This is a genomic window from Brevundimonas intermedia (assembly GCF_004614235.1).
Lineage (GTDB): Bacteria > Pseudomonadota > Alphaproteobacteria > Caulobacterales > Caulobacteraceae > Brevundimonas > Brevundimonas intermedia_A.
Genome location: NZ_SPVH01000006.1, coordinates 1,005,296 through 1,448,900 on the forward strand (window position 1 = coordinate 1,005,296; position 443,605 = coordinate 1,448,900).

The 443,605-nt window shown below is 66.6% G+C and carries 453 protein-coding genes, 5 tRNA genes, 1 pseudogene and 3 riboswitches (2 of these 462 cut by a window edge); of the genes and pseudogenes, 245 read left to right on the forward strand and 214 right to left on the reverse strand.

Annotated features, from left to right (window positions below; genetic code table 11):
• From EGY25_RS11255 to EGY25_RS11280, 6 genes are all read left to right on the forward strand, one after another.
• A protein-coding gene (locus tag EGY25_RS11255) for a MotE family protein (protein ID WP_135195048.1) crosses the window boundary here: on the forward strand, positions 1-616 show its 3' portion. Its footprint begins 296 nt before the window's first position; the window shows 616 of its 912 coding nt (coding positions 297-912); the start codon falls outside the window, past its left edge; its stop codon occupies positions 614-616.
• A 314-nt stretch (positions 617-930) separates the two neighbouring features.
• A complete protein-coding gene (locus EGY25_RS11260) occupies positions 931-1,170 on the forward strand; it encodes a DUF3297 family protein (RefSeq protein ID WP_045810378.1) in 240 nt (79 codons plus the stop codon).
• 43 nt (positions 1,171-1,213) lie between these two features.
• Complete coding sequence (locus EGY25_RS11265) at positions 1,214-2,650, forward strand: M20/M25/M40 family metallo-hydrolase (protein ID WP_135195049.1); 1,437 nt, start codon at positions 1,214-1,216, stop codon at positions 2,648-2,650.
• 47 nt (positions 2,651-2,697) lie between these two features.
• Positions 2,698-2,784, forward strand: a tRNA-Leu gene (locus EGY25_RS11270).
• A 61-nt stretch (positions 2,785-2,845) separates the two neighbouring features.
• Positions 2,846-3,886 (forward strand): DNA adenine methylase, encoded by a 1,041-nt coding sequence (locus EGY25_RS11275; protein ID WP_135195050.1) that lies wholly within the window; start codon positions 2,846-2,848, stop codon positions 3,884-3,886.
• A 63-nt stretch (positions 3,887-3,949) separates the two neighbouring features.
• Entirely contained in the window at positions 3,950-4,267 is a 318-nt protein-coding gene (locus EGY25_RS11280; protein WP_135195051.1) for a hypothetical protein, read from the forward strand.
• Between the two features lie 7 nt (positions 4,268-4,274).
• On the opposite strand, the gene EGY25_RS11285 is transcribed toward EGY25_RS11280, so the two are convergent.
• The 8 genes from EGY25_RS11285 to EGY25_RS11320 form a co-directional block, all read right to left on the reverse strand.
• Positions 4,275-4,916 (reverse strand): ribonuclease HII, encoded by a 642-nt coding sequence (locus EGY25_RS11285; protein ID WP_135195052.1) that lies wholly within the window; start codon positions 4,914-4,916, stop codon positions 4,275-4,277.
• A complete protein-coding gene (locus EGY25_RS11290) occupies positions 4,909-5,508 on the reverse strand; it encodes a DNA-3-methyladenine glycosylase I (RefSeq protein WP_135195053.1) in 600 nt (199 codons plus the stop codon). Before EGY25_RS11290 ends, EGY25_RS11285 begins: the two co-directional genes overlap by 8 nt.
• A 487-nt stretch (positions 5,509-5,995) precedes the next feature.
• Positions 5,996-6,754: a 3-oxoacyl-ACP reductase gene (locus tag EGY25_RS11295; RefSeq protein ID WP_135195054.1), complete on the reverse strand. Its 759-nt coding sequence runs from the start codon at positions 6,752-6,754 to the stop codon at positions 5,996-5,998.
• Between the two features lie 7 nt (positions 6,755-6,761).
• Positions 6,762-7,565, reverse strand: a complete 804-nt coding sequence (locus tag EGY25_RS11300; protein ID WP_135195055.1) for a YgfZ/GcvT domain-containing protein — start codon at positions 7,563-7,565, stop codon at positions 6,762-6,764.
• Positions 7,566-7,615: 50 nt separating this feature from the next.
• On the reverse strand, positions 7,616-9,004 hold the full coding sequence (locus EGY25_RS11305) for a response regulator (protein WP_135195056.1): 1,389 nt from the start codon (positions 9,002-9,004) through the stop codon (positions 7,616-7,618).
• 67 nt (positions 9,005-9,071) lie between these two features.
• On the reverse strand, positions 9,072-9,641 hold the full coding sequence (locus EGY25_RS11310; RefSeq protein WP_135195057.1) for a hypothetical protein: 570 nt from the start codon (positions 9,639-9,641) through the stop codon (positions 9,072-9,074).
• 12 nt (positions 9,642-9,653) lie between these two features.
• Entirely contained in the window at positions 9,654-10,502 is an 849-nt protein-coding gene (locus EGY25_RS11315) for a pepsin/retropepsin-like aspartic protease family protein (RefSeq protein ID WP_135195058.1), read from the reverse strand.
• A gap of 71 nt (positions 10,503-10,573) precedes the next feature.
• Entirely contained in the window at positions 10,574-10,792 is a 219-nt protein-coding gene (locus tag EGY25_RS11320) for a hypothetical protein (protein ID WP_135195059.1), read from the reverse strand.
• Positions 10,793-10,878: 86 nt separating this feature from the next.
• On the opposite strand from EGY25_RS11320, the gene EGY25_RS11325 reads away from it, so the two are divergent.
• From EGY25_RS11325 to EGY25_RS11340, 4 genes are all read left to right on the forward strand, one after another.
• Positions 10,879-11,844 (forward strand): glycosyltransferase family 9 protein, encoded by a 966-nt coding sequence (locus tag EGY25_RS11325; protein ID WP_135195060.1) that lies wholly within the window; start codon positions 10,879-10,881, stop codon positions 11,842-11,844.
• 223 nt (positions 11,845-12,067) lie between these two features.
• Positions 12,068-13,399 carry a dihydroorotase gene (locus tag EGY25_RS11330; protein ID WP_135195061.1) on the forward strand — a complete coding sequence of 444 codons (1,332 nt, stop codon included), beginning with the start codon at positions 12,068-12,070 and terminating at the stop codon, positions 13,397-13,399.
• A gap of 145 nt (positions 13,400-13,544) precedes the next feature.
• Complete coding sequence (locus tag EGY25_RS11335) at positions 13,545-14,294, forward strand: prephenate dehydrogenase/arogenate dehydrogenase family protein (RefSeq protein WP_135195062.1); 750 nt, start codon at positions 13,545-13,547, stop codon at positions 14,292-14,294.
• Positions 14,295-14,564: 270 nt separating this feature from the next.
• Entirely contained in the window at positions 14,565-15,482 is a 918-nt protein-coding gene (locus EGY25_RS11340) for an STM4504/CBY_0614 family protein (protein ID WP_135195063.1), read from the forward strand.
• 105 nt (positions 15,483-15,587) lie between these two features.
• On the opposite strand, the gene EGY25_RS11345 is transcribed toward EGY25_RS11340, so the two are convergent.
• Positions 15,588-16,520 carry a serine aminopeptidase domain-containing protein gene (locus EGY25_RS11345; RefSeq protein ID WP_245159444.1) on the reverse strand — a complete coding sequence of 311 codons (933 nt, stop codon included), beginning with the start codon at positions 16,518-16,520 and terminating at the stop codon, positions 15,588-15,590.
• A gap of 164 nt (positions 16,521-16,684) precedes the next feature.
• Between EGY25_RS11345 and EGY25_RS11350 the strand changes: the two genes are divergently transcribed.
• The 3 genes from EGY25_RS11350 to EGY25_RS11360 are packed head-to-tail and all read left to right on the forward strand — an operon-like array spanning position 16,685 to position 20,132.
• Positions 16,685-18,856 carry a TonB-dependent receptor gene (locus tag EGY25_RS11350; protein WP_135195064.1) on the forward strand — a complete coding sequence of 724 codons (2,172 nt, stop codon included), beginning with the start codon at positions 16,685-16,687 and terminating at the stop codon, positions 18,854-18,856.
• Between the two features lie 5 nt (positions 18,857-18,861).
• Positions 18,862-19,953 carry a PepSY-associated TM helix domain-containing protein gene (locus tag EGY25_RS11355; protein ID WP_245159445.1) on the forward strand — a complete coding sequence of 364 codons (1,092 nt, stop codon included), beginning with the start codon at positions 18,862-18,864 and terminating at the stop codon, positions 19,951-19,953.
• Positions 19,950-20,132: a hypothetical protein gene (locus EGY25_RS11360; protein ID WP_135195066.1), complete on the forward strand. Its 183-nt coding sequence runs from the start codon at positions 19,950-19,952 to the stop codon at positions 20,130-20,132. The genes EGY25_RS11355 and EGY25_RS11360 overlap by 4 nt, the downstream gene beginning before the upstream one ends.
• A gap of 6 nt (positions 20,133-20,138) precedes the next feature.
• On the opposite strand, the gene erpA is transcribed toward EGY25_RS11360, so the two are convergent.
• Entirely contained in the window at positions 20,139-20,456 is a 318-nt protein-coding gene (gene erpA / locus EGY25_RS11365; RefSeq protein WP_167762569.1) for an iron-sulfur cluster insertion protein ErpA, read from the reverse strand.
• Positions 20,457-20,597: 141 nt separating this feature from the next.
• On the opposite strand from erpA, the gene EGY25_RS11370 reads away from it, so the two are divergent.
• The 6 genes from EGY25_RS11370 (at position 20,598) to EGY25_RS11395 (ending at position 27,194) form a co-directional block, all read left to right on the forward strand.
• Positions 20,598-21,788 carry a deoxyguanosinetriphosphate triphosphohydrolase gene (locus EGY25_RS11370; RefSeq protein ID WP_135195068.1) on the forward strand — a complete coding sequence of 397 codons (1,191 nt, stop codon included), beginning with the start codon at positions 20,598-20,600 and terminating at the stop codon, positions 21,786-21,788.
• Positions 21,789-21,865: 77 nt separating this feature from the next.
• Entirely contained in the window at positions 21,866-22,633 is a 768-nt protein-coding gene (locus EGY25_RS11375) for an SPOR domain-containing protein (RefSeq protein WP_135195069.1), read from the forward strand.
• 160 nt (positions 22,634-22,793) lie between these two features.
• Complete coding sequence (gene nagZ / locus EGY25_RS11380; protein WP_135195070.1) at positions 22,794-23,843, forward strand: beta-N-acetylhexosaminidase; 1,050 nt, start codon at positions 22,794-22,796, stop codon at positions 23,841-23,843.
• 54 nt (positions 23,844-23,897) lie between these two features.
• On the forward strand, positions 23,898-24,719 hold the full coding sequence (locus EGY25_RS11385; protein ID WP_135195071.1) for a segregation and condensation protein A: 822 nt from the start codon (positions 23,898-23,900) through the stop codon (positions 24,717-24,719).
• A 147-nt stretch (positions 24,720-24,866) separates the two neighbouring features.
• The gene (gene scpB, locus EGY25_RS11390) at positions 24,867-25,538 is read left to right on the forward strand and encodes an SMC-Scp complex subunit ScpB (RefSeq protein WP_135195072.1); all 672 of its coding nucleotides are present in this window, start codon (positions 24,867-24,869) and stop codon (positions 25,536-25,538) included.
• 117 nt (positions 25,539-25,655) lie between these two features.
• On the forward strand, positions 25,656-27,194 hold the full coding sequence (locus tag EGY25_RS11395; RefSeq protein WP_167762537.1) for an ATP-binding protein: 1,539 nt from the start codon (positions 25,656-25,658) through the stop codon (positions 27,192-27,194).
• Here EGY25_RS11395 and ispH read toward each other — a convergent pair.
• On the reverse strand, positions 27,191-28,162 hold the full coding sequence (gene ispH, locus EGY25_RS11400) for a 4-hydroxy-3-methylbut-2-enyl diphosphate reductase (RefSeq protein ID WP_135195074.1): 972 nt from the start codon (positions 28,160-28,162) through the stop codon (positions 27,191-27,193). The genes EGY25_RS11395 and ispH overlap by 4 nt on opposite strands.
• Before the next feature lie 250 nt (positions 28,163-28,412).
• Here ispH and EGY25_RS11405 point away from each other — a divergent pair, with 250 nt between their 5' ends.
• The 5 genes from EGY25_RS11405 (at position 28,413) to EGY25_RS11425 (ending at position 31,003) form a co-directional block, all read left to right on the forward strand.
• Positions 28,413-28,772, forward strand: a complete 360-nt coding sequence (locus EGY25_RS11405) for an AtpZ/AtpI family protein (protein ID WP_135195075.1) — start codon at positions 28,413-28,415, stop codon at positions 28,770-28,772.
• Between the two features lie 6 nt (positions 28,773-28,778).
• The gene (locus tag EGY25_RS11410; RefSeq protein ID WP_135195076.1) at positions 28,779-29,564 is read left to right on the forward strand and encodes a F0F1 ATP synthase subunit A; all 786 of its coding nucleotides are present in this window, start codon (positions 28,779-28,781) and stop codon (positions 29,562-29,564) included.
• Between the two features lie 58 nt (positions 29,565-29,622).
• Positions 29,623-29,847 (forward strand): F0F1 ATP synthase subunit C, encoded by a 225-nt coding sequence (locus EGY25_RS11415; protein ID WP_008261286.1) that lies wholly within the window; start codon positions 29,623-29,625, stop codon positions 29,845-29,847.
• Positions 29,848-29,915: 68 nt separating this feature from the next.
• Positions 29,916-30,488, forward strand: coding sequence for a hypothetical protein (locus tag EGY25_RS11420; RefSeq protein ID WP_135195077.1), 573 nt, complete (start codon positions 29,916-29,918; stop codon positions 30,486-30,488).
• Entirely contained in the window at positions 30,488-31,003 is a 516-nt protein-coding gene (locus tag EGY25_RS11425; protein ID WP_135195078.1) for a F0F1 ATP synthase subunit B, read from the forward strand. The genes EGY25_RS11420 and EGY25_RS11425 overlap by 1 nt, the downstream gene beginning before the upstream one ends.
• A 76-nt stretch (positions 31,004-31,079) precedes the next feature.
• Here the strand turns inward: EGY25_RS11425 and EGY25_RS11430 are convergent, their stop codons facing one another.
• The 7 genes from EGY25_RS11430 to gcvT form a co-directional block, all read right to left on the reverse strand.
• Positions 31,080-31,550 carry a DUF6789 family protein gene (locus EGY25_RS11430; protein WP_135195079.1) on the reverse strand — a complete coding sequence of 157 codons (471 nt, stop codon included), beginning with the start codon at positions 31,548-31,550 and terminating at the stop codon, positions 31,080-31,082.
• Positions 31,551-31,682: 132 nt separating this feature from the next.
• Positions 31,683-32,087 (reverse strand): PGPGW domain-containing protein, encoded by a 405-nt coding sequence (locus EGY25_RS11435; RefSeq protein WP_245159446.1) that lies wholly within the window; start codon positions 32,085-32,087, stop codon positions 31,683-31,685.
• A 205-nt stretch (positions 32,088-32,292) separates the two neighbouring features.
• The gene (locus EGY25_RS11440) at positions 32,293-33,210 is read right to left on the reverse strand and encodes an SDR family oxidoreductase (RefSeq protein ID WP_245159447.1); all 918 of its coding nucleotides are present in this window, start codon (positions 33,208-33,210) and stop codon (positions 32,293-32,295) included.
• Positions 33,211-33,276: 66 nt separating this feature from the next.
• On the reverse strand, positions 33,277-34,845 hold the full coding sequence (gene gcvPB, locus EGY25_RS11445; RefSeq protein ID WP_167762538.1) for an aminomethyl-transferring glycine dehydrogenase subunit GcvPB: 1,569 nt from the start codon (positions 34,843-34,845) through the stop codon (positions 33,277-33,279).
• A 12-nt stretch (positions 34,846-34,857) separates the two neighbouring features.
• Positions 34,858-36,204: an aminomethyl-transferring glycine dehydrogenase subunit GcvPA gene (gene gcvPA / locus EGY25_RS11450; protein ID WP_135195081.1), complete on the reverse strand. Its 1,347-nt coding sequence runs from the start codon at positions 36,202-36,204 to the stop codon at positions 34,858-34,860.
• 65 nt (positions 36,205-36,269) lie between these two features.
• Complete coding sequence (gene gcvH / locus EGY25_RS11455; protein ID WP_135195082.1) at positions 36,270-36,635, reverse strand: glycine cleavage system protein GcvH; 366 nt, start codon at positions 36,633-36,635, stop codon at positions 36,270-36,272.
• A gap of 10 nt (positions 36,636-36,645) precedes the next feature.
• Positions 36,646-37,761 (reverse strand): glycine cleavage system aminomethyltransferase GcvT, encoded by a 1,116-nt coding sequence (gene gcvT / locus EGY25_RS11460; protein ID WP_135195083.1) that lies wholly within the window; start codon positions 37,759-37,761, stop codon positions 36,646-36,648.
• Between the two features lie 55 nt (positions 37,762-37,816).
• Positions 37,817-37,902: riboswitch (glycine riboswitch) on the reverse strand.
• 4 nt (positions 37,903-37,906) lie between these two features.
• Positions 37,907-38,004: riboswitch (glycine riboswitch) on the reverse strand.
• Between the two features lie 169 nt (positions 38,005-38,173).
• Between gcvT and EGY25_RS11465 the strand changes: the two genes are divergently transcribed.
• Positions 38,174-39,145 (forward strand): class 1 fructose-bisphosphatase, encoded by a 972-nt coding sequence (locus tag EGY25_RS11465; RefSeq protein WP_135195084.1) that lies wholly within the window; start codon positions 38,174-38,176, stop codon positions 39,143-39,145.
• Positions 39,145-39,777 carry a bifunctional nicotinamidase/pyrazinamidase gene (gene pncA / locus EGY25_RS11470; RefSeq protein ID WP_135195085.1) on the forward strand — a complete coding sequence of 211 codons (633 nt, stop codon included), beginning with the start codon at positions 39,145-39,147 and terminating at the stop codon, positions 39,775-39,777. The genes EGY25_RS11465 and pncA overlap by 1 nt, the downstream gene beginning before the upstream one ends.
• 7 nt (positions 39,778-39,784) lie before the next feature.
• On the opposite strand, the gene EGY25_RS11475 is transcribed toward pncA, so the two are convergent.
• The 8 genes from EGY25_RS11475 to xseA all read right to left on the reverse strand — a co-directional run bounded on the left by EGY25_RS11475 (position 39,785) and on the right by xseA (position 48,485).
• Positions 39,785-41,086 carry a type VI secretion protein ImpB gene (locus EGY25_RS11475; protein ID WP_135195086.1) on the reverse strand — a complete coding sequence of 434 codons (1,302 nt, stop codon included), beginning with the start codon at positions 41,084-41,086 and terminating at the stop codon, positions 39,785-39,787.
• A 361-nt stretch (positions 41,087-41,447) separates the two neighbouring features.
• The gene (locus EGY25_RS11480) at positions 41,448-42,476 is read right to left on the reverse strand and encodes an adenosine deaminase (RefSeq protein ID WP_432417373.1); all 1,029 of its coding nucleotides are present in this window, start codon (positions 42,474-42,476) and stop codon (positions 41,448-41,450) included.
• Positions 42,477-42,489: 13 nt separating this feature from the next.
• Positions 42,490-44,292 carry an arginine--tRNA ligase gene (gene argS / locus EGY25_RS11485; protein WP_135195088.1) on the reverse strand — a complete coding sequence of 601 codons (1,803 nt, stop codon included), beginning with the start codon at positions 44,290-44,292 and terminating at the stop codon, positions 42,490-42,492.
• Positions 44,293-44,976: a Tat pathway signal sequence domain protein gene (locus EGY25_RS11490; protein ID WP_135195089.1), complete on the reverse strand. Its 684-nt coding sequence runs from the start codon at positions 44,974-44,976 to the stop codon at positions 44,293-44,295.
• Between the two features lie 108 nt (positions 44,977-45,084).
• Positions 45,085-45,528, reverse strand: a complete 444-nt coding sequence (locus tag EGY25_RS11495) for a PaaI family thioesterase (RefSeq protein ID WP_135195090.1) — start codon at positions 45,526-45,528, stop codon at positions 45,085-45,087.
• Between the two features lie 74 nt (positions 45,529-45,602).
• Entirely contained in the window at positions 45,603-46,169 is a 567-nt protein-coding gene (locus EGY25_RS11500; protein WP_135195091.1) for a DUF3035 domain-containing protein, read from the reverse strand.
• Positions 46,170-46,338: 169 nt separating this feature from the next.
• Complete coding sequence (lspA, locus tag EGY25_RS11505) at positions 46,339-46,824, reverse strand: signal peptidase II (protein WP_135195092.1); 486 nt, start codon at positions 46,822-46,824, stop codon at positions 46,339-46,341.
• A gap of 65 nt (positions 46,825-46,889) precedes the next feature.
• Positions 46,890-48,485, reverse strand: a complete 1,596-nt coding sequence (xseA, locus tag EGY25_RS11510; protein WP_135195093.1) for an exodeoxyribonuclease VII large subunit — start codon at positions 48,483-48,485, stop codon at positions 46,890-46,892.
• Positions 48,486-48,549: 64 nt separating this feature from the next.
• Between xseA and EGY25_RS16570 the strand changes: the two genes are divergently transcribed.
• From EGY25_RS16570 to EGY25_RS11530, 5 genes are all read left to right on the forward strand, one after another.
• Positions 48,550-48,711, forward strand: coding sequence for a hypothetical protein (locus tag EGY25_RS16570; RefSeq protein ID WP_167762539.1), 162 nt, complete (start codon positions 48,550-48,552; stop codon positions 48,709-48,711).
• Between the two features lie 15 nt (positions 48,712-48,726).
• A complete protein-coding gene (locus tag EGY25_RS11515) occupies positions 48,727-49,158 on the forward strand; it encodes a hypothetical protein (RefSeq protein ID WP_135195094.1) in 432 nt (143 codons plus the stop codon).
• Between the two features lie 73 nt (positions 49,159-49,231).
• Positions 49,232-50,506, forward strand: coding sequence for a phosphoribosylamine--glycine ligase (purD, locus tag EGY25_RS11520; protein WP_135195095.1), 1,275 nt, complete (start codon positions 49,232-49,234; stop codon positions 50,504-50,506).
• Between the two features lie 31 nt (positions 50,507-50,537).
• Entirely contained in the window at positions 50,538-50,729 is a 192-nt protein-coding gene (locus EGY25_RS11525; protein ID WP_135195096.1) for a CopG family transcriptional regulator, read from the forward strand.
• A complete protein-coding gene (locus EGY25_RS11530; protein WP_348521862.1) occupies positions 50,687-50,995 on the forward strand; it encodes a type II toxin-antitoxin system RelE/ParE family toxin in 309 nt (102 codons plus the stop codon). Before EGY25_RS11525 ends, EGY25_RS11530 begins: the two co-directional genes overlap by 43 nt.
• Before the next feature lie 3 nt (positions 50,996-50,998).
• Here EGY25_RS11530 and EGY25_RS11535 read toward each other — a convergent pair whose 3' ends face one another.
• Complete coding sequence (locus tag EGY25_RS11535; protein WP_245159448.1) at positions 50,999-51,649, reverse strand: murein L,D-transpeptidase catalytic domain family protein; 651 nt, start codon at positions 51,647-51,649, stop codon at positions 50,999-51,001.
• A 156-nt stretch (positions 51,650-51,805) separates the two neighbouring features.
• Between EGY25_RS11535 and EGY25_RS11540 the strand changes: the two genes are divergently transcribed.
• Positions 51,806-53,131, forward strand: coding sequence for a metal-dependent hydrolase family protein (locus EGY25_RS11540; RefSeq protein ID WP_135195098.1), 1,326 nt, complete (start codon positions 51,806-51,808; stop codon positions 53,129-53,131).
• Here the strand turns inward: EGY25_RS11540 and lpxK are convergent.
• The 5 genes from lpxK to EGY25_RS11565 are packed head-to-tail and all read right to left on the reverse strand — an operon-like array spanning position 53,116 to position 58,494.
• Positions 53,116-54,132, reverse strand: coding sequence for a tetraacyldisaccharide 4'-kinase (gene lpxK / locus EGY25_RS11545; protein WP_135195629.1), 1,017 nt, complete (start codon positions 54,130-54,132; stop codon positions 53,116-53,118). The two genes, EGY25_RS11540 and lpxK, sit on opposite strands and share 16 nt — an antisense overlap.
• Positions 54,129-55,421 carry a 3-deoxy-D-manno-octulosonic acid transferase gene (locus EGY25_RS11550; protein WP_135195099.1) on the reverse strand — a complete coding sequence of 431 codons (1,293 nt, stop codon included), beginning with the start codon at positions 55,419-55,421 and terminating at the stop codon, positions 54,129-54,131. Before EGY25_RS11550 ends, lpxK begins: the two co-directional genes overlap by 4 nt.
• A gap of 10 nt (positions 55,422-55,431) precedes the next feature.
• Entirely contained in the window at positions 55,432-56,115 is a 684-nt protein-coding gene (locus EGY25_RS11555) for a lysophospholipid acyltransferase family protein (RefSeq protein WP_135195100.1), read from the reverse strand.
• Positions 56,112-57,941: an ABC transporter ATP-binding protein gene (locus EGY25_RS11560; protein ID WP_135195101.1), complete on the reverse strand. Its 1,830-nt coding sequence runs from the start codon at positions 57,939-57,941 to the stop codon at positions 56,112-56,114. The genes EGY25_RS11555 and EGY25_RS11560 overlap by 4 nt, the downstream gene beginning before the upstream one ends.
• 31 nt (positions 57,942-57,972) lie before the next feature.
• Complete coding sequence (locus EGY25_RS11565) at positions 57,973-58,494, reverse strand: hypothetical protein (protein WP_135195102.1); 522 nt, start codon at positions 58,492-58,494, stop codon at positions 57,973-57,975.
• Positions 58,495-58,581: 87 nt separating this feature from the next.
• Between EGY25_RS11565 and EGY25_RS11570 the strand changes: the two genes are divergently transcribed.
• Positions 58,582-59,247 (forward strand): fused DSP-PTPase phosphatase/NAD kinase-like protein, encoded by a 666-nt coding sequence (locus EGY25_RS11570; protein WP_135195103.1) that lies wholly within the window; start codon positions 58,582-58,584, stop codon positions 59,245-59,247.
• Positions 59,248-59,424: 177 nt separating this feature from the next.
• Here the strand turns inward: EGY25_RS11570 and EGY25_RS11575 are convergent, their stop codons facing one another.
• The 8 genes from EGY25_RS11575 to EGY25_RS11610 form a co-directional block, all read right to left on the reverse strand.
• Positions 59,425-59,637 carry a hypothetical protein gene (locus EGY25_RS11575; protein WP_135195104.1) on the reverse strand — a complete coding sequence of 71 codons (213 nt, stop codon included), beginning with the start codon at positions 59,635-59,637 and terminating at the stop codon, positions 59,425-59,427.
• A 66-nt stretch (positions 59,638-59,703) separates the two neighbouring features.
• Positions 59,704-59,949, reverse strand: a complete 246-nt coding sequence (locus EGY25_RS11580; protein WP_135195105.1) for a DUF4170 domain-containing protein — start codon at positions 59,947-59,949, stop codon at positions 59,704-59,706.
• A 106-nt stretch (positions 59,950-60,055) separates the two neighbouring features.
• Entirely contained in the window at positions 60,056-60,868 is an 813-nt protein-coding gene (locus EGY25_RS11585) for a 3'(2'),5'-bisphosphate nucleotidase CysQ (RefSeq protein ID WP_135195106.1), read from the reverse strand.
• Positions 60,865-62,220: a TldD/PmbA family protein gene (locus EGY25_RS11590; protein WP_135195107.1), complete on the reverse strand. Its 1,356-nt coding sequence runs from the start codon at positions 62,218-62,220 to the stop codon at positions 60,865-60,867. The genes EGY25_RS11585 and EGY25_RS11590 overlap by 4 nt, the downstream gene beginning before the upstream one ends.
• 39 nt (positions 62,221-62,259) lie before the next feature.
• Entirely contained in the window at positions 62,260-62,667 is a 408-nt protein-coding gene (locus EGY25_RS11595) for an MAPEG family protein (protein WP_135195108.1), read from the reverse strand.
• Between the two features lie 3 nt (positions 62,668-62,670).
• On the reverse strand, positions 62,671-64,440 hold the full coding sequence (locus tag EGY25_RS11600; protein WP_432417374.1) for a M14 family metallopeptidase: 1,770 nt from the start codon (positions 64,438-64,440) through the stop codon (positions 62,671-62,673).
• 101 nt (positions 64,441-64,541) lie between these two features.
• Complete coding sequence (locus EGY25_RS11605) at positions 64,542-65,174, reverse strand: hypothetical protein (protein ID WP_167762540.1); 633 nt, start codon at positions 65,172-65,174, stop codon at positions 64,542-64,544.
• Between the two features lie 99 nt (positions 65,175-65,273).
• The gene (locus EGY25_RS11610) at positions 65,274-66,203 is read right to left on the reverse strand and encodes a DUF3829 domain-containing protein (RefSeq protein WP_135195111.1); all 930 of its coding nucleotides are present in this window, start codon (positions 66,201-66,203) and stop codon (positions 65,274-65,276) included.
• A 228-nt stretch (positions 66,204-66,431) separates the two neighbouring features.
• On the opposite strand from EGY25_RS11610, the gene EGY25_RS11615 reads away from it, so the two are divergent.
• Positions 66,432-66,716 carry a hypothetical protein gene (locus EGY25_RS11615; RefSeq protein ID WP_135195112.1) on the forward strand — a complete coding sequence of 95 codons (285 nt, stop codon included), beginning with the start codon at positions 66,432-66,434 and terminating at the stop codon, positions 66,714-66,716.
• A gap of 1 nt (position 66,717) precedes the next feature.
• Here EGY25_RS11615 and EGY25_RS11620 read toward each other — a convergent pair whose 3' ends face one another.
• The 8 genes from EGY25_RS11620 to folE all read right to left on the reverse strand — a co-directional run bounded on the left by EGY25_RS11620 (position 66,718) and on the right by folE (position 74,303).
• Entirely contained in the window at positions 66,718-68,247 is a 1,530-nt protein-coding gene (locus EGY25_RS11620; protein WP_135195113.1) for a UbiD family decarboxylase, read from the reverse strand.
• A gap of 10 nt (positions 68,248-68,257) precedes the next feature.
• Entirely contained in the window at positions 68,258-68,920 is a 663-nt protein-coding gene (locus tag EGY25_RS11625; RefSeq protein WP_135195114.1) for a Pr6Pr family membrane protein, read from the reverse strand.
• An 18-nt stretch (positions 68,921-68,938) separates the two neighbouring features.
• Entirely contained in the window at positions 68,939-69,781 is an 843-nt protein-coding gene (locus EGY25_RS11630) for an aldo/keto reductase (protein ID WP_135195115.1), read from the reverse strand.
• A 32-nt stretch (positions 69,782-69,813) separates the two neighbouring features.
• Positions 69,814-70,698, reverse strand: a complete 885-nt coding sequence (locus tag EGY25_RS11635) for an alpha/beta hydrolase family protein (RefSeq protein ID WP_135195116.1) — start codon at positions 70,696-70,698, stop codon at positions 69,814-69,816.
• Positions 70,699-70,756: 58 nt separating this feature from the next.
• Positions 70,757-71,098, reverse strand: a complete 342-nt coding sequence (locus EGY25_RS11640; protein WP_135195117.1) for an MmcQ/YjbR family DNA-binding protein — start codon at positions 71,096-71,098, stop codon at positions 70,757-70,759.
• 2 nt (positions 71,099-71,100) lie between these two features.
• Entirely contained in the window at positions 71,101-72,942 is a 1,842-nt protein-coding gene (locus EGY25_RS11645; RefSeq protein ID WP_135195118.1) for a gamma-glutamyltransferase family protein, read from the reverse strand.
• Between the two features lie 139 nt (positions 72,943-73,081).
• The gene (locus EGY25_RS11650; protein ID WP_135195119.1) at positions 73,082-73,516 is read right to left on the reverse strand and encodes a biopolymer transporter ExbD; all 435 of its coding nucleotides are present in this window, start codon (positions 73,514-73,516) and stop codon (positions 73,082-73,084) included.
• A 169-nt stretch (positions 73,517-73,685) separates the two neighbouring features.
• Positions 73,686-74,303, reverse strand: coding sequence for a GTP cyclohydrolase I FolE (folE, locus tag EGY25_RS11655; protein WP_135195120.1), 618 nt, complete (start codon positions 74,301-74,303; stop codon positions 73,686-73,688).
• Between the two features lie 107 nt (positions 74,304-74,410).
• Here folE and cysS point away from each other — a divergent pair, with 107 nt between their 5' ends.
• The gene (gene cysS / locus EGY25_RS11660; protein WP_135195121.1) at positions 74,411-75,820 is read left to right on the forward strand and encodes a cysteine--tRNA ligase; all 1,410 of its coding nucleotides are present in this window, start codon (positions 74,411-74,413) and stop codon (positions 75,818-75,820) included.
• Positions 75,821-76,461: 641 nt separating this feature from the next.
• Here cysS and EGY25_RS11665 read toward each other — a convergent pair.
• A complete protein-coding gene (locus EGY25_RS11665; protein WP_135195122.1) occupies positions 76,462-77,745 on the reverse strand; it encodes a lytic murein transglycosylase in 1,284 nt (427 codons plus the stop codon).
• Positions 77,746-77,937: 192 nt separating this feature from the next.
• On the opposite strand from EGY25_RS11665, the gene EGY25_RS16575 reads away from it, so the two are divergent.
• The 5 genes from EGY25_RS16575 (at position 77,938) to EGY25_RS11685 (ending at position 79,864) form a co-directional block, all read left to right on the forward strand.
• Positions 77,938-78,014: transfer RNA gene (locus tag EGY25_RS16575), tRNA-Ala, on the forward strand.
• 202 nt (positions 78,015-78,216) lie between these two features.
• Entirely contained in the window at positions 78,217-78,342 is a 126-nt protein-coding gene (gene ykgO, locus EGY25_RS11670; RefSeq protein ID WP_008263184.1) for a type B 50S ribosomal protein L36, read from the forward strand.
• A 197-nt stretch (positions 78,343-78,539) separates the two neighbouring features.
• Complete coding sequence (locus EGY25_RS11675; RefSeq protein WP_135195123.1) at positions 78,540-78,815, forward strand: DUF2312 domain-containing protein; 276 nt, start codon at positions 78,540-78,542, stop codon at positions 78,813-78,815.
• Between the two features lie 132 nt (positions 78,816-78,947).
• Entirely contained in the window at positions 78,948-79,292 is a 345-nt protein-coding gene (locus EGY25_RS11680) for a hypothetical protein (protein WP_135195630.1), read from the forward strand.
• Between the two features lie 8 nt (positions 79,293-79,300).
• The gene (locus tag EGY25_RS11685; RefSeq protein WP_209308038.1) at positions 79,301-79,864 is read left to right on the forward strand and encodes a DUF805 domain-containing protein; all 564 of its coding nucleotides are present in this window, start codon (positions 79,301-79,303) and stop codon (positions 79,862-79,864) included.
• Between the two features lie 2 nt (positions 79,865-79,866).
• On the opposite strand, the gene EGY25_RS11690 is transcribed toward EGY25_RS11685, so the two are convergent.
• Entirely contained in the window at positions 79,867-81,318 is a 1,452-nt protein-coding gene (locus tag EGY25_RS11690) for a sigma-54-dependent transcriptional regulator (RefSeq protein WP_135195125.1), read from the reverse strand.
• Positions 81,319-81,424: 106 nt separating this feature from the next.
• On the reverse strand, positions 81,425-83,197 hold the full coding sequence (locus EGY25_RS11695) for a DUF4153 domain-containing protein (protein WP_135195126.1): 1,773 nt from the start codon (positions 83,195-83,197) through the stop codon (positions 81,425-81,427).
• A gap of 97 nt (positions 83,198-83,294) precedes the next feature.
• Between EGY25_RS11695 and EGY25_RS11700 the strand changes: the two genes are divergently transcribed.
• The 9 genes from EGY25_RS11700 (at position 83,295) to EGY25_RS11740 (ending at position 90,783) form a co-directional block, all read left to right on the forward strand.
• On the forward strand, positions 83,295-85,088 hold the full coding sequence (locus tag EGY25_RS11700) for a M3 family oligoendopeptidase (protein WP_135195127.1): 1,794 nt from the start codon (positions 83,295-83,297) through the stop codon (positions 85,086-85,088).
• Positions 85,089-85,166: 78 nt separating this feature from the next.
• Positions 85,167-85,439, forward strand: a complete 273-nt coding sequence (locus tag EGY25_RS11705) for an aa3-type cytochrome c oxidase subunit IV (RefSeq protein WP_135195128.1) — start codon at positions 85,167-85,169, stop codon at positions 85,437-85,439.
• 139 nt (positions 85,440-85,578) lie between these two features.
• Positions 85,579-86,712 (forward strand): Re/Si-specific NAD(P)(+) transhydrogenase subunit alpha, encoded by a 1,134-nt coding sequence (locus EGY25_RS11710; RefSeq protein WP_135195129.1) that lies wholly within the window; start codon positions 85,579-85,581, stop codon positions 86,710-86,712.
• On the forward strand, positions 86,709-87,134 hold the full coding sequence (locus tag EGY25_RS11715; protein WP_135195130.1) for a hypothetical protein: 426 nt from the start codon (positions 86,709-86,711) through the stop codon (positions 87,132-87,134). The genes EGY25_RS11710 and EGY25_RS11715 overlap by 4 nt, the downstream gene beginning before the upstream one ends.
• A gap of 2 nt (positions 87,135-87,136) precedes the next feature.
• Complete coding sequence (locus EGY25_RS11720) at positions 87,137-87,496, forward strand: NAD(P) transhydrogenase subunit alpha (RefSeq protein ID WP_135195131.1); 360 nt, start codon at positions 87,137-87,139, stop codon at positions 87,494-87,496.
• A complete protein-coding gene (locus EGY25_RS11725) occupies positions 87,493-87,759 on the forward strand; it encodes a hypothetical protein (RefSeq protein ID WP_135195132.1) in 267 nt (88 codons plus the stop codon). The genes EGY25_RS11720 and EGY25_RS11725 overlap by 4 nt, the downstream gene beginning before the upstream one ends.
• 13 nt (positions 87,760-87,772) lie before the next feature.
• A complete protein-coding gene (locus EGY25_RS11730) occupies positions 87,773-89,194 on the forward strand; it encodes an NAD(P)(+) transhydrogenase (Re/Si-specific) subunit beta (protein ID WP_135195133.1) in 1,422 nt (473 codons plus the stop codon).
• Entirely contained in the window at positions 89,191-89,619 is a 429-nt protein-coding gene (locus EGY25_RS11735; RefSeq protein WP_135195134.1) for a hypothetical protein, read from the forward strand. Before EGY25_RS11730 ends, EGY25_RS11735 begins: the two co-directional genes overlap by 4 nt.
• 75 nt (positions 89,620-89,694) lie before the next feature.
• A complete protein-coding gene (locus EGY25_RS11740) occupies positions 89,695-90,783 on the forward strand; it encodes an acyltransferase family protein (RefSeq protein WP_135195135.1) in 1,089 nt (362 codons plus the stop codon).
• A gap of 4 nt (positions 90,784-90,787) precedes the next feature.
• On the opposite strand, the gene EGY25_RS11745 is transcribed toward EGY25_RS11740, so the two are convergent.
• Positions 90,788-91,024 carry a hypothetical protein gene (locus EGY25_RS11745; protein ID WP_135195136.1) on the reverse strand — a complete coding sequence of 79 codons (237 nt, stop codon included), beginning with the start codon at positions 91,022-91,024 and terminating at the stop codon, positions 90,788-90,790.
• A 91-nt stretch (positions 91,025-91,115) separates the two neighbouring features.
• Here EGY25_RS11745 and EGY25_RS11750 point away from each other — a divergent pair, with 91 nt between their 5' ends.
• Entirely contained in the window at positions 91,116-92,105 is a 990-nt protein-coding gene (locus tag EGY25_RS11750; RefSeq protein ID WP_209308083.1) for a helix-turn-helix transcriptional regulator, read from the forward strand.
• Between the two features lie 72 nt (positions 92,106-92,177).
• On the forward strand, positions 92,178-93,611 hold the full coding sequence (locus tag EGY25_RS11755; RefSeq protein ID WP_209308039.1) for a hypothetical protein: 1,434 nt from the start codon (positions 92,178-92,180) through the stop codon (positions 93,609-93,611).
• Positions 93,612-93,671: 60 nt separating this feature from the next.
• Here EGY25_RS11755 and EGY25_RS11760 read toward each other — a convergent pair whose 3' ends face one another.
• Both EGY25_RS11760 and EGY25_RS11765 read right to left on the reverse strand, forming a co-directional pair.
• On the reverse strand, positions 93,672-94,652 hold the full coding sequence (locus EGY25_RS11760; protein ID WP_135195137.1) for a DUF6607 family protein: 981 nt from the start codon (positions 94,650-94,652) through the stop codon (positions 93,672-93,674).
• Positions 94,653-94,691: 39 nt separating this feature from the next.
• A complete protein-coding gene (locus tag EGY25_RS11765) occupies positions 94,692-96,902 on the reverse strand; it encodes a TonB-dependent hemoglobin/transferrin/lactoferrin family receptor (protein ID WP_135195138.1) in 2,211 nt (736 codons plus the stop codon).
• A gap of 111 nt (positions 96,903-97,013) precedes the next feature.
• On the opposite strand from EGY25_RS11765, the gene EGY25_RS11770 reads away from it, so the two are divergent.
• The gene (locus tag EGY25_RS11770; RefSeq protein WP_135195139.1) at positions 97,014-97,562 is read left to right on the forward strand and encodes a hypothetical protein; all 549 of its coding nucleotides are present in this window, start codon (positions 97,014-97,016) and stop codon (positions 97,560-97,562) included.
• Here the strand turns inward: EGY25_RS11770 and ychF are convergent.
• The 8 genes from ychF to EGY25_RS11810 form a co-directional block, all read right to left on the reverse strand.
• On the reverse strand, positions 97,555-98,649 hold the full coding sequence (gene ychF / locus EGY25_RS11775; protein ID WP_135195140.1) for a redox-regulated ATPase YchF: 1,095 nt from the start codon (positions 98,647-98,649) through the stop codon (positions 97,555-97,557). The genes EGY25_RS11770 and ychF overlap by 8 nt on opposite strands.
• Positions 98,650-98,719: 70 nt before the next feature.
• The gene (locus EGY25_RS11780) at positions 98,720-99,217 is read right to left on the reverse strand and encodes a copper chaperone PCu(A)C (protein ID WP_135195141.1); all 498 of its coding nucleotides are present in this window, start codon (positions 99,215-99,217) and stop codon (positions 98,720-98,722) included.
• Positions 99,218-99,230: 13 nt separating this feature from the next.
• Positions 99,231-100,574 (reverse strand): PepSY-associated TM helix domain-containing protein, encoded by a 1,344-nt coding sequence (locus tag EGY25_RS11785; protein WP_135195142.1) that lies wholly within the window; start codon positions 100,572-100,574, stop codon positions 99,231-99,233.
• Positions 100,564-102,633, reverse strand: a complete 2,070-nt coding sequence (locus tag EGY25_RS11790; protein ID WP_135195143.1) for a TonB-dependent receptor family protein — start codon at positions 102,631-102,633, stop codon at positions 100,564-100,566. Before EGY25_RS11790 ends, EGY25_RS11785 begins: the two co-directional genes overlap by 11 nt.
• Positions 102,634-102,700: 67 nt before the next feature.
• Complete coding sequence (locus EGY25_RS11795; protein ID WP_135195144.1) at positions 102,701-103,087, reverse strand: hypothetical protein; 387 nt, start codon at positions 103,085-103,087, stop codon at positions 102,701-102,703.
• A gap of 49 nt (positions 103,088-103,136) precedes the next feature.
• Positions 103,137-103,757 (reverse strand): aminoacyl-tRNA hydrolase, encoded by a 621-nt coding sequence (gene pth / locus EGY25_RS11800; RefSeq protein WP_135195145.1) that lies wholly within the window; start codon positions 103,755-103,757, stop codon positions 103,137-103,139.
• An 87-nt stretch (positions 103,758-103,844) separates the two neighbouring features.
• Positions 103,845-104,486 (reverse strand): 50S ribosomal protein L25/general stress protein Ctc, encoded by a 642-nt coding sequence (locus tag EGY25_RS11805; RefSeq protein ID WP_135195146.1) that lies wholly within the window; start codon positions 104,484-104,486, stop codon positions 103,845-103,847.
• A gap of 132 nt (positions 104,487-104,618) precedes the next feature.
• A complete protein-coding gene (locus EGY25_RS11810) occupies positions 104,619-106,907 on the reverse strand; it encodes an ATP-binding protein (protein ID WP_135195147.1) in 2,289 nt (762 codons plus the stop codon).
• Positions 106,908-107,053: 146 nt separating this feature from the next.
• On the opposite strand from EGY25_RS11810, the gene EGY25_RS11815 reads away from it, so the two are divergent.
• The 6 genes from EGY25_RS11815 (at position 107,054) to phoB (ending at position 113,731) form a co-directional block, all read left to right on the forward strand.
• Positions 107,054-108,451 (forward strand): ATP-binding protein, encoded by a 1,398-nt coding sequence (locus EGY25_RS11815; protein ID WP_135195148.1) that lies wholly within the window; start codon positions 107,054-107,056, stop codon positions 108,449-108,451.
• A gap of 139 nt (positions 108,452-108,590) precedes the next feature.
• The gene (gene pstC / locus EGY25_RS11820) at positions 108,591-110,021 is read left to right on the forward strand and encodes a phosphate ABC transporter permease subunit PstC (RefSeq protein WP_135195149.1); all 1,431 of its coding nucleotides are present in this window, start codon (positions 108,591-108,593) and stop codon (positions 110,019-110,021) included.
• The gene (gene pstA, locus EGY25_RS11825) at positions 110,014-111,318 is read left to right on the forward strand and encodes a phosphate ABC transporter permease PstA (RefSeq protein WP_135195150.1); all 1,305 of its coding nucleotides are present in this window, start codon (positions 110,014-110,016) and stop codon (positions 111,316-111,318) included. Before pstC ends, pstA begins: the two co-directional genes overlap by 8 nt.
• 4 nt (positions 111,319-111,322) lie before the next feature.
• Positions 111,323-112,273 carry a phosphate ABC transporter ATP-binding protein PstB gene (gene pstB / locus EGY25_RS11830; RefSeq protein ID WP_135195151.1) on the forward strand — a complete coding sequence of 317 codons (951 nt, stop codon included), beginning with the start codon at positions 111,323-111,325 and terminating at the stop codon, positions 112,271-112,273.
• A 4-nt stretch (positions 112,274-112,277) separates the two neighbouring features.
• Positions 112,278-113,018 (forward strand): phosphate signaling complex protein PhoU, encoded by a 741-nt coding sequence (gene phoU, locus EGY25_RS11835; protein WP_135195152.1) that lies wholly within the window; start codon positions 112,278-112,280, stop codon positions 113,016-113,018.
• Between the two features lie 20 nt (positions 113,019-113,038).
• Positions 113,039-113,731 carry a phosphate regulon transcriptional regulator PhoB gene (phoB, locus tag EGY25_RS11840; protein WP_135195153.1) on the forward strand — a complete coding sequence of 231 codons (693 nt, stop codon included), beginning with the start codon at positions 113,039-113,041 and terminating at the stop codon, positions 113,729-113,731.
• A gap of 35 nt (positions 113,732-113,766) precedes the next feature.
• On the opposite strand, the gene EGY25_RS11845 is transcribed toward phoB, so the two are convergent.
• Positions 113,767-114,690: an Hsp33 family molecular chaperone gene (locus EGY25_RS11845; RefSeq protein WP_245159450.1), complete on the reverse strand. Its 924-nt coding sequence runs from the start codon at positions 114,688-114,690 to the stop codon at positions 113,767-113,769.
• A 236-nt stretch (positions 114,691-114,926) separates the two neighbouring features.
• Between EGY25_RS11845 and EGY25_RS11850 the strand changes: the two genes are divergently transcribed.
• The 3 genes from EGY25_RS11850 to EGY25_RS11860 all read left to right on the forward strand — a co-directional run bounded on the left by EGY25_RS11850 (position 114,927) and on the right by EGY25_RS11860 (position 119,396).
• Positions 114,927-115,466, forward strand: coding sequence for a hypothetical protein (locus EGY25_RS11850; RefSeq protein WP_135195155.1), 540 nt, complete (start codon positions 114,927-114,929; stop codon positions 115,464-115,466).
• Between the two features lie 121 nt (positions 115,467-115,587).
• Entirely contained in the window at positions 115,588-117,480 is a 1,893-nt protein-coding gene (gene serA / locus EGY25_RS16960; RefSeq protein ID WP_135195156.1) for a phosphoglycerate dehydrogenase, read from the forward strand.
• A gap of 110 nt (positions 117,481-117,590) precedes the next feature.
• A complete protein-coding gene (locus EGY25_RS11860; RefSeq protein WP_135195157.1) occupies positions 117,591-119,396 on the forward strand; it encodes an autotransporter domain-containing protein in 1,806 nt (601 codons plus the stop codon).
• Between the two features lie 22 nt (positions 119,397-119,418).
• On the opposite strand, the gene EGY25_RS11865 is transcribed toward EGY25_RS11860, so the two are convergent.
• Positions 119,419-119,982, reverse strand: coding sequence for a GGDEF domain-containing protein (locus EGY25_RS11865; RefSeq protein ID WP_135195158.1), 564 nt, complete (start codon positions 119,980-119,982; stop codon positions 119,419-119,421).
• 183 nt (positions 119,983-120,165) lie between these two features.
• Between EGY25_RS11865 and purE the strand changes: the two genes are divergently transcribed.
• Both purE and EGY25_RS11875 read left to right on the forward strand, forming a co-directional pair.
• Positions 120,166-120,657 carry a 5-(carboxyamino)imidazole ribonucleotide mutase gene (gene purE / locus EGY25_RS11870; protein WP_135195159.1) on the forward strand — a complete coding sequence of 164 codons (492 nt, stop codon included), beginning with the start codon at positions 120,166-120,168 and terminating at the stop codon, positions 120,655-120,657.
• A complete protein-coding gene (locus EGY25_RS11875) occupies positions 120,658-121,740 on the forward strand; it encodes a 5-(carboxyamino)imidazole ribonucleotide synthase (RefSeq protein WP_135195160.1) in 1,083 nt (360 codons plus the stop codon).
• Positions 121,741-121,929: 189 nt separating this feature from the next.
• Here the strand turns inward: EGY25_RS11875 and EGY25_RS11880 are convergent, their stop codons facing one another.
• Positions 121,930-122,577 carry a COQ9 family protein gene (locus EGY25_RS11880; protein ID WP_135195161.1) on the reverse strand — a complete coding sequence of 216 codons (648 nt, stop codon included), beginning with the start codon at positions 122,575-122,577 and terminating at the stop codon, positions 121,930-121,932.
• 187 nt (positions 122,578-122,764) lie between these two features.
• Here EGY25_RS11880 and rpsU point away from each other — a divergent pair, with 187 nt between their 5' ends.
• A complete protein-coding gene (rpsU, locus tag EGY25_RS11885) occupies positions 122,765-123,025 on the forward strand; it encodes a 30S ribosomal protein S21 (protein ID WP_135195633.1) in 261 nt (86 codons plus the stop codon).
• Positions 123,026-123,339: 314 nt separating this feature from the next.
• On the opposite strand, the gene EGY25_RS11890 is transcribed toward rpsU, so the two are convergent.
• The 7 genes from EGY25_RS11890 to EGY25_RS11920 form a co-directional block, all read right to left on the reverse strand.
• A complete protein-coding gene (locus EGY25_RS11890) occupies positions 123,340-124,698 on the reverse strand; it encodes an ABC transporter permease (protein WP_135195162.1) in 1,359 nt (452 codons plus the stop codon).
• Positions 124,695-125,642: an ABC transporter ATP-binding protein gene (locus EGY25_RS11895; RefSeq protein WP_135195163.1), complete on the reverse strand. Its 948-nt coding sequence runs from the start codon at positions 125,640-125,642 to the stop codon at positions 124,695-124,697. Before EGY25_RS11895 ends, EGY25_RS11890 begins: the two co-directional genes overlap by 4 nt.
• Before the next feature lie 74 nt (positions 125,643-125,716).
• Complete coding sequence (locus EGY25_RS11900) at positions 125,717-127,603, reverse strand: CocE/NonD family hydrolase (protein WP_209308041.1); 1,887 nt, start codon at positions 127,601-127,603, stop codon at positions 125,717-125,719.
• 60 nt (positions 127,604-127,663) lie between these two features.
• Complete coding sequence (locus EGY25_RS11905; RefSeq protein WP_135195165.1) at positions 127,664-128,305, reverse strand: M23 family metallopeptidase; 642 nt, start codon at positions 128,303-128,305, stop codon at positions 127,664-127,666.
• 171 nt (positions 128,306-128,476) lie between these two features.
• Complete coding sequence (locus tag EGY25_RS11910) at positions 128,477-128,701, reverse strand: YdcH family protein (protein WP_135195166.1); 225 nt, start codon at positions 128,699-128,701, stop codon at positions 128,477-128,479.
• 36 nt (positions 128,702-128,737) lie between these two features.
• Positions 128,738-129,202 (reverse strand): TIGR02444 family protein, encoded by a 465-nt coding sequence (locus EGY25_RS11915; protein ID WP_135195167.1) that lies wholly within the window; start codon positions 129,200-129,202, stop codon positions 128,738-128,740.
• Positions 129,202-129,801, reverse strand: a complete 600-nt coding sequence (locus tag EGY25_RS11920) for a UbiX family flavin prenyltransferase (RefSeq protein WP_135195168.1) — start codon at positions 129,799-129,801, stop codon at positions 129,202-129,204. The genes EGY25_RS11915 and EGY25_RS11920 overlap by 1 nt, the downstream gene beginning before the upstream one ends.
• A 116-nt stretch (positions 129,802-129,917) precedes the next feature.
• On the opposite strand from EGY25_RS11920, the gene EGY25_RS11925 reads away from it, so the two are divergent.
• The gene (locus tag EGY25_RS11925; RefSeq protein WP_135195169.1) at positions 129,918-130,091 is read left to right on the forward strand and encodes a YdcH family protein; all 174 of its coding nucleotides are present in this window, start codon (positions 129,918-129,920) and stop codon (positions 130,089-130,091) included.
• 79 nt (positions 130,092-130,170) lie between these two features.
• Here the strand turns inward: EGY25_RS11925 and EGY25_RS11930 are convergent, their stop codons facing one another.
• Positions 130,171-130,836, reverse strand: coding sequence for a DUF1013 domain-containing protein (locus EGY25_RS11930; RefSeq protein ID WP_135195170.1), 666 nt, complete (start codon positions 130,834-130,836; stop codon positions 130,171-130,173).
• A gap of 220 nt (positions 130,837-131,056) precedes the next feature.
• Here EGY25_RS11930 and EGY25_RS11935 point away from each other — a divergent pair, with 220 nt between their 5' ends.
• The gene (locus EGY25_RS11935; RefSeq protein WP_135195171.1) at positions 131,057-131,686 is read left to right on the forward strand and encodes a beta/gamma crystallin-related protein; all 630 of its coding nucleotides are present in this window, start codon (positions 131,057-131,059) and stop codon (positions 131,684-131,686) included.
• Between the two features lie 3 nt (positions 131,687-131,689).
• Here EGY25_RS11935 and EGY25_RS11940 read toward each other — a convergent pair whose 3' ends face one another.
• Positions 131,690-132,661, reverse strand: a complete 972-nt coding sequence (locus EGY25_RS11940; protein ID WP_135195172.1) for an NAD(P)H-quinone oxidoreductase — start codon at positions 132,659-132,661, stop codon at positions 131,690-131,692.
• Positions 132,662-132,749: 88 nt separating this feature from the next.
• On the opposite strand from EGY25_RS11940, the gene EGY25_RS11945 reads away from it, so the two are divergent.
• Complete coding sequence (locus EGY25_RS11945; RefSeq protein ID WP_135195173.1) at positions 132,750-132,953, forward strand: DUF1192 domain-containing protein; 204 nt, start codon at positions 132,750-132,752, stop codon at positions 132,951-132,953.
• Between the two features lie 109 nt (positions 132,954-133,062).
• Positions 133,063-133,563 (forward strand): DUF1465 family protein, encoded by a 501-nt coding sequence (locus EGY25_RS11950; RefSeq protein WP_135195634.1) that lies wholly within the window; start codon positions 133,063-133,065, stop codon positions 133,561-133,563.
• Positions 133,564-133,572: 9 nt separating this feature from the next.
• Here the strand turns inward: EGY25_RS11950 and EGY25_RS11955 are convergent, their stop codons facing one another.
• Together EGY25_RS11955 and rpmE are read right to left on the reverse strand one after the other, a co-directional pair.
• The gene (locus tag EGY25_RS11955) at positions 133,573-135,135 is read right to left on the reverse strand and encodes a L,D-transpeptidase family protein (protein ID WP_135195174.1); all 1,563 of its coding nucleotides are present in this window, start codon (positions 135,133-135,135) and stop codon (positions 133,573-133,575) included.
• Positions 135,136-135,295: 160 nt separating this feature from the next.
• Positions 135,296-135,520, reverse strand: coding sequence for a 50S ribosomal protein L31 (rpmE, locus tag EGY25_RS11960; protein WP_135195175.1), 225 nt, complete (start codon positions 135,518-135,520; stop codon positions 135,296-135,298).
• Between the two features lie 134 nt (positions 135,521-135,654).
• Here rpmE and EGY25_RS11965 point away from each other — a divergent pair, with 134 nt between their 5' ends.
• Positions 135,655-137,526: an ABC transporter transmembrane domain-containing protein gene (locus tag EGY25_RS11965; RefSeq protein WP_135195176.1), complete on the forward strand. Its 1,872-nt coding sequence runs from the start codon at positions 135,655-135,657 to the stop codon at positions 137,524-137,526.
• Positions 137,527-137,745: 219 nt separating this feature from the next.
• Here the strand turns inward: EGY25_RS11965 and EGY25_RS11970 are convergent, their stop codons facing one another.
• The 6 genes from EGY25_RS11970 to EGY25_RS11995 all read right to left on the reverse strand — a co-directional run bounded on the left by EGY25_RS11970 (position 137,746) and on the right by EGY25_RS11995 (position 142,047).
• Positions 137,746-138,774, reverse strand: coding sequence for a glycerophosphodiester phosphodiesterase family protein (locus tag EGY25_RS11970; RefSeq protein WP_135195177.1), 1,029 nt, complete (start codon positions 138,772-138,774; stop codon positions 137,746-137,748).
• A gap of 221 nt (positions 138,775-138,995) precedes the next feature.
• Positions 138,996-139,802: an inositol monophosphatase family protein gene (locus EGY25_RS11975; RefSeq protein WP_135195178.1), complete on the reverse strand. Its 807-nt coding sequence runs from the start codon at positions 139,800-139,802 to the stop codon at positions 138,996-138,998.
• Between the two features lie 103 nt (positions 139,803-139,905).
• Complete coding sequence (efp, locus tag EGY25_RS11980) at positions 139,906-140,472, reverse strand: elongation factor P (protein WP_135195179.1); 567 nt, start codon at positions 140,470-140,472, stop codon at positions 139,906-139,908.
• A 115-nt stretch (positions 140,473-140,587) separates the two neighbouring features.
• Positions 140,588-141,148, reverse strand: coding sequence for a tryptophan-rich sensory protein (locus tag EGY25_RS11985; RefSeq protein ID WP_135195180.1), 561 nt, complete (start codon positions 141,146-141,148; stop codon positions 140,588-140,590).
• Positions 141,149-141,217: 69 nt separating this feature from the next.
• Positions 141,218-141,718 (reverse strand): bacterioferritin, encoded by a 501-nt coding sequence (gene bfr, locus EGY25_RS11990; RefSeq protein ID WP_135195181.1) that lies wholly within the window; start codon positions 141,716-141,718, stop codon positions 141,218-141,220.
• Between the two features lie 143 nt (positions 141,719-141,861).
• Positions 141,862-142,047 carry a (2Fe-2S)-binding protein gene (locus EGY25_RS11995; RefSeq protein ID WP_135195182.1) on the reverse strand — a complete coding sequence of 62 codons (186 nt, stop codon included), beginning with the start codon at positions 142,045-142,047 and terminating at the stop codon, positions 141,862-141,864.
• A 130-nt stretch (positions 142,048-142,177) separates the two neighbouring features.
• Here EGY25_RS11995 and thiE point away from each other — a divergent pair, with 130 nt between their 5' ends.
• From thiE to EGY25_RS12015, 4 genes are all read left to right on the forward strand, one after another.
• The gene (gene thiE / locus EGY25_RS12000; RefSeq protein ID WP_135195183.1) at positions 142,178-142,831 is read left to right on the forward strand and encodes a thiamine phosphate synthase; all 654 of its coding nucleotides are present in this window, start codon (positions 142,178-142,180) and stop codon (positions 142,829-142,831) included.
• 163 nt (positions 142,832-142,994) lie between these two features.
• On the forward strand, positions 142,995-144,581 hold the full coding sequence (locus tag EGY25_RS12005) for a sensor histidine kinase (protein WP_245159451.1): 1,587 nt from the start codon (positions 142,995-142,997) through the stop codon (positions 144,579-144,581).
• A 32-nt stretch (positions 144,582-144,613) separates the two neighbouring features.
• Positions 144,614-145,147: a hypothetical protein gene (locus EGY25_RS12010; RefSeq protein ID WP_135195185.1), complete on the forward strand. Its 534-nt coding sequence runs from the start codon at positions 144,614-144,616 to the stop codon at positions 145,145-145,147.
• A 124-nt stretch (positions 145,148-145,271) separates the two neighbouring features.
• Positions 145,272-145,499: a hypothetical protein gene (locus EGY25_RS12015; protein ID WP_167762542.1), complete on the forward strand. Its 228-nt coding sequence runs from the start codon at positions 145,272-145,274 to the stop codon at positions 145,497-145,499.
• A 4-nt stretch (positions 145,500-145,503) separates the two neighbouring features.
• On the opposite strand, the gene EGY25_RS12020 is transcribed toward EGY25_RS12015, so the two are convergent.
• The 3 genes from EGY25_RS12020 to EGY25_RS12030 form a co-directional block, all read right to left on the reverse strand.
• Positions 145,504-145,845, reverse strand: a complete 342-nt coding sequence (locus tag EGY25_RS12020) for a VOC family protein (protein WP_135195187.1) — start codon at positions 145,843-145,845, stop codon at positions 145,504-145,506.
• A gap of 245 nt (positions 145,846-146,090) precedes the next feature.
• Positions 146,091-147,176 (reverse strand): chorismate synthase, encoded by a 1,086-nt coding sequence (aroC, locus tag EGY25_RS12025; protein WP_135195188.1) that lies wholly within the window; start codon positions 147,174-147,176, stop codon positions 146,091-146,093.
• 8 nt (positions 147,177-147,184) lie between these two features.
• Complete coding sequence (locus EGY25_RS12030) at positions 147,185-147,919, reverse strand: DnaJ C-terminal domain-containing protein (RefSeq protein WP_135195189.1); 735 nt, start codon at positions 147,917-147,919, stop codon at positions 147,185-147,187.
• A 109-nt stretch (positions 147,920-148,028) separates the two neighbouring features.
• On the opposite strand from EGY25_RS12030, the gene pdxH reads away from it, so the two are divergent.
• Entirely contained in the window at positions 148,029-148,703 is a 675-nt protein-coding gene (gene pdxH / locus EGY25_RS12035; protein ID WP_135195190.1) for a pyridoxamine 5'-phosphate oxidase, read from the forward strand.
• Between the two features lie 7 nt (positions 148,704-148,710).
• On the opposite strand, the gene queA is transcribed toward pdxH, so the two are convergent.
• From queA to EGY25_RS12050, 3 genes are read right to left on the reverse strand one after another with little or no spacing between them, the layout of a single operon-like run.
• On the reverse strand, positions 148,711-149,796 hold the full coding sequence (gene queA, locus EGY25_RS12040) for a tRNA preQ1(34) S-adenosylmethionine ribosyltransferase-isomerase QueA (RefSeq protein WP_135195191.1): 1,086 nt from the start codon (positions 149,794-149,796) through the stop codon (positions 148,711-148,713).
• A 59-nt stretch (positions 149,797-149,855) separates the two neighbouring features.
• A complete protein-coding gene (locus EGY25_RS16965; RefSeq protein WP_432417380.1) occupies positions 149,856-150,398 on the reverse strand; it encodes a GNAT family N-acetyltransferase in 543 nt (180 codons plus the stop codon).
• 51 nt (positions 150,399-150,449) lie between these two features.
• The gene (locus tag EGY25_RS12050) at positions 150,450-151,736 is read right to left on the reverse strand and encodes a D-amino acid dehydrogenase (protein WP_135195193.1); all 1,287 of its coding nucleotides are present in this window, start codon (positions 151,734-151,736) and stop codon (positions 150,450-150,452) included.
• 132 nt (positions 151,737-151,868) lie between these two features.
• Here EGY25_RS12050 and EGY25_RS12055 point away from each other — a divergent pair, with 132 nt between their 5' ends.
• From EGY25_RS12055 to EGY25_RS12080, 6 genes are all read left to right on the forward strand, one after another.
• Positions 151,869-152,318: an Lrp/AsnC family transcriptional regulator gene (locus EGY25_RS12055; protein WP_135195194.1), complete on the forward strand. Its 450-nt coding sequence runs from the start codon at positions 151,869-151,871 to the stop codon at positions 152,316-152,318.
• A 30-nt stretch (positions 152,319-152,348) separates the two neighbouring features.
• Positions 152,349-152,825 carry a hypothetical protein gene (locus tag EGY25_RS12060; RefSeq protein WP_135195195.1) on the forward strand — a complete coding sequence of 159 codons (477 nt, stop codon included), beginning with the start codon at positions 152,349-152,351 and terminating at the stop codon, positions 152,823-152,825.
• Between the two features lie 59 nt (positions 152,826-152,884).
• Positions 152,885-153,229 carry a RidA family protein gene (locus EGY25_RS12065; RefSeq protein WP_135195196.1) on the forward strand — a complete coding sequence of 115 codons (345 nt, stop codon included), beginning with the start codon at positions 152,885-152,887 and terminating at the stop codon, positions 153,227-153,229.
• A 200-nt stretch (positions 153,230-153,429) separates the two neighbouring features.
• Positions 153,430-155,106, forward strand: a complete 1,677-nt coding sequence (locus EGY25_RS12070) for a lysine--tRNA ligase (protein WP_135195197.1) — start codon at positions 153,430-153,432, stop codon at positions 155,104-155,106.
• Between the two features lie 66 nt (positions 155,107-155,172).
• On the forward strand, positions 155,173-155,562 hold the full coding sequence (locus EGY25_RS12075) for a hypothetical protein (protein ID WP_135195198.1): 390 nt from the start codon (positions 155,173-155,175) through the stop codon (positions 155,560-155,562).
• A 77-nt stretch (positions 155,563-155,639) separates the two neighbouring features.
• Entirely contained in the window at positions 155,640-156,113 is a 474-nt protein-coding gene (locus EGY25_RS12080; protein WP_135195199.1) for an SH3 domain-containing protein, read from the forward strand.
• Positions 156,114-156,177: 64 nt separating this feature from the next.
• On the opposite strand, the gene EGY25_RS12085 is transcribed toward EGY25_RS12080, so the two are convergent.
• The 5 genes from EGY25_RS12085 to EGY25_RS12105 all read right to left on the reverse strand — a co-directional run bounded on the left by EGY25_RS12085 (position 156,178) and on the right by EGY25_RS12105 (position 158,760).
• The gene (locus EGY25_RS12085) at positions 156,178-156,813 is read right to left on the reverse strand and encodes a S24 family peptidase (RefSeq protein WP_135195200.1); all 636 of its coding nucleotides are present in this window, start codon (positions 156,811-156,813) and stop codon (positions 156,178-156,180) included.
• A 42-nt stretch (positions 156,814-156,855) separates the two neighbouring features.
• Positions 156,856-157,299: a hypothetical protein gene (locus EGY25_RS12090; RefSeq protein WP_135195201.1), complete on the reverse strand. Its 444-nt coding sequence runs from the start codon at positions 157,297-157,299 to the stop codon at positions 156,856-156,858.
• Between the two features lie 91 nt (positions 157,300-157,390).
• Complete coding sequence (locus tag EGY25_RS12095; RefSeq protein ID WP_135195202.1) at positions 157,391-157,741, reverse strand: hypothetical protein; 351 nt, start codon at positions 157,739-157,741, stop codon at positions 157,391-157,393.
• Positions 157,742-157,915: 174 nt separating this feature from the next.
• Entirely contained in the window at positions 157,916-158,311 is a 396-nt protein-coding gene (locus EGY25_RS12100) for a PaaI family thioesterase (protein WP_135195203.1), read from the reverse strand.
• The gene (locus EGY25_RS12105) at positions 158,308-158,760 is read right to left on the reverse strand and encodes a PaaI family thioesterase (RefSeq protein WP_135195204.1); all 453 of its coding nucleotides are present in this window, start codon (positions 158,758-158,760) and stop codon (positions 158,308-158,310) included. The genes EGY25_RS12100 and EGY25_RS12105 overlap by 4 nt, the downstream gene beginning before the upstream one ends.
• Positions 158,761-158,844: 84 nt before the next feature.
• Between EGY25_RS12105 and EGY25_RS12110 the strand changes: the two genes are divergently transcribed.
• Positions 158,845-159,876: a ligase-associated DNA damage response exonuclease gene (locus tag EGY25_RS12110; protein ID WP_135195205.1), complete on the forward strand. Its 1,032-nt coding sequence runs from the start codon at positions 158,845-158,847 to the stop codon at positions 159,874-159,876.
• Between the two features lie 3 nt (positions 159,877-159,879).
• Here the strand turns inward: EGY25_RS12110 and EGY25_RS12115 are convergent, their stop codons facing one another.
• Positions 159,880-161,517, reverse strand: a complete 1,638-nt coding sequence (locus tag EGY25_RS12115) for a response regulator (RefSeq protein WP_135195206.1) — start codon at positions 161,515-161,517, stop codon at positions 159,880-159,882.
• Positions 161,518-161,716: 199 nt separating this feature from the next.
• On the opposite strand from EGY25_RS12115, the gene queC reads away from it, so the two are divergent.
• From queC to EGY25_RS12130, 3 genes are read left to right on the forward strand one after another with little or no spacing between them, the layout of a single operon-like run.
• Positions 161,717-162,448 (forward strand): 7-cyano-7-deazaguanine synthase QueC, encoded by a 732-nt coding sequence (gene queC / locus EGY25_RS12120; protein WP_135195207.1) that lies wholly within the window; start codon positions 161,717-161,719, stop codon positions 162,446-162,448.
• Positions 162,445-163,080, forward strand: a complete 636-nt coding sequence (gene queE / locus EGY25_RS12125; RefSeq protein ID WP_135195208.1) for a 7-carboxy-7-deazaguanine synthase — start codon at positions 162,445-162,447, stop codon at positions 163,078-163,080. Before queC ends, queE begins: the two co-directional genes overlap by 4 nt.
• Positions 163,080-163,448 (forward strand): 6-pyruvoyl trahydropterin synthase family protein, encoded by a 369-nt coding sequence (locus EGY25_RS12130; protein WP_135195209.1) that lies wholly within the window; start codon positions 163,080-163,082, stop codon positions 163,446-163,448. Before queE ends, EGY25_RS12130 begins: the two co-directional genes overlap by 1 nt.
• A 1-nt stretch (position 163,449) precedes the next feature.
• Here EGY25_RS12130 and EGY25_RS12135 read toward each other — a convergent pair whose 3' ends face one another.
• Positions 163,450-163,728: a hypothetical protein gene (locus EGY25_RS12135; protein WP_135195210.1), complete on the reverse strand. Its 279-nt coding sequence runs from the start codon at positions 163,726-163,728 to the stop codon at positions 163,450-163,452.
• Between the two features lie 57 nt (positions 163,729-163,785).
• Positions 163,786-164,634, reverse strand: coding sequence for a thioesterase family protein (locus EGY25_RS12140; RefSeq protein ID WP_135195211.1), 849 nt, complete (start codon positions 164,632-164,634; stop codon positions 163,786-163,788).
• Positions 164,635-164,812: 178 nt separating this feature from the next.
• On the opposite strand from EGY25_RS12140, the gene EGY25_RS12145 reads away from it, so the two are divergent.
• Positions 164,813-165,301 (forward strand): winged helix-turn-helix transcriptional regulator, encoded by a 489-nt coding sequence (locus EGY25_RS12145; RefSeq protein WP_135195212.1) that lies wholly within the window; start codon positions 164,813-164,815, stop codon positions 165,299-165,301.
• Between the two features lie 2 nt (positions 165,302-165,303).
• Here the strand turns inward: EGY25_RS12145 and EGY25_RS12150 are convergent, their stop codons facing one another.
• Together EGY25_RS12150 and EGY25_RS12155 are read right to left on the reverse strand one after the other, a co-directional pair.
• Positions 165,304-165,552, reverse strand: a complete 249-nt coding sequence (locus EGY25_RS12150) for a helix-turn-helix domain-containing protein (protein WP_135195213.1) — start codon at positions 165,550-165,552, stop codon at positions 165,304-165,306.
• Positions 165,552-166,154: a DUF2975 domain-containing protein gene (locus EGY25_RS12155; protein ID WP_135195214.1), complete on the reverse strand. Its 603-nt coding sequence runs from the start codon at positions 166,152-166,154 to the stop codon at positions 165,552-165,554. Before EGY25_RS12155 ends, EGY25_RS12150 begins: the two co-directional genes overlap by 1 nt.
• Before the next feature lie 109 nt (positions 166,155-166,263).
• On the opposite strand from EGY25_RS12155, the gene EGY25_RS12160 reads away from it, so the two are divergent.
• The 3 genes from EGY25_RS12160 to EGY25_RS12170 are packed head-to-tail and all read left to right on the forward strand — an operon-like array spanning position 166,264 to position 168,329.
• Entirely contained in the window at positions 166,264-167,172 is a 909-nt protein-coding gene (locus EGY25_RS12160; RefSeq protein ID WP_135195215.1) for an MBL fold metallo-hydrolase, read from the forward strand.
• A gap of 47 nt (positions 167,173-167,219) precedes the next feature.
• Positions 167,220-167,921, forward strand: coding sequence for a helix-turn-helix transcriptional regulator (locus EGY25_RS12165; protein ID WP_135195216.1), 702 nt, complete (start codon positions 167,220-167,222; stop codon positions 167,919-167,921).
• Between the two features lie 57 nt (positions 167,922-167,978).
• On the forward strand, positions 167,979-168,329 hold the full coding sequence (locus tag EGY25_RS12170; RefSeq protein WP_135195217.1) for a VOC family protein: 351 nt from the start codon (positions 167,979-167,981) through the stop codon (positions 168,327-168,329).
• A 35-nt stretch (positions 168,330-168,364) separates the two neighbouring features.
• On the opposite strand, the gene EGY25_RS12175 is transcribed toward EGY25_RS12170, so the two are convergent.
• From EGY25_RS12175 to EGY25_RS16790, 6 genes are all read right to left on the reverse strand, one after another.
• The gene (locus EGY25_RS12175; RefSeq protein ID WP_135195218.1) at positions 168,365-170,296 is read right to left on the reverse strand and encodes a S9 family peptidase; all 1,932 of its coding nucleotides are present in this window, start codon (positions 170,294-170,296) and stop codon (positions 168,365-168,367) included.
• Positions 170,297-170,381: 85 nt separating this feature from the next.
• Positions 170,382-171,593, reverse strand: a complete 1,212-nt coding sequence (gene mnmA, locus EGY25_RS12180) for a tRNA 2-thiouridine(34) synthase MnmA (protein ID WP_135195219.1) — start codon at positions 171,591-171,593, stop codon at positions 170,382-170,384.
• A gap of 93 nt (positions 171,594-171,686) precedes the next feature.
• The gene (locus EGY25_RS12185; RefSeq protein ID WP_026108337.1) at positions 171,687-171,971 is read right to left on the reverse strand and encodes a DUF1153 domain-containing protein; all 285 of its coding nucleotides are present in this window, start codon (positions 171,969-171,971) and stop codon (positions 171,687-171,689) included.
• A gap of 172 nt (positions 171,972-172,143) precedes the next feature.
• A complete protein-coding gene (flgE, locus tag EGY25_RS12190) occupies positions 172,144-173,925 on the reverse strand; it encodes a flagellar hook protein FlgE (RefSeq protein ID WP_167762543.1) in 1,782 nt (593 codons plus the stop codon).
• 48 nt (positions 173,926-173,973) lie between these two features.
• Positions 173,974-174,699 (reverse strand): flagellar hook assembly protein FlgD, encoded by a 726-nt coding sequence (locus EGY25_RS12195; RefSeq protein WP_135195220.1) that lies wholly within the window; start codon positions 174,697-174,699, stop codon positions 173,974-173,976.
• 4 nt (positions 174,700-174,703) lie between these two features.
• Complete coding sequence (locus tag EGY25_RS16790; protein ID WP_245159453.1) at positions 174,704-176,758, reverse strand: flagellar hook-length control protein FliK; 2,055 nt, start codon at positions 176,756-176,758, stop codon at positions 174,704-174,706.
• A gap of 406 nt (positions 176,759-177,164) precedes the next feature.
• Between EGY25_RS16790 and flgK the strand changes: the two genes are divergently transcribed.
• The 9 genes from flgK to EGY25_RS12245 all read left to right on the forward strand — a co-directional run bounded on the left by flgK (position 177,165) and on the right by EGY25_RS12245 (position 187,671).
• Positions 177,165-179,264, forward strand: a complete 2,100-nt coding sequence (gene flgK, locus EGY25_RS12205) for a flagellar hook-associated protein FlgK (protein WP_245159455.1) — start codon at positions 177,165-177,167, stop codon at positions 179,262-179,264.
• On the forward strand, positions 179,261-180,226 hold the full coding sequence (locus EGY25_RS12210; RefSeq protein ID WP_135195222.1) for a flagellin: 966 nt from the start codon (positions 179,261-179,263) through the stop codon (positions 180,224-180,226). The genes flgK and EGY25_RS12210 overlap by 4 nt, the downstream gene beginning before the upstream one ends.
• A gap of 68 nt (positions 180,227-180,294) precedes the next feature.
• Positions 180,295-181,533, forward strand: coding sequence for a putative DNA modification/repair radical SAM protein (locus tag EGY25_RS12215; protein WP_135195223.1), 1,239 nt, complete (start codon positions 180,295-180,297; stop codon positions 181,531-181,533).
• A complete protein-coding gene (locus EGY25_RS12220) occupies positions 181,533-182,987 on the forward strand; it encodes a UdgX family uracil-DNA binding protein (RefSeq protein ID WP_135195224.1) in 1,455 nt (484 codons plus the stop codon). The genes EGY25_RS12215 and EGY25_RS12220 overlap by 1 nt, the downstream gene beginning before the upstream one ends.
• 229 nt (positions 182,988-183,216) lie before the next feature.
• Complete coding sequence (locus tag EGY25_RS12225; protein ID WP_135195225.1) at positions 183,217-184,332, forward strand: MlaE family ABC transporter permease; 1,116 nt, start codon at positions 183,217-183,219, stop codon at positions 184,330-184,332.
• Positions 184,329-185,105, forward strand: coding sequence for an ABC transporter ATP-binding protein (locus EGY25_RS12230; protein ID WP_135195226.1), 777 nt, complete (start codon positions 184,329-184,331; stop codon positions 185,103-185,105). The genes EGY25_RS12225 and EGY25_RS12230 overlap by 4 nt, the downstream gene beginning before the upstream one ends.
• 12 nt (positions 185,106-185,117) lie before the next feature.
• Complete coding sequence (locus EGY25_RS12235) at positions 185,118-186,056, forward strand: MlaD family protein (protein ID WP_135195227.1); 939 nt, start codon at positions 185,118-185,120, stop codon at positions 186,054-186,056.
• A complete protein-coding gene (locus EGY25_RS12240) occupies positions 186,053-186,706 on the forward strand; it encodes an ABC-type transport auxiliary lipoprotein family protein (RefSeq protein WP_135195228.1) in 654 nt (217 codons plus the stop codon). The genes EGY25_RS12235 and EGY25_RS12240 overlap by 4 nt, the downstream gene beginning before the upstream one ends.
• An 83-nt stretch (positions 186,707-186,789) precedes the next feature.
• Positions 186,790-187,671, forward strand: coding sequence for a hypothetical protein (locus tag EGY25_RS12245; protein WP_135195229.1), 882 nt, complete (start codon positions 186,790-186,792; stop codon positions 187,669-187,671).
• A 46-nt stretch (positions 187,672-187,717) separates the two neighbouring features.
• Here EGY25_RS12245 and uvrA read toward each other — a convergent pair whose 3' ends face one another.
• A complete protein-coding gene (uvrA, locus tag EGY25_RS12250; protein ID WP_135195230.1) occupies positions 187,718-190,666 on the reverse strand; it encodes an excinuclease ABC subunit UvrA in 2,949 nt (982 codons plus the stop codon).
• A 72-nt stretch (positions 190,667-190,738) separates the two neighbouring features.
• On the opposite strand from uvrA, the gene EGY25_RS12255 reads away from it, so the two are divergent.
• The gene (locus EGY25_RS12255; protein WP_135195231.1) at positions 190,739-191,044 is read left to right on the forward strand and encodes a hypothetical protein; all 306 of its coding nucleotides are present in this window, start codon (positions 190,739-190,741) and stop codon (positions 191,042-191,044) included.
• Complete coding sequence (locus EGY25_RS12260; protein ID WP_135195232.1) at positions 191,041-191,325, forward strand: type II toxin-antitoxin system RelE/ParE family toxin; 285 nt, start codon at positions 191,041-191,043, stop codon at positions 191,323-191,325. The genes EGY25_RS12255 and EGY25_RS12260 overlap by 4 nt, the downstream gene beginning before the upstream one ends.
• A gap of 2 nt (positions 191,326-191,327) precedes the next feature.
• Here the strand turns inward: EGY25_RS12260 and EGY25_RS12265 are convergent, their stop codons facing one another.
• Together EGY25_RS12265 and EGY25_RS12270 are read right to left on the reverse strand one after the other, a co-directional pair.
• Positions 191,328-191,822 carry a group III truncated hemoglobin gene (locus tag EGY25_RS12265; RefSeq protein ID WP_135195233.1) on the reverse strand — a complete coding sequence of 165 codons (495 nt, stop codon included), beginning with the start codon at positions 191,820-191,822 and terminating at the stop codon, positions 191,328-191,330.
• A gap of 25 nt (positions 191,823-191,847) precedes the next feature.
• Positions 191,848-192,282 carry a hypothetical protein gene (locus EGY25_RS12270; protein ID WP_135195234.1) on the reverse strand — a complete coding sequence of 145 codons (435 nt, stop codon included), beginning with the start codon at positions 192,280-192,282 and terminating at the stop codon, positions 191,848-191,850.
• Between the two features lie 175 nt (positions 192,283-192,457).
• Between EGY25_RS12270 and EGY25_RS12275 the strand changes: the two genes are divergently transcribed.
• Entirely contained in the window at positions 192,458-194,068 is a 1,611-nt protein-coding gene (locus tag EGY25_RS12275; protein WP_135195235.1) for an ABC-F family ATP-binding cassette domain-containing protein, read from the forward strand.
• 214 nt (positions 194,069-194,282) lie between these two features.
• On the opposite strand, the gene EGY25_RS12280 is transcribed toward EGY25_RS12275, so the two are convergent.
• From EGY25_RS12280 to EGY25_RS12295, 4 genes are all read right to left on the reverse strand, one after another.
• Entirely contained in the window at positions 194,283-195,860 is a 1,578-nt protein-coding gene (locus EGY25_RS12280; RefSeq protein ID WP_135195236.1) for an EAL domain-containing protein, read from the reverse strand.
• Positions 195,861-195,948: 88 nt separating this feature from the next.
• Complete coding sequence (locus tag EGY25_RS12285) at positions 195,949-196,386, reverse strand: flagellar basal-body protein FlbY (protein WP_135195237.1); 438 nt, start codon at positions 196,384-196,386, stop codon at positions 195,949-195,951.
• Positions 196,383-196,685, reverse strand: a complete 303-nt coding sequence (locus EGY25_RS12290; protein ID WP_135195238.1) for a rod-binding protein — start codon at positions 196,683-196,685, stop codon at positions 196,383-196,385. The genes EGY25_RS12285 and EGY25_RS12290 overlap by 4 nt, the downstream gene beginning before the upstream one ends.
• A gap of 2 nt (positions 196,686-196,687) precedes the next feature.
• Positions 196,688-197,809 (reverse strand): flagellar basal body P-ring protein FlgI, encoded by a 1,122-nt coding sequence (locus EGY25_RS12295; RefSeq protein WP_135195239.1) that lies wholly within the window; start codon positions 197,807-197,809, stop codon positions 196,688-196,690.
• Positions 197,810-197,992: 183 nt separating this feature from the next.
• Between EGY25_RS12295 and EGY25_RS12300 the strand changes: the two genes are divergently transcribed.
• The gene (locus EGY25_RS12300; RefSeq protein ID WP_135195240.1) at positions 197,993-198,418 is read left to right on the forward strand and encodes a flagellar assembly protein FliX; all 426 of its coding nucleotides are present in this window, start codon (positions 197,993-197,995) and stop codon (positions 198,416-198,418) included.
• A 179-nt stretch (positions 198,419-198,597) separates the two neighbouring features.
• Positions 198,598-199,032 (forward strand): RNA polymerase-binding protein DksA, encoded by a 435-nt coding sequence (dksA, locus tag EGY25_RS12305; protein WP_135195241.1) that lies wholly within the window; start codon positions 198,598-198,600, stop codon positions 199,030-199,032.
• A 12-nt stretch (positions 199,033-199,044) separates the two neighbouring features.
• Here dksA and EGY25_RS12310 read toward each other — a convergent pair whose 3' ends face one another.
• On the reverse strand, positions 199,045-199,440 hold the full coding sequence (locus tag EGY25_RS12310; protein ID WP_135195242.1) for a type II toxin-antitoxin system VapC family toxin: 396 nt from the start codon (positions 199,438-199,440) through the stop codon (positions 199,045-199,047).
• Complete coding sequence (locus EGY25_RS12315; RefSeq protein WP_135195243.1) at positions 199,437-199,700, reverse strand: type II toxin-antitoxin system VapB family antitoxin; 264 nt, start codon at positions 199,698-199,700, stop codon at positions 199,437-199,439. The genes EGY25_RS12310 and EGY25_RS12315 overlap by 4 nt, the downstream gene beginning before the upstream one ends.
• A gap of 104 nt (positions 199,701-199,804) precedes the next feature.
• Between EGY25_RS12315 and gltX the strand changes: the two genes are divergently transcribed.
• Positions 199,805-201,139: a glutamate--tRNA ligase gene (gene gltX, locus EGY25_RS12320; protein WP_135195244.1), complete on the forward strand. Its 1,335-nt coding sequence runs from the start codon at positions 199,805-199,807 to the stop codon at positions 201,137-201,139.
• Positions 201,140-201,156: 17 nt separating this feature from the next.
• On the opposite strand, the gene EGY25_RS12325 is transcribed toward gltX, so the two are convergent.
• Both EGY25_RS12325 and EGY25_RS12330 read right to left on the reverse strand, forming a co-directional pair.
• Positions 201,157-201,450, reverse strand: coding sequence for a CC_3452 family protein (locus tag EGY25_RS12325; RefSeq protein WP_135195245.1), 294 nt, complete (start codon positions 201,448-201,450; stop codon positions 201,157-201,159).
• Positions 201,451-201,555: 105 nt separating this feature from the next.
• Complete coding sequence (locus tag EGY25_RS12330; RefSeq protein ID WP_135195246.1) at positions 201,556-202,161, reverse strand: TIGR00730 family Rossman fold protein; 606 nt, start codon at positions 202,159-202,161, stop codon at positions 201,556-201,558.
• 111 nt (positions 202,162-202,272) lie between these two features.
• Here EGY25_RS12330 and EGY25_RS12335 point away from each other — a divergent pair, with 111 nt between their 5' ends.
• Positions 202,273-203,004, forward strand: a complete 732-nt coding sequence (locus tag EGY25_RS12335) for a hypothetical protein (protein WP_209308042.1) — start codon at positions 202,273-202,275, stop codon at positions 203,002-203,004.
• A 107-nt stretch (positions 203,005-203,111) separates the two neighbouring features.
• Here the strand turns inward: EGY25_RS12335 and mnhG are convergent, their stop codons facing one another.
• The 7 genes from mnhG to EGY25_RS12370 form a co-directional block, all read right to left on the reverse strand.
• Positions 203,112-203,453 (reverse strand): monovalent cation/H(+) antiporter subunit G, encoded by a 342-nt coding sequence (gene mnhG, locus EGY25_RS12340; protein ID WP_135195247.1) that lies wholly within the window; start codon positions 203,451-203,453, stop codon positions 203,112-203,114.
• On the reverse strand, positions 203,450-203,731 hold the full coding sequence (locus EGY25_RS12345) for a K+/H+ antiporter subunit F (RefSeq protein WP_135195248.1): 282 nt from the start codon (positions 203,729-203,731) through the stop codon (positions 203,450-203,452). Before EGY25_RS12345 ends, mnhG begins: the two co-directional genes overlap by 4 nt.
• On the reverse strand, positions 203,728-204,216 hold the full coding sequence (locus EGY25_RS12350; protein ID WP_135195249.1) for a Na+/H+ antiporter subunit E: 489 nt from the start codon (positions 204,214-204,216) through the stop codon (positions 203,728-203,730). Before EGY25_RS12350 ends, EGY25_RS12345 begins: the two co-directional genes overlap by 4 nt.
• On the reverse strand, positions 204,213-205,808 hold the full coding sequence (locus tag EGY25_RS12355) for a monovalent cation/H+ antiporter subunit D (RefSeq protein ID WP_135195250.1): 1,596 nt from the start codon (positions 205,806-205,808) through the stop codon (positions 204,213-204,215). Before EGY25_RS12355 ends, EGY25_RS12350 begins: the two co-directional genes overlap by 4 nt.
• Positions 205,805-206,149 (reverse strand): Na+/H+ antiporter subunit C, encoded by a 345-nt coding sequence (locus EGY25_RS12360; RefSeq protein WP_209308043.1) that lies wholly within the window; start codon positions 206,147-206,149, stop codon positions 205,805-205,807. Before EGY25_RS12360 ends, EGY25_RS12355 begins: the two co-directional genes overlap by 4 nt.
• Complete coding sequence (locus tag EGY25_RS12365; RefSeq protein WP_135195251.1) at positions 206,146-209,064, reverse strand: monovalent cation/H+ antiporter subunit A; 2,919 nt, start codon at positions 209,062-209,064, stop codon at positions 206,146-206,148. The genes EGY25_RS12360 and EGY25_RS12365 overlap by 4 nt, the downstream gene beginning before the upstream one ends.
• A 254-nt stretch (positions 209,065-209,318) precedes the next feature.
• Positions 209,319-209,393, reverse strand: a tRNA-Asn gene (locus EGY25_RS12370).
• A gap of 42 nt (positions 209,394-209,435) precedes the next feature.
• On the opposite strand from EGY25_RS12370, the gene EGY25_RS12375 reads away from it, so the two are divergent.
• Positions 209,436-210,269 carry a TrmH family RNA methyltransferase gene (locus tag EGY25_RS12375; RefSeq protein WP_135195252.1) on the forward strand — a complete coding sequence of 278 codons (834 nt, stop codon included), beginning with the start codon at positions 209,436-209,438 and terminating at the stop codon, positions 210,267-210,269.
• 48 nt (positions 210,270-210,317) lie between these two features.
• On the opposite strand, the gene EGY25_RS12380 is transcribed toward EGY25_RS12375, so the two are convergent.
• Positions 210,318-210,391 (reverse strand) — tRNA-Cys (locus EGY25_RS12380).
• Between the two features lie 117 nt (positions 210,392-210,508).
• On the opposite strand from EGY25_RS12380, the gene EGY25_RS12385 reads away from it, so the two are divergent.
• The 5 genes from EGY25_RS12385 (at position 210,509) to EGY25_RS12405 (ending at position 217,451) form a co-directional block, all read left to right on the forward strand.
• On the forward strand, positions 210,509-211,156 hold the full coding sequence (locus tag EGY25_RS12385) for a protein-L-isoaspartate O-methyltransferase family protein (RefSeq protein WP_245159456.1): 648 nt from the start codon (positions 210,509-210,511) through the stop codon (positions 211,154-211,156).
• A gap of 138 nt (positions 211,157-211,294) precedes the next feature.
• Positions 211,295-212,830 (forward strand): TolC family outer membrane protein, encoded by a 1,536-nt coding sequence (locus EGY25_RS12390; RefSeq protein WP_135195253.1) that lies wholly within the window; start codon positions 211,295-211,297, stop codon positions 212,828-212,830.
• Between the two features lie 164 nt (positions 212,831-212,994).
• Positions 212,995-213,603: a DUF2497 domain-containing protein gene (locus tag EGY25_RS12395; RefSeq protein WP_135195254.1), complete on the forward strand. Its 609-nt coding sequence runs from the start codon at positions 212,995-212,997 to the stop codon at positions 213,601-213,603.
• 118 nt (positions 213,604-213,721) lie between these two features.
• Positions 213,722-216,568 (forward strand): valine--tRNA ligase, encoded by a 2,847-nt coding sequence (locus tag EGY25_RS12400; RefSeq protein WP_135195255.1) that lies wholly within the window; start codon positions 213,722-213,724, stop codon positions 216,566-216,568.
• A gap of 151 nt (positions 216,569-216,719) precedes the next feature.
• On the forward strand, positions 216,720-217,451 hold the full coding sequence (locus tag EGY25_RS12405; RefSeq protein WP_135195256.1) for a TlyA family RNA methyltransferase: 732 nt from the start codon (positions 216,720-216,722) through the stop codon (positions 217,449-217,451).
• 138 nt (positions 217,452-217,589) lie between these two features.
• Here the strand turns inward: EGY25_RS12405 and EGY25_RS12410 are convergent, their stop codons facing one another.
• Positions 217,590-218,261 (reverse strand): glycine zipper 2TM domain-containing protein, encoded by a 672-nt coding sequence (locus EGY25_RS12410; RefSeq protein WP_135195257.1) that lies wholly within the window; start codon positions 218,259-218,261, stop codon positions 217,590-217,592.
• A 205-nt stretch (positions 218,262-218,466) separates the two neighbouring features.
• On the opposite strand from EGY25_RS12410, the gene EGY25_RS12415 reads away from it, so the two are divergent.
• Positions 218,467-219,711 (forward strand): class I SAM-dependent RNA methyltransferase, encoded by a 1,245-nt coding sequence (locus EGY25_RS12415; RefSeq protein ID WP_135195258.1) that lies wholly within the window; start codon positions 218,467-218,469, stop codon positions 219,709-219,711.
• Positions 219,712-219,713: 2 nt separating this feature from the next.
• Positions 219,714-220,109 carry a hypothetical protein gene (locus EGY25_RS12420; protein ID WP_209308044.1) on the forward strand — a complete coding sequence of 132 codons (396 nt, stop codon included), beginning with the start codon at positions 219,714-219,716 and terminating at the stop codon, positions 220,107-220,109.
• Here EGY25_RS12420 and EGY25_RS12425 read toward each other — a convergent pair.
• Together EGY25_RS12425 and EGY25_RS12430 are read right to left on the reverse strand one after the other, a co-directional pair.
• The gene (locus EGY25_RS12425) at positions 220,106-221,170 is read right to left on the reverse strand and encodes a PA0069 family radical SAM protein (protein ID WP_135195260.1); all 1,065 of its coding nucleotides are present in this window, start codon (positions 221,168-221,170) and stop codon (positions 220,106-220,108) included. The two genes, EGY25_RS12420 and EGY25_RS12425, sit on opposite strands and share 4 nt — an antisense overlap.
• A 64-nt stretch (positions 221,171-221,234) precedes the next feature.
• Positions 221,235-222,713 (reverse strand): D-alanyl-D-alanine carboxypeptidase, encoded by a 1,479-nt coding sequence (locus EGY25_RS12430; RefSeq protein WP_135195261.1) that lies wholly within the window; start codon positions 222,711-222,713, stop codon positions 221,235-221,237.
• A 277-nt stretch (positions 222,714-222,990) separates the two neighbouring features.
• On the opposite strand from EGY25_RS12430, the gene EGY25_RS12435 reads away from it, so the two are divergent.
• From EGY25_RS12435 to clpA, 3 genes are all read left to right on the forward strand, one after another.
• On the forward strand, positions 222,991-223,482 hold the full coding sequence (locus EGY25_RS12435; protein ID WP_135195262.1) for a phasin family protein: 492 nt from the start codon (positions 222,991-222,993) through the stop codon (positions 223,480-223,482).
• A 170-nt stretch (positions 223,483-223,652) separates the two neighbouring features.
• On the forward strand, positions 223,653-223,982 hold the full coding sequence (clpS, locus tag EGY25_RS12440; RefSeq protein ID WP_135195263.1) for an ATP-dependent Clp protease adapter ClpS: 330 nt from the start codon (positions 223,653-223,655) through the stop codon (positions 223,980-223,982).
• 13 nt (positions 223,983-223,995) lie between these two features.
• On the forward strand, positions 223,996-226,296 hold the full coding sequence (clpA, locus tag EGY25_RS12445; RefSeq protein ID WP_135195264.1) for an ATP-dependent Clp protease ATP-binding subunit ClpA: 2,301 nt from the start codon (positions 223,996-223,998) through the stop codon (positions 226,294-226,296).
• Between the two features lie 53 nt (positions 226,297-226,349).
• On the opposite strand, the gene EGY25_RS12450 is transcribed toward clpA, so the two are convergent.
• Positions 226,350-227,495: a GNAT family N-acetyltransferase gene (locus EGY25_RS12450; RefSeq protein WP_135195640.1), complete on the reverse strand. Its 1,146-nt coding sequence runs from the start codon at positions 227,493-227,495 to the stop codon at positions 226,350-226,352.
• Positions 227,492-227,950, reverse strand: a complete 459-nt coding sequence (locus tag EGY25_RS12455; RefSeq protein WP_135195265.1) for a RidA family protein — start codon at positions 227,948-227,950, stop codon at positions 227,492-227,494. Before EGY25_RS12455 ends, EGY25_RS12450 begins: the two co-directional genes overlap by 4 nt.
• A gap of 106 nt (positions 227,951-228,056) precedes the next feature.
• On the opposite strand from EGY25_RS12455, the gene EGY25_RS12460 reads away from it, so the two are divergent.
• Complete coding sequence (locus EGY25_RS12460) at positions 228,057-228,953, forward strand: hypothetical protein (RefSeq protein WP_135195266.1); 897 nt, start codon at positions 228,057-228,059, stop codon at positions 228,951-228,953.
• Positions 228,954-228,957: 4 nt separating this feature from the next.
• On the opposite strand, the gene EGY25_RS12465 is transcribed toward EGY25_RS12460, so the two are convergent.
• The 3 genes from EGY25_RS12465 to EGY25_RS12475 are packed head-to-tail and all read right to left on the reverse strand — an operon-like array spanning position 228,958 to position 232,307.
• Complete coding sequence (locus EGY25_RS12465; protein ID WP_135195267.1) at positions 228,958-229,698, reverse strand: polysaccharide deacetylase family protein; 741 nt, start codon at positions 229,696-229,698, stop codon at positions 228,958-228,960.
• Positions 229,699-229,734: 36 nt separating this feature from the next.
• Entirely contained in the window at positions 229,735-231,030 is a 1,296-nt protein-coding gene (locus EGY25_RS12470) for a nicotinate phosphoribosyltransferase (protein ID WP_135195268.1), read from the reverse strand.
• An 8-nt stretch (positions 231,031-231,038) separates the two neighbouring features.
• On the reverse strand, positions 231,039-232,307 hold the full coding sequence (locus tag EGY25_RS12475; protein WP_135195269.1) for a DNA polymerase IV: 1,269 nt from the start codon (positions 232,305-232,307) through the stop codon (positions 231,039-231,041).
• Between the two features lie 106 nt (positions 232,308-232,413).
• On the opposite strand from EGY25_RS12475, the gene EGY25_RS12480 reads away from it, so the two are divergent.
• Together EGY25_RS12480 and EGY25_RS12485 are read left to right on the forward strand one after the other, a co-directional pair.
• On the forward strand, positions 232,414-232,779 hold the full coding sequence (locus EGY25_RS12480) for a response regulator (protein ID WP_167762544.1): 366 nt from the start codon (positions 232,414-232,416) through the stop codon (positions 232,777-232,779).
• Positions 232,776-234,137 (forward strand): PleD family two-component system response regulator, encoded by a 1,362-nt coding sequence (locus EGY25_RS12485; protein WP_135195271.1) that lies wholly within the window; start codon positions 232,776-232,778, stop codon positions 234,135-234,137. The genes EGY25_RS12480 and EGY25_RS12485 overlap by 4 nt, the downstream gene beginning before the upstream one ends.
• Positions 234,138-234,211: 74 nt before the next feature.
• Here EGY25_RS12485 and rpmG read toward each other — a convergent pair whose 3' ends face one another.
• Entirely contained in the window at positions 234,212-234,379 is a 168-nt protein-coding gene (rpmG, locus tag EGY25_RS12490; protein WP_003164451.1) for a 50S ribosomal protein L33, read from the reverse strand.
• Positions 234,380-234,505: 126 nt separating this feature from the next.
• Here rpmG and EGY25_RS12495 point away from each other — a divergent pair, with 126 nt between their 5' ends.
• A complete protein-coding gene (locus tag EGY25_RS12495) occupies positions 234,506-235,084 on the forward strand; it encodes a hypothetical protein (protein WP_135195272.1) in 579 nt (192 codons plus the stop codon).
• Positions 235,085-235,087: 3 nt separating this feature from the next.
• On the opposite strand, the pseudogene EGY25_RS12500 reads toward EGY25_RS12495, so the two are convergent.
• From EGY25_RS12500 to rnr, 3 genes and pseudogenes are all read right to left on the reverse strand, one after another.
• A pseudogene (locus EGY25_RS12500) lies at positions 235,088-235,501 on the reverse strand (DUF5990 family protein).
• A 1-nt stretch (position 235,502) separates the two neighbouring features.
• Entirely contained in the window at positions 235,503-236,207 is a 705-nt protein-coding gene (locus tag EGY25_RS12505) for an NUDIX hydrolase (RefSeq protein WP_245159458.1), read from the reverse strand.
• Between the two features lie 43 nt (positions 236,208-236,250).
• Positions 236,251-238,566 carry a ribonuclease R gene (gene rnr, locus EGY25_RS12510; RefSeq protein ID WP_135195273.1) on the reverse strand — a complete coding sequence of 772 codons (2,316 nt, stop codon included), beginning with the start codon at positions 238,564-238,566 and terminating at the stop codon, positions 236,251-236,253.
• A 116-nt stretch (positions 238,567-238,682) separates the two neighbouring features.
• Between rnr and EGY25_RS12515 the strand changes: the two genes are divergently transcribed.
• Both EGY25_RS12515 and EGY25_RS12520 read left to right on the forward strand, forming a co-directional pair.
• Positions 238,683-240,083: a pyridoxal-phosphate dependent enzyme gene (locus EGY25_RS12515; protein ID WP_135195274.1), complete on the forward strand. Its 1,401-nt coding sequence runs from the start codon at positions 238,683-238,685 to the stop codon at positions 240,081-240,083.
• Between the two features lie 5 nt (positions 240,084-240,088).
• Positions 240,089-241,252, forward strand: coding sequence for a cystathionine gamma-synthase (locus tag EGY25_RS12520; RefSeq protein ID WP_135195275.1), 1,164 nt, complete (start codon positions 240,089-240,091; stop codon positions 241,250-241,252).
• A 2-nt stretch (positions 241,253-241,254) separates the two neighbouring features.
• Here the strand turns inward: EGY25_RS12520 and EGY25_RS12525 are convergent, their stop codons facing one another.
• The 5 genes from EGY25_RS12525 to EGY25_RS12540 form a co-directional block, all read right to left on the reverse strand.
• On the reverse strand, positions 241,255-241,512 hold the full coding sequence (locus tag EGY25_RS12525; RefSeq protein WP_135195276.1) for a hypothetical protein: 258 nt from the start codon (positions 241,510-241,512) through the stop codon (positions 241,255-241,257).
• A 25-nt stretch (positions 241,513-241,537) separates the two neighbouring features.
• Positions 241,538-241,711, reverse strand: a complete 174-nt coding sequence (locus EGY25_RS16580) for a hypothetical protein (protein WP_167762545.1) — start codon at positions 241,709-241,711, stop codon at positions 241,538-241,540.
• Between the two features lie 42 nt (positions 241,712-241,753).
• Positions 241,754-241,966 (reverse strand): cold-shock protein, encoded by a 213-nt coding sequence (locus tag EGY25_RS12530; RefSeq protein WP_008260450.1) that lies wholly within the window; start codon positions 241,964-241,966, stop codon positions 241,754-241,756.
• Between the two features lie 174 nt (positions 241,967-242,140).
• A complete protein-coding gene (locus EGY25_RS12535) occupies positions 242,141-242,866 on the reverse strand; it encodes a TorF family putative porin (protein ID WP_135195277.1) in 726 nt (241 codons plus the stop codon).
• Positions 242,867-242,904: 38 nt separating this feature from the next.
• Positions 242,905-243,837 carry an NAD(P)H-dependent flavin oxidoreductase gene (locus tag EGY25_RS12540; RefSeq protein ID WP_135195278.1) on the reverse strand — a complete coding sequence of 311 codons (933 nt, stop codon included), beginning with the start codon at positions 243,835-243,837 and terminating at the stop codon, positions 242,905-242,907.
• 541 nt (positions 243,838-244,378) lie between these two features.
• On the opposite strand from EGY25_RS12540, the gene queF reads away from it, so the two are divergent.
• Positions 244,379-244,840 carry a preQ(1) synthase gene (gene queF, locus EGY25_RS12545; RefSeq protein WP_135195279.1) on the forward strand — a complete coding sequence of 154 codons (462 nt, stop codon included), beginning with the start codon at positions 244,379-244,381 and terminating at the stop codon, positions 244,838-244,840.
• 164 nt (positions 244,841-245,004) lie between these two features.
• Entirely contained in the window at positions 245,005-245,892 is an 888-nt protein-coding gene (locus EGY25_RS12550; protein WP_135195280.1) for a DUF817 domain-containing protein, read from the forward strand.
• On the opposite strand, the gene EGY25_RS12555 is transcribed toward EGY25_RS12550, so the two are convergent.
• Both EGY25_RS12555 and EGY25_RS12560 read right to left on the reverse strand, forming a co-directional pair.
• On the reverse strand, positions 245,851-246,618 hold the full coding sequence (locus tag EGY25_RS12555; RefSeq protein WP_135195281.1) for an EAL domain-containing protein: 768 nt from the start codon (positions 246,616-246,618) through the stop codon (positions 245,851-245,853). The two genes, EGY25_RS12550 and EGY25_RS12555, sit on opposite strands and share 42 nt — an antisense overlap.
• 68 nt (positions 246,619-246,686) lie before the next feature.
• Entirely contained in the window at positions 246,687-247,280 is a 594-nt protein-coding gene (locus EGY25_RS12560) for a nitroreductase family protein (RefSeq protein WP_135195282.1), read from the reverse strand.
• A 45-nt stretch (positions 247,281-247,325) separates the two neighbouring features.
• On the opposite strand from EGY25_RS12560, the gene EGY25_RS12565 reads away from it, so the two are divergent.
• A complete protein-coding gene (locus EGY25_RS12565) occupies positions 247,326-247,952 on the forward strand; it encodes an NUDIX domain-containing protein (RefSeq protein ID WP_135195283.1) in 627 nt (208 codons plus the stop codon).
• Positions 247,953-247,972: 20 nt separating this feature from the next.
• Positions 247,973-248,800 carry a serine O-acetyltransferase gene (gene cysE, locus EGY25_RS12570; RefSeq protein ID WP_135195284.1) on the forward strand — a complete coding sequence of 276 codons (828 nt, stop codon included), beginning with the start codon at positions 247,973-247,975 and terminating at the stop codon, positions 248,798-248,800.
• A gap of 9 nt (positions 248,801-248,809) precedes the next feature.
• On the opposite strand, the gene EGY25_RS12575 is transcribed toward cysE, so the two are convergent.
• The gene (locus EGY25_RS12575) at positions 248,810-250,885 is read right to left on the reverse strand and encodes a TonB-dependent siderophore receptor (RefSeq protein ID WP_135195285.1); all 2,076 of its coding nucleotides are present in this window, start codon (positions 250,883-250,885) and stop codon (positions 248,810-248,812) included.
• Positions 250,886-250,936: 51 nt separating this feature from the next.
• Between EGY25_RS12575 and EGY25_RS12580 the strand changes: the two genes are divergently transcribed.
• Together EGY25_RS12580 and EGY25_RS12585 are read left to right on the forward strand one after the other, a co-directional pair.
• Entirely contained in the window at positions 250,937-252,139 is a 1,203-nt protein-coding gene (locus tag EGY25_RS12580) for a DUF1624 domain-containing protein (RefSeq protein ID WP_135195286.1), read from the forward strand.
• A gap of 84 nt (positions 252,140-252,223) precedes the next feature.
• On the forward strand, positions 252,224-252,433 hold the full coding sequence (locus EGY25_RS12585) for a DUF3126 family protein (protein WP_135195287.1): 210 nt from the start codon (positions 252,224-252,226) through the stop codon (positions 252,431-252,433).
• Between the two features lie 68 nt (positions 252,434-252,501).
• On the opposite strand, the gene EGY25_RS12590 is transcribed toward EGY25_RS12585, so the two are convergent.
• A complete protein-coding gene (locus tag EGY25_RS12590; RefSeq protein ID WP_245159460.1) occupies positions 252,502-253,293 on the reverse strand; it encodes a LytTR family DNA-binding domain-containing protein in 792 nt (263 codons plus the stop codon).
• Positions 253,294-253,383: 90 nt separating this feature from the next.
• Between EGY25_RS12590 and EGY25_RS12595 the strand changes: the two genes are divergently transcribed.
• Positions 253,384-254,757: an alpha/beta hydrolase family protein gene (locus tag EGY25_RS12595; protein ID WP_135195288.1), complete on the forward strand. Its 1,374-nt coding sequence runs from the start codon at positions 253,384-253,386 to the stop codon at positions 254,755-254,757.
• On the opposite strand, the gene EGY25_RS12600 is transcribed toward EGY25_RS12595, so the two are convergent.
• Positions 254,738-255,538, reverse strand: a complete 801-nt coding sequence (locus tag EGY25_RS12600) for a DUF4198 domain-containing protein (RefSeq protein WP_135195289.1) — start codon at positions 255,536-255,538, stop codon at positions 254,738-254,740. The genes EGY25_RS12595 and EGY25_RS12600 overlap by 20 nt on opposite strands.
• Before the next feature lie 120 nt (positions 255,539-255,658).
• On the opposite strand from EGY25_RS12600, the gene EGY25_RS12605 reads away from it, so the two are divergent.
• A complete protein-coding gene (locus EGY25_RS12605) occupies positions 255,659-256,357 on the forward strand; it encodes an AIM24 family protein (RefSeq protein WP_135195290.1) in 699 nt (232 codons plus the stop codon).
• 64 nt (positions 256,358-256,421) lie between these two features.
• Here EGY25_RS12605 and EGY25_RS12610 read toward each other — a convergent pair whose 3' ends face one another.
• Positions 256,422-256,664 carry a DUF2164 domain-containing protein gene (locus tag EGY25_RS12610; protein ID WP_135195291.1) on the reverse strand — a complete coding sequence of 81 codons (243 nt, stop codon included), beginning with the start codon at positions 256,662-256,664 and terminating at the stop codon, positions 256,422-256,424.
• Positions 256,661-258,553 (reverse strand): ABC-F family ATP-binding cassette domain-containing protein, encoded by a 1,893-nt coding sequence (locus tag EGY25_RS12615; protein ID WP_135195292.1) that lies wholly within the window; start codon positions 258,551-258,553, stop codon positions 256,661-256,663. The genes EGY25_RS12610 and EGY25_RS12615 overlap by 4 nt, the downstream gene beginning before the upstream one ends.
• 47 nt (positions 258,554-258,600) lie before the next feature.
• Here EGY25_RS12615 and EGY25_RS12620 point away from each other — a divergent pair, with 47 nt between their 5' ends.
• From EGY25_RS12620 to EGY25_RS12635, 4 genes are all read left to right on the forward strand, one after another.
• Complete coding sequence (locus tag EGY25_RS12620) at positions 258,601-258,942, forward strand: type II toxin-antitoxin system Phd/YefM family antitoxin (protein WP_135195293.1); 342 nt, start codon at positions 258,601-258,603, stop codon at positions 258,940-258,942.
• A gap of 8 nt (positions 258,943-258,950) precedes the next feature.
• Positions 258,951-259,358, forward strand: a complete 408-nt coding sequence (locus EGY25_RS12625; protein ID WP_167762546.1) for a type II toxin-antitoxin system VapC family toxin — start codon at positions 258,951-258,953, stop codon at positions 259,356-259,358.
• 80 nt (positions 259,359-259,438) lie between these two features.
• Positions 259,439-259,858 (forward strand): nucleoside-diphosphate kinase, encoded by a 420-nt coding sequence (gene ndk / locus EGY25_RS12630; protein ID WP_135195295.1) that lies wholly within the window; start codon positions 259,439-259,441, stop codon positions 259,856-259,858.
• 158 nt (positions 259,859-260,016) lie between these two features.
• Positions 260,017-260,217: a hypothetical protein gene (locus tag EGY25_RS12635; RefSeq protein WP_135195296.1), complete on the forward strand. Its 201-nt coding sequence runs from the start codon at positions 260,017-260,019 to the stop codon at positions 260,215-260,217.
• 78 nt (positions 260,218-260,295) lie between these two features.
• Here the strand turns inward: EGY25_RS12635 and EGY25_RS12640 are convergent, their stop codons facing one another.
• From EGY25_RS12640 to purM, 3 genes are all read right to left on the reverse strand, one after another.
• Positions 260,296-262,353: a M13 family metallopeptidase gene (locus tag EGY25_RS12640; protein ID WP_135195297.1), complete on the reverse strand. Its 2,058-nt coding sequence runs from the start codon at positions 262,351-262,353 to the stop codon at positions 260,296-260,298.
• A 234-nt stretch (positions 262,354-262,587) separates the two neighbouring features.
• Positions 262,588-263,172, reverse strand: coding sequence for a phosphoribosylglycinamide formyltransferase (gene purN / locus EGY25_RS12645; protein ID WP_135195298.1), 585 nt, complete (start codon positions 263,170-263,172; stop codon positions 262,588-262,590).
• A gap of 4 nt (positions 263,173-263,176) precedes the next feature.
• Entirely contained in the window at positions 263,177-264,214 is a 1,038-nt protein-coding gene (purM, locus tag EGY25_RS12650) for a phosphoribosylformylglycinamidine cyclo-ligase (protein WP_135195299.1), read from the reverse strand.
• A gap of 79 nt (positions 264,215-264,293) precedes the next feature.
• Here purM and rnd point away from each other — a divergent pair, with 79 nt between their 5' ends.
• A complete protein-coding gene (rnd, locus tag EGY25_RS12655; RefSeq protein ID WP_135195300.1) occupies positions 264,294-265,442 on the forward strand; it encodes a ribonuclease D in 1,149 nt (382 codons plus the stop codon).
• Between the two features lie 48 nt (positions 265,443-265,490).
• On the opposite strand, the gene EGY25_RS12660 is transcribed toward rnd, so the two are convergent.
• The 4 genes from EGY25_RS12660 to EGY25_RS12675 form a co-directional block, all read right to left on the reverse strand.
• Positions 265,491-267,446: a M61 family metallopeptidase gene (locus EGY25_RS12660; RefSeq protein ID WP_135195301.1), complete on the reverse strand. Its 1,956-nt coding sequence runs from the start codon at positions 267,444-267,446 to the stop codon at positions 265,491-265,493.
• 135 nt (positions 267,447-267,581) lie between these two features.
• Positions 267,582-268,067 (reverse strand): hypothetical protein, encoded by a 486-nt coding sequence (locus tag EGY25_RS12665; RefSeq protein ID WP_135195302.1) that lies wholly within the window; start codon positions 268,065-268,067, stop codon positions 267,582-267,584.
• Positions 268,068-268,195: 128 nt separating this feature from the next.
• Positions 268,196-269,212 (reverse strand): alpha/beta fold hydrolase, encoded by a 1,017-nt coding sequence (locus EGY25_RS12670; protein ID WP_135195303.1) that lies wholly within the window; start codon positions 269,210-269,212, stop codon positions 268,196-268,198.
• Positions 269,213-269,269: 57 nt separating this feature from the next.
• Positions 269,270-269,821, reverse strand: a complete 552-nt coding sequence (locus EGY25_RS12675) for an FKBP-type peptidyl-prolyl cis-trans isomerase (protein WP_135195304.1) — start codon at positions 269,819-269,821, stop codon at positions 269,270-269,272.
• A gap of 397 nt (positions 269,822-270,218) precedes the next feature.
• Here EGY25_RS12675 and rpoB point away from each other — a divergent pair, with 397 nt between their 5' ends.
• Together rpoB and rpoC are read left to right on the forward strand one after the other, a co-directional pair.
• The gene (gene rpoB, locus EGY25_RS12680; protein ID WP_135195305.1) at positions 270,219-274,334 is read left to right on the forward strand and encodes a DNA-directed RNA polymerase subunit beta; all 4,116 of its coding nucleotides are present in this window, start codon (positions 270,219-270,221) and stop codon (positions 274,332-274,334) included.
• A gap of 120 nt (positions 274,335-274,454) precedes the next feature.
• Complete coding sequence (gene rpoC, locus EGY25_RS12685) at positions 274,455-278,651, forward strand: DNA-directed RNA polymerase subunit beta' (protein WP_135195306.1); 4,197 nt, start codon at positions 274,455-274,457, stop codon at positions 278,649-278,651.
• Positions 278,652-278,712: 61 nt separating this feature from the next.
• On the opposite strand, the gene EGY25_RS12690 is transcribed toward rpoC, so the two are convergent.
• Positions 278,713-279,492, reverse strand: a complete 780-nt coding sequence (locus EGY25_RS12690; protein ID WP_135195307.1) for a hypothetical protein — start codon at positions 279,490-279,492, stop codon at positions 278,713-278,715.
• Positions 279,489-280,202, reverse strand: coding sequence for a hypothetical protein (locus EGY25_RS12695; RefSeq protein WP_135195308.1), 714 nt, complete (start codon positions 280,200-280,202; stop codon positions 279,489-279,491). Before EGY25_RS12695 ends, EGY25_RS12690 begins: the two co-directional genes overlap by 4 nt.
• A 426-nt stretch (positions 280,203-280,628) precedes the next feature.
• On the opposite strand from EGY25_RS12695, the gene rpsL reads away from it, so the two are divergent.
• The 5 genes from rpsL to EGY25_RS12720 all read left to right on the forward strand — a co-directional run bounded on the left by rpsL (position 280,629) and on the right by EGY25_RS12720 (position 286,891).
• Positions 280,629-281,003, forward strand: coding sequence for a 30S ribosomal protein S12 (gene rpsL, locus EGY25_RS12700; protein WP_008260482.1), 375 nt, complete (start codon positions 280,629-280,631; stop codon positions 281,001-281,003).
• A gap of 81 nt (positions 281,004-281,084) precedes the next feature.
• Entirely contained in the window at positions 281,085-281,558 is a 474-nt protein-coding gene (gene rpsG, locus EGY25_RS12705) for a 30S ribosomal protein S7 (protein WP_135195309.1), read from the forward strand.
• Positions 281,559-281,736: 178 nt separating this feature from the next.
• A complete protein-coding gene (gene fusA, locus EGY25_RS12710; RefSeq protein ID WP_135195310.1) occupies positions 281,737-283,815 on the forward strand; it encodes an elongation factor G in 2,079 nt (692 codons plus the stop codon).
• 109 nt (positions 283,816-283,924) lie between these two features.
• Positions 283,925-285,115, forward strand: a complete 1,191-nt coding sequence (gene tuf / locus EGY25_RS12715; protein WP_135195311.1) for an elongation factor Tu — start codon at positions 283,925-283,927, stop codon at positions 285,113-285,115.
• A 180-nt stretch (positions 285,116-285,295) separates the two neighbouring features.
• Complete coding sequence (locus tag EGY25_RS12720; RefSeq protein WP_135195312.1) at positions 285,296-286,891, forward strand: carboxylesterase/lipase family protein; 1,596 nt, start codon at positions 285,296-285,298, stop codon at positions 286,889-286,891.
• 3 nt (positions 286,892-286,894) lie between these two features.
• Here EGY25_RS12720 and EGY25_RS12725 read toward each other — a convergent pair whose 3' ends face one another.
• Positions 286,895-287,953: a L,D-transpeptidase family protein gene (locus EGY25_RS12725; protein WP_135195313.1), complete on the reverse strand. Its 1,059-nt coding sequence runs from the start codon at positions 287,951-287,953 to the stop codon at positions 286,895-286,897.
• 37 nt (positions 287,954-287,990) lie between these two features.
• A complete protein-coding gene (locus EGY25_RS16585) occupies positions 287,991-288,152 on the reverse strand; it encodes a hypothetical protein (protein ID WP_167762547.1) in 162 nt (53 codons plus the stop codon).
• 151 nt (positions 288,153-288,303) lie between these two features.
• Here EGY25_RS16585 and EGY25_RS12730 point away from each other — a divergent pair, with 151 nt between their 5' ends.
• The 3 genes from EGY25_RS12730 to EGY25_RS12740 all read left to right on the forward strand — a co-directional run bounded on the left by EGY25_RS12730 (position 288,304) and on the right by EGY25_RS12740 (position 291,379).
• Positions 288,304-289,464 (forward strand): GNAT family N-acetyltransferase, encoded by a 1,161-nt coding sequence (locus tag EGY25_RS12730; RefSeq protein ID WP_135195314.1) that lies wholly within the window; start codon positions 288,304-288,306, stop codon positions 289,462-289,464.
• Between the two features lie 14 nt (positions 289,465-289,478).
• The gene (locus EGY25_RS12735) at positions 289,479-290,393 is read left to right on the forward strand and encodes a transcriptional regulator (RefSeq protein ID WP_135195315.1); all 915 of its coding nucleotides are present in this window, start codon (positions 289,479-289,481) and stop codon (positions 290,391-290,393) included.
• Positions 290,394-290,491: 98 nt separating this feature from the next.
• The gene (locus tag EGY25_RS12740) at positions 290,492-291,379 is read left to right on the forward strand and encodes a GIN domain-containing protein (protein WP_135195316.1); all 888 of its coding nucleotides are present in this window, start codon (positions 290,492-290,494) and stop codon (positions 291,377-291,379) included.
• 156 nt (positions 291,380-291,535) lie between these two features.
• Here the strand turns inward: EGY25_RS12740 and EGY25_RS12745 are convergent, their stop codons facing one another.
• Positions 291,536-292,294: a hypothetical protein gene (locus tag EGY25_RS12745; protein WP_135195317.1), complete on the reverse strand. Its 759-nt coding sequence runs from the start codon at positions 292,292-292,294 to the stop codon at positions 291,536-291,538.
• A gap of 250 nt (positions 292,295-292,544) precedes the next feature.
• A riboswitch (cobalamin riboswitch) is annotated at positions 292,545-292,747 on the forward strand.
• A gap of 108 nt (positions 292,748-292,855) precedes the next feature.
• On the opposite strand from EGY25_RS12745, the gene EGY25_RS12750 reads away from it, so the two are divergent.
• From EGY25_RS12750 to EGY25_RS12910, 33 genes are all read left to right on the forward strand, one after another.
• Positions 292,856-293,845, forward strand: coding sequence for a DUF1852 domain-containing protein (locus tag EGY25_RS12750; protein WP_135195318.1), 990 nt, complete (start codon positions 292,856-292,858; stop codon positions 293,843-293,845).
• A gap of 28 nt (positions 293,846-293,873) precedes the next feature.
• On the forward strand, positions 293,874-294,902 hold the full coding sequence (locus tag EGY25_RS12755; RefSeq protein WP_135195319.1) for a methionine synthase: 1,029 nt from the start codon (positions 293,874-293,876) through the stop codon (positions 294,900-294,902).
• A 118-nt stretch (positions 294,903-295,020) separates the two neighbouring features.
• A complete protein-coding gene (locus EGY25_RS12760; protein WP_245159461.1) occupies positions 295,021-295,785 on the forward strand; it encodes an acyl-CoA thioesterase in 765 nt (254 codons plus the stop codon).
• Between the two features lie 295 nt (positions 295,786-296,080).
• Positions 296,081-296,386, forward strand: coding sequence for a 30S ribosomal protein S10 (gene rpsJ, locus EGY25_RS12765; RefSeq protein ID WP_105563630.1), 306 nt, complete (start codon positions 296,081-296,083; stop codon positions 296,384-296,386).
• 21 nt (positions 296,387-296,407) lie between these two features.
• Positions 296,408-297,157, forward strand: coding sequence for a 50S ribosomal protein L3 (gene rplC / locus EGY25_RS12770; protein ID WP_135195320.1), 750 nt, complete (start codon positions 296,408-296,410; stop codon positions 297,155-297,157).
• Positions 297,157-297,795, forward strand: coding sequence for a 50S ribosomal protein L4 (gene rplD, locus EGY25_RS12775; RefSeq protein WP_135195321.1), 639 nt, complete (start codon positions 297,157-297,159; stop codon positions 297,793-297,795). Before rplC ends, rplD begins: the two co-directional genes overlap by 1 nt.
• Entirely contained in the window at positions 297,795-298,097 is a 303-nt protein-coding gene (locus EGY25_RS12780) for a 50S ribosomal protein L23 (RefSeq protein WP_135195322.1), read from the forward strand. The genes rplD and EGY25_RS12780 overlap by 1 nt, the downstream gene beginning before the upstream one ends.
• A 4-nt stretch (positions 298,098-298,101) precedes the next feature.
• On the forward strand, positions 298,102-298,938 hold the full coding sequence (rplB, locus tag EGY25_RS12785; RefSeq protein WP_135195323.1) for a 50S ribosomal protein L2: 837 nt from the start codon (positions 298,102-298,104) through the stop codon (positions 298,936-298,938).
• Positions 298,939-298,940: 2 nt separating this feature from the next.
• Complete coding sequence (gene rpsS / locus EGY25_RS12790; RefSeq protein WP_135195324.1) at positions 298,941-299,219, forward strand: 30S ribosomal protein S19; 279 nt, start codon at positions 298,941-298,943, stop codon at positions 299,217-299,219.
• A 3-nt stretch (positions 299,220-299,222) separates the two neighbouring features.
• Complete coding sequence (gene rplV / locus EGY25_RS12795) at positions 299,223-299,603, forward strand: 50S ribosomal protein L22 (protein ID WP_135195325.1); 381 nt, start codon at positions 299,223-299,225, stop codon at positions 299,601-299,603.
• Positions 299,603-300,358, forward strand: a complete 756-nt coding sequence (gene rpsC / locus EGY25_RS12800) for a 30S ribosomal protein S3 (RefSeq protein ID WP_135195326.1) — start codon at positions 299,603-299,605, stop codon at positions 300,356-300,358. The genes rplV and rpsC overlap by 1 nt, the downstream gene beginning before the upstream one ends.
• Positions 300,359-300,361: 3 nt before the next feature.
• Positions 300,362-300,802 (forward strand): 50S ribosomal protein L16, encoded by a 441-nt coding sequence (gene rplP, locus EGY25_RS12805; RefSeq protein WP_087119314.1) that lies wholly within the window; start codon positions 300,362-300,364, stop codon positions 300,800-300,802.
• Complete coding sequence (gene rpmC / locus EGY25_RS12810) at positions 300,802-300,999, forward strand: 50S ribosomal protein L29 (RefSeq protein WP_135195327.1); 198 nt, start codon at positions 300,802-300,804, stop codon at positions 300,997-300,999. The genes rplP and rpmC overlap by 1 nt, the downstream gene beginning before the upstream one ends.
• 10 nt (positions 301,000-301,009) lie before the next feature.
• A complete protein-coding gene (rpsQ, locus tag EGY25_RS12815; RefSeq protein WP_008262472.1) occupies positions 301,010-301,252 on the forward strand; it encodes a 30S ribosomal protein S17 in 243 nt (80 codons plus the stop codon).
• An 18-nt stretch (positions 301,253-301,270) separates the two neighbouring features.
• On the forward strand, positions 301,271-301,639 hold the full coding sequence (gene rplN / locus EGY25_RS12820; protein WP_003164378.1) for a 50S ribosomal protein L14: 369 nt from the start codon (positions 301,271-301,273) through the stop codon (positions 301,637-301,639).
• A gap of 1 nt (position 301,640) precedes the next feature.
• The gene (rplX, locus tag EGY25_RS12825; RefSeq protein WP_135195328.1) at positions 301,641-301,949 is read left to right on the forward strand and encodes a 50S ribosomal protein L24; all 309 of its coding nucleotides are present in this window, start codon (positions 301,641-301,643) and stop codon (positions 301,947-301,949) included.
• Entirely contained in the window at positions 301,949-302,509 is a 561-nt protein-coding gene (gene rplE, locus EGY25_RS12830) for a 50S ribosomal protein L5 (RefSeq protein WP_135195329.1), read from the forward strand. Before rplX ends, rplE begins: the two co-directional genes overlap by 1 nt.
• Before the next feature lie 19 nt (positions 302,510-302,528).
• Positions 302,529-302,834 carry a 30S ribosomal protein S14 gene (gene rpsN / locus EGY25_RS12835; protein ID WP_135195330.1) on the forward strand — a complete coding sequence of 102 codons (306 nt, stop codon included), beginning with the start codon at positions 302,529-302,531 and terminating at the stop codon, positions 302,832-302,834.
• Positions 302,835-302,849: 15 nt separating this feature from the next.
• Entirely contained in the window at positions 302,850-303,248 is a 399-nt protein-coding gene (rpsH, locus tag EGY25_RS12840; protein WP_135195331.1) for a 30S ribosomal protein S8, read from the forward strand.
• Between the two features lies 1 nt (position 303,249).
• Complete coding sequence (rplF, locus tag EGY25_RS12845; protein ID WP_135195332.1) at positions 303,250-303,783, forward strand: 50S ribosomal protein L6; 534 nt, start codon at positions 303,250-303,252, stop codon at positions 303,781-303,783.
• A 3-nt stretch (positions 303,784-303,786) separates the two neighbouring features.
• A complete protein-coding gene (gene rplR, locus EGY25_RS12850) occupies positions 303,787-304,143 on the forward strand; it encodes a 50S ribosomal protein L18 (protein WP_135195333.1) in 357 nt (118 codons plus the stop codon).
• Between the two features lie 12 nt (positions 304,144-304,155).
• Positions 304,156-304,764 carry a 30S ribosomal protein S5 gene (rpsE, locus tag EGY25_RS12855; protein WP_135195334.1) on the forward strand — a complete coding sequence of 203 codons (609 nt, stop codon included), beginning with the start codon at positions 304,156-304,158 and terminating at the stop codon, positions 304,762-304,764.
• Between the two features lie 2 nt (positions 304,765-304,766).
• A complete protein-coding gene (gene rpmD / locus EGY25_RS12860) occupies positions 304,767-304,970 on the forward strand; it encodes a 50S ribosomal protein L30 (protein WP_135195335.1) in 204 nt (67 codons plus the stop codon).
• Between the two features lie 262 nt (positions 304,971-305,232).
• Positions 305,233-305,826, forward strand: coding sequence for a 50S ribosomal protein L15 (rplO, locus tag EGY25_RS12865; RefSeq protein ID WP_135195336.1), 594 nt, complete (start codon positions 305,233-305,235; stop codon positions 305,824-305,826).
• Between the two features lie 127 nt (positions 305,827-305,953).
• The gene (gene secY / locus EGY25_RS12870; RefSeq protein WP_135195337.1) at positions 305,954-307,333 is read left to right on the forward strand and encodes a preprotein translocase subunit SecY; all 1,380 of its coding nucleotides are present in this window, start codon (positions 305,954-305,956) and stop codon (positions 307,331-307,333) included.
• A 37-nt stretch (positions 307,334-307,370) separates the two neighbouring features.
• Complete coding sequence (locus tag EGY25_RS12875) at positions 307,371-307,931, forward strand: adenylate kinase (protein WP_135195338.1); 561 nt, start codon at positions 307,371-307,373, stop codon at positions 307,929-307,931.
• Positions 307,932-307,958: 27 nt separating this feature from the next.
• On the forward strand, positions 307,959-308,690 hold the full coding sequence (locus EGY25_RS12880) for an energy transducer TonB (RefSeq protein WP_135195339.1): 732 nt from the start codon (positions 307,959-307,961) through the stop codon (positions 308,688-308,690).
• A 128-nt stretch (positions 308,691-308,818) separates the two neighbouring features.
• A complete protein-coding gene (gene rpsM, locus EGY25_RS12885) occupies positions 308,819-309,187 on the forward strand; it encodes a 30S ribosomal protein S13 (RefSeq protein WP_135195340.1) in 369 nt (122 codons plus the stop codon).
• Between the two features lie 9 nt (positions 309,188-309,196).
• Complete coding sequence (rpsK, locus tag EGY25_RS12890) at positions 309,197-309,586, forward strand: 30S ribosomal protein S11 (protein ID WP_013268944.1); 390 nt, start codon at positions 309,197-309,199, stop codon at positions 309,584-309,586.
• A 91-nt stretch (positions 309,587-309,677) separates the two neighbouring features.
• Positions 309,678-310,697 (forward strand): DNA-directed RNA polymerase subunit alpha, encoded by a 1,020-nt coding sequence (locus EGY25_RS12895; RefSeq protein ID WP_135195341.1) that lies wholly within the window; start codon positions 309,678-309,680, stop codon positions 310,695-310,697.
• Between the two features lie 103 nt (positions 310,698-310,800).
• Positions 310,801-311,220 carry a 50S ribosomal protein L17 gene (gene rplQ / locus EGY25_RS12900; protein WP_055753399.1) on the forward strand — a complete coding sequence of 140 codons (420 nt, stop codon included), beginning with the start codon at positions 310,801-310,803 and terminating at the stop codon, positions 311,218-311,220.
• 89 nt (positions 311,221-311,309) lie between these two features.
• Positions 311,310-311,768, forward strand: a complete 459-nt coding sequence (locus EGY25_RS12905; protein WP_135195342.1) for a GNAT family N-acetyltransferase — start codon at positions 311,310-311,312, stop codon at positions 311,766-311,768.
• Positions 311,769-311,957: 189 nt separating this feature from the next.
• Positions 311,958-312,875 (forward strand): LysR substrate-binding domain-containing protein, encoded by a 918-nt coding sequence (locus tag EGY25_RS12910; RefSeq protein WP_135195343.1) that lies wholly within the window; start codon positions 311,958-311,960, stop codon positions 312,873-312,875.
• Here EGY25_RS12910 and EGY25_RS12915 read toward each other — a convergent pair.
• Together EGY25_RS12915 and EGY25_RS12920 are read right to left on the reverse strand one after the other, a co-directional pair.
• Positions 312,847-313,704, reverse strand: coding sequence for an ABC transporter permease subunit (locus EGY25_RS12915; protein ID WP_135195344.1), 858 nt, complete (start codon positions 313,702-313,704; stop codon positions 312,847-312,849). The genes EGY25_RS12910 and EGY25_RS12915 overlap by 29 nt on opposite strands.
• Positions 313,694-314,605: an ABC transporter ATP-binding protein gene (locus tag EGY25_RS12920; protein ID WP_135195345.1), complete on the reverse strand. Its 912-nt coding sequence runs from the start codon at positions 314,603-314,605 to the stop codon at positions 313,694-313,696. The genes EGY25_RS12915 and EGY25_RS12920 overlap by 11 nt, the downstream gene beginning before the upstream one ends.
• Positions 314,606-314,704: 99 nt before the next feature.
• On the opposite strand from EGY25_RS12920, the gene EGY25_RS12925 reads away from it, so the two are divergent.
• Both EGY25_RS12925 and EGY25_RS12930 read left to right on the forward strand, forming a co-directional pair.
• Positions 314,705-315,961: an ectonucleotide pyrophosphatase/phosphodiesterase gene (locus EGY25_RS12925; RefSeq protein ID WP_135195346.1), complete on the forward strand. Its 1,257-nt coding sequence runs from the start codon at positions 314,705-314,707 to the stop codon at positions 315,959-315,961.
• 75 nt (positions 315,962-316,036) lie between these two features.
• The gene (locus tag EGY25_RS12930; protein ID WP_135195347.1) at positions 316,037-317,758 is read left to right on the forward strand and encodes a hypothetical protein; all 1,722 of its coding nucleotides are present in this window, start codon (positions 316,037-316,039) and stop codon (positions 317,756-317,758) included.
• Between the two features lie 153 nt (positions 317,759-317,911).
• Here EGY25_RS12930 and EGY25_RS12935 read toward each other — a convergent pair whose 3' ends face one another.
• The 3 genes from EGY25_RS12935 to EGY25_RS12945 are packed head-to-tail and all read right to left on the reverse strand — an operon-like array spanning position 317,912 to position 322,902.
• Complete coding sequence (locus EGY25_RS12935; RefSeq protein ID WP_135195348.1) at positions 317,912-318,694, reverse strand: thioredoxin domain-containing protein; 783 nt, start codon at positions 318,692-318,694, stop codon at positions 317,912-317,914.
• Between the two features lie 24 nt (positions 318,695-318,718).
• A complete protein-coding gene (locus tag EGY25_RS12940; RefSeq protein WP_135195349.1) occupies positions 318,719-320,119 on the reverse strand; it encodes a M48 family metalloprotease in 1,401 nt (466 codons plus the stop codon).
• A 59-nt stretch (positions 320,120-320,178) separates the two neighbouring features.
• Positions 320,179-322,902: an Rne/Rng family ribonuclease gene (locus tag EGY25_RS12945; RefSeq protein ID WP_167762548.1), complete on the reverse strand. Its 2,724-nt coding sequence runs from the start codon at positions 322,900-322,902 to the stop codon at positions 320,179-320,181.
• Between the two features lie 508 nt (positions 322,903-323,410).
• Here EGY25_RS12945 and EGY25_RS12950 point away from each other — a divergent pair.
• Positions 323,411-324,580: an N-acetylmuramoyl-L-alanine amidase family protein gene (locus tag EGY25_RS12950; protein WP_209308045.1), complete on the forward strand. Its 1,170-nt coding sequence runs from the start codon at positions 323,411-323,413 to the stop codon at positions 324,578-324,580.
• Positions 324,581-324,625: 45 nt separating this feature from the next.
• On the forward strand, positions 324,626-325,306 hold the full coding sequence (locus EGY25_RS12955) for an SDR family oxidoreductase (RefSeq protein WP_135195351.1): 681 nt from the start codon (positions 324,626-324,628) through the stop codon (positions 325,304-325,306).
• 6 nt (positions 325,307-325,312) lie between these two features.
• Here EGY25_RS12955 and EGY25_RS12960 read toward each other — a convergent pair whose 3' ends face one another.
• The gene (locus tag EGY25_RS12960; RefSeq protein ID WP_135195352.1) at positions 325,313-325,981 is read right to left on the reverse strand and encodes a J domain-containing protein; all 669 of its coding nucleotides are present in this window, start codon (positions 325,979-325,981) and stop codon (positions 325,313-325,315) included.
• 45 nt (positions 325,982-326,026) lie between these two features.
• Here EGY25_RS12960 and EGY25_RS12965 point away from each other — a divergent pair, with 45 nt between their 5' ends.
• The 7 genes from EGY25_RS12965 (at position 326,027) to EGY25_RS12995 (ending at position 334,610) form a co-directional block, all read left to right on the forward strand.
• Positions 326,027-326,332, forward strand: coding sequence for a BolA family protein (locus EGY25_RS12965; RefSeq protein ID WP_135195353.1), 306 nt, complete (start codon positions 326,027-326,029; stop codon positions 326,330-326,332).
• 80 nt (positions 326,333-326,412) lie between these two features.
• Positions 326,413-328,233 carry a response regulator gene (locus EGY25_RS12970; RefSeq protein WP_135195354.1) on the forward strand — a complete coding sequence of 607 codons (1,821 nt, stop codon included), beginning with the start codon at positions 326,413-326,415 and terminating at the stop codon, positions 328,231-328,233.
• Positions 328,234-328,357: 124 nt separating this feature from the next.
• Positions 328,358-328,834 (forward strand): RcnB family protein, encoded by a 477-nt coding sequence (locus EGY25_RS12975; RefSeq protein WP_135195355.1) that lies wholly within the window; start codon positions 328,358-328,360, stop codon positions 328,832-328,834.
• A gap of 95 nt (positions 328,835-328,929) precedes the next feature.
• Positions 328,930-330,618 carry a cisplatin damage response ATP-dependent DNA ligase gene (locus EGY25_RS12980; protein WP_135195356.1) on the forward strand — a complete coding sequence of 563 codons (1,689 nt, stop codon included), beginning with the start codon at positions 328,930-328,932 and terminating at the stop codon, positions 330,616-330,618.
• Between the two features lie 52 nt (positions 330,619-330,670).
• A complete protein-coding gene (locus EGY25_RS12985; protein WP_135195357.1) occupies positions 330,671-331,633 on the forward strand; it encodes a mechanosensitive ion channel family protein in 963 nt (320 codons plus the stop codon).
• Positions 331,633-332,649 (forward strand): threonine aldolase family protein, encoded by a 1,017-nt coding sequence (locus EGY25_RS12990; RefSeq protein ID WP_135195358.1) that lies wholly within the window; start codon positions 331,633-331,635, stop codon positions 332,647-332,649. Before EGY25_RS12985 ends, EGY25_RS12990 begins: the two co-directional genes overlap by 1 nt.
• Positions 332,650-332,759: 110 nt before the next feature.
• On the forward strand, positions 332,760-334,610 hold the full coding sequence (locus EGY25_RS12995) for an ABCB family ABC transporter ATP-binding protein/permease (RefSeq protein ID WP_209308046.1): 1,851 nt from the start codon (positions 332,760-332,762) through the stop codon (positions 334,608-334,610).
• Here the strand turns inward: EGY25_RS12995 and EGY25_RS13000 are convergent.
• The 4 genes from EGY25_RS13000 to EGY25_RS13015 form a co-directional block, all read right to left on the reverse strand.
• On the reverse strand, positions 334,595-335,074 hold the full coding sequence (locus EGY25_RS13000; RefSeq protein ID WP_135195360.1) for a chemotaxis protein CheE: 480 nt from the start codon (positions 335,072-335,074) through the stop codon (positions 334,595-334,597). The two genes, EGY25_RS12995 and EGY25_RS13000, sit on opposite strands and share 16 nt — an antisense overlap.
• On the reverse strand, positions 335,071-335,622 hold the full coding sequence (locus EGY25_RS13005) for a response regulator (protein ID WP_135195361.1): 552 nt from the start codon (positions 335,620-335,622) through the stop codon (positions 335,071-335,073). The genes EGY25_RS13000 and EGY25_RS13005 overlap by 4 nt, the downstream gene beginning before the upstream one ends.
• 121 nt (positions 335,623-335,743) lie before the next feature.
• Positions 335,744-336,691 (reverse strand): acetyl-CoA carboxylase carboxyltransferase subunit alpha, encoded by a 948-nt coding sequence (locus EGY25_RS13010; protein WP_135195362.1) that lies wholly within the window; start codon positions 336,689-336,691, stop codon positions 335,744-335,746.
• A 90-nt stretch (positions 336,692-336,781) separates the two neighbouring features.
• Positions 336,782-337,702: a site-specific tyrosine recombinase XerD gene (locus EGY25_RS13015; protein WP_135195363.1), complete on the reverse strand. Its 921-nt coding sequence runs from the start codon at positions 337,700-337,702 to the stop codon at positions 336,782-336,784.
• 125 nt (positions 337,703-337,827) lie between these two features.
• Here EGY25_RS13015 and EGY25_RS13020 point away from each other — a divergent pair, with 125 nt between their 5' ends.
• The 4 genes from EGY25_RS13020 to EGY25_RS13035 all read left to right on the forward strand — a co-directional run bounded on the left by EGY25_RS13020 (position 337,828) and on the right by EGY25_RS13035 (position 341,626).
• Entirely contained in the window at positions 337,828-338,394 is a 567-nt protein-coding gene (locus EGY25_RS13020; RefSeq protein WP_135195364.1) for a shikimate kinase, read from the forward strand.
• Positions 338,391-339,497, forward strand: coding sequence for a 3-dehydroquinate synthase (gene aroB, locus EGY25_RS13025; protein ID WP_135195365.1), 1,107 nt, complete (start codon positions 338,391-338,393; stop codon positions 339,495-339,497). The genes EGY25_RS13020 and aroB overlap by 4 nt, the downstream gene beginning before the upstream one ends.
• Positions 339,497-340,090, forward strand: coding sequence for a GNAT family N-acetyltransferase (locus tag EGY25_RS13030; RefSeq protein ID WP_135195645.1), 594 nt, complete (start codon positions 339,497-339,499; stop codon positions 340,088-340,090). The genes aroB and EGY25_RS13030 overlap by 1 nt, the downstream gene beginning before the upstream one ends.
• 96 nt (positions 340,091-340,186) lie before the next feature.
• Positions 340,187-341,626 (forward strand): serine hydrolase, encoded by a 1,440-nt coding sequence (locus tag EGY25_RS13035; RefSeq protein ID WP_135195366.1) that lies wholly within the window; start codon positions 340,187-340,189, stop codon positions 341,624-341,626.
• A 5-nt stretch (positions 341,627-341,631) separates the two neighbouring features.
• Here the strand turns inward: EGY25_RS13035 and EGY25_RS13040 are convergent, their stop codons facing one another.
• Positions 341,632-342,693, reverse strand: a complete 1,062-nt coding sequence (locus EGY25_RS13040) for an SDR family oxidoreductase (RefSeq protein WP_135195367.1) — start codon at positions 342,691-342,693, stop codon at positions 341,632-341,634.
• A 96-nt stretch (positions 342,694-342,789) separates the two neighbouring features.
• Between EGY25_RS13040 and EGY25_RS13045 the strand changes: the two genes are divergently transcribed.
• Positions 342,790-343,170 carry a winged helix-turn-helix transcriptional regulator gene (locus tag EGY25_RS13045; protein WP_135195368.1) on the forward strand — a complete coding sequence of 127 codons (381 nt, stop codon included), beginning with the start codon at positions 342,790-342,792 and terminating at the stop codon, positions 343,168-343,170.
• Positions 343,171-343,174: 4 nt separating this feature from the next.
• On the opposite strand, the gene EGY25_RS13050 is transcribed toward EGY25_RS13045, so the two are convergent.
• Both EGY25_RS13050 and tadA read right to left on the reverse strand, forming a co-directional pair.
• Positions 343,175-343,606 carry an MliC family protein gene (locus EGY25_RS13050; protein ID WP_135195369.1) on the reverse strand — a complete coding sequence of 144 codons (432 nt, stop codon included), beginning with the start codon at positions 343,604-343,606 and terminating at the stop codon, positions 343,175-343,177.
• A 43-nt stretch (positions 343,607-343,649) separates the two neighbouring features.
• Positions 343,650-344,108, reverse strand: coding sequence for a tRNA adenosine(34) deaminase TadA (gene tadA / locus EGY25_RS13055; protein ID WP_167762549.1), 459 nt, complete (start codon positions 344,106-344,108; stop codon positions 343,650-343,652).
• Positions 344,109-344,120: 12 nt separating this feature from the next.
• On the opposite strand from tadA, the gene EGY25_RS13060 reads away from it, so the two are divergent.
• The 4 genes from EGY25_RS13060 to EGY25_RS13075 are packed head-to-tail and all read left to right on the forward strand — an operon-like array spanning position 344,121 to position 347,679.
• Positions 344,121-345,656 carry a pseudouridine synthase gene (locus EGY25_RS13060; RefSeq protein WP_135195371.1) on the forward strand — a complete coding sequence of 512 codons (1,536 nt, stop codon included), beginning with the start codon at positions 344,121-344,123 and terminating at the stop codon, positions 345,654-345,656.
• 21 nt (positions 345,657-345,677) lie between these two features.
• Positions 345,678-346,091, forward strand: a complete 414-nt coding sequence (locus EGY25_RS13065; protein WP_245159462.1) for a GFA family protein — start codon at positions 345,678-345,680, stop codon at positions 346,089-346,091.
• A 4-nt stretch (positions 346,092-346,095) separates the two neighbouring features.
• Complete coding sequence (rsmD, locus tag EGY25_RS13070) at positions 346,096-346,662, forward strand: 16S rRNA (guanine(966)-N(2))-methyltransferase RsmD (protein ID WP_135195372.1); 567 nt, start codon at positions 346,096-346,098, stop codon at positions 346,660-346,662.
• 36 nt (positions 346,663-346,698) lie between these two features.
• Positions 346,699-347,679: a dienelactone hydrolase family protein gene (locus EGY25_RS13075; RefSeq protein WP_135195373.1), complete on the forward strand. Its 981-nt coding sequence runs from the start codon at positions 346,699-346,701 to the stop codon at positions 347,677-347,679.
• 15 nt (positions 347,680-347,694) lie between these two features.
• Here the strand turns inward: EGY25_RS13075 and EGY25_RS13080 are convergent, their stop codons facing one another.
• From EGY25_RS13080 to topA, 5 genes are all read right to left on the reverse strand, one after another.
• A complete protein-coding gene (locus EGY25_RS13080; RefSeq protein ID WP_135195374.1) occupies positions 347,695-348,159 on the reverse strand; it encodes a low molecular weight protein-tyrosine-phosphatase in 465 nt (154 codons plus the stop codon).
• Positions 348,160-348,189: 30 nt separating this feature from the next.
• Complete coding sequence (locus tag EGY25_RS13085) at positions 348,190-348,693, reverse strand: hypothetical protein (RefSeq protein ID WP_135195375.1); 504 nt, start codon at positions 348,691-348,693, stop codon at positions 348,190-348,192.
• Positions 348,690-349,415 (reverse strand): hypothetical protein, encoded by a 726-nt coding sequence (locus EGY25_RS13090; RefSeq protein WP_135195376.1) that lies wholly within the window; start codon positions 349,413-349,415, stop codon positions 348,690-348,692. The genes EGY25_RS13085 and EGY25_RS13090 overlap by 4 nt, the downstream gene beginning before the upstream one ends.
• Positions 349,412-351,298 carry a DNA mismatch repair endonuclease MutL gene (mutL, locus tag EGY25_RS13095; protein WP_135195647.1) on the reverse strand — a complete coding sequence of 629 codons (1,887 nt, stop codon included), beginning with the start codon at positions 351,296-351,298 and terminating at the stop codon, positions 349,412-349,414. Before mutL ends, EGY25_RS13090 begins: the two co-directional genes overlap by 4 nt.
• A 202-nt stretch (positions 351,299-351,500) precedes the next feature.
• On the reverse strand, positions 351,501-354,134 hold the full coding sequence (gene topA / locus EGY25_RS13100; RefSeq protein ID WP_135195377.1) for a type I DNA topoisomerase: 2,634 nt from the start codon (positions 354,132-354,134) through the stop codon (positions 351,501-351,503).
• Positions 354,135-354,272: 138 nt separating this feature from the next.
• Between topA and EGY25_RS13105 the strand changes: the two genes are divergently transcribed.
• A complete protein-coding gene (locus EGY25_RS13105) occupies positions 354,273-354,467 on the forward strand; it encodes a hypothetical protein (protein WP_135195378.1) in 195 nt (64 codons plus the stop codon).
• Here the strand turns inward: EGY25_RS13105 and dprA are convergent.
• Together dprA and plsY are read right to left on the reverse strand one after the other, a co-directional pair.
• A complete protein-coding gene (dprA, locus tag EGY25_RS13110; protein ID WP_135195379.1) occupies positions 354,464-355,537 on the reverse strand; it encodes a DNA-processing protein DprA in 1,074 nt (357 codons plus the stop codon). The genes EGY25_RS13105 and dprA overlap by 4 nt on opposite strands.
• Positions 355,534-356,172, reverse strand: a complete 639-nt coding sequence (gene plsY / locus EGY25_RS13115; RefSeq protein ID WP_135195380.1) for a glycerol-3-phosphate 1-O-acyltransferase PlsY — start codon at positions 356,170-356,172, stop codon at positions 355,534-355,536. Before plsY ends, dprA begins: the two co-directional genes overlap by 4 nt.
• A gap of 127 nt (positions 356,173-356,299) precedes the next feature.
• Here plsY and EGY25_RS13120 point away from each other — a divergent pair, with 127 nt between their 5' ends.
• The gene (locus tag EGY25_RS13120; RefSeq protein ID WP_135195381.1) at positions 356,300-357,232 is read left to right on the forward strand and encodes a glycerophosphodiester phosphodiesterase family protein; all 933 of its coding nucleotides are present in this window, start codon (positions 356,300-356,302) and stop codon (positions 357,230-357,232) included.
• A 3-nt stretch (positions 357,233-357,235) separates the two neighbouring features.
• Here EGY25_RS13120 and EGY25_RS13125 read toward each other — a convergent pair whose 3' ends face one another.
• The 5 genes from EGY25_RS13125 to ruvX all read right to left on the reverse strand — a co-directional run bounded on the left by EGY25_RS13125 (position 357,236) and on the right by ruvX (position 362,122).
• The gene (locus EGY25_RS13125) at positions 357,236-358,162 is read right to left on the reverse strand and encodes a DUF3693 domain-containing protein (RefSeq protein ID WP_135195382.1); all 927 of its coding nucleotides are present in this window, start codon (positions 358,160-358,162) and stop codon (positions 357,236-357,238) included.
• A gap of 66 nt (positions 358,163-358,228) precedes the next feature.
• On the reverse strand, positions 358,229-359,500 hold the full coding sequence (gene pyrC, locus EGY25_RS13130) for a dihydroorotase (RefSeq protein WP_135195383.1): 1,272 nt from the start codon (positions 359,498-359,500) through the stop codon (positions 358,229-358,231).
• Positions 359,501-359,702: 202 nt separating this feature from the next.
• Complete coding sequence (locus tag EGY25_RS13135) at positions 359,703-360,683, reverse strand: aspartate carbamoyltransferase catalytic subunit (RefSeq protein WP_135195384.1); 981 nt, start codon at positions 360,681-360,683, stop codon at positions 359,703-359,705.
• A 39-nt stretch (positions 360,684-360,722) separates the two neighbouring features.
• Positions 360,723-361,646 (reverse strand): AEC family transporter, encoded by a 924-nt coding sequence (locus tag EGY25_RS13140; RefSeq protein ID WP_135195385.1) that lies wholly within the window; start codon positions 361,644-361,646, stop codon positions 360,723-360,725.
• Positions 361,643-362,122, reverse strand: coding sequence for a Holliday junction resolvase RuvX (gene ruvX / locus EGY25_RS13145; RefSeq protein WP_135195386.1), 480 nt, complete (start codon positions 362,120-362,122; stop codon positions 361,643-361,645). Before ruvX ends, EGY25_RS13140 begins: the two co-directional genes overlap by 4 nt.
• A gap of 113 nt (positions 362,123-362,235) precedes the next feature.
• Here ruvX and gatC point away from each other — a divergent pair, with 113 nt between their 5' ends.
• From gatC to EGY25_RS13160, 3 genes are all read left to right on the forward strand, one after another.
• Complete coding sequence (gene gatC / locus EGY25_RS13150; protein WP_135195387.1) at positions 362,236-362,523, forward strand: Asp-tRNA(Asn)/Glu-tRNA(Gln) amidotransferase subunit GatC; 288 nt, start codon at positions 362,236-362,238, stop codon at positions 362,521-362,523.
• Positions 362,524-362,525: 2 nt separating this feature from the next.
• Positions 362,526-364,004, forward strand: a complete 1,479-nt coding sequence (gene gatA / locus EGY25_RS13155) for an Asp-tRNA(Asn)/Glu-tRNA(Gln) amidotransferase subunit GatA (protein WP_135195388.1) — start codon at positions 362,526-362,528, stop codon at positions 364,002-364,004.
• A 185-nt stretch (positions 364,005-364,189) separates the two neighbouring features.
• Positions 364,190-364,567, forward strand: coding sequence for an endonuclease domain-containing protein (locus EGY25_RS13160; protein WP_135195389.1), 378 nt, complete (start codon positions 364,190-364,192; stop codon positions 364,565-364,567).
• 25 nt (positions 364,568-364,592) lie between these two features.
• Here the strand turns inward: EGY25_RS13160 and EGY25_RS13165 are convergent, their stop codons facing one another.
• Entirely contained in the window at positions 364,593-364,937 is a 345-nt protein-coding gene (locus EGY25_RS13165; protein WP_135195390.1) for a hypothetical protein, read from the reverse strand.
• A 96-nt stretch (positions 364,938-365,033) separates the two neighbouring features.
• Between EGY25_RS13165 and gatB the strand changes: the two genes are divergently transcribed.
• Positions 365,034-366,536, forward strand: a complete 1,503-nt coding sequence (gene gatB / locus EGY25_RS13170) for an Asp-tRNA(Asn)/Glu-tRNA(Gln) amidotransferase subunit GatB (protein WP_135195391.1) — start codon at positions 365,034-365,036, stop codon at positions 366,534-366,536.
• A 132-nt stretch (positions 366,537-366,668) separates the two neighbouring features.
• On the opposite strand, the gene EGY25_RS13175 is transcribed toward gatB, so the two are convergent.
• From EGY25_RS13175 to EGY25_RS13190, 3 genes are all read right to left on the reverse strand, one after another.
• On the reverse strand, positions 366,669-366,992 hold the full coding sequence (locus tag EGY25_RS13175; protein WP_135195392.1) for a hypothetical protein: 324 nt from the start codon (positions 366,990-366,992) through the stop codon (positions 366,669-366,671).
• A 336-nt stretch (positions 366,993-367,328) separates the two neighbouring features.
• Positions 367,329-368,495 carry an RcnB family protein gene (locus EGY25_RS16795; RefSeq protein ID WP_245159463.1) on the reverse strand — a complete coding sequence of 389 codons (1,167 nt, stop codon included), beginning with the start codon at positions 368,493-368,495 and terminating at the stop codon, positions 367,329-367,331.
• A gap of 162 nt (positions 368,496-368,657) precedes the next feature.
• On the reverse strand, positions 368,658-369,242 hold the full coding sequence (locus EGY25_RS13190) for an RcnB family protein (RefSeq protein ID WP_135195393.1): 585 nt from the start codon (positions 369,240-369,242) through the stop codon (positions 368,658-368,660).
• 314 nt (positions 369,243-369,556) lie between these two features.
• Here EGY25_RS13190 and EGY25_RS13195 point away from each other — a divergent pair, with 314 nt between their 5' ends.
• Positions 369,557-369,862, forward strand: coding sequence for a sel1 repeat family protein (locus EGY25_RS13195; protein ID WP_135195394.1), 306 nt, complete (start codon positions 369,557-369,559; stop codon positions 369,860-369,862).
• Positions 369,863-369,872: 10 nt separating this feature from the next.
• Here EGY25_RS13195 and EGY25_RS13200 read toward each other — a convergent pair whose 3' ends face one another.
• On the reverse strand, positions 369,873-370,604 hold the full coding sequence (locus EGY25_RS13200; protein WP_135195395.1) for a polysaccharide biosynthesis/export family protein: 732 nt from the start codon (positions 370,602-370,604) through the stop codon (positions 369,873-369,875).
• Positions 370,605-370,726: 122 nt separating this feature from the next.
• Here EGY25_RS13200 and EGY25_RS13205 point away from each other — a divergent pair, with 122 nt between their 5' ends.
• From EGY25_RS13205 to EGY25_RS13220, 4 genes are all read left to right on the forward strand, one after another.
• On the forward strand, positions 370,727-372,166 hold the full coding sequence (locus tag EGY25_RS13205) for a GumC family protein (RefSeq protein ID WP_135195396.1): 1,440 nt from the start codon (positions 370,727-370,729) through the stop codon (positions 372,164-372,166).
• Between the two features lie 47 nt (positions 372,167-372,213).
• The gene (locus EGY25_RS13210; RefSeq protein ID WP_135195397.1) at positions 372,214-372,915 is read left to right on the forward strand and encodes a hfsB; all 702 of its coding nucleotides are present in this window, start codon (positions 372,214-372,216) and stop codon (positions 372,913-372,915) included.
• Between the two features lie 98 nt (positions 372,916-373,013).
• On the forward strand, positions 373,014-374,678 hold the full coding sequence (locus tag EGY25_RS13215) for an FAD/NAD(P)-binding protein (protein WP_135195398.1): 1,665 nt from the start codon (positions 373,014-373,016) through the stop codon (positions 374,676-374,678).
• Positions 374,679-374,689: 11 nt separating this feature from the next.
• Entirely contained in the window at positions 374,690-375,193 is a 504-nt protein-coding gene (locus EGY25_RS13220) for a DUF1543 domain-containing protein (RefSeq protein ID WP_135195399.1), read from the forward strand.
• Between the two features lie 9 nt (positions 375,194-375,202).
• Here the strand turns inward: EGY25_RS13220 and EGY25_RS13225 are convergent, their stop codons facing one another.
• The 4 genes from EGY25_RS13225 to EGY25_RS13240 are packed head-to-tail and all read right to left on the reverse strand — an operon-like array spanning position 375,203 to position 380,008.
• Positions 375,203-376,135 (reverse strand): glycosyltransferase family 2 protein, encoded by a 933-nt coding sequence (locus tag EGY25_RS13225; RefSeq protein WP_135195400.1) that lies wholly within the window; start codon positions 376,133-376,135, stop codon positions 375,203-375,205.
• A 2-nt stretch (positions 376,136-376,137) separates the two neighbouring features.
• The gene (locus EGY25_RS13230; RefSeq protein WP_135195401.1) at positions 376,138-377,070 is read right to left on the reverse strand and encodes a glycosyltransferase family 2 protein; all 933 of its coding nucleotides are present in this window, start codon (positions 377,068-377,070) and stop codon (positions 376,138-376,140) included.
• Complete coding sequence (locus EGY25_RS13235) at positions 377,067-378,512, reverse strand: polysaccharide biosynthesis C-terminal domain-containing protein (protein WP_135195649.1); 1,446 nt, start codon at positions 378,510-378,512, stop codon at positions 377,067-377,069. The genes EGY25_RS13230 and EGY25_RS13235 overlap by 4 nt, the downstream gene beginning before the upstream one ends.
• An 11-nt stretch (positions 378,513-378,523) precedes the next feature.
• The gene (locus EGY25_RS13240) at positions 378,524-380,008 is read right to left on the reverse strand and encodes an exopolysaccharide biosynthesis polyprenyl glycosylphosphotransferase (RefSeq protein ID WP_135195402.1); all 1,485 of its coding nucleotides are present in this window, start codon (positions 380,006-380,008) and stop codon (positions 378,524-378,526) included.
• Between the two features lie 126 nt (positions 380,009-380,134).
• On the opposite strand from EGY25_RS13240, the gene EGY25_RS13245 reads away from it, so the two are divergent.
• A tRNA-Ser gene (locus EGY25_RS13245) sits at positions 380,135-380,226 on the forward strand.
• A 34-nt stretch (positions 380,227-380,260) separates the two neighbouring features.
• Here the strand turns inward: EGY25_RS13245 and EGY25_RS13250 are convergent.
• Both EGY25_RS13250 and EGY25_RS13255 read right to left on the reverse strand, forming a co-directional pair.
• Positions 380,261-381,595, reverse strand: a complete 1,335-nt coding sequence (locus EGY25_RS13250; protein ID WP_209308047.1) for a sigma-54-dependent transcriptional regulator — start codon at positions 381,593-381,595, stop codon at positions 380,261-380,263.
• Positions 381,592-383,427, reverse strand: a complete 1,836-nt coding sequence (locus EGY25_RS13255) for a sensor histidine kinase (RefSeq protein ID WP_135195403.1) — start codon at positions 383,425-383,427, stop codon at positions 381,592-381,594. Before EGY25_RS13255 ends, EGY25_RS13250 begins: the two co-directional genes overlap by 4 nt.
• A gap of 237 nt (positions 383,428-383,664) precedes the next feature.
• Between EGY25_RS13255 and EGY25_RS13260 the strand changes: the two genes are divergently transcribed.
• From EGY25_RS13260 to EGY25_RS13280, 5 genes are all read left to right on the forward strand, one after another.
• Positions 383,665-385,020 (forward strand): dicarboxylate/amino acid:cation symporter, encoded by a 1,356-nt coding sequence (locus EGY25_RS13260; RefSeq protein WP_280643952.1) that lies wholly within the window; start codon positions 383,665-383,667, stop codon positions 385,018-385,020.
• Positions 385,021-385,083: 63 nt separating this feature from the next.
• On the forward strand, positions 385,084-388,155 hold the full coding sequence (locus EGY25_RS13265; RefSeq protein ID WP_135195404.1) for a TonB-dependent receptor domain-containing protein: 3,072 nt from the start codon (positions 385,084-385,086) through the stop codon (positions 388,153-388,155).
• A gap of 20 nt (positions 388,156-388,175) precedes the next feature.
• Complete coding sequence (locus EGY25_RS13270) at positions 388,176-389,537, forward strand: hypothetical protein (protein WP_135195405.1); 1,362 nt, start codon at positions 388,176-388,178, stop codon at positions 389,535-389,537.
• A 139-nt stretch (positions 389,538-389,676) separates the two neighbouring features.
• The gene (locus EGY25_RS13275; protein WP_167762550.1) at positions 389,677-392,190 is read left to right on the forward strand and encodes a TonB-dependent receptor; all 2,514 of its coding nucleotides are present in this window, start codon (positions 389,677-389,679) and stop codon (positions 392,188-392,190) included.
• Between the two features lie 10 nt (positions 392,191-392,200).
• Entirely contained in the window at positions 392,201-393,871 is a 1,671-nt protein-coding gene (locus tag EGY25_RS13280) for an alkaline phosphatase D family protein (protein WP_167762551.1), read from the forward strand.
• A 78-nt stretch (positions 393,872-393,949) separates the two neighbouring features.
• Here EGY25_RS13280 and EGY25_RS13285 read toward each other — a convergent pair whose 3' ends face one another.
• Positions 393,950-395,302, reverse strand: coding sequence for an MFS transporter (locus tag EGY25_RS13285; protein WP_135195406.1), 1,353 nt, complete (start codon positions 395,300-395,302; stop codon positions 393,950-393,952).
• A 210-nt stretch (positions 395,303-395,512) separates the two neighbouring features.
• On the opposite strand from EGY25_RS13285, the gene cyoA reads away from it, so the two are divergent.
• The 7 genes from cyoA to EGY25_RS13320 all read left to right on the forward strand — a co-directional run bounded on the left by cyoA (position 395,513) and on the right by EGY25_RS13320 (position 402,395).
• Complete coding sequence (gene cyoA, locus EGY25_RS13290; protein ID WP_135195407.1) at positions 395,513-396,742, forward strand: ubiquinol oxidase subunit II; 1,230 nt, start codon at positions 395,513-395,515, stop codon at positions 396,740-396,742.
• A 13-nt stretch (positions 396,743-396,755) separates the two neighbouring features.
• Entirely contained in the window at positions 396,756-398,759 is a 2,004-nt protein-coding gene (cyoB, locus tag EGY25_RS13295; RefSeq protein WP_135195408.1) for a cytochrome o ubiquinol oxidase subunit I, read from the forward strand.
• A gap of 2 nt (positions 398,760-398,761) precedes the next feature.
• Positions 398,762-399,385, forward strand: coding sequence for a cytochrome o ubiquinol oxidase subunit III (cyoC, locus tag EGY25_RS13300; protein WP_135195409.1), 624 nt, complete (start codon positions 398,762-398,764; stop codon positions 399,383-399,385).
• Positions 399,382-399,777, forward strand: a complete 396-nt coding sequence (gene cyoD, locus EGY25_RS13305; protein WP_135195410.1) for a cytochrome o ubiquinol oxidase subunit IV — start codon at positions 399,382-399,384, stop codon at positions 399,775-399,777. The genes cyoC and cyoD overlap by 4 nt, the downstream gene beginning before the upstream one ends.
• Before the next feature lie 94 nt (positions 399,778-399,871).
• Complete coding sequence (locus EGY25_RS13310) at positions 399,872-400,543, forward strand: SURF1 family protein (RefSeq protein ID WP_348521867.1); 672 nt, start codon at positions 399,872-399,874, stop codon at positions 400,541-400,543.
• Complete coding sequence (locus EGY25_RS13315; RefSeq protein WP_135195412.1) at positions 400,540-401,862, forward strand: ATP-binding protein; 1,323 nt, start codon at positions 400,540-400,542, stop codon at positions 401,860-401,862. Before EGY25_RS13310 ends, EGY25_RS13315 begins: the two co-directional genes overlap by 4 nt.
• Positions 401,859-402,395, forward strand: a complete 537-nt coding sequence (locus EGY25_RS13320; protein WP_135195413.1) for a response regulator transcription factor — start codon at positions 401,859-401,861, stop codon at positions 402,393-402,395. The genes EGY25_RS13315 and EGY25_RS13320 overlap by 4 nt, the downstream gene beginning before the upstream one ends.
• On the opposite strand, the gene EGY25_RS13325 is transcribed toward EGY25_RS13320, so the two are convergent.
• Positions 402,392-402,829, reverse strand: coding sequence for an HIT family protein (locus EGY25_RS13325; RefSeq protein ID WP_135195414.1), 438 nt, complete (start codon positions 402,827-402,829; stop codon positions 402,392-402,394). The two genes, EGY25_RS13320 and EGY25_RS13325, sit on opposite strands and share 4 nt — an antisense overlap.
• A gap of 108 nt (positions 402,830-402,937) precedes the next feature.
• Between EGY25_RS13325 and EGY25_RS13330 the strand changes: the two genes are divergently transcribed.
• Positions 402,938-403,297 (forward strand): phage holin family protein, encoded by a 360-nt coding sequence (locus tag EGY25_RS13330; RefSeq protein WP_135195415.1) that lies wholly within the window; start codon positions 402,938-402,940, stop codon positions 403,295-403,297.
• A 15-nt stretch (positions 403,298-403,312) separates the two neighbouring features.
• On the opposite strand, the gene EGY25_RS13335 is transcribed toward EGY25_RS13330, so the two are convergent.
• From EGY25_RS13335 to EGY25_RS13345, 3 genes are read right to left on the reverse strand one after another with little or no spacing between them, the layout of a single operon-like run.
• Positions 403,313-404,299, reverse strand: coding sequence for a DUF4238 domain-containing protein (locus EGY25_RS13335; protein WP_135195416.1), 987 nt, complete (start codon positions 404,297-404,299; stop codon positions 403,313-403,315).
• Positions 404,300-405,304 (reverse strand): cobaltochelatase subunit CobS, encoded by a 1,005-nt coding sequence (gene cobS, locus EGY25_RS13340; protein WP_135195417.1) that lies wholly within the window; start codon positions 405,302-405,304, stop codon positions 404,300-404,302.
• Between the two features lie 59 nt (positions 405,305-405,363).
• Entirely contained in the window at positions 405,364-405,792 is a 429-nt protein-coding gene (locus EGY25_RS13345) for an organic hydroperoxide resistance protein (protein WP_135195418.1), read from the reverse strand.
• A gap of 136 nt (positions 405,793-405,928) precedes the next feature.
• On the opposite strand from EGY25_RS13345, the gene EGY25_RS13350 reads away from it, so the two are divergent.
• Both EGY25_RS13350 and prfB read left to right on the forward strand, forming a co-directional pair.
• Entirely contained in the window at positions 405,929-408,343 is a 2,415-nt protein-coding gene (locus EGY25_RS13350; RefSeq protein WP_135195419.1) for a penicillin-binding protein 1A, read from the forward strand.
• A 94-nt stretch (positions 408,344-408,437) separates the two neighbouring features.
• A protein-coding gene (gene prfB, locus EGY25_RS13355; protein ID WP_135195420.1) for a peptide chain release factor 2 occupies positions 408,438-409,560 on the forward strand; the annotation gives its coding sequence in 2 pieces (ribosomal slippage) (positions 408,438-408,506 and positions 408,508-409,560; 1,122 coding nt in all).
• A gap of 70 nt (positions 409,561-409,630) precedes the next feature.
• Here the strand turns inward: prfB and EGY25_RS13360 are convergent.
• The 5 genes from EGY25_RS13360 to EGY25_RS13380 all read right to left on the reverse strand — a co-directional run bounded on the left by EGY25_RS13360 (position 409,631) and on the right by EGY25_RS13380 (position 413,104).
• Positions 409,631-410,170, reverse strand: a complete 540-nt coding sequence (locus EGY25_RS13360; RefSeq protein WP_135195421.1) for a bactofilin family protein — start codon at positions 410,168-410,170, stop codon at positions 409,631-409,633.
• A 114-nt stretch (positions 410,171-410,284) separates the two neighbouring features.
• A complete protein-coding gene (locus EGY25_RS13365) occupies positions 410,285-410,749 on the reverse strand; it encodes a peroxiredoxin (RefSeq protein ID WP_135195422.1) in 465 nt (154 codons plus the stop codon).
• Between the two features lie 136 nt (positions 410,750-410,885).
• Positions 410,886-412,139 carry a tyrosine--tRNA ligase gene (tyrS, locus tag EGY25_RS13370; RefSeq protein WP_135195423.1) on the reverse strand — a complete coding sequence of 418 codons (1,254 nt, stop codon included), beginning with the start codon at positions 412,137-412,139 and terminating at the stop codon, positions 410,886-410,888.
• 338 nt (positions 412,140-412,477) lie between these two features.
• A complete protein-coding gene (locus tag EGY25_RS13375) occupies positions 412,478-412,690 on the reverse strand; it encodes a DUF4287 domain-containing protein (RefSeq protein WP_135195424.1) in 213 nt (70 codons plus the stop codon).
• A gap of 21 nt (positions 412,691-412,711) precedes the next feature.
• A complete protein-coding gene (locus EGY25_RS13380; RefSeq protein WP_135195425.1) occupies positions 412,712-413,104 on the reverse strand; it encodes a VOC family protein in 393 nt (130 codons plus the stop codon).
• Between the two features lie 106 nt (positions 413,105-413,210).
• On the opposite strand from EGY25_RS13380, the gene EGY25_RS13385 reads away from it, so the two are divergent.
• The 4 genes from EGY25_RS13385 to ahpF all read left to right on the forward strand — a co-directional run bounded on the left by EGY25_RS13385 (position 413,211) and on the right by ahpF (position 417,668).
• Entirely contained in the window at positions 413,211-413,714 is a 504-nt protein-coding gene (locus tag EGY25_RS13385) for a DOMON-like domain-containing protein (RefSeq protein WP_135195426.1), read from the forward strand.
• 182 nt (positions 413,715-413,896) lie between these two features.
• A complete protein-coding gene (locus EGY25_RS13390) occupies positions 413,897-415,099 on the forward strand; it encodes an exo-beta-N-acetylmuramidase NamZ family protein (protein ID WP_135195427.1) in 1,203 nt (400 codons plus the stop codon).
• Between the two features lie 270 nt (positions 415,100-415,369).
• A complete protein-coding gene (ahpC, locus tag EGY25_RS13395) occupies positions 415,370-415,933 on the forward strand; it encodes an alkyl hydroperoxide reductase subunit C (protein WP_135195428.1) in 564 nt (187 codons plus the stop codon).
• A gap of 139 nt (positions 415,934-416,072) precedes the next feature.
• Positions 416,073-417,668 carry an alkyl hydroperoxide reductase subunit F gene (gene ahpF / locus EGY25_RS13400; protein WP_135195429.1) on the forward strand — a complete coding sequence of 532 codons (1,596 nt, stop codon included), beginning with the start codon at positions 416,073-416,075 and terminating at the stop codon, positions 417,666-417,668.
• A 1-nt stretch (position 417,669) separates the two neighbouring features.
• Here ahpF and EGY25_RS13405 read toward each other — a convergent pair whose 3' ends face one another.
• The 3 genes from EGY25_RS13405 to EGY25_RS13415 all read right to left on the reverse strand — a co-directional run bounded on the left by EGY25_RS13405 (position 417,670) and on the right by EGY25_RS13415 (position 419,747).
• On the reverse strand, positions 417,670-417,930 hold the full coding sequence (locus EGY25_RS13405; protein WP_135195430.1) for a hypothetical protein: 261 nt from the start codon (positions 417,928-417,930) through the stop codon (positions 417,670-417,672).
• Positions 417,931-417,983: 53 nt separating this feature from the next.
• Positions 417,984-419,183, reverse strand: a complete 1,200-nt coding sequence (gene chrA, locus EGY25_RS13410) for a chromate efflux transporter (RefSeq protein WP_135195431.1) — start codon at positions 419,181-419,183, stop codon at positions 417,984-417,986.
• 156 nt (positions 419,184-419,339) lie between these two features.
• Entirely contained in the window at positions 419,340-419,747 is a 408-nt protein-coding gene (locus EGY25_RS13415) for a RidA family protein (RefSeq protein ID WP_135195432.1), read from the reverse strand.
• A gap of 124 nt (positions 419,748-419,871) precedes the next feature.
• On the opposite strand from EGY25_RS13415, the gene EGY25_RS13420 reads away from it, so the two are divergent.
• A complete protein-coding gene (locus EGY25_RS13420; protein WP_209308050.1) occupies positions 419,872-420,456 on the forward strand; it encodes a TetR/AcrR family transcriptional regulator in 585 nt (194 codons plus the stop codon).
• 39 nt (positions 420,457-420,495) lie between these two features.
• On the opposite strand, the gene EGY25_RS13425 is transcribed toward EGY25_RS13420, so the two are convergent.
• Positions 420,496-421,146: an alpha/beta hydrolase gene (locus EGY25_RS13425; RefSeq protein WP_135195434.1), complete on the reverse strand. Its 651-nt coding sequence runs from the start codon at positions 421,144-421,146 to the stop codon at positions 420,496-420,498.
• 157 nt (positions 421,147-421,303) lie between these two features.
• Here EGY25_RS13425 and EGY25_RS13430 point away from each other — a divergent pair, with 157 nt between their 5' ends.
• Genes EGY25_RS13430 through EGY25_RS13480 form a run of 11 tightly spaced genes read left to right on the forward strand, consistent with a single transcriptional unit; the run spans position 421,304 to position 429,097 of the window.
• The gene (locus EGY25_RS13430) at positions 421,304-421,786 is read left to right on the forward strand and encodes an Rrf2 family transcriptional regulator (RefSeq protein WP_135195435.1); all 483 of its coding nucleotides are present in this window, start codon (positions 421,304-421,306) and stop codon (positions 421,784-421,786) included.
• Positions 421,783-422,922, forward strand: a complete 1,140-nt coding sequence (locus EGY25_RS13435) for a cysteine desulfurase family protein (protein ID WP_135195436.1) — start codon at positions 421,783-421,785, stop codon at positions 422,920-422,922. The genes EGY25_RS13430 and EGY25_RS13435 overlap by 4 nt, the downstream gene beginning before the upstream one ends.
• Positions 422,922-424,388, forward strand: a complete 1,467-nt coding sequence (gene sufB, locus EGY25_RS13440; protein ID WP_135195437.1) for a Fe-S cluster assembly protein SufB — start codon at positions 422,922-422,924, stop codon at positions 424,386-424,388. Before EGY25_RS13435 ends, sufB begins: the two co-directional genes overlap by 1 nt.
• Complete coding sequence (locus tag EGY25_RS13445) at positions 424,385-424,654, forward strand: hypothetical protein (protein ID WP_135195438.1); 270 nt, start codon at positions 424,385-424,387, stop codon at positions 424,652-424,654. Before sufB ends, EGY25_RS13445 begins: the two co-directional genes overlap by 4 nt.
• Positions 424,651-424,956, forward strand: coding sequence for a hypothetical protein (locus EGY25_RS13450; protein WP_135195439.1), 306 nt, complete (start codon positions 424,651-424,653; stop codon positions 424,954-424,956). Before EGY25_RS13445 ends, EGY25_RS13450 begins: the two co-directional genes overlap by 4 nt.
• The gene (gene sufC / locus EGY25_RS13455) at positions 424,956-425,705 is read left to right on the forward strand and encodes a Fe-S cluster assembly ATPase SufC (RefSeq protein ID WP_135195440.1); all 750 of its coding nucleotides are present in this window, start codon (positions 424,956-424,958) and stop codon (positions 425,703-425,705) included. The genes EGY25_RS13450 and sufC overlap by 1 nt, the downstream gene beginning before the upstream one ends.
• Positions 425,702-426,724, forward strand: coding sequence for a Fe-S cluster assembly protein SufD (gene sufD, locus EGY25_RS13460; protein WP_135195441.1), 1,023 nt, complete (start codon positions 425,702-425,704; stop codon positions 426,722-426,724). The genes sufC and sufD overlap by 4 nt, the downstream gene beginning before the upstream one ends.
• The gene (locus tag EGY25_RS13465; protein ID WP_135195442.1) at positions 426,703-427,956 is read left to right on the forward strand and encodes an aminotransferase class V-fold PLP-dependent enzyme; all 1,254 of its coding nucleotides are present in this window, start codon (positions 426,703-426,705) and stop codon (positions 427,954-427,956) included. Before sufD ends, EGY25_RS13465 begins: the two co-directional genes overlap by 22 nt.
• A gap of 4 nt (positions 427,957-427,960) precedes the next feature.
• Positions 427,961-428,350, forward strand: a complete 390-nt coding sequence (locus tag EGY25_RS13470) for an SUF system Fe-S cluster assembly protein (protein ID WP_135195443.1) — start codon at positions 427,961-427,963, stop codon at positions 428,348-428,350.
• Positions 428,350-428,739, forward strand: coding sequence for a HesB/IscA family protein (locus EGY25_RS13475; protein WP_135195444.1), 390 nt, complete (start codon positions 428,350-428,352; stop codon positions 428,737-428,739). Before EGY25_RS13470 ends, EGY25_RS13475 begins: the two co-directional genes overlap by 1 nt.
• 1 nt (position 428,740) lies before the next feature.
• Positions 428,741-429,097, forward strand: coding sequence for a TfoX/Sxy family protein (locus EGY25_RS13480; protein WP_135195445.1), 357 nt, complete (start codon positions 428,741-428,743; stop codon positions 429,095-429,097).
• A gap of 161 nt (positions 429,098-429,258) precedes the next feature.
• Here EGY25_RS13480 and EGY25_RS13485 read toward each other — a convergent pair whose 3' ends face one another.
• The 3 genes from EGY25_RS13485 to EGY25_RS13495 form a co-directional block, all read right to left on the reverse strand.
• Entirely contained in the window at positions 429,259-430,008 is a 750-nt protein-coding gene (locus EGY25_RS13485; protein ID WP_135195446.1) for a lysophospholipid acyltransferase family protein, read from the reverse strand.
• A 37-nt stretch (positions 430,009-430,045) separates the two neighbouring features.
• Positions 430,046-431,095: a GGDEF domain-containing protein gene (locus EGY25_RS13490; protein ID WP_135195447.1), complete on the reverse strand. Its 1,050-nt coding sequence runs from the start codon at positions 431,093-431,095 to the stop codon at positions 430,046-430,048.
• 111 nt (positions 431,096-431,206) lie between these two features.
• Positions 431,207-432,817, reverse strand: a complete 1,611-nt coding sequence (locus EGY25_RS13495) for a DEAD/DEAH box helicase (protein WP_135195448.1) — start codon at positions 432,815-432,817, stop codon at positions 431,207-431,209.
• 251 nt (positions 432,818-433,068) lie between these two features.
• On the opposite strand from EGY25_RS13495, the gene EGY25_RS13500 reads away from it, so the two are divergent.
• Genes EGY25_RS13500 through EGY25_RS13510 form a run of 3 tightly spaced genes read left to right on the forward strand, consistent with a single transcriptional unit; the run spans position 433,069 to position 438,708 of the window.
• Positions 433,069-433,887, forward strand: a complete 819-nt coding sequence (locus tag EGY25_RS13500) for an ImuA family protein (protein WP_135195449.1) — start codon at positions 433,069-433,071, stop codon at positions 433,885-433,887.
• Positions 433,778-435,358 carry a Y-family DNA polymerase gene (locus EGY25_RS13505; protein WP_135195450.1) on the forward strand — a complete coding sequence of 527 codons (1,581 nt, stop codon included), beginning with the start codon at positions 433,778-433,780 and terminating at the stop codon, positions 435,356-435,358. The genes EGY25_RS13500 and EGY25_RS13505 overlap by 110 nt, the downstream gene beginning before the upstream one ends.
• Entirely contained in the window at positions 435,355-438,708 is a 3,354-nt protein-coding gene (locus tag EGY25_RS13510) for an error-prone DNA polymerase (protein WP_135195451.1), read from the forward strand. The genes EGY25_RS13505 and EGY25_RS13510 overlap by 4 nt, the downstream gene beginning before the upstream one ends.
• Before the next feature lie 71 nt (positions 438,709-438,779).
• On the opposite strand, the gene EGY25_RS13515 is transcribed toward EGY25_RS13510, so the two are convergent.
• Entirely contained in the window at positions 438,780-439,256 is a 477-nt protein-coding gene (locus EGY25_RS13515) for a hypothetical protein (protein WP_135195452.1), read from the reverse strand.
• 184 nt (positions 439,257-439,440) lie between these two features.
• Between EGY25_RS13515 and EGY25_RS13520 the strand changes: the two genes are divergently transcribed.
• Positions 439,441-440,304, forward strand: coding sequence for a 50S ribosomal protein L11 methyltransferase (locus EGY25_RS13520; protein ID WP_135195453.1), 864 nt, complete (start codon positions 439,441-439,443; stop codon positions 440,302-440,304).
• Between the two features lie 15 nt (positions 440,305-440,319).
• Positions 440,320-442,125 (forward strand): aminopeptidase P family protein, encoded by a 1,806-nt coding sequence (locus EGY25_RS13525; RefSeq protein WP_135195454.1) that lies wholly within the window; start codon positions 440,320-440,322, stop codon positions 442,123-442,125.
• Here the strand turns inward: EGY25_RS13525 and EGY25_RS13530 are convergent.
• Positions 442,122-443,605 carry the 3' portion of a patatin-like phospholipase family protein gene (locus EGY25_RS13530; RefSeq protein ID WP_135195455.1) on the reverse strand. 274 nt of this gene lie beyond the right edge of the window, so the window shows 1,484 of its 1,758 coding nt (coding positions 275-1,758); its start codon lies beyond the right edge, outside the window; the stop codon is at positions 442,122-442,124. The two genes, EGY25_RS13525 and EGY25_RS13530, sit on opposite strands and share 4 nt — an antisense overlap.

Below are 443,605 nucleotides of genomic sequence, written 5' to 3' on the forward strand. Positions count from 1 at the left end.
CACCCTGCCGCTGATGGTCGCCGCCGAACAGAAGCTGGAGGCCAAGATCCAGGCGCTGGCGGCTCTTAAGGCCGAGATGAAGCAGATGCTCGGCCAGGTGGACGAGCGCGAGAAGGCCGAGATCGACCGTCTGGTCCAGGTCTATTCCGCCATGCGGCCCAAGGAGGCCGCACCGGTCATGGCGACGCTGGAGGACCGCGTACGCCTGCCCGTCGCCGCCGCCATGCGCCCCCGCACCCTGGCCGCCATCATGGCCCAGATGACGCCGGTACAAGCCAAGGAACTGACCGAGAAACTGGCCGCCCGCTTCCAGGCCCAGCAGATGGCCGCCCGCGCCGCCGCCGCAGAAGCCGCCACGCCGCCGCCGGCTGCGACGCCCGCGACCGCAACGCCTGCGCCCACCCCGGTCGCTCAGCCGACCGCCGCGACCGCGACGCCTGCGGCCCGTCCGACGCCCCGGCCAGCAGCCTCTCGTCCTGCCGCCACGCCCGCCCGGCGCCCGGCTGCGACGCCGGCCCGCCGTCCGGCGACGCCCGCCGCTACGCCGCCCGCCGGTCCCCAGGCCTATCAGCCGTCGGCCGCCCCCAACGCCCAGCCGCGCCAAACTGTGCAGTAACGATATTTGTGGTCCCTGATCGGACGTTTCGTCTCGACAGGATGATCAGTTCGACCAATGATCTTCGAACGCTCCGTCAGAGAGCGACTGCATCAAGGAAAACGTCGTGGTCGGGGAACTGCTTTACGTCGCGCATCGTCTGCGTCGCGCCATCATTGTCGCTGTTCCGACGGTGGGAACCGTGATGATCGTCGCCGTGGCCCAGCACTATCATCTGCTGCCATAAGCACGCCGTCGCCCGGTTTCGGATTGGCATGAGGCGCGTGCGCGTCTATCACCGCGCCTTGCCGAAAACCTGAGCTCGCTCGAAGACCATGTCCGACACGCCTCCCGATCGCCTCTCGGTCGATCCGTCCAGCCCACATCATGACGCCGAGGTGCTGCAACGCGGCGTCGGCATCCGCTTCAAGGGCGAGGAAAAGACCAATGTCGAGGAATATTGCGTCTCCGAGGGCTGGGTGCGTCTGGCCCTGGGCAATCGCGTGGACCGCAAGGGCAAGGCCCTGACCGTCAAACTGCAGGGTCCGGTCGAACCCTATTTCCAGAACGACTGAACCTACCTAGGTTCCGGCTCTTGCCTGAGTCCGGAGCCTGCCCATGTCCATCCGTCTGCTGACCGCCAGCGCCGTCGCGCTGGGTCTCGTCGCCTTCGCCCCTGTGGCGAATGCCCAGGACGCCGCGACGGTGGATCAGGCCATCGTCGTGCGAGACGCCGCGATGCGCTCCAACATCGCCATGGACTATGTCACCCAGCTGACGACGGGGTTCGGCGCGCGCCCGGCCGGCTCGCGCTCGGAACAGCAGGCCGCCGCCTGGGCCGCCGACTATCTGCGCGCCAACGGCTTCCAGAACGTGCGGATCGAAGAGTTCCCGCTGGTCGGATGGGAGCGGGGCGAAAGCTCGGCCGCCATCGTCGGCGACAACGCTCAGGCCCTGGTCGCCGCCGCCCTGGGCCATTCGCCGGCCACGCCGCGCAACGGCGTCGAGGCCGAGATCGTCCGCTTTTCCACCTTCGAGGATTTGCAGGCCGCGCCTGACGCCGCCGTCCGTGGCAAGATCGTCTATGTCGACCTGGGCCAGATGCACCCCATGCAGGACGGCTCCGGCTATGGGCCCCAGACCCGCGTGCGCGGCGCCGGCCCCGGCGTGGCGGCGGCCAAGGGCGCATCGGCCTTCGTCATGCGCTCGGTCGGTTCGGACGAGGACCGGATGCCCCACACCGGCACCACCCGCTATGTGGACGGCAAGCCGACCATCCCCGCCTTTGCTCTGGCCGCGCCCGACGCCGATCAGGTCAGCCGCCTGGTCGCCCTGGGCCAGCCGGTGCGGATGCGCCTGACCTCTACCGCCCGCACCTATCGGACCACCAGCCAGAACGTGATCGGCGATCTGCCGGGCGCCACGCGACCGGACGAGATCATCGTGCTGGGCTCGCACATGGACAGCTGGGACCTAGGCACCGGCGCCATCGACGACGGGGCAGGGGGCGCCATCACTGTCGCCGCCGCCAAGGCCATCGCCGACAGCGGCCGCCGCCCGGCCCGCACCCTGCGCGTGATCTTCTACGGTTCGGAGGAGGTCTCCCAGCCGACGCCCCAGACCGGCAACGGCGGCGCCGTCTATGCGCGCGGCCAGGGTGCGGCCTTGGACAAGCACATCATCGCCGGCGAGAGCGATTTCGGCGCCGACCGCGTCTACGCCCTGCGTCTGCCCGCAGGCGCGCAAGGCTCGGACTTCCAGAAGGCCGCCACCCGTGTCCTCTATCCCATCGGCGTCCTGGCATCGGACCGGGTTGAGACCGAGGGCGGCGTCGATGTCGGCCCGATGGGTCCGCTGGGCGTGCCTTTCTTTGGTCTGGCCCAGGACGGCACCCGCTATTTCGACCTGCACCACACCGCCAACGACACCCTGGACAAGATCGACCCGGCGCAACTGAACCAGAACGTCGCCGCCTGGGCCGGCCTGTTGTGGCTGATCGCCGACTCCGACGTGGATTTCCGGGCGATGAAGCCGACGGCCCCCATGGCTCGCTAAGCCCGCTTGGCCCCGACGGACAGGCTGGCTATACAGCCGGTCCGGTCGCGGGCGTGGCGAAACTGGTAGACGCAGCAGACTTAAAATCTGCCGGACGAAAGTCCTTGCCGGTTCAAGCCCGGCCGCCCGCACCAACTGGACCTCTCCCTGTCGGGCGCGAAGCGGCTATGGTGGGCGGATGAGTCGGGCCGCGTCATGATTAAATACATCGGCTCCAAGCGCGCCTTGCTGGGCCATGTGACGGGCGCCGTGGCCGGCGTCCTGCCCCAGGGCGGGCGGGTCTGCGACCTGTTCTCGGGCACGGCGCGGGTCGGGCATGCGTTGAAGAAGCAGGGGTTTCAGGTGTGGTCGAACGACTACAACGCCTATGCGTACGCCCTGGCGACCGCCTATGTCCAGGCGGATCGGGAGCGGTGGATCGACCGGGTCGAGACCGTGCTGGCCGATTTGCGGACGGTGACGCCGCAGGCGGGATGGTTCACCCAGGCCTTTTGCCAGGACGCCCGCTACTTCCATCCCGACAACGGTGCGCGCATCGACGCCATGCGCGACTGGATCGAGGCCATGGGGCTGGAGCCCGAGCTCAAGGCCATCGTGCTGGTCAGTTTGATGGAGGCCGCCGACCGGGTGGATTCCACCGCCGGGGTTCAGATGGCCTATATGAAGCAATGGGCGCCCAGGGCGCTGAAGACGCTGGAGCTGCGGACGCCGGACATGGTTGCGGCGGTGCACGGCGGGCCGTGCCGGGCGACGCAGGGCGACGCCATCGAGATCGCCGAACAGATCGAGGCCGACCTGGTCTATCTCGACCCGCCCTATAACCAGCATTCCTATCTTGCCAACTATCACTGCTGGGAAAGCCTGGTGCTGTGGGACCGGCCCGAGACCTATGGGATCGCCAACAAGCGGGTGGACGTCAGGACGCGCAAGAGCGCCTTCAACAGCCGGCCCGGCATCGGCCCGGCGCTGCGGTCGGTGATCGAACGGGTCAAGGCGCCCAATCTGATCGTCAGCTTCAACGACGAGGGTTATCTGAGCCGGGCCGAGCTGGTCGAGATGCTGTCGGCGCGGGGCCATGTTCAGGTGCTGGAGGTGGCGCATCCGCGTTACGTCGGCGCCCGGATCGGCATCCACAATCCCAAGGGCGAAAAGGTCGGGACGGTCGGGCGGTTGAAGAACGTCGAACACCTGTTCGTGGTCACGGACCGGCCGGTCGAACTGCCTGTGGCCGCATAAGCGCAGCGAAATCAACAGTCGCAAGTTGCGGAACGCGAATCGCGGCGTGTCGTTGTGGAATGTATGCAACCGCACACGGACAGCTCTCCGAACACCGACCGCGCCGATGACTACCGCATCCGGCCGGCGGCGGAACCGCGTTCGTGGGCGCCGCGTGCAGCGCAGGGCGACCTGGCGTGGGGCGCATCCGCCGGCGATGCACGGCCGACCTTCACCCATAACGCCGCCCGTTATAGCCGCCCGGCCGAAGCGGTCGGGGCGGTGGAGCAGGGGGATGTCGAGCCCGAGCTGAGCTCGCCGCCGCGCTGGATGATGGCGCTGGCCGGCGCCGCCGTAGCGGCCCTCATGGGCGCGCTGCTTGGCGGCTTCATGCACATTTGAGGCGGGTTCAGGCGTCCTGAAGCAGGGCCTTGATCGGCGACCAGCTGCGCCGATGGGCGGGGCAGGGACCCAAGGTTTTCAAGGCGTTCTGGTGGATCGGCGCATTGTAACCCTTGTGGCTGGCGAAGCCGTAGCCGGGATACTGCGCGTCCAGATCGATCATCAGCCGATCCCGCGCCGTCTTGGCCAGGATCGACGCCGCCGCGATGGATAGCGACAGGCCGTCGCCGCCGACCACGGTCTGAACGTCGCACGGCAGTTTGAAACGATAGTTGCCGTCGACCAGGGCGGCGACAGGCTGGACCGACAGCGCCTCGATGGCGCGGCACATGGCCAGGCCGGTGGCGTGCAGGATGTTCAGCTCCTCGATCTCCTCGACCGAGGCGAAGCCGACGCCCCAGGCGACCGCGCGGGCCTTGATCTCGGGCTCCAGCGCGGCGCGGCGCTTTTCGGTCAGGGCCTTGGAATCGTCGATGCCGGGTGGCAGGTCGTCGGGGTTCAGGATCACCGCCGCCGCCGAGACGGGGCCGGCCCAGGGACCGCGACCCGCTTCGTCCACGCCGCAGACGTGACCGTTGACGCGCTGGATCAGCACCGTCTCCAGCGCGAGGGTGGGGAAGGCCTTGGGGTTTGCGGGGGCTCTAGCCATGGCCCGCCATCGCACGAACCTGGGCGTGACGGAAGCAGGTCGTCTGGTGATCGTTGACCATACCCACGGCCTGCATGAACGCATAGACGATCACGGGACCGCAGAAGTTGAAGCCGCGTGTCTTCAGCGCCTTGGCCATGGCGACCGACTGTTCGGTTTGGGGCGGGGCCTGACGGGAGTCGGCGTAGGGGGTGTGGATCGGTTCGCCGTCGACGAAGGACCAGAGCCAGGCGGAGAAATCCTCGCCGTTTTCGCGCATCTCCAGCCAAATCTGGGCGCCCCGGATGGCGGCGTTAATCTTGGCGCGCGAGCGGATGATGCGGGGGTCGTTGAGCAGGCGCTGGATGTCGTCCTCGCCGTAGCGGGCGACGATCTCGGGATCGAAATTATCGAAGGCGTCGCAGATGCCTTCGCGCTTCCTCAAGATGGTGATCCAGGCGAGACCGGCCTGGAAACCGTCGAGAACCAGCTTCTCCCACAGGGCGCGCGTGTCGCGTACCGGCACGCCCCATTCGGTGTCGTGATAGGCGATGTAGAGCGGGTCGGTGGTCCCGCACCAGCCGCAACGGCCCGAGGCGTGTGAGTCGGTCATGGCGACGAGGTTGCCAGTCTGTTCTGGTGGGGGGAAGGGCGTGATTTGAGACTCAGGCGACTGAAAAAGACCGTCTGAATAGTCTCAATTGTCTGAAATCGAGAGTGGGGCGGAATTGCACTGCACCTGCGAAAACAGTGCAAAGTGCAAGAAAGTGCAATTTAGCTGGACACCTTGGACGGTGAAAAACAGTCCAAGGTGTCAGAGTTTCGTCTCCTTCGGTCCTAAACCCACGCATTGTAACGGCGTTTGGATCAGGGGCTTGTCGATTGACGCTGGTGGTGGGTAAGACCCTGAAATCTGGACGAATGTGCCGAGCAAATAGGATGGAGACCGTCTCCTCCCCATGAAATGGAGAGGGGGACCGCGAAGCGGGGGGCTCTTGAAGTCCCACAGGCGCTGGTGATGCGGCGAAGAACCCCTCCGTCACGGCGCTGAAGAAGCGCCGCGCCACCTCCCCACGGAGTGGGGAGGAGACGGTCGTCATTCAGTCCCTGACCAATCCGCCGTCCACGACTAGGTTCTGGCCGGTCACCGCGCGGCTCCACGGCGAGGCGAAGAAGAGGACGGCGTCAGCGAATTCTTCGGGGGTGGTCACCGACCGCAGGGGCGTCATGCCGGCGATGAAGTCGAAGACGGACTCGGGCGTGGCGGCGCTGGCGTCGGTGGTGCGAAGGAGGCCGCCCGAGACCATGTTGACGGTGATGCCGTCGGGGCCCAGGTCGCCGGCGGCGGTTCGGGTGAGCGACAGCAGGGCGGCCTTGGCGGCGGTGTAGTCGTGATAGGGCACGACCGGGTTCTGGAACAGGTTGGTGCCGATGTTGACGACGCGGCCGAACCGGGCGGCGGCCATACCGGGGGCGGTCGCCTGGATGACGTTCAGCGCGCCACGCACGACGGTCCAGAACTGGGCCGCCAGTTCGTCCCAGCCGATGTCGGTCATCCGGGACCGGGCGTCGCCGTTGAAGCTGTAGTCCAGCGCGTTGTTGACCACGGTGGTGACGGGGGCGCCGAAATGGTCTTGCGCGGCGGCGACCATGGCGTCGACGGCGGCGCGGTCGGTCACGTCGGCCTGGAGGGCGAGGGCGCGGTCGCCGATCTCGGCGGCCAGGGCGGTCGCGGCCTCTCCGCTGGCGCGCCAGTTGATGATCACGCGGGCGCCTTCGTTGGCGAAGGCGCGGATGGCGGCGGCGCCGACGCCGCGTGCGCCGCCGGTGACGAGGACGATCTGGTCGGCGATCTTCATGGAGGACTCAGGCGTTGGAGGAGGGGAGGACGTCCTCGCCCATCCAGGCGGGTTTGCGCAAGCGCACAGGACGGCCGTCCACGGTCAGGTCGCCGTCGAGCCGGTCGATCCGCAGCAGGGCAATGGCGGATCCGTTTTGGCCCGACAGCACCTCGCCCGCACGCAGTTCGCCCTTCAGTACCTCGGCGCCGAAGGCCGGGGGCGGACCGTCGAAGTCGAGCGGCAGCATCCGGTTCTTGATCGTTCCCCGGCGCTTCATGCGCGATGTCGTCTCTTGGCCGACGAAACAGCCTTTCTGGAAGTCGATGCCGTTTAGCAGGTCGAAGTCGGCCTCGATCGGATAGGTCCTGTCTTGCGGGGCGTCGGCGGTGGGGTCGGGCAGGCCGATGGACAGACGGTGGGCGTCGTAGTCGGCCTGAGCGGCGTCGGGCGTGGCCTCACCATACAGGCGGCCGCCCATCAGCGGCGTGCGCGGGTCGGGGATGAAGCCGGATGCGGTCTCGGGCCAGGCGGCGAAGACGGCGCGGTCTTCGGCGGCGACCTGGACCTTAGCGCGGAGCTTGTAAATCGACAGCCGCTGCAACAGGGCGTCGCGGCGCTCAGCCGCGACATCCAGCAGGACGCCGTCCGCCTGGCCCAGGATGAACAGGTCGAACAGCAGCCGGCCGGGGGGCGACAGCAGGGCGCCGAAACGCAGTTCGCCCTCCGCCAGCGTCTCCACGTCCTGGGTCAGCAGATTGTGCAGGAAGGGTTTGGCGTCCTCGCCCGTAACGGAGATCAGGGCGCGGCTGTCGAGACGGGCGATGGGCATGGGCGCAAGATAGGGCGCAGGCGGCGGCTCCAGAAGACGCCGCGCCGAATTTAGGCGACGGCGGCGGCCTCGGGATCGAACAGGGGGTCAAAGTTCCGCCAGTCGCTGGCGCCCCAAACCGTGACGCGGGTGACCAGATCGACGATGTTCATCGGCTTGGCGATGCAGTCGTCCATGCCGGCCTCTTCGTACTGGGTCAACTGCTCCGGCAGGGTGTTGGCGGTCAGGGCCAGGATCGGCGTGCGGCCGACCAGACCCGGCAGGGCGCGGATGGCGCGCGCGGCGGAGACGCCGTCCATCACCGGCATCTGGATATCCATCAGGATCACGTCCCAGTCGCCGTCGCGGGCCGCCTCGACCCCTTGCGCGCCGTCGTTGGCGGTGACGCAGACGATGCCCTGGGCGGACATGACGGCCATGACCAGGGCGCGGTTGCTGTCGTGATCGTCGACATAGAGAACGCGCAGGGCGGCGGCGTCTTCATTGGCGGCTGCGGGTTCCTCGATGAAGGCGTCGAGCGTCGGCAGAGGAACGACCTTATCGGACGACAGGTCGATCATGTCGTTGACGACGGACAACAGGCGCTGGCCCGCGCCGTTGATCCGGGCGGCGTGGTCGGCGTGTTCCTGTGCCAGGCCGGCCTTGGACAACAGGTCCGAGAAGCCGATGACCGAATTCAGCGGCGTGCGCAGTTCGTGCGACATGTCCGTCAGAAACCGCTGACGGGCCTCGGCCATGGCGGTCTTCTGCTCGGCGGCGGCGCGGGCCTGCTCGGCCTCGACCCGTTCGGTCACGTCGATCTCGGTCAGCATGACGCCGAGCTGACCCGTGACCGGGTCGATCACCGGGCGTATGTCCAGGTGATGCCAGCGTGGACCCTCGCGGGTGACGATCTCGCACACGTCGGCCGCTAGGTCGCCGGACAGGGCGGCCGCCAGCATGGGCTGGGCGCGCTCGGGCTGGGCGAAGCGGGCCTCGAAGGGGTGGGTGGTCGAACCATAGGCCGCGAAGGCCGCCGGATTGGAGAACAGCGGACGGCCTTCGTTGTCGAACAGGGAGATCAGGGTGGAGGTGTGGCGCAGGGCCTCGACCGCGCGACGTTCCTCGCTCTCGACCTCGATGGGGGCGGCCTCGAACAGCAGGACCGGCGTGCCGTCGTCCAGCCAGTAGGTCGAGATGATCGCCGTCACCGTCAGCGGCCGGCCGTTGGGATAGAAGGTCCAGTGTTCGGACAGGGTCTCGCCGTTGGCCGTCTCACGCGCCAGCCGTTCGGTGCGGGCCAGGACGGCGGGGGACAGCTGGCTGAAGTCGCGGGCCAGCAAGGCGTCGAGGCTGTCGGAGCCCCAGAGATCAAGGGCGGCGGCGTTCGCATAGACGCCACGCAGGGCGGACGGATCGAACATCCAGATCGGGCGTCGCAGCGCGTCCCAGGCCTGCATTTCCGGCGTATCTCTCAAAGCGGCGGCTTTACAGATTTCGGAATAACGGCAAGGACTTAAGCTTCAGCTAAGCGGCCGGGCCATCCTGGGTTGTCACGGCGTATCGTCGGGCGACGCCGTCGGGCTGGAAGTCATGCTCGGCCAGGGTGTCGAGCGAGCGCATAACGCGGGCCAGGAAGGCGGCGGGATCGCCGTCCTCGATCGCCGGGCGCAGCCAGTCGGTGACCACCGCGCGGGCCGGATAGGTTCCGACCGGGCCGGGAATGCTGAGGGCGACCTGGATCCCCTCGGCGATCCAGCCGGCGACGGTCATGAAGAACTCTGGCGAGGCGAGGAAGTCCGAACGGCGCAGGACGTAGAGGGTAATGATCCCGTCCTCGACCCCGTCGGGACGGACGATGACGCCGCTGTGGTCCGGCCGCCAGTCGTCGGACAGTTCGACCACGCGCCACAGGCAGAACCAGATGCGGCAGGTCTGGGGCCGGATCGCGTGGACCGAACAGCCGGCGCCGTCGACGCAATAGGCGCAAAGCTCGCCGGTCGGCTTGGCCAGTTCCGGCAGGTCCAGCGGAATGACCCGGCAGCATTCGACGCAACCGCCGCAGGTCCGGCCGGGGAGGAGGGGAAGTGAGGTCATCGCAGCCGGTCGTCAGTCCGGCGTCTGCCAGACCTTTCGGGCTCCATAGTCGATGGCGAAGCCCCTGTCGCCCAGCCAGTCGATGCCGATGATGGCCAGCGGCGCGTCGGATGGACCCAGGCGGTCGAACACGGGCAGGGCGCCGACCTTGACCGGCGTCGTTGGCCAGCGCCAGCGACCGATCTCCACATTCTCGATCCGGGCCTGACCCAGATCCAGCGGTTCGCCGTCGATGCCGGTGATCTGACCGCCCGAGGGCAGGGCGTCCGCCTTGATGTTCAGGGCGGCGGCGAAGGCGGGGTTCAGGGTGGTGTGCTGGGCGCCGGTGTCCAGCAGGCCCCATCCTGTCGCAGCCCCAATGCGGATAGGCAGCAGGATGCGCCAGGGGCGCTGCCAGTCTGTCTCTATCGGCATCCAGTCCGCCTCGACGGCGCCGCTGGGACGCACGGAGACGCAGGCCTGCGCCGGCCGCCAGACCGCCATGGCCTCGCCGAACAGATCGACGCCGGCCAGGCCCGCGATGTCGTGGCTGTCAAAACCCGGAGGATCGATCTCGGGGGAGATGAAATCGCGCATCTGGATCGGCCCCGCCTCGAAGGCGGTGATGCGATAGAGGTCGACCTGCATTGCGCCGCCCATGCCCTGGGCTTCGTCCGGCGCAGGCTCGCGCGGCGGATGCAACAGGGCGATGCGCGGGGCGTCAAGGGTGGTGCCGCTGGAGGCCGTGTCCAGCACGAAGGCGAAGGGCCCCTGTCCATTGACGCGAGCCTGGATGACCGGGCTTGCGCCATCGCCGCGCTCAAGCGCCAGGCAGGACGGGTCCGTGGCGGCGAGCATCAGGGCCGTGGCTAGTGCGAACATGGGCGTCCTCCGAGCTCAAGGAGGGCCACGATGCGACGCGGGCGGCAAGTTAAGCCTTGGTCATGTCGCGCTTATCCGAGCGCGCGTTCCAGCTGGGCGATGCGGCGGTCCATGTCGGCGACGACGGCTTCCAGCCGAGCCTTTTCGGAGGCCATGTCGATGGACGTGCCGTCCTCGTAGGAAATGGTGGCGCCCTTGGCGATCAGGTCCAGCCGATAGATGGCCGTGACGCGCTGGGCCTTGAAGCGTTCGAGGGCGGCGGCGGCTGCGGGATCGGGCGTCTGGATCATGGGCGCGGGTTTAACCCATGGCGCCTGCCTGTGGAAACCTGCGTTTGACGCTGAACCCCCGATAGAATCCCTGTATCCGTCAACGGATGATCGGGCGGTTTCCCATCCTGTATATCGCCGAGGCGGACGCCGAGGACGCCGTGCTGTCCTCGGGCGTGCTGGCGCATCTGGTCGAGAGCCTGCCGCATGCGACCTTCACCATCGTCGGATCGGCCGCCAGCGCGCCGCTGTTCGCCGATACGCCGCGCCTGACGAAGCTGATCGTGCTGGAGCGCGAGGGCCATTTCGAATGGATCGCCCTGTGGAACCAGGTGCGCGGGACCAAATGGGGCCTGGTCGTGGACATGCGCGGCTCGGACCTGTCCGGCAAGCTGAGGCGGCACAAGCGGGCGGTGCGGGGCAAGGATGCGCCCGGCCTTCATGCGGTCGAGGCGGCGGCGGCGGTGCTGAAGCTGGAGCCGGAGGAGGTTCCGGGGCCGAGGCTTTATGTGTCGGACGAGACGCGGGCCCAGGTCGAGGCGCTGATCCCCGCGACGGGCGGAGATGGTCCGATCCTTGCGGTCGGGCCGGGCGTCGAATGGATGGGCAAGCGCTGGCCGGCCGAACGCTACGCCAAGGTGGCGGCCAAGCTGCTGGCCGACGACGGGCCTCTGGCGGGCGGGCGGTTGATGATCGTGGGCGAGGAGATCGACCGCGAGGCCGCGCACACTATACGCTATGCCGTGCCGCGCGCGCGGGTGATCGAGCTGCAGGGCAAACTGACGCGGCTGCAGACTGTGGCGGCCCTTTCGAAATCGGCGCTGTACGTCGGGGCGGATTCGATCTGGACCCATCTGGCGACGGCCTCGGGCGCGCCAGTGGTGGCGGTGTTCGGCCCGTCGGACGAGACGACGCGTGGGCCGTGGAAGGGCGAGGCCGTGCGCGGGCCGCGCAGCTATGACGAGTTCAAGACGCTGGATCCGCGCCTGAACCAGGCGATCCAGCATATGATGGACCTGCCGTGGGAGCGGGTGCTGAAGGCGGCGACGCGGATGTTGAAGGCGCGGGGCTGAACCCGATCTCCCTCCCCGTTCGGGGAGGGTGGCCGCGAAGCGGCCGGGTGGGGGCGGCGAGCAACCTTGCGACAGACCTGTGCCGTTTCACCTGGCCCTCCCCACCCGGTCTCGCCTGCGGCTAGACCACCCTCCCCGAACGGGGAGGTAGAGTGTTTAGCGGCCTTCATGATCGGCGCGGCATCCGCTAGAACCGGGGCGACCAGCCGCAGGAGCCCGCCCCATGACCCAGACCTATGACCTGATCGTCCGTGGCGGCGAGGTGGCGAACCATGCGGGGCGGGGGCTGGCCGACGTCGGGGTGATCGACGGCAAGATCGCCTTCATCGGCGACCTTAGCCAGGCCTCGGCCGGCGAGACCTTCGACGCCACGGGCCTGACCGTCCTGCCTGGCGTGATCGACACCCAGGTCCATTTCCGCGAGCCGGGCCTGGAGTGGAAGGAAGACCTGGAGACCGGGTCGCGCGCCGCCGCCCTGGGCGGCGTCGTCGCTGTGTTCGAGATGCCGAACACCAATCCCAACACCACCGACCCGGACACCATGGCCGACAAGCTGGCGCGGGCCAAGGACCGGATGTGGACCGATCACGCCTTCTACGTCGGCGGCACGCACGAGAACGCCGACTATCTGGGCGAGCTGGAGCGGCTGCCCGGCTGTTGCGGGGTCAAGGTCTTCATGGGCGCCTCGACCGGCGACCTGCTGATCGCCGACGACGAGGGGGTGCGCAAGGTTCTGTCGAACGTGCGCCGTCGCGCCACCTTCCACTCCGAGGACGAATACCGCCTGGTCGAACGGCGGGGCCTCGCCCGCACCGGCGACTGGACCAGCCACCCCGAGGTGCGCGACGCCGAGAGCGCCATCCGCTCGACGCGGCGCCTGGTCGGGCTGGCGAAGGAGACCGGCGCGCGCATCCACGTGCTGCACGTCACGACCAAGGACGAGATGGAATATCTGCGCTTCCACAAGGATGTCGCCACCGTCGAGATCACCCCCCAGCACCTGACCCTGGTCGCGCCCGAGGCCTATGAGCGGCTGGGCAGCTACGCCCAGATGAACCCGCCGATCCGGTCGCAGGCGCATGTGGACGCCCTGTGGCTGTGGGGCATGCAGCAGGGCGTCGCCGACGTGCTGGGGTCGGACCACGCCCCGCACACCAAGGAGGAAAAGGCCAAACCCTATCCGGCCTCGCCGTCGGGCATGCCGGGGGTGCAGACCCTGGTGCCGCTGATGCTGACGCATGTGGCCAATGGGCGCCTCAGCCTGGAGCGGTTCATCGACCTGACCTCGGCCGGCGCCCAGCGGGTGTTCGGCACGGCGAACAAGGGGCGGATGGCCGTCAGCTATGACGCCGATCTGACCATCGTCGATCTGAAGGCGAAGAAGACCATCACGCACGACCAGCAGGCGACGCGCTGCGGCTGGACCCCGTTCGACGGCGTCGAGGCGACCGGCTGGCCGATGGCGACCATCGTGCGCGGCCGGGTGGTGATGCAGGACGGCGAACTGATCGGATCGGCGCACGGGCGGCCGGTGCGGTTCATGGAGACGCTGTGAGGCAGCCCTCCACACAATCCGTCACCCTCGGGCTCGTCCCGAGGGCCCACCGTTCCGCGCACACGGTGACAGAGGGTGATGCGCCGTCGCCTCCGCGTCGCGGTTCGGGGGACATCCGCCGTAGGCCCTCGGGACAAGCCCGAGGGTGACGGGGGAAAAGGAAAAGCTCGGCCTGATCGGCTTCGGCGCCTTCGGGCGGCTGACGGCGCGGCATCTGTCGCCCTGGTTCGACATCCTGGCCCATGATCCGGCGGCGACGCCTGGATTCGGGGGCGGCGAGGGCGTCGCGACCCTGACCGACCTGGCGACCGCCGCCGCCTGTCCGACGGTCGTGCTGGCCGTGCCGGTCGAGGCGTTGGAGGCGACGCTGATCGCCATCCGCCCGCACCTGGCGCCCGCCGCCCTGGTCATCGACGTGGGCTCGGTGAAGGTGAAGCCGGCGCAGGCGATGGACGCCCTGCTGCCGCACGGCGTGCGCATCGTCGGCACTCACCCCCTATTCGGCCCGCAGAGCGGCAAGGACGGCATCGCGGGCCTGCGCATCGCCGTGTGCGAGGTGCGAGGCGGAAAGGACGCCCGCCGCGTCGCCGCCTTCTGCCGCCGAGCGTTGGGGCTGAAGGTCTTTTCAGTCAGTCCCGAGGATCACGACCGCGAGGCCGCCACGGTCCAGGGCCTGACCCACCTGATCGCCCGCGTCCTGATGGCCATGGAGCCCCTGCCGACGCGGATGACCACCGCCAGCTTCGACCGGCTGATGCAGGCCGTCGACATGGTCCGCCACGACAGCCCCGCCGTCTTCCGCGCCATCGAACGCGACAACCCTTTTGCGGCCGAGGTGCGGGAGCGGTTCTTTGCGCTGGCGGATCAGGCGCGGGGGACGGCGGGGGAGGGGTAGGCGAACAGCTGATTAAGAAGGCCAAGCTGATGAACCATCGCGGTTTTATTCGGCCCGCGTGCATGTATGGTCTTAATCGCGGCACTGCCTATTCAGTCAAGAATTGGGGAATTTTGGCATCAGCGGCCTGCTTATTTCAAATCAGACGTTGAAAGCGCGTGTCGCCAAATCTTCAGCAAATCCATTGTCGGATTCTTTAGTCTCGATGGTCCTGCTTGCAGATAAAACACTAAGCCGTATCTAGGGGCTTGCGAACGGAGGGAATCGCGAATGGCGCTGCCGAATTTGTACTCACGCCGCGCGAGGCAGGCTCGGAAAAACGTGGACGACGTGTATGTCTACGATCACATACCGAAAAGCGTTCGGGTCCAAATGCTCCAAGTTTTTTCGAGCGTAATTGGAGACTACCAGATCGGGTACAACGCCGCGGCAAATGAAGTTTACGATTTTATAGTACGCTTAATGCGCGAAGAGTTGGGCGTTTTCTCTCTAAACTCTTCGAGCACAATCAACGCTCAGAGGGAGTTGTCGAGTTGGTTGGATTCAACGCCGGATGTCGAACGCGTAGTCGATTGTATCGAACTCATGATGACGGTGTTGGACGGCCACGTGAGAAACGCCGGCAACAAATTCGGTAAAACGGATGTTGATTTCGCCATTGGCCGTGCTAACGCGCGGCTCATGGAAGCCTGCGTTGGTTATCAGTACCAATCTGGTCAGATGATACGCTTCGATTCTACCGTTATGCATGCCGAAGTCGTCGTTCCTAGCTTGCACTTGCTTGCTGATCCTGATTTCGCCTCTGCTGAGGGTGAGTACCTGAAGGCCCACGCTGAGTATCGAGACGGTCAATACGAGACCTGTATCATCGAATGCGCGAAAGCCTTCGAGAGCGTATTGAAAGTTGTAGCTGTCGAGCGCGGATGGCCCGTCAAATCTTCGGACCCAGCTAAGAAACTCCTCGACGCCGCTTATGGGGCGGGGTTCATCGAGCCTGCGCTCCAAGCCGAATTTACAGCCCTGCGAAGTCTCCTTGAAGGAGCAGTCCCGACTGTGCGGAACAAAATGTCAGGCCATGGTGCAGGCGTGACACCAAGAAACGTACCGCAGCACTTTGCTGCGCTTCAGTTGCACCAGACTGGTGCTGCATTACTGTTCCTAGTCCAGCATCATCGCGCCAATCCGTAAATGGAAGGATTACTCCAGATTGGCTGAAGACCACACTCAATACGGCTAACGCGGACTGTCTACATCTATAGCTGCCGCCGCAGACGTTAGTTTTACTAGCCTTGCTCAACGCTCGTTCGCCCTAATGAACGCCCCCACATCCTCCGCCACGCCCGGCGCGAGCGGTAAGGCCTGATCGGCGTAGGTCGCCATGTTGGCGGCGCGGTCGGCGGGGGCGGTCTTGAGGAGGTGGTTGACGCCGTCCCAGAGCTTAAGCGTCGCCTTGGGGGCGGCGGCGGCCAGGGCCTGGGCGTCCACGACGCCGATCTGGAGGTCGGTGGTTCCTTGGCCGATGAAGACCGGGCCGTCGTAGGCGGCGAGCAGGGCGGCGGGGTCCAGCGGCAGCCACGAGATCAGATAGGGCTGGACCGAGGGGCGGAACAGGGCCGCCAGCGCAGGCGGCGTGTCGGCGACGGTGCGGCCGGCCTCAAGTTCGGTCAGGGCGGCGAAGGCCTGGGTCTTCAGCGGCTCGGGCAAAGACGCCAGTTGTTCGCGCAGCACCGCGCCCGCCGGGCGGCCGGCGCCGGACAGAAGGACCAGGCCGCAAATCTTGTCGTCGTTTTCGACCGCCTTAAGGGCCACCAGGGCGCCCTCGCTGTGGCCGATCAGCCAGGCGCAGGGCAGGCCGGCGCGCGCGGCGGCCTCCGTCGCCCAGGCGCGGGCGTCGGCGGCATAGGCGTCGAAGCGCAGATCGGTCTCGGCCGGACCCGCCGCCACGCTGGCGGCGATGCCGCGCTTGTCGATGCGGACGGTGGCGATCCCCTGTTCCGCCAGGCCCTCGGCCAGCAGGCGATAGGTCGCGGCGGCGACCCCCAGGGGGCTGTTTCCATCCCGATCCGTTGGGCCCGAGCCGGGCAGGATGACGGCGACGGCGCTCGGGCCGTCCGGCGTCAGCAGGGTTCCATGAAGCGGCGCGGGCTGGGCGGGCAGGGCGATCTCGGTCGAGACCGGGCCGGCGAGCAGGCTGGCGGCGAGAAGGGCGGGGGGCAGCATCGGCATGGCGGTCTCCGCAGAAGAGATAGTCATGAGGCCGTTGGGCGGGGCCGAAAAGCAAGGTCGTCCGACCGCAAAATGTCGCAACCCAGGCCTCTGCCATTGCAAGCCAGTCGCAACGGGGCGTATGGGAGCGCCTTCCTCCCTGTGTTGATAATGCGTTGCAATCCATGATCCGTTTTTCTCGTCTCGCCTGCGCCGTCAGCAGCCTGGCCCTGGCCGCCGCCACGCCCGCGCTGGCGCAGCAGGCTCAGCCGAACGTGGCGGAGTTGGGCGAGATCGTGGTGACCGGCGGGTCGCAGGTCGGTTTGCCGGGCGCCTATGCCGGCGGTCAGGTGGCGAAGGGCGGTCGTGTCGGCCTGTTCGGCGCGCTGGACACGATGGACACGCCGTTCAACGTGACCAGCTATACCGAGACCCTGATCCGCGACCAGCAGGCGCGCAGCGTCGGCGACGTGCTGCAGAACGACCCGGCCGTGCGGGTGACCAAAGGGTTCGGCAATTTCCAGGAGGTCTATCTAATCCGGGGCTTCCCGGTTTACTCGGACGACATGACCTACAACGGCCTGTACGGCGTGCTGCCGCGCCAGTATGTGGCGCCCGAACTGCTTGAGCGGGTCGAGGTCTTCCACGGGGCCACGGCGTTTCTGAACGGCGCGGCGCCGGGCGGCAGCGGCGTGGGCGGCGCCTTCAACCTGGTGCCCAAGCGCGCGACGGGCGCCGACCTGAACCGTCTGACGGCTGGATGGGAAGGCGGCGACGAGATCTACGCCGCCGCCGATCTGGCGCGCCGCTTCGGCGCCGACGACGCCTGGGGCGCGCGCCTGAACCTGGTCAGCCGGGCGGGCGAGGGCGCAGTCGAGGATCAGCACAGCGAACTGCGCGTGCTGGGCCTGGGCGTTGATCGTCGCGGCGAACGCGCCCGCTTCTCGGCCGACCTGGGCTGGCAGGATCACCGCATCGACGCGCCGCGTCCGCAGGTGACGCCGAACGGCGCGGTCCCCGAGGCGCCCTCGGCCGACGCCAACTTCGCCCAGCCCTGGACCTATACCGACGACGAACAGCTGTTCGGGGCCGCGCGCGGCGAGTTCGACCTGACCGACCGCGTCACCGCCTGGGCGGCCGTGGGCGGGCGTCGGGGCGAGGAGGACAACGTCCTGGCCAATCCTAACGCCAATGCGGACGGTTCGCTGAGCGCCTATCGTTTCGACAATGTGCGCGAGGACACGGTGTGGGCGGGCGACGTCGGCCTGCGCGCCGATGTGACGACCGGACCGGTCGGCCACCGGCTGGTCGCATCGGCGTCGCAGGTGCGGTCCAAGTCGAAGAACGCCTACGCCTTTTCGAACTTCGCCGGTTTCGCCAGCGATCTGTACGACCCGATCGACGTGACGGCGCCGACGCCCGACTTCTTCGTCGGCGGCGATCTGTCCGATCCGCTGGTGACGGAGCGGGTGAACAATCGCTCGGTCGCCTTTGCGGACATGATGTCCTTGCTGGACGGTCGCCTGCTGGCCACGGTCGGCGTGCGCTATCAGGAGATCGAGACGCAGTCGTTCGACTACAACACGGGGGCGGAGATCTCGGCCTATGACGGCGACGCCTGGACGCCGGCCTTTGCGGTCGTGTTCAAACCCAGCGAACGCATCTCGCTTTACGCCAACTACGCCGAGGCGCTGCAGCCGGGCGCGACGGCGCCGGCCCAGGTCGGCGGCGCGCCGGTCGGCAACGTCGGCGAAGTGCTGGCCCCGTTCCAGTCCGAGCAATACGAGGTCGGCGTCAAATACGATGCCGGCGCGTTCGGCGGCACGCTGAGCGTCTTCCAGGCGAACCGCCCGCAGGCCTATTTCGACGGCCAGAACTACACCGCCGACGGCGAACAGCAGAACACCGGCGTCGAACTGGGCGTCTATGGCGAACCGGTCGCAGGCGTGCGTTTGATCGGCGGCGCGACCTGGCTGGACGCGGAAGTCACCCGTTCGCTGGACACCACGCTGGTCGGAAAACGCCCCACCGGCTCGCCCGAGTTCCAGGCCAATCTGAACGCGGAATGGGATGTGCCGATGCTGGCCGGTCTGACGCTGGAAGGGCGGGTCGTCTATACGGGCGAACAGCCGGTCAGCACCGACAATATGGTCGAGCTGGATGCCTGGACGCGGTTCGATGCAGGCGTGCGCTATGCCTTCGAGGCGGGCGGCAAGCCGCTGACGGTTCGCGCGCGTGTCGAGAACCTCGCCGACGAGGATCAGTGGGTGGCCGTGGGCGGTTACGCCCCGACGTCCGGCTATCTGACGCTGGGCGCGCCCCGCACGTTCCGCCTGTCGGTCTCGGCCGAGTTCTGAACCGGATGAAGACGCGGACCATCCGCGCCTGGACCTTGGTGCACAAGTGGTCGAGCCTGGTCTCGACCCTGTTCCTGCTGATGTTGTGCGTGACCGGCCTGCCGCTGGTGTTCACGCACGAGATCGAGGAGGTGCTGCTGCCGCAGGCCTGGACGCCGGCGAACCCGGAGGCGCCGCCGCTAAGCCTGGACCAGGTGCTGGCGGCGGGGCTGGCCCTGCATCCGGGCGAGGTTCCGGCCTTCATGAGCTTCGACGAGGACCGGCCGGTGGTGAACGTCACCAGCGTCGATCCGAACGGGCCGGCGGGGAAATACAGTTTCGAGCCCATCGACCGCACCAGCGGCGAGGTGGCGCCGCCGGTCGCCGGCCATCCGGTGATGGAGTTCCTGCTTCAACTCCACACCGACATGTTCCTGGGCCTGCCGGGCATGCTGTTCCTGGGGCTGATGGGCCTGATGCTGATCGGAGCGGTGGTGTCGGGCGTGGTGCTGTATGCGCCGTTCATGCGCCGGCTGCCGTTCGGCACGGTGCGGGCCAGGAAGGCCGCGCGGACCCGCTGGCTCGACTATCACAATCTGCTGGGCGTGGTGACGGCCGGGTGGGTGCTGGTGGTTGGGGCGACGGGTGTGATCAACACCCTGGCGACGCCGATCCTGGCCTACTGGAAGAATACGGCGCTGAAGGAGCTGACCGTCGCCTATGACGCCCCGGCGCCGGCGGGCGAGCGGGCCTCGCTGGATGCGGCGGTGGCGCGGGCGAAACAGGCGCTGCCGGGCATGAAACTGCAGTTCGTGGCGTTTCCGGGGACCGACTATTCGACCGATCACCACTATGCCGTCTTCTTCCACGGAGACACGCCGCTGACGACCCATCTGACCACCCCGGCCCTGATCGATGCGCGGACGGGAGAACTGGCGGCCGTGGCCCCGACGCCGTGGTATGTGAAGGCGCTGTCGCTGTCGCAGCCGCTGCACTTTGGCGACTATGGCGGGCTGGCGCTGAAGATCCTGTGGGCGCTGCTGGACATCGCCACCATCGTCATTCTGGGGTCCGGCCTGTATCTCTGGCTGGGCAAGGGACGGCGGAAGCCGGCATGAGCCGCAAGGACCTGAACATCTGGGCCATCTTCGGGGCGCCGATCCTGGTGTTCGCGCTCAGCCTGACGGGCCTGATCGGTGCCCTGCTGGGAGACGGCGTCTGGGATGCGGTCTTTTCGACCCTGCTGGCCTCGACCGTGGTCGTGACCGTCTGGGCCCTGATCCGGCGTCGACGGTGATCGGCGTCAGATCGAGAAGCTGACGCCGCAGCCGCAGCTGGAGGCGGCGTTGGGGTTGCGGACCACGAACTGGGCGCCGGCCAGTTCGTCGACATAGGCGATTTCGGAATTCTTCAGGAACGGGACCGAGACGGGGTCGATCACCGCCGCCTGGCCGTCGGCCTGGATGCGCAGGTCGTCGTCCTCGGCCGTCTCGACCAGTTCGAACCGGTACTGGAAGCCCGAACAGCCGCCGCCGTCCACCGCGACGCGCAGCATCAGGGTCTTGCCCTCGGCCGCGCCCAGCTTGGCCAGGCGTTTGGCGGCGCTGGCGGCCAGGACGATGCCTTCCGGCGCGCGCGTGGCGACGCTGAAGGCGGGTGTGGACGGTTCTGTGGATTGGACGGTGCTCACGGCTGTCTATATGAGGCGCGCAAGGGCGTTCGCAAAGGGCCCCCGCATCAAAGCAGCCTCAAAGTTGATCACTTGAGCCAGACAGATCTCGCGACCTACGCCGAACGGGCCGACCTGACCCTGGGCCGCCGCGTTCCCGAGCCGGCCAGCCGCACGCGGACGGCCTTTGCGCGCGACCGCGACCGGATCATCCATGCGACGGCGTTTCGGCGGCTGAAGGAGAAGACCCAGGTCTTCGTGGCGCACGAGGGCGATCATTATCGCACCCGCCTGACCCATTCGCTGGAGGTGGCGCAGATCGCGCGATCGCTGGCCCATGCGCTGAGGCTGGACGATGATCTGGCCGAGACCATCGCCCTGGCGCACGACCTGGGCCATCCGCCCTTCGCACACGCCGGCGAGGACGAGCTGGTGGTGCAGATGGCCGGGCACGGCGGCTTCGACCACAACGTCCAGAGCTTCCGCGTCGTGACCGAGCTGGAGAACCGCTATCCGCAGTTCGACGGGCTGAACCTGAGCTGGGAGACGGTCGAGGGGGTCATCAAGCACAATGGCCCGGTGGCGCACCGGCTGGACGAACCGGCCTGGTCGGTCGTGCGGCCCTACAGGACGGGCGGGGAGGCGGGCTGGGACCTGCGGCTGGGGACGTTCGCGTCGCTGGAGGCGCAGTGCGCGGCTGTCGCCGACGACATCGCCTACAACAACCACGACGTGGACGACGGTGTGCAGGCGGGGCTGATCACCCTGCAGGATCTGGATCAGGTGCCGCTGATCGGGCCGATGCTGGCGCAGGTGCGTCGCGACTATCCCGCCATCGACGACCGGATGCTGCGGATCGAGGCGGTGCGGCGGATGATCGGCGTCATGGTCGAGGACGTGCTGGCCGAGACGGCGCGGCGGCTGGAAGACGACCGGATCATCACGACCGAAGACGTGCGTCTGGCCAAACGGACCATGGTCGATTTCTCGCACGCCATGCACGCGGATCTGGCGATCCTGAGGAAGTTCCTGTTCGAGCGGATGTATCGCCATTACCGCGTCAACCGCACGCGCAGCCAGGCGCGGCGGGTGCTGTCGCAACTGTTCGAACTGTTCATGGCCGAGCCGGAGGTGATGCCGCCCGAATGGAGCACGCCCGCCATGACCAGCGACCGGACGCAGCGGGCGCGGGCTGTCTGCGACTATATCGCCGGCATGACGGACCGTTACGCCATAGAAGTGCACCAGAAACTGTTCAGCCTCGACCTCGCCCTCGATCTGTGATTCGAAAGATGCACGCGGGGGCGTAGAGTGATCGTTCGGCGCGCCGATTCGCGCCCGACAGACGGCGGAGCGCGACCATGTCCTTTGATGACGAAAACAAGCCGGGCCGGGGCGCCTACACGCCCCCGACCGATGACGACCTGCCGTTCCGTCGCAACTCCTATGACCCGCGCAACAGCCGCAACGTCGGCTCGGGCGGGGGCAAGGCGCCGCCGGTCACACTGATCATCAGCGCGGTGGTTCTGCTGCTGCTGATCGTGGCCGTGATCTTCTTCTATCGCTCGGGCATGCGGGCCTCGACCGACGCACCGCCCGCCGTGGGCCAGCCCGTCGGCGAGATGAAGACGGCGCCGCCCGTCGACGCCCAGCCGATCGATCCGGCCGAGGGGGTGCGCGTCTATCGCGACGAGGGCGAGACGACCGACGCCCCCGTGACCTTCACCCCGCCGCCGGAAGCGCCCCAGCCGCGTCCCGCCGCGCCGCCGACCGCCGCCCCGACCGGTCAGGGTCTGCCGCCCGCCGCCACGAGGCCCGCAGCCCCCGCGCCGCGTCCGGCGACGCCTGCTCCTGCCGCGCCGGCGCCGACGGCACCGGCCGCTGCGACGGGCTCGGCCGCGGTGCAGATCGGCGCCTTCTCCTCGACCGAGATCGCCGACCGCGAATACGCCGCCGTCGCAGGCCGGTTCGGTCAGTATGCGTCGGGCGCCCAGAAGCGGGTGACCGAAGTGACCTCGTCCACCGGTTCGACCCTGTACCGCACCACCTTCTCGGGCCTGTCGCGTGAGCGGGCGGTCGCCTTCTGCAACGCGCTGAAGGCCGCCGGGCGGGACTGCATCGTTCGGTGACGCCATTTCACCTTCCGTCAACCTCGGGCCTGTCCCGAGGGCCCACCCGTCCTCATTTCGGTGGGCGGGGCGAGGGTAACGTCTGTGCGTTTCATTCAGCCGCTCTGCAGGCTGAGCCGTGGGCCCTCGGGACAAGCCCGAGGGTGACGGTGAGGGGGATATGACCTCCGCCGCCATCTACGGCTGTTCGGGTCATCGGCTGACGGAGGACGAACGGGCCTTCTTCGCAGAGGCGCGGCCTTGGGGCTTCATCCTGTTTCGGCGCAACATCGATACGCCGGACCAGGTGCGGGCGCTGACCGACGAACTTCGCGCCGCCATCGGAGACTCTGAGGCGCCAATCCTGATTGATCAGGAGGGCGGACGGGTCCAGCGGATGGGGCCGCCGCACTGGCCCAAATATCCGCCGGGGAGCGCCTATCTGAAGGCGTCGAACGATCCGATGGATGCGCGCGAAATGGCGCGGCTGGGCGCGCGGCTGATGGCGCACGACCTGAAAGAGGTCGGGATCAACGTCGATCTGCTGCCGGTGCTGGACGTGCCGGTGTCTGGCGCCCACGACATCGTCGGCGACCGCGCCTATGGCCAGGATCCGGCGACGGTCGCCCTGCTGGGTCGGGCGGCGGCGGAAGGCTTGCTGGCGGGCGGGGTGCTGCCCTGCATCAAACATATGCCGGGGCATGGCCGGGCCTTCTCCGACAGCCACAAGGACCTGCCGACGGTCCACGCCGATTTCGAGACGCTGGACGGCTGGGACTTTGCGCCATTCAAGGCGCTGTCGGACATGCCGCTGGCCATGACGGCGCACATCGTCTTCACCGCCGTGGACAGGAAGCGCCCGGCGACCCAGTCCAAGACCGCCGTGAAGATGATGCGCGAGCATCTGGGCTTTTCCGGCTTGATCATGACCGACGACCTGTCGATGCAGGCGCTCAGCGGATCGCTGGGCGAGCGGGCGCATCGGTCGCTGAAGGCCGGGTGCGACGTGGTTCTGCATTGCAACGGCGACATGGCCGAGATGCAGGCGGTGGCCGAGGCGACCGGAAGGCTGAAGGGCAGGGCGAAGGCGCGGGCCGAGGCGGCGATGGCGCGGATCGTGCGCACGCCTGAACCGCTTGATCCAGTCGCGGGGCACGAACGCTTCTTCCAGGCTATGGAGGGCCGTCTGGACGTCGCCAAGGGACCGGACGTGGGGGAGGCGCAGGCATGAGCCACCTGGACCGTCCCGGCCTCAAGCAGCGCGAAGCGCGGTAGGCCAAGAAAGATGTCCGAGTCCTTTCAGCCGAATCTGGATTTCACCGCCGTCGCCGAGGTCGAGGATCGCGAGGCCTTCGTGGTCGATCTGGACGGTTATGAGGGGCCGCTGCACGTCCTGCTGGCCCTGGCGCGGAACCAGAAGGTCGATCTGCTGAAGCTGTCGATCACCCAGTTGGCGGAACAGTATCTGGCCTTCGTGCACGAGGCGCGGCGGCGCAACTTCGCCCTGGCGGCGGACTACCTCGTGATGGCGTCGTGGCTGGCTTATCTGAAGTCGCGGCTGCTGCTGCCGCGCACCGAGAAAGACAAGGGCGAGGAGCCGCCGGCCGAGCAGATGGCCGCCGCCCTGGCCTTCCGCCTGCAGAAGCTGGAGGCCATGCGGCGCTCGGTCGAACAACTGATGGCGCGACCCCAGCTGAAGCGTGACGTCTTCACGCGCGGCGATCCTGAGGCGACGGTGATCGTGCCGTCGGACCGGATCGACGCCAGCCTGTACGAACTGATGAGCGCCTATGTGACCCAACGTCGGCGCGAGGGCGCGCGGCAGTATTCGCCGGGCCAGCGGGTCGAGGCCTTTCCGCTGGAGGCGGCGCGCGACTGGCTGCGCGAGATCATGCCCAAACTGGCGGACTGGACCCCGCTGGACCAGGTGGCGCCGCATCGCGAAGGCGAGGAAGGCCCCAGCCAGGCCAGCTTTACGGCCTCGACCCTGTCGGCCAGTCTGGAGCTGGTGAAGGAGGGGGCGATGGACATTCGACAGACGCAGGCGTTCGCCGAGCTGTTACTGAAGCGGCGCGGGCAGGGCCAGCCGCTGGAGCTGATGGGGTGAGGGTCTTTCTCTCTCTTTCCGTCATCCTAGGGCTTGTCCCTAGGATCCGGACTCCCGGTGTCTGGCAAGGACGCACTCTCGGAAACACCGGGAGTCTGGATCCTCGCCACAAGGGCGAGGATGACGGTCATATGGCGGGGGAAAACCATGTCTGACCTTTCCTTCCAGCCGGACGAGGCCGAGATCGAACGGCGGGTCGAGGCCTTGCTGTTCGCCGCCGCCGGGCCGCTGACCGCCGCTGAAATCGCCGCCCGTCTGCCCGAGAACTGCAACGTCGCGCGCGCCATATCAGGTCTGCGCGCCCGCTATGAGGGGCGGGGGGTGGAGCTGGAGTGCGTCGCCGACCGCTGGCGGTTCCGCACCGCGCCGGACCTGGCCTTCATGATGACGCAGGAGCGCGAGGAGCCGCGTCGCTTGTCTAGGGCCGCGCTGGAGACCCTGGCCATCATCGCCTACCACCAGCCCGTCACCCGCGCCGAGATCGAAAGCGTGCGCGGCGTCAGCATCTCCAAGGGGACGCTGGACCTGCTGCTGGAGATGGGGTTCGTGCGGTTGCGGGGGCGCAGGCGCACGCCGGGTCGGCCCGTGACCTATGCGACGACGGATCGGTTCTTGGAGCATTTCGGCCTGGCGACCCTGTACGACCTGCCCGGCGTGCAGGAGATGAAGGCGGCGGGCCTGCTGGACCTGTCGCTGCCGGTCGGGTTCGAGGTGCCGGACCCCAGCCGCGCGTCGGAGGCCGACGACGAGGACGGCAGTCTGCCTCTCGACGACGAGGCGCCCGAGTTCGCCCAGGATTTCGTCGGCGAGACACGCTGACGCTAAGTCACGTTCACGCAGTTTTAGTCAGCGCCGGCTAAGCTGAACTTTATGAGTGGCGTGACATCGAAAACGGGTTGGCGGGCATGGAGCACGTTCAGGATCGCGGTGATCCTGATGCTGTCGTCCATCATCGGCATGGCTGGCGTTCTTGGTATGGTCAGCCAAGGCATCGATGCGCACCAGGCCCGCAAGGAAGAGGCGCTGGTGCAGCTGCGCCTGACGCGGGCGCTGGAAATCATCGGCGAGAACCTGACCACGGCATCGGTCTGGGACGAGGCGGTCGATCACATGGCGACGGGCGACGTGCCCTGGTACGATCGCACCATGGGCGCCTTCTACGCCGTCCAGCACAAGCACCATTTCACCCTGGGCTATGACGCGACGGGTCGGCTGTTCCGCATCAGCACCGAGACCCGACCGGCCAGCGCCGAAGCCGGCGATCCATTCGCGCGCGCTGCCCACCCCTTGGTCGATCGGTTGCGCGCAGAAGCGTTGGCGCGTGATCGTTCGCTAAAGGCGGACGCCGCCGTTCGTCTGAAGTCGGCCTTCGTGCAGGTGGGCGATGCCGTCTATGTGCTGGGCGCGTCCACAGTCGTGCGTCACACGGCGATGGGGCCGACGCCGGCGTCTGACCCGGTGGTCGCGTCGTTCAAACCCTTCCTAAGTGAGTTGGACATACTCCGCACCCGACTGGCGCTGGACCGCATCCATCTCCAACCCGGCGACGCCGCGCCGCCCCCCGGAATGATCGGCGTCGATGTGCGCGACGCCGGCGGCGCCCTGTTGGGCCGCGTCGTCTGGGCGCCGGAACGTCCGGGCTATCAGATCCTGACGCGGGCCGGGCCTTTGCTGCTGCTGCTGATCGTCGTGCTGATCGTGGGCGCGGCGTCCCTGTTCTGGAATACGACCGCCGACGTGCGCCGCCTGCGCGCGTCGGAGGCGGCCCTGTCGGCGGCGTTGGAGCGGGCCGAGGCCGCGAACCAGGCCAAGACCCGGTTCCTGTCGAACGTCAGCCACGAACTGCGCACGCCCCTGAACGGGGTGTTGGGCATGGCCGAGGTGATCGGGGCGGACCTGGTCACGCCGCAGCAGCGCGACAGGCTGGAAATCCTGAAGGCGTCGGGGCGCCAGCAGCTGAGGCTGGTCGAGGAGTTGCTGGACGTGGTGCGGCTGCGCGACGGGGCGGTGACGCTGGAGACCCGGCCGTTCCGGCCCGACAATCTGCTGCGACGTGTCGCCAATGATTTCAGCGGCGCGGCGCAGGCCAAGGGCTTGAAGATCGATGTCGAGGCCGCCGAGGGCGAATGGCTGGGCGATCCGGTCCATGTCGAGAAGCTGATGGCGGCGCTGAGCGACAACGCCGTGCGCTTCACCCGGACAGGCCAGATCACTCTGCGGGCCGTCGCCGGCGATCAACTGGTGCTGGAGGTCGAGGACACCGGCCCCGGCATGGAGCCCGCCGAGGCGGCGCGCCTGTTCGAGGCCTTCACCCAGGGCGACGAGAGCAGCACGCGCACCGCAGAGGGCCTGGGTCTGGGGCTGACGGCGGCGCATGGCCTGGCCGCGCTGATGGGCGGCAAGATCGAGGTCGTGACCGCGCCCGGCGTGGGCAGCACCTTCCGCGTCGCCTTGCCCTTGCAGGCGGTGGCCTAAGCCGTCAGCAGACGCGGCAGTTTGAAGGTCACCGTCTCGCGGGCGCCGCCGTCCTCGGTCACCGTGGCGTCGAACCGGGCGCGGATGGCGTCCACCAGGCCCTCGATCAGCGGCTCGGGCGCAGAGGCCCCGGCGGTGACGCCGACGGTCTGGACACCGTCGAACCAGGTCCAGTCCACCTGGGACGCATCGTCCACCAGATAGGCGGCGCCGGCGCCGGCGCGCATCGCCACCTCGACCAGCCGCACCGAGTTGGACGAGTTCTTGGACCCCACGACCAGCACCAGCTCGCAGCCCTCGCCCAGCGCCTTGACCGCGTCCTGGCGGTTGGTGGTGGCGTAGCAGATGTCTTCCTTGTGCGGATCGGGCAGTTCGGGGAAGCGGCGCTTCAGCACCTTCAGTATGCCCGCCGTATCGTCGACCGACAGGGTGGTCTGGGTCGCATAGGCCAGGGAGGCGTCGCCGGGGCGTTCGAACGATTCGGCGTCGGCCTCGGTCTCGACCAGGCTGATGGCGCCCTGCGGCAGCTGGCCCAGGGTGCCGACCACCTCGGGGTGGCCCGCATGGCCGATCAGGATGATGTGCTTGCCTGCGGCGTGATGGCGCTCGGCCTCGACATGGACCTTGGACACCAGGGGGCAGGTGGCGTCCAGGAACACCAGCTCGCGCGCCCGGGCGGTGGCGGGCACCGACTTGGGCACGCCGTGGGCCGAGAAGACGACCGGGCGGTCGTCGGGGCATTCGTCCAGTTCCTTGACGAAGACCGCGCCCATGGCCTTCAGACGCTCGACGACGTGGCGGTTGTGAACGATCTCGTGGCGCACATAGACGGGGGCGCCGAACTTCTCGATGGCCCGCTCGACGATCTGGATCGCCCGGTCTACCCCGGCGCAAAAGCCGCGCGGCGTCGCCAACCTCACCGAAATCGGGCGAAGCGGAGCGGCGGGGGGAGGAACATGCGCATTCATGGCCGTGAACCTAGTCGTTTGCGGCGCTGATCGCCATCGGACCCGTGTCGCGACGGGCGGGATTCTGTCGCCGTGAACAGCGGCGCATCGTCACGGCTTGTCCACAGGCGAGGAAAGTCGAAATTCTACAACGGTTTAGAGCGTGGTCACGACGCCTTGACCTATCGGCCGCTCACGATTAGTTTCCGCGCCGAATTCAGACCCGTTCGGACGCACCGTCCGGACGCTGAGCGCACAGGTCCTATCCCCCATGCCGGAATCGCGCGAAGAGGCGATCAAACGCCTCCAAGACAGCGCATCCGCATTGGAGGCGCGGACGACGGCGGAGAAATCCGCCGAGCTGACCGGCCATCAGGTGTCGGGTCAGGCCTACAAGATCATCGCCGAGCTTCTCGGCGGCGTCCTGGTGGGTCTGGCGTTCGGGGCGATCGCGGATTGGGTCCTTGGGATCCGCCCGTGGGGTTTGATCGGCGGGGTCCTTCTGGGCTTCGCCTTGTCGATTTACATGGCGCGTCGCACAGCCAACCGGCTGATGGCGCAGGCAAAGGCGTTGGGAACGTCGGCTCCGGCCGAACCCTACGTCGAGGCCGACGAAGACGGGGAACGATAGGGCTTCATGGCCGATCCGATTCATCAGTTTCAGATTCAGAAGGTCATCGACCTTCCTGACGTGACCCTGCCTGTTCTGGGCGTGGTCGATCTGGCGATCACCAATTCGCACATCGCCATGACGGCCGCTTTCGTGGTGATCGTCGGCTTCCTGGCGGCCGTGACGTCGAACGCCAAGATCGTGCCGGGCCGCCTGCAGTCGGCGGGCGAGGGCATGTTCGGCCTGATCGACAACCTGGCCGATTCCATCATCGGTCACGAAGGCCGCAAATATTTCCCGTTCGTCTTCACCCTGTTCACGCTGATCCTGGGCATGAACATCCTGGGTCTGTTCCTGACCTTCACGGCGACGTCGCAGCTGGCCATCACGGTCACCTTCGCCCTGATCACCTTCGGTCTGGTGCTGGTGGTCGGCTTCGCCAAGAACGGCCTGGGCTTCTTCAAGCTGTTCTGGCCCATGGGCGCGCCGCTGGCGCTGCGCCCCGTCGTCGGCCTGATCGAGTTCGTCTCCTTCCTGCTCCGTCCGGTCACCCTGGCGCTTCGTCTGTTCGGCAACATGCTGGGCGGTCACGTCGCGCTGAAAATCTTCGCCGGCTTCGTGGTGTCGCTGGGCATGCTGGGCCTGAGCGGCGGCATCGGTCTGCTGGCCTTCCCGGTCGCGGCCCTATCGCTGGGCATGGTCGTCGCCCTGACCGCGCTGGAGTTCCTCGTGGCCTTCCTCCAGGCCTTCGTCTTCGCCGTTCTGGCCTGCATCTATCTGAATGATGTGGTCAACCTGGACCACGCCCACTAAAGGGCCGGACCAGTCTCTTCACCCCAACCACCAACGACTTTAATCTAGGAATACAATCATGGACGCTGAAGCCGCGAAATACATCGGCGCTGGTCTCGCCACCCTCGGCATGATCGGTTCGGCCCTGGGCGTGGGCAACATCTTCGGTCAGTTCCTGGCCGGCGCCCTGCGCAACCCGTCGGCCGCCGCCGGCCAAGTCGGCAACCTGTTCGTCGGCGCCGCTCTGGCCGAAGCCCTGGGCATCCTGGCCTTCGTGCTCGGCATCCTGATGATCTTCGGCTGATATCAGCCGATTACGGCGCGCGGGGTTCGCCCGCGCGCCGCTTCATCTGATCCTGCAGTAGACGGTTCATGGCCAGCACCCAATCCAACCATGCAGTCCCGGCTTCGGTCGAAGCGGACCTGCACGCCGAGACGGCGACCGCCGCCGAGCACGGCTCGGGCGGCCTGCCGCAATTCCAGTTCGAGCACTGGGCGGGCCAGATCGGCTATCTGCTGATCCTGTTCGTCGTCCTGTATCTGCTGGTCTCCAAGGTCTTCGCGCCGCGCCTTCGCAAGGTGATGGACGAACGGGCCGACACAATTTCCACCGCCGTCGCCACCGCGCGTCAGGTCCAGGCCGAGGCCGCCGAACAGGCCGCTCTCGCTCAGGCCGAAGTCGCCAAGGCCCGCGCCGACGCCCGTTCGATGGCCGCCGCCGCCAAGGCCCGCGTGACCGAGGACGCCAACGCCCGCCAGGCTGCGGAAGAAGCGATCGTCAACGCCCGCATCGCCGAGGCCGAAGCTTCCATAGGCAAGACGCGCGACGCCGCCATGGCCAATGTCTCCACCATCGCCTCCGACACGACCGCCGCCATGGTCGAGCGTCTGACCGGCAAGGCCGCGACCGCAGCCGAGCTGGCCGCCGTCAAGGGAGCCGCCTGATGAACCTGATCTTCGAACACGGCATCTGGAGCTTCGCCAATGCGGAGATCTGGGTCGGCATCGGCCTGATCCTGTTCTTCGGCATCCTGGTCGCCGCCGGCGTGCCCAAGATCGCCGCCAAGGCCCTGGACGCCAAGGCCGCCAAGATCCAGGCGGACCTGGACGAGGCCACCCGCCTGCGCGCCGAGGCCGAAGCCCTGCTGGTCCAGATCCGCAAGGAGAAGGCCGAGGCCGAGGCCCAGGCCGCCGAGATGATGGCCCAGGCGGAAGCCGACGCCCGTCGTCTGGAAGTCGAGACCAAGGCCAAGCTGGAAGAGACCCTGGCCCGTCGCCAGAAGATGGCCGAGACCCGTATCGCCCAGGCCGAGGCCCAGGCCACGACCGAGGTCAAGGCCGCCGCCGCCGACCTGGCCGCCAAGACCGCCGAACAGATCCTGACCGCCCGCATCGCCAGCGGCGCCAAGGATCCGCTGCTGGACAGCGCCATCGCCCAGATCGGCGATCGCCTGAACTGATCGGCGCCGCCGCCAAACGAAACAAGGCCCCCGACGTCGCCGTCGGGGGCCTTTTTCTTGAGCGATCAAGCCGCGATCAGTGGGCGTGTGCGCCGCCGATGATCGTGGCGCCCAGACGCTTGTCGCGCGCCACCAGCCGGGCATAGACATTGCCCAGCACGATGCCGAACACGGCGTGGGTGATCAGTAGCCAGGCGAAGGTGCCGAAGCCGGCGCCGGCCGTGAAGGTCCGGTAGTTTCCGAACATGACGATGGCCGCCATCATCAGCACCCAGGCGCCGACGGCGAAGACGATGCCCTTGGTCTCGGGCGTATCGGTCGGCAGTCGGGGACACAGGATGGCGAACAGCGGCCCCAGGATGAAGACGCCGCTGATGACGTGGACCACCCACCCGGCGGCCAGATTTCCCGGCATGCCCATCATGCTGGCGATGACCCCCTGGAAGGGATCGAACCAGTTGAGGAATAGATTGGGTATTTCCAACAAGGATACGGCCATGGTCGCCGCAAACCCGGCGATCAGACCCTTTTGTACGCGTGACATCATGACCTTAGCGCCTCCCAACGCATGAGTGGTTCTCTGATAACGCGCGGACAGGATACGCCTGACGGGGGAGGACTGCGTTCACGTTACTGTGGTTAGCGGTTGCAGCAACGCAACCGCAACAGTATCCGCTAACTAGCGGAACAGCTTGCGGAAATAGCGCCGCACCTGTTTGCGCCCGCGCGACAGGCGACGACCGGACCGTTTGGTCACGACCTTTTCGGCGCGCAGGGCTTGTTGCCAGAACACCGGCGCGAACTCCGGCTTCTTCCGCATCAGGCGGCGGAAGGGATAGACCCATTTCGGGCGGGCGTACTGGGCGCGAATGAACTGACGCTTGGCCCAGAACGAGCTCTTCAGGATCAGCATCAGGCCGACAGCAATGACCGGAATCCCGCCGGGACCCGGCAGGGGCGCGATCAGAATCCCCAGCAGCACCACGAACAGGCCGCCGATCATCAGCGCCCAGCGTTTCACCAGGCGCAGCGTGCGGCTGCGCGGTTTCGAAGGCTGTGCGAGGAGAACGGAGAGGGAGGTCACGAATACGCCAGATGGGGAGAGGAGGTTCGTCATGATAACGGTCGCCACGGGCGCGCGATCCCTCGTCGGGAAAGGAAAAGGCGACCGTGACGACCTTGCCACAAAAACTCTTAAGGCCCTGCGTCGATGGCGGATCGGTGTCCGGCGAATGACGCTTTGGTCATGAACCACAGTCGTTCGCCGGCTGTTGCCGACGCGACACGCCTCAGCCGTAGCGGACGCCGGTCAGACGCTCGGATTCCGCCCACAGCTGGCGCGCGACCTCGGCGTCTCGGGCCCGGGGCTTGATGACCGCAACGCCCGGCGGGCCCTTCATCTCCTGAAACCCGGTGGGGCCGTAATAGCCGGCTGGGGCCACGTTCGGCAGGGTCGCGGCCATGAGGATCGGCAGGGCGCCGTCGGCGGCGGAATGGCTGAGCACGCCCTCCAGCAGCCGCGCGCCGCGTGCGAACAGGCCGGGCTTTCCGGCATGACCGTTTGTGATCAGATCGGTGCGAGCAAAACCGGGGTGGGCCGCGACGCTGGTCAGACCCCAACCTTGGGCGTCGCTGCGACGCTGGAGTTCGATGGCGAACATCAGCATGGCCAGTTTGGACTGCTGATAGACGGACCAGGGGCTGTAGCCGGTCGTGGAGTTCAGGTCGTCCAACCGGATATGGCCGCTGCGGTGCGCGACGCTGGACAGTTGGATGACGCGTGCCTGGGCTTGGGTCAGCAGGGGCAGCAACCGGCAGGTCAGGGCGAAATGCGACAGGTAGTTGGTCCCGAACTGCATCTCGAAGCCATCGACGGTCGTCTGACGTGTCGGCAGGGCCATGACGCCGGCGTTGTTGATCAGGATGTCGATGGGACGACCGGCCGCCAGATGACGATCGGAGAAGGCCGCCACGGACGCCAGGTCGCCGAGGTCGAGCAGGTCGAATCGGACATTGGCGGCCGGATGACGCGTGCGGACCAACCGCTCGGCCTCGGCGCCCTTGTTCGGATTGCGGGCCGCCAGCACCACCTCGGCGCCCTTGCCGGCCAGTACGAGAGCGGTTTCCAGCCCCAGACCACCGGTCGCGCCGGTGACGATGGCCAGTTTGCCGGAAAGGTCGGGGATGTCGTTGGTGGTCCAGGTCATGACCATGACCTAGTGCGGGATCGAGGCCGCGTCAGCCCCTTCCCGAAGGAAGGGGCGCCTTGCGGTTTACGCCGCCTGGTTCGACCCTGCCGGCGCGGACCAGCGCAGCACCGGCGAGCGGGCGGCGCGGGTTTCGTCCAGGCGTTTCAGCGGGGCGTGGAAGGGGGCGCCCTTGAAGCGATCGACGTCGCCGGCCTTCGCGGCTTGCGCCAACAGACGCATGGCGTGGATGAAGCGGTCCAGCTCGGCCTTGGATTCGGTTTCCGTCGGCTCGATCAGCATGGCCCCGTGGACGACCAGGGGGAAATACATGGTCATCGGGTGGAAGCCCTCGTCGATCATCGCCTTGGCGAAGTCGAGCGTGGTGATGTCCGTGCCCTTCAGCCATTCATCGTCGAACAGGGCCTCGTGCATGCAGGGGCCGTCGGGGAAGGCCGCCGACATCAAATCACAGAGCCGGGCCTTGATGTAGTTGGCGTTCAGGACGGCGTCTTCCGCCACCTGACGCAGGCCATCGGCGCCGTGCGACATCATGTAGGACAGGGCGCGGACGTACATGCCCATCTGGCCCTGGAAGGCGCACAGACGGCCGAAGGCCTGAACCGCCTCGTCCTCCTCGCGCTCGATCAGACGATAGCCGTCAGCGTCGTGCACGACCCAGGGGGCCGGGGCGAAGGGCGCCAGGGCCTCCGACAGCACCACCGGACCCGCGCCCGGACCGCCGCCGCCGTGCGGCGTCGAGAAGGTCTTGTGCAGGTTGATGTGCATGGCGTCGACGCCCAGATCGCCCGGACGCACCCGGCCGACGATGGCGTTGAAGTTGGCGCCGTCGCAGTAGAAGTATGCGCCGGCTTCGTGCGTCAGGCGGCTGATTTCCAGGATGTCGCGCTCGAACAGGCCGCAGGTGTTGGGGTTTGTCACCATGATGGCGGCGACGTCGTCGCCCAGCTTGGACGCGAGATCCGCCACGTCCACGCGGCCGTCCTCGGTCTGGGCGACCTCGACGACGGTGTAGCCGACGAAGGCGGCGGTGGCGGGGTTTGTGCCGTGGGCGCTGGTGGGAACCAGAACCTTGCGGCGCTTCTCATGCTGGCCCGAAGCCTCATGGGCGGCGCGGATCGCCATCAGACCGCACAGTTCGCCGTGCGCGCCGGCCTTGGGCGACAGGGCGACGGCGGGCATGCCGGTCAGGGTCTTCAGCCAGTGAGCCAGAGTATCCATCAGCTCCAGCGCGCCCTGCACCGTCGAGATCGGCTGCAGGGGGTGGATATCGGAGAAGCCAGGCAAGCGCGCCATCTTCTCGTTCAGGCGCGGGTTGTGCTTCATCGTGCACGAGCCCAGCGGATAGATGGCCAGGTCGATGGCGTGGTTCTTTTGGCTCAGGCGCACATAGTGGCGCATGGTTTCCGGCTCTGACAGGCCGGGCAGGCCGATCGGATCCTTGCGGACCAGGTCGCCCAGGTCGGAGCCGTCCGTCTTGGGTTCCGGCAGATCGACGCCGGTCTTGCCCCAGCCGTCGCCCTCGAAGATCAGGGCTTCGTTCTGCAACAGGCCTCGGCCGCCGGTCAGGGTGGCGGGCTTGGTCTGGACTTCGTTAGGGGCGGTCGGGCGGCCGACGGTGTTCATGGTGCTCATGGTCGTTATCCCTTACGCGCCGAGGACTTTGGAGAGCGACTTGGCGAGGATCTGGATGTCGGCATCCAGCGTCGTCTCGGTCGCGGCGATCAGCAGGACATCGTCCATGCCGGCGTCGGGAGCCAGGCGGCTGTAGGGCACGCCGGCCAGGATGTGATGACCGGCCAGCGCATCCACGACCTCGGCGGCGTTCCTGGGCAGGCGCACCGCGAACTCGTTGAAGAAGCGGTCAGTCAGGATTTCGACGCCGGGGATGGCGGCCAGGGCGTCACGCGTGGCGACGGCCTTCTCGTGGTTCAGCAGGGCCAGTTTGCGCAGGCCCGTCTCGCCCAACAGGCTCATGTGAATGGTGAAGGCCAGGGTGCAGAGGCCCGAATTGGTGCAGATATTCGAAGTCGCCTTGTCGCGGCGGATATGCTGTTCCCGCGTTGACAGGGTCAGGACGAAGCCACGCTCGCCGTCCGCGTCCACGGTCTCGCCGGTCAGGCGGCCGGGCATCTGGCGGATCAGCTTATCGCGCGTGGCGAACAGGCCGACATAGGGACCGCCGAAGTTCAGGGCGTTGCCGATCGACTGGCCCTCGGCCGCGACGATGTCCGCGCCCATCTCGCCGGGCGACTTCAGCAGGCCCATGGACACGGCCTCGGTGACCACGACGATCAGCAGGGCGCCAGCGGCATGGGCGGCCTCGGCGATCTTGGTGACATCCGTCGCCGTGCCGAAGACGTTCGGGGTCTGGACGACGACGCAGGCCGTGTCGGGACCGATCTGGTCGATCACGGCGGCCTCGGCGTCCACGGCGGCGGGCAGGGCCAGGGTCTCGACGCCGACGGCGTGGACCACGGTCTCGGTCGCCTTGACGTAATGGGGATGGACCCCGCCGCTGATCACCGCCTTGTTGCGGCGGGTCACGCGGGTCGCCATCAGCACGCCCTCGGCCATGGCGGTCGAGCCGTCATACAGGCTGGCATTGGCGACCGGCATGCCGGTCAGGTTCGCGACCTGGGTCTGGAACTCGTACAGATACTGCAGGGTCCCTTGCGCGATTTCCGGCTGATAGGGGGTGTAGCTGGTCAGGAACTCCGACCGCTGGATCACGTGATCTACCGTCGCCGGGACGTGGTGCTTGTAGGCCCCTGCGCCGCAGAAGAAGGGCACAGCGCCGGCCGTGGCGTTCTTGGCGGCCATGGCGGACAGGGCGCGGTCGACCTCCAGCTCGCCCGCCACGCGGGGCAGGTCCACCGGCCCGTCCAGCCGCGCCGCCTCGGGCACGTCCACGAACAGGTCGTCGATCGATTTCGCGCCGATGGCGGCGAGCATCGCCGTGCGGTCGTCGGGCGTCAGGGGGAGATAACGCATGGTCTTGTCCTGGGCCGTGAAAGGCCGAAGACCCTCTGACTTTTAATCAGAGGGTCCGATGGGGCTTAGAGGGTGGCGAGGAAGGCATCGTAGGCGGCCTGGTCCATCAGGGCGTCCAGTTCGGCAGCGTCCGACACCTTGATCTTGGCGAACCAGCCGTCGGCTTGCGGGGCCGAGTTGACGGTTTCCGGGGCGGTCGACAGGGCGTCGTTGGCCTCGACCACCTCGCCCGAGACGGGGGCGTAGACGTCGGAGGCGGCCTTGACGCTCTCGACCACGGCGAAGCTGTCGCCCTTGGCGACGGTCTTGCCGACCTCAGGTACTTCCACGAACACCACGTCGCCCAGCGCGTCGGCGGCATGCTTCGAGATGCCGACGGTGGCGATGTCGCCGTCCAGGCTGACCCACTCGTGATCCTTGGTGAACTTCATGATCTGATCCTCAGACGGTCTTCGGTTTGCGGTAATAGCGTTGCGCCACGAAGGGCATGGCGACGACTTCGGCGGCGGCGGTCTTGCCGCGCACGATGACCTTCAGCTCCGCGCCCAGCGCGGCATAGGCCGGCGGGACGTAGCCCATGGCGATGTTCTTGCCCAAGGTGGGAGAGGGGCCGCCCGAGGTGACCTTGCCGATGACGTTGCCGTCGGCGTCGGCGATCTCGGCGCCTTCGCGGGCCGGGGCGCCTTCCTTGACGATCAGGCCGATGCGGACGCGCGAAGGACCGTCGGCCAGTTCCTTCAGGATGCGCTCGGCGCCGTTGAAGTCTGCGCGCTCCTTGCGGGACTTGGACAGGGCGAAGGTCAGCGCCCCTTCGACCGGGCTGGTGGTCGGGTCGATGTCGTGGCCGTGCAGCGGCAGGCCGGCTTCGAGCCGCAGGCTGTCGCGGGCGCCCAGGCCGATCGGCTTGACGCGGGCGTCTTCCAGGATGGTGTTCCAGACGCGCTCGGCCTGATCCGCCGGCACCGAAATCTCATAGCCGTCTTCGCCGGTGTAGCCCGAACGCGAGACGTAGCAGTCGGCGCCGAACAGCATCAGCCGAGCGCATTCCATGAAGCCCATCTCGGCCAGGATCGGCTCGTGCGCGGCCATGACCTGGGCGGCTTCCGGCCCCTGGATGGCGATCAGGGCGCGGTCCAGCACCGTCAGCTTGGCGTCGCCTTCCAGGTTCGCCTCCCAGAAGGCGAAGTCCTCGTCCTTGTTGCCGGCGTTGACGACGACGAACAGGCCGTCGTGGTCGGGACGCCCGGCCATCAGGTCGTCGATGATGCCGCCTTCGCTGTTCAGCAGCAGCGAATACTTCTGTTTGCCGGCCTTCAGGATTTCATAGTCACCGGGCACGAACCGTTCGAACTGGGTGGTCGCGTCTGCGCCGGTGATCTTGCACTGGCCCATGTGCGACACGTCGAACAGGCCGGCGTGTTCGCGGGTCCAGCGGTGCTCGGCCAGAACGCCCTCATACTGGACCGGCATGTCGTAGCCGCCGAAGCCCACCATGCGAGCCCCCAGGGCGCGGTGCGCGGCGTTCAGGGGCGTGGTCTTCAGGGCTTGGTCGGTCATGGTTCAGGCTTTCACGGTCGCGTGTTGTGGCGGAGCTCCGCCGTCCTCGCGCCCCCGCTGTCCTGAAGCCTGAGAGATTCCGGCGACCAAATCATGTCGCCTTGCTCCGTCGGCGCGCCCATCAAGAGCGACTTTCCAGCGTCCGTATGCTGTCGCGGTCCGTTTGCCTGAGCGTTTCCGGGGCGGTTGCGCCTTCGGCGTCGAGGCCTGTTTCAAGACTCCGAACTCTCCCGCGAGAGCACTCGACCTAAGCCACCGACTCCGGCTCCAAGTCAAGCGTCGTCGGCTTTTGGAGGCTGTACTGCGGCGTCATTGTCGCAGATCGGTTCGACGGTCGCCCCGTCGCCCTTGCCCTTGCGTCGTCGGCCCGCCAAGAACGGTGCGACGCTTCCAGCCGCACCGGACCGACCGCATGACCGCCGACCGCACCCGCCTCGACGCCCATATCGCAGCTTTGGACGCGCCCGAGGGGTTGAAGACGGTCCTGACCGTCGCCGCAGCCACCTGTGCGGACATCAGCCGGGTGGTCGCCGGCGGCGCCCTGGCCGGCGCCCTGGGCGCCTCGGGTCAGATCAACGTTCAGGACGAGGAGCAGAAGAAGCTCGACGTCATGACCAACGACATGCTGACCGACGCGCTTTTGGCCAGCCCCGCCGTCGCCGGCGTCGCATCTGAGGAAATGGACGAGGTTCAGCCGGCGGCCCATTCGACCGGCGAATATCTGGTGCTGTTCGACCCGCTGGACGGCTCGTCCAATATCGACATCAACGCCATGGTCGGCACCATCGTTTCGGTGCTGAAGTCGGCGACGCCCACGCCGACCGAGGCCGACTTCATGCAGCCGGGCCGCAATCAGGTCGCCGCCATCTATGCTCTCTATGGTCCCCAGACCATGCTGGTCCTGACCACCGGCGCGGGGGTCAAGGGCTTCACCCTGTCGAACGATGGCGACTGGATCCTGACCCACGACGACATCGCCATATCGCCGGACACCAAGGAGTTCGCCATCAACATGTCGAACCTGCGCCACTGGTCCGGGCCGGTGCAGACCTACATCGGCGACCTGCTGAAGGGCGCCGACGGCCCGCGCGGCAAGAATTTCAACATGCGCTGGGTCGCGGCCATGGTCGCCGACGTCCACCGCATCCTGATGCGCGGCGGGGTCTTCCTTTATCCGTGGGACAAGCGCGAGCCGAATAAGCCCGGCAAGCTGCGCCTGATGTACGAAGGCAATCCGATGGCCTTCCTGGTCGAACAGGCCGGGGGCAAGGCGACGACGGACGGCGTGCAGGCCATCTTGGACGTGCAGCCCGAACATCTGCACCAGCGCATTCCGGTCGCGCTCGGCTCGGCCAACGAGATCGACGCCTACCCGGGCGTCTGATGAAGATTTCGGGGACTGACGCCCTTCTGGTCATCGATCCGCAGAATGACTTCTGCGAGGGCGGCAGTCTGGCGGTCGCGGACGGGGCGGGGATCATGCCGCTGATCAACCGGCTGGCGGAGCGGTTCGACCGGGTGATCCTGACCCAGGACTGGCATACGCCCGACCAGATCAGCTTCGCCTCCAACCACCCCGGCACCGCCCCCTTCACCGAGATCGAGGTCGCCTATGGCCGCCAGATGCTGTGGCCGGAGCACTGTCTCCAGGGCTCGCCCGGCGCCGACTTCCATCCCGACGTCGCGCCGACGATGCAAAAGGCCCTAGCCGTGATCCGAAAGGGCTACAACCCGGCGGTCGATTCCTATTCCGGCTTCTTCGAGAACGACCATCGCACCCCGACGGGCCTGGCCGGCCTGTTGCGCGACCTGGGCGTGACCCGCGTCTTCCTAGCCGGCCTGGCCTTCGACTACTGCGTCCGTTTCACCGCAGAGGATGCGGTGCGCCAAGGCTTCGAAGCCGTGGTGATCGCCGACGCCAGCCGCGCCATCGCTCCGCAGACCGAAACGGCGGCGCGTGACAGTTTCCGGGCTCTGGGGGTGGCGGAGATCAAGGCTGCGGCCTTGATGGGCTGATCTCAGCTCACTCCCAGAAATCCTCCGCCTCCGGGATGCGGGTGAAGGCGATCTTGGCGCCGATATATTCGGGCAGGCCTGCCTTGGGGCCGATGCTGACGGTGTCCTTGCCATAGCGGCGATTGAGCGCGTCCAGCGCTTGCGACAGGCGCAGGGACGGGGCCTCGCCGCCCTGGTCCGGGCCCGAATCGAACAGGTCCGTCTCGAAGGCGTCGCGGGATTTCAGCCCGTGAATCCCGACCCCGACATAGCTCAACCGACCAGCTTCCAGCTCAGGCTCGACCTTGCGCCAAAGGCCGTCCAGCGCGGTCAGCAGGGCGAAGGTGTCCTGCGTCGGCGCGATGGCGCAACTCATCGCCGCCGTCTCCCAGCCACGCCGGCCGCTTCTGGGCGTCGCCTTCGGTCCCATGTCCAGATGTAGGGTCAGGCTCGCCCCGGTCAGTCCCATCCGCCGCAGTCGCGCCCCGCATTTGACCACCAGCCGCCGCGCCACGGCGCGCGCCTTGTCCGGCGTCCGCATGGCCTGGGCCAGGACGTGGCTGTGGCTGATCGAGGCAGGCGGCTTCTCCGGCGTCGGTTCGCTGTCCAGGCCATGCAGACCGCGCCAGATGCGTTCGCCCTCGATACTGTTCCAGACGGCGCGGGCCTGCCGTGCGCTCATGGCCCACAGGCCGGCGGTGTCCGTGACGCCCGCCGCCTCCAGCCGCAGTCGCATCCGCGACCCTATGCCCGGATATCTCGATAGCGGCAGCTCCAGCAACGGGCCGGGCAGTTCGTTCGCCCTCAGGATCGTCAGCCCGGCGGGCTTCTTCATGCCGCAGGCGGTCTTGGCCAGGAACCGCGAGGGCGCCAGCCCGACGGACGAACGCAGACAGTCGCCGACATTGTCCAGAATGCCCGCCTGAACCCGCCGGGCCAGGGCGACGGCTTTCGCCTCCAGACGCTCCGGGCCGAGCAGTTCGCACGAACATTCGTCGATGGAGCCGACCTTCCACACCGGCACATGGCGGTCGATCTCGGCCATGATCTTCTTGTGGACCGCGACATAGAGGTCCGGCCGCGCCTCGGCGACGATCAGGCCGGGGCACAGCTGGCGCGCCTCCGACACCCGCATCCCGGTATGGACGCCCCAGGCCTTGCTCTCATAGCTGGCGGCGATGGCCCCGGTGTATTCGCTGACCGCCGGCCGGACGATGACGGGTTTGCCCCGCCAGTCCGGGTTAATCTGCTGCTCGACGCTGGCGAAGAAGGCGTTCAGATCGACGAACAGCCAGCGCAGGTTCGCATCATCTTCGCCATCCTGCTTCATTATGGGAACATAACAGGAACATTTGATGATCTAAAGCGCGTTGATCATCCTAGGAGAAGGCTGATGAAGAATGCCGCGAGGAAGACGGGAGCGAGAACGAAAGCCACGCGTGCGATTTTGACGCAACGCGTTATGAAGCGGCTATCATAGTGCCGATGGACGTCAGAAAAGATCGCTCTAAACGACGGGCCTATGCCGAAGTGAAAGACACCCTTCGAGACGTGGTAGAAGTCTTGGGTCTTTCTTGGAACGAGCCCGTTTCGCCTGCTGTGGTCGGCCGCGAGATGTGCGCCCATGCTGCTGACCATGCCTGTCGCCAAACTCAACCAGCCAGCGATGAACAGAGCGGCTTGGGCCGTCTTCATCGCTGTGCGTACGCCTCGACTTCGGCGATGAAAGCCGCCTTCTCAGCCTCGCCCAGGAACGACCCTTCGAAACTGTTCCGCGCCAGCAACGTCACCTGATCCTTCGTCAACCCGACCGCCGCCGCCAACCGGCTGTAGTTGTCGTTCACATACCCGCCGAAATAGGACGGGTCGTCCGAGTTCAGGGTGACGTGCAGGCCCCGGCGCAGCATCTCGGGCACGGGATGGTCCTTCAGGTCATCGACCACGCACAGTTTCAGGTTCGACAGCGGGCAGACGGTCAGGGTCATCTGCTCGCGCGCCAGACGCTCGATCAGGGCCTCGTCTTCCATCGAGCGATTGCCGTGGTCCATCCGGTCGATGTGCAGCAGGTCCAGCGCCTCGTGGACATAGGCGGGCGGGCCTTCCTCCCCGGCGTGGGCGCACAGTTTCAGGCCCAGATCACGCGCGGCGGCGAAGACGCGCTGGAATTTGGACGGCGGATGACCGACCTCCGACGAATCCAGCCCCACGCCGATGAAATGATGCAGATAAGGCTTGGCCGCCTCCAGGGTCGCAAACGCCTCTTCCTCGGTCAGGTGACGCAGGAAGCTGAGGATCAGTCCCGAACTGACGCCCAGTTCCGCCTTGGCCCGGTCCATCCCCGCGATCAGCCCCTCGACCACCACGCCGAAGGGCACGCCCCGGTCGGTATGGGTCTGGGGATCGAAGAAGATCTCGGCGTGGCGCACATTGTCGGCGGCCGCCCGCTGGAAATAGGCGAAGGCCAGATCCTCGAAATCCTTGCGCGTCAGCAGCACGGCCGCCCCGGCGTAATAGATGTCCAGAAAGTCTTGCAGGTTCGAGAAATCATAGGCCGCCCGAACGGCCTCGACGCTGTCGTAAGGAATGGCGACGCCGTTCCGCTGCGCCAGTTCGAACATCAGCTCGGGTTCCAAGCTGCCCTCGATGTGCAGGTGTAGTTCAGCCTTGGGCAGGCCGGCGATATAGGTGTCGAGCGACATGGGCGATCTCCGGGAGGACATCGCCCAGTCTAACCTACATCCGCTCCGGCGTGTCGATTCCCAGCAGGTTCAGCGCGATTTCCAGCTGGCGCAGCGCCGCCGCCGAAAGGGCCAGGCGAGACCGCTTCGTCGCCTCGTCCGGCGCGATCAGGACGGGGCAGGCGGCGTAGAATTTCGAGAAGGACTGCGCCACGCGATAGGCGTGTTCGGCCACCAGATGCGGCATCCGCTTGTCGTAGGCGTCCGACACGGCGGTGCTGAACGCGTCCAGCGTCAGGGCCAGGTCGCGTTCGGCTGGTTCGGCGATGACGATGGCGCCGGGCGTCAGCCCCTGTTCGGCGCCCTTGCGCAGCAGGGATTTGATGCGGACCGACTGGTAAAGCAGATAGGGGCCGGTCTTGCCCTCGAAGCTCATGAACCGGTCCAGATCGAAGACGTAGCTGGTGGTGCGCGCGTTCGACAGGTCGGCGAACTTCAGGGCGGCGATGGCCACCTTATGGGCGATGGCCTCGAACTCGTCCGGCGACAGGTCGTCGCCCAGCTTGGCCTCGTGCAGCCGCTCGCGCGCCTTGTCCGTCGCCTGATCGATCAGGTCGCGCAGCTTCAGCACCCCGCCCGCACGGGTCTTGAAGGGCTTGCCGTCGGGACCGTTCATGGTGCCGAAGCCCAGATGCTCCAGCGATCCCTCGACGGCGTAGCTGGCTAAATAGGCGGCGCGGAACACCTGTTCGAAATGCTCGGCCTGGCGTTCGTCGACCACATACAGGGCCAGGTCCGGCGCCAGGGCCTTCTTGCGGTCCAGGATGGTGGCCAGGTCGGTCGTGCCGTACATGGCCGAGCCTTCCGAGCTGATCACCAGCAGGGGCGGGGGCGAGGGCGCCTCGATCACCGATCCGTCGGCCAGCTTCTTCTTGCGGGTCTCGCCCGGCTTGGCGACATGCACCACCTGGGCGCCGTCGTCCACGACCAGAAGTCCGGTCTCTTTCAGATGCGCCAGCATCTCAGGCATCTGCGGATCAGCGTCGCTCTCGCCGTTCCACAGGTCGAAATCGACCGACAGATCGCCATATTCGCGCTTCAGCGCCTCGCGGCTGACCGCCACGAAATGGGCCCACAGGGCACGATATCCGGGCCGGCCGTTTTGCAGCTCCGCCGTCGCCTTGCGCGCGCGGTCGCGGAAAGCGGGGTCTTCCTTGGCCTTGCCAGCGGCCAGCGGATACAGCCGGTCCAAGTCGGCCAGGGTGACGGGGCTTTCGGCCGGGAAAGGCCCGTCGCCCTCGACCATGAAGGCGTCCGCGACACCCTCGTCGCCACAGGCCGTGATCAGCAGCCCCATCTGGAAGCCCCAGTCGCCGAAATGGGCGTCGCCGGTGACGTGATCGCCCCGGAAGCGGAACAACCGTTTCAGGCTCTCGCCGATGATGGCGCTGCGCAGATGGCCGACGTGCATCGGCTTGGCGACGTTAGGGCCGCCGAAGTCGATCACCACCTTGCGCGGATCGGCCACGACGGCGGCGCCCGCATGGTCGGCGTCTGCGGCCACCTCTGTGGCGCGTTCAGCCAGAAGCGCGTCGGCGAGCTTCAGATTGATGAAGCCCGGCCCCGCCACCTCGACCGAGGCGAAGCGCGGATCGGCGGTCAGGCGGTCGGCGATCTTGCCCGCCAGTTCGCGCGGATTGGCCTTCAGCGCCTTGGCGGCGGCCAGGGCGCCGTTCGACTGGAAGTCAGCCAGGTCGGGGCGGTCCGACGGGGTGACGCGGGCCAGGGCCGTATCCACGCCTTCGGCGGCGAAGGCGGCGGCGACCGCTTCGCTGAGGACGGTCTTCAGATCGGCCATTTATTCGCTCGGTGCGGCGGCAGGGGCGGGCGCGGCGGGCGTCGCGCCGGCGTTGACGCGGAAGCGGCTGCCCGAGCGGTTGAACTCGGCCATTTCCGGCGTCACGTCGAAACCGACCAGGATCTCGAAATTGCCGCCGCTGGTGTCGATACCGGCGCGCGGAATGACGATGGTGCGTTCCTCGGTGACCGAGGCCGTGCGCTGGCCTTCGAAGTTCACCGGCAGGTCGAAATATTCCTTGGACAGGATGGCGCTGTTCCGTTCGGTCACGGCGATCCAGTAGCGATAGGTGCGCTGGTCGCTGGTCGCCTGAGGCCCGCGGCCCAGTTGGAACAGCATGCCGATGTCCACGCGAATCGGATCGGCCTCGCGATATTCGCAGTCCGAGGTGATGCCTTCGATCTCGCCGGTATAGCCGACGTTGGAAATGGCGGCGCGACCGCCTTCCAGCTCGACGTAGCGGGCCGCGTCGTAGAGGATTTTCACATAGGGGCAGGGGCCGGCGTTGGCGCGACGACGCAAGGGGGCGATGCGCGGTGCGCGGGCGGGCGCATCCTGGGCCGAACCGTCGGCCTGCTGGCCCTGTCCCCCACGGTCGCGGGGCGAGGTCTGGGCCTGAGCGGCGACGGGCAGGACGGAGGCCGCAATCGAGAGGGCGGCCAGGGCGGTGAACACGCGACGCATCAGCTTATTTTTCCGACAGCGAGAGAGGGCGCACGATGATCGGCGGCCGATCATCAACGCTCGCCGCTGATAGCGGCTAAAGCGAGGCGCGGCAAACCTTCGCTGCGCTTAGCGGTCCATGACCAGGCAGGTAGACGTCGCCGTCGCATACAGCTTGCCGTCCAGTCCGCGCAGATCGGCCTCGGAGAAGGCGGCGCGGCGGCCGGCCTGAACGATCCGTCCCTCGGCCCTAACCGGCGTGCCCGCGCTCAACGCCTTGTGAAAGACGGTCTTCAGCTCCAGCGTCGTATAGGTCTGGCCCGGCCGCAGCGTCGAATGGACGACGCAGCCGCAGGCCGAATCCAGCACGGTGGCGATCCAGCCGCCATGGACGCTGCCCAGCGGATTATAGACGGCGGTGGTGGGGATGGCCTCGAAGACGACGCGGCCTTCCTCGACCTCGGTCAGTTCGAAGCCGACGGTGCGCGCGATCGGGGCGATCATCCCGCCGGTCAGTCCGAGGCGCAGCTGCTCTACCCCGGACAGGGCGGCGATGTCTGGGGTGTCGGTCATGCAAACGGCTCCGGTCAGGTCCGTTTACAATAAGGACGGACGCCGCCGTGGCAAGCGTCCGTCGTTTGCTTGTCTTACAGACCGGGCAGTTTGAAGCCGCCGCTGCGGCGCGGCTGGATCGTGATGGCCTGCTGGCCGCCGGTCAGGGCTTGCAGACGCGCAGCCTCGGTCGTGGCGTCGATGGTCTGCTGGCCTTCGGCGGTCTGACGCGTGGTGGGGGCCTGGGTGGCGGCGTCGTCCTTGCGCCAGAACATCAGGCGGTTGGCGAAGCTTTCGTCCTTGTGCGCCAGGTCGCCGAACTCGTCGTCGATGACGTAGCGGGCCAGGGGGTCGGCCTGTTCGCCGCCGGCCTGGGCCACCAGGACCTGCTCGCCCGGTGTGCGAGTGACGGCCTGGCGCTGACCCAGGAGGATCTGACGCGCGGCGCTCTCAGGGGCCAGTTCCTGCGGGCGCGGCTGGCCCGGTGCGGGCGGACGCAGGCCGTACTCGGGCGGGATGCTGAGCGGGGCGCTGGAAACGGTGACGAACTCGTCCGGCACGACCTTGGTCAGGCCGATGCCCTGCTTCAGGCTGCCGCAGGCCGAAACGGCGAGCGCGGAAGAGGCGACGAGGGTCAGGACGGCGACACTGCGGATACGCATGGTTTCAGGCTCTGGTCGGCTGATGCACGAGGCGCTGCGAGAGCGCCTTTGGCATAGTGAAGACGGGGTGATTACGACTTTTCAGGGGCTACGCCAACCTCGGAGCCTGATCGGCCGAGCGGCGATCCCGCCGAGGCCGTGAATCAGGCTCGAAAAATGGAAAGCCGGTTCAGGCTTTCGCGGGCTTGTCGGAGATAAGGCTGTCCAGAATCAGCAGGACCACGCCGATGGTGATGGCGCTGTCGGCGACGTTGAACACCCAGGGAAAGACGCCCGTGCCCGAGAAGTCGATGAAGTCGACGACATAGCCGAAGCGGATCCGGTCGATCACATTGCCCAGCGCCCCGCCCATGACGAAACCGATGGCGGTGATCAGCAGGCGACGGTTCGACTGGGTCGCCCACCAGGCCAGGCCGGCCGAGACGACGATGGAGAAGATGACCAGGCCCCAGCGGGCTTCGCCGCCGCCGAACAGGCCGAAGCTGACGCCGGTGTTCTCGACCCAGCTGAAGTTCAGAATGGGCGGCAGGATGGGGACGCGCCCGACCTCGTGCAGCATCACGCCGCTGATGATCCAGGCCTTGGTCAACTGATCCAGGACGATGATCAGGAGGGCGAACACATAGGCGGTGACGGCGAGGCGCGTGATCTTCATGCGGCGCGGTTAGCAGGAAGCGGCGCCGGGGCGAAGCGGAAAACGGCGCATCAGAACAGGTCGCCCTAGAACAGACTGCCTTGACCGGCCGCAGGGGGCTTCGGCCTGGCGACCGGACGCGGCGAGGCTGGGCGGGGTTCGCCGCCGTCGATGGTTGCGGGTTGAGACCCGTCGCCGAACACCAGCCTGACCGCCTGACCCGCCTCCAGCGCCTTGGCCGAGGTGATCCAGCCGCCGTCCGAATCCTCGACGCGGGCGAAGCCGGGCTTGGGCCGGCCGGGATCAAGCGTCGTCAGCGCCCGCGTGAGAGCCGCCAGACGGTCTGCGTCCCGCTCCAGCCGACGCGGCATGACGCCGTCCAGCCGCTCGCCCACGGCGTGAAGCCGGGCCTCACGCTGATCCAGTCGTCGGTGCAGCGGTTCGGGCGACAGGCGGGCCGAGACCTGCAACAGCCGCCGCTCGCCTCGCGCCACGCCAGCCTGCAAGGCCGCGCCCAGCCGGTCGCCGGCGCCGCGCAGCCGGTCCTGACCCCGCTCGATCCGCGTGCGCAGCAGGGCTGGGCTCAGCTTGCCGCCCGTCACCGCCAGATGCCGTTCGTGCAGGGCGACGTTGCGTTGCAGCCCCGACCCCAGACGGCTCGCGGCGTGATCCAGCCGCTGCTGCGCCAGGGCCAGCAGATCCTCCGGCCGCACCGGCAGGCCGCGCGCCACGGCCCGCAGCCGCGTGCGCCGATCCTCGATCAGCCGCCCGCCTGCCTGGACCATGCGCCGGTCCATGTCGGCGACCGCGTATCTCAGGTCCGCCAGCACCGGCGTCGCCATTTCGGCAGCACCCGTCGGCGTCGGCGCCCGGCGATCCGACACGAAGTCGATCAGGGTCGTGTCCGTCTCGTGCCCCACGGCCGAGATGATCGGAATGCGCGCCGCCGCCACCGTGCGCGCCAGGCCCTCGTCGTTGAAACACCACAGGTCCTCGACCGACCCGCCGCCGCGCGCGACGATCAGCAGGTCGGGGCGCGGGATCGGCCCGTCCGACGTCAGGGCGTCGAAGCCGCGAATGGCGTTCGACACCTGGCCGCACGCCGCCTCGCCCTGAACCACCACGGGCCAGACGATCACCCGGCAGGGCCAGCGTTCGGCGATCCGGTGCAGCACGTCGCGGATCACCGCCCCGGTCGGGCTGGTGATCACGCCGATGACGGCGGGGAAGGCGGGCAGGGCCTTCTTTCGGCCCGGTTCGAACAGGCCTTCCTCGCGCAGCCGAGCCTTCAGCCGTTCCAACTGGGCCAGAAGAGCGCCGGCGCCGGCCGCCTCCATGCTCTCGATCACGATCTGATAGGAGGACCGCGCCGGATAGGAGGTGATCTTGCCGGTGACGATGACCTCCAGCCCGGCCTCGGGCTGCACGCCCAGGCCCCGCGCCGATCCCTTCCACACCACGCCGTCGATGGCGGACTTGTCGTCCTTCAGCGTCAGATAGATGTGGCCCGAGGCGTGGCGGTTGACCTTGGAGATCTCGCCCCTCAGCCGCACATGGCCGAAACGGTCCTCCAGCGTGCGCTTCAGCGCAAAGGACAGCTCCGAGATCGACAGGGGAGGATTGTTGTCGCGCGGGGCAGGGGCCTCGGCCGGTCCCTCGAATATGTAGGAGTCGTCGCTCATCGGACCATCCTAGCCTGCGTCGATCCGCGCGGGAACGCCGCGCGCGCCTCGCCGTTCGACTTTCATGGCAGCCGACCCACCCGGAACCGATCCGTCCGACCAGAACCCGCGTGAGCGTGACCTCGAACGTCGCGCTGGAGGCGGCGGCGCCATGAGCCCGTGGCTGATCATCGGCTGCATCATTCTGCTGGGGCTGGGCGTCTATGTCGTCTCGGCCCTGCTCTAGATCGTCAGGAAACCCATGAACCGTCTTGTCTCCCTTGCTGCCGTCCTCTGCCTGACCGGCGCCGTCGCCGCCTGTTCAGATCGCGACGACGATGTCGTCCAGGCGCCGGCGCCGGGCGCCGCACCCGTCGCCCTGCCGGACCAGCAGGCCGATACGGCGGCGACAAACGCCGCCCTGGCCTTCAACATGACCCGCGACCAGCTGGAGGATGCGGACCTGTATTCGCGCGCCAACGTCGATCTGGGCGATGTCGAAACCCTGGTGTTGGACGCCTCCGGCGCCCTGACCCATCTGGTGATCGAGCTGGAAGGGCCGGGCGACATGAAGGTACGGGTGCCGGTCGCCGACGTGGCCCCGATCGACCGCAACGGCGACAAGGATCTGGTCACCGATCTGACAGCCGGCCAGCTTCAGGCCCTGCCGGCCTGGACGCCGCCAGCACGCTGATTGGGCGCTGAATGCGGCGTTAAGTCTGACGGGCGCTTGACCGGCCGGCGACGGCCGGTCATTGCCCGGTCTCATGAACATTCTTCTCGTCGGATCGGGCGGCCGCGAACACGCCCTGGCCTGGAAGATCGCCCGGTCGCCGCTCGTCACGCGCCTGGTCGCCGCGCCCGGCAACCCCGGCATCGAGAAACTGTGCGAGCTTCGCGCCATCAAGATCGACGACGCTGACGGCCTGGCCGCCCTGGCGCGCGAGATCAAGGCCGACCTGGTCGTGGTCGGACCCGAAGTGGCTCTGGCCGCCGGTCTGGCCGACCGCTTGGCTTCGGCCGGCATCCCTTGCTTCGGCCCCACGGCCAAGGCGGCGCAGCTGGAAACCTCGAAAGCCTTTTCCAAGGCCTTCCTCGAACGCCACGAAATCCCCACCGCCGGCTACGGCGTCTACGACACGGTCAAGGACGCCAAGGCCGCGCTGGACGTGTTCAAGCCGCCCTACGTGATCAAGGCCGACGGTCTGGCCGCCGGCAAGGGCGTGGCCATCAGCCCCGACCGCCCCGACGCCGAGGCCGAGATCGAACGCATGCTGGGCGGTCGTTTCGGCGCGGCCGGCGCCCGCGTCGTGATCGAAGAGTTCATGGATGGCGAGGAGGGTTCGCTGTTCGCCCTGTGCGACGGTCAGCGCGCCCTGCTGTTCGGCGGCGCCCAGGACCACAAGCGCGCCTTCGACGGCGACCTGGGCCCGAACACCGGCGGCATGGGTGCCTATTCCCCCGCCCCCGTCTTTACGCCCGACCTGGTGCAGCAGGTCGACGAACTGATCGTCCAGCCGACTATCAAGAAGATGGCCGAGGAGGGCGCGCCCTATCGCGGCGTCCTCTATGCTGGTCTGATGGCGACCGAGGACGGCCCCAAGGTGGTCGAGTTCAACGCCCGCTTCGGCGATCCGGAATGTCAGGTGCTGATGATGCGGATGGCCGGGGACATCGTCCCCTATCTGCTGGGTTGCGCGCGCGGCGACGTGTCGGGCCTGGCCTCTCCGGCCTTCAAGCCCCAAACGGTGATCTGCGTGGTCATGGCCGCCAAGGGCTATCCCGACAGCCCGCTGGAAGGGTCGATCATTCGCGGCGCCGATCAGGACTTCGGCCCTCACGTCCAGGTCTTCCACGCCGGGACGAAGCGTCGCGACGACGGGCTGCTGGCAGCCTCGGGCGGTCGCGTCCTGAACGTCTGCGCCGAGGGCGACGACATCGCCCAGGCTCGCGAACGCGCCTACGACGCCATCAAGAAGATCGACTGGCCCGGTGGCTTCAACCGCTCCGACATCGGCTGGCGCGCGCTGGAGCGGGGCTGACCGTATCGGCGGGGTGTGGTAGGGTTGAACCATGGCTGATCCTGCAATCGATCACGACGACGAAGATCTTTTCTCGACGCCTGACGACGCGGCGGACGAGGCGGCGACCTTGCGGGGGCTGGCGGACGCGGCGGCGGGACGAGTCGTGGACAACGAAACCGTCATGCGTTGGGTCGAGTCGTGGTCGACGGCCAATCCGCTGCCCCGGCCGAAATGCGGCTAGTTGTCTGGACGGATCAGGCGCTGGGCGATCTTGAGGACATCAGCCTCTACATCGCCGACTTCAACCCAGCCGCCGCAGCGCGTTTCTTCATTCGATTGAAGGCCGCTGCCGAAAGCCTGGCGCATTTTGCAGACAGAGGGCGGCCCGCCATCCATGGAACGCGCGAGCTGACCCTCGTGAAGCCTTACCTGATCCGCTACGCGATCCTGCCGGATCGGGTGGAGGTCGTCACCATCCGTCACTCCGCCAGACGGCCCGAACGCTAAGCCCTACGCCGCTGCGAACAGCAGCCGGCCTTCGCCCATGCGTTCGCGCAAGGCAGGCAGGTCGGTGTGGGCGACGGAGAAGCATCCGTAGCTGCGGCCCAGCTTGCCTTCGCGCGCCAAGAAGTCCGGATCGGCGTAGTCGGCGCCGTGGATGATGATGGCCCGCTCGCGCGCTTTGTCGTTCGAGTATTCCAATCCGTCCAGCAGGACGTTCGGTCCCTGCTGTGCGCCCCAGTTGGCGCCGGCGGTGGCGTAGGCGCCGACCGAGGACATGTTCGAATCCGGCGTGTTCGAGAACCGCTGGGCGAAGCCAGTGTGGGCGGGGTCGGACCCGCGACCGTGGCAGGTGCGCAGGACCTTGACCTCGCCGGCGACCAGATCGACTTCGTACAGGCGTTCCTCGCCCGAGAACTTCTGGAAATCGACCAGATACATCCGGTCGCGCAGCGGCAGGTGGCGGTGATGGGTGTCCAGCGCGGTCATGGCACGCTCCATCAGCTCCTTGCGAACGTGACCACGGGGATCCAGCGGCGGAGGCGTCAGGGCGGAGGTCTGGACCGTGGGCAATCCGACCTGCGGCATCGCGATCGGGGCTCCGGTCTGAGCCGTGGTCAGCGGCGCCTTGGCGCTTGCGCTGGCGCATCCCGCCAGCATGGCCGATCCACCCAGAATTAGCCCTCGTCTCGATAGCCGCATGCGACGCCCTCGTTGCGGTTGGTCTTGAGGCGTGTTTGTTTCAGTTGGTTACGGCCGAGGCAACCTGAGCCTTGTGGGGCCATTTTGCGGCCAACGTGTCGCGGGGAGAGATCGATGAAGCGTTTCGGAATCGCGCTGGTCGCGCTGATGGCGTCGGCCGTGGGCGCTGAGGCCCAGCAAAGCCCCACGGGTGTTGGGGTTTCGTCCGAACCCACGACAACGTTCGTCGAAGCCGGAAGGTTGCTGGCCGATCCGTCGAACGGCGTTGTGCAGCGCGATAAAACTCTCGTGATCAGAGGGAACCAGGTCGTCGAAGTGCGCGACGGCTTCGTCGGCGACCCTTCTCAAGGCAAGGTGGTGAACCTTCGGGAGGCCTTCGTCCTGCCCGGACTGATCGACAGCCACGTCCATCTGACCGGCCAGCAGAACCCGAATTCTCGGCTGGAAGAGGTGACGTTGTCCGACGCGGACCAGGCCATGGTCGGCGCCCGCTACGCCCGCCGCACCCTGATGGCCGGTTTCACGACGGTGGCCGACCTGGGCGCCTCGAACGAAGCGATCTTCGCGCTGAGGAATGCGGTCAAGACCGGCGACGTGCCGGGGCCGCGCATCATCGCGTCGGGATCGTCAGTTTCGATCCACGGCGGTCATGGCGACGTCAACGGCTATCGCGACGACGTCATGCACCTGCTGTCGTCCGAGAGCATCTGCTCGGGGGCAGAGGACTGCATGCGCGCCGTCCGCACCCAGGTCCGTGCCGGCGCCGACATCATCAAGATCACGGCCACGGGAGGGGTCCTGTCCAACACTGCGGCCGGGCTGGGCCAGCAGTTCAGCGACCCCGAACTGACTGCCATCGTCGACAGCGCCCACCGCATGGGGCGTCAGGTCACGGCCCATGCTCACGGCGTCGACGGCATCAACGCCTTCTTGCGGGCGGGCGGCGATTCCATCGAACACGGCACCTATCTGGACGACCAGTCGATCCGCCTGTTCAAGTCGAACGGCGCCTGGCTGATCCCGACCCTGCTGGCCGGCGATTTCGTGGCCCGCATCGCGTCTGGCCCGGACAACTTCTTCACACCCGCCCAGACGGCCAAGGCGCTGGAGGCCGGGCCAAAGATGCTGGACATGGCGCGGCGCGCCCATGAGGGCGGGGTGAAGATCGCCTTCGGCACCGACAGCGGCGTCTCGGCCCACGGCGACAATGCGCAAGAGTTCGCGCTTCTGGTCCGCGCCGGCCTGAGCCCGCTGGAGGCCATTCAGGCCGCCACCGTCGGCGCCGCTGAACACCTGCGGATTTCCAACGAAGCGGGCAAGATCGCGCCGGGCATGCCCGCCGATATCGTCGCCGTGTCGGGCGATCCGCTGTCGGACGTGACCGAGCTGGAGCGGATGAGGTTCGTGATGAAGTCCGGCGTGGTCTATCGCGCCGACTGAATCCGCTTCGTCAGGAAGGCGGCGAAGGCCGCCTCGTCCTCGAACCGGGCGACGACCGGCCAGGCCGTGACATGCGCGCGCTGGTCGGGCGTCAGCCGGACCCAGTCCTTTTCGGTGGTCACCAGGCCGGCGTCGAACACCGCCGCCCGATCCTTCAGGAACGCCATGGTCTCGGCGCTATAGGCCGCATGGTCGGGGAAGGGGACGAAGTCCGCCAGGTCGCAGCCCGCCGCCTTCAGCGACCGCTCGACCTTCCACGGTTTTGCGATGCCGGCGAACCCGACCTGAGGCCCCGGCGGCGGCGGCCCCTCGGGCGTCAGGCGCGCGACGAAGACGGGCAGGGCGCCGAACACCGCCAGCAGTTCGGGATCGGTGTCTTCCACATCGGTCGGCAGCATCACCACCACGGCGTCGGCCCGCGCCAGCCCGGCCTTCAGGGGCTCGCGCATCGGGCCGGAGGGAAAGACTGACCCATCCCCGAACGGCCATTCGTCGCCGCGCGTCTCGCCATCCACGACGATCAGGCTGACGGTCTTCTTCAACGCCGGGTTCTGATGGCCGTCGTCCAGCACCAGGGCCTGCGCCCCGCCCGCGACCGCAGACCTGGCGCCCGCCACGCGATCCCGCGCGATCCAGGTCGGTGACCCCTGCGCCAGCATCAGCGGCTCGTCCCCGACATCCTCGGCCGTATGGACCTGGGGATCGACCCGCACGGGGCCTTCCAGCCGACCGCCATAGCCGCGTGACAGGCCTTGCGCCTCGAGCCCCGCCGCCCGCAGCAGTCGCAGCGTCTCGCGCGCGACCGGCGTTTTGCCTGATCCGCCCACCGTCAGATTGCCGACCGAGATCACCGCACAGCCGGGATCGACCGGCTCGGCCCGCGCGATCCGACGCGCGGTCACGGCGGCCCAGATCCAGCCCAGCGGCTTCAGCACGGTGCGCGTCACCTGCGCATGGTTGCTGTCGCGGACATACCACCAGCGCGGCGTGTTCAGCTTCATCGCCGGGCCTGCCTCTGCGGCATCAACGGCGCCAGCAGCGACCACAACCGCTCCAGCCCGCCCCCGGCCTCGACCGCGGCGCGGCGTCCGCGCTCGCCCATGGCCTTGGCCGCGTCCAGGTCCGCCAGCAGCGGCTCGATCACGCCCGGCAGATCCCACGGCGCCTGAACCAGAACCAGCCCGCCCGCCTCTGCGAGCGCGGAGGTCACCGGCGCCCAGTTGGAGGCATCCGGCCCCGTGATCGTCGGCTTGCCCAGTCGCGCCGGTTCCAGCGGATTGTGCCCCCCGACCGGCGGCAGGCCCAGGGCAGGGGCGAACGACCCGCCCATCACCACCATGTCCGCCAGCCGCAGGAACAGGCCCATCTCGTTCAGCGTATCGGCCAGATAGATGTCGGTGTCCGGCCCGATCACCTCGCCGCGCGAGCGCATGGCGAAGGCGTATCCCTCGCGCTGCAGGGCCTGGGCGATGTGCGGCCCCCGCTCGGGGTGGCGCGGCGCCAGGATCAGGCAGACGCGGTCGCCCAGTCTGTCCAGCGCCCGCACGATGGCGACTTCCTCGCTCTCATGGGTGCTGGCTGCGACGATCACCGGCCGGTCGCCGATGGCGGCGGACAGGCGGCTGAAGGCCGCCGGATCGTGGGGCAGGGGATCGCCCGACAGCTTCAGGTTCACCAAGCCGTCGATCCGCGCCCCCATGCTCTCCAGCCGCTGGGCCGAGACCGCATCCTGGGGCAGAATCAGGTCGAAGGCGCCGGTCAGCGCCCGCGCCGAGGCCGGAAACCGCGCCCAGCCTTCGACCGTCTTTTCGGTGATCCGCGCGCTGACCAGGGCCAGTTTCACGCCGCGCCGATGCGCCTCCAGCAGCAGGTTGGGCCAGATTTCGCTCTCGACGAATACCGCAAGGCCCGGCCGCCAGTGATCCAAAAACCGCTCGACCACGCCCGGCGCATCGACCGGCGCATACTGATGGATCACGCCTTTGGGCAGTCGCTGAGCCAGGATCTGAGCCGAAGTCACGGTGCTGGACGTCACCAGCACGGTCAGGTCCGGCCGCGCCTTCACGAGCCGCTCGACTACTGGCAGCAGCGACAGGCTCTCGCCGACGCTGACGCCGTGCAGCCAGACCAGATCGCCCGCGGGTCGCTCGGTTCGGGTGAAGCCCATCCGCTCGTCCACGCGCACGGGGTCTTCCTTGCCCCGACGCGCGCGCGCATCCAGCAGGCGCGGCGCCAGCGGCTCCAGCGCGCGGGTCGCCAGCCGATAGGCGATCAACGGCAGGGGCGTCACGGTTGCATCCTCAAGGTTTCAGGCCCGTGATCGCATCGGCCCGCGCCTCGACGGCGTTCAGCCGCGCGGTCCAGTCGGCGACGACCTCGGCCATGTCGGCGTCGGAGGGGAAGTCGGCGCGGTCCCAGACGATGGCCCCCTTGCCGAACGGCAGGGGCAGCACGGCGCGGTCCCAGCTCTTCAACCGGATCGCCGGATTGCACGACATGCCGATGAACAGCGCCGGCGCCTTGGACAGTTTCGCCATCAGCGGCAGGCCCTCGGCCATGACGTTCACGGGGCCGCGCGGTCCGTCGGGCGTGATCGCCAGGGCGCCGACCTTCAGCTGTTTCAGTCCGTCGCGCAGGGCCTGAGATCCGCCCTTGGCTGCGGCGGCCTTGTCCTTGTTGGCGGACGATCCGCGCACAGCGGGGAAACCCTGACGCGCTACGGCCTTGGCGATGAACTCGCCGTCTGCGGACAGTGAGATCAGGGCCTTGGCCGGTTGCGCCCGACCCAGGGGCCAGCACGCGGGCGCCAGACCGATGCGCGAATGCCAAAAGACGCACAGAACGCCGCCCCCCTGGTCCCACACCTTTTCCGCGACCGGCTGGTTCTCGTGGGTCCAGCGGATGGTCCTGATGCAGAACCGCATCCACTGCGCCAGTGTCCAGGCCAAGGCGGACTGGACGACGGGATTGCGAAACGGCCTCACGCGACGGTCTCGACCGTGGACGGGGCGCCGTCCAGCGACTGCTGGCGGGCCAGGCGGGAATAGAGGCCGCCCCGGGCGACCAGGGCGTCGTGCGAGCCTTCCTCGACCACGCGGCCGGCCTCGATCACATAGATGCGGTCGGCGTTGCGAACGGTCGAAAGTCGGTGGGCGATCATCAGGGTGGCGCGGCCTTCCATCAGCCGTTCCAGCGCCGCCTGGACCAAGGCCTCGCTCTCGGTGTCCAGGGCGCTGGTCGCCTCATCCAGCAACAGGATGGGCGCGTCCTTGACGAAGGCGCGGGCGATGGCGATCCGCTGGCGTTGCCCCCCCGAAAGGCGCAGGCCCGCCTCGCCGGCGCGGGTGTCATACCCCTCGGGCAGGGCGGTGATGAAGTCGTGGGCGGCGGCCGAACGGGCGGCCTCCTCGATCTGGGCTTGCGTGGCACCCGGCCGGCCATAGGCGATGTTGGCGGCGATAGTGTCGTCGAACAGGAAGGGCTCCTGCGTCACCAGGGCGATATGGTCGCGCAGGTCGTGGATACGCAGCGACCGCACGTCGGCGCCGTTGATCGTCACCGCCCCGCCCGTCACGTCGTAGAAGCGCGGCAACAGGCTCAGGATCGTGCTCTTGCCGCCGCCCGACGGCCCGACCAGGGCCACCGTCTCGCCCGGCGCAACCCGCAACGATACGGCGTCCAGCGTCGGCGCCCCGCCGGGGGCGTAGGCGAACGACACCTGGTCCAGCACCACCTCGACCGGACCGGGCGCCAGAGGCGCGGCATCCGGGGCCTCGCGAATCTCGGCCTCGATGTCCAGGGCGCCGAACAGGCGACGCGCGGCGGTGAAGCCCTCGCTCATCACCGTCGCCAGATTGGTCACCTGGCGCAGGGCCTGACCGGCGGCCAGCAGCATGCCGATGAAGGCGGCGAACCCGCCCACCGTCATCTCGCCCGACTGCGCCCGCCATCCGGCATAGGCCATGACGGCGGCGACGACGATATAGGCGACCAGATCGCTGGACGGGCCTGCGAAGGCGCGGGCGTTGGCGCCCTTGATGACGTGACGCTGGCGACGCGCCACCACCTCGGCGACGCGGTCCTGTTCGGCCGCCTCGCGGTTCTCGATCTTGATCAGCCGAACCCCGTCCAGGTTTTCCATCAGGGCGGTGGACAGGTTCTCGGTCTCGGCCATCGCGCCCTGCGCGGCCTTACGGGTCTTGCGACCGAACCGGCGCAGCACCAGCGCCACCAGCGGCACGCCCAGCAGCACGACCATGGTCAACTGCCAGTCGATGAACCCCATGTAGATCAGCACCGCGATCAGGGTCAGCAGGTTCTGGGTGTAGTTGACGACGCCCGAGGTGAAGGCCTCGCGCACCATATTGGCGTCGAACAGAACGGACGAGACGAAGCCGCCCGAATGCTGGCTGCGCAACCGCGCCAGGTCGGCGCGGATCATGGCCCCGAACAGACGGATCTGGATGTCACCGACGATGGTGTGGCCCAGCCGGTTGACCAGGGCCGCCTGACCCAGCGCCGCCAGGGTGCGCGCCACAGCCACCGCCAGAATGGCGACCGGGATCCAGATCACCGCCTTGTCGGCCGGGAAGCTGAAGACGCCGAATAGGCTGATGGGCTCCGTCCCGCCCAGGAACAGCCCGTTGATCGCGGGCTCCAGCAGCTTCAGCAAGGCCGCCGTCAGAAGGCCCGTCATCGCCGCGCACAGGACCGACAGGATCAGCGATCCCTTGTGCCGGGACAGATAGTCGCGCCAGATCCGCGCCAGCAGGGCGCGCAGGGGCATGGTGTCTGAGGCGGCGACGGTCATCGCCTCTCGGTCGTCCGAGCCGCCGTTCAAGTCAAGGCTTGTCCGGCGACGGTTCCAGCGTGCGGCCCTGTTCGTCGGCGCGGATCAGGGTTTCGCCCGGTGCATCCTCGATCCTGACGGCCGGGGCGACGGTCGGGTTCGCGGCATAGCGACGCCCGTCGAACGGCACGGCGGCCTCATACCCCTGGGTGATGCCGCCCCCGGCGACATAGACGCCCAGATCGCGACGGCCGTGGGTCTGCTGTTCCAGCAGGCGGATGGGCGCACGGGCGACGCTGATTTCGCCGACCGAGCGATAGGTCTCGCCGGCTCGGTCCAGCACCAGCAGTCGGCACCCGCCCGACCCGCACCAGTTCGGACCCGTCAGATAGACCAGGGTCGTGCCGCCGTCGGGGGTGATCGCGGCCGTATATCGGGTGGTGTCCAGCGCCTCCTTCGCCCGTTCGCGCAGATAGGCGATCAGGGCCTTATCCTCGGGCGGCGGCGTCTGGGCGACGGCCGCGCCCGCCCAAAGGCTGGCCACGACGGCGGCGGTTGCGGCGAGAGTTTTCATAAGGGGCCTCCTGTTCTCGACGAACATTCCAACGCATCAGGATCGAGATCGGATGACGCGGCGGCGTCGGATCGCTATCTGGCGGGCATGGCGCGCTTCGACCTCTCGACCGCGATGGGCCGTTTCCGGGCGCATTGGCATTATTTCTGGGCCGACCACGCGTTTCTGCGCGTGGCGTTTTCCAACGCCCACTGGCTGGGGCCGGACCTGGTGCGCACCAACCAGCCGTCGCCTCGCCAGCTGGCCTATTGGAAGAAGAAGGGCGTCAAGACCGTCATCAACCTGCGCGGCGAACGCGACGAAGGCTATTACTGGCTGGAGCGCGAGGCCTGCGAACGGCTGGGCCTGACCCTGATCGACGCCCCGCTCGATTCGCGCGATCCGCCCGAAACGGTGCGCATCCACCGCGCCCGCGAGTTGTTCAAGACAATCCAGTATCCGGTGCTGATCCACTGCAAGTCCGGGGCGGACCGGGCCGGGATGATGGCGGTCTTCTATCGCCACTTCCATCTGGGCGAACCGATCTCGGTGGCCATGAAACAGCTATCCAAGAAATACCTGCACTCGCGCGAGGGGCTGACCGGCGTGCTCGACTACACGCTGGAGAAATACGTCGCCGAGATCGCGCCTCGGGGGATCAGCTTCATCGACTGGGTCGACAGCCCCGACTACGACCCCAAGGCCATCCGTGCCGAGTTCAAGGCCGGCTGGTGGGGCACGCTGCTGACCGACAAGCTGCTGCGGCGGGAGTAGGGGAGCGCACCACCTATCACTTCGTCATCCTCGCCCTTGTGGCGAGGATCCAGACTCCCCGGTGACAGCCGGTTCGCTGGACGCATCCGCGTCATCGACAGAGGATCACGCCAAAGGCCTGTGTTTCTGGATCCTCGCCACAAGGGCGAGGATGACGGAAGAAGGGGGCTAGGTGCCTCAGCCCCAGGGACCAGCCTTCGGCTCTTCGCCGCCTTCGCCGTTCGCGCGCGCTTCGGCCGCCAGTTCGGCGTCGCGCCGGGCCTTGCGCTCGGCTTCCCACCTCTTGAACCAGCGAGCGTAGTTGATGTGCCCGCGCAGCGAGAAGCTGAACAGCGCCAGCACCGCCAGCAGGCTGACCAGTTGAAAGATCTGTTGCGGTTCCAGGGTCATGATCGTCCTCGCATACAGACTAAACGTCGGATCGGGGCGCCGGTTCGGCTCCCCGATGTCGCAGGATCAGGCCACGTCGCCGCGCGGGTCGATCAGCTTGTGGGCGTGCAGGATGAAATAGCGCATGTGGGCGTTGTCCACGGTCGCCTGGGCGCGGGCCTTCCAGGCTTTCTTGGCCTCGTCATAGCTGCCGAAGGCGCCGACGAATTCGACCTGCGACAGGTCGCGGAAGGTCGGCTCGCCCAGGTGACGAAGCTCGCCGCCGATGACGATGTGCAGAAGTTGCGGCGGGACGGCGTTCTGATCGGTCATCGGAAATCCTGAAGGCTGGGCCCGAAGGCAGGGGAGGAGGTTTGCGCGCGGCATAGGCCGAGAACGCCCAAGGATCAATGTGGGACGGGGCTTTTCCGCCCCCGGCTTAGGTCGATAAAGGCACGTTTTTACAGCGCCGCACGATCATCGGCTGGATAATCGGGGCGGCGCAGACCAGGCTGGCCTGGCGCGGATCGGGTCGGTTGAACGCCCACGGCCCCCCATGGTGATCGCTGACCTTGGCGCCCGCCTCCTGGGCGATCAGCCAGCCGGCGGCGACGTCCCAGTCCCATTTCGGCGTCAGGGCCAGGGCGGCGTCGAAGGCGCCGGCGGCGACCAGCGCCATCCGATAGGCCAGGGCGTTGCGCTTCTCGAACCGCATCGGCGGCCACGGCTCGTCGTCGAAATAGGGCGCTTCGATCAGTCGCGCATCGCCCAGGATGGAGGCGTCATCCAGCGTATCCACGTCCGAGGCATGGATCACCCGGCCGTTGCGCCGGGCCCCGCCGCCGCGCACAGCCACATAGGTCTCGTCCACCTCGGGCGCATGGATGACGGCGGCGACGACTTCGCCGTCCTCGACCACGGCGATGGGCACGCACCACCACGGCGTCCGCTTCATATAGGCGACGGTCCCGTCGATGGGGTCGACGATGAAGATACGCCGCTTCGACAGCCGTTCGGGGGAGTCCGCCGTCTCCTCCGACAGCCAGCCATAGTCGGGCCGCGCCGAGAGCAGCCGGTCCTTCAGCATGGCGTCCACCTTCAGGTCGCCGCTGGTGACGGGCGAGCCGCCGACCTTGGACTCGATCTTCAACCCGGCCTCGCGTTCGGCGATAGCCAGGGCTCCGGCGTCGACGGCCGCCTGGCGGATCAGTTCGAGATCGGCCCCCCAATCCTGTGTAAAGTGATCGATCATTTGCCCGCGATGGCCACCGCGTCGAACATCAGGCTGGGCACGTTGAACCCGCCCCGGAACTCCAGGTCCGATCCGCGTTGGATGCGCAGATACAGGTCGGTCAGCTTGCCGGCCACCGTGACCTCGTTGACCGGATAGGCGATCACGCCGTTCTCGAACCAGAAGCCCGACACCCCGGCGGACCAGTCGCCGGTGTTGCCGTTCAGCGACGGTCCGAACATCGAGGTCACCAGCAGGCCGGTCCCCGCATCGACCATCAGCCCCGCCAGATTCCGCTCGCCCGGCTCCATATGCAGATTGTGGGTCGAGACGCCGGACGGTCCCGCCAGACCGCGCGATGCATGGCCGGTGGATTGCAGCCCCAGTTGCCGCGCGGCGGCGCTGTTCAACAGCCAGGTGGTCAGGACGCCGTCGTCGAACAGGGCGCGCTTCTCGACCGCCACCCCTTCGTCGTCGAACGGGGTGGAGCCCATGCCGCGTGGACGGAACGGATCGTCGATCAGGGTCACCCCCTCGGCGAACACCCGCTGGCCCATCCTGTCCTTCAGGAAGGAGGTGCCGCGCGCGATCGACGGGCCGGAAATGGCGCCGATGGCCGGAGACACGATCTGGCTCGACATGCGGTTGTCGAAGATGACGGGGGCGGTGGTCGAGGCGATCTTGCGCGCGCCGGTTCGGGCGACCGCGCGCTCGCCGGCCGTGCGTCCGATCAATTCGGCGCCGGGCAGGTCGGACAGGTGGCGCATCGAACGGCTCTCGCCGCCGCGCTCCATCGCCCCGTCCTTTTCCGCGATGACGCCGACGCCCAGCGAGAAGGCCGAACCCTCATAGGCGCCGTCGAACCCGTGCGAGGTCACCAGCCGCCAACGGCTGGACGACCAGGAGGCATGGCCGCCTTCCGAGCGCGCCACGCCTGTCACCGCCAGAGCCGCGGCTTCCGCCTCGGCCGAAACCTGTTCCAGAACCTCGGCGCTGCGCTCGGTGGGGTCGAACAGGTCCAGATCGACGAACGGCCCGCGCGCCAACCGATCCTCAGGCGCGAAACCGGCATGGGGGTCTTCCGGCGCCAAGCGGGCCATGGCCACAGCCCGCTCGACCAGCCGCGCCTGTGTCGCGGGCGAAAGATCGGAGGCCGAAACCGACGCCTGGCGCTGGCCCACGAAGACCCGCAGGCCCAGGTCGCGCGATTCCTCGCGTTCGACGTCTTCCAGCTTTCCGTTGCGCACCCCGACCGACAGGGAGCGGCGATCGGCGCTGACCGCCTCGGCGGCGTCGGCGCCGGCCCTCAGGGCCGCCTTGACGATGTCGTTGAGAAGATCGGTGGAAACGGGCGCAGCCAGGGTTTCAGTCATGCCCCGATATGGCGGACGGCTTGCTGCACCGCAACCGCGTCAGACAACGGCGAAGGCGATCAGGCCCACGGCCGCGCTCAGCAGCGCCACCCAGGTCAGCAACATGCCGATCACCCGTCCCAGCGACGGCCCGGTCTGGAACAGCAGGCCCAGGGCGTGAACGACCCGTCCGACCAGCAGGGTCGCACCCACCCCGTGCACCATCCAGGCCGGCGCCCCCACGGCGGCCAGCAGCAGCATGGCGATCATGCCCGGCGTCGCATATTCCACCAGATTGCCGAACGCCCGGCTGGCGGCCATCAGGTCCGGGTTCCCGCCGTCTCCGAACGACACCATGTGCTTGCGCCGTCCGCTGACCACGATGCCCGACAGCACCAGCATCATCAGGATCAGCAGGCCGCTCCACAGGGCGGCGGCTTGGACGGCGTACATCAGCGGTGTGGTCATCGATCAGTCCTCGCGCCCGACGGGGTAGAGCAGATAGTGGTCGTCATAGAAGGGCGTGCGTTCGTAGAACCAGGCCAGACGCGCCTGGGGATCGGCCGCGAATGCTGCATCCCCCGCGACTTTCGCTTCGAACTCGGCCTTCAGCGCAGGGTCCGCCGCCATCATCTTGTCCGCCAGCGGCGCGATGGCGTAGGCCTCGATATATTCGACGCGGCTCATGACCTCGGGGAACATGCCCCAGGCGAAGAAGCTCTCGCTGGACTGCGGCTCCAGCAGCAGCACGACGATGTCGCCCAGCGGCTGATCCGTCGGCACCCGCACCGAGCCGGTCGGGAAGGTCCAGTCGCGTTTCTCCACCTCGACCGTCTTGACCGAAGCCTGGACGTGGCCCTCGTTGGCGCGCGTCGCCAGCTTGGGCTCGACCAGACGCAGCATCGACAGATTGACCGTCCGCGGCGCTTCGACCGTCTCCATCGCGATCCCGTGCGTCTTCAGCCGCTCGATGATGTCGGTGCGATAGCCCGGCACCCAATAGGCGGTCGGTCGCGTCAGGGTCAGCGTCGGTTTGGACCCATAGAAGGGCATCTGCCACAGCTCGGGATCGGGCCGGCCCAGCCAGCGGATTTCCTGACGGCCCGAGGCCGCGCTGTCGTACATCTCGTACAGGATGCCCTTGAACGGACGGGTGGACGACGGCGTCTCGTCGGCCTCGAAGTTGGCCAGGATCTGCGCCGGGCGCAGGGCCTTGTCCTGCTCGGTCGCGGCCCTCAGACCCGCGCCCTGATCGGCCAGCAGCCGCATCGCCTCCTCGATGAAGACATAGGTGCCCAGCACCCGCTGTTCATGGGGCTTCAGGCTGTGGTTCTCGATCAATATGGTCGGCACATGGGCCGCCGAGCCCCAGCCGTTCGAGAACCGCTCGCCTAGGCCGCCGTCCGACAGACCCTTTCTGGGCTCGTCGTCATCCATGCCGAACACCAGCTCGCCGGGGATGTGGCCCTCGCGTTCCAGCGCCGCATTCATCGCCGGTTTGAAGATCGAATCGAGCCAGGCCGAGCCGTTCGGCGAACGACTGAACGACCCGTCCTCGCCGTTGAAGCCGTAGGTGACGTCGTACTGGTAATCCATACCGTCGGTGACGTGGACGTCCACATACAGGTCCGGCCGGTATTTCAGGATCAGGCCGCGCACCGCCCGCATCTCGGGCTGATCCAGCTTCAGATAGTCGCGGTTCAGGTTCTGGTTGGTCGCCGTATTGCGCCAGCCCTGGATGCGCGGCCCACGCTGGTTGGGGCGGGAATAGGCGCTGGCCCGCTCGTGTCCGTCCACGCTCAGGATCGGGATCAGAATCAGATTGACCCGGTCGAGCAGGGCGTCCTTGCCGTAGAAGGCGATGTCGCGCAGCACCATCATGCCCGCGTCCTTGCCGTCGATCTCACCGGGGTGGATGCCGGCCTGGATCATCAGGACGGGCTTGGCCGGATCGAAGGCGGCCCCGTCCTTGGACGCGATCACCGCATAGATCGGCCGCCCCTCGGGCGAGACGCCGAACTGTTCAATGCGGATCAGGTCGCTGGCTTGATCCAGACGGTCGAACCAGGCGCGGGTGTCGGCATAGTTGGGGCTGAAATCATGGCCCGGATCGGCCTCGAACGCCGTGACCCATGGATCGCTCGCGTCGCGCAACAGAGCTCTGGACGCGCCGTCCCAGGCCGGAGCGGGCGGCAGGAAGGCCTGGTCCCACGGAACGGTGTTGGGGATCGTCTGGGACATGGCGGGGCTCACGCTACAGGCAAGGGCGGCTAGGAAGGCCGAAACCAGAAGAGGGGACTGCATGGCCTTTCGTGAGCCGATTGCCTCGGCCTGACAAGCGGTCACCCGCCGCCGCCCAGCGCGGGCGCCCACCCGCCGGCCTTGAGCAGCAACGCCGCCGAGTTCCCCATCTGCCAAAGACTGTAGAGCAGCACGACGATCAGGGCCCCAACGGCGACCTTGCGCCATGGCGCGAACGCGGCCGTCGCCGTGCCGATCACGAAGATGGAGACGCCCACCCACAGGCGCACTGAACTGGCGACTTGGGCAAAGCCGGGATTGAGCTGGGCCAGGATGATCACGATCACGGCGACGATCAGATTGGCGGCTAGGACACAGCTGAACACCAGCCGTCGATGGGCCCAGAAATGGTCATCCAGGTCGATCCGCTCGTCGCCGCCCTCGGCCGAGACGCGCGGGAAGGTCACGCTGGCGGCGACGTAGAAGGTCGCGGCGATGGCCAGCGAGACGATCAGCACGAAGGTGTTGAACGGCGCCCCTCGAAAAATGACCCAGGCCTGGTTCCAGAAGGTGGCGATATCGATGGCCACGAACAGGGCCAGCAGCGGCGTCAGCCAGCCGAACCGAATCCGCTGCTTCTCATGCAGCACCCGCGCAAACCCGCCCACCAGTTCGGCGACCGACAGACCCAGCAACAGGCCATAAAAGCTGAAGAAGAATTCGAACGCGCTCACAGCCATCCCCCAATGTCAGGGGAGGAAGCTAGACCGTTCGGGGAAGCGCCGCCAGTCCGCCGCCTCCGTCACTGGCAAGCGACGGAGGCGGCGATCTCGTCAGGCAGGCATTTCGACGTCGCCCATCCGGTCGATGGCGCGATTGTAGTCGTCCACGATGCTTTCGCGCTCATAGTCGCTCTTGCTCTGCTTGTAGTCGCGCCACGAGCCGATCATCGAGTCGACGTAGCCGGCGATGGAGCCGAACTCCGACTTGTTCTCGTTGTCTGCGGGCAGGGCGGCTTCGGCTTCGCGCAGCTTTGCGGCTGCAGCCACGAACTCGGGCAGCAGGCGATCGGCTTCGTCCGCCTTGTCCTCGATGACGGCGGTGGTGAAGTGATCGGCCTTCTGCATGGCGTCGATCAGGCTGGCCTCGGCGGTGTGGCCGCTCTTGGTCAAGGCCTCGATCTTGGCCGCATTGCTGGCGCGCTGGTATTCGCTCAGAGCGGCATCCAGTTCGCCGATCCCGGCGATCGCGCCTTGATAGGCGGTCATCAGGGCGGTGTGGGCCGCCTTGCCCTTGGCCAGGCCGTCTTCGCGATAGGCGCGGGATTCATAATAGGGATCCAGCGTCTTCCACTGCGCCAGCAGGGCTTCCAGTTGCGGCAGCAGCTTGTCCACCGCGGCGTCGGTGCGTCGGCTCTGAGTTCCGCCCGCGAACGCCTTGCCTTCCTTCAGCTTCTCGATCGCCGTTTCCAGCGTGGTGATGTTTTCGGGGAAGGAGATCGAACTGGTCGCGCTGGCGTTCGGGATATCCAGCTTCTGATAGTTTTCGAAGTTGTTGGGCACGCCCCAGCTGTCATCGATCAGCTTGTTGAAGCCTTCGGTATAGAGACCCTGCTTCTGCTGCGTCAGCTCGCTGCCCGCAGCGGCGCTCACCGATTGAGATCCATCGGCGCCGCCGTTGGCGTCGCCCTGTCCGCAGGCCGCAAGGCCCATCGTCATCGCGCAGACCAAGGCCATGGCGCTTACAGCTGTCCGAGACTTCATGTGATTTTCCCTTCCTGGACCGGCCAAGGTTCAGCTTGGCCGGCGTTGGACAAGGAGAACGTCACGGCCAAGGTTGGGTTCGCAGAAAACCGCCGATTAACTGCGAATAAATCGCAAGTGACTGACTGGTCACGGTTTTCAGCCTGCTAAAAATTTGCCCCAAGATTGCCGGAGCCAATCAAGCTTGACCGCATTGTTTTCGCATCGCCGTCAGCTTCGGACCCCGCCATGCACCAGATCATCGCCCTCGCTGTGACCCTTGTCGTCGCCCTTCTGCTCAATGGCGTAGTCGCCGCCCAAATGGTCTCGGTCGGCTATTGGGGCGGGGCGCTCGGGTCGCTTCTCGTCGGTCCGTTGATCGTCTTCTACGCGGTCCACACCCTCGTCTATTTCGTCGTGCGGCTAATCCGGGGCAAGGACCGGATGCGGTCCTACACCCGGTCGCGGCTCAACTATGTCGGCGCCGTCGTGGCGATCCTGGGCGTCGTAGGCGCGGCCGCTGGTCCCGCCTGATCTATTTCCAGATCGGGGCGCTGTCGCCGGGCAGGCCAAGCCGGTCCCACATGTCTGAAACCCGTTCGATCACCGCCTCGTCCATGCGAATTTCCTCGCCCCATTCGCGCTTGGTCTCGGGCGGCCATTTGTCGGTGGCGTCCAAGCCGATCTTTGAGCCCAGGCCGCTCTCGGGGCTGGCGAAGTCCAGATAGTCGATAGGGGTGGATTCGATCACGGTGATGTCGCGCGCAGGGTCCATCTTGGTCGAGATGGCCCACATGACGTCCTTCCAGTCGCGGGCGTCGATGTCGTGGTCCACCACGATGACCCACTTGGTGTACATGAACTGGCGCAGATAGCTCCAGACGCCCAGCATCACCCGCTTGGCGTGGCCCGGATAGGCCTTCTTCATCGACACCACGGCGATCCGATAGCTGCACCCCTCGGGCGGCAGCCAGAAGTCGACGATCTCCGGGAACTGCTGGCGCAGCAGGGGAATGAAGACCTCGTTCAGCGCCTCGCCCAATACCGACGGCTCGTCCGGCGGCCGGCCCGTGAAGGTGGTCAGATAGATCGGGTCCTTGCGCATGGTGATGGCGCTGACCTGAAACACCGGGAATTTCTCGACCGAGTTGTAATATCCGGTGTGGTCGCCGTAGGGGCCCTCGTCCTCGAACTCGTTCAGCAGGACATGGCCCTCCAGCACGATCTCGGCCTGGGCCGGCACCATCAGCGGCACGGTCTTGCACGGGACCAGCTCGGCCTTGGCGCCTCGCATCAGGCCGGCGAACTGATATTCCGACAGGGTGTCCGGCACCGGCGTCACCGCCGCCAGGATCGTGCCCGGATCGGCCCCCAGCACCACGGCGCAGGGCAGGGGCTCAGTGGGCCGGGCCTTCTTGTGCCGGGCATAGTGTTGCGCCCCGCCCCGGTGCGCCAGCCAGCGCATGATGGCCTTGTCCTTGCCCAGCACCTGCATCCGATAGATGCCCAGGTTGAAGTCGTCCTCTCGGTCCTCGCTCGGTCCCTTGGTCACGACCAGGCCCCAAGTGATCAGGGGCGCGGGCTCGCCGGGCCAGCAAGACTGGACAGGCAGGGCGGTCAGGTCGATCTGGTCGCCCTTCAGCACCACCTCTTGCACGGGCGCCTTCTTCACCATCTTGGGCCGCATCGACATGACGGTCTGCATCAGCGGCAGCATTTCCATCGCGTCCCCCAGGCCGCGCGGCGGTGTCGGATTGCGTAGGAAGGCCAGCAGTTCCCCGACCTCGCGCAACTCGCCCGCCGTGGTCCGCGACTTGCCCTCCAGTGTCACCCCCATCGCGACCCGTTTCACCGTGCCGAACAGATTGGCCAGGCAGGGGATGGGGCTGATCGTGCCGTCGGGCATGACCGGCTGTTCGAACAGCACCGCCGGTCCGCCGTTCCTCAGCAGCCGGGTCTGGATCTCGGTCATCTCCAGCACGGTGGAGACGGGTTCGGACACCCGTACCAGCTCGCCCTGAGCTTCCAGCTGGTCGATGAAGTCACGCAGGGATTTGTAGGCCATGTCGCGACGCTTAGGCGGGACGCGGCCCGCTGTCACGCGCCGCGCGGCCGAACACGCGATCCAGCCCGACCAGCGCCAGCCCCACCAGCAGGAAGAAGACCAGCAGCGCCCCAAAGATCATCACGACCCGCCCCAGTCCCAACTGATCCACATTGACGAACCCATAGGGCCACCAGTGCGTCGCCAGGCCGTGGATCAGCGTCCACCCGCCATAGATCAAGGGAAAGGCCAGCCATTTCGCCGGGTCGATCCAGCGCAAACGGCCCTTGGGCGTGAACCACAGCCAGTCCAGCACGAAGGCGGCCGGCATGACGTAATGCAGCACCACATTGACCAGCAGCGACCAGCCGGTGGGGTTCCAGTAGGGATGCAGCAGGAAATGATAAACCACCCCGACCACCACGATATACATGGCGACGGCCGCACGGACGCCCTCGCTGGCGCTCCAACGGCCCAGTCTGGAGCCCTCGCCCAGCAACGGGCCGGTGAAAGCCAGGGCGACCAGGATGTTGGTCAGGATGGTGAAGAAGCTGAAATAGTTGATCGTCCGCTCCAGCACCGTCCATCCCTGAACCGGCGCCACCATCAGCAGATATTGAAGCGCGAGCGCGGTCCAGCCCACGACGGCGAACGTCGCGCGCCACAGCCTGGGCTGGTCCCGTTTGCGAAACACCGGCGCCTCCGTCGTCGATCAGGCGGCAGTCTTGTCCCATTCGAACGCGGGGTCCAGCCAGTCGCCCAGTCTTTCGCCGCGATCCAGCGCATCCATCCGCTGCATTTCCTCGTCCGTCAGGGCGAAGTCGAAGATGTCGAAGTTCTCGCGCGCCCGGCTTTCCTTGGTGGTGCGGGGAATGGCGATGATCCCGTGCTGGATCAGCCAGCGCAGGGTAATCTGACCATTGGTCTTGTCGTGCGCTTTGGCCAGTTCGCTGATGGTTGCGTCGTCGGCGATCTTGCCCTGGGCCAGCGGCGACCAGGCGGTGATCGACGAGCCCAACTCGGCCGCCGTGGCGACCAGCTGATCGATGCCGAGATAGGGATGGTGTTCGACCTGGTCGGTGATCAACCGCGCCTTCGACAGGCCCTGCGCCTGGCGGAATTCCTTGGACGGGAAGTTGGACAGGCCGATCGACTTGGTCAGTCCCTCGTCCTTGGCGGCGTTCAGCGTGCCCAGCGTCTCCTCGAACGACGGCGTCGTCTTGGGCCAGTGCAGCAGCAGCAGGTCCGGCGTCGTGCCCAGGCTGTCGGCTGATTCCTTGGCCTGTTTCAGCAGGGCGTCATGGGTGAAATGCTCGACCCAGATCTTGGTGGTCAGGAACAGGTCTTCGCGCGCCACGCCGGAATCCCGAATGCCTTCGCCCACCGCCTGCTCGTTCTTGTAGATCCAGGCCGTATCGATGTGGCGATATCCGATCCGCAACGCCTCGGCGACCATGCGCCGCGCATCCGCCGGCTCCAGTTGCCAAGTGCCGAAGCCGAGCAGGGGGATTTCGATTCCATCGACGGTGATCGTGGGTTGGTCGCCGTAGGCCATGGGAGAAATCCTTCGTATTATGGATGGCGCATTTAGGCGCCGGGGGCGGCCTTCGAAACCCCTGGGTCGAACCAATCCAGGATTTCGCGCCACAACGGCTCCATCCCCTGACGGAACGCGCCCTCATGTCCGATTCGTCGCACGCCATAGTCGGCGGGGCGACGCACGAGAATTTCGGACGGCGCATCGGGATAGGCCTTCAGCAAGGTCGCGCCGGTTCCGGGCGTGGCGATGGGATCGTCAGGGAAGATCCAGGACCGGATCGGCGACCGCATTTCGGCGAAATGCTGTGGCTCAAGAGCGCCCGATTTCAGCTCGTCCAGGAAATAGGCCGGCTTCAGGCACCAGCGCTTCCAGGTCTCGAATACGCCGCGCGGCAGGTCCGTGCCGCGCCACATTTTTCCTGCGCGGATATAGCCGTAACGGCTCAGATGGGCTGGGCCGAAACCGAACCAGAAGAACAGCTCGATCGGATTATAACTGCGGTGGTGCGCGCCCCACCAACCTGTACCCACCGAAACGAAGGCGTGGCGATCGATATCGCCGTGATTGGGCATGAAGCCGGCGAAATGGCCGCCGACGCTATGACCGACATGAAAGATCGGCAGATCGGGCGCGGCGGCCTTCAACGCCTCAAGCGCGGCCGGCATGTCCAGCCGGCCCCAGTCGGGATAGTCCATCTGCATCGTGGCCAGGTCGTCCGGTCGCGAACCCCCGATGCCGCGATAGTCATAGGTCAGGACCACGCAGTTGCGTTCCGCCAGCCATCGCGCGAACCGAGCGTAGAAGCCCCTGGGAAAGCCGGTGCCGGCCGAGATCAGCACCGCGCGGGTGGCGTGTTCCGGCTGAAAGAGGGTCGCCGCCAGCGGCCAGCCGTCGCTGGTCTCGATGACCCGATCCTCAACCCCGATCCCCATGTCCTCGCCACTCCGTTGCGATTGTGGATGGACTATGCGGGATTTCCCCGGCGTCAGGTCAAGCGGCGTCATAGGCCTTGACCAGCCGCTTCGGCGCGACCCTGCGCCACCGCTTCTCCAGCGCCGCCTTCAGCCAGATATCATCTACCGTGGCGATACGCGCCAGAACGATGGGGTGGTCGCGATAGTGGTCGGTGAAATGAAACGTCGCCGGGTCCATCTCGATCAGAAGGTCACGCTCATCGCGATTATCCAGATGCACCACGATACTGTCGTCCAACTGGGGCCGCAGCCAGGTGAAGAACTTGCCCGCCACCTTGTACGACGCCTCGCCATAGGACACGCCGTCCTCGACGCCTGGAAACGACAGCAGCAGGGCGCGGACCTCGTCGTGGGTCATAATCAATAGGCCAACGCGATCCCGTCCTTGCGCATCTCGGTCGCCGCGCCATAGGTCCAGCGCCCGCCGGGGTTCATCTGTTTCATGACGTTCTGATAGCCGCCGAACCCACCGTCCGGCTCGCCCAGGGTCCAGCCCATGGCGCGCAGCTGGGCCTTGGTCGCCTCGGGCACGCCGCTCTCCAGGTGCAGGACGCCGGTCCCCTCCTGCGGCTGGCCCGTCGGTTCGGACGAGCCATAGTGTTGCCAACGCGGGGCGTCGCCGGCCGCCTGGGGCTCCAGCCCGTAGTCCACCATATTGATGATGATCTGGGCCTGGCCCTGGGGCTGCATGGCGCCGCCCATCACGCCGAACGCCATCCAGGGCTCGCCGTCCTTGACCGCGAAACCGGGGATGATGGTCTGGAACGGCCGCTTGCCGGGCGCATAGACGTTGGGATGGCCGTCGGTCAGGGCGAACAGCTCGCCTCGGTCCTGGAACATGAAGCCCAGCGGCTCCGAGCCGTTGTCCGGCGCCAGGCCCGAGCCCATGCCGCGATAGTTGGACTGGATCCAGCTGACCATCATCCCGTCGCTGTCGGCGACGCTGAAATAGGTGGTGTCGCCGTGGTGCGGGGCGTCGTCCGGCATGACCCGGTCCATCACCCGGTCCGGCCGGATCAGCTTCGCCCGCTCGGCCGCATAGGCCTTGGAGTTCAGCCATTCGACCGGGGTCTTGGAGAATCGGTCGTCGGCGAACCAGCGCGCGCGGTCCTCGAACGCCAGCCGCTTGGCCTCAGCCTGGACGTGCAGCGAGGCTGCGGATTGGAAGCCCATGGATTTCAGATCGAACTGTTCGCAGATGTTCAGGATCTGGTTGGTGGACAGGCCCTGCGTGTTCGGACCCAGGCCGAAGACATCGACCCCGCGATAGTTGGTCTGGATCGGCTCGACCCATTCGGTGTGATGGGCCGCCAGGTCGGCGCGGGTCATCCAGCCGCCGATTCGCTTGAAATAGGCCTCGATCTGATCCGCGATCGGCCCCTCGTAGAAGGCGTCGCGCCCGCCCTCGGCGATCATCCGAAGGGTCTTGCCTAGATAGGGGTTGGCGAAGACCTCGCCCACCTTGGGTGTCGCACCGCCTGCGGCCCAGATGCGCTTCCTGTTATCGTTCTCCTCGATCGGGATCTGGCCCCGGTCGAAGGCCGCCATGTTGCGTTCCAGATAGTAGGCGATGACCTGGGGCATGGGCACGCCCTGTTCGCACAGTTCGGCGACCGGCAGCAGCACATCCTTCCACGGCAGTTTCCCGTACCGCTGATGCGCGCTCCACCACGCGTCCACCGTGCCCGGCACGTTCACCGTCACCGCGCCATAACGGGGCAGATAGCCGTCGATGGCCTTGGACCGCGCCGTCTCCAGGCTCAGGCCCTGCGGACTGGCGCCCGAGCCGTTCAGTCCGACGACCTTCTTCTGTTTGGGGTCCCACAGCATGCAATAGGCGTCGCCGCCGATGCCGTTGGCGACCGGCTCCAGGAACCCCAGGGCCGCATTGATGGCGATGGCCGCGTCGATGGCCGATCCGCCGCGTCTCAGGGTGTCGATGCCGATCAGGCTGGCCGCCGGATGGGCCGTCGCCGCCGCCCCGTTCGCGCCCCAGACGGTGGACCGCCCCATGAACTTCGGCCCGGTGATCCGGTCGCCGATGCCGACGCCGGCATAGGGATCAGGACGGGCGGGGGCGGGGGCCGCTTCGGTGGGCTTTGCTGTCGGGCTGGTTTGCCGGGCCTGAGCCGCCGACGCCGCCATTGCTCCGGCCGTCAGGGCTCCAGCAGGCAGGGCGGACAGGAAGGTGCGACGATGCATGGGCCAACTCCTCGAACAGCAAGTCCGCTATCAAGGCGGGGTCCGGCCCATTCGGCAAGCTTTGCCTTAAGGAAAGCCGCAAAGAAAAAGGCCGCGTCCCTTTCGGAACGCGGCCCAAATTCTGAAGCGGACGAACGTCCTATTCGATGTCTTCGTTCAGCAGGCCGACCTTGAAGAAGCCGTTCTCCTGCATCTTGTTCATGACTTCCATGAACTGCGAATATTTCACTTCCGGCTGAGCGCGGACGAAGACGCGCTCTTCCTGGCAGGAACCGCCGCCCAGGGCGGTGCAGACGTCAGCGGCAAGGTTGTCGATGGAGGTCTGGTTCTCGGCGATGAACAGCTGACCCGAGTCCTGGATGGTGATGTACACCGGTTCCTTTTCCTCGGTCGGATTGGTGGGCGGCTGCGCCGGCGGCAGGTCCAGACGGATCGACACGGTCGCCATAGGCGCGGCGACCATGAAGATGATCATGAGCACCAGCAGAATGTCGATGAACGGCGTGATGTTGATATCCGCCGTCTGTTCGATCGTGTGCTTGTCCCCACCGGAACCACCCAGCTTGGCAGCCATGCATCGTCTCCGTTACTCGCCGGCTGCAATCCGCGCCGACATTTCCCTATGGATCGCCCGAAGGCTTGATCGGTTCTTGGCGTCCCGATGCGGGCTTGTAAAGCGGTTCTAAACGATCTGCCGTTCCCGAACGTCAATTATACGCGACAGTCGTCCCCGAGTTCAGGCCTCAGGTCTTGGCCAGCTTCAGAAAACGGTCCGCCAGGGCAGGATCGTCCTTGAAGGCGCCGGTGAAGCGGGTCGTGATGGTCGAAACGTGCCGATGATGCACCCCGCGCGTGGTCATGCACTGATGCTCGGCGTCCACCAGCACCGCCACGCCGCGCGGCTGCAGGTGCGATTCGATGGCGTCGATGATGTCGTTGGTCAGGGTTTCCTGGTTCTGCAGGCGCCGGGCATAGATCTCGACCACCCGCGCCAGCTTGGAGATGCCGACCACCTTCTCGCCGGGCAGATAGGCGACATAGGCTTTGCCCAGGAAGGGGGCCATGTGGTGCTCGCAATGGCTCTCCACCTCGATGTCGCGCAGGATGACCATGTCGTCATAGCCGGTCACATCCTCGAATGTGCGCGACAGCTCCTTGCCCGCATCGGCGTCATAGCCGTCGAACCATTCGCCGTAAGCGTCCACCACCCGTTTCGGCGTGTCGATCAAGCCCGGACGGTTCGGATTGTCGCCGGCCCAGGCGATCAGGGTCCGCACGGCCTCCAGCGCCTGTTCGCGGCTGGGGCGCACGACGGTCTCATCGCTGCTGACGAGGACGGGCTTGGCGGGGATGACGCTCATGAACTCGATCCGTTGAGGCAGGCGCCTCTATAAACGATAGACTATATGTCAGGCCGCTATATGGGACGGACCCTCCGTCCTGCAAGAAAACGAAGTCCACCTCTCCTATGCCGCTGCACATCCACGACACCCTGCGCCGTGAAAAGCGCCTGTTCGAACCGCGCGATCCGAACCGGGTGACCCTCTATGTCTGCGGCCCGACGGTCTATGACTACGCCCACATCGGCAATGCGCGTCCGCCGGTGGTGTTCGACGTCCTGGTGCGGCTGCTGCGCCGGACCTACGGCGCGGATCATGTGATCTACGCCCGCAACGTCACCGACGTGGACGACAAGATCAACCAGAAGGCCGCCCGCGAAGGCGTGCCGATCGGCGAGGTCACGGCCCGCTACGAGGCCGCCTATCTTTCCGACATGGGCCTGCTGAACGTGTCGCCGCCCGATCTCGCCCCCCACGTCACCGACTACATCCCGGCCATCGTCGATCAGATCCAGGCCATCGTCGACGCCGGCTGCGCCTATGCGGCTGAGGGTCATGTCCTGTTCGACGTCTCGTCCTACAAGGCCTACGGCGCCCTGTCGGGCCGGAACCTGGACGACATGATCGCCGGCGCTCGCGTCGAGGTCGCCCCCTACAAGAAGAACCCCCACGACTTCGTCCTGTGGAAACCGTCCAAGACCGACGAACCGTCCTGGCCGTCGCCCTGGGGCGAGGGGCGGCCCGGCTGGCATATCGAATGCTCGGCCATGATCGAACAGACCCTGGGCCTGCCCATCGACATCCACGGCGGCGGCATCGACCTGGTCTTCCCCCACCACGAGAACGAGATCGCCCAGGGCGTCTGCGCCCACGGCCATGCCCATGACGATCAGGCGCACGACGCATACGCCCGCTACTGGATGCACAACGGCTTCCTGACCGTGGACGCCGAGAAGATGTCCAAGTCCATCGGCAACGTCCTGCTGCTGCACGACCTGGTCCAGGCCATGCCCGGCGAGGTCGTCCGCTGGGCGCTGCTGAGCGCCCACTATCGCCAGCCGCTGGACTGGAATCAGGGCCTGCTGGATCAGTCGAAGAAGTCGCTGGATCGCCTGTACGGCGCCCTGCATCGCTCCAGCGGCGTCGAAGCCCTGGACCTTGATCCGCCCGCCGACTTCCTGAAGTCGATCGAGGACGATCTGAATACCCCCGGCGCCATGGCCAGCCTGTTCGCCCTGTCCAGCGAGATCGAGCGTGGCATGACGGCCGGCGACGCGGCCGCCGTGGTCCAGGCGCGCGGCCGCCTGGTCGCCTGCGCCTCCATCCTGGGCGTGCTTCAGGCCGATCCTGCCGCCTGGCTGGAGGGCGATGTCTCCGACGCCCTGCGCATCGAGGTCGAAGCCCTGCTGGACCAACGCGCCTCGGCCCGCGCCGCCAAGGACTGGTCCGAGGCCGACCGCATCCGCGACCGCCTCAACGAACTGAACGTCGTCGTCATGGACGGCCCCGAAGGCGCGACCTGGCGGATGAAGGGCTGAAGTCCCACAGGCGCCTCTCCCTCCCCTTCATGGGGAGGGACGATCGCGCAGCGATCCGGGTGGGGCCGTAAGGGCAGCGGAGACGCTTCATACTGCCCCACCCCGGCTGCGCTTCGCTTCGCCGCCCCTCCCCATGAAGGGGAGGGAGAAAAACTCGCCAGCCATCACAATGACGCTGGTTCATTCGCAGCGATTTCAATCGCTTGCCGATTTATGTCCCCGATCTTCCATCCCCCCTCCGAAACGCGCGTAGTTTAATCCCGTCCCGTCGCATCGGAGGGCTCGCTTGGCCTGCGACCTTGCGGCGGCGGGAGCGGATGGAACGGGAGCGGGTCTGAAACGGCCCGCGCTGACATCGACTCATGGAGCGGTGTCGGAGGGTCGAGGGGGATACTCGATCGCACTCGGGACGGGGTTTCGCAGACCCCGCCGACCCGTCGCAGGCTTATGGGGTTAGGCGATAAGACCGCCACCGCTCGACGCCCCGAGCTTGCAGGCCAACCTTCCGCGCGGAGCGTCAACCCTTCGTCGAAACGGTAATCTCTAATCACACTCCGGGCGAAGGCCCGGCGCTCCGCCCAGCCCTCCAACATCTCCGCCCGTAAAGGCAGGAGCGCCGAACCATGCCCGGATTTACGTCCTCAGTTCGCCCGACGGATCAGCTCGTCCGCCAGCGTCGGCGTCAGATAGCCGTCGGCGATCCGACCCGTCGCCACCTGCCAGCGGCGCAGGGCCGCGCGGGTGTTGGACCCGATCACCCCGTCGACGCCTTGCGTATCGTAACCCAGCTGCGTCAGCGCCCGCTGCGCCCCGATCCGCTGTTCGCGCGACATCGACGGATCGTTGGGCCAAGCCTTGCTCAGCGCCGGCTTGCCCATGATCCCGTCCGCCGTCAGGCCGATGGCCAGGGCGTAGCTGACCGAGTTGTTGTAGCGGCGGATCACATAGTGGTTCGGCAGGGCCAGGAATGCCGGGCCGTTCGCGCCCTGCGGCAACAGGATGGTCGCCTCTTCCAGCGCCTCGGCCCCGTTCGGCGTGCCGCCCTGCGCCAGACGCACGCCCTTGGCCGCCCAAGTGGTCCAGTTGTGCTTGGGTCCTTCCGCCTCGGCATAGTCGAAGCCGGAGGGCAGGGTGACCTCATAGCCCCAGCCCTGGCCGCGCTTCCAGCCGGCCTGGGCCAGCAGGTTGGCGGCGGACGCCAGGGCGTCGGCGTCGTCGGCCCAGATGTCGACCTTGCCGTCGCCGTCCTGGTCCACGCCCAGGCGCAGATAGTTGTCGGGCATGAACTGTGTCTGGCCCATGGCCCCGGCCCAGCTGCCCTTCAGGCCCGCGCGCTCGCGTCGGCCGTCTACGACGATGTCCAGCGCATCCTTCAACTGGCCCTCGGCCCAGTCGCGCCGGCGGCCGTCATAGGCCAGGGTCGCCAGCGAGCGGATGACGTCATAGTCGCCCTGGACCTGACCGAAGGCGCTCTCCTGCGCCCAGACGCCGACCAGGATTTCGCTGGGCACGCCGAACCGCTGGACCACCGACCACGGCACCCGGTCGATTCGCTGCTTGGCCTGGGCGATTCGCACCGGCGTCACCGCGTTCTGGATATAGGCGCCGGCGGGCTTGGAGAATTCCGGCTGGTTGCGGTCCAGACGGATCACCGTCGGATCGGGCGTCAGCCCGTCCAGTTCGCGGGCGTAGTCGGCGCGGCGGGCGCCGCCCTTGCGAGCCAGGAACCCCTGTTTCCAGCCCTCGAACCCTTGCTGATCATAGGCGGCCAGCGGCGGCGTCTGCGGCGCGGGGGCAGGGGCCGTGACGGGGGCGCCTGGTTGCGGCTGGGGCTGCGGCGTCGGCAGGCCGACCTGCGGCTCGGGCAACATGGGGGCGCAGGCCGAAACACAGCCGATGAGGAGAAGGCGATAGGAAAAGCGCATGAGATTCAAACTAAAGCCCCCGAGGTCAGACGTGAAATGACATCCGCGAGAACGTCCATTTCAGGGCCATAAAGCGCCAATGAGGCGAAAGCGTTGCCTTGCTTCTCCCGGCTGGGGTGCAATGCACTGTATTAACCACTTTTATATTGGACGACTTAAGCGTGTGTGGCGTAATGACGCACAAGCTCTGACGGCCTGATGGCGGAGTGGCGACGCGGCGGGCGTGCAACCCCGTAAACCCTCCGTTCGACTCGGGGGTCAGGCCTCCATGGTTTTTGAACGTGCTATCGCCCTTCGGGCGACTTGAGCACGTGCGAGGAAATGCGTCGCCAGGCAGGCTGGGCCTGGGTTCTATGCGGTTTTGGCCTTTGGCGGGTTGACCTTCCGAACCCCTCTCTCTATACGACCGCCTCCGCCGCGATCCGACCGGGTCAGCGGCTTTCTTATTGGTTTCTCTCAGGACGTCCGACGATGAAGGTCCGTAGCTCGCTCAAGTCCCTGAAGACCCGCCACCGCGACTGCAAGGTCGTGCGTCGCAAGGGCGTCGTCTTCGTCATCAACAAGACCGACCCGCGCTTCAAGGCGAAGCAGGGCTAAGCAGCGTTTGCAGCACGTCGCTTCGGCGGCGTGCGCACGCTGGGTCGCGCTCAAGCAGCCCGAAGGGCGATAGCGCGCTTAGAAAAGCCTACGATCCACAGGCTGCGGATGTTTGTCCGCGGCCTTTTTCGTGTTCGCGGTTGAGTCGCACCTGTCGGCATGGTTAGCGTCCGCGCCTGATTTCTGGAGTATCCCTCATGGCTGACGACGCGTCCTTCGACGGTGGTCCCGACATTCTCAACGCGACGGCCCAGGGCCGCCTGCGCACCATCATCGAACGCCTGGAGCGCCTCGAAGAGGACAAGCAGGCCGTCATGACCGACATGAAGGAGGTCTTCGCCGAGGCCAAGGGCGAGGGCTACGACGTCAAGATCCTGCGCAAGGTCATCCGCATCAGGAAGCAGGACAAGGCCAAGCGCCAGGAAGAGGACGCCATCCTGGACCTCTACCTGTCGGCCCTCGGCGAGATCTGAGGCTGACCCGGCTTGAAGCGCACCCCCTTCAAGCCAGGAGGCGGCCTGTCGCGCTCAGGCAGCATCAAGGGCGATGGCGCTTCAAGTCTGCGCTCAAGCAGCCCGAAGGGCGGTAGCGCCAACAAGAAGCCTATCCCGAGTCCATTTGAGCAACAGCGCGAAGCCGCCAAACGCGCTGCTCTCAACGCTTTGAAACGCGCCCGCCGCTCGGCAGAGAAGGCGGGCGTTTCACTGTCCGAATGGGAGGGCGAGTTCATCGACTCGGTCAGCGAGCGGGTGAAGACCCACGGCCGCGCCTTCGCCGACCCCGAAAAAGGCGCGCCGGGCCAGGCGCTGTCGGCCATGCAAGGCCGCAAGCTCAAGGAAATCACCGCCAAAGCCAACGGCGAGGAGCCGAAACGACGGTGGCGACGCGGCAAGACGTCAGGCTCGAATCAACCTCAGGATGGCACCGATATCGTGGGGGATGAGCAATGAATTCGATCTTGGCTGGCTTTCGGCGCCTGGCGGATTTCAACGGGCGGGACAGGCGGTCGCAGTTCTGGCCCTACGCACTCACTGTGGTCGGACTGTCCTTCGTCGGATTGTGGCTGGGCATGATCCCGGCCATGACCGCGATCTTCGAACAGGCGTCCGCAGTCGCTGCGACGCACCCCGAGGCTGCGACCGTCGTCAGCGGACCCGGCCACTACTCCGTCGAGATCCACGATGAGGCCTTCATGCCGGATATGGGGCCGTTCTTCCTCGTTCTGAGGATCGGCGTGGCCGCAATCGTGATCCTGCTCGCCGCCGCCGTGACCCGCCGTCTGCACGATACCGGCCGTGCCGGCTATTGGGGTCTTCCTCCGGTGATCTTTCTGACGATTTGCCTGACGGCCTTTCCGACCGTGATGGCGCGGCTGATGGCCGAGGAAGGGCCTGACATGAGCCTGTTCATGCTGCTCTTCCTGAACAACTTCCTCTATATCGCCAGCCTGATCGGCCTCATCATTCTGCTGTCGCTCGATAGCAAGACGACGGCGAACCGCTACGGTCCGCCCGCGACCTAGCCTCAGCCCGCTTCCTTCAACTGACCTTCCAGGCCCTGCTCGCGGACCTTGCGGTACAAGGTCGAGCGGCCGATCCCCAGGCGGCGGGCGATCTCGCTCATATGGCCGGCATAGACCTCGATGGCGTGCTGGATCAGGTCGCGTTCGATGTCTTCCAGGGTCCGCAGGTGCCCGCGGTCGTCTAGGATGCGGATAGGCTGGTCCGCCTGGCTGGCGTGATCGGCCTGGGCGCTGGCGGCCGTAGCGGCATACAGGGGCTGGGCGTCCGGCATCGGGGCGGCGACGCCCGAGACGGCGGGGAAATCGTGCGGCTGCAGGAAGGGCGCGTCGGCCAGGACGATGGCGCGGAACACCGCGTTCTCCAGCTGGCGCACATTGCCGGGCCAATCGAACCCTTGCAGCAGGGCCAGGGTCTCGGGCGCGCAGCCGGCGATCCGCTTGCCTTCCTCGGCGTTGAAGCGGGCGATGAAATGATCGACCAGCGGCGCGATGTCCTCGCGCCGATCGCGCAGGGACGGGGCCTCGATCGGAAACACGTTCAGGCGATAGAACAGGTCCTCGCGGAAAGCGCCGTCCTTGACCTGCTGGGCCGGGTCGCGATTGGTCGCCGAGACGATGCGCACGTCGATCTTGACCGGCCGCTTGCCGCCGACAGGATCGATCTCGCCTTCCTGCAGGGCGCGCAGCAGCTTGACCTGCATGTCCAGCGGCAGTTCGCCGATCTCGTCTAGGAACAGGGTGCCGCCGTCCGCCTCTCGGAACTTGCCCAGCGTCTTGTCCACGGCGCCGGTGAAGGCGCCCTTCTCGTGCCCGAACAGGATGGATTCGATCAGATTGGCGGGCAGGGCGCCGCAGTTGACGGCGATGAAGGGCTTGCCGGCCCGGTCGCTGGCGCCGTGCAGGGCGCGGGCGATCACTTCCTTGCCGACGCCGCTCTCGCCGGTGATCAGGACGGGGATGGAGGATTTGGCGGCCCGGGCGCCCAGCGCCTTGACCATCCGCATCGGCGCGCTGTCGCCTACGATGTCGTCGAAACTGGTGCGGCCCTGGACGCGCTTGGTCAGGCGTCCGACCTCGGCCGTCAGCCGCTTCATCTGCATGGCGTTGCGCACGCCGACCAGCAGCCGCTCGGGCCCGACCGGCTTGACGAAGAAGTCCTGGGCCCCGGCCTGCATGGCCTTGACCACCATGTCGATGCCGCCGTTGGCCGTCAGCACGATGACCGGCTCGTTGATCCCGGCGCTGCGCAGTTCGGCCAGGCATTCCAGCCCCGACATCTCTGGCATGATCATGTCCAGCAGGATCAGGTCGGCCCCGCCGCCGCGCACCATCCGGTCGATGGCCTCGCCGCCGCTGGCGGCATGGACCACGGCGTTGCCGTCCCGCTCCAGCACGGCCTGGATCAGCCGGCGCTGGGTCGGATCGTCGTCAACGACCAGAATGGTCTTGGCCATGAAAGCCCCTTGTGCTGTCGCCACCCCTGTCGCGGATGGATCGTTTCGGGACGATTTCTAGGAAGTCGAGGTGAAAATCGAGTGATGGGGCATGGTGTCCGCCGCGTTAACGACCGTCGGGATCGTCGCACCGAATCTCGGGCGTCGCCTGCAGTTTCTGACCACCGACGATCAGGTCCGGCAGGGCGGCTGGCGCCGTGGTCACGCCTGTCGAAAGGCCTCCGTCCAGAGCCTCGGCATTGCGGCTGCATGCGGCCTGATACTGCCCGACCTTGCGCCACTGCCCGTCGTCACCCCTCTGCTCGAACGCCAGGACCGTTCGCGCCATCGCCACCAGCAAGTCTTCTCGGCCGTCGCCGTTCAGATCCAGCGTCCGCACCGTGCAGGGACTGGCCACGGAGCAGCCGAACAGGACATCGGCCTGGCTTTCGATCTGCGTTTGGAAGCTGGCGGGAATGGTCTGACCTGCAACGGCTTGCAGACGAACGGCCGCCGCGCGATCCCGACGCGCCTTGGGCGTGTCGCCGGACCGGTAGGTTCTGGCCTTGGCCGCGCGGGCCAGGCGCGCGGTCTCGGCGTCGCTGGATCGCGTCAAAGTCTCCAGCGCGGCTGCCCCGACCTTGCCGCTCTCGAATCTCAGGAAATCATAGTCGAAGTCCCGCGCCGAGACCGCGCCGCGCTCCAGTCGCGCGATCTGGTCCTTCACGGACATCCGGGCGGGATCGGCCAGGGGGCTGAACAGGGCCAGGATGACCAGCACCGACAGGACGGCGGCGACGACATTGGTCCGCTCCAGCGGCTTCATCCAGCCGCCCGGCTTCGCCGCCGCCAGCAGATAGCCCGCGCCATAGACCGCCCCGACCAAGGCGCAGGCGGCGGCGATGATCCGGTCCGGCGTCAGGCCGTGCTGGCCGATCCGCAGGCCCAGTCCCCACAGGGCCAGGATGACCAGGGGCGCGATCAGCACCGAGGCGACACGCACGCCGTATTTCAGCACCACCGGCGGCACATTGTCGGGCCGCCCGTCCTGATAGGCCGTGTTGATCAGCACGATCAGGGCGGCGGCGGCCGACAGCACCAGGGCCGTGGCGCTGCGCGTCTCCCACAGGCCGTCCAGGCCGGTGAACGGCAGGGCCGCCAGGAAACCGCCGACCAGCACGGTGATCACCAACAGCAGCCAGGACAGCAGCATCAGGGCCACGGTCCGCACGCCCCGGATCAAGCCGTCGCGCACATCGGTCAACTGGACCGCCGTGGCGAAGATCAGGACCGTGACGGGGATGGAAAACCAGGCTTCGCCCAGGATGTCCTGCAGGAAGCTGAGACCGATCATCTTGAACAGGGCCGCGCCCAGATGCAGCAGCACCCAGAAGGCGCCGGTGAACCCCAGCGACAGGGCCAGTTGTACGCCCGCCTTCCAGGCCACGTCGAAATACTCGGAATAGTCGACGATCCAGCGCCGTTCACGGATCGCCGGAACGATCAGGTGATGGGCGATGAACAGGGCCGCCGCGCCGAACGCCAGGACCGGGAGGCTGAGGAAGGGCGGCTCGTCGTGCGGCGCCAGCACCTGACGCGCCACGTCGTGCGCGCCCAGCAAGGCCAGAACCACCGCGGCGGCGCCTGTCCACAGCGCCAGGGCCAACGGCTTGATCCGCCCCGCCGCCGCCAGCACGACCACGGGACCATAACCCGTCGCCAGGGCCAGGGCGCCGAACAGGGCCGGCTGGGTCGCGGGCCAGGCATGACTGTCCGCCGCCAGATACAGCAGATACAGCGCCAAGCCCTGAACCAGGCCGGTCGCCAACCGAATCGCGAACAGGCCGGACGCCCCGCCCAGGCCTGTGCGGCCGGTGTCTTGATGCGTCGTCTCGGTCATTCACGTGTCTCCAAAATGCAGGATCGCACGGCCGGCGCCGTCGAGAAAGCGTGACGGAAGGTTGCGACTGTCGTCTGACATCCCCAGAACAGGGGGCATGAACGCTCCTTTCAAGACGCCCAGCACCGACGCCCCGCTGTGGGACCTGACCGATCTCTATGCGTCGCGCGACGACGCCAAGGTCGCCGCCGACCTGGAAAAGGCGCGGGGGCTGGTGGATTCGCTGAACGGCCTGAAGGGAAAGCTGGCCGCCGAACAGGACGCCGCCGGCCTGGGCGCCGTGCTGGACCGGGCGATTCATCTGTATGAACAGGCGTCGGACGTGCTGGGCGCGCTGGGCGCCTACGCCTTCCTGTCGGCCTCGACGGCGCGCGACGATGCGACGGCCCAGGGGTTCGAGGCGGATGTGCGCGAGAAGATCACCGCCATCGCCACCCCCACCGTCTGGCTGACGCTGGAGATCAATCAGATCGACGACGCGGCGCTTGAGGCCGCCCTGACCGCCCATGCCGGTGCGGCGCGCTGGCGGCCGTGGCTGCGGCGGGTGCGGGCGATGAAGCCGCACGAGCTGTCGTCCGAGCTGGAGACCTTCATCGCCGAGCGCGGGCCGATCACCGCTCAATGGCCGCGCCTGTTCGATGAGCAGCTGGCCGCCCTGCGTGCGAAAGCGGGCAGCGAGAGCCTGACCCTGGCCGAAGCCTTGAACCGCCTTTCCGACGCCAAGCCTGCGCGTCGCAAGGCCGCCGCCGAGGGCTTGTCGGAGGCCCTGGCCGCCCGCGCCCCGACCCTGGCCTTGGTGCTGAACACGGTCGCCGCTGACAAGGCGATGGAGGATCGCTGGCGCGGTTTCAAACGTCCAGCCGACAGCCGTCACCTGGGCAATGAGGTGGACGGCGAGGCCGTGGACGCCATGGCCGAGGCCGTCGCCGCCGCCTATCCGCGCCTGTCGCACCGCTATTATGCGCTGAAGGCCAAGGCGATGGGCAAGGCGCGGCTGGATCACTGGGACCGCAACGCCCCCATCGAGACCACTGCGCCGCGCGCCTTCACCTGGACGCAAGGGCGAGAGATCGTGCTGGACAGCTTCTCGGACCTGGGCGGCGACTTCGCCGACCGTGCGGGCGGCTTCTTCGACAAGCCATGGATCGACGGTCGGGCGCGGGCGGGCAAACAGTCTGGCGCCTACGCCCACCCCGTCACCGCCGACCGCCACCCCTATGTTTTCCTGAACTGGATGGGCGAGCGGCGCGATGTCCTGACGCTGGCGCACGAGCTGGGTCACGGCGTCCACCAGACGCTGGCGGCCGATCAGGGCACGCTTCTGGCCGACACCCCCCTGACCCTGGCCGAGACCGCTTCGATCTTCGCCGAAGGTCTGACCTTCGACCGTCTGCTGGCGACGGCGCCCAAGTCCGAGCAGCGCGGCCTTCTGGCCGGCCGGATCGAGGACGGGCTGAACACCGTCGTGCGCCAGATCGCCTTCCACCGGTTCGAGACCCGTTTCCATGACGAACGTCTGCAGGGCGAGGTGTCGCAGCAGCGCATCAACCAGCTCTGGCTGGAGGAAATGGCCGCCGCGCTGGGGCCGTCGGTCAAGCTGAATCCCGGCTATGAACACTGGTGGGCCTACGTCAGCCACTTCGTTCATTCGCCGTTCTACGTCTACGCCTACGCCTTCGGCGATCTGCTGGTCGCGGCCCTGATGGAGGCGCGGCGCAAGGATCCGACAGGGTTCACGCCCTTGTATCGAGAGCTGTTGGCCGGCGGCGGATCGCGAACCTATGTCGAGGCGCTGAAGCCGTTCGGCCTGGACCCGCGCGACCCGGCCTTCTGGAGCGTGGGATGCCAGAGGCTGGAGCGTCTGGTGGATCAGTTCGAAGCGCTGGCCTGAAACGATAGGCTGACTGCGGGCTTGAGCGGGGCGGGCGCCTCGGTGTAAGTCCGCCATAACGACGAGGGGATACAACGCATGGCCGACCTGCACGACACCGCCAACGCACCTGCCGATGCTGATGCGCAAGCCTATCTGCACGGCCATATGGAAGTGCGCGAGCAGGTTTCGACCTACCGCCTGTTCCTGAACCTGGCCAAGTGGGGCAGCCTGGCGATCGCCGTCCTGCTGCTGTTCCTGACCCTGTGGTTCCATCCGGGCGGCAGCTTCATCGCCGCCGTCATCGGCGCGGTCGTTCTGGGCGGCGCCGGCTTCGTGGCGCTGAAGTCCAAGCCGGACGCCGCGCACTGATCCCCTCATCGGTTGCGCGATTTCCCGCAGCGGTGGTCTGAAATCACGCGACCTCGCCAAGCTTTGGCATAACCGTGCTTTGACGGCTTGCGCCGGAACGGCCTAACCTTCGTTCAACGAAAAGAACGAGGGGATTCGCTTGGCCGTCGCTATCGCCGTCACGAGAGAACGCCGCGAAGGCGAGACGCGCTGCGCCGTCACGCCCGAAACCGTCAAGAAGCTGATCGCCCTGGGCGCGACCGTCACGGTCGAGGCCGGGACCGGCCTGGGCTCCTCCATTCCCGACGCGGACTACGCCGCCGCCGGCGCCACGATGAAGCCGGACACTCGCGCCGTGCTGGAAGACGCGGACGTCGTGCTGAAGGTGCGCGGCCCCACGGCCCAGGAGACCAGCGCCTTGAAGTCCGGCGCCATCGTCATCGCCATGCTGGACGCCTGGCGCGACAAGGCTACGGTCGAGGCCCTTACCGGCGCGAACGCCACCGCCTTCGCCATGGAATTCGTGCCCCGCATCACCCGCGCCCAGGTCATGGACGTGCTGTCGTCCCAGGCGAACCTGGCCGGATACCGGGCGGTGATCGAAGCGGCCTACGCCTTCGGCAAGGGTTTCCCGATGATGATGACGGCGGCCGGCACGGTCGCCCCGGCAAAGGTCTTCATCATGGGCGTCGGCGTCGCCGGGCTTCAGGCCATCGCCACCGCGCGGCGCCTGGGCGCGGTCGTCACCGCCACCGACGTCCGCCCCGCCACCAAGGAACAGGTCGAGAGCCTGGGCGCCAAATTCCTGGCCGTCGAGGACGAGGAGTTCAAGAACGCCCAGACCGCCGGCGGCTACGCCAAGCCCATGTCGCCCGAATACCAGGCCAAACAGGCCGATCTGACCGCGACGCACGTAGTCAAGCAGGACATCGTCATCACCACCGCCCTGATCCCCGGCCGCGCCGCGCCGGTGCTGCTGACCGCCGCCCATGTCGCCTCAATGAAGCCGGGCTCGGTCATCATCGACCTGGCGGTCGAGGCGGGCGGCAATGTCGAGGGCTCGAAACTGAACGAGGTCGTGACCACGGCGAACGGCGTCACCATCGTCGGCTGGGCCAACCTGCCCGGCCGCATCGCCGCCGACGCCAGCGCCCTCTACGCCCGCAACCTGTCGGCCTTCGTCGGCCTGATGATCAAGGATGGCGTGCTGGCGGTCGATCTGGAGGACGAGATCCTGAAGGCGTCGTTGGTCACGAACGCTGGGGCCGTTGTGCATGAAGGGGTGAGGGGATGAAGCTGCCTCGATGGATCGGCGCCGGCGTTACGATCTTGCTCGTTGCCATGCCTGCCTACAGTTTCTGGGAGCGGTGGACGACTTTCAGAAGCAAGCAGCCCGAAGTCTCTGCATGGGCGTTCGCCGGTGAAGAAGGGCTGGCGTGGGGAATCGCCCTCGCGATAGGGGCGGGATTGATGCTGGCCTTTGCGCTAAATCAGAATTTTGATCGGATGACCAAGCCCCATCTGGCCAAGATGCTCCCCTTTCTGGTCGCGGGCCTGGGCTTAGCGGTGGCGGCGACGGCGTTACTCATCTGGGTTGGATCGGCATGGGCGCCGCTCTCCGTCGCAGCCGCTATCGGACTTGCGGTTTATGCGGCGAAGGCTGCCGGGCTAGAGCCCAAGCAGACGCCTGACAATCTACCTCGCGTGGAAGGCTGACCATGGAACACGTCGATCCCACCGTCTTCCGCCTGGCCATCTTCGTGCTGGCGATCTTCGTCGGCTATTATGTCGTCTGGAGCGTGACGCCGGCCTTGCACACGCCGTTGATGGCCGTGACCAACGCCATTTCCAGCGTCATCATCGTCGGCGGCCTGATCGCGGCGGCGGCCGTGTCGGGCGACGTGACCGGCCCCAATGCCTGGATCGCCAAGGGGGCGGGCGTGCTGGCCGTGACCCTGGCCAGCGTCAACATCTTCGGCGGCTTCATGGTCACCCGGCGGATGCTGGCCATGTACAAGAAGAAGGAGCGGCCGGCGCCCAAGGCCGCGCCTGATGCGTCGTCCGGGGCGTCTTCGTGACGGACGCCGCGCAGATCGCCATCACCGGCTCCTGGGTCGCCACCGCCGTCGGTTTCGGCCTGTGGCTGTACGGCTGGTTCGGGACCAAGATCCCGATCAAGCGCCAGCGACTGCACGACTGCGGCATCGCGCTTGTGTTTTCGGCCATTCTGGTCCGGGTCGTGACCCAGGACCGGCCGCTGGGCGTCTTCGAATGGGCCCTGTTCTTCATCGGCCCGTTGTTCATCGCCGCCGCCCTGTGGCGGCTGGCGCGCACGTCTTGAGGAGAGGGGCGTGATGAACGCATCGCTGGCCGCAGTGGCCTATCTGGTTTCCGGCGTCCTGTTCATCCTGTCGCTGCGGGGGCTGTCCAGCCCCGAGACCAGCCGTCAGGGCAACACCTTCGGCATGATCGGCATGGCCCTGGCCATCGGCGTGACCTTGCTGACACTGGGCACGACGGGCGCGCTGGACACCGTCACCCTTGCCCTGATCGCGGGTGGGGTCATCGTCGGCGGCGGGACCGGCGCCCTGATCGCCAAGCGGGTCGCCATGACCGACATGCCGCAACTGGTCGCCGCCTTCCACAGCCTGGTCGGCATGGCCGCCTGCCTGGTCGCCATCGGCGCCGTCTATGCGCCAGAGGCCTTCGGCATCCTGTCAGACGACGGGACGGGCATCAAAACCCTGTCGATCATCGAGCTGAGCCTGGGCGTCGCCATCGGGGCCATCACCTTCACCGGCTCGGTCATCGCCTTCGCCAAGCTGAACGGCAACATGTCGGGTGCGCCGATCATCCTGCCGGCGCGGCACCTGATCAATGTGGGCCTGGCGCTGGGACTGGTGCTGCTGATCGGCATTCTGATCGGCACCAACGGCGCGGCGACCTGGGCCTTCTGGGGCGTCTTCCTGATCGCCCTGGTGCTAGGCGCGACCCTGATCATCCCCATCGGCGGCGCCGACATGCCCGTCGTGGTGTCGATGCTGAACTCCTATTCCGGCTGGGCGGCGGCGGCCCTGGGCTTCACGCTGGAGAACATCGCCCTGATCATCACCGGCGCCCTGGTCGGGTCGTCGGGTGCGATCCTGAGCTACATCATGTGCAAGGGCATGAACCGCAGCTTCATCAGCGTCATCCTGGGCGGTTTCGGCGGCGCGGACGCCGCAGCTGGTCCCGCCGGCGCCAAGGAGACGCGGCCGGTCAAACAGGGCTCGGCCGAGGACGCCGCCTTCATCATGAAGAACGCGTCCAAGGTCATCATCGTGCCCGGCTACGGCATGGCGGTGGCCCAGGCCCAGCATGCCCTGCGCGAAATGGCCGACAAGCTGAAGGAAGAAGGGGTCGAGGTGAAATACGCCATCCACCCCGTCGCCGGCCGCATGCCGGGCCATATGAACGTGCTGCTGGCCGAGGCCAACGTCCCCTATGACGAGGTGTTCGAGCTGGAGGACATCAACGCCGAGTTCGCCACTGCCGACGTCGCCTTCGTCATCGGCGCCAACGACGTCACCAACCCCGCTGCCAAGACCGACCCCACCAGCGCCATCTACGGCATGCCGATCCTGGACGTTGAAAAGGCCGGCACCGTCCTGTTCATCAAGCGCGGCATGGGCTCGGGCTATGCGGGGGTGGAGAACGAGCTGTTCTTCCGCGACAACACCATGATGCTGTTCGCCGACGCCAAGAAGATGGTCGAGGGGATCGTGAAGGGGCTGTGACACAGCGTTTTGCTTTGCTCGTCGGCCTGTCCGGTCTCATGGGCCTGTCGGCGTGTTCGGCGATGATGACCTTCACCCTCGCAGGCGGATTGGACCGCCCCGAGGTGACGTTCGACGGCGGGCGAAAGGCCTGTATCAGTGAACTGATCGTCTATGAGGCCAACGACGCAGCGGCGCCCCTCTGGTCGATCGAAGCCGAGGGGCGGCGGTGCGTGATGTTGCGCCACGTCGTCTATGGCCAAACGCCTCTCGGCTTCTCGGTCTTGACGCCTGCCGCGTCCCTGCGACCGGATGGCGTCTACGAAGCCGTCGGCGGCGGATCGACGACCCATCCTTTGTCGAAGATCCCGTGGAGAGGCTATGCGCGCTTCCATTTTCGCGACGGCCAGTGGCGAATCGTGGAGACCGAGGCAGAGGTGCCATAGGGGCGGTCGCAGGGGCGCCTAGACCCTTGCATCAGCCCACTATCGCAGCGCTTCCAGACCCGTTATCACGCGCTCGTGAAGACCTCCGGACACCAGCGATTTGAAGCCTTGGACTCCCTGCGCGGGGTGTGCGCCATTCTTGTGGTTATGTTCCATATGCCGGTGGCAAGCCATTGGCGCGATTGGGGTTTCATTCAGCACTCCTATCTGTTCGTCGATTATTTCTTCGTGCTGTCGGGCTTCGTCATCGCCCATGCCTATGCCGAGCGGCTGAAGTCGGGGCGGGATGCGGGGCGGTTCATGGTGCGGCGGTTCGGACGGATCTGGCCGCTGCATCTGCTGATGCTGGCGGCCTTCGTCGGGCTGGAGCTGGCGCGGCTGGTGTTCCAGTTCGACGGCGCGCCGCCCTTCACGCGGGACCGGTCGATCGAGGCGATCTTCACCAATCTGGCGCTGATCCAGGCCTGGCATGTGCATCCCTATCTGACCTGGAACGGGCCGGCCTGGACGCTCAGCGCCGAATGGGCCTGCTATCTGATCTTCGCCGGACTGGTGCTGGTCGCGCCCAAGCGTTTCCGCTGGATCGGTCTGGTCCTGGCGATCATCGGGGGCGTGCTGGTGGTCAGCTACGCCCGGCGCTGGATGAACACGACCTATGACTTCGCCGTGCCGCGCGCGGTCTATGGCTTCTTCCTGGGCTGTCTGCTGCAGGGCCTGTGGACGCGCATCCCTCGCCTCAAGGGCGGCGCCGCGACGGTGCTGGAGGTCGCGGCGATCGTCGCGGCCTGCATCTTCATCGGCTATGCCCAGGGACCGATCACCGTGGCCGTCACCCTGGTCTTCGTGATCCTGATCTGGGTCTTCGCGGGCGAGAACGGCGCCCTGTCACGCGTGCTGGATCATCCGGCGTTGGTCACCCTGGGGCGATGGTCGTTCGCCATCTACATGGTCCACATGTTCATCCTGACCGTGATGATGATCGTGGCCAGAAAGCTGGACTGGGTGCCGGTGCGGCGGATCGATTTCGGCTCGATCTGGCTGAACGACCTGTTCGCCGTCGCCATGTTCGGCTTCATCGTGGCGGTCGCGGTCGTCGCTCACCGACTGGTCGAACAGCCGGCGCAGCGGATGATCGACCGCTGGACCAAGCCGAAAGCGGCCTGAGCCTTTAGGCCGCCATCCGCCATTCCGACACCCATCCCGACGCCATGTCGCCCGCACGGCCTTCGTCCCACAGCATGTCCTCGTCCGAGTAGCGGCTGCTGGCGGCGGCCGAGATGACGTCGACCACCTGTTCCTCCAGCCGGTCCCAGATCACGGCGAGGTCGGACGAGCCGTCGGCCTCGCACGGCACGATGATGTAGCGGCTGGCGTTGATCGTCTGGGTAGGTTGGAAACGAGCCATGATGTGATCTCCTGAAGCGACGGCCTCTTGTCGATGATTGGGTTATGAAGCACTGTTGCGTCAGAAACGGACGTATGGATCGGCGGCGACGGTGAGACACGACAAGGCGGCGATGGTGATCGAACTGGCGCGGCGCATGGCCGCCAGCGCCGAAGGCCTGTCCATCGACGAAATGGCCCGCGACATGCGGGTGGGACGCCGCACCGCCGAGCGGATGCGCGACGCGGTGATGATGCTGTTCCCGCAGGTGGACGAGGTGTCGGACCCGCCGTCGAAACGCTGGCGTATCCGCGGCGGCCTGTCGGCCTTCGAGCAGGCGCCGACGGCGACCGAGATGCTGGAATTGTCCAAGGCTGCGTCAGCATTGCGGGCCGCCGGCGAACTGGCGCGGGCGACGGCGCTGGAGGGGCTGGAACGCAAGCTGAAGGCCGCGATGCGATCCACCACCCTGAACCGGATGGCGCCGGACCTTGAGGCCTTGGTCCGGGCCGAGACCATCGCCGTCCAGGCCGGGCCGCGTCCGTCGGCGGACGAGGCCATGCTGACCGCCATTCGCGGGGCCGTGCTGGCGCAGCAACCGTTGGGCTTTACTTATTCCCGGCCGGGCGCCGAGCCGCGTCGGCGCAGCGTCGCCCCGTGCGGAGTGATGTTCGGCCGCGCCAACTATCTGGTCGCCGCCGACCGCGAGACCGGCCGCATCCAGACCTTTCGACTGGACCGGATGAGCCACGTCGCCCCTCAGGAGGGACTTGCCGTCCCGCCCGCCGATTTCGACCTGAGCGTCTTCGCCAGCCAGTCCTTCGGCATCTATCAGGACGAGATCGAGGATGTCGTGCTGCGGATCACGCCACAGGGCGCGGCCGAGGCGAAGAGCTGGCGCTGGCATCCGACCCAGAGTTTCGAGGATCAGGCGGACGGCGCGGTCGTGGTGCGGTTCCGCGCCTCGGGCATGCGCGAACTGGCCTGGCACCTGTTCACCTGGGGCGAGCAGGCGCAGATTCTGGCGCCCGAACGGCTTAAGGCCGTCATGGCCGGGGAACTGGCGGCGGCGGGGCGCGCCCTGGAACGGGCTTCAGCCTGACGAAACCGTAAGCTGACGCGGCGCGTTCAGCACCGCTAGGCTTCGCGCCGACCATCCTTCAGGAGATCGCCCTTGCGCGTCCACGCCTTCGCTTCGTCCGCCATCGCCGCTGTCGTTCTCATGGGCGGCGCCTGTGCGGCCGGCCCGATGGTTTCGCGTCAAGCCGTTCTGGATGAAAGCGCACCCCAGGTGACCGTGACCCGTGACGGCGACCATCTGAACATCGACTATCGATTCGGTCGCGACGTTCCGGTCTGGGCCTTCATGGATTCGGCGTTGGAGACGGACTCGCGCCAGCCCTGGCGGCCTCGCCAATGGACGGTGCAGACGCCGGGCGTGGTGATGGAGCGACGCGGGTACTACGACATCATTCGCAGCACGGACGGCGGCCCCGTGCCGCGCGAGGTGCGGTTCCGGGTCAGGCCCCAGGCGGTGGACCTGGAGGCGGAGTATCCGACCCTGCTGTTCTCCAACGGCGCGGTCGCCCTGCCGACGCGGCAACTGGATGTCTTCGCCCTGCCGTCGGCCCAGGCGGCGGAGGCGGTGCCGGACGACCTGAACCGGGTGACCCTGGACGGTGGATCGTCGCGCGTGACCTGGCGCGACGACAATGGGCCGGTGCTGTTCAATGGGCGTCGGCATGACCAACTGACCACGATGGACGAGCGCAGCTACGTCCTGCTGGGCGAGGCGACGGTCACGCCGGGCGAGGGGCTGTCGACCGTGATCGACCCCAACCTGCCGCCGTGGATCGGAGAGGAGATTCGCGGATTCGCGCCCCGCGTCGGCCAATACTATCGCGACCGGCTGGGCGCGCCCGGCTCCGGCGGCGACACCCCGATCGTCATGGTGGCCTGGAACGGTCCGACCGAACAGATGACCAGCATGGGCGGCAGCGTCCTGCCCGGTCTGATCGTCATGTCGTTCGAGGGGCGGGGTGTCACGACGGCCCAGCCCGACATCATGGAGCGGTCGCGCTGGTTCATCGGCCACGAGGCGGCGCATTTCTGGTTGGGCCAGACCGTCCGCTATCAGTTCGCCGACGAGGCCTGGATCACCGAGGGCGGGGCCGACCTGATGGCGGTGCGGGCGCTAAAGCGTCTGGACCCCGCCTATGACGACCGCAGCGAGCTTCAGTCCGAGGTGGACGACTGCGTGAACCTGGCCATGAAGCCGGTGGCCCAGGCCGGAGCGCGCGGCGAACACCGCGCCTATTATGCATGCGGCGCAGTCTTCGCCATGGCGGCCGAGGGCGCACAGAAACAAAGGACAGGCGGCGACTGGCTCGACTTCCTGAAACCTCTGCTGCGCCAGCCGGACGGGGTGCTTAGCCGTGAGGAATGGCTGACGGCCTTGACGCGAACGTCGCGCGATCCGTCGCTGCGCGGGGATATGGAGCGGTTGCTGGACCAAGGTGCGGCCGATCCGTCCGCCGTGATCGCGCGCCTGTTCCAGCGCACCGGCGTGGCGTTCCGCCTCGACAATGGTCGGATCGTCCTGAGCTGAAAACGAAAAACGGCGACCGGATGAACCAGCCGCCGTCTCACGATCAGCGCTGGGGGATAATCAGCGCGGCGTCGTGGCCTCGGTGATCAGGACGCGAGCCTTGGCGACGGCCTCGGCTTCGGTGGCTTCGCCGTCGGCTATCTGTTGCGCCAGGTCCATCAGCGGCGTGCCGGTGACCGACCCCGTCTCGCCGATCTCCTGCAGTTGGATGCCGTCATGGGTGGCGATGGCGGCGTCCCAGGCGTCGCGCACGGCGGACCAGAAGCCTTGCGTCTTGGTCCAGTAGTCGTCGCCGGCCTGGGGCGAATAGCTGGTGGACCGGTCATAGGTGTTGATGACGTCTTCCTGGACGATGGCGACGGGCTCGCCGCCGGCCTTGCCCGACATTTTCATATTGTCCTGGATATGGACCCAACCGTCCGGCGTCAGGATGTGGCGGTTGGTGCCCAGATAGCGGTCGTAGACCGGGTTGCGCACCGCATCGCGACGCGCCAGCGGCCGCCAGGTGGCGTTCGAGGTCCAGGCCGACAGGCCATTGTCATAGGTCCAATGGCCGACGCCGCCGTAGCGGGGCGAATCGTCGGTCTGCCATACGGTCTGGGACCAGGCGCCGGCGCGCTGGTCGGCCGGCACGGGCGTCAGGGTCCACTGGTTCGGGCCGGCATAGGTCAGGACCGTCTGGGGCTGATAGACCCAATCGTGACGCCAGTGTTTGATGACCATGACCTGGCCTTCATGCTCCATGACCAGGATGTGCTGAAGGCTGATGCGGTCGCCCTTGTCATAGACGATGCGGACGATCTCGCTGCCGCCCGACAGCTTCTCCTCCAGCGGGTCGTAGTCGGCGCGGAAGCTGACGTTCTCGCGCATGTCGAAATGGACGCGGTACTGTCCGGCCTGGGCCAGGATCGACTGGCGATCCCGTTCGAAGGCGCTGGCGGGCGCAGAAGCCTGCGCGGTCTGGGCGGCGGCGGCGTCCAACGCCTGTACGGTCGGGGCGGCGGCCGTCAGAAGGGCGGCGGCGATCAATATGGCGCGCATCGGGCGGCTCCTTGAGGTGTGGAAAGATTGCATGGTCGCTTACAGACGCAGGGTCAGGGAGACACCGAAGTTGCGGCCCGGCTGGGTGTAGGCGTCCTTGACGGTCGAGGCGGAGGACAGGCCGCGCACGTCGCTCCACCAGCCGTAGGTCTCGTCCAGGACGTTGAAGGCGCCGGCCCGCAGCGTCGCCCGCTCCGTCACGTTCCAATAGGCCGTCAGGTCCAGCAGGGTGAAGCTGTCGCCCAGATAGCAGGCCGATCCGCACGACAAGCCGCCATAGGTCGCCGCATCCTTCTTGCCCGACCACGTCACTGTCGCCGAACCGCCCCAGACGCCCGACTGATCGGCATAGTTCAGGCCGGCGACCACCTTGACCGGATCGATGCTGCCCAGCTCGGTGCGACGCCCGTCGGTCGTCTGTTCGCCCTCGGCATAGGCGGCCGAGCCGATCAGGCTGAAGCCGTTGTCCCAAGAGACGTCGGCGCGCGCTTCCAGTCCCCTGATGTCCACCTCGGTCAGGTTGACGTACTGATAGACCAGCGGATCGACGCCGGGGACGCCCGTGCCGCTGACCACCACCTGGTCGATGAAGTCGTCATAGTGGGTGGCGAAGGCGGTGGTGTTCAGCCGCATCTTGCCGCCCGCCACATCGATGTCGCGCAGACGGAAACCGGCCTCGAAGCTCTCGCTGGTCTCTGGCGACAGGTTCGGGTTCGGGATCGAGCGATAGCCGAAGACGGGGTTCTCGAAGAAGTTGTTCACCTGCATCGGCGACGGCGCGCGGAAGCCCAGGCTGTAGTTGGCGAAGACGCCCAGATGAGCGCCGGTCCAATAGACCACGCCCAGTTTTGGCGAGATGTGATCGTCGCTCTGACCCGAAGCCGCCGCCGGGAACTGGGCGTCGACCTTGGGCGACAGATCATACCAGTCATAGCGCACGGCCGGGATGATGCTGAGCGCGCCGTCCAGCAGTTCGATCTCGTCCTGCACGAACAGGCCGGCCAGCTGGAACTCGGTCTTGGGGAAGGCGCGGATGGGGAAGGTCTCGCCTACCGGCGGGGTCACGCCGTCGCGGATGCCTTCCTGCGTGGTCATCGACCAGTCGCCGCCGACGGTGACGCGGTGCTGAATGGAGCTGCCCTCGCCAAAAACGCGGGCGCCCTGGGCGGCGAAGCCATAGACGGTGTTGTCGAAGGTGGTGTCGCGGACGCGGTCGACCGCCGGGATGCGATCCTCGAACGTGTACTGACGCGTGGTGGCGTCCTGCCAATACAACGACACCGAGCCGTCGCTGAGGCCGGCGAAGTCCTGGAAGCGCCAGTCCGCGCTGACGCGGTCACGCTGGGTTTCGTCGTGGGCGGTGACGGCCAGAACGGTCGCCGAGCGGCTGCTCAACGCATCGCCGTCCATCTCCGAATCCAGATGGTCATAGGTCAGGCGCAGGGTGTGGTTCGGGTTCACCTCCCACACCAGCTTGCCCAGTATGGCGTTGGAGCTGAAGTCTTGGGGGTTCGGTTCCGTACGGGTGGCGCCGACGCCGCCGACCGAGCCCTTGTTCTCGGTCTCTTGCGCATCGCGGCGCGTATAGGCCAACAGGCCCGACAGCGATCCCGACCGACCGGCGAAGGCCACGCCCTCGGTCCAGCCTTCGTCTGCGGAGTTGTAGGCCACGCGCCCGCGTGCGCCGAAGGTCTGGTCGCCGATCAGGAAGTCGGACGGATCCTTGGTCGTGAAGGCCACGGCGCCGGCGACGCCGTCCGAGCCATACAGGGCAGAGGCCGGGCCGCGCAGGATCTCGACCGACTTGACCAGATCCAGGTCGTTGTAGCCGCCCCGACCCACCGCTTGGGCGCCGAAGGAGAAGCCGGCGGGCAGGCGCACGCCGTCGTTGATGATCAACACCCGATCGCCGCCCATGCCGCGAATGGTGAAGCCGGAGTTGGCGTCGCGGCCTGCCCCGGACAGGGCCAGGCTGAACCGGGCAGGGGAGGTTGGAACGCTGACGCCCGGCTCGAACCGGATCAGGTTCTTTATGTCGGTCGCCAGCATCGTCTCGATCTGGGCGGCGTCGATGACGCTGACCGTCGCCGGCGTATTGGAGGCCAGACGCTGCGAGCGGGTGCCGATGACCACGACGGGATCGACTTCGGCCGCCGGCGCCGCTGCGGGCATTTCGGCGTGCGCGGGCTGGACGATCAGGGCCGATCCGACGGCCGCTGCGGCGGTGGTGAGAAGAAGAAGGTTACGCATGAATGGCCCCGCTTAATGACAGGCAGGCGTATTAGTGCGAACGATTATCAGAATCAACCGCAATGACTGTGCGGTTTTGAACCCGAACCTTGGCCGTGACGTTGTGGCGTGATGAAAACAGCCCTGTTCCCGATGGCGGCCGCCATCGCCGCCATCGCCGCCCTGGCCGCCTGCGGCGATCATCAGGTCAATCCGCCCAACGAGCCGGCCGCGCCGCTGAGAACGCCTGAGGCCATGCAGCAGGTGGAGGCGAAGGGGCCGTCCTCTCTGGCGGCGCGCGGTCCGCGCAGTTTCGTGGGGGTGTGGGCGGCCAATCCGCAATGGTGCGCCCGGCCTCAGGGCGAGCGCAGCCCGATCACCCTGACGCCGCTGCGGTTCGACGCCTATGGGCACAACTGCGACATCGCCAGCATCGACGAGACGGGCTCAGGCTATGTCGCGGCCTTGCGGTGCGCGACCCAGGGCCAGACCAAGACCGAGCGGGTGCATATGAGCACGACCGGCGATGTGATGAACCTGACCTACATCGACCGGGACATGACCACGGTGAAGCTGGCGCGCTGCCCCGGCTCGCCGCGTGCGCCCGACCCCGCCAATCCGCTGGAAAAGATGATGAAGCCGGACGGGGCCGAGACCCCGCCCGTCGCGCCGCCTAGTTGAACAGGAAGTTCATCACGTCGCCGTCCTTGACGACATAGGTCTTGCCTTCGGCGCGCAGCTTGCCGGCCTCGCGCGCCTTGGCTTCGCCGCGCAGGGCGACAAAGTCGTCATAGGCGATGGTTTCTGCGCGGATGAAGCCCTTCTCGAAGTCGGTGTGGATCACGCCGGCCGCCTGCGGGCCGGTGGCGCCGACGGGGATGGTCCAGGCGCGGGCTTCCTTCGGGCCGACCGTGAAATAGGTCTGCAGACCCAGCAGCTTGTAGGCCTCGCGGATCAGGCGGTTCAGGCCGGGTTCTTCGAGGCCCAGGGTTTCCAGGAACTCCTTCTGCTCCTCGTCGTCCAGCACGGCGATCTCGGATTCGATCTGGGCCGAGATGACGACAGAGTTGGCGTTGTCTTGGGCGGCGCGCGCGGCGACCTTGTCGGACAGGTCGTTGCCCTTGTCGGCCGAACCTTCCTCGACGTTGGAGACATAGAGGGCGGGCAGGGCGGTCAGCAGTTGCAGCATGTGCCAGGCCTTGGCGTCCTCTTTGGACACTTCGGCGGTGCGGGCGGGCTTGCCGGCGTTCAGCTGGGCCAGGGCCAGATCGACCAGTTTCAGCGTCAGGCCGGATTCCTTGTCGCCGCCCTTGGCGCGTTTTTCGAGCTGGGGCCGACGGCGCTCCAGGCTTTCCATGTCGGCCAGCATCAGTTCGGTCTCGATGATCTCCAGATCGGCGATCGGATCGATGCGGTCCTCGACATGGGTGATGTCGTCATCGACGAAGCAACGGGCCACGAAGGCCACGGCGTCGCAGTCGCGGATATTGGCCAGGAACTGGTTGCCCAGGCCCTCGCCCTTGGACGCACCGCGCACCAGGCCGGCGATGTCCACGAAAGTGATGCGCGAAGGGATGATCTCTTTGGACCCGGCGATCTCGGCCAGGGCTTCCAGACGCGGCTCCGGCACCGCCACGTCGCCGGTGTTCGGCTCGATGGTGCAGAACGGGTAGTTGGCCGCCTGGGCCGCCGCCGTCTTGGTCAGGGCGTTGAACAGGGTGGACTTGCCGACGTTGGGCAGGCCGACGATCGCGACTTTAAGGGCCATGGTATTCCTCGTGAGGCGCGAGCCTTTACCCGGTTCGAACCAGTTTGTCAGGCTCGCGCTTCAACTGGGGTCAATGTGCGCCGTGATCCATGCCCGCCATGGCCGGCTGACGCACTTGCGCCTGCACCGTGATCGCCGGCGCCGAGGCGAACTGGAAGGTCAGAGGCACGGTTTCGCCTGCGATCAGCGGGGCGGTCAATTCGATCAGCATCAGGTGGTTTCCGCCGGGCGCCAAGGCTACGGCCTGACCGGCCGGCAAAGGCAGACCCGCCGTCAGTTCGGCCATCTTCATCATGCCGTTCTCGGTCTTCATCTCATGCACCTGAAGCGATCCGGCGCGAGGGGTGGATCCGCCGGTCAGCCGATCGTCGGTCGCTGCGGTCAGGGTGACATAGCAGCCCCCGGCCTTGGCCCCGTTCGGAGAGGGGCGGCACCAGGCGTCGGTTGCGGTCACGGCGGCGGCCGTCGTCGGGCCGGATGTCTCGGCTGCCGGGGCCTTGGCCGGTTCGGATGGATTGCAGGCCGCCAGAGAGAGGGCGGCGGCGGCAAGAGCGAGTTTGATTTTCATGACGTCGGGTCTTTCACGAGGCGGCGGAACGGCGCCGGATCATCGGGCGTACGGCTCGATCGAGCAACACGGCCGCGACCAGGCTCAGTCCCGTCAGAGGATAGAGGATGGCGAGGGGAAGGACGATGCCCAGGACAGCGGCGCGGACGCGCGGTCCTGGCGGGGCTGGCGGCGCACCCAGGCGGCGACGCGACAGGTTCGGAGGACGGCGCTTCCACCACATGACCAGGCCGCTGATCGCCAGTACCCACACGCCGATACAGCCCAGCAGCATGACGATGCGGTTGGCCTGCCCGAACTGCGTGCCCTGGTGGGTGTAGATGCCCAGTTCGATGGCTTTCGCGCCCGCGCCGAACTGATCGTAGCCGATGTCGCCCAACACGCGCCCTGACGCGCCGTCGATATAGAGCGAGCGGCTGTCCTGAACGCGCGTGGCCTGGGTCGTGACCGTATAGGCCGTGCCCTCAGCCGCAGGGATGCTGACGGCATAGGGGCGCGCCAGGCCGGCCTGATCCGCGACGTGCAGCACCTGCGCCAGACCGCCGTGGCCGGCGTGGTCGTGCGTCATCACCATGCCCTCCATGGTCCAGCCGGCGCCGACCGGTGCGTCATGGTGCTGGGCGCGTTGCCAGGCGCCGGCGACGGGCGCGGGCGGTCGCCCCAACCCCGTCTCCTTGATCAGGCCCATGGCCCGGTCGCCCCAGACCGCCGACCAGGGCATGCCCGTGACCGCCAGGAACAGAACGACACCCCCGACATAGAATCCGGTCAGCGCATGCAGATCGCGCCAGAACGGCCGACGCCCGGTGTCGGTCATCTTGGGCGTGAAGGTCGCGACAGCTCGCCCGCGCGGCCACCACAGATAAAGACCCGTGGCGAACAGGATGATGGTCCAGCCGGCGACGATCTCGACCAGAATGTTGAACGGCCGACCCAACAGCGTCAGGCTATGGGTCTTCTTGACCAGTTCCATGAACCCGCCCGCCGGAATGACGCCGCTGGCGCGACCGGTGTGTGGATCGACGAAGACGGTCTTCTGCACCCCGTCCGGTCGATCCACGCGAAGCCTGACGGCCTGATCGGCGTCGGCGGGCAGGACCAGATTGGCGACCCGTCCACCCCCGGCGGCTGTGGACGCATTCGCCAGCCAGGTTTCGGGTGCGACCTGAGATTGGGTCGCCGGCACACGGATCATGTCGCGATACAGAAACCCGTCGATCTCGTCCTTGAACAGATAGAGGCCGCCGGTCAGCGCCAGCAGCATCAGCACCGGCATGACGAACACGCCCGCATAGAAATGCCACCGCCACACGGCGCGGTAGGGACCGGACAGGTCGGCCGTTGGCTCAGAACGCATAGCGAACTCCCACATAGGCCGAGCGTCCCTCGCCGGGCACGAACACAGCCGTCGGGGCGACCCGCGCATCCGTCACGGCGTTGACGGAGGAGATGTAGTTTTCGCCAGTCAGGTTTCGCGCATCTAGGAACAGGGACACGCCATTGTCGAACCCCCAGCCCGCATTCAACGACAAGATGGCGTAGTCCGGGGCCGTCTGGGTGTTGGCATAGTCCACCAGGACATCCGACGGCGACCACTCCAGGCTGGGCGCGACGAACCATCCGGCAGGATGGGCGTATTTCAGTTCGGCCCGGTACAGATGTTCCGGCACGACCGGCAGGCGATTGTCGCCATAGACCGGATCTCCGTCAAAGACGAAATCAGACCAGGCGTAGGTCTGGCGCAGCGTCAACCGGCCGTGGGGGGCGGCCATGATCCGCCAGTCCAATCCGGTTTCGATTCCCTGGTGAACCGTGTCGCCCGCATTGAATGTGGAGGCGGGAATGTCCGGGGTGACGATGAAGTTCAACAGTTCACCGGTGATCTCGGCGCGATAGGCCGACAGATCGAAGGTGAAGGGACCGCGACGTCCTCGGGCGCCGATTTCAACGGTCCAGGCATCCTGAATATCGACATCGACGAAGCGCGGTATCGCGCCTTGAACCAGCGCGTTATAGCCGGGCGCCTCCACCGAACGCGTCAGGTTGGCATAGACCTGCGTGCCCGTCTCGTCTTCCCAAAGCAGACCGATGCGCGGGGAGAACCAGTCGAAGGTCACGTCCGCATTGTTGCTCGGGGCCAGATTGTTGGTGAAATCCCGCTCTGCACGGCCATAGCTGCCGCCCGCGACCAGGGCCAGCCGGTCGGTCACGAACAGGCGGCCCTCCGCGAAGACATCCAGGCCGACGGCGTCTTGAACCGAATCGCCGATCCTGGCGCCGGGTCGTGCGCCGCCCGCCGCCACGAAGGTGAAGGCGTCGGTCGTGCCGCCGCGATAGCTGACGCCGGCATAGGCGTCGGCGCGCAGCCCCATCACCTGTCCGGTCCAGTCCACGCGGCCATAGCCGCCCCATTGCAGGCTGTTCTGGTCAATGACGATGGAGATCGGGTGATACAGATCCTTGTCCACGACATAGGCCGCGCCCTCCAACATCAGACTGTCGTCGATCCTCCAGCGGCCCAAAACGGTGGTGCGCAGGGACTTCACGTCTCTGGCAAAGGCCAGTGTGCTATTGTTGGCGGGCACGTCTCGGGGGTTGGTCAGGGCCTGTTGCCGCGTCACGGCGGATGACACCGACTGGTCCAGATCATTGCCCTGCACGATCAGGCGCAGCTCGCGGTCCGTGCCGAACGTACGACCAAGGTTCAGGGTCAGGCGTTTGGAGTCCGAGCTTTGATTGTCCCGGAAGCCATCTGAACGAGCGACCGTGGCGGCGGCGTAGACGTCCCACTCCCCCAGATCGCGGGCGATTGCGACGTGGCCGCGTTGTGTGTCGAACGATCCGCCTTCGATACGGATCAGGTTGTGACTGGCGGCTGTCCGACCGGTGGGGGTCACCACGTTGATCGCGCCGCCCAAGGCTGCGCCGCCAAAACGAAGGGCGTTCCCGCCCTTGTACACATCGATATGGCGCGCAATCAGGGGATCGATCTCCTGAAACTCGCCGAACCCGTCGGGCGCGTTGAAGGGCACGCCGTCCTGAGCCAGTAGGACGCCGCGCAGATGGGCGCCGTTGCCGATGCCGGAACCACGGATCGAAAGCCGCACTTCCTCGCCCCAGCGGCGCTGAGCGAAGACGCCGGGCACGCCGCGCAGCGTGTCGGCGAAGCTGAGCGCATAGCGGTCTTGATAGGTTTCCGACGCCACGACGGCCACGGCGCCAGGGGTGCGCGACAGCAGGGCGCGGGCGTCCACGACGACGGCGGGGTCTTCGGCGTTGCGACGGCCGGTGACGATGACGCTGTCGAGCACGGCGGGCTCAGGGGTTTGCTGGGCGAAGGCAGGACTGGCCCATCCAGCGCTCGTCAGGGCGGCGAGCAACAGCGCGCTGGGCGCTGCGGTGGTCTTGAAAGACATGATGATCCTGAAATCAGAACAAGAAAGACGCGCGGGCGTGAAGGCCGGCGCGGGCTTGAGGTCTGGTTCAGGCTTTGGGTGGGGCGGTGGAGGGCGGGCGAGGCGGGGCACGCGCTGGGGGCGGCGGGCTGATGCTGGCGACGACGTAGACGACGCGTTCGGCTATACGAACGACCGGGGCCGGTTGCGGCGCGGGCGGACAGGGCAGGGCGGCGGCCAGGGGCATGACGCAGGCCGCGCACTTGGCCCCGACGTGCTTGTTGACCGGGCCGTCCATCCCGCCGGACTGGATCGTCTGCGGCCCTTCAGCCGAACAGATGATCAGGGGCTGGCCCGGTTGAACCGCCGCCAGGGCCGCGAAGGGCAGCAGACTTCCAAGCACGAGCGCGAAGACCGCCGCCAGGAAGGCGAGCGATTTCGAGGTCGACCAATTATCGGCCTGGGAACGGATCACGCCTCGCCTCTACGGCGTTTCGTGACGCCGGGATAGGCGGCGGTTTGTCCTAAAGCTCGCCGCGCGCCGCCTGACGCGGGCTGAACTTGGGCGCGGGGGCCAGGCGCATGACCTCGCCCTGATAGCGTTCGTCATCTCCGGCGACGGCGAAGGGCAGGGCGTCGGTGCAGGCCCGGAGCATCGCGTCCAGCCAAGGCTGTTCGGCCTTGTGGAAGTCGCCCAGGACGTGGGGCATGACCAATTCCTTCTCGCCGGGATGGCCGATGCCCATGCGCGCTCGGCGGAAGTCGGCGCCCAGGTGGCTGATCAGCGAACGGACGCCGTTCTGGCCGGCCGCACCGCCGCCGGTCTTCATACGGAACCGGCCGGGGGCCAGGTCGATCTCGTCGTGGAAGACAATGATCTCACTGGGCTTGATCTTGTAGAAGCGCGCCGCCTCGCCGACAGCACGACCGCTCTCGTTCATATAGGTCTGAGGCTTCATCAGCAGGACCTTGACCGGCCCGTCGGCCGTCTCGACCTGGCCCTCGCTGACGATCGACTGGAACTTGGCCCGCTCGGGACCGAACCGCCATCGGCGGGCGATCTCGTCGGCGGCCATGAAGCCGATGTTGTGGCGGTTCTTCTCGTATTTGGCGCCCGGATTGCCGAGCCCAGCGATGATGATCATGGCGTCCTCATGCCGTGTGCGTCGGGCAAAGAAAAGCCCCGCCGCGGCGAACCGGGCGGGGCGCAATCTTCTCGAAGAGCCGAAGGATCAGTCTTCGGTCTTCTCGACCGGAGCGGTTTCGGCAACGGCTGCGTCGGCGGCTTCGTCAGCGGCTTCGGAAAGCGCGGCGGACGAGATCTTGATCGTGGCGATCACGAAGTCGCGGTCAGTGATGGTGGCTTCCGCGCCCTTGGGCAGCTTGATGTCCGACATGCGGATGGTGTCGCCGATCTCGGCCTTGGCCAGGTCGACAACCAGTTCTTCCGGGATCTGATCGGCGCGGACCAGGATCTCGACGGCGTGACGCACGACTTCCAACGAACCGCCCTGACGCGAGAACGGAGCCTCGTCGGCGTTCGCGAAGTGGACCGCCACTTCGATCTTGACCGGGGCCTTCGCATCGACGCGCATCAGGTCGAAGTGCAGGGGACGGTCCGACACGGGGTCGAACTGCACGTCCTTGGCGATGACCGGCTGGGTCTCGTCGCCGTACTTCAGGGTCACCAGGTGGCCCAGCAGCTTGCCGGTGTAGAGGGACTTGCGGAAGTCCTTCTCGTTCACCGAAATGGCGACGGGGGCTTGTTCGCCGCCGTACAGGACGCCCGGCACGAAACCGGCGCGACGCGCGGCGCGAGCGCCGCCGGTGCCGACGCCATCGCGGACGTCCACGTTCAGAATGATCTCGGCCATGTGGCTCGCCTCAACAACAACGGAAACGCCGCGCCAACCCTGGGCTCTCGCGGCGGGGGTGATGAACCCTCGAATTCAAGAGCGCGGGCTATTACACGCATCACGCCCAGGGCGCAACCGTCAAAGGTCCGCTTAAGCTGCCTGCGCCCGGTCCTTCAGCAGCGAAGCGGGCGCCGCGACGATGCCCAGCAGTTCGGCGGCGTTGAACGGTTTGGCCAGGTGGTGGTCGGCTCCGGCCGCGCGCCCGGCCGCCACGTGTTCGGGCATGGCGTTGGCGGTCAACATGACGATCGGCGTGCGTTTCATCCCCATCGCGGCCTCGTGCAGGCGAATCTCCTGCGTCGCGGTCAGCCCGTCCATGACCGGCATCTGCATGTCCATCAGAATCAGGTCGAACGTGTCGCCCCGGAAGGCCTCCAGCGCCTGGACGCCGTTCTCGGCGATCACGATCTGGGCGGAGGTCTGGGCGAGAATCAGTTCGATGACGCGGCGATTGGTCGGATGGTCGTCCGCCACCAACACCCGCACGACGCGCTGATCCTGGTCAGCATAAGTCTCTCCGGCCAGAGGCTCCCGGCTCTTGGGAGCTTCGCATTGCCTCAACGGCAAGGTCAGGATGAAGGCGGCGCCGCCACCCGGCTCGCTTTCGCATCCCAGGTCGCCGCCCATCATTTCCGCCAGCTGACGGCAGATGGACAGACCCAGGCCGGAGCCGCCGAACTTGCGCGTGATGCCGCCGTCGGCCTGTTCGAATCGGCTGAACAACCGGCTGCGCGTCGCGGCGTCGAAACCGATGCCGCTGTCCTCGACGGTGAACCGCAGCACCGGGCGCCTGTCCTGATCCACGCCACGCTGGACGATCAGCCCGACGAAGCCTTGGCTGGTGAACTTCACCGCATTGGAAATCAGATTGGTCAGCACCTGTTTCAGACGCACCGCGTCGCCCAGCACCCACACATCGTCCTCCAGATCGACGTCGACGTGGAAGTCCAGGTGCTTCTCACGCGCGTTCTCGGCATAGAGCTGAGCCGCCTCGCGCACGACGGTCGCCAGTTCGAAGGCGTCCTCGGTCAGCTCCAGCTTGCCCGATTCGACGCGGGCCAGATCCAGGATGTCGCTGAGCAGGGTCTGCAGCGTCTTTCCCGAGGACTGCATCAGATCCAGCATCTCGCGCTGGTCCGGTGTCAGTTCGGTCTTGGATAGGGCCTGCGACAGACCGATCACGCCATTCAGAGGCGTACGAATTTCGTGGCTCATATTGGCCAGGAACTGGCTCTTGGCGACGTTGGCGGCCTCTGCGGCGTCGCGGGCCTCGGCCAAGGCCTGGGCGTCTCGCTTCAGGTCGGTGATGTCGTTGCAGACTGTGACCGTGCCGCCTTCCGAGGTGCGCCGGTCCTGGATGCGCAGCCAGCGACCGCCGGCGATCTGCTGCTCACCGTTGGACGACAGGTGACGCCGGGCCTCCATACGCTCGTTCAGCCATTCCTCTTCGCGCCCCATCGCCTCGGCGTAGCGGCCTTCGTCGATGCCGATCCGCAAGGCCTCGCGGAAGGTCAGGCCGACGACCAGATGGGGTTCAAGCTCGGGGTTCACCTCGGCATAGCGAGCATTCCACAGGACCAGCCGGTCCTTCGAATCATAGAAGCCCAACCCGTCGGGCATGGCGTCCACCGCCTCGCGGATGCGGCGCAGCGCGGTCGCGCGCGACATATAGGCCATGACGCCAAGGGCGCCGGCGACGCCGCAGATCAGCAGCAGGATGGCGCCCAGCAGCACGCGCATGGCCTCGGACGATATGCCCTGATCCATCATGACCGTGGGGTCGGGCGTGATGCTGATCGCCGCCATGCCGACGAAATGAAGGACGATCACGGTCATCGACAGGCCGGTGGCGGTGACCAGCAACCGTATGGCCCCGCCGCGACGGTAGAAGAAGGCGGTCGTGCACCCGATGGCCGTCGCTACAAGGATGGAGGCCGCCACCATGCCGGGATCCCAGCTGATATGCGCCGGGCCCTTTATGGCGGCCATGCCGAGATAATGCATGGCGCCGACGCCCGCGACGGCGATCACGGCGGCCAGAACGCGCCAAATCCGCCCCTTGCCCATCATCGTGGAGCCTATCGTCAGGCCGATCATGGCGAGGGCGACGCCCAGCGACGCCAGTGTCAGAAACAGGTCGTAGCGCACCGGCACGCCGGCGACGAACCCCTGCATGGCCACGAAATGGGTGGCCCAGATCGACAGGGCGCCGATCAGCGTCGCCATGAAGACCGCACGTCGGCGTCGAAGAGGATCGCGCACGCTCATCCGCTGCATGAAGCGGGTCGAAACGCCTAGGCCGATCAGGCAGATCAGAGCCGCAAACACAGTGATCCGCCAGTCGTGATCGCGCGTGATGCAAAAGATGATGCGGTCCACGAGGCCTCCCCTTGGAGACACGGTCGCAGAAAATCCTAAATAAACCGTGCGGCGAAGCTTACTCAATCAGCAGGCTGTCGGCACGCCGTCACAGAATCCGTGCAAGGATCGCAAAACGCGTTCCAGAACGAGGTCGCTCTCCCTCCATGCCTTACGAAGTCTCGCCATCGCCCGTCGCGCCGGTCTCCACCTCGCGCTTATGGACGGTGGGCGCCAGCATCGGCATCGCCATCGTGACCCTGCTGATCCTGGCGATCCTGCATCCCGAACTGGCGAACTGGCTGGTCGGCGGGGCCGTGGTCGTGGCGGCTTCGGCCTGGCTTCTGAATATGTCGGAAACGGCGGCGACGGCTCCGACCGCAAACGACGGCGCGGCGGCGGAGTCTTCCACGGATGTGGTGACGGGCGACCTGCTGGACCGGGTGTTCGAGGCGTTGGACGATCCGGTGCTGGTCGTCAGCGGAGGCGAGCCGGACGACATCGCCGGCCGGCGCATCGTCATGGCCAATAGTGCGGCGCGCGACCTGCTGCGCATCCAGCGTCAGGGCGCGCTGCTGGTTCAGGTCATTCGCGAGCCCGGCGTGCTGGAGGCGGTCGACGAGGCCCTGTTCGGCGGCACGGCGCGCACCACGGACTATGCCACGGGCGGTCAGAGAGATCGGCGCTGGCGCGCCTGGACGCGGCCTTTGTCCGTCGAGGGGGGCAGGGCGCCGGGGGCGGAACTGGCCCTGTTGATCCTGCGCGACGAGACCGACGCCCGGCGTACCGAGATGATGCGCGTCGATTTCCTGGCCAACGCCAGCCATGAGCTGCGCACGCCGCTGGCCTCTCTCAGCGGCTTCATCGAGACGCTGAAAGGCCATGCCCGCGACGACGTCGCTGCGCGCGACCGGTTCCTCGACATCATGTCGGCCCAGGCGGACCGAATGGGTCGTCTGGTGGCGGACCTGCTGTCGCTCAGCCGCATCGAACTGAACGAGCATATTCCGCCCTCGGGCCGCGTCGATCTGGACCGCGCCGCCTCCGACGTGGTGGACGCCATCAGCGTGCTGACGCGCGAAAAAGAGATCGTCATCGCCCTGGATCAGGGGGAGGCGAGGGCGTCGATCAGCGGGGATCGCGACGAGATATTGCAGGTCGTGCAGAACCTGCTCGACAACGCCGTCAAATATTCGTCACGGAGCGGGACAGTCGAGATTTCGGTCCGTTCGGACCTGTCGTTCGACGAGGCCTGGGCGTCGCGCATGCCCGGCGCGACCCGGCTGCCGCTGGTTACGCCGGACCGTGCATCCGGCATTTCCTATGCCGCCGTGACGGTGAGGGATCATGGACCGGGCATGGCGCGCGAACACCTGCCACGATTGACCGAGCGCTTCTATCGAGTGGAAGGCCAGAAGAGCGGCGAGCGGCAGGGGACCGGCCTGGGGCTCGCCATCGTCAAGCACATCATCAATCGGCACCAGGGAGGCCTGGTCGTCGAAAGCGCGCCCGGCATGGGCGCGGCCTTCACCGCCTGGTTCCCCCAGCCCGTCGAGCGGCGCTAGAGCCGCAGGGACCGTCGCTGTCACCCAACTGTCATCGACCCGTCGTAATCCGCTGAACATTCGCAGGCAGTACTCGCGCCGCGTTGGTCCCGATGTTCAGGATCCTCGCCGATTCGCGCACGGCGCTTCGGACTTCTGAATGATCTGGATTTATCTGCTGATCCTCATCGCGCTGAGCGCGGCCGCCTTCCTCGGCGGTCGTGAGCTGGCGCGTCGTCGCGCGATCGGCGCCAAACCCCATTCCCGGCCCGGCCAGCACGGCGCCTACGCCCTGATCTGGGTCGCGGCGCCCGCTTTGCTGGTTCTGATCCTGGCCTCGGTCTTCTCTGCGCCGCTTCAGCGCCAGTTGACCGCCGTCGGCACGCCTGACGCCGTCGCCGCTCTGGAACACTTCCGCCGCGACGCCTTCTTCGCCGACGCCCACCGCGTCGGTCGCGGTGAGCCTGCCCTGCAGATCTGGGAGCGCCCGCTGGCCGAACATCTGCCGGTCGAGGCGCGCCGCATGGTTCGCATCGAGCGCACCCTGTCCTGGGGCGGCGGGATCGCCGCCATCCTGGCCGCCATTCTGGGCGGCTTGTTCGCCCTGACCCAGATCAAGCCCCAGACCCGCGCCCGCAACCGGGTCGAGGGCTGGATCTACGGCGCCCTCTTCGTCTGCTCGGCCATCGCCGTCCTGACGACGCTTGGCATCATCGCCTCCCTGGCTTTCGACAGCTTCCGCTTCTTCCAGAAGGTGCCGATCCTCGACTTCCTGTTCGGCACCCAGTGGAGCCCCCAGATCGCCATCCGCGCCGATCAGGTCGGGTCGTCGGGCGCCTTCGGGGCCGTGCCCCTGTTCGCCGGCACTTTGCTGATCATGGTGATCGCCATGTGCGTGGCCGCGCCCATCGGCCTGTTTTCCGCCATCTATCTGTCGGAGTACGCCGGCCGCACGACGCGCGCGGTGATCAAGCCGCTGCTGGAGATTCTCGCCGGCGTGCCGACCGTCGTCTACGGCTTCTTCGCCGCCCTGACCGTGGGGCCGCTGCTGCGGGTCTTCTTCAACGAGATCGGCCTGTTCCTGATCGGCGGACCGCTGGACGGACTGGGCCAGTATCTGGCGCTGGTTCAGAATCAGATGGCCCTGACGGCCGGCGCCGTGATGGGCATTATGCTGATCCCCTTCGTGTCGTCCTTGTCCGACGACATCCTGAACGCCGTGCCTCAGTCTCTGCGCGACGGCTCGTTCGCCATGGGCGCCACCAAGTCCGAGACGGTGAAGCGCGTTCTGCTGCCCGCCGCCCTGCCGGGCATCGCCGGCGCCCTGTTGCTGGCCGTGTCGCGGGCCATCGGCGAGACCATGATCGTGACCATGGCCGCAGGCCTGGCCGCCAACCTGACCTTCAATCCTCTCGACACCGTGACGACCGTCACCGTGCAGATCGTGACCCTGCTGACCGGCGACCAGGAGTTCAACAGCGCCAAGACCCTGTCGGCCTTCGGCCTGGGCCTGACCCTGTTCCTGGTGACCCTGGTGCTGAACATCATCGCCCACCGGATCGTCCAGACCTATCGGGAACAATATGACTGACGCGACCCCCGATCGGATCGACGGCGTGGCCGCCAAGGGGCGGCTTGATCGTCTGCGCGCGGGCCTGAAGCGTCGGCACGCCAAGGAAACCCGCTTCAAATGGTATGGCCGTCTGGCCATCGCCGCCGCCATGCTGTTCCTTGCGGTCCTCCTGGTCCGCATCGTCGAACAGGGCCACACCGCCTTCTACACCCACACGGTGACCGTGCCGGTCTATATGGACCCGGCCCGCATCGACCGCGCCTATCCCCAGGGCTCCAACTTCGAGCAGTTGGCCGCCGAGCAGCAACTGGCCCGCATGGGCATCCAGGACGACGCGGCTGGGACCAGGGCTGCACAGATGAAGCGGCTGTTCTCGTCGGAGCTGAAATTCGTCGCCGCCGACCTAGTCTCCAAGCGCAGCGAGGTCATCGGCGAGACCGTGCCCCTGGCCGTGCCCCTGTCCGACGACGCCGACCTGTATCTGAAGGGCGAAATCTCCAAGGATACGCCGGAGGACCAACGCCGCCTGACCGACCAGCAGATCGCCTGGCTGGACCGGATGCAGACCGAGGGCGTCATCGGCTCGCACTTCAACACCGCCCTGTTCACAAACGGCGACTCCACCCAGCCGGAACTGGCAGGCGTGCTGGGCGCCGTGGTCGGCTCGGCCCTGATGCTGATGGTCACGGCCCTGATCGCCATTCCGCTTGGCGTCGGCGCCGCAATCTGGCTGGAAGAGTTCGCGCCCAAGAACAAGCTGACCGACATCATCGAGGTCAACATCAACAACCTCGCGGCCGTGCCGTCGATCGTCTACGGCCTGCTGGGCTTGGCCCTGTTCATCAACTGGATGCATCTGCCGCGCGCCAGCCCGATCGTCGGCGGCTTGGTGCTGGCGCTTATGGCCTTGCCGACCCTGGTCATCGCCACCCGTTCGGCCCTCAAGGCCGTGCCCCCGTCCATCCGCGAGGCGGCCCTGGCCATGGGCGCGTCGAAGACGCAGACAGTGTTCAGCCATGTCCTTCCGCTGGCGATGCCCGGCGTCATGACTGGCGCCATCATCTCCATGGCCCACGCCCTGGGCGAGACCGCGCCGCTGCTGCTGATCGGCATGGTCAGCTTCGTACCGGGCGTGCCGGCGGCCATCGACCAGCCGGTCGGGGCGCTGCCTTCGCTGATCTACATCTGGGAGAACGCCTCGGAGCGGGCGTTCCACGAACGCACCGCCGCGGCGATCATCGTCCTGCTGGTCTTCATGATCATCATGAACGCGGCGGCCATCATCCTGAGGCGGCGCTTCGAGCGCCGGTGGTAAGAGAATGAAATTCCGTATTTTCCGCTCCGCCGAAGACCAGACCGGCGCCGGTCCGGTCGATCCGACCGAGACCCCGCGCATGGGCGGCCAGGTCCTGCCCGAAGTCACGCCGTCCAAAGCCCGCGCCGGTGCCGAGCCGCGTCTCGAAGACGCAACGCCCGTGTCGAACGCCACCGTCGTGGACAGCCCGCCGGTCGGCCCGATCAAGATCGCCGCACGTGACGTGTCTGTCTTCTATGAAGGCAAGCAGGCGCTCTACGACGTCTCGCTGGACATCCCGGACAAGACCGTCACGGCCCTGATCGGGCCGTCGGGTTGCGGCAAGTCGACCTTCCTGCGGACGATGAACCGCATGAACGACACCATCGCCGGAGCCAAGGTCACCGGCCGGATCGCGATGGACGACGAGGACATCAACGACCGTTCCATCGACCCGGTGCTGCTGCGCGCCCGTGTCGGCATGGTGTTCCAGCGCCCGAACCCCTTCCCCAAGTCGATCTACGAAAACGTCGCCTACGGACCCAAGATCCACGGCCTGGTCTCGTCCAAGGCGGAGATGGACGACGTGGTCGAAAAAGCCCTGAAGCGCGCCGGTCTGTGGGAAGAGGTCGCCGACCGCCTGCAGTCGTCGGCCATGGGCCTGTCGGGCGGTCAGCAGCAGCGTCTGGTCATCGCCCGCGCCATCGCCGTGAACCCTGAAGTCATCCTGATGGACGAGCCATGCTCGGCCCTGGACCCCATCGCTACGGCGCGGATCGAGGAATTGATCGACGAACTGCGCGAGCGGTTCTGCATCGTCATCGTCACCCACTCGATGGCCCAGGCCGCACGGGTGTCGCAACGCACCGCCTTCTTCCACATGGGCCGTCTGGTCGAGACCGGGGATACGGAAGACATCTTCCAGAATCCGCGCGAACGGCGCACGCTCGACTACATCACGGGACGCTTCGGCTAATCCGATGAACCAGCACACGGTCAAAGCCTACGGCGACGAGCTGAACCAGATCACGGCGGAGGTCGCCCGCATGGGCGGGCTCGCCGAGGCCCAAGTGGCTGACGCCATCGATTCCGTCGCCCGGCGCGACATCGCCCTGGCGCGCGCTGTCGTGGAACGCGACCTGAAGCTCGACGCCCTGCATCGCGACATCGAGAAGAAGGCCATTCGCCTGATCGCCCTGCGCCAGCCGGTCGCCAGCGACCTGCGCCGCACTCTGGGCGCCATGAAGATCGCCACCGATCTGGAGCGCACCGGCGACCTGGCCAAGAACATCGCCAAGCGCGCGCTGATCCTGGCCGAGGGCGAACCGATGCAGCCTCTGACCCGTTCGATCGAGCGGATGGGCCGGTTGGTCTCCACCCGCCTGCGCGACGTGCTGGACGCCTATACCGCGTCGGAACTGGATCGCGCTGTCGCCGTCTGGCAGACCGACGACGAGGTGGACGAGCATTACAACGCCCTGTTCCGCGAACTGCTGACCTACATGATGGGTGATCCGCGCACGATCGGCGCCTGCACCCACCTGCTGTTCATGGCCAAGAACCTGGAACGGATCGGCGACCACGCGACCAATATCGCCGAGACCGTCCACTACGAGATCACGGGCGATGACATCGTGGGCGAACGCCCGCGCGCCCAGCCCACGGCCGAGGATTCCGATCCGACGCCGAACCTTTCGACGCCCCACCTTCCGACGCACTGAGCCGAGACCGGAGACACGACGTGCAGCCTTATATCCTTGTGATGGAAGACGAGGACGCGCTGGCGACCCTTCTTCAGTACAACCTCGAAAAGGAAGGCTACGACGTCGCTGTCGCCGCCGACGGCGAGGAAGGCATGCTCCAGATCGACGAGCGCCTGCCTGACCTGGTCCTGCTGGACTGGATGCTGCCCAAACTGTCGGGCATCGAGGTCTGCCGCCGCATCCGCGGCAAGGCCGAGACCCGCAACCTGCCGATCATCATGCTGACGGCGCGTGGCGAGGAGAGCGACCGGGTTCGGGGTCTGGACACCGGCGCCGACGACTATCTGACCAAGCCCTTCTCGATGGTCGAGTTGATCGCGCGCATCCGCGCCGTTCTGCGCCGCATCCGTCCGGGCCTGGCCGACGACCGTCTGAACCACGGCGACATCATCATCGACCGCGTCTCGCACCGGGTGAAGCGTTCGGGCCAGGAAGTGCACCTCGGCCCGACCGAGTTCCGCCTGCTGGACCACTTCATGCAACACCCCGGCCGGGTGTTCAGTCGCGAACAGCTGCTGGACGCCGTCTGGGGCTCGGACGTCTATGTCGAGGCCCGCACCGTCGATGTCCACGTCGGCCGCCTGCGCAAGGCCCTGGCCATCGCCGACGAAAGCGCCAATCCGATCCGCACCGTGCGGTCAGCGGGTTATTCGCTGGATCTGGAAGGCTAAAGAAAAGGGCGGCTCTCGGAGCCGCCCTTTTCCGTTCAGATCTGCTCTGCGACGACCTCATCGGGGTCCAGCGCATAGACCGTGGCGCAGTATTCGCAGGTGACGCGGATCTTGCCGTCGTCTTCCAGCATCTCGACGCGCTCGGCCGGGTCGAAAGACGCCAGGACCGAGGCGATCCGGCCTCTGGAGCAGCGGCAGACGGCGGTCAGTTCTCGTGCGCCCTCCAGCCGCACGCCGTCCTCGTGGAACAGTCGGAACAGCAGGGTCTCGGGCGAAATCGTCGGGTCGACCAGTTCGTCGTCGCCCAGGGTGCCGAACAGGGCGCGAGTCCGATCCCAGACTTCTTCCGTGGAGCCGCGCGCGTCATCGCCGGCGATGATCTGGATCATCGCCCCGCCGGCCCGCCATTGCGAGCCGGTCTCGGTCTGCACCTGACCGACGGCCAGCCGCACCTTGGTCGGCACCTGCTCGGACTGCTGGAAGTAATGCTCGGCCGCCAGCGACAAGCTCTCACCCTCGATCGGCGTGATCCCCTGGGTGCGTTCGAAGTCGGGGCCGCGGTCCAGCGTCATGATGAAGACGCCCTGGCCCAGCAGCGATCGGGCGCCGGGACGCGCGAACCCGCTGGATGCCTCGGCGACCTCGGCCTCGTCGTAGCGGCAATAGCCGCGCAAGGACCCGTCGGTGCCATAGTCGGCGACCACATAGCGCACCGGCCCATCGCCCTGGGCCTGAACCAGCAGGCGGCCTTCGAATTTCAGGCTGGAGCCGATGAGGGCCGCCAGGGCGCAGGCCTCGCCCAGCAGGGCGGCGACCGGCTCGGGATAGGCGTGGGCGGCCAGGATCTTGTCGATGGTCGCGCCCAGGCGGACCAGTCGTCCGCGCACGGGCCAGCCCTCAATCTGAAAGGCGGCGGCCAGATCGTCGGAAATGGGGGTGTGAGGCGCGTGATCGGTCACGGCGAGGTCCTTTGGCGACGTCATTTCGGGATCGCGGCTATTTAGGCGCCCGAAGGCCCGATGATAAGGGCCCGATGATAAGGGTTGTCTGTTCCGGCGCGGGAAGGCGTTCTGCGCGATGATTTCTTCTGCCTCGTCAACACGACGGAACCGTTTCCAGCGCGGTTCGCTCTTTTGGCTCAAGCGGAGCCGTCGCTCTGCCCATCACCACGCCAATCACTGAAGAGGTTCCGCCGATGATCCGCGATATCGATCCGATCGAAGAGATTCGCAAACATCCCGGCATCACGGCCGGCAGCCTTGCCGCCGTCGTCCTGGGCGCGGTCGCGGTCGTCTATCTGACGCAACGCAGCGGGCCGACCCGCTATCAACGCATCAAGACCCGCATCGACCCGCGCGGATGGGTGGATACGTCGGAACTGCGTGATCGCTTCCATGACGCCGTCGACGCCTTCCGCCACCGGGCCGAAGATGCGGGCGAGCGTGCCGGCGAACTGTCGCGCGACGCACGCCATCGCGCCGCCGACGCCGCCTACGATGCGCGTGATCGGGCCGACGACTGGTTCCGTTCGGCCCGCAAGGGCTCCAAGAAGGCGTTGAAGAAGCACGGCAAGACCGCCCGCCGTTACGCCGATGACGCCGGCGCCTATGCTCGCGATCATGCGCGCGAAGGCGGGGCGATTCTGGCCGTCGCCACCATCGCCGCCGCCATCGGCGCGGCCGTGCTGGAAAGCCGCCGTCCCGACAGCCGCGTGCGCCGGATCGTCCGCTTCTGACATTTTCTTGCCGCCCGCCGTGTGAAAATCGCGACGGGCGGCAAGGTTTAAGCGCAACTGAGCCCAATCATCAGCACGGCTTGGCTTTGCCGCAGGCGCGAAGGCCGCTAAGACGCCGCCCATGAGCGCGCGCCCCACCCTGATCTTCGACTTCGATTCGACCCTGGTCGATTTCGAGACCCTTGAGGCCCTGGCCGACATCGCCTTGGCCGATGCGCCGGGCGCGGCCGAGACACGGGCGCAGATCGCGGCCCTGACCGATCAGGCCATGGCCGGAGAGCTGGAGTTCGGCGAGGCTTTGCGCCGCCGCCTGGCTTTGCTGCCCCTGACGCGCGCCCATGTCGCGGCTCTGGCGCATACGGCATCGGATCATCTGACGGCGTCCGTCCGCCGCAACCTGAACTTCTTCCAGCAGAACAAGGGCAAGGTCGTCATCCTCTCCGGCGGCTTCCGCGAGGTGATCGCGCCGGTCGCTGAAGAGTTGGGCGTCTCGCCCGACCGCATCCTGTGCAACGACGTGGTCTATGACGCGGACGACCACGTGATCGGCGTGGACGACGCCAATCCGCTGTCGCACGCCAACGGCAAGCCGGCCGCCATTCACGCGCTGAACCTGTCGGGCCGGGTGGTCATGATCGGCGACGGCTGGAACGACGCCGAGGTCAAGATCGCCGGCGCCGCCGACGCCTTCTACGCCTTCACCGAGGTGGTGCGCCGCGCGCCGGTGGTTCAGGTCGCCGACGCCGAGGCCGCGTCACTGGACGAGGTGCTGCACGCCGAGGGTCTGGTCGGTCGCTGGTCCTTCCCGCGCAGCCGCATGAAGATGCTGCTGCTGGAAAACATCCACCCCGCCGCCGTCGAGCGGCTGGAGGAGGCGGGCTATTCGGTCGAGACGCAAAAGGGCGCCCTGGACGAGGACGACCTGATCGCCGCCATCAAGGGCGTCCATGTGCTGGGCATCCGCTCCAAGACCACGGTCAGTCGTCGCGTGCTGGAAGAGGCCGACCGGCTGATGGCCGTCGCCGCCTTCTGCATCGGTACCAACCAGATCGATCTGGACGCGGCGTCGGATCACGGCGTGGCGGTGTTCAATGCCCCCTATTCGAACACCCGCTCCGTGGTCGAACTGGCCATCGGCCTGATGATCGTCCTGATGCGCGACGTGGCGGACAAGTCGGCGGCCATGCATGTCGGCAAGTGGAACAAGTCCGCGACGGGCTCCAAGGAGCTGCGCGGCAAGACCCTGGGCATCGTCGGCTATGGCGCGATCGGCAGCCAGTTGTCTGTGCTGGCCGAGAACCTGGGCATGCGGGTGCTGTTCTACGACCTGTCGGAACGGCTGGCCCTGGGCAATGCCCGGCGGATGCGTTCGCTGGATGCCCTGCTGGGCGAAAGCGACGTGGTCACCCTGCATGTCGATGGTCGCAAGGATAACGCCAACATCTTCGGCGCGGCCCAGTTCGCCAGGATGAAGGAGGGCGCGCTTTTCCTGAACCTGTCGCGCGGCCATGTGGTCGATGTCGGCGCCCTGTCCCAGGCCATGGGGTCGGGCCGCGTCGCCGGGGCCGCCGTGGACGTCTTCCCGGAAGAACCCCGCACCAACGCCGATCCGTTCGAAAGCCCCCTTCAGGGCCTGCCCAACATGATCCTGACCCCCCACATCGGCGGCTCGACCGAGGAGGCGCAGGAAGCCATCGCCGAGTTCGCGGCCGAGCGGCTGCTGGGCTATCTGAATCGCGGCGACACCACCTTCAGCGTGAACCTGCCGAACGTGCAGTTGGCCGAGGTGTCCGGCACGCACCGCATCCTGCACATTCACCGGAATCAGCCGGGCGTTCTGGCCGAGCTGAACCGGGCGCTGGCGTCGGCGGGTCTGAATATCCTGGGCCAACACCTGAAGACGGACGAGCGCACCGGCTATGTCATCACCGACGTGGATCGCGACTACGATCCCGAAGCCTTGCGCGAACTCAAGACGCTGCCGGGCACGTTGAAGTTCCGCACTTTGCAGTAGGCCTTCGATTTTCCTCCGAAGGCTGACGTTGCGGCATCTTGCGCTCTGCGCCAACTGGCGCATCCTCTCGTCCAACGGCCGCGAACCATGACGGCTGCGGGAGGATTCATATGTCACGCTATCTCACCGGCGGCGCCGTCGCCGTTCTGGCGCTCGCCGCCTGCGCCTTTGCAGGCTCGGCCTCGGCCCAGACCTACAACCGCCTCGTCGTCTTCGGCGACAGCCTCAGCGACAACGGCAACCTGTTCCTGATCTCTGGCGGGACCCAGCCGCCTTCGCCGCCTTATTTCCAGGGCCGGTTCTCCAGCGGGCCGGTGTTCACCGAATTGCTCGGCTTCAACGCCGCCAACTTCAATGGCTCGGTGACGGGCAGCATCAACTACGCCTTCGGCGGGTCTCGCACCGACGCCACGGCCGGCGTGCCGTTCGGCATGCTGAACCAGCTGGCGCGCTACACCGCCTCTGGCGGCACGTTCAGCTCGACCGATCTGGTCAGCGTGCTAGGCGGCGCCAACGACATCTTCCAGGGCCTGCCCGCCGCTGGCGCCTCGGCCAGCCCGGTCGCTGCCATCACGCCGGTCGCGACCACGGCCGCCGCCAACGTCAACAGCCTGGTCAACAGCGTCGCCGGCGCCGGGGCGGGGACCATTCTGGTCACCAACCTGCCCAAGCTCAGCCTGACGCCGCAGTTCCGCAGTACGCCGGCCGCGCCTCTGGCCGACTATGCCGTCACGACCTTCAACACGGCCTTGCAGACAGGCCTCTTCACCACTGCGGGCGCACGACCGGGCAGCAACATCATCCTGATGGACCTGTTCAAGGTCAGTGACACCCTGGCCGCCAATCCGGGCCAGTTCGGCATCACCAACATCACCCAGCCCTGCTTCAACGGGGTGACGGTGTGCTCGAACCCCGACAGCTATTTCTACTTCGACGGCGTCCATCCGACCGCGGCGGGGCATAGGATTATCGCCCAACTGGCGACCGACTACCTCTACTATGGCGCCATCGGCGCCCAATCGACGCTGCAGGGCGAGACGACGTATCGTCACCGCGAGGATGCGCTGGACGCCGCCGGCGAGGCCCTGTCGGGCCGCGAAGCCTGGGAAGCCGGAGTGTCGATCACCACGGCGGCGCTGATCGACAGCGTCGATACGGATGCACGCGGCTCGGCCACCGAATCGTCCAGCGATGGCTGGGGCGGGCGGATCGCGCTGGAGGCCGGACCTTCGGCCAACTGGCGCTTCGGCCTGGCGGGAACGGCTCGTACCACGGACGTCGAGAGCCAGGCGCTGAACTTCAACGTCGAGAGCTTCGGGCTGGACGTCTATGGCGGGTGGCGCTCGGGCGATGTCTTCGTCAACGCCGCCGTCGGCGTGGCGCGCGACAATATCGACGACATCGAACGCCTGACCAGCCTCGCGCCCATCGTCCACACGGCCGAGACGCGGGCGTTCAGCACCGGCGCGCGGCTGCAGGGCGGCATGTGGTTCGACATGGGCGGCGTCGCCCTGTCGCCCCGCGCGGCCCTGGCCTATGTCTCCAGCGACGTGGACGGCTATTATGAACAGGGCGTCGGCGCCCAGTATCAGTATGGCGACCGCACGGTGAAGGCTCTTACCGGCGAGGTCGCCCTGCGCGCCGAGGCCGAAATGGGCCGGTTCGGCGTGTTCGCCGAGGGCGGCTATCGTGACGCCCTGGACGACAGTTCCGACCCCGTCCGCGTGGGTATCTACAACAACCCGGCCCAGGTGCTGTCGCGCGAGATCGACGATCCGTTCGGCGGTCAGTTCCTGGCGTCTGCGGGCGTCGAGGGTTCGGTCGGGCCGGTCAAGGTGACGGTGGCCTATCGCGGCCGCTTCGGCGACCACGCCGACAGCCACCTGGGCGGCATTCAGCTGACCTTGCCTCTGTAGGCCGAAGGTGCGGGAAGGGGCCTCAGCGCCCCTTCTTGCGTACCCACATGGCGGCGTCGGCCTCGGTCAGCCAGGCCTCGGCGTCGGTATGGCCGTCCCAGGCGCGCACGCCGAACGAACCGCCCAGTTCGGTCTTTTGCCCGTCCCAGACGAAGCCTTCGGTCTTCAAGGCCTCGGACAGTTGGCGCGCCTTGGCCCGGCCCTCTTCGTAGCCCGCGTGCAGCATCAGCAGCGCGAACTCGTCGCCACCCAGCCGGCCCACGGCGTCCGACTCGCGCAGATTGGCCAGGAACAGCTCCGCCACCGCCACCAGGGCCGCATCGCCGGCGGCATGGCCCAGCCGGTCGTTGACGCTCTTGAACCCGTCCATATCCAGATACAGCAACACCGCCGGCACCCCGTGTCGCTGGCAATAGGCCATGGTCCGCTGAAGCGCCGTGATGAAACCGCGCCGGTTCAAGGCGGGCGTCAGGACATCGTGGTCGGCGGCGGCCTCGGCGGCGGCGGCGCGTGTCTTCCACGCTTCCAGCTCGACGCGCAGGCGCTCGATCTCGGCGGTCAGGTCGTGTTCGGCCACGTCGGTCACGGCGCAGGGATGGCTCCGAAGGCGCGACTCAGTCTGCGTCGCGCGGTGGAACGATGGTAGAGCGTGATCCGTCGACATTGAAGGCCGACAATAAGGGCCTAGAGGCTTGAAACAGTCCGCGTGCGGTTGCGGGCGTCACCCGCGTGCTGTAACGGGCGCCTTTCCGCGAGGGGCCTTACAGACATGGCGACTTCCGCACCGCCGGTGGCGATCATCATGGGCAGCCGGTCCGACTGGCCGACCATGAAGCTGGCCGCCGACCGCCTGGACCAGCTGGGCGTCGCCTGGCAGGCCAAGGTCGTCAGCGCGCACCGCACGCCCCAGCGCCTGGTCGAGTTCGCCACGGGCGCCAAGGCCGCAGGATACAAGATCATCATCGCGGGAGCAGGCGGCGCCGCCCACCTGCCGGGCATGGCCGCCTCCATGACCGAGCTGCCGGTGCTGGGTGTGCCGGTTCAGTCCAAGGCCCTGAAGGGGATGGATAGCCTGTTATCCATCGTCCAGATGCCGGCCGGCGTGCCCGTAGCCACCCTGGCCATCGGCGAGGCGGGCGCCGCCAACGCCGGCATTCTGGCCGCCCAGATCCTGGCCTTGTCGGACGAAGGGCTGGCGCAACGCCTGGCCGCCTTCCGCGCCGCCCAGACCGATTCCATCGCCGAAACCGTCGAGGACTGAGTGCCAGATCTGCCGCTTTCCCCCGGTTCGACCCTCGGAATCATCGGCGGAGGCCAACTGGGCCGGATGCTGAGCCAGGCCGCGTCGCGCCTGGGCTTCGACGTCGTCATCCTGGACCCCGAGGCCGACAGCCCGGCGGGCCGCGTCTCGGCGCACCAGATCGTCGCCGCCTATGACGATCCCGACGCACTGACCGCCCTGGGTCGCGCTGCCGACGTGGTCACTTTCGAATTCGAGAACGTCCCCGCCGATTCCATCGAACGCCTGGCCGAGGCCGGCGCCCTGGTTGCGCCGGGGCCGACCGCGCTGCGTGTGTCGCAGGACCGGGTGGACGAGAAGACCTTTCTCAACGCCGTCGGCGCCCCGACGGTCGCCTTCGCCGTCGTCGATACGCTGGACGATCTGGTCGTCGGCCTGACGGAACTGGGCCTGCCCGCCCTGCTGAAGACCCGCCGCGAAGGCTATGACGGCAAGGGCCAGGTCTGGATCCACGCCATCGAGGATGCGCCCGCCGCCCTGGAAAGCCTGGGCGGCCGTCCGGCCATTCTGGAGGCCAAGGCGACCTTCGTGCGCGAACTGTCGGTCATCGCCGCCCGCGACTGGGACGGCCATATGGCGGTCTATCCGCTGGGCGAGAACCGGCACGAGGGCGGCGTGTTGCGCACCACCCTGGCCCCCGCCGCCGTGGACGAAAAGACCCAAGTCCGCGCTCGCGCCATCGCCGAGGCGATTCTGGACGGGCTGGACTATGTCGGCGTGGTGGGCGTCGAACTGTTCGACCTGGGAGACGACGTCCTGCTGGTCAACGAGATCGCTCCGCGCGTCCATAACACCGGCCACTGGACCCAGGACGGCTGCGTCTGCGACCAGTTCGAACAGCACATCCGCGCCGTGACGGGCTGGCCGCTGGGCCCGACGACCGCCCACGCCCGCATCGAAATGACCAACCTGCTGGGCGACGAGGTCGAGGACTGGCGCAAGTTGTCGGCCAAGTCCGACGAACGCCTGCACCTCTACGGCAAGGCCGAAGCACGGCCGGGCCGCAAGATGGCGCACGTGAACCGGGTGTCGGGCGCGGTCTAACTTCTTCTTTCGTCATCCTCCGGCAAGCCGCGTCTTCGCGGCGCAGACCGGGGGACCCAGCGGCGCCGAAGGCGATGCGTCCGCCGCTTCCTGTTTGACCACCCTGTCCGCGACAGGTTCGCGCTCACGCGCGCCGCTGGGTCCCCCGATCTCGCTACGCTCGTCGGAGGATGACGAAAGAAGAGAGAACTAAGTCCGCGCCCCATACCGCATCCGACTCAACGCATCGCTCACTTTGCGGAACGGCGCGTCGAAGTCCTTGCCGGCCTTCCACTTCTCGAACGCCATGACGTTTTCGATCCGCCGGGCGACGAAGGCTTCCGCCGCCTCGTGGCCATCGAACCATCGCATGGTCAGGGCGGGGATCAGGATGCCCGACAGGATGGTGCGCTTCGAATAGTGGTTCCAGTCCGTCGCCTCGTCCCCGGCCCACCGCCAAAGGTGGTCCGCGCTCTCCCAGGCCAGTTTCAGCCCCAGGTCGGCGTTGGTCGGCAAAGACAGGAAGGCGGCGCAGCGGCGCGTGGCCTCCAGGTCGGCGGCGCCGGCCTCCATCCGTTCGGACACGGCGCGGGCGATTCGCTCGCGAATCTTCAGCGACTTGGCGTCGATCTGGCCCAGGGCCGCCAGAGCTCGCGCGTCGTGGCGGCGCGACAGCAGGGCGGCGAGATCGCGCGCGCCGTTGGGCAGCAGCAGTTCCTCGTCGCCGCGCGACAGGCCGCACGCCTCGCACGCTTCCCGCACCAGACGCGCGTTCCAGCCCAGCGCCGGCGCGCGCGCGATGGCGGCGTCCAGCACGGTCTGTTCGGTCCGGTCGGCCCAGTCTGTCGTGTCGATCATGGCCCGATCATACGCCTGTCGCGCCGGGGTTTCGAGCCTTGAAGAATGGTCGCGACGATCTGGACAGGTGCGGGCGGCTGGTGTATCAGCGCGCCTTCATCCGAGGGCCCGACTTTCGGAAGACGATTTTATTTTGTTCGCCCGTCTCCCTTACAGGACGCGGCGGGCGGCCAAAGGAGAGTTCAACCTGGTACAGATTTTCGTTCGCGATAATAACGTCGATCAAGCGCTCAAAGCCCTAAAGAAGAAGATGCAACGCGAAGGCAGCTTCCGTGAAATGAAGCGCCACGTGCATTACGAAAAGCCGTCGGAAAAGCGCGCCCGTCAAAAGGCCGAGGCGATCCGTCGCGCTCGCAAGCTGGCCCGCAAGCGCATGCAGCGCGAGGGCCTGCTGCCCGCGCCGAAGCCGCGCGTTCCCGGCGCTGGCGCCGGTGGCGGCAGCCGGTAATATCCTGGCGTAAGCCAAAAGATTTGAGGCCGCCTCCTTCGGGAAGCGGCCTTTTTCTTTGTCTCCTCCCTGCGAAGCGGGGAGGTGGACCGCGCGTCGCGTGGTGGAGGGGCTGGTGCTCACACGCTCGTTTCGTCATTCCGGGCGAAGCATAGCGAAGACCCGGAACCCAGCGGCGCGCGGGAGCGCGAACCTGTTGCGGATGCGATCTTCCCGCACCCTGCGGTGGACGCATCGCCTTCGGCGCCGCTGGGTTCCCCGGTCTGCGCCGCGAAGACGCAGCTTGCCGGAGAATGACGAAAGGGAAGAGATTCCTACGTCCGTCCGGTGATCGCCCGGCCGAACGTCTTCCAGCTCAACTTCACGTCCGACAGCGCCCCTGCGCGGAAGGCTCGTCCCGCGATCCAGACCATCAGGGCGGCGGTGGCGAACATCCCTACAAGCGTCAGAATCACCTCCACCAGCGGCGGATCGCTGGGCGCGCGAGCGCTCATCAGGAAGGGGGTGAAGAAGGGGATCCACGACAGCACCTTCACCACCGGCGCGTCCGGGCTGGTCAGGGCCATCTGCATGACCAGGATCGGCACGACCAGGATCATCATGATCGGTCCCATCAGCGTCTGGGCGTCGCGCGGCGTCTCGCAGAAGGCGCCGATGGCCGCGAACAGCACCGCATACATCAGGTATCCGCCGACCATATAGGCGATGAAATAGAAGATCAGGCCGTCGTGCAGCAGCACCTGGCCGATCGCCGCCGCCGTCTCGGGCGAGGCCGACAGCAGGCTGAACGTCCCGATTCCGCCCCAAACGCCCATGACCGTCAGGGTCAGCAGCGCCACGCCCAACACCTTGCCCGTCAGGATCTCGGTCGCCGAGGCCGAGGACAGCAGCACCTCCAGGATCTTGTTCGACTTCTCCTCCATCACGCTGTTCAGCAGGATCGAGGCGCCGGTGATGACCAGAGACCACAGCAGGAAGCCCACACCCAGGCCGATGAACGACGGGATTCGGTCGCGCATCGACACCTCGCCCCCGCTGGCGGCGTTGGGCGAAAAGGCCTTCACCTCGGGGCGGAAGGTCTGGACCTCCTGGGCCACGGCCGGGGCGACGCCCGCGGCGGTCAGCAGCTCGGTGCGTCGGGCGTCGCGCAGGGCTGTGCGAACAAAGCTGGACACGTCGTTGTCGGTGGCGCGGGCGGTCCAGACCTGTGCGGCGGGCTTGCCGTCCACGCGGTTCAGGAAGACCACGGCGTCCAGGCGGCGGTCCTTGGGCGCCGCCTTGTCCAACGCCGCCTTTATGGCGGCGTCGCGCGCCGGGCCGGTCGCATCGGCGATGGCGGGTGGAGCGGCGACCAGGCGAATCTTGGGCCCGCTGATGGAGGCCACGGCGCGACCGGCGCCGGCCTGACCCTTTTCGGCGGCCTCGCGCAGGCGTTCGTTCTGGCGGTCCAGATCGGATTGCAACGAGGCGCGGACGGCGGCGGCCAGGCCCGTCGTGGCCGGCCCTTCCTCGATCACCGCCACCGCCTTGATCGGCTCGGCCGAGCGGATCAGCAGGGGAATGCCGCCGCCCAGCACGGCGAACAGCGGAAACGCCAGCAGCGACAGCCAGAAGCCGACGGTCTTGGCGTAGGCGACATATTCGCGTCGCGCGATCAGCAGGGTGCGGTTCATCGGGCGGTCTCCGCAGGGACGGCGAGTTGATCGGGATGGTCGCCGGTCAGGCCGATGAAGGCGTCGTGCAGCGTCGTTTCTTTCAGCGCAAAGCCGCGCACGTCCAGACCGTTCAGAAAGGCCGTCTTCAACGTCTCCTGACCGCCCGCGCCCGGCGACAGGGCGATCTTCAACCGCCGCACGCCGTCCACATCCGACAGGGTCTCGACGCCGGCCACGCCGGGCAGGGCGGCGGCGGCCTGCGCGGTGATCGCGCCTTCCAGATCGAGGAAGCGGGGCGAGGTGGCCCTGGCCTGATCCACCGTGCCCTCGAACGCCTTGCGACCGCGCGCCAGCAGCACGACCTTGTCGCACAGCCGTTCGGCGTGCTGCATCACATGGGTCGAGAACAGGACCGTGGCGCCGTTGGCCGCCAGATCGCGGATCATGGCCTCCAGACCCTGCTGGTTCATCGGGTCCAGACCCGAGAAGGGCTCGTCCAGGATCACGAACTCGGGTTGATGCACGACCGAGGCGATCAACTGCACCTTCTGCGCCATCCCCTTGGACAGCTCCTTCATCTTCTTTTTCTGCGCTGCGCCCAGACCCTGCTGCTCCAGCATGGCCTTCGCGCGCTTCTTGCCTTCGGCGACCGGCAGGCCCTTCAGGGCGCCGAAGAAGCTGATGGCCTCGACGGGGGTCATCTTCTTGTAGAGGCCGCGCTCCTCGGGAAGGAAACCGATCCGATCGCGCACCTTGCGCCCGTCGTCGGCGCCCAGGATCTCGATCCGCCCTGCCGTCGCCGGCTGCAGGCCCAGGATCATCCGCAGGGTCGAGGTCTTACCCGCCCCGTTCGGCCCCAGAAAGCCGCAGATCGACCCCTTCTCGACCTGAAAACTCAGATCGCGCACGGCGTCGAAATCGCCGTAACTCTTGTTCACCCCATCCAGCGTCAATGCCGCCATATCGCCCCCCGTCCTGTGACGGTCAGCCTAGAAGCGCAGGTTGTGCGACGCCAGTGGATTTGGCGTCGCGGCCGTCAATCCAGTACGGGCAGCTCGATATAGGATGCGTTTTCTCCAGCATGGTGGATGGCGTTGTCGGCGATCACGCCCTGGCTTTCCGTCTCATTCGGCCCGCCCGTGTTCAGGTTGCGGACGAATTTGGGGAAGTTCGAACTGGTGACCTCGACCCGGATGCGGTGCCCCGGCTGGAAGGTGTTGCTGATCGTCATAGGCGTGGGCTGGACCGTCGCCACCTGGCCGGGCGTCAGCGGCATGGGGCGGTCGTATCCATCCCGGTACCGGGCGCGCATGATGGTGTCGCCGAGGATGTAGGCCGTGCCGTCCGGCGCCACGTCCACCAGCTTGACCGCGAAATCGGTATCGGCCGCCGAGGACGAGACTTTCAGCACCGTGTCGATGAAGCCCGTGACCTGCATCGGTTCAGTCAGCGGTTCGGACGTATAGACCAGCACGTCGTTTCGCGCCTCGATCTGACGTTGGTCGAACGCTCCGGCGGTGACCAGGCCGCCGTTGCAGCAGTCGCCGCCGCCGATGGTCTGGACCGGGTTCATCGGATCATAGCGATAGCGGTCGGCCTGTTCGCCTGCCGGCGGCGCTTCCAGGCTGAGCATGCCGTCACCGTTTAGGCTGTTGGCCGCCCCGCCAGAGCGCAGATACATCCGCACGGTCTTGACCCCGGCGGGTGGCCACTGGGCGGCGGTGCGCCATTCGTTTTCGCCCATGTTGAAATACTGGACGTGCGGCGTGCTTTCAGGGAAGGCGCGACGTTCGCCCTTCAGCCAGCGGTCGAACCAGGCGTGGACCAGGGCGTCGCTGTCGAAGCTGGCGTCGCCCAATGGCCGCTCGCCCGACTTGTAGTTCGGGCCCAGGCCACCGAAGGCGCAGTGGTTGTTCGGCCCCACCACCACATACTGGTTCTCGGCCGCCTCGCGATCCTGCGTCGTCGAACGGGCGTGGTTGAACAGCTCCATGTTCGGGCCGATCGACACGTCGTACCAGCTGTTGAACCACAGCGACGGCACGCCCCAGCCCATGTCGTCATGATAGAGGCCGCCTTGACGCCAGGCTGGGTCGGCCGGTGTGCGGGCGATCAGTTCCTCGAACGTGCCGGCCGGCTCTCCGAGGTCTTTCAATATTTCATTGACGGGCAGGTGGCGGATCTGGCTGGGCCAGTTCACGTCCGGCTTCTTGGCGTCCAGGTCGTTGTAGCGCACGAGCCTGGCGCGCGTTTCCTGGTCCATGTCGCCGGGGATTTGCGCGCGCTGCGGATTGTCGACGCCGTACAGCCAGACGAAGAACAGGTTGCGGGGAACGCCGCCAGTGTACCAATTGCCTTGTTCCTGGAACCGGCCGACCTTGCCGATTCCAGCGCCGGATGCTTGCGGGACCATGGCGGCGTGGGCGGGGTGGTTCTGCGCCGCCAGCGCCAGTTGCCATTCCGCTGAGGAGGAGCATCCCAACGTGCCGACCTTGCCGTTCGACCAGGGCTGAGCCGCGATCCAGGTCAGGGCGTCATAGCCGTCAGTCTGGGGATAGCCGAGGATCTGATAATCGCCGCCCGAGAAATACCGCCCCCGCTCGTTCTGGACGACGAAGGCGTAGCCCTTGCTGACCCAGCTTAGGGCGGATCGCGTCGTGCGGGCGTTATAGGCCAACTCGTTGTAGGGCGTTCTGACAAAGACCGTTGGAAGTGGCCCCGAGACGTTCTTGGGTCGATAGACATTGGTCGCCAGACCCACGCCGTCCCGCATGGGCGCCATGACCGCCATCTGCACATCGGCGATGCGCGACAGCTCGGTTTGCGCGGCGGCGTCGCTGTAGCGGCCGTAATCCTGGGCTGATACGGCGACAGGCGTGGCGGCCAGCACACCGGCAACGACAGCGGCGACGATCTTGTGCATTTCCATCCCTCCCAGAACGTGGGGGAGACTAGGACGGTTGGGACGATCCCCGCAACATCGTCAGGCCTTGGGCTTCACTGTCACCTCGAAATGGCGATCGACGACCTTGGTAGGATTGACCTGTGCGCCGTTGCGGCGGACTTCGAAATGCAGGTGCGGCCCGGTGGAATAGCCGGTGGAGCCGACCAAGCCGATGCGCTGGCCCATCGTCACGGCGTCGCCGTTCGCCACGTCGATGCGGCTGAGGTGGCCGTACAGGGTGCTCATGCCGTTGGGGTGGCGCACCTCGATGAAGTTGCCGTAGCCCTTGGGGTCGTATCCGGTGCGGACCACCTCGCCCTCGGCGGCGGTGAAGACGGTCGTGCCTTTCGGGGCAGCGATGTCGATGCCCTTGTGGGCGCGGGCCTTGGCCTCGATGGCCAGTTTGCGCAGTCCAAATGCGGAGTTGATCGCATAGCCGCGCACGGGGGCGGTGAAGGCGATCTGGCGTGTGATCGGACCGGCTTTCTCGACCTCGGCCTTGACCGGCGGGGCGACGGGGATGGCGATCTGGGCGGGCGGCGGCGTCGCGGCTTCACGTGCCGCGTTGGGCGCGGCGGCGGCGGCGAAGACGGCCACGACGGCGAAGGCGGCCGTCTGACCAGAGTGGATCAAGAGGGTCTTGCACCGCGCCAATGGCGCGTTGGTAAGCAGGCGTCGCATTCGGCGGCGTCTCCAGCGTTCGTTACGCTCTGGAATGAAGGCTCGCGGCGCACGACGGCGCACGGCGTTCCGTGGAAGCGCCGGCTTATGCCCTCGGGCTGGGGCGACTTTGGGGCTGAGGCGGGGCGGCGGATGGTCGCACGGGGGAACCGGCCGCTCGCCGTCGTCCGATCAGGCGATGATGTCGGGCAGGATCTCGTCTTCGATCTTCACGATCTCGTCCTTCAGCGCCAGCTTCTTGCGCTTCAGCCGGGCCAGCATCAGTTGGTCGGGAGTGACGGCCAGGCTTAACGCGTCGATGGAGGCGGCCAGATCGGAGTGTTCCTGACGCAGCAGCTTCACCCGCGCCTGAAGCTCGGCCATGTCTGCGGTGATTTCAGGCGTGTCGTCGTTCATCGTGTCGTCCCCAAGCCGCTTATAGCCACGCCGGCCTCAGGTCGGAAGGGCGTCTGCGAGCCGGATCAGCGCCGGTCGTGGTGTGACGTTGGCCCACACACGCGCCGTCGCGACGAGAGCGTCGATGGCAGGACGCGGCGGGCCGGCTGGCGCGGGCGCCAAGGCCTCCAACGCCTCCAGCAAATGTCTTTCCGCCTCAAGTTCCAGCGCCTTGATGCGGTTGCGCACCGCCTCGCGCGGGCCGTTGTCGATGTCTGGAACGGGAGCCTTTAAGGTGCGGCGGATCGAGCGCAGAGGCGCGACGACGACGCTATCCCAGGCGCGGGCTGTGTCGCAGGCGGCCTCGATAGTCTCCGCATCCGGCTTGCGGCCGGTCGCCGCGACCCAGCCAGACCAGAGCAGCACAGGCACGTTCTGCTCATGGCTATCCTGCAACGCCAGGCACGCCTCGCCGACCCCCGGCGCGGCATAGGCGGCGACCGCCCAGTCCCACAACCGCATTATTTCAAGCCTTCCCAGCGCCGCACGGCGCTCCAGTCCAGGCCGAACAGATCCAGCGTCCGTCCGACCGACTGGTCCACCATCTCCAGGATCGAGGCGGGCTTGGCGTAAAAGGCGGGCAGGGGCGGGGCGATGATCGCGCCCATCTCCGTCAGGGCCGTCATGGTGCGCAGGTGGCCCAGGTGGAACGGCGTCTCGCGCACCATCAGCACCAGCGGTCGCCGCTCCTTCAGCGTCACGTCCGCCGCGCGCGTCAGCAGGGTCGAGGTCACGCCGGTGGCGATCTCGCTCATCGTCTTGACCGAGCACGGCGCCACGATCATGCCCAGTGTGCGGAAGGAGCCGGAGGCGATGGTCGCGCCTACATCGGCCAGCTTGTGAACGACGGACGCCTTGGATGTCAGCTCGTCGGGCGACAGATCCGTCTCCTGCGACAATGTGAGCAGGGCGGCCTTGGTCACCACCAGATGGCTCTCGACCCCCAGGTCGTTCAGCGCGTCCAGCAGGCGCGCGCCGTAGATCGCTCCGGACGCCCCTGAAATTCCGACCACCATTCGGGCGGGCGGGTTCCGTATGGCTCCGTTCACATCATCGACCATTTTGGGGGTCAGCCTCCGTGGGGTCCGGCGAGACGGGCTGTCACTGGAAAGTGATTACACAGCTCGCCAAACCGGGCGCTCACTCTACTGGTCCCTAACCTGAGGAGGCGCAAGCCATGACCATCGAGGCTCGTATTCGCGAACTGGGTAATCGTCATCGTAGTCTGGATGAGACCATCCAGAAGGAACTTACCCGTCCGTCCACGGATCCGTTGCAGGTCAGGGCGCTGAAGCAGAAGAAGCTTCGGCTGAAGGAAGAAATCACCAGTCTGGAGGCGCGCGCCAACTAACGGCGTCCGCCATCCCCCTGAAAACGACGACGGCCCCGGAGATTGCTCTCCGAGGCCGTTTTCGTTCGTGAAGCGAAGATCAGTCCTTGGTGCCGAACACCGAGGCTGCGGTCGGCTCTGCCGTCGGACGCTGGCGGGCTTCCGGCACGAATTCCGGCTCGGCCTCGACCTGTTCGACGGGCTGGATGGTGCCGCCGCCCTTCTTGAGGTCGTCCTTGGTCTTCTTGTCGGCGGCCTTCTTGACGATTTCGTCCAAGGCCAGCTGGCCGACCAGGCCCAGGGTCACGGGATCGACCGGCTTGATGTTGGCGCTGTTCCAGTGGGTGCGGTTGCGCACGCTTTCGATGGTGGACTTGGTCGTGCCCAGCATCTTGGCGATCTGGGCGTCGGTCACTTCCGGGTGATTGCGCACGAACCAGGCGATGGCGTCCGGGCGGTCTTGGCGACGCGAGACCGGCGTATATTTCGGGGCCGGTTTGGCCGACTTCATCAGTTCGGCGTGACGGCTGACGATGGCCTTCATCCGGTAGTTCTCGTCGCCCTGGGCCTTGTCCAGCTCTTCGCGCGTCAGCTGGCCTCCGGTGACGGGATCGACGCCGCGGATGTCGCGCGCCACGTCGCCGTCGGCGATGCCGCGGACTTCCAGCGGGTGCAGGCCGCAGAAGTCGGCGATCTGCTCGAAGCTGAGGGAGGTGTTGTCGACCAGCCAGACCGCAGTGGCCTTCGGCATCAGAATGTCGCTCATGGGGCGTTCGTCCCGGTGTTGTTAAGCCGCCGAATGAGGCTTCGGCTGGCGTTGGATACGACGGCGCCCGGCCTTTCGACCGGGCGCGTAGAGTTTCGATATAGGCCTATTCGCCCGAAAAGAAAACGCCGACCGACAATCCTATACAGCAACGGTTCATCCGTCCTGACGCAACCTTCGCGGTAGTGAAGACTTACAGCCTTGGGAGAGGAGAACCATCATGTCACTGCTATTCGCTGCGGCCCTTGCGGCCGCCATGTCGTCCCCGGTCGAACCGCAACAGCAACGCGTCGCACCGCGAGGCGGCTACGCTCAAAGTTGTACCGAAGCCTATGTGAACCAGGGCCGGCTCTACGCCGACTGCCGCGATACGCGCGGCCAGATGCGCGGCACGTCGATCGAGCTGGCGCGCTGCGGCAACGAAGAGATCAACAACGACAACGGCCTGCTGGTCTGCGGTCGCTTCCGTGGCGATTACGAGGGCGCCCAGCCCGGTCGTCCCGGTAACGGCGGCGGTTGGGGGCCGGGCAACGGCGGCCCCGGCAACGGTGGTCCGGGTTGGGGCGGCGGAAACGGCGGCGGCTGGGGCCGTTCGTCCATCACCGTCTATGAAAACTCCAACTTCCGCGGCGCCTCGCGCGAGTTCACCAGCGAGGATCGCAATCTCGGTCGCACGCCCTTCAACGACCGGATCAGCTCGGTCCGCGTCCAGGGTCGTTGGGAAGTCTGCACCGACGCCGAGTTCCGGGGCCGTTGCCGCGTCGTCGAAGGCGACGTCCGCAATCTGAGCGGCGGCTTCAACGACAGCATCTCGTCCATGCGCCCCGTGCGCGGCGGCGGGCGCTACTAGGCCTCAGACGGTCAAGACGATCTTGCCGATGTGCCCGCCCGCCTCCAGTTCGGCGTGCGCATCGGCAGCCTTTTCGATTGGAAAGACCGCCTGAACCGGCGGTCTGACCGCGCCGGACGCCACCCAAGGCCAGACCGTCGTCTCGATAGCAGCGGTTAGTCGGGCCTTTTCGTCCGCGGGACGGCTGCGCAGCGTCGATCCCGTCAGCGTCAATCGCTTCAGCATGATCCGCTGTAGGTCCATCTCGACCTTGGCGCCGGTCAGGGACGCGATGACGACCCACCGTCCTCCGGCGTTCAGGCTGTTCAGGTTCAGGGCGGCGTAGTCGCGCCCCACCATGTCCAGAACCACATCGGCCCCGCCCGCCGCCTTGATCTGCGCTTCCAGATCGTCGGCCGAGGCGTCCAGGCTGATATCGGCGCCCAACGCTTTCGCCGCCTTGGCCTTGTCCGCCCCACGCGACGTAGCGATCACCTTTGCGCCCGCCGCCTTGGCCATCTGAATCGCCGTCACGCCGATGCCGCTGGTCGCGCCGTGAATCAGCAAGGTCTCGCCGGCCTTCAGCCCGCCGCCCTCGAACACATTGGCAAAGACGGTGAAGACGGTCTCGGGCAGCACGGCCGCCTGGACGAAATCGAGACCCTCGGGGGTCGGCAAGACATGCCGCGCATCCACCACCGCCTGTTCGGCATAGCCTCCGCCGCCCAGCAGGGCGCAGACCCGGTCGCCGACTTGCCAGCGCGTCACGCCTTCGCCGACGCCTGCGACCTCGCCTGCGATCTCAAGGCCCAAGATGTCGGATGCGCCAGGGGGAGGGGGATATCCGCCTTTCCGTTGCAACAAGTCCGGTCGGTTGACGCCCGCCGCTCGCACCCGGATCAGCACCTGTCCTGGGCCCGCAACGGGATCGGGGCGTTCGGCGATCTTCAGCGCCTCGGCCGGGCCTGAACCGCCTTCGATCTCGATCACGCGCATCGCACTTCCCTTGCATTCGTCCATATCCGGGCGTTCAGATAAGGGTCCTGGGCCGCCTTGGCCATGACAGCGCGGAAAGGCGACGACGATGTTCGAAGATATTGAACCCCGCCCGCAACGCGGCGAACCCCTTCGCGCCCTGTCGCGCGAAGACCTGGATGTCTATTCCATCGAGGATTTGCAGGAGCGGATCGCCGCCCTGGAGGACGAGATCAAAAGGTCGGGCAACGCCATCGAGGCCAAACGCTCCAAGAAAAACGCCGCCGACGCCCTTTTCAACTTCGGTTCCTGATCGCGGATGGCACGTCTGCATGGCATGAGCGTTGCATCTTTCGTGCAAACGGTTCCGTCAGGCGCCGATTGCAGGACGGACCCGAATTTTCCTCATGATCAAAGCTCAAATGACCTCCGCTCCGTCCTTCGCTGACCGCACCCGCACCGTGCGCGATTTCGCCCGTTCGGAACTGTTCGACCGCACCTTCCGCGAAGGCATGGAATTGGTCGAGGAGACCGCCGCCTATCTGGACGGCGAGGGGCGTCGCGATTCCAAGATGCTGTCGCGCGCCGCCGCCTTGGCCTATGCGGCCGAGAGCATGAAGCTGACGACGCGCCTTATGCAGATCGCCTCGTGGCTGCTGGTCCAACGGGCCGTTCGCGAGGACGACATGACGCCGGAAACGGCCTGCGAGCCGCGCTATCGCCTCAACGAACGCCGCATCGAGAGCGAGCCCAGCCACGCCGAACTGCCCATCGCCCTGATCGAATATCTGGTGCGGTCGGAAAAGCTGTTCGACCGCACCCTGTATCTGGATCGCCGCATGTATATGGACGATCAGGACCAGGCCCCCGAGAACCCGGTCCTGAGCCAGATGGGTCTGCTGGAAGCCGCCTTCAGAGGCTGACCGCCCCTGTTACGGCCCGACGTCGTTGGCGTCGGTACGGCCGTCATCGACCGGCTTGGGCAGGTTGACGCCGATGCCCAGCGCCTCAGCCAGCTTGTCGTCGCGGCCATAGACGTCCTCGCGGAACGCCACACGACCCTGACCGTCCACGAAGGCAGTCCAGTACAGCAGCCGCACCGAGATCTCGCGTCCGGTGGTGACGCGCGTCGTCTCACGCGTGTCCTGGGCCGTGTCGAACTGGGCCAGCTTGGTCGGGTCGGGCGCCAGCAGCAGGCGCGCGAACTCCACCGCATTCTGCACCCGCACACAGCCGTGGCTGCGCTGGCGCGTGGACAGGTTGAAGGCGGCCTTCGACGGCGTGTCGTGCAGGAAGATGGCGTAGCTGTCGCGCAGTTCGAACTTCACATAGCCCAGAGCCGAACGCGGCCCGGCGCGCTGGATGACCGTGCCGTCCTTCACATACATGTCGTTGGCGGCCAGATATCCCGGCCCCTTGGGCAGGATCTCGCGCCGCGCGATGCCGGCCGGCACATACCAGGGCGGATTGGCGACGACCGAGGCGAAGGGCTTCTCCAGGCTGGGCGTCTGGTTCTCGGCCGAGCCGACCACGACGCGGTTGGAGTGAACGGGCTTGCCGTCCTTCCAGTAGACCATGATGGCGGCGGCGGTGTTGACCTCGATCCGCTCGGGCGCGACATCGCGCTTCAGCCAGCGGCGGCGTTCCAGGTTTAGGGCGATCTGGCGAGCGCGGTCCTCGGCCGACGCGCCCAGCGAGCGCTGGGTGCCCGTGCCGATGCGGCCGTCGGCGCCCAGGCCGTGCCGGTTCTGGAAGCCCTGCACCGCCCGCTGCAATTCGGCGTTGTAGGTCAGGCCCTGCGCCTTCAGCCGCGCGCCATCGGCGGCCGACAGGTCGCCCTCGGCCGTCAGCCGGTCGATCAGGACGGGGATGCGGCGATCGCTATTTCCAGGTTCAATCGTGGCGCCCGGCGCGAAGGCGGGCCAGCCGCCCTGCGCCGCCAGACGGCGATAGCGCACATAGCCGGCCGACAGGTTCTGATAGCCGATGTCGGTGGGCGCAAGGCCGTCGTACCAGTTGGCCAGCACATTGCGGCTAAGGGCGTCGCTGAGGCCGCGCGGCAGGTCGACGCGGTTCTTCTGCATCTCCCACAGGTCTTCGACCGTCTCGGGCCGCACCTTGCCCTCGGCCAGGACGCGCGCATAGGCGAGGGCGGCCGTGGTGGTGCGCAGGTCGGCGCTGGCCGGATCGGCCGCCAGTCCCACGAAGTCGAAATAGTCCGCAGCCGACAAGCCGTGGCGGTCGGCGCGGGCGGCGGCGGCGTTCAGGGCGCGCATCCGATCTGCGTTCCAGACCGGCCGCCAGCCGTTCAGCTCATAAAAGGCGCGCACGTCCGCCTGCTGGGTGGCGGGCAGGCGCGAAATCTGGTCGTTGAAGCTGTTGTAGAAGGCGGTCGCCTCCGGGCCACGCTGCACGAAGACCTGCTGCGCGCGCGCCGTGGAGCCGAGGGCCATGGCCGCCGTCGCGACGCCCAGACCCAGTTGCCGTCTATTCATATCCAGTCCGCTTCTTCGAATGCTTCGGCCAGCGTGGCCAACGCCCCTGGTACCCGAACGCCGCCACATTATCGGTGTTCCGGCCAAACAAAAAGCGCCGGCCTTGCGACCGACGCCCTTGTTAGGCTGTTTGCTGCGACATGTCGCAGCCAAGACGCGCTTACTTCTTGATGAAGCCGGCGAACTTGTTGTTGAAGCGCGAGACGCGGCCGCCACGATCCAGCAGGTGGGCGTTTCCGCCGGTCCAGGCCGGGTGGGTCGACGGATCGATGTCCAGGTTCAGCGTGTCGCCTTCCTTACCGTAGGTCGAACGGGTCTGGTAGGAAGTGCCATCGGTCATCACCACGGTGATGAAGTGATAGTCGGGGTGCGTATCCGCTTTCATGGTCGTCGTCCGGTCTCTGCGCGATGACGATGCCGACCGTCTGTGCGCGTGAAATGAGAAACCCGCCAGAAATCCGGCGGGAATGAGGGGCGGCGTTTACACCGGGGGGCGTTCCGGGGCAAGAGGCGGGCGCAATGACCGACCAATCCAACGCCGCCGCCCCTTCCGCAAACCGCGCTTCAGGCGTGGCCTCGATGGAGGGCCGGCCCAGCGCCGGGGCCCTGCTGGCCGATCAGATGTCCGAGGCGGGCGCCAAGCGCGCCAAGCGCCGCGACATCCGCCCGCTGGCGCGGTTGATTCCCTTTGCGATGCGGCACAAGGGCCATGCCCTGATGGCGGTCTTCTGGCTGTTGCTGTCCACCGCCGCCTCCCTGGGTCTGACGGCCCTGGCCCGCGGGGCCATCGACCATGGGTTCGAGGCCGGCGGCGCCAATCTGAACATCTGGTTCCTGCTGCTGGGCGCCAACGCCCTGTTCCTGGGTCTGGCGACGGCCGCCCGCTACTATTTCGTCACTCGTACGGGCGAGCGTGTGATCGCCGATGTGCGCAAGGGCCTGTTCGGCCGCATCCTGACGTTGGATCCCTCATTCTACGCCCATATGCGCACGGGCGAGGTGCTGTCGCGCCTGACCACGGACATCGCCCTGGTCGAGACGTTGATGACGACGTCCATTTCCTATGCGCTGCGCAACTTCCTGACCTTGATCGGCGGCGTGGCCTTGCTGTTCTTCGTCAGTCCCAAGCTGACCGGCTTCGTCCTGCTGATCGTGCCCTTCCTCTTGGGACCGATCTTCATCTTCGGTCGCAAGGTCAGGAAGCTGACCGTCACGTCCCAGGATCGGTTCGCCAACGCCGTCGGCTTCGCCGGCGAGAGCGTGGACGCCATCGAGACGGTTCAGGCCTTCGGGCGTGAAAAGAGCGCCATCGCCCGCTTCGGCGCGGCGGTCGAGGACGCCTTCTCCGCTTCGCTCACCCGGATGAGGGCGCGCGCCTGGATGACCGCCCTGATCATCGTCGTCATGTTCGGCGGCGTCACCCTGGTGCTGTGGCTGGGCGCCCAGGACGTGGTCGCCGGCGTCATGTCGCCCGGCGCCCTGCTTCAATTCGTGCTGCTGTCGGTCTTTGCGGCGGGGGCCGTGGGCGCCTTGGGCGAAAGCTGGGGCGACGTGCAGAAGGCCGCCGGCGCCATGGAGCGGATCGAGGAGCTGATGCGAGCCGTGCCCGACATCGCACCGCCCGCCCATGCCACGGCCCTGCCGTCGCCGTCGCGCGGCGAGGTGTCGATGTCCGCCGTCGGTTTCTCCTATCCCGGCCGACCGGATCTACCGGCCCTGAAGGGCTTCAGCCTGACCGTGCGGCCGGGCGAGACCGTGGCCCTGGTCGGCCCGTCGGGCGCGGGCAAGTCCACCGTCTTCCGTCTGCTGCTGCGCTTCTATGATCCGCAAACCGGCATGGTGTCGGTCGACGGCGTCGATGTGCGTCAGGCCGATCCCGTCGATGTGCGCGAGCGTTTCGCCTGGGTGTCGCAGGAAACGCCGCTGTTCTCGGGTTCGGCCCTGGAGAACATCCGTTTTGGTCGTCACACCGCCACCCTGGAAGAGGCGCGCGCCGTCGCCGACAAGGCCCAGGCCCTGGGCTTCATCGACGCCCTGCCTGAAGGCTTCGACACCCCCCTGGGCGAACGCGGCAAGAGCCTGTCCGGCGGTCAGCGCCAACGCCTGGCCATCGCCCGCGCCCTGGTCCGCGACGCCCCCATCCTGCTGCTGGATGAGGCCACCAGCGCCCTGGACGCCGAAAGCGAGCGCCTGGTCCAGGTCGCCCTCGACCAGGCCATGGAAGAGCGCACCACCATCGTCATCGCCCACCGCCTGGCCACCGTCCTTCGCGCCGACCGCATCGTCGTCATGGACGACGGCCGCGTGGTGGAGGAGGGGACGCACGACCAACTGGTGGCCAAGGGCGGCCTCTATGCCCGGCTGGCGGAACTGCAGTTTCGGGGAACCTAAAACCTGATCGTTCTAGGCGGAATCGCAAAGCGGCTCCCCGCTGCGATCCGCTTTGGGATGACCGAACAGGCGACTTCTGACCCAAATCCATTGGACTCCAGGGTACAGAAGGAAGTGAATAAAATCAGCCGGTTGAAAGAGTTGGACTGTTTTTTCTTGCAGTCTAACTTTGCTTTCCAAAGCCGTATGAGTGTTTAAAAGATCAACAAAAACAATCAGCTAAGGACTTTCTCGTGCCAGCGCCGGGAAGTCGCTGAAGATCGCGTCCACCCCCGCTTCGGCGAAGGCGGCGGCATAGCCTGCCATGTCGCCATGTTCCGCGACGCCTTCGCCCCGCCGCCGCTCGGCCGGCAAAAACGCGTTCTCGGCTCGCAGGGTCCAGATCACGACCTTCAGCCCCGCGGCATGGGCGTCGCTGACCAAGGCGCTAGGCGCGGTCGTGCGGCCCTCGGCGTCCCGTGGCAGGACCAAAGTCATCTCCGGCGCGACCCATGCGGCATAAGCGGCCATGGCCTGCAAGCCTTCGGGCGTGATCATCTGGGCATAGGTCATGTCCGGTCGGTCCGCCGGTCCACCCGCGCCGGCGACCAACTGGGCCAGAGGGGCGTCGATCCTCGCCGCCAGCCGCTCCAGCGGCCCGACCTCGAAACACTGGATGATGATCGGAGCGTCCGCGCCCGTCAGGCCCAGCCGTTCCAGCTCGGCGACGAAGGCGTCCTCCATCGGCAGGTCGATCCCGGCGAAATAGGTCGGGTGCTTCAGCTCCGGCGCCACGGCGATGGTCCGTCCCGTGCGGGTTGAAGCCGCGCGGGCGATGGCGACCACGTCGTCGAAGGTCAGGATCGGCTCTCGCCCGTCATAGGCGGCGCTGCCCGGTCGAAACGCCGGCAACCGCTCCTTGGCCCGCAGCGTCTTCAGTTCGGCCAAGGTGAAGTCCTCGGTGAACCAGCCGGTGGTCGGGACGCCGTCGATGGTCTTGGTCGTCTTGCGGTCTGCGAACTCGGGCCGGTCGCCGACGTCGGTCGTGCCGCCGATCTCGTTCTCGTGCCGATCCACGAAGACGCCGTCCCTGGTCAGCACCAGATCAGGCTCGATCACGTCCGCGCCCTGTTCGACCGCCAGCTCATAGGCCGCGCGCGTGTGCTCCGGCCGTTCGCCGGACGCGCCGCGGTGGGCGATGATCAGGGGCTGGGCCAAGGCGGGCGTTCCGACAAGGAGGGCGACGGCGGTGACGATGGCGCGGATCATGCCCCCTGGATAGGGCAGGGCGACGACAAGCGAATGACGACGGCGTTTCTCCCTCCCCCTGCGGGGGAGGGGGGCGAAGCGTAGCGGAGCCGGGTGGGCCGGGCCGGGCGACGTCCCACAGACCTGATCGCCTCAGTCCGTGCGCCCTGGCCTTGCTGCCCCCACCCCGTCGCTTCGCGACGCCCCTCCCCGGTCGGGGAGGGAGAGGCGGCTATGCGGCTTCAGGACGCCTGCAGAACCTTGCGCAGCTGCGGATGCAGTTCGCTGTTGCTCGCCAGGATGGACACGCCCGTCTTGGGATCGCCGTCGTTCTCGATGGTCGTCACCTTGCCGCCGGCTTCGGTGACGAACAGGATGCCCGCCGCCACGTCCCAGGGCTTCAGGTTGCGCTCATAGAAGGCGTCATAGCGGCCGGCCGCGACCCAGGCGAAATCCAGCGCGGCCGAGCCCAGACGGCGCATGCCGGCGACGCGCTGGCCCACGGCGTGGATGTCCTTGATGGCCTGGGCGTGGCCCGACTTGCCGATGAAGGGCAGGCCGGTGGCGACCAGGCTCTCCGACAGGTCGCGACGACCGGCGACGCGGATGCGGTGATCGTTCAGATAGCACCCCTTGCCTTTTTCGGCCCAGAACAGCTCGTTCATGACGGGGTTGTAGGTCACGCCGGCGACGATCTCGGACGAGCCGTCCGGCGCGCGGCGCTCCAGGCCCACCGTGATGGCGAAGTGGGGCATGGCGTGCATGAAGTTGGTGGTGCCGTCGATCGGATCGACGATCCAGGTGTGGGACTTGTCGGTCCCCTCCATCATGCCGCGCTCCTCGCCCAGGAAGCCATAGCCGGGGCGGGCCTTCATCAGCAGTTCGTGGAGGGTGTCCTCGGCCTTCAGGTCGGCGGCCGTGACGAAGTCGCCGGGGCCCTTGCGCGAGACCTGCAACTGCGAGACCTCGCCGAAGTCGCGGAGCATGGGGCGGGCGGTCTTGCGCACCGCGTCGAGCATGACTTGGAGCAGGGCGGAAGCGAGGGCCATCGGCGGATCTCCTGGTCCGCATGTCCTGAAAAGGCGCTGGTTGGCCCGGAGATGCGGAGAAGTTCAAGAAAGGGACGGCCCCGAACGAGGCCGGTCGTCGGTATCAGTCCGCGCGGCGGACGTATTCGCCGGTCGCGGTATCGACGATGATCCGCTCGCCCGCCGACATATAGGGCGGGATCATGATGCGGACGCCGTTCGACGCCATGGCGGGCTTGTAGGAGGAGGAGGCGGTCTGGCCCTTCACGGTCGGCTCGGTCTCGGCGACTTCCAGCACGACCTGATCCGGCAACGACAGGCCGATCGGACGCTCTTCGTGCATCTCGATGACGACCTTCATGCCTTCTTGCAGATAGGGGATACGGTCTTCGCCGACCCAGTCCTTTTGCAGTTCGATCTGCTCATAGGTGCCGTCGTCCATGAAGACCAGGCTGTCGCCGTTGTCGAACAGGTAGGAGAAGTCCTTCTGTTCCAGCGTGACGCGCTCGACCTTGTCTTCCGACCGGAAGCGCTCGTTCAGCTTGTTGCCGGTTTCGAGGTTCTTGGCCTCGACGTTGGCGAAGGCGCCGCCCTTGCCGGGCTTGACGTGGCTGGCCTTGGTGACGACCCACAGGCCGCCATTGTGCTGCAGGACCATGCCGGGCTTGATGGTGTTGCCGTTGATCTTCATGGGGTCACATCGGAAATGGAGTTGCGCCCACGCGCCCGGATGGGGCGTGGCGAATAGGGCGCGATCCCTAGAGTAAGCCCTTACAAAGGGCAAGGCGGGCAAAGGGCAGGGCGGCCTAATGCAGGGTGCGCTCTCGCGACGCCTCGTCCGCCTTGCGATGCAGGAAGTTGCCGAGCCGCACCCCTGATCCAGTCGGAGAGGCCATCTTGCCGGCGCCCTCGTTCAGCTTGCGGGCTTCGTGCGCGAAGGCGGCAGCCAAGCCGGCGGACGACATGGCGGCGATCACCTGACGCCACATGGAAGACGGACGAAGACCGAGCCAGACGGCGTTGACCGTCTGGGCCGCCAGCCACAGGCCCATGGCGCGCGTCCGCTCAGGCCGGGAAGGCGCATTCCATACCCGCACGGCCGACAGGGTAGTGGCCGAAAACACAGCGGGCAGGATCAGGCTGAACGCGCCCTTGGGCTTTTCGGTGATCGGCAGGTCCTTGTTGCGAACCTGTTTCAGATTGCGTTGGGGCTTCATGGCTCCGGAGGCGATGCCGTGCGCCAACAGGGCGAAACCGACGGTCAGGGCGATGCCGGCGACCACATGGCCCGCGCTGCGGCCTTCGCTGTTCAACAAATCCATCGCGGCGTCGCGCACTTCGTCGATGGCGTCGTCGATATCGGTCATGGTCCGCTCCAGCTTGGCCCTAAGAGGCTAATGAGCGGAGCGGACCAGAGTTCCGTCAGAGGTCTGAGCTTAGTTGCCGGTCGCGGCGCTGTCGGTGACGATCTCTTTCATGGCCGACTGCAGATAGTTCTGCGCGCCCATCAGTTCGATCAGCTTGTGCTGGTTTTCCAGGAAGTCGATGTGCTCCTCGGTATCCGCCAGGATCTTCATCAGCAGGTCGCGGCTGACGTAGTCGCGGGTCTCCTCGCACTGGGTCACGGCGGCGGCGGTCGTGGCGCGGCTGTCCAGTTCCAGTTGCAGGTCGGCGCCCAGGCATTCGATCGGATCCTCGCCGACCTTCAGCTTGTGCAGGTCCTGCAGGTTCGGCAGCCCGTCGAGGAAGAGGATGCGTTTGATCAGCATGTCGGCGTGCTTCATCTCGCCGATCGATTCTTCGTAGATCACGTTGCCGAGGTGCGACAGACCCCAGCTTTCGAACATGCGCGCATGCAGGAAATACTGGTTCACGGCCGTCAATTCGTTGGTGAGCACTGCGTTCAGCGTGCGCAGGATTGCGGGGTCGCCCTTCATGGCCATGGTCCTTGGTCTCGCCACGGCGCATTCGCCGTCTGTCGAGCGAGGCAATACCACAGTAAAACGCACATTGTTTATTTGCGAGTTTTTATCACTACATTGATAGTGCGAGTGATTTTCGGCCGCGATAGGCGGCGAGACTATTCGGCTGCGAGTGCGAACGCTTCGCGGCTGTCCTGGATCATCTGGCGCATCTCGCAGACGCATTTGGCGCACTGGGCCTGGCATTGGTTGCGCGCGAAGATGTCGCGTGGACGGCAGGCCCCGGCCTCGATGGCCTGGGCGACATCACGCTGGCGAAGACCGTTACAGTTGCAGACGTACACGAGGCGCTACACGTTCCATCGACTGAGAATGGTTCGCTATAGCACGGGTTAAGGCGATTGCAAGTCGTTCGCATAGCTTGGCGGGGGCTCGACCGTTGACGGATCGTCGCGAGGGGAGGCAAGTACGCGCATGGCCAGAACACCCACCGTCCCCGCCCGCCCGCCTTGCCGGCTGTATTTGATCACGCCGCCCGCGATCGCGGACCTGAACGCCTTCGCCAAGACGCTGGATCAGGCCTTGGCCGCCGGCGATGTCGCCGCCCTGCAGATCCGGCTGAAGCCTGCGGAAGACGCCACGATCCGCGCGGCGGTCGCGGCGCTGGCCCCCGTCGCTCGTCGTCACGACGTGGCCGTGCTGCTGAACGACCGGCCCGACCTGGCGCGGGAAACAGGGTGTGACGGCGTCCATATCGGTCAGGGGGATGGCTCGCTGGCCGAGGCCCGCCGCACTCTGGGACCAGACGCCATGATCGGCGTCACCTGCCACGACGACCGCGACCTGGCCTGGGACGCGGCCGAGGGTGGTGCGGACTACGTCGCCTTCGGCGCCTTCTATCCCACCGAAACGAAAGAGACCGTTCATCGTCCGGGGCTGGAGATTTTGATGGTCTGGCAGGAAACGGTCGAGACCCCCTGCGTCGCCATCGGCGGCGTCACCGTCGACAATGCCGCCGACTTGGCCCGTGCGGGTGCAGACTTCGTCGCGGTCAGCAACGGCGTCTGGGGTTATAGCAAAGGCGCAGCCGAGGCGGTCAAGCTATTCAATCAAAGGTTGAAGTTCTGACTTCAGGGGATATTAGGAACCCTGTGGTCTTTTTAGCCGGCCTGTAGTTGGTCGGAATATTTCCATGATCCTGAGCCGCGCGCTCAACATCGACGACCAGCCTGCCTCGCCTTCGACGAGGGGTAGCGAGGCTGGCCATCGCCCTGGCCATGGGGGCGACGGCTTGGAAGCCTCGCACCCACTGACGCCCGTGCTGACCGGCGTCGCGGTCGCGGTGCTGGTGGCAATGGCGATCGCCTACGGACGTTCGGCAGGGCTGGTCGCCGGCCTTTGGGGCGCAAGCGGCGTCGCCGTCGCCGTCTGGCTGCGCACCAGTCGAGGCCGTAACAGCGATATGACATTCGCTGGCGTCATGGCCATCAGCATTCTGATCGGTGAAATCATAGCGGGCAACAAGCCACCGTTGGCGCTGGCCTTCACCGTCGTCAACATGATCGAGATCGTGGCTGCGGTGCTTCTGGCGCGCCGGTTTTCGCCCACGCTGAACCTGTCCAGCCTGAACGGCGCTGTCAGCTTCCTGTTCTTCGCTGCCGTGCTTGCACCGATCCCGGCGGCGTTGGCCAGCCTGGTTGTCCTGATGCAGATGGGACAGACGGATCTCTGGCAGGGGTTTCAGACCTGGTGGTTCGGACACGCTCTGGGCATCGCCGTCCTCGGCTCCATGGGGTTGTCGCTGACGCGAACCACGCTCGCGAAACTGCTCAAACCCAAAAAAATGGTCGAGGCCGTTATCCTGTTCGGGCTCGTTCCCGTCTTCTACTATGTCGCCTTCGCCGGAAACGTCCCGTTGGGATTTGTTCTGCTGCCCTTGCTGCTGGCCATTGCAGTGCGGCTGGGCGTGGCGGGCATAGCCTTCACGCTTGTGATCCTCACCGTCCTGTTGGTAGGCAGCGCGATGATAGGCCAGGGTCCCTACGCTCAGGGATCGCCCACCGAACAGGTCTTGATGGCCCAGATGCTGGTGTTGATCGGCTATATGCCTGTCCTGCTTGTGGCCTCTCTCCTGGAAGAACGCGATCTTTTGGCCGACCGGGCGCGACTGGGTCGAGAACGCGCGGAAAAGGCGTCCGAAGCCAAGTCTCGCCTGCTCGCGAATGTCGCGCATGAAATCAAGAGCCCCGTCGCCGGCATCATCGGCATCGGCGATCTGTGGCGTCAGGGGCATCTGGGACCGATCACGCCTCAGCAGACCGAAATGTCGGAGATGCTGGTGACCACGGCCCGTCAGGTCGAGACCCTGGCGCATGACCTGCTGGATGTCGCCCGCGCCGAATCCGGGGCGGTCAGGGTCGAGCTGCGCCCCACCGACATTCCTGGCCTGTTGGAGGATGTCCGTCGCATCTGCTTGCTGCGACCGGACGCGGAAACGGTCGCCATTGAGGTCGTGTGTGAAGGCGATGGTTTGATTGCTGTCGCGGATTCCCAGCGCTTTGCGCAGGTGGTGACCAATCTGACGGTCAACGCGCTGAAATACGGCGGCTCTGGCGGGCGGGTCATTCTGCGGGCCCTGCGAGAGGACGACTGCGTGCGCGTCGAGGTCAGCGATTTCGGACCCGGCCTGTCCGTCCAGAAACAGGCGCAGTTGTTCGAGCCCTTCAACCGCCTTGGTTTGGAACGTTCGACGGTCGAGGGGCACGGCGTAGGCCTGGCTCTGGCCAAGCGGTTGGTCGAGTTGCAGGGGGGATCGATCGGCGTGATTTCTGCGCCAGGCGAGGGCGCCACCTTCTGGATCTTGTTGCCCAAGGCCTAGGTCGCGCTTGCGATCGCAGCCTCGCCGCGCGATTGTCCGATCATGTCCATGATCGCTCTTGCCGCCGCCCTCGTGATTTCAGGACAGGCGACGACGCCGCCTGCACAACGGCCTGCATCCGATCTGACTCGCGACCTGAACAGCGCTCCGCCATCGGCAGCGCCGCCTGCATCAGCTGCAACCCGTCCGACATCGACGCAGGCTCCGGCCCGCACGACGACGCAAGCCCTGCCGCCGATTGGCCAAAGTCCAGCCGCGACGCCTCGCCCGGCGCCGACGACATCTCCCGCGCAAACGCCAGTCCAAACGCCCAGCAGATCGACCACGCAAGCTCTGCCTCCCATTGGTCAAAGCCCGGCTGCGACGCCTCGTTCGTCGCCGACGACGTCGTCCCAACGACAGGATCAAACACCCAACCCAGCGACTACACCTTTCGCTACGGCGCCGCGTCCAGCGCCGACCACGTCACCGCGAACGCCGCCGGCCACCAGTGCGACTCAGGCCGCGACGCCTGCACCCGCCACGACGACGCCACCCCCCGCAGCGCCCGCGCCGACCGCGCTTAACGCCGCGGCCATCGCGGCCCTGCCATTCGGGATCGAGCTGGCTACGGGTCTGACCATCACGCCCGCGCGGGCGGGAGCAGACGCCAATATCTACCGTGTCCAGCGCGGCGATCAGACCTTGCTGATGATCTACGCCGGGCCGTCATCGCAGTTTCCGATCTATGACGGCGAGATGGTGCGCGCCGGCGGCCGCGCCTCGGTGGTGGTGACGGAGGGCGGGCGACGCCTGGCCATGGAGCATCTGTTCCAGCGACCGACCGCCCCCAAGGAAATCCACGTCTGGATCACCAGCGTCACCGGCGCCGACCGGGATCTGGCCGAACGGATCGGCCAGTCCATCGACGCCCGCTGAGCCTTCAGCCCTCGGACCAGACCGCCATTTCGGTGCCGGCCGGATCGGCGAAGTGGAACCGGCGACCGCCGGGGAAGGCGTAGATCGGCTTCAGGATACGACCGCCGGCCGCCTCGACCTTGGCCAGCATGGCCTCCAGGTCATGGGCGTACAGAACGGGCAGGGGCGTCTTGGTCCGGTCGGCCTGATCGGCGTCGAACCCACCGTCCAACCCCTGATCGAAGGCCGCATAGGTCGGGCCGTAATCCACGAAGGTCCAGCCGAACGCCTGGCTGTAGAATTCCTTGGTCGCGGGCAGGTCTGCGGCGGGCAGTTCGAGATAGTCCAGCTTTCCGTCTTCACGCACGGTTGATCTCCTCAGTTCGACGCCACCGACCAAACCTCTTGCACGACGCCCGAACATGCGCAAACCTGCAAACGGTTCGCAGTTGCAGGATTCGGCGATGATCGTGATGACGACGGGATTGTCGGGCCTCGTCGCCCTGATGCGGCAGGAGGAGCGCGCGGTCGAACCGTCGCCCAGACCGCAAGCCGGTCACCCGCAAAGCCTTCAATCCATCATTTCGGCGCGCAGACCGAGGCGATAAGCCTTCAGCCGACCTGGGCGCGGTGTCTCAGGAAGGCGTCGGCCAAGACGCAGGCGGCCATGGCTTCCACCACCGGCACGGCCCGCAGCGCCACGCAGGGGTCATGGCGACCCTTGGTGCGCAGGTCCGTTTCCTCGCCGTCGCGCGTAACGGTCTGGCGCATGGTCAAAATCGAGGATGTGGGCTTGAACGCCACCCGCGCCGTCACCGGTTGCCCCGTTGAAATCCCGCCCAGCACGCCGCCCGCCTTGTTCGACAGGAAGACCGGCTGATTGTTCAGGTCCAGCCGCATCTCGTCGGCGTTCTCTTCGCCCGTCAGTCCAGCAGAGTCGAAGCCCGCGCCGATCTCGACCCCCTTGGCGGCGTTGATCGACATCAGGGCCGACGCCAGTTCGGAATCCAGCTTGCCGTAGATCGGTGCGCCCCATCCGGCCGGTACGCCCGTCACCTCCAGCGCGACCACGGCGCCGACCGACGACCCGGCCTTGCGAATGCCGTCCAGATAGGCCTCCCACGCAGGCACGACCTCGGCCGAGGCGGCGAACAGCGGATTGCCGGATACGGCGTCGAAATCGACCTGATCGGGTGCGATGCGGTGGGCCCCGATCTGCACCACGCCTGCACGAATCCAGACGCCTTCGCCCAGCACCTTGCGCGCCACTGCGCCGGCCGCCACGCGGCTGGCGGTCTCGCGCGCCGACGATCGGCCGCCGCCCCGGTGGTCACGCACGCCGTATTTGGCCTGATAGGCGTAGTCGGCGTGCCCCGGCCGATAGGCGCGGGCGATCTCGCCATAGTCTTTGGACCGCTGGTCCTCATTCTCGATCATGATCGAGATGGGCGTGCCGGTGGTGACCGGGCCGTCGCCGTCATCGAAGACGCCCGACAGGATACGCGCGGTGTCGCTCTCCTTGCGCTGGGTCACGAAGCGGCTGCCGCCCGGTTTGCGCTGATCCAGCCACGGCTGGATGTCCGCCTCGGTCAGCGGGATCATCGGCGGGCATCCGTCCACGACGCAGCCGATGGCCGGCCCGTGGCTCTCGCCCCAGGTGGTCACGCGAAACAGATGGCCGAAGGTGTTGTGCGACATGCGCCGACTTAGGCCGCCAGACGCTCCTGCGTCCAGACCCGCGTGAACCGCAACAGCAGGTCTTCCGCCGCCGAGGGCACGTCCGACGACGGCGTCAGCTTCACGAACAGATGCCCGGCCTCGCGCGATCCACGCGCGGGCAGACCCAGGCCTTTCAGGCGAACCCGCACCGGCGCGGCCATGTCCGCCGTGATCCAGGCAGAGCGCGTGCCCGCATGGGTCTCGATCTCGACCCGCCCGCCGTCGGCCATCAGGCGCTGTTCGGTGGGCCAGGTCATGAAGATGTCGTCGCCGACGACCGACAGCCCGTCCTCGGGCCGGATCAGAACCGACAGATAGAGGTCGCCGCCGTCCGTCGCGCCGCGCCGCAGTCGCAAATGATCGCCGCTCCGCAGGCCCGCTGGCGCCGTGACCCGCACTGTCCGCGCGCCCAGCCGCAGGTCCACGCGCGCCCCGGCGATGGCCTGCATCGGACTGAGCACCAGCACGGGTGCAGGCGCGGGACGCAGCTTGGGGGCGGACAGGGCCGGCCGGGCGGGCTGATGCGCCTGGATCAGGTGATAGGCGGCGATCACGCGGCGGAACCGCTCGGCGTCGCCTCCGGTCTGATCAGGGCGCGCCACCTTGACCGCCGCGCGGAAGGCGGTCTTTAGCGCGGCGGCGTCGACATCGCCGCTGAGACCCAGCGTCGAAAGGGCCTCGCGGACGCCGGAAACATCAGAGGGGTGACCATGCGTGCTCATGCCGTCACCGTTCGCCCATCAGGGTCAATGGGCGGTTAACCGTGATGCGCAAACGGCCGTTTTGACCTCGATCATTTCCAGAACGGCTCACAGGGATTAGATCACTGACATGACCGCATCCGTGATCCCGCCCAGCCCCTCGCGTGAGGAATACGCCCGCGACTATGCCGCCGCGCTGGCCGCCAATGGTGACGAGACCATCTTCGCGCGCGCCGAACCCATCGGGCTTTTCGTCGAATGGCTGGCCGACGCGCGGGCGCATGAGCCGAACGATCCCAACGCCATGACCCTCTCCACCGTCGATGCGGACGGCCTGCCGGATGCGCGGATCGTGCTGTTGAAAGACGTCGATGCGCGCGGCTTCACCTTCTATTCCAACAGCGAGAGCGCCAAGGGGGTGGAACTGGCGACCTGCGCCGCCGCCGCCCTGACCTTCCACTGGAAGTCGCTGCGTCGTCAGGTGCGGGTGCGCGGCGCGGTCAAGCCGGTGTCGGCCGCCGAGGCCGACGCCTATTTCGCCAGCCGCGCGCGCGAAAGCCGCATCGGCGCCTGGGCCTCGGACCAGTCCCGCCCGCTGTCGGACCGCACCGTGCTGGAAGAGGCCGTAGGCCGCGAAACCGCGCGCTTCGATGGCCAGGACGTGCCGCGCCCGTCCCACTGGACCGGCTGGCGCGTCGTGCCGCGCTCGGTCGAGTTCTGGCGCGATCGCCCGTTCCGCCTGCACGACCGGCTGCGGTTCGAGCGCGACGGCGAGGCCTGGCGGTCTGGGCGTCTTTGGCCCTGATCCGCGATCAGTCGCGGAACAGCAGCGATCCGTCGCCGTAGGAATAGAAGCGATAGCCGTCGGCGATGGCGTGGGCGTAGGCCGCCTTCATCGTCGCGCTGCCCGCAAAGGCGCTGACCAGCATGAACAGCGTCGATTTCGGCAGGTGGAAGTTGGTCATCAATATATCGACCGCCCGGAACCGATAGCCCGGCGTTATGAAAATGGCCGTGTCGCCGTGGAAGGGCTTGATCTCGCCGTCCTCGGTCGTTGCGCTTTCCAGCAGGCGCAAGCTGGTGGTGCCGACGCAGACGATGCGTCCGCCGTTTGTATGGACGGCGTTCAGGGCGGCGGCGGTCTCAGGCGACACCTCGCCCCATTCGCTGTGCATCTTGTGGTCGGCCAGATCGTCGGCCTTGACCGGCAGGAAGGTGCCGGCGCCGACGTGCAGGGTGACGGCGTGGGTCGAGACGCCCTTGGCGCGGATGGCGTCGAGCAGCGCCGGGGTGAAATGCAGGCCGGCGGTCGGGGCGGCGACCGACCCGTCATGTTCGGCGAAGACGGTCTGATAGTCGGACCGGTCGCGGTCGTCCTCGGGCCTTTTGGCGGCGATATAGGGAGGCAGGGGCATGACCCCCACGTCGCGGATGGCGTCATCCAGGGCCGGGCCGGATAGGTCGAACGTCAGGGTGATCAGACCGTCGTCGCCCTTGGCCGTGACGGTGGCGTCCAGACGGCCCAGGTCGCAGGCGGCTTCTGAGGCGAGGCCGAACCTTATCCGGTCGCCCGGCTTGATGCGCTTGCCCGGCTTCATGAAGGCGGACCAGACGTCGGGAGCGTCGCGGTGGTGCAGCGTCGCCTCGACCTCGACCGTCAGGGTTTCACCCTCGGCGCCAATGCGCTGGCGCACGCCCGACAGACGGGCGGGGATGACACGCGTGTCGTTGAACACCAGGGCGTCGCCGGGTCGCAGGAAGTCGGGCAGGTCACGGATGACCCGATCCTCCAGCGCGCCGCCCTTCACGACCAGCAGGCGAGCGGAATCGCGCGGATCGGCCGGACGCAGCGCAATCCGCTCTTCAGGCAGGTCGAAATCGAAATCGGCGGTCTTCATCGGGCGCTCTATACGAGCGTCGGAAGGCCTGCGCCATGATTTGGCGGAAGGGAAAAGGTCTATCGCGGCGGAGATTTTACAAGGGCGTAGCAAGCGCTTGGCCCGGCGAGTTCTTCCAACTGAGGACGCGCTTCCCAATTCGACAAAGTCGCCTCGTGGCTTAGGCCTGTCCGACGCAGCACCGCAGCCGATGCTATGTTGCCGGGGTGACACGTCGCCCAGACGCGCATGATAGAGGGCTGGGCGATCGTCCATCCCACTACGGCGGATGTGGCCTCGGTAGCGAAGCCGTTTCCCCAAAAGGCCTCCGCAAAAATATAGCCAAAGTCGGCCTTGGGCGGAGATAGGCGTAGTTCGAGAACACCCATGAAACGTTCCGACATCCTCTCGGTGACGGCCCAAGGAAAGGCTGAGCCCGCAACCCAACAGGCCTCGCATCTCTCCGCGAATTCTAGGCTGTCACCTATGTCTTGATGTCTTTGGAAGGGCATGAAGCGGGTCTCGGCCACCCCGCTAGTGTACTGATAGATGTCCCCAGCATCCGATCGCTTGACTGGACGTAGACGCAATCGCTCGGTTTCAAATATCTCAGGTGCCCGCATTTCCGGACGATAAACGCACGCGTCGAGGTGGCGCAATCGAGAGCGCTGCGTTCACTTAAACCCCGGCGCAAACGCGCCCGCCCAAGCGCCGTAGCGGTTCAGAGACAGGTCGTGCGCGTCGATCTCGGGCGACCGGCCGTCGATCATGTCGGCCAGCACGCGGGCCGAGCCGCAGGACATGGTCCAGCCCAGGGTTCCGTGGCCGGTGTTTAGATAGAGACCGGGGATCTTGGTCGCGCCGATGACGGGCGTGCCGTCCGGCGTCATGGGGCGCAGGCCGGACCAGTAGCTGGCGCCCGCCAGATCGCCGCCGCCGGGGAACAGGCTGCCGACGGAATGGGCCAGGGTTTCGCGGCGCAGGGCGGGCAGGGTGTTGTTGTAGCCCGACAGTTCCGCCATGCCGCCCACCCGGATGCGGTCGCCCAGGCGAGTGATCGCCACCTTGTAGCTTTCGTCCATCACGGTGGAGACGGGCGCGCGGTCGGCGTCCAGGATCCGGGCCGTGATCGAATAGCCCTTCACCGGATAGACCGGCAGATCGAGGCCCAGGGGCTTGGCCATCATCGGCGAATAGGAACCCAGCGCCAGGACGACCAGATCGGCGGTCAGGGCGCCCTTGCTGGTCAGGGCGCCGGTCGCGCGACCGTCGGTGGTCGTGATGGCGTGGATTTCGGTCTCGTGATGGAAGACCACGCCCCGCTCCGCCGCCAGCTTCGCAAGGGCGTTGGTGAACAGGAAACAGTCGCCGGTCTCGTCGTGCGGCAGGCGTAGACCCCCGACGAAATCGACATCGGAGGCGGCCAGACCCGGCTCCGCAGCGATGCATCCGGCGCGGTCCAGAACCTCGCAAGGGACGCCCGCGGCCTTCAGCACGTCCACGTCCTTGTGCACGTCGGCCAGCTGTTTTTCGGTGCGGAACAGCTGCAGCGTGCCCTGCTGGCGGCCGTCATAGGCGATGTCGGTGTCGCGGCGCAGCAGGTCCAGCTGATCGCGGCTGTATTCGGCCAGGCGCACCATGCGGCTCTTGTTCAGCGCATAGCGGTCGTGGGTGCAGTTGCGCAGCATGGCCAGCGTCCAGCGCACCATGGCCATGTCCAGACGGGGGCGCACGATCAGCGGGGCGTGGCGCATCAGCAGCCACTTCATCGCCTTGACCGGGATCGACGGCGCGGCCCAGGGCGCGGAATAGCCGGGGGAGATCTGAGCCGCGTTGGCGAAGCTGGTTTCCAGCGCCGGACCGGCCTGGCGATCGACCACCGTGACCTCATGCCCCGCCTGGCTGAGATACCAGGCGGTGGTGACGCCGATGACGCCGGAACCCAGAACCAGAACCTGCATGTGACGCTTCCGAACCGTGTTGATTGTGGGCGAAGTTACCCTCGCATCGTTCGATGATCCTGCCTGTTTGCGCAATGATCTGCGGCTGGTAGATATGAAACGCAATAATCTGCGGTCGAAAGGCGGAAACTTGTGACCCTGCTTGATCCTATCGACCAGCGCATTCTTCAACGGCTTCGCGCTGATGGCCGCGTGAGCAACGCAGACCTGGCCTCTGCGATCGGTCTGTCGCCGTCGGCGTGCCTGCGCCGGGTGCGACGGCTTGAGGAACGCGGCGTGATCCGGGGCTATGCCGCCGTCCTGGCCAACGACGCCGACGACGGGGTGGTGGCCTATGTCGAGATCACGCTGGAGAAACAGACCGACGACCATATGCGTCGGTTCGAGGCGGCGGTGCGCAACCATCCCGAAATCCGCGACTGCTATCTGATGGCGGGCGAGGCGGACTATATCGTGCGGGCCGTTGCGCCCGACATCGCGGCCTATGAGGTGATCCACAAGGATGTGCTGTCTCGCCTGCCGGGGGTGTCGCGCATCCACTCCAGCCTGGCGATCCGAAACGTTCTGGCGGCGCGCGGCTGAACCCTCGCCGTCGTGCGGTGTTCACACGGCATGAAGATCACCGAACTGTTGCCCTCCGCCCTCATCGGCGCCGTCTCCAGCGCCCGATCCATGACCCCGATGGCGGCCATCGCGGCGGCCGAGTTGGCGCACAAGCCGACGCCGGGCCGGGTCTTCCTGTTGAACCAGCCGCTGTTCAAGTTCGGCGCCCTGGCTATGGGCGTCGGCGAGCTGCTGGGCGACAAGATGAAGTCGGCGCCCGACCGCACCGTCTTCCTGGGCCTGTTGGCGCGAGTAATGAGCGCGGGGATCGCGGGGTCGGCCCTGGCGCCGCACGGCAAGGAAAAGCTGGGCGCTGGCGTCGCCGTCGCGACCGCCGTGCCGCTGGCCTATCTGACCCTGGCCGGTCGCAAGAAGGCCATGGCTCGTATCGGCCAGACGAAAAGCGGACTCATCGAGGACGCCCTGATCGTCGGGGCGGGCGCTCTGGTCGTCGGTCTGACGGTCGCGCGGTTCAACCGGCGCTAAACGCTCGACAGTCGGGCGCATGCGGCGATAGGTGAGGCGGCGTTTCAAAGGACCTCGCCATGATCACCCGTATTCAGCCCGGCGCCCGCATGAGCGAAGCCGTCATCCACGGCGACACCATCTATCTGGCCGGCCAGGTCGGAGAGCCGGGCGACGACGTCATCGCCCAGACGAAGACGGCCTTGGCCGAGGTCGAGGCCTTGCTGGCCGAGGCGGGCAGCGACAAGTCCAAAATCCTGATGGCCCAGATCTGGCTGGCCGACATCGGTGATTTCGACGCGATGAACAGCGTGTGGGACGCCTGGGTCGACACCGCCAATCCGCCGGCCCGCGCCACAGGCGAGAGCCGGCTGGCGTCGCCGGACTATCTGGTCGAAGTCATCGTGATCGCCGCCAAGGGTTGAAGCTCTAAAACCCGTCAACCTCGGGCTTGTCCCGAGGGCCCACAGCTGACACGGACCCGAACGCGACCGGACCAACGACCTGCCAACCGCCATCGCTCGAAATTCGCGGACAAGTGGACCCTCGGGACAAGCCCGAGGGTGACGGAGCGCGGAAAGGATAAGGCGTTGACCCCGCGAGTTGCAGACTGCAAACCGCCGACATGTTGCAGAACCTCGAAACCCTCGCCCGCGAGGCCAAGTCCTGGCCGTTCGAACAAGCCCGCAATCTGCTGGCCCATGTGCTGAAGAAGCGCCTGACCGACGCCGAGCGGGACGCGGCCAAACTGCTGATCGACGCGGGCAAGTCGGACGAGGCGCTGGCGACCTTCCCGGCGCTGCAACGGGCGGTGATCCTTGAGACCGGTTATGGCCCGTCGGGCCTGCCGCACATGGGCACCTTCGGCGAGGTGGCGCGCACGACCATGGTGCGCAACGCCTTTCGCGCCCTGACGGGCGATCATTGGCCGACGCGCCTGATCGCCTTCAGCGACGACATGGACGGGCTGCGCAAGGTGCCCGAGGGCATCCCGAATCCGGAAATGCTGCGCGAAGACCTGCACCTGTCGCTGACGCGTGTGCGCGACCCGTTCGGCACGCATGACAGTTTCGGGGCGCACAACAACGCGCGGCTGCAGGCCTTCCTGGATTCGTTCGGCTTCGACTACGAGTTCATGAGCTCGACCGAGACCTACAAGTCCGGCCGGTTCGACGCGACGCTGCTGACCCTGCTGGAGCGGTTCGACGCCGTCATGGCCATCATGCTGCCGACCCTGGGCGAGGAGCGGCGCGCGACCTATTCGCCTTTCCTGCCGGTCAGCCCGATCACCGGCCATGTGCTGCAGGTCCCGACCCTGGCGCGCGACGTCGAGAAGGGTACGATCACCTTCGAGGATCCGGCCGGCGAACCGGGCAACCGCACCGAGGTTCCGGTCACCGGCGGCCATGTGAAGCTGCAATGGAAGCCCGATTGGGCCATGCGCTGGGTCGCGCTGGACGTCGACTACGAGATGTCGGGCAAGGACCTGATCGAGAGCGTGCGCGAGTCGTCGAAGCTGTGCCGCGCCCTGGGCGGCACGCCGCCGGAAGGCTTCAACTACGAGCTCTTCCTCGACATCGAAGGCAAGAAGATCTCCAAGTCCAAGGGCAACGGCCTGACGATGGACGAGTGGCTGCGCTACGGCACGCCCGAGAGCCTGAGCTGGTACATGTTCCAGTCGCCGAAGTCGGCCAAGAGCCTGCACTTCAACGTCATTCCGCGCGCCATCGACGACTATCTGGCCTTCATCGAGAGCTACAAGACGCAGGAGCCGGCCAAGCGGATCGACAACGCCGTCTGGTCGATCCATGCGGGCGATCCGCCGACCCACACCTCGCCGGTGTCGTTCGCGTTGTTGCTGAATTTGGTCGGTGTAGCCAACGCCTCGACCAAGGACCAGCTGTGGGCCTATTTCGCCAAATACCTGCCCGAGGCGACGCCGCAGAACGAGCCTCTGCTGGACCGGCTGATGGGGTCGGCGCTGAACTATTACGAGGACTTCGTGAAGCCCTCGAAGTCGTACCGCCTGCCGGACGACAAGGAGAAGGCGGCGCTGCTGGACCTGGCGGAGCGGCTGAAGGCCCTGCCTGCGGACACGACCGACGGCGAACTGATCCAGAGCGAGGTCTATGCCGTGGGCAAGGCGCATGCGTTCGAGCCGCTGCGGGCCTGGTTCGGGGCGCTGTACGAGGTGCTGCTGGGTGCCAGCCAGGGGCCGCGCTTCGGCTCGTTCGCGGCTATCTACGGGCTGCCGCAGACCATCGAACTTATCCAGGCGGGGGCGAACGGGAAACTTGCGTAACCCTGATTTTGGTCAGGATTGTTAACCCTGGACGTTTTGGATGGGCGCGTAGCCGGGGAGGCGACGTTGCGTTACGAAATCGACGAGGCCGCGCGGATATTGTGGTTGGATCTGGTCTCGGCTGGATCAGCCGACAAGGTGCTGACGGCGACGGTGACTCTGATCGCAGACCGGCCGGAGCTTTGCAGCTGGGACTGGATCGTCGAATGCGAGCCGATACCAGATGACGCGACGATCCAGCACTTGGGCAAGCTTGCAGAGGCGTGGGGGCCGCCGCCAAGTGATGAGGCTGTGACGGTCTTTGTGACCCACGATCGCCTGCTTTATTTGTGGGCGCGGGTGCTGGATTTTCAGTTCGTGCGTCGCAAGCATTTGATCGAGCGGGACGTCGAGGCGGCGCGACGGCTGGTCGAGCGTCGGCGAACGGCGCGGGCAACCAAGATGAACGGAAAATAACGGCGAAGCTCCGGGAGCCTTCAGGTTCGTCCAGGCATTCTCCTCGCATCGGCAAACGCGCTGACAGGAGAAGAGTTATGTCGAACAGGATTTTCAAGACCGGTCTGGCCACGGCTGCCGCTCTGGCCGCTATGGTGACGGCCGCCCCGATGGCCGCCCAGGCTCAAGCCAATGGTGTGACCAACTGCGACGCCCCCGGGGGTCGCCAGCGTGCAGGCGCCCTGATCGGCGCCGTCGTCGGCGGCGTGGTGGGTTCCAACCTGGCCCGTAACGAGCGCACGGCCGGCACCATCGTCGGCGCCGGCGCCGGCGCGGCGGCGGGTTCGTATATCGGCTGCAACCAGCAGCGCGCGCGTGCGGCGTCTGTGTCCAACGGCTCGCAATATCGCGCTTCGTCCAACCTGCGTATCCGCAGCGGTCCCGGCACCAACTATCGCCAGGCCGGCACATTGTCGGCGGGCCAGCCCTTCACCGCTGTCGGTTCGCAGGGGGAGTGGGTCCAGATCGCCGGCGGCGGCTGGGTGAACGCCCAATACGTCACGGCCAACTAGGTCTGAACGGATCACCATCGAAAGCCCCGTCCGGTTCGCCGGGCGGGGCTTTTGCCTTGGTCAACTACTGACTGACCCAAAGAATACGGGCCATCCACTCGATTTCGCGGCGTGGGACGACGCGGGGTGGATAATCGGGATTGATGGAGGACAGGGTGACGGTGCGGCTGGTCAGGCTGGTCACCTCTTTGGCCACGGTCTCGCCGGTCGTCAGGCGGGCCACGACTCGATCGCCACGCCGCACGCGCGTCGCTTCCTGATCGACGATGACCCGGTCGCCCTCGCGATAGAGCGGCGACATGGAATCTCCGGTGATCTTCAGGCTGAACAAGGTGTCCTTGGCGCGCGGCAGGTCGGTCTGGTCCCAGCCTTCCCCGGTCGGCAGACCCGCATCGTCGAAAAACCCGTCCTGTCCCGCCTTCGCCAAACCCAACAGCGGGACGGTGGCGGGTCTGTCCGGAGCATCCTCCGCGAGAATTGCAAAGTCGGCTAAGGACACGCCGGTCGCCTGAAGCACCAAGGTCATACTCTCGGTCGAAGGCCAGCGCGGACGCGGCGGATCGCCTGGACCAAAGCGTTTGGACGGATTGAAGCTGGTAGCGTCCAGACCGGCGCGGCGGGCTAGGCCGGACGGCGTCAGACCCTCGCGCCGCGCCAGATTATCGACGGCCTTCCACAGTTTGGCGTGCGATAGCGGCATTGCGTCCCGGAAACCGATTCGTCCACAGGATACGATGCAGGGCTAGGAATTTCTACCTAGGTTCGTAGAAGCGGCTCGTCGCTCTTGCCAGGCGTAAAATGTGCCGACGATGATGCAGATTATGATGAGATAACTGGTCAGGTTCGTGACGGTATACAATGACGCTACCAATACGTTCTGGCCCGTCAATCTCATCAGCTGCGACATCACCGTGATCAGCTGTAGCCCAGCAGCCCAAACAGGCCAGGATTGTCGGTAGCGCCACGCTATGATGCAGAATGCAACCAGAACGCCGGTGTCGATCAGCAGCAATCCAACAGGGACGCCTTGAAAGCCGTCGTTTTCTTGCAAAACGAGCGATGCGAACCAGGCAAACAGGTAAGCGCCAGCCCCGAATTTTTCCGGCTTATTCCCCTTCAGAAAGGAGAACAAAGCCATGCCGACCATAAAGACGGCGCCAACAATCGCGTAAATGATGTTGAACATGACAAATCGCCCCCGCGCATCACTGCGCGAGGGCGATCATGGCTGAATTTAGCTCAGACTGAAATCTCGATAAGCCAAGCTTACCAAGAATTCACGCTACGCGATGGAGGTGCGTCGGCGTGAGTGCTGCCTTGGGGTCAAGCCAGTCATTGGGTTTGGCGAGCGGGCCAGCGGCATAGGCGCCGTAGCCGAGGCGGCGGTGATCTTTTTGGAGTTCGGCGTGGCAGGCCACGATGGACTCGCGCGCAGCCGACAGAGCGGCGATGGTTTCCATGGCCTTGGCTTGCGAAACCGTGCCGCTGACCGGCGACAGCGACAGGGCTGCGCGGGCGCCGATGAAGGATTGAACCAGCGTCGTCGCCTGGGTGATCGCGGCGTCGATCGCGAGTTCGGTAGCATGCAGATCGCCAGCAACGCTGGTGACGACTTCAGTGCGGTCCATGAAAGCCCCTCAGATAAGGTTACGAGAGACTTATGGTTATCACATCTTAACCATGGTTGGTAGAGGTATCTTCATAAGTGCGGCAATCGCGCGTTGAAGCGCCGCCATACGGGTGGCGCTGAAGTTCAGCATTGATGGGGATCTCGGCCGAATCGGCCCCAAGGCCGGCGGTGATTAGCCCTGGTTGTCCAACAGGAAGTGGGCCGTCAGGGACGCGATTGGCTGTGCACGTTCTTCCTGCCAGGCCTCGGCCTGGACATGGGCGACGCGGCGGCCGGCGCGGCTGATGCGGGCGCGAGCGAAGACATCGATGGGCCGGCCGGTGCGCAGATAGGCGACCGTCACATTGATCGGGCGCGGCAGGCGAGGGCTGGGGAAGATGATCGCCACCTGGGCCATGGCGGTCATTTCCAGAAGCGCGGCCGTCGATCCGCCGTGCAGGGCGGGCAGCATGGGATTGCCGATCAGCTTATCGGCAAACGGCATGATCACCGTGATCTCGTCGCCGCTGACCAGGGTCTGAAGACCCAGGAAGCGGGCATAGGGCATGCAGTTCAGGATGTCGGTCATGCGGCGGCTCGCGTCGAAGGCTCGCGGGTCTGGTTAAGGATGTAGGCGGACTGGGCGGCGGCCACGGGATCTGCGGGGTCGTCCTCGAACGCCCAGGCGCGCACGAAGGCGATGGTGGGGGTTAGGCGATAGCAGAGCCCCTGGGCCAACAGATCCTGACGCGGCCGCGCCGCACGCATATAGTCGACGCGCAAGTCCAGGGTGGCGATGGGTTGGAAGGTGTCGAGCGCCGTCCAGACCGCCAGGCCGCCGATGTGGTCGAGCAGGGTGGTGACCAGGCCGCCGGCGAAGACGCCGCTGTCGGGATCGCCCACCAGATCCTCGCGCCACGGCACGCGAATGCGCGGCTCGCCGTCGTGCAAACCATCGAAGGCGAAACCCAGCGCGCCGGTGTGGGCGGCGCCGGCCGCCAGTTGCGGCAGGATGGTGGTCAGGAAGCTCTCTTGCATCGTGCGGGCTGAACCTTTTGAGCCGATTTTCCGATCATCTTGTATGAGGCGGCGACCTGACGGCGTCGAGAGCGTTACCGCAACATGACCCGCCCCGAAGACCTGCTGCATCCGACGCCTGCCGGGCTCTATTGTCCGCCGGGCGACTTCTATGTGGATCCGGTTCGGCCGGTAGATCGGGCCGTCATCACCCACGGCCATGCGGACCATGCGCGCGCCGGACACGGTGCGGTTCTCGCCACTCGCCAGACCCTGGCGATCATGGCCGAGCGTTACGGCGTCGATTTCACGGCCCAGCCGCAGTCGGTGGAATATGGCGAGGCGACCGCGATCAACGGCGTGGACTTGCGGCTGGTCCCGGCGGGTCACGTCCTGGGATCTGCCCAGGTCGAGGTGCGGTGGAAAGGGCTGACCATGGTGGTTTCGGGCGACTACAAGCGCCGCCGCGACCCGACCTGTGCGTCCTTCGAGCCCGTGCCGTGCCACGTCTTCATCTCGGAAGCGACGTTCGGATTGCCCGTCTTCAGTCACCCTCCGGCAGAAGAGGAGGTCGGGCGGTTGGTGCGGTCGTTGGGCCAGTTCCCCGATCGGGCGCATCTGGTCGGGGCCTATGCGCTGGGCAAGGCGCAACGGATCATCCGGCTGCTACGCGAGGCGGGCTGGGATCGCACCATCTATGTTCATGGCGCGATGGAACGGCTGAACGCTCTGTACGAGCGCGAGGGCGTCGATCTGGGGCCGTTGGCGCCGACGCGCGACCTGCCCAAGAATGCGCTGGGTGGAGAGGTCGCCATCGCTCCACCGTCCGCCATTCAGGATCGCTGGGCGCGGCGCTTCGCCGATCCGGTCACGGCCTTCGCCTCGGGCTGGATGGGGGTGAAGGCGCGGGCGCGTCAGAGGGGCGTGGAACTGCCGCTGGTCGTGTCGGACCATGCCGACTGGAACGAGCTGACGGCGACCTTCACCGAACTGAAGCCCGAGGAAATCTGGATCACCCACGGTCGGGAGGAGGGCCTGCTTCGATGGGCCGAGATCAACGGCCAGAAAGCGCGGGCGCTGCGTCTGGTCGGTTATGACGAGGAGGACGAGGAGGCGTTGGACGTCCGGCCGGACTGAGGATCAGGCGGCGGACCGGTCGCCTTCGTCTTCAGAGAGCCGGTCGGCGTGGCCGGCCTCTTCCTGGGCCGCTGACAGGGCGGCGTTCATCGCCATGCGCAGGCGTTCGGGCTTGATGGGCTTTTCCACCACGGCGGCCATGCCGATCGAGAGATAGTGTTTGGCGTCTTCCGGATCGGCGTTGGCGGTCAGGGCCACGATGGGCACGCGACCGACGGCGCCGGGCAGGGCGCGAATGGCCTGGGTCGCCTGAACACCGTCCATGCGCGGCATCTTGATGTCCATCAGGATCAGGTCGTAGCGGCTTTCCTGAACGGCCTGAAGCGCCTCCAGACCGTCCTCCGCCAGTTCGGAGCTGCAGCCGAACATCTCACACAGGGCCTGGGCCACGACGCGGTTTGTGGCGTTGTCGTCGACGATCAGAATGTGGGGGGCCGACTTCAGGTCCAGTCCGGACAGATCGGACACGTTCGATTGGACTTCGACCTCGACGGCTGCGCGCGGGGCGGTCAGGTCGAAGGCGAAGGTGGCGCCGCGACCCTTGTTGTTCTCGGCCCAGATCCGGCCGCCCATTCGGTCGATGACCTGGCGGCAGATGGACAGGCCTAGGCCTGCGCCATCGGGACCGGAGCCGTGAACGAAGGGTTCGAAGATCGAGTCGACGCGGTCGGGCTCGACACCGGGCCCGTCGTCGCGGATGCGGGCCTCCATATGGATCTGGTCGCTCTCGACCCAGGCTTTCAGCCCCGCCTCGACCACGCCGTTGCGGGCGAACTTCAGCGCGTTGCCGATCAGGTTGTTGAACACCTGCTTCAGTCGCGTGCCGTCGATGACGGCCGCCAGTTCGGTGTCGCCTTCATAGCCGACCAACAGGGTGACGCCGTCCTGAGACGCGCGCGGCTCCCACATCGACTGGATGTCGTCCATCACGGCGCGAAGGGCGGTGGGGGTGTTGTTCAGCTCCAGTTCGCCGGCTTCGGCCTTGGACAGATCGACCGCGTCCTGAAGAATGCGCAGCAGGGTTTCGGACGAGTCCACGATGGTTTGGACGTGCGCCTGGGCCGCCGCGTTCAACGGCTGACGACGCAACAGTTCAGCGACGGCCAGAACGCCGTTCATCGGCGTGCGCAGCTCGTGGCTCATGATCGCCAGGAACTGGCTCTTGGCGCGAGCGGCGGCGATGGCCTGGGCGCGGGTGTCGCTGAGGATCGCGGCCTGTTCGGCCAGCTCTTCGTTCTGTTCGCGCTGGCGCGTATTGACGGCCTGCAGCAGGGTCGCAGCCGTGCCGACGCCCAGATAGGCGCCATTGTGCGTGACGATGAAGCCGCGCAACAGGGCGGCCGGGCCGCCCTTCAGCATGATGTCGCAGAAGGCGTCGATACGGACGCCGGCCTCGACCACAGCCGGCTCGGGGTCCATGGCGAAGGTGATGGGGCGCAGGTCGTAGAGGGCGTGGCCGAAACGGGCGGCGATTTTTTGCAGGAAGGCGGTGCGTTCGACCAGTCCGACCGGACGATTTCCATCGACCACGGGGATGACGAGCGTGTCCGGCTCGCGTTCGAAACGCGCCAGCACCTCGCAGCCGAGAGTCGTCGGCGCAACCGGCTTTGGACGCTCGGAAAGGGTCTCGATGGTCGGCATACTGCCCGGAACTCCTACTCGTTGGGACTAATGGCCAAAATCGCTTGCGGATTGGTTAAGCTGGCGCGCGCGGATGCAAATCGATGCAAACGGTGATTTTGCGCCGCCTACGGCTTTGGTGTATGAGGCCTGTCTGACCCATCTGGGTCCCCATCCCTTTGTGCATGCGCGCGGCCGACCGGCCGACCGCAGATTCGTCATGAGCGTCATCCTGGAAAAGACCTCCCCCACTGCCATAAAGACGGCCCTCGTCCTCTTCTCCGGCGGGCAGGACAGCGCGACCTGTCTGGCCTGGGCGCTGGAGCGGTTCGAGCGGGTGGAGACGGTCGGCTTCGACTACGGCCAGCGTCATCTGGTCGAGATGGAGGCGCGCCAGGCGGTGCGCGCAGGGATGAAGACGGCCCTGCCGCAATGGGCCGACCGGCTGGGCGACGACCATGTGGTGGACCTGACCGGATACGGCCGGATCGCCGAGAGCGCCCTGACCGCCGACCGCAAGATCGAGATGGATGCGCGCGGCCTGCCGACCACCTTCGTGCCTGGGCGCAACCTGATCTTCCTGGTCGCGGCGGCGGCTCTGGCGGACCGGCGCGGGCTGGAGGTGCTGGTCGGCGGCATGTGCGAGACGGATTTCTCGGGCTACCCGGATTGCCGCCACGAGACGATGGAGGCCATGGCGCGGGCCCTATCGCTGGGCCTGGACAAGGCGGTGGTGATCGACACCCCGCTGATGTGGCTGACTAAGGGCCAGACCTGGGAACTGGCTGAGACGCTGGGCGGTGCCAAACTGGTCGAACTGATCGTCGAGGACAGTCATACCTGTTACCGGGGCGACCGGACGCATCGGCACGCCTGGGGTTATGGCTGCGGCGAATGTCCGGCGTGCGAGCTGCGCGCGGCGGGGTATGAAGACTGGGTCGCGAGCCGGTGACGTATTCGGCCAAGGAAGTCTTTCTGACGGTGCAGGGCGAGGGCGGACAGGCGGGACGGCCGGCGGTCTTCCTGCGTTTCGCCGGCTGCAATCTGTGGAGCGGGCGCGAGCAGGATCGGGCCGCCGCCGTCTGCAGCTTTTGCGACACGGATTTCGTCGGGGTGGACGGCGACGGGGGCGGCAAGTTCGCCACGGCGGACCTGTTGGCCGACCATGTCGCGGCGATGTGGCGGGGACGCGAGGGCGACCCGAAACTGGTCGTTTGCACCGGCGGCGAGCCCTTGCTTCAACTGGATCCGCCGTTGATCCAAGCCTTGCACGCGCGCGGTTTCGAGATCGCCATAGAGTCGAACGGCACCCTTGCGGCGCCTGACGGGATCGACTGGGTCTGCATCAGCCCCAAGGCCGACGCCGATGTGATCCAGGTCACGGGCCAGGAACTGAAGCTGGTCTATCCGCAAGCCAAGGCGATGCCGGATCGGTTCGAACGCCTTGATTTCGAACGGTTTTGGCTCCAGCCCATGGACGGTCCCGACCAGGCGGCCAACACCGCCGCCGCCATCGAATACTGCCTGACCCATCCTCAGTGGCGCCTGAGCGTCCAGACCCACAAGTATATCGGCGTCCGCTAATGCCCGTTTTCGAAATCACCAAACAGGCGACCTTCGACGCCGCCCACCATTTCCCGAACGAACCCGAGGGCAGCATCTATCGCCGCGTCCACGGCCATTCCTTCACGGTCGAGGCGACGGTGCGTTCCGAAGTGCTGGACGCCGAGCACGGCTGGGTCGCCGACCTGGGCGCGCTGGACCGGGCGCTGAAGGCGGCGGCGGAGACGCTGGATCACGGCATGCTGAACGAGCATCCGGGTTTGGAACTGCCCAGCCTGGAGAACCTGTGCCTGTGGTTCGTCAAGACGCTGAAACCCGAGTGGCCCGGCCTGTGTCGGGTTCAGGTGGCGCGGCCGACGATCAACGAGCGGTGCGTGCTGAGTCTCTAGATCAGCAGCGCTTGCCCTGGCGTTGCCGCTCTTCGCAGCGGCGTTGCTCGCGCTCGTAGTCGCGCTGCTCCCGCTCGCGGCGCAGCTTGGTCTCTTCGTCCGAGGTGGTGACGGCGTCGAAGCCGGCGCCGACCACCGCGCCGGTGGCCTTGGCCGTCCCGCCGACAACTGCCGCAGTGCCCCCGACGACAGCGCCGACCAGGCAGCCCTGGAGCATCAGACAGCCCCCCAGAACGACGACGACTTGAGATACGGAAACGAGGCGATTTCGACGACGCATGAGGGACGACTCCAGAGATTTGGAATAGTCGCTGATAATCATGAATGAGGGCTGACTTCAGGCCGTGCGTTGCGGCAGCAGTTTGCGGCGCTGGCGCGACAGAGCCAGCGGGGTTCCATCGGCGCCCCAGGCGGCGGCCTCGTCCACCGTCCAGCCCAGACCCAGGTCCAGCATCCTGAATTCGAAGAAGGCCCACCCGTCGGGAGCCGTCTGCGGCGTCGGATCGGTCAGGATGTCGATGCGCAGGTCCACGGTCGTCATCGCCGCCGGGGTCTTCGACAGGGTCCAGGCAGGCGGATAGAGGGCGTCCAGCAGGTAGCAGAGCCCGACATCGTCCAGCGGCCGGCCGTCCGCCATGCGCATCCAGGTGCGCTCGACCGGTGGTCGGCCCTCGTTGCCGCCCAGGATGTTGGGGCCGCCGTCGAACCGATATTCGACGTGCTGCGAGAAGTGCGGGGCCATGGGTCCGTGGATGGTCGCCTTGGGGTTCAGACTGCCCAGCGGCGGGGGCGGCAGGTGCAGGGGTGTGACCGGCGATGTGGCGCCGTCCAGCCCATAGGTGCCCGTGGCATGGTGGGTCAGGCGACCGTACTGTTCAGCCTCGACCGCCGCATAGACGACGTTGCGGCCGCCGCGCAGCAGGCGCGGGCGAAAGGCGACCTGATCGCCGAACCTGGCCGCCGACAGGTATTGCACCGACAGGGTGCGCAAGGGCGCGGTCAAGGCCAGACCCTGGCGCATCGACTGGGCGCACAGGGCCGCTAGCAGGCCGCCGAACGGAAAGCCCTTTTCCGGCGCCATGCTCGACGGACCATTGGAGAAATGACCGGGCACCGGGGCGGACAGACCGCCGTCGTCCAGAGTCTGAAAGGCTAGGGCGGCGTCGAGGGAGATCGGGAGCGTCATTGCGCAATCCTGCGTCAGGCGAAGAGGCGGCGGAAGACCTGATGAAGATCTCCCGCCGAAGTCGAAGGAACAAGGCGGCGAACCCAAGGTCCGCACGTCCGTTGCCAAACAAGACTGACCTGGACCGTTCGGATTTGCAACCCTTGCCAAATGGCTGACGCGGGGTCACTTTCGCCGCATGGGACGCACCGCCGACTACAGCCGCCAAAGCTGCTCCATCGCCGCCACGCTGGAAGTGATCGGCGACCCCTGGACCCTGCTGGTCATCCGCGACGCCTTCAACGGCGTCAGCCGGTTCGAACAATGGCAGGACAATCTGGGCGTAGCGCGCAACGTCCTGGCCGCCCGCCTGAAAAGTCTGGTCCAGCACGGCGTGCTGGAGCCGCAGCTTTACTCCGAACGCCCGCCGCGCAACGAATATGTCCTGACCGCCAAGGGCAAGGATCTGTATGGCGTGCTGGTCACCCTGCACGGCTGGGGCGCCAAGCACGTCTATGGCGACGCCGACAGCGGCATCGACATGATCCACAAGACCTGCGGCTCGACCCTGACGCCCCGCATCGCCTGCGGCTGCTGCAACGAGATCGTCAAACCCCGTGACATCCTGCTGACCCGCGCCGAGAACCGGCCGACGGTCGGCGACGTGATGCCGAAGGAAGCGGCTTAGACTTAGCCCGCGTCCGCAAGCCGCTTGGTGGAAGCGTCCTCTGCCTCATCGGGTAGATATTCCAGAATGTCGCCAGGCGCGCAGTCCAGATAGCGGCAGATCGCATCCAAGGTGTCGAAGCGCAGACCCCGGACCTTACCGGACTTCAGTAGCGACAGGTTGGTCTCGGATATGCCGATGGCGCGGGCCAGGACGTTCGAGCGCACCTTTCGGCGGGCCATGACGACGTCGAGGCGCAGGACGATGGGCATCAGACGAACCTCGATGCGTCGTCGTTGACCTCCGCTCCCCATTGCATGACGCGCGCGACGACCAGCAATACGAGACCCAGGCCCAAGGCCTGAAGACTGTCGAGCCGAAGCCAGCCCTCGTCGTCGAAACCGGCGGTCGTCACCAGCAGGTGGCCCAGGGTCGGAGCGACGGCATAGGCCATCAGCCACAAGGCGATGCGGCCAATGCATCGGGCGTTGGCGGCGTCCAGCACCACGGCCGAGCGATAGAGGCCGAACAGGCGACGCAACTCCCACAGCACAGCCAGAGCCGGAATCAGCATCAGCGAGGCCGACCCGGCCAAGGCCAGTTTTCGCGCGACGGGAATGACGCCGACCGTGGTCCAGCCGGCAGGCAAGGGCGGCACGTCCGGCCCCAGCATGATCTGCATCCCGCCCGGTCGAACTTGAAGGCGAGGGCCGTCATAGGCGAGCACCGCCACCAAGGCGATGGCCAGAATCGCGGCGCCGATCACGAACAGGATGGCGAACAGAATTTCCAGCGGCCGACTAAGCCTTCGGATCCGCGTCAGGGACGAGGCTTCGATGGGGATCGGAGGCGGCAGATCGATGATGACAGCCATGACGAGCCTGATTGACAGATATATTTTTATGTATTTCGATATGTATCGTTGCGCAAGCGGAGAAGGCGAAATGAGACGGTCGAGGATTTCATGGTGCGCCGGGCTTGTCATGCCGGTTCTCCTGTTGGCGGGCGGCGGCTGCGCCACTGTCGCGACCGTACATCCCCGCGAGGCGGCGGACATCGGTTCGGCTTCGCGCGGTTCGGCGTTGGAGGCCAGTCTGGCGCGGCCGGGCCAGGTGACCTTCCAAAGGGTCGCCTTTGCGCGATGGACCGGCGGTAGAGGCGCCTTCATCGACCGCGACGATCCGCGCACCGCCGCCGTGCCCAAGGGGGACGAAGAGGCGACCATCTATGCCTATGTGATCGACCACCCCCGGTTCGGCCGATACCTGATCGACGGGGGCGTATCGCGGGCGCTAGAGCCGCGGCTGAATCCCCTGATGCGGCGCGCGCTTCAGGATCTGAATGTGCGGATCGACCGGAGCATTGCCGAGTGGCTGGCCGCGCAAACCCCGCCGCGCGCGGTCTTCCTGACGCACCTGCATTTCGACCATGTCGGCGGGGTTCTGGATCTGGCGGATGGGACGCCCGTCTATGTCGGCGCCGGCGACGCAGAAGAACGCAACCTGATGCATCGCCTGACGGGACGGCCTGCCGACATCGCCTTGTCGGGCAAGGGGGCGTTGCGTGAATGGACGTTCACGCCAGACCCGGACGGGGTCTTCGCGGGCGTGATTGATGTATTCGGCGACGGTTCCGTCTGGGCGATCAGTCTGCCGGGACATTCGCCGGGATCGACCGGCTATCTGATCAACGCCGTGGACGGGCCGAAACTGGTGACGGGCGATGCGGTCTCGACCCGTCTGGGCTGGGAGCAGGGGATGCCTCAGCCGTTGCCCGCCTCGGCACGAGCCGCAGCCGAGGCTTCCGCCGCCGCGCTTCGTCGTTTCGTCGCGGCCCGTCCAGGGGTCGAAGTCTTCCTTGGGCACCAATCGCGAACGGGTCAGTCGGACTAGATGCCAATGCTGCCGCTTTCCGGCAGCAGCCGTGATACGGTTCGTCGGTGTCCCGGTCCGAACGCCTTCTCGATCTGCTGAACGTCCTGCGGCGGCATCGTCGGCCGGTGAGCGGGCAGGTGTTGGCGGATGAGATGGGCGTCAGCCTGCGCACCCTTTATCGCGACATCGCCAGCCTGCAGGCGCAGGGCGCGACGATCGAGGGGGAGGCGGGGGTCGGCTATGTGCTGAAGCCAGGCTTCATGCTGCCGCCGCTGATGTTCACGCCGGAAGAGATCGAGGCCCTGGTGCTGGGCTCGCGCTGGGTGGCGGATCGGGCGGACCCACGCATGCGGGATGCGGCGCTGGCGGCCCTGGGGCGGATTTCGGCGGTGTTGCCGCCGGACCTGCGCGACGAGATGGAGACCTCGGCCCTGCTGGTCGTGCCGGGCGCGCCGTTCCCGGCGGATCAGGTCGATCCGGGGCTGTTGAGGAAGGCGATCCGCGCCGAGCGGCGGCTGAGGCTGTGCTATCGCGACGAGGCTGGCGCGGCGTCCGAACGGGTGGTCTGGCCCTTCGCCCTGGCCTTCTTCGACCGGGTGCGGCTTCTGATCGCCTGGTGCGAACTGCGAGGCGATTTCCGCAGTTTCCGAACGGATCGCATCGTCGAGGCCGAGGTGATGGAGGCGCGCTATCCTGCGCGTCGGCAGGCCCTGATGAAGACCTGGCGCGAGGCGCACGAAAGGTCGAGGTCGTCCGAAGGCTGCTGACGGAAACTGGCAGCAGGACCGGCTAGGCTCCGTCGTGTTGGAGCAAAGGACGGGCTGATGATCGAGATCGAAGACATTCTTCTGGCTGTCGCGGATCCAGAGACCAGCGCGCGCTTCTACGCGGGCCTTCTCGGTTGTCGGCCTGTGATGACGGGGCCGGATCGGGCGCTGTTCGTGCTCAGTTCAGGCCGTGCGCTGGGCCTGTTGCGGTGCGCGGACGATCGGCGCGAGGTGTGCGAGGTCGATTTCCCCCTAGACGGCGCAGCCGCCGTCGATCAGGCCCACATCGACTGGTGGGACCGGGGCGCGCGCATCCTGACGCCGCCGATGGATACTAAACCGGGCCGCAGCTTCGTGGCCGGCGACCCGGACGGGCATCGGCTTAGGGTCTACGCCGTCGCCGCGTGAGGGGACAATGAGCGGGCCCCCTCGGCTCGGCGGGCCTATTTTCGCACGTACTTGTCCAGGAATGTCAGATAGGCGTCCTGGGCGGTGATGCGGTTGTCGCGGCGGGTGAAGCCGTGGCCCTCGTTGGGGAAGAGAACGTATTCGACCGGCACGCCGTTGGCGCGGACGGCGGCGACCAGTTCATCGCTCTCGACCTTGAGCACGCGCGGGTCGTTCTCGCCTTGGACGACCAGCAGGGGCTTGTTGATGCCGTCGGTGTGGAACAGGGGCGAGATGCGGCGGTGGCGTTCGGCGTCGGTCGCGGGGTCGCCCATTTCGTCATACAGGGCGATGCGTTGGGCGCCCCACCAGGCGGGGATTGATTCCAGGGTCCGAACCCAGTTGGTCACGCCGAAGATGTTGACCCCGGCAACGAAGGCGTCCGGATGGAAGGCCAGGGCGGCGGCGGTCATATAGCCGCCGTAGGATCCGCCCATCACCGCCACCTGGTCGTCGGCGACCCAGTCCTGCTGGCGCAGCCATTCACCGCCGGCGACGATGTCGCGCAGGTCAGCCTCGCCGTGCTTCTTGTCGTCCAGGTGGAAGAAGGTCTTGCCATAGCCGGAACTGCCCCGGTTGTTGGCGCCCAGCACCGCATAGCCGTGGTTCACCAGATGCTGGACCATGGCCGAATAGCCGCGTCGGGTCTGGCCGCCGGGGCCGCCGTGGACCAGGACGATGGCCGGTGCCGGATGGGCGGCCGAGGCGCCCCGGGGTTTGTAGAGGACGGCCGGGATCATCACGCCGCCTTCGCCGGGGTAGCGGACGATGGTCGCCTCGACCAGCACGTCTTCGTCGATGGCGGGGTTCAGGGCGTGGGTCAGGCGGCGGGCCTGACCCGTGGTCAGGTCGGCGACGAAGATGTCGGCAGGCGAGGTGTCGGACGAGACGATGAAAGCGATGGTCTTTTCATCTTCGCTGAAGCGCACATTGCCGATGTCGCCGTCGGGCAGGCCGGTTAGGGCTACGGGCCGGTTCGCGGTTGTGTCCAGCAGGGTCAGTTCGGTCTTTGCGTCGGCGTTCAGGCCCGAGACCCGGTAGCGGCCGCTGGGCGAATAGAAGACGAAGCTGACGTCCCAGTCGGCCTGGATCAGGGGCGTGACGGCGCCGGTCGCAAGATCGTGGCGGAAGGCCTGCTGGAACTCGCCGTTCTGGTCCGTGCCGATCAGGACGGCCTTTGAATCCGGCGTGAAGTCGTAGGCGGCGTAGGCGACGTTGCCTTCATGCGGCGTCAGCAGCTTCGGTTCGCCCGGCGCCGTCAGATCGACCAGATAGAGATCGTTGTTCGCGCTGGTCAGGGCCTTGTCCAGCACCAGCCAGCGGCCGCCCGGCGACAGGGCGGCGGGCGAGAAGCCGCCGGTGTTCTCGAACACCATCCGATGCTCATAGGTGGCGGCGTCATAGGCGACGACGTCGAAGGCCGCCGCGTCGCGCCCGTTGGACATGACGTAGAAGGTCTTGCCGTCGCGGCTCCAGCCCAGGAAGTCGGCCTTGAGCTTGTCGCCCGGCGTCAGGTCGGTGACGGTTCCATCGACGGCGCGCACAAACAGATGGCTGAGCTCGTCGCCGCCTCCGTCCTGGCTGAACAGGATGCGCGCGTCGCTCGGGAAATAGCTGACCGGGTTGGCGGCGCTGGTGGTCGAGGCGGTCAGGGCGACCGGATCGCCCCCGGCGACGGGCAGGGCGTAGGCGTTGAAGACGCCCGTCTTGTCCGACCGGATCAGCACCGATTCGCCGTCGGGCGAAAAGGCTTTGGCCCCGCTATAGGCCAGGCCATAGCTGGTGGTGTCGAAGAATTGCGCCGCCGTATAGGTGGGCGTGGCCGGCTGAACGGCGGCGGGCTGGGCCGAGACTTCGGCGGCAAGGGCCGTGGAGGGAAGGGCGGCCACAAGGGTCAGTACGGAAACCAGGCAGGCGGTGGTGCGCATCGGAACCTCTCGCCGGTGTGATGACTGTAAGAGGCGGCAGAAGAACACGGCGGATGCGGCCTGTCTTCGATTTAATGAATCGCCGCTATGCGACGACTGCGGTCGTGTCGCGGATGAAGCCGCCGCCGAGGACCCGTTCGGTGTCCACGGGATCGTATAGGGCGCAGGCTTGGCCGGGGGCCACGCCTTCTTCGCCGTCATCGAAGACGATGCGGATGTCGCCGTCGATCATGGCCAGTCGGGCAGGGGACGGCTGACGCGTCGAGCGGACGCGGGCCAGGACGGGGATACCGGCCTGTGCGGCCTCGACGATGGTCGCCTCATCGCCCAGCCAGTTGGTTTCTTCCAAGGTCAGGGAGGCCGTCAGCAGAGCTTCGCGCGGACCGACGATGACGCGGCGCGTCTCGGGCTCCAGCTTGGTCACGAACAGCGGCTCGCCCACGGCGACGTTCAGGCCTCGACGCTGGCCGATGGTGTAGTCGGTGATGCCCGCATGCTTGCCCAGCACCCGGCCGTCCATATGCACAATCTCGCCGGCCTCGCGCCCCTGCGGACGCAGTCGGTCGATCAGGGTGCGATAGTCGCCGGACGGGACGAAACAGATGTCCTGGCTATCCGGCTTGGCGGCGATCTTCAGACCCAGTTCGGCGGCGACGCCGCGCACCTGGGGCTTTTCCAGATCGGCTAAGGGGAAGCGCAGATAGTTCAACTGGTCCTGGGTGGTGGCGAACAGGAAATAGGACTGGTCGCGCGAGTGGTCGATCGCCTTGCGCATCTGCGAGCGATTGCCGACGGCGGCGCGGCGGACATAGTGGCCGGTGGCCATGGCCTCGGCCCGCAGGTCGCGGGCGACGTCCAGCAGGTCGCGGAACTTGACCGTCTGATTGCAGCGGATGCAGGGGACCGGGGTCTGGCCCTTTAGATAGGAGTCGGCGAACTGGTCGATGACCGCGTCCTTGAACCGGCTTTCATAGTCCAGGACATAGTGGGGGATGCCAATCATCTCGGCGGCCAGACGCGCGTCATGAATATCCTGGCCCGCGCAGCAGGCGCCCTTCTTCTTCAGCGTCGCGCCGTGGTCATAGAGTTGCAGGGTCACGCCGACGACGTCATAGCCCGCCTTGTGGAGCAGGGCGGCGACGACGGTGGAATCCACGCCGCCCGACATGGCCGCCACGACTCGGGCGCCGACCGGCAGACCGACCGCCGCCCGCGCGCTCTCGACCGCCGCATCCATGTCGGTGCGGACGATGTCGGGAACGGGGCAGATGTCTTCGACCAGGGTCATTGCGGCCATTTAGTGCGGAACCGGCGCGATTTCGAGGCCCGCAAACGAAAAGGGCCGCACCCGTCGCCGGATACGGCCCTTCTTCGTCTTCGGGGGGAACCCTTAGGAGCGGTAGCTCTGGATCCGCGTCGTACGCAGACCCTGCATGCCCCACTTATCGATGGCCTTCTGCCATGCGAGGAATTCTTCGGCCGTCAGGCGATACTTCGCCAGGGCGTCGTCAAGGCTGAGCAGGCCGCCGCGAACGGCGGCGACGACCTCGGCCTTGCGGCGGATCACCCACCGGTCCGTATTGGACGGCGGCAGATCGTTCAGGGTCAGGGGCGTGCCAGTCGGTCCGACCACGTATTGTTCGCCTTTGCTATTCAGGCGTCGCTCTTGCAACATGGGCTTATGCCTCTTTCACCAACACCGTAGTGTCATGAAGGTAGGCGTTTCCGACTAAGGTCCGTTTAAGCGTCGTGGTGAAGGAACGGATAAAATCCGTCCCTCCCCGAACGACTCTGTAAACCTTGATTGCGCGACGATTCATCGAGACTAACGCTTACTTACTCGCCGATCAGCGTTTGATGTTGATCAGCTCGGCCAGCATTTCATCGGCCGTGGTGATGATTTTGGACGAGGCGGAATAGGCCCTCTGGGTGGTGATCAGGCCGGTGAATTCGGCGGACAGATCGACCGTCGATGACTCCAGCTGTTGGGCCGCGATGGTGCCCGCGCCCCCTGTCCCTGCGGCTTTGAGGTTAAAGGTGCCGGACTGCAGGCTGACGGCGTAGGCATTGCCCGAGACCTCTTTCAGGCTGTCGGGGCTGGGGAAGGTGGCGATCGCGACCTGGGCGATGCGGCGCATGACGCCGTTGTCGAAGACGGCGGTGACGAAGCCGCTATCGTCGATGGTGATGTCGCTCAGATTGCCGAAGGCCGTGCCGTTGGTGACCGTGGATTGGACGACCGATGCGGTGTTTAGCTGGCTGAGACCGCCGGCCGAGGTGTTGAGGTCCAGGGTCACGGTCTGGGCGGCGATGCCCAGGCCGTCAGCCCATTTGATCTTGCCGGTGTCCGCCGGATCGTTCGGATCGATGGTGTTGTCCGGATTTGATTCCAGGAAGGACAGGGTTGCATTCTCGGGGTCGTCGAACAGACCGGTCCCGGCAGGCCAGGTCTTCATCGTGTCGATGTCGAGGCGACCGGACGGGGTGAAGGCGATCAGGCCGGTCTTGATCTGGCCGTTCGAGTATGGCGCGCCCGTGACGACATCCTCTGCGGGGACCGAAACCACTTCAGCGTACCATTGGTTCGGCTGGTCGCTCTTCAGGAAGCGGATTTCCAGGTTGCGCTGGCCGCCCTTCGAGTCCGACACAGGGATGTTCATCTTGAAGTCGGGTTTCACGCCCAACGGGTTGTCCTCGTCGGCGTCGTACATCGCCATCGAGTTGACCGACGGGTCATATTTGGTCTTGGCGATGTTGTTGGTGGTTAGGCCGACGTCGGCCAGGTCCAGAGTGTATGGCGTTCCGGGAACGCCCGCGCTGGTCGGGGTGATGGTTAGCTGGGTCGCGGTGCTCGTCGCCGACCCATTGGCGCTGGTCGCATTATTGGGAACGAAGCCCGTCAGCGCGCCGGCGGCGTCATAGGTCGCCACGCCCGTGATCTTGGTGATGCCGGTCTTCAAGGTGACGGCGTAGTTATTGGCGTCGATCCGCTCATAGGCCACCGACACGTCGTGCACGCCGGGGGTCGGCGCCGTCGTGTCTTCGATACCTTTGTAACTCTGTGGAGCGGCAGGGCTGGACACGGCCTGGGTCGAGCGCAGGTTGGCGTTGATCTGCACGCGGGTGGTCGGTTCTGCGGTGCCGCCGACCGACCCGATGTTGATCGAGCGCAGGCGAGACAGATCCGACGGATCGGTGGAGATGTCGCCGTTGGAATCGACGGGCCAGCCCTGGAGATACAGACCGGCGCTGTTCTTCAGATAGCCCAGCTTGTCGACGCGGAAAGCGCCGGCGCGGGTGAACAGGCGAGTGTCGGTCGCTGCGACGCCTTCAGGCTGAGTGGTGGTGACGAAGAAGCCTTGGCCGGCGACGGCGAGATCGGTGCTCTCGCTTGTGCGCTGCAGTTGGCCTTCCTGACCGATGAACGACCGGGTGTTGGTGGTGACGCCACCGGCCGAATAGCTGCCGCCTGAGGCCGATTGGCTGTTGACCAGGGTCTGGAACTCGCTGGCCGTGCGCTTGTAGCCCACGGTGTTGACGTTGGCGATGTTCTGGGAAATGGCGGCCAGGGCGGCGGAGTTGGCGGCGAGACCGGAAACGCCGGCCAGCATTGCACTGTTGAGGCTCATCGTAGAACGCTCCTTAAATGAAGGTCATCGGGAAGGCGGCGGATCGCATCATGCGGCCGCCTCCTCGGTGGGGACGTTCGGATTCTCCGTATCGTCGGTGTCGTTGTCGGCCGCCTTGATCTCGTTCAGCGAGATCACGGTCGAAAGCGGAAGGATGGAGTCGCCGATCACCAGGTACGGCGCGCCGTTGTACATTTCGACGCCGGTGACCCGGCCCTGGATCAGGGCCTGAGCATCGATCTTGGCGCCCGTGGCGTTGGTCGCGGCGACCTTCAGGGTATAGACGCCGCCGTCCTCGGCCTTGCCGCCGTCCTTCAGCGTGCCGTCCCAGTTGAAGGTGTGCAGGCCGGCCTTCTTGTCGGGCGCGGCGCCTTCCCAGACGACGGCGCCCTTGCTGTCCACGACCTGCAAAGTGGCCTTTTCGGCGTCGGCGCCCAGTTCATAGGCCCAGCTTGCCTTGCCGTCGTTGAACTCGGTCGCCGTCCAGGCGGCGGTCACGCTCTTGCCGATGTAGTTGGACGCGTTGTCCAGCCCGCCTGCGGATTGAGCCGAGAGCAGACTGGTCAGCAGGTCGTTGGTCAGCAGTTGCTGCTCGACGCCTGCCATCTGGGTCAGCTGTCCGGTGAACTCGTTGGAATCCAGCGGCGACAGCGGGTCCTGATTTTTCATCTGTGTCGTGAGCAGCGTCAGGAAGGTCTCGAAATTCGAGGCCAGCATGGTGGTGCTGCTGTTCAGACGACCAGAGGCGTCGGCGGTGGAGATGGCGTCGACCATGGGGTCAGACCTTCAGATCGACGCGGTCAGGCGTCTGGGAATGGTTGATCCAGGCGCCGGGCGCCGGAATTATGGGGGTGTCGGCCTGGGCCGCCAGGCGAGTGCCGCCTGCGAACAGGGCGTTGCGTTGCTGCTGACGGTCGAAGGCGCCGCCGTTGCCGGCCGACGGATCGCGTTGCGAGAAGTCGAGGGCATCGCCTGCGACCTGGAAGCCGGCGTCCTGAAGCTGGCGACGCAGTTCGTCCGCGCGGCCTTTGAGATCGGCCGCGGCCGCAGGATTGTCGAAGGCCAGACGGGCGGACAGCTGGCCGTCCTTGCCGATCTCCAGGCTGACATCCACGCGGCCAAGATCCTCGGGCGTCAGCACCATGTCGAACCGCGTCGAACGGCCGTCCAGCTTGCGCGCGATCTGGGCGGCGAGTTGGGCGGTGGTTTCGACCGTGGCGCGGGACAGGGTCGATAGGCCCAGATCACGGTCCGGGGCGACGGCCTGTTGAACCGACTGCGTATCGGCGGGAACAGCGCTGGAGGCCTGAGCTTCCGGTGCGGCTGGCACGGGAGAAGAGAGGGATGCGGCGATCGCCTCAGCCGTCTTCACGGGCTGGGCCGTCGTTTGCGTGACGGTCGCATCGGCCTTGGCCAACGGCGTCGCCGTAACGTTTGTGGTTTCGGGTTGAGCAGGCGTCGTCGCCGCGTTGCTGGTCTGCTGCGCCAACTCATGGCGCGCGGCGCGGATGGACGGTGCGGCTTGAGGCGTGGCTGACGGCGCCGGAGCCGGAGCCGGCTTGTCGGCTGGCGCGCCTGCGGGCTGATCAGATGCAGGCTGATCGGGTTCAGCGGACAGCTCTGCTGCGATAACGGCGGCGGCGACATCAGTGGTGACGGCCGGGGCGGGCTTGGAAACCTGCGCCATGACCGAGACCTGGACCTGAGCCGCCGGGATCTGGGCGGTCGTCATAGCCTGAACGATGGACGCGGCGGCGGACTTGCCGTTGTCGGACGGCGCGGCCTGGACAACGACCTTGGCGGCCTCAGGCGCGGCGACGCGGGTTTGATCGACAGGGGGCGCATCAGTCTTCGCTGTCGGCTGATCGAGAGGAGCCGATGCGACCTCCGGCAGGGATTTCTTTGGTGCGGTAGGGGAAGACGATTGAGCCGGTGCTGCATCAACCGGGGCGTTTTCCGACGTCTTCGACGGGGTGTCAGGGACGGCTGGCGCAGCGTTCATGATCGGCAGAGCGGCTTTCGCCGCTGCCATGATGTTCAGGTCGGCCAGAGCCGTTTGCTGCTCGGCGGTGACGGCAAAGCCTTCGGGCAGAGTGATCTCAGCCGCGTCCTTTGCACCGAGATTGGTCGAAGTGTCGGGCGCGCTGACATCAATCGATGCGGCGTCGTCTGGCGTCTTCGATGTCGATAGCGTCGGTGTTGCGGCGATGAGTGAGGCGCGGCTTTGCTCGACCGGCGTGTCGGTCTTTGGCGCCACGGGGACGGTTGAGGTTGCGCCGATGTCGGCCTGAACGGCAGAATTTTCGGCGACCAGCGGCGGTGGTGTCGAGGAATTCGCAGCTATCGCCAAGCCGATGTCGGTCTGAACGGCGGTATTTTTGGCGACCAGCGGCTGCGGTGTCGAGGAACTCGCAGCTATCGCCAAGGGCGTCGATTGGGGGGGCGGGACCAGGGCGAAAACCGCAGCAGGGGCGGCGGTGTCGTCGGTCGCAGTAACATCCTCGACTACGGCGGGTTCGTCGCCGACAGCAGGTTGCGCCTTGGCGTCGACAACCTCGGGTGCCGCCGGCAATGCCGTTTCAGTCTCTGGGCTTTTAACGACGGCGTCTTCGGTGACGGCCTGGTTCAGTACAAGGCCGAGCGGGCGAGGGGTGGTCAAATGGCCAATGGACGCGGCCTTTACAGTCTTTGCCTCGCCTAGACCCGCATCCAGAACGCTTGCGACCTTGCTTGAGAACAGACCGACATCGTTCGCTTCGATGCCCGAGGCAGCAGCCGTCGTTCCGGTCGAAACCGGAGCGGCAGGCGCGAACAGTGCGGAGGCGATCGACATGGAAGCGCGGCGGCTTTTCGAATGGGGACGACGGCGCCTGCTGCGCCCAAGGGTTCGCCATCCTCAACGCAAGGGTCGGGCCAGTAAAATAAGTCAGCGAAAACAACATCCAGTGTAGGCGTGTTCGTCGGCCTGGGATGGGGTGGCGGTCGTTATTGCCGCGCTGACGCCACTTTTTGCCCGGCTGCGGCGCTCAAAGGGGCGAACGCTGATATGCCTGCCTGCTGCGATTGGCCCGACCTTTGCGCGTCTTTCTGGTCATGAAGGCCGTCCAATCAATGATCTTGTTGAAAAACAACGCTCTGTGCGAGCGGGGCCGGCGCGTGGCTGGGCAAGAACTGCGCGCGACGATGCAGCGGTTGCCGGGTAGGGCGGGGGAGACGCGTCAATGTCGCTGAACTCGATCATGAACATCGCGACGTCGGGGCTGAAGACGGCCCAGACCCAGTTGCGCGTGACCGCCGACAATATCGCCAACGTCGATACGCCCGGCTACATCCGCAAGGTCGCAGACCAGTCGGCCGCCGTCACCAACGGCTATGGCTCCGGCGTCGATATCACACGGGTCCGCTTGGCGACCGATCGGTTTCTGCAAGCCGCAAGCCTGAGCGCCGGCGCGGATGCGGCCCGCCAGACCGTGCGTTACGAGCTTTACGACCAGATCCAGAACCAGTTCGGCGACCCCAGCAGCGACAGCAATTTCTTCGCCCAGGTCGACAAGCTGTTCGCCAGCTACGCGACCTTGGCCGAAAGCCCGACCTCGTCCGCGGGGCGTCAGGACACCATCTACAAGACCCAGGCCATCTTCAATCAGGCCTCGGGCATCGCCTCGCAGATCCAGTCGGCACGCCAGGAGGCGGACGGGCGACTGCAGAGCGCGATCGAGACGGTCAATCCGCTGCTTGAGCAGATCGCCAAGCTGAACAAGACGATCGCCTCGGGCACGGTGACCAATGAGGATGTGACCGGCGCCCAGAATGCCCAGCTTGGACTGATCAACGAACTGTCCAAATATATGGATGTGAAGGTCGAGGCCCGCTCCAATGGCGGCGTGACCCTGCGCACCAATGCCGGCACGACCCTGGTGGGCGAAGGCGCGGCGACGCTGTCGTATCAGTCGGCCGGCACGGTCGACGCCACGACGGCCTTCTCTGACATCATGATCACGGAGCCCAGCGGCACGCGCTGGCCGCTGCTGGACGGCGTATCGTCGGGTCAGATCAGGGGGCTTGTCGAAATCCGCGATGTCGATGCCCCGGCAGCCGCCGCGCGTCTGGGCGAGCTGACGGCCAAGCTGGCGGACGAACTGAACCGCGCACACAACGCCAACAGCAGCGTGCCGGCGCCGACGACCCTGGCGGGGCGCAATACCGGACAGTCGCTTGAGAACGCTCTGACCGGTTTCACCGGCACGACCACGATCACGGCGGTCGACGCGGCCGGCGTGGTGCAGGCATCGGCTCGGATCGTTTTCTCCGGCGGCACGATGACGATCAATGGGGCAGCCGCTGACCCGACCAGCTTCCTCAGCGTCCTGAACGCCCAGATGGGCGGGGCGGCGACGGCCAGCTTCTCGGACGGCAAGCTGCAACTGGACGGCGCGGGCGGCAACGGCGTCGCCATCGCCGACGATGCGACATCGCCCAGCGCCAAGGGCGGTCGCGGGTTCTCGCACTGGTTCGGTCTGAACGACCTGGTTTCGACAACCACGCCCAGCTTCTATGAGACCGGCCTGACCCTGGCGTCGGAACACGGCTTCGATCCGGGCGAAAGCCTGACCCTGCGCGTCTCTGGACAGTCGGGGTCGCGTCAGCGCGACATCACTGTCTCGGTGCCGGCCGGTACGGGGACGATGGGCGAGATGCTGGGCGCGTTGAACGACCCGATCACGGGCGTCGGACGCTATGGCTCCTTCAGCCTGGACGCGGCCGGCAAGCTGGCGTTCAAGGCCTACGATCCGGCCGCCACGACCCTGAGCGTGGTCAATGACAACACGACCCAGGACCCGTCGGGCGTTTCGATGTCTCAGTTGTTCGGCCTTGGGGAGACCGGGGCGACGCGGGCCGGCGCCTATACGGTTCGCAGCGACATTCAGCAGGATCCCGGCAAGCTGGCGCTGGCGCAGTTGAACCTGTCGGCGGCGGCGGGCGCGCCTGCCTTGAGTAAGAGCGACGGACGCGGCGGCCTGGTGCTGGGCGACGTGGGCAAGAAGAATGTCGCCTTCGGCGCGGCCGGTGGAAACTCGGGCGGGACCAAGACCCTGTCGTCCTATGCCGCAGACTTCGCAGGCGAGATCGGCGGCAAGGCCTCGGCCGCCAAGACCCGCAGCGAAACGGCGAACGCCCTGGCCAGGGAGGCGGACAGTCGCCGCACCTCGGCCGAGGGCGTGAACATGGACGAGGAACTGGTCAATATGACCACCTTCCAGCAAGCCTATAACGCCTCTGCGCGCCTGATCCAGGCGAGCAAGGACATGTACGACGTTCTGATCGGAATCCTGCAATGACGCGCGTCGCGACCCACGGGAACTACCAGTCGGCCCTTCTCAGTCTGATGAACGCGCAGAGCCGCGCCCAGCAGGCGCAGGAGCGGATCGACAGCGAAAAGATCGCCACCGACATGTCCGGCTATGGCCGGGGCGCGGAACAACTGACCAGCCTGACCTCGACCCAGGCGCGTCTGGAGGGCTTCATCTCGACAGGAGAGGCCGTGGCGGCGCGGTTGAGCGCGCAGGACCTGGCCATGACCCGCGTCTACGAGGGCGGAACCGGCGCGCGCGAGGCCATCGCCACCAGCCTGGCGGCGGGCAATATCACCAATCTGATGACCGAGCTGGGCCTGCACTATCAGACGGTCCAGGGCGGACTGAACGCCGAGCATCAGGGGTCTTATCTGTTCGCGGGCGGTCAAGGCGACATCGCGCCGGCGACGGCGGGGGCCATGGCCGCCCTCGCGACGGCGCCCTCGGTCGCCTCGACCTTCGCCAACGACACGCTGAAACAGAAGTCGCGCATCGACGAGAAGACGACCGTCGAGACCGGCTTTTTGGCCAGCGAGATCGGCGGACCGCTGACCGAGGTGTTCCGCAACATCCAGGCCTTCCAGAACGGCACGCCGGTGACGGTGGGCGCCGTGACCTATACGCCGGCCGGGCCGGGCACGCTGACCGGCCAACCCAATGCCGACATCACCGCCTTCCTGAACGCGCAGATGGGCGAACTGGACAAGGCCAATGCGGGTCTGACCAACCAGACCGCCAAGAACGGCCTAATGCAGAACCACGTCGAGTCGGCGCTGGATTCTCAGGAAGGCCAGAAAACGGCCCTGCAAAAAATGATGCAGGATAAGTCGGGCTATGATCCTGCGCGTGCGATCACCGACCTGCAGATGGCGCAGGTGGCGATTGAGGCCTCGGCCCAGATCATCAACTCGCTGAAGAACACGTCGCTGTTGAACCTGCTGCGCTAAGCGACGGCTTCAAAAAAAAGAAAACGGTGACGCTGGACCGATCGGTGGTTGAGAACGTATCATGAACAATGGCTCGTCTCGATCTGCGTCGAAAACTGTCCGTTCTCGCTGATGCGGCGAAATACGACGCCTCGTGTTCGTCGTCGGGGACGTCGAAACGGAACTCTGTCGGCGGCAAGGGGATAGGCTCGACCGAGGGTATGGGCATCTGCCACGCCTATACGCCGGACGGGCGCTGCATCAGCCTGCTGAAGATCCTTCTGACGAACTTCTGCATCTACGACTGCGCCTATTGCATCAATCGCGTGTCGTCGAACGTGGAGCGATCGCGGTTCGATGTGGACGAGGTCGTCGACCTGACGCTGAACTTCTACACGCGGAACTATATCGAGGGGTTGTTTCTGTCGTCGGGCATTATCCGATCGGGCGACTATACGATGGAGCAGCTGGTTCTGGTCGCCAAGACCCTGCGCGAGGTTCACGACTTCCGCGGCTACATCCACCTGAAGCTGATCCCTGAGGCCGATCCCAAACTGGTGGAGATGGCGGGCCTGTATGCCGACCGTCTGTCCGCCAATATCGAACTGCCGCGCGACGAGGCCCTGGCCCGATTGGCGCCGCAAAAGGACGTCGGCGTCATCAAGAAGGCGATGAGCCAGGTGCGGCTAGGCGTCGAGGCCGCCAAGCCGGGCAAGCGCGACAAGATCAAGCCGCCGAAGTTCGCCCCGGGCGGCCAGAGCACCCAACTGATCATCGGCGCCGACGGCGCGCCAGATACGGAAATTCTGGATCGCAGCGCGTCGCTGTACGGCGGCTATGGGTTGCGACGGGTCTATTATTCGGCGTTCAGCCCGATCCCGGATTCGAGCGCCATCCTGCCCCTGTCCAAGCCGCCGTTGATGCGCGAGCACCGCCTGTATCAGGCCGACTGGCTGATGCGGTTCTACGGCTTTTCCGCGCCAGAGATCGGGGAGGGGGCGTCGGACGGCATGCTGGACCTGGCGATCGATCCCAAACTGGCATGGGCGCTGAACAAGCGCGAGCAGTTTCCGGTCGATGTGAACCGGGCGCCGCGCGAGATGCTGCTGAGGGTGCCGGGGCTTGGCGTGAAGGCGGTGGACCGGATCGTGTCGGTGCGGCGCTATCGGACCTTACGGCTTGAGGATGTCGGGCGGTTGACGCGGTCGGTGGCCAAGATCCGGCCGTTCATCACGGCGCTGGATTGGACGCCGGGTGGGCTGACGGATGCAGCGGACCTGAGGGCGCGCGTGACCAGCCGCACGCCCGAGCAGTTGAGCCTGTTCTGATGGCGACGGCGATGCTGGACGGCGAGACGGACTTCGACGGCTGGCGCAAGTCGGCGCGGGCGTTCCGACTGGCGGGGGTGGAGCCGGCGGCGGCGCGGTTCGTGGTGCGCGGCGGGCAGGAGCAGGGGGGATTGTTCGATGAGCCGACCGCCGCTCACCCCAGCCTACGGGCAGACGAGCGGCAGGAATTCAGCGTCCCCAAAGACTTCGTGGATCTGGCTCAGAACCTGATCCTGCACCGATCCGCCGACCGGTTCGACCTGATGTATCGGCTGCTGTGGCGTCTGCGGGACGAGCCCGATCTGATCAAGGTGATTTCCGACCGAGACGTGGCGGACGCCCTGGAGCGGGTGAAAAACGTCAGTCGTGCGTCTCACAAGATGAAAGCCTTCGTGCGCTTTCGCCAGGTGCATGACGACCGCGGCGAGGCCTGGGTGGCGTGGTTCGAGCCGCCGCACCGGGTGCTTGAAAAGACCGCGCCCTTCTTCCAGCGGCGGTTCACGACGATGCGGTGGTCGATCCTGACGCCTGACGGGTCGGCCTTCTGGGACGGCGAAACCCTGCGGTTCGGCCCGCCCGCGACGCGCGACATGGCGCCGGACGAGGACGAGATCGAGGACTTCTGGAAGACCTACTACGCCTCGACCTTCAATCCCGCGCGTCTGAAGGTGAAGACCATGCAGGGCGAGATGGCCAAATCCTATTGGAAGAACCTGCCGGAGGCCGCCCTGATCCCGGAGCTGATCGCCGCCTCGTCGGTTCGCACCGAGACCATGGTCGCCGCACCCGCGCCCGAACCCAATCCGCGTTTCGCGCGCCTGACGGCTCCCGATCTTCACGCCGCGCGGCCGGATGCCGAGGCCGTGCCCGACAATCTGGCGGATGTGGTGGACGGGGTTCAGGCTTGCCGCCGTTGTCCCCTTTATCGCGATGCGACCCAGGGCGTGTGCGGGGAGGGACCAACGACGGCGCGTCTGATGATCGTCGGCGAACAGCCGGGCGATCAGGAGGATTTGGCCGGCCGCGCCTTCATCGGGCCGGCAGGTCAGGTGCTGGACGCCGCCCTGGCCGAGGCAGGCATCGACCGATCCGACGTCTACGTCACCAACGCCGTCAAACACTTCAAGCACGAGCCGCGCGGGAAGCGCCGTCTGCACAAGACGCCCAACGCAGGCGAGGTCCAGGCCTGTCGCTGGTGGCTGGATGCGGAGCGGCGGCTGATCAAGCCCAAGGTCGTGCTGGCGCTAGGCGCGACGGCTGGTTCGGCGCTTCTGGGTCGCAAGCCCGCCGTGATGCAGGAACGCGGTGCGCCAATCCCGCTGGAGGATGGTTCGACCGCCGTCCTGACCGTCCATCCCTCCTATCTGCTACGCCTGCCGGATGAAGCGGCGAAGGCTCAGGCGCGTCGGCTGTTCATCGACGATCTGGTGGCCGTTCGGCGTCGTATGGATTGATCCGAGAACGAATCCCGTTCGGCTGCGTTTGGCATCAGCGTCAGCGTGACAGTTGGGGAAATCGAATGGGGGAGGCGGTCTCGACACGGTCGAACGACAAACATCCGCGCGAATGTCATCGCGCGTTGACATCGTCTGCCGGCTTGACCATTAGCGCGGTAGGGATTTCGGCTGCCTGGAGAGGCGGCCTGGGGAAGATCGCGATGTCCGACCGGTCGTTCGAGGCCCGATGAGCCAGCCGCAGTATGAAATCGTCGATGCGGACGGCGCGGCCAATCTGCGCCTGTCCGGCGATTGGACGACGACGGCGCTTGGCCGTCTGCCGACCGAGCTGAGCCGCGACCTGGAAGGCCGCGAGATCGCCAGCATCGACACTGCCGATCTGGGCCGGTTCGACACGGCCGGCGCTCTGGCCTTGGTGCAGGCGTCCAGCGGGCGTCTGTCGAAAAGCCAGTGGAAGGATCGGCCCGAGGCCGGTCGCATCTACCACATGATCGAAGTGCTGGAGCGCGAGAGCGCCCCGGCCCCGAAACGTCCCAGCGCCTTCATCCGCACCTTCGCCAAGATCGGCCGGGGCGTCTATGATTTCGGCGGCGAGGCGATGCTGTCGCTGGCCTTCCTCGGTCGGCTGATGGCGGCTGTGGTCGAGGCGGCCAAACACCCCGGCGGCATTCGCTGGCCGGCCTGGGTCAGTCAAGCCGAGCGGGCCGGGCTGGACGCCATCCCGATCGTCATGATCACCAACTTCTTCATCGGCGCCGTGATCGCCTTCATCGGCGTGGATCTGCTTACCGATTTCGGCGCCCAGGTGTTCGCTGTTCAGCTGATCGGCGTGGCCATGTTCCGCGAGTTTGCGGTGGTGATCGCCTCTGTCCTGCTGGCCGGGCGTTCGGCCTCGGCGTTCGCGGCCGAGATCGGCTCGATGCGGATGAACCAGGAGGTCGACGCCATGCAGGTCATGGGCGTCAATCCGTTCCAGGCGCTGGTGATCCCGCGTGTCGCGTCCCTGGTGCTGATGCTGCCGCTGCTGACCTTCATGGGCATGATCGGCGGCCTGGTCGGCGGTCTGGTCGTATGCTGGAGCTCGCTGAATCTCGGCCCATCCTTCTTCTTCCAGCGTCTGGTCGAGGACGGCACCATGGCGCAGCACCTGATGGTGGGCCTGGTGAAGGCGCCGGTCTTCGCCCTGGTCATCGCCGCCATCGGTTGCCGTCAGGGCATGTCGGTCGCCGGCGATGTCGAAAGCCTGGGGCGCCGGGTGACCGCCGCCGTGGTGCAGGCCATCTTCGCCATCATCTTCCTGGACGCCGTGTTCGCCCTGATCTTCCTGGAGCTGAACATATGACCGATGCCCCGGAAAACATGATCGAGGTGCGCGGCCTGCTGAGCCAGTTCGGCGAGCGGACGATTCACGAGAACCTGGACCTCGACCTCGTGCGCGGAGAGGTCATGGGCGTGGTCGGCGGATCCGGCGCGGGCAAGACCGTGCTGCTGAACACCATCATCGGCCTGAAGGAGCCCGAGGGCGGCTCCGTCAACGTCCTGGGTTATGATCGCGCGACCCTGACCGACGATCAGTCGGCGGATATCGAGCGCCGCACCGGCATCCTGTTCCAGCAAGGCGCGCTGTTCTCGTCACTAAGCGTGCTGGAGAACGTCGCCTCGCCCCTGGTTGAGCACACCAAGCTGCCCAAGGCGGTGATCTATGAGCTGGCCGAACTGAAGATCGCCATGGTGGGTCTGAAGCCCGAGCACCATCACCTGAAGCCGGCCGAACTATCGGGCGGGATGAAGAAGCGCGCCGGTCTGGCGCGGGCGCTGGCGCTGGACCCTGAACTGGTCTTCCTGGACGAGCCGACGGCGGGTCTGGATCCCATCGGGGCAGCGGCGTTCGATGAGCTGATCCGGCAACTGGCCGACGACCTGGGTCTGTCCGTCTTCATGATCACCCACGACCTCGATACGCTGTACGCCATCTGTGACAAGGTGGCGGTGCTGGCGGACAAGCGAGTCGTGGAAAAGGCCACGGTGCAGGAGCTGGAACGCTCCGACCATCCGTGGATCAAGGAATACTTCCTGGGGCCGCGCGGTCGCGCAGCCACCAAGACGGCGGCCTGAGGAGAGCCGACTATGGAAAGAGACGCACATTACGCCGCAGTCGGGATCGCCACCGTCTGCCTTTTGGCGGCGCTGGCCGTGTTCACCATCTGGCTGGCCCGGCTGCAGTTCAACAGCGATTACGACATGTACGACATCGTCTTCTATGGGCCGGTGAACGGTCTGTCAGAAGGCGGCGAGGTCCATTTCAACGGCATCCGCGTCGGCGAGGTGACGGACTTGAACATCGACACCAAGCGCGGCGACCAGGTCATCGCCCGCGTGCGGGTGGACGGCACGACGCCGGTGCGCGTCACCTCGCGCGCCCAGCTGGAGCCGCAGGGCATCACAGGGCTGAACTATATCCAGATCACCGCCGGTTCGCCGAACAGCGCCCTGCTGAAGGAGCAGTATCCCGACAATGTCGTGCCGGTGCTGCAAAGCCAGCCGTCGCCGATCGCCGAACTGCTGAGCGGTTCCGGCACGGTTCTGGCCCAGACGGTGGATGCGCTGAACCGGATCAACCGCGTCATGTCCGACGACAACATCCGCAGCTTCTCGACCAGCGTGAAGAACGTGGAATCCCTGACGACAGAGCTTGAGGCCCGCAAGGCCATCTTCCAGCAGTTGGAAGAGGCCGTGACCAACGCCAACGCTGCGGTGAAGGAATATCAGGCCCTGGCCGTCGATACGCGCCAGATCGTCAATACCGACGGTCGCCAGGCCATCGCCAACATCAACTCGGCGACGGCGGAGGCCCGCACGGCCATCGCCTCGGCCAACCGGTCGATCAGCGGGCTTGAGCGTCCGCTGGGCGATTTCGCCACCACCAGCCTGCCGCAACTGACGGGCACCATCGAAGAACTGCAGGACGCCACCCGTTCGCTGCAGTCCCTGATCGACGATGTCCGCGCCAGCCCGCGCGACTTCATCGGTCGTCCCCAATCCAAAGAGCTGGAGGTGCAGCCGTGATCCTTCGTCCTGTCCTTCGAATGGCCGTCGCCGCGGCCGCTATGGCCGCGCTGAGCGGGTGCGCCCTGCTGTCGAGCCCCGACCCGGTGCAGAACTATCGGTTCGGCCTGCCCGTGGAGGCGCCGTCGGCCGTGGGCGACACGCCCGCGCCGCTGACGGTCTCGATCCGCCGCATCGAGTTTCCGCAGGCGACCGGCGACGACCGCATCCTGGGCGTCACGGGGCTGGAGACGGCCTATATCGGCGGCGCGCGGTGGGTGTCGCCAGCCTCCACTCTGTTTGACGACAGCCTGAAGGCGGCGTTCGCCAACCGGGCCGACCGGATCCGCGTTCTGGGCCGTCGCGAAGCCGGCACGCCGCCCTTGGTGCTGCAGGTGACCGTCACGACGTTCGAGGCGCGTTACGCCGCACCGGGGGCCGTGCCGGACGTGGTCGTGACGGCGCGCGCGCAGCTGCGCTCGACGCCTGAACGGCGAGCTGCGTCCAGCGGGACCATTCGCCCTGAGGAAGGGCGTTCGGTCGAGCGCGTCTTCACCGTGACCCAGCCGGCCGGCGATAATCGCGTGTCGGCCATCGTGGCCGCGTTCGATACCGCCACGCGCGACATCAACACCCAGATCGCCGACTGGACCATCAGTTCCGCCAACTGACGGCCGGTCGGCCTTCATTCAGGGCTGCAGGACGCAGGCCTGCGGATGCGCTAGGCTGTCTCCGAATCTGACCCGGAGTTGTCATGAGTTTTTCCGCCACCGACGCCGCCTTCGAAGGCTTTCGGGTCGTTCGTCGTCATCCGGTCGTCGCCTTGGCCTGGGGCCTCGTTTATCTGCTGATGTACGTCGTCATGTTCGGCCTGGGCGCCGACAAATGGGCGGCCCTGATGGCGGCGGGCGAGGCGTTGGAACAGTCGGCCAATCCGTCGATGGCGGACTTCCAGGCCTTGGGTCAGGTCTATGCCGGCGCGCTGGCCTGGGCGGCGCCGGCCGGCCTGTTGATCGGCACTGTGCTGAGCGCCGCCGTCGCCCGGTCGGTCCTGCGTCCTGAAGAGTCGCGTTGGGGCTATGTCCGCGTGGGCATGGACGAGGTGCGGGTGCTGGTCGTCAGCCTGCTGGTCAGCATCATCGTCGGTCTCGCCTCGGGTGTGGGCATGGCCTTGGTGGGCGCCGCCATCGGCTTCGGTTCGGCATCGGGTCAGCCTCTGCTGATCTTGGCGGGCGTGTTGTTGATTTTCGCCGTCTTCGCCCTGATCGTCTGGCTGGCGATCAAGTTCAGCCTGGCCGTGCCGATGACCGTGGATCGCCGCAAGATCACGCTGTTCGACTCCTTCGGCGCCACCAAGGGCCATTTCTGGGCGCTGCTGGGCATGGCCGTGATCGCGGTCATCATGTCCCTGATCGTCAGCATTCTGGGCATGATCATCGGCGCGGCGACCGATCTGATGACCGGGGGAATCCAGACCCTCGCCCGCTTCGACGGCGTCGGCACGATGCAGATCCTGGCCCAGGCCTGGCCGGCCATTCTGGTGTCGTCGGTCGTCAACGCCCTGATGTCGGCGCTGCAACTGGCCGTGCTCTATGCCCCGTTCGCGGCGGCCTGGGCGGCGCTGAAGCCGCGCTGAGCTTTCCCGCTCCATCGCCCATGTCCGGCGATGGAGCGCCTGTCGGCTAGGCGGAAGCCTTCGCCCGCTTCTTTTTCGCCGGTTGTTCGCCGACGGATCCGCCCAAGGCCGCGACCCGCGCCTTGCGCCGGGTCTCGTGCCGATCCAGCACCTCCTTGAGGTACTTCCCGGTCCAGCTGGCGGTGTTGTCCGCGACCTGTTCCGGCGTGCCGACTGCGACGATCTCGCCGCCGCCGTCGCCGCCCTCGGGGCCGAAGTCCAGCAGATAGTCGGCGACCTTGATGACATCGAGATTGTGCTCGATCACCACGATGGTGTTGCCGGCCTCGACCAGTTCCTGAAGGACCTCAAGCAGTTTGCGGGTGTCCTCGAAATGCAGGCCGGTGGTCGGCTCGTCGAGGATGTACAGGGTACGTCCGGTGGCGCGCTTGGACAGCTCCTTGGACAGCTTGACCCGCTGGGCCTCCCCGCCCGACAGGGTGGTGGCGGGCTGACCGACCTTGACGTAGCCCAGGCCCACGCGCTCCAGCGTCAGCATCTTGTCGCGGATCGGCGGCACCGCCTTGAAGAAGGTCGCAGCCTCCTCGACCGTCATGTCCAGCACGTCCGAGATGGACTTGCCCTTGAACACGATCTCCAGCGTTTCGCGATTGTAGCGTTTGCCCTTGCAGACGTCGCACGTGACATAGACGTCGGGCAGGAAGTGCATCTCGATCTTGATGACGCCGTCGCCCTGACAGGCCTCGCAGCGGCCGCCCTTGACGTTGAAGCTGAACCGGCCGGGGCCATAGCCGCGGGCCTTGGATTCCGGCAGACCGGCGTACCAGTCGCGGATGGGGCCGAAGGCGCCGGTGTAGGTCGCCGGGTTCGAGCGCGGGGTGCGGCCGATCGGCGACTGGTCGATGTCGATGACCTTGTCGAAATGCTCCAGCCCCTCGATCCTATCGAAGGGAGCGGGGGCCTCTGATGCATTGTTCAGGCGGCGCGCGGCGGCCTTGTACAAGGTCTCGATGGTGAAGGTGGACTTGCCGCCGCCGGACACGCCGGTGATGCAGGTGAAGACGCCGACGGGGATTTCGCCGGTCACGCTCTTGAGGTTGTTGCCGCTGGCGCCGCTGATCTTCAGCATCCGCTTGCGCTCGATGGGGCGGCGACCGTCGACGGGGATCTCGATCTCGCGTTCGCCGGTCAGGTATTTGCCTGTCAGGGACTTGGGATTGGCCATGACCTGGGCAGGCGTGCCTTCGGCGCAGACCTCGCCGCCGTGGACGCCGGCGGCCGGACCCATGTCGATGACATAGTCGGCGGTCAGGATGGCTTCCTCGTCATGCTCGACGACGAGGACCGAATTGCCGAGGTCGCGCAGCCCTTTCAGGCTTTCCAGCAGGCGGGTGTTGTCGCGCTGGTGCAGGCCGATGGAGGGTTCGTCCAGCACATAGAGGACGCCGGTCAGGCCCGAGCCGATCTGAGACGCCAGGCGGATGCGCTGGCTCTCGCCGCCCGACAGGGTGCCGGAGGCGCGCGACAGCGACAGATAGTCCAGGCCGACGTTGTTCAGGAACCGCAACCGGTCGCCGATCTCCTTCAGGATGCGCCGGCCGATATCCATCTGCTTGTCGCTGAGCGCTTCGGGTAGGGCCTGGACCCAGTCATAGGCCTTCTTGATCGACAGGGTGGAGACGTCGGCGATGTCCTGGCCCCCGACCTTGACCGCCAATGCCTCGGGCTTCAGCCGCTTGCCGTGGCAGGCGTCACAGGGGGTCTCGGACTGATAGCGGGCCAGTTCCTCGCGCACCCAGGCGCTGTCCGTCTCGCGCCAGCGGCGCTCCAGATTGGGCAGCACGCCCTCGAACGGCTTGGAGACCTCATATTTACGGGCGTTGTCGTCGTAGGTGAATTTGATCTTCTCGGCGCCGGTTCCGTACAGGATCGCCTTGTGCGCCTGGGCCGGAAGCTCGCGCCAGGTGACGTCCATCGAGAAGCCGTAGTGACGGCTGAGCGACTGAAGCGTCTGGGTGTAGAGCGGCGAGGGGCCGCGGGCCCAGGGCGCGACGGCGCCCTTGTGCAGGGTCTTGTCGCGATCCGGAATCACCAAGTCGGCGTCGAAGGCCAGCTTGACCCCCAGGCCGTCGCAGACCGGACAGGCGCCGAAGGGGTTGTTGAACGAGAACAGCCGCGGCTCGATCTCGCTGATGGTGAAGCCGGAGACCGGACAGGCGAACCGTTCCGAGAACAACAGGCTGCGCGGCGCGGTCTCGCCCTCTGCCGTCGAGGCCCATTCGGCGTTGGCGATGCCGTCGGCCAGACCCAGGGCGGTCTGCAGGCTGTCGGCGTAACGGGCTTCCTGGTCAGGCTTGGTGACGATCCGGTCCACGACGATGTCGATGTCGTGCTTGAACTTCTTGTCCAGTGTCGGGGCTTCGTCGATGGGGTAGAATTGGCCGTCGATCTTGAGGCGCTGGAAGCCCTGGCGCTGCCATTCGGCGATTTCCTTCTTGTACTCGCCCTTGCGGCCCCGAACGACGGGGGCGAGCAGCAGGATGCGCTCGCCGTCCGGCAGGGCGACCAGCTTGTCGACCATCTGGCTGATGGTCTGGCTCTCGATCGGCAGGCCGGTGGCCGGCGAATAGGGCACGCCGACCCGCGCCCACAGAAGGCGCATATAGTCGTGGATCTCGGTCACCGTGCCGACGGTCGAGCGCGGATTCTTGGACGTGGTCTTCTGTTCGATGGAAATGGCCGGCGACAGGCCTTCGATCAGGTCCACGTCCGGCTTGCCCATAAGCTCCAGGAACTGGCGCGCATAAGCCGACAGGCTCTCGACGTAGCGACGCTGGCCCTCGGCGTAGATGGTGTCGAACGCCAGCGAGGATTTGCCCGACCCCGACAGGCCGGTCATCACCACCAACTGTTCGCGCGGGATGTCGAGATCCACGCCCTTGAGATTATGCTCGCGGGCGCCGCGAACGCGGATGAAGTTGTGCTTTTCGGTCATGCTGTCCGGAGAACGCGGAGGAGGGCCGGTCGGGTCCGGCGCGACATCGCTATATGGGGATGAATCGCGCGATTGAAGCAAGAACAATGTGTGAACATTGCGGTGGTCCCCAGCCTGGGTTATCGTCGCCCTATGGCCGATGGTTTCGACATCCACCTGAACGAAGATCAGGCGCGGCGGCTGAAGGCTGCGGCCGAAGCGGCCGGCGTTGAGCCGGCGGCCTATGCGCTTGAACTCATTGAGGTCGCCATCCAGAACGATTGGGGCGAGGACGAGCGTCGGTTCGCCGAATATGAGCGGACGGGCGAGTATATCTCCTTGGAGGAGTTTTTGCGGCCCTTTGAGGATCTTCTGGCAGAGAAGAAGCGTCGAGCTTGAGTTTCGAGATCCGGTTTTCCGTCGCGGCCCGAGCGGACCAGCAGCGGCTATTGGATTTCATTGGCGAAAAGAGCCCTAACGCAGCCGAGCATGCCTACAGCGTCCTGCTTGACGCATTCCGTCAACTCACTGAGTTTCCGCTCAGCGGAAGGTCTGTCGGCTCTTCCCGAGTCTATGTCACCCGCTTTGGTCAAGGTGGGTATGTCATCAAGTATCGCGTCTACGACGATGTCGTCCTGGTCTCGCGTATCTTCCACTCTCGCGAAAACTGGCGGCGCTGATTTTAGTCCGGCGTCCACGCCTGCGTCGGCCGCGCGAACCGCTCGCCCTTGACCAGAAGCGTCCCGTTGGCGGTTGCGATCCCCAGTTCCAGACTTTCGGCGATGCGTCGGGCGCGTTCGATGAAGTGATTGGCGGCGACAGGCGGGCACAGGTCGCGGGCGGTCTCGACGAACAGCTCCAGCCAGCGGTCGAAGTGGCGGGCGTCGATGGGCAGGGGCAGGTGTTTCGGCATGGGGCGGCCCTGATAGACGCCGGTGGACAGGGCGACCGACGACCAGAACAGCTTCATCTGCGCCAGGTGCGGGGCCCAGTCTGCGATGCGGGCGGCAAAGATCGGACCGATCAGAACGTCATCGCGGACGCGGGCGTAGAAGCCTTCGACCAGGGCCTCGATCATGGCCTCGTCTATGCCGGTCTCGTCGCGCAGGCGCTGAACGGCGGCTTCGCGGCGGGCGGCCGCTCCGGCGGGATCTTCGATGCGGAAACGGCTTTCCATGGCGGTCCGTCTAACCGGAGCGAGCCTATTGGTCGAGGAAATCGCCGGCGTTGAAGGACAGGATGCAGACGGGATCGCCGCCTGCTGCATCGGTGGAGCAGGCATCCACGCCGAACAGATCGGCCTGGACCTTGGCGGTGGAGCGGAAGGTGCGGCCGTCACGCTGGAACACCGAGCCGATCCTTTCGCTCCAAGGGATCAGGGCAGTCGCGAAGGCGGCCGCCGGCGCGCCGGTGCAGGTGAACAGCAGGAACTCGGCGCCGCGCCCGTCATCGGTGCGACGATAGGCGCCAGCGGCGGCGGCCTGTTCGAGGCAGGCGGCGTAGATTCGGGCGTTCGGCGTCGGATCCTGGGTCGGAACAGCGGCGTAGTTGGGAGCCATGGACGGGGCCTCGGGCGCGGTAGCGCAGGCGGCGGAGGTGAGAGTAAAGATGAGGGCGAGAGCGGCGACGGGCTTCATGAAAGTCTCCTGACGGTCAAGCTTCTCACGCGGCCGTGTTCGACGCCAGACTTGCGCATTGCAGGATTAGGACCCATCCTCCTCTTTCTGACGCGTTTTGCAGAAGGTTTGACGATCATGATCATCGCATTGGCCACCGGTTCCGCCCTGTCCGCCATGCTGCTCGTGATCCTCAATGCCAACCAGCCCAAGCCGAAACGCGTCCCCGTCCGCACGCGCGACACTCGACAAGGTCGCCGCTAGGACGCCTGACGGCGTAACCCTATTCGATAATCTGAGCCTGACGTTCGGCGCCGAGCGCACGGGCGTCGTCGGCCGCAATGGCGCGGGCAAGAGCACGCTGCTGCGTCTTATCTCGGGCGCTGCTGCGCCGGCCGAGGGCGGGGTGGCGCGGACCGGTTCGGTCGGCGTGCTGGATCAGCGGTATGACCCTGCGCCGAACGAGACGGCGGCGCAGACCTTGGGCGTCGCAGAAGACTTGGACATCATCGCGCGGGTATTGGCCGGCGCGGGCACAGCCGACGATCTGGCCGAGGCCGACTGGACGCTGGAGGCGCGGCTGGGCGAGGCGCTGGCTGCTGTGGGGCTGTCGGGGGTGGCGCTGGATCGGCTGACCGTCAGCCTGAGCGGGGGCGAGCAGACGCGGCTGAGGCTGGCCGGCCTGATGCTGGCGCAGCCGGACCTGATCCTGCTGGACGAGCCGACCAATCATCTGGACGTGGAGGCGCGGGCGCTGGTCGCCGACGTGATCGGGCGCTGGGACGGCGGGGCCGTGGTGGTCAGCCATGACCGCAACCTGCTGCGTCGGATGGACCGGATCGTGGAGGTGTCGGGCCTGGGCGTGACGATCTACGGCGGCGGCTATGACCTGTATGTCGCGCGCAAGGCGGCTGAGCGGGAAGCGGCCGAGCGGGGTCTGGCCGAGGCCGAGCGCGATGTCGCGCGGGCGGGCGCCGAGGCGCAGAGACGAACGGAAACCAAGGCCAAGCGCGACGCGGCGGGGCGGCGCATGGCGTCCAAGGGCGACATGCCCAAAATCCTCTTGGGCGCACGGGCCGAGCGGGCCGAGAACAGCGGCGGGCGCGACCGGGTGCTGGCCACGCGACAGGCCGAGGCGGCACAAGGTGCGCTGGCGGCGGCGCAGGAGCGGGTGGAACGGACGCGGACGCTGGCGATCCCTATGCCGACGACGGGACTGGCGGCCGGGCGAACGGTGCTGACGCTGGATCAGGCATCGTGGGCGTCGCCCGAGGGGCGGACCATCGTCGGACCGATCGACCTCAGGCTGGTCGGGCCGGAGCGGGTCGCGGTGACCGGGGCGAACGGGGCGGGCAAGACGACCTTGTTGCGGCTGATCACAGGCGATCTGGAACCCACGGCGGGGATCGTCGAGCGGCCGGTGCGGGCGGTTCTGCTTGATCAGGAGGCGGCGATACTCAGGCCGGACGAGACGCTGGTCGAGGCGTGGCGGCGGCTGAACCTGCAAGGGACCGTCAACGACGCCCAGGCGGCGCTGGCTCGGTTCCTGTTTCGCAATACGGCGGCCCAGCGCCGGGTCGGCGACCTTTCAGGCGGCGAACGGCTGAGGGCGGCCCTGGCCTGCGTCATGACCGGCGCGACGCCGCCGCAACTGCTGGTGCTGGACGAGCCGACGAATCATCTGGATCTGGAGGCCATCGCGGCCGTGGAGGCGGCGCTGACCGCCTACGACGGGGCCTTGGTCGTGGTCAGCCACGACGCGGATTTCTTGGCCGCGCTGGAGGTCACACGCACCTTGGCCCTGTGATCCGACTTGGACTCCAAGTCAGAAAAAACAGTCCAACGAGTCTAACGAGTCCAACTTCTGGATGGGTTTGAGTTTTCAAAGACCGAACGGATCATCATCGCACGGCTTGACCCCATGACAGGTCGATTGTCGATGGTTGAAGTCAAGTCTATGATCTGTCTAGTCTTTGCAGACGGGGATAGGATGGCTAGGCCACGGTTGCCGCCTCAAGCCGTCACCCCCAGGCCTCTACGGCGCCCTTGCGGCGGACCATCGAGGGGCTGCTGAGTTGCGTGCGCGGTTCGGCCTCGGCGCGGCCGAACAGCCAGCCCTGACCGTATTCGACGCCTGCGGCCTTCAGCTCGGCGGCGACGCCGTCGGTCTCGATCATCTCGGCGATGGTTTCCAGCTTCATCGAGCGGCACAGTTCCACGATGCTGTGCAGCATGGCCTTGGATCGCTCGTCGGTCTGGATGTCGCGCACGATGGCGCCGTCGATCTTGACCGCATCGACCGAGAGTTTGCGAAGATAGTCGAAGGCGGCGGCGCCGGCGCCGAAATCGTCGATACAGACCTTGATGCCGGATTCGCGCAGGGCGGCCAGGCGACGGTCGGCGGCCTCGATGTCGGCGAGGGCCGAGGTCTCGGTGACTTCCACCATCAGGCGTCGGCGCTCCTCGGGCGCGCCGGCGGTCATGCGCAGCAGGTGTTCGACATAGGAGTCGTCGCCCAGCGAGGCGCCCGAGACGTTGATCGCCATCTTCAGCAGGCCGGCGCCCGACTGGCGCATCCGTTTCAGCACCTTTTCCGCCACGGCGAGATCGAAGGACTCGATCAGATCCAGCTCCTCGGCCATGCGGATGGCGTCTGCCGGGCCGGTATTTCCGTTGAAGCGGGTCAGGGCCTCGAAATGGTGGACGGCGCGGGAGTCGAGGTGGACGATGGGCTGGTAGTGGACCTGGAATTCGCGCGACTTGACCAGGCTGCGGAAGGTCTCGGCGTCGCGGAAGGTGCGTTTCAGCGAGTCCGCGAAGGCGATCTGCGGATTGATCAGGCCGTCGCCCTTAAGACAGCCCTCGATGGCGAACCGCATGGCGCGCAGGACGCACAGGGAATCCGATCCCGGCGGCACGGGCGAACTGAAGGCTTCGGCGCCGAGCGACAGACCTTCGGCACGTCCGGCCTCGATGATCTCGGCGGCGATGTCGCGGCGGTCGTTGGCGGGACGCAGCAGGGCGAAACGCACGCCGGTCAGCTGGGCCGCGCCCGAGCCGTCGATGGCCGCCGATTGCAAGGTCGCCTCGATGCGGCGGTTCAGACGGTCCGCAGCGTCGCCACTGACGTTCTCCAGACCGCGAATGTCTAGGAAGGACAGGGCGAGGTCTGTGTTCGCGTCCAGCACCCGCCCGGCGTCGGCCAGGAATTCCTCCGCTTCCAGCAGAGGACGGGTTTCAAGATCTTCGAGCGCGAAGGCCGGGCCTTCGTAGGAGATGGCGCAGGACACGGCCGGCGCCATCTGCGGCAGGACGAAAGCCCTGAAAGAGGCGCGCCGCACGCGGTCGGGACCTGCCGCCACCAGGATGGAGGTGGAGGGAATGCGCACGCCGGACTTCATGCTGCGCAGGGCCGTCAGGGTGGATGCGCCATCGTGCAACAGATCGAGAAGGGGGCGACCGGTCCAGGTCGCGCCGGCGTCCTCGCCCGCCACAGCACCGGCGCCGATCGCGAAGGAGACAACGCCCTTGGCGTCCACCTCCACCAATGTGTCGGCGGATGCGAAGGCCAAGCCTAGGAGGCGGGTGGTCAGCGTCATGAAGCCATGCTGACACGCAGTCGCTTAAAAAATAGGCAATAATGCTTAGGACGCGAACCGTGATTTGCAGCGTCGACGACGTCGCCCCTCAAGCCATCCGGTTGATGGCGACGGCGCGCCCGTCGCCCAACGCGGCACGCCCATCGGCGGCATAGGCGGAGGCCGGCGTGCGGGCGGCGGTGACCTCTGCCGCGATGGCGCGGACCAGGCCCTCTGAAATCTGGCGTGCGGCGTCGACGGCGCGACCATGGCGGGTCAGGACGGCGTCGAAAGCGCGGGTGGCGTCGATCAGGGTCTTGCGATCTTCGAGCGGCGCGCCGCTCAGCAGAGCGGGGTTCGCCTTCACGTGGGCGGAATCGCGACGATAGAGATTGGCCATCTCCTGGGTCTCGGCCAAGCCTGACGCGACGTCCTGGGGGCGGCCATCGGCGAAGGCGAGGGTCTCGGCTTCCAAGCGCTCGGTCAGGCGCAGCGTCAGGGTGGTCAGTTGACGCACGCGCGCCTGGGCCAGTTCGGTGTCGCTCATTGCCGCCCCTCCTGCATCTTCAGCATTTCGGCCATGACGGTGTTGCTGAGGCCGATGCCGCCGGCCTTGACCGTGCTCTTGGCCATTTCGTCCAGCATGAAGCTGCGCCATGTCGCCTCGCCTTGGCCACCGCCGAACAGGCCGTCGGTCGACAGGCCTTCAAACATCGGCTTCAGCATCTGCGAGATGAAGGTGGCCTCGAAGGCCTTGGCGGTTTCCTCGATCTTGTCGCGGTTCGGCGCCGTGGGCGCGGCCGCAGCGGGACGCAGAAGATCGGGGGAGACGGTCAGGTCGCTCATGCTCACATCACCTCGATGTCGGCCTGGAGGGCGCCGGCGGCCTTGATGGCCTGAAGAATGCTGATCATGTCGCGCGGGCTGACGCCCAGGGCGTTCAGGCCGTTGACCAGGGTGGATAGATTCGCCCCGCCGCCGACCATCCGCATTTGAGTGCCCAGGTCCTCTTCGACGCTGACCTGGGTGGACGGCACGACGGCGGTCTGACCCTGGCTGAACGGCGCGGGTTGGCTGACGAACGGCTGTTCGTCCACCGAGATGGTCAGATTGCCTTGGGCGATGGCGACACGCGAGATGCGGACGGCGTCGCCCATGACGATGACGCCGTTGACCTCGTCGATGATGACCTTGGCGGGGGTGTCGACGCTGACCGCCAGGTTCTCGATCCGGCTGATGAAGCCGGCCATGCCCAACTGTCCCGGCGCACGCAGGGCGACCACGGTCCCGTTCTCGGCCAGGGCTGAACCAGGGTAGGCTGCGTTCACCACGGCGGCGACACGCTGGGCGGTGGTGAAGTCGGGGTTGCGCAGGTTCAGGCGCACCTCATTCATATTGGCCATCTGGAAGCCGGTCTCGCGTTCGACCACCGCGCCGGAGGCGATCCGGCCGGCGGTCGGCACGCCGCGCGTGACTGACGAACCCGATCCACCGGAGGCCGAGACGGCTCCGGTCTGAACCGACCCCTGGGCCACCGCATAGACCTGACCGTCCGCGCCCTGCAGGCTGGTGACGACCAGCGAACCGCCCAGCAGGCTCTTGGCGTCGCACATGGAGGCGACCGACACATCGACGCGCGAGCCGGGCGTCGCGAAGGCGGGCAGGTCGGCGGTGACCATGACGGCGGCCATGTTCTTGGTGTTGGCGTTGGCGCCGCGGATGTTGACGCCCAGCCGCTCGGTCATGCCTTCCAGCGACTGACGGGTGAAGGGGCAGTTGCGCAAGCTGTCGCCCGTGCCGTTCAGCCCCATCACCATGCCGTAGCCGACCAGTTGGTTGCCGCGCACGCCCTCGACGGCGACGATGTCCTTGATGCGGGATTGCGATTGGGCCAGCGCCGAAGTCGCACCGCCGGCGACGATGATCGTCGCGGCGACGGAGGCGATGAGGCGGGCAAGCAGATTTTGCATCGGTCAGGCGTCCACGCAAGGTTACGCCTCTTTCCCTGCGAGGATCATGCCGGATAATTAACGACATGAATTCAACGTCGGCTGGCTTTGTAGCGGTATTGAAGCGGCAGGATTTGCCGGGGCGTTAACCAAACAGTCACCGCCGCCCGTCATGCATGGGGTCATGACGCGGAGCACCTACGCATGAAGGTTGTCGGCCCAAACGGCGTCAGCACGCCCGCAAGCACACGCACGACGCGATCCGCCAGCGGCTTTTCGCTGGGCCAGTCGCCGGCTGCGGCGTCGCCTTCAGCCGCGACGGCCAGCTCTGCGACCGGCGGCGTCTCTGACGTTTCGGCCCTTATGGCTCTGCAAGGGATCGAGGGGCCGCTTGAGAAGCGTCGCCGAGCGATCCGACGGGGCGGCGGTCTTCTGGACCGACTGGACGAACTCAAGCTGGCGCTTCTGACAGGCGATGCGGACGAAGGCTCGCTGGATCAGCTGGCGCGAACCCTGCGCGAGGAGCGCACAGACGACGGTGATGCGGATTTGAGCGCCCTTCTGGACCAGATCGACCTGCGGGCCTCCGTGGAACTGGCGAAGGCTGAAATGCGCGGGAAACGGGGCTGAGGCGGAAAAATCGCCTAATCTCAGTCGGCTAAGCTTCCCAGGTGAGTGACATTTGTCACTGTAAGCCCTCGGATCGCCGTAATCGGATCACGGAATCGAGAACCACGTTGCCGCGACTCGACAGGCTGACTATACGGCCATCTACGCCACAGGGGGGCGTGTTAGAGAGCGTGAGATCGATGAACGCTTTGGCGTCCGTTGTGTCCGACGATACCGGCCCGTATCGGCCGTCTGACAGCGAGCCGTTCATGAACGAACGGCAGCAAGCCTATTTCAAGAAGAAGCTGATGGACTGGAAGGACGAGATCCTTCGCGAGTCCAAAGGCACGGTGGTCAATCTGAAGGCCGAGACCGAAAACCATCCCGATCTGGTGGATCGCGCCTCTTCGGAATCCGACCGCGCCCTTGAGCTTCGCACCCGTGACCGCCAGCGCAAGTTGATCTCCAAGATCGACGACGCCCTGCGCCGGATCGAGGACGGCTCCTATGGCTACTGCGAGGACACCGGCGAACCGATCAGCCTGGGTCGCCTGGAAGCCCGCCCGACGGCGACCCTGTCGGTCGAAGCCCAGGAACGACACGAACGCCGCGAACGCGTCCACCGCGACGACTGATATTCAGCCCGTTCAGGCGGAAAGGGCCGGGATCACGTCGGTCTGGCTGAAGTCGTCGCCTTTGAACAACAAGGGGGCGTCGCTTTCCTTGGCCAAGGCGTAGGCGAAACAGTCGCCGAGATTGAGGTTGGCGGGCGTGCGCTTTCCGAAGTCTCGTTCAGCGCCTGCGGCCAGAGACGTCGTGCGTGATGTGGCGGGGGCAATCCGTATTCCCAAACTTGCGATCACGAGATCCAGATCCGCGACGCCGGCCTCACCGCGCAGTGCTCTCAAACGCGTGGCCGCTTCCCAATAGCCGACAGGCGACATGAACAGGTCTGTTTCCCGCGCCATGAACCGACGGAACGCCATGTCTTCCGGTTCTCGCAGAAGCACCGCCACCAGGGCGGAGGCATCGACCACGATCATTTGGGCAGGCCGTCTTCGTCATAAAAGTCATCGTCGGTAAGCAACGGGCCAACGATCGGCAGGCTGTTGAAATGGGCGACGATTTCCTCGACTGCGGCGAGCTTGGCCTCGATTTCAGCCTCACGTCTGGCGACCAGCCGTTCGTCCCGCTCTCTGACCATCTCCTCGACCAGGTCGGTGATGGACTTGCCTTCAAGACGTGCAAGTTCACGCAGCCGTTCGGCGACTTCGGGCTTTCTGATCTGGACAGGCGCATTCATGACAAATGGAAATCTATCATGACAAGCTGCTCAATCCAACCCGCGCCTTGACTTCGCCGGGTTGCGGGGCGACCTAGCCGCCTCGCTTTCGAGGTCGTCTATCCATGTCCGTCAAGGTCCGTTTCGCCCCGTCTCCCACGGGTAAGCTGCACGTCGGCAATGTCCGCACCGCCCTGGTGAACTGGATGTTCGCCAAGGGGCAGGGCGGGTCGTTCGTGTTGCGGATCGACGACACCGACCTGGCGCGCTCCACGCCTGAGTTCGAACAGGGGATCGAAGACGATCTGACCTGGCTGGGGATGCTGTGGGACGAGCGTTACAACCAGTCCAAGCGGTTCGACCGCTATGAGGAGGCCGCCGCCAAACTGAAGGCTTCGGGCCGGCTGTACCCCGCCTATGAGACGGCCGACGAATTGGACCGGCGTCGCAAGGTGCAGCTGTCGCGCGGCCTGCCGCCGATCTACGACCGCGCCGCCCTTGAGCTGACAGAAGACCAGAAGGCCGCTTACGAGGCCGAGGGCCGTCGTCCGCATTGGCGGTTTAAGCTGGAAGGCAAGCGGGTCGCCTGGGAAGATCTGGCGCGCGGTCATGCCGAGGTGGACACGGCCTCGATGTCGGACCCCGTGCTGATCCGCGAGGACGGTCTGTTCCTCTACACCCTGCCGTCGGTGGTCGATGACATCGACATGGCCATCACCCATATCATCCGGGGCGAGGACCACGTCACCAACACGGGCGCACAGATCGAAATCTTCGAAGCTCTCGGCGCGACGGTTCCGGGCTTCGCCCATATGCCGCTGCTGGTCGGCGCCGACGGCGCGGCTCTGTCCAAGCGCCTGGGTTCGCTGTCGATCAGCGACATGCGCGACCAGGGCTATGAGCCCATCGCCATTACCAGCCACCTGGGCCGTATCGGAACGTCAGATCCCTTGGAAGTCGGCGCCTCGGTCGAGGCTCTGGGCCAGAGCTTCGCCTTCTCCAAGATGGGTCGGTCGCCGGCCCGTTACGACACGGCGGATCTGGACCGGCTGAACGCCCAGGCCCTGCATGTGATGGACTATGCGACGGCCCAGCCGCGTCTTCAGGCGCTGGGCGCCGATCTGGGCGAGACCTTCTGGTCGGTGGTGCGCGGCAACCTGAACAAGTTCGCCGATATCGCTGAAATGGCGAAGATCGTTCAGGGGCCGGTCCAGCCGGTGATCGAGGACGTCGCCTTCATCGAGACGGCGCTGCGTTTGCTGCCGGACGTGATTGACGAGAACGCCTGGTCGGCGTGGACCTCGGCCGTCAAGGCCGAGACGAGCGCCAAGGGTAAGGCGCTGTTCATGCCGCTGCGTCTGGCGCTGACGGGCCAGCCGCATGGGCCGGACATGGCGGCCATGGCGCCGCTGATTGGTCGCGAAACGATCCAACGGCGTCTGAGAGGCGAAGCGGCCTAAAGCCGCCTCGACCCGGATCAGGCGTTGCAGACGGCCAGTTCGTCGGCGCTCAGTTCGACGCCCTTGTACGAGAAGGCGGTCACGGGACCGAACTTCTGAACCACGCGACGGCAGGCGCGCGTAGCGGGTTGCGGCGTGCCGCCCGACGCGGTGCAGGTCGCGCCTTCGCAAGACCAGCGCGCGCCGTCGATGATGGTGGCGCGAGCGGGCGCCGAGGCGGCGTCGGCCAGGGTCAGGCTGGTGGCGGCGGGGGCCTGGGCGACGGCCGGAGCGGCGGCGAACAGGGCGGCGGCGATGAGCAGGGCGCGCATGGAAAACTCTCCGAAATGAAGAACGGCGTCGTGCCGCTGCGCCCCAATGTCAGTTTTCCATAAAAACTGTCAATACGTAGTCGCGCGAATATTAGCGACGATCACTTACCGCTGATCATGTTTCAACTGCGGCATGTCGCCGCCGGCCTGAACCTGGGCCATCGCCTCTTCGACGGTGTCGGCGACAGTCCAGGCGTCGAGGAACGAAGGCGGGGTCATGCCTTCCTCGACGCTGTGTTTCATCAGGGCGAAGAAGCCGTTCCAGAAGCCGTTCAGGTTCAGGAAGACGACCGGCTTGTGGTGCAGATCCAGCCGCTTCCACGACAGCAGTTCGACGACTTCTTCCAGGGTGCCGATGCCGCCGGGGGCGACCACGAAGGCGTCCGACTGATCGTACATCAGCTGTTTGCGCTCGTGCATCGAGGTGACGACGACGGTCTCGACCTCGTCGAACAGGCGTTCGCGGCTGCGCAGGAAGGCCGGCATGATGCCGACGACCCGGCCGCCCGCGTCATGCGCGCCGCGCGCCGATGCGCCCATGAGGCCCACGCCGCCGCCGCCATAGACCAGCCGCCAGCCGGCCTCGGCAGCAAGCTTTCCGAAGGCGTAGGCCGCCTTGGTATAGGTGGGATCGGCGGTTTCGGAGGAGCCGCAGAACAGGCAGACGGACGAACCGTCGAAGGGCAGGAACGAAACGGGGGGCAGGGACATGGAGCCTCGAAGAAAACGAATACCCGATCTGGCCATGGCCAAACCGACGGCGCTCAAGCTAACACAGGCTCAAGCCGCTGGGTCGCCAGTCCTATATCGTAGAGGCGAAGGATGAAACGTCGGATGATCGTCGCGTGTGTCGCGGTCCTGGCTGCGGCGGCCTGTTCCGACCCGCAAGGCGGCGTGGCGGGGCCGACAGGGGCGGACGAAGCTTCGCCCTGGGTCCGGCCGCCGCTGATCGACGGTGTGACCCGTGATGGCGGGGTGCTGGTCGTGCGCGGGGCGGCGGGCCCGAACGCGCGCGTCGTGTTGCGTGCGCCGGGTGCGGCTGCTGTGGCCGCCAGCGCGGATGGGGCGGGCCGATTCGAGCTTCGGCTGCCGCCCCTGCACGGCGATGTGCGGTTCACGCCCGAGGTGCAGGTAGGCGAGGACGCCGCCGTCTCGCCCGAGACATTGGTGGTCATCCAGGGCGGGGCGGGGCCAGTCGTGTTGATCGCCGCAGGCCAGCCGACTGTCCGTCTGGACGGCGCGGGCGGTTTGGACGCGGTGGATTCGGACGGCGCCACGCTGATGGCGTCGGGTCAGGCGGAAGGGGCCGCGCCCGTCGTGGCCATAAACGGCGTCGGCGTGACGGCGACGGCGATCGGGCGCGGGCGGTGGCGCGCCGTCACAGGGCAGTCAGACGCAGCGACGATCACGGTGAACGGCAAGAGCGTCGACTATCCGGGCGCAGGCGGTGCGACGGGTTTCGTCATTGAGAGGGCCGGGCAGGGCTGGCGGATCACCTGGCCCGTGGCGCCGAACGGTCGCCAGTCGGCGTGGCTGCCAGATCGGGTCGGTTAACCACTTGGAAACCAATTCGGTTAACTAAGAGGATCGTCCTTAGGGACACCATCACCGAACCTTATTTCAGCCCGGCGCCCCCCGCCGGGCTTCTTTTTGATCGCAGATCAGCCCTTGTCGGGCATGTCCTTCGCCTTTTCCGTGCGGTCGCGGAACAGGGCGGCGCGGGCCAGAAGGATCAAGGTGACCGGCGTGGTGACGGTCAGGAACAGGCCGATCAGGATTTCGCGCGGCATGAACCGCCCCTCGACCACCGTGAACCACACCACAGACGCCGCCAGCACCAGCGCCATGCCCAGGGTCGCCCCCAGAGTCGGGGCGTGGACACGTTCGTAGAAGGTCTTCAGACGCGTCAGGCCGACGGCGCCCAGCAGCGACAGAGCCGAGCCGGCGACAGCCAGACCCACGACGACGAAGGCGGCCCATGCGGGGATCTGAGCCTCGGTCATTCGATCACCTCGCCGCGCATCAGGAACTTGGCCAAGGCCACGGTGGCGGCGAAGCCAAGCATGCCGATCACCAGAGCGGCCTCGAAGTAGAGCTGGCTGTTGGTGCGGATGCCGAACACCACCACCAGAAGCATGCCGTTCAGAAAGAGGGTATCCATGCCCAGAACGCGATCCTGGGCGCGCGGGCCGTGGATGATGCGCCACGCGGCCAGGCCCATGGCGCAGATCAGCATCAACTGGGCCAGACCCAGGCCCCAGGTCAGCACCGCCGCTGTCATTCGAAAATCTCCATCAGCCGGCGCTCGTATCGGTCCTTGATCAGGCGCACCCAGGTCTCTTCGTCCACGAGGTCGAGCACATGCAGCAGCAGCCGGCCGGTCGCGGACTCGTACTCGACCCACAGGGTGCCGGGCGTCGAGGTGACGATGATGGCCAGGACCGCCAGGCCATATCGATCACGCAGGTCCAGCGGGATATGGATGAAGCCGGACGTCCGCTCGTGGCGACGACGACCCAGGATGATCTGCGACACCGCCCAATTCGAGCGCACGATGTCGCCGGCGACATCGATGGCGAGGCGCGCCATGGCCTTGGGCGCCTTCAGCCGCACGCGATCCACGCCCAGGGCCAGCATGATGATCGGCGCCAGCAGGGCCAGCAGCACGGCGAGCACCAGAGACGGCGGGGCGACCGAGGCGCTGAGCAGGATCGAGGCGACGAACAGGCCCAGCGACAGGACGGGGTAGGGCAGGATGCGTCTCATCGGCCGCCTCCGCCCAGGACAGCGTGGATGTAGCCTTGCGGCTCGGCCAGCCAGGCCGCCGTATGGTCGGTGTAGATCAGCGCGGCCCCAGCGAAGATGGCCAGGAACACGCAGGCGCCGAGCAGGGCGGCGACGGCCGTCAGCTCGGCCGCGCCCACGACGAACGCCGGCGCATCCTCGTCGCGGGTCCAGATGGCGCCGACCCCCAGGCGGGTCAGGCCGATCAGGGCCCCGAGGCTGGACACCGACAGCACCGCCACCAGCGTCCAGGCCGCCGCGCCGCCGACGCCGACCAACGCGCTGATCATCGACAGCTTGCCGACGAAGCCCGCCAGGGGCGGCATCCCGGCCACCATCAGGGTGCAGATCAGGAAGGCGCCGCCCAAGGCCGCCACCGCCGCCGGGATGACAAGGCCGGGCTCGTTGCGTTCCTCATCGTCGAACGGATCGCGATATTCGTCGTCGAAGACGGCGCGCGCCTCACCCACGTCGGCCTCGCGTCCGCGCTGCAGGATCTCGGCCAGCAGGAACAGGGCTGCACAGGCCAGGGTCGAGCCGATCAGATAGAAGAGCGCGCCGCTGAGGGCCGCTGGGTCGCCGACGCCCAGGATCGCCAGCACGGTGCCCGACGAGATCATCACCCCGAACCCGGCGGCGCGGGACAGATCGCGCGAGGCGATCAGCCCGAAGGTGCCGAATGCGATGGTCGCCAGACCGCCGAACATCAGCCAAGTGAGCCCGAACCCGGCCGAGGCCCCTGCGTCTGCGCCGAACAGCAGCAGGCTGAGCCGGATGATCACATAGACCCCGACCTTGGACAGGATGGCGAAGACCGCCGCCGCCGGGGCGCTGGCGGCCGAATAGGTCGAGGTCAGCCAGAAGCCGACCGGCCACATGGCGCACTTGACCAGGAAGGCCGTGCCCAGCACCGCCGCCCCTATGTGGAACAGGCCCAGGTCGCTCGCCGCAATGGCCGGAACCCTGGTCGCCAGGTCCGCCATGTTCAGCGTGCCCGTCACTCCGTAGATCAGGCTGACCCCGATCAGGAACAGCAGAGAGGCGGTCAGGTTCACGGCGATGTAGATCAAGCCCGCCCGCACCCTGGCCTCGCCCGAGCCATGCAAGGCCAGGCCGTAGGAGGCGGCCAGCATCACTTCGAAGAAGACGAACAGGTTGAACAGGTCGCCGGTCAACAGGGCGCCGTTGACGCCCATGATCAGCAGCAGGAACAGGGCATGAAAGCGCGGCCCGGCCCGGTCCCAGCGCGCCAGGGCGAAGATCAAGGCGCAGCCGCCCAGAACGCTGGTCAGGGCCACCATCATCGTCGACAGCCGGTCGGCGACAAGCACGACGCCGTAGGGCGCCGCCCAGGATCCCAGGCGATAGACGCGAGCGGTGTCGCCGCCGCCCACCGCGCCATTGGCGCTTTCGTGCAGCAGGATCAGCGCCATGATCAGAATGGCCGCCATGGCCGCCAGGCTGAGCGAGGCCTTCAGGATGCGACGGCGCTCGTTCGCCATCAGCATGGCCGAGGCGATGATCATCGGCAGGACGATGGGGCCGATGATCAGGTGGGAATGCCAGTCGGTCATGCGTCGGGCTCCTTGCCGTCGACATGGTCGCTGCCGGTGATGCCGCGCGCGGTCAGGATGACCACCAGGAAAAGCGCCGTCAGAGCGAAACTGATGACGATGGCCGTCAGCACCAGGGCCTGGGGCGTCGGGTCGGTGTAGCGGGCGGGATCGAACACATCGCCCTTCAGCACCGGCGGGGCGCCCGACTTCAGCCGTCCCATGGCGAAGATGAAGATGTTGACCGCATAGGACAGTAGCGACAGCCCCATGATCACCTGGAAGGTGCGAGGCCGCAGCAGCAGCCACACGCCCGAGGCCGACAGCACGCCGATGGCGAGGGCGAGAACCAGTTCCATCATGACGGCTCTCCCTCCTCGGCGTCTCTTTGTTTGGGCTTGCGCAGCGACTGGTGCGCCAGGGCCACCAGGGTCAGGACCGTCGCGCCGACGACCAGGATCACCACGCCCAGGTCGAACAGGACGGCGCTGGCCAGGGGCACGCGGCCCAGTATCGGCAGGTCCGCGTACTGGAACCAGGAGGTCAGGAAGGGATAGCCGAACACCCATGACCCGATCCCGCTGAGCGCGGCGATCACCAGGCCGACGCCGATCCAGAAGATGGGTCGGATGGCCAGCCGCTCCTCAACCCACCGGGCGCCCGAGGCCATGTACTGCAGGATGAAGGCGATCGACAGGGTTACGCCGGCTGCGAATCCGCCGCCCGGCAGGTCATGCCCGCGCAGGAACAGGTGCACGGCCAGCAGGATGATGAAGGGGAAGATCCAGCGCATGACCACGCGCGGGATCAACATGGTCTCCTTCAGGGTATCGCCTTCCGAGCGGGTGTCGTGATCGCGGTCCGAGGCGTTCTGGGCCTTCTGCTGACTGGGATCCGGCAGGGTGTCGTCCGCTGGGCGGAACCGGCGCAGCAGGGCGAAGATCGTCAGGCCGACGATGCCCAGGACCGTGATCTCGCCGAAGGTGTCAAAGGCGCGGAAGTCGACCAGGATGACATTGACGATGTTGCGCCCGCCCGCGTCCTTGTAGGCGTGCTCGACGAAGAAGCGCGAAATCCCCTCGACCGAGGGCCGCGTCATGACGGCATAGGAGATGGCGGCCAGGGCTGTGCCGACGGCTGCGGCGATGACCAGGTCGATGCGGCGGCGACGACGCGAACGCCGCTCCATGGCCTGGGGCAGGCGGATGGTCTCCAGACGTTTCGGCAACCAGCGCAGGCCCAGCAGCAGAAGGACGGTGGTCACCACCTCGACCAGCAACTGGGTCACGGCCAGGTCCGGCGCCGACAGCCAGACGAAGGACAGGCAACTGGCCAGACCCGCCCCGCCCATCAGAACGACGGCCGCCAGCCGGTGATACTTCGCCTGCCAGGCCGCCGCGACCGCGCAACTGGCGCCGACCAGCCACAGGCCCGCAAAGGCCCAGTTCGCCAGGGTCGGCGTCGGCATGATCGGCCTGATGACCAGGCCCGCGCCAATGGCGGCCAGACCGCCCGCCAGCAGGGCGACCAGGACGATGGCGCGCAGCTGCGGCTGTTGCCGCGTCGCGCCGAACAGGCGGACCAAGGCTTCCGAACCCTTGAACAGTCCGGTCATCGCCCGTTCGAACAACCAGCCGCCGTTCAGCCGCTTCCAGCCCCAGGGCCCGCCGCGCGGATTGGCGTTGATCCGCTTGCCGAAGACGACATACAGGCCCACGCCCCCCGCCAGGGCAATGAGGCTCAGCACCAGCGGCAGGTTGAACCCGTGCCACAGGGCCAGGCTGTAATAGGGCAGGTCGAAGCCCAGCACCGAGACGGCGGCGCTCTTCAGGAACGGACCCACCGTTACGGCCGGGAAGATGCCCACGACCAGGCACAGCGCCACCAGCACCTCGACCGGACGCCGCATCCAGGCGACCGGCTCGTGCGGCACGCGGTCCAGCTTGGTCGGCGGCGGGCCGAAGAAGGTCGTGTGGATGAAGCGCAGCGAATACAGGACGCTGAAGGCGCTGGCCAAGGTCGCCAGAGCGGGCAGCAGCAGGTTCAGGCCGTGGGTGTTCACGCTGGCCACCGCCTCGGCCAGGAACATCTCCTTGGACAGGAAACCGTTCAGCAGGGGCACGCCCGCCATGGCCGCCGCCGCCACCATGGCCAGGGTCGCGGTGAAGGGCATGAAGCGGAACAGGCCGCTGAGCTTACGCATGTCCCGCGTGCCGGCCTCATGGTCGATGATGCCGGCGGCCATGAACAGCGAGGCCTTGAAGGTGGCGTGGTTCACCGTGTGGAAGATGGCTGCGATACAGCCCAACGGGCTGCCCAGCCCCAGCAACAGGACGATCAGGCCCAGGTGGCTGATGGTCGAATAGGCCAGCAGGCCCTTCAGATCATGCTGGAAGATGGCGCACCAGGCGCCCAGCAACAGGGTCGCCAGACCCATGCCGCCGACGATCAGATACCAGCTCTCCGTCCCCGCAAAGACCGGCCAGAATCGGATCAGCAGGAAGATGCCCGCCTTCACCATGGTCGCGGAATGCAGATAGGCGCTCACCGGCGTCGGCGCGGCCATGGCGCGCGGCAGCCAGAAGTGGAACGGGAACTGGGCGCTCTTGGTCATGGCGCCCAGCAGCAGCAGGATCAGGGCCGGCAGATAGAGCGGGCTCTCCTGGATCGCGTCTCGCGAGGCCAGGACGACATCCAGATCGTAGCTGCCGACGATCCGCCCGATCAGGATCATGCCGACCAACAGGGCTATCCCGCCCGTCGCCGTGACCGTCAGCGCCATGCGCGAGCCTTCGCGCGCGGCCGAATTCTGGTGCCAATAGCCGATCAGCAGGAAGGAAAAGAGGCTGGTCAGCTCCCAGAAGACGACCAGCTGGATCAGGTTGCCCGACAGCACCACCCCCTGCATCGCGCCCATGAAGGCCAGCAGGAAGGAGAAGAAGCGCGGCACCGGATCCTTCGGCGACATGTAGTAGCGGGCGTACAGCACCACCAAGGCGCCGATCCCCAGGATCAGGGCGCTGAACAGCCACGACAGCCCGTCCAGCCGCAGCACCAGATTGACCCCCAGCGACGGAAGCCAGGTGATCTCGTAGCGCAGCGTCTCTCCGTCCTGGAACATGGGCCAAAGCGCCGCCAGACACCCCAGGCTGACCAATGCCACGACCCAGGACAGGATGGCCGCAGAGGTCCGTGCGTGACGCGGCAGACCGGACGCGACGATGGCGCCGAGGAAGGGCAGCACGAGAATGATGACGAGGAGGAAGCTGATGGACATTACGGCGGCGCGTCTCTCCGAAGTCTCGCGGTTGGCATGGCCGAACGCTCAAGGTTCGGCAAGGTTCTGATCGCCTTTCACCTACGAACTGGAATGCGGCGCGTCAAAGCGACACCACGGCGCGGCGGCGTTTGACGGCGGTCATGCGAGATGGCGACGGCAAGCAGCCCGGCGGGCTATGCCTGGCGAATATTGCTTTGTCTGGGAGGGACTTAGGTCAAAGGCCTGTAAGAACAGCGGCCTTTACTCCCGAGTGGCTCCGCGGGTAGGATTCGAACCTACGACCAGCCGATTAACAGTCGGCTGCTCTACCACTGAGCTACCGCGGAACATGCTCGGGAGGCGGGCCTATAGCAGCGCCTGTTCTGATCTTGCAATGGGAAATTGACCAAATCGACCCGATAATTATCGACGATCCCGAAGACCCGCGTGTTGCGGCCTATCGAGACATCCGCGAACGCGATCTGACGGGCCGCCAGGGTCTGTTCATCGCCGAGGGGGAGGTGGTGGTGCGTGGGCTGGCGTCGGCGGCGTCGCGCTGCCGGCCGCTGTCGCTGCTGCTGGCCGAGAAGAGGGTGGCGGTTTTGACGGATGTGATCCAGGCCCTGCCGTCTGCGACGCCCGTCTATGTGGCGCGCCAGCCGGTGCTGGACCGCATCGCCGGATTCGAGCTGCACCGGGGCATATTGGCCCTGGGCGAAAAGCCTGCGCCGCCGTCGCTGGCCGAACTGCTGGCGGATGTGGGGCCTCAGGATGTGTTCGTCGTCGCCAGTGGCATTGGCAATCATGACAATATGGGCGGGCTGTTCAGGAACGCCGCCGCTTTCGGGGCCAAGGCGGTGTTGCTCGATGCGACCTGCTGCGATCCCTTCTATCGCAAGGCCATTCGCGTCTCGGTCGGGGCCGTGTTGCGCACGCCGTTCGCCATTGCCGAGGCCGAGGTCATCGTGGACGCGCTGCAACAGGCGGGCGTCGAGGTGCTGGCCCTGACGCCGTCGGCGACCGAGCGCCTGTCGGATTATCGGCGGTCGGGGCCGGTCGCCCTGGTGCTGGGGTCGGAGGGGCCGGGTCTGCCGCGAAAGCTGATCGACCGCTGCCGGCCCATCGGCATCGCCATGGCGGGCGGGTTCGATTCGCTGAACGTCGCCGCCACCAGCGCGGTGGCCCTGCATCATCTGACGACGACGGCGCTGGCGCGGGGCTGAAAACGAGAAGGCCGCCCCGAGGGGCGGCCTTCGTCCGTGTCATCGCGATGGAGGCCTGACCGGGAATCGAACCCGGGTGCAAGGATTTGCAGTCCTCTGCGTCACCACTCCGCCATCAGGCCGCTTTTGGTCCCCGATTTCTCGGGGGCGGTCATCGCGAGGGGCGTTCGCTATCAGATCGGATTGTCCGCTGCAACGCACGGACCTATAAGCGCGCGAGTTTTCCTCCCGGATTATCGTTGAAGGCTGCCCTACAGATGGATTTCACCGCAGAGCGCAAGGCTATGGTCGACTCGCAGGTGCGGGTGAACGACGTGACCGATCGCGCCATTCACCTGGCCATGATGGCCGTGCCGCGTGAAAAGTTCTGCGCGCCCGACCGCGCCTTCGCCGCCTATTCCGAAGAATCGGTGGTCATCGCCGGCGAACGTCGCCTGATGCCGGCCCGCGACGTCGCCAAGCTGTTGCAGGCCGTCGATGCGCGGGCAGGGGAGAAGGCGCTGGCCATCGCCGCCCCTTACGCCGCCGCTGTGCTGGCGCGCATGGGCGTGACGGTCACCGCTCAGGAATCAGACGAGGGCGTCTTCGCCGTGGTCGGCGAGGCCCTGGCGGCCGAGGGCGTGACAACGGTCGTCGCGCCGCTGGCCCAGCCGACCGGCGAGGGCTGGGACCTGATCATTTCCGAAGGCGGCGTGCAGAGCCTGCCCGAATCGTGGGGCGCGGCCCTGCGTCCCGGCGGTCGTATCGTGGTGGTCGAGCGTCGCGGGGCCATCGGCAAGGCGGCCCTGTATGTGCAGACGCGCGAAGGCCTGTCGCGCCGCGAACTGTTCGATTCGTCGCCGTCGGTCCTTGCCGAGCTGACGCCGGCCCCCACTTTCGCGCTGTAAGGCGACAAGACGCACGGTTGCGACGGAAATCCCGTTCGCAACCGTGAAGAAAACTTAACTGGCGTGTGGTTCAGTCAGGCCGCAGTTACGCCTGAGAAACATTCGGGCGTTCCTCGGGGCGTCAGGCAAGGACGGACAATGTTGAAACGCTCGCGTGTGCTGGCTTCGGCCGCAGTGGTCGCCGTGATGACCGGACTGGGTGCGCCTGCCTGGGCCGAGACGCTGCAGGACGCCATCGCCCTGGCCTATCGGACCAATCCCAACCTGCTGGCCCAGCGCGCCACCCAGCGCGCGCTGGATGAGACGGTGGTCCAGGCTCGCTCGGGCCTGCGCCCGACGCTCAGCGCCTCGGCGGGGGTTGATTATACCCGCAGCGACTTCCCCGCCGTGACTCAGTTCGTGGACACCAACGGCGACGGCGTGCCGGACACCCAGGTTTCGTCGTCCTCATCGGAAACCGACGGCGCGAATGTGGGCGTCAGCCTGAGCCAGAACATCTGGACCGCCGGCCGCACCTCGCGCGCCATCGATCAGGCCCGCGCCAGCGTTCTGGCTGGCCGCGAGAACCTGCGCGAGATCGAACAGTCGGTCATGCTGTCGGTCATCCAGGCCTATGTGAACGTGACCCGCGACATGGAAATCCTGCGCATCCGCCAGGAGAACCTGACCGTCCTTCAACGTCAGTTGGAAGAGACCAGCGCTCGCTTCGAGGTCGGCGAGATCACCCGCACCGACGTGGCCCAGGCCGAGGCCTCGCAGGCGCAGTCGGAAGCCGACCTGGCCAACGCCCAGGCCCAGCTGTCCACCTCGCGCGCCGCCTATGCCGCTGTCGTGGGTCAGTCGCCTAGCGATCTGGAAGACGCGCCAGCCCTGCCGGCCGTGCCCACCGACTTCGACGTCGCCATCGAAACCGCCCTTCAGCGTAATCCCGGCGTCTTGGCTGCCACCTATACGCTGCAAGGCGCAGAGGCGGCCGTCGCCGCCGCCCGCTCGGAATATCTGCCGTCCGTGCGAGCAACCGCTTCCTATGGCGGCTCTACCAACGATCTGGGCGACCTCGGCGAACTGGCCGACCGTCGCAGCTTCACCGCCGGCGCTACCCTGTCGGTGCCTCTGTTCACCGGCGGCCTGAACCGTTCGCGCGTCGCCCAGGCGCTGGAACGCGCCAATGCGGCTCAGATTTCCATCGAAGGCGAGCGCCGCACCGTCTTGCAGGACGTCAGCTCGGCCTACGCCCAAGTCCTGTCCACCCGCGCCACGGTGTCGGCAGGCAGCGAAGCGGTTCGCGCCGCCTCGGTCGCCGCCGAGGGCGTGCGTCAGGAGGCCCAGGTCGGTCTGCGCACCACGCTGGACGTGCTGAACCAGGAACTGGCCCTGCGGAACTCGCAGACCTTGGTGGCCAGCGCGCGCGCCGCCGAATATGTGGCCCGCGCATCGCTGCTGGCCGCCATGGGTCAGCTGGAAGGTCCTGCGCTGAACCCCTCCATCGACGCCTATGATCCCGCGACCAACTACGATCAGGTCAAGGGGCGCGGCGGTCTGCCGTGGGATGGCGTGATCGAGACGCTGGACCGCGTGGCCTCGCCGCCGATCGTCGCCGCCGCCGACGCCGCCGATGCGCCGATCGACACGCAGTTGAAAGGCGAGGTCGTCCGCACCGCGCCGCAGAACTGACGGTCGCCGAATACGGACCGAAACCGCCCGTTGATTCCAACGGGCGAAGATGCGACGACATGGCATAGGCGCCGAACGATCCGTCGTTCGGCACCTGACCCTTTCGCGGCGTGCGGCTTAGTCCGTAAGCCAACTTCTTCCCAGGCCTCGCCCAAGGTTGCGCCATGACCGATCAGTCCGCCCAGGAACCGACCATGGAAGAGATCCTGGCGTCGATTCGCCGGATCATCTCCGAAGACGACGCTCCGGCCGAGACGCCGGCCGCAGCTGCGCCTGAAGCCACGCCTGAGCCTGTGCCCGAGCCGCTTGCGGCCGAGACCATCTTCGCCGCCCCGGTCGAGCCGACGCCGGAACCGGCCGCCGTCGAGGACGACGTGCTTGAACTGACCGACCGCTACGAAGCGCCAGCGGAGATCATCGGCGACCTGGACGTGGTCGAACACACGCCTGAACCCTATCAGCCCGAGCCGGAACCCGCTCCGTTCTATGCCGAATCGGCGCCCGAGCCTGCGCCCTCTTATGACACCCTGGTCGGCGACAGCGCCGCCGCCAGCGCCGCCTCGGCCTTTGCCGGTCTGGCCGCCTCTTTCAAGAAGCCGGAGCCGGCGCAGGCCGCGTCGGGCGACCTGCCTTTCGTCAGCGGCAACACCGTCGAGGCCATGGTCGCCGAGATGCTGCGCCCCTTGCTGAAGGACTGGCTGGACAACAATCTGCCCGGCATCGTCCAGGCGGCCGTACAAAAGGAAGTCGAACGCATCGCGCGCAGCGCCTAGCCCTTCGCTTCACCGCAGACTAATCGAAGGGCGGCTCCTGCTGGGGGCCGCCCTTTGTCATTCGAGGCCCCGTGCGGCCGCGCCGCTTGCGCCGCACGACAACGATCAAAGAAGTCCCATGCTTGAGAAGACCTTCGAACCCCAGGCCGCCGAGCCCCGTCTGTACGCACAGTGGGAAGAGAGCGGCCTGTTCGCGCCGCGCGCCGCCGCCGCGACCGACGGCGCCGCCGACGCCTATTCGATCGTCATTCCGCCGCCGAACGTGACCGGCAGCCTGCACGTCGGCCATGCGCTGAACAACACGCTGCAAGACATCCTGGCCCGCTATCACCGGATGAAGGGCAAGGCGGTGCTGTGGCTGCCCGGCACGGACCACGCCGGCATCGCCACCCAGATGGTGGTCGAGCGTCAGCTGGCCGCCGCCGGCAACGTCGGTCGCCGCGACATGGGCCGCGACGCCTTCATCGAAAAGGTCTGGGAATGGAAGGCCGAGAGCGGCGGGGCCATCGTCCAGCAACTGCGTCGCTTGGGGGCCTCGTGCGACTGGTCGCGCGAGCGGTTCACCCTGGACGAGGGGCTGAACGCCGCCGTGCGCAAGGTCTTCGTGCAACTGCACAAGGAAGGCCTGATCTATCGCGACAAGCGTCTGGTGAACTGGGACCCCCATTTCCAGACCGCCATTTCGGATCTGGAGGTCGAGCAGCGCGAGGTCGACGGCGCCTATTGGCACTTCGCCTATCCGTTGGCCGACGGCGTGACCTATGAACACCCCATCGCCTTCGACGAGGACGGCAAGGCGACCGAATTCGAGACGCGCGACTTCATCGTCGTCGCCACCACGCGTCCAGAGACCATGCTGGGCGACACCGGCGTGGCCGTGCACCCGGAGGACGAGCGTTATGCGGGCCTTGTCGGCAAGTCCGTCATCCTGCCCATCACTGGCCGCCGCATCCTGATCGTCGCCGACGACTATGCCGATCCGACCAAGGGTTCGGGCGCGGTCAAGATCACCCCGGCGCACGACTTCAACGACTTCCAGGTGGGCAAGCGGGCGGGGCTCGACGCCCTGAACATCATGGACGCCTTCGGTCGCATCACCGCCGCCGATACGTCTGACGTCCCCGCCGAATACGAAGGCATGGACCGCTTCGCCGCGCGCAAGGCCATCGTCGCCCTGGCGGAAGAGGCCGGATGGCTGCGCGAGATCGAGAAGACGAAGCACGTCGTCCCGCACGGCGACCGCTCCGGTGTCGTCATCGAGCCGTGGCTGACGGACCAGTGGTACGTCGACGCCCATACGCTGGCCCAGCCGGCGCTCAAGGCGGTGGAGCAGGGCGACACGGTCTTCGAGCCGAAGTCCTACGAGAAGATCTATTTCGAATGGCTGCGCAACATCGAGCCCTGGTGCATCTCGCGCCAGCTCTGGTGGGGGCATCGGATCCCGGCTTGGTATGGCCGCCCCTTCGACCAAGAAAGCCGGTCTTGGGACATGGCTGGCTTGGAGACCTTCGTAGCTGAATCAGAAGAAGAAGCTCTAGCCGCCGCTGAAGTCCACTACGGAGAAGCTGTTCAACTGGCTGCGTCCGCTGGAGAGGCTAGTCAGCTAATCTCCGACGGCGCTGGCGTGGAGATTGCGCCGCCGATTTGGCGCGACGAGGACGTTCTCGACACTTGGTTCTCCTCCGCCCTGTGGCCCTTCTCGACCATGGGTTGGCCGGACGATACCGACGACCTGCAGCGTTTCTATCCGACCAGCGATCTGGTCACCGCCGCCGATATCATCTTCTTCTGGGTCGCCCGGATGATGATGATGGGCCTGCATTTCATGGACGGCGAAGTGCCGTTCAAGCGCGTCATCATCAATGGCCTCGTCCGCGACGAGAAGGGCCAGAAGATGAGCAAGTCCAAGGGGAACGTGATCGATCCCCTGGGCATCATCGACGAACTGGGCGCCGATCCGCTGCGCTTCACCATGGCCATCCTGTCGGGCACGCGCGACATCAAGCTGTCGAAGCAACGCATCGAGGGATACCGCAACTTCGGCACCAAGCTGTGGAACGCCGCTCGCTTCAGCCAGATGAACGAGGCGCGCCGCGTCGAGGGCTTCGATCCCGCGACGGTTGAACAGACGATCAACCGCTGGATCCGCGGCGAACTGACCAAGGCCGAACGGGCCGTGTCCGAGGCCATCGAGGGCGGGCGGTTCGACGATGCCGCGGGGGCGTTGTACCGGTTCGTCTGGAACGTCTTCTGCGACTGGTATCTGGAACTGGCCAAGCCGGTGTTCAACGGCGCCGATGAGGCCGCCAAGGCCGAGACGCGGGCCATGACCGCCTGGACGCTGGACCAGACTTTGAAGCTGCTGCACCCGGTCATGCCCTTCATCACCGAGGAGCTGTGGGCCGAACTGGGCAAGGAAGGTCCGGCGCGGGAAGGCCTGCTGATCGGCGCCGAATGGCCCGTGCTGCCCGACGCCTTCATCGACGCCTCGGCCGAGGCCGAGATCGGCTGGCTGGTCGATCTGGTCGGCGAAATCCGGGGACTGCGGGCCGAGATGAACGTGCCGCCGGCGGCCAAGCCGCCGCTGGCCTTCGTGGCACCCGACGCCGTCACGGCCGAACGGATCGCGCGCCATCGTGACCTGATCCTGACCCTGGGCCGGGTGTCCGAAGTTGGATCGGCCGAGGCCGCGCCGACCGGGGCGGTGACCTTCGTTTCGGGCGGATCGACGGTCGCGCTGTCGCTGACGGGCATCATTGATCTGACGGCCGAACGGGCGCGTCTGGAAAAGGAAATCGCCGCCTTCGAGAGCGACATCGGCCATGTGAACAAGAAGCTGGGCAACCCCAACTTCGTCTCGCGCGCCGCGCCCGAAGTCGTTGACGAGCAGCGCGCCAAGCTGGCCGAAGCCGAAGCCGGCAAGGTCAAGCTGCAGGCGGCGCTGGCGCGTCTGGCGTCGCTGTGACCCCTTCTCCCCTCGGGGGAGAAGGTGGCCCAAAGGGCCGGATGAGGGGGTTGGTTCAGCCTGATCCCCTCGTTGATGTTCGGTCCGAGTTTGGCAGCCCCCTCATCCGTCTCGCTCCGCGAGCCACCTTCTCCCCCGAGGGGAGAAGGGCGTGAGGACGCGGATCGATCAGCTTTTGGTCGCGCGTGGCCTGTTCGAAAGTCGTTCGCAGGCGCGCGCGGCGATCGAGGCGGGTCTGGTGGCCGCCAACGGCGTAGCTGTGCGAAAGCCTTCGGAGCAGTTCGTTGACGATGCGACACTTCAGGCTCAGCCCGCCCACCGCTGGGTCGGGCGCGGGGCATTGAAGCTGGACCATGCCCTGACCGTCTGGCCCGTGGCGGTCGAGGGCCGGGTGGTGCTGGACGTCGGCGCGTCGACCGGCGGCTTCACCGAGGTCTGTCTGGATCGCGGCGCGGCCCAGGTGTTCGCCGTCGATGTCGGGTTCGGCCAGATGCATGAGCGGGTGGCGGACGATCCGCGCGTGGTCAGTCTGGAGCGGACCGACGCGCGCGACCTGACGCCGGACCTGATCCCGGAAAGGCCGTCTCTGATCGTGTGCGACGCCAGCTTCATCAGCCTGATCAAGGTTCTGCCGGTCGCGCTCGATCTGGCGGCTGAGGAGGCGGACCTGATCACCCTGGTCAAGCCGCAGTTCGAGGCCGACGGTCCCGGCGGCGGCAAGAAGGGGGTGGTCAAGGATCCCGCCGCCCACGCCGCCGCCGTCGAACGTGTGCGGGACTGGCTGGAGGCGATGGGCTGGACCGTGCAGGCGACGACCGAGAGCCCCATCACCGGCGGCGACGGCAATGTCGAGTTTCTGTTGTGGGCCAAGAAGCCGGGCTAAACAGGCCTGCTGCCGGGAGCCCTCAAACACGGGCTCAAATAGCGCGAAGCGCGATAGCCTCAGAATAAAGAGAAACCGCCGGAGGACTGATCCTCCGGCGGCTCCCGTCACGTCGTCGATCGACAGGGGGGCTGAAAATTAATCGACGACGCGATAGCGGCCGTACTGGTCGGGGCAGGTGCGGACATAGCGGGTGTCCGTGCGACCATCGGGCAGACGGACCTGGCTTTCGGCCAGACGGCATCCGTCTGAATTCTGATAGGATTCGACCGGGCGCGAGCGGTCGTCGTAATAGCCGCCACGGTCGTAGGCATAGTCGTCGCGACGGTCTTCGTAACGATAGCCCTGATCGCCGGTGTAGCGATCGTCGTAGTAGCTGGGCTGGCTGTAGCCCTGGGCGTAGTAGCCATTCGACCCATAGCTGCTCTGGCCATAGCTGCTCTGGTAGCTGCGGCAGGCGTCCGAGCTGGATCGGCCAACCTGCGACCCGACCACGGCGCCGAGGACGCCGCCCAGGATGCTGCCTTCGGTGCGGCGACCACGCGCCGCCAGCTGCGAGCCGATGACCGCGCCCGCGCCGCCGCCGATCACTGCGCCGGCGCCGGTACGACCCTGGCGTTCACGCGCGCAGGGGTCGTAGGACTGCTGATAGCCACGCCCGTAGTTGTAGGACGGAGCATAGGAGCCGGTGCCGTAGTTCTGGCTGTAGCCGTTTCCATAATAGACTTGCGCCGACGCCGTGAGCGGGGCGGCGGTGACGCCGAGCGCCAGGGCGGCGACGGCGGCGAGCGATGTTTTGGTGAGACGCATTTTCCAACCCTCTGAGGACCGAACGGTTTCCGTCAATCGTTAACGGCCAAGCCTCGTGTCTCGTTGCAGAGAGATTTACGACCCCGAAGCTGAACGGCAATTGATCGGCGCGTTCATATTCGTTCATCTTGCACGAGCCCGCGATGACGCCGTTCGATGTGTGTGCGGCTTGAGCGTTGGCCGGCGCGCGGCTAGAAGCCCGCCGATGGACATCTTCACCATCGACCGCGTCGGCGGCCAGGGCGACGGCGTCGCCCAGACGCCGTCGGGGCCGGTCTTCGCCGGCCTTACCCTGCCCGGCGAAACGGTGCGCGGCGTGGTCGTGGACGGCCGGCTGGAGCAGGTCGAGATCGTCACGCCCAGCCCCGACCGGATCGCACCGGTTTCGCCGCAATACGGTGACTGCGGCGGCTGTTCGCTTCAGCACTGGGCCGAGGGGCCTTATCTGGACTGGAAGCGCGAGCAGGTTCGGCTGACGCTGGCGCGCGAGGGGATCGAGACCGAGATCGAGGCGACGGTGGCGACACCGCCCGGAAGCCGTCGCCGCGTGGCGCTGCATGCCCGCCGGACCCAGGATGGGCGGGTGGTGCTGGGGTTCAAGGCGCGTCGCTCGTGGCGGCTGGTCGAGGTGCGGGCCTGTCCCGTCGCCGATCCCCGGATCGTGGCGGCCATTCCCGCGCTGGCCGAGTTGGCCGCAGCCTTCTTCGAACATCCGAAATCCGCGCCGACCCTGCATGTCACCTGGACCCTGTCGGGGCTGGACGTCGATGTGACGGGGGTCGAGCGGCGCTCGGGCGGCGGGCTGTCGGCCGATGCTCAGTGGAAGGCCATCCAGGCGGCGCATCGGGCCCATCTGGCGCGGCTCAGCCTGGCGGGCGACACCCTGGTCATGGCGCGCCAGCCCAAGGTGGCGTTCGGTCCGGCGACGGTCTCCCTGCCGGCCGGCGGTTTTCTGCAGGCCGTGCCTCAGGCGGAAGATGCAATGACCTCCCGCGCGGTGGCGGCGGTGAAGGGGGCCAGGAAGATCGCCGACCTGTTCTGCGGTGCGGGCGCCTTCACCTTCCCGCTCGCGACCGTGGCGCCCGTGATCGCGGCGGACGCGTCCAAGCCAGGCATAGGCGCGCTGAAGGCCGCCGTTGGTTCGGCCAAGGGCCTGAAGGCCATCACCGCCGAGGCGCGCGACCTGTTCCGCCGACCGCTCAATCCGTATGATCTCAAAGGGTGCGACGCCATTGTGTTCGACCCGCCGCGCGCCGGGGCCATCGACCAGACGGCTCAGATCGCGGATACGAAGGCCTCGGTCGTGGTCGGGGTGTCGTGCAACCCTCAGACCTTCGCCCGCGACGCCCGCGTGTTGATCGACGCCGGGTTTCGGCTGGAGACTGTCACGCCGATCGACCAGTTCCTGTGGTCGTCGCATGTCGAACTGGTGGGGGTGTTCAGGCGATGACCATGGACGATCAGAACGACGAAGACGGCGGCGGTTTCGACGCCGAGGACTGGACGCGGCTGAAGCCGTTCGTCGGCGCCGTGGCGACCCTGGACGACGTCCAGGCGCGCCGGGCGGTCTTCGCCCTGGGGGAGACGGATGATCCCCGGCCCATCGTCATGGACCTGCCCCAGCCGGTGATCTGGTGGGAGGAGGACGGGGAGCAGGCGGCGGTGGCTGTCCAGGCCGAAAGCCACCTCGGCCCTGACGGCGAGGAGATGGAGATCCTCGGCCTGATCCTGCCGGACGGCGAGGGCGCGGTGGCCTTGCTGGAGGATGTCGATCTGGTCGATGATACCGATCCGACCTGGCGCGACCTGGTCACCCGCGCCATCGACCCGTCGGCGGCGGACGACTAGCTGAACAGCTCAAGCTGCGGCCGAGCGTCGGCGGGAACGCGGAACTGGGTCTCGTCCAGCAGGCGGTGGGGCGTATCGAGGCCGTAGCGTTTAACGGCGGCCTTGAACCGCGCGCCGATCAGTTCGGCCACCGGGCCTGTACCCTTCATGCGCTGGGACCAGTCGGCGTCGTAGTCCTTGCCGCCGCGCGTCTGGCGGATAAGCGACATGACGCGCGCCGCGCGGTCCGGTCGGGCGTGGGCCAGCCACTCGCGAAACAGGTCTTTGATCTCCAGCGGCAGGCGAAGCGTCACATACATTGCCCGCGTCGCTCCCGCCTTGGCCGCCGCCTCCAAAATCGATTCCAGTTCGTGGTCGTTCAGGCCGGGGATGACGGGCGCGAACCCTACGCCGACGGGACAGCCCGCATCTGCCAAGCGGCTTATGGCCTCCAGCCGTTTCGCCGGGGTCGAGGCGCGGGGCTCCATCGCGCGGGCCAGACCGCGATCCAGCGTGGTGATGGAGACGAAGGCCGAGGCCAGCCCCGCCTTGCCCATCGGACCCAGGATGTCTGCGTCGCGCCCGATCAAAACCGACTTGGTGATGATGCTGAACGGGTGGTTGAAGCGTTGCATGACCTCCAGGATCGAGCGCGTCGATTTCAGATCTCGCTCCACCGGCTGATAGGGGTCGGTGTTGCCGCCTATGTGGATGCGTTTGCACCGGTATCGGGGGGCGAGGAACGCCTGTTCCAGCAGACTTGCGGCCTGGGGCTTGAAGAAGATCCGGCTCTCGAAATCCAGGCCCGGGGATAGGCCCATCCAGGCATGGGACGGACGGGCGTAACAGTAGATGCAGCCATGTTCGCAACCTTTGTACGGGTTGATGGAGCGGTCGAATCCGATGTCCGGGCTGTCATTCCGGGCGATGATGGTGCGGGCATGCTCCGGGGTGAGGGTGGTGCGCAGCGGCGCGGCCTCGGCGTCGTCGCGCGTCCAGCCGTCGTCGAACGATTGATGCTGTTCAGGCTCATAGCGGCCGGTCGCATTCGAACGCGCCCCTCTTCCCTTGGCGGTTTCCATGGGAAGGATGATGCGACATCATTTGGAACAAAGCAAGAACATTTGTTCTCGCTTCTTGATCACCTCAGTTTGGGGCGATGACCATGCAGGTGACGCGGCGTTCGGCCAGGGCCTCGCAGGCGGTCTTGGCCCCGGCTTCCGTCAGGCCGACGAAGCGCGAGCGATACCAGTCGCCGGCCGTCTGGACGTTGCTTTCGGCCGTGGCGAACTGGGTACGGAAACGCCGGTTGAGTTCGGTCAGCCAGTCGCTGGCCACCTTCTCCTCGCGGAAGGCGCCGACCTGAACGGCCCAGCGCCCGGCGGGCGTGCGGGCGGCGGCGCGGGCCGGTTCTCTCGCTGGGGGCGGGGTCGCCCGACGCGGCGTGGTCGAGGGCGCGACGGCTGCGCTGGATGGCGCGCCATTCAGCGAGGCGGTGACGTTGTGGGGCGCGCGGGCGGTCGGCGACGAGGCCGCAGCCTGGCCTATGGCCTGTGCGGTTGCGGCGGCGCGCTGGCTGGCCGCGCGTTCCGACGGGGCAGGGGCGACACGGGTCGGCAGGGCGGCGGGCGGTGGAGCGGCGGTATAGGCGACGGCGGTGGATTCGGCGCCGATGCCGTCCTCGTCGTCATTGACCGAGGCATAGGCGATCGGGGCGTCGGCCGAGACGCCGCCGACGCCGAAGCCGCGCTGTTCGAAGAAGGTCTGGGCGATCTGTATCCGTTCGCCCTGGGCGCGACGGCGCTCGACCTCGAAGCCGGTGTCCATCAGTTCGGCGACGTGGGCGTTGCGGCTGGCGGTCGAACGGCCGCCCAGCACGATGGTGATCAGTCGGCGTCCGTCGCGCACAGCCGAGGCGGCGAGGTTGTAGCCCGAGGCGTTGGTGTAGCCGGTCTTCATGCCGTCATAGCCGCGCCCGGTGGGCAGCAGGCCGTTGGTGTTGCGATAGTTGCGACCGTTGTAGGCCCAGTCGTGCAGGCCGAAGTAGCTGTAATACTGTGGGAAATCGCGCATGATGGCGCGCGCCAGGATGGCCTGGTCGCGCGCGGAAGTGATCTGGCGCGCATCGGGCAGGCCGTTGGCGGTGAAATAGCGGGTCTGGGTCATGCCCAGCTGTTCCGCCTTCAGGGTCATCATATTGGTGAAGCGAGCTTCCGACCCGCCGATGTGTTCGCCGATGGCCAGGGCCATGTCGTTGGCGGACCGCACGGCCGTGGCGCGCATGGCGTTATCCAGGGTGATGGTCTGGCCGGCGGCGAGGCCCAGCTTGGACGGCGGCTGCGAGGCGGCGCGCGGCGAGATCGTCAGCACGTCGTTCACGTTCGCCTTGCCCTGAGAGAGGGCCTCGAACGTCAGATACAGGGTCATCATCTTGGTCAGGGACGCCGGATAGCGGCGGCTGTCGGCGTTGCGCGCGAAAAGGACCTCGCCGGTGGCGGCGTCGATGACGATGGCGGCGTAGCGACTGTTCTCCTGCGACTGGGCCGCGATCGGCACTGAATTCGCACCCAGAACGAGCGACAGCGCAAGAACGGTGAACAGGCCACGGCGGAGAAAAGCGATCATGGGCGGGACAACCCCTCGGTAAACAGGGTGCGACAGGCCCCCCGGCCGTCACGAAGAAAGAGCTAGCATAGGAAGCGCGGGTTTCGTGGTGGTTAACCGCTCGTCAACGGGAATTTGACCCAACGACCAAGGTTATCGCCGATAATATGCTGCATTGCACAATAAGCTTGAAAAACCTTCGCACTTGCAGCATAAGGAGGGCCTGCGAGGACCATCCTCGCCTGAAAATTTCCGCCTAGCGCCCGTCACCTCGGGCCACATCACCGGAGAGACGACCATGGCCGACGCCACCGAAACCGTGAAGAAGACCGCCGATCAAGTCACCGCCGCCGCAGCTTCGGCCGGCGCCAAGGTCAAGGCTCAGGCCGAGACCATGCAGGCTGCAGGCACCCAGGCCTTCCGCGAAGGCATCGAGAAGTCGACCGCCTCGCTGGCCGAGCTGAATGCGCACAGCAAGAAGAACCTGGACGCCATGGTCGAGTCGGCCACCGTCGCCCAGAAGGGCGCAGAGGCCCTGTCGCAACAGGCGCTCGGCTTCGCCAAGTCGTCCTGGGAAGAAGGCGTCGCCGCCTCCAAGGAACTGTCGACCGCCCGCTCGGTGCAGGAGTTCTTCGAGCTACAAACCGCCTGGGCCAAGAAGTCGATGGAGCGCTACGTCGCCGAACTGACCAAGACGAACGAGATCATGACCGCCACGGTCAAGGACAGCATCAAGCCGATCAATGAGCGCGTCACCGCCTCGGTCGAAACCTTCCAGGCCGCCCGCTAAACACGGCGTCCTCTACGGATCGAGAAGGCCCCGGAGTTCACTCCGGGGCTTTTTTACGTTTTGGATCCGTCGTTTGCTCTTCACGCAATCCGTGACTGGACGCCGCTTCAATTCAGGCCATCATTCCCTATCTGTTGGAGACAAGACGACTCCCCGATTACGGAATACGAATGCCCATACAAAGGCCCGGTGATACCGGGGGCGGCACAGGCGCCGCCACCGTCACCGAAACAAAGCCGAAGCTTCAGAAGCCCTCGCTCTATCGGGTGCTGATCCTGAACGACGATTATTCGCCGATGGAATTCGTCGTCTATGTGCTGGAGCGGTTCTTCCAGAAGAGCCGCGAAGAGGCCACCCGCATCATGCTGCATGTGCATCAGCATGGCGTGGGCGTCTGCGGCGTCTTCACCTACGAGGTCGCCGAGACCAAGGTTGCGCAGGTCATCGAGACCGCGCGTCGCCACCAGCACCCTCTGCAATGCACGATGGAAAAGGACTGAGAGGAACCTCCCGATGCCTTCATTTTCCCGTCCTCTCGAAGAAACCCTGCACCGCGCGGTGGGATACGCCAATGCGCGCAGGCACGAATATGCGACGCTTGAGCACCTGCTGCTCGCGCTGATCGACGATCCCGATGCGACCGGCGTGATGCAGGCCTGCAACGTCGATCTGACCGCGCTGAAAGCTGCGCTGACCTTGTATGTGGACAATGATCTCGCCGCCTTGGCCACGGCCGACGGCGAAGACGCCAAGCCGACCGCCGGCTTCCAGCGCGTGATCCAGCGCGCCGTGATCCACGTCCAGTCGTCCGGCCGCGAGGAAGTGTCCGGCGCAAACGTGCTGGTCGCCATCTTCTCCGAGCGCGAGAGCCACGCCGCCTATTTCCTGCAAGAGCAGGACATGACGCGCTACGATGCGGTCAACTTCATCGCCCACGGCATCGCCAAGAAGGCGGGCGCCACAGAGGCGCGTCCCGCCAAGGGCTCTTCGCCCGAAGAGACCGAGGACGCTTCGGCCGTCAAGTCGGGCGGCGAGGCGCTGGAAGCCTATTGCGTCGACCTCAACGAGAAGTCGCGCCAAGGCAAGGTCGATCCGCTGATCGGTCGCCAGGCCGAGGTCGATCGCTCGATCCAGATTCTGTGCCGCCGCACCAAGAACAACCCGCTGCTGGTCGGTGATCCCGGTGTCGGCAAGACCGCCATCGCCGAAGGTCTGGCCCGCAAGATCGTCAACGGCGAAGTGCCTGACGTCCTCAAAGACGCCACCATCTATTCGCTCGACATGGGCGCGCTGCTGGCCGGCACCCGCTATCGCGGTGACTTCGAGGAACGCCTCAAGCAGGTGGTCAAGGAGCTGGAGAACCACGAGAACGCCGTGCTCTTCATCGACGAGATTCACACGGTGATCGGCGCCGGCGCGACCTCGGGCGGGGCCATGGACGCCTCCAACCTGCTGAAGCCGGCCCTGGCGTCGGGTTCGCTGCGTTGCATGGGATCGACGACCTACAAGGAATATCGCCAGCACTTCGAGAAGGACCGCGCCCTGGTGCGTCGCTTCCAGAAGATCGACGTCAATGAGCCGACGGTCGAGGACACGGTGAAGATCCTGAAGGGTCTGAAGACCTACTACGAGCAGCACCACAAGGTCCGCTACACCGACAGCGCCATCCGCACGGCGGTCGAGCTGTCGGCCCGCTACATGACGGACCGCAAACTGCCGGACAAGGCGATCGACGTGATCGACGAGGCGGGCGCCGGCCAGATGCTGCTGGTGGAATCCAAGCGCAAGAAGGTCATCGGCCAGAAGGAGGTCGAGGCCGTCATCGCCAAGATGGCCCGGATCCCGGCCAAGTCGGTGTCCAAGTCCGACACCGAGAGCCTGCGCGAGTTGGAAGTCGATCTGAAGCGCGCGGTGTTCGGTCAGGAACAGGCCATCGAACAGGTCTCGGCGGCGATGAAGCTGGCGCGGGCGGGTCTGCGCGATCCGAACAAGCCCATCGGCAGCTTCCTGTTCAGCGGCCCGACCGGCGTCGGCAAGACCGAGGTCGCCAAGCAACTCGCCGCGACCCTGGGCATCGAGATGCAGCGGTTCGACATGTCCGAATATATGGAGCGCCACACCGTCAGCCGCCTGATCGGCGCCCCTCCCGGCTATGTCGGCCATGACCAGGGCGGCCTGCTGACCGACGCCGTCGATCAGCATCCGCACTCGGTGGTGCTGCTGGACGAGATCGAGAAGGCGCACCCGGATGTCTACAACATCCTGCTGCAGGTGATGGACAACGGCATGCTGACCGATGCGGTCGGCAAGAAGGTGGATTTCAGGAACGTCATCCTGATCATGACCACCAACGCCGGGGCCGCCGACAACGCCCGCGCCTCCATCGGCTTCGGGCGGGGCAAGGTCGAGGGTGAGGACGACAAGGCCATCCAGCGCCTGTTCGCGCCGGAGTTCAGGAACCGTCTGGACGCCATCGTGGCCTTCAAGCCGCTGCAGGCCGACACGATCCGCTCGGTGGTGACCAAGTTCATCCTTCAGCTGGAAGCCCAGCTGGCGGATCGCAACATCACCATCGAACTGACCGACGAGGCGGCCGACTGGCTGGCCAAGAACGGCTTCGATGAACTGTACGGCGCGCGTCCTCTGGCGCGGGTCATCCAGGACTCGATCAAGAAGCCGCTGGCCGACGACATCCTGTTCGGGCGTCTGACGCGTGGCGGGCACGTCAAGGTCCAGTTGAAGGACGGAAAGATCGACTTCGACATCGCAAGCGCCAACGCGCCCGCGAAGGCCGAGGAAGAAGAGACGGCCTGATCCTCGAAACGGGCGCAGGCGGAAGGCCCGGCTGGTGACAGCCGGGCCTTTTTCTATGTGGCCTTGTAGGGCGACAGTTCTTCGGTCATCGCCGCCATCTCGGCCTGCATCGCCGGGCGTTCGCCGTCCAGATAGCGGGCGACGGGATCGCGCAGGGCCGGGTCGGCGATGAAGTGGGCGGAATAGACGGGGGAGGGCAGGTAGCCGCGCGCGATCTTGTGGTCGCCCTGGGCGCCGGCCTCGACGCGCGACAGGCCGCGCGAAATGGCGAAGTCGATGGCCTGATAGTAGCAGAGCTCGAAATGCAGGAAGGGCACATCTTCCAGCGTGCCCCACTGTCGACCGTACAGCGCGTCGCGGCCGATGAAGTTCAACGCGCCGGCGATGGGCGTTTGGTCCCTAAACGCCATGACCAGGGCGATCCGGTCGGCCAGGGTTGCGCCGACGCGGCTGAAGAAGTCGCGCGTCAGATAGGGCTGTCCCCATTTGCGCGAGCCCGTGTCCATATAGAAGGCGAAGAAGGCGTCCCAGTGCGCCTCGGTGATGTCGGCGCCGGTCAGGACGCGGATATCCAGATCGGCCTGGGCGTCGCGGCGCTCGCGCTTGATGGTCTTGCGGCGGTTGGCCGACAGGGCGGCGAGGAAGTCGTCGAAGGTCTGATAGCCGTTGTTGCGCCAGATGAACTGGATGTCTTGGCGCGGCAGCAGGCCGGCATCGGCCATGGCCGACCATTCCGGCTCGGTCGGAAAGTTGACGTGCAGGGACGAGACGCCCAGCCGCTCGACCAAGGTCACCGCCCCCTGGATCAGGGGCTGACGCACCGTGGCCGCGTCGGTTTCGGGATGGTTGAGGAAGCGCGGCCCGGTCGCGGGCGTGAAGGGCACGGCGCCGAGCAGCTTGGGATAATAACGCCCGCCGGCCCGTTCATAGGCGTCGGCCCAGCTATGGTCGAAGACGTATTCGCCCTGGCTGTTGCCCTTCAGATAGAGGGGCATGACGCCCAGAACGGCGTTGTCGTCACCCCGCAGGGCCAGATGGCGCGGGGCCCAGCCCTGGCGAGGCGCGGCGCTGCCCGAGGCCTCGCAGGCGTGCAGGAAGTCATAGGAGACGAAGGGATCGCCGGTGGGACGCGCGCACGCATCCCAGGCCTCGCGGCCGATGTCGGCGATCCCTTCGTGAACCGAGATCTGAAAGATCAGCGGATCTCCACGATCGCATCGATCTCGACGGCGAAGCCGAGCGGCAGCTTGTAGACGCCGACGGCCGAACGGGCGTGCTTGCCCGCGTCGCCGAAGACCTCGACCATCAGGTCGGAGCAGCCGTTGATCACGGCGGGAATGGCGATGAAGTCGGGACCGGCCTGGACGAAGCCGCCCAGTTTGACGATGCGGACCACCCGATCCAGGTCGCCGTCGCAGGCCGCCTTGATCTGGGCGATCAGGTTCAGACCGCACAGGCGGGCCGCCTCCGTGGCCTGTTCCGGCGTCACGTCCACGCCGACCGTGCCCTTGATCCCGCCCGAGGCGTCGTTCGACAGCTGGCCCGAGATGGTGACCTGATTGCCCGAGCGGACATAGGACACATAGCTGGCTACCGGCTTGGCGGGTTCCGGCAGGGTGAGGCCGAGTTCGGCGATGCGGGCTTCGATGCTCATGGGGGCTCCTTTTATCTGGGCGCGGTTTAGCGCGCGGCAAGGGCGGCGTCACGTCCGTCGCGCGGCTTTAAAGGTTCGCCAACCGCGCCGTGTCATTGTGCCGATCATGGATATGCACCTGAGCCCCGATGCCGCCGTCTTCCATGCCGTGCTGGCGCGGCTGTCCCCCGACGACCGGGCGCGTGTGGACGCCACCGCAGCACCGGCCGCGAAAAAGGCCGCCGAGGCCGCGCCGCACTGGGATTTCGAAATGCCGGCAAAGGCGGTAGACGCCCTGCTTGACGCGGACGCATCGGACGACGTGCGTCGTGGCCTGGTCGCGGCCTGGGCGCTGCAACTGCCCGACCGCGCGGCGGCGATGCGTCTGCCGGCCGAGGTGATGGCCCTCTATCCCTACTGGATCGAACAACTGGCGGCGTTTCTGGACAAGGCCGAGGGCGAATACGTCTTCGACCACTGGTCCAAGGACGTGCGCTTCACCCTGGCGCTGAGCGTGCCGGGCGCGAAGAGTCAGGTGATCGACCTGAGTTCGCCGGTCGGGCCGGGCCAGATCGTCAAACACGTCCGCGACGGCTGGGGCCTCACGCCGCTGTTCCGCTATCTGGCGACGGGCGCCAAGCGCGAGCCCTGGCTGGAGGTGCATACCGAAAGCCGCTGGCTGCGGGGCTTCAATGAGGACGGCTGGAACGAGGCCTGGGCCACGGCGGCGGAGCTGTGCCGGGCTCGGCCGGAACTGGCGGGGATGATCGGCTCCAGCTGGTTCTACGATCCGCCCCTGACGGAGATCAGCCCTCGCCTGGCCCACCTGCGGCTCAACCCGCTGAACGGCGGCGCCTTCATGGTCCACCAGGGACCGGCGCCGATCCATACCGAACGCGCGGCGACGGCCTCGGCGTCGAGGAAGGCTCTGATCGATAGCGGGGAATACACCGCCCGATCCTGGCTGATGATCTGGCCCCGCAAGGAGCTGATCGCCTGGGCGGATCGGCGCAAGGCCGGCTGAAACGTCAGGCCGTCGCCATCCGCCACGCCGCCGCAACCGGTTGGATGTCCAGATCGGCCGCCTTGGCCAGGCGGATCAGCCGGTCGATGTCCTCGGGGCGGCAGCCATACGACGTCGGCGCGTCGCTGACGTCATGGCCATAGGCGATCAGCCAGCCCTTGGACGCCGCCGTCTCCGCCACCAGCGCCTCCAGATCGTAACCGGGCAGACGACGGCTCTCCAGCCCGATGGCCTGCAGCAGGTTGCGGTCCGCGCGACCGGCGTTGATCCCGTCGCGCACGCCACGCCCGCACAGGAAACGTTTGTCGATGATCGCCTTGGACCCCAGGGCGCAGTCGCCGAACGGATAGGCGAAGGTCTGCATCTGATAGCCATCCAGCCGCTCGGCCACCCAGGCGGCGTTGCGGGCCAGGCTGGTGTCCAGCTCTGCCGGCGACAGGGTCAGGGTCGAGACATGTTCATAGGTGTGGCAGCCGACCTCATGACCCGCCTCGTCCAAGGCCTGAAGATGCTCCACCTCGAACTGCGGCAGGTCCAGATTGCGACCGCCCGCCAGACCGCCGCAGACATAGTAGGTCGCCTTGACGCCGTGTTGAGCCAGGATCGGTCCGGCCTCGGTCCAAGCCGATGCGGGGATGTCGTCGAACGACAGGCTGAGAACGCCACGCGCGGGCTGAACCGTGGCCGGGCGGACATCGAGGTAGCGGCCGGCGCGGCGGCGCATCTTGTCGAGAAAGACGTTCATCCCGCCCTTATGGCCGAACGGGCTTAAGGCCGGGTTTCACACCGTGACGGGCTGGGCGGTCAGGCCGCGCACGCCGAAGACCCGGCGATAGCGTTCGATTTCGGCAGGATCGCCGACGGCCTTTTCCGGGTTGTCCGACAGTTTGACGGCGGGCCGGCCGCCGGCCTCGACCACCTTGCAGACCAGCGAGATCGGCTCCAGCTCGGGCGCGAAGGCGGGCGAACAGTCGCGGAAATCGTTGGTCAGATTGGTGCCCCAGCCGAAGCTGAGACGGGCACGGCCGTGGAAATTGGCGTGGGTCGCCTCGATCCCGTCGATGTCCATGCCGTCCGAGAAGATCAGCAGCTTCTCTTTCGGATCACGGCCGTGGGCGCGCCACCAGTCGATCAGCCGTTCGCCGGCTGCAATGGGCGGGGCCGAGTCGGGGCGGAAACCGGTCCAGTCCGCGACCCAGTCCGGCGCCTGATCCAGAAACGCCTCGGTTCCGAAGGCGTCGGGCAGGACGATCAGCAGATTGCCTGCATAATGCCTGCGCCACTCTTCCAGAACGTCATACGGAACCTGGGCCAGCGCCGCGTCGTCGGGCGCCAGCGCCGCCATGACCATCGGCAGTTCGTGCCCGTTGGTGCCGATGGCTTCCAGGTCGTTCTCCATCGCGTGCAGGACGTTGGACGTGCCGATGAATGACAATCCCAGCCCTTCCTTCAGCGCCTGAATGCACCAGCGTTGCCACAGGAAGCCGTGCCGCCGCCGCGTGCCGAAGTCGGACAGGGCCAGATCGGGCAAGGCGCGCAGCCGCTCGACCTTGGACCAAAGCCGCGTCTTGGCGCGCGAATACAGGATGTCCAGCTCGAACCGCCCCAGCCGCCGCATCCCGACTCGGCAGCGCAACTCGTTCAGAATCGCCAGCGCGGGGATTTCCCACAGCGTGACCTCGGCCCAGGTGCCCGAGAAGGTCAGCATATACTGCCCGTCCTGAACCGACAGGTCGTAGTCGGGCAGGCGGTAGTCGATCAGCCAGGCGATGAAGTCCGGCGAGAAGATCTGCTTCACGCCATAGAAGCTGTTGCCCGCCAGCCAGACCAGTTCCTTGTTGGTGAAACGCAGGGTGCGGGCGTGATCCAGTTGCTCGCGCAGGGCGTCTATGTCGATCTCGTCCGCCAGGCGGACGCGGGTCGTGCGGTTGATGACCTGAAAGACGACCGGCACGTCGCGGTGCTCGCGCCAGATCATCTGCAGCATCAGCAGCTTGTAGAAGTCGGTATCCAGCAGGCTGCGGACGATGGGGTCCAGGCGAAAGCCGTGGTCATAGGCGCGTTTGGCGAGGTCCATGGCGCTTCCTACGGCTTCAGCGCGCGCCCCGCCACCACGGCGTCCTTGCCGAACTTCTCGCGCAGTTTGTCGATGGCGCGTTCGGTCTTCAGGGTGCGGGTCTCGGGGGTCTGGAACAGGCCGACGGGCGCGTCCTCGGCGTCCTGGACGTCGGCCATGCCGATGCCGATCAGGCGGTAGGACGGGCCCAGCTCGGGCTTCAGCAGGTCACGCCCGGCGGCGAACAGGGCGCGCGCCGTCTGGACCGGGTCGGGCAGGGTGATGCGGCGGGTGACGATCTTGAAATCGGTGCGGCGCAGTTTCAGCACGAGGACGCGGCTGGCGACGCCGTCGCGACGGGCTTTGGACGCCAGCTTCTCGCACAGGGGCCACAGTTCGGCCTCCAGCGCCTCGGCCGAGGTCAGGTCCTCGTTGAAGGTTGTCTCGGCGCTCATTCCCTTGCGGTCGCGTTCGGGGTTCACGGCGCGGGCGTCGCGGGCGTGGGCCAGTTCGTGCAGGCGCAGGCCCGATTCGCCGTAGCGTTTGACCAGATCGCGCACGTCCGCGCGGGCCAGATCGCCGATGGTCGAATAGCCGTCGCTGCGCAGCGCCTTGCCGAACACCGGGCCGACGCCGGGCAGGGTGGTGACGAGGCGCGGCGCCAGCAGGGCCTGGGCGTTGGCGGCGCCGACGACGGAGAAGCCGCGCGGCTTGTCCATCTCGGACGCCATCTTGGCCAAGAAGCGGTTGGGGGCCAGGCCGATGGAGACGGTCAGGCCGGTCTCCTCCTCGATCTGTTTCTGGAAACGGATCAGCTGAAACGCCGGAGGCCCGCCGTTCAGCCGTTCGGTGCCCGACAGATCGACCCAGGCCTCGTCCAGCGACAGAGGCTGTATCAGCGGCGTCAACCGACCCAACGCCCCCAGAATACGCTGCGATTCGAAGACGTATTTGGTGAAGTCCGGCCTGATGACCACCGCCTCGGGACAGGCCTTCAGCGCCTTGAACATCGGCATGGCGGACCCGACGCCGTACTGGCGCGCGACATAGCAGGCGGTGGAGACGACCCCGCGCTTGCCGCCGCCGACGATGACCGGCTTGTCGCGCAGCTCCGGCCGGTCGCGCTTCTCCACCGAGGCGTAGAAGGCGTCGCAGTCCATGTGGGCGATGGACAGCTGGTCCAGTTCGGGATCGGCGACGATGCGCCGCGACCCGCACGCCGGACAGCGGCGCTCGGGCGGTCCGGCGGGATCTTCGCCGGTCCACAGGCAGTCGCGACAGATGGCCTTGATGGCCACGCTTAAGGTCTCCGTAAGGTTGGCTTCACCCCAACTTAAGACTGCTCGCCTACGAATGCGACCAACGAGGCGTCCCGCGTTCGAGGGGCGCGCAGGTCAGGTGATGATGTCCAAGAAAGTCCTCATCGTCGAGGATAACGAGCTGAACATGAAGCTTTTTCATGATCTGCTCGATTCCCAGGGCTACGAGACGCTGCAGACCCGCGAGGGCTTGCAGGCGTTGGCCCTGGCGCGCGCCCATCATCCCGATCTGATCCTGATGGATATTCAGCTGCCGGAAATCTCGGGCCTGGAAGTCACCAAGTGGCTGAAGGACGACGAAGAGCTAAGCCATATCCCCGTCATCGCCGTGACCGCCTTCGCCATGAAGGGCGACGAGGAGCGGATTCGTCAGGGCGGGTGCGAGGCCTATATCTCCAAGCCCATCTCGGTGATGCACTTCCTCGAAACCATCCGGCAGCACCTCGGATGAGCGCCCGGATCCTCGTCGTCGACGATGTGGACGTGAACGTCCGTCTGCTCGAAGCCAAGCTGACCATCGAATATTACGACGTCCTCAGCTGCAACGACGGCGCGACGGCCCTGAGCCTGGCCGCCGAGCATCAGCCGGATCTGATCCTGCTGGACGTCATGATGCCCGGCATGGACGGGTTCGAGACCTGTCGCCGGCTGAAGGCCCAGGCCGAGACGCGCCACATCCCCGTCGTGCTGGTCACCGCGCTGGACGGCCGCCAGGATCGTATCCGGGGGCTGGAGGCCGGCGCCGACGACTTTCTGACCAAGCCCATCGACGACGTGATCCTGTTCGCGCGGGTCAAGTCGCTGACCCGGCTGAAGCACGTCATGGACGAACTGCGCGAGCGCGAGGAAAGCGGTCGGCGCCTGGGCGTCGATTCGGACGGCGCCGCGCGGCTTCGCAGCGAAGGAGGCCGCGTGCTGATCGTCGACGACGACCAGCGTCAGGCCGAGAAGATGGCGGCCGAGCTGAGTGGCGAACACCGCGTCACCATCGAATCCGATCCCGAGGCGGCGCTGGTCGCGGCCAAGGGGGCGCTGGATCTGATCATCGTCAATGTCGCCGCCGCAGGATTCGACGGCCTGCGGATCGTGGCCCAGGCCAAGTCGGGTGACGCACGCCGCGCGCCGATCCTGGCGGTGGTGGAGCCGGCCGAGCGGCCGCGCATGGTCAAGGCGCTGGAACTGGGCGCCGCCGACATCCTGCCGCGTCCCATCGACACCGAAGAACTGTCGGCGCGCGTCCGCACCCAGATCCGACGCAAACGCTACACCGACTTCCTGCGCCAGAAGCTGGACAGCAGCATGGAGATGGCCGTCACCGACGCCCTGACCGGCCTGCACAATCGTCGCTACATGACTGGCCAGCTACAGGCCTTGGTCGGCCGCGCGGCCCAGGGCGGGTCTCAGGTCGCCTTGCTGGTGCTGGACATCGACCACTTCAAGTCCGTCAACGACAGCTTCGGCCACGACGCCGGGGACGAGGTGCTGGTCGAGTTCGCCGTGCGCCTGGCCACCAACGTCCGCGCCGTGGACCTGCCGTGCCGGATGGGCGGAGAGGAGTTCGTGGTCGTCATGCCGGGCGCCAGTCTGGAAGACGCCGGCCACGTCGCCGAACGGATTCGCCGCGATGTCGCCTCCGCCCCGTTCCGGGTCATGGGCGGCAAGGAACAGATCACCATCACCATCTCGATCGGCGTGGCCGCCACGACCGGCGACGGCGACACGCCGGAGGGCCTGCTGAAACGCGCCGACGAAGGCGTCTACGAGGCCAAGGCCGCCGGCCGCAACAAGGTCATCGCCAAGGCGGCCTGACCGACCCCTAGACAACGAAAAACGCCCGGCTGGAGACCAGCCGGGCGTCTTCAATTTTTCAGCCGATCAAGTAGTTACTTGATCTTGCCTTCCTTGAACTCGACGTGCTTGCGCACGACGGGGTCGTACTTCTTGACGACCATTTTCTCGGTCATGGTGCGGGCGTTCTTCTTGGTGACATAGAAGAAGCCGGTGTCGGCCGTGGAGTTCAGGCGGATCTTGATGGAAGCCGGTTTGGCCATCGGAATTACCTCTGCGACGGCGAAAGCCGCTTAAAATAAGAGGCGCGGAACATACTCAGGATCGCCCCAAAGTCAACGGGCGCGATGCCACGTTGATGCGGTCGGATGCACATATAGTGTGACCGCATGAAAATCGCATCCCTGCTGGCCGCTGCGGCCCTGGTTTCCCTGCCGTCCGTCGGCGCTGCGGCGGCGTCTCCCGCTCCGGGCCCCGTTCTGAGCCAGAACGATTTCCTGGCGCGACTGAACGCCCTGTGCGGCCAGCGATTCGAAGGCCGGGTCGTCACGACCGACGCCGCCGACGCCACGTTCGCCAGCGAGCGGCTGATCATGCACGTCCGCGACTGTTCGGCGGACGAGGTGCGCATTCCCTTCGCGGTCGGCGACGACCGCTCTCGCACCTGGGTCGTGACCAAGACCGAAACAGGCCTGCGGCTGAAGCACGATCACCGGCATGAGGACGGCACGACCGACGTGCTGCACTGGTATGGCGGCGACACGGCCAACGCGGGCACGGCCGACCGCCAGGAGTTTCCCGTCGACGCCGAATCGATCGCCCTGTTCAACGCCAACGACGCGGCGGTCTCGACCACCAATGTCTGGGCAATGGAGGTTCATCCCGACCGGATGTTCGCCTATGAACTGCGCCGCCCCAACCGCCATTTCCGCGTCGAGTTCGATCTGACGAAGCCGGTCGCCGACTAAGGATCAGACGACGCGCCAGGCCTTAACCGGCCGCACGGTGGCGCAGGCCGGGCCGCCGTCCTTCGCGCGGCCGGGCAAAACGACCTCCAGCAAGCGCCCCTCGCGCGCCTGGGCCAGCAGATCGGCTGGAATGTCGTGGACGTCGATCTTGGCCCGACGACTTCATTCGCTGGCGTGCAGACCTGCCGACGTGCCGATGGCGATATAGACGAAGCGCCGCGACGGCCCCTCGCGCCGCACGAATGTCCCGGTCAGGCGTCCGTCGTCGGTCTGGGTGATCGGCGCATCGAAGCTGATCGAGCCGTCGCCGGCGATTTGCGGCTCGATCGGCATGTTGGCCTTGTCCTGAAGGCTGTAGGCGACGCCCGCGACCGGGTCGGCGATGGTCAGGCGCAGGGTGATCGTCGATCCGGCCATGTCAGTCCCTGTGTTCGACGGTGTGGCGGCCCCGCACCATCCGCACGAAGGGCAGGGGGCGGTTCGGGTGTTCCAATCGCTCCGCCAACTCCCCCAGCACGAAACGGGTGATGGCGGGCAGGTCCAGGCTGCGCGCCTCGTCCAGCGGCAGCCACGCGATCTCGTCCAGTTCGCCTGATCCGGCGGTCGGTTCCGGGCTCAGCAGGGCCTCGGCCGGGGCCATGAAGAAGCGGGCGTCGAACCGCCGTGTGCGACCCGGAGGGGTGATGGCCCGGGCGATGTAGGACAGGACCGACAGATCGGGCAGGGCGCCCGCCTGCCGATACTCGCGCCACGGTCCGGCGACCGAGGCGCTCGGCGCGGGCCGCCCCAGAATCAGCCCGGTCTCCTCGAACGTCTCGCGCACCGCCGTCAGGGCCAGGGCGCGGGCGCGGCGGGCCGGCAGTTCGACTTCCAGCCGCCGCGCGACATCGGCGGGCAGGTCGCCCGTCGCGGCGGCGGTAAAGTCGCTGCGGTCGATCCGCCCGCCCGGAAACACCCATTTCGACGCCATGAACACATGCCCCGGCGCCCGTCTTCCCATCAGCACCTCGGACCGCGACCCGCCCCGCGTCAGGATCAGCGTCGCCGCATCCTTGGGCCGCTGTGCGCCGCCGACGCGCGGGGCGTCGGCCAAGTCCTGTGCGGTGTCGAAGGGCGCGGTCACGACAATCCTCTCCCATGGGGGAGGATTTGGCGGAGGCCTTGCGTCACTTCCGCTTGCCCTTACGCACACCCTTCAGCCCGCCGGAGGGACGGCCGCCTTTCGCGGGCTTGGGACCGCCCGGCCGCCCCTTGCCGCGCATCGGCGGGCCGTCCCCGCCGCGTCCCCGGACGCCATAGCGCGGGGCGGGGGCGTTGGGGTCGCGGGGTTCGGGCTCGCTGAGCATTTCGAACACCAGGCCGCCCGTGACGGGGGTGGCCTCCATCAGCTTGACCTCGACCTTGCGGCCCAGGGTGAACCGCTTGCCGGTGCGTTCGCCGACCAGGGCGTGGGCGCGGTCGTCGTGGGCGAAATATTCGCTGCCCAGGGTCGAGACGGGAACCAGGCCGTCGGCGCCCGTCTCGTCCAGCCGGATGAACAGGCCGAACCGGGTCACGCCGGTGATGCGGCCGGTGAAGGTCGCGCCGACATGGTCCTCCAGGAAGGCGGCGATGTAGCGGTCCATCGCGTCGCGCTCGGCCGCCATGGACCGGCGCTCGGTCATGGTCACGCCCTCGGCGATGGCGGGCAGTTCGGCGATCTCGCGGTCGGTCAGCCCATCCTTGCCAAGCCCAAGTGCCCGGATCAGGCCGCGGTGGACGATCAGGTCGGAATAGCGCCGGATCGGCGAGGTGAAGTGGGCGTAGCGGTCCAGGTTCAGGCCGAAGTGGCCGATGTTCTCAGGGCTGTAGATCGCCTGCATCTGGCTGCGCAGCACGACCTCGTTGACGACATCGGCGTATTCGGTGTCGCGCGTCTCGTCCAGCAGCTTGTTGAACCGTTTGGTCGTGCCCGGCTCGCCCTTGTTCCACGGCTTGCCGATGGTCGAGAGGAAGTCGGCCAGGTTGAAGATCTTCTCCTGGCTGGGCGTGTCGTGGATGCGGTAAATGAGCGGAGTTTGCTTCTGCTCCAGGGTCTCGGCGGCGCAGACATTGGCCTGGATCATCATTTCTTCGATCAGGCGGTGCGCCTCCAGCGAGGCGCGCTTTTCGATGGAGGCGATGCCGCCATCCGGCGCCATGCGGATGCGGCGCTCGGCCGATTCGATCTGCAGCGGGCTGCGCTTCAGACGGCCCTTAAGCATCGTGTGGTAGGCGTTCCACAGCGGATAGAGGATCGCCTCCATGATCGGGCCGGTCGTGTCATCCGGTTGCCCGTCGATGGCGGCCTGGGCCTGTTCGTAGCTGAGCTTGGCGTGCGACCGCATCAGGCCGCGCACGAACTTGTGGCCGGTCTTTCGGCCGTCCTTGTCGAAGACCATCCGCACGGCGAGACAGGCGCGGTTCTCGCCCTCCTTAAGGCTGCACAGACCGTTCGACAGCACCTCCGGCAGCATCGGTTCGACGCGGTCGGGGAAATAGGTCGAGTTGCCCTTGTCGCGAGCCTCGCGGTCCAGATGGGTGCCTGGCCGGACGTAGGCGGCGACGTCGGCAATGGCGACCCAGACGATCCAGCCGCCTTCGTTCTTCGGGTCCTCGTCGCGGGCCGCATAGACGGCGTCGTCGTGATCGCGCGCATCGGCGGGGTCGATGGTGATGAAGGGGACTTCGCGCAGGTCCTCTCGCCCCTTCAGCGTCGGCAGGGCCTGATCCTCGGCCTCGCGCTCGACCGCCTCGGAGAAGCCGGTCGGCACGCCGTGGGCGTGGATGGCGATCAGGGAGGCGGCGCGGGGATCGTCCTCCTTGCCGATATGTTCCAGGATCTTGCCGCGCTTGGGACCGAACCGCTGCTCGCCCTTTTCTATCGCGGCCAGGACCAGGTCGCCGTCGCGCAGGTCGCCCGACTGGGCCTGGGGCACCAGCAGCACGTCCTTGGAGCGGCGATCGACCGGCTCGACACGGGTCTCGCGCGCCGACTTGCGGATGACGCCCAGGACGCGGTTCGTGCCCACGTCCAGCTTCTTGATCAGCCGGGCCTCCCAGCCTTCGGCTCCGCGCTGGAACTTGACCAGCACCCGGTCGCCCAAGCCGGGGGCCGGGCCGGGTTTGGACTTGTCGGGCATCAGGATGGCGCGAGGCGCGTCGGCGCTGGCCTCGACCAGGCGGACATACAGTTCGCCGTCGCCGTCGCGTTCGACCACGTCGGCGACGCCGACGGGGGGCAGGGCGCCGGCCTCGGAGAAGCCCTTGCGACCGCGCTTGCCCAGCCGGCCTTCTTCTTCAAGCTCGCGGATCATTTCGCGCAGGGCCCGGCGGTCGCCGCCCTTCAGCCCGAAATGGCGTGCGATGTCGGTCTTCTCGGCCGATCCGGCCTCGCGCAGGAAGGCGAGGAGGGTGTCTTTGTTGGGCAGGCCGGCGGGCGGCCTCTTGGATGAATTGGTCATTATGTCTTTCGTAGCGCGGAACCGCGCCCTTGGGTAAATCTTGAGGTCAAATCTTGCGTGAGTTGACCGAGTGAATGCGGGGCTTCAGCTTCCGCCGTCCCCGAATGGAGTCTTCGATGTCCCTGCATGCCCCCGCCCTGAGCGCGACCGTGAAGTCGCCGCTGGATCTGATCGGCAAGACGCCGATGGTGGAGGTGACCAAGATCGACACCGGCAAGTGCCGTCTGCTGTTGAAGCTGGAATCCCAGAACCCCGGCGGCTCGATCAAGGATCGGATCGCGGTCGAGATGCTGGACGCGGCCGAGAAGGAAGGCTGGCTGAAGGAGGGCGGCACCATCGTCGAGGCGACGGCGGGCAATACGGGCCTGGCGCTGACGCTGGTCGGCCGTGCACGGGGTTATAAGGTGCTGCTGGTCATCCCGGACAAGATGTCGAAGGAAAAGATCCAGCATCTCAGAGCCATGGGCGCCGATGTTCGCCTGACGCGTTCGGACGTGCCGCACGGCCACCCCGAATATTACACCGACATGGCCGAGCGTCTGTCCCAGGCCATTCCGGGCGCCTATTACGTCAACCAGTTCGCCAACCAGTCGAACGCCGAGGCCCATGTGAAGACGACGGGGCCGGAGATCTGGGAGCAGACGGGCGGCGACATCGACGCCTTCGTCGCCGGCATCGGCTCGGGCGGGACGATCACCGGCGTGGCGCGCTATCTGAAGAGCGTGGGCTCGAACGCCCAGATCATCCTGGCCGACCCGGTGGGTTCGACCCTGGCCGGCATCGTCAACGACGGCGTGCCGGGGCCGGACGGCAGCTATACGGTCGAGGGCATCGGCCAGAACTTCGTGCCCGACACTGCGGACATGAGCCTGATCGACAAGGCCTATTCGATCCCGGACGCAGAGGCGATCGCCACGGCGCGCGAACTGCTGCTGAAGGAAGGCATCCTGGCCGGGTCGTCGTCGGGCACCCTGATCGCCTCGGCCCTGCGCTGGTGCCGCGAGCAGACCGAGGCCAAGACCTGCGTCACCTTCGTCTGCGACACCGGGGCCAAGTATCTGTCGAAGGTCTACAATGACGCCTGGCTGGCGGATCAGGGCCTGGGCGAGCGCGAGCTGCACGGCGACCTGTCGGACCTGATCAACCGCAAATACGAAAAGGGCGACGTGGTCGTCGCCGGGCCGGGCGACACCCTGGACACCGCCTTCAAGCGGATGAAGGGCGCCGACGTGTCGCAGCTTCCGATCATCGAGGACGGCCGCCTGGTCGGCATCCTCGACGAGAGCGACCTGATCCGCATCATGAACACCGACGAGATCACGCGTAAGGAACGGTTCGCCAAGCCCGTGGCCTCGGCCATGACGCGCGATCTGGACACGCTTCAGGTCAAGGAGCCGCTGGACGCCCTGATCCCCGTCTTCGACCGAGACCGCGTGGCCATCGTGCTGGATGGCGAGACGTTCGTCGGCCTGATCACCCGCACCGACCTGATCAACCACCTCAGCCTGAACCGGTAAGAACCATGGCCGACACCAAGAACAGCCAGGGTTTCTCGACCCGCGCCATCCATGCCGGACAGCATCCCGACCCGACCACGGGTGCGGTGATGACGCCGATCTACGCGACCTCGACCTATGCCCAGGAAAGCCCGGGTGTGAACAAGGGCTATGAATACGCGCGGGGCAAGAACCCGACGCGCGAGGCGTTCGAGGCCTGTATCGCGGACCTTGAGGGCGGCACGCACGCGTTCGGGTTCGGCTCGGGTATGGCGGCGACCTCGACGGCGCTGGAGCTGCTGGACGCGGGCGATCACATCGTCACCGGCGACGACCTGTACGGCGGCTCGTGGCGGCTGTTCGAGCGGGTGCGCCGACGCACCATGGGGCTGGACTTCGCCTATGTGGACCTGAGCGACATCGCCGCGGTCGAGGCGGCGATCACGCCCAAGACCAGGATGCTGTGGGTCGAGACCCCGACCAATCCGCTGATGAAGCTGGCGGACATCGCGGCTCTGTCGAAGGTGGCCAAGGCGCATGGCCTGCTGCTGATCGTGGACAACACCTTCGCCACCCCCTTCTGCCAGCAGCCGCTGAGCCTGGGGGCGGATGTGGTCATGCACTCGGCGACCAAATACCTGAACGGCCATTCGGACATCATCGGCGGGGTGCTGGTGACGGCCGATCCCGACTTGGCGACGCGGATCAAGTTCCTGCAGAACTCGGTCGGCGGGATCATGGGGCCGTTCGACGCCTTCCTGGCCAACCGGGGGCTCAAGACGCTGGCGCTGCGGATGAAGGCGCATTGCGAGAACGCCCTGACCGTGGCGCGCTGGCTGGAGACCCGCAAGGGCGTGGCCAAGGTCATCTATCCCGGCCTGATCGCCCATCCGCAGCATGAACTGGCCGCGCGCCAGATGAGCGGCGGCTACGGCGGGATGGTGACGGTGATCCTGGAGGGCGACCTGGAGCGCACGAAACGCGTGCTGGAGCGGGTCGAGGTCTTCACCCTGGCGGAGTCGCTGGGCGGGGTCGAAAGCCTGGTGAACCACCCGGCGATCATGACCCACGCGAGCGTGCCGAAGGACGTCCGCGAGGCGGGCGGCGTGACCGACAACCTGATCCGGCTATCGGTCGGGGTCGAGAACGTCGAGGACCTGATCGCGGATCTGGATCAGGCCCTGGGCTGATCTCAGCTGGAGGGTAGGGCGGTCTGGTGGCCGGTGACGGGCGGCAACTTCTTCTTGGGGGCGGCGCGCTTTACCGGCGCCTTGGCGGCCTTGGGCAGGGCGGCGCGGCGGGCGATCTCGGTGTCGATCACAGGCAGGATGTCAGCGGCGGCCATCACCTGAGTGGAGGCGCCGGTTTCGGCCAGGCGCGTGGCGTTGGCGCGCAGGCTGTTGAGGTCGGCGTCGGTCATCGTCGGGATTTTTTCGGCGAGGGTCGTCATGGGTCACGTCCTGATGGAACGGGCTTCAGGGCCGGCGCGCGAGGCGCCAGCCCTTCAGCTGATTGAAGGCGATCTCGACCACGACGCGGTCGCCCAGCAAAGATAGGCCTTTAGGCGAACCGAGCGAGGGCAGGACCGAGACGACGTGGCCGTTATCCAGGCGAACCTTGCGGCCGCCCAGAGGCAGGTGCTTCGTCACGACGCCATCAAAAGCGATGGCGTGCGTGTTGAGAAGCGTGTCCTACTCTGCCGCCGTAAGGCGACCAGCGGATTCCTTGCCGGAGCGCGAGTCACGTTCGATTTCGTAGGAAATCTTCTGGCCTTCGTTCAGCGAACCAACGCTCGACGTTTCGACGGCCGAGGCGTGGACGAAGACGTCCTTGCCGCCGTCATCGGGAGCGATGAAGCCGTAGCCTTTAGTGGGGTTGTACCATTTTACAGTGCCGGTAGCCATTTGGAGACCTCCGTCTGGCGTTGACCGCAGGGAGGGATCCCTGGTCGGCCTGTCGGGTCTGAATGGGATCGGCTTTTGGACCTCGGTGCGTGATGCAAAGGGAGCAGCGGCGTTACGCAGAGAGATCGACAGCCCCCATATGGGCCTCCAGCGCCCTTTGTGCAAGGCGCGGGCTCAGAAGGCGTAGGCGACCTTGGCGACCAGGGCGTCTTCGTACTGTTCGCCGAAGGTGTGGGCGTTGGTGTCGTAGTAGCGCAGGTCCAGCTCGATCGCGTCGGTCAGGGCGTAGGTCGCGCCGGCGTTCCAGCCCGTATAGTCGGGTGCGTTGTCCTGCTCGCGCCGGCCCAGCGCGACCGTGCCGTTCAGACGATTGGTGAAGTCCCACCCCACCCGGCCTTCGATCCAGGTGAAGGCCTCGGTCGAGCCGGCGGCGTCCGGAGAGTACTGGATCTGCAGGCGGGCGCTGGCCGGGCCGATGGAGCGGCTGGCGTTGCCGGTGAACTCCCAGGCGTCCTCGTCATAACCGGCCTCGGCGTCCAGACGGTTCTTGTAGGCGACATTGAAGTCGAAGTTGTAGCCGAAGGCCTCGGGCTGATAGCCGGCGACGAACTCGGCCTCGACGTTGGAGCCGCCGGACTGGATCGTCTGGAAACCGGGGCTGACATAGAACAGGCCGTCCGCGCTTTCCCAGGTCGCCGAGCCGAAGGCGTAGCCGTCGTTGCCGGACTTGGACGCGTCCTTGGAGCGGTTGTCCGTCCCGGCGCCCAGTTCGAACGACCAGGCGTCGCGAGCGGACGACGCCGGGGCGGATTGGGCCGCTGCTGGGGTAGCGACGGCGGCGGCCAAGGCGGTGGCGGCCATGGCGGCGGAAAGGGCGGCGAGGACGGTCGTGCGGATCATGGCGGCTCCAACGCGCGAGATGCGGATTTGCGCCGCCCTTAGCGCACCCCGGCCTTGATGGCGAATTCATCCGTGGCCTGAGCGAACTCTTGTCGCAGGCGTGCCACCAGTTCGGCGGTCGGCAGGACTTCGTGGATGGCGCCGGCGCCCTGGCCGGCGGACCAGACGGTCTTCCAGGCCTTGGCCTCGTCGCCCATGTCCAGCTTGTGCTCGGGCAGGTGTTTGGGGTCGATCCCGTTCTCGATCAACGACTTGCTCATGAAGTTGGCCGGGATGCCCGACACCGCCGGGGTGTGGACGATGTCGGTCGCGCCGCTGTCGATGACCATCTGCTTATAGGCGTCGGCGGCCATGGCCTCGGTCGTGTTGATGAAGCGGGTGCCCATATAGGCGAAGTCGGCGCCCAGCATCAGCGCCGCCGCGACATCTTGTCCAGTCGAGAGGGCGCCCGACAGGATGATGGTCCCCTTGAAGAAGCTGCGGACCTCATTGACCAGGGCGAACGGGTTGATGATCCCCGCATGGCCGCCCGCGCCGTTGGCGACCAGGATCAGACCGTCGACGCCCGCTTCGGCCGCCTTTCGCGCATGGCGGATGTTGGCGATGTCGTGGAAGACCTGACCGCCATAGCCGTGAACCGCATCGACCACGTCGCGCACGGCGCCGAGCGAAGTGATGATCAGCGGCACCTTCTCCTCGACCGACACCATCATGTCGGCCATCAGCCGGGGATTGGTCGGGTGGACGATGTGGTTGACGCCAAAGGCGGCGGCCTCGGGCTTCAGCCGGCCTTTGATCTCGTGAATCCAGTCGCGATAGCCCTCGGTCGTGCGCTGGTTCAGCGACGGGAAGGTGCCGATGACGCCCGCGTTGCAGGCCTCGACCACCAGGTCCGGCCCGGAGACCAGGAACATGGGCGCCGAGATGATCGGCAGGATCAGACCTTTTTGCAGCGAAGCGGGAATGGCCACGGGCGTCTCCTGGAGTTTTCTTTCGCTACGCTTAGCGGGCTGTCGCGGGGGAAGGCAATCGGGAGGATTTCAGACTCGGGCGCGAAAAACAGAGTCTCAATCGTCTGAAATCAGAGCGGGGTGGAATTGCACTTGCATGCGGAAATGGAGTGCAAAGTGCAAGGAAGTGCAATTCGGCGGGCGGGATTGGGCTTCGCGAGTTCGACGTTTCGCCCTCCTGGCTGAAACCTCGCATTGTACGGGCGTTTGCGGGGGCGGTTGGTCGATTGCCGCTGATGGGCGTCATGGCGTTGAAACGGCGAGAGAAGTTGTGGCGAAATAGGATGGGTGGCTAGATATCGTCCCTTCTCCCAGTGGGAGAAGGTGGCCCGGAGGGCCGGATGAGGGTCGGCCGGTGGGCCAGGTCGCACAATTCGACCCTCACCCTTTCGCGCAAGGACGACGGCTATCGCCGCCGTGCGCTCAAGCCCTCTCCCAATGGGAGAGGGAAGTCGGTGCGGGGAGGATTTTCAAGCTGGTCGCAAGCGCCTAAATGCGCCCCATGACCCACTATACCGACAACCTCAGCCAGCTCGGCGCCCAGACCGCCGCCCCGACCAGTCCCGAGACGGCCGTGCTGGAGCGGGTGCCGAACCCGCATGCGGACACCCTGTATCTGGCCCGGTTCACGGCGCCCGAGTTCACCAGCCTGTGCCCGGTGACGGGCCAGCCGGACTTCGCCCATATCGTCATCGACTATGCGCCGGGCGAGTGGCTGGTCGAGTCCAAGAGCCTGAAACTGTACCTGACCAGTTTCCGCAACCACGGCGCCTTCCACGAGGACTGCACCGTCGCCATCGGCCGGCGGCTGGCGGAGTTACTGGAGCCGAAATGGCTGAGGATCGGTGGGTATTGGTATCCGCGCGGCGGCATCCCCATCGACGTCTTCTGGCAGACGGGCGTGGCGCCGGAGGGGCTGTGGCTGCCGGATCAGGGCGTGCCGACGTATCGCGGGCGGGGGTGAGGTCTTGCGTCCTTCTCCCCTTGCGGGAGAAGGTGGCCGAGCGGAGCGAGGTCGGATGAGGGGTTTGTTCGGTCTTGCCGCCTGTCTGCCACTCGCGTCGAGGTTTGCGTGACCCCTCATCCGTCGGCCTGCGGCCGCCACCTTCTCCCGCAAGGGGAGAAGGAATGAAACAGCGCCTTCCCCTCGAAGCCTGGGGCCGTCGTCTGATGACGCGGGCCGAGGCATGGGCCGACCAGTCCCGTCCGCGCCGCTATGCCTACGAGTTCCTCTGGTTCGGGCTGAAGCAGGGGTGGGCGTGTCTGTTCGGGGGGCTGATGCTGGGCTTGATCCTGGCGACCTTCCTGTTCTGGCCGGATCAGGCGCCGGTGTCGCGCTACGACTTTCTGGCGGTCGGGGCGGTGGTGATCCAGGCGGCGATGCTGGCGTTCCGGCTGGAGAGTTGGGAGGAGGCGCGGGTGATCTTCCTGTTCCATGTGGCGGGGACGATCATGGAGCTGTTCAAGACCGCGCACGGGTCGTGGATCTATCCCGAGGACAGTCTGCTGCGCATCGGGGCCGTGCCGCTGTTCTCGGGCTTCATGTATGCGGCGGTGGGCAGCTATATCGCGCGGGTGCAGCGCATCTTTCATATCCGGGTGCTGGGGTATCCGCCGCTTTGGACGACGTGGGTGCTGGCGGCGGCGATCTACGTCAACTTCTTCGCCCACCACTGGCTGCCGGACGTGCGGATCGCGCTGTTCGCGGCGACCGTGCTGCTGTTCGGGCGGGGGTGGTTCTGGTTCACGGCGGACCGGCGCAGGCGGTCGATGCCGCTGCTGCTGGGATACGGGCTGGTGGCGTTGTTCATCTGGTTCGCCGAGAACCTGGGCACGCTGGGGCGGGCCTGGGTCTATCCGGGGCAGGAGGCGGGGTGGGAGATGGTTTCACTGGCCAAGCTGGGCAGCTGGTTTCTGCTGATGATCATATCCGTAGTGCTGGTGTCGCTGGTCCACCGGCCGGAGGAAGAACCGTCAGGCGGTATGGGCCAGGGGCTGGGCCGCGCGGGGCCATGAGACGGGTGACAGGGCCTCGACCGCCGGCTTGGCCAGCAGATAGCCCTGCATCAGGGTGACGCCCAGGTCGCGCAGGACGTCGTGTTCGGCCAGGGTCTCGACCCCTTCGCAGACCGGCTCGACGCCCAGGTCGCGCAGCATGTTCAGGGTGTTGCGCACGATGGTGCGCTTGACCGGGTCGGTGTCGATGTCGCGGATCAGGGCCATATCCAGCTTGACGATGTCCGGCTGGAACAGGGCCAGCAGGCCTAGGCCCGCATAGCCGGCGCCGAAGTCGTCGATGGCGGTCTTGAACCCCATGGCCCGATAGGACCGCAGGATGTTCAGGATGTGGGCGGCGTCCATCGCCTCGCTCTCGGTGAACTCGAAGATGATCCGGTTCAGCGGGAAGTTGGTGCGCATCGCCGCCGCCAAGGTGGCGCGGATGCAGGCGCGAGGCTCATAGACCGCATTGGGCAGGAAGTTGATCGACAGGTTCGCGCCGTCGGCCGTCATGTCCAGACCGGCCGCCAGATCGATGGCGGTGGTCCGGCAGACCTGGTCGAAGGCGTAGCGATTGTCGGGCGAGACCTGAGACAGCACCTGGCCGGCGCCGGCGCCGTCCTTGCCGCGCACCAGCGCCTCGTAGGCGAAGACGGTCTGGTTCGCGACATCGACGATGGGCTGAAACGCCATGGTGATCGGCAGGTCGAACCCCGCCCCATCTTTACAACCCTCACAGGACATCGGCCGCCACGTCTCCAGTTAAGGCTCTGATGTTAGGGAGGAAAGATTAATATCCGCCACTGCTCCGCTTAGGGCAGGCGCGTGACCTTGGCGGCCATGTCGGGACGGGGGCGTTCCAAGGGCGGCTCGGTCAAGGTTCCGATATGGATGAAGCCGGCGACGGCTTCACCGTCTGTCAGGCCGAACAGGGCCGTGGCCTGAGGGTCGTAGCTGTACCAGTCGGTGATCCAGCTGGACGCGTAGCCGAAGCCGGCGGCCGCGTGTTCCAGGTTCATACACACCGCCCCGGCCGACAGCTGCTGCTCCCAGATCGGCTTGGCGGCGGGAACGGGGGTCGAGACGACCAGGATGGTGAGCGGGGCGGCCGTCAGCTTGGCAAGGACCGCCTGATCCTTGGCCGGTCGGTTGTGCAGCTCGGCCAGCACCGCCAGCCGCTCGGCGATCTCGGCGCGCGATTGCGGCCCCATGACCACGAACCGCCAGGGGAACAGCTTGCCGTGGTCCGGGGTGCGGGCGCCCAGGGTCAGGATTTGCTCCAGCTCCGCCTCGGACGGGCCGGGCGCGACCAGGGCCTGGGCCGGGGCCGAACGGCGCGTCGCCAGACGGTCGAGAAAGGCCGGTGAAGGAACGGGCAGGGGCAGGGATTCGTTGAGCGCGACCATGCCGTCTAGCTAGGCTTTCATCCGCGTCTTCGCCATAGGTGGACCATGCGCAATTCCGACGAACCGAAATGGGCTGAGGGCCTGTCCAAGCCGCCCGCGTGGCGCAGCGACGGAACCGAGACCGTGTTCGACAGCCCTTGGATGACCCTGACCCGACATCCGGCGACGGCGCCGACGGGGCATGCGGCCGACTATGCCGTGGTGCGGTTCAAGAACGTCGGCACCGGCGTCCTGCCGGTGCATGACGACGGCACGGTGACCCTGGTGGGCCAGCAGCGGTTCGCCCTGGCCAACTATTCGTGGGAGATGCCCGAAGGGGGCGCGCCGCTGGGCGAGGATCCGTTCGATGGCATCCGGCGTGAGCTGGCGGAGGAGGCGGGGCTGAAGGCCGAACACTGGCTGCCGGCGTTGACGGTGGAGATGTCGAACTCCACCACCGACGAGATCGGCATGACCTGGATCGCCTGGGGCCTGGCGCTTGCGCCCGTTGCGCCGGACCCGACCGAGATCATCGCCGTGGTGCGCGTGCCGTTCCTGGATCTGCTGGACGAGATCGGGCGCGGGACGGTGCGCGACAGTCTGACGGTGGCGACGGCCTACAAGGCCTATCATATGGCGGTGAATGGCGAACTGCCGCCGGCGCTGGCGCAGGCGATGTTGGGACGCGTATGATGAGTGCGAAGGAGCCGTTCATGGCCAAGCTTGAAGTCGTCGCGGAAACCGGAACCGACAGCGTGTGGCGCCAGCTGCGCGCCTCGGCCGAGGCCGCCTCGCGCGAGGAACCGCAACTGGGCTCGCAGATGAATGCGGTTATCCTGTCGCATGACGATTTGGCCGGCGCGCTCAGCTTCCAGATCGCGCGCAAGCTGGCTGACGGCGAGATGAGCGCCATGTCGGTGCGCGAGGTCTGTCTGTCGGCGTTCAAGGCGGATGCGACCATGGTCGAGGCGGCCGAAGCCGATCTGCAGGCGGTGGCCGAGCGCGATCCGGCGATCCGAAATCTGTTGCAGCCCTTCCTGTATTTCAAAGGCTTCCAGGCGTTGCAGGGCTGGCGCGTGGCGCACTGGCTGTGGGGGCAGGGGCGCGAGACCCTGGCCTTCCACTTCCAGAGCCGGATATCCGAACTGTTTCAGCTGGATATCCATCCAGCCGCGCAACTGGGCAAGGGGCTGTTCCTGGACCACGGCACGGGCATCGTCATCGGCGAGACGGCGGTGGTCGGCGACGACGTGTCGATGCTGCACAACGTCACCCTGGGCGGGACGGGCGCCGAGCGGGGCGACCGCCACCCCAAGATCGGCAAGGGCGTGCTGCTGGGCGCCGGGGCCAAGGTGCTGGGCAATATCCACGTCGGCGACTACGCCAAGGTCGCCTCGGGCTCGGTGGTGCTGAAGGACGTGCCGTCGGGCTGCACCGTGGCGGGGGTTCCGGCGCGGCTGGTCAACTGCCCGACCAACGCCGAACCGGCCAGGACGATGGATCACACCCTGGCCGAGGTCGTCTACGACTTCGTCATCTGAGCCGTCGCCTCACAGGGCGATCCTGAGCGAGGCGCGCACGCTGCGAGGCGCGCCAGGGAAGATCCACAGGGCGCTGTAGGAGCTGGCGGCGTATCGCTCGTCGAGCAGGTTGTCGACCTCGATCCGCGCCGTGACCTGGGGCGTCAGGCCGTAGTCCAGCGCCGCCTTGGCCTTCCAATAGGCGGGCAGACGCACAGGATTGAGCGTCAGGGCGCCGGCTCTATCTCCCACGTAGGCGGCGCCGGCCATCACCGACCAGGTCGTGCCGTGCGCCGTGGCGAAGCGGCCGATGGCGAACAGCGAGCCGGAATGTTCGGGCACGTTCAGCACGGCGTCGGTGGCGAAGGCGCTGTCGTCGGCCGTGGCGTCGGTCCAGCCATAGTTGGCCACCACCTGCCAGGCATCGTCGATGCGAAAGGACCCGTCCAGCTCGATCCCGCGCGTCGTCAGCTTGCCGACCGGGGCCAGGAAGTTGGGGTCCACCGGGTCGGTGGTCAGGATGTTCGACTTCTCGATGTCGAAGACGGTGGCGGCCAAATCCAGCCCGTCCCAGGCGCCGGCCAGGCCGATCTCGTAACCCTGGCCGTCCTCTGGCGCGAAGCCCGAACCGTCGCGACCTGTCCCTGAGTTCAGCACGAAGGACTGGCCATAGCTGGCGTGGGCGGTCAGGTTGTCGGTCAGGCGATAGCGGGCGGCGAAGCGGTATTTCAGCGGCGTGTCGCTGGCCTCGCCGACGGCGCCGGTGCGGTTGTTGCGGATGGTCTGGTCGTAGTCGTCTAACCGCAGGCCGGCCAACAGGCTGAGACGGTCGTTCACCTCCCACAGGTCCTGGGCGTAGAGGGTGACGACCTTGCGGGTTTCCAGATTGTCGGTGAAGGGCAGGGGCGTCGGCGGCGTCACCGCGCCATAGACGGGATTGAAGACGTCGATCGGATAGGGATTGGCGGCGGTCGGATTGATGCGCAGCCATTTCTCGCCATAGGTCAGCTGATAGGCCTTCACCCCGAAGCCGAGGTTGTGTACGCCCAGCCCCGTCTCGACCACGCCGTTCAGCTCCAGCCGGGCCGACAGATCCTCGACCGTGAAATCACGGCCCCGGCGTTGGCGCCACAGCTGGTCTCCGACCAGGCGGGACTGGTCGCTGGACAGACCCTTCAGCGAGCCGCCGCGCCAGGCGATGCCGCCGTTCAGGCTCCAGCCGTCGCTGATCTGGTAGTCGCCGGTGATCTGGTGCCGTTCGTTGCGGAACCGGGTCACGCCGTCGCCCGGCTCGCCGTAATAGTTCGATTCCGGCAGGGCCAGGGCGTCGCCGTCGATCGCCGGCATCCCCCGGTCGAACAGGGTGGTGAAGGTCGTGAACTCGCCCACATAGGTCAGGCGCAGGTCGTCGTTGGGCCGCCAGGTCAGGGACGGGGCGATCACTGTGCGGTCCAGGCCGACATGGTCGCGCCAGCCTGTGCTGGTCTCGCCCGCGACCACCAGGCGTCCGGCCAGGGTGTCGTTGATGGGGCCCGTCAGGTCCAGCTCGCCGCGCCGCAAACCGAAGGAGCCGACCGTGGCGGTGAAGGCGGCGCCGGTCGCGAAGCGCGGGGTCTTGGACACGATGTTGATGCGTCCCGCCGGGTCGATGTCGCCGAACAGGGCGCCGGACGGCCCCTTCAGCACCTCGATCCGTTCGGCCGTGGCCGGGTCGCGCGGCGGGGCCATGCCCCGGTTGGCCAGGAAGCCGTCGACATAATATTCCGCGCCGCCGTCGGGCGTGCCCAGGAAGCCGCGGATGGCGAAGTTGTCCATCACCCCGCCGCGATTGTTCTGCTGGCTGACGCCGCTGACCAGTTCCAAGGCGTCGGCCAGGCGGGTCGCGCCCACGGCCTTGATCAGGTCGTTCTCGATGGAGCGGCTGGACGGCGACATGGCCTCCGTCACCGGCCCGGCGCCCAGGGTCAGGTCGCGCGGCGCCTGACGACGACCCAGAACCACGATCTCGCCCACCGTTTGGGGCTCAACGGCCTCGATAGTCGCAGGGGCGGGGGCGTTGGCGGCGACCAGCAGGCACGCGCCGGCGCAGCTCATGAGGAGGGACAAGGCAGACTCCGTTTGTAACGTTATACTATATCGGTTATTCGCTTCCGCCTGATGATGTCAACCGCTGCAACGCTTGTTCCCGCCTCTGCCGCTCCGACAGCCGCCCCGATCCGGGCGGTCGGTCGGATCCGATCCATCGACGCCCTGCGCGGGCTGGTGATCCTGCTGATGCTGGTCGATCACGCCCGCGAGTCGTTCTTCATCCACGCCCAGGTCTCGGACCCGATGAACCTGGAGACGACCTCGCCCGCCCTGTTTTTCACGCGGCTGTCGGCCCATCTGTGTGCGCCCATCTTCCTGGCGCTGACGGGGGTGGGAGCGTGGCTGTATGGGAACAAGCAGGCCCAGGGCGCAAACGGCGCCAAGTCGGCGTCCGACTTCCTTTGGAAGCGCGGCTTGTTTCTGGTGGTTCTGGAACTGACGGTCGTCGGTTTCGGCTGGAGCTTCTCGTTCACGCCGCAGATCATCTATCTGCAGGTCATCTGGGCCATCGGCCTGTCGATGATCGCGCTTGCGGCCCTGGTGCATCTGCCGCGTCCGGCGCTGATCGTCATGGGACTGGTGATCGTGCTGGGACACAATCTGCTGGATCCCATCACGATCGCGGCGGGCCAGCCGGGCCATGTACTCTGGGCGGTGCTGCATGATCGAAGTCTGATGGACCTGCCATGGGGCGGGCAGGTGCGAACCTCCTATCCGCTGTTGCCGTGGATCGGGGTGGCGGCGCTGGGTTACGCCATCGGGCCGTGGTTCGTGGGCGAGCAGAGGACACGACTGCGGCGACTGGTGCTGACGGGCCTGTGCGCGCTGGCGCTGTTCGTCGTGCTGAGGGCGATCAATGTCTACGGCGATCCAACGCCCTGGGCCGTGCAGGCGACGCCGATCCAGACGGTGATGAGCGTGCTGAACCTGACCAAATATCCGCCGTCGGCCGACTTTCTGCTGCTGACCCTGGGTGTCGGGGCGCTGGTTTTGGCCGGGTTGGAGAAGGCGCCGGATCGGCTGGTCGGGCTGTTGGCCGTCTTTGGCGCGGCGCCGCTGTTCTTCTACATCCTGCACATCTATGCGCTGCACCTGTTGAATCTGGCGGCCCTGACCGCCTTCGGTCCCAATCAGGGCGACGGCTTCGCGGTGCCGGGCGTTGGCTGGCTATGGGGGCTGGCGGCCATTCTCGCCGTGCCGTGCTGGTTCGCCTGCCGATGGTTCGCCGGCGTTAAGCGGCGCAGTTCGCACTGGTGGATGCGTTACCTCTGAAACGGGGAAAATGCGCATCGCCGGTTTCCCTGAACCGCCGATGTCTCTAGGGTCCGCCGCCAACATTCAGACCATGAGGCCCCCGTGAAAGACACCGACCTGAAGCGCATCGAGGCCCACCTCAAGCGCACCTTCAACACTGGCGGCATCATCCTGAAGGCCCGCCCCAAACAGAACGACTCGGCCGAAGTCTATGTCGGCGACGAGTTCATCGGCATCGTCTTCGAGGACGAGGACGAGGAAGGCTCGTTCATGTTCGAAATGGCGATCCTGGCCGAAGACCTGCCGGAATAGGCTTTCGTTCCAAGACGTGATCGCCCAGCCCAGACCGGGCGATCACGCACGACCGGCGGGCGGCGCCTCTAGAGCCAACCTGCTTGTTTCAGCACAGGGCCATGGGTCCGGCTGACCGGCGCCGTCAGGCCGCCGAAGAGGCGTATTTCGCCCGTCCCGCGTCGCCAGCGCACCTCTTCCACCGCATCGGCCGCCACCCACCACGAACGATGGACCCGCCATCCGTGCGCCCGCGCCAGTTCGTCCAGCGCGTCGGCGAACCGCAGGGTGATCAACTCCGCGCCGGCGTCGGTATGGACCCGCAGATAATGGTCATGCGCCTCAATGGCGATCAGTCGGGCGCTGCGGCGTTTGGCCGACAGTCTGCGCCGGAACACCGCCTCGGCCTCGGGCAGGGGCGGGACGACGAGGGTGCGGGTCTCGACCCGCGTGGGCGGGCGTCGCCAGACCAAGGCCCTGACCGCCATGGCCGCCAGCATGATGGGCCCGACCTGCCACAGCAGCGGCAGATAGATCGACCAGCGCTGCTCTGCGAATATCAGATGCTGGGTCACGACGACGAACAGGGTCACCAGCGGCGTGGCGAGCGCCGAGGTCACGGCCACGCGTCTCCACAGGATCGGCAGGCGACGACCCAGGCTTTTGTCCACGGCGACCGCGATCAGCCCGCCCCCCAGCATGCAGGCCGTCCAATAGGCATAGCGGCTCGCCAGGGGCGCATTGTCCGAATCGAACGGGCCGAGAAACCCCAGCAACAGGCCCATGGCGACGAGCATAACCGCATCGACGGCCCAGCGCCGCGCGGTCGTCGCCCCGATGATGGTTTTCGCCGTGTGGCCCATGCCGTCCCGTTCGCGCACCCACGGCGCCGTTCGCGAAGTCGGGCCTAGCGAGCCGGCGGCGATGCGGCAATGGCGTTGGGCGAGAACCCAAACCTGATCGGAACATCCATGTCGCAATCCTGGCTCATCGCCGCCCTGACCCTCATCGTTTCCACCGTCGCCGTCCCCGCTCTGGCCCAGGCGCCGGGAGCCGACGTCGATGAGCGACCTGATCCGGCCGTGGTCTGTCATGTCGGCGTCTACCGGCTGGACGACGGCAGTTGGGTGGATGTCGCGCCGCTGGCGGGCAAGGGCCTGCGGTGGCGTCGGCTGGACGGGTCCACATCCAGGATGATGCTGGACGCCCAGGGGCATTGGGTCAGCACCCTGGGATCAACCACCCGCGTCGAAGGCCCGCAGCCTCAGCTCGGACCTTGCGACGAGGGCCGGATCGTCTTCGAGGGGCAGGCCGGCCGACGTCTGAGCCAGGACACGCGCGACACGACCTTCGTCGGTCAGGGTGGGACGCACCTGAAGGGGCGACTGATCCTGCCGCCCGGCGACGGGGCGGTCCCCATCATGGTCGAGGTGCATGGTTCGGAAGGCGCCAATGCGCTGGACTTCAACGTCTTCCAGCGGTTCGCCCCCGCCGAGGGCGTCGGCGTCTTCGTCTATGCCAAGCGCGGCTCTGGCGGATCGGAGGGGCGTTACACCCAGGACTTCCATGTGTTGGCCGACGACGCCGCCGCCGCAGTGGTCGAGGCCCGTCGGCTGGCCGGAAATCGAGCGGGCCGGGTCGGCCTTCACGGCGCCAGCCAGGGCGGCTGGATCGCGCCGCTGGCCGCCAGCCTGACGCCGGTGGACTTTGTCACGGTAGGCTTCGGCCTGGCCTATGGCGCGCTGGCGGAAGACAGCGACCAGGTGATGCTGGACCTCAAGGCCAAGGGGTGGGGCGCCGATGTGCTGGACCTGGCGCGCCAGATCACCGACGTGACGGGCGCCTTCATCGCCTCGCACGGCGAAGTCGGGTTTGCGGGTCTGGAGGCGGTGCGGGCCAAGTATGGCGCCCAGCCCTGGTTCGCCGACATCAAGGGCGAGTTCACCGGCTTTCTGCTGACGACGCCGAACGCGCAGATCATCGCCATGGCGCCCGTGCTCGACGCCGGAACCTCGTGGGACTACGACCCGCTGCCGGTGCTGAGCCGCCTGGACACGCCGATGCTGTGGATTCAGGCCGAGGACGACCTGGGCGCGCCGCCGGACGCCACGCGCCAGCGGCTGATCGACCTGGCGGGCCAGGGGCGGCCGATCACCCTGCTGGAATACCCCGATACCGATCACGGCATCGCGCGGTTCGAGGCGGCTCCGGACGGCAAACGCACGTCGATCGGCTATGCGCCCGGCTATTACCAGGCCGTGCTGGACTGGGCGAAGACCGGGCGACTGGACGGCCGGTATGGCGACGGGCGTCTGCTCGCCACGCCTAGCCCGCGTGGGCGATGAAGGTCAGGGTGTGGGTATAGCTGCGGTAGGGCGTCGGGGCGCCGGCTGGCGAGGCCAGGCGGTGGCGGACCTGGGTCATGTAGGCCCCCGGTTCGGCGACCTTCAGCGTCACCAGGCCCGAGGCGTCGGTGGTCAGTTCCGCCTCGATCTTCCTGCCGTCATAATGGCCGGCTTCGCGAAAGACCGTGACGGCGGCGTTGGCGACCGGCTGACCGTCGAACAGCAGGCGCAAGGGCGCATCCTCGCCCGCAACGATGTCGTTGGGCTGGATCAGGGGCTGAAGCTCAAGCCCCTGGCCCGAGGGTTTCAGGGCCGCATCGTCGGGATCGCCGCGCACCACATAGACGTCGGCGGTGGTGATGCTCTGGACGTCGACCAGTTCGGCGCCGGGCGGGGGCGCCTCGTCCTCCTCGCCGACCATCTTCCAGCCGGACGGGGTTTCGTACATCTTGGCCGCCCGACCCTCGCGAGCGCCGGACGACAGGCGATAGAGACCGTCCACCGGCGTCGGGGCCTCGAACACCGCCAGGTCTCGCAGATAGGTCACGGCGGTGATCGGCGTGTCGCCGTTGGGGCCGACGATGTGGAAGTGGTCGGAGCGCATGACCACCTCGGCGTTGAACACGTCCTCGGTGAAGGCGGCCTCGACCGTCACATGGTCGCGGTTGGTGGCGTCGAAGACATTGGGCCGCAGATAGGGCGAATGGGCCTGGGCCGCGCCCGCGCTCCAGACCGCGAGCAGGCTGGCCAGCAGGCCGGCGTGGATTGTGGTTCTGGTCATGGCCGTGCTCCGGTTCGCGCGCATAATATAAGATTGCGAGTCGTTTGCAACATTGTGGCTTGCGCGACTGAGAGTTGTTCGCGCAGGCTAAGCGTCTCCAAAATCCTGTTTGAGGTTCCCATGCCCGTGAAAACCGTCGCCGAGTTCGTCGCCGCCTACAAGGAGAAGGATGTCAGTTCCGAAGCCTTCGAACTGGAGAACCAGTATCTGCTGGAGGTGCGGCTGAACGGGTCGGTCTGGGCCAAGTCCGGGGCCATGGTGGCGCGGACGGGACAGGTGAAGTTCACGCGCCAGGGCCTGATGGAGCAGGGTCTCGGCAACCTGCTGAAGAAGGCCGTCAGCGGCGAGGGCATGGTGCTGATGAAGGTGGAGGGGCAGGGGCGCGTCTACCTGGCGGACACGGGCAAGAAGATCACCCTGCTGCGGCTCGATAACGAGACCATCTTCGTCAACGGCAACGACGTGCTGGCGCTGGAAAACGGCGTCAGCAACCAGATCACCATGATGAAGCGGGTCGCTGGCATGATGTCCGGCGGCCTGTTCAATGTGAAATTGAGCGGCAGCGGCATCGTCGCCATCACCTCACACTATGATCCACTGATCCTCAAGGTCAGCGCCGCGACCGGCCCGGTCTTCACCGATCCGAACGCCACCGTGGCCTGGTCGGGAAGCCTGTCGCCGGAGATCGCCACAGACATCTCGTTCAAGACCCTGGTGGGCCGTGGCTCGGGCGAGAGCATCCAGATGAAGTTCGCCGGCGAGGGTTGGGTCGTGGTCCAGCCCTATGAAGAAACCTATATGCAGGCCGCCAGCAACTGACAGCGGCGCGGGCGGGGCGTGTGTCGCCCCGCCAGCAGCTTCGCACCGCCGACGGCAGCGATCGTTACCCGAGCCGCTCCAGGCCGTAGAGGGCCTCGACGATGTCTTCGGCCTTCTGCTGGACCAGTTGCTGGGCGTCGTGGACGCCGCGATTGTAGAAGGCGCCGCCGATCTCCTTGCCGATGAAGTCCAGCAGCATCTCGGCGGGAAGCTGGCCCAGCTCCTGATCCAGTTCGCGTGCGAAATAGTCGCGCAGCTTGCCTGTCGCGGCCGCGCGTTCGTCTTTGGAGAATTCGATGGGTTTCAACCGGCGACCTCGGCCAGGGCTTCCTCCGCTGCGACCCAGGCGGCTTCGGCCGTCGCGAGGTCGGCTTCGGTCTTGGCGCGCGCGCGGGTCAGGCCCTCCAGGGCTTTCGGATTGTTGACCGAGGCGGTGGCCATGTCGTCGTCGATGCGAGAAATCTCGGCCGTCAGTCGGGTCATGTTCTCCTCCGCCTTCTTGACCGCGTGACGCAGGGTCGAGGGTGAAGGGCCTGATTTCTTGTCGTTCTTGCGGTTCTTGTTGTTCTGAACGGGGGCGGCGGCCGCAGCCTCTTCCTTCTTGATCTGGCTGGGCTTGGATATGGCGGCCTTGGCGCGGTCGAGGACGAACTTGGCGTAGTCTTCCATGTCGCCGTCATAAGGCTTCACCGTACCGTCGGCCGCCAGCCACAGGCGGTCTGCGACCATCTCCATCAGCGACCGGTCGTGGGTGATCAGGATGACGGCGCCGGTGTAGTCGTTCAGCGCATCCAGCAATGCCCGCCGACTGTCGATGTCCAGGTGGTTGGTCGGTTCGTCCAGGATCAGGACGTGGGGCGCATCCATCGCCACCATGTTCAGCAGCAGGCGCGCGCGTTCGCCGCCCGACAGGCTGTCGACCGTGGTTTCCTGCTTCTCGTAGCCCAGGCCGAACTGGGCCAGTTTGGAACGGCGGGCGCTTTCGGGCGCATCCGGCATGGCGCGGCGAATGATCTCCAGCGGCGTGTCTGTTGGGTCCATCGCCTCGATCTGGTGCTGGTGGAACCAGCCGACCCGCATCTTCTTGTCGCGGTGCAGTTCGCCCTCGGACACGTTCAGGGCGCCGGCGATCATCTTGGCGAAGGTGGACTTGCCCGCGCCGTTGACACCCAAGAGGCCGATGCGGTCGTCCAGGTCCATCCGCAGGTTCAGATTGCGCAGGATCGGCTTGCCGGTGTCGTAACCCACGTTGGCCCGCTCCAGCCGGATCAGCGGCGGCGCTAGCGGACGCGGCGGCGAGGGCAGGGTGAAGGGGGCGACGCGCTCCTCGATGGTGGTGGCCACCGGCTGCATCTTCTCCAACCGCTTCATGCGCGACTGGGCCTGGGCGGCCTTGGAGGCCTTGGCCTTGAACCGGTCCACGAACGACTGAAGGTGGGCGCGTTCGGCGTCCTGCTTGGCCTTGGCCGACAGTTGCAGCCGGGCCTTTTCGGCGCGGGCCTTTTCGAAGGCGTCGTAGTTGCCGGTGTAGAGCGTCAGGGTGTGGTTCGCGAGGTGCAGAATATGGGTGCAGACCTCGTTCAGCATCTCCCTGTCGTGGGAGATGATCAGGGCCGTGTGCGGGTATTTCTTCAACCGCGCCTCAAGCCACAGGGCGCCTTCCAGGTCGAGGTAGTTGGTCGGTTCGTCGAGCAGCAGCATGTCCGGCTCGGCGAACAGGGCGGCGGCCAGGGCGACGCGCATGCGCCAGCCGCCCGAGAACTCGGACATCGGCCGGGCCTGGTTCTCCTGGTCGAAGCCCAGGCCGACCAGGATTTCGGCGGCGCGCGCAGGCGCGGCGTCGGCGTCGATCTCGATCAGGCGGGCCCAGATCTCACCCATCTCCTCGGGGGGCGCCGTTTCCAGCCGGCCCAGCAGGGTGTGGCGTTCGACGTCGGCCTCAAGGATGGTGTCGATGACACTGACGGGCGTCGCCGGGTGTTCCTGATCGACCGAACCGATACGGGCGGTCTTGGGCAAGCTGATCTCGTCGCCGGCGGCATGAAGCTCGCCCAGGATCAGCTTGAACAGGGTGGACTTGCCGATGCCGTTGCGGCCGACCAGACCGACCTTGGCGCCGGGCGGCAGGCTGACGGAGGCGTCCACGAGGAATTTGCGGCCCCAGGCGTTGAAGGTCAGGTCGGTGATCTGGAGCATGGGAGGCGCAATGGACTTTCTGACCGGTCATCTCTATATGACCAGTCATGACGTATGATCTTGTAAGCGGCGAGGTCGTCATAACGGCGACGGAGTTCAAGGCCAAGTGCCTGGACCTGCTTGACCGCGTGAACAGCGGCGCTGTGACGAAGGTTCACATCACCAAACGTGGCAAGGCGGCCGCCGTTCTGGTTGCCCCAGAAGCAGCGGCCAAGGAGCCTTGGGACCCACACAGCATGTTCGGGAGCATGAAGGGCTCGCTCACCATCGACCCAAGCATAGATCTGGCGAAACCCATCTACGAACAGGTGTTCGGAACCACGGTTGAGGCTGATATGGGCCTGGACGATCCTGACTGCGACCTCAGAATGGGACTACGCGAGGAATGAGTGACGGCGTGCTGCTCGACACTCACGCTCTGATCTGGATCGTTTTGGGGGCATCCATACGTGAGGAAGCCGCCGCTGCGGTCGTGGCGGCCAGCGCCAGTGACGGTGTCCATGTTTCCGCTGCAACGGCATGGGAGCTGGGAATAATCCGCCAGAAAAAATCACTGGAGGTCGTGATCGGTGGAGACGTCAGGGGCTGGTTGTCCAAAGCGGTAAGGGCCACGCGCGCTCGGCTGCTGTCTTTAGACGTCGATCTCATGCTCGATGTGGGTGAGTTGCCTGATCTTGCTCACAGAGATCCGACCGACCGAATGCTGATCGCGACGGCGCGAGCTCACGACTTGATCCTCGTCACCCGCGACCGCGCCATCCTGGCCTACGCCGCCGCCGGGCATGTGCGCGCCGTCGCCTGCTGAAAACGGCGGCTTGGCGTGGGGGCGGGGCGTCGCTATAAGCCCGCGACCGTCAATCGACTAAACACAAGAAGTCACTTTCCATGACCGAACGCACCTTCTCGATCATCAAGCCCGACGCCACGCGCCGCAACCTGACCGGCGCGATCAACGCCGTGATCGAGGGCGCAGGCCTGCGCATCGTCGCCCAGCGCCGCGTCAAGCTGACGACCGAGCAAGCCCAGAAATTCTATGAAGTCCACGCCGAGCGTCCGTTCTACGGTGAGTTGGTCGAGCAGATGACCGCCGAGCCGGTCGTCGTTCAGGTGCTGGAAGGCGACAACGCCGTCGCCGCCTATCGTGAAGTCATGGGCGCCACCAACCCCAAGGACGCCGCCGACGGCACGATCCGCAAGTCGTTCGCCCTGTCGATCGGCGAGAACTCGGTCCACGGCTCGGACAGCCAGGACAACGCCAAGATCGAGATCGCCCAGTTCTTCACCGACGACCAGATCGTCGGTTAAGCGCATCGCGCTCAAGTCGCGAGGGACCGCGTCCCGAGCGTAGTGCAAAGAGGATCCGTCCTCTTCAGATAGCGTGACTATATAGGCCCGCGTCCGGAACCGGACGCGGGCCTTGTCGTTTGAGCTTCATCGATTCATCTTCCTCCCGGAGAAGACCCATGAAGACCATGATCAAACTGGCCCCCGTCATCGGCGTTGTCGCCCTGCTGGCCGCTTGCGGCCAGACGATGGAACAACGCGCCGCCACCGGCGCCCTGGGCGGCGCCGTCGCCGGTCAAGTCGTCGGCGGCAACACGGGTTCGACCGTGGCCGGCGCCGCCATCGGTGCCGTCGCCGGTGCGGCGACCACGCCCCGCTAAATCCAGGGCGAAAGCCTAGGATGAAAAAAGGCCCGGAGCGTTCGCTCCGGGCCTTTTCTGCGTCTTGAGACCGGCCGCTTACCAGATGCGAGCGCGGGCCTCGGGGGCGATATACTCCTTCTGGTCCGGCGAAACGCCGAAGGCGGCATACCAGGCGTCGATGTTGCGCGGCGAGGTGGCGGCGCGCACCGAACCGGGCGAGTGCGGATCGGTGGTCAGCTGTTCCTTCAGCGCCGCCTCGCGCGACTTCTCGCGCCAGACCTGCGCCCAGCCCAGGAAGACGCGCTGGTCGCCCGACAGGCCGTCGATCACAGGGGCCGGTTGGCCGTTCAGCGACTTGTAATAGGCGTCCAGCGCCAGCAGCAGCCCGCCCAGATCGGCGATGTTTTCGCCCATGGTCAGGTCGCCGTTGACGTGCACGCCGGGCAGGGGCTCCAACGAATTATAGATGTCGCCCAGCACCTTGGCGCGCGCCTCGAACCGGGCGGCGTCCTCGGGCGTCCACCAGTCGCGCAGCACGCCGTCGCCGTCGGACTTGCGGCCCTGGTCGTCGAAGCCGTGGGTGATCTCGTGGCCGATGACCGCGCCGATGCCGCCGTAGTTGACGGCCGGGTCCGCGTTCGGATCGAAGAAGGGCGCCTGCAGGATGGCGGCCGGGAAGACGATCTCGTTGCGCGGCGGGTTGTAATAGGCGTTCACCGTCTGGGGCGTCATGCCCCATTCCAGCGGGTCGACCGGCTGGCCGATCTTGCCGCGCTTGTAGGCCCACTCGAAGGCCGAGGAGCGTTCGACGTTGCCGTAGAGGTCGTCTGCGGTCAGCTCCAGCCCGTCATAGGACCGCCACTTGTCGGGATAGCCGATCTTCACCCCGAACTTGGACATCTTGTAGAGGGCCTGTTCGCGCGTGGGCTCGCTCATCCAGTCCAGGGTCTTCAGCCGCTCGGTCATGGCCGCGCGGATATTGCCGACCAAGGTCTCCATCTGGGCCTTGGACGAGGCGGGGAAGTGCAGGCGCACATATTCCTGGGCCAGAACCTCGCCCAGCTGGCCATCGACCAAGGCCACGCCCCGGTTCCAGCGCGGACGGTTCTCGGGCTGGCCGCGCAAGGTCTTGCCCCGGAACTCGAAGCGGGCGTCCACGAAGGCCTTGGACAGATAGGGGCTGGCCTGATCGACCACGTTGAACGCCTGCCAGGCTTTCAGCGTCTCGATGGGGGTGTCGGCGAAGACCTGGGCAATGCCGGGGATGGCGGTGTTTTCCATCAGCACCAGGGTGTCGACGTCCGACACCTGGGAGCCGGCCAGGAAGCCGGACCAGTCGAAGCCGGGGGCCAGGGTCGCCAGGTCGGCGACCTTGGTGGGGTTGTAGAGCTTGTCGATCTGACGGCGCTCGACCGTGGTCCACTGCTTGTCCGCGACCTTGGTCTCGAAGGCCAGGATGTCGGCGGCGGTCTTGGCCGGATCGGCCCAGCCGATGGCGGTCAGGGTGGTGGTCAAATAGGCGAGGTAGGCCTCGCGCTGGGCGGCGAAGTCGGGCTTCAGATAGTAGTCGCGGTCCGGCAGGCCCAGCGATCCCTGGCCCAGATAGGCCGAGTTCAGGTCGGGCTTCTGCAGATCCTCGAACACGTCGATGCCGAACAGAGAGGCGCCGAAGCCCGAATGGCTTTCGCCCATCAGACGCGCCATTCCGGTGTGGTCGCTGACGGCCTTGACGGCGGCGAGGTCGGCGGCCAGCGGCGCGGCGCCCAACTGCTCGATCTTCGCCTCGTCCATGAAGCTGGCGTACAGGGCGCCGACCTTCTGGGCGTTGGCGTTGGTCGGGTTGGCGGCGCTGGTCTCGATGATCGATTTCAGCTGGGACTGGGCGGTTTCATAAAGGACATCGAACGGGCCGAAGCGGGCCTTGTCGGCCGGGATCTCGGTCGTGCGCAGGTATGTGCCGTTGGCGTATTCGTTGAAGTCGTCGCCCGGCTTCACAGCCGTGTCGCGGCCCGCAAGGTCGAAGCCCCAGGGCGTAACGCCCGGCGCGCCGTGTGAATGACCTTGGGCCGAATGGTCCTGGGCCGAGGCCGCGCCGCCGGTCAGGGCGACGACGATACAGGCCGAGCAGGCGGCCATCAGACGAATGCGATTCATGGAAGACAGGGTCCCGATTTTGATCGGCGGCACCATCGCGCCGGTGCGGCGGTCTGTCGCATGACGTTTTTGTAATCTTCGCACCCTCATCTCCGCTCATCCCCGCGAAAGCGGGGACCCAGTGCTTTTGGCGCTCAGACGTTTGGATTCGGGGGCGTCCACAATTCTCGACAGCCAGTCTTCCGACAGAACTGGGTCCCCGCTTTCGCGGGGATGAGCGGGAAGAGAAGTAGTTTAGTCCCGTCCAAGCGCCTTGCAGAAGGCACTCAGCACGTGCGGATAGAGCGTGTGCTCCGCCGTCTTGACCCGTTCGGCCAAGGCTTCCGGCGTGTCGCCCTGAACTATCGGCACGCGGGCCTGGCCCAGGATCGGGCCTTCATCCACGCCCTCGGTGACCAGATGCACGGTGCAGCCGGCCTCGGCGTCGCCGGCGGCGATGGCGCGGGCGTGGGTGTCGAGACCCGGATAGAGGGGCAGCAGGCTGGGGTGGATGTTCAGCATCCGCTCGCGCCAACCGCCGACCAGCCAGGGCGTCAGGACGCGCATGTATCCGGCCAGGGCCACGACCTCGACCCCGGCGGCGCGCAGGGCCTCGTCCACCACGCGCTCGTGCGCCTCGCGATCCTTGCCGAAGGGCTTGTGCGGGATGGCGACGGTCGCGACCCCCTTGGCCGCCGCAATGGCCAGACCGCCCGCGCCCTCGACGTTCGACAGGACCAGGGCGACCTCATAACCGCTGTCCGGCGCCTGACCCGCATCGATCAGGGCGGCCATGTTCGAGCCGGCCCCGGAGATCAGGACGGCGACGCGCGTCTTCACGAGATCAGGCCGCTTCCAGCTGTCCGCAGACGAAGGCGACTTCGCCCGCGTTGAGCAGGGCGGCGAGGACCGGCTCGGCGTTCTCGGGCGAGACGATCAGCATGAAGCCAACGCCGCAGTTGAAGGTGCGGCGCATCTCGTGGTCGCTGATGCCGCCGGTCTCGGCCAGCCATTGGAAGACGGCGGGCATGGGCCAGGCGTCCCAGTCGAAGCTGGCCTGAAGGCCCTCGGCGATGCAGCGGGGCGGGTTTTCGATCAGACCGCCGCCGGTGATGTGGGCCGCGCCCTTGATCAGGCCCGCCTTCATCAGCGGCAGGACCGGCTTCACATAGATGCGGGTCGGCTCCATCAGGGCCTGTGCCAGCGAGCGGTCCTTGGCGAACGGAGCGTCGTCGCCCCAGGCCAGGCCGGACTTCTCGACAACCTTGCGCACCAGCGAATAGCCGTTCGAGTGCGGGCCGGTGGAGGCCAGGCCGATGATGATGTCGCCGGCCGCCTGGCGATCCAGATAGGGCAGGGCGTGGCCGCGCTCGACGGCGCCCAGGCTGAAGCCGGCCAGGTCATAGTCGCCGTCGGTGTACATGCCCGGCATTTCGGCGGTCTCGCCGCCGACCAGGGCGCAGCCGGCCTGGCGGCAACCTTCTGCGATCCCGGCGACCACGCGGCGGGCGGCGTCGATCTCCAGACGGCCGGTGGCGTAATAGTCTAGGAACAACAGGGGCTCGGCGCCTTGCGCCAGCAGGTCGTTGACGCACATGGCGACCAGGTCGACGCCGACGCCGTCATGACGGCCGGTTTCGATGGCGATCTTCAACTTGGTGCCCACGCCGTCGGTGGTGGTGACGATCAGCGGATCTTCGAATCCAGCGGCCTTTAGGTCGAACAGGGCGCCGAATCCGCCCAGCGACGGCTCCGATCCGGGGCGCGCCGTGGACTTGGCCAGGGGCTTGATGTGTTCGACCAGCAGTTCGCCGGCGTCGATGTCCACGCCCGCATCGGCGTAGGTCAGGCCGTTTTCGAGAGGCTTTTGGGTGTCGCTCATGAGATCTCGGGCCTGAATCGGGGCGGAAATGCAGCGCGGCTCTTGCCACAGGTAGGATGCGGGGGGCTATAGCATCGGAATGACGCCGATCACCACCACCGAGGCGCTGGCCGAATTCTGCGCCCGCGTAGCCACAGCCCCCTTCATCACGGTCGATACCGAATTCATGCGGGAAACGACCTACTGGCCCAGGCTGTGCCTGATCCAGGCGGCCACGGCCGAACACGCCGCGATCATCGATCCGATGGCGGAAGGGCTGGATCTTGAGCCCTTCCTGGCGCTGCTGCGCGACGAGAAGATCATCAAGGTCTTCCACGCCTGTCGCCAGGACGTCGAAATCTTCGTGCGCCTGGGGGCCATGCCCAAGCCGATGTTCGACACCCAGGTCGCCGCCATGGCCGCCGGGTTCGGCGAACAGGTGGCCTATGATTCGCTGGTGCGGCAGATGCTGCGCATCGAGGTCGACAAGGGCAGCCGCTTCACCGACTGGGGCCGCCGGCCGCTGTCGGACAGCCAGCTGGTCTATGCGCTGGGCGACGTGACCCACCTCGCGGCCCTGTATCCCAAGCTGCGCGATCGGCTCAGCAAGGAAGGCCGGCTGGACTGGGTGATGTCGGAGATGGAGAGTCTGGTCGATCCGGCGCTCTACGACACCAATCCCGAAAACGCCTGGAAGCGGCTGAAGCCCAAGAAGTTCTCGGCCAAATATATGGCGGCCTTCAAGGCGGTCGCCGTGTGGCGCGAGCGTGCGGCGCAGGAGCGGGATCAGCCGCGCGGCCGTATTCTGAAAGACGAGGGGATCGACGAGATCGCCCAGCAGACGCCGACGGATGTCGAGGCCTTCAACCGCCTGCGCTCGGTGCCCAAGGGCTTCGGCGGGTCGCGCCTGGGTCTGGAACTGGCCGAGGAGCTGAAGCGGGTTTTGGCCGATCCCGAATCGCACGCCCCCGACATGGAGCGCCCGGCGCACCGCCAGCCGGCCCCCCCGTCGGTGGTCGAACTGCTGAAGGTGCTGCTGAAGGCCAAGAGCGACAACGCCGGCGTGGCGTCCAAGCTGATCGCCACCGTGTCCGACCTGGAAAAGATCGCCATCAGCGACGACGCCGATGTGGACGCGATGAAGGGCTGGCGCCGTCAGTTGTTCGGCGAAGACGCGCTGAAGCTGAAACGCGGCGAGATCGCCCTGGTGCTGAATGGCGCCCGGGTCGAGATCGTCGAGATCGAGTAGCGGGATCGTCTCCTCCCCGCAAAGCGGGGAGGAGACGGTTGTTCGGTGTCAGCGCCTGCGCGGCGTCAGGATGTCGCCGAGGCGGTCGGGCGTGCCCGCGATCCGTTCGAGGCGGGGGTAGCGCAGGCCGTCGTGGTAGTCGAAGACGATGGTGCGGTATTGGTCGTCGTCCTTGACGATCAGGGTGATGGGCGTCGCGGGGTCCTTGGCGGCGGTGACGGCCTCGGCCAGGCGGTCGGCGGTGGCGGCCTGGCCGTTGACGGCGACGATCTCCATGCCTGCGGCGAGGCCCGACTTGAAGGCCAGGCTGTTCCACTGGACGCTGCGGATCTTGTTGGCCTCGCCGGTCTGGAAGCCCAGGGAATAGGTGAAGTCGTTGCGCTTCAGCTCGGCATATAGGGTCTTCATATATTCGGTGGGCGTGTCCGAATAGGCCAGCCGCCAGCCGCCGCGCGCCAGGCCGTCCAGCGGCGCGCGGGCGTCCGGGCCGTCGGCGTCCAGGCGGGTGCGCAGGAAGGTCGCCCAGTCGTTGGCGACGACGCCGTTCAGGGCCGCGACCACGTCCTCGAACGTATAGGGAGCGGGCGCGTAATCGCCGTCCTGGACGCCGTAGAAGGCGCGGGCGAAGTCGTCGAGCGACTTGCGGCCATTGGTCTTCTCCCGGATCGTCGTATCGACGTCGAGCCAGATCAGCTGGCCCTCGGAATAGTAGTCCTCGTCGCGCTGCCACGACAGCCAGCCCTTGGGCTGGCGCTGGCTGATGATGGGGTCGTTGGTGGTGTCCTGCATCGCGCGCCATTCGCGGCCGACACGGGTGTCGAAGGTCGCGGCGGTCATGGCCAGGGAGTCCATCGCCTGCTGTTTGGTCAGCAGTCCCGAGCGGGCGGCGACGACCTGGCCGTAGTATTGGGTCTGGCCCTCATAGACCCACAGCAGGCTGTTCTGCAGGGGCGAGTTGAAGTTGGGCACATACTGATCGGCGGGGCGGCGCCATTTGCCGTCCCACGAGTGGTTCATCTCGTGGCTGAGCAGGTCGCGGTCGGCCAGATGCGTATCCCAGCCGGTGAAGAAGGCGGGATCGACGGAGTTCTCGGAGCTGCGGTGATGCTCCAGACCGATGCCGCCCAGCTTGTCGGTCATGGCGATCAGGAAGTCGTAGTGGTCGAAGTGGCGGGCGCCGTAGAGGCGGTCCATCTGATCGACCAGGTTGCGCAGGATCTGGATCTGGTCGTCGGTCGCCTCAAGGTTCTTGGCGTCGTCCGCGACGAAGTTGGCGCGGATCGGCGAACGGCCGCCGGGGTTCAGGTCGATTTGGCGATAGTGGACGCCGGCGAACACGGGGCTGTCGATCAGGACTTCCAGATTGACGGGTTTGAAGGCCTGAACGTCGCCGGCCTTGCTCTCGGGCTCCAGCGCCGTGCCGTATTGCCAGCCCGTCGGAAACTTGACCGTCGGCTGAACCGTGATGTTCCGCGACCAGTGGCCGGCGGGATAGAGCAGCATCTTCTCCCACTGAATATTCAGCATCTCGGGCGTCATGGTGATGCGGCCTTGGGCGCCGGTCGTCGGCGACAGGTGCTGCATGGCGATGTTCAGCGCGCTGGCGCCGGCCGGGACGACGACGTGGTAGGCGAAGGGGTGCAGGGTGTCGCGCACCCACTCGACGCGCTGGCCGTTGGCGGTGATCTCGATACCCGCCAGCTGGGCGATGGGGCCGACGGGGCCGTGGTTGCCGGGCAGCCATTCGGGGAAGAACAGGGTCATCGGACCGGCCTGGGCGACGGGGATGGTCTCGGTCACGGCGAAGATGTGCTGGGCCAGGTTGGTGGCGTCGACGTCGAGCGTGATGACGCCGGGGTAGGCGACGTCCTGAGCGTCGGGGATTGGCGGCAGGGCTGAAGGCAGGGCGGGCGGATAGGTCGAGGCCTGTTGCGCCAGGGCGGCGGGGGCGGTCGAGACAAGCAGAAGGGCGAGAGTGGCGGCGCGCAGGCAGGGACGGATCATCAGGGGCTCTTGCAGACTGGATCGGGGGCGCCGCGACAGTCCGCCGCAGGGGGCGGGGCGTCAAGCGTCAGCGGCCGTCCGAAATTGCACTGCACCCCGAAAACGCGTGCAAAGTGCAAGAAAGTGCAATTTCGATCAGTCCTCTTCCATCGGACGCAGCGGCGGGGTGGTGGGTAGATTGTGCTGCCGTTTCGGGTCGTTCGCCATGCCGCGATAGTAGCGCACGGCGTGATCGTCGGTCTTGGCGATGGCGGCGAGATCCTGGTGAAGTCGGGACCAGCCCCGCGCCTCGATCAGCTTTCCATCGATCATCGCCTTGGAGGCGTTGGCCCAGGCCAGGCGCGCCATGTCGGCGGCGTTGCAGGGCAGGCGTTGGTCGATGAAGTCCAGTTCGTAGTTTTCGAGCGGCTCAAACACGGCGCCATGCGGCTGATCCGATCGGCGCCAACCCTCGGTGCGGGCGCGCCAGCGGAAGGTCGAGAGGCTGAGGCCATGACGCTCGCACACCTCGACGGCAAAACCGCCTGCGAGATAGTCCTTGCGGGCGGCGGCCCAGGTCGCGGCGGAACGTCGGGTCCAGTCGGGCGAGTTCGGTTGGGGATCGGAGTTGTCATCGGTCATGGCGACCATGATGCGGGCGGCGCTACCTATGGCCGGAAGAAAGCCGGTTCAAAGTTCCAAGCCGCTGAAAGGCCTGGGGTTTGCGTTCGGCATTAGGATGGAAAGCCCCCTCCAGCCTGCATAGTTGGTCAGTTCAGGGCCTTCAGCAGGGCCGCGTGGAAGCGGTCGGGGTCCTGGGTCTGGGGGGCGTGGCCCAGGTCGGGGAAATCGACCAGGGTCGCGTCGGGAATGGCCTCGGCGGTGCGGCGGCCAAGGGCGGGATACTGGCCGAGACGGGCCTGGACCTCGGGCGAGGCGCGGTTGGCGCCGGGGGCGGTGCGGTCCGTGCCGCCGATGACCAATGTGGTGGGGGCGGCGATGCGGGCGAACTCGTGCGCGATCGGCTGGGTGAAGATCATGTCCGAGGTCTGGGCCTGGTTCCAGGCGACGGCGTCGCCGCCGGGTCCTGCATACATGCCCGCCAGCATGGCGACGGGTTCGTCGTACTCGGGTCGCCACTGACCGTCGTAATAGACCTTCTGCTGATAGGCCTTGATGCTGTCGAAGGTGGTGCGGCGCTCGTTGGCGTAGGCGGCGTCCAGCGGAGCGTAGGGGACGCCCTCGGCCTGCCAGTCCTCAAGACCGATGGGATTTACCAGGACAAGATGCTCGATGGCGTCTGGGTGCTGGATGGCGAAGCGGGCCGCCAGCATGCCGCCCATGGAATGACCGACGATGACGGCGCGGTCGATGTTCAGGCTGTCGAGCAGGCCCTTGGTGTTGGTCGCCAGTTGCGGGAGGCTGAACTGATAGGCGGCGGGCTTGGAGGCCTTGCAGAAGCCGATCTGATCCACGGCGATGACGCGGAACCCGGCCTGGGCCAGGACGCGGATGGTCGGCGCCCAGGTGGCGGCGCAGAAGTTCTTGCCATGCAGCAGCACCGCCGTGCGGCCGTTGGCCGGGCCGGTCGGGGCCACGTCCATGTGGGTCATCTCCATCGGCTGGCGCTGGGAGGTGAAGCCGTAGGTGCGGACCGGGAAGGGGTAGTCGTACCCCTCCAGCCGGGGGCCATAGGTGGGGCGGTCCGGTTGAGTGTCCTGGGCCGAGGCCGGGGCGGCGACGGCGAGGAGGGCGGCGAGAGAGGCGGAGAGGAAGGTGCGGATCATGACGAGGCGAACCCTACAAGTCCCGTCGCCGTTCCGCCCCGCGACCTGTTGTCCGGTTCAGCCCGGCTTGACCTCAAGCAGTTCGACCGAGAAGCGCAGGGTCGAGTTGGGCGGCAGTTCGTCGCCGCCGACCCAGCGCGAGCCGTAGCCGAGCGAGGCGGGGATGACGAACTCATAGATCTCGCCCACGCGCATCAGGGCGACGCCCTCGGTCCAGCCCTTGATGACGCGGTTCAGGGGAAACTCGGCCGGCTCGTTGCGGGCATAGGAGCTGTCGAACTCGCGCCCGTCGATGAAGGTGCCGCGATAGTGGACCTTGACCGTGTCGGAGCCTGAGGGCTGGGCGCCCTCGGGATGGGCCTTGCCGACGCGGCGGTATTGCAGGCCGCTGGCGGTGGTCGTCCAGCCGCGACGGGCGCCGTTCCAGGCCAGATAGGCGGTGTTGCCGGCGTCCCAGGCTTCCTGTGGGGTTTGGCCGCCCTGGCCGGCGACGGCGGCGGCCGCACGGGCGGCGGCCGAGGCGGTCTCGGCGTAGGTGACCGGTTCGCCGCGCGTGGCGCAGGCGGACAGAGCGAGAAGGGCGAGCAGGGGCAGGGCGATGCGTGTCATATGGCGACGCTAGATGACGTGGTTGGCCTCTGCAACGGCGGTGATGCGGATGCAGCCCCTCCATCACCGGCTGCGCCGGCGGTCCCCCTCCCCATCGCGAGCGATGGGGAGAAAAGGTTCCTCGGGGGCCTTTATTTCGTCGCGAATGCGCGTATATGTGCGCGCTCCGCAACACTCCATATGAGTCTGCGCGCAAGCGCCGAGGCCCGGTCCGTCGCCCTCCGACCGTGCGAAGGCGCGGCTCCTTCCCCAGGGAGCCGGTACATTTCAGGCGTCCTGGCCCGGCAGCGGGCCGAGGGTGGACGCCGAAACCCTGGCTGCGGACGCGGAAACGCGCGCCGTGGCTGCTGCATTTCACGCATGACTTCCCCGGGTCGTGCGTCATGGGAAACACTGAATGACTGACGTCGCCCACGATCTCGCCATCAACGGTCAGATCGCTTCCGCCACCTCGTTCACCGGCAAGAAGCGCATCCGCAAATCCTTCGGGCGTATCCCCGAAGCGGTGGCGATGCCCAACCTGATCGAGGTCCAGCGCGCTTCCTACGAACAGTTCCTGCAACGCGAGGTCCGTCCGGGCCAGCGCAAGGAGCAGGGCATCGAGGCGGTCTTCAAGTCGGTGTTCCCGATCAAGGACTTCAACGAGCGCGCCATCCTGGAATACGTCTCGTACGAGTTCGAAGAGCCGAAGTACGACGTCGAGGAGTGCATCCAGCGCGACATGACCTATGCCGCGCCGCTGAAGGTCAAGCTGCGCCTGATCGTGTTCGAGACCGACGAGGAAACGGGAGCCCGTTCGGTCAAGGACATCAAGGAGCAGGACGTCTACATGGGCGACATCCCGCTCATGACGGACAAGGGCACCTTCATCGTCAACGGCACCGAGCGCGTGATCGTCTCGCAGATGCACCGTTCGCCTGGCGTCTTCTTCGACCACGACAAGGGCAAGACGCACAGCTCGGGCAAGCTGCTGTTCGCCGCCCGCGTGATCCCGTACCGCGGTTCGTGGCTGGACTTCGAGTTCGACGCCAAGGACGTGGTCTATGTCCGCATCGACCGCCGCCGCAAGCTGCCGGCCACGACCTTCCTGATGGGTCTGGGCATGGATGGCGAAGAAATCCTGAAGACCTTCTACGAGACCGTGCCTTACGAGAAGCGCGGCGAGGGCTGGGTCACGCCGTACAAGGCCGAGCGCTGGCGCGGGGTGAAGCCGGAGTTCGACCTGGTCGATGCCGACACCGGCGAAGTGATCGCCCAGGCCGGCCAGAAGATCAGCGCGCGCGCCGCCAAGAAGCTGGGCGACACCACGACGTCGCTGTCGTTGGCCGCCGACGCCCTGGTCACCAAATATCTGGCCAATGACGCCGTGAACTTCGAGACCGGCGAAATCTTCGCGGAGGCCGGCGACGAGCTGGATGCGCCCACCATCGAAGTGCTGGAGCAAAACGGCTTCACCACCATCGAGGTGCTGGACATCGACCACGTCACGGTCGGCGCCTACATGCGCAACACCCTGCGGGTGGACAAGAACGACAACCGCGAGGACGCTCTGTTCGACGTCTATCGCGTGATGCGTCCGGGCGAGCCGCCCACCCCCGAAGCCGCCGAGAACATGTTCAACTCGCTGTTCTTCGACAGCGAACGCTACGACCTGTCGGCCGTCGGCCGGGTCAAGATGAACATGCGCCTGGAGACCCCCGAGGTTTCCGACGAGATCCGCGTCCTGCGCAAGGACGACGTGCTGAAGGTGCTGCAGATCCTGGTCGGCCTGAAGGACGGCCGCGGCGAGATCGACGACATCGACAACCTGGGCAACCGCCGGGTCCGTTCGGTCGGCGAGCTGCTGGAAAACCAGTACCGCGTCGGCCTGCTGCGGATGGAGCGCGCCATTAAGGAGCGCATGTCCTCGGTCGACATCGACACGGTCATGCCGCACGACCTGATCAACGCCAAGCCGGCCGCCGCCGCGGTTCGCGAGTTCTTCGGTTCGTCGCAGCTGTCGCAGTTCATGGACCAGACGAACCCGCTGTCGGAAATCACCCACAAGCGTCGCCTTTCGGCGCTTGGCCCGGGCGGTCTGACACGTGAGCGCGCGGGCTTTGAAGTCCGCGACGTCCACCCGACCCACTACGGCCGCATCTGCCCGATCGAAACGCCGGAAGGCCCGAACATCGGCCTGATCAACTCGCTGGCCACCCACGCGCGCGTCAACAAGTACGGCTTCATCGAGAGCCCGTACCGTCGCGTGAAGGACGGCGTGGCCCAGAACGAGGTGGTCTACATCTCGGCCATGGAAGAGTCGAAATACACGATCGCTCAGGCCAACATCGAACTGAAGAACGGCAGCATCGTCGAGGACTTGGTCCCCGGCCGGATCAACGGCGAATCCCAGCTGCTGAACCGCGACGCCGTGGACATGATGGACGTGTCGCCGAAGCAGGTCGTTTCGGTCGCCGCCGCCCTGATCCCCTTCCTGGAAAACGATGACGCCAACCGCGCACTGATGGGCGCGAACATGCAACGTCAGGCCGTGCCTCTGGTGCAGTCGGACGCGCCGCTGGTCGGCACGGGCATGGAAGCGGTCGTGGCCGTGGACTCCGGCGCCGTCGTCGTTGCTCGTCGTGAAGGCGTCGTCGAACAGATTGACGGCACCCGGATCGTCGTGCGCGCCACCGGCGACGTGGACGCCGCCCGTTCGGGCGTCGACATCTATCGCCTGTCGAAGTTCCAGCGTTCCAACCAGTCGACCTGCATCAACCAGCGCCCGATCGTGCGCGTGGGCGACCAGGTGAAGGCCGGCGACGTCATCGCCGACGGCCCATCGACGGACCTGGGCGAACTGGCCCTGGGCCGCAACGCCCTCGTCGCCTTCATGCCCTGGAACGGCTACAACTTCGAAGACTCCATCCTGATCTCGGAGCGCATCGTGCGCGACGACGTCTTCACCTCCATCCACCTCGAAGAGTTCGAAGTGATGGCGCGTGATACGAAGTTGGGCCCGGAAGAAATCACCCGCGACATCCCCAACGTCGGCGAGGAAGCCCTGCGCAACCTCGACGAAGCGGGCATCGTGGCCATCGGCGCCGAGGTCCAGCCGGGCGATATCCTGGTCGGCAAGGTGACGCCGAAGGGCGAAAGCCCGATGACCCCGGAAGAGAAGCTGCTGCGCGCCATCTTCGGCGAGAAGGCTTCGGACGTGCGCGACACCTCCCTGCGCCTGCCGCCCGGCGTCGCCGGCACGATCGTGGACGTTCGCGTCTTCAACCGTCACGGCGTCGACAAGGACGAGCGCGCCATGGCGATCGAACGCGCCGAGATCGAACGCCTGGGCAAGGACCGCGACGATGAGCTCAAGATCCTTGAGCGCAACGTCTATGGCCGCCTGAAGCCGCTGATCGTGGGCAAGAACGCCGTGTCGGGACCCAAGGGTATCGGCCGTGGCGAGCTGACCGACGAGAAGCTGGCCGAGGTCAGCCGTGGTCTGTGGTGGCAGATCGCCCTGGACGACGAAAAGGCCATGGGCGAACTGGAAGCGATGAAGCGCCAGTTCGAAGACGCTCGCAAGCAACTGGACCGTCGTTTCGAAGACAAGGTCGAGAAGCTGCAACGCGGCGACGAACTGCCCCCCGGCGTGATGAAGATGGTCAAGGTCTTCGTGGCCGTGAAGCGCAAGCTTCAGCCCGGCGACAAGATGGCCGGCCGTCACGGAAACAAGGGCGTCATCTCCAAGATCCTGCCGATCGAGGACATGCCGCACCTGGAAGACGGCACGCACGTGGACGTCGTTCTGAACCCGCTGGGCGTGCCTTCGCGTATGAACATCGGCCAGATCTTCGAAACCCACCTGGGTTGGGCCGCAGCCGGTCTGGGCAAGCAGATCTCCGGTCTGCTGGAAGCCTGGCAGGGTGGTGGTCAGAAGCAGGCCCTGATCGATCGTCTGACGCATATCTACGGCCCGGAAACCCCGTTGCCGCAGGATGAGGAAGAGCTGATCGAACTGGCGAAGAACCTGTCCAAGGGCGTGCCCTTCGCGACCCCGGTCTTCGACGGCGCGCACATCGGCGACATCGAACGCCTGCTGGAAGAAGCTGGTCTGAGCAAGTCGGCCCAGTCGATCCTGTACGACGGTCAAACGGGCGAGCAGTTCAAGCGTCCGGTCACGGTCGGCTACATCTACATGCTGAAGCTGCACCACCTGGTCGACGACAAGATCCACGCCCGCTCCATCGGTCCGTACTCGCTCGTCACCCAGCAACCGCTGGGCGGCAAGGCGCAGTTCGGCGGTCAGCGCTTCGGGGAGATGGAGGTCTGGGCTCTGGAAGCCTACGGCGCCGCCTACACCCTGCAGGAGATGCTGACGGTGAAGTCCGACGACGTGGCCGGACGGACCAAGGTCTACGAGGCCATCGTCCGCGGCGACGACAGCTTCGAGGCCGGCATTCCCGAGAGCTTCAACGTGCTCATCAAGGAAATGCGTTCGCTGGGTCTGAACGTGGAGCTGGGGAATTCGTGAGGCGTGATGCGTGAGTCGTGATTGGGCCGTTGCTCAACACGACTCACCATTCACTCGTCACGGCGCCGTTCCCCCTCTGAAAAGATTTTACGCAGTCCTCGACTGCAGAAGGAAACCAAGATGAACCAGGAAGTCCTGAACATCTTCAACCCGGTCCCGGTCACCCCGACCTTCGACCAGATCAAGATCGCCCTGGCCTCGCCGGAAAAGATCCGTTCGTGGTCGTTCGGCGAGATCAAGAAGCCGGAAACCATCAACTACCGCACGTTCAAGCCCGAGCGTGACGGCCTGTTCTGCGCGCGTATCTTTGGCCCGACCAAGGACTACGAATGCCTGTGCGGCAAGTACAAGCGCATGAAGTACAAGGGCATCATCTGTGAGAAGTGCGGCGTCGAAGTCACGCTGGCTCGTGTTCGCCGCGAGCGCATGGGTCACATCGACCTGGCCGCCCCGGTCGCCCACATCTGGTTCCTGAAGTCGCTGCCGTCGCGCATCTCGCTGATGCTGGACATGGCGCTGAAGGACGTGGAACGCGTCCTGTATTTCGAGAACTACATCGTCACCGAGCCGGGCCTGACCCCGCTGAAGCAGAACCAGCTGCTGACGGAAGACGAGTTCTATCGTTACCAGGAAGAGTTCGGCGACGACGGCTTCACCGCCGAGATCGGCGCCGAGGCCGTCCGCAACCTGTTGATGGGCATCGACCTGCATGCCGAGGCTGAAAAGCACCGCGGCGAACTGGCGGACAGCCCGTCGGAAATGAAGGCCAAGAAGGCGTCCAAGCGCCTGAAGCTGATCGAGGCCTTCCTGGAATCGGGCAACAAGCCCGAGTGGATGATCCTGACCATCGTGCCGGTCATTCCGCCGGAACTGCGTCCTCTGGTGCCGCTGGATGGCGGTCGTTTCGCGACCTCCGACCTGAACGACCTGTATCGCCGCGTCATCAACCGCAACAACCGCCTGAAGCGCCTGATGGAGCTCCGCGCGCCGGACATCATCATCCGCAACGAAAAGCGGATGCTGCAAGAGTCAGTCGATGCGCTGTTCGACAACGGCCGTCGTGGTCGCGTCATCACGGGCGCCAATAAGCGTCCGCTGAAGTCGCTGGCCGACATGCTGAAGGGCAAGCAAGGCCGCTTCCGTCAGAACCTGCTGGGCAAGCGCGTCGACTATTCGGGCCGTTCGGTCATCACCGTGGGACCGGAACTGAAGCTGCACGAGTGCGGCCTGCCCAAGAAGATGGCGCTGGAGCTGTTCAAGCCGTTCATCTATGCGCGTCTTGACGCCAAGGGCCTGTCGGGCACTGTCAAGCAATCCAAGCGCATGGTCGAGCGCGAGCAACCCGCCGTCTGGGACATCCTGGACGAGGTCATCCGCGAACACCCGGTTCTGCTGAACCGCGCGCCGACGCTTCACCGTCTGGGCATCCAGGCGTTCGAGCCCAAGCTGATCGAGGGCAAGGCCATCCGCCTGCACCCGCTGGTCTGTACGGCGTTCAACGCCGACTTCGACGGCGACCAGATGGCCGTTCACGTCCCGCTGAGCCTTGAGGCCCAGCTGGAAGCGCGCGTCCTGATGATGTCGACGAACAACATCCTGTCGCCCGCCAACGGCAAGCCGATCATCGTGCCGTCGCAGGACATCGTCCTGGGCCTGTACTATCTGTCGCTGGTCAAGGATGGCGAGCCGGGTGAAGGCAAGCTATTCGCCAACATCGGCGAGATCGACGCCGCCCTGGACGCCAAGGTCGTCACCCTGCACACGCGCATCAAGGCGCGCTGGACGGAACAGGACGCCGAAGGCAAGGAGATCACGAAGGTGATCGACACCACGCCGGGCCGGATGAAGCTGGCGGCTCTGCTGCCGCGCAATCCGAACGTCGGCTATCGCCTGCTCGAAAAGAACCTGACCAAGAAGGAAATCGGCAATCTGATCGACGTGGTCTATCGCCACTGCGGTCAGAAGGCGACGGTGATCTTCGCCGACCAGATGATGGGCCTGGGCTTCCGCGAAGCCGCCAAGGCCGGCATCTCGTTCGGCAAGGACGACATCGTGATCCCGGCCAAGAAGGTCGAGCTGGTCGCCGAGACCCGCACCCAGGTCGAGGAGTACGAACAACAGTACGCCGACGGTCTGATCACGCGCGGCGAGAAGTACAACAAGGTGGTCGACGCCTGGTCCAAGGCGACGGACCGGATCGCCGACGCCATGATGGCCGAGATCGCGCAACCGCGCGTGCTGATCGAGGGTGAAAACCCCGACATCAACTCGGTGTTCATGATGGCCAACTCCGGCGCCCGTGGTTCGCAGGCGCAGATGAAGCAGCTGGGCGGCATGCGCGGCCTGATGGCCAAGCCTTCCGGCGAGATCATCGAGACGCCGATCACCTCGAACTTCAAGGAAGGCCTGACCGTCCTTGAATACTTTAACTCCACCCACGGCGCCCGTAAGGGTCTGGCCGACACCGCGCTGAAGACCGCCAACTCGGGTTACCTGACCCGTCGTCTGGTGGACGTTGCGCAGGATAGCATCGTCACCGAGATCGACTGTGGCTCGACGCGCGGCATCACGCTGCGGGCGGTCATGGAAGGCGGCGACGTGCTGGTCTCGCTGGGTCAGCGCATCCTGGGTCGCTATGCGGCTGAGGACATCAAGGAGCCGGGCACCGATAACGTCCTGTTCCCCGCCGACACCTATCTGGTGGAAGAGGTGGCCGAGGTTGTCGAGGCCGCCGGCGTCCAGTCGGTCAAGGTTCGTTCGGCCCTGACCTGCGAGGCGGAAGCCGGCATCTGCGCCCACTGCTACGGGCGTGACCTGGCGCGCGGCACCAACGTCAACATCGGTGAAGCGGTCGGCGTCATCGCCGCCCAGTCGATCGGCGAGCCGGGCACCCAGCTGACCATGCGGACCTTCCACATCGGCGGTACGGCGCAGGTTGCGGAAACCTCCTTCATGGAGGCGACCAACGCCGGCGTAGCCAAGATCACCGGCCCGACCGTCGTCGCCGCCCACGGCGACCTGGTCTCCATGAGCCGCAACGTCATCGTGACCGTGGTCGTGGACGGCAAGGACCGCGAGACGCACAAGGCCCCTTACGGCGCCCGCATCCGCGTCAAGGAAGGCAGCGAGGTCAAGAAGAACCAACGTCTGGCGGAGTGGGACCCCTACACCACCCCGATCCTGACGGAAGTCGGCGGCATCATCCGCTTCGAGGATCTGGTCGAAGGCCTGTCGGTCAAGGAAGAAACCGACGAAGCGACGGGCATCGCCCAGCGCGTCGTCAGCGACTGGCGCGCCAGCCCGCGTGGTTCCGACCTGCGTCCGGCCATGGGCGTCACCCTGGGTGACGGCTACGCCAAGCTGGCCTCGGGCTCAGACGCCCGGTACCTGCTGCCCGTGGGCGCGGTTCTGTCCGTGTCGAACGGCGACGAGGTCAAGCCGGGCGAGATCATCGCCCGCGTTCCGACCGAAGGCGCCAAGACCCGCGACATCACCGGCGGTCTGCCGCGCGTCGCCGAACTGTTCGAAGCTCGCCGTCCCAAGGACTGCGCGGTCATCGCCGAGATGGATGGTCGCGTCGAATTCGGTCGCGACTACAAGAACAAGCGCCGCATCAAGATCACGCCGGAAGTCAACGCCGACGGCGTGCAGGCCGAACCGGTCGAGTTCCTGATCCCGAAGGGCAAGTATATCTCTGTCCAGGACGGCGACCTGATCCAGAAGGGCGACTACATCATCGACGGCAACCCGGATCCGCACGACCTGCTGCGCATTCAGGGCGTCGAGGCGCTGGCCGAGTATCTGGTGAACGAAGTGCAGGAGGTCTATCGACTGCAAGGCGTGCCGATCAACGACAAGCACATCGAAGTCATCGTGCGTCAGATGCTGCAGAAGGTCGAAGTCCTGGATTCGGGTGAAACCACCCTGATCCGCGGCGACACCGTCGAAGTCGCCGAAGCCGTTCTGGAAAACCAGAAGGTCGAGAAGCGTGGCGGCCGTCAGGCCACCACCCAGCCCGTCCTGCTGGGCATCACCAAGGCGTCGCTGCAAACCCGCAGCTTCATCTCGGCGGCGTCCTTCCAGGAGACCACCCGCGTCCTCACCGACGCCTCGGTCCACGGCAAGAAGGACATGCTGGAAGGCCTGAAGGAAAACGTCATCGTCGGCCGACTGATCCCGGCAGGCACCGGCGCCTACCTGCGCGCCCTGCAGAAGATCGCCAACGATCGCGATGCAGAGCTGACCCAGGCCCGCGAAGACTCGATCGAGCCGTTGCCGGCCGATCTGCAACTGGAGCTGGAGAGCAGCGAAAGCTGATCTTCCGTTTCGGAAGCGAAGACATGAAGAGGGCGGCGCCGGCGACGGGGCCGCCCTTTTTCTATGGCTGACGGCGGCGTTCGCCTAGGTTGATCGTCGTCTCGGCGCCTTGGCGCATATCCACGCCGGGGACGCTGGGCAGTTGGGCGCCTGCGCAGCCCGTGCCGAAGTTCGATCCCACGCAGTCCGCCGGGCCAACCACGCCCACGCCGCCTGACAAGGGGCGGCGGCGTTGCTCCCATTCCGCCAGACGACGCGCACCCTCGCGGGCGAAGGCGGCGTCGCGCTCGGGATTGCCGGTGCCGGTGATCGGGGCGGCGTTCAGGCCGCGCCGCATGGCGTCCTCGCGACAGTTTGCGCGCTCGGCGGCGTTGAGCTGTTGGGGCGCGGAGCAGCCGATCAGGCCCTGACGTAGGGTGCGGGCCATGGCGTTCGAGCGATCGTTCGGATTGACCGTCCAGGCGTCGGGCGGGGCGGGGACGCCCTGGGGCGAGGGCGCGGCGATCCGGGGGCGAAGGGGCGCGGGGCGAACGTCTTGGGGTGTCTCCGGGCGCGCAGAGGGGGCGGCGACGACCTCTCGAGCGTTCCGAGGCGTCGTCGTGGCGTCGCTGGCGGGAGGCGTCTGGACCGGGATGCGCGGCTGCTCGTCGGGCAGGAGAGGGCGCGGTGTGATCTCGACATAGATCGGCGGCGGCTCCGAGACGACGGCGGGTCTCTTGATGCCGGGGGCCGTGAAGGAGAGGAAGGCGATCAGGGCCGTGTTGATGGCGACCGAGGCCGTCGCCAGCCCCGCCTTGCGCCAGTCGGGCCGTCTGGGGCGAGGCAGGGGCAGGGCGGTCATTCGCGACGCTTTCTGAGGTTTGGCAGGAAGCCGTCCCGCGAGGAGAATAGCTCGACTTGCACATTCACGCCTTCACAACCGGCAACCGGATTGGGGCGTTCGCACGGCGGATCGCCTCGCGTCGGCATGGCGCGTTGCGCCTCCCACGCGGCCAGACGGCGTGCGCCGTGGCGGGCGAAGGTCGCGTCGCGCTCCGCATTCCCCGTCCCGACGATGCCGCGCGCGTTTTCGCGCCCGGCCCAGCGTTCGTCGCAACGGCGTCGCGCCTCTGGCGACAATCGTTGTGGGGCGTCGCAGGACAGGATCGCGCCGTTCGATCCCGGTGTGACCGCACCGACCCGCCACCGGGCGTCGATGGCGTCGTTCTCGGCAGGGCTGATCGAGGGCGCTGAGGCCGGCGCTGTTTCTGAGATCTGCGATCCCGGCGAATCATCCCGCGTCGTGGGTGTCATATCGCTAAGAGGGGTGGCGGACGCCGGTCTATCAGCGACATCAGCCCCTGCTTGCTGCGTGCGCGCCAGCCTTGGCCAGGCCTCGTCCAGATAGACGATCATCGGTTCGCTTCGCAGCGGTCGATTGCGCGGACCAAGGTCGGTCAGGGACAGTAGGGCGATCGCGCCGGCGTTGAGCCCCACGGCGGCCGCCGCCAGCCCGGCCCTGCGCCAGTCCAGCCTTACCTGCCCCGTTCGACTGATCGCAGTCGCGGTCATCGCCCCTGGCCCCTTCGTTCGGATCAAGCTGGACGCGAAGCGTGGCGGGTTTCAGGCAACTTGCGGTTCTAATGGAGAGGGCCAAGCTTTGAGGGACTGGCGGCGGTGGCGAGGTGTTAACGCCGCCTTCTTGACCTTGGGCCCTATCGCGCGTAGAAGCCGCCCACTTTCGAGGCGTGGCCGGTTCGCCGGTTGCTGAGATCGTGACAATCTAACGGACGGGCTGTGCCCGCCGGAACGCCCAAAGCGCGCGTTCCGGCCCTTTGTGTTTTCCGGTTCGCCGGGGCGAACCGGGGGCTGTTTGGGCGTCACGCACTCAGTCTCGATGACACCCGGGCGAGGGGATGGTCCCCCGTTCACAAGAAGGCGAGAGGCGCTTCGGTCGAAAGACACACGCCTCCCATCAGAAGTCGAGATAAGTTTCGAATGCCTACGATCAACCAACTGATCCGCAAGCCGCGCAAGCCCAAGCCCACCCGTAACAAGGTGCCGGCTCTGGAGGGTTCGCCCCAGCGTCGCGGCGTCTGCACCCGCGTCTATACGACGACCCCGAAGAAGCCGAACTCGGCTCTGCGTAAGGTCGCCAAGGTCCGTCTGGCCAAGAACGGCTACGAAGCCGTTTGCTACATCCCCGGTGAAGGCCACAACCTTCAGGAACACTCGGTTGTTCTGATCCGCGGCGGCCGCGTGAAGGACTTGCCCGGCGTTCGCTACCACATCCTGCGCGGCGTGCTCGACACGCAAGGCGTCAAGGACCGCAAGCAGCGTCGTTCGCACTACGGCGCCAAGCGTCCGAAGTAAGCCATTCCTCTCCGGGCCGTCGCGCCCGGAGGCCTTTTCGAGATCTTCCCGGCGTGCGCCGGGCACTGCAAGGAATAACCTATGTCGCGTCGTCACCGCGCCCAGAAGCGTGAAGTTCTGCCGGATCCCAAGTTCGGGGATTTGATCGTCACCAAGTTCATGAACTACGTCATGTACGAAGGTAAGAAGGCCGTCGCCGAAAACATCGTCTACGGCGCCTTCGACATCCTGGCCGACAAGAAGAAAGACCAAGAGCCGGTCGCGACTTTCCACGCCGCCCTGGACAATGTCGCACCGTCGGTCGAAGTCCGTTCGCGTCGCGTCGGCGGCGCCACCTATCAGGTGCCCGTCGAAGTCCGCCCCGAGCGCCGTCGCGCCCTGGCGATCCGCTGGCTGGTTAACGCTGCGCGCAAGCGTGGCGAGAACACCATGACGGAAAAGCTGGCCGCCGAGCTGCTGGACGCCTCGAACAATCGCGGCACGGCAGTCAAGAAGCGCGAAGACACCCACAAGATGGCCGAAGCCAACCGCGCCTTCAGCCACTATCGCTGGTAAGCGTCTTAAAACCGCCAACTGCGGTCACTATCTAAGACTATCCGGCGCGGGCGGTTTGAGCTAAATCGCCCGCGCTCGCTTATCCGCACAGACCGATCTCCCGAGGGCGCTGTCCGCGTCCTGAGAACATTCCCAAAGGGCGCCGGTGGCGTCCGAATTTCTGGCAAGGCACGCTTTCATGGCCCGCACGCACGCGCTCAAGGACTACCGCAACTTCGGCATCATGGCCCACATCGATGCGGGCAAGACGACGACGACCGAGCGGATCCTGTATTACACCGGCAAGAACCATAAGATCGGCGAAGTCCACGACGGCGCCGCGACCATGGACTGGATGGACCAGGAGCAGGAACGCGGCATCACGATCACGTCCGCCGCGACGACCGCTTTCTGGAAAGAAAAGCGCCTCAACATCATCGACACCCCAGGCCACGTGGACTTCACCATTGAAGTCGAACGTTCGCTGCGCGTGCTCGACGGCGCCGTGACGGTGCTGGACGGCAACGCCGGCGTCGAGCCGCAGACGGAAACCGTCTGGCGTCAGGCCGACAAGTACTCGGTGCCGCGCATCGTCTTCGTCAACAAGATGGACAAGATCGGCGCCGACTTCGACGCCTCGGTCCAGTCGATCCGCGACCGCCTGGGCGCCAAGGCCGTGCCGATCCAGTTCCCGATCGGTTCCGAGTCCTCGCTGACCGGCCTGGTCGACATTGTCGAAATGCGTTCGGTCGTCTGGGACAACGACGCCCTGGGCGCCAACTTCACCGTCGGCGAAATCCCGGCTGACCTGGTCGACAAGGCCAACGAAGCCCGCCAGTACCTGATCGATAACGCCGTCGAACTCGACGACGAGGCGATGGAAGCCTACCTCGAAGGCACCGAGCCTTCGGTCGAAGTGCTGAAGAAGTGCATCCGTAAGGCCGTGCTGACCGGCGCCTTCTATCCGATCCTGTGCGGCTCGGCCTTCAAGAACAAGGGCGTGCAGACGCTGCTGGACGCCGTCGTCGACTACCTGCCGTCGCCGCTGGACATCCCGCCGACGCCGGGCATCGACTTCAAGACGGAAGAGCCCGTCGTGCGCAAGGCGTCGGACGACGAGCCCCTGTCGGTCCTGGCGTTCAAGATCATGGACGACCCCTTCGTCGGCTCGCTGACCTTCTGCCGCCTGTATTCGGGCAAGATGGAAACCGGCATGTCGCTGCTGAACTCCAGCCGCGACAAGAAAGAGCGCGTCGGCCGGATGCTGCAGATGCACTCCAACAACCGTGAAGACGTCAAGGAAGCCTACGCCGGCGACATCGTCGCCCTGGCCGGCCTGAAGGACACCCGCACCGGCGACACCCTGTGCGATCCGCTGAAGTCGCCCGTCATCCTGGAGAAGATGGAGTTCCCGGCCCCGGTCATCGAGATCTCGGTCGAGCCCAAGACCAAGGCCGACCAGGAGAAGCTGGGCGTCGCCCTGGCCAAGCTGGCTTCTGAAGATCCGTCCTTCACTGTCTCGACCGACCACGAGTCGGGCCAGACGATCCTGAAGGGCATGGGCGAGCTTCACCTCGACATCAAGATCGACATCCTGAAGCGCACCTACAAGGTCGAGGCCACCATCGGTGCGCCGCAGGTCGCCTATCGTGAATCGCTGGGCCGCAAGGTCGACATCGACTACACCCACAAGAAGCAGACCGGCGGTACGGGCCAGTTCGCCCGCGTCATGCTGACCTTCGAACCCGGCGAGCCGGGTTCGGGCTTCGTGTTCGAGAACTCGATCGTCGGCGGCGCCGTGCCCAAGGAATACATCCCCGGCGTCGAAAAGGGCCTGAACTCCATCAAGGACTCGGGTCTGCTGGCCGGCTTCCCGCTGATCGACTTCAAGGCGACCCTGACGGACGGCAAATACCACGACGTCGACTCCAGCGTGCTGGCGTTCGAAATCGCGGCCCGCGCCGCCTTCCGCGAACTGAAGGAAAAGGGCGCGCCGAAGCTGCTTGAGCCGATCATGGCGGTCGAGGTCGTGACCCCCGAGGAATACCTCGGCTCGGTCATCGGCGACCTGAACGGCCGTCGCGGCATGATCCAGGGTCAGGACATGCGCGGCAACGCCACCGTCGTGAACGCCTTCGTGCCGCTGGCCAACATGTTCGGCTATGTGAACACGCTGCGCGGCATGTCGCAGGGTCGCGCCCAGTTCACGATGCAATACGATCACTACGAGCCGGTGCCGCAACACGTCGCCGACGAAGTGATCAAGAAGTACGCCTAAGCTTTCCCTTTTCGGAAAGCGGACCTATATGCGCCCGGACCGTAAGGACCGGGCGTCCTTAACCCCCAAACTGCAGGACCCCCGGTTCGGGGACCTTAGGAGCTAGAAAATGGCCAAGGAAAAGTTCGAACGGAACAAGCCGCATTGCAACATCGGCACGATTGGTCACGTTGACCATGGCAAGACGACGCTGACGGCTGCGATCACGATGGCGCTGGCCAAGGCGAGCGGCGGCAAGGCGATGAACTACGCCGACATTGATGCTGCGCCCGAAGAAAAGGCCCGCGGCATCACGATCAACACCGCGCACGTGGAATATGAGACGGCCAACCGTCACTATGCCCACGTCGACTGCCCCGGCCACGCCGACTATGTGAAGAACATGATCACCGGCGCCGCTCAGATGGACGGCGCGATCCTGGTGGTGTCGGCCGCCGACGGCCCGATGCCGCAGACGCGCGAGCACATTCTGCTGGCCCGTCAGGTCGGCGTGCCGGCCCTGGTGGTCTTCATGAACAAGGTCGACCTGGTCGACGACGAAGAACTGCTGGAACTGGTCGAGATGGAAGTGCGCGAGCTGCTCTCGTCGTACCAGTTCCCGGGCGACGACATTCCGATCACCAAGGGCTCGGCCAAGGCGGCGACCGACGGCGTGAACCCGGAAATCGGCGAGCAGCGCGTGCTTGAGCTGATGCAGACTGTGGATGACTACATCCCGCAGCCGGCGCGTCCGCTCGACCTGCCGTTCCTGATGCCGGTCGAAGACGTGTTCTCGATCTCGGGCCGCGGCACCGTGGTCACGGGCCGCGTCGAAAAGGGTATCGTCAAGGTCGGTGAAGAAGTCGAAATCGTCGGCATCCGTCCGGTCCAGAAGACGACCTGCACGGGCGTCGAAATGTTCCGCAAGCTGCTGGACCAGGGTCAAGCCGGTGACAACGTCGGCGTCCTGCTGCGCGGCACCAAGCGTGAAGACGTCGAGCGCGGCCAAGTGCTGTGCAAGCCGGGCTCCATCACCCCGCACACCAAGTTCCTGGCCGAAGCCTACATCCTGACCAAGGAAGAAGGCGGTCGTCACACCCCGTTCTTCACGAACTACCGCCCGCAGTTCTACTTCCGCACCACGGACGTGACGGGCATCGTTCACCTGAAGGAAGGCGTCGAGATGATCATGCCCGGCGACAACGCCGAGCTGAACGTCGAACTGATCACCCCGATCGCCATGGACCAGGGCCTGCGCTTCGCCATCCGTGAAGGCGGCCGTACCGTCGGCGCCGGCGTCGTGGCAAAGATCGTCGAGTAGTCGATACATCCTTTTGGCCTAACGCGCTCACGCGCTGCTTGAGGCCGAGAGACACAGTAAGCGTAACAGAGCGGCCCCCGGAGAAATCCGGGGGCCGTTTTGCTATGAGGTGCTGCGGATGTCGGCAACGCGGCCTTGCTTCAGGCGTTAGGATCGTCTGCCGAAAAGCCAAGGTTCCCGATGCGTCTGATCTCGTTGCTTGCCTGCCTTATCGCCCTGTCGGCCTGCGCGACCCACCCCGGTAAGGTCGATCATGTCCGGTTCGCCGGCGATGCGAAGACGGTGTTGGCGACGACCGAGGATGGCGTACTGCGGGGAGTGGACGGGGCGGGGACGCGGGCGTTTCTGGGCGTGCCGTTCGCTGCGCCGCCGGTCGGTGATTTGCGTTGGCGCGCGCCGCAGCCGGTGGAGGCGTGGAGCGGTGTTCGGGATGCGACGCGGATCGCGAAGGACTGCACCCAGGCTATCGGGCGGCGCTCGATCCTGGGTGGCGGTGGCGGGATCGTGGTGGGGTCCGAGGACTGTCTTTACCTGAACATCTATGCGCCGGGCGAGGAGCGGGCCGAGGCCCGACCCGTGATGGTCTACATTCCTGGCGGCGCCTTCACCGTGGGGTCGGGGGCGAACTATGATCCGTCGAAGCTGGCGCGCGATCAGGGGCGGGTGATCGTGACGATGAACTATCGGCTGGGGGCGCTGGGCTGGTTGGCGCATCCGCAGTTTCAAGGCACGGGCGAGGGGTTCGGCGGTAACTTCGGCCTGATGGATCAGCAGGCGGCGTTGCAGTGGATCCATCGCAACATCGCGGCCTTCGGCGGCGATCCGGGCAATGTGACCCTCTTCGCCGAGAGCGCGGGGGCGTGGACGGCCTGTTATCTGATGGCGTCGCCGCAGTCCGAGGGGCTGTATCAGCGGGTCATCATGCAGAGCGGCGGGTGTCTGGAGCCGTCGTCGCTGGTCAGCGCGCAGGATGCGGCCCAGTCGGGGCCTATGTTCGCCGAGCGGCTGGGCTGCACCGGCGAGGATCAGATCGGGTGCCTGAAGGCCCTGCCGGCGTGGCGGTTGTCGCGGGCGGCCTCGCTGAGGGCGGGCATCAATGGGCCGGGGTCGTGGGGGCCAGTGCATACGGATGCGACCGTGCCGGAAAACCCGGCGGCAGCAATCCGCGAAGGGCGGTTCACGCGCGTGCCCGTGATCGTGGGCACGAACCTGGACGAGGGGCGGCTGTTCGCCAATGAGGTGCAGGACATGGACCGCTATCAGAAGGAGACCATCTGGATGTATGGCGACCAGGGCGAGCGGGTGCTGGCGCGCTATCCGGTCGGCGAGGACGGGCCGGCCTACGCCATCGCGACCAACTTCACGGACCAGAGGTTCGCCTGTCCATCACAGGCGCTGAGGCGGGTGTTGGCGCAGCATGTGCCGGTGTGGGGCTATGAGTTCGCGGATCGCGGGGCGCCGTTCGTACTGCCGGACTGGATCGTCGGTCTGGACCTAGGGGCCTATCACGCCAGCGAACTGGCCTATGTGTTCGGGACCAGTTGGGTCTTTGCGGACGTGAAGAAATTCACGCCGGGGCAGAAGGCGCTGTCGGAGCGGATGCAGCGGCTGTGGGCGACGTTCGGAACGGCGGACTTCGCCGCAGAGTGGCCCCGCGTCGAGGGCGCGGGGCCGGTTCGGGTGTTCAAGCCGGAAGGCGATGCGATGGACGACGACTTTTTCGCGCGCCACCACTGCGACTTCTGGGACGGGACGCCGTTCGGCGCCGTTCACTGACCCTCAGATAAAGCGGACCGTGACGCCGGGCTTGACCTTGTCGGCCAGCATCCAGGCGTCCCAGTTGGTCAGGCGGACGCAGCCATGCGAGGCGGTCTTGCCGACCAGGTGCGGGTCGGGCGTGCCGTGGATGCCGTAGCTGGGCTTGTTCAGATCGATCCAGACCACGCCGACCGGATTGTTCGGGCCGGGTTTGACGATGACCTTTTCCTTGCTGTCGCCATAGCTGAGCTTTGACGGGTCATAGGTGTAGTCGGGGTTTCGGGCGACGCCGTTGACCTTGACCGTGCCGGTCGGGGTCGGGTTGTCGCCGCTGCCGATGGTGGCGGGGAAATAGGCAATCAGCTTGCCGTCGGCGTCGAAGGCGTTCACCGAGCCTTCGCTCTTGTCGATGTCGATGTGATCGACGTCGGCGGGCAGAGGCGTGGTGTTGACGGCCGGCACCAGCAGCGCCTGACCGACACGGTTGAAGTCGGCGCCGGGGTTCATGGCGCGCAACAGCGCCTCGGTGACATGGAAGCGTTCGGCCAGGGCCTCGACGACGTTGGCGTAGCCCATGTGCGCGGCCTGGCCCTGGGCCTGCAGCTCCGTGGGAACGACGCCCAGATAGGGACCGGCGATGTCCTGCTGGGTGATGGCGTAGGTGGTGGTGATCGCACCCGGACCGGCGGCGGCGCGCAATCTGCCCATCACGTCGGCGTCGAGTTCGCCGGTCACGGTCATGGCGTTCGCCTCCTGGAAGGCGGAAATGGCCTGACGCATGTTGGAGCCCGCCAAGCCGTCGATGGCGCCGGGCGAGAAGCGGGCACGTTCGAGCAGAACCTGGGCGCGGACCAGGGCAGGTTGAGCCTGGGCCTGAGCGGCGTCGGGCTGAGGCGACTGCCCGGCCTGGGCCGCCGGCTGGGCTGGCGGCGTATAGGCGGTGTTCTCGATGGCGTCGCGCGAGAGGGGGCCGGTCGCGCCCACCTCAACCGCCGGGGTCTTGGCGGCCTCTTCCTCCCTGGGCGAGCAGGCGGACAGGGACAAGACGGCGAGGGCGGCGACGTAGGCGGATCGGTTCATTTCGGACTTTCGAGGCAGGCGGGACAGGTGGGCGATATCAGTTCTGTTCGCCTGTGGCGGGATCGGTTTCTGTCTCGCCGGAGTTGGACGAGCCTTCCGAGCCCTTGGGTTCGGTGGCGGGGCGCGGAGGTTCGCCGTCTGCGTCCGGGCGCAGGTTTTCGTTTTCGACGCTTTTGCTGTCGGGGCGTTGGTCGGTCATGGTCGTCTCCCTTTGGATCAAGGCAACGCGCAGGGGGCAAGGCGGCTCCGTCAATGCGCGTTCACCATGCCGGTGAACCCTGATGAAACGCGCGTGGTGCAGGGTGCGGTCTGGAATGGACCTTGCTGCACGGGGTTCGATGAGGATGCGTATGGCCGGAATGCTGCAGGTCGAGATCATGGACGCGGGGGCGCTGGACGCCGCCGCCGTCGCCCTGTGGCGTGCGTGGACGGACGGCAATCCGGAGCTGGCCAGCCCCTATTTCCGCTGGGAATATGCCGAGATCGCCTCGCGGGTCTGTCCCGGCGCGGCGATCGCTGTGTTCCGGCGCGACGGCGAGATCGTCGGCTTCTTCCCGCATCAGCGGCGCGGCGGAGCGGTGCAGCCGCTGGGCGCGCCGATGAACGACTATCACGGCGTCATCGCGCCCGTGGGCGAGACGATCACGCTGGAAGAGGTGGCGCGGCTGTTGAAGGCCAAACGTCTGAACGTGCCCGGCTGGATCGGGGCCGGCGAGACGGGGCAGGCGCGTGAGACGGTGCAGGTCATGATGCCCGAGCCGGGATATGACGCCTGGTACGCCGAGCGGCGCTCGACCTTCGGCAAATATTTCAAGGACAAGGAACGGGCGCGGCGCAGCCTGGAGGCCGAGTTGGGGCCGATCCGGGTGGAGCGGGGCTTGCGCGATCCGGCGCTGCTGGATCATCTGATCGCGCTGAAGGCGGCGCAGTATCGGCGGTCGGGCCTGCACGACATCTTCGCCTGCGGCTGGACGCGGGATCTGTTGCACGCGCTGATGAGCGAGCCGCGCGCGGACTTCGGCGCCTCGATGGCGGCGATGCATGCGGGCGACAAGCTGGTGGCGGTGGAGTTCTCGCTGCACGCCGGGCGGCACTACCATTTCTGGTTCCCGGTCTATGAGCCGGCGCTGGCGCGCTGTTCGCCGGGCATCCTGCTGAGCATGGACACGATGCGGCTGGCGGCGGTCGAAGGGTTCCGGGTGTTCGACTTCGGATTCGAGGGCGAGACCTACAAGAAGTATTTCGTCAACGCCCGCCAGACGGTGCGCGAGGCCGTGGTGATGCGGCCCGGCGTGACCCAGGTGCTGGGCGACGTGACGGTGGCGGCGCTAAACCGCGCGGGCGGACGGGGCGAGGCGGTGCGTGCGTCGCTGCGCCGACGCTGGGCCACCATCGAAGCCTGCGAAGCGACGCCCGTCGGTCGGCTGAGGGGGGCTGCGGTCGCGGCGCGATCCGCCGTCCAGAAGGCCGCCGCCAAGAAGAAGACGCCGGCGCGCGTCGCCCACGTCTGAAGGAGATGGTTGCCATGACCGAACGCCGCACCCGCTATCCTGGGCCGATCGCCGAGGCGAAGACGCATGCCCATACGTTGATCGATCAGGGCTTCGCCGAGGACGCGGCGCTGGCGGCCGTGCTGGATCGCTATCCGGCCGAGCTGTTCGACATCAACCTGTATGACTATGACGACGAGGGGCAGGTCAGCTTACGCACCGGCGCGCGCGGGCGGCTGTCGGGCGAGGAGCTGCTGGAGGCGATCAAACAGGGTCGGCTTTGGGTCAATCTGCGCGGGGTCGAGACCGGCTGGCCCGAGCTGTGGGCGGCGGCCATGAAGGATTTCGCCGCGATCCAGGCGACCTATCCGGGGATGCGGGCGGTGCGGAATGCCGGGCAGTTGATCCTGTCGTCGCCCAAGGCGCGGGTGCCCTATCATTTCGACGCGGCGGGGGTGGTGCTGTTCCACCTGCGCGGGCGCAAGCGGCTGTTCGTCTATCCGGGCGACGAGGGGCATCTGCCCGAGCGCAATATGGAACAGGTGGTGGCGCGTCAGACGACCGAGGAACTGCCCTATACGCTGGCGTTCGAGAACGATGCCCAGGTCATGGATCTGGAGCCGGGGCGGGCGCTGACCTGGCCGCTGTATGCGCCGCACCGGGTCGAGAATCTGGACCGGTTCTGCGTCAGCCTGTCGATGGATTTCCAGACCTGGCCGTCGCGGTTCAGGAATGGGGCGCTGTTCACCAATGCGGTTATACGGAGCAGGGGCGGCCGGCCGCGCTTCACCGACGGCATGACGACGCCGGAGCTGGCCGCGCGCTGGGCCGCGTCGCTGGCGCTGAAGAAGTCGGGGGCGATGAAGAGCAAGATCGAGAACTTCGAACGCGACTTCGAACCCGAGGTCGGGGCGGCGGATGGGGCGGGCGTCATTGGGCGCCCATCCTGAACACGGCGCGTTAATTCGAGTTCATGACCCCGAGTTAAAATGACTTCGGCGCGGGCGGCGCGCACCTTCTCCTAACATTCGGGAAAGGGAAGCCGCACATGAAGACCGCACTGATCGCCGCCGCCGCTGTCGCCACACTGACGGGACTGGCCGCCGCGCCCGCCTCGGCCGCCGAGGTCGAAATCCGCAACGCCGTGGCGCGCGTTGTCGTCATCGTCGAGGACCGCAACGACATCGGCGTCGAGGTCACGCAGGGCCAGACGCGCCTGCCGGCCATCCAGGTCCGTCGCGAAGGCGGCGACGTGAAGATCGACGGCGGCCTTCGTCGCAACGGCATGTGGGGCGGTAACGACGGCATCCGCAGCTGCAACTCGGGACGTTCGGATGCCGCCCAGCCAGGGCAGGGGGCGACGGTCGAGGTGCGCGACCTGGGGCGGATCCGTCTGGAAGACGCGCCGCTGATCGTGGTGCGCACCCCTCGCACCGTCGATGTCAGCGCCAGCGGCGCCGTGTTCGGTTCGGTCGGACGTGGCGCGCGGTCGGTCGAGTTGGACAACGGCGGTTGCGGCAACTGGAACGTCGCCAATGTGGACGGCGATCTGGAACTGGGCCTTGGCGGGTCGGGGGCGATCCGCGCGGGCACGTCGCGTTCGCTGGATGCCAGTGTCGGCGGCTCCGGCTCCGTCGCGGCAGGACCGACCGGCAATCTGAAGGCAGCCGTCGGCGGCTCGGGCAATGTGGACGTGGCCAGCGCCAACGGCCGGGGCGAGCTGTCGATCGGCGGCTCGGGCGGGGTGAACGTGCGTCAGGGCCGGATGGACAAGCTGTCGGTCGCCATCGGCGGCTCGGGCGATGTCCGCTTTGGCGGTGCGACGCGTGATCTGGATGTCGCCATCGCCGGGTCGGGCAGCGTCCGCGTCGCCTCGGCCACCGGATCGGTGTCTCGCTCTGTCGTCGGATCGGGAACCCTGCATATCGGGCGCTAAGACCCGTTTCTCCGCCGCGAGAGGAAGGGCCCCCGCGAGAGGAAGGGCCCCCGGTCGTGGAACCCCGGGGGTCTTTTTCGTGCGGGGCGTCAGCCAAGAAAAAGCCCCGGCGGATCGCTCCGCCGGGGCTCTTCGTCTTGGATCAGGCGTCGAGGATCAACGCAGGCCGAACAGCTTGGTGATGCTGCCCAGGTTGCGGCCCAGGGTGGCGCCGGCGCGGTCGCGCGATTGCAGATCGCCACCGAAGTTGTAGCGAACGCCGACTTCGAAGGAGTCGATCGTCAGATCGGCATCTTCCAGCTCAGCGCGGTCATAGCCGGCGAAGACGCTGTAAGGCGTTGCAGCGAAGGCGTATTCGGCGCCGACGCCGGCCGACCAGCCGTCGGTGCTGACGCCAGCGAAGTCCACGTCCGAATAGGAGGCGCGAGCGGCCAGACGCAGGGCGGGCGTCGCGTAGAAGGCGGCTTCACCACCAACGGTCCACAGGTCTGCGTCATCGACGGCGCCGTACGACACGACGCCGGTCAGCGTGGCTTGCTGGAAGTACTTCTGGCCTTCGGCGCCGAAGGTCATCAGCGTGTCGCCACCGGCGATTTCTTCAGCGCCGACGAAACCGCCGAAACGCATGTCTTCGATGGCCTTGGTCAGGTGGACGGCGCCCGACAGGGTGGTCTCGTCGCCGAAGTCGTAGTCCGAATAGGTTCCGGCGGCGTTGAAGGTCGCGGTCCAGTCGCCGAAGGCGGGGGTGGCGACGACGCCGGCGACGGTGGCGCCGTCCAGGTCGGCGTCAGCGCCGGGAACTTCGATCTTGGAATGGTTGTAGGCGACGCCGACCGAGCCGACGGCGTCTTGAGCGAAGGCCGGAGCGGCGAACAGAGTGGCGGCGGCGGCCGAGGCGAGGAGGATCGTCTTCATTTTCTTTTGTCCTTAGCAGTCTGTGCCCGGATGGGGGTCCAGGGAGGGCGGCTGCTATCAGGATGTGTCGAAGCTGAGCAATAAACCGCCGTTACATAAATGTCTTGAAACTGTCGTGTGGCGGATCGGTCACGCCTTGTGGTTGGAATGTGTCAGTTCGGCGTGCTTCATGGGGCAAGCGGTTAACAGCGCCAATCGCATAAACATATAAGCATATCCTTATGTCTATTGACGTGAGCCGTGCCTTGCTGTCATCTGACTGCGTCGTGGTCTGCACGCGATCTTCGGAGCGCGTGGAGCTAAGAGGGAAGCCGGTGTGAAACCGGCGCTGCCCCCGCAACTGTAAGCGGCGAGTCGAGGGTCCATCTCGTGTCACTGGCGTTCGCGCCGGGAAGGCCGGGCCCGAGGCGTCGACCCGTGAGCCAGGAGACCTGCCCCGACAGATAACGTCCTCCGGCGGGGTGCCCGGTCAGGCCGCATGAACGCCGCGACGGAACGACCGCGCGCGAGCGGTCGCGCGTTCCTGTCCGCTGTCTCGCCACAGCATCAACGGCAGAGAGCATGGTCAGCAGCGATTTCACTTTCAGGATCAAGCGCACCGCGCTCGACGAGGACTATCGTCCCGCCGAGAACACGCGGATCACCACCAACTTCGCCAACTTGGCGCGAGGGGAGAGCCGCCAGGAGAACCTGCGCAGCACCCTTCGGATGATGGACAACCGGTTCAACTCGCTGGCCTGGCGGGACAATCCCCGGGGCGACCGCTATGCGCTAGAGCTCCAGATCGTCTCCGTAGAGATGAGCTTCTCTGGGACCGAAAACACCGACGCTTTCCCCCTGATCGAGATCCTGCAGACGACGATCGTCGATCAACAAACAGGCGCACGCATCGACGGCATCGTGGGGAACAACTTCTCCTCCTACGTCCGCGACTACGACTTCAGCGTGGTCCTGCCTGAGCACATGAAGGCCCACCCGAATGCGGGTGCGCCGGACGACTTCGGCGACCTGCACGGCAAGCTGTTCAGGCACTTCCTGGGGTCGCGCGCCTATCAGGACAACTTCGCCAAGCCGCCGGTCATCTGCCTGAGCGTGTCGAGCAACAAGACCTACCATCGCACGGGCGCCGAGCACCCCGTGCTCGGTCTTGAATACGCGAACGAAGAGTTCTCTCCGACCGATCGGTATTTCGCGAAGATGGGAATGAAGGTCCGCTACTTCATGCCCAAGGGCAGCGTCGCGCCGTTCGCCTTCTACCACATCGGCGACCTGACCGGCGACTACACCGATCTGGAGTTGGTCAGCACCATCGCGACGATGGAGACCTTCCAGAAGATATATCGCCCCGAAATCTACAACGCCAACTCCCCGGCGACAGAGCAGTATCAGCCGAGCCTGAAGGCCCAGGACTATTCGCTGACCCGCATCGTCTACGACCGCGAGGAGCGCAGCCGCTTGGCCGTCGAGCAGGGCCGTTTCGTCGAGGAGCGCTTCATCAAGCCCTACCGCGCCGTGCTCGACCAATGGTCCGCCAACTTCGCCGCCGCCTGATCAGTCCAGCACTTCAAAGTCATTGCTCATGAAAACCATGCTCCCCACCTCGACCGCCGGCAGTCTGCCCAAACCCGTCTGGCTGGCCCAGCCCGAGACCCTATGGTCGCCCTGGAAGCTGGAAGGCGACGAACTGGTCGAGGCCAAGCAGGACGCCCTGCGCCTGTCTCTAGACGACCAGCGCCGTGCCGGCATCGACATCGTCAGCGATGGCGAACAGACCCGCCAGCATTTCGTCACCACCTTCATCGAGCATCTCGACGGCGTGGACTTCGAGAACCGCAAGACCATGCGAATCCGCAACCGCTACGACGCCAGCGTGCCGGTGGTCGTGGGAGCCGTCAGCCGTCCGAAGTCTGTGTTCGTGGAGGACGCGAAGTTCCTGCGGGCCCAAACTGACCAGCCGATCAAATGGGCTCTTCCTGGGCCGATGACGATGATCGATACCCTCTACGACGACCACTACGGCAGACGCGAGAAGCTGGCATGGGAGTTCGCCAAAATTCTCAACGAGGAAGCCCGCGAATTGGAAGCCGCCGGCGTCGACATCGTTCAGTTCGACGAACCCGCCTTCAACGTCTTCTTCGACGAGGTGAACGATTGGGGCGTCGCCACACTCGAAAAGGCGGCCGAGGGGCTGAAATGCGAGACGGCCGTCCACATCTGCTACGGCTACGGCATCAAGGCCAACACCGACTGGAAGAAGACCCTGGGCTCGGAGTGGCGCCAGTATGAGGAGGCTTTTCCCAAGCTGCAAACCTCCAGCATCGACATCATTTCGCTGGAGGCTCGGAACTCGCGCGTGCCGATGGACCTGATCGAATTGATCCGGGGCAAGAAGGTTATGGTCGGAGCCATAGACGTAGCGACCGACGTGATCGAGACTCCCGAGGAAGTCGCCGACACCCTGAGGAAGGCGCTCCAGTTCGTGGACGCCGACAAGCTGTATCCCGCCACCAACTGCGGCATGGCGCCCCTGTCGCGCCGGGTCGCCAACGGCAAGCTGAAGGCCTTGGGCGCCGGCGCCGAGATCATCCGAAAAGAACTGTCGGCCTGAACTCAATGAACACTATTCTGAATCGACTCCGCACCGGCGCGATATGCGTACCGAGGAATACCCAAAAGACTAAGAACGCTGGCTCGCTGACCAACACGCCTATGGAAATCGCCCATCAATGACTGTCCGCCTGATCGACATGGTGTTCCCTGGGGACGCCAATCACCACGGCACTTTGTTCGGGGGCGTCGGTCTGGCGCATCTGGACAAGGTCGCCTTCCTGGCCGCTGCGCGTCATGCGCGGCGGCCGACCGTGACGGCCGGGTGCGAGCGGATCGACTTCGCCGCACCGGCCCGGATCGGGGAGATGGTCGAGGCGACGGGCAAGGTCGTGCGCGTTGGCCGCACGTCCATGGGCGTCGAGGTCGAGCTATGGGCCGAGGCGCCGGTCAGCGGCGAACGGCGGCTATGCACGCGAGGCGTCTTTAATATGGTCGCGCCGCGAGAGGCGGGGCAGGGCGACCTAGCGCCTCCGCAGGAAGACACGCCCGTGGACGACGACTGGCTGAGGGCGGTGGAGATGGTCTTTCCGACCTGGACCAATCACTACGGCACCCTCTACGGCGGCGACGCGCTCAAGCTGATGGGCAAGGCGGCTTTCATCTGCGCCACGCGCAAGGCCAGGGCCGTCATGGTCATGGCGGCGTCGAACCGCGTCGACTTCTCCTCTCCCATAAGAGAAGGGGACATGATCGAACTGGCGTCGCGCGCGACAAAGATCGGTCGGACCTCGGTGACCATAGAGGTCGAACTGTGGGCCGAGGGGCTGCTGACAGGCGAACGGCGGCGGTCTGCAGCGGCCGAGTTCGTCATGGTGGCGGTGGACGAAGCCGGGCGGCCCAGGCCGATTTCCAGGTTGGTGTCGCCGCTGGAGATCGCCTGACGAAATCCTGTGTCAGCACGGGTTTGCGCGCTTGACGAAATCAGAATCGGTAGGCATAAGCCACCACTCTTGTTGGACCGGCTGTGCAGTTCGCTGCAAACGCGGTCCGCAGGAACGACCTAAGTCACTGTTCTTTGCAGCTTCTTGGGACTTCAGCGGCCTTCGCGGGTAACTGCGTGGGCCGATCGTTTTTGCGGATTTGCGTTCCCTGAGGGCTTTTTGCCCGAAGGCCTTCGGTCTTTGAAATAGTTCACAGGGACGCGGTCCTCCGACCGCATTGGAAGTAAGCACCGATATGGATCAAAGCATCCGCATCAGGCTCAAGGCCTTTGATCACCGCGTCCTCGATTTCTCGACGCGCGAGATCGTCAATACAGCCAAGCGCACCGGCGCGACCGTTCGCGGTCCGATTCCGTTGCCGACCCTGATCGAAAAGTTCACCGTGAACCGCTCGCCGCACGTCGATAAGAAGTCGCGTGAGCAGTTTGAAATCCGCACGCACAAACGCGTGCTCGACATCATCGACCCCACCCCGCAGACCGTGGACGCGCTCATGAAGCTCGACCTGTCCGCCGGTGTGGACGTCGAGATCAAGATTTAAAGTAGAAAGAGGCGGGATCCGATGCGCACGGGCGTGATCGCCAAGAAGCTGGGCATGACCCGCGTGTTCGCCGATGACGGCGCGCACGTACCGGTCACTGTGCTCCAGCTCGACGGCTGCCAAGTCGTCGGCCAACGTACCCAGGAGCGTGACGGTTACGTCGCCCTCCAGCTGGGTGCTGGCACGAAGAAGGCCAAGAACACCAACAAGGCTCAACGCGAGACCTTCGCCAAGGCGGAAGTCGAACCGAAAGCCTATGTGACCGAGTTCCGCGTCGATGCGGGCGGTCTGCTGGACGTGGGCGCCGAACTGTCGGCTGAACACTTCCTGGTAGGCCAGAAGGTCGACATCCAGGGCGAGACTATCGGTAAGGGTTTCGCCGGCGCCATGAAGCGCTGGAACTTCGGCGGCCTTCGCGCCACCCACGGCGTTTCGGTCTCGCACCGTTCGCACGGTTCGACGGGTAACCGTCAGGACCCGGGTCGCACGTTCCCCGGCAAGAAGATGGCCGGCCATTACGGCACGGAAACCGTCACCACCCAGAACCTGACCGTCGTCCGCGTGGACGCCGAGCGTGGCCTGATCCTGATCAAGGGCGCTGTCCCCGGTCACGACGGCAGCTACGTCAAGGTTCGCGACGCCATCAAGAAGGCTCGCCCGGCCGACGCTCCGTTCCCCGGTGCGCTGAAGTCGAGCAAGTCTGCTGCTCAACCCGCCTCGACCCCGGCTGAAGAAGCCCCCGTCGAAGCGACCGAAGGCGGTGAAGCGTAATGAAACTCTCTGTCATCCAACTCGACGGCAAGGCTGCTGGCGACGTGGAACTGTCGGACGCCGTCTTCGGCATCTCCGACATCCGCGGCGACATCCTGGCCCGCACCGTCAACTGGCAACTGGCCAAGCGCCGCGCCGGTACGCACAAGGTCCAAACCCGCAACGAGAACTCTCGTACGGGCAAGAAGATGTACAAGCAAAAGGGCACCGGCGGCGCTCGTCACGGTTCGCGCCGTGCACCGCAGTTCGTTGGTGGTTCGCGCGCCTTTGGTCCGATCGTTCGCGATCACGGCTTCTCGCTGCCGAAGAAGATTCGCGCGCTGGCCCTGCGTCACGCCCTGTCTTCCAAGGTCAAGTCGGGCGACCTGATCATCGTCGACACCGTCTCCGTCAAGGAAGCCAAGACCGCTTCGCTGCGCGAGACGCTCGGCAAGCTGGGCTGGACCAAGGCTCTCATCATCGCGGGTCCCGAAGTCGACACGAACTTCGGCCTGGCCGCACGCAACATCCCGCACATCGACGTGCTGCCGAACGCCGGCCTGAACGTCTATGACATCCTGCGGGCTGACAAGCTGGTGCTGACCAAGGCCGCCATCGAAGCGATCGAAGCTCGCTTCAGCGATAAGGAAGCCGCGTAATGGCCGCTCAACCTACCGCCAAACACTACGACACGATCCTCTCGCCGATCATCACCGAGAAAGCGACGATCCTGTCCGAGCAGAACAAGGTCGTCTTCCGCGTCGCCGACACGTCGACCAAGGACGAGATCGCTGCGGCGGTCGAAAGCCTGTTCAAAGTCAACGTCCTGAAGGTCAACACCCTGGTTCAAAAGGGCAAGACCAAGCGCTTCCGGGGTATCCTGGGTCGCCGGGTCGACATCAAAAAAGCGATCGTGACGCTGGCCGACGGCCAGTCGATCGACGTCACCACGGGGCTCTGATCAGATGGCCTTGAAACATTACAATCCGACCTCGCCGGGCCGTCGCGCCCTCGTGCTGGTCGACCGTTCGGAGCTCCACAAGGGCCGTCCGGAAAAGTCGCTGACCGAAGGCCTGACCAAGTCGGGCGGACGCGGGCAGGGCGGTCGCATCGCGGTCCGCTTCCGTGGCGGCGGCGCCAAGACCCTCTACCGCCGGATCGACTTCAAGCGTCGTAAGTGGGACATGGTCGGCACGGTCGAGCGTCTGGAATACGATCCGAACCGCACGGCCTTCATCGCCCTCGTGACCTACGAAGACGGCGAGAAGACCTACATCATCGCGCCGCAACGCCTTAAGGCCGGCGACACGGTGATCGCGGGCGAAAAGACCGACGTGAAGCCGGGCAACGCCATGCCGCTCCGTTCGATGCCGGTGGGTACGATCATCCACAACATCGAAATGAAGCCGGGCAAGGGCGCTCAGCTGGCTCGCTCGGCCGGCGCCTACGCCCAGCTGGTGGGTCGCGATCAGGGCTACGCCCAGATCCGTCTCGGCTCGGGCGAACTGCGCATGGTCCTGGACGGCTGCATCGCCACGGTGGGCGCGGTTTCGAACCCCGACCACATGAACCAGAACCTGGGCAAGGCCGGTCGCAAGCGTCACATGGGCTTCCGCCCGCACGTTCGCGGCGTCGCCATGAACCCGATCGACCACCCGCACGGTGGTGGTGAAGGCCGGACCTCTGGTGGTCGTACCCCGGTTACGCCGTGGGGCAAGGACACCAAGGGCACCCGTACCCGTAAGAACAAGGCTACGGACAAGTACATCATCCGTACCCGCCACGTTAAGAAGGCTCGCTAAGAATGGCCCGCTCCTCCTGGAAAGGCCCGTTTGTCGACGGGTATCTGCTCAAGAAGGCCGACGCCGTTCAAACGTCGGGCCGCAAGGACGTGATCAAGACCTGGTCGCGCCGCTCCACCATCCTGCCGCAGTTCGTCGGTCTGACGTTCGGCGTCCATAACGGTCAGAAGCATGTGCCCGTGTCGGTCTCGGAAGAGATGGTCGGCATGAAGCTCGGCGAGTTCGCCCCGACCCGGAGTTTCCCGGGTCACGCGGCGGACAAGAAGGCCAAAAGGAAGTAACTGATGGCCCAGACAAAAAATGAGCGTCGGGTCGCCCCGACAGAGGCCCGCGCAAAGCTGGTCAACGTACGCATCAGCCCGCAAAAGCTGGGCCTGGTCGCCGCATCGATCCGCGGCATGCCGGTCCAGAAGGCGCTGAACGAGCTGGAATTCAGCCGTAAGCGTATCGCGACCGACGTCCGCAAGGTCCTGTATTCGGCGATCTCGAACGCCGAGAACAACCACAACCTCGACATCGACAACCTGATCGTCGCCGAGGCCTATGTGGGCAAGAACCTGGTGATGAAGCGTTTCGCGAGCCGTGCTCGTGGTCGTTCGTCGCGCATCCTGAAACCGTTCAGCGAGATCACCATCGTGGTCCGTGAAGCCGGCGAGGCCGCCTGATGGGTCAGAAAATCAATCCGATCGGTCTGCGCCTCGGCGTGAACCGTACGTGGGACAGCCGTTGGTTCGCCGCCGGCGCCGACTACTCCCGCCTGCTGCACCAGGACCTGAAGCTGCGCGAGTGGCTGCGGGAACGTCTGGGCGCCGCCGGTGTGTCGCGCATCATCATCGAGCGCCCTCACAAGAAGTGCCGCATCACCATCTACGCCGCCCGTCCGGGTGTCGTGATCGGTAAGAAGGGCGCTGACATCGAGAAGCTCCGCAAGGACATCTCGGCGCGCACCGAAGGTGAAGTTCACCTGAACATCATCGAAGTCCGCAAGCCGGAAACCGATGCGCAGCTGATCGCTGAAAACATCGCGCAACAACTGGAACGCCGCGTGGCCTTCCGTCGCGCCATGAAGCGTTCGATGCAGTCGGCGATGCGTCTCGGCGCCAAGGGCATTCGTATGAATGTCGCTGGTCGTCTGGGCGGTGCGGAAATCGCACGTATGGAATGGTATCGCGAAGGTCGCGTGCCGCTTCACACGCTGCGCGCCGACATCGACTATGGCTTCTATGAAGCCAAGACGACCTACGGCATCATCGGCGTGAAGGTCTGGGTCTTTAAGGGTGAAGTGCTGGAGCACGATCCCATGGCGCAGGACAAGCGTTGGGCCCAGGAAGCTTCGGGTCCGTCCTCGAACGAAGGCCGCGAACGCGGCGGCCCCCGTGGCGACCGCGGTCCGCGTCGCGACCGGGGGCGTGAGAACTAAGTCATGTTGCAACCGAAGAAGACCAAGTACCGCAAGGCCTTCAAGGGCCGCATCCATGGCTCGGCCAAGGGTGGCTTCTCGCTGAACTTCGGGTCGTATGGCCTGAAGACGCTGGAGCCGGAACGCATCACTGCGCGTCAGATCGAAGCGGCTCGCCGCGCGATCACTCGCCAGATGAAGCGTCAGGGCCGCGTCTGGATCCGCGTCTTCCCCGACCTGCCCGTCACGGGCAAGCCGGCCGAAGTCCGGATGGGTAAGGGCAAGGGCGCCGTGGACCATTGGGCCGCACGCTGCCACCCGGGCCGTATCCTGTTTGAAATCGACGGCGTTCCGGACGATGTCGCCCGCGAAGCGCTCCGTCTCGGCGCAGCCAAGCTGCCGGTCCGCACCAAGGTGGTGACCCGCATCGACGCCGGCGTCGCTCATGTCGAGGTAGCCGCCTGATGACCAAGATCGCCGACTTGCGGTCGCAAACGACCGACCAACTGTCCGACGAGCTGCTGAAGCTCAAGAAGGAACAGTTCAACCTGCGCTTCCAGGCGGCCACCGGCCAAATGGAAAAGACTCACCGCGTTGGTGAAGTCCGCAAAGACATCGCACGCATCTCGACGCTTCTGCGCGAGCAGCGTGCGGCCTCGTAAGGAAACGAATATGCCCAAGCGAATTCTTGAAGGCGTGGTCGTGTCCGACAAGGGCGAAAAGACCGTCGTCGTGAAGGTGGAGCGCACGCTGCTTCACCCCGTTCTGAAAAAGATCGTTCGTCTTTCGAAGAAGTATCACGCGCACGACGAAGCCAACGCGCTCAAAGTCGGCGACATCGCTCGCATCGTCGAGTGCGCCCCGAAATCCAAACTGAAGCGCTGGGAAGTCCTTTCCAACGCCTCGGCCTCGTAATCAGAAGGATCTGATCTTATGATCCAGATGCAAACTAACCTGGAAGTGGCCGATAATTCGGGCGCCCGCCGGGTCATGTGCATCAAGGTGTTGGGCGGCTCCAAGCGCCGCTACGCCTCGATCGGCGACACAATCGTCGCCTCCGTGAAGGAAGCCATCCCCCGCGGCCGCGTGAAGAAGGGCGACGTCGTTCGCGCCATCGTCGTGCGCACCGCCAAGGACATCCAACGCAAGGACGGCTCGGTCATTCGTTTTGACAAGTCGGCCGCCGTCATCGTCAACAAGCAGAACGAGCCCGTCGGCACGCGGATCTTCGGCCCTGTTCCTCGTGAACTGCGCGCCAAGAACCACATGAAGATCATCTCGCTGGCTCCGGAGGTCCTGTAACATGGCCGCCAAGATCAAGAAGGGCGACCGCGTCGTCGTCCTCACCGGCAAGGACAAGGGCCGCACGGGCAACGTGCTGAAGGTCCTGCCTACCGAAAACCGCGTCCTCGTCGAAGGCTGCAACATGGTTCAGCGCCACACGCGCCCGAGCCAGGCTGACCCGCAGGGCGGTATCAAGAACAAGGAAGCCTCGCTTCACCTGTCGAACGTCGCGATCGCCGACGCCAACGGCAAGGCGACCCGCGTCGGCTTCAAGATTGATGGGGACACCAAGGTCCGCATCGCCAAGACGACGGGAGACGTCATCTGATGGCTACCGAAAAGTACGCTCCGCGCCTCAAGGTCGAGTATCACGCTCGCATCCGCCAGGTGATGAAGGAAAAGTTCGGCTACACGAACGAAATGCAGGTGCCCAAGCTGGACAAGATCGTCCTGAACATGGGCATCGGTGAAGCTGTCGCGGACTCCAAGAAGGCGAACACCGCCCTCAAGGATCTGACGGCCATCGCCGGTCAGAAGGCCGTCGCCACCAAGGCCCGTAACTCCATCGCCGGCTTCAAGCTGCGCGAAGGCATGGTCATCGGCGGCAAGGTCACGCTGCGCGGCGAACAGATGTACGAGTTCCTGGACCGGTTCATCACGATCGCGCTGCCGCGCGTGAAGGATTTCCGTGGTCTGAAGGGCACGTCCTTCGATGGTCGCGGCAACTACGCCACGGGTCTGAAGGAACACATCGTGTTCCCGGAGATCAACTACGACCAGATCGATCAGATGTGGGGCATGGACATTGTCGTCTGCACCACGGCCAAGACCGATGAGGAAGCCAAGGCTCTCCTCACCGAGTTCAAGTTCCCGTTCGTGAAGAACTGAGCGGGAAGGGAAGAGCACAATGGCTAAGAAAAGCGCCGTAAACCGTAACGAAGCCGTCAAGGCCCTGGTTGCGAAGTATGCCGCGAAGCGGGCCGCCCTGAAGGCGACCGCCAACGATGAAAACCTGCCGCTGGAGGAGCGCTTCGACGCGCGCCTGAAGCTGGCTGAACTGCCGCGCAACTCCGCGCCGAGCCGCATTCGCAACCGTTGCGAAGTGACGGGTCGTCCGCGGGCGTTCTATCGCAAGCTCAAAATGAGCCGGATTGCGCTGCGTGAACTCGGTAACCAGGGCCAGATCCCTGGCCTGACGAAATCCAGCTGGTAAGGGGAGCGAACAGACATGATGATCAACGATCCCCTGAGCGACATGATCGCTCGCATCAAGAACGCGGCGACCCGCAAGCGTTCCAAGGTGCTGACCCCCGCTTCTCGTCTGCGCCAGCGCGTCCTCGACGTGCTGCAGGACGAAGGCTACATCCGCGGCTACAACCTGGTTCAGAACCCGGGTGAGTTTCCGCAGTTCGAGATCGAGCTGAAGTACTTCGACGGTCAGCCCGTCATCGCCGAGATCGCTCGCGTGTCCAAGCCGGGCCGCCGCGTCTATTCGGCGATCGGCGATCTGAAGCCGATCAAGAACGGCCTCGGCATCTCGATCCTCTCGACTTCGAAGGGCGTCATGTCCGACGCCTCCGCCCGCGACGCTAACGTCGGCGGCGAAGTCCTCTGCAGGGTCTACTGATATGTCCCGTATTGGCAAGAAAACCATCGCTGTGCCGAAGGGCGTGACTGTCACGCTCGACGGCCAGAAAGTCACCGTGAAGGGCCCCAAGGGCGAGAGCTCCTGGACCGTCGCCGAAGAAATCGAAGTCACCCAGGAAGGCGACGACCTGTCGCTGGGTCTGCGGTCGGACACGCAACGCGGTCGTGCGATGTGGGGCCTGTCGCGCACCCTGGTCGACAACATGGTCGTCGGCGTCACCTCCGGCTTCGAAAAGTCTTTGGAGCTGGTCGGCGTGGGTTACCGCGCCGCCATGAAGGGCGACGCCCTTTCGCTGCAACTCGGCTTCTCGCATGAAGTCGATATCGCTCCGCCGGCCGGCGTCAGCTTCGCAGTGCCGAAGCAAACCGAGATCAAGGTCTCGGGCGCTGACAAGCAAGCCGTCGGTCAGATCGCCGCGGTCATCCGCAAGCTGCGTCCGCCGGAGCCCTACAAGGGCAAGGGCGTCCGTTACGCGGGCGAGAAGGTCCGTCGCAAGGAAGGCAAGAAGAAGTAAGTCATGGCTCTTTCTCTTCGACAACAAGCCAAGCGCCGCTCGGAGCGCACTCGTCGCCGCCTGAAGGCTGTCGCCAACGGTCGCCTTCGTCTGTCGGTCAGCCGTTCGGACAAGAACATCTCGGCCCAGATCATCGACGACGCCCAAGGCGTGACCGTCGCGTCTGCCTCGTCGCTGGAAGGCGGCAAGGGCAAGCGCGGTTCGGACACGGCTGCGGCCGCCGCAATCGGCAAGCTGATCGCCGAACGCGCCATCGAGAAGGGCGTCAAGGACGTCGTCTTCGACCGTGGCGAGTACATCTATCACGGACGGGTGAAGGCGCTGGCGGAAGCCGCGCGTGAAGCCGGCCTGAACTTCTAAGGGACGCGACAGATGGCGCATCAACCCCAACGTGGCGGCGGCGGTAACGACCGCAACCGTCGTGACAACCGCAATGGCCCCCAAGCCGATGGTCCGGATTCGGACATCGTCGAGAAACTGGTCCACATCAACCGCGTCGCTGCCACCGTCAAAGGCGGCCGTCGTTTCTCGTTCGCAGCCCTGATGGTCGTCGGCGACGGCAAGGGTCGCGTCGGCTTCGGTCACGGCAAGGCGCGTGAAGTGCCGGAAGCCATCCGCAAGGCGACCGAAGAAGCCAAGAAGACCATGATCCGCGTTCCTCTTCGCGAGAACCGCACCCTGCACCACGACGGCAACGGCCGTTGGGGCGCCGGCAAGATCATGATGCGCGCTGCCCCTCCCGGGACCGGCGTCATCGCAGGTGGTCCGATGCGCGCCGTGCTCGAAACCCTCGGCGTCCAGGACGTCGTGGGCAAGTCGACCGGTTCGTCGAACCCCTACAACATGATCCGCGCGACGTTCGAAGCGCTGAAGGTCCAGTCCTCGCCCCGTCAAGTCGCGTCCAAGCGCGGCAAGAAGGTCGCGGATCTGATGGGCCGTCGCAACGACGGCGCTTCGACGCCCGAAGCTGTGGAGTCCTAATCATGGCCCCGTCCAAGAAGACCGACGCCAAGACCGTCACCGTCAAGCAGACCGGTTCGCCGATCCGCCGCAAGAACGACCAGCGCGCCACCCTGGTGGGCTTGGGTCTGAACCGCCTGGGTCGTGAATCGACCCTGGAAGACACGCCTTCGGTTCGGGGGATGATCGCCAAGGTCGCTCACCTGACCGAGATCGTCGAAAAGTAAGACAAAGACTCTCCCTCCCCCTCGGGGGAGGGCCGGTCGCGCAAGCGACCAGGTGGGGGCGGCTCGGCAAGAGTCGCCTTTACTGCTGTTCGGGGAGCCGCTATAGCGCCCGACCTTGAGATATCCGGGACTGGCTCGCCGAGCCGTTCCCACCCGGTCGGCTTCGCCGACCACCCTCCCCCGTGGGGGAGGGAGACGACAAACTTAGAACGCCGAGTCCGGATCAATGGTCCGGGCGCTAGCACCCGAAAGGATCAGGCATATGAAACTGAACGAAATCCGCGACAACGAAGGCGCGCACAAGAAGCGCATGCGTGTCGGCCGTGGCCCCGGTTCGGGCAAGGGCAAGACCGCTGGCCGTGGCGTCAAGGGTCAGAAGTCGCGTTCGGGCGTCGCCATCGGCGGCTTCGAAGGCGGCCAAATGCCGCTGTACATGCGTATGCCTAAGCGTGGCTTCAACAACGCCAATGCTCTGAAGCTGGCCGAAGTGAACCTGTGGCGCCTGCAAGACGCCATCGACGCCGGCAAGCTGGACGCCAAGTCGGAACTGAAGGGCGACGCCCTGGTCGCCGCCGGCGTGATCCGTCGCGTCAAGGACGGCGTGCGTCTGCTGGGCACCGGCGAGCTGAAGCAAGCCCTGAACCTGGTTGTCTGGTCGGCCACCTCGGGCGCTATCAAGGCCATCGAAGCCGCTGGCGGTTCGGTCGTGCAAGAGCGCATCGCCGCCGAAGCCAAGGCCGCTGCCCGCGTCGAGAAGCGCAATCTGGCTAAGGGCAAGGTTCCGCCCGCCAAGGCACGCCTGGGCGACGAGAACAAGATCTCGGCCCGCACCAAGCGCGCCGCCGCCAAAGCCTGATCAACGCGTCGTTGCGGCTGATTGGGCCGTGGCCTGAACACATCGCAGCGACGAAAGAACGGAAGCGGCCTCGCAAGAGCGCCGCTTCTCGCCTATCTGACGACTCAATCAGTCGTGGGGACGCATAATGGCTTCGGCCGCAGAACAACTCGCCGCCAATATGAACATGGGCTCGTTCGCGAAAGCGACCGAGCTGCACAAGCGCCTGCTGTTCACGCTGGGCGCGCTCCTGGTCTATCGGATCGGGACGTATGTGCCGATTCCGGGCATCAACTCGCAGGCCTTCCTGCAGTTCTTCCAGGACCCGTCGGGTCAGCGCGGCATCCTGGACATGTTCAACATGTTCTCGGGCGGCGCCGTCGAGCGTATGGCCATCTTCGCGCTGAACGTGATGCCGTACATCTCGGCCTCGATCATCGTGCAGCTGATGGGCACCGTGTATCCCCCCTGGGAGAAGCTGAAGAAGGAAGGCGGCGAAAGCGGCCGCAAGCAGCTGAACCAGTACACCCGCTATCTGACGGTGTTCCTGGCGCTGGCCCAGTCCTTCGGCATCGCGGCGGGTCTGAACAGCACGGCCGGCCTGGTCGACAATCCGGGCATCTTCTTCATCGCCTCGACGGTCGTGACCCTGACCGGCGGCACCATGTTCCTGATGTGGCTGGGTGAGCAGGTGACGGCGCGGGGCGTCGGCAACGGCATCTCGCTGATCATCTTCGCCGGTATCGTGGCGGTCCTGCCGTCCACGATCGCCCGCTTGCTGGGCCTGGCTCAGCAAGGCCAGATGTCGGCCTTCGCCCTGTTGTTCATCGCCGTGCTGGCGGTGGCGACCGTGGTCTTCATCGTCTTCATGGAACGCGCCCAGCGCCGTCTTCTGATCCAGTATCCGAAGCGTCAGGAAGGCAACCGCATGGCCGGGGGCGAGCGCTCATTCCTGCCACTGAAGGTCAATACTGCAGGCGTGATCCCGCCGATCTTCGCCTCGTCGCTGCTGATGCTGCCGACGACGGTGGCGACCATGACGGCCAACGCCGACCTGCCCAGCTGGATGAGCTGGCTGCCGCTGGTGACGGCGCAGCTGACGCACGGCCAGCCGCTGTTCATGGCGCTGTATGCCGCCCTGATCGTCTTCTTCTGCTTCTTCTACACCTCGATCACCTTCAACCCCGAGGACACGGCAGAGAACCTGCGCAAATACGGCGGCTTCCTGCCGGGCATTCGTCCGGGCAAGCGCACGGCGGAATATCTGGACTATGTCCTGACCCGCCTGACCGTGATCGGCGCGGCCTACATCACCGCCGTCTGCCTGCTGCCGGAGTTCCTGGTCGCCCAGATGGGCAACAGCCTCTACTTTGGCGGAACGTCTATCTTGATTGTCGTGTCGGTCACGATGGACACTGTAGCGCAGATTCAGTCCCAACTGCTGGCGCACCAGTACGAAGGCCTGATCAAGAAGGCGAAGCTGCGCGGTCGTGGCGGTCGTGGCGCGCCCACGCCCGTGCGCCGCTAGGTCTTAAGCTGACAGACGCCCAGGGGAGGGCTGAAGCATGAACTTGATCCTGTTCGGACCGCCGGCGGCGGGCAAGGGCACCCAGGCGAAGCGGCTGGTGGAAGAGAAGGGCATGGTCCAGCTCTCCACCGGCGACATGCTGCGCGCGGCGATCGCCTCTGGCTCGGAGTTGGGGCTCAAGGTCAAGGACGTGCTGGCGCGTGGCGACCTGGTCACCGACGAGATCGTCATCGCCCTGATCGAGGATCGCCTGACGGAGGCCGAGGCCGCCGGCGGCGCCATCTTCGACGGCTTCCCCCGGACCGTGGCCCAGGCCGAGGCGCTGGACGAAATGCTGGCCAGCCGCGGCGTGCAGATCGACGCCGTTGTGCGGCTGAAGGTCGATGACCACGCCTTGACGGAACGGATCGCCAAGCGTTTCGCCGAGCAGGGGCGGCCCGACGACAATCCCGAATCGTTCAAGGTTCGGCTTGAGGCCTACAACCGCAACACGGCTCCGCTGCTTCCCTATTACGAAGCGCAGGGCAAGCTGACCGAGGCTGACGGCATGGGCTCGATCGAGTCCGTGGCCAAGGCCATCGACGAGGCCCTGGCCTGATTTGCGATCTCGGGCGTTGATCGCCTGATGATTGATCCCGCCGACCCTACACCTGAAAAGACCTGTCTGCGTCGTTGGCGCATGGCGGGCATCTTCCTCGCAGTCGCCGTCGCCGAGATTGGCCTGTTCCTGCTGCTGGGGCGGGTGAGGGGACCGGCGCAGACGTCTGTGGTCGAGCCGCCTCCGTTCGAGGTCGTGCTCTACGATCCTCCGCCGCCCATTTCGATTGAACCGCCTGCGCCCGAGACGGGCGGCGGCGCGCCTGCGGCCCCGTCGGTCATCCACACGCCTCCGCCTCCGCCCATGGAACGCCCGCGCGAGGTTCCGGCGCCGCCCGTGAAAGCGCCCGAGCCTGCGCCCGTCGTGGGTATCGCGCCCGCCCCGTCGCCCCAGCCCGGTTTTGGCCAGGGCGGGCATGGGACCGGCAACGGATCTGGCGTGGGATCGGGCAATGGTCCCGGGAGCGGTTCGACCGGACCGCGTCTGGTCACCGGCCCCACCATCGGCCAGATCCGCGCCAATCACCCCTCGGGCGCACGCAGCCGGTATGGCCGGGTGGAGCTGTCGTGCATCATTCGTCTGGACAGCCGGCTGGACGGTTGCCGTGTGGTGGAAGAGTCGCCGCCCGGTATGGGCTTCGGCTCGGCAGGCCTCCAGGTCTCCGGCTTCTTCCGTTTTCAGCCCCCCACTGAGGACGGCCGGCCCGTCGAAGGCCAGCGGGTCACTGTAGGTGTGGACTTCGGCCGTCCGCCGCGTTGACGCGCCTCCAGATGTTGACGCCTCGTGAATCACATGTATAAGGGCGCCTTCCCGCGAAGGGCGCCACGCTCCTGGTCTGTTGACCGGAGCGTTTGTTGCGTCTGACTAACGCGTATCTGGAGAATTTCGTGGCCCGTATTGCTGGCGTCAACATCCCGACCAACAAGCGCGTAGAGATCGCGCTTCAGTATATCCATGGCATCGGCCCCGCCGCCGCCAAGGACATCACCGAGAAGGTGGGCATCGAGTCCGCCCGCCGCGTGAACCAGCTGACGGACGCCGAAGTCCTGTCGATCCGCGAGACGATCGACAAGGATCACACCGTCGAGGGCGACCTGCGCCGCGAGACGTCGATGAACATCAAGCGTCTGATGGACCTGGCCTGCTATCGCGGCCTGCGTCACCGCAAGGGCCTGCCGGTCCGCGGTCAGCGCACCCATACGAACGCCCGCACCCGCAAGGGTCCCGCCAAGCCGATCGCCGGCAAGAAGAAGTAAGACAGACACATGGCCAAGGAACCGGGTCGCGTAAAGAAGCGCGAGCGCAAGAACATCACCTCGGGCGTCGCCCACGTGAATGCTTCGTTCAACAACACCATGATCACGATCACCGATGCCCAGGGCAACGCGATCTCGTGGTCTTCGGCCGGACACATGGGCTTCAAGGGTTCGCGTAAGTCGACCCCTTACGCCGCCCAGATGGCCGCTGAAGACGCCGGCAAAAAGGCTCAGGAACACGGCGTCAAGACGCTGGAAGTGAACGTCTCGGGTCCGGGTTCCGGTCGTGAGTCGGCTCTGCGCGCTCTGCAGTCGGTCGGCCTGACGATCACGACCATCCGCGACGTCACACCGATGCCGCACAACGGTTGCCGTCCGCCCAAGCGTCGTCGCGTCTAAGCGACCCCGCCCAAAGCACCCCCATCTCCGTCCGCTCCATCATGGCCTCGTCGACAAGGCCGGAGCAGGCGAAACCCGTTCGAGGGACAAAATGATCGAAAGAAACTGGCAAGAGCTGATCCGTCCCGAGAAGCCGCAGATCGAGATCGGTTCCGACGCCCAGCGCAAGGCGCGCCTGGTGGCCGAACCTCTCGAACGTGGCTTCGGCGTGACGCTAGGCAATGCGCTCCGTCGCGTTCTGCTGTCCTCGCTGCAAGGCGCGGCTGTCACGGCCATCCAGATCGACGGCGTCGTTCATGAATTCTCGTCGCTGGAAGGCGTGCGGGAAGACGTGGTCGACATCGTCCTGAACATCAAGCAACTGGCGCTGCGCATGCACGCCGAAGGCCCCAAGCGCATGACCCTGCGCGCCACGGGCCCCGGCGTCGTGACGGCCGGCCAGATCGACGTGCCGGCGGACATCGAGGTTCTGAACCCCGACCACGTCATCTGCACGCTGGACGACGGCGCGTCGGTCCGCATGGAACTGACCGTCCAGAACGGCAAGGGCTACGTCGCCGCCGAACTGAACCGTCCGGAAGATGCGCCGATCGGCCTGATCGCCGTCGATGCCCTGTATTCGCCGGTCAAGAAGGTGGCTTATCGCGTCGAGCCGACCCGTCAGGGCCAGTCGCTGGACTACGACAAGCTGCTGCTTGAAGTCGAAACCAACGGTGCGGTTACGCCGGTTGACGCCGTCGCTTATGCGGCGCGCATCCTGCAAGACCAGCTTCAGATCTTCATCACCTTCGAAGAGCCCAAGAAGGCTGTCGAGCAGTCGGACGGCAAACCCGACCTGCCCTTCAACCCGGCGCTGCTGAAGAAGGTGGACGAGCTGGAACTGTCGGTTCGTTCGGCCAACTGCCTGAAGAACGACAACATCGTCTACATCGGCGACCTGATCCAGAAGACCGAGGGCGAAATGCTTCGCACCCCGAACTTCGGTCGCAAGTCGCTGAACGAGATCAAGGAAGTTCTGACGACGATGGGTCTCAGCCTCGGCATGGACGTGCCGAACTGGCCCCCCGAAAACATCGAAGACCTGGCCAAGAAGTTCGACGACCAGATCTAAGTTCAACCCTCCGCCCGTCTCCTTCGGGAGATGTCGGGGCGGTTAGAAGATTACGGCGTCAGGTCTCGCGAGAGATACCTTCGCCGGAGTAGGAGAGACCCAGATGCGCCACGGCGCCGCCCATCGTAAACTCGGTCGCACGAGCAGCCACCGCACCGCCATGTTCGCGAACATGGCCGCCTCGCTGATCAAGCACGAGCAAATCACCACGACCCTGCCCAAGGCGAAGGAACTGCGTCCCTTCGTCGAGAAGCTGGTCACCCTCGCCAAGAAGGGCGACCTGCACGCTCGTCGTCAGGCCATCAGCCAGGTTCGCGACGTGCCGCAAGTCGGCAAGCTGTTCGAAACGCTCGGCCCGCGCTACAGCGAGCGTAACGGCGGCTATATCCGCATCATGAAGGCGGGCTTCCGTCACGGCGACAACGCCCCGATGGCCGTCATCGAGTTCGTCGATCGCGACGTCGAAGCCAAGGGCAAGGACTCCGGTCCCGTCCTGGCCTTCGAAGGCGGCGACGAAGACTAGGATTTGGTCGCAGGACCAAACGCCGAAAGGGCGGTCGGAGCAATCCGACCGCCCTTTTGCTTTGCGCGGACATGAGGCATGACGCGCGGATGAGCGTTTGCATCGTTGATTTTCGCCCTGACCACGCCGCCGCCTGGGCGCGGCTCAACACCGCCTGGCTGACCGAGGGAGGATTCGCCATCGAGGCGAAGGACCGACGCTCGATCGACGATCCGCACGGCGTCTTCCTCGCCGACGGGGGCCGTGTCTTCATCGTCGAGCGGGAAGGCGAGGCGATCGGCTGCTGCGCTTTGATCCGGCTCGATGACGGGTTCGAGGTATCCAAGATGACCGTGACGCCGGCCGCGCGCGGCCTGGGTCTGGCGCGACAGCTGTTGCAGGCCTGCGAGGCTGCAGCGCGCGAGGCGGGGGCGGCGCGGCTCTACCTGGAGACCAACAGCGCCCTAACCACGGCCATCGCCCTGTACGAGAGCTTCGGCTTCATCCATCTGCCGGCGCGGCCGACGCCCTATGCCCGCGCCGATGTCTTCATGGAGAAGCGGCTCTAGCCGTCCCGTATGGCGGCGACCGCCATGCTCCATATGAGCAGAATGCACAGGCCGTAGGCGATCTGGTCCTGGCGTGAGGGGCGGGGCGGTCTTGGCGGCGGGTTCGGGAGCGGCATCGCCAGTCTTGAACCCGATTTCCCAAGGCGCCGAAATCGATTAAGCGGGTCGGTGTCTGTGAGGGGAGATCACATGTCGGGCCGGACGCCGCCACCGCTGAATGCGTTGCGAACCTTCGAGGTCTTTGGCCGGCACAGGAGCATGACCCGTGCGGCGGCCGAGCTGTGCGTGACCCATGGTGCGGTCAGCCGCCAGATCGCGGCCCTGCAGGCCTCGCTGGGCGTGACCCTGGTCACCGGGCCGCGCCATGCACTGACCCTGACCGAGGCGGGCGCGCAGCTGGCCGAACGGCTGACGCCGGCCTTTGTGGCGATGACCGATGCGGTAGAGGGCGTTCGGCAAGGCGCGCCGCGCGAGATCGAAATCTCCTGCCTGGGCACCTTCGCCCTGAAATGGCTGATCCCGCGCCTGCCGGGGTTCCTAGAGGCCCATCCCGAGGTGCGGGTCAGGCTGTCGGAATCCTATGCGGCGGTCGATTATCGGCGCGATCGGTTCGACGGCGCGATCCGCATCGTCGAGCCGGATCAGGCCCATGCCCGCACCGAGGCGACGCGCTTTCTGGGCCAGTATCAGGGGCCGGTCGGGGCGCCGGCCTTGATGGCGAGCTTGCCGACGCTGGACGCCGTGGCGCGTGCGCCGCGCCTGCGCTCGGCGACCTTCCGTCGCGCCTGGCCGGCGTGGTCCGATCTGGCGGGCGTGGTCCTGCCGCCAGCGACGACGGAGCGGGAGTTCGCCCACAACCATTCGCTGGTCGAGGCGGCGATCTCGGGCCTGGGCGTCGCCATCGCACCGTGGGCCTTCGTGGCGCCGGATGTCATCGCAGGGCGTCTGGCGGCGCCGTTCGGTTTCGTGGAGCGGCCGTCGTGGTTCGCCTTCTTGCGGCCGGAGGGACGCAGGGATGCGGCGGTGGACGCCTTCCGCGACTGGCTGGTCGCGGAAGGCGCGCGCAGTCCGCCCCCACCTATTCCTTCGACAGGTCCTGGCGATTGAACCAGACCACGGCGGCGGCGAACGGGACGCCGATCCACAAGGCCAGGCTGAGGACGCCCTTGACCACGGCGTGATCGGGCAGATCGGCCGCCGCCATTCCGCCCTGGATGACGGCCTTGAGCAGATCGGTCGCCAGGCCTGGCGAAAGCAGGGGCAGGAGCCAGCCGTCCGTCGTCACGCCCATCGGCAGCAGGATTTGCGGCAGGAAGAACTGGGCGATGCCGATGACCAGAGGCGCGAACAGGGCCGCCAGAAGCGAGCGGGTCAGCACGGCGGCGAGCAGGCCGAGCATGGTGAACTGAAGGATGCGCGCCCAGGACGTCAGGGTCAGCAGGCCGAAGTCCGCCGCCGCCGCACCGGTCATCGAGAAGGTGACGGGGCGACCGAACACCGCAGCCTGGATCAGGCTGGCGATCACGTCCGAGATCAGGGCGGCGAAGGTCGCCAGCACGATCACCAGGGCCACGACCACGACCTTGCCCGTGAGCAGGTTTGGGCGGGTGTTGCGCGCGCTGATCAGCCGCCAGGTCTCCCAGCGATAGTCGCCGGCGTAGATGGTGGCCGCGCCGATCAGGACGAACATCAGGATGGCGGGATTGGCGAAGTCGCCGGCGCTCTTGACCAGGGTCAAACCCAGATCGAGCGGGCCGCCCTTCATCAGTTCGGGCGGCAGCTTGCCGGCCAGCTTGGCCTCGTTGGCCTTGGCGACGACGAAGCCCAGGGTGGCGAGAAGGACGCCCATGATCGGGATGAACAGCACGCTCCAGAACAGGGCGGTGCGGTTCTTGGACAGGCGGTAGGTTTCGGATCGGATCGCGTCAGCCAGCACGGTTTTGCTCCTGCACGCCGGTCCAGCCGGTTTCGCTCATGAAGACGTCTTCCAGGTCGGCGCCGATCCAGCGGGCCTCCTCGATGTCGACGCCGCTTTCGACCAAGGCCTTGATGGCGGCGGCAGCCTCGGCGCGGGGCACGGCGGCCACCACGACGTCGCCGTCCAGGGTGGCGCGGTCGCCCAGCACCGACAGGGCCTTGGCCAGGGGGGTGACGGACAGGCGCAGACGCTCGCCCGAGGCGGTCAGGTCGGAGACCTTGCCCTCGGTGATCACCTTGCCCTTGTTGAAGATGGCGACGCGGTCGCAGACGCGCTGAACCTCCTGCAACTGGTGGCTGGCCAGGATGACGGTGACGCCGTCGTGGTCGGCCAGGCTGCGGATCAGGGCGCGCATCTCCTGGATGCCGGGCGGATCCATGCCGCTGGTCGGTTCATCCAGGATGACGAGGTCCGGCTTGGTCATCAGGGCGGCGGCGACGCCGAGACGTTGCAGCATGCCGACCGAAAAGCCTTTCACGCGCCGGTTCGCCGCCTCGGTCAGGCCGACGCGTTGCAGCCAGTTGTCGATTTCGGCCGAGGTCACGCCGCCGTGCGCGCGGGCCAGCCATTCCAGCACCTGGCGGGCAGTCATGAAGGGCGGGAAGCGCGGCGTCTCGATCATCGAGCCCATGCGGCGCATCGAGGCCGGATCGCCGATCCGCCCGCCCATTACCGTCGCCTCGCCCTCGGTCGGGCGAATCAGGCCCAGCAGAGTTCGGAACAGGGTGGACTTGCCCGCCCCATTGGGGCCGAGAATGCCATAGACCCCGCCACGCGGGATCGACAGGGTCAGGCCGTCCAGGGCCCTCACCGTCCCATAGGTCTTGGTCAGGCCGCGAATGTCGATGACGGTTTCCATGACGCAAGCTTGGCGCGAGAACGATGTTCCCACAAGCCGTCGCAAGCCTGTCGTCCATTAAGTTTAGGCAATGGTTCGATGTCGTCTGTGAGTAAGCTTATGTCCCGTCTTTCTACCACCTGCCTGGCGTTGGCCGCCGCCCTTGGAGTTGCGTCCTGCGTTGCAACGCCGGTCTCGAAACAGCCCGTCTCGCAATCCGCGGTCGTTTCCGCCTCGGCGTCGCAGGCGGCGCCACCCGATCTGGTGATTCTGGTCTCGATCGATGGGTTCTCGCCGGATTATCTGGGCAAGGGCCAGACTCCCGTGCTGGACGGGCTGGTCGCGGGCGGCGCCTTCGGGCCGATGCGGCCGTCGTTTCCCAGCGTGACCTTCCCCAACCACTATACGCTGGTGACGGGGCTGCACCCGGACCATCACGGCGTGGTCGGCAACCGGTTCACGGACGCGCAGCTGGGCGCCTTCACCATGGCCAGCAAGGAGACCGGCTTTTGGGATCAGGCAGAGCCGATCTGGGTCACGGCGGAAAAGGCCGGCATTCGCACCGGTACGATGTTCTGGCCGGGGTCGGAGGTAGAAATCCATGGCGTGCGGCCCAGCCATTGGATGCCCTTCGATCAGTCCATGCCGGGCGACGCGCGGGTGGATCGGGTGCTGTCGTGGCTGGACCTACCGGCGGATCAGCGGCCGAAGCTGGAGACCCTCTATTTCGACATCGTCGATACCGCCGGACATCGGTATCACCCCGGTGGCGCTGAAACGCAGGCCGCCGTGGCCTCGGTCGATGCGTCCATGGGGCGGCTGGTCGAGGGGCTGAAGGCGAGGGGGCTTTATGATCGGACGATGCTGGTCGTGGTGTCCGATCACGGCATGGCCGCCACCTCGCCGGACCGGGTGGTGTGGATCGACGACATCATCGACCCGGCGGCGCTGAAGATCGGATACGGAGGCGCGGTGCTGACCGCCGACCCGGCGCCGGGGCGCGAGGCCGAGGTGCAGGCCAAGCTGGTCGGTCGTCACCCGCATATGGAATGCTGGAACAAGGCCGATGTGCCGGCGCGGCTGGTCTATGGCTCCAACCCGCGCGTGGCCCAGATCGTCTGCCTGGTCGAGACCGGCTGGCTGACGGCGACGCGCGACCGGCCGGTGACCCGTTCGGGCGGCGCCCACGGCTATGACAATCAGGCGCCGGAGATGGCGGCGGTCTTTATCGCCCATGGGCCGGGCGTCGTCGCGGGACGGCGGCTGACCGATCTGGACAGCGTGGACGTTCAGCCCTTCCTGGCGCGCATGCTGGGCCTCGACGCGCCTGCGGGCGATGGGCGAGCCGCAGACACCTTGCCCGTCACCACGCCCTGATCGGGGCGCCCTGACTGAATAATTGGCGAGGCGGCCAATTAGGCGCACAAAGGTCGCCAAGCGGGGGAGGCGAGAATGCGCAAGGGTCTGTGGGTCGCGACGGTTTCGGCCGCCTGTCTGATGGCGCCGGTCGCCTTGGCCGACGCCACGGCGACGGCGACGACCCTGGCCTTGATCGCCAATCCCCAGGTCTGCGGGCGCGTGGACGCGGTCGGCGATGTCCAGCCCACGGCGGACATGGTCATGGTCCCCGGTTTCGGCGACGAGGCTTTCGCCGTCGATACGAAGAACCCGCAGGCCCAAGCCTGGTTCAATCACGGTGTGCGGCTGCGCTGGGCGTTCGAACATTCGGAATCGGTGCGGGCCTTTCGCAAGGCGCGGCAGCTGGATCCGGCGTGCGGCATGTGCGCCTGGGGCGAAGCCTGGGCTATCGGGCCGAACCTGAACGGCGGCGGGAACGACCCTGAATCCCTCGCCACGGGGCTGAGAACGGCGCGCGAAGCCCGCAGGCTGGCGCGCGACGCCACGCCGACGCAGCGCCAGATGATCGACGCCCTGATTCAGCGCTACTCCGGTAAGGAGACGACCCGCGCCCTGCGCTTCGCCCGCGCCATGGACCGGATCGCCAAACGCCATCCCGACGATGTGTCGGTGGGGTCCATCACCGCCGACGCCTGGATGTTGCAGCCCGAGGGCGAATGGTGGGACGAGAACGGCAAGGCGGCCGATCCCGCCGTGACGCGCGCCATGGCGATCCTGGAACACAGCCTGACGATCAAGCCGAACGATCCGGCCTCCATCCACCTCTATATCCACCTGACGGAATGGTCGGACGATCCCCATCGGGCGCTGGCCTATGGCGAGCGGCTGGCCTTGCTGGCGCCGGGCGCCAGCCACCTGGTGCATATGCCGTCGCACACCTTCTATCGGGTGGGGCGGTACAAGGACGCGATGATGTCCAACGTCAACGCCGTGGCGCTGGACAAGACCTACGACCGGCTGGCCAGTCCGCCGGGCGGCATTCAGGGCATGCGGCTGCACGCCCACAACATCCATTTCGGCATGGGCGGCGCCCTGATGGCGGGCGGGGCCGAGCGGGGGCTGGAGCTGGCCGACTGGTATATGGCGACCTATCCGCAGCTTCTGGGCGCGCCGGAGGCTGGCGAGGACGGCTATGTCGTTTATCGTCAGATTATGGCGGCCGACGCCTATGCCCTTTACGGCCGGTTCGGATCCGACGCTCAGGTCGCGGCCCTGCCCGAGCCGGACGTCGGCCGGCCGCTGATGCGGGTGGGCTGGCGCTATGCACGCGGCGAGGCGGCGGCGCGCAGAGGCGATGCGGCGGCCGTGCGGATCGAGGCCCAGGCCATCGCGGCTCTGCTGGCGGACAAAGCCTTCAAGGGCGCGATGGCGGATCGTCAGGTCGGCTTCGCCGAACTGTTCCAGAAGGTGCTGGAAGGCCGGGCGGCCATGAGCGACCAGGATTATCCGACCGCCATCGCCGCCTATGGCCGGGCGGCGGCGATCCAGGCGATGAATCCCGAGGGCGGCGATCCGCCGATGATCTGGTATCCGACCCGCCGCAGCCTGGCCGCCGCCATGCTGGCGTCCGGCGATGCGGCCGGGGCCAAGGCGAAGATCGCCGAACTGCTCAAGGACTGGCCCAGCGATCCCTACAGCTACTATGTCCTGTATCGCGCCGAGCAGGCGATAGGCGACGAGGCTGCTGCGAACGACGCGCTGCGCCATGCGGGCGTGGAATGGATCGGCGGGAAGATGAGCCTGGCCGAGGCCTGACGACTTTTCCCTTCTCCCGTTGGGAGAAGGTGGCCCGGAGGGCCGGATGAGGGTCGGCCGGTTGGCCAGGTCGCACGACCCGACCCTCACCCTTTCGCGCCAGAACGACGGCTTCGCCGCCGTGCGCTCAAGCCCTCTTCCAGCGGGAGAGGGTTATTTCTTGGCGGCTTCGATCAGTTTGGCGATTTCGGCGGGGTCGATGCCGGGGCTGGCCTTGCCGTTGATGAAGAAGGTGGGCGTGCCGCGCAGGCGCAGGGCGGCGGCCGTGGTGTGGATGTCGGCGATGTGGCGTGTGGTGTCGGGCGAGGCGATGGCGGCCTTGGCGCGGGCCATGTCCACGCCGTTGGCGGCCAGGATGGCGTCGATGGACTGGATCGACAGGGCGCGCTCGGTCATCAGGGCGTCGTAGACCTCCAGATACTTGCCCTGCTGATGCGCGGCCAGGGCGGCGCGGGCGGCGTACTGCGAGGTGATGTCGTCGCCGCGGTCCAGGATCGGCCAGTCCTTGAAGACGAAGCGGACCTCCGGGTGGGCGGCCATCAGGGCGCGATAGTCGTGGGCCACGGCCTTGCAACCGGGGCAGCGGAAATCGAAGAACTCGACCACCGTGACCTTGGCGTTCGCCGGACCGAAGGCGGGGTCGCGGGCGTCGGGCGCCAAGAGGCCGGCGTTGGCGGCGGCGGCCTGGTTGGTTTCTTCCACGCTGGCCTCGGCTTCCTTCGCCTGCAGCGCCAACTGCGTCTCTTGCAGCACCTCGGGATGCTCCAGCAGATAGGACCGGACGTCGGACCCATCGGCGCTGAAATAGGGCGCGACCGAGAACCCCAGGGCGATGACCGACAAACCGAGGGCCAGATAGCCGGCGCGTGCGCCGCTCAGCCACGCAGGCTTGGCGGGCTTGGTTACGGGCGCAGGCGTGGGGGCGTCGTCGGTCATACAGGCTCGCAGTCGGGGGAAGGGTCAGTTGAGGGTGGCCGGTCGGCGCGCGGCGTCGCGACGGTCCAGGTCGTTGAGATCGTCGGGCGTGGCGCCCGAGGCCAGGACGATGTCCACGGCCCGGCGCCATTCCATGGAGCCGGGGTCCAGCATGGAGCGGGCGCGCAGGGCGAACTGTGTCGCCTCTTTCTCGCTGCCGGCCGCGAAATAGTATTCGGCCGAGGCCAGTCGCGCCTCGCCCTCCTTGCCTTGCGAGGCATAGGCCTGGGCCAGAAGGCGCCAGGCCATGGTGTTGTCCTTCTCGGCGACGACGGCGTGCTTCAGCTGGTCGATGGCCTCGTCCAGATTGGCCTTGTCGTTGGTCTCGATCAGGGCGTGGGCCAGGTTGACGCGCAGCAGGGGGGCGTCGGGCTTGAGCCGCACGGCCTCGCGGTGGGCGGCCACGGCCTCGGCCGCGCGGCCTTCCTCGAACAGGATCTGGCCCTTCAGTTCCTGGAAATAGGGATTGGTCACGTCGCCGGCGATCAGTTCGTCCACCGCCGTCAGCGCCTTTTCCGTCTGGCCGTCGCGATACCAGGCGATGGCGCGGGCGTAGCGGCCGGGCAGGGAGGTGTCGGTCGACGGATAGTCCCGCAGCGTCGCGTTCGGCGGATCCATGAAGGCGTGGATCTTGGCCAGGATCAGGGCGTGCTGGGCCATGCGTTCGGGGCTGTCGCGGTGATCGTAGTGCGGCTGTTCCTGCACATAGCGGCGCAGGGTCTCGATCCGGTTCGACGACAGGGGGTGGCTGCGGAAATAGGGATAGCGACGGGCGTCGGAAAAGACTTCCTGCGAACGGAAATTCTCGAAGAAGGACACCAGGCCCGCGCCAGATTCGCCTGCGCCCTCCAGCGCCCGCGCGCCCGTAATGTCGGCCTCGCCTTCCTGGCTCTGCATATAGTGCAGGGCGCCGAGGGCGCCGAAATACTGGCTGGAGCCCAGCAGGGCGACGCCGGCGTCGGGCGCGCCGGCGGCGATAGCCAGGGCGCCCAGGGCCATGGTCATCAGCATGGGCTGGCGGCCGGCGTTCTGGGCCCCGTCGCGCAGGGTGTGGCGGTTCTTGATGTGCCCGGCTTCGTGCGCCATCACGCCCAGCAGTTCGCCGGGCGTCTTGGTGCGCAGGATCAGGCCGGTGTTGACGCCCATGATCCGCCCGCGCGTGGCGAAGGCGTTCAGATCGTCGTCATTGACCAGCAGGACCTGGATGTCGGTCGGGTTCAGCCCCATCGAGACGAAGACCGGGTCAGCCCATTCGCGCACGATGCCCTCGACCTCGGTGTCGCGGATCAGGCTCTGAGCCGAGGCCTGGCCGGCGACGACGAGAGCCGTCAGGCCCGCCGCCGTCGCCGCCAGAACGCGAGATGCAGATCGGGGAAGCCATCTCATGGCTCTACTCCAATAGCGACCGGCCCCCGCCTGCATCCTGACAGTCTAATCGTGACCGATCAGCGGCGCCACCACCCACGCTTGGGCTTTTCAGGCGGTGCGACGATCTGGTTCGGATCTTCGGCGATGATCGCCTCGACGTCGATCTCGGGCGTCGGGGCCACGAACGGTTCGGCCAGGACGGCCTCTGCGACCGGAACCGGGGTCGGCTCCTCGACCGGCGCGACCTCGGTCGGCTCGGAGATCATGGCCTCGTGCGGGGTCACGTCCAGTTCGACCGGCGCGCCTTCGACCGCAGACTCGTTCGGCTCGATGGCCGTGTCGGGATGCGGTTCGGTCGCGATCTCGACATTGGCGCTGGCCGACTTGCGGCGCACGCGACGACGTTGCGGTTCCGGCGCAACAGCCGGAGTATCGACTTCAGCCGTCTCGGCGGGCGCATCGACCATCACGGCCATCGGCGTCTCGGGCGAGCCGTCGGGCGGCATGCCTTCGTTGGTGGCGCGGTTCTCGACCTTGATCTCGTGACCGACGGGCGCGTCGCCACGACCCCGACCGCGACGACGGCGACGGCGCGAACGGCCGCCTTCCTCGCCGGAGCCTTCGCCGGCTGCCACGTCCAGACCTTCGACTTCGGACTGAGCCGCAGCGGGTCGTTCGGCGCGCTCGGGACGCTCAGCACGTTCTGGGCGACCTTCCGAACGGCCGGGATTCAGCGGGTCGAACCAGACATAGGGGTCGTCCAGCGACGGGGTGCGGCCTCGGACCCAGGTATAGACGTCACGCTCGCCGTCCTCGCGGACGCGGCGACCGCCACGGCGGCCACGGCGACGGCGACGGCCGTTCTCGTCTTCCTCGTCGTCCGAGGCGTCGTCGACGTTCAGCGTATCGGCGGCTTCGACGGTTTCGGCGACCTCTGCGGTCTCCTCGTCGCGACGACCGCCGCGACGGCGGCGATTGCGGCCCCGACCGCGATCGCGATCACGACCGCCGGACTCGGCGCGTTCAGCCCGTTCGCGCGGCTCGTCATCGTCGCTGTCCTCGCGGTCCAGCGCCTCGACATCGTCGTCATCGTCGCCGACGATTTCCTCGTCGTCGTCCTCATCCTCGTCTTCGTACAGCGAGGCGTCGAAGTCGTCGTCGAGATTGGGCATCTCGATCTCGGGCGCGACGAAGTCCTCGTTGGTCTCGGTGCGCTCGATATTGTGCTCGCCCTGACCCAGGCTGTCGTCGATCTGGACGATGACGTTCAGGCCGCGACGTTCCAGCAGCGACTGCAGATAGGCGCGCTTGTGGTTCAGGATGTACAGGCCGACGGCGGTGCAGACCTTCAGCACCACGACGCCCGCGCCATTCTTGCCGGCCTCGATGTCGACCGCGCGCAGGGTCATCAGGGCGGCGGATTCGGCAGAGCGGATGCGGCCGGTGCCCTGGCAGTGCGGGCAGGCCTCGGTGGCGCCCTCGATCACGCCCAGGCGGCGACGCTGGCGGCTGATCTCCATCAGGCCGAAGGGCGAGATGCGGCCCATCTGGATGCGGGCGCGGTCGGAGGACAGGGCCTCTTTCAACACGCGCTCGACGGCGCGGTTGTTCTTGCTCTCATCCATGTCGATGAAGTCGATGACGACCAGGCCGGCGAGGTCGCGCAGGCGCAGCTGGCGGGCGGCTTCTTCGGCCGCCTCCATATTGGTCTTGAACGCCGTCTGCTCGACGTTGCGTTCCTTGGTGGCGCGACCCGAGTTGACGTCGATGGCCACCAGGGCCTCGGTCTGGTTGATGACCAGATAGCCGCCCGACTTCAGCGGCACGACCGGCTGATGGATCTGCGTCAGCAGTTCTTCGATGCCGTTGGCGGCGAACAGGGGCCGCGAGCCGCGATACAGGTGAACCTTGTTGGCCTGGGCGGGCATCAGCACGCGCATGAAGTCGCGCGCTTCCTTGAAGCCTTCGACGCCCTCGACCTGAATGCCGTCGAAATCCTTGTCGAACATGTCGCGCACGGCGCGGCGGACCAGGTTCTCTTCCTCGTAGATGACCGAGGGGGCATGAGAGGCGAGGGTGGTCTCGCGGATCGTCTCCCACAGGCGCAGCAGATACTGATAATCGCGCTTGATCTCGGCCTTGGTGCGCTTGGCGCCGGCCGTGCGGATGATCAGGCCCATGCCCTTGGGCACGTCCAGGGCCGAGACGGCGCTTTTCAGGCGGCGACGGTCGGAGGTGTTGGTGATCTTGCGGCTGATGCCGCCGCCCTTGCCCGTGTTGGGCATCAGGACGCAGTAGCGGCCGGCCAGCGACAGCCAGGTGGTCAGGGCCGCGCCTTTGGCGCCGCGCTCGTCCTTGACGACCTGAACCAGCAGGATCTGGCGGCGCTTGATGACGTCCTGGATCTTGTAGCGACGCATCAGGCGGCGCTTCAGACGTTCCTCATCGGCCAGGGCGCCTTCGGGATCGACGTCGTCGCCGGTCGATTCCCGATCCAGATCGTCCTCGTCCTCATCGTCGTGCGCTTCGGCCATGATGGCTTCGCGGTCGGCGACCGGGATCTGATAATAGTCGGGGTGGATTTCGTTGAAGGCCAGGAAGCCGTGGCGGTTGCCGCCGTATTCGATGAACGCAGCCTGCAGGCTGGGCTCTACGCGGGTGACCTTGGCGAGGTAGATGTTGCCGCGAAGCTGGCGCTTCGCACGGGATTCGAAATCGAATTCCTCAATTTGGCGTCCGTCCACGATGGCGACCCGGGTCTCCTCGGGATGCGCCGCATCGATCAGCATTGTCTTTGACATGGATAGTCTCTCTCTGGCGCGCGCAGGCCGACCGTCCCGGAACACCGGGCAGGGTCATGGCGGCTCGCCGAATGAAGGTGGGGGCCGGCGCGCGCGACATCCCCTCGCCGAGAACGGCGAAGCGGGCTTGATCAAGCCGTTGGGGAACGCAGGCGGAAAGGCCCATTGAAGTCGTCGGTCCTGAACCGGGCGCGCCAATCCCTTGGGAAGGCCGCGTCCCTGGTCCGCTCTTCGAACCATCGGCGATGCCGGGGCGGTTCTCGGATTGGTGAAAGTCAACGCCGCGAGGAGGGCGCGCCAAGATTCGCAGAGGCGAAATCGGCGCGATCGGTTCGCGAGCGGTCACAGCATAGTCACGCAACTGGAGAATTAAAAGGCGTTCGCCTTAACCCCCTGAATACGAGCGTCTGGCATGATGACGGCCTAGTAGGCTTTATTTGGGTTTGGCGTCGCAATGAGCGGTCGCGTTTTGACAGGTCTGATGCGCTGGGGCGCGAAGGAATGGGCGATGACCGCCTTGGCCTTCGTGGTCATCTGCGTGGTCGGTCTGTTCGCGACGCGCGGTTTCGCATGGGGCGCTCAAGGGGATGTGCTGGCCGTGCGTTTCGGCGCAGACGGCGACCGGACCCGCGTCGTCATCGATCTGGACAAGTCGGCGCAGGGCCGTGTCATCGACGCGGGCGGCGAAGGTCGCGTGGTTCTGGCCCTGAACGGCGTCGCGCCGGGGCGGGGGCTGAACGGCGGCGGATCGGGCCTGGTGCGGTCCTACGAGGTCACGTCTTCCGGCGGGTCGTCGCGGGTCCAGCTGGAGCTGGCGCGGGGCAGCGAGATCGAGCGACGCTTCCTGCTTCCGCCCGGCGACGGCGTAAGCCACTATCGTTATGTCGTGGATTTGAAGGCGACCGGCGCGGCCGTGCGCGCCTCGACGACACCTGCGCCGCGACCCAGTGCGCCGCCGCGCCGGGCCGAACGGCCGCTGATCGTCATCGATGCTGGTCATGGCGGCAATGACCCCGGCGCCAGCGGCGCTCGCGCCCAGGAAAAGCAGGTCACCCTGGCCGCCGCCCTGGCGCTGAAGACCGAGTTGGAGAAGAACGGTCGTTATCGCGTGCGGCTGACGCGGTCCGACGATCGGTATGTGGACCTGTATCGCCGGGTGTCCATCGCGCGTCAGTCGGACGCCGACCTGTTCATCTCTCTGCACGCCGACGCCGGGGCCGATCCGGCGCTGCGCGGGGCCAGCGTCTATACGCTGTCGGAACAGGGCGCAGGCCGGGCCGTGCGCGAGTTCACGCGCGGCGACAACTGGCACCGCGAACTGCACCTGCCGGGCCGCGACCCGTCGGTGGACCGTATTCTGCTGGATATGACCCAGCGCGCGACCCAGAATCGCTCGGCTCAGTTCGCCCGTGTCCTGCTGACCCATCTGGAAGGCTCGGACCAGCCGCTGCTGCGCCGTAGTCATCGCGATGCTGGTCTGGCCGTTCTGCTGGCGCCCGACGTGCCGGCCGTGCTGCTGGAGATGGGCTTCATCACCAATCCCGAGGACGAGCGGCTGCTGACCGACGAGCGCGCGCGCCGTCGTTTGATGAAGTCGGTCGCGGATGGCATCGACCGCTATTTCCGCGAACCGTCGGCCCCGATGATGACCGCCTCCAACACCGGGGCGACGGGTTAGGGCCGGCGCGGCGCAACCAAGCCCGGCTTCGCCGGTTCCAAGCCCATGAAAAGAGCAATCGTTACGGGTGGCGCAGGTCTGATCGGATCCGGCGTCTGCAGGGCCTTGGTCGCGCGCGGTTGGGAAGTCGCTTCCTTCGATCTGAAGGCTGGCATGACCACCGACACGCGCCAGATCCTTTGCGACATTGGCGACGAAGCCTCGGTGGCCAAGGGCTACGAAGAACTTGGCTGGTCGGAACTGGACCTGCTGGTGAACAACGGCGGCGTGGCTGATCCCGTCAGCGGGCCGCTGGCCGAACTGTCGCTGGAGGACTGGCGCAAGACGGTGGACAGCCATCTGACGGGCGCCTTCCTGATGACCCGCAGCGCCATTCCGTTGATGGCGAAGGGCGGGAGCATCATCAACATGGCCTCGACCCGCGCCTTCATGTCGGAACCCGAGACCGAAGCCTATGCCGCGTCCAAGGGCGCCATGGTCGCCCTGACCCACGCCCTGGCCATCAGCCTGGGGCCGAAGACGCGGGTGAATGCGATCGCGCCGGGCTGGATTTCCGGCGACGACGACCTGCGTCCCGTCGATCACGACCAGCATCCCGTCGGCCGCGTCGGCCGTGTCGAGGACATCGCCCAGGCCGTGCTCTATTTAGCCGACGCTGGCTTCGTCACGGGTCAGGTGTTGACGGTGGACGGCGGCATGACGCGCAAGATGATCTACGCCGAATAGGCGAGATCAGGCCAGGCCCGCCTTCTTCAGCGTCTTCCAGGCCTTGATGACGCGTTGCAGCTTGGCCTCCGCGCCCCGGTCGCCATTGTTGGTGTCGGGGTGAAAGCGTTTCAGCAGGTCGTGGTACTGGGCCTTGATCTTGGCCTTGTCCGCGCCGGGATCCAGATCCAGGTCGGCCAAGGCGGCGCGTTCCAGCTTGCCGATGCGGCGATCCTCGGTCGGAGACTGGGGCGCCTGGTCGCCCTTGCGCCCGAACAGGCCGAAGCTGTCGCGCCATGAGCCGGCGCCGGTGGTGTTGGACGTGCCCATCTTGGCGGCGAAGGCGGCGGCCTCGCGCGTGAACTTGCCGGCCTGCATTTCCCAGGTCGGGCGACCTCCGGTCATGGCCTCGTTTTCCTGAAGGTTGCGAATCTGGCCTTCGCTCATGCCGGCGTAGAAGTTCCAGCCCTTGTTGTACTCGCCGGCGTGGGGCTGGCAGAATTCGTAGAAGTCGTTCAGCCGCTCTCGCGACTTCGGCGCCTTGGCGGCCGCGGCCCTGCGACAGTCGGGCCATTGGCACGGCGTCTCGCCCGGCTTGAGGTGAAGGACGTCGGCTTTCGCCGCCTCTTCATCGGGCTTGGGCGGCTTCACCCGAATGTCGGTGAAGCGCGGCTTGTATTGAAAGGAGGCGGACATCAGCCGAAGTGTAAGGCCGAATGGGACAGCATCAAGGAATCGATCATGTCAGAAGGCCCGGTTGCGACGATTATTCGTGCAAAACTGACCGATGGGCTCTCGCCGCAACGGCTGGAGGTCGAAGATGACAGCTGGCGACACGCCGGGCATCACCATGAAGGCGGGATGGACGCCAAACCCGGTGGGGAAAGCCACTTCAATCTGGTGATCGTTTCGGTCGCTTTCCAGGGGCAGTCGCGTCTGGCGCGACAGCGTGCGGTCAACGCCTTGCTCAAGGACGAGATGGCCGGACCCGTCCACGCACTGTCGATCAAGGCGCTGACGCCGGAGGAGGCGGGGGAAACCGCTTGATGGAAAAAACAGCGTTCACATCGTCTTAGAACCTTCGTCTTAGCGTCACGCGACCAAACAGAACGTGGGGATCTGGGCTTATGGTGGAATCCGACGGCGTCGCGAAGGCGTTTGAAGGCGATCAGCGCGCCGGCGATGCAGCCCAGGCCCTGACGGCCATCCTGCAAACGCAATATCTGCGCTACCTGATCATCGCCTCGTGGGCTCTCGGGCTGCTGGGCACGGTGGGTCTGTGGCAGGCGGTGCTGTGGTTCGGCGTGACGGTTGCAGCGGGCGCGGTGCGCGGCTCGGTGGAACACCGGCTGAGCCATCGCGTGGGCACGAACTGGGGGGTCATCTTCCCCATCGTCGCCACGGTGACGACCGGCGCCTGGGCCATCGCACCCTTGCTGGCCTGGTTTTCTCCTTCCGATTTTGGGCGACCGCTGGCCCTGGCCCTGATCATCTCCGGCTATGTGCTGGTTTTCGCCCAACTGCGCAGCTCGCCGCGTCAGGCCTTGATCATTTCGTCCCCCTATGGTGCGGCGGCGGCGGTCATTCTGTTCAGCCTGTGGGGCTCTAGCGAGTTCTGGTCGATGCTGGCCGTCCTGCCGTTCACGGCGGCGGGGCTGTTCGTCCTGGTGACCATGACCCTGCTGCGCGAAGAGCGCATACGCGCCTTCCAGTCGCATCAGTCCCATCTGATCGAGGAACTGGAAGCCGCGCGCGACAAGGCCAATGCCGCCAACGACGCAAAGTCGAACTTCCTGGGCGTGATCTCTCACGAACTGCGCACACCGATGAACGGCGTCCTGGGCGCAGCCCAACTGCTCAGCGCGACGCGTCTGGAGGCGACGCAACGCGAGTATCTGTCGATCATCCGCAACTCCGGCGACAACCTGCTGTCGCTGCTGAACGACATCCTCGACATGACCAAGATCGAGGCGGGGAAGATGAACTTCGAGGTCGTCGATATCGCCGTCGACAGCCTGCACAAGCGGATCACCGGACCGTTCGAAGCCCAGGCCGAGGCCAAGGGGCTGGAGTTCGTCTCGACCCTGGAAGGCGAAATCCCGACGGTGGTGCGCGGCGACCCGCTGCGGGTCTGCCAGGTGGTTCAGAACCTGCTGTCGAACGCGGTCAAGTTCACCGAATCTGGCCAGATCCATTACATCGTGCGCGGTCATCGCGTGTCGGACCAGCGGGTGCGGTTCGAGTTCATCGTCAAGGACAGCGGCACCGGCATCGCGGCGGCGGATCTGGAGCGGCTATTCCTGCCCTTCACCCAAGTCGATACCTCCTCGACGCGCCGGTTCGGCGGCACGGGGCTGGGCCTGACCATTGCGCGGCGCATGGCCAACATCATGGGCGGCGATATCACCGTCACCTCAAGGCTGGCGGAAGGGTCGTGCTTCACCCTGGAGATCGAGGCCGAGGTGGTGGAGTGGGCCAAGCCGGTCGCGGCCGACGAAGTCCATGCCGAGATTGAGGGCGGCGAATCGCTGCGCGTGCTGGTGGTCGAGGACCATCCGGTGAACCGCATGATCCTGGAAGCCTGGATGAGTTCGGCCAGCCACGTCACATCGACGGCCGAAAACGGCCAGATGGCGGTCGAGATCGCCAAGGATCAGCCGTTCGACCTGATCATCATGGATGTGAACATGCCGGTCATGGACGGCCTGACCGCCACCCGACTTATTCGCGACGGCGGGGGCCAGAACGCGGGCACACCCATCGTCGTCCTGTCGGCCTCCGCCCGCAACGAAGACCACGAGGCAGGCCTGGAGGCCGGCGCCGACGCCTATCTGAACAAGCCCATCGACTTCAGCGCTCTGGCCGCCCTGATGGGACGGGTCGGGGGCGGACGCGAGGCGGTCGCGCAGATGGCGCTGCCGCCGTCCCAGACCTCCGTCGCCGCCTGATTGCGGCCGAGACGTGTTCTTTATATGAATGCAGGCCTCTGACGGCGGTTCAGACCCGCCTCAGCCGCCGCGCTCCATAACTGCACTCAAGTCGAAACCCTTCGGCGCAGTTGGAGACACGATCATGAGAAAGATCCTTACCGCTACGATGGCCGCCCTGATGGCCACCACCGCCCTGGGCGCCGCCGGCGCAGCCTCGGCCCAGTCGCGCGGCGATCATCGTTACGAGCAACGTGATGACCGTCGCGACAACCGCCAGGATCGTCGTGAAGACCGCCGCGAGTTCCGTCAGGACCAGCGCCAGGACCGTCAGGAGTATCGCCAGCAGCAGCGTGCTTATGATCGTTGGCAGCGGGCCGAGCGTCGCTACAACGCTCCCCGCTATGCACCCCCGCGCGGCTATGCAGTGCGCACCTGGAGCTATGGTCAGCGGATGCCGTCCTACTACCGGACCAACGCCTATGTGGTGAACGATTACGGACGTTATGGCCTGCGCGCCCCGCCCCGCGGCTACCAATATGTCCGCAGCGGCAATGATGTGGTTCTCGCCGCCGTCGCCGGGGGTCTGATCACCGCCGTGATCGCCGGCCTGTTCAACTGATCTCCTGAGATCGAAGACACGCCCCGGAGGGAAACCTCCGGGGCGTTTTTCGTTCTGCTATGCGGCGACGCTTCGAGCGCCCAAGATGGATGACGATGCGCGCCTTCGCCGAGCTTCTGGATCGTTTGTCCCTGACCGCTTCGCGCAATGCGAAGCTGGTGCTGGTGAGGGATTATCTGAGGGCGACGCCTGACCCCGACCGGGGCTGGGCGCTGGCGGCGCTGACGGGCGACCTGACGTTCGACGCCGCCAAGCCGGCGATGATCAGGAAGGCGGTAGAGGGGCGGGTGGACAGCGTGCTGTTCGGCTGGTCCTACGACTATGTCGGGGATCTGGCCGAGACGGTGGCGTTGATCTGGCCCGTGACGCCCGATCACCGGCCCAATCGCGAGCCGGAACTGGCCGAGGTGGTCGAGGCCCTGCGCACCGCCAGCCGGGCCGAGGTGCGGGGACTGCTGGAAGGCTGGCTCGACGCGCTGGAGCCGAAAGGGCGGTGGGCGCTGCTGAAGCTGATGACCGGGGCCCTGCGGGTCGGACTGTCCGCGCGGTTGGCCAAGACGGCGGCGGCGATGATGCGACCGGACGCGGTGATGGCGCCGCCGTCGCCGGACGGGGATGAGGCGCAGACGACGCTGGAGGCCCTGGACGCCTCGGCTATCGAAGAGGTCTGGCATGCGGTCGAGGCGCCCTATGCCGACCTGTTCGCCTGGTTGGAGGGCAGGGCGGAGCGGCCCAGCCCCGACGCGCCCGGCCGGTTCCGGCCCGTCATGCTGGCCGTCGCCATAGACGAGGCGGTCGATCTGCCCAAGCTGTCGCCCGCCGACTACGCCGCCGAATGGAAGTGGGACGGCATACGGGTTCAGGCGGTGCTGGAGGGCGATGTCGGCAAGCTGTATTCCCGAACCGGCGACGAGATTTCGGCCGCCTTTCCCGATGTGATGGAGGCCTTGGCGTTCCAGGGCGCGATCGACGGCGAACTGATCGTGTGGCGCGACGGGGCGGTGGCGCCGTTCGGGGATCTGCAGCAACGGCTGAACCGCAAGACGGTGGACGCCAAGGCCATGCAGGCCTTTCCGGCGGCGGTGGTCGCCTATGACTTGCTGGCCCAGGACGGCGAGGATTTGCGGAGTTTGCCGCTTCGCCAGCGCCGGGCGCGGCTGGAAACTCTGGTGGCGGACCATACGGGCGAGCGGCTGCATCTGTCGCCCGTGGTCGATTACGCCGATTGGGATCAGCTGGCGCGGCTCAGGGCGGACCCTCCTGTTGGGGCGGCGGCGGAGGGGCTGATGCTGAAGCGCTGGGACAGCCCCTATCTGGCGGGCCGGCCCAAGGGGCCGTGGTTCAAGTGGAAGCGCGATCCGCACGTCATCGACGCCGTCCTGATGTACGCCCAGCGCGGGCATGGGAAACGATCCAGCTTCTATTCCGACTACACCTTCGGCGTCTGGACGCCGGAAGGGGCGCTGACGCCGGTGGGCAAAGCCTATTTCGGCTTCACCGACGAGGAGCTGAAACAGCTCGACAAGTTCGTGCGCGACCACACCATCGACCGCTTCGGGCCGGTGCGGTCGGTGCGGGCCGAGCGGGATTTCGGACTGGTGCTGGAGATCGCCTTCGAAGGGTTGAACCGATCGACGCGGCACAAGTCGGGCGTGGCCATGCGCTTTCCCCGCGTCAGCCGCATTCGCTGGGACAAGCCGGCGCGAGAGGCCAACACCATCGACGACGTGATGGACCTGCTGGACGCCATCGAAAGCGGCGGCGGACGGATCGCCAAGGCCTGAAAACGGGCTTTCGGGGGTTCCAATCGGCGCGTCAGGCGTTAGACCCGGCCCTATGTCTTCGCCAATCCCAGCCGATATCACCCCTATCGCCGAAGCGGTCGCCGCAGGGCGCAAGGCCGTGTCCATCGACACCGCCGTGATCGCCAAACTGACCGACATGGCCGGTGATTTCGCGATCAACTTGACCATCGCCATCCTGATCTTCGCCGCCACTGTGTTTGCGGCGAAATGGGCGTCGAGGGCGGCGCGCAACGGCCTGTCGCGGGTGCGCGGCTTCCGCCACGATCCGACGGTTCTGAGCTTTGCGGTGCAGGTCGTGCGGGTGGTGGTGTTCATCATCGGCATGATCGCCGTGTTGCAACGGTTGGGCGTGCAGACGACCTCGATCATCGCGGTGCTGGGCGCGGCGTCGCTGGCCGTCGGTCTGGCGCTGCAGGGCACGCTGTCGAACGTGGCGTCGGGGATCATGCTGCTGGTGCTGCGGCCCTATCGCGTCGGGGACGTCGTGGACGTGGGCGGCATGTCGGGCACGGTGCAGCGGCTGGACCTGTTCACCACCCAGCTTTCGAACGCCAACAACCACAAGATCGTTATCCCCAACTCGAAGGTTCTGAGCGATCCTTTGACCAATCTGACCGGCCAGCAGACGCGCCGGATCGAGATCAACTTCTCCGTCGGCTATGGCGACGACCTGAACCAGGCGCGCTGCGTTCTGGCGGACATGGCCGAGGCGCACGACAAGGTTCTGCACGACCCCCATCCCTGGACAGGGGTGACCGGCCTTCTGGACAGTTCCGTGCAGGTGACTTTGCACGCCTGGGTCAAGGTCGGGGACTGGTGGCAGACCCAGGCCGATCTGATGCAGGCCGGCAAGGAGGCGCTGGACGCCGCCGGAATCGAAATCCCGTTCCCGCATCAGGTCGCCGTGCCGTATGGCGACGAGGATGTGATGCCGGTGGTCCGTGTGCGGACTGTCGACGATGAGGCAGCTGATTTGAAGGCGACGACCCGCTGATGCGCTACGATTTCGGATCCGACAACACCGCCGGCATGGCGCCCAGCGCCATCGAGGGCCTGGTGCGCGCCAACGACGGTTTCGCGCGCGCCTACGGCGGCGACGACGTCACGGCGCGCGCCGCCGATCAGATCCGCCAGCGGCTGGATGCCGACGCCGAGGTGCGGTTCGTCTTCAGCGGCACGGCCGCCAACGCCATCGCCCTGTCGATGCTGGCCCAGCCCTATGAGGCGGTTCTGGCGCACAACGCCGCCCACATCTGCACCGACGAGACGGGGGCTCCGGGATTCTTCGGTCATGGCGTCGGCCTGATCGGCCTGCCGGGCTTTTCGGGCAAGATCGATCCGCTGGCCCTTCAGGTGCATCTGGACGAGGCCGAAGTCGGCCACCGCCAGCCGCCGGCGGCCCTGTCGCTGACCCAGGCCACCGAATATGGCGCGGTCTATACCGAGGAAGAGCTGCGTCATCTGATCGAGCCGACCAAGGCGCTGGGATACGGCGTCCATATGGACGGCGCACGGCTGACCAATGCGGCCGCTTCGGGGTTCGACCTGAAGGACATCGCCCGGCTGGGCGTGGACGTGCTGGTGTTCGGCGGGGCCAAGGCGGGCGCCAACTGCGCCGAGGCCATCGTCCTATTCGACAAGGGCCTGGCGCGGCGTCTGGACAATCGCCTGAAACAGGCGGGGCAGACGGCGTCGAAGGCGCGGATGCTGTCGGGGCCGATGCTGGGGCTGCTGGAAAGCGGCGACTGGGAATCGGGCGGCGCCCACGCCAATCTGATGGCGCAGAAGCTGGCGGCGGGGATCGCTGTACGCACCCCCTTCGTGCTGGCCCATCCGGTCGAGGCCAACGCCGTCTTCGTGCGGATGTCGCCTGAGGCGCATGCGCGCCTGAACGCCCTGGGCTGGGCCTGCTATCCGTTCGACGATGGATCGGTGCGGTTCGTCTGTTCGTGGGCGACGCAGGAAGCGGCCGTGGACGAGCTGATCGAGGCGGTCGTCAGCCTGGGTTGAGCGACTAATCCCCGGTCGCGCGCCAGCGTGGCCTTTCCCCGGTCGCATTGGGTTTCCATATGCGGATCATGGCGATACGAGGCGAACGCTCCGGCGGCAGGCGTGACCCGATGGTCAAGGCGCAGCAGGCAGGAAGCACACAGGACAAGACGGACGGACCCCCGACGCTGACGGCGCTGGCGGACCTTGCGCGGCTGGTGGCCCGTTCGGGCGCTCCGCACCTGAAACTGAGGCTGATCTTCGCCATCCTGCTGACGCTGGCGGGCAAGGGGCTGGGCGTTATGGCGCCGCTGGTGCTGGGCGCGGCGGTCAATCGGCTGGCGGCGGGTCAGGGCGCGGCGGCGGCCGTCGGTCTGGGCTTTGCGGCCTTCGCCATCGGCTGGACCTTCGTGCGGTTTCTGTCGGCGGCCTCGCCCCTGATTTCGGACGTCGTGTTCGCGCCCGTGCGCGCCGCCGCCCAGCGCACCACGGCGGCCGAGGCCTTTGCTCATGCGTTGAGCCTGTCGCTGGATTTCCACCAGACCAAACGCTCGGGCGCCCTGTCGCGGACGATGGATCGCGGGTCGCGCGCGGTGGACTTCCTGCTGCGCATCCTGGCCTTCAACCTGATCCCGACCGGGGTCGAGCTGGTGCTGGCGGCGGGGGTGCTGGGCGCGAAATACGACTGGCGGTTCGCGGCCGGCGCGGGAGTCGTGGTGGTGATCTACACGGCCGCCACCTTCGCCATGTCCAACTGGCGGCTTGAGCATCGCCGGATCATGAACGCGGCCGATTCCGAGGCCGCCGGCGTCTCGGTCGACGCCCTGCTGAACTATGAGACGGTCAAGTCGTTCGGCGCCGAGACGCGTGCGGCCGCCACCTATGACCGGGCTCTGGGCGACTATGCCGAGGCGTCGCTGAAGGCCAACAGCTCGCTGGCCATGCTGAACGGGATGCAGGCCCTGGTGATGAACCTGGGGCTAGGCGTCATGGCGGTGATGGCCGGGTTCGAGGCGGCGGCCGGTCGGATGGGACCGGGCGACGTGACGGCGGCGGTGCTGATCATGATCTCGCTGTATGCGCCGCTGAACATCCTGGGTTTCGCCTATCGGGAAATCCGCCAGTCCTTCATCGACATGGAGGAGATGCTGAAGGTGACGCGTCAGACGCCCCAGGTCGCAGACGCCTCCAATGCGCTGGCCCTGCCGCGTCCGGTCGATGCGCGCGGCGCGTCCGTCCGGTTCGAAAACGTCGGCTTCCGCCACGACGCGCGGGCGAACGGGTTGGAGGACGTCAGCTTCTTTGCGGCGCCCGGCACGACGACGGCGCTGGTCGGGCCGTCAGGCGCCGGCAAGTCCACCATCGTCAAACTGGCGCTACGGCTGCTGGACCCGCAGGAAGGGCGCGTGCTGATCGACGGTCATGATGCGCGTCAGGTGACGCAGGCGTCTTTGCGCGCGGCGGTGGCCCTGGTGCCGCAGGACGTGGCCCTGTTCAACGACACCCTGGGCGCCAATATCGCCTTCGCGCGACCCGATGCGGACGAGGCCCAGGTCTGGGCGGCGGCCGAGGCGGCGGAACTGGCCGACTTCATTCGCGGCCTGCCGGACGGTATGGAGACCAAGGTCGGCGAGCGAGGCCTGAAGCTGTCCGGCGGCGAGCGTCAGCGTGTCGGCATCGCGCGGGCCCTGCTGGCCGATCCCTGCATCCTGATCCTGGACGAGGCGACCAGCGCCCTGGACAGCCGCACCGAGGCCGCGATCCAGAAGACGCTGCAAAAGGCGCGTCATGGCCGCACGACCCTGGTGGTGGCGCACAGGCTGTCGACCGTGGCGGACGCCGATCAGATCCTGGTGCTGAAGGCCGGGAGGATCGTCGAGCGTGGCGGGCACCATGAGCTGGTGGCGCGGCAGGGCGGGGAATACGCCGCCCTGTGGCGCAAGCAGACGCGCGCCGGCAAGACGTCTCAGGTCGCGGACTGATCGCTCGCGGGTAGCTTCTTGCGCAGGACTTCGTGCAGATTGGTCAGGATGGCCGTTCGCGCGGCCTGTTCCTCGGGCGGCAGGGACAACAGCACCTTCATCGCCTGGGCGTGAACGGTGGCGATACGCCAGTCGAATCCGCCATGGCGCGGCGCGGCGTCCAGCAGGTCGCACAGACCCTTGGCCGCCGTGCACAGGTCGTCCATCGCAAACGGGCTGGCCGCGTCGATGATCTGGCTGGAGGCGGAATAGGCCAGGTCCAGCCGCATCGGCTCGATCAGGTCGGGCTCAGGCTTGGCCAGCAGGACGGCGATATTCTCGGTGATGATGGCTCGGGCCTGGTCCTGCAAGCCGTCCAGATTGGCCCTGGCCTGGGCCAAGGCGACGCCGACGCTGACGCCGCCGGGGCGATCCAGCATTTCGGACAGGCGCGACTTGCGCTGGGTGTGGGTGATGACGGTCATAGGGCCAGGCTCTCCATCCCATTGGCCTTGCGCAACATGTCGGCCCGGCGTTCGACGCCCTCATAGCCGCTGTGTCGGAACCGGCGGTCCGGCCCCAGATAGTCGCCGACCTCCAGGAAGGGCCGACTGTCGCGGGCGACCCACAGGATGCGTTCAAGCAGCATCGCGGGGCTGAACGGCTTTGTGACGACGAAGTTGGCGCCGCAGTCGCGGGCCTCGGCCACACGCCCGCGCCGGATGTGGCTGGCGGTCATGATGACGGGGGTGAAGGCGTTAGGATTGGGGCCCGACCGGCGCAGCCAGCGCACCAGCTCGAACCCGTCGATGTCGGGCATGTCGGTGTCCACGACCAGCAGATCGATGGGCTTGTCGGTCAACAGCTTCTTGGCCTGGGTTCCCGTGCCGCAGGCATAGGCCGGGCGGATGCCGAACCCGGTCAGGGCGTTGGACGTCAGCGTCAAAGAAAAGGGCGAATCGTCGACGATCATCGTGATCGCGCCGCCCAGGTTGAAGACGGCGCTTTCGCGCAGGGATTCGCCGCCGCTCATGCCGCGATGGCCCCGGTCTGTCCCGCCGTCGTCGTGATCATGGCTGGTCGCAAACCCCGAAGCCCCTCGATAAAGGCCAAGGTTGGCAGACGATAGTGGACGCTGCGTTAACGCTGTTCTGTTACAGCGCGCCGATGGCGTAGAAGCGGTCGGCGCGGCGTTTCTTGATCTGCTGGGGCGACAGGCCCTCGAAACCCTTCAGCTCTTCGGCCAGCACGTCGCCGACATTGGCCATGGCGGCGTCGCGATCGGTGTGGGCGCCGCCCACCGGTTCCTCAATCAGGCGATCCACGATCTTCAGGCTCATCAGGTCCGGGCCGGTGATCTTCATCGCCATGGCCGCGTCCCTGGCCCGCGCGCCGTCGCGCCAAAGGATGCCGGCCGCACCCTCGGGCGAGATGACCGAATAGATCGAATGCTCCAGCATCAGCACGCGGCTGGCCGCCGCGATGGCGATGGCGCCGCCCGAACCGCCTTCACCGGTGATGGTGGCGATGGAGGGCACGCCCAGCGTCAGGCAGCGCTCGGTCGAACGGGCGATGGCCTCGGCCTGGCCGCGCTCCTCGGCGCCCAGGCCGGGATAGGCGCCGGCGGTGTCGATGAAGCTGAGGACCGGCAGGCCGAACTGCTCGGCCATGTCCATCAGGCGCACAGCCTTGCGATAGCCCTCGGGCCGGGCCATGCCGAAGTTGTGGGTGATGCGGGTGGCGGTGTCGTGGCCCTTTTCATGGCCCATGATCACGACCGGACGACCGCGAAAGCGCGCCAGGCCGCCCAGGATGGCTTGGTCGTCGCCGAACTGGCGGTCGCCGTGCAGCTCGTTCCAGTCGGTGAATAGGCTCTGGACATAGTCGATGAAGTGCGGACGCTGCGGGTGGCGCGCGACCTGGGTCTTCATCCAGGGGTCCAGACCGGCGTAGGTCTTCTTGCGAAGCTGCTCGGCCTTCTTGCGCAGGCCCTCGATCTCGTTGTCGAAATCGCCCGAGGCGTCGGACAGCAGCGACAGCTCCTCGATCTTGGCTTCCAGATCGGCGATCGGCTTTTCGAAGTCGAGATAGTGCGTGGCCATCAAGGCGTCCGGGAACTGCGAGCGGGCAAAAGCGCCCTTGGGGAAGGCGGGGGAACCTAGAGAGGTCAACGCCGCCGGGCAAGCGGCGGTTCAGTCGTCGCGCGCCAAGGGGTGGTTTTGGTGGACGACCTGGGCCAGGCGGTCGGTGGCGACGTGGGTGTAGATCTGGGTGGTGGCGATGTCGGCGTGGCCCAGCAGGGTCTGGACGACGCGCAGGTCGGCGCCCCCTTCCAGCAGGTGGGTGGCGAAGGCGTGGCGCAGGACGTGGGGGCTGACGCGGGCCGGGTCGATGCCGGCCGTGATCGCGGCCTCGTCCAGCAGTTGGGCGAAGCGGCGTGGGGTCAGGTGGCCAGTGCGACCGGATGAAGGGAACAGCCAGGGGCTGTCGGGCGCCTCGGGCTTTCGCCCATCTTTGCCCTTGAGCTTGGCGTCGCGGGCCGTCAGCCAGGCCTTGACGGCCTCGCGCGCGGCGGTGTTCAGGGGCGCGAGCCGTTCCTTGCCGCCCTTGCCGCGCACGATCAGATAGGCGGGGGCGCGGCGTATGGCCTCGACCTTGAGTCCCAGCAGTTCCGAAACCCGCAGGCCCGAGGCGTAAGCCATCTCGACCAGGGCGACCAGGCGTAAGCCCCCTGCGGCGTCGCGGGCGGCGGCGGCGGCCAGCAGGGCGTCGATCTCGTCGCGGCTCAGCACCTTCGGCAGGGACCGGCCCTGTTTCGGCGCGTCGAGGCGGCGCGACGGGTCGTCGGTGCGCCAGCCTTCGGCCAGGGCGAAGCGGTAGAACTGACGCGCGGAGGACCGGCGTCGTGCGGCGGTGGCGGCGGACAGGCCGCGCCGCGACAGGTCGGCGAACCAGCCCTCGACCGCCTCGGCATCGGCCTTCATCAGCCCGCCGGCGTCGGACAGCGCGGTCTCGGCGTCGGCCAAGTCGCGGCCATAGGCGGACAGGGTGTGGGGCGAGGCGTCGCGTTCGACGGCCATCATCTCCAGAAAGGCCTCGATCTGGGGCGTCATCGCACCGTCCGTCCTTCGAACGGATGGCGTGGGGGCGGGCTTGGTGTAGAGGTTTGATCGATCATGCCTGCCTGCGTCGCCGCCTTCGCCGTCCTTTCGACCGACCGTTCCGCCGGAGCCGCCGGATGAGGCGGCGCGCGAATCCGGGACCGACCCGCACCATAGCCCTGGTTGGGCTGATGGGGGTGGGCAAATCGTCGGTGGGGCGCCGGCTGGCCAATCGGCTGAAACTGCCCTTCGCCGACGGCGACGTTGAAATCGAATCGGCGGCCGGAATGACGGTGTCGGAAATCTTCGCCGCCCTGGGCGAGGCCGAGTTCCGGGCGGGCGAGGCACGGGTGATCCGCCGCCTGCTGGAAGGGCCGCCCATCGTGCTGGCCACCGGCGGCGGGGCGATGATGAACCCGGAGACGCGCGCGCTGTTGAAGGCGCGATCCGACACGGTGTGGCTCCGGGCCGATCTGGCGGTGATCGCGGAACGGGTGGCGCGGCGCGACACGCGTCCTCTGTTGCGCGGCAAGGACCCGCTGGAGGTCCTGACGACCTTGGCCGAGGCGCGCTATCCCATCTATGGCGAGGCGGACGTGACCGTGGACGTGGGCCAGGGCTCGCACGGCCAGGCGGTGGACGCCATTCACAAGAACCTGCGCCGACACTGGCGCCACAGACGGCGCGCGGAGACGAAGACGTGACGATCATTCCGGTCAGCGGCGGGGCCTTTGCGGCCTATGACGTGGTGGTGGGACGTGGCCTGCTGGCCCAGGCGGGGACTCATATCGCGCCGCTGGCCAGGGGACGGACGGTCATCGTCACCGACGAGACGGTGGCGGGCATCCACGCCGAGGCCTTGACGGTGTCGCTGACAGCGGCGGGCGTCAGAAGCGAGATCGTGGCGGTGCCGGCGGGCGAAGGCTCCAAGTCCTTCGCCGAGCTGGAGCGGGTGCTGGATCGGCTGCTGGAGATCGGGCTAGACCGCAAGGATGTGGTGATCGCCCTGGGCGGCGGGGTCGTGGGTGACCTGGCCGGTCTGGCGGCGGCGCTGTTCATGCGCGGCATCGACTTCGTGCAGATCCCCACGACCCTGCTGGCCCAGGTGGATTCCTCGGTCGGCGGCAAGACGGCCATCGACACGCCGCGCGGCAAGAACCTGGTCGGCGCTTTCCACCAGCCGCGCCTGGTGCTGGCCGATATCGACGTGCTGGCGACGCTGCCGGAACGTCAGGTGAGGTCCGGCTGGGCCGAGGTGCTGAAGCACGGGCTGATCTGCGACGCGGCCTTCTTCGACTGGCTGGCCGGCGAAGGGGCGGCGGGTGCGACCGGCGATCCGGCGGCGCTGGAACGGGCGGTGATCCGTTCGGTCGAGATCAAGAGCGCGGTGGTCGGCGAGGACGAGAAGGAGGCCGGGCGGCGCGCCCTGCTGAACCTGGGCCACACCTTCGGCCATGCCGTCGAGACGGAGGTTGGTTTCGACGAGGGCGCGCTGGCGCACGGCGAGGCGGTGGCCCTGGGGTGCTGCATGGCCTTCCGGTATGCGGCGCGTGAGGGGCTGTGTTCGGCGCAGGATGTGGCGCGGGTCGAGGCGGTGGTCGCGGCGGCGGGCCTGCCGACGCGGCTGGCGCAGGCGGGGTCATTCGCGGCCGACCGGCTGTTGACGCTGATGGCGGGCGACAAGAAGGCCGAGGGCGGGGCGTTGACCCTGATCCTGGCGCACGGAATCGGCCAGGCCTTCGTGGCCAAGGGCGTGGATGCGTCCAAGGTGCGGGCTTTCCTGATCGAGGAAGGCGCGACCGCGTGATGCGGATCGTCACGGTCCCGCTGGAGGACCGGTTCGTGCGGCTGGAACCGTTCGAGGACAGGCTGAAGGCCGAGGTGCGGGCGGCGCTGGATTGCGACGCCGCGTCCTGGGACATCATGGTCGCGTCGGCTTACAGCGCGCATTTCGAAGGCTGGTGGGACAGCGCCCTGGCGGCGATGCAGGCGGGCACACGGATCGCCTATGCCGTGCGGCGGCTGTCCGACGGCGTCGTCGTCGGCACGACCAGCCTGTACGAGATCAACCCGGCCTATCGCCGCTGCGAGATCGGCTCGACCTTCTATCGACCAGAGGCCCGGGGCGGAGCGATCAATCCGGCCTGCAAGCGGCTGTTGCTCGGTCACGCCTTTGATGCAGGCGCGGTGCGGGTCGAGATCATCACCGACGCCGTCAACGCCCAGAGCCAGGCCGCCATCCTGAAGCTGGGCGCCAAGGCCGAGGGCGTGCTGAGCAAACACAAGATCACCTGGACCGGCCGAGCACGCGACACCGCCATGTTCGCCGTAATCGACGACGACTGGCCCGAGGTGCGCGACGGACTGGATCGAAGGCTGGCTAAGTTCCAAGGCGATTAGGCAGCGCCTTCAAACCCTTCGCCCATTACCAAAGCTTCACTGGCGACCTGAGGATTGAAGTGGTGGTTTGCCGGCTTCTCGAACGGGGCCGGCATCATGTTTCGACAGCTTACAGCGACACTGGCGATTGTCGTCGCCCTGACCGGTGCGCCGCTCCGAGTCCTGGCTCAGTCTTCGACCCGCGCGGATCTGGACGCCTGGGCCCAGCGCCAGATGAGCCTGCGCTCCATTCCAGGCATGCAGATCGCGGTCGTGAAGGATGGGCGGATCGTCCATTCGGGCGCCTATGGCTTGGCCAATCTGCAGACGCCGGTCCCCGTGACCGAGCAGACCGTCTTCTCGATCAACTCGGCGACCAAGGCCTTTACCGGCGTCGAGATCCTGCGGCTGGTCGAGCGCGGACAGGTGGACCTGGATGCGCCGGTTTCGACCTATCTGGCGGACTTGCCGCAAGCCTGGCGTCCGATCACCGTGCGTCAGTTGCTGACCCATATGTCGGGTCTGCCGGACATCATCACGCCCGACGGCGGCTATGTCGGTCGCGACAGGGCGGGCGCGCTGGCGGCCCTCGCGGACCTGCCCTTGAGGTCGGTTCCGGGCGAGCGGTTCGCCTATAACCAGACCAACTATCTGCTGCTGCAGTGGATCGTCGAACAGGCGCAGGGGCGTCCGTTCGAGGCTGTCTTGGGCGAGGACGTCTTCAGGTCGCTGAGCATGACCCATTCGGGGTTCGGCGATTCCCTGGATCTGATTCCCGGCAAGGCCGACAGTTATCGCTTCAGTCGTCCCGGAGAGGGCGAGGCGCCGCGCCTTCAGAACGTGCACGAGCTGTTTCCGCCGTTCACCCGCGCCGCCGCCGGCATCAACAGTTCGGCGCCCGATCTGGCGCGCTGGTTGATCGCCCTACAAGCCGGCGAAATCCTCAAGCCCGAGACGCTGGAGGCGCTGTGGACGCCGGGACGCTTCAACAACGGCAAGGCGGGCGAGTGGGCCAATGGATGGGTCGTCGTCGACCGCCGGGATCACCCTTCGGTCGGGATGACGGGCGGCGGCCGGTCGGCCTTCTTCGTCTATCCCAAGGATCGGGTGGCGGTGATCATCCTGACCAATCTCGCCGGCGCCTCTCCCGAGGAACTGGTCGATTCCGTCGCGACCCGCTTCATTCCGGGCATGAAGTTGACGGGCGTGGCCGCGCTGCAGGAGCGGCTGGAAGCGGAAGGGTTCGATCAGGCCGAGCGGGTTGCGGCGGAACTCGCAGCACGGGACGGCGCCGGCGCGCTGCCGGAAAGCGACCTGAACAACTGGGGCTACCGGTTGCTGTCCAGGGGACGGGTCGCAGACGCCCTGACCTTGATGAAGCTGATCGTCAGCCTCTATCCGCAAAGCGGCAACGCCTACGACAGCCTGGCCGAGGCCTATGCAAAGTCAGGCGACCGTGCGCGGGCTAGGGAGAACTACCAGCGGTCGCTCGTGCTGGATCCGGCCAACACCAACGCCGCCGAGCAACTGCGTCTGCTTGGAACCGACCCGTCCTAGAGGCGTCAGGGGATCAGGCGCTCGGCCCTGAGTTGCTCGAACAGGGCGAAGAAGGCGTCGTCGGTGGGCTGGTAGTCGAGGAAGCCCAGGCGGCGGCTCTTGCCCATGTCGGTCACCACCTCGATGGGGCGGCCGAGGTCGGCGTCGGTGTGCCAGGGCGAGGCCAGCCGATCCAGATCGGGCTCGATCAGGGTCTCGCGCTCGGCGATCCGGCGCCAGACGGCGTGATCTTCGGCCATCTGGACCTCCAAGGGCAGGATCGTGCCGTCGAACTCGGCTGGGACGAGGCCGAACCAGTCGGCGATCCGGCCCCACATCCACTTCCAGCGGAAGACATCGCCGTTGACGACGTTGAAGGCCTGGTTGGCGGCGGCGGGCGTGGTTGCAGCCCAGACCAAGTGACGCGCCAACTGGGTCGCGCTGGTCATGTCGGTCAGGCCGTTCCACTGGGCCTCGGAACCGGGGAAGCGGAACGGGCGTCCGGTCTCGCGGCACAGGCTGGCGTAGGCGGCCAGGGTGGTTCCCATGTTCATGGCGTTGCCGACCGCCTTGCCGATGATGGTGTGGGGGCGGTGGATACTCCAGGCGAAGCCGTCGCGATCGGCGGCTCCGAAGACCTCGTCCTCCTGGGCGTAGTAGAAGTTGTCGATATTCAGCCGGCCCTGTTCCTCGCGGAACGGGGTCTGAGGCAGGACGCCCTGGCCATAGGCCTCGAACGGGCCGAGGTAGTGTTTCAGGCCGGTGACCAGGGCGACATGACGCACAGAGGCCGCCGGGCGCACGGCGTCCAGCACGGTGCGGACCATGGCGGCGTTGACGCGGATGTTCGCAGCCTCCGTCGCCTGGCGCGCCCAGATGGTGAAGAAGACGGCGTCGGGGCGGGCGTCGGCGAGAGCCGTCGCCGTCGCCGCCGGATCGTGGAGGTCGGCGACAATGGGCGTGACGCCCGCCTGCGCGACAGGACGGCGGGCGAGGCCCAGGACCGACCAGCCTTGCAACACGAGTTCGGCCGCGACGGCGCCGCCGGCGATGCCGCTGGATCCCACCACAAGGGCTGTTTTGGACATGGTCGTCTCCTGTTGGTTCGCACATCACCTAGTGGGGGCGGCGCCGGGTCGCTAGAAGGCACCATTTGGGGACCTGGCTCCCGAAAGGCGACCACCATGCAGGCAAGCGGCGAAGACGACGACTGGCGCGAGGACTGCGCGCCCCGACGGGTGCTGGAGTTGTTCGCGACCAAATGGACCAGCATGGTCCTGCACACCCTGCATGCGCGTCACGGCGGCTGTGCGCGGGCGGGCGCGTTGCTGCGCAGCCTGCCGGGGGTGTCCAAGAAGATGCTGACCCAGACGCTGCGCGAGATGGAGGTCAGCGGCCTGATCAGCCGCCATGTGCTGGAGACGATGCCGCCCGCCGTCGAATACCGGCTGACGGACCTGGGCGCGCGGTTCGTGGAGCCGGTCGAACTGCTTTATGCCTGGGGGCGGGACAATGCGGAGGCGCTGGACCGGCTCGCGCCGCGACCGACGTCGCGCCGGGGCTAGGCTTTTAGTCCACGGCCCGGCATTGCGTCGGCTGGCGGCCTTCGACGGACCAGGTGGCGAGGACGCCCTTGCCGCGCAGTTCGACGTTGGAGGCGCGGTACCAGATGCCGTCGGCGGCGCGCTCCTGATACAGGTCGATGGCCTCGCCGGACGAGTTGCGGATGGTGGCCATCTGGCGCGGATTGTCGAAATCGACCGACAGGCGCTCGCCGTTGTCGCACAGGTAAACGGTGTGGACGACGCGGTTAAGGGTGCGATCCTGGATCTCGGCGCCGGTGCGCTGGCGCGCGGTCTGGGCGTCGATGGCGCGTTCCTTGACCTCGTCGCCGGTGGTGGGCGCCTTGTCGGGGTCGGGACCGCAGGCGGTCAGCAGAGCAAGCGCGGCGAGGCCGCTGAAGACGATCGACTGCGGCAGATCCGGCTTGAACAACGACATTCCCTCCACGGCGACGCCCAACAGCGCAGCTTTTCGCGGCGTTCTAACGTGCGCCGCCTGCAGCCGTTCCCCGCCGTTGACGGAAGAAGGACTTGAGCAGGGTGGACGCCTCTTGCCCCAGAAGACCTGAGTCCGTCGTCGGGCGCCAGTGGCAGGTGGGTTGCTCGAACAGGCGAGGGCCGTGAATGACGGCGCCGCCCTTGGGATCGTCGGCGGCCCAGACGACGCGGCCGATGCGGGCGTGGCTGATGGCGCCGGCGCACATGGCGCAGGGCTCCAGCGTCACATAGAGGGTCAGGCCGGTCAGACGGTAGTTGTCCAGGGCCGTCGCCGCGCGACGCATGGCTACGATCTCGGCATGGGCGGTGGGGTCGTGTGACGCGATCGGACCGTTGGCGCCGGTCGAAATTACCTCACCTGAGGCAGGATCGACAAGAATTGCACCCACAGGCACCTCTCCTGCGTCCGCCGCCGCTTGCGCTTGGTCCAGCGCCATGCGCATGAACCGCTCATCATGGTCCGCCATACAGACGACAACGACAAGAAGCCCCGCGCCCGTCAAGACGAACGGTCGCCCCGGCCCTTTAAATCCTCCGGTCCCCGCAAGAGCGGCGACGGGACGAAATCCTATGGCGACAAGCCGCGCAGCCCTCGCGAAGACGGCGCCAAACGTTTCGGCGACAAGCCTGATCGCGGCGACAAGCCCCGCGCCGGCAAGGACGGAAAGCAGTCCAAGACGCCCGAAACGCCGCTGCGCGCTGAGCGAATCGCCAAGACCATGGCCCGCGCCGGCATCGCCTCGCGCCGCGAGGTCGAGCGGCTGATCGGTCTGGGCAAGGTGGCGGTCAACGGCCGCATCCTGGATACGCCGGCCACCCTGGTGACGCGCGATGACGTGATCACCGTGGACGGCAAGCCCATGGGCTCGACCCAGGCGACGCGCGTCTGGCGCTATCACAAGCCCGCCGGCCTGCTGACCAGCCACAGGGATCCGACCGGTCGCCCGACCGTGTTCGACGCCCTGCCGGCCGGCCTGCCGCGCGTGATCTCGATCGGACGCCTGGATCTGTCCACCGAAGGCTTGCTGCTGCTGACCAATGACGGCGAGCTGAGCCGGGCGATGGAGCTGCCCTCGGCCGGGCTGGTGCGTCAGTACCGGGCGCGGGCGCGCGGCAAGATCACGCAAGAACAACTGGACGAGCTGAAGAACGGGGCCGTCGTGGAGGGCATTTCCTACGGTCCCATGGTGGCGACGCTGGACAAGGCCAAGGAGTCCAAATCCGAGGACGGCCGCACGCCGAGCAACCTGTGGATTTCGGTCTCGATCACCGAGGGCAAGAACCGCGAAGTCCGCAAGGTGCTGGAGTCCGTCGGCCTGACGGTCAACCGCTTGATCCGCCTGGCCTATGGCCCGTTCCGTCTGGACGTCCTGCCGGTCGGCTCGGTCGAAGAGATCGGGCCGCGCGTGATCCGCGAGCTGTTGGCTGACTACATCCGGCCCGAGAACCTGCCGATGGGGAATACGGTCGAGACGCCGGCGCCCATGCCCGGCCGTCGCGTGTCCACGCCGATCCTCAAAGGGAACTCGGGCTCGGCCATGTCGGACCCGTCGCGCAAGCCCAGCCGGGTTCGCGCCGCCGAGACGGCCCAGGCCGATGCGGTAGAGCGCCGCGAGCGGCCGCCCAAGAAGGAAGGCTGGGCCAAGGCGACGCCCCGCACCGTCCATCCCAAGAAGACCTACAAGCCGCGCGAGGACGGCGAACGTCCGGCGCGCGCCTACACGCCCCGCGAGGACGGCGACCGTCCGGCCCGCACCTATACGCCGCGCGAAGGCGCTCCGGCGCGCACCAGCGACGGGCCCAAGCGCGAGTACAAGCCGCGCACGGCGGCTGGCCCCGAGGGCGCCAAGCGCGACTTCAAGCCGCGCGGCTTCGGCGCGAGCGGCAGCAGTCGCGAGATCCGGCCGCCCCGCACCGGCGGCGGCAAGCCGGCGGGGCCTTCGGGCACCAGCGGCCGCGCGCCAGGGGGCAAGCCCCGCACGCCGCGCTAAGCGGCGAACGGAGACCTGACGATGGATGCACGCCTGTCCGGCCGGTGCCTGTGCGGTGCGGTGACCTTCACCGCCACGCCCAACGGCGGCATGCACGCCTGCCATTGCCCCACCTGCCGGCGGCAGTCGGGCGGCATCCTGTTCAGCGTCGATTGCGGCGACAGCGTCGAGGTCCAGGGGGATGTGGCGACCTACGCCTCGTCCGACTGGGCGACGCGCCAGTTCTGCCCGGCCTGCGGGACCGGCCTGTTCTGGCGATCCAACGACGGCGGGATCACCATGGTCTCGGCCCAGGCGTTCGACGATCCGACGGCCTTCGCGCTGGAGGACGAGTTCTGCATCGAGAGCAAGCCGGACGGCTATACCTTGGCAGGCGAGCGGCCGCGCCTGACGACCGAACAGCTGTGGGCGCAGTTCGCGCCGCCGCAGGACTGACGCCGTGCGGATCGTCGCCGGAAGCCTGAAGGGCCGCGCCATCGTCGCGCCGGACGGGCAGGGCACGCGCCCGACCTCTGACCGGGCGCGGCAGGCCGTGTTCAACGTGCTGGAACACGCCGCCTGGGCCGAGAGCTTGCAGGGCGCGCGGGTCATCGACCTGTACGCCGGCTCGGGCGCCTTGGGGCTCGAGGCGGTCAGCCGGGGGGCGGGCTTCTGCCTGTTCGTCGAGACGGACGACGGGGCGCGGGGCGCCATCCGCGAGAACGCCGACGCCTATGGGGTGATGGGGCGCACCCGGGTGCACCGGCGCAGCGCCACGGACCTGGGCGTGCGGCCGGGATCGGACGGCGAGGCCTTCGACATCGCCTTCCTGGACCCGCCCTATGGCAAGGGGCTGGGGGAACAGACGCTGCTGCGGCTGCTGGAGGGCAACTGGCTCAAGCCCGGCGCCATCGTGGTGTTCGAGCGCGGGTCGGACGAGCCGGAGATCGACACGCCCGGCTATCAGCGGCTGGATGCGCGCGACTATGGCGCAGCGCGGGTGCTGTTCCTTCGACGGGAACGCTGATATCCAAGGTCGTTCCATGGGGTGATGGAGGGCTGAATGTCTGGTTCGTTTGTTCGACGCGCGGTGCTGGGCGTGGCCTTGGCCGTCGGGCTCTTGCCCGGACTGGCCTGGTCGCAAACCAAGGTGACGTCGTCGCCCATCGCCGGCTTCCCCCATGCCAAGGTCTATGTTCAGGAGGGTGAGGGCTCCAGACCGGTGGTGGTCATCCTGCACGGCGCCGAGGGCGGGACCGAGGCGGGCGACCGGTATGGTCCCATACTGGCCGGGCTGGGCTATGCGGCCGTGGGCCTGCCCTATTATTCGCCCGACTGGGCCCAGTACGGTCCGCCCAAGGCCCTGCCGGAGATTGCCGGCAGCTTCGTCGATATCCGGATCGATCAACTGACCGAGTTGCGCGAAGTATTGCGGGGGATGCCCGGGATCGATGTGGAACGGTTCGGCCTGTTGGGCGCCTCCAAGGGCTCGGAATTCGCCTTGATCGCGGCCAGCCGCTACGACTGGATCGACGCCGTCATCGCCTATACGCCCACCGACGTGGTGTGGGAGGGCTGGGGTCTGGAAACGGTCGAGGCCCAGGGCACGCGGTCGTCCTTCTCGTTCGAGGGAAAGGCGCTGCCCTTCATGCCCTATCGCGGCTTCATCGAGGGGCTGCTGGCCGGGCCGGGCAAGGCCGACCTGCGCGCCATCCACGCCAACGGCCGCGCCGACAATCCGCAAAACGAAGCCGAGGCGCGCATTCCGGTCGACGCCTATGCCGGGCCGCTGATCCTGATCGCGGGCGAACGCGACGCCCAGTGGGACTCGGCATCAGCGACGCGCGCGATCGTGGCGGCGCGAGAGGCCGCCGGGCGGGAGACGACGGCGCTGATCTATCCCGAGGCGGGGCACGATCTGGTCGGTGACGGCGGCCCGCGCGAGAGCCCCCTCAGCGGCGGATCGGCAGAGGCGGATGCTGCGGCCCGCGCCGACGCCTGGCCCAAGGTAACGGCCTTCATGGCCGAGGCGCTGGCCCCCTGATCGTAAGGGCCTCAATCAACCTTGGCGGGGCAGGCGTTCGACCAGGCCACGCGCGGCGGCCGTCACCTCGGCCCAGGTGACCTCGAACCCGGCGTCGTCGCCGAAATAGGGATCGGTCACGGCCTGGCCCTCGCGGCCGGGGACGTGGTCGAGCAGCAGGCTGAGTTCGGCGGTCGCGTCGGCGGGGGCCAGGCGGCGCAGGTTCTCCAGATTGTCGTGGTCCAGGGCCACCACATGGGTGAAGCGGCGGAAATCGGCCTGCGTCACCTGCCGCGCCCGCAACCTCGAGATCTCGACCCCATGCCGCCGCGCCGTCGCCTGCGCCCTCGGGTCCGGCGGCTCGCCCGCATGCCAGTCCCCGGTCCCGGCGGAATCGACGATCAGATCGAGGCGGAGCCGCTCCGCCTCGGCGCGGAGGGCGGCCTCGGCGAGGGGAGAGCGACAGATGTTGCCGAGGCAGACGAAGAGGATGGAGGGCATGGGGTGTGTCGAGGTGATAAGGCGGCAGGGTCAGCCGTCAGTGTCGTCAGGTTGGGCTTGTCGGGCTGCCTCCCGTTTCGCAGCCTTTTCCTCTCGCTCCTGTTCGATCTCTGCGAGAGACTTGAGCTGCTCAAGGCTTTCAAATTGCCCGGAGAGGGATGTCGGTATCCGGAAGTGAGCACCGGCTTCGGCTTCCTCTGCAAGCCGCATGATTGCTGGAAACCAGACTAAGAAGAACGCCGCCTGTCCCCATCGGCCCAAGCTTCCATACCATTTCATGTGTGGAAATACGGCTATTAGGCCAGACGCTTCAAGAGCGGCCCGTTCTAGCTGGACACGGCGCATATTGCCGTCGCCTGACACCACCAAGCGACCGCCACGAGCAGCGAAATCTTCAATCCAATTGACGTCTGGTTGGCCTCGCTGTGCGAGCTCTTGGGGCGTCTCAAGTTGGAAATTCTGCGGAACCCTAATAGCTCTTAAGGCATCAACGATGCGATGATTGATGCACTCGTCGAAGCGGATAAGGGTCAAGCAGCAATACGCTGTTCAAATGCGACGGCTTGGTTGACCGCTCCTTCGCTGACGCCGAACCAGTCAGCGGCCTCCGTCAATCCGTCCACCTCTGCAGATGTAGCCAGAGTTTCTGTTGGGATGGCCGTTAACTGTTCGACGATTACGGGTCGTCCAAAGGCCCTAGCTGGGTCAATCCGAACGAGCGGCATTTCCTCTGGGTAAGGTTCGAGCCATGCCGCACGCCCACTTTTGAAGACGACTCGTCCGGCTAAAGCTGGTCTGATCACTTCAGGGTGCAAGTATGCTTCAGTCAGAAGGTCGACGATCTTCTCGCCCTTGAGTTCCAAGACTGAGGCACCGTCAGTTATTAGCTGGCGTTCACGGGCTAGAGGGTGTGGGTCGCTCCAGCGTTGTCGCATGGCCTTCATGGCCTGAGCGAGTTTTCGGCGGGAAATCCCTTCGACAAGGAGATAATTGATCGCCCTTGCTTCGATTAAACCATCGAAAGAAAGCGCCAGACGGCCAGCGACTGAAGGCAGATCGGTCTTAATCAGGGGTGGATTGCCCGATAGCCAGGAAGCCACCTTAGAGGCATCCACGTCGAGCAACACGGCAACTTGCGTTGTCGTGAAGGCGCCGCGTCGTCCAAGCTCAATCCAGTCAGATGGTGTGTGCACTGCTACCTCTGAGCGCATATGCGTTGCAATGTGGGCTGTTGGCAATTGGACTTTTGTGCTCACCGTCTCCCAAACAGCTTCTCCAGATCGTGCAGCTTCAGCTCCACATAGGTAGGGCGGCCGTGGTTGCACTGGCCCGAATGGGGGGTGGCTTCCATTTGGCGCAGCAGGGCGTTCATTTCGGGGGCGGAGAGAACGCGGCCGGAGCGGACGCTGCCGTGGCAGGCCATGGTGCCGCAGATGGCGGCGAGGCGTTCCTTGAGCGACAGGGCCTGGCCGTGTTCGGCCAGATCGTCGGCGATGTCGCGGATCAGGCCCTGAACGTCGGTGTCGCCCAGCATGGCCGGGGTCTCGCGCACCAGGACGGCGCCGGCGCCGAAGGCCTCGACGATCAGGCCCATCTCGGCCAGTTCCTCGGCGCGGGAGGCGACGCGTTCGGCCTCGGCGGGGTCCAGATCGACCACCTCGGGCGTCAGCAGGGCCTGGCGCGTCACGGACCCCTCGGCCATCTGGGCCTTCATCCGCTCATAGACCAGCCGCTCGTGGGCGGCGTGCTGATCGACGATGACCAGGCCGTCGCGGGTCTGGGCGACGATATAGTTGGCGTGCAGCTGACCCCGCGCGGCGCCCAAGGGGTAGTCGAGGGGGTCGGTGGGGGCGTGATTGATTAAGGGTGAGTCGTGACTGGCGGGCTCGGCGGCGGGTTGCTGAGGCCAGGCGGGGCCGTCCCATGAGGGTTCGACGCGGGCGCTGCGTTCGTTGAGGCCTGGGATGATCTGGGCGGCGGCGGCGGGCTGGGACCAGCCGGTCCAGCCGCTGAAGCCTTGGGCCGAGGGGGCGCTGGGGCTGTAGGCGGGGCCGGAAGAGAGGCCGGTGTGGGGCTGGAAGCTGGACAGGGTGTCGGCGGCGACGGTGGTGGAAGCGCGGTGTCCGGCGGCATGCAGGGCGTGCCTCAGGGCGCCGACGATCAGGCCGCGCACCAGGGCCGGATCGCGGAACCGGACCTCGGCCTTGGCGGGGTGGACGTTGACGTCCACGTACAGCGGGTCGATGTCGAGGAACAGGACGGCGGCCGGGTGCCGGTCGCGCGCCAGGAAGTCGGCATAGGCGCCGCGCAGGGCCCCTTGCAGCAGGCGATCCTTCACCGGGCGGCCGTTGACGAACAGATACTGATGCGCCGCATTGCCGCGCGAATAGGTGGGCAGGCCGGTGTAGCCCGACAGGCGCACGCCGTCCCGTTCCTGATCGATGAGCAGGGCGTTTGCCTCGAAGTCGCGGCCCAGCAGGGCGGACAGCCGCTTCAGCCGGCCCGCGTCGCCGGGATGTTCGGCGGGCAGGCGCAGGGTGACCTTGCCGTCCAGCGACAGGGTGAAGGCGACGGCCTCGTGCGCCATGGCCTGGCGCTTGATCTCCTCCGAGATGGCCATCGCCTCGGACCGTTCGGACTTCATGAACTTGAGCCGGGCGGGGGTGGCGTAGAAGAGGTCGCGCACCTCGACCCGCGCGCCGTGCGGGCCGGGGAAGGGGGCGGGGGCCAGGGGACGGGTCTCGCCGCCCTCGACCTGGATGGTCCAGGCGTCGGTCTCGTCACGGGAGCGGGTGGTGATGGACAGGCGGGCGACCGAGCCGATGGAGGGCAGGGCTTCGCCCCGGAAGCCCAGGGTGTGGATGCGCAGCAGGTCCACGTCGCCGGCGTCGTCGGGCTCAAGCTTCGACGTGGCGTGGCGTTCGATGGCCAGGGGCAGTTCGGCTTTCGGAATGCCCTTGCCGTCGTCGGCGATCAGGATGCGCGACAGGCCGCCGCCGTCGGCCTGGATCTCGATATTGCGGCCCCCGGCGTCCAGGGCGTTCTCGACCAGTTCCTTGATGGCGCTGGCCGGCCGCTCGACCACCTCGCCGGCGGCGATGCGGTTGACGGTTTCGGGGGAAAGGCGGCGGATGGGCATGAGGGCAGGAAGATAGGGCGCGCGGGGGATTCGCGCCATGAGGCACGACGGCGTCCTTCTCCCCTTGGGGGAGAAGGTGGGGCCGCAGGCCTCGGATGAGGGGGTTCTGTCCGCCTCGGGACGGTGAGGGCATGACTGCGTGTGGCAGCCCCCTCATCCGTCTCGCTGCGCGAGCCACCTTCTCCCCCGAGGGGAGAAGGGATTACTCGGCGGGCTTGGTCTTTTTAGCGGGTGCGTTCTTCGCCGGAGCCTTCTTCGCGGTGGGCTTCTTGGCTGCGGCCTTTTTCGGGGCTGCGGCCTTCTTGGCGGCCGGGGCCTTCTTCTTCGGCGCGGCGCCGGCCTTGGCGGCAAGCAGGGGCAGGGCGTCTTCCAGGGTCAGGTCTTCGGGCGCCGTTCCCTTGGGCAGGGTGGCGTTGATCTTGCCGGACTTGACGTAGGGACCGAAGCGGCCGGCCATGACGTGGATCGGCTCGCCCGTTTCCGGGTGGGCGCCCAGATCCTTGAGCGGAGCCGTGGCGGCGCCGCGACCGGGACGACCGGCGCGCTTTTCGGCCAGCAGGGCGACGGCGCGGTTCAGACCGACCTCGAACACCTCGTCGATGTCCGAGACGTTCGCATAGGTGCCGGCGTGCAGGACGAAGGGCCCGTAACGGCCCAGGCCCGCCGTGATCATCTTGCCGTCCTCGGGGTGGACCCCGACCTCGCGCGGCAGGGCCAGCAGACGCAGGGCCTGGTCCAGCGACAGGGAGGCCGGCGACCAGCCCTTGGGCAGGGACGAGCGTTTGGGCTTTTCACCCTCCGGCGGCGTGATTTCGACGTAAGGGCCGAAGCGGCCGATCTTGAGTTGCACCGGCTGGCCGGTCTCGGGATCCATACCCAGTTCGCGGTCGCCGCTTTCGGCCGAACCGTCTTCGGCCGACGGGCTGGCGACGGGGCGGGTGTATTTGCAGTCCGGATAGCGTTCACAGCCGATGAAGGCGCCGAACCGGCTGGTCTTCAGGCTGAGTTGGCCGATGTGGCACAGGGGGCATTCGCGCGGGTCCGAGCCGTCTTCCTTGGCCGGGAAGATGTGCGCGCCCAGGCTTTCGTTCAGGGCGTCCAGAATGGCGGTGGTGCGCAGTTCGCCGGCGGCTTGCGTCGCGGCGTGGAAGTCCGACCAGAACTCGCGCAGCAGCACCTTCCAGTCCAGTTGACCGGCCGACACCTCGTCCAGACGCGTCTCCAGCGCGGCGGTGAAGTCGTACTCCACCCATTTGCGGAAGAACTGTTCCAGGAAGGCCGTGACCAGCCGTCCCTTGTCCTCGGGATAGAAGCGGTTCTTGTCGACGCGGACGTATTCGCGGTCGCGCAGGGTCGACAGGGTCGAGGCGTAGGTCGAGGGGCGGCCGATGCCCAGCTCTTCCAGCTTCTTGACCAAGGTGGCTTCCGAATAGCGCGGGGGCGGTTCGGTGAAATGCTGGTCGGTGCGGATGGCGTCGACCTTGGCCTTGGCGCCTTCCTTCAGGGCCGGCAGGCGGCTGGTGTCGTCGCTCTCGTCCTCTTCGGCGCCCTTCTGCTTCTCGTCGCGGCCTTCCTCATAGACGGCCATGAAGCCGTCGAAGGTGACGACCTGGCCGGTGGCCCGCAGGCCGGTCAGGCCGTCGGGCGTCTCGATATCGACCGTGGTGCGGTCCATGCGGGCCGCCTCCATCTGGGAGGCGACCATCCGTTTCCAGATCAGCTCGTAGAGGCGCTGAAGATCGGATTCGAGGCGCAGGCTGTCGGGATGGCGGGCGATGTTGGTCGGTCGGATCGCTTCGTGCGCTTCCTGAGCATTCTTGGCCTTGGTCTTGTAATAGCGGGGTTCCTGCGGAACGAAGGCCGGGCCGAACTGCTGGCTGATGACCTCGCGCGCCTGGGCGATGCCCTCGGGCGTGGTCTGGACGCCGTCGGTCCGCATATAGGTGATCAGGCCGCCGGTCTCGTCCACGCCCTCATACAGTTTCTGCGCCGCCTGCATGGTGCGCTGGGCGGAAAAGCCCAGCTTGCGCGAGGCTTCCTGCTGCAGGGTCGAGGTGGTGAAGGGCGGGGCCGGGTTGCGGCGCACCGGCTTCTTCTCGACCGAGTTGATGGTGAAGTCGCCGGCGTCGATGGCCGCGCGCGCGGCCGCGGCGGTCGCCTCGTCCTTGATGTCCAGACGCTGGACCCGCTTGCCCTCATGCTTGACCAGGCGGGCGGTGAAGGGCGGGCTGTCGGCGTTCAGGTCGGCCTCGATGGACCAGTATTCCTGGGCCTTGAACTTCTCGATCTCCATCTCGCGATCGACGACGATGCGAAGCGCGACCGACTGAACGCGGCCAGCGGAACGGGCGCCCGGCAGCTTGCGCCACAGGACCGGCGAGAGGGTGAAGCCGACCAGATAGTCCAGCGCGCGGCGAGCCAGATAGGCCTCGACCAGCTCCATGTCGATCTGGCGCGGATTGGCCATGGCGTCCAAGACGGCGGACTTGGTGATGGCGTTGAAGGTGACGCGCTCGACGTGCGTGTCCTTCAGCACCTTCTTCTTGTTCAGCACTTCGAGCACGTGCCAGCTGATGGCTTCCCCTTCGCGGTCGGGGTCGGTCGCCAGGATGACGCGGTCGGCGCGCTTGGCGGCCTCGGCGATTTCGGACAGGCGCTTGGCGCCCTTGGCGTCGGCCTCCCAGTGCATCGAGAAGTCGTCGTCGGGCAGGACCGAGCCGTCCTTAGACGGCAGGTCGCGGACGTGGCCGTAGGAGGCCAGGACTTCGTAGTCCGGGCCGAGATACTTATTGATGGTCTTGGCCTTTGCGGGGCTCTCGACGATGACGAGGTTCATATCTGTCCGGTCTCGGGAAGGGGCGCGAACGTGGTTGGAGCGGGGCCGTGTGTCAATCGCACCTGTCGTCTTACAGCCCAAGGTAGTTGTGTTTTAATGAAACGCGGTTAGATTGCGAGACTGGCAACGGAGGCGATCATGGCGACGGCACACCCCCAATCGGCGAGCGCGCCGGAGTTCCGATCCGACATCAAGGCGGCGGCCTTTCCCACGCGGGAATATATCGGCGCCATGGCGCTGGAAATGGCCCGGCTGGCGCGCGACGAGGGCGACGCCCGGCTGGCGGGAATGCTGGAACAGGTCGCGGGCGTGGCGGGCAATCCGGCCGCCTAGACCGAGGCCAGACCGCCGGGCAGCAGTTCGGCGCGGCCGGTCAGGCTGAGCTCCAGCAGGGCCGCGGCGACCTGGGAGACGGGTGTGTTGAGCGCGCGGGCGATCTCGTCGCGCGGCGTCGGCGTGGGCGAGAGCAGGGCGGCGACGCGGTCGAGGAAGGCGTCGTCGATGTCGCCGTCGAATCTCATTTGATCCGCCGCCGGCTCGCGCAGGGTGCGCAGGGTGTCGAAGGCGCGGTCGATGTCCTCGATACCCTCGCACAGGATCGCCCCCTGACGCAGCAGTTCGTTGGGGCCGCGCGCGCGGGGATCCAGCGGCGAGCCGGGCACGGCGAAGACGTCGCGGCCCTGTTCGGCGGCGAGGCGGGCGGTGATCAGCGAGCCGGACCTGATCTCGGCCTCGACCACCACCACGCCGCGCGACAGGCCGGAAATGATGCGGTTGCGGCGGGGGAAGTCTCTAGCCTGGGCGCGGGCGCCCACCGGGCTTTCGGAGACGATGCAGCCCTGATCCGTCAGGCGGGCGTAGAGGTCGGCGTGTTCGGGGGGATAGATGTCGTTCACCCCGCCGCCCAGGACGGCGACGGTTCCGGTCGGAAGGCTTCCTTCGTGGGCGGCGGCGTCGATGCCCCGCGCCATGCCCGAGACGACGACATGGCCGGCCTGACCCAGTTGTTGCGCCAGGCCGCGCGCGATCCGCTGACCGCCCGCAGAGGCGATGCGGGCGCCGACGATGGCGACGGCGGGTTGGTTCAGCAGGTCGGCGCGGCCGCGGGTCCACAGGATGGGCGGGGGCGGATCCAGGGCGGCCAGCATCTCGGGATATCCCGCGTCGCCGAGCACCAGCAGACGGGCGCCGATGGCTTCGCCGGCGGCCAGTTCACGCTCGACCGCCTCGACCGGCGGGGGCGTGGAGGCGGCGCCGGACTTGCGCACCAGATCGGGCAGGGCCGCCAGCGCGCTGGCGGCGGACCCATAGCGACCGATGAGTTGGGCGAACGTGACGGGACCGATGCGGTCGGTGCGGGCGAGCCGCAGCCGGGCGAAGCGTTCGGCCGGGCTCAGGCTCACGCCTTCTTGGCCCCGATACGCGGTTCCTCGCCCTTCAGCAGTCGGGCGATGTTCTGGTGGTGGCGGACCCAGATCAGGACAGCGGCGAAGACGGTCAGGGCGAGGATGGGCAGGCCCACCGGCAGGCCGACGACGGCGAGCGGCAGCAGGGCCAGCAGGGGCGCGGTCGCCGCCGAGATCAGGGCGGCCAGCGACGAATAGCGGAACAGGAAGGCGGCAAGCAGCCATACGGCCCCCGCCATCAGGCCCAGCGGCCAGGCGGCGGCGAGCAGCAGGCCATAGAAGGTGGCGACGCCCTTGCCGCCCTTGAACTTCAGCCAGACGGGGAAGAGATGGCCGAGGAAGGCCGCGCCGCCGGCGATGGCGCCGGCCGTCTCGCTGTCGAACAGGTGACGGGCGATCAGCAGGGCGGCGGCGCCCTTGCCGGCGTCCAGCAGCAGGGTGGCCAGGGCTAGGTCCTTGCGGCCGGTGCGCAGGACATTTGTCGCGCCGATATTGCCCGAGCCGATGTTGCGCACGTCGCCGGCGCCCGCCGCGCGGGTGATCACCACGCCGAACGGGATCGAGCCGAGCAGATAGCCGCCCAGCGCGACGAGCGCCAAGGTCCCGAGCGCCGGGGCCACTAGATCCTGCACGTTGATTCGCTCCCCGCGTGTCGTTGCGGCAAAATGCGTCGGCGCGCGGCGCGGAGCAAGCGCGATCCGACCTCTTGACCCGACGATCGGCGCAGCGTCTGGTCCGCCCGCCTTGCCGGAGACTGTCATGACTCGAATCCCCGCCGCCGCCGCCGTGATCCTGATGCTTTCCACGGCAGGTTGCGTCGGCGCGCCGCCTGTCCGTTCAACGCCTGTCGCCGGACCGGCTTTGGCCGCCTATTTCGACTGCGTGCGCGACGGCGGTGTAGCGATCTCGGCGCACCGGGCGGTCTCGGCGATGGATCAGCCTGAAAACTCCATCGCCGCCATTGAGGCGACCGGACAGGCCATTCCCAATGCGATCCTGGAGTTGGATGTCGTCCTGACCAAGGACCGGCAGTTGGTGCTGATGCACGACGAGACGATGGAGCGGACCACCACCGGGCGCGGCCGGGTCGCAGACCTGACCCTGGCGCAGGTGAGACAGGCGCGGCTGAAGGCGTCGAACGGCGCCCCGACCCGCGCCGCGCCGCCGACCCTGGGCGAGGCGCTGGACGCCGCCGGGCGCGTCGGAGGCATCGCCAGCATCGACCTGAAGCCTGCGGACGGCGAGACGACCGTCGATCTGGCGCGGGCGGTGATCGATCAGGTGCGCCGGTCGCGGGCGTCAAACCGGGTGATCCTGATCACCTATAACGAGGCCGATGCCCGAGCGGTGGCGGCCATGGCGCCGGAGATGATGATTTCGGCCGGACTGAGCGGCGTGGACGATCTGCAAGGGCTGAACGCGCCGCAAATCCTGGCCTGGACCGGGACGCGCGAGGAACGGCCGGCCCTGTGGCGGGCGCTGCGCGAGGCCGGCGTCGAGGTGCAGTTCGGCACCCTGGGCCGGGAAGGCGTGCGCCGCGACGACCTATACGCCGCCGACGGCGACGTGTCGGAATATCGCGACCTGACGCGCCAGGGCGTGACCGTGATCGCCACCGACACGCCGCTGGCCGTCAAGTCGGTGCTGGGCGTCGAGCTGGCCAAGGCGGCGACGTGCGAGCGGGTGCGCTGATCTTCAAGGTTTTGCGGGGAGCACCGTCATCAGGGCGCGGGTGAAGCCGACGGGGGCGACGGTCAGGTGGTCTTCGTCGGCCAGGACCGTGGATCGGACCGTCAGGCCGGGATAGGCGCGCGATTTCAGGGTGCGCTCCATCGTGCGGACATCGGCGACCATGTCGGCGCCGGAGGTGTTGCGGCGGTCGGGGCCGGGCACCTCCCAGCCGCCGATGTACATGAAGACGTCGGCGGGCAGGTCGCGATGGGTGCGGGCGTAGTCGGCCTCCATCCCCATGATGTGGCGCTTGTCGTACCAGAAGGACGGGCTGCCCAGGACATAGGCGTGGAACAGGCCGGGGTCGGTGAACAGGATCTGGGCGCCCAGCAGGCCGCCGTAGGAATGGCCCAACAGGATGCGGCGCGCGGGATCGGCGCGGAAGCGGCTCTCGACGAAGGGCAGGGCCTGGGTCTTCAGATAGGTCTGATAGGCGGGACCGCCGCCGCGAAGCATGGGCGCGGCGTCACGCGGTGCGTTCGGGGTCGGGGTGTAGTCGCGGTTTCGACTGACGGTGCCGCTGTCGCCGCGCGAATAGGACAGGCCGACGAGGATGAACTCCTCGACCACGGGGCCGTCCAGGTTCACGCGCCGGGCGATCTGGCGAAGGATGGGGAAGGCGTAGTCCGCGTCGGTGACGTAGAGGACCGGGTAGCGGCGCTGGGGGCTGGTCTCGTAGCTGGCGGGCAGGCTGACGAAGACCTGATAGTCGCGGCCGGAGACGGGGTCCGGCACGGTCCAGACCTGGGTGCCTGTCAGCATATAGGGCGCGCCTTCGGTCGGGATGGCTGGCGCAGGCGAGGACTGGGCGTCGGCCCGTTCCGAACAGCCCATGACGGCGCCGGCCAGCAGAACCAGCCCCAGGCCGGCCGTGCGTTTCCAGATGGTCATGACCGATTCCCCGATAAGCTTCACTGTCGTTGAGCCTAGGGCGGAATGTGGCGGAAAGCCGGAGGGTCAGTGAACCTTGCGACCACCCACCCAGGTTCCGATCACCTTGCCCTGGAGCCTGCGGCCGTCGAACGGGGAGTTCTTGGATTTGGAGTGCAGGGCGTCGGCGTCGACGATGATCGGGGCGCCGAGGTCGAACAGGACCAGGTCTGCGGGCGCGCCTTCGGCCAGAACCCCGGCGTCGAGCCCCAGCAGGGCCGCCGGTCCCTGGGTCAGGGGGCGCAGCACGTCCAGCAGGTCCAGCCCGTCCTCGTGGTGCAGGGTCAGGGCGGCGGGCAGCAGGGTCTCCAGGCCGACGGCGCCGGGCGCGGCCTCGGCGAAGGGGCGGCGCTTGTCCTCGGCGGGGGCGGGGGCGTGGGCGGAGGTGATGACGTCGATCAGACCCTCGCGCACCGCCTCGACCAGGGCCTGACGATCCGCCTCGGAGCGCAGCGGCGGGTCCAGCCGGTAGAAGGTGCGATAGTCGCCGATGTCCACCTCGTTGAAGCACAGGTGGTTGATCGAGACGCTGACGGCGACCTCAAGGCCCTTGGCGCGGGCGCGGGCCAGGGTTTCCAGAGCGCCCTCGGTCGAGATTTGATCGACCAGGAAGCGGGCGCCGGTCTGTTCGACCAGGGCCAGGTCGCGCTCCAGCCCGATGCGCTCGGCGATGGCCGGACTGCCGGACAGACCCAGCCGCGTGGCCAGTTCGCCGGAGGCGGCGACGGCCCCCTCCGTCAGCCAGGGATCGGACGGACGACAGGCGATCAGGGCGTTGAAGGCGGCGGCGTAGCTCATCACCCGTTGCAGGGTGCGGCTGTTGACGATGACCTTGTCGCCGTCGGTGAAATACAGGGCGCCGGCTTCGTCCATCAGGCCGATCTCGGCCATCCGCTGGCCGTCCAGGGCCTTGGTCGCCGCGCCGGCCGCCCGGACATTGACCAGGTTCAGGGCCGCGCCGCGCCGCTGGATGAAGTCGATCATCGCCGGGTCATCGACGGCAGGGTCGGTGTCGGGCTGGACGACAATGGTGGTCACGCCCCCGGCCGCGGCGGCCAGGCTGGCGGACTTCAGCGTCTCCTTGGGCTCGGCGCCCGGTTCGCCGGTCTTGACCCGGATGTCGATCAGGCCGGGCGCGAGGCACAGGCCGTCGGCGTCGATCAGCTGATCGGCTTCGATGGGCGATGCGCCATGGACGACGCGGACGATGCGGCCGTCCTCGATCAGGAGGCCGCCGGGGCCGTCATAGTCGGTGGCGGGATCCAGCAGGCGGGCGTTGACGATGGCGACAGTGGTCATCGGAAATCCTCCACCGAGAAGCGAAGCGGAACGGGGGAGGGGGACCGCGAAGCGGTGGAGGGGGCGAGGGAGCGCGCGATGTCGGACGGCTGCAATGGATCGGAAGGTCGGCGGCAGACGCGGAATCCGCTTCCGCCCCCTCCACCACGCTGCGCGCGGTCCCCCTCCCCCGCGATGCGGGGGAGGATTTGAGCGGCGACCATCACTTGTCCCCCCAACGGGCGGAGAGGGAGGCCAGCACGGCCATGCGGGCGGCGACGCCCATCTCGACCTGATCCTGGATCAGGGAGACGTCCAGGTCGTCGGCGACGTCGGAATCGATCTCGACGCCGCGGTTCATCGGGCCGGGGTGCATGACCCTGGCGCCCGGCTTGGCCCAGGCCAGCTTCTCGCGATCCAGGCCCCAGAAGCGGAAATACTCGCGGGTCGAGGGCACCAGGGCGCCGGCCATCCGCTCAAGCTGCAGGCGCAGCATCATGACCACGTCGCAGCCTTGCAGCCCCTCGCGCATGTCGTGGAAGACCTCGCAGCCCCAGCGGTCGGCGTCGCCGGGCACCAGGGTCGGCGGGCCGATCAGGCGAACGCGCGCGCCCATCATCTGAAGCAGGGCGACGTTGGAGCGGGCCACGCGGCTGTGGGTGATGTCGCCGCAGATGGCCACGGTCAGGCTGGTCACGTCGCCGAAGGCGCGGCGCATCGACAGCAGGTCCAGCAGGGCTTGGGTCGGGTGTTCGTGGCGGCCGTCCCCGGCGTTGACGACGGCGCAGCCGACCTTCTGGCTCAGCAGTTCCGCCGCGCCCGAAGCACCGTGGCGGATGACCAGAATATCGGGCTTCATGGCGTTCAGCGTCACCGCCGTATCGATCAGGGTCTCGCCCTTCTTCACCGAGGACGAGCCGACCGGCATGGTGACCACGTCGGCGCCCAGTCGCTTGGCCGCGATCTCGAACGAGGAACTGGTGCGGGTCGAGTTCTCGAAGAACAGGTTCACGACGGTGCGGCCGTGCAGCAGATCCAGCGCCTTGGACGACTGGCGATTGAAGTCGACGAAGGCGTCGCCGAGATCCAGCAACTGCGGGGTGACGAACGGATTGAGGTCCGACGCGGCGAGGAAGTGGGGTTTCGGGAACGGGACCAGCCGGTCGCGGATGGTCTGGTCGGTGACGTCTGAGGGCTGGGTCATCGAGACGCGGCTATAGGCGCGACTCGGCCTGAACGCCAGTCAGGTGAAGTGGAACAGCATCAGCAGAATGGGGATGACCACGGCGCTGCCGACGGTGGTCAGGGCGATGACCCCCGCGATCAGGGGCGCATCCCCGCCCATCTGGCGCGCCAGGATGTAGGAGGCGGCCGATCCCGGCGCGGCGCCGCAGATCAGGGCGATCCCCTGGGCCAGGCTGTCGCCGCCCAGGGCCCAGGCGATGAACCACATCAGGGGCGGCATGACGCCCAGCTTGACCAGGGTCACGGCGGCGATGGTGGTGCGGCTTCGCTTGACCTCGGCGAAGGACAAACCCGCCCCGGCGACGATCAGGCCCAGCGGCAGGGCGGCCGCCCCCAGCAGGTCCATCGCGTCCGACAGGCCCGGGATCAACGGCACGCGCAACAGGTTCAGCGCCAGGCCGATCAGGCAGGCCAACAGGATGGGGTTGGCGATCATCGACTTGGCCAGACCCAGCACCGAAGGCTCGCGCCGCAGCGACCCCCATTTGGCCAGCACGGCGACACAGGCGATGTTGGTCACCGGAATGATGAAGGCGATGGCGACCGCCGCCATGGCCGTGCCTTCCGAGCCATAGACCGACTGGATCACCGGCACGAACACGAAGCTGTTCCAGCGGATCACGCCCTGGAAGACGCTGGTGTAGGCCGGCCCCTCCAGGGTGATCAGGGGCTTGGCCGCCAGGGTCGCCGCCGCCACGATCAGGGTCGCCCCCACCGCCGCCGCGCCCGCCACGGTCGCGCCGCCGCCGGCGAGGTCCGCATGCCAGATCGCGGGGATCAGGAAGCTGGGATAGAAGATGTTGATCGACAGCTTCTCGATCGGCCGCCAGGCCTCGTCGGGCAGGAAACCGGACTTGCGCAGCCCATAGCCCAGGGCGATCATCAGAAAGACCGGCAGGACGCCGGCGATCAGGGCCGTCAAACCCAGGTCGCCTGATCCCGCACCCGATCCAGCGCCCCCTGCAGAATCCAGGCGGCGGCGGTGCGATCCACGACCTGAGCGCGGCGCTTGCGGTTCAGGTCCAGATCCTCGATCAGGAAACGTTCGACGGCGCTGGTGGACAGCCGCTCGTCCCAGAAGGCGATGTTGATCGGGCGCAACCGCTCCAGATTTCGGGCGAAGGCGCGGCACGATTGGGCGCGCGGGCCTTCGGAGCCGTCCATGTTGGCGGGCAGGCCGATGACCAGGGCCGAGACCTTGCGATGGGCCATCAGCTTGAACAGCTGCTCGGCCTCCAGGGTGAACTTGGACTTTCTGATCAGTTCCAGCGGCGAGGCGATCAGGCGCGTGGCGTCCGACACGGCCACCCCGATGGTCTTCTCGCCCAGATCCAGCCCCATCCACGGGGTGTCGGGCGGGCAGGCGGCGGGCAGGTCGAGGAGGTCGAGGACGGGCACGGGCGGGCGGTAGGCCGCAATCCTGCGGAAGTCAAAGGCGTCGCCTTGTGAATCCGAGGTCGGAAGGCTAATCCCGCCGATACATTCCCTATCGACGTGCATTGGAGGGCCGCATGGCCATCGACGCTGCGACGGTGCGCAAGGTTGCGCATCTCGCCCGCATCAAGACCCCCGAGGATCGGCTGGAGCCGCTGGCGCAGGAGCTGAACGGCATCCTGGCTTGGATCGAGCAGTTGGACCAGGTGGATGTCGAAGGCGTGGAGCCGATGACCTCGAACGTCGCCCAGCCTTTGCGTCTGCGCGAGGACGTGGTTACCGACGGCGACAAGATCGACGCCGTCCTGTCCAACGCCCCGAAGTCGGCGGACGGCTTCTTCGTCGTGCCCAAGGTGGTCGAATAGTCATGAGCGACCTGACCAAACTGACCCTGAAGGGCGCCGTCGATGGCCTGAAGTCGAAGGACTTCTCCTCGGCCGAGATCACCCAGGCCTTCCTGACCAATATCGAGGCCGCCAATCCGACGCTGAACGCCTATGTCGAGGTGACGGCGGACAAGGCCATGGAGATGGCCCGCGCGTCCGACGCCCGCATCGCCTCGGGCGAGGGCGGGGCGCTGGAAGGCGCACCGCTGGGGATCAAGGATCTGTTCTGCACCGAGGGCGTGCAGACCACGGCCGGGTCCAACATGCTGCGCGGGTTCGTGCCGCCGTATGAATCGACCGTGACCGCCAATCTGTGGCGTGACGGGGCGGTCATGCTGGGCAAGCTGAACATGGACGAGTTCGCCATGGGCTCGTCCAACGAGACCAGCGCGTTCGGTCCGGTCAAGAATCCGTGGAAATCGACCGGCTCGAACGCCGAACTGACGCCGGGCGGTTCGTCGGGCGGTTCGGCCTCGGCCGTGGCGGCGGATCTGTGCCTGGCTGCGACCGCGTCGGACACCGGCGGCTCGATCCGCCAGCCCGCCGCCTTCACCGGGACGGTCGGGATCAAGCCTACCTATGGCCGCGCCAGTCGGTTCGGCATGGTGGCCTTCGCCTCGTCGCTGGACCAGGCCGGGCCGATCACCAAGACGGTCGAGGATGCGGCCCTGCTGCTGCAATCCATGTGCTCGTTCGACGCCAAGGATTCGACCAGCCTCGACGTCCCGACGCCCGACTGGACCGCTTCGGTCGGCAAGTCGGTCAAGGGCCTGCGCATCGGCGTGCCGCGCGAATATGTCGTGGACGGCATGCCCGCCGAGATTCAGGCCCTGTGGGATCAGGGCGTGGCCTGGCTGAAGGACGCGGGCTGTGAGATCGTGGACATCAGCCTGCCGCACACCAAATACGCCCTGCCGACCTATTACATTGTGGCGCCGGCCGAGGCCTCGTCCAACCTGGCCCGCTATGACGGGATGCGGTTCGGGCACCGGGCGGAAGAGTTCAAGTCGCTGGACGACCTGTACGCCACCTCGCGCGCCGAGGGCTTCGGCAAGGAGGTCCAGCGTCGCCTGACCATCGGCGCCTATGTGCTGTCGGCCGGTTTCTACGACGCCTATTACGTCAAGGCGCTGAAGGTGCGTCGCCGCATCGCCGAGGACTTCGACAATGTCTGGGGCCAGGTGGACGCCATCCTGACGCCGTCGACGCCGTCGGCTGCGTTTGCGCTGGGCGACAAGCAGATCGACCCGCTGACCATGTATCTGAACGACGTCTTCACAGTGACGACCAACCTGGCCGGCCTGCCGGGGATTTCGGTGCCGGCTGGTGTGGACGCGGGCGGCTTGCCTCTGGGCCTTCAGGTCATCGGCAAGGCGTTGGACGAGGCGACGGTGTTCCAGGTCGGCGCGGCGCTGGAACAGGCGGCGGGCTTTAGGGCCAAGCCGGGCAAGTGGTGGTAGTTTAAAGACCCCTCTCCCAGAGGGAGAGGGAGGGGCCCGCGCCGCAGGCGTGGGAGGGTGAGGGGTTACGGTCTGGAAGGTGTGGCGACGGTGATGAAACATCCGAACCGTAACCCCTCACCCTTTCGCCTTGCTGATCGCTTCGCTCTCGGAGGCTCAAGCCCTCTCCCTTCGGGAGAGGGAAGATGACGAAGGAGCCGACGGATTTCGCGCGTCAACTTCGGCAGCGTGAGACGCATGCTGAGAAGCTGTTGTGGAAGCGGCTGCGGGGCGGCCGGCTGGACGGGTTGAAGTTTCGCCGACAGCATCCGGTCGGACGCTATTTCGCTGATTTCGCCTGTGAGTCCGCGCGTCTTATCGTCGAACTGGACGGCGGGGTTCACGATCAGGACGACACCCACCTGAACGACCATGTTCGGCAGCAGGAGATCGAAGCCTTGGGCTGGTTCGTGCTGAGGTTTCGAAATGAGCAGGTCACGGTCGCGCTGGATACGGTTCTGGATGCGATACGCGTCCAGGCGCAGATGGCAGTCACCGTAAGCTCTCACCCGCCCGTCGGCTGAAGGCCACGGGCGGGTGAGGATGGATTTACTCCGTCGGGAGCGCCTTCAGGTCGGTGTCGATGGCGGCGATCTTGGCGTCGGTGATGTTGCCCTGGGAGTAGGGGGCGATCTGGCGAAGGGTCATGGCCTTGAACTGTCCGTAAGCGGGGTGTCTGTCGAGGCCGGGCAGATGCTTGTCCAGGACCGCCTTGGTCGCGGGATCGGCGACCAGGGCCTCGATGGTGCTGTCGATGGTGGGGTGGGCGGCGTGATTCTCATGCTCCGGGGCCGGCGAAGTCGTCGGAGCCGGGGCAGGCGCGGTCTGGGCCGAGGCGACGCCGGCCAGCAGCAGGGAGGCCGCAGCGGCGGCGGCGAACAGGGTCTTGGTCATCGAAATCTCCGTTGAGAGGCGGAAGTTGATCGCCTTTCGCGACATCATCAAGACAGCCCCCTTTCTCGCCGCCGACGACGGCGCTAGGACGAAGCCATGACCGACACTGTTTCGAACGCGAAAACCATCAAGGGCCGCACCGGCGATTGGGAAATCGTCATGGGGCTGGAAATCCACGCCCAGGTGGCGTCGAAGGCCAAGCTGTTCTCCGGCGCCGCCGTCGGCTTCGGCGCGGGGCCGAACGAGCAGGTGTCGCTGGTGGACGCCGGCTTCCCCGGCATGCTGCCGACGCTGAACAAGCACTGCGTCGAACAGGCGGTGAAGACCGGCCTGGGCCTGCGCGCGCAGATCAACAAGCGCAGCCAGTTCGACCGCAAGAACTACTTCTATCCCGACCTGCCGACCGGCTATCAGATCAGCCAGCTCTATTACCCCATCGTCGGCGAAGGCGTGGTCGAGGTGGAGGCCGAGGACGGCAGCTTCTTCAACGTCGGCATCGAGCGGCTGCACCTGGAACAGGATGCGGGCAAGCTGATCCACGACCTGTCGCCGACCGAAAGCTATGTCGATCTGAACCGGGCCGGCACGGCGCTGATGGAGATCGTGTCGCGCCCCGACCTGCGCACGCCGGAAGAGGCGGTCGCCTATGTGAAGAAGATTCGGACCATCCTGATCTATCTGGGCACCTGCGACGGCGACATGGAGAAGGGCAACCTGCGCGCCGACGTGAACGTGTCGGTGTGCCGGGCCGGAAACTACGAAAAGTTCAAGGCGACGGGCGACTTCGGCTATCTGGGCACACGCTGCGAGATCAAGAACGTCAACAGCTTCCGCTTCATTTCTCAAGCGATCCAGTATGAGGCGCGCCGCCAGATCGAGATCCTGGAGGACGGCGGCTCGATCACCCAGGAGACGCGCCTGTACGATCCGACGGCCGGCGAAACGCGCTCGATGCGTTCCAAGGAAGAGGCGCAGGACTATCGCTACTTCCCCGATCCCGACCTGCTGCCGCTGGATCTGGAAGAGGCCTGGATCGCGGAGATCAAGGCGTCCCTGCCCGAACTGCCGGACGACAAGCGCAAGCGGTTGATGGCCGACTATGGCCTGTCGCAATACGACGCCATCGTGCTGATCTCGGAACAGGCCAAGGCCGATTACTTCGAGGCGGCCGCCAAGGGACGCGACGCCAAGCTGGTGTCCAACTGGGTCACGAACGAGGTTTCGGCGCGCCTGGCGGCGGACAACAAGGACTTCAGCGAGAACACGCTGCCGGCGGCGCATGTGGCGCAACTGGTGGAGCTGATCGAGACGAACGTCATCTCGTCCAAGATCGCCAAGGAAGTGTTCGATCACGTCTGGAACGGCGAGGGTTCGCCGGCCGAGGTCGTCGAGAAGCACGGTCTGAAACAGGTCACCGACACCGGCGCCATCGAGAAGGCCGTGGACGAGATCATCGCCGCCAATCCGGACAAGGCGGCGGCTGTGGCCGACAAGCCCCAGGCCATCGGCTGGTTCGTCGGTCAGGTCATGAAGGCCACGGGCGGCAAGGCCAATCCGGCGGCGGTCAACGACATCCTGAAGGCCAAGCTGGGCCTCTGATGCTTGGGGGCTGCGGCCCCCAAACCCCTGGCTGGTCGCTAACGCTCGCGACGCGGTCGCTCGCTGCTTGAGCGACGCGTTCAACCAAAAAGGCCCCGCGGATCGCTCCGCGGGGCCTTTTCAGTTCCAGGCTCAGGCCGACGGCGGCGTGGGCGGGGTCGGCGGCTCAGGAGGAGCCGGCGGTGCGGGCGGGACTGGCGGGACCGGCGCATCCGGATCGGTGGGCTCCGTGGGTTCGGGGGGCAGCGGCGGAGCAGGTTCCTCGACGGGCGGAGGAGCCGGCGGTGCGGGCGGCGTCGGGGCGTTCGGATCCCACGTCGGCGGGGGAGCGGGATCTTGCGGCGTCTGCTGATCGACCGGCGGGGGCGGCGGGGGAGGCGCGGTCGGGGCTTGCTGAGCCGTCGCGGCGCCGGCCAGCAACAGCGAGGAGGCCAGGGCGGTCAAGGCGATCTTCATAGGACTATCCTTTGCGTGAAAGTGCGTCTTGAAGGCGTTCGGGCGTCGTCGGGGATGACAACGACAAGCAGGCTCGAACCCTAACGAGGCCGTTTTTCGTCCCCGGTCCGGGGAGTAGTTTTGGGGGCTCGATACTGGAGGTCGTGTGTCGATCATCTTCTGAAACGCGTTCGCATCGGGGGATGGATACATGCCGATGCAGTCGCGTGAGAGGTCGAGGCGCACGCGTCCAAGGTCACGGCAGGGCCATGGTTGGGGCGTGTGCCGGTGCGCCAAGTTACGAAAAAGCCCGACGGCCAGGGGCCGTCGGGCTGAAGGTTCGAAATCGTCAGGCGGTCACCAGCGCCAAGCGTCACGGATGACGTCGACAATATAGCCGTCGTATTCGTCGATCAGATAGATGGTGTTGTCGACGGAAACCCAGCGCGTGCCCTCGGGCGGATAGCCCAGGCCATAGGTGCGCCAGTCGTTCAACTGATAGCGCCAGAAGGTGTCCGGCAGGTACTGGCCGACCGACCATGTGCGGTTCCAATACGAGCGCGGGACGCTGTAGTAGCCCCAGCCCGGCGCGAAATAGAAGCCGGCGCGGACGCCACTGTAGCCTCTGAAGCGGTTGTCGTTCCTCCACCAGTCCGAGCGGTGGTTGCGATAGAAGTCGCGCCGCCACTGGTCGCCGTTGAAGCGCTGGCGGAACTCGCGGTGCTGGCGATCACGGTCGCGGCCGTTGTTCCAGCCCGAGCCGGGGCGGTCAGGACGTTGACCGCCGGCGTTCGGACGGTCGGGCCGATTCCATCCGCTGCCGGGACGATCCGGGCGTTGGCCACCGGTGCTGGGACGATCAGGGCGGTTCCATCCGCCATCAGGGCGGTCGGGGCGTTGACCGCCCGCGTTCGGACGGTCGGGTCGGTTCCAGCCCCCCTCGGGCCGGTCGGGGCGTTGACCACCGGTGTTGGGACGGTCGGGACGATCCGGGCGTTGGCCGCCTGAGTTCGGGCGGTCCGGCCGGTTCCAGCCGCCTTCGGGCCGGTCTGGACGTTGGCCGCCGGTGTTTGGACGGTCGGGCCGGTTCCAGCCACCCTCGGGCCGGTCGGGGCGTTGACCGCCGGTGTTGGGACGGTCGGGGCGGTCCGGCCGGTTCCAGCCGCCTTCGGGCCGGTCTGGACGTTGGCCGCCGGTGTTTGGACGGTCGGGCCGGTTCCAGCCGCCTTCGGGACGATCCGGGCGCTGTCCGCCTGTGCTGGGGCGGTCGGGGCGCTCGCCGCCGGACGGCCGTTCGGGGCGGGGCGTGGTGTTCTCGGGTCGGCTGGGGCGCTCGGCACGCGGTTGGCGCGGCGCATCCTCACGGCCCATTTGAGGACGTTCCGGGCGGTTCATGCCGCGGGCGCGGCCTTCGCGACGCGGCTGCTCTTGTTGAGCCTGGTCCTGGGCCAAGGCCTGGACGGGCGCCGCGAGCGGGCCGGAGACGGCGGCGATGGCGGTGAAAGCCATCAGGAGGCGTTTCATGGTCTTTGGTTCCTGCACGCCGGTTCTCCGGCGGCTTGAGACGATCATCGGTCCGTGGTGATGAACCCAGGCTGAACATCGTTCGCAATCAAGGGGCTGCACGAAAAACAGAACCCCGCAGACAAGGCCTGCGGGGTTCGAGAAGTCGATCTGTCGCGCGGTCTAGTAGACGCCCGACAGGACGCTGGCGATCAGGCCGCTGGCGACGGCGATCAACAGGATGTCGTTGCCGGCGTGGACGTAGCGATAGCCGCGGGGAGCTTGGCGAAGGCCGTAAACGTAAGGGTCGCGCACATAGTAGCTGCGATACTGGTGGGGCAGATAGCCGCCCGTGCGCCAGCGATAGCCGCTGTAGCGCGGCTCGACGCGGTAGTAGCCGTAGCTGGGCGCATACCAGTAGCCCGCGCGCGGACCATTGTAGCCGCGGAAGTCGGAGCGCCCCCGCCACCAGTTGCTGTTGTTGCGGTCCCAGCGGTCATTACGCCAGTCGCGACGGTCGTCACGGCGTTCGTCGCGATAGTCACGACGGTCGTCGCGGCGGTCTTGACGATAGTCCTGGCGATTGTCGTAACGGCCGTTGCGCCAGTCGCGGTTGTCGTTGCGGCGTTCCTGGCGGAAGTCGCGGCGGTCGTCGCGGCGATCCTGGCGATATTCGCGGCGGTCGCGATCCTGCGCCTGGGCGAGCATCGGCACGGCCGTTGTCGACAGGGCGATGGCGACGACGGCGGCCTTGGTGAGGCGGTTCATCTTCGTGCTCCATTCTGGGCCGACGACGGAGATGCCGAACAGACCCGTTAATGACGCTGAAGTTCTGTCCGGCCGCCTGAACGCGTCCTGAACGGCTGTGTCAGGTTCCGAAAGCGGTCTCGGCGCGGGAGCGAGGTGTGAACGAGAGATTTCGCAGAGATTTCCGAGACCTGAATCACGCCGGAAGTATTCATCTCTGCTTTACTGAAAAGTCTGGGCGACGGCGTTCGGCGTTAACTTTAACTTCAAACCGGCGGTATTTGATGGCGTCTCAGAGGCGGGCCCAGAATGGCGCCCGATCAGGAGATACGGTGATGACCGCGCAAGAATTGGCGCACGACCTGCAGGCCCCGCAAGACGGTCTGCCGCTGCCGACCCCGGACATGTCCGGCGACGACCTGTTCAAACTGGGCATGATGTATTCGGCCGGTTCGGGCGGTTGCCCGATGGACCGGGTGTCGGCCCACATGATCTTCAACCTGGCGGCCATGAAGGGCTCGATCGAGGCGCGCGTCTATCGCCGCGAGATGAGCATGGAGATGGAGCGCGAGGAGATCGCCGAGGCCCAGAAGGCCGCGCGACGCTACATCGACCAGGGCGTGGTTCAACTGGTCGCCTGAAACGACCCGTTCAGAACTGCGCAAAGCCGCTGCCGTTCGATCCGTTGATCGAATAGCTGAAGCCGATGGGCAGGGCGGCGCGCACCTGGGTGAAGAAGGCCGCCAGTTCGCCAAGGGTCGAACGCGGCACGAAGATGATGTCGCCCCGGCGCAGGGGCACGACCTCACCGCGACGCGGACGCAGATCCACCACCCGCATCATGCGCGACCCGCCGGGACCGCGACGGATCAGGGCCACGCTGTCCTGGCGTGACGTAGGCGCGAAGCCGCCGGCCTGGATGACCGCCTGATAGGCGTCCAGATCGCCGATCATTTCGAAGACGCCCGGCGTACGAACCTCGCCGTCGACCCAGACACGGATCGGGCCGGCCTGGCGCAAGGTCACCTCGACCGTCGGCCGCACCAGTTGCGGCGCATAGGCGGCCGAGACGACCTGCTGCAGCTGGGGCAGGGTGCGATCCGCCGCCATGACCGATCCGATCAGGGGCAGGGCGATCCGGCCGTCGGGGCCGATCCTTACCGTGCGGGTCAGTTCCGAGGCCGTGGGCGTGGCCACCTCGATCTCGTCGCCGGGATAGAGCAGATATTCGGGCTCCTGATCCGTCCAGTCGGCAAAGGGAATGCCGGGGAAGTCGCCGTTCATCGGGCGTTCGACGCGCTGCGGGCCGCTGGCGCACGCCGCCAGCGAGGCGAGGGAGGCTGAACCCAGGGTCAGCAGGAACAGGCGGCGATCTGACAGCATGAGAATCGGTCGGCCTCGACGAGGAGATTTGAGGCAATCTCGCCGGTTATGGGTAATCATCGGTTAACGCCGGTGGGCGAAGGGTGGCGAGAACAAGCCTTTCAAGGGATTCGGCCCGCTCTATGCGTTCCACGGCACACGTCACGGCAAGACCACGCTACGGCGTGCTGGACGTCATCGGCCTGCTATTCCGCGAGCTGTTGCTGATGATCGTGGTCTTCGTGGTCATTCTGGCGCTCGGCGTCGCGGCGGCGATGACGCTGAAGAAGAGCTATACCGCCACCGGATCGGTCTTCGCCGGGGTGGGGCAGGAATACGTCTATCAGCCGCGCGTCGGCACGGCAGAGCGGGGCCAGGCGCCGCAGGGCGACGAGGTCGCCAACTCCGAAGCCGCCATCCTGGGGTCGGGCGCGGTGCGTCAGAAGGTGGTCGAGGCCCTGGGCCCCGCCGCCATCCTGGGCGAGGCGCCCAAGGGCGGATCGCAGAAGGCCGAGGCGGCCGCGCGGCGCGTGATCGGAACCAGCCTGGACGTCGCCACCGCGCCGGGCAGCGCCGTGATCCGCCTCAGCTACAAAGCCGACGATCCCGAACGGGCGGCGCGGGTGCTGAACACCATCATCGAACAGTATCTGGTCTATCGCCGCGAGGTGTTTCAGGACAAGACGCCGGCCATCGCCAGCCAGCGCGTCGCCTTCGAAGACGAACTGGGCAATGCCGACCGGGCCTATGAAAACTTCCTGTCGTCCAACGACATCGGCGATTTCGCAGCGGCCAAGGCGACGCTGGCGGCGACCTATCAGACGATCTTCACCGACCGGATGTCGACGCAAAGCCTGCTGAACCAGACCAGCCAGCGGCTGAATACCCTGGTCGCGCAGCAGGCGGGCACGCCGGCGGAAGTGGCCCTGCAGCAGGATCTGAACATTTCGGCCCAGGATCAGGTGCTGCAACTGCGCACCGAGCGCGAGCAACTGCTGTCGCGCTATCAGCCCGACGCCCAGCCGGTGAAGGACATCGAGGCCCGGATCAACCAGCTTCAGGCCTATGTCGCGACCGGGACGGCCGTGGGCGCCAAGGAGGTCCGCACCGGGCCGAACCCCGTCTGGACCGAGCTGGAGACGACGCGGATCAATACGCGGGCCGAGCGGGACTCGCTGGCGGCGCGGCTGGCGGTCCTGGATCGGCAACTGAACGACATTCGCGCCCGCCAGACGCGGCTGACCGCGCTGGAGTCCGAGAACTCGACCCTGGCCGGCAATCGCGAGGTGCTGAGCGCCTCGATCCGCGAGTTCCAGCAGCGCGAGACCCAGAGCCGGGCCGACAACGCCCTGGTCGCCGCCGGCGCCGACAATGTCACGGTGATCGAACGCGCCCAGCCGCCATCGACGGGCAAGAGCCTGAAGATCCCGCTGCTGGCGGCGGTCTTCCTGTTTGCGGGCTTCACGGCCCTGTGCGTGGGCCTGCTGCGGGTGTTCACGCGGCGCGGCTTCACGACGCCGGCCTCGATGAGCCGGACGCTGGACATGCCTGTCCTGGCCGTCGCGCCCGCCAAGGCGGCGTAGCGAAAGTCGTGCTAGGCTGAGGGCTTAGGGAGCGCCTTGGCGATTCGATGGTCGATCTGACTTCAGAAATGGCGGGCCTTTGGGCGGCGCTGGGACCGGCGCCGGCGCATCGCGCGCGCGTGATCCAGTTCGCCTCGGCCGCGACCGGCGAGGGCGTCTCGACCGTGGCGCGCGAGTTCGCGCGTCTGGCGGCCGTGCGGGCGCGAAAACCCGTCTGGCTGATCGACGGCGACCTGGCCCAGCAGGGACAGTTGGAGACCGTGTCGGCCGAGCCGGATCGGTTCGGCCAGGTCGGCAAGGCGGCGCAGGCCTCGCCTGACGGATCCAGCTTCTACGCCGTGACGCCGCGCGTGACGGGGCGCGATGGCAAGCCCGTGCCGGATTCGCGGCTGCTGACGGCGCGGTCGTGCCTGGGCGGCCGGCTGTGGGTCACGCATTTCCACATGGAGGCGCTGCGGTCCGGGCACCGGGTCGAGGCGGTCGGAGAGCCCCGCTACTGGGAGGCGCTGCGGCCCCATGCGGACACCATCGTCATCGACGCCCCCGCCGCCGACCGCAACGACATGGCGATCATCCTGGCGCCCTTCGTGGACATGACGGTGCTGGTGGTCGCGGCCGAGAGCACGGCGGCCAGCGCCCCGGTCATCCTGCGCGACGAGATCGAGGCCGTGGGGGGGCGGATCGCCGGGGTGGTGATGAACCGCTCGACCTACAAGCCGCCCAGCTTTTTGCAGCGGCTGACGGGCTGACAGTGTACGATTCCGCAAGTTCGCGTAGGAAATTAGTGGGTTGAGCTGAAAGCTGACCGATCTGCGGCGCCTTTGTGCGCGTCGCGCATTGTGGGGCCATGACCACGTCAATCGCCTTCGTAGGAGCCGGGCCGACAACCCTCTATGCTCTGCACGCCCTCCTCGCACAGGGCGCGGGTTCGGCGCGTATCACCGTCTTTGAGGCGAACAAGGTCGCCGGGTGCGGCAGCCCCTACAGTCCGGACTGGAACGATCGGGCGATGCTGTCCAACATAGCCAGTATCGAAATTCCCCCTCTGTACGACACTCTGGCGGACTGGCTGGGCGCACGGACGAGCGCCGAGCTTGAGGCGCTGGATATCGACCGCACTTCGCTGGACGAGCGCACCTTTGTGCCCCGCATCGCCCTGGGCCAGTATTTCGAAAGCCGGTTCGCGATCATGGTGGAACGGGCGCGGGCCGCCGGGGTCATGATCGAGGTCAAGACGGGCTGTCGCGTCGTCGACGCCGCGAACAGAAAGGCGGGCGTGGAGCTGTCGTTCATGTCCCCGCCCTCGCGGCGAACGACCAAGGCGGTATTCGATCATGTCGTTCTGGCGACCGGTCATCAGTGGCCATCTCGCCAGCATGCCCAGCCCGGCTATTTTCTCAGCCCATGGCCGGCCTCTGTCCTCGCGGAACTTCCAGCGACGACCGTCGGCATCCGTGGCTCGTCGCTGACCGCCATCGACACGGCGGTCGCACTGGCCACGTCGCATGGAGAGTTCGTCCAATGCGACGGACGGCTGGTTTATAAGTCGATGCCGGGGACTGACGGCTTTCACATCACCATGATGTCTCGGAAGGGTCTGCTGCCGGAGGCCGATTTCTTCTTCCCCCTGCCGCATCCGCCGCTGCAGCATTGCACCCCCGAGGCGGTCGCAGCCGCTGTGGACAGGGGGCCGATGGGGCTGCTTGATGCGGTCTTCGACCTGTTTCGAAGGGAGTTGATTCAGATCGATCCCGGCTACGCCGCCGAGACAGGACTGCACCAGGGCACGCTTGAGACGTTCGCCGAGGCGTATTTCGCCCGTCGCGCAGCGGTCGATCCCTTCGTTTGGGCCGCCGCCAACCTGAAGGAGGCGCGGGCGAACCACGCGGCTCAGGTGACCGTGCCGTGGCGCGACGCCATCCTTCGCATGCACGAGATCGTCGCCGTCATCGTCCCTCATCTGGACACAGGCGAGTTCGACCGTTTCAGCCGCGTGTTCAAACCGATCTTCGTCGATATCTATGCCGGCGTACCGCATGAATCGATCGAGCGAATGCTGGCCCTGCACGCGGCGGGCAAGCTTGAGGTTCTGGCGGTCGGCGACGACTATGCGGTCGATACGCGTTGCCCCGAGGGCGGGGCTCGCGTGACGATCGATGTGGCGACCCGGCACTTCCCAGTTTTCATTGAGGCGACGGGGCAGCCGGCGCTGAGCGGCATTCAGTTCCCGTTCCTGTCGCTGCTGGAACAAGGAATCGTCCGAGACGAGGTCGCCAATGACGCTCCCGATGTCGTCCGCGGGATCGCCGTCGATGATCTGTTCCGCCCGGTCAATGCGCCGCTGCCCATGGACCGATTGTTCTGTCTCAGCCTGCCCTTCCTGATGGGGCGCTATCCCTTCGCGCAAGGCATCACCAGTTCGCACGAGATGGGCGGGATCGTCGGTCGGCGACTGGCGTTGATCATGAATACCGCAAAGCCTGCGGTCGATTTCGCCGACACGGCGGCCTGATGCGAGGATGAATGAGACTGTTTGCGATCTATATCGGCGGAGAACATCCGGGCGCGAACATCGAGGTGCATGACATGCGGTTCGTCGCTGCTCCCTCTATCGAGGCGACGTATGAGACTTTGCTCGCCCAGTGGTGGGGTCGTGAGGGCACGCTGCACATCGACTGCTGGTCGGAGCTTTCGCAAGCCGACGGCTATGAGATCAGCCTTTTGCCGGAGCCCTACGAGGGCAAGGAAAAACTCTATTACGTGAACCTCGGCGGCTATGACGGCGTGGCCTTCGCCGAGCAGCACCGGAATGTTTTCGTCGTTGCCGACAGCCTGCCTGCGGCCAAGGCGCGCGCCATCAAACGGGCGACGGGATGGACCGACGCGCATCGTGACGAAATGTATGAGGCAGAGCAGGCCTTCGCACTGGACGACGCGGCCCAGGCCGAGCGGTTACATATTCACCTGAAGCCGAGCCTGCTGTCCGGTGACGCGAACTTCACCTGCCATTACACCCCGATCCGCTGAATTCCGAGGTCAGGCTTCAGGGCGGCCGAGCATCGCCGCGCCATAGAGTTTCGGCTCGAATTTCTTGGTCCAGAAGACCTTGCCGAGGCCTCTGGCGCAGCGGTCGTAGGTCTGGGCGCGGTCGGGGCGGCGCAGGAGGGCGGACGCCAGCGACAGGGCGCCCCAGACGCCGGTTTGGGCCAGGCCGACCAGCATCCATTTGACGACGCCGGGCCAGTCGCGGCGGTCGGCGGCCATCTGGGTCGGGCTCTGGCCATAGGCGAAGGCGCGGGTCAGGGCGTAGTTCAGGGTGGCGCGGTGAGGCGGGGCGAACTCGTCCGCCCAGGCGTCAGCGGCCCAGCCGAACCGGCCGCCGCGCGCCGATAGGGCCGTGAACAGCCGGTCGTCCTCGCCCCCCGTCTCGTTCATGGCGACATCGAAGGGCGCGTCGCCGGGCAGGGCGGTCGCGCGCACCATCAGACTGTTGCCGCAGCCGTGGATATCGTCGGTCAGGCCGGTCTCGCGCGGGCCGTCACGGCCGAAGAACCGCTCCAGATAGGTGGTGGTCCAGCCGGTGTCAGCCGGCACACGCCCGCGAATGGGGCCGAAGACGACATCGGCGCCGGTCTGGCCTTGCGCGTCCAGCAGGGCGGCGAGCCAGCCGGACGAGGCGGCCTCGTCGTCGTCGAGGAAGGCGATCAGGGGCGCGTCGGTCGCCGACAGGCCGACGTTGCGTGCCGTGGCTACGCCGGGCACGGGGGCGTGGACGTAGGTCAGGGGGACGGGCGCCTCGCCGCGCAGCCGCTCGATCAGGACGGCGGCGGACCCTTGCGGGTCGTTGTCGGCAATGACGACGGCGGCGACGCGGTGCAGCGATCCGGTCTGGACGAAGACCGAGCGCAGGGCGCGCTCCAGGCTGTCGGGGCGGCGCAGGGTCGGGATGATGACGGCGACGTCACGCATGGTCAGACGGCGTCCGCATAGACGGCGGCGCGGTAGAGACGCAGGGCGAAGGCGCGGGCCTTGACCGGCAGGACCGTCGTCAGGGCGGCCTGTTTCATCAGGCGGCGCGCCAGGGGCAGGGCGGGCAGGCGTTTCAGGGCGCGCGCGGCCTTGTAGCTGGGATAGGTCTGGACGATGGCGGGGTGCAGGGCGACGACGCGGGCGAAGTTGCCGGCGCCCTGGTCGAACTTGCGCGCCAGGTCCTCGACGGTGTCCAGGCCCATGTGGGTGGCGGGATTGTCGATGTGGATGACGGGAAACCGGCGCGAGACGCGCATGGCCCATTCCACGTCCTCCCAGCCCCAACCGCTGAAACCGGGATCGAAGGATTCGGCTGCGAAGACGTCGCGGCGCACCAGGAGGTTGGAGGTGTAGACGTATTTCTCAGGCGTCAGGGCGCGCTGGGACGCCGGCAGGCATTCCGAGGCGCCGGAAAGGGCCCGGTGGACGGCGAACCGGGCATCGGTCGGGGCCTGATCGAGAGAGAAGCCGCCGAAGGCTACGGCGGGCGCATCCTGGGCGAACAGGCGCAGCCAGGTCTGAAGGAAGACCGGCGTATCGGGCCGCATGTCGCTGTCGAGGAACAGATAGGCCTCGCCCCGGGCGGCGGTGGTCAGGCGATTGCGGCCCCTGGCGCGACCCTCGTTGGCGACGAGGCTGATCAGGCGCACGGGCAGTTCCAGGGCGTCTAGGGTCGCCTGAATCCGGGTGGTCAGATCGGTGTCGGCGGTGCCGTCGTCCAGCAGGATCAGCTCGACCGCGCCGGCCAGGGCTGCGGCCTCGGTGTCCAGTCGGCGCAACAGGGCCTGGGGATCGTCACGCAGGAAGGGGATCAGGACCGAGATCGTCGGTTTGGCCTGCGACCAGGCGGCGTTGTCGTGGATATAGGCGCTCATGCCGGCACGCTGCGACGCGCGCGGATCAGGCGCATCAGGACGTCGCGGACCCCTGCGGCGTTCAGCGTCAGGGCGACGACGGCATAGACGATCCCACCCACGCCGGCGTCCAGCATCAGTTCCACGAACCCGCCGATGGGGGGCAACATCCAGACGACCCCGGCCATGACGACCGACGCGATGCCACAGCGGATCAGCGCCTCCCACGGCATGGGCAGGGCGATGGCGCGGCGGCTGAGCAGCAGGCATGCGATCAGGCCGATGGCGAAGCTGGCGGCGGTGGAGACGGCGGCGCCGAGGACGCCCAGCCGGGGGATCAGCATCAGGTTCAGCGCGACGTTGCACAGGGCCGGAATGGCCATAGTGACCAGCAGCAGGCCGGTCTTCTTGCCCAGGGTGAAGCCGAAGCCGAAGTAGTAGGCGATCATGCCGGACAGGAAGGACGAGGCCGCGATCCATGGCGTGACCAGCGCGGCGGCGGCGCGCAGATCCTGGCCGATCATCAGCTCCGCCATCGGCCGTGCGACCATCGACAGGCCGACGGCGGCGGGCAGGCCGATCAGGATCAGGGTCGATCCCTGCTCCAGCGCCGTGCGGCGCAGGGCCTCGCGCCCGCCGCGCTCCAGCGCCATGACCATGGCCGGCGCACCGGCCGCCCCTAGCCAGATGAAGATGACGTCCAGGGTGCGGTTCGCCAGGCTGTAGCTGGCGTGATAGGCGCCGACGGCCCCCGCATCCATGAAGGCGGCCAGCAGGAACCGATCCGTCGAGGCCAGCACCACGGCCAGCGTCAGCGACGCCGCGATCGGATAGCCGTAGGCGGCATAGGCCTTGAGCCGCGCCCGGTCCACGGCGCCGCCGGTCGCCTGGCGCAACTCGCCGGGCAGGATGAAGGGCAGGGCGAACAGGGGGGCGATGGCCAGGCCCAGCAGGGGCGAGGCCGCGCCGGCCCCGGCCACAGCGAACCCGGCGCCGACCAGAAAGCCCAGAATGGAGACGCCGATATCGACGCGGGCGGCCTTGGACACCTCGCCCGCCGCCCGGTACCGCTCCTGCGCCAGCTTGGCCAGGTTGCGCACCGGCGCGCCGGCCAGGCCGAAGGCGACGGCGATCTTGAGCGCGGGCGTCAGGGGCGCCAGCCACACCACCAGGGCGGCGATGGGCGTGAAGACGGCGATGATGGCGAAGGAGGTGCGGTACAGGCTGGCGAAATGGGCGGCCAGGCCCTGGGGCGTGCGTTCGGCCGCCCAGAAGCGGGCCATCGACGCCTCCAGCCAGCTGAAGGTCACGGTGTGGGCCAGGGTGGTGACCGAAAAGGCCAGGGCGTAGTGGCCGAAGTCGTCGGGGCTGAGCAGGCGCGTAAAGACGAAGATGGTCAGGAACCCGACTGCGCCCTGGACGATCTGGGCCGGCAGATAGCCCCAGACGCCGCGCCAGAACATGCGCTGTTCGCTCAACGCACGGCCGCCCGGTCGCCCAGCAGGACGGGGATGGTGACGGCGATGACCCACAGGTCCAGCCAGAAGGACTGGCGTTCGATATATTCGATGTCCAGCTGGACGCGCTCGCGAACCTGGGCCTCGGTGTCGACCGGCCCGCGCGATCCCTTGATGGCGGCCCAGCCGGTCATGCCGGGTTTGATGCGGTGGCGATGGGCGTATTCGGCGACCAGCAGGGCGGACTCGGTCTCGCCGGTCTTCATGCCGATGGCGTGCGGGCGGGGGCCGACCAGGGACATCTCGCCCGACAGGACGTTGAAGATCTGGGGCAGCTCATCCAGGCTGGTGGCCCGAATGAAGCGGCCGACGCGGGTGACGCGGTCGTCGCCGGGGCAGACCTGGCGGCTGGCGGTGGCGTCGGCGGCCTCGTGGCGCATCGAGCGGAACTTCCACACCACGATGGTCTCGTGATTGAAGCCGTGGCGACGCTGGCGGAATAGGATCGGACCACGGCTGTCCAGACGCACCGCCAGGGCGACCAGGGCCATGACGGGGGCGGCGACCACCAGGGCGACGGCGCCGATCAGCAGGTCCTGCATCCGCTTGTTGAAGGCCCGACGATCCGGATCGGCCGGCCCGTCCAGCGACGCCAGCGGCGCATTGGCCAGCCGGTTCAGCACCCCGTCACGACCCAGCTCGGAATCGACCAGCACCGTCAGCGGATTGGGCAGGGCGTTCAGACGTTGCGTCAGGTCGCGCACCCGCTGCCCGGCATTGGGATCGATGGCCAGGACGATCCGGTCCACATAGGGGGTCATGCGATGGGTCAGCAGGGCGTTGGCGTCGCCCAGAACCGGCACGCCGGCGATGCTGTCGGGCGAACGGGCAAGACGGTCGTCAAATACGCCCAGCACATTCATGTCGCGTCGCTCCAGCGCCCGCTCGATCAGGATTCTGGCGTTCCGGGTGGCGCCGACGATGACGATATTGGGCGACAGGGCGCCGAGACGCCGCCAGCGGGCGATCACCGTCAGCCACAGCCCATGCAGCACGATCAAGGCCGCCGTCGTCGTTAAAGCCCAGGGCGCGACCACGTCCAGAGCCGGTCGATCCAGCAGCCACCCCAGGATCAGGGCGACGCCGGCCGAGACCACGCCGACCCCCGCAACCCCGGCCAGATGCAGGGTCCAGGGCGTGTCGCGACCGAATCGATAAAGCTGTAGCGCCCGCATCGACACGAGGACCAGCACTGCGCCTGCGATCACGGGCGCCGCATCTCCGACGCTGATGTCGGCCAGGCCCATGGGCTGGATCGCCAGGATCGCGCCCAAAGCCAGACCGACGACGACAAGCACATCGACGAGCCTGAAATAGTGGGCCGACAGCCGCACAGTCGACCGCTGGCGCGCATTTAGCCACACCTCAGGGCGGAACGGCCCACGCGAGGCGCGGCCCTTGGGCGGCGCGTCGGCGGCGAGACTGGCGGGGCGGTCGAGCAAAGGGCGATCCAGAGGCGAAGAACGGCCGCGACATTGCCGGTATCGCCTCTATGTCGCGTTAACGTGGACGCTTTCGCTAGAACCGGATTGCGCGACGCATCAGCCTCCGCTATCGACGCCGTCGCAGGAGACGTGGCCGAGTGGCTGAAGGCAACGGTTTGCTAAATCGTCGTACCCCGTAAGGGGTACCGAGGGTTCGAATCCCTCCGTCTCCGCCATTCTTTTCCCTACAGTTACGAAGTCGCCGTTTCATCACCGAAACGCCGCCGGCTTCAGCCCATGCCGTTGGAGCTTGTCGTAGAGCGTCTTTCTCGGGACGCGCATTTCGGCGAGGACGGCGGTGATGTCGCCGTGGTGGGCCTGGAGGGCGTCGCGGAGGAGGTCGGCTTCGAAGCGATTCAGGCGTTCGGGCAGGCTGAGGCCTGCGTCGGTCGGGCGGGCAGTCTCGTCCAGCGACAGGGCGACGCGCTCGGCGAAATGGGCCAGTTCGCGGATATTTCCGGGCCAGTCGGCCTCCAGCAAGCGGCGTCGCACGCCGTCGCCGACGTTCGGCGGCTCGATGCCGTGGCGGTCGGCGGCGCGGCGCAGGAAGTGGGCGAACAGCAGGGGGATGTCCTCGCGCCGTTCGCGCAGCGGCGGCACGCGCAGCCGCACCACGTTCAGCCGGTAATAGAGGTCTTCGCGGAAGGCGCCGGTGCGCGCGGCCTCGCCCAGATCGACCTTTGACGAGGCCAGGATCCGCAGGTCCAGGGCGCGGGGTTCGTTGGCGCCGATGGGGTGGACCTCGCGTTCCTCCAGCACCCGCAGCATCTTGACCTGGACGGCCAGGGGCATGCTCTCGACCTCGTCCAGGAACAGAGAGCCGTTGTGGGCGCGCTCCACATGGCCGACGCGGCGGCGCAGGGCGCCGGCGAAGGCGCCAAGTTCGTGGCCGAACAATTCGCTCTCGATCAGACCGTCGGGCAGGGCGCCGCAGTTGACGGCGACGAAGGGCGCCAGCCGGCGTCGGCCGCCGTTGTGCAAGGCGCGGGCGACGGCCTCCTTGCCGGTACCGGTCTCACCCTCGATCAGCACGTCCATGCGGGCGTCGGCGATCTGGGCGATGGTGGCTCGAAGCGCCGTGATGGCGCGCGACGACCCGGCCAGCGGCAACTCTTGTCCGCCGTCCGAGGCCATGGCCAGCAGGCGGCGGTTCTCCAGCACCAGACCGCGTTTTTCCAGCGCCCGGTTCAGGCTGTCTTGAAGGCGTTCGAACGGAAAGGGCTTGGCCACGAAATCATAGGCGCCGTCGTGCATGGCCGCGACCGCATCGCCGATGTCGCCATGGCCGGTGATCATGATGACGGGCAGGGCGGGGTCCAGCGCCTGTAGCCGGCTGAGCAGCTGGCGCCCGTCCAGGCCGGGCATCCGCAGGTCGGTGACGATCACGCCGGGAAAGTCGGCGTCGATCGCCTTCAACGCCGGCTCGGCGGCGGGAAAGGCGCGCACGTCGTAACCCTCCAGCGTCAGGCGTTCCACCAGGGCCTGGCGGAAGTCGGCGTCGTCCTCGATCAGCGCGACGGCGTTGGGGCGGGCGAACTCCATCATGCGGTCCTCAGTGTGGCGACGAAGGTCGCGCCGTCGTCACCCTCGGCCAGGTCCAGCTCACCGCCGAAGCCGGCGACGATGTCGCGGCAGATCACCAGCCCAAGGCCTAGTCCGTTGGCGCGGGTGGTGACGAAGGGGGTGAACAGCTGGGCGCGCACCTGGGGCGGCACGCCGGGCCCGTTGTCCGAGACGATCAGACGGACGCGGTCCCGGTCGCGCGTCACCTTCAGCAGCAGGCGAGGGCGGTCATGGCCCTCCAGCGCCTCGGCCGCGTTCTTGAGCAGGTTGACGATGACCTGCTCCAGCCGGAAGCGGTCGGCGCGGACCGTGACCTCGGCGTCGCCCTCTCGGACCAGGTCGATCCCGCCCTCGTCCAGCCGGCCCCGCGTCAGCAGAAGGGCGCCGTGGATGGCGTCTTCCAGCCGCACTGCGCCGATCTTGGGGTCGGACTTTCTGGAGAAGACCCGCAGCTCCTGCGTGATGGCGCCGATACGCTGGGTCAGGTCGCCGATGCGCGCCAGGGCGCCGCGCGCCTTTTCGGGATCGTTGCGGTCCAGCAGGACGCCGGCGGTCTCGGCCTGGGTCTGAATGGCGGCGACGGGCTGGTTGATCTCGTGCGCGACGCTGGCCACGATCTGACCCAAAGCCGCCAGCTTGCTCGCCTGAACCAGTTCGTCGCGCAGCAGTTCGCGGGCGGTCTCGGCGCGGCGACGTTCCTCGATCTGGCGGTTCAGGGCGGAGTTTGCGTCGCGCAGTTCGCGGGTGCGTTCGTCGATCCGCCGCTCCAACTCCAGCCGGGCTTCCTCCTCGGCGCGTGCACGGGCCAGGCCCTGCTGGCGACGCCGCAGCAAGAAGGCGACCAGCCCCGCCAGCAGGGTCACGACCAGGGCCGCCAGGGCGCGGGCGGCGGCGACGGCGACGTCGATGCCGCCCCGTGTCGGCGACAGCAGATGCAGGGTCCAGCCGGGCGTCTCGGTCGGCACCGCCGCATGCATCCAGCGCTGCTCGCCGTCGCCGGCCTGCGCCTGGACCAGACGGGGCTGGTCACCCGGCGGGGTGGCGAAGGGCAGGGGACGCAAGGCCTCGGGCTGAAGCGTCTGATCGGTCAGGGTCAGGCGACGCCGCCGCTCGTCGAGCGGCTCGGTGGTGCGGAACCGCCATTCCGGCACGCTGGTGATCAGTACGACGCCGCCGGGATCGACGACATAGGCCGGCTCGCCCGAAGCGCGCCATTCGGCCTCCAACGCGTCGAACTCGACCTTGACCACGACCACGCCCAGCGGCGTCCCGTCGGCGCCGTCCACTCGCCGCGCGAGATAAAGGCCCGGCCGTCCCGATACGGTGCCCAGTGCGAAGAACTCGGCCCGGCCGCTGCGCATCGCATTGATGAAATAGGGACGGAAGCCGTAGTCGGCGCCGACGAAGCTGGTGGGCAGGCGCCAGTTGCTGGCCGCGCGGGTCCGGCCTCCGGCGTCGATGATGTAGATGACCGCCGCCCGGGTCTGACGCGCCAGGTTCTCAAGCTTCAGATCGACTCGCTCGCCTTGCGCCGTCGTGGGCGCGGCCAGCAGATCGGCGATGTCGGGATCGCCGGCCAGGGCCACGGGCAGGGAGCGATGCTTTTCCAGCTCGCTGCGCAGGACGGCGGCGTGCAGGGCGGCGGCGGCCTCTGCCTGACGCGCCAGCTCGGCCCGTGCGTCTCGACGCGCCACCTCGCCTGCGCCCAGGGCGGCGATGAGGGCGACGAGAATCCACCCTCCGGCAAACGCCAGCCACCCCCGGCGGCGGGATCCGACCGAAGCCGGCGATTCAGAAGGACGGCTGAAAGGCATGGCGCATTGTGCGGATAATCGCACTCCGACACTAGATGCGCGCGCGAAAAATCGCACAACTTTGCGCGTCTGGCCGTCCAGAGGGATAAAATAGACAAGGAAAACATAGTTATAAATGAAGTGAGCAATGAAGTTGGTCTGTCCGATCAACTCGCCGACTGTCTTCGGGCGGAGCGTGGCGAAGATCGCGCCCATCGAGGAGACTGCGGGGACACCCCCGCACATCAGGAGCTTGTCGTGATCGCAATTCCGTCTGAGGCCGCGCCGGCCGTTCGTCGGCCGTTCTACCGCCACCTGTATTTCCAGGTGCTGATCGCCATCGCGCTGGGCGCGCTGATCGGCCATTTCTGGCCGACTTTCGGTGAGAGCCTGAAGCCGCTGGGCGACGGCTTCATCAAGCTGGTGAAGATGGTCATCGCGCCGGTGATCTTCCTGACCATCGTGACGGGCATCGCCGGCATGCGCGATCTGGGCAGCGTCGGGCGCGTCGCCGCCAAGGCCTTCGCCTATTTCCTGGTTTTCTCGACCCTGGCCCTGATCGTGGGCCTGATCATCGCCAATCTTGTTCGTCCCGGCGACGGACTGAACATCGACCCCGCGAGCCTGAATGCGGGCGCAGTCGAACAGTACGCCGCCGCCGCGCATGAAAGCACCATTGTCGGCTTCCTGATGGGGGTCATTCCCGACACCCTGGTCAGCGCCTTCTCGACTGGCAACATCCTGCAGGTCCTGTTCGTCTCCATTCTGTTCGGCCTGGCTCTGGCGCTGGTAGGCGAGCGTGGTCAGCCGGTGCTCGACTTGTTCGAGACGCTGAGCCTGGCCGTGTTCAAGCTGGTGGCCATCGTGATGAAGGCCGCGCCGATCGGCGCCTTCGGAGCCTTCGCCTTCACGATCGGGGCCTACGGCATCGCGTCCATCGCCAATCTGGCGGCCCTGATCGTCACCTTCTACGTGACCGCCATCATCTTCGTTGTGGGGGTGCTGGGCCTGGTCGGGATCGCCAACGGCTTCAACATCCTGAAGCTGATCCGCTACCTGAAGGAAGAACTGCTGCTGGTGCTGGGCACCTCCAGTTCCGAGGCGGCTCTGCCGAGCCTAATCGCCAAGATGGAGCGCGCGGGCGCCGCCAAGTCGGTGGTCGGCCTGGTCGTGCCCACCGGCTATTCGTTCAATCTGGACGGCACCAACATCTATATGACGATGGCCGCCCTGTTCATCGCCCAGGCGCTGAACATCGACCTGACCATCTGGCAGCAGATCACGCTGCTTCTGGTGGCGATGCTGTCGTCCAAGGGCGCAGCGGGGATCACCGGTGCGGGCTTCATCACCCTGGCGGCGACCCTGTCGGTCGTGCCGGATGTGCCGGTCGCCGGCATGGCGCTGATCCTGGGCATCGACCGCTTCATGAGCGAGTGCCGAGCCCTGACCAACTTCATCGGCAACGCCGTGGCGACCCTTGTCGTAGCCCGATGGGAGAATGCGTTGGATCGCGACGCCTTGAAGGCCGCGCTGGACGGCAAACCGCAACCTGTCGCCGCCGCGCCCAATCCGGCGGCGGGACCAGGCGACGATCTGGTTCTCGCGGACGACTGATCCGCGAAGACATTTTTGGAGACGGGATCGCCGACATAACGGCGACCCGCGAGGGAGGAGACAATGAAGATGCAACCCAAGTACGCGCTCATGGCGGGGGCCGCCTCGGCTGTCCTGTTGATGTCGGCCGGTGGAGCCTTGGCGCAGAACGCCACGGGCCAAGCGTCGCCTACGCAGGATGATCAGGCCGCGCAAGTCGAAGACATCGTCGTGGTCGGATCGCAAATCCGCGGCGCGTCTACCACTGCGGCCCTGCCGGTGACGGTGGTCACGCAGGAGGAGATTCTGGCGACCGGCGCGGTCAGCGGCGACGATCTGCTGCGCTCCATCCCGCAGATGGGCGACGTGCTCTTTTCCAGCGCAAACAACCCGCAGACATCCAACGCGGCGCGCGGCGACGTGAACTCCGTCAATTTGCGCTCTCTCGGCGTGGGCAACACTCTGGTGCTGCTGAATGGCCGTCGGATCGTGGCCCACCCCACCAGCCAAGGCACGTCGGACACCGGAACGGTTCCAGTGCTCAGCTACAATTCCAACGCCATTCCGGTTTCCGGACTTGAAAGGCTGGAAGTCCTGTTGGACGGCGCTGCGGCCATCTACGGCGCCGATGCGGTCGCGGGCGTCGTCAACACCGTGCTGCAGGAAGACTTCGACGGTCTGGAGATGAAGGCGCAATACGGCGGCGCCGAAGGCACGCACAGGCGCGAGTTCACCTTGGGTCTGTTCGCGGGCAAGGATTTTTCCCGCGGCAACATCTCGGGTTTCCTGGACTATAGCGACCGCACCGCGCAGCGGTCCGAGGACATGGACTACACCGCGACCGACGACCGGCGGGGTTTGTTCGCCGACGTGCCGGGATATGAAACCAGCACCGATACCGACGGGCGGTCATCCTATACCGCCTGGGCCAACTTCCAGACGCCGTTCCGGGTGCGCCAGGGCACGACCAATCTGACGTCCACGGCCGGCGCGTTTCACAATCAGCCCAGCGATTTCGGTTGCACGGCGCCGATCGGCGGCGACGTCTGCCTGGCCAGCGGCAATATCGGCTACAGCGGCGCGGGCCGCGAACTGCGCTATGACGGCGCGCGCGACACGACGGTTTCGCCCGATGTCGAGCGGCTGAACCTGTTCGTGTCCGGTCATTACGACATGGACAACGGCGTCACCGCCTTCGGGGAGTTGGGCTATTACACCGCCAACACCCAGAACATCCAACCGCCCACCATCCTGCTGAACCAGCTCTGGATTCCGGCCAGCAACTACTGGAACCCGTTCGGCCCCGTCACCTTTGCCGACGGGTCGCTCAATCCCAACCGTCTTCCGGGGTTGGCGAATGTTCCGGCGCAAGGGACGGATGTGAAACTGGTCCGGTATCGCTTCAACGACGTGGGCCGCCAGGTCGTCGACGTTGAGAACTCGCAGTCCCGCATTCTGGGCGGATTGCGCGGCGAATGGCGTGGCTTCGACTGGGAAAGCGCGCTGCTGTATTCGGAAGCGGAAGCCACCGACACGTCCAACGCCATCAACCTGACGGCGCTGCAAGCCAGTCTGGCCCTCTCGACGCCCGACGCCTACAACCCCTTCAGCGGCGGTTGTGTGGACGACACCAGCTTCGGCGATTGCACCCCCAGCTCTCAGACCGCCATCGATGCGATATCGACCGATCTGACGCGGGTGTCGAAGACCACTTTGGCGCTTTGGGATTTCAAGCTGAGCCGACCGGATGTGTTCACCCTGCCAGGCGGTCCCGTCGGCATGGCGGTGGGGGTAGAGGCGCGCAAGGAAACCCAGAGGGACGACCGCGACGAAGACCTTGATGGAACCAACGTCTTCGTCGACGCCATCAGCGGCGAGACCAGCATTTCCAATATCGCCGCCGTCAGCTCGAACCCTGACACCTACGGTGAGCGCGAGGTCTATTCGGCCTATGTCGAGTTCGCGGTGCCCGTTGTCTCGCCAGAGATGAACGTACCGCTAGTGCACAGCCTGGACCTGCAGATCGCCGGCCGTTTCGAGCATTATTCGGACTTTGGCGATGTCGCGAAGCCGAAGATCGCCATGGCGTGGGACATCGTCGAAGGCGTCCGGGTCCGTGGTTCCTATTCGGAGGGCTTCCGCGCGCCGAACCTGGAGCAGACCAACGCCGCCCAGTATGCCCGGCTTTCGACGAACAACGACTACATCCGCTGCGAAGCGGACCTTCGCCTCGGCCGGATCGCCAACTTCAACGAATGTTCGCAACCGTCCAGCGCATCCCTGCTGGTGTCCGGCAATCCCGAGCTGCAGCCCGAAGAGAGCACCAATCAGTCGATCGGCCTGGTGTTCCAGCCCTGGTTCATTCCTCAGCAGTATGGCGACTTCACCTTCACCATCGACCGCTGGAAGATCGAGCAGGAAAAGATCGTCGGCCTGTTGGGTGCTCAGTCGAACGTGGTGCTGGACTACCTGAACCTTCTGCAGGGTACGACCAACGAGAACGTCAATCGCGCGCCGGTCACGGCTGACGATGTCGCCTTCTTCGAGGGAAGCGGCATCGATCCGGTCGGTCAGATCGTCTCGATCGAGGATCAGTTCGTCAATCTGCTGCCGCAAACTGTGGAAGGCCTGGACATCGGGATTCAGTGGCGTCTTCGCGGCACGCCGTGGGGCAGCTTCCGCGCCAGCCTGAACGCCGCGCGTCTTATGGAATTCAACCGTTCGCCTGGACCGCTGGTCGAGTCGCTGTTCGAGGCGCGTGAAGCGGGGCTGATCAACGAAAACACTCCTCTCCCGATCTCGGAAACCCTGCTTGCGCGCAATGGGCGACCCGAGTGGCGGGTGTCGGGTTCGTTTACCTGGTCGCAAGGCCCATGGCAGGTCGGCGCATTCACTCAGTACGTCAGCGCAGTGACCGAGACCGGATTCCTCAGCACCGACGGCGACGCCTGGGAAGTCGAAAGCCAGCTGACCGGAAATCTATATGGTCAGTACGAGTTCGAGGACGGCTACGGCTTCGCATCAGGCACGACCGTGCGACTGGGCGCGCGCAACATCACCGACGAACAGCCGCCGCTGACCTCGTCGGGGTATCTGGGCTCGCTGTATCGTCCCTACGGTCGGTACTGGTACGTCAACGTCTCCAAGACGTTCTGATCCGGACGGAGTTCAAGGCGATGTCGGTGCGTTCATTCAAGACCTTTGCGGCGGCGACGTCGACGCTTTGGCTCGGGTTCGCCCCGCTCGTCCTGGCCCAGTCGCAACAAGCCGCTGCGCCCGTCGCGGCGGCGTCCGATCCCTCCCCGGACCCGACCGCCTGTCCCGACTTCCTGCCGCAAGAGACACGGTGCTGGTCGGGGCGGGCGGCGAAGGGGGGCTTTTACTGGATCGCCGTGCCAAAGGACTGGAACGGCGTGCTCGTCGTCCATGCCCACGGCGGGCCGCGCACCGCCACGCCTGAAGCCAACGACCCGCTGGAGGATCTCGAACGGTTCTCGATGACGGTGAAGGAGGGTTATGCCTGGGCCGGCTCTACCTATCGCCGGGGAGGCTACGGCGTACGGATGGCGGCGGAAGACACCGACGACTTGCGGCAAATCTTCTGGAACACGTTCCGCAAGCCGCGCCGCACCCTGCTGCACGGACAGTCGTGGGGCGGAAATGTCGCGGCCAAGACGGCCGAACTCTATGCGCGCGATGCGGAGGGACAGGTCGTCTGGGACGGCGTCGTCCTGACCAACGGGGTCATCGGCGGAGGGACACGCACCTATCGGTTCCGCGCAGACCTGCGAGCCGTCTATCAGTTCTATTGCAACAACCATCCCCAGCCGGACGAGGCCCAGTATCCGCTGTGGCAAGGGCTGCCGCCGGACAGCCAACTGAAGCGCGCCCAGTTGGCGGAGCGGGTGCAGACCTGCACGGGCGTGGGTCTGCCGGAGAACCGGCGCTCGGCCGAACAGAGACGCAACCTCGCCGACATTCTGGCCGTGACGGGCGTGCAGGAAGACCAGTTGGTCGCGCACCTGTCCTGGGCGACCTTCCTGTTCCGCGACATGGTCCAGCATCGGCTGGACGGCCTCAACCCGTTCGACAACAGCGAGACCGTCTATCAGGGCTCACACGACGATGCGGCGTTGAATGCGGGCGTTCAACGGTTCGCCGCCGATCCGATGGGCGTGGCGCGCCTGGCCTATGACGCGGATCTCAGCGGCCTGATCGTGGCGCCGACCCTGACCATCCACGCCAAACACGATCCCACCGCCTTCGTGTCGAACGAGGCGCTGTACCGCGAGACGGTCGCCGCCGCCGGTCGGTCGGACTTGCTGGTCCAGACCTTTACGGACGAGTCCGAGCACAGCCGACTGTCGCCTCCTGAATACGTCGGTCTGTTCCAGGCCATGATGCGCTGGCTGGACGAGGGCATGAAACCTACGCCGAGCGACGTCGCCGCGCTGTGTCACGATGCGGCGTCGCGCTACGATGACGGCTGCCATTTCGATACGGACTTCCGCCCGTCCACGGACCAGAGCCACAACTGATCGGCCTCATCCGTCGGTAAACGGATCAACCGTCGCCGCATCGTCTCGACCTCGTCGTCAAGGCGATGCGGGGATGTCGTCGCCCCGACATTGGCGCGGCGTAGGCACCTCCCCAGATTAGTCGAATCTGGGGGATCAGATGTCCAAGACCACATTGAAGACGCGCCTGCTCGCGGCCGTGACCCTGACGGGCGCGATGACCACCGGATCGGCCGCCTGGGCGCAGGAGCAGGCGCCGGTCAGCAGCGTCGAAGACGTGATCGTCACCGCGCAGCTGCGTGAGCAGAAGACCATCGACGTGCCGTTCGCCCTGACGGCCTATTCCGGCCAGTTCCTGGAAGACCTGGGCATTCAGGAGTTCGAACAGCTGTCGGCCTTCGTGCCGGGCTTCCTGGTGCAGAACCAGTCGCCGAACAATCCGGGTTTCGTGATGCGCGGCATCACCTCCGATTCCGGCGCGGCGACTTCCGAGGCCCGCGTGTCGGTGTTCCAGGACGGTGTGTCGATTTCCAAGTCGCGCGGCTCCTATGTCGAGCTGTTCGATCTTGAACGCGTCGAGATCGCCAAGGGACCGCAATCGACCCTGTACGGGCGCGGCGCCCTGATCGGCGCGGTCAATCTGGTGCAAAACCGCGCGCGTCCCGGCGAGACCGAAGCCTATGCCAATATCGAGGCCGGCAACGAAGGCTATCGCATGGTCGAAGGCGCGCTGAACCTGCCGGTCGGGGAGACCGCAGGCCTGCGCCTGGCCACGCGCCTGAAGACGCGCGACGGCTCGGTCGAGAACCTGCGGGGCGGCGAAGATTTCAACGCCATCGAAACCCGCGCCTTGCGTCTATCGGGCGCCTGGACGCCGTCGGACGCGATGCGGTTTGACGTGATCGGCAACTATCAGAAGGACAACGCCTCGGGCACCTCGTTCAAGTCGATCGCCTATGCGCCGGCCGATCCGAACACCGGCGCCGTGCTGGGCGGCAAGGAACCGTGGGAGGGCGCGGCCCTGACACGCGGCGCGGCCTTCGACGGTGGCAAGGCGCTGGGTCTGGACCGCGAGGTCTGGGGCGTGACGGGTCTGGCGCGCATCGACCTGAACGCCGCCTGGAGCCTGAACGCGACCACAGCCTATCGCGAGTTCACCAACTACGAGACGTTCGACGCCGACGGCGTGTCCCTGCCGCTGCTGACCGCCGCCGAGGATACGCATGGCGAACAGTGGAGCCAGGACCTGCGTCTGGGCTTCGACAACGGTGGTCGTCTGACCGGCTTCGTCGGCGCCGGCTGGTTCCACGAGGAAGGCTATCAGCGCACCCCCACCCAGTTCGACGAGCGCCTGATCCTGGCGCAGCTGTCGGGCCTGCTGGACGGTTCGCCCACGACGGTCGGCGACCGGACGTTGCCGCTCGCCGCCTATCCGGCCATCGCCCAGGCCGCGCTGGGCGGCCTTCTGACGCCGCTGGGCGCCGGCGCCTTCGCCACGCCGATCGCCGCCAATCTGAAATCGGCGCATATCGAGACGCCGATCAACAGCTCGGAACTGACGTCCTATGACGTCTTCGCCGACGCCACATACGCCTTCACCGACCGGTTCGAGATGTCGGCGGGCGTGCGCTACACCCGCGACGACAAGACGACGGGTTTCGCGAACTCGGTCCAGAGCCGCTCCACCCTGGGCGCCCTGCTGGCGTTGCAAGCCGGCGCCATTCCGGCGGCGCAGGTTCCGACCTTCCTCGGCGCCCTGGCCAACCCGGCCTATCTGGCCATTCCCGCCAGCGCCTTCCCGCTGTTCGGCCTGATCGCCCAGCCGACCGCCAACAACGGCGACTTCGCCTATTTCGACTCCGAGGATGACGGCGTGACCTGGCGTCTGACGGCGCGTTACGCCCTGAGCGACGACACGAACGTTTATGCCAACTATGCGCGCGGTCGCCGCCCGGAAGTGATCAGCGCCTCGGCCCCGTCGGCGCCGCAGGGATCGCCCCGCTTCGCAGCCGTCGATGCCGAGACGGTCGACAGCTATGAGGTCGGCGCCAAGTCGTCGCTGCTGGACGGCCGCCTGCGCGTCGATGGCGCGGTGTTCCTGTACGACTATCAGAACTTCCAGACGACGGTTCAGGAAGGCACCACCTTCATCGTCACCAACGCCGGCGAGGCCAAGTCGTACGGCTTCGAGACCCAGGCCAACTTCGCCGTCACGTCGAACTTCGACCTGTTCGCCACCTATGCCTACAACCACTCGCGATTCGAAAACGGCATCTATGACGGCAACCAGTTCCGCCTGTCGCCGGACAACGCCGCCTCGATCGGTGCGACCTGGCGCCTGCCGGTCAGCGGCGGCGAGATCGCGGTTCAGCCGACCTACACCTGGCAGTCCAAGGTCTTCTTCAGCGACGACAACGACCTGCCGGCGCTGCAGAGCCGCAACATCGTGCCCGACCGGGTTCAGGACGAGTATCAGGACGCCTACGGCCTGCTGAACCTGCGCGTCCGCTACACGCCGGACTCGGCCAACTGGGGCGTCGAGGCCTTCGGCGAGAACGTCCTGGACGAGGAGTACATCAAGGACGCCGGTAATACCGGCGATGGTCTGGGCATGCCGACCTTCATCGCTGGACGGCCTGCGTCGTACGGCCTCGTGTTCAAGCTGAAGCTCTGAGGATCTGACGATGAAAATGGATCGCCGCAGTCTTCTGGGTCTCCTCGGCGCGGGGGCGGCGTCGCCCGCCGTGGCGCAGGCGACGAACACCGGATCGGTCGCCTTCCTGCACGGGGTGGCCAGCGGCGATCCCGACACGCGTTCGGCCGTCTTCTGGACCCGCGTCACCCCGGCCGATCCATCGGTCGGGGAGGTCGCCGTGGTGCTGGAAGTCGCCCGTGACGCCGGGTTCGGCGACATCGTGCGCCGCTCGACCGGCCTGCGCGCGCGGGCCGAGCGGGACTTCACCGTCAAGCACGACCTGGATGGCCAGGGCCTGGAGCCGGGGGTTGAGTATTTCTACCGCTTCGTCGCCAATGGCGTGACCTCGCCGGTGGGACGGGTGCGCACCTTGCCCGAGGGCGCCACGGCCGATCTGGCCCTGGCCGTGGTGTCGTGCCAGCTTTATCCGGGCGGGCTGTTCAACGCCTATGACGCCCTGTCCAGGCTGGATCGGCTGGACGCCGTCGTCCACCTGGGTGACTACATCTACGAATACGGGGCCGAGCCGTCCGACTACGGCATGAGTTCGGGCGCGGCCCTGGGGCGGGTTCCGCAGCCGCCGCACGAGATCGTCAGCCTGGCCGACTATCGGACGCGCCACGCCCAGTACAAGAGCGATCCCGACCTGCAGTCCGCCCATGCCCGCGCGCCCTTCATCTGCGTGTGGGACGATCACGAGGTGGCCAACGACGCCTGGATGATGGGGGCCGAAAACCACCAGGCCGAGACCGAGGGCGACTTCGCGACGCGCAAGGCGGCGGCCCTTCGCGCCTATTACGAATGGATGCCGATCCGCGAGCCCAAGGCCGGCGCGCTGAACGACGCGATCAACCGCAGCTTCGACTTCGGCGACCTGGCCACCCTGACGATGGTCGAGACCCGGCTGCTGGCGCGGGGCGAGCAGATGACCTTCGCCGACATCCCCAAGACGGCCGAGGGCGCGCCGGATGTCGCGGCGTTCGAGGCCCTGCGTCAGGCGCCGGATCGCGACCTGCTGGGCGAGCGCCAGCGTCAGTGGATCGGCGAGACGTTGAGCCGATCCAAGGCGGCGGGCCGTCCGTGGCAGATCCTCGGCAATCAGGTGGTGATGGCCAAGGTCAAGGGGCCGGACATCTCGCGCATGATGCCGCCGGAGCAGATCCAGCAGATGCTGGCGAGCCTGGCGGACGATGCCCGACCGCAGATCGAGGCGGCGATCCAGCTGTTCAAGCTGGGCCTGCCGTTCAATCTGGACAGTTGGGACGGTTATCCGGCCGGGCGCGAGCGTCTTTACGAGACCTTTGCGGCGGCGGACGTCGCGCCCATCGTCCTGGCGGGCGACAGCCACGCCTTCTGGGTCAACGAACTGCACGACAATGCGGGCGCGCGCCGGGCGGTCGAGTTCGGCACGTCCTCAATCTCAAGCCCGTCGCCAGGCGACCATGTCGGCGGCCTGCCGCTGGGCGTTGCGCTGTCGGCGGCCAATCCCGAGGTCAAGTTCTGTGACCAGACGTCAAAGGGCTATGTCCTGCTGAATGTCACCCACGATAAGGTGCTCGGCGAGCTGTGGGCCGTGTCGACCATCGCCGCCAAACCCTATGAGCTGAAGAAGGTGAAGACCTTCGCCGTCTCGCCGCAGGGCGACCTGACGGAAGTCTGATCCCGCCGTAGACCCAAACGAAACACGGCCCGCAGGCGACTGCGGGCCGTGTCTTTTTGTGCGTCGTGAACCGGCGGATCAGACCGCCTTGGCGCGGTCCTTGTCGGAGGAGCTGCGGGCCAGCTCGCGGTTCAGCCACAGAGCCACCAGGGTGCAAATGGCGCCCGAAAGCAGATAGGCGCCGGCGGCGATCAGGCCGAACTGGCTGGAGATCCACAGGGCCGCCAGAGGAGCGAAGCCCGCGCCGAACAGCCAGGCAAGGTCCGAGGTCAGGGCCGAGGAGGTGTAGCGATGGGTCAGGCTGAAGCTGGACGCCACCGGACCCGAGGCCTGACCGAACGACAGGCCCAGCAGGATGAAGCCGGAGATCATGAAGGTCAGCTCGCCCGCCGCCCCGCCGTTCAGCAGCTGCGGCGCAAAGCCCGAGAAGGCGGCGATGCCGGCGGCGGTGATCGCCAGCAGGGTGCGGCGGCCGTATCGGTCGGCCAGAACGCCCGAAGCCAGGATGGCGATCAGGCCAAACACGGCGCCCACCATCTCGATCATCAGGAAGCGGACCGGCGTCTCGTTGGTGAACAGGAAGACCCACGACAGGGGGAAGACGGTGACCATGTGGAACATGGCGAAGCTGGCCAGGGGGGCGAAGGCGCCGATGGCGATCTTGGGGCCTTCGGCGCGCAGGGCCTGCGACACGGGCGTGGGCTGAAGCTCGCGGGTCTCGAACAGCTTTTGGAAGGCGGGCGTCACCACGATGCGAAGGCGCGCGAACAGGGCGACCACGTTGATGGCGAAGGCCACGAAGAACGGATAGCGCCAGCCCCAGTCCAGGAAGTCCGGGGCCGAAAGGGTGTTCAGGAAGAAGGCGAAAAGGGCCGAGGCGACCAGCAGGCCGATGGGCGCGCCCAGCTGCGGGATCATGGCGTACCAGCCGCGCTTGCCCTCGGGCGCATTCAGCGCCAGCAGCGAGGCCAGGCCGTCCCAGGTGCCGCCCAGGGCGACGCCCTGACCGATGCGGGTGAGGGCCAGCAGCACCGGCGCCCACATGCCGATGCTTTCATAGCTGGGGATGAAGGCGACCGACACGGTCGATGTGCCCAGCAGCAGCAGGGCGGTCGTCAGCTTGGCGCCACGCCCGAACTTGCGGTCGATGGCGATGAACAGGACCGTGCCCAGCGGGCGGAACAGGAAGGCGAGGGCGAAGATCGCAAACGACAGCAGGGTGCCGCCGACTGCGCCCGCGTAGGGGAAGATAAGCTGGGGGAAAACCACCACCGAGGCGATGGCGTAAACAAAGAAGTCGAAAAACTCGGAAGTTCGGCCGATAATGACGCCGATGGCGATTTCGCCCGCATCCACCTTGCCATGGTGCGAGTTTATCTTGGCGGCGTCGCGTTCCAGCGACTCTGACGAGGGGGTCGTCGAGGCGGACATGGGCTTGGTCGCTCCGTGTGAGACAGGATTATCAGGCGTACGGCCGATTGCCGCATTATGACCGGGCGCCCTTTGCGATGAAAGCGGCCTCAAGAGGATAGGACAGATTGTCCAATGTCGTTCCAGAACGAAGCTGACTATCCCGCAGCCTACGAACGCCAACCGTCGCGGCGCCTCCCCTTCGCCCGACGCTTTTCGATTGGATCCGCCTTGCGCCGTCTGCGCCTACTCCTGCTCGCGCCCCTCGTGGCCCTGCTGTCGGCCTGCAATCTGGTCGTGCTGAACCCTGCCGGCGACGTCGCCGCCCAGCAGGGCGACCTGCTGATGATCTCCACGCTGCTGATGTTGATCATCATCGTGCCGGTGATGGCGCTGATCGTCTTCTTCGCCTGGAAGTATCGGGCGTCGAACAAGGAGGCCGAGGCCGAGTATCAGCCCGACTGGGATCACTCCACGTCGCTGGAACTGGTCATCTGGGCCGCGCCGCTGATGATCATCATCTGCCTGGGCGCCCTGACCTGGGCCGGCACTCACCTGCTGGACCCCTATCGTCCGATCGACCGGATCAAGCCGGGCCAGGCCGTCGACGAGAGCGTCGAGCCGCTGCAGGTCAATGTCGTCGCGCTCGACTGGAAGTGGATGTTCATCTACCCGCAGTACGGCATCGCCACGGTCAATGAACTGGCCGCGCCGATCGACCGCCCTATCCGCTTCCACATCACCTCGTCCTCGGTGATGAACAGCTTCTACATTCCCGCCCTGGCCGGACAGATCTACGCCATGCCGGGCATGGAGACGAAGCTGCACGCCGTGATCAACCGTCCGGGCGAATATGAAGGCTTCTCGGCCAACTATTCCGGCGACGGCTTCTCCAACATGCGCTTCGCCTTCCACGGCCTGGACCAAGCCGGTTTCGACCAGTGGGTCTCGGGCGTGCGCCAAGGCGGCCAGACGCTGGATCGCGATCAGTATCTGGAGCTGGAGAAGCCCAGCGAGAAGGTGCCGGTCCTGCACTTCGGCGCCGTCGACGGCGCACTGTGGGACGCCATCCTCAACATGTGCGTCGAGCCGGGCAAGATGTGCATGGGCGAGATGATGGCCATCGACCGCCAGGGTGGCCTGAGCATGGCCTCGGTGCGCAACACCATGCCGCTGGTTTACGACAAATACGCCGGGCGCGGTAAGTCGCCGGCCTATTTCGGGTCGAACGAAAGCTACGTCATGACCATCTGCACGCCGTTGCAGGCCGAGGCCGCCGCCGCCGATCGCATGCGTCGCGCCGAACTGGACACCGTCGCCGGCCCTGCCAGCCTGGAACGTCTGACCGGGCAGGGGCTGTCGCCCAAGCAGACCCCCATGGCCTCGCTGACGACCTTGGCCCGCAATCCCTTCGCTACGGGGCCGGTTCCGACCGACATCCGTTCCGTCCCCAACGCCTGAGCGAACACAGTCGATGAACGCTGACCAACTCATTCCGCTAATCTTCGGGCGCCTCACGTGGGAGGCCCTGCCTCTGCACGAGCCGATCCTGGTCGTGACCATGTCCGTGGTCATACTGGGCGGGCTCGCCCTGTTTGGCGCCCTGACCTATTTCAAGATGTGGGGCTATCTCTGGAAGGAGTGGTTCACCACCGTGGACCACAAGAAGATCGGGATCATGTACATGATCCTGGGGCTGATCATGTTCGTGCGCGGCTTCGCCGACGCCATCATGATGCGTATCCAGCAGGCGATGGCCTTCGGCGGGTCCGAGGGTTATCTGAACGCCCACCACTATGACCAGATCTTCACCGCCCACGGCGTGATCATGATCTTCTTCGTGGCCATGCCCCTGGTGACGGGGATCATGAACTATGTCGTGCCGCTGCAGATCGGCGCGCGCGACGTGTCCTTCCCCTTCCTGAACAACTTCAGCTTCTGGATGACTACGGCCGGCGCCCTCATCGTCATGGCCTCGCTGTTCGTGGGCGAGTTCGCGCGTACCGGCTGGCTGGCCTATCCGCCGCTGTCGGGCATCGGTTACAGCCCCGGCGTCGGGGTCGACTATTACATATGGGCGCTGCAGATCGCGGGGGTGGGGACGACCCTGTCCGGCATCAACCTGATCGCGACCATCGTGAAGATGCGCGCGCCCGGCATGGGCATGATGAAGATGCCCGTCTTCACCTGGACCTCGCTGTGCACCAACGTGCTGATCGTGGCGTCCTTCCCGGTCCTGACCGCCGTCCTGGCCCTGCTGACGCTGGACCGTTACGTCGGCACCAACTTCTTCACGAACGACTTCGGCGGCAACCCGATGATGTACGTGAACCTGATCTGGATCTGGGGTCACCCCGAAGTCTACATCCTGATCCTGCCGCTTTTCGGCGTCTTCTCGGAGATCGCCTCGACCTTCTCGGGCAAGAAGCTGTTTGGCTATACCTCCATGGTCTACGCCACGGTCGTCATCACGATCCTGTCCTACCTGGTCTGGCTGCACCACTTCTTCACCATGGGGTCCGGCGCCTCGGTGAACAGCTTCTTCGGCATCACCACGATGATCATCTCGATCCCGACCGGGGCCAAGATCTTCAACTGGCTGTTCACGATGTACCGGGGACGGATCCGGTTCGAACTGCCGATGATGTGGCTGATCGCCTTCATGCTCACCTTCGTGATCGGCGGGATGACGGGCGTGCTGCTGGCGGTGCCGCCGGCCGACTTCGTGCTGCACAACTCGCTGTTCCTGGTGGCGCACTTCCACAACGTCATCATCGGCGGCGTCCTGTTCGGTCTGTTCGCGGCCATCAACTTCTGGTGGCCCAAGGCCTTCGGCTTCAAGCTGGACAAGAAGTGGGGCCTGATCAGCTTCTGGTGCTGGGTGCCCGGCTTCTGGCTGGCCTTCCTGCCGCTGTACGTGCTTGGCCTGATGGGCGTGACGCGCCGGATGCGGGTGTTCGACGATCCGTCGCTGCAGATCTGGTTCGTGATCGCCGCCATCGGCGCGGGCGTGATCGCCCTGGGCATCGCGGCCATGTTCATCCAGTTCGCCGTCTCGATCATCAACCGCGACAAGCTGCGCGACACCACGGGCGATCCATGGGGCGGCCGCACGCTGGAGTGGGCGACGTCCTCGCCGCCGCCGGCCTACAACTTCGCCGCCACGCCCTACGTGCACGACGCCGACGCCTGGTGGGACATGAAGAAGCAGGGCTATCAACGTCCGCTAAGCGGCTACAAGGCGATCCACATGCCGTCGAACACGGGGGCGGGGATCATCATCTCGGGCCTGTGCCTGGTGATGGGGCTGGCCTTGATCTGGTACATCTGGTGGCTGGCCGCGATCAGCTTCATCGGGGTGCTGGCCGTCTCGATCGGCCATACCTTCAACTACAAGCGCGACTACTACATCCCCGAGGATGAGGTGCGCGCGACCGAAGAGGCGCGCACGCGCGCCCTGGCCGGAACGGAGGCCTGATCATGAGCGCGACTGCGACCGAGATCGACCGGACCGTCTTCCACCTGGAAGAGGAGCCGCATCACGAGGAAGGCTCCAGCACCATGTTGGGCTTCTGGCTCTATCTGATGAGCGACTGTCTCATCTTCGCGATGCTGTTCGCCGTGTTCGGCGTGCTGGGCGGCAACTACGCCGCCGGGCCGGGGCCCAAGGAGCTGTTCGATCTGGAGCTGGTGGCGATCAACACCGCCATGCTGCTGTTCTCGTCGATCACCTACGGCTTCGCCATGCTGGCGATGGACCGGAACAACCAGCGTCAGACCCTGGTCTGGCTGGCGGTCACCGGCCTGTTCGGCCTGGCCTTCCTGGGCATCGAACTCTACGAGTTCGCCCACCTGATCCATGAGGGCGCGACGCCGCAACGCAGCGCCTTCCTGTCGGCCTTCTTCACCCTGGTGGGCACCCACGGCCTGCACGTGACCTTCGGCATCATCTGGCTGGTGACGCTGATGGTTCAGGTCAGCATGAAGGGCCTGATCCCCGCCAACAAACGCCGCCTGATGTGCCTGTCGATGTTCTGGCACTTCCTGGACGTCATCTGGATCGGCGTCTTCACCTTCGTCTATCTGCTGGGCATGCTGCGATGAGCGCCGACAAGAACGACCACTCGCCCGAGTCCCACGACGCGGATCACCTGGGCCACGAGGGGCACAATCACGGCTCCTTCAAGAGCTATATGATCGGGTTCGTCCTGTCGGTGATCCTGACGGCGATCCCGTTCGCCCTGGTGATGACCGGCGTCTTGCCGACCCAGGCGACGGCCCTGATCGTCATGGGCTTCGCCGTGGTGCAGATCGTGGTCCACATGATCTACTTCCTGCACATGAACTCGAAGTCGGAGGGCGGCTGGATCATGCTGGCGCTGATCTTCACCATCATCGTCGTCGTCATCGCCCTGTCGGGTTCGCTGTGGGTCATGTACCACCTGAACACCAACATGATGCCCATGACCCACGACATGACGAACATGGGCAGCTGAGGTCGAGATCACCGACACGTCTTCAGCCCCGGCCCCCGACAAGGCCAAGCGCTCGCGACCGATCCGCATCGTCGTATCGGTCGTGGGGCTGGTCTTGTTCGTCGGCTTTCTGGCCTTGGGCGGCTGGCAGATTCAGCGACTGGCTTGGAAGACGGACCTGATCGCCCAGGTCGACGCCCGCGTCCATGCTCCGGCTGTACCCGCGCCGGGACCGGGGCAGTGGCAGAGCGTGACGCGACAGGACGACCAGTATCGTCGCGTCGCCGTGCAGGGGACCTTCCTGCACGACAAGGAAACCCTGGTTCAGGCCGTGACCGATGCGGGCGGCGGCTTCTGGGTCATGACGCCGCTGGTCGATGCGCGCGGCTTTACCGTCCTGATCAACCGCGGCTTCGTGTCTGCCGGGCGTCGCGATCCGGCCGCGCGCGCCGATGGACAGGTCATGGGGCCGCAGACCATCGTGGGGCTGCTCAGGATAACGGAACCCAAGGGCGGCTTCCTGCGCGCCAACGACGCCGCCGGAGACCGCTGGCGATCGCGCGATGTGACGGCGATCGCGGCGCGGCGCGGCCTGACGAACGTCGCGCCCTATTTCATCGATGCGGACGCGACGCCCAATCCGGGCGGCTGGCCGCTAGGCGGGCTGACCGTGATCCGGTTCGCCAACAGCCATCTGGTCTATGCCCTGACCTGGTTCGGCATGGCCTTGCTGACGCTGGTCGGTCTGTGGCTGTTCCTGCGCGACGGCCGGCGCAACCGGCCATGACCACGGCCCTGCAACGGCTGCTGGGACTGGGGCTCAGAGGCGGGGTCGCCTCGCACGGCGGGGCCAACCGGCGCAACATGCTGCTGCTGATCCAGCTGCGTTGGCTGGCGGTCGCCGGGCAGATGGCGACGATCCTGCTGGTTCAGTATGTGATGCGGATCCCGCTGCCGGTGCTGTGGCTTCTGGCGGCGCCAGCGGGGCTGGTGCTGGTCAATCTGATCAGCGCACCGCTGACCGCACGCCGCGAGGAGGTCGAGGATCAGGCCCTGATGATCGCCCTGCTGGCGGATGTGGCGGCCCTGACCTGGCTGCTGTTCCTGACGGGGGGCGCGGCCAATCCGTTCGTGGCCCTGTATCTGCTTCAGGTCGTGCTGGGAGCCGTGCTGCTGGCGCCCGTCTATGCCTGGGCGCTGATCGCCATCACCAGCCTGTGTTTCGCCGGGCTTGGCCTGCATTCCCAGCCGCTGAACCTGCCGCCGGCGCGCGAGGATTCGCTGCTCAGCCTGTATCTTCAGGGCAGTTTGATCTGTTTCGTCCTGATGGCGGTGCTGCTGGTGCTGTTCGTCACCCGGATCAGCCAGAACCTGCGCGAGCGCGACGCCTCCGTCGCCGCCATGCGTCAGCAGAACGCCGAGCACGACCACATCGTCCGCATGGGCCTGCTGGCGTCCGGGGCTGCGCACGAACTGGGCACGCCGCTGGCGTCCCTGTCCGTGATCCTCAGCGACTGGAAGCGGATGCCGGCCCTGACCCAGGACGCCGACCTCGTGCAGGACATGACCGTGATGCGGGCCGAGGTCGAGCGGTGCAAGGCCATCGTCACCGGCATCCTGATGTCGGCTGGCGAGGCGAGGGGACAGGCGCCCGAGCGCACCACCCTGCGGGCCTTCGTCGCCGATGTGGTCGCCAGCTGGAACGGCGACGGCGTGACCGTTCAGATCCGCGACGAACTGGCCCAGAACCCGTCGATCATCGCCGACCCGGCCCTGCGCCAGGTGCTGGGCGTGCTGTTCGACAATGCCGTCGAGGCCGGAGCCAGGCGCATCGCCGTCACCACGACACGGACGGACGACACGCTGGGCATCGCCGTGCGAGACGACGGGCCGGGGTTCCCGGACGTCATCCTTCAGGCCTGGGGCAAGCCCTACAACTCGACCAAGCCGCGCGCAGGCGCCGGCCTGGGGCTGTTCCTGCTGATGAACGTGATCCGGTCGCTGGGCGGTCGGGTCGAGGCTTCCAATCCCCCAGCCGGCGGCGCAGAGGTGCGGCTGACTTTGCCGCTGTCGGCGCTGGCGCCCAAGGACGAAATCGCTCCATGACCGATGAGGCCAGACTGCTGCTGATCGTCGAGGACGACGAATCCTTCTCGACCACCCTGCGACGCTCGTTCGAACGGCGCGGCTATGCCGTCGTCAGCGCCGCCAGTCCCGACCAGATGACCGAGGTGCTGAAGACGCATCGCCCCGGCTATGCGGTCGTGGATCTGAAGCTGGGCGGTCACTCGGGCCTGACCTGCGTGGAGGCCCTGCACGCCTTCGATCCCGAGATGAACATCGTCGTCCTGACCGGTTTCGCCAGCATCGCCACGGCGGTCGAGGCGATCAAGCTGGGCGCGCGCCACTATCTGGCCAAGCCCGCCAGTTCCGACGACATCGAGACCGCGTTCGGGCGGGCGGACGGCGACGCCGAGACGCCGCTGGGCACGCGCCCGACCTCGATCAAGACCCTGGAATGGGAGCGGATCCACGAGACGCTGGTGGAAACCGACTTCAACATTTCCGAGGCCGCGCGCCGCCTGGGCATGCACCGCCGCACCCTTGCGCGAAAGCTGGAAAAGCGGCGCGTGACCTAGTCGAGTTTGGCCGCGATCCGGTCGGCCAGAGCCTGCAAGGTCGCGGTATCGGCCATGGGTGCATGGCCGTGACCCTTCATCTCCCGGTCGGTCCAGCGCGGCACGATGTGGAAATGCAGGTGGAACACCGTCTGTCCGCCTGCGTCGCCGTTGAACTGAAGGATGGCCAGACCCTCCGGCTGCAACGCCTTCTCCACCGCCTTGGCCGTGCGTTGCAGGGCGGCGGTCATGCGGGCCAGAACCTCCGGCTCGACCTCCAGCAGATTGCGGGCCTGGGACTGTTTGGCGATGATCAGGACGTGGCCTTCCGACTGAGGAAACACGTCCATGAAGGCCAGGACGTGGTCGTCTTCCCACACCTTCACCGAGGGAATGTCCCCGCGCAGAATCTTGGCGAAGATGTTGTTCGGGTCATAGGCGCCGTGCAGGCTCATGGGCGGTCTCCGTGCAGTCTGGGGATTGGATAGCAGTGGCGGCCACGAAGGGGGAGCCTTCGTCCACGCCATGCATTATGGTCACGCTTGAACACAACGAGGCACGTCATGATCCGTTTCATCATCCAGGCGCTGGTCACCATGGCGGGCCTGTGGCTGTCCGCCCAGGTCGTGCCGGGCGTCGACTTCACCAGCACGGGATCGCTGATCGCGGCGGCCATCATCCTGGGGCTGGTCAACGCCTTCGTGCGGCCGATCCTGGTGGTTCTGACCTTCCCGATCACCGTGGTGACCCTGGGCCTGTTCCTGCTGGTGGTGAACGCCGCCATGATCGGGCTGACCTCCGTCTTCCTGGACGGCTTCCGGGTCGAGGGCCTTTGGGCCGGCATCGGCGCGGCCATCGTGACGGGCGTGGTCAGCTGGATCGCCGGCGCCTTCATCGGCGGTGGCGAAGAGGCGCGCCGCTAGGCTCGTGCCCTATCTTCATTGGGTACGGCTCCATTTTGGCTTTATCGGACGTGGGCCAAATACCCACTGATTTACGAGCGCAGTCCCCTTCTCCGTCCGAAAAGCCTGATTGGTTATTATAGGTGAGGTAGCCGACCATTTGGCTACTAGGGCATCGTGAGAGCGGTTACGTGCATATATCTCGCGATAGCCAAACCTCGCGATAAAGCGATTGGCTCGGCGTATGATCGTGCGGTCGTTGCAACGCATAGTGCGAAAATGAGCGTGACTGTAAGGACCGGCCCAGTCACTGTGTCCGATAATGATAAGTTTCGGAGTTAACGGAAACAGCAGTTCAATGGGCGGTCCGTGTTCAATCGCATACGGACGCAAATGGTCCTCTGGCATGGCAGGATTGAAACAGACAACCGGATTGTCGCTTGTAATAAAATCAATGTCTGTTTCGTTTAATGCAAGGCAAAATCCGATTTGTTCCAATACTCTTGAAAACCCAATCAGCATGTGCGGCATTGCATGGATAGACTGGTGCGGGTTTATAGATATTGCGAGATTTTTGAGGCTTAAGGCCTCTTCCCTGCCTGTTGGCGGGCTTGGGAGATCACCCCGGCGTTCCATAATCTCGCCAGCCATTCGGACCTGCTCCGCGTAAACTAATTCTGCGGCGTCACGACTAGCTGGGCCTCGCACTCTCATTGAACCCATAAAATCGTAGAATGGCTCGATCAGCGCTTCAGGAAGTTGCCCATCTTTTTTGAAGCTATCTACTATCGACGGCCAGCGATCTTCAGATTGTTGGAAGAAAACTTCTAAGCCACGATCAAGCGAACCGTCGGGTAAAGGCTGCGTGTAGTAGTTATTTTGCGCACCCACCTCTCTTGGAAGTTTCGGGTGAGGATTATTGGGATCATCCTTGCGGTAAGCCGTTAGTCTTCCACTCGAATTAGTAAACTGTCGAAGATATACCTGCGGAACATAATGGTGGAGTTTAGGAGGGGCGGGCAATCAGCCCACCTTCACCCGCGTCGCCGCCTCCGGCAGGTCCTCGCCGAAGGCGCGTTGGTAGAACTCGGCGATGGTGGGGCGTTCCAGTTCGTCGCACTTGTTGAGGAAGGTCAGGCGGAAGCTGAGGGCCAGATCGCCGTTGAAGATCAGGGCGTTCTGGGCCCAGGTGATGACGGTGCGGGGCGACATGACGGTGGAGATGTCGCCGTTCATGAAGGCGTTGCGGGTCATGTCGGCGACGCGGACCATGGCGGCGATCCGGCGGCGGCCCTCGGCGTCAGACCATTCGGGCACCTTGGCGGCGACGATCTCGGCCTCGACGTCGTGGTCGAGGTAGTTCAGCGTCGTGACGATGTTCCAGCGGTCCAGCTGGGCCTGATTGATCTGTTGCGCGCCGTGATACAGGCCCGTGGTGTCGCCCAGGCCGATGGTGTTGGTCGTGGCGAACAGGCGGAAATGCTTGTTGGGGCGGATGACGCGGTTCTGGTCCAGCAGGGTCAGGCGGCCTTGCGCCTCCAGCACGCGCTGGATCACGAACATCACGTCAGGACGGCCGGCGTCGTATTCGTCGAACACCAGGGCGATGGGGCGTTGCAGCGACCAGGGCAGGATGCCCTCGCGAAACTCGGTGATCTGCTTGCCGTCCTTCAGGACGATGGCGTCCTTGCCGATCAGGTCGATGCGGCTGACGTGGCTGTCCAGGTTCACGCGCACCAGAGGCCAGTTCAGGCGGGCGGCGACCTGTTCGATATGGGTCGACTTGCCGGTGCCGTGATAGCCCTGGACCATGACGCGACGGTCGAAGGCGAAGCCGGCGCAGATGGCGATCGTCGTCTGCTGATCGAAGCGATAGGCCTCGTCGATCTCGGGCACATGGCTATCGCGCTCGGCGAAGCACGGCACGGTCATGTCGCTGTCCACGCCAAAGGCTTCGCGCAGGGTCACGCGGCGGGCGGGTTCGAGCGTCAGCAGGGGATCGGGGGAGGCGTCGAGCGGGGAGGTCATGGACTTCATCTAGAGGCGCCGCGCGCGCGGCTCAACACGCGCGCGGCCCTTCGTGTCGCTTATTTCGCGCTGAGGCGAACATCCACGTTGCCGCGGGTGGCGTTGGAGTAGGGGCAGACCTGGTGCGCCTTCTCGATCAGGTCGTCGATGACGGCCTGCTCCAGGCCATGATCGGTGACGGTCAGGTCCACGTCGAGGTTGAAGCCCTCGCCCTTGGTGTTCTTGCCGAAGCCGACGCCGGCCGTGATCTTGGTGTCGGGGCCGACTGGCGTTCCGGCCTTGCCGCTGACCAGGCGCAGGGCGCCGAGATAGCAGGCAGCGTAGCCGGTGGCGAAGAGCTGCTCGGGATTGGTGCCGTCGCCGCCCTTGCCGCCCATTTCCTTGGGCGTGGACAATTTGACGTCGATCTTGCCGTCGTCGGTGGCCGAGCGGCCGTCCTCGCGGCCTCCGCCGGAGGCGGTGGACTGGGCGCGATACAGAACTTCCATGGCAGGCTCCTTGGGTTGGGATGCTTGAGATGGGGTCTTAACGGGAGACGGGAAGGGGACGTTTCACGCCCGCTCTAGCAATCGACCGGCGACGCGGGCTAAAGCACCCTTTCGGGGCGCGTCGTCGGAGTACGCAGTGAAGATTGCCGAACGCTGGTTCGTGTGGGCGGGCATGGTTCTGCTGGGCGGCATCGCCTTGGCGGGGCTTGTGGTCGCCGTCTATGCGGCGTGGCTGTTCCACGACCTGCCTGACGCGTCTGAGCTGGCGGATTATCGCCCGCCGACCGCGACGCGCGTCTATGCCGGCGACGGCACCCTGATCGGCGAGTTCTCGGACGAGCGCCGAATCTATGTCTCCTACGACCAAATCCCGACGCCGGTGATCCATGCCTTCCTGGCCGCCGAGGATCGCAACTTCTTCCAGCACGGCGGGATCGACGTGGGCGGCATCGGCCGCGCCTCGATCAAGAACGTCTTCAACCTGGCGCAGGGCCGCCGGCTGGAGGGCGGTTCGACCATCACCCAGCAGGTGGCCAAGAACGTCCTGCTGACCAACGAATCGAGTCTGAACCGCAAGCTGAAGGAAGCCATCCTGGCCAATCGCCTGGAGGCGACCCTGTCCAAGGAGCAGATCCTCGAACTGTATCTGAACGAGATCTTCCTGGGTTATCGGTCGTTCGGCATCGCCTCGGCGGCCTACAACTATTTCGGCAAGTCGCTGGGTCAGCTGACGCCAGACGAGGCGGCCTTCCTGGCGTCCCTGCCCAAGGGGCCGAACAACTACCACCCCAAACGTCACCCCGGCGCGGCCAAGGGCCGTCGCGACTGGGTGCTGGGCGAAATGGAACAGAGCGGCTGGCTGACGCCTGCGGAACTGATCGCCGCCCGCGCCAAGCCGTTGGTTACGCGCGATGCGCCCCAGCGTTCGGACTACAAGGACGCGGACTTCTTCGTGGAGGAGGCCCGTCGTCAGGCCGCCGCCAATCCCCAGTTCGGCGAGCAGCTTCGCGCCGGCGGCTTCTACATGCGCACCACGCTGGATCCGACGTTGCAGACGGCGGCGCGTCAGGCCCTGATGCAGGGGCTGGAAAACTATGACCGGCGTCACGGCTGGCGCGGCGGGTGGGGCACGACCGACTTTGCCGACGGCTGGCAGGCGGTCGCCTTGAAGGGACAGGTTCCGCCCGAACGCCGCAGCTGGCAGCCCGCCGCCATCGAGAGCGTCAGCGGCAACACCGTCCGCATCCGCACGGCCCGCGACGACAAGACCGGCACATTGCTGGCGGCGGATGCGGCCTGGGCCAACGCCAACCGCCAACTGCGACGTGGCGAACTGATCTTCGTGGAGCCCAAGGGCGGGCAATACGCCCTGAAACAGGTGCCGCGCGTCAACGGCGCTCTGGTGGCCATCGAGCCGCAGTCGGGCCGCGTGCTGGCCATGGTCGGCGGCTATTCCTATGCGCTGTCCAGTTTCAACCGGGCCACCCAGGCGCGGCGTCAGCCCGGTTCGGCGTTCAAGCCCTTCGTCTATGCGACGGCGCTGGAAGGCGACTTCACCCCGGCTTCCATCGTGCTGGATGCGCCGATCAGCTTCGCCGGCGGGGCCAACGGCCAGCGCTGGACGCCGGAAAACTACAGCCGTCAGTACTATGGGCCGCAGACGCTGCGGCGCGGGCTGGAGCTGTCGCGCAACGTCATGACGGTGCGGCTGGCCCAGTCGGTCGGCATGAAGAAGATCGTGGATCAGTCCGCCAGAATGGGCATCCCCGGCCTGACGCCGAACCTGTCGGTGTCGCTGGGCGCCGGCGAGGTGACGCCGCTGGAGATCACGGCCGCCTATTCCGCCTTCGCCAACGGCGGGCGGCGGGTGACGCCCTATCTGATCGACTATGTGCAGGACCGCGACGGCGAGACCATCTTCCGGGCCGACAACCGCAGTTGCCGCGAATGCGGACGCGGATTCTCGGGCCAGGAATCGCCCCGCCTTCAACAGCGCGGCACCCAGGTCATCGATCCGATCACCGCCTATCAGATGAGCTCCATGCTGGAAGGCGTCGTTCAGCGCGGCACCGCCGCGAGCGCTCGGGGCTTGGGCCCGTGGGTCGCTGGCAAGACGGGCACGACCAACGAGTATCGCTCCGCCTGGTTCGTGGGCTTCACCACCGACATCGTGGTCGGCGTCTTCATCGGCTTCGACGACAACCGTTCGCTGGGTTCCGGCGAAGCGGGGGCCTCGGCTGCCGTGCCGGTCTTTACGGAGTTCATGCAGACGGCGCTGAAGGAACGGCCCGCCCGGCCCTTCGTGCGGCCCAAGAACGCCATCTTCCGCACCGTCAACGGCATCGAGGAAGCCTTCCGCCCCGGCACCGAACGTCAGGCCCCGCCGCCTGCGCCGACCGGACCGGTGCAGCCCACCGGACCGCAGAACTACTACGAGGTCATCCGACGCGAGCAGGAGGCCGCGAGCGGCGCTCCGGCTACTGCACCGGCGCCCACCGCACCGCCGCCGCCGAAGAAGGCGCCGGCCGAGGACTTGAGCGGATTGTACTGAGGCTCTAGGTAGGCCCATCGAACGGCGCGTCCTCGGGCGCGCCGTTTTCCTTTCATCCGCCCTGTTCGAGGGCGTTGTGTCGCTGGAGAATGCGATGAGACCGGATGTCGAGGCCATGAAGGCCGACATCGAGCAGAGCGTCGCTCTGCTCAGGAGGCGTCTTTGACTGGGATGTCGCTCTAAGAAAGCTCGATGAGCTGAACGCGCGGGTCGAGGACCCGACGCTGTGGGACAAGCCCGAACAGGCCCAGGCCGTCAGCCGCGAACGCTCGCAGCTGGAAGCCAAGATCAACACCGTCAAGGCGATGGAGCAGGACCTCGAAGACGGGGTGATGCTGGCCGAGATGGCGGACGAGGAAGGCGACGAGGGCGCGCTGGAAGACGCACGCGCCTCGCTGCGGGGCATCAAGGAACGGGCCGCGCGCGCCGAGCTGGAAGCCCTGCTGTCCGGCGAGGCCGACGGCAACGACGCCTATCTGGAAGTCAACTCCGGCGCCGGCGGCACCGAGTCCAACGACTGGGCCGGCATGCTGCTGCGGATGTATTCCCGCTGGGCCAAGGCGCACGATTACGAGGTCACGATCGAGGCTTATGAAGAGGGCGAACAGGCGGGGGTCAAGTCGGCCACCATCCTGATCTCCGGCCCGAACGCCTACGGCTGGCTGAAGTCGGAATCAGGGGTGCACCGTCTGGTGCGGATCAGCCCCTATGACGCGGCGGCCAAGCGGCACACCAGCTTCGCCTCCATCGGGGTGTCGCCGGTCGTCGATGACGCCATCGAGATCGACATCAATCCGTCGGACGTGCGCACCGACACCTACCGGGCCTCGGGCGCGGGTGGTCAGCACATCAACAAGACGGACTCGGCCGTGCGACTGACGCACATCCCGACCAATACCGTCGTGGCCTGCCAGGCCGGCCGGTCGCAGCACCAGAACCGCGAACAGGCATGGAAGATGCTGCGGGCGCGCCTGTACGAACTGGAACTGCAGAAGCGCGAGGCCGTGGCCCAGGCCCTGGCCGACGCCAAGACGGACATCGGGTGGGGCCACCAGATCCGCTCCTATGTCCTACAGCCGTATCAGATGGTGAAGGACTTGCGGACCGAGGTCGAGACCTCGGACACGCAAGGGGTTCTGGACGGGGACCTGGACGCCTTCATGGGTGCGGCCCTGGCGGCCCGGGTCGGCGAGACGCGCGGGTCCAGCACGGACTAAAGAAAAAGGGCGGCCTGACAGGCCGCCCTTTTGTTTGTTGGGCTATCGGCCTTCGGCCTGCTTGAACCTGTCAGACCGGAGTCTTGGCCTCAAGCTTGTCCGTCTTGGCGGGCTTTTCGGGGGCTTCCAGCATGGCGGCGCCGGGCGTGTCGCGCTTGGCCTGGTTGCAGCGGCCCTGGAACCAGGCGCCCTGGTCGATGGACAGCTGCTCCTGGGTGATGTCGCCCTCGACGCGCGCGGTGGCGTAGAGCTTGACCTGTTTGGCGACGATGGCGCCGGTGATGCGGCCGCGCACGTCCAGCACGTCGGCGTGGACGGTGCCTTCGACCGCGCCGCCTTCGCCGATGACGACGCGGGCCACGCGGACGTCGCCCTTCAGATTGCCTTCGACCTGAAGCTCGCCAGCGCCGGAGATATTGCCTTCGTATTTCACCCCGGCCGCCAGGGTGGACAGATTGCTGGACCGGGTCGCCGGCCGGGCCGGTTCAGGCGCGCGGGCGGCTGGCGTCGCCGCCGGCAGGTTGGGGGTCGGCGACGGCGTCGGTTCAGGCGTGGGGGGAATGCCCAGCCCGGTCGATCCGCTGTCGTAGGATTTGCTCTTGGTGAACATGGTGCGCTCCGCATCTGCCAGCCAAGGCCGGCCAAGCCCCTAGTAGCCCTGAAGGCCACTAGGCCGTGGGCGAGGCCCCAAGGTCAAGCACGGCTTCCGAACCGTGGTCGTCGATCACAGAGCCTTGACGGCCTCCAGAACGGCGGCGGCGTGGTCGGCGACCTTCACATTGCGCCAGGCGCGGGCCACCCGGCCACCGGCGTCGATCAGGAAGGTGGCGCGTTCGATGCCCATATATTCGCGGCCGTACAGCTTCTTCTGGACCCAGACGCCCCAGGCTTCGCAGGCCGCGCCGTCTTCGTCCGAGGCCAGGACGACGGCGAGGTCGTATTTGGCCTTGAACTTGTCGTGCTTCTTCACCGTGTCCTTGGATACGCCGATGACGGGCACGCCCAGGGCGGCGAAATCGGGCGCAAGCGCCGTGAAGTCCTGGGCCTCGCGCGTGCAGCCGGTCGTGTCGTCCTTGGGATAGAAATAGACGACGGCCGGTTTGCCCTTGAGGGCGGCGAGGGAGACCTGGCCGCCGTTGTCGGTCGGCAGGTCGAGAGCGGGGGCGCGCTGGCCTTCGGTGGCGGACATTTCAAACTCCGATCATCCCGGCGAAAGCCGAGACCCAGTTTTTTCGAGAGATAATACGTTGGATCAAGCGCTGCGGACGTCAGATGCTGCGGAGCGCCCAAAGCACTGGGTCCCGGCTTTCGCCGGGATGAGCGGATTAGAGAGGTTTGATCAGAACGATCTTCTTCTTGCCGGCGGCCAGCTTGATCACGCCGTCCTTGAGGTCGGCCTCGGTCAATAGCTGGGCGCCGTCGGCCACAGGGGCGTCGTTGAGGCGAAGACCGCCGCCCTGGGCCAGGCGACGGGCCTCGCCGTTGGAGGCGGTCAGGCCGGCCTTGGTGACGACGGCTGCGATCATGGCGCCGTAAACCTCGGCCGACGGTAGTTCGACGGTCGGCAGATCGGCGGAGACCTGACCCTTTTCGAAGTTGCTCTCGGCGGCGGCGCGGGCTGTTGCAGCTGCATCGGCGCCATGAAGCATTGTCGTGGCGGCGTCGGCTAGGGCCTTCTTGGCGTCGTTGATGGCGGCGCCTTCCAGCGCTTCGTATTCCGCGATCTGCTCCAGGCTCAGGTCGGTGAACAGGCGCATGAAGCGACCGACGTCGGCGTCCTCGGCGTTGCGCCAGAACTGCCAGTAGTCATAGGGGCTGAGCTGTTCGGCGTTCAGCCAGATCGCGCCTTGGGCCGTCTTGCCCATCTTGCCGCCCGAGGCCGTGGTCAGCAGGGGGGTGGTCAGGCCGAAGGCGGCCTTCTGGTCCACCCGGCGCACCAGATCGACGCCCGAGGTGATGTTGCCCCACTGGTCCGACCCGCCCATCTGAAGCGTGACCTTGTGGCTGCGGTTAAGCTCCAGGAAGTCGACCGACTGCATCAGCATGTAGTTGAACTCAAGGAAGGTCATCGGCTGCTCGCGCTCCAGGCGCAGCTTGACCGAGTCGAAGCTCAGCATGCGGTTGACGGTGAAGTGCGTGCCGAAGTCGCGCAGGAACTGGATGTAGCCGTAGCCTGACAGCCAGTCGTCGTTGTTGACCATGACCGCATCGGTCGGCCCGTCGCCGAAGGTCAGGAATTTGGCGAAGACCGTCTGGATCGAGTCGATGTTCGACTGGATGGTTTCCTCGGTCAGCTGGGGGCGCGACGTGTCCTTGCCGGTCGGGTCGCCTACCTTGGTGGTGCCGCCGCCCATCAGGACGATGGGCTTGTGCCCGGCTTGCTGAAGGCGGCGCAGCATCATGATCTGGATCAGGCTGCCGACGTGCAGCGACGGCGCCGTGGCGTCAAAGCCGATATAGCCCGGCACCACGCCTGTGGTCGCCGCCTCGTCCAGTTCGATGGGGTGGGTGATCTGATGGATATAGCCGCGCGCCTGAAGCGTGCGCAGGAAGTCGGATTTGAAGGCGTGTTCGGTCATGGTGAGGCTGGGTTAGCAGGGATGCCGACGGTCGTCTTCCCCTTCTAGGCTGGCGATTGGGGCGGGAGGCGATTCAGACGGTGTGGCGAAAAAACAGCGTCTGAATAGTGCAATTCGTCTGAAATCGGTCGGGGGCGAAATTGCACTGCAACCGGAAAAACAGTGCAAAGTGCAAGACAGTGCAATTGAGCAGTCCTCTGCGAAAGGGGGCAGCCAACATTATACATCAGCCGGAAACGGCGATGGGTAGCGCATCGAATCTCAGCATTCTCCGCTGATTTCATTAGAAAATATTTAGCGACATATGCGGGTTGGCGTCGGTTTGACGACCGAAGCTACTACAGGGCGTCCTGCGCCAGGGTGTGGGCGACCACGGCGTTGGCGTGGCCGTAGCCCAGACCATGCGTGTCCTTGAGCACGGCGACCAACTCCATGTGCCGGGCGGGATAGGCGTGGCGAACGACCTGCTGCCAATGCGAGATCGGCTGGCCGTATTTCTTCTCGATGGACGGGAAATAGGACGCCGGGCCTTTAACGGTGTCGTCGGTCATGAGTTTTTCCTGATCGCAGCCTTAGAAATAGGGTTCGTCGGTGAGCCGCTGCGAGATCCACCAGATGGTGCCGGCCGGATCGCGGACGCCGGACTGGCGGTCGCCATATGGCATGTCGGATGGCTCCATGATCAGCTCCGCCCCCGCCTGGACTGCGCGATCCGTGGTGGCGTCGGCGTCGTCGACATAGAGGTAGAGGGCGGAGCGGCTGGGCGGAAAGCCGTCCGAGGCCTCGCTGATCATCAGGGTCGTGCCGGAAAGCTGGACCTGGGCGTTGGCAATGCGGCCGTCCGGCGTCAGGCTGCGGCCGAGTTCAGCGGCGCCGAAGGCGTCCTGGAGGAAGCGGATGTAGTCGCTTGCGTCGGCGACGAACAGATAGGGGGAGACCCCCGCAAAGCCCTTCGGAATTCGCATCTCGATCTCCTTTGCCGACGGCGATCCTATCGCGAGGGGGGCGCAAATGTCCCGGCGGCCATCAGGTGGGCGTTGACCGGCGTCCGCCGTGCGATACGAAGGCGGGATGCGTCTGCCCCTGATCCCGCACCCGACCTCGCCCCATGCCGGGCTGACGCTGGAGGTCGAGGCGCGGCGGGCGGGGCGGGTGCTGAGCCTGGAATATGTGCTGGCCGGGCCGGTCGAACGGGTGCTTTGGCCGCAGGCGGCGGCGCGGGTGCAGACGGACGGACTTTGGCAGGCGACCTGTTTCGAGGCGTTCGTGCGGACGGCGGGCGGCTATGTCGAATATAATCTGTCGCCGTCGGGGGCGTGGGCGGCCTATCGGTTCGACGGCTATCGCGAGGGGATGCGGGGGCTGGAGATCGCGCCGCCCTTCATCGTGACGCGGATGGCGCAGGGGCGGTTCGTGCTGACGGTCGATGTCGAACTGCCGGAGGATGCGGTCGCGGCGACAGGACTGACGGCGGTGATCGAGGGGTTAGATGGCGCGATCGCCTATTGGGCGCTGGGGCATCCTTCGGATAAGCCGGACTTTCATCATCCCGACTCGTTCGCGGCCGTGCTTTAGGTCGTCATCCTAGGCCTTGTGCCTAGGAACCATACGCTGGATGTCAGCAGTTCTGCCCACGCCCCTAAACCGGGATTCTGGATCCTAGGCACAAGGCCTAGGATGACGGAGCAGGGGGGGCGGGAGTTGTAGCGGGTCTTGGCCTCGGGCATGGCTGTCGCGATGAGTCTCAGGAGCCCCGCATGAACTTCGGTCTCGACCGCCTGCTGTCCGACGACGCCCTGCGGGCGCAGCTGAAGGGGCGGCGCGTGGCGTTGCTGGCGCATCCGGCCTCGGTGACCAAGGATCTGGGTCATGCGGTGGACGCGCTGGCCGCCTGTCCCGAAATCGCGCTGACCGCCGCCTTCGGGCCGCAGCACGGGATGAAGGGCGATCTGCAGGACAATATGATGGAGAGCCCGGATTATCGCGATCCGGTGCACGGCTTCCCGGTCTTCAGCCTTTATGGCGAGGTGCGCCGGCCCAGGGACGAATGGATGGAGACGTTCGATGTCGTCCTGATCGACCTGCAGGACCTGGGCTGCCGCATCTACACCTATGTGACGACGCTTCTGTATGTGCTGGAGGCGGCGGCGAAACACGGCAAGTCGGTGTGGGTGCTGGACCGGCCCAATCCGGCGGGGCGGCCGGTCGAGGGGCAGACGCTGAAGCCCGGCTGGGAGAGTTTCGTCGGGGCGGGGCCGATGCCGATGCGGCACGGGATGACGATGGGCGAACTGGGCCTGTGGTTCATCGACCGGTTCAAGCTGGATGTGGATTACCGGGTGGTGGAGATGCAGGGCTGGGCGTCCGAGGCGGGGCCGGGCTTCGGCTGGCCGCTGGGCGAGCGGGCCTGGATCAACCCCAGCCCGAATGCGCCGAACCTGTCGATGGCGCGGGCCTATGCCGGCACGGTGATGCTGGAAGGGGCGACCCTGTCGGAAGGCCGGGGCACGACCCGGCCGCTGGAACTGTTCGGGGCGCCCGACATCAATGCGCGAGCGGTGATCGCGGAGATGCACGCTCTGGCGCCGGAGTGGCTGGGCGGCTGTAGCTTACGCGACATGTGGTTCGAGCCGACCTTCCATAAGCATATCGGCCAGCTGTGCAGCGGGGTGCAGATCCATGTGGATCACCCCGGTTATGACCACGCCGCCTTCAAGCCGTGGCGGGTGCAGGCCCTGGGGTTCAAGGCTATCCGGCGGCTGTATCCCGACTACGACCTGTGGCGCGATTTTCCATACGAATATGCGTTCGGGAAACTGCCCATCGACGTGATCAATGGCGGACCGGGGCTGCGGGAATGGGTGGACGACGCGGCGGCGGGGCCGGGCGATCTGGATGTGGCGACGCGGCCGGACGAGGCGGCGTGGGAAGAGGCGAGGCGAGGGTTCCTGCTGTATTGAGGCACGGGGCTGACATTCAGCCCTCTAATCTCGTCATGCTCGCCCTTGTGGCGAGGATCCATACTCCCGGTTTTTCCCTTTCGTGACTTCTGTCCAACCACCGGGAGTCTGGATCCTTGGGACAAGCCCAAGGATGACGGCGAGTGTTGTGAGGACAGCGGATTCGATATAATCAAAATCTATGCTGCACCTGCAAATAAATGATTGGGCTTATTTATTGCGGTGCGGTAGGAACAGGGCCTCCCAACCACCCTGCATTGGATTTTCCGCATGGCCCTGATCAACACGACCATCAAACCCTTCACGGCGGAGGCCTACAAGAACGGCAAGTTCCTGACGGTCACGGACGCCGATGTGGCGGGCAAGTGGGCGATCTTCTTCTTCTATCCGGCCGACTTCACCTTCGTGTGCCCGACCGAGCTGGAAGACCTGGCCGATCACTATGACGCGTTCCAGAAGCTGGGCGTCGAAATCTATTCGGTGTCGACCGACACCCACTTCTCGCACAAGGCCTGGCACGACTCGTCGCCGGCCATCGGCAAGATCAACTACACCATGCTGGGCGACCCCTCGGGTCAGGTGACCAACAACTTCGACGCCATGCGTCCGGGCGTGGGCCTGGCCGACCGTTCGACCTTCCTGGTCGATCCGGACGGCGTGATCCAGTTCACCGAGACCACCTCGGAAGGCATCGGCCGCAACGCTGCCGAGCTGCTGCGCAAGGTGAAGGCCGCTCAGTATGTGCGCTCGCACCCGGGTGAAGTCTGCCCGGCCAAGTGGGAAGAAGGCGAAGCCACCCTGGCGCCGTCGCTCGACCTCGTCGGCAAGATCTAAGACTGACGCCTATCGGGCGCCTATCGGGTCCGGCCTTCGGGTCGGACCCACCCGGCCTGAGAGCCGGACGCTATCGCGCCATGCCTCGCCAGGATCGGCTCGAAGGCGGCGCGCCACCCTGACATTCGAGGACTGCCCCATGCTGGACGCCAATCTGAAATCTCAGCTTGAGGGCTACCTCAAGAACATCGTCCATCCGGTCGAACTGGTCGCCTCGCTGGGCGCCGGGCCCAAGTCTATCGAGCTGAAGACCCTGCTGGAGGAGATCGTCTCGGTCTCGCACGGCAAGGTCGAGATGGGCCGCGACTATGACGACGAGCGCCAGCCCAGCTTCCTGATCCGCAGGAAGGGCACGGACATCGGCGTGCGGTTCGCCGGCATTCCGCTGGGCCACGAGTTCACCTCGCTGGTGCTGGCCCTGCTGCACGTCGGCGGCCATCCGTCCAAGGCGGCGCAGGAACTGATCCAGCAGGTCAAGGACCTGGACGGCGACTATGTGTTCGAGACCTATTTCTCGCTGTCGTGCCAGAACTGCCCAGACGTGGTGCAGGCGCTGAACCTGATGAGCGTGCTGAACCCCCGTATCAAACACGTCGCCATCGAAGGCGGCCTGTTCAAGGACGAGGTGGACGCGCGCAAGATCATGGCCGTGCCGACGGTCTTCCTGAATGGCGAACTGTTCGGCCAGGGCCGGATGGAGCTGGGGCAGATCGTCGCCAAGATCGACAGCGGCGCCGAGGCGCGCGCCGCCGAGCGGCTGAAGGCCAAGGACCCGTTCGACGTCCTGGTGATCGGTGGCGGCCCCGCCGGGGCGGCGGCCGCCATCTATACGGCGCGCAAGGGCATCCGCACCGGGATCGCGGCCGAACGATTCGGCGGCCAGGTGCTGGACACCATGGCGATCGAGAACTTCATTTCAGTGCCGCATACCGAAGGCCCGAAACTGGCCGCCCATCTGGAACAGCATGTCCGCGAATATGAGGTGGACCTGATGAACCTGCAGAAGGCGGCCAAGCTGGTGCCGGCCAAGGTTCGGGGCGGGCTGCACGAGGTGGTGCTGGAGAACGGCGCGTCGCTGAAATCGCGGACCGTCATCCTGGCCACCGGCGCGCGCTGGCGGCAGATGAACGTGCCAGGCGAGGAGCAGTACAAGAACAAGGGCGTGGCCTATTGCCCGCACTGCGACGGGCCGCTGTTCAAGGGCAAGCGGGTCGCGGTGATCGGCGGCGGCAACTCGGGCGTCGAAGCGGCCATCGATCTGGCGGGCATCGTGGCCCATGTGACCCTGATCGAATACGACAGCGAACTGCGGGCCGATGCGGTGCTGCAACGCAAGCTGGCGACCCTGCCGAACGTGCGGATCGTCACCTCGGCCCTGACGACCCAGGTGCATGGCGACGGCGAGAAGGTGACGGGGCTGTCCTACAAGGACCGCAACTCCGACGCCCATCACGACGTCGATCTGGAAGGCATCTTCGTCCAGATCGGCCTTGTGCCGAACACCGAATGGCTGAAAGGCGCCGTGGGCCTGACGCCGCGCGGCGAGATCGAGGTGGATCACCGCGGCGAGACCTCGCAGCCCGGCATCTTCGGCGCCGGCGACGTGACGACCGTGCCCTACAAGCAGATCGTGGTGGCGATGGGCGAGGGCTCCAAGGCGGGGCTGGCGGCCTTCGACTACATGATCCGCACCGTGCCGGCGGAACAGGCGGTCGAGGCTGTAGAGGCGGCGTAATCTATCCGGGCCGTGCGAACCCGCGTCTCACGGCCCGCACGATCTCGACCAAGATCGCCCAGGCCAGGGTGACGACGAAATAGACCCAGCGCACCGCGAGCACGATCACTAACGGAACCGCCCACAGCACAGCCCAGACGTAATAGGGCAGGTCGGAATGGGTGATGGCCCGCAGGATCAGGGCGACCACGAACATCGGCAGGGTCAGCAGCAGATAAGGCTTGATCGGAAGGCGGCCGATTGAGCGGCCCAGCTTTCCCATCTTGCTGGATGATGTCGACGTTTCGGGCGTTTGCTGAGGGCCAGTCCTCTGCGTCATCGGAACAGCGCCCATCCTGCGAGTGCCGACAGGGCCAGGACTAAGGCTGCGGCGTAACGGCTCTTCCAGAACCACACCGCCGCCAAGGCCGCCGCAAAGATCAATAGCGCGATCGGGATCGAGGGTGCGCGCTGCAGCGTCGTCAGTCCCAGTTGAAGGCTGGTGGCCGCAATGATGCCGACGACGGCGGCGGCGACCCCGGCCAGCACCCGGTGAAGGCGTTCGTCGGCGACGACCGCCTCCAGCCGCTCGTAGAAGATCATCGAAAAGGCGAAGGCGGGCAGGAAGACGCCGACCGTCATCGCCAGGGCACCCATCCACCCGCCCGCGACGAAGCCGACGAAGGTGCAGAAGATCACCAGCGGCGCCGGAATGACGCCGGCGAAGGCCAGGCCGTCCAGGAAGGTCCCGTCGTCGATAAGGCCGCGTCCGACGGTATCCGCGCGGACATAGGGAATGGCGGTATAGGCGCCGCCGAAGGTCAGGAGACCGGCCTTCAATCCGGTCCACAGCATGGCCCATGCGGTCGGATCGGCGGATGGCGCGGCGCCGTGCGCGTCCGTTGGGTTCGCAAAGAGGTGAAGCGCCACGGCGGCGGCAAGCGCGATCGCCATGACGACGAGGGCGGGGATGCGCCGTCCGGCCTTGATGAAGGCATAGGCTGCGCCGCCGGCGATCAGCACGATCCAGAAGCCGGTCTCCGCCAGGGTGGCGACGAACCCGATCACGGCGACGGCCCACAGCCAGCGATCCTCAAGGATATGCGCGCCGATCTTGTGCACCGCGCGCATCACGACCGCCACGACCGCAGACTGCACGCCCAGGAAGGCGCCGGCCAGAAGGCCCATGACCGGGGTCAGCGACACATAGGCCCAGCCGATGCTCAGCATGATCAGGAAGCCCGGCAACATGAAACCGAGGCCCGCCAGCAGGCCGCCGATCCGGCCCTTGGCGCGCATGCCCAGATGCACGCACAACTCGTGCGCCTCGGGTCCCGGAAGGACCTGAAGGACAGCCAGCAGCCGATTGAAATGGGCGCTGGAAATCCAGCCTTCCTGGTCCACCAGATCGCGGCGGATCATGGCGATCTGCGCCACCGGCCCGCCGAAGGCCAGAAGGCCGAAGCGAAGGAAGCGGAGAAACAGGGCTGCGTAGGAGAGGTGGGGAGGGGAGGGCTCTTGGTCGAGGCTCGTCACAGGCCATGCTCCAGTTCACGCCTGGCGGCGTGGGAAAAGGAGCGGAGCTTGGACGCCAAGGCGTCTGATCGGGCGTCCGCACGGCCCGTTCAGGCAGCCTAATGCCGATCCCAGCCTGTTCCAAGCGTCGTCTGCATCAGGCCGCCTCCGCGCCGGTTACGCCGTCTGCGGGATGCGTGCGATCACCTTGATCTCGAAGTCGAAGCCGGCGAGCCAGTTTACGCCGACCGCCGTCCAGTTCGGGTAGGGGGCCGAGGGAAAGGCGCGCGCCTTTGCGGCCATGACGGTGTCGAACTGTTTTTCAGGATCGGTATGGAAGGTGGTGACATCGACGATGTCGTCCAGGCCCGCCCCGGCCGCCGCCAGTACGGCTGTCAGATTGTCGAAGGCCAACTGGACCTGGGCGGCGAAATCCGGCTCGGGCGAGCCATCCTCGCGGCTGCCGACCTGGCCGGAAACGAACAGCAGGTCGCCGGAGCGGATGGCGGCGGAATATCCATTGATGTCGTAGAGGGCCTGACGGCCGGCAGGGAAGACGGCGTCTCGGGTGGTTGCGGCGGTCATAGGCAGTCCTTGGTTTTCATATCCACGGCGCGGCGTTGATATACGCTGCGTATGTTATTAGATCGGACGATACGTCACGTATGTCAAATTAACATACGGACCGTATGTAAACACGGAGTTGGATTTGGCGACGCGATCCGAGAAGGTCGAGGAAACAAAGGCGCGGCTTGTCGCAGCGGCTCGCCAGGCCTTTGCGACCCAGGGCTATGCCGCAGCGTCGATGGACGATCTGACCGCCGAGGCCGGACTGACGCGCGGCGCGCTCTATCATAATTTTGGCGACAAGAAGGGCCTGCTGCAGGCGGTGATCGACCAGATCGACGCGGAGATGCTGGTGCGGATGGGCGCGGCGGGCGAGGGGCTGTCGCCCTGGGACGCCTTCGTCGCCGAGGGCGTCGCCTATATCGAAATGTCGCTGGAGCCGGAAATCCAGCGCATCATGCTGCTGGACGGGCCGGCGGTGCTGGGCGATCCCTCGCGGTGGCCCAATCAGACGGCGTGCCTGCGCACCACCACCCTGATGATCCAGACGCTGATCGACGATGGACTCGTCAAGCCGATGAATGCGGAGGCCGCAGCCCATCTGGTGAACGGCGCCGCCCTGAACGCCGCCCTCTGGGTGGCGGCGGCCGATGAACCGGAAAGGGTCTTTGAAAGCGCCGTAGACGCTTTCCGGCATCTTGTCGGAGGGCTGTTGCGGCGGGTTTGAGGCTCAGACCGGCTTTCGCGGCCTGAACCCAAACCCTGGTCAGGCCGGCTTTTCTTCCAGACGCTTGTCCAGATAGGCGCCGACGCGGCGATCGACCGCGCTCATGTGGTCCTGCCAGAAGTGGCTCGCGCCCTCTTCCAGTTCGTAGTCGATGATGATGCCCTTTTGGGTGCGCAGCTTGTTGACCACGCGCTCGACCTCGACCGGCGGCACGACGGTGTCGGCGGTGCCATGCAGGAACAGGCCGGAGGCCGGGCAGGGGGCCAGGAAGCTGAAATCATACATGTTCGACGGCGGCGAGACCGAGATGAAGCCATCCGTCTCGGGGCGGCGCATCAGAAGCTGCATACCGATATAGGCGCCGAACTGATAACCGCCGACCCAGGTCTGGCTGGCGCCGGGATTGTTCGTCTGAAGCCAGTCGAGGGCCGTGGCGGCGTCAGCCAGTTCGCCGATGCCCGAATCGAATTCGCCCTGCGACTTGCCGACGCCGCGCGAGTTGTAGCGCAAGGTGGCGAAGCCACGCTGCTGGAACAGCTGGTGCAGGGTGACTGTCACCGGGTTGTTCATATGCCCGCCCGCCTTGGGGTGCGGGTGCAGGATCAGGGCGATCGGTGCGTTCGGGCGCTTGCCCGGGGAATAGCGGCCTTCGATGCGACCGGAGGCGCCGGGCAGGATGACTTCAGGCATAGGGGCTCTGGAATCCGTTCAACTGTCATTTCGCGAGTGCGTAATACTTGACCGCAGAGGTAGGACTTTCTAAGTCCCACGCAAGCGGGCCGCCTTTGCGAAGGCGCGGGTTCTAGCACAAGAGCCCCGAAAAGCGCGCAATTTTTGAGGCTCCAATATGCGTCTGTCGACCAAGGGACGATACGCCGTGATGGCGATGGCCGATCTGGCCAAGAACGGACGCGGCGAGAGCGGCGAAATCCGGGCAGTTTCGCTGGCCGAGATCGCCGCGCGCCAGGAGATTTCGCTGAGCTATCTGGAGCAGTTATTCGCCCGGTTGCGCAAGAGTGAGCTGGTCAAGAGCGTGCGTGGACCCGGTGGCGGCTATCGCCTGGCCAAGGCTGCGCACGAGACGGTGGTGGCCGAGATCGTGCTGGCGGTGGACGAGCCGATCCGCGCGACGCGCTGTGTGGCGCACGGGTCGCCCAAGGGCTGCATGCTGGCCGGCGAACGCTGCATTACCCACAATCTGTGGGAAGACCTGGGCGACGAGATCCATCGCTATCTGGCCGGGGTGTCGCTGGAGGATGTGGTGATGAACCGCACGGGCCAGCGTCGCCGCAATGTCGAACATCCGCAAGCCGTCGGGGTGGCGGCATGAGCGGCGTCTATCTGGATTACAACGCCTCGGGTCTGGTGCGGCCGGAAGTGCAGGACGTCATGGCGCGCGCCCTGGCCGACAACGGCAATCCGTCGGCGGTCCATGCGGCCGGACGGCGGGCGCGGGCGCGGGTGGAGACGGCGCGGGCCCAGGTGAGCGATCTCGTTGGGGCTGATCCGACGGCGGTGGTGTTCAACAGCGGGGGGACCGAGGCCAACGCCCAGAGCATCGCCAGCGCCTTGGCGGCAGGATGCGAGCGGTTGATCGTGTCGGCGACCGAACATCCGTGCGTGGCCGAGACGGCGGCGAATGCGGGCGCGCCGGTCGAGGTGCTGCCGGTCGATGCGAACGGCGTGGTCGATCTGGATTGGCTGGCGCAGGCGTTGGCGCGGCCGGGTCGGGCCGTGGTCGCCATCCATCATGCGAACAACGAGAGCGGCGTGATCCAGCCCGTGGTCGAAGCCGCCGCTCTGGTGCGGGCGGCCGGTGGCTGGCTGCACGTGGATGCGATTCAGTCGGCGGGCAAGATCCCGGTCGATATGCGCGTTTTGGACGCGGACAGCCTGACCCTGTCGGCGCACAAGCTGGGCGGACCGCAGGGCGTCGGGGCGTTAATCCTCAAGGAAGGCGTGTCGGGCGTTCGCATCCTGCACGGGGCGGGACAGGAGCGGGGACTGCGCGCCGGGACTGAAAACGTGCCGGGCATCGCCGGGTTCGGCGTCGCCGCCGACAGCGCCGCGCGGGATTTGGAGACGATGCAGTCACACGTCGGCTGGCGCGACGCCGCTGAGGTCCGGGTGAAGACGGCCGGGGCGACCATCATCGGCGGGGAGGTGGCGCGTCTGCCCAACACCCTGTTCATGGCGGTCGAGGGCTGGGACAGTCCGCAGCAGTTGATCACCCTGGATTTGGCGGGCGTCATGGTGTCGGCGGGCTCGGCCTGTTCGTCGGGCAAGGTGAAGCCGTCCAAGACCATCAGCGCCATGGGGTTGAACAACCTGGCGACCGGGGGCGTGCGCGTTTCGGGCGGCTGGGGAACGATTGAAGGCGACTGGGTGCGGTTCGCCGACGCCTGGGTCGCCGCCTACAACAAGCATAAGACACGCGCCGCCGAGCGCGTGAGAGAGGTCGCCTGATGGCCGCCGTCAAGGAAACCATCGACGCCGTCGCCGCACTGGAAAAGTACGAGCACGGCTTCACCTCGGATATCGAGACGGAATATGCGCCGCGCGGCCTGAGCGCCGAGATCGTGCGCTTCATCTCCGAGAAGAAGGGCGAGCCGGAATGGATGCTGGAATGGCGCCTGGCCGCCTATGAGCGCTGGCTGGCGATGGAAGAGCCGACCTGGGCGGCGGTGAAATACGAGCCGGTCGATTACCAGTCGCTGTTCTACTATGCCGCGCCCAAGCAGAAGGAAGGGCCGAAGTCGCTGGACGAGGTCGATCCCGAGATCCTGGAAATCTACGAGAAGCTGGGCATCCCGCTGAAGGAGCAGGAAGTTCTGGCGGGGGTGCAGGGCGCGCCGCGCGTGGCCGTGGACGCCGTGTTCGACAGCGTGTCGGTGGTCACCACCTTCAAGGAGGAACTGGCCAAGGTCGGCGTGATTTTCATGCCGATTTCCGAGGCCTTGCGCGAATATCCTGAGTTGGTGCGGCAATATCTGGGGTCGGTGGTGCCGGTGTCGGACAACTATTTCGCGGCGCTGAACAGCGCGGTCTTTTCGGATGGTTCGTTCGTCTACATCCCGCCGGGCGTGCGCTGCCCGATGGAGCTGTCGACCTATTTCCGCATCAACGCCAGCCAGACGGGCCAGTTCGAACGCACCCTGATCATCGCCGACAAGGGCAGCTATTGCTCATATCTGGAGGGCTGCACCGCGCCGATGCGCGACGAGAACCAGTTGCATGCGGCGGTGGTCGAGATCGTGGCGCTGGACGACGCCGAGGTGAAATATTCGACCGTCCAGAACTGGTACCCCGGCGACGCCGAGGGCAAGGGCGGCATCTACAACTTCGTCACCAAGCGCGCCGATTGTCGGGGTGATCGCTCGAAGGTGTCCTGGACCCAGGTCGAGACGGGTTCGGCCGTGACGTGGAAATATCCGTCCTGCATCCTGAAGGGCGACGACAGCTCGGGCGAGTTCTATTCCATCGCCATCACCAACGGACATCAGCAGGCCGATACCGGCACCAAGATGATCCACCTGGGCAAGAACACCAAGTCGCGGATCATCGCCAAGGCGGTGTCGGCGGGCAAGTCGGACTCCACCTATCGCGGCCTGGTTTCGGTGCATCCGAAGGCGACGGGGGTGCGCAACTTCACCCAGTGCGACAGCCTGTTGATCGGCAAGGAGTGCGGCTCGCACACCATCCCCTACATCGAGGCCCGCAACGGCTCGGCCCAGCTGGAGCACGAGGCGACGACGACGCGGTTGAGTGACGACCAGATGTTCTACGCCCAGCAGCGCGGACTGTCGCAGGAGGAGGCGGTGGCCCTGCTGGTCAACGGCTTCGTCCGCGACGTCATGCAGAAGCTGCCGATGGAGTTCGCCGTCGAGGCGCAGAAGCTGGTGGCGATCAGTCTTGAGGGGAGCGTGGGGTGAGCGAAATCATGGAAACGATTTCTGTCCCTCTGGAAGCCGATGCCGCCGATCGCCTCAAGCGAGCGGCTGCGGAAATCGGCATGCCTTTGGCCGAGTTCATCGCTTCGGCTGCTGAGCAGTTCGTGACCGATATCGAGAACGCGAGCCCTGCGCTTTCGGCTGATCAAAAGGCGTCCATCGAGCGGGGTCTGCAGGACGTCGCAGCGGGGCGGACATTCAGCCACGATGACGTCTTCACCGAGCTTAAAGCTCGCTTCAAGCGGTGAGGCAGGTCCGATGGTCGAAAGAAGCGCGCGATGCGCAGCGGGACTGGCTGGATCATCTGGAAGGGATCGATCCGCGTCTGACCGACCGCGCATTGGCGGAAAACGAAGCCTTGTCGTTACGCGCCGGTGCAGGCCCCTTTCGCTTTCGACCGTCGCGATGGCGCGGTCTGCGCGAAGCAAGCCTTGTCCGATGGCGCAAGATCATCGTGTTTCAAGTGCTCGGTGACGAAGTGCTTATCATTTCATTCTATGACGCCCGCCAGGATTTGACCGGCGTTCAACCTGTTCCCGAGTCCAACTGATGCTCTCCATCTCCAACCTCCACGTCTCCGTCGGCGAAAAGCCGATCCTCAAGGGCCTGACGCTCGACGTTCCCGCTGGCGAGGTGCACGCGATCATGGGGCCGAACGGGGCCGGGAAGTCGACGCTGGGATACGCCCTGTCGGGGCGGCCGGGCTATGAGGCGACCGAAGGCGCTGTCGAATGGGCGGGCGAGGACCTGCTGGCGCTGGATCCGGCCGAACGGGCGGCCAAGGGCGTCTTCCTGTCGTTCCAGTATCCGATCGAAATCCCCGGCGTGCCGGCCCTGACCTTCGTGCGCACTGCGTTGAACGCCCAGAAGCGCGCGCGGGGCGAGGAGGAGGTGGCGGCGCCGGCCTTCCTGAAGCTGGTCCGCGAAGCGTCCAAGGCGTTGAAGATGGACTTCGACATGCTGAAGCGGCCGCTGAACGTCGGCTTCTCCGGCGGTGAGAAGAAGCGGATGGAGATCCTGCAGATGGCGCTGCTGGAGCCGTCGTTGCTGATCCTGGACGAGACCGACTCCGGCCTCGACATCGACGCCCTGCGGATCGTGTCGGAGGGGGTGAACGCCCTGCGCCGACCCGACCGGGCCATGCTGGTGATCACCCACTATCAGCGCCTGCTCGACTACATCAAACCGGATCGGGTCCATGTGCTGGCCGGCGGGCGGATCGTGGCCTCGGGCGGGCCGGAGCTGGCGCATCAGTTGGAGGCGGAAGGGTACGACAAGTATCTTCTGGAACCGGCATGAGCGCGGCTTTCGCCATTGATCTGACCGACGCCGAAACCTTTCCGTCGCGACGGACGGAAGCGTGGAAATACAGCGACCTGAAGCGCTGGCTTCGCGCGGCGCCGGAGCCTTCGGGCACGGCGGCGGTCGGGCCGCCAGGGCCGTTCTACGATCTGGGCGGAGAGGCGATCGTCTTCGCCAATGGGCGCGCCGTGGGCGTGACCGATTTCATCGCCTCGGGCGAGCAGACGTTGCGGCTGCGCTATATCTCCGACGCGGTCGGGACGGGCCACACGGCTGGGGCGCGGGTCTCGGCGCGCGCGGGCGCCAAGTTGCTGCTGCTGGAGACGCACGAGGGTGCGGGTTCGGCCTATGTGGCGCACAATACGCTGGAGCTGGACGTGGCGGCCGGGGCCGAGGTGACGCGCGTCGTCCTGGTCGAGGAGCCGGAGGACGCCATCTCCATCGCTGAGGCCCATGTGAAGGTCGAGGCGGGCGGGGTGTATCGCCAGACCATCGTTACGACCGGCGCCAAGCTGCAGCGGATCGAGACGCGCATTACGCATTACGCCCAGGGCGCCCAGGTCCAGGCCGACGGCCTCTATCTGCTGAACGGATCGCGCCATACCGATCTGACCAGCGTGGTGCGCCACGTCGAGCATGACGGCGCGACCAGCCAGTTGATCAAGGGCGTGGCCCGCGACACCGCGCGCGGCGTCTTCCAGGGCAAGATCGTGGTCGAGCGCGGCGCCGACGGCACCGATGCGCGGATGGGGCACCATGCCCTGATCGCCAGCGAGCGGGCCGAGATCGACGCCAAGCCGGAGCTGATCATCTATGCCGACGACGTGCAGTGCGCGCACGGCAATACGGTGGGGACGCTGGACGAAAGCGCCCTGTTCTACATGCAGCAGCGCGGCATTCCGGCCGACGAGGCCCGCGCCCTGCTGACCCAGGCCTTCCTGATCGAGGTCATCGACCGGATCGAACATGAAGGCGCGAGAGAGGTGGCGAGGGAATGGCTGACGGCCAGACTTTGAAAACCAAGGTTGTGAACACCTTCGATCCCTACGCCGTGCGGGCGCAGTTCCCGATCCTGTCGCGACAGGTGAATGGCAAGCCGCTGGTCTATCTGGACAATGCGGCTTCGGCCCAGAAGCCGCGTGCGGTGATCGACGCCCTGACAGCGACGATGGAGGGCGGTTACGCCAACGTCCACCGCGGCCTGCACACCCTGTCGAACGAGGCGACCGAGGCCTTCGAGAAGGCGAGAGAGATCGTCGCCCGCTTCCTGAACGCCGAGAGTCCTGAGCAGGTGGTCTGGACCAAGGGTGGCACCGAGGCGATCAATCTGGTGGCCAATGGGCTGGGGCTGAGCATCGAGCCGGGCGACGAGATCATCGTCTCGGAGATGGAGCACCATTCCAACATCGTCCCGTGGCATCTGCTGCGCGAACGGCGCGGGGCGGTGATCAAGTGGATCCCGGTGCTGGACGACGGGTCGCTGGACATGGCGGCCTATGCCGACCTGCTGGGGCCCAAGACGCGGATGGTCGCGGTCACCCATATGTCGAACGTGCTGGGGACCATCAATCCGGTCGCCGAGATCACGCGTCTGGCCCATGCCGCCGGGGCTCAAGTGCTGATCGACGGGTGTCAGGGCGCGGTTCATGCGACGCCGGACGTGCAGGCCATCGGCTGCGACTTCTATGTTCTGACCGGTCATAAGCTGTTCGCCCCGACCGGTATCGGCGCCCTGTACGGCAAGGCCGAGGCGCTGGAGGCCCTGCCGCCCTATCAGGGCGGGGGCGAGATGATCGAGACGGTCGAGCGGGACCGCGTGACCTATGCCAAGCCGCCGCACCGGTTCGAGGCGGGCACGCCTCCGATCCTGGAGGCCATTGGCCTGGGTGTGGCGCTGGGATGGCTGGCGCAATACGACCGGGCGGCGGTGCAGGCGCACGAGCACGCCCTGTATCAACGGGCCGTGGATCGGTTGGACGGTGAAGGCTGGCTGCGGATCCTGGGCCAGGCGCATGGCAAGGGCGCGATCCTGACCTTCGCCGTCGAGGGCGCGCATGCCCATGACGTGGCCCAGATCATGGATCGTTACGGCGTCGCCGTACGGGCGGGTCTGCACTGCGCCGAGCCGCTGGCGAAAAGAATGGGCGTGACGTCGAGCACCCGCGCCTCCTTCGCCCTATATAACACCGTGGAGGATGCCGACGCCTTCGTGGATGCGCTGATCAAGGCGCGGAACTTCTTCGTGTAAGCCGATGACAGATCAACCTATTCAAGACAGCGATGCCTTCAAGGACGCCTGGGATGAACCCCAGAAGAGCGCCTTGTCGCAGGCCGAGCTGGACACGCTGACCGATCAACTGATCGAGGCGTTGAAGTCGGTCTATGACCCGGAAATCCCGGTCGACATCTATGAGCTGGGCCTGATCTATCGCGTGGATGTCAACGACGACCGCGACGTGGTGGTGGATATGACCCTGACGGCGCCGGGCTGTCCGGTCGCCGGCGAGATGCCGGGCTGGGTCGAGACCGCCGTCGAAAAGGTCGATGGCGTGCGCAGCGCCAAGGCCAATCTGGTGTTCGACCCGCCTTGGGACAGTTCCAAGATGAGCGACGAGGCCAAGCTTGCCCTGAACATGTTCTGATGACCGATCTTCAAACCACATCCCGTCCCCGCCGCCCGCGACCCAAGGCCGTCACCCTGACTGACGCCGCCGCCGAGCGCGTGCGCGAGATCCTGGACAATGCCGAGAACGACCACATCGGTCTGAGGATCGGGGTCAAGAACGGCGGCTGTGCGGGGCAGGAATACACCTTCGCCTATGCCGACAGCGTCGGGCCGCTGGACGAGGTGGTCGAGGACAAGGGCGTCACCATCCTGATTGAGCCCAAGGCCGTGCTGTTTCTGATCGGCACCGAGATCGACTATGAGACGACACGTCTGGCGTCCAAGTTCGTGTTCAACAATCCGAACCAGACCGACGCCTGCGGGTGCGGCGAGAGCGTCACCATCGTGCCGGTCGCCGCCGACTGACATGGCGTACGACGCCGACTTCGGCGAATGGGTGCGGGAGCATTTCCATGCGCTCGGCCGGCTGGAAATCAAGCGGATGTTCGGCGGGGCGGGGGTCTATGCGTCCGGCGTCATGTTCGCACTGCTGGATGACGGCATCGTTTGGCTGAAGGGCTACGAAGCGCTGGGGGAGGCGTTCGTGGAGGCCGGCTCGCGTCAGTTCACCTATCCGACCAAGGACGGGCGGACGATGAGCATGGGCTATTGGACCCTTCCGGAGACGGCGTTGGACGATCCCGACGAAGCGGTCGCCTGGGCGCGGCGGTCGCTGGAGGTGGCGGTGAAGAAGGCGGCAGGGAAGAAGCCGAGCAAGAGGTAGCTCGTCTCCTCCCCATGAAATGGGGAGGGGACCGCGTAGCGGTGGAGGGGCTCTTGAAGTCCCACAAATGCCTGCGATGCGGTGCAGAACCCCTCCTCCGTCACGGCGCTGAAGAAGCGCCGCGCCATCTCCCCGCGAAGCGGGGAGGAGACAGGTTGGTTCTATTTCGGCGCTTCGACCAGCACGGCCGGCGTGACCGGCTGGCCTGTCGCCTGTGCGACCAGTTCGGCGGTGCGGGTCTCGATGACGGCTTCCAGGCGGGCCAGGAACTCTTCTTTCGTCAGGCCGACGGGGATGGGGTCGAGGAACTCCAGCGTCGCTACGCCCGCGTGCTTTTCATATTTTTCCTCGGGCCAGAAGACGCCGAGATTGGTGGCCAGCGGCACGACGGGCACGTCGAAGTCGCGGTACATGTGCCAGACGCCGGAACGGTATTTGAACTTCTGGCCGGCCGGCGCGAGATGGCCCTCGGGATAGATCAAGATCTTGCGGTTCTCTGCGCGGGCCTCGGCGGCCCGCATGGCCAGGGCCTTGCGGGCTTCATGGCCGCCGCAGCTGTTGACGACGATGGCGCCCAGCTTCTTCAGCACGCCGCCCAGCAGGGGAAACTTCTCCAGATGGTCGCCGGTGACGAAGGCGATGTCGTCGAACTGGTCGTAGGTGGCGAAGCCGTCGCCCCAGCTCTGGTGCTTCGAGGCGATGATGAAGGCGCCCTCGGGCAGTCGGTCCTTGCCGCGCACGTCCAGCCGGATGCCGGCGAAGATCGCCATGGCCTGGACCATGCGCTTCACATAGCGGCGTATGACCCAGCTGGCGGGACCACGGCCGGGCGCGAGCGCCGCAAAGGCCGCCGTCAGCCCATAGCTGATCGACAGGATCCAGTAGGCGACATTGAAGGCGAAGCTGCGCATCGGGCGACTATGGCAGAAAGCTTGGCCTTGTCAGGCTCTAAGCCGCCTTTTCCAGCGCGGCCGCGGCGGTGACGCAGTTTCGACCGGCGCGCTTGGATTCGTAGAGGGCGGCATCGGCGCGCTCCAGCAGGCTGGCGGCGGTTTCGCCCCGCTGACGCTGAGCGAAGCCGGACGAAAGTGTTACGGAGCCAAGGTCGTCATTGGTCGAGCGCCGACGCAGGGCGCGTGAGGCCACGTCGTTGCGTATGCTTTCCAGCGCCGCCATGACGACGCCCGCGCCCTCGCCGGGGAAGATGATCGCGAACTCCTCGCCGCCGAACCGCGCGGCGAATCGGGTCTTGCCGCAGATGTTGGACAGGACGGTGGAGACATAGCGCAGCACCTGATCGCCGGTCTGGTGGCCCCAAGTGTCGTTGAACCGCTTGAAGTGGTCGATGTCGAGGATGGCCAGGCTGAGCGGCGATCCGTCGTCCTCGGCGCAGGCGGCCTCCAGCCGTTCGTCGAACGCCTTGCGGTTGGCCAGGTTGGTCAGGGCGTCCGTCATGGCGTCACGGCGCACCTGTTCCAGGTTCTCGCGCAGACGGATGACTTCCTTGTTGGACTTCTCCAGGCGTTTTTCCAGGATCGCGGTCTCGCGGCGCACGCGGTTGGTCGCAGTCGACAGGCCGCCGACCAGATCCTTCAGCGAGGACGGATCCTCGACGGTTTCCATGGAGTGGGAGGCGTCGGCGAGGGTCTCGCCATAGTCGGCCTGGGTCTTGTGGGCCATGGCGATGGCGCTGGCGACGCTGGCCAGTTCGCGGTCGAGGACGGCGCCGACGTCGCGGATCTGATCCGGCAGACGCCCGCGCGGCAGGAACTCGGCGGCCAGCATCTCCGACGTCTTGTCGGTGATGACCGTGGACTGTGCGAGAAGGCGGCGGATTTCCTGGGCCAGAGCGCCGTCAGGATCGTTGAGATAATGCAGCCAGAGTTCGAAGTTCAAGGGCGTCGGCCAGACGCCCGCCTTTTCCATTTCGGCGATGACATCACGCGCCAGGGCGTAGGCTTGTGGACCCCGGAGCGACGTCTCGACCTGATTGGACATTCTTCTTCCCCTTGGCTCCTGTTCTGGAGCCATCTCGGGGCGGACACTAAGGAATGTTCCGTAATGCAGGGTAAACGGCGCGGGGTTTCACCGCGCCGTTATGTGCAAAATTCAGGCGCGCACGACGACCGGACGGCGCAGGAAGGCCGGGATGTCGTCGCCGAAGCCGCGCACGCCCTGACGCTGCGTGTCGTCCTTGGCGGCCTTGCGGTCGCCGCGACGGTCGGATTGCAGCAGGTGAGGCTCGCGGTCCGCGCGGTCGGGACGCTCTGCACGGTCTGGGCGCGGCGCGCGGGGCGTCTCGACCGCTTCGACCGTCTCGACGGCTTCGACCACGACCGGGGCAGGGGCGGCCACTTCTACTGCGGCGGCCTCCGGGCGGGCCTTGCGACGGCTGCGGCTGCGGGGCGCTTCGGTTTCCTGAGCTGGAGCCTGAGCGGGCTGGGGTGCAGCGACGGCGGCGACTTCGCTTGGCTCGGCGGCGGGGGCATTGCTGCTGCGCGACCGGCTGCGGCTGCGTTCGCCAGTGCGTTCGCGCCCGCCGGAGCGTTTGTCGTCGCGGGCGGGGCCGTCCTTGATGGCGGCGAAATCGATGCCGTCCAGAACCAGCTCCTGCGGGTCCATCTTGATCAGCTTCAGCACCTTATCCAACGACTTGTCGTCGGCCGGGGTCACGATCATGAAGGCCTGACCCAGCTTGCCCGCGCGGCCGGTGCGGCCGATGCGGTGTACATAGTCGTCGGCGTGGTGCGAGACGTCGTAGTTGAAGACGTGGCTGACGTCCGGGATGTCCAGACCGCGTGCCGCGACATCGGAGGCCACCAAGATCTTTAGCGCGCCCGAACGGAAGTCCGCCAGGGTCTTGGTGCGTTGCGACTGGTCCAGATCGCCGTGGATCGGCGCGGCGTCGAAGCCGTGCTGCTTCAGCGACTTGGCGACGATGTCGACTTCGGATTTGCGGTTGCAGAAGACGATGCCGTTGCGCACGTCCTCACGGCCGACCAGCGCGCGCAGGGCGGTGCGCTTGGCCTTGGGGTCCGAGGTGGGGATGCGGACGACATATTGGGTGATGGTGTCGGCGGTCATCGCCGGACGCGAGGCCTCGATCCGGGTCGGATCCTTGAGGAAGGCGGCCGTCAGGCGCGTGATCTCGGGCGGCATGGTGGCCGAGAAGAACAGGGTCTGGCGACGCGGCGGCGTCAGTTTGAAGATCTTCTCGATGTCGGGGATGAAGCCCATGTCGAGCATGCGGTCGGCTTCGTCCACGACCATGATCTCGACGCCGTTCAGCATCATCTTGCCGCGTTCGAACAGGTCCAGCAGGCGGCCCGGCGTAGCGATCAGGACGTCCACGCCCTTGTTGAGCGCCGCCACCTGGTCGCCCATGGAGACGCCGCCGATCAGCAGCACCCAGGTCAGCTTGGTGCCCTTGGCGTATTTGGCGAAGCTTTCCGCGACCTGGTCGGCCAGTTCGCGGGTCGGGGCCAGGACGATGGCGCGCGGCATCCGGGCGCGGGCGCGGCCGGTCGACAGGCGGTCGACCAGCGGCAGGGTGAAGGCGGCCGTCTTGCCGGTGCCGGTCTGGGCGATGCCCAGCACGTCGCGGCCGGCGAGGGCGACGGGGATCGCCTGTTCCTGAATGGGGGTGGCGGTCGTGTAGCCGGTGTCGGCGACGGCCTTAAGAGTCGTGGGCGAAAGGCCCAGTTGGGAAAATTCGGTCATGAATCCTTGGGAGAGAAAGCGTCTGCGTGCGTAACAGCAACGGAACCGCCCCTCTTTGGGCGAGCGGGCGGCGCGGATCGCAGACCTGTCCCGAGGCTGGGGGGCATATAGAAGCCCCTGCGCCAAAGTCAAGTATTCACGATATGTCGTCCGAACAGCGGTGCGGAATAAATTCCCATGGCCAAGCTGGAACTCCGCTTGACTCGTCGCGGGGTGGAGGAGGCATATAAGTGAACAAAAGGAGAACGATTGTGCGGCCCGCCCGCGATATAGAAGCCTTGCGCGAACGCCTGAAAGCGATGGAGACGGACGGCTGTCCGACCGACGACGCACGCTTCGATCTGGGGCACGCAGAGGCGGATCGGCATCTGGGCGGGCTGGCGATCCACGCCCTGCACGAGATCTATGCCGCGACGACGCCGGATGCGACGGCGGCCCTGGGGTTCGCGCTTGGGCTGGTGCAGCGAGCGGCGGGGGATCGCCCTGTGGTTTGGGGCGTCCAGGCCATGGCGGGACTGGAGACGGGTCAGATCCATGGGCCGGGCCTGCGTGAACTTGGGCTGGATCCCGGGCGGATCGTGTTGGTGCGGGTCAAGGAGACGAAGGATCTGCTGGCGGCGGGCGAGGAAGCCTTGTCGTGCGGCGCTGTGGGGGCGGTGCTGCTGACGGCCTGGGGCGAGAGCAAGGTGCTGAGCCTGACCGCCACGCGGCGTCTGTCGATGGCGGCGGGGCAGGGACGGGCGACGGCGATCCTGATCCGGCTGGCGGCTCAGCCCCAGCCGAGTGCGGCCGAGACCCGGTGGCGGGTCAGGGGGGCGTTGTCACGGGCGCTGGAGGCGGAGGCGCCCGGTCATCCGACCTATGCGGTCGAACTGTTGCGGCATCGGCTGGGCGCGCAGCCGAACGCCTGGATCATGGAGTGGGATCGTGAGCGCGGAGTTTTCGAGCAAGGCGGGCGGAATGCCGAACATCAACAGTCGCAACGACCGGCGCTACCTGGCGGTCTGGTTTCCCCTGCTGCCGACGGATCGGCTGCGGCGCGAGGAGGGGCGGTCCGACGCTACGGCTGAGCCGGAGACCGTGCTGGTCGAGAAGGTGAAGGGGGCGCTGCGTCTGGCGGCCGCGAATGCGTCGGCGTTGGCGCTGGGTCTGTCGCCAGGCATGACCCTGGCCGACGCGCGGGCGCGGGCGCCGGACATCCGGGTGGTCACGCACCGGCCAGAGGCGGATGCGGCCCTGTTGAAGCGGGTGCTGCTGGATTTCGGCCGGTTCACCCCGATGGCGGCGACCGACGGGCCGGACGGGCTGTCGCTGGACGTGACGGGCTGCGCGCATCTGTTCGGGGGCGAAGACGGGCTGGTCCGGGCGGTCGCGGCGCGGGCGGGCGGTGTGGGGCTGGCGGTGCGTCTCGCCATGGCCGGCACGCCCGAGGCGGCGCGCGCCCTGGCCCGGTTCGGGCGCGGCGGAATCCACGAGGGCGATGGGCAGAGCCAGGCCTTACGCCGCCTGCCGGTCGCGGCGCTGGAGCTGTCGGACAAGGAGACCCAGGCCTTGTCGCGCGCGGGGCTCAAGACCCTGGCGCATCTGGCCGACCGCCCCACCGCCCCGATCGCCGCCCGGTTCGGCGCGGCGGCGGCGACGCGACTGAACCGGGTGCTGGGGCGCGAGGATGCGCGGATACGGCCCGAACGGCCGGTGCCGCTGATTTCGGTCGATCGCATCCTGGTCGAACCGATCACCGAGACGTCCGATGTCGAGGCGGTGATCGACGACCTGCTGATTGAGGTCATGGACCGGCTGGACCTGAGAGGGCAGGGCGGCCGGGCTTTTCAAGCCGGCTTCTTCCGCCTGGACGGCGAGGTGCGCCACATCACCGTGCGTACCGGCCGGCCTACGCGCGATGCGGCGGCCGTACTGCGCCTGTTCCGCGAACGACTGGCCAGTCTGGCGCGGCCGCTGGACCCTGGATTCGGCTTTGACCAATTGCGCCTGTCCGTGCCGGTCGCAGACCGCCTGGCCTCCCAGCAGCGGGGCTTTGAGCGGACTCCGCCGGGCGCCGAAGACCTGGGCCGGCTGGTCGATCGCCTGACCGCACGCCTGGGGCCAGAGGCGGTCAGCCGGTTCCAGCCGGTGGCGTCACACCGGCCGGAACGCGCGGTTCGCCTCATACCTGCAGCTTTGGCGCCCGCCGCCGTTGCGCCCGGCGAAGACGGCGAATGGCCCGATCCCGATCCCGCCGATCCTCCTCTGCGTCCCCTGCAGATGTTCGACCCGCCGCAACTCGTTCTGGCCACAGCCGAGGTGCCCGACCACCCGCCGAACCGCTTCATCTGGCGGCGGGTGGATCACCGCCTGGTCCGGGTCGAAGGCCCCGAACGCATCGCCCCGGAATGGTGGCGCACCCTGAAACGCCCGCTGGAGCCGACGCGCGACTATTACCGGGTCGAAGACCAGGAGGGCCGTCGTTTCTGGCTGTTCCGCTCCGGCTTCTATGGCGAAGAGCCGGCCCCGCGCTGGTTCGTGCACGGGGTGTTCGCATGACCGCCTATGCCGAGCTGGCGACACGCAGCAACTTCTCCTTCCTGGAAGGGGCGTCGCATCCGAAGGAACTGGTTATGGCGGCGATCCTTCGTGGCCACACGGGACTGGGGCTGGCGGATCGCAATACGCTGGGCGGCGTGGTGCGGGCTTGGAGCGCACTGAAGGAGTTGAGGGAAGAAGGTCTCTCGCCACCCGAGAAGGTGCGAGAGGGCGGCGGTCCTGGCGAGATCGGCTGGATCGAGGATCCGATGAACGATCCAGCCTTGCAGGACTTGGTCAAACGGCGCGCCCAAACCTTCAAGCTGATCCTGGGCGCGCGCCTTCGGTTCAACGACGGTACACCCGATATTCTGGCCTATCCCGAAGATCGACAAGGCTGGGCGCGGCTGTGCCGCTTGCTGACGCTGGGCAACAGCCGGGCGAAGAAAGGGCGGTGCGAAATCGGCCTGCGAGACCTGTGCGTCGCACCGGAGGGGCTGCTGCTGATCGTCATGCCGCCGCCCTCTCTGGAGGGTTTGGGGGCGGTGCTGGAGCGCGTGAACGATGCGGCGGCGGGCGCGGTCTGGCTAGCGGCGTCCATGTTGCGGGCGGGTGACGACCGGCGACGGCTGGCGCGATTGAAGGTGCTGAGCGCACGGACAAGGACGCCGTTGTTGGCGGTCAACGACGTCCTCTATCACGACGGTGGACAGCGAGACCTGCAGGACGTGCTGACCTGTATCCGCGAGGGAACGACGCTTGAGACGGCGGGGCGGCGGCTGGATCAGAACGCCGAACGCCATCTGAAGCCTTCGACGGAAATGGCGCGACTGTTCGGCGATGCGCCCGAGGCGGTGGCGGAGACGCAGGATTTCCTGACGCGGGTGTCGTTCGACCTGGGAGATATTCGCTACAACTATCCGGAAGAACCGATCCCTCCGGGTTGGGAACCCCAGGGGTGGTTGGAGCATCTGATCGAGAGAAACCTTGACCAGAAATATCCGCAGGGCACGCCACGGAAGGTGCAAGACGACCTCGCCAAGGAACTCGCCTACATCGGCGAGCGGAAGCTGGCACCTTATTTCCTGACCATCCACGACATCGTTCAGGTGTCCAGAAACAAGGGAATCCTATGTCAAGGACGGGGGTCGGCGGCGAATTCCGCAGTTTGTTATGTACTGGGCATCACCTCGGTCGATCCGGAACAGCACGACCTGCTGTTCGAACGCTTCCTGTCGGCCGACCGTAACGAGCCCCCGGACATCGACGTCGATTTCGAACACGCCCGGCGTGAAGAAATCATCCAGCACATTTACGAACGCTACGGCCGTCATCGTGCGGGTATAGCGGCGACGGTCATCCGTTATCGGCCGAGAAGCGCCATTCGCGAGGTGGGCAAGGTGCTGGGTCTGACCGAGGACGTGACAGCGCGTCTGGCGAGCAGTCAGTGGGGCAGTTTCGGCAGCGACATGACCGAGCGTCATGTGACCCAGGCAGGGCTGGAAATCTCCAATCCCCAAATCGAACGCGCCGTGGCGATGACCCGACGCTTGCTGGGATTCCCGCGTCATCTGTCACAGCATGTCGGGGGGTTCGTGCTGACGCAGGACCGATTGGACGAGGTGGTTCCCATCGGCAATGCAGCCATGCCCGACCGCACCTTCATCGAATGGGACAAGGATGACATCGACGCGCTCGGGCTTATGAAGGTCGATGTGCTGGCGTTGGGGATGCTGACCTGCATCGCCAAGGCGTTCGACCTGATGCGGCATCATGAGTTGGAAGACCTGCAGCTGGATACCGTCCCGAACAAGGACGCGGCGGTCTATGAGATGCTTCAGAAGGGCGAATCCATCGGCGTCTTCCAAGTCGAGAGCCGGGCGCAAATCAACATGCTGCCGAGGTTGAAACCCGAGACATTCTACGATCTGGCAATTCAGGTGGCGATCGTCAGGCCTGGGCCGATCCAGGGCGACATGGTGCATCCCTATCTGCGTCGGCGCCAGAAACTAGAGCTACCGGACTACGCCAAACCTGGTCCTTCGCACGACCCGGACGAGTTGAAGAAGGTGCTCGAAAAGACCTTGGGCGTGCCGTTGTTTCAGGAGCAAGCGATGAAGGTCGCCATGGTGGCGGCGGAGTTTTCACCCAGCGAGGCCAATCGGCTGCGCAAAGCCATGGGAACCTTCCGGGGTGACGGAACCCTGTGGCAGTTTGAAGAGCGGATGGTCGGTCGAATGATCGCGCGCGGCTATGACCCCGCCTTCGCCCAGCGCTGTTTCGAGCAGATCAAGGGCTTCGGTTCCTATGGCTTTCCAGAGAGCCACGCCGTCTCATTCGCCAAGCTGGTCTACATCTCCTCCTGGATCAAATGCCATCATCCGGCTGTGTTCGCCTGCGCGCTGCTGAACAGTCAGCCGATGGGGTTCTATGCGCCGGCGCAGCTGGTGCGAGATGCGCAGGAGAGCCCGCAGAAGGTCGAGGTGCGGGCGATCGATGTGAACCACAGCGTCTGGGACAATACGCTGGAGCCGGGCGAGCGCGGGCTGGCGCTGCGACTGGGTCTGCGTCAGATCGACGGGTTCAGGCAAGATTGGGCGACGACCCTGGCCGAGGCACGGGATGCGCCCTTCGTTGATGTCGAGGAGATGGCGCGGCGGACGGGGCTGGAGGCGGCGGCGATGCGCAAGCTGGCGGATGCGGATGCGTTTCGGTCGATCGGGCTGGACCGGCGCGAGGGGCTGTGGGCGGTCAGGCGGTTGCCGGATGATGAGCCATTACCGCTGTTTCAAGCCGCGCGGGCGCGGGAGCTGGGCGTCGAGGCGGCGGCGAACCTGCCGTTGATGCCGCTGAAGGAGCATATCGCCACCGACTATCAGACGACGCGACTGTCGCTGAAGGGGCATCCGATGGGGATGTTGCGGTCGGTGTTCCGGGCGGAGGGGGTGCTGAGCGCAGCCGAGGTCATGGCCCAGAAGCACGGGCGGCTGGTGCGCACGGCCGGGGTGGTGCTGGTTCGTCAGCGGCCGGGCACGGGCAACGCCATCTTCGTGACGATGGAGGACGAAACCGGGGTCGTGAACGCCCTGTTGTGGGCGCGGCTGTTCGAGACCTTCCGGCGCGAGGTCATGGCCGCGCGGCTGATGGAGGTCGAGGGCACGGTCGAGAAGAGCGTCGAGGGCGTGCTGCACATCATGGTGCGCAAGGTGGTGGATCGTTCGGCCGAACTGAGCCGGTTGTCCGAGGATTATGACCTGCAGGTCGAGCTGTCGCGGGCGGATGCGGTGAAATATCCGCAAGGGCCGCGCAGCCCGACCGGCCGGCATCCGCGCGACGTCCGCATTCTGCCGGGGTCGCGCGATTTTCACTGAGGCAGCCTCAAACGAAAATCGCCGGACGGGCGAACCGTCCGGCGATCTGCAAGATCAGACGCGTGGTGCGATCAGCGCTTGCCGAAGATGATGTCGCCCAGCTTGGCGAAGAAGCCCTTTTCCTCGGGCTTGGCGGCGACGGGTGCGGCCGCAGGCTTGGGGGCTTCGACAGGCTTGGGAGCCGGAGCTGCGGCCGCAGGCGCGGCCACCGGCTTGGGCGCGGCGACCGGTTCTGCGGGCTTGGGCGCTGCGACGGCGGCGGGTTTGGCGACCGGAGCGGCCTTGGGCGTTGCAGCCGGTTTCGGGGCAGCCTTGGGCGCGGCGGCTTTAGGCGCCGCTTTGGGCGCGGCGGCCTTGGGGGCGACCGGAGACTTGACGGCCGGTGCGGCCTTCGGCTTGGCGGCGGCCTTCGGGGCTACGGCTTTCGCGGCGGCGGGCTTGGGAGTTGCAGCCTTGGGCGCAGCGACCTTTGCAGCAGCGGGCTTGGGCGCTGCGGCAGGCTTGACGGCGGCCTTGGGCGCAGCGGTTTTCGCGGCGGCGGGCTTCACGGCGCTCGACTTCGGCGCGGCTTTAGGCTTGGAAGCGGCGGTCGCCGGCTTTGGCGATGCTGGTTTAGACGTAGACGTTGACTTGGCCATGTATTCCCCGACCCCTCGGTTTGATAAAAACGCGGCGGCGACGGGCAGACAACGCCGGATCGCTACGATTCGCCATATTACCGGTGTTTGAGAAATGTCCGAGTCCGCTCTTCAGATAATCGCTCGCGGTCCCCGCGCCGCCGCAGAGGCCGCCGCAGAGGCCATCGACGCCGATCCCCGGCTGGAAGGCGCGACCTATTCCATTCTGGAAGAGGACGAGGACAAGGGCGTCTGGCGCATCGACGCCTTCCCCACGACCGACGACGAGGTCGAGGGGCTGAAGGCCGTGCTGGCCGATCATCCGGTCACGGTCCTGGTCGAGAAGCTGGCGGACGCCGATTGGCTGGCCATGTCGCTGTCGGGCTTGCCACCGGTCGAGGCCGGGCGCTTCTTCGTCTATGGCGCGCACGACCAGGGCAAGGTGCCCGAGGGTCGGGTGACGCTGAAGATCGACGCGGGCGCCGCCTTCGGCACCGGGCACCACGGCACGACGGTCGGTTGCCTGGAGGCGTTCGACACCCTGCTGAAGACCGAAACCTTCGAGAAAGTGCTGGACGTCGGTTGCGGCACGGGTGTGCTGGCCATCGCGGCGGCCAAGACGGGCACGCCCATCGCCGTCGGCACCGACATCGACGAGCCATCGGCGCGGATCGCCAACGAGAACGCAGAGATCAACGACGCCAAGTGCGACTTCTATTTCGCCGACGGCCTGAGCGATCCGCGTATCGCCCAGCACCTGCCGTACGATCTGGTGTTCGCCAACATCCTGGCCGCGCCCCTGGTCGAGCTGGCGCCCGAGATCGGCGCGGCGCTGAAGACGGGCGGGGTCGCCATCCTGTCGGGCCTGCTGCGCACGCAGGAAGAGCGGGTGCTGGAGGCCTATCTGCCGTTGGGCTTCGTGGTCGAACAGACCATCCATCACGACGCGTGGAGCGCGCTGCAACTGCGCAAGGGCTGAGAGACAGAGACGATCATGCGCCAGACCTTCGACGAAACGACCGATCCGTCCTTCGGGGCCAAGCACCTGCCGCTGTTGCGCGCCGAGATGGCCAAGCACGGGCTGGATGGCTTTCTGATCCCGCACGAAGACGAGCATCAGAACGAGTATCTGCCGGACGCCAACGAGCGGCTGGCCTGGGCCACAGGCTTCACCGGTTCGGCCGGTGCGGCGGTGGTGTTCCAGGATCGGGCCAGCATGTTCACCGACGGCCGCTACACGGTTCAGGTGAAGGCCCAGACCGATCCGGCCCTGTTCGAGCGGCGCGACCTGACGGAGGTCGCCGCCTATCTGGAAACGGCGGCGAAGGGTGCGGTGATCGGTTATGATCCGCGCCTGCACAGCCCCGACGCCCTGGTCGCCTTCAAGGCGGCGGCGCAGAAGGCGGGGGCGGCGCTGAAGCCCGTGGACGTCAATCCGCTGGACCTGGCCTGGAGCGCCGATCGCCCGGCCCAGCCGACGGCGCCGGTCGTTCCGCACGAGGATGTCTACTCCGGCGAGAGCCATGCGTCCAAGCGGGCGCGGATCGGCAAAGCCGTGGCCGAGGCCGGCGCCGACGCCGTGGTGCTGACGGCGCCGATGTCGATCGCCTGGCTGTTCAATGTGCGCGGCGGAGACGTGATCCGTTCGCCCCTCCCGATCGGTCAGGCCATCCTGGCGGCGGACGGCAAGGCGCGGCTGTTCCTGGACCCGGCCAAGGTGACGAACGCGCTGCCGGGCTGGCTGGGCGATGACGTGCGGATCAAGGCGACGGAGCAGTTGGCGGACGCGCTGGACGGATTGGCGGGGCAGAGGGTCATGATCGATCCGTCGCTGTCGTCGGCCTGGTATTTCGACCGGCTGGAAGCGGCGGGCGCGACGGTGGTGCGGGCGATGGACCCCTGCGCCATTCCTCGCGCCGCCAAGAATGCGGTCGAGATCGAAGGCAGCCGCCAAGCGCATATTCGCGACGGGGCGGCGCTGAGCCGGTTCCTGCACTGGGTCGATACGGTGGTTCAGGAGACCCTGCCAAACGAGCGCGAGGTGGTCGAGGCGCTGGAGCGGTTCCGCGAGGAAACCGGGGCGCTGAAGGACCTTAGCTTCGACACCATCGCCGGGGCCGGGCCGAATGGCGCCTTGCCGCATTACAAGCCGGTCGGCGCCACGATCCGCAATGTCGAGAAGGGGTCGCTGCTGCTGGTGGACGGCGGGGGGCAGTATCTGGACGGCACGACCGACGTGACCCGCACCATGGCGGTGGGCGAGCCGACGGCGGACCAGCGCCACAAGTTCACCCTGGTGCTGAAGGCGCACATCGCCATGGCGACGATCCGCTTCCCGGCGGGGACCAGCGGGATGGCGCTGGACGCCATCGCGCGGGCGCCGATGTGGGCGGCGGGGCTGGATTACGATCACGGCACCGGCCATGGCGTCGGCTCCTATCTGGGGGTCCACGAGGGGCCGCAGCGGATCGCCAAATGGGGCACGGCCCAGCCGCTGCTGGAGGGGATGATCCTGTCCAACGAGCCGGGCTATTACCGCGAGGGTCACTGGGGCATCCGGATCGAGACCCTGCAGGTGGTGACGCCGGCCGTGGTTCCCGAGGGCGGCGAGCGGCCGATGCACGGGTTCGAACAGCTGACGTTCGCGCCCATCGACCGCAAGCTGATCGCCGTCGATCTGCTGACGCCGGACGAGCGCGACTATGTGGACGCCTATCACGCCGAGACCCTGGCCAAGGTCGGGCCGCTGGTGGATGGCGAGGTGCGGGCCTGGCTCGAAGGGGCGTGCGCGCCGCTTTAAACCTCCGCTTCTGCTGACGGTTTGGGTTCTTCGGTCGGACAGTGGCGAATCTGGGTGACGGGGCAGGGCAGGTCGGCGAGCGCCGCCTTTGTCGCCTCGTAGCCCGTGGCGACGGGACCGTCGTAGGTCTTCCAGTCGCGGATGTCGGTGCTGTCGAGCCGGGGTAGGATCAGCACATCGGCGTCCGCGCGCGACTGCTTCATCTCGGTGTCGGTGGTGATGGTGGCCGACCGCATCAGGATCGAGACGATGGGCGGGCCGGCCTTCCAGGCGCCCGACAGGATCCATTTCCACCAGGACGGCGGGTTCTCCAGCGACTGCGGATCGACGCCGCGGGTCTGGGACATGTCCACGCCGACGATGGGGCCGCTGTTCAGTTGGCGCATCACGCTGGTGGGGAAGTTCTTCAGCACGGCGCCGTCCACCAGCACCTGGCCGTCGATCACCACGGGCGGCAGGACGCCGGGAATGGCGATGGAGGCGCGCATGGCGCGGCGCATCAGGCCGGTGCGGTGCGCCTCGATCCGGCCCGAGGTCAGGTTGGACGAGACGGCGAAGAAGGGCAGGGCCAGGTCCGCCAGATCGATGTCGCCATAGGCCCGTTCCAGCAGACCGGCGACCTTGCGGGCGCGGGACATGGCGATGATCGGCACCGCCAGGTCCGACAGCGGGTCGGAATCGACGAAGGCGCGGCGGATTTCGAAGTCCAGCCGTTCATAGCTCCAGCCCAGGGCGGGCCCGGCGGCGACGACCGCGCCCATGGACGATCCGCCGGCGAAGTCGATGGGGACCTTGGCCTCTTCCAGCGCCTTGATCGCGCCGATGTGGCAATAGGCCCGTGCGCCGCCGCCCGACAGGACCAGGCCGACGGCCGTACCGGTGACGACGCGCGCGATCCGCTCGGCGTCACTGGCCACCCCTTCGACGCAATGGAACCAGCGATCGGGCTGAAGCGCCTCCAGCCAGATGCGTGTGTTGGCGGGTTGGTGCATGCGTGGATCGCGCAGCAGGATCAGGTCGGTCAGCCGACGCCCGTCGCCGAAGCCCATGCGGCGCGGCAGGGCGGCGGGCGGCGCCAGAAGGCCGCTGCCGACGATGAACATCCGGTCGACCTGGCGGGCGCACAGATTGGCCCAGGCGGGTTGATCCTGTTCGGCGACATAGAGGACGTAATCGTGGTCGCCCTCGACGCGGCTGAACCATTCGGCGGCCGAGGTCAGGGCCGACTGGTCGATGACCTGACAGGTGAAGCCCATGGCCTGGATGGCGGCGCCGATGCGCTCGACGAAGGCGCGGATCGGGCGTGGGCGGGCCGAGACGAAGCCGAAGACGCTGGGTTCCGACGCGCCGGCGGTGCGCTCTCGGGCGCGGTGGATCATCAGCCGCGACAGTTCGACCATCAGGTCCGGCTCTGTGCGGGCGGCCTCGAAGAAGGCTTCGCGCGGCAGGGCCAGGATCTCGCTGTCCCTCAGGGCGACGA

What these genes read in the sequence shown, in the direction of transcription:
- EGY25_RS11260 (WP_045810378.1), top strand. Translation starts at nt 931, where the DNA reads ATGTCCGACACGCCTCCCGATCGCCTCTCGGTCGATCCGTCCAGCCCA.
- EGY25_RS11265 (WP_135195049.1), top strand. Translation starts at nt 1,214, where the DNA reads ATGTCCATCCGTCTGCTGACCGCCAGCGCCGTCGCGCTGGGTCTCGTC.
- EGY25_RS11275 (WP_135195050.1), top strand. Translation starts at nt 2,846, where the DNA reads ATGATTAAATACATCGGCTCCAAGCGCGCCTTGCTGGGCCATGTGACG.
- EGY25_RS11280 (WP_135195051.1), top strand. Translation starts at nt 3,950, where the DNA reads ATGCAACCGCACACGGACAGCTCTCCGAACACCGACCGCGCCGATGAC.
- EGY25_RS11285 (WP_135195052.1), bottom strand. Translation starts at nt 4,916, where the DNA reads ATGGCTAGAGCCCCCGCAAACCCCAAGGCCTTCCCCACCCTCGCGCTG.
- EGY25_RS11290 (WP_135195053.1), bottom strand. Translation starts at nt 5,508, where the DNA reads ATGACCGACTCACACGCCTCGGGCCGTTGCGGCTGGTGCGGGACCACC.
- EGY25_RS11295 (WP_135195054.1), bottom strand. Translation starts at nt 6,754, where the DNA reads ATGAAGATCGCCGACCAGATCGTCCTCGTCACCGGCGGCGCACGCGGC.
- EGY25_RS11300 (WP_135195055.1), bottom strand. Translation starts at nt 7,565, where the DNA reads ATGCCCATCGCCCGTCTCGACAGCCGCGCCCTGATCTCCGTTACGGGC.
- EGY25_RS11305 (WP_135195056.1), bottom strand. Translation starts at nt 9,004, where the DNA reads ATGCAGGCCTGGGACGCGCTGCGACGCCCGATCTGGATGTTCGATCCG.
- EGY25_RS11310 (WP_135195057.1), bottom strand. Translation starts at nt 9,641, where the DNA reads ATGACCTCACTTCCCCTCCTCCCCGGCCGGACCTGCGGCGGTTGCGTC.
- EGY25_RS11315 (WP_135195058.1), bottom strand. Translation starts at nt 10,502, where the DNA reads ATGTTCGCACTAGCCACGGCCCTGATGCTCGCCGCCACGGACCCGTCC.
- EGY25_RS11320 (WP_135195059.1), bottom strand. Translation starts at nt 10,792, where the DNA reads ATGATCCAGACGCCCGATCCCGCAGCCGCCGCCGCCCTCGAACGCTTC.
- EGY25_RS11325 (WP_135195060.1), top strand. Translation starts at nt 10,879, where the DNA reads ATGATCGGGCGGTTTCCCATCCTGTATATCGCCGAGGCGGACGCCGAG.
- EGY25_RS11330 (WP_135195061.1), top strand. Translation starts at nt 12,068, where the DNA reads ATGACCCAGACCTATGACCTGATCGTCCGTGGCGGCGAGGTGGCGAAC.
- EGY25_RS11340 (WP_135195063.1), top strand. Translation starts at nt 14,565, where the DNA reads ATGGCGCTGCCGAATTTGTACTCACGCCGCGCGAGGCAGGCTCGGAAA.
- EGY25_RS11345 (WP_245159444.1), bottom strand. Translation starts at nt 16,520, where the DNA reads ATGCCGATGCTGCCCCCCGCCCTTCTCGCCGCCAGCCTGCTCGCCGGC.
- EGY25_RS11350 (WP_135195064.1), top strand. Translation starts at nt 16,685, where the DNA reads ATGATCCGTTTTTCTCGTCTCGCCTGCGCCGTCAGCAGCCTGGCCCTG.
- EGY25_RS11355 (WP_245159445.1), top strand. Translation starts at nt 18,862, where the DNA reads ATGAAGACGCGGACCATCCGCGCCTGGACCTTGGTGCACAAGTGGTCG.
- EGY25_RS11360 (WP_135195066.1), top strand. Translation starts at nt 19,950, where the DNA reads ATGAGCCGCAAGGACCTGAACATCTGGGCCATCTTCGGGGCGCCGATC.
- EGY25_RS11375 (WP_135195069.1), top strand. Translation starts at nt 21,866, where the DNA reads ATGTCCTTTGATGACGAAAACAAGCCGGGCCGGGGCGCCTACACGCCC.
- nagZ (WP_135195070.1), top strand. Translation starts at nt 22,794, where the DNA reads ATGACCTCCGCCGCCATCTACGGCTGTTCGGGTCATCGGCTGACGGAG.
- EGY25_RS11385 (WP_135195071.1), top strand. Translation starts at nt 23,898, where the DNA reads ATGTCCGAGTCCTTTCAGCCGAATCTGGATTTCACCGCCGTCGCCGAG.
- scpB (WP_135195072.1), top strand. Translation starts at nt 24,867, where the DNA reads ATGTCTGACCTTTCCTTCCAGCCGGACGAGGCCGAGATCGAACGGCGG.
- EGY25_RS11395 (WP_167762537.1), top strand. Translation starts at nt 25,656, where the DNA reads ATGCTGTCGTCCATCATCGGCATGGCTGGCGTTCTTGGTATGGTCAGC.
- ispH (WP_135195074.1), bottom strand. Translation starts at nt 28,162, where the DNA reads ATGAATGCGCATGTTCCTCCCCCCGCCGCTCCGCTTCGCCCGATTTCG.
- EGY25_RS11405 (WP_135195075.1), top strand. Translation starts at nt 28,413, where the DNA reads ATGCCGGAATCGCGCGAAGAGGCGATCAAACGCCTCCAAGACAGCGCA.
- EGY25_RS11410 (WP_135195076.1), top strand. Translation starts at nt 28,779, where the DNA reads ATGGCCGATCCGATTCATCAGTTTCAGATTCAGAAGGTCATCGACCTT.
- EGY25_RS11415 (WP_008261286.1), top strand. Translation starts at nt 29,623, where the DNA reads ATGGACGCTGAAGCCGCGAAATACATCGGCGCTGGTCTCGCCACCCTC.
- EGY25_RS11420 (WP_135195077.1), top strand. Translation starts at nt 29,916, where the DNA reads ATGGCCAGCACCCAATCCAACCATGCAGTCCCGGCTTCGGTCGAAGCG.
- EGY25_RS11425 (WP_135195078.1), top strand. Translation starts at nt 30,488, where the DNA reads ATGAACCTGATCTTCGAACACGGCATCTGGAGCTTCGCCAATGCGGAG.
- EGY25_RS11430 (WP_135195079.1), bottom strand. Translation starts at nt 31,550, where the DNA reads ATGATGTCACGCGTACAAAAGGGTCTGATCGCCGGGTTTGCGGCGACC.
- EGY25_RS11440 (WP_245159447.1), bottom strand. Translation starts at nt 33,210, where the DNA reads ATGACCTGGACCACCAACGACATCCCCGACCTTTCCGGCAAACTGGCC.
- gcvPB (WP_167762538.1), bottom strand. Translation starts at nt 34,845, where the DNA reads ATGAGCACCATGAACACCGTCGGCCGCCCGACCGCCCCTAACGAAGTC.
- gcvPA (WP_135195081.1), bottom strand. Translation starts at nt 36,204, where the DNA reads ATGCGTTATCTCCCCCTGACGCCCGACGACCGCACGGCGATGCTCGCC.
- gcvH (WP_135195082.1), bottom strand. Translation starts at nt 36,635, where the DNA reads ATGAAGTTCACCAAGGATCACGAGTGGGTCAGCCTGGACGGCGACATC.
- gcvT (WP_135195083.1), bottom strand. Translation starts at nt 37,761, where the DNA reads ATGACCGACCAAGCCCTGAAGACCACGCCCCTGAACGCCGCGCACCGC.
- EGY25_RS11465 (WP_135195084.1), top strand. Translation starts at nt 38,174, where the DNA reads ATGACCGCCGACCGCACCCGCCTCGACGCCCATATCGCAGCTTTGGAC.
- pncA (WP_135195085.1), top strand. Translation starts at nt 39,145, where the DNA reads ATGAAGATTTCGGGGACTGACGCCCTTCTGGTCATCGATCCGCAGAAT.
- EGY25_RS11475 (WP_135195086.1), bottom strand. Translation starts at nt 41,086, where the DNA reads ATGAAGCAGGATGGCGAAGATGATGCGAACCTGCGCTGGCTGTTCGTC.
- EGY25_RS11480 (WP_432417373.1), bottom strand. Translation starts at nt 42,476, where the DNA reads ATGTCCTCCCGGAGATCGCCCATGTCGCTCGACACCTATATCGCCGGC.
- argS (WP_135195088.1), bottom strand. Translation starts at nt 44,292, where the DNA reads ATGGCCGATCTGAAGACCGTCCTCAGCGAAGCGGTCGCCGCCGCCTTC.
- EGY25_RS11490 (WP_135195089.1), bottom strand. Translation starts at nt 44,976, where the DNA reads ATGCGTCGCGTGTTCACCGCCCTGGCCGCCCTCTCGATTGCGGCCTCC.
- EGY25_RS11495 (WP_135195090.1), bottom strand. Translation starts at nt 45,528, where the DNA reads ATGACCGACACCCCAGACATCGCCGCCCTGTCCGGGGTAGAGCAGCTG.
- EGY25_RS11500 (WP_135195091.1), bottom strand. Translation starts at nt 46,169, where the DNA reads ATGCGTATCCGCAGTGTCGCCGTCCTGACCCTCGTCGCCTCTTCCGCG.
- lspA (WP_135195092.1), bottom strand. Translation starts at nt 46,824, where the DNA reads ATGAAGATCACGCGCCTCGCCGTCACCGCCTATGTGTTCGCCCTCCTG.
- xseA (WP_135195093.1), bottom strand. Translation starts at nt 48,485, where the DNA reads ATGAGCGACGACTCCTACATATTCGAGGGACCGGCCGAGGCCCCTGCC.
- EGY25_RS16570 (WP_167762539.1), top strand. Translation starts at nt 48,550, where the DNA reads ATGGCAGCCGACCCACCCGGAACCGATCCGTCCGACCAGAACCCGCGT.
- EGY25_RS11515 (WP_135195094.1), top strand. Translation starts at nt 48,727, where the DNA reads ATGAACCGTCTTGTCTCCCTTGCTGCCGTCCTCTGCCTGACCGGCGCC.
- purD (WP_135195095.1), top strand. Translation starts at nt 49,232, where the DNA reads ATGAACATTCTTCTCGTCGGATCGGGCGGCCGCGAACACGCCCTGGCC.
- EGY25_RS11525 (WP_135195096.1), top strand. Translation starts at nt 50,538, where the DNA reads ATGGCTGATCCTGCAATCGATCACGACGACGAAGATCTTTTCTCGACG.
- EGY25_RS11535 (WP_245159448.1), bottom strand. Translation starts at nt 51,649, where the DNA reads ATGCTGGCGGGATGCGCCAGCGCAAGCGCCAAGGCGCCGCTGACCACG.
- EGY25_RS11540 (WP_135195098.1), top strand. Translation starts at nt 51,806, where the DNA reads ATGAAGCGTTTCGGAATCGCGCTGGTCGCGCTGATGGCGTCGGCCGTG.
- lpxK (WP_135195629.1), bottom strand. Translation starts at nt 54,132, where the DNA reads ATGAAGCTGAACACGCCGCGCTGGTGGTATGTCCGCGACAGCAACCAT.
- EGY25_RS11560 (WP_135195101.1), bottom strand. Translation starts at nt 57,941, where the DNA reads ATGACCGTCGCCGCCTCAGACACCATGCCCCTGCGCGCCCTGCTGGCG.
- EGY25_RS11565 (WP_135195102.1), bottom strand. Translation starts at nt 58,494, where the DNA reads ATGAAAACTCTCGCCGCAACCGCCGCCGTCGTGGCCAGCCTTTGGGCG.
- EGY25_RS11570 (WP_135195103.1), top strand. Translation starts at nt 58,582, where the DNA reads ATGGCGCGCTTCGACCTCTCGACCGCGATGGGCCGTTTCCGGGCGCAT.
- EGY25_RS11575 (WP_135195104.1), bottom strand. Translation starts at nt 59,637, where the DNA reads ATGACCCTGGAACCGCAACAGATCTTTCAACTGGTCAGCCTGCTGGCG.
- EGY25_RS11580 (WP_135195105.1), bottom strand. Translation starts at nt 59,949, where the DNA reads ATGACCGATCAGAACGCCGTCCCGCCGCAACTTCTGCACATCGTCATC.
- EGY25_RS11585 (WP_135195106.1), bottom strand. Translation starts at nt 60,868, where the DNA reads ATGATCGATCACTTTACACAGGATTGGGGGGCCGATCTCGAACTGATC.
- EGY25_RS11590 (WP_135195107.1), bottom strand. Translation starts at nt 62,220, where the DNA reads ATGACTGAAACCCTGGCTGCGCCCGTTTCCACCGATCTTCTCAACGAC.
- EGY25_RS11595 (WP_135195108.1), bottom strand. Translation starts at nt 62,667, where the DNA reads ATGACCACACCGCTGATGTACGCCGTCCAAGCCGCCGCCCTGTGGAGC.
- EGY25_RS11600 (WP_432417374.1), bottom strand. Translation starts at nt 64,440, where the DNA reads ATGTCCCAGACGATCCCCAACACCGTTCCGTGGGACCAGGCCTTCCTG.
- EGY25_RS11610 (WP_135195111.1), bottom strand. Translation starts at nt 66,203, where the DNA reads ATGAAGTCTCGGACAGCTGTAAGCGCCATGGCCTTGGTCTGCGCGATG.
- EGY25_RS11615 (WP_135195112.1), top strand. Translation starts at nt 66,432, where the DNA reads ATGCACCAGATCATCGCCCTCGCTGTGACCCTTGTCGTCGCCCTTCTG.
- EGY25_RS11620 (WP_135195113.1), bottom strand. Translation starts at nt 68,247, where the DNA reads ATGGCCTACAAATCCCTGCGTGACTTCATCGACCAGCTGGAAGCTCAG.
- EGY25_RS11630 (WP_135195115.1), bottom strand. Translation starts at nt 69,781, where the DNA reads ATGGCCTACGGCGACCAACCCACGATCACCGTCGATGGAATCGAAATC.
- EGY25_RS11635 (WP_135195116.1), bottom strand. Translation starts at nt 70,698, where the DNA reads ATGGGGATCGGGGTTGAGGATCGGGTCATCGAGACCAGCGACGGCTGG.
- EGY25_RS11640 (WP_135195117.1), bottom strand. Translation starts at nt 71,098, where the DNA reads ATGACCCACGACGAGGTCCGCGCCCTGCTGCTGTCGTTTCCAGGCGTC.
- EGY25_RS11645 (WP_135195118.1), bottom strand. Translation starts at nt 72,942, where the DNA reads ATGCATCGTCGCACCTTCCTGTCCGCCCTGCCTGCTGGAGCCCTGACG.
- EGY25_RS11650 (WP_135195119.1), bottom strand. Translation starts at nt 73,516, where the DNA reads ATGGCTGCCAAGCTGGGTGGTTCCGGTGGGGACAAGCACACGATCGAA.
- folE (WP_135195120.1), bottom strand. Translation starts at nt 74,303, where the DNA reads ATGAGCGTCATCCCCGCCAAGCCCGTCCTCGTCAGCAGCGATGAGACC.
- cysS (WP_135195121.1), top strand. Translation starts at nt 74,411, where the DNA reads ATGCCGCTGCACATCCACGACACCCTGCGCCGTGAAAAGCGCCTGTTC.
- EGY25_RS11665 (WP_135195122.1), bottom strand. Translation starts at nt 77,745, where the DNA reads ATGCGCTTTTCCTATCGCCTTCTCCTCATCGGCTGTGTTTCGGCCTGC.
- ykgO (WP_008263184.1), top strand. Translation starts at nt 78,217, where the DNA reads ATGAAGGTCCGTAGCTCGCTCAAGTCCCTGAAGACCCGCCACCGCGAC.
- EGY25_RS11675 (WP_135195123.1), top strand. Translation starts at nt 78,540, where the DNA reads ATGGCTGACGACGCGTCCTTCGACGGTGGTCCCGACATTCTCAACGCG.
- EGY25_RS11690 (WP_135195125.1), bottom strand. Translation starts at nt 81,318, where the DNA reads ATGGCCAAGACCATTCTGGTCGTTGACGACGATCCGACCCAGCGCCGG.
- EGY25_RS11695 (WP_135195126.1), bottom strand. Translation starts at nt 83,197, where the DNA reads ATGACCGAGACGACGCATCAAGACACCGGCCGCACAGGCCTGGGCGGG.
- EGY25_RS11700 (WP_135195127.1), top strand. Translation starts at nt 83,295, where the DNA reads ATGAACGCTCCTTTCAAGACGCCCAGCACCGACGCCCCGCTGTGGGAC.
- EGY25_RS11705 (WP_135195128.1), top strand. Translation starts at nt 85,167, where the DNA reads ATGGCCGACCTGCACGACACCGCCAACGCACCTGCCGATGCTGATGCG.
- EGY25_RS11715 (WP_135195130.1), top strand. Translation starts at nt 86,709, where the DNA reads ATGAAGCTGCCTCGATGGATCGGCGCCGGCGTTACGATCTTGCTCGTT.
- EGY25_RS11720 (WP_135195131.1), top strand. Translation starts at nt 87,137, where the DNA reads ATGGAACACGTCGATCCCACCGTCTTCCGCCTGGCCATCTTCGTGCTG.
- EGY25_RS11730 (WP_135195133.1), top strand. Translation starts at nt 87,773, where the DNA reads ATGAACGCATCGCTGGCCGCAGTGGCCTATCTGGTTTCCGGCGTCCTG.
- EGY25_RS11745 (WP_135195136.1), bottom strand. Translation starts at nt 91,024, where the DNA reads ATGGCTCGTTTCCAACCTACCCAGACGATCAACGCCAGCCGCTACATC.
- EGY25_RS11760 (WP_135195137.1), bottom strand. Translation starts at nt 94,652, where the DNA reads ATGCGCGCCATATTGATCGCCGCCGCCCTTCTGACGGCCGCCGCCCCG.
- EGY25_RS11765 (WP_135195138.1), bottom strand. Translation starts at nt 96,902, where the DNA reads ATGCGTAACCTTCTTCTTCTCACCACCGCCGCAGCGGCCGTCGGATCG.
- EGY25_RS11770 (WP_135195139.1), top strand. Translation starts at nt 97,014, where the DNA reads ATGAAAACAGCCCTGTTCCCGATGGCGGCCGCCATCGCCGCCATCGCC.
- ychF (WP_135195140.1), bottom strand. Translation starts at nt 98,649, where the DNA reads ATGGCCCTTAAAGTCGCGATCGTCGGCCTGCCCAACGTCGGCAAGTCC.
- EGY25_RS11780 (WP_135195141.1), bottom strand. Translation starts at nt 99,217, where the DNA reads ATGAAAATCAAACTCGCTCTTGCCGCCGCCGCCCTCTCTCTGGCGGCC.
- EGY25_RS11785 (WP_135195142.1), bottom strand. Translation starts at nt 100,574, where the DNA reads ATGCGTTCTGAGCCAACGGCCGACCTGTCCGGTCCCTACCGCGCCGTG.
- EGY25_RS11790 (WP_135195143.1), bottom strand. Translation starts at nt 102,633, where the DNA reads ATGTCTTTCAAGACCACCGCAGCGCCCAGCGCGCTGTTGCTCGCCGCC.
- pth (WP_135195145.1), bottom strand. Translation starts at nt 103,757, where the DNA reads ATGATCATCATCGCTGGGCTCGGCAATCCGGGCGCCAAATACGAGAAG.
- EGY25_RS11805 (WP_135195146.1), bottom strand. Translation starts at nt 104,486, where the DNA reads ATGGCCGAGATCATTCTGAACGTGGACGTCCGCGATGGCGTCGGCACC.
- EGY25_RS11815 (WP_135195148.1), top strand. Translation starts at nt 107,054, where the DNA reads ATGCCTTACGAAGTCTCGCCATCGCCCGTCGCGCCGGTCTCCACCTCG.
- pstC (WP_135195149.1), top strand. Translation starts at nt 108,591, where the DNA reads ATGATCTGGATTTATCTGCTGATCCTCATCGCGCTGAGCGCGGCCGCC.
- pstA (WP_135195150.1), top strand. Translation starts at nt 110,014, where the DNA reads ATGACTGACGCGACCCCCGATCGGATCGACGGCGTGGCCGCCAAGGGG.
- pstB (WP_135195151.1), top strand. Translation starts at nt 111,323, where the DNA reads ATGAAATTCCGTATTTTCCGCTCCGCCGAAGACCAGACCGGCGCCGGT.
- phoU (WP_135195152.1), top strand. Translation starts at nt 112,278, where the DNA reads ATGAACCAGCACACGGTCAAAGCCTACGGCGACGAGCTGAACCAGATC.
- EGY25_RS11850 (WP_135195155.1), top strand. Translation starts at nt 114,927, where the DNA reads ATGATCCGCGATATCGATCCGATCGAAGAGATTCGCAAACATCCCGGC.
- serA (WP_135195156.1), top strand. Translation starts at nt 115,588, where the DNA reads ATGAGCGCGCGCCCCACCCTGATCTTCGACTTCGATTCGACCCTGGTC.
- EGY25_RS11860 (WP_135195157.1), top strand. Translation starts at nt 117,591, where the DNA reads ATGTCACGCTATCTCACCGGCGGCGCCGTCGCCGTTCTGGCGCTCGCC.
- purE (WP_135195159.1), top strand. Translation starts at nt 120,166, where the DNA reads ATGGCGACTTCCGCACCGCCGGTGGCGATCATCATGGGCAGCCGGTCC.
- EGY25_RS11880 (WP_135195161.1), bottom strand. Translation starts at nt 122,577, where the DNA reads ATGATCGACACGACAGACTGGGCCGACCGGACCGAACAGACCGTGCTG.
- EGY25_RS11890 (WP_135195162.1), bottom strand. Translation starts at nt 124,698, where the DNA reads ATGAACCGCACCCTGCTGATCGCGCGACGCGAATATGTCGCCTACGCC.
- EGY25_RS11895 (WP_135195163.1), bottom strand. Translation starts at nt 125,642, where the DNA reads ATGGCGGCATTGACGCTGGATGGGGTGAACAAGAGTTACGGCGATTTC.
- EGY25_RS11900 (WP_209308041.1), bottom strand. Translation starts at nt 127,603, where the DNA reads ATGCACAAGATCGTCGCCGCTGTCGTTGCCGGTGTGCTGGCCGCCACG.
- EGY25_RS11905 (WP_135195165.1), bottom strand. Translation starts at nt 128,305, where the DNA reads ATGCGACGCCTGCTTACCAACGCGCCATTGGCGCGGTGCAAGACCCTC.
- EGY25_RS11910 (WP_135195166.1), bottom strand. Translation starts at nt 128,701, where the DNA reads ATGAACGACGACACGCCTGAAATCACCGCAGACATGGCCGAGCTTCAG.
- EGY25_RS11915 (WP_135195167.1), bottom strand. Translation starts at nt 129,202, where the DNA reads ATGCGGTTGTGGGACTGGGCGGTCGCCGCCTATGCCGCGCCGGGGGTC.
- EGY25_RS11920 (WP_135195168.1), bottom strand. Translation starts at nt 129,801, where the DNA reads ATGGTCGATGATGTGAACGGAGCCATACGGAACCCGCCCGCCCGAATG.
- EGY25_RS11925 (WP_135195169.1), top strand. Translation starts at nt 129,918, where the DNA reads ATGACCATCGAGGCTCGTATTCGCGAACTGGGTAATCGTCATCGTAGT.
- EGY25_RS11930 (WP_135195170.1), bottom strand. Translation starts at nt 130,836, where the DNA reads ATGAGCGACATTCTGATGCCGAAGGCCACTGCGGTCTGGCTGGTCGAC.
- EGY25_RS11935 (WP_135195171.1), top strand. Translation starts at nt 131,057, where the DNA reads ATGTCACTGCTATTCGCTGCGGCCCTTGCGGCCGCCATGTCGTCCCCG.
- EGY25_RS11940 (WP_135195172.1), bottom strand. Translation starts at nt 132,661, where the DNA reads ATGCGCGTGATCGAGATCGAAGGCGGTTCAGGCCCGGCCGAGGCGCTG.
- EGY25_RS11945 (WP_135195173.1), top strand. Translation starts at nt 132,750, where the DNA reads ATGTTCGAAGATATTGAACCCCGCCCGCAACGCGGCGAACCCCTTCGC.
- EGY25_RS11950 (WP_135195634.1), top strand. Translation starts at nt 133,063, where the DNA reads ATGACCTCCGCTCCGTCCTTCGCTGACCGCACCCGCACCGTGCGCGAT.
- EGY25_RS11955 (WP_135195174.1), bottom strand. Translation starts at nt 135,135, where the DNA reads ATGAATAGACGGCAACTGGGTCTGGGCGTCGCGACGGCGGCCATGGCC.
- rpmE (WP_135195175.1), bottom strand. Translation starts at nt 135,520, where the DNA reads ATGAAAGCGGATACGCACCCCGACTATCACTTCATCACCGTGGTGATG.
- EGY25_RS11965 (WP_135195176.1), top strand. Translation starts at nt 135,655, where the DNA reads ATGACCGACCAATCCAACGCCGCCGCCCCTTCCGCAAACCGCGCTTCA.
- EGY25_RS11970 (WP_135195177.1), bottom strand. Translation starts at nt 138,774, where the DNA reads ATGATCCGCGCCATCGTCACCGCCGTCGCCCTCCTTGTCGGAACGCCC.
- EGY25_RS11975 (WP_135195178.1), bottom strand. Translation starts at nt 139,802, where the DNA reads ATGGCCCTCGCTTCCGCCCTGCTCCAAGTCATGCTCGACGCGGTGCGC.
- efp (WP_135195179.1), bottom strand. Translation starts at nt 140,472, where the DNA reads ATGAAGATCAACGGCAACACCATCAAGCCCGGCATGGTCCTGCAGCAC.
- EGY25_RS11985 (WP_135195180.1), bottom strand. Translation starts at nt 141,148, where the DNA reads ATGACCGATATCGACGACGCCATCGACGAAGTGCGCGACGCCGCGATG.
- bfr (WP_135195181.1), bottom strand. Translation starts at nt 141,718, where the DNA reads ATGAAGGGCGACCCCGCAATCCTGCGCACGCTGAACGCAGTGCTCACC.
- thiE (WP_135195183.1), top strand. Translation starts at nt 142,178, where the DNA reads ATGGCCAGAACACCCACCGTCCCCGCCCGCCCGCCTTGCCGGCTGTAT.
- EGY25_RS12015 (WP_167762542.1), top strand. Translation starts at nt 145,272, where the DNA reads ATGATCTACGCCGGGCCGTCATCGCAGTTTCCGATCTATGACGGCGAG.
- aroC (WP_135195188.1), bottom strand. Translation starts at nt 147,176, where the DNA reads ATGTCGCACAACACCTTCGGCCATCTGTTTCGCGTGACCACCTGGGGC.
- EGY25_RS12030 (WP_135195189.1), bottom strand. Translation starts at nt 147,919, where the DNA reads ATGAGCACGCATGGTCACCCCTCTGATGTTTCCGGCGTCCGCGAGGCC.
- pdxH (WP_135195190.1), top strand. Translation starts at nt 148,029, where the DNA reads ATGACCGCATCCGTGATCCCGCCCAGCCCCTCGCGTGAGGAATACGCC.
- queA (WP_135195191.1), bottom strand. Translation starts at nt 149,796, where the DNA reads ATGAAGACCGCCGATTTCGATTTCGACCTGCCTGAAGAGCGGATTGCG.
- EGY25_RS16965 (WP_432417380.1), bottom strand. Translation starts at nt 150,398, where the DNA reads ATGCGGGCACCTGAGATATTTGAAACCGAGCGATTGCGTCTACGTCCA.
- EGY25_RS12050 (WP_135195193.1), bottom strand. Translation starts at nt 151,736, where the DNA reads ATGCAGGTTCTGGTTCTGGGTTCCGGCGTCATCGGCGTCACCACCGCC.
- EGY25_RS12060 (WP_135195195.1), top strand. Translation starts at nt 152,349, where the DNA reads ATGAAGATCACCGAACTGTTGCCCTCCGCCCTCATCGGCGCCGTCTCC.
- EGY25_RS12065 (WP_135195196.1), top strand. Translation starts at nt 152,885, where the DNA reads ATGATCACCCGTATTCAGCCCGGCGCCCGCATGAGCGAAGCCGTCATC.
- EGY25_RS12070 (WP_135195197.1), top strand. Translation starts at nt 153,430, where the DNA reads ATGTTGCAGAACCTCGAAACCCTCGCCCGCGAGGCCAAGTCCTGGCCG.
- EGY25_RS12080 (WP_135195199.1), top strand. Translation starts at nt 155,640, where the DNA reads ATGTCGAACAGGATTTTCAAGACCGGTCTGGCCACGGCTGCCGCTCTG.
- EGY25_RS12085 (WP_135195200.1), bottom strand. Translation starts at nt 156,813, where the DNA reads ATGCCGCTATCGCACGCCAAACTGTGGAAGGCCGTCGATAATCTGGCG.
- EGY25_RS12090 (WP_135195201.1), bottom strand. Translation starts at nt 157,299, where the DNA reads ATGTTCAACATCATTTACGCGATTGTTGGCGCCGTCTTTATGGTCGGC.
- EGY25_RS12095 (WP_135195202.1), bottom strand. Translation starts at nt 157,741, where the DNA reads ATGGACCGCACTGAAGTCGTCACCAGCGTTGCTGGCGATCTGCATGCT.
- EGY25_RS12100 (WP_135195203.1), bottom strand. Translation starts at nt 158,311, where the DNA reads ATGACCGACATCCTGAACTGCATGCCCTATGCCCGCTTCCTGGGTCTT.
- EGY25_RS12105 (WP_135195204.1), bottom strand. Translation starts at nt 158,760, where the DNA reads ATGCAAGAGAGCTTCCTGACCACCATCCTGCCGCAACTGGCGGCCGGC.
- EGY25_RS12110 (WP_135195205.1), top strand. Translation starts at nt 158,845, where the DNA reads ATGACCCGCCCCGAAGACCTGCTGCATCCGACGCCTGCCGGGCTCTAT.
- EGY25_RS12115 (WP_135195206.1), bottom strand. Translation starts at nt 161,517, where the DNA reads ATGCCGACCATCGAGACCCTTTCCGAGCGTCCAAAGCCGGTTGCGCCG.
- queC (WP_135195207.1), top strand. Translation starts at nt 161,717, where the DNA reads ATGAGCGTCATCCTGGAAAAGACCTCCCCCACTGCCATAAAGACGGCC.
- EGY25_RS12130 (WP_135195209.1), top strand. Translation starts at nt 163,080, where the DNA reads ATGCCCGTTTTCGAAATCACCAAACAGGCGACCTTCGACGCCGCCCAC.
- EGY25_RS12135 (WP_135195210.1), bottom strand. Translation starts at nt 163,728, where the DNA reads ATGCGTCGTCGAAATCGCCTCGTTTCCGTATCTCAAGTCGTCGTCGTT.
- EGY25_RS12140 (WP_135195211.1), bottom strand. Translation starts at nt 164,634, where the DNA reads ATGACGCTCCCGATCTCCCTCGACGCCGCCCTAGCCTTTCAGACTCTG.
- EGY25_RS12145 (WP_135195212.1), top strand. Translation starts at nt 164,813, where the DNA reads ATGGGACGCACCGCCGACTACAGCCGCCAAAGCTGCTCCATCGCCGCC.
- EGY25_RS12150 (WP_135195213.1), bottom strand. Translation starts at nt 165,552, where the DNA reads ATGCCCATCGTCCTGCGCCTCGACGTCGTCATGGCCCGCCGAAAGGTG.
- EGY25_RS12155 (WP_135195214.1), bottom strand. Translation starts at nt 166,154, where the DNA reads ATGGCTGTCATCATCGATCTGCCGCCTCCGATCCCCATCGAAGCCTCG.
- EGY25_RS12160 (WP_135195215.1), top strand. Translation starts at nt 166,264, where the DNA reads ATGCCGGTTCTCCTGTTGGCGGGCGGCGGCTGCGCCACTGTCGCGACC.
- EGY25_RS12170 (WP_135195217.1), top strand. Translation starts at nt 167,979, where the DNA reads ATGATCGAGATCGAAGACATTCTTCTGGCTGTCGCGGATCCAGAGACC.
- EGY25_RS12175 (WP_135195218.1), bottom strand. Translation starts at nt 170,296, where the DNA reads ATGCGCACCACCGCCTGCCTGGTTTCCGTACTGACCCTTGTGGCCGCC.
- mnmA (WP_135195219.1), bottom strand. Translation starts at nt 171,593, where the DNA reads ATGGCCGCAATGACCCTGGTCGAAGACATCTGCCCCGTTCCCGACATC.
- EGY25_RS12185 (WP_026108337.1), bottom strand. Translation starts at nt 171,971, where the DNA reads ATGTTGCAAGAGCGACGCCTGAATAGCAAAGGCGAACAATACGTGGTC.
- flgE (WP_167762543.1), bottom strand. Translation starts at nt 173,925, where the DNA reads ATGAGCCTCAACAGTGCAATGCTGGCCGGCGTTTCCGGTCTCGCCGCC.
- EGY25_RS12195 (WP_135195220.1), bottom strand. Translation starts at nt 174,699, where the DNA reads ATGGTCGACGCCATCTCCACCGCCGACGCCTCTGGTCGTCTGAACAGC.
- EGY25_RS16790 (WP_245159453.1), bottom strand. Translation starts at nt 176,758, where the DNA reads ATGTCGATCGCCTCCGCACTGTTCGCGCCTGCCGCTCCGGTTTCGACC.
- flgK (WP_245159455.1), top strand. Translation starts at nt 177,165, where the DNA reads ATGAACATCGCGACGTCGGGGCTGAAGACGGCCCAGACCCAGTTGCGC.
- EGY25_RS12210 (WP_135195222.1), top strand. Translation starts at nt 179,261, where the DNA reads ATGACGCGCGTCGCGACCCACGGGAACTACCAGTCGGCCCTTCTCAGT.
- EGY25_RS12215 (WP_135195223.1), top strand. Translation starts at nt 180,295, where the DNA reads ATGGCTCGTCTCGATCTGCGTCGAAAACTGTCCGTTCTCGCTGATGCG.
- EGY25_RS12220 (WP_135195224.1), top strand. Translation starts at nt 181,533, where the DNA reads ATGGCGACGGCGATGCTGGACGGCGAGACGGACTTCGACGGCTGGCGC.
- EGY25_RS12225 (WP_135195225.1), top strand. Translation starts at nt 183,217, where the DNA reads ATGAGCCAGCCGCAGTATGAAATCGTCGATGCGGACGGCGCGGCCAAT.
- EGY25_RS12230 (WP_135195226.1), top strand. Translation starts at nt 184,329, where the DNA reads ATGACCGATGCCCCGGAAAACATGATCGAGGTGCGCGGCCTGCTGAGC.
- EGY25_RS12235 (WP_135195227.1), top strand. Translation starts at nt 185,118, where the DNA reads ATGGAAAGAGACGCACATTACGCCGCAGTCGGGATCGCCACCGTCTGC.
- EGY25_RS12245 (WP_135195229.1), top strand. Translation starts at nt 186,790, where the DNA reads ATGAGTTTTTCCGCCACCGACGCCGCCTTCGAAGGCTTTCGGGTCGTT.
- uvrA (WP_135195230.1), bottom strand. Translation starts at nt 190,666, where the DNA reads ATGACCGAAAAGCACAACTTCATCCGCGTTCGCGGCGCCCGCGAGCAT.
- EGY25_RS12265 (WP_135195233.1), bottom strand. Translation starts at nt 191,822, where the DNA reads ATGGAAAGCCGTTTCCGCATCGAAGATCCCGCCGGAGCGGCCGCCCGC.
- EGY25_RS12270 (WP_135195234.1), bottom strand. Translation starts at nt 192,282, where the DNA reads ATGAAGCCCGTCGCCGCTCTCGCCCTCATCTTTACTCTCACCTCCGCC.
- EGY25_RS12275 (WP_135195235.1), top strand. Translation starts at nt 192,458, where the DNA reads ATGCCAACCAGCCCAAGCCGAAACGCGTCCCCGTCCGCACGCGCGACA.
- EGY25_RS12280 (WP_135195236.1), bottom strand. Translation starts at nt 195,860, where the DNA reads ATGACGCTGACCACCCGCCTCCTAGGCTTGGCCTTCGCATCCGCCGAC.
- EGY25_RS12285 (WP_135195237.1), bottom strand. Translation starts at nt 196,386, where the DNA reads ATGAGCGACACCGAACTGGCCCAGGCGCGCGTGCGTCAACTGACCACC.
- EGY25_RS12290 (WP_135195238.1), bottom strand. Translation starts at nt 196,685, where the DNA reads ATGAGCGACCTGACCGTCTCCCCCGATCTTCTGCGTCCCGCTGCGGCC.
- EGY25_RS12295 (WP_135195239.1), bottom strand. Translation starts at nt 197,809, where the DNA reads ATGCAAAATCTGCTTGCCCGCCTCATCGCCTCCGTCGCCGCGACGATC.
- EGY25_RS12300 (WP_135195240.1), top strand. Translation starts at nt 197,993, where the DNA reads ATGAAGGTTGTCGGCCCAAACGGCGTCAGCACGCCCGCAAGCACACGC.
- dksA (WP_135195241.1), top strand. Translation starts at nt 198,598, where the DNA reads ATGAACGCTTTGGCGTCCGTTGTGTCCGACGATACCGGCCCGTATCGG.
- EGY25_RS12310 (WP_135195242.1), bottom strand. Translation starts at nt 199,440, where the DNA reads ATGATCGTGGTCGATGCCTCCGCCCTGGTGGCGGTGCTTCTGCGAGAA.
- EGY25_RS12315 (WP_135195243.1), bottom strand. Translation starts at nt 199,700, where the DNA reads ATGAATGCGCCTGTCCAGATCAGAAAGCCCGAAGTCGCCGAACGGCTG.
- gltX (WP_135195244.1), top strand. Translation starts at nt 199,805, where the DNA reads ATGTCCGTCAAGGTCCGTTTCGCCCCGTCTCCCACGGGTAAGCTGCAC.
- EGY25_RS12325 (WP_135195245.1), bottom strand. Translation starts at nt 201,450, where the DNA reads ATGCGCGCCCTGCTCATCGCCGCCGCCCTGTTCGCCGCCGCTCCGGCC.
- EGY25_RS12330 (WP_135195246.1), bottom strand. Translation starts at nt 202,161, where the DNA reads ATGTCCCTGCCCCCCGTTTCGTTCCTGCCCTTCGACGGTTCGTCCGTC.
- EGY25_RS12335 (WP_209308042.1), top strand. Translation starts at nt 202,273, where the DNA reads ATGAAACGTCGGATGATCGTCGCGTGTGTCGCGGTCCTGGCTGCGGCG.
- mnhG (WP_135195247.1), bottom strand. Translation starts at nt 203,453, where the DNA reads ATGACCGAGGCTCAGATCCCCGCATGGGCCGCCTTCGTCGTCGTGGGT.
- EGY25_RS12345 (WP_135195248.1), bottom strand. Translation starts at nt 203,731, where the DNA reads ATGACAGCGGCGGTGCTGACCTGGGGCCTGGGTCTGGCCCAGTTGATG.
- EGY25_RS12350 (WP_135195249.1), bottom strand. Translation starts at nt 204,216, where the DNA reads ATGAGACGCATCCTGCCCTACCCCGTCCTGTCGCTGGGCCTGTTCGTC.
- EGY25_RS12355 (WP_135195250.1), bottom strand. Translation starts at nt 205,808, where the DNA reads ATGACCGACTGGCATTCCCACCTGATCATCGGCCCCATCGTCCTGCCG.
- EGY25_RS12360 (WP_209308043.1), bottom strand. Translation starts at nt 206,149, where the DNA reads ATGATGGAACTGGTTCTCGCCCTCGCCATCGGCGTGCTGTCGGCCTCG.
- EGY25_RS12365 (WP_135195251.1), bottom strand. Translation starts at nt 209,064, where the DNA reads ATGTCCATCAGCTTCCTCCTCGTCATCATTCTCGTGCTGCCCTTCCTC.
- EGY25_RS12390 (WP_135195253.1), top strand. Translation starts at nt 211,295, where the DNA reads ATGTTGAAACGCTCGCGTGTGCTGGCTTCGGCCGCAGTGGTCGCCGTG.
- EGY25_RS12395 (WP_135195254.1), top strand. Translation starts at nt 212,995, where the DNA reads ATGACCGATCAGTCCGCCCAGGAACCGACCATGGAAGAGATCCTGGCG.
- EGY25_RS12400 (WP_135195255.1), top strand. Translation starts at nt 213,722, where the DNA reads ATGCTTGAGAAGACCTTCGAACCCCAGGCCGCCGAGCCCCGTCTGTAC.
- EGY25_RS12410 (WP_135195257.1), bottom strand. Translation starts at nt 218,261, where the DNA reads ATGCGTCTCACCAAAACATCGCTCGCCGCCGTCGCCGCCCTGGCGCTC.
- EGY25_RS12415 (WP_135195258.1), top strand. Translation starts at nt 218,467, where the DNA reads ATGGACATCTTCACCATCGACCGCGTCGGCGGCCAGGGCGACGGCGTC.
- EGY25_RS12420 (WP_209308044.1), top strand. Translation starts at nt 219,714, where the DNA reads ATGGACGATCAGAACGACGAAGACGGCGGCGGTTTCGACGCCGAGGAC.
- EGY25_RS12425 (WP_135195260.1), bottom strand. Translation starts at nt 221,170, where the DNA reads ATGGAAACCGCCAAGGGAAGAGGGGCGCGTTCGAATGCGACCGGCCGC.
- EGY25_RS12430 (WP_135195261.1), bottom strand. Translation starts at nt 222,713, where the DNA reads ATGATCGCTTTTCTCCGCCGTGGCCTGTTCACCGTTCTTGCGCTGTCG.
- EGY25_RS12435 (WP_135195262.1), top strand. Translation starts at nt 222,991, where the DNA reads ATGGCCGACGCCACCGAAACCGTGAAGAAGACCGCCGATCAAGTCACC.
- clpS (WP_135195263.1), top strand. Translation starts at nt 223,653, where the DNA reads ATGCCCATACAAAGGCCCGGTGATACCGGGGGCGGCACAGGCGCCGCC.
- clpA (WP_135195264.1), top strand. Translation starts at nt 223,996, where the DNA reads ATGCCTTCATTTTCCCGTCCTCTCGAAGAAACCCTGCACCGCGCGGTG.
- EGY25_RS12455 (WP_135195265.1), bottom strand. Translation starts at nt 227,950, where the DNA reads ATGAGCATCGAAGCCCGCATCGCCGAACTCGGCCTCACCCTGCCGGAA.
- EGY25_RS12460 (WP_135195266.1), top strand. Translation starts at nt 228,057, where the DNA reads ATGGATATGCACCTGAGCCCCGATGCCGCCGTCTTCCATGCCGTGCTG.
- EGY25_RS12465 (WP_135195267.1), bottom strand. Translation starts at nt 229,698, where the DNA reads ATGAACGTCTTTCTCGACAAGATGCGCCGCCGCGCCGGCCGCTACCTC.
- EGY25_RS12470 (WP_135195268.1), bottom strand. Translation starts at nt 231,030, where the DNA reads ATGGACCTCGCCAAACGCGCCTATGACCACGGCTTTCGCCTGGACCCC.
- EGY25_RS12480 (WP_167762544.1), top strand. Translation starts at nt 232,414, where the DNA reads ATGTCCAAGAAAGTCCTCATCGTCGAGGATAACGAGCTGAACATGAAG.
- EGY25_RS12485 (WP_135195271.1), top strand. Translation starts at nt 232,776, where the DNA reads ATGAGCGCCCGGATCCTCGTCGTCGACGATGTGGACGTGAACGTCCGT.
- rpmG (WP_003164451.1), bottom strand. Translation starts at nt 234,379, where the DNA reads ATGGCCAAACCGGCTTCCATCAAGATCCGCCTGAACTCCACGGCCGAC.
- EGY25_RS12495 (WP_135195272.1), top strand. Translation starts at nt 234,506, where the DNA reads ATGAAAATCGCATCCCTGCTGGCCGCTGCGGCCCTGGTTTCCCTGCCG.
- rnr (WP_135195273.1), bottom strand. Translation starts at nt 238,566, where the DNA reads ATGACCAATTCATCCAAGAGGCCGCCCGCCGGCCTGCCCAACAAAGAC.
- EGY25_RS12515 (WP_135195274.1), top strand. Translation starts at nt 238,683, where the DNA reads ATGTCCCTGCATGCCCCCGCCCTGAGCGCGACCGTGAAGTCGCCGCTG.
- EGY25_RS12520 (WP_135195275.1), top strand. Translation starts at nt 240,089, where the DNA reads ATGGCCGACACCAAGAACAGCCAGGGTTTCTCGACCCGCGCCATCCAT.
- EGY25_RS12525 (WP_135195276.1), bottom strand. Translation starts at nt 241,512, where the DNA reads ATGACGACCCTCGCCGAAAAAATCCCGACGATGACCGACGCCGACCTC.
- EGY25_RS12530 (WP_008260450.1), bottom strand. Translation starts at nt 241,966, where the DNA reads ATGGCTACCGGCACTGTAAAATGGTACAACCCCACTAAAGGCTACGGC.
- EGY25_RS12535 (WP_135195277.1), bottom strand. Translation starts at nt 242,866, where the DNA reads ATGATCCGCACGACCGTCCTCGCCGCCCTTTCCGCCGCCATGGCCGCC.
- queF (WP_135195279.1), top strand. Translation starts at nt 244,379, where the DNA reads ATGACCCACTATACCGACAACCTCAGCCAGCTCGGCGCCCAGACCGCC.
- EGY25_RS12550 (WP_135195280.1), top strand. Translation starts at nt 245,005, where the DNA reads ATGAAACAGCGCCTTCCCCTCGAAGCCTGGGGCCGTCGTCTGATGACG.
- EGY25_RS12555 (WP_135195281.1), bottom strand. Translation starts at nt 246,618, where the DNA reads ATGTCCTGTGAGGGTTGTAAAGATGGGGCGGGGTTCGACCTGCCGATC.
- EGY25_RS12560 (WP_135195282.1), bottom strand. Translation starts at nt 247,280, where the DNA reads ATGGTCGCGCTCAACGAATCCCTGCCCCTGCCCGTTCCTTCACCGGCC.
- EGY25_RS12565 (WP_135195283.1), top strand. Translation starts at nt 247,326, where the DNA reads ATGCGCAATTCCGACGAACCGAAATGGGCTGAGGGCCTGTCCAAGCCG.
- cysE (WP_135195284.1), top strand. Translation starts at nt 247,973, where the DNA reads ATGGCCAAGCTTGAAGTCGTCGCGGAAACCGGAACCGACAGCGTGTGG.
- EGY25_RS12580 (WP_135195286.1), top strand. Translation starts at nt 250,937, where the DNA reads ATGATGTCAACCGCTGCAACGCTTGTTCCCGCCTCTGCCGCTCCGACA.
- EGY25_RS12595 (WP_135195288.1), top strand. Translation starts at nt 253,384, where the DNA reads ATGTCGCAATCCTGGCTCATCGCCGCCCTGACCCTCATCGTTTCCACC.
- EGY25_RS12600 (WP_135195289.1), bottom strand. Translation starts at nt 255,538, where the DNA reads ATGACCAGAACCACAATCCACGCCGGCCTGCTGGCCAGCCTGCTCGCG.
- EGY25_RS12605 (WP_135195290.1), top strand. Translation starts at nt 255,659, where the DNA reads ATGCCCGTGAAAACCGTCGCCGAGTTCGTCGCCGCCTACAAGGAGAAG.
- EGY25_RS12615 (WP_135195292.1), bottom strand. Translation starts at nt 258,553, where the DNA reads ATGCTCCAGATCACCGACCTGACCTTCAACGCCTGGGGCCGCAAATTC.
- EGY25_RS12620 (WP_135195293.1), top strand. Translation starts at nt 258,601, where the DNA reads ATGACGTATGATCTTGTAAGCGGCGAGGTCGTCATAACGGCGACGGAG.
- ndk (WP_135195295.1), top strand. Translation starts at nt 259,439, where the DNA reads ATGACCGAACGCACCTTCTCGATCATCAAGCCCGACGCCACGCGCCGC.
- EGY25_RS12635 (WP_135195296.1), top strand. Translation starts at nt 260,017, where the DNA reads ATGAAGACCATGATCAAACTGGCCCCCGTCATCGGCGTTGTCGCCCTG.
- EGY25_RS12640 (WP_135195297.1), bottom strand. Translation starts at nt 262,353, where the DNA reads ATGAATCGCATTCGTCTGATGGCCGCCTGCTCGGCCTGTATCGTCGTC.
- purM (WP_135195299.1), bottom strand. Translation starts at nt 264,214, where the DNA reads ATGAGCGACACCCAAAAGCCTCTCGAAAACGGCCTGACCTACGCCGAT.
- rnd (WP_135195300.1), top strand. Translation starts at nt 264,294, where the DNA reads ATGACGCCGATCACCACCACCGAGGCGCTGGCCGAATTCTGCGCCCGC.
- EGY25_RS12660 (WP_135195301.1), bottom strand. Translation starts at nt 267,446, where the DNA reads ATGATCCGTCCCTGCCTGCGCGCCGCCACTCTCGCCCTTCTGCTTGTC.
- EGY25_RS12665 (WP_135195302.1), bottom strand. Translation starts at nt 268,067, where the DNA reads ATGACCGATGACAACTCCGATCCCCAACCGAACTCGCCCGACTGGACC.
- EGY25_RS12670 (WP_135195303.1), bottom strand. Translation starts at nt 269,212, where the DNA reads ATGATCCGCACCTTCCTCTCCGCCTCTCTCGCCGCCCTCCTCGCCGTC.
- EGY25_RS12675 (WP_135195304.1), bottom strand. Translation starts at nt 269,821, where the DNA reads ATGACACGCATCGCCCTGCCCCTGCTCGCCCTTCTCGCTCTGTCCGCC.
- rpoB (WP_135195305.1), top strand. Translation starts at nt 270,219, where the DNA reads ATGACTGACGTCGCCCACGATCTCGCCATCAACGGTCAGATCGCTTCC.
- rpoC (WP_135195306.1), top strand. Translation starts at nt 274,455, where the DNA reads ATGAACCAGGAAGTCCTGAACATCTTCAACCCGGTCCCGGTCACCCCG.
- EGY25_RS12690 (WP_135195307.1), bottom strand. Translation starts at nt 279,492, where the DNA reads ATGACCGCCCTGCCCCTGCCTCGCCCCAGACGGCCCGACTGGCGCAAG.
- EGY25_RS12695 (WP_135195308.1), bottom strand. Translation starts at nt 280,202, where the DNA reads ATGACCGCGACTGCGATCAGTCGAACGGGGCAGGTAAGGCTGGACTGG.
- rpsL (WP_008260482.1), top strand. Translation starts at nt 280,629, where the DNA reads ATGCCTACGATCAACCAACTGATCCGCAAGCCGCGCAAGCCCAAGCCC.
- rpsG (WP_135195309.1), top strand. Translation starts at nt 281,085, where the DNA reads ATGTCGCGTCGTCACCGCGCCCAGAAGCGTGAAGTTCTGCCGGATCCC.
- fusA (WP_135195310.1), top strand. Translation starts at nt 281,737, where the DNA reads ATGGCCCGCACGCACGCGCTCAAGGACTACCGCAACTTCGGCATCATG.
- tuf (WP_135195311.1), top strand. Translation starts at nt 283,925, where the DNA reads ATGGCCAAGGAAAAGTTCGAACGGAACAAGCCGCATTGCAACATCGGC.
- EGY25_RS12720 (WP_135195312.1), top strand. Translation starts at nt 285,296, where the DNA reads ATGCGTCTGATCTCGTTGCTTGCCTGCCTTATCGCCCTGTCGGCCTGC.
- EGY25_RS12725 (WP_135195313.1), bottom strand. Translation starts at nt 287,953, where the DNA reads ATGAACCGATCCGCCTACGTCGCCGCCCTCGCCGTCTTGTCCCTGTCC.
- EGY25_RS16585 (WP_167762547.1), bottom strand. Translation starts at nt 288,152, where the DNA reads ATGACCGACCAACGCCCCGACAGCAAAAGCGTCGAAAACGAAAACCTG.
- EGY25_RS12730 (WP_135195314.1), top strand. Translation starts at nt 288,304, where the DNA reads ATGGCCGGAATGCTGCAGGTCGAGATCATGGACGCGGGGGCGCTGGAC.
- EGY25_RS12735 (WP_135195315.1), top strand. Translation starts at nt 289,479, where the DNA reads ATGACCGAACGCCGCACCCGCTATCCTGGGCCGATCGCCGAGGCGAAG.
- EGY25_RS12740 (WP_135195316.1), top strand. Translation starts at nt 290,492, where the DNA reads ATGAAGACCGCACTGATCGCCGCCGCCGCTGTCGCCACACTGACGGGA.
- EGY25_RS12745 (WP_135195317.1), bottom strand. Translation starts at nt 292,294, where the DNA reads ATGAAGACGATCCTCCTCGCCTCGGCCGCCGCCGCCACTCTGTTCGCC.
- EGY25_RS12750 (WP_135195318.1), top strand. Translation starts at nt 292,856, where the DNA reads ATGGTCAGCAGCGATTTCACTTTCAGGATCAAGCGCACCGCGCTCGAC.
- EGY25_RS12755 (WP_135195319.1), top strand. Translation starts at nt 293,874, where the DNA reads ATGAAAACCATGCTCCCCACCTCGACCGCCGGCAGTCTGCCCAAACCC.
- EGY25_RS12760 (WP_245159461.1), top strand. Translation starts at nt 295,021, where the DNA reads ATGACTGTCCGCCTGATCGACATGGTGTTCCCTGGGGACGCCAATCAC.
- rpsJ (WP_105563630.1), top strand. Translation starts at nt 296,081, where the DNA reads ATGGATCAAAGCATCCGCATCAGGCTCAAGGCCTTTGATCACCGCGTC.
- rplC (WP_135195320.1), top strand. Translation starts at nt 296,408, where the DNA reads ATGCGCACGGGCGTGATCGCCAAGAAGCTGGGCATGACCCGCGTGTTC.
- rplD (WP_135195321.1), top strand. Translation starts at nt 297,157, where the DNA reads ATGAAACTCTCTGTCATCCAACTCGACGGCAAGGCTGCTGGCGACGTG.
- EGY25_RS12780 (WP_135195322.1), top strand. Translation starts at nt 297,795, where the DNA reads ATGGCCGCTCAACCTACCGCCAAACACTACGACACGATCCTCTCGCCG.
- rplB (WP_135195323.1), top strand. Translation starts at nt 298,102, where the DNA reads ATGGCCTTGAAACATTACAATCCGACCTCGCCGGGCCGTCGCGCCCTC.
- rpsS (WP_135195324.1), top strand. Translation starts at nt 298,941, where the DNA reads ATGGCCCGCTCCTCCTGGAAAGGCCCGTTTGTCGACGGGTATCTGCTC.
- rplV (WP_135195325.1), top strand. Translation starts at nt 299,223, where the DNA reads ATGGCCCAGACAAAAAATGAGCGTCGGGTCGCCCCGACAGAGGCCCGC.
- rpsC (WP_135195326.1), top strand. Translation starts at nt 299,603, where the DNA reads ATGGGTCAGAAAATCAATCCGATCGGTCTGCGCCTCGGCGTGAACCGT.
- rplP (WP_087119314.1), top strand. Translation starts at nt 300,362, where the DNA reads ATGTTGCAACCGAAGAAGACCAAGTACCGCAAGGCCTTCAAGGGCCGC.
- rpmC (WP_135195327.1), top strand. Translation starts at nt 300,802, where the DNA reads ATGACCAAGATCGCCGACTTGCGGTCGCAAACGACCGACCAACTGTCC.
- rpsQ (WP_008262472.1), top strand. Translation starts at nt 301,010, where the DNA reads ATGCCCAAGCGAATTCTTGAAGGCGTGGTCGTGTCCGACAAGGGCGAA.
- rplN (WP_003164378.1), top strand. Translation starts at nt 301,271, where the DNA reads ATGATCCAGATGCAAACTAACCTGGAAGTGGCCGATAATTCGGGCGCC.
- rplX (WP_135195328.1), top strand. Translation starts at nt 301,641, where the DNA reads ATGGCCGCCAAGATCAAGAAGGGCGACCGCGTCGTCGTCCTCACCGGC.
- rplE (WP_135195329.1), top strand. Translation starts at nt 301,949, where the DNA reads ATGGCTACCGAAAAGTACGCTCCGCGCCTCAAGGTCGAGTATCACGCT.
- rpsN (WP_135195330.1), top strand. Translation starts at nt 302,529, where the DNA reads ATGGCTAAGAAAAGCGCCGTAAACCGTAACGAAGCCGTCAAGGCCCTG.
- rpsH (WP_135195331.1), top strand. Translation starts at nt 302,850, where the DNA reads ATGATGATCAACGATCCCCTGAGCGACATGATCGCTCGCATCAAGAAC.
- rplF (WP_135195332.1), top strand. Translation starts at nt 303,250, where the DNA reads ATGTCCCGTATTGGCAAGAAAACCATCGCTGTGCCGAAGGGCGTGACT.
- rplR (WP_135195333.1), top strand. Translation starts at nt 303,787, where the DNA reads ATGGCTCTTTCTCTTCGACAACAAGCCAAGCGCCGCTCGGAGCGCACT.
- rpsE (WP_135195334.1), top strand. Translation starts at nt 304,156, where the DNA reads ATGGCGCATCAACCCCAACGTGGCGGCGGCGGTAACGACCGCAACCGT.
- rpmD (WP_135195335.1), top strand. Translation starts at nt 304,767, where the DNA reads ATGGCCCCGTCCAAGAAGACCGACGCCAAGACCGTCACCGTCAAGCAG.
- rplO (WP_135195336.1), top strand. Translation starts at nt 305,233, where the DNA reads ATGAAACTGAACGAAATCCGCGACAACGAAGGCGCGCACAAGAAGCGC.
- secY (WP_135195337.1), top strand. Translation starts at nt 305,954, where the DNA reads ATGGCTTCGGCCGCAGAACAACTCGCCGCCAATATGAACATGGGCTCG.
- EGY25_RS12875 (WP_135195338.1), top strand. Translation starts at nt 307,371, where the DNA reads ATGAACTTGATCCTGTTCGGACCGCCGGCGGCGGGCAAGGGCACCCAG.
- EGY25_RS12880 (WP_135195339.1), top strand. Translation starts at nt 307,959, where the DNA reads ATGATTGATCCCGCCGACCCTACACCTGAAAAGACCTGTCTGCGTCGT.
- rpsK (WP_013268944.1), top strand. Translation starts at nt 309,197, where the DNA reads ATGGCCAAGGAACCGGGTCGCGTAAAGAAGCGCGAGCGCAAGAACATC.
- EGY25_RS12895 (WP_135195341.1), top strand. Translation starts at nt 309,678, where the DNA reads ATGATCGAAAGAAACTGGCAAGAGCTGATCCGTCCCGAGAAGCCGCAG.
- rplQ (WP_055753399.1), top strand. Translation starts at nt 310,801, where the DNA reads ATGCGCCACGGCGCCGCCCATCGTAAACTCGGTCGCACGAGCAGCCAC.
- EGY25_RS12905 (WP_135195342.1), top strand. Translation starts at nt 311,310, where the DNA reads ATGAGCGTTTGCATCGTTGATTTTCGCCCTGACCACGCCGCCGCCTGG.
- EGY25_RS12910 (WP_135195343.1), top strand. Translation starts at nt 311,958, where the DNA reads ATGTCGGGCCGGACGCCGCCACCGCTGAATGCGTTGCGAACCTTCGAG.
- EGY25_RS12920 (WP_135195345.1), bottom strand. Translation starts at nt 314,605, where the DNA reads ATGGAAACCGTCATCGACATTCGCGGCCTGACCAAGACCTATGGGACG.
- EGY25_RS12925 (WP_135195346.1), top strand. Translation starts at nt 314,705, where the DNA reads ATGTCCCGTCTTTCTACCACCTGCCTGGCGTTGGCCGCCGCCCTTGGA.
- EGY25_RS12930 (WP_135195347.1), top strand. Translation starts at nt 316,037, where the DNA reads ATGCGCAAGGGTCTGTGGGTCGCGACGGTTTCGGCCGCCTGTCTGATG.
- EGY25_RS12935 (WP_135195348.1), bottom strand. Translation starts at nt 318,694, where the DNA reads ATGACCGACGACGCCCCCACGCCTGCGCCCGTAACCAAGCCCGCCAAG.
- EGY25_RS12940 (WP_135195349.1), bottom strand. Translation starts at nt 320,119, where the DNA reads ATGAGATGGCTTCCCCGATCTGCATCTCGCGTTCTGGCGGCGACGGCG.
- EGY25_RS12945 (WP_167762548.1), bottom strand. Translation starts at nt 322,902, where the DNA reads ATGTCAAAGACAATGCTGATCGATGCGGCGCATCCCGAGGAGACCCGG.
- EGY25_RS12950 (WP_209308045.1), top strand. Translation starts at nt 323,411, where the DNA reads ATGACCGCCTTGGCCTTCGTGGTCATCTGCGTGGTCGGTCTGTTCGCG.
- EGY25_RS12955 (WP_135195351.1), top strand. Translation starts at nt 324,626, where the DNA reads ATGAAAAGAGCAATCGTTACGGGTGGCGCAGGTCTGATCGGATCCGGC.
- EGY25_RS12960 (WP_135195352.1), bottom strand. Translation starts at nt 325,981, where the DNA reads ATGTCCGCCTCCTTTCAATACAAGCCGCGCTTCACCGACATTCGGGTG.
- EGY25_RS12965 (WP_135195353.1), top strand. Translation starts at nt 326,027, where the DNA reads ATGTCAGAAGGCCCGGTTGCGACGATTATTCGTGCAAAACTGACCGAT.
- EGY25_RS12970 (WP_135195354.1), top strand. Translation starts at nt 326,413, where the DNA reads ATGGTGGAATCCGACGGCGTCGCGAAGGCGTTTGAAGGCGATCAGCGC.
- EGY25_RS12975 (WP_135195355.1), top strand. Translation starts at nt 328,358, where the DNA reads ATGAGAAAGATCCTTACCGCTACGATGGCCGCCCTGATGGCCACCACC.
- EGY25_RS12980 (WP_135195356.1), top strand. Translation starts at nt 328,930, where the DNA reads ATGCGCGCCTTCGCCGAGCTTCTGGATCGTTTGTCCCTGACCGCTTCG.
- EGY25_RS12985 (WP_135195357.1), top strand. Translation starts at nt 330,671, where the DNA reads ATGTCTTCGCCAATCCCAGCCGATATCACCCCTATCGCCGAAGCGGTC.
- EGY25_RS12990 (WP_135195358.1), top strand. Translation starts at nt 331,633, where the DNA reads ATGCGCTACGATTTCGGATCCGACAACACCGCCGGCATGGCGCCCAGC.
- EGY25_RS12995 (WP_209308046.1), top strand. Translation starts at nt 332,760, where the DNA reads ATGGTCAAGGCGCAGCAGGCAGGAAGCACACAGGACAAGACGGACGGA.
- EGY25_RS13000 (WP_135195360.1), bottom strand. Translation starts at nt 335,074, where the DNA reads ATGACCGTCATCACCCACACCCAGCGCAAGTCGCGCCTGTCCGAAATG.
- EGY25_RS13005 (WP_135195361.1), bottom strand. Translation starts at nt 335,622, where the DNA reads ATGAGCGGCGGCGAATCCCTGCGCGAAAGCGCCGTCTTCAACCTGGGC.
- EGY25_RS13010 (WP_135195362.1), bottom strand. Translation starts at nt 336,691, where the DNA reads ATGGCCACGCACTATCTCGACTTCGAAAAGCCGATCGCCGATCTGGAA.
- EGY25_RS13015 (WP_135195363.1), bottom strand. Translation starts at nt 337,702, where the DNA reads ATGACGCCCCAGATCGAGGCCTTTCTGGAGATGATGGCCGTCGAACGC.
- EGY25_RS13020 (WP_135195364.1), top strand. Translation starts at nt 337,828, where the DNA reads ATGAGGCGGCGCGCGAATCCGGGACCGACCCGCACCATAGCCCTGGTT.
- EGY25_RS13030 (WP_135195645.1), top strand. Translation starts at nt 339,497, where the DNA reads ATGCGGATCGTCACGGTCCCGCTGGAGGACCGGTTCGTGCGGCTGGAA.
- EGY25_RS13035 (WP_135195366.1), top strand. Translation starts at nt 340,187, where the DNA reads ATGTTTCGACAGCTTACAGCGACACTGGCGATTGTCGTCGCCCTGACC.
- EGY25_RS13040 (WP_135195367.1), bottom strand. Translation starts at nt 342,693, where the DNA reads ATGTCCAAAACAGCCCTTGTGGTGGGATCCAGCGGCATCGCCGGCGGC.
- EGY25_RS13045 (WP_135195368.1), top strand. Translation starts at nt 342,790, where the DNA reads ATGCAGGCAAGCGGCGAAGACGACGACTGGCGCGAGGACTGCGCGCCC.
- EGY25_RS13050 (WP_135195369.1), bottom strand. Translation starts at nt 343,606, where the DNA reads ATGTCGTTGTTCAAGCCGGATCTGCCGCAGTCGATCGTCTTCAGCGGC.
- tadA (WP_167762549.1), bottom strand. Translation starts at nt 344,108, where the DNA reads ATGCGCATGGCGCTGGACCAAGCGCAAGCGGCGGCGGACGCAGGAGAG.
- EGY25_RS13060 (WP_135195371.1), top strand. Translation starts at nt 344,121, where the DNA reads ATGGTCCGCCATACAGACGACAACGACAAGAAGCCCCGCGCCCGTCAA.
- EGY25_RS13065 (WP_245159462.1), top strand. Translation starts at nt 345,678, where the DNA reads ATGGATGCACGCCTGTCCGGCCGGTGCCTGTGCGGTGCGGTGACCTTC.
- EGY25_RS13075 (WP_135195373.1), top strand. Translation starts at nt 346,699, where the DNA reads ATGTCTGGTTCGTTTGTTCGACGCGCGGTGCTGGGCGTGGCCTTGGCC.
- EGY25_RS13080 (WP_135195374.1), bottom strand. Translation starts at nt 348,159, where the DNA reads ATGCCCTCCATCCTCTTCGTCTGCCTCGGCAACATCTGTCGCTCTCCC.
- mutL (WP_135195647.1), bottom strand. Translation starts at nt 351,298, where the DNA reads ATGCCCATCCGCCGCCTTTCCCCCGAAACCGTCAACCGCATCGCCGCC.
- topA (WP_135195377.1), bottom strand. Translation starts at nt 354,134, where the DNA reads ATGAACCTCGTCATCGTCGAGAGCCCCGCAAAGGCCAAGACCATCAAT.
- EGY25_RS13105 (WP_135195378.1), top strand. Translation starts at nt 354,273, where the DNA reads ATGGCGACGGCACACCCCCAATCGGCGAGCGCGCCGGAGTTCCGATCC.
- EGY25_RS13120 (WP_135195381.1), top strand. Translation starts at nt 356,300, where the DNA reads ATGACTCGAATCCCCGCCGCCGCCGCCGTGATCCTGATGCTTTCCACG.
- EGY25_RS13125 (WP_135195382.1), bottom strand. Translation starts at nt 358,162, where the DNA reads ATGACCATCTGGAAACGCACGGCCGGCCTGGGGCTGGTTCTGCTGGCC.
- pyrC (WP_135195383.1), bottom strand. Translation starts at nt 359,500, where the DNA reads ATGACCACTGTCGCCATCGTCAACGCCCGCCTGCTGGATCCCGCCACC.
- EGY25_RS13135 (WP_135195384.1), bottom strand. Translation starts at nt 360,683, where the DNA reads ATGACCCAGCCCTCAGACGTCACCGACCAGACCATCCGCGACCGGCTG.
- gatC (WP_135195387.1), top strand. Translation starts at nt 362,236, where the DNA reads ATGGCCATCGACGCTGCGACGGTGCGCAAGGTTGCGCATCTCGCCCGC.
- gatA (WP_135195388.1), top strand. Translation starts at nt 362,526, where the DNA reads ATGAGCGACCTGACCAAACTGACCCTGAAGGGCGCCGTCGATGGCCTG.
- EGY25_RS13160 (WP_135195389.1), top strand. Translation starts at nt 364,190, where the DNA reads ATGACGAAGGAGCCGACGGATTTCGCGCGTCAACTTCGGCAGCGTGAG.
- EGY25_RS13165 (WP_135195390.1), bottom strand. Translation starts at nt 364,937, where the DNA reads ATGACCAAGACCCTGTTCGCCGCCGCCGCTGCGGCCTCCCTGCTGCTG.
- gatB (WP_135195391.1), top strand. Translation starts at nt 365,034, where the DNA reads ATGACCGACACTGTTTCGAACGCGAAAACCATCAAGGGCCGCACCGGC.
- EGY25_RS13175 (WP_135195392.1), bottom strand. Translation starts at nt 366,992, where the DNA reads ATGAAGATCGCCTTGACCGCCCTGGCCTCCTCGCTGTTGCTGGCCGGC.
- EGY25_RS16795 (WP_245159463.1), bottom strand. Translation starts at nt 368,495, where the DNA reads ATGAAACGCCTCCTGATGGCTTTCACCGCCATCGCCGCCGTCTCCGGC.
- EGY25_RS13190 (WP_135195393.1), bottom strand. Translation starts at nt 369,242, where the DNA reads ATGAACCGCCTCACCAAGGCCGCCGTCGTCGCCATCGCCCTGTCGACA.
- EGY25_RS13195 (WP_135195394.1), top strand. Translation starts at nt 369,557, where the DNA reads ATGACCGCGCAAGAATTGGCGCACGACCTGCAGGCCCCGCAAGACGGT.
- EGY25_RS13200 (WP_135195395.1), bottom strand. Translation starts at nt 370,604, where the DNA reads ATGCTGTCAGATCGCCGCCTGTTCCTGCTGACCCTGGGTTCAGCCTCC.
- EGY25_RS13205 (WP_135195396.1), top strand. Translation starts at nt 370,727, where the DNA reads ATGCGTTCCACGGCACACGTCACGGCAAGACCACGCTACGGCGTGCTG.
- EGY25_RS13210 (WP_135195397.1), top strand. Translation starts at nt 372,214, where the DNA reads ATGGTCGATCTGACTTCAGAAATGGCGGGCCTTTGGGCGGCGCTGGGA.
- EGY25_RS13215 (WP_135195398.1), top strand. Translation starts at nt 373,014, where the DNA reads ATGACCACGTCAATCGCCTTCGTAGGAGCCGGGCCGACAACCCTCTAT.
- EGY25_RS13220 (WP_135195399.1), top strand. Translation starts at nt 374,690, where the DNA reads ATGAGACTGTTTGCGATCTATATCGGCGGAGAACATCCGGGCGCGAAC.
- EGY25_RS13225 (WP_135195400.1), bottom strand. Translation starts at nt 376,135, where the DNA reads ATGCGTGACGTCGCCGTCATCATCCCGACCCTGCGCCGCCCCGACAGC.
- EGY25_RS13230 (WP_135195401.1), bottom strand. Translation starts at nt 377,070, where the DNA reads ATGAGCGCCTATATCCACGACAACGCCGCCTGGTCGCAGGCCAAACCG.
- EGY25_RS13235 (WP_135195649.1), bottom strand. Translation starts at nt 378,512, where the DNA reads ATGTTCTGGCGCGGCGTCTGGGGCTATCTGCCGGCCCAGATCGTCCAG.
- EGY25_RS13250 (WP_209308047.1), bottom strand. Translation starts at nt 381,595, where the DNA reads ATGATGGAGTTCGCCCGCCCCAACGCCGTCGCGCTGATCGAGGACGAC.
- EGY25_RS13255 (WP_135195403.1), bottom strand. Translation starts at nt 383,427, where the DNA reads ATGCCTTTCAGCCGTCCTTCTGAATCGCCGGCTTCGGTCGGATCCCGC.
- EGY25_RS13265 (WP_135195404.1), top strand. Translation starts at nt 385,084, where the DNA reads ATGAAGATGCAACCCAAGTACGCGCTCATGGCGGGGGCCGCCTCGGCT.
- EGY25_RS13270 (WP_135195405.1), top strand. Translation starts at nt 388,176, where the DNA reads ATGTCGGTGCGTTCATTCAAGACCTTTGCGGCGGCGACGTCGACGCTT.
- EGY25_RS13275 (WP_167762550.1), top strand. Translation starts at nt 389,677, where the DNA reads ATGTCCAAGACCACATTGAAGACGCGCCTGCTCGCGGCCGTGACCCTG.
- EGY25_RS13280 (WP_167762551.1), top strand. Translation starts at nt 392,201, where the DNA reads ATGAAAATGGATCGCCGCAGTCTTCTGGGTCTCCTCGGCGCGGGGGCG.
- EGY25_RS13285 (WP_135195406.1), bottom strand. Translation starts at nt 395,302, where the DNA reads ATGTCCGCCTCGACGACCCCCTCGTCAGAGTCGCTGGAACGCGACGCC.
- cyoB (WP_135195408.1), top strand. Translation starts at nt 396,756, where the DNA reads ATGAACGCTGACCAACTCATTCCGCTAATCTTCGGGCGCCTCACGTGG.
- cyoC (WP_135195409.1), top strand. Translation starts at nt 398,762, where the DNA reads ATGAGCGCGACTGCGACCGAGATCGACCGGACCGTCTTCCACCTGGAA.
- cyoD (WP_135195410.1), top strand. Translation starts at nt 399,382, where the DNA reads ATGAGCGCCGACAAGAACGACCACTCGCCCGAGTCCCACGACGCGGAT.
- EGY25_RS13315 (WP_135195412.1), top strand. Translation starts at nt 400,540, where the DNA reads ATGACCACGGCCCTGCAACGGCTGCTGGGACTGGGGCTCAGAGGCGGG.
- EGY25_RS13320 (WP_135195413.1), top strand. Translation starts at nt 401,859, where the DNA reads ATGACCGATGAGGCCAGACTGCTGCTGATCGTCGAGGACGACGAATCC.
- EGY25_RS13325 (WP_135195414.1), bottom strand. Translation starts at nt 402,829, where the DNA reads ATGAGCCTGCACGGCGCCTATGACCCGAACAACATCTTCGCCAAGATT.
- EGY25_RS13330 (WP_135195415.1), top strand. Translation starts at nt 402,938, where the DNA reads ATGATCCGTTTCATCATCCAGGCGCTGGTCACCATGGCGGGCCTGTGG.
- cobS (WP_135195417.1), bottom strand. Translation starts at nt 405,304, where the DNA reads ATGACCTCCCCGCTCGACGCCTCCCCCGATCCCCTGCTGACGCTCGAA.
- EGY25_RS13345 (WP_135195418.1), bottom strand. Translation starts at nt 405,792, where the DNA reads ATGGAAGTTCTGTATCGCGCCCAGTCCACCGCCTCCGGCGGAGGCCGC.
- EGY25_RS13360 (WP_135195421.1), bottom strand. Translation starts at nt 410,170, where the DNA reads ATGTTCACCAAGAGCAAATCCTACGACAGCGGATCGACCGGGCTGGGC.
- EGY25_RS13365 (WP_135195422.1), bottom strand. Translation starts at nt 410,749, where the DNA reads ATGTCCGCCACCGAAGGCCAGCGCGCCCCCGCTCTCGACCTGCCGACC.
- tyrS (WP_135195423.1), bottom strand. Translation starts at nt 412,139, where the DNA reads ATGACCGAACACGCCTTCAAATCCGACTTCCTGCGCACGCTTCAGGCG.
- EGY25_RS13375 (WP_135195424.1), bottom strand. Translation starts at nt 412,690, where the DNA reads ATGACCGACGACACCGTTAAAGGCCCGGCGTCCTATTTCCCGTCCATC.
- EGY25_RS13380 (WP_135195425.1), bottom strand. Translation starts at nt 413,104, where the DNA reads ATGCGAATTCCGAAGGGCTTTGCGGGGGTCTCCCCCTATCTGTTCGTC.
- EGY25_RS13385 (WP_135195426.1), top strand. Translation starts at nt 413,211, where the DNA reads ATGCGTCTGCCCCTGATCCCGCACCCGACCTCGCCCCATGCCGGGCTG.
- EGY25_RS13390 (WP_135195427.1), top strand. Translation starts at nt 413,897, where the DNA reads ATGAACTTCGGTCTCGACCGCCTGCTGTCCGACGACGCCCTGCGGGCG.
- ahpC (WP_135195428.1), top strand. Translation starts at nt 415,370, where the DNA reads ATGGCCCTGATCAACACGACCATCAAACCCTTCACGGCGGAGGCCTAC.
- ahpF (WP_135195429.1), top strand. Translation starts at nt 416,073, where the DNA reads ATGCTGGACGCCAATCTGAAATCTCAGCTTGAGGGCTACCTCAAGAAC.
- EGY25_RS13405 (WP_135195430.1), bottom strand. Translation starts at nt 417,930, where the DNA reads ATGGGAAAGCTGGGCCGCTCAATCGGCCGCCTTCCGATCAAGCCTTAT.
- EGY25_RS13415 (WP_135195432.1), bottom strand. Translation starts at nt 419,747, where the DNA reads ATGACCGCCGCAACCACCCGAGACGCCGTCTTCCCTGCCGGCCGTCAG.
- EGY25_RS13425 (WP_135195434.1), bottom strand. Translation starts at nt 421,146, where the DNA reads ATGCCTGAAGTCATCCTGCCCGGCGCCTCCGGTCGCATCGAAGGCCGC.
- EGY25_RS13430 (WP_135195435.1), top strand. Translation starts at nt 421,304, where the DNA reads ATGCGTCTGTCGACCAAGGGACGATACGCCGTGATGGCGATGGCCGAT.
- EGY25_RS13435 (WP_135195436.1), top strand. Translation starts at nt 421,783, where the DNA reads ATGAGCGGCGTCTATCTGGATTACAACGCCTCGGGTCTGGTGCGGCCG.
- sufB (WP_135195437.1), top strand. Translation starts at nt 422,922, where the DNA reads ATGGCCGCCGTCAAGGAAACCATCGACGCCGTCGCCGCACTGGAAAAG.
- sufC (WP_135195440.1), top strand. Translation starts at nt 424,956, where the DNA reads ATGCTCTCCATCTCCAACCTCCACGTCTCCGTCGGCGAAAAGCCGATC.
- sufD (WP_135195441.1), top strand. Translation starts at nt 425,702, where the DNA reads ATGAGCGCGGCTTTCGCCATTGATCTGACCGACGCCGAAACCTTTCCG.
- EGY25_RS13465 (WP_135195442.1), top strand. Translation starts at nt 426,703, where the DNA reads ATGGCTGACGGCCAGACTTTGAAAACCAAGGTTGTGAACACCTTCGAT.
- EGY25_RS13470 (WP_135195443.1), top strand. Translation starts at nt 427,961, where the DNA reads ATGACAGATCAACCTATTCAAGACAGCGATGCCTTCAAGGACGCCTGG.
- EGY25_RS13475 (WP_135195444.1), top strand. Translation starts at nt 428,350, where the DNA reads ATGACCGATCTTCAAACCACATCCCGTCCCCGCCGCCCGCGACCCAAG.
- EGY25_RS13480 (WP_135195445.1), top strand. Translation starts at nt 428,741, where the DNA reads ATGGCGTACGACGCCGACTTCGGCGAATGGGTGCGGGAGCATTTCCAT.
- EGY25_RS13485 (WP_135195446.1), bottom strand. Translation starts at nt 430,008, where the DNA reads ATGCGCAGCTTCGCCTTCAATGTCGCCTACTGGATCCTGTCGATCAGC.
- EGY25_RS13490 (WP_135195447.1), bottom strand. Translation starts at nt 431,095, where the DNA reads ATGTCCAATCAGGTCGAGACGTCGCTCCGGGGTCCACAAGCCTACGCC.
- EGY25_RS13495 (WP_135195448.1), bottom strand. Translation starts at nt 432,817, where the DNA reads ATGACCGAATTTTCCCAACTGGGCCTTTCGCCCACGACTCTTAAGGCC.
- EGY25_RS13505 (WP_135195450.1), top strand. Translation starts at nt 433,778, where the DNA reads ATGCCGAACATCAACAGTCGCAACGACCGGCGCTACCTGGCGGTCTGG.
- EGY25_RS13510 (WP_135195451.1), top strand. Translation starts at nt 435,355, where the DNA reads ATGACCGCCTATGCCGAGCTGGCGACACGCAGCAACTTCTCCTTCCTG.
- EGY25_RS13520 (WP_135195453.1), top strand. Translation starts at nt 439,441, where the DNA reads ATGTCCGAGTCCGCTCTTCAGATAATCGCTCGCGGTCCCCGCGCCGCC.
- EGY25_RS13525 (WP_135195454.1), top strand. Translation starts at nt 440,320, where the DNA reads ATGCGCCAGACCTTCGACGAAACGACCGATCCGTCCTTCGGGGCCAAG.